The following is a 441,809-nucleotide window of genomic DNA, read 5'->3' as shown; positions in this document are numbered from 1 at the left end:
TTTTCCAGGGCCTCAATCTCCCTCTTGATCCTCTTAATTTCCTCTGGGTCTACTTTAACCGTTGTCATCTCTCTTACCCCTCTCCCTTTTTAGAACAGCTCTGCTTACTCCAAACATCTGGACTGGAAATTGAGAGAGTAAATAAAAACTTTTTGGATAATTCAGCGGTATCGCCATGAGCATGATAGATTATTTTCCCTTTTGTTTGGCTGTATCTTTCTATGGTGCCCATGAATCAACAGAAGTCTTCTAAAACATTCAAAATAGAACAAAACAGGGACAAAACAAAAAACTTTGCTCCCAGTTCACTCTCTTACAACCTGCGTCCCTGTCCTCCCCTCAAGAGCCTCGACGGCCCTGTCGAGGGAAGCTATAACAGCTCTCTCTCCGCCCCACTCAACGAACCTTATCGCCGCTAAGACCTTCGGCCCCATGCTGCCCTTCTTGAAGTGGCCCTCTTCATAATAGCGCTTCAGCTCGTCAACAGTTACCTTCCCGAGCCACTTCTCATCGGGCTTTCCGTAGTTCAAGGCAGCACCGTTCACGTCCGTGAGTATCATGAAGATGTCGGCATTTACCTCTTCCGCGAGCTTCTCCCCAGCTAGGTCCTTGTCTATAACCGCCTCAACGCCCTTAAGCTCCCCGTTTTCCTCAATTACCGGGACTCCTCCGCCGCCGCTCGCTATGACGATGAAGCCTTTCTCGACGAGGTCTACTATAACCGGCGCCTCAACGTGGCCCTTCGGGTCAGGGCTTGGGACGACCCTCCTCCAGCCCCTTCCAGCGTCTTCTATAACCGTCCAGCCCTTTTCCTTTGCGAGTTTCTTTGCCGTCTCCTCATCGTAGAACGGACCAACCGGCTTGCTCGGGTTCTGGAAGGCAGGGTCGTTCTTGTCAACGATGGTCTGAGTTACTATCGTCGCGACGGGCTTCTCAACCCCTCTCTTCCTCAGCTCGTTTATCAGGGCCTGGCCGATCATGTAGCCTATCTGTCCCTGGGTCATGGCACCAGCGACGTCCATCGGCTGGGCGGGGATTCCATAGACCTGCTGACCAGCGTCCATGTGGAGAAGAAGGGCACCCACCTGCGGGCCGTTACCGTGAGTGATAACCACCTCGTAATCGTTATCGAGGATTATGTCCGCTATCTGCTTGGCAGTCCTCCTCACGTTCTTCATCTGCTCCTCGTAAGTCCCCTTCTGGCCTCGCTGTAGTATGGCGTTCCCGCCCAAGGCTATGACAACCCTCTTCATTCTCTCACCTCCAGGGATGACTAATTACGCTCACGGGCATAAAAACGTTCGTTAGGCTTCACCCCTGTTCACTTGAATAAGGTTCGGGGAAGAGGCCAGCCACTCTACAAATGTAAAGAAAAGTGGGGCTCAGAGGTACCATTCAGAAAAGTTCCCAAGCCCGAGCCGCTCAAGGGTCTTCATGACCCCAAGTGATATCCCCTCGACCTCTATTCCACCGGGTAGCTTGTAGGCGTCGCCGACGAGGTAGATGTCCTGAATCGGGAAGTCCTCAACGGTCTGCCCGCTGGCGACCCTGTTTACGGGATTTCCGTCCAGGTAGGTCTGAATGAGCAGAATCTCGCCCTCTTCATCGAGGTTCGGGAAAATCCGGTAGATGTCTTCAACTCCCTTCCTCTGCTCGGCCTTAACGTTCCTGCTCTGGAGAGCGTGGTGGAGCATGATGAGGGTGTATCCATCTGGAGCGAGCTCGGGGCTTAGAGCGGTTGGCTCGTTGTAGCCGTTTATCCTCTCAGTGTCAAGGGTAAAGACGACGGTGTTGCCTATTCTCGGCCCTCCCTTTAGGGCCACGTTGTACTTTATCCCCTCGCTCGGCTTCAGTGAGTCAACGTGCTTGAGGTAATCACGGTTGAAGTTCTCTCTCCCGACTAGCTCGACGGTCTCCTTGATGCCGATGTTCGAGATAAGGACATCGTAGGAAACCTCCTCGTTGTCCGCAGTTGTTACCTTCTTTGTCTCCGCATCAACTTCAACGACCTTCTTCCTCGTTAGGATCTTCCCGCCGTTTTCCAACACAATTCTCGCAAGCTCGTCGGTCAGGGCCTTGCAACCACCTTTCACCAAACCAGGCCCACCCCACTTCAAAGCCGCCTTAATCTCCCTCGCCAGCTCTCCTGCAGGTACATCCAGCACGCTGTCCGCCCAGCCGAGGAAACTCTTTATGAAGAGGTCGGTGAACTCACTGTCGCCTATTCTCTCTCGAATCCACTCGCGCCCGCTCATCTCGGCCTCTTCTCCGATCGGGAGCTTGTTCCGCTTTATATCCAAAAGCAACTTCGTTGCTCTGGCCCTCTCCTTCCAGCTGAGATACTTCCAGCCCTCGCGGTAGTGGAACGTCCTGCCCTCGTAGAAGATCATGCCCTTTGGGTTGGAGTTCACTATCCTAACGTTTGCGCCGAGGAGTTTGAGAAGATAAGCTAAAGGCCCGTCCTCTCCGTGTGGAACCATGTGGAAGGCTCCCGTTGAGAGGCCGAAGCCTTTGTAGTCCAGGTTCGTGAAGCGGCCGCCGGTATAAGGGGCTTTTTCCAGAACTGTGACATCGTAGTCGTTCTTAGCCAGAAAGCCGGCCGTCAAAAGCCCGCCGATGCCAGAACCTATTACGACTGCCCTCATTTTATCACCTGAAAGGCCAAAGGTGAGGAGAAATATAAGGATATCGAGGAACAGAATTGTTCAGAGCCTCCACTCTACCCCAAGGATCTCGCTGTAGGCATCGAGAACCTTCTCAAGGTACTCCCTAGCCGTTCCCACCTTGTCGATCTTGAACTTCTCTGCCCACTTCTCATTGCCGAACTCTTCGCTTCCCCTGGCGACGAGGTCAATAACGCGCATGCTGTCCCAGAACACCGGCGTGTAGCCGGCCTTCCTCGCGAACTCTATAAGGCGCTTAATCTGCTTCTTAGCGTGCTCCTCCATGTCAACGTTTTCCCCGTAGGCCTCCATGAAGAGGGCCTTAAGGACCGGCTTCATCCAACCGCGGTGGAAGCGGCACCAGCCGATGTTGTCGTACCAGAACTCCCAGAGGGCGCTCGCGATTATCTTCTGGGCAAGCTCCTCGGGCTCGAGGAAAACGCCGAACTGGTAGAACGTCCAGTACCTTCCCTGAATCGGGAGCGGGATGTAGTTTCCGATGGCCCAGTACATTGTCGGCGTCATTTCACCGTCCTCGCCGAGCGGCGTGAAGACAGCATAGTCTTTGAAGCTCTCGCCGTACTTGAGCCTGTACTTGAACTTCTCGTCGAGGATTACACTGGCTTTCCTCTTTCCGAGGCCGATGATCTTCGCTATCTCATTCTCGGCGAAGGCCACCCTGTGGGCGAGTTCAGCAACTAGCTTCGCGTTCTTCTCGCTAGCCTCAACGGGCCTCTCAAGTAAAGCCTCCTTCGTGAAGTCGGGCTTATCGCTGAGGCCGACTTCCTCGGGCTTGAGGATTCCACGGTGGACTAACTCCAGAACCCATGCTGCGGTTCCGCCGAACTCTATGGCGTCGAAGCCCATCGCATCAACGGCAGGGACACTTATGTCGCTCGCCCTTAGGGTTATCACGCCGCTGAGCGGACCGTTTGCCTCTCTAGGCTCGTACTCGATGTGGTGGCCGTTGGCGTACTTCTTGCACACGACGGGGCACGGCTCACCGCAGTTCGTCCAGTTCTTAGTCTCTATCGCTTCCTGGTTGAAGGGCTCCCAGTAGTACTTCATTATTGCCTCGTGGATCTTTATGCGCTCTTCCTTCTCGATGTAGGGCATCTGCCAGTTGAGTATTGGCACGAAGTCGCCTTCAGCGGGATAGTTCCCGCCGAAGGTTCCGCCGGTCTTCAGTTTTGGGTTGTACTTGTACTTGACGGTCTTTTCCGCTATAATGTCGTTGTAGGGCTTCTTGTGGACGCCTTCAACTATCTCCTTGGCAGTCCTGAAGGAGGAGATGTCCTCGCCCGGGAAGTTCCTTTTCCGAGGTTTCCCTCCGAAGATTATGCCAACGACGTTGTGTGCCCTGAGTAGAACCGAACCAGAGCCGCCCCTGGCCGCCCAGTCCTCGCTGCCAACAACGCGCTTGCCCTTCCTCAGGGTCTGGGAGAATATCGCTCCGTAGTTAGAGTTAAGGGCTGCAGGACCTACGACGGCGATGCGGTATTCAAAGTCGAACCTCTCGCCGAAGGTGTCTATGAGGTACTGAGTGAGCGCGTAGACGCCCTCTTCCCCTTTGTAATCGCGCCATATCTCGATAAGTCTGTCCAGCTCAATCTCATGGAGCTCGACCTTTATGTTCTCTCCGTCGTTGTAGAGGACAACCACAACCGGCTTCTCCGCCTTGCCCTCGAAGGTGACGAAGTCAACTCCGACGTTCTTGAAGGCGTAGGCAGCACCGCCCATTGCCGATGGGAAGAGCGTCCCGTAGAGCGGCGAGCGGAAGAAGAACATCAGCCTGTGCGCTCCTGGGAGGATTGAACCCGAAAATGGCCCCATTCCCATTACCATAACGTTCTTAGGGTCGTAGGGATCAATTGAGTGCGTCCCAAGCTTCTCATGGAGTTCGAGACCGTAGTCAATGATGCCGTAGATTCCATCCTTCTCGAACTCTTCACTTTCCACTTTCTTCTCATCAAGCTTTAGGTGAAGTACCGTGAACTTCATGCTCTCACCACCTTTGTATCACTCCGAGTGTTGAAATCAACTTGAAGAATATTTAAGGTTTCCGGCCCAGCTTGGGGATTACGGTGTTGGAATATAAAAACCTTGGTGGATACAACCGTGCAGGGAGAAAATGAACAGAAAAGGGCTGGAAATCACTCGATGGGCTCGAACCTGTCGGTGAGCCTCTTGAGCACTCCGGGCAGGGTGGTGTACTCCATTTCTTCAAGCGGGAGCCTGTGCGGCTCGAAGGGCCCGTGCCTGCGCATGTACTCGGTGATTTCTAGGGCCTTCTGGCGGGTGTAGTCGAAGGCCGGGTCGTCAAAGAGGTCAACCGGGCCGACGAGCTTTCCTTCTGGGCTTATCTGCCAGCCGAGGGCGACAACCCTCGGCGGGCCGTCGAACCTGGTCGGGTTGGCCTGGTGCATCGGAACCGGCATTATCGGGCCGTTGTGGGAACCGCGCATCCAGCCGCTGACGAGGTGCGGGAAGGCGAAGGGCTCAAGGACTTCACCGAGGGCTGGAAGGCCGCTCTGGGCCCTGACGATGGCAACCGGGTCGTCTTTTCCAACGTACTCGCCGGCAACTTCATAGAGCTTCTCAGTGCTAACTACCGCCACCGGCTCGTTCTCCGGAATCGGGTGGCCGGGCTTGGGATAAACCCTCTTGATGACGTAGCGGCTCTTTGCTCCTATAAGGGCAAGGAGGTCGTAAAGCTCCTCTGGACTGTTGAGGATTACCCTCTTGTGCTCGAGGATGTCCCAGACCTCAAAGCGGAAGCCCATGTGCATCTTCGGGTCGATGACGAGGCCTGCCGTGTTGAACGGGTCTGCGAACATCCTGAATATCGGGAGGTTGAAGGCTCCCGGCTCGGTCTTGTCCATGTGGAAGGTAACGACAGGCTCGCTCTTCCTGAGGGTTATCTCCATCTCCGCAACTCCTGGCCCCATTCCGCGGACGTTGCCGCTGAATGCATCCTTGAGGAGATCCTGGCCGGCTCCGTAGAGACCGAGCTCCTTTGCGACCTTAGTGGCCTCCTCAAAGGCCTTCCAGGCGAGGCCGTGTACCTCTGGGCTGTCAACGCCTTTCTTGTGGGTCATGATGAGCTGAAGGTCATCTCCGCAGGTGGCGACGTAGAAGTCGATGATAGTTCCCTCTTCGACTGCTTTCGAGAGGACTTCCTCGGCTGTCTCAACGAGCTGTGGGTGCACCCTAGAGTGTCCTGGCCAGCCGCCTATATCTGCTTTGATAACACTAATTGTGATTTTCTCCCCAACAGCCATCTTATATCACCGTATAAATTAGGTAACTTTTATGCTTATAAAACGTTAATATCACCGTCGATGATACTCAAGGAACCCTAAATTCGAAGAGTATAGAAGCGGAATGTTGTACATCAAAATGTCTATAAAGGGAGAAATTCACTCGCAGATGTCGCTCCAGCCGAACTTCTCCTTTGCAATCTTTACCAGCTGCTTAAGCTCGTCCTTCTTGATGTTGGCGCTTGAGCTGGCTCCGACTAGGGCTATTATTCCGTGGACTTCTTCCTGAACCTGAATGACGTCGTCGTGGACTTTGACTACTCTGAGCTCTCTCTTTGCTGTTTCGTCCTCTCCGATCTTGAACTTGTCATGGCCGATAACTATTGGCTCCTCCATATGGCTCACCTCAATAATTTTTGTTATCCAAAGTTAATAAAACTGTCGGGGCAAAACTTATAAACCCCAAACGGGTAAGCTACCCCCGGACGGGGGCGTGGTGTAGCCTGGTCCATCATCGCGGGCTCCAGAGGTATGAGGACTTGCGGGTTTGCTGATTGGGGGATGAGCCTTTGGAGCTCTGACCCGGAGAAACCCGCGGACCGGGGTTCAAATCCCCGCGCCCCCACCACAGCAGCCCTTTCTTACGAAAGCGCTGGCGGAAAGTTGGTATGCTTTTTTAAATAGAGGCTAATTTTATGAGGGGTTTCTCTCATCAATTTGCCAAACTTACTGGATTTTATCACCGTATAGTGCCCAAAGGGCACTAAAAAGACAGTCAAAATCACAATTAGTGGGGGAACTTCAAGATTAAACCCGCGCAAAGTTGCTTTTTGAGTGAGCATACGCTCATCAACAGGCAAGTTCAAAAGGAAAGGGAAACCTTTTGGTGAAGCTTTTCCCAAAAGCTTCCTGCGCGACGTTGAAGCTCCGCTTCAACGCACGGGACGACAGTCCCATTGAGTTTGATCAAGGTTCGTGGTTCTTTTCCAAAATTGCTGTTTTCTGAGGATTTTCTTGCGTACGTGCTAAAAATTAGTGAATTCCCAACTATTGCTCAGTGAACAAGAGTTTCTCTCCCTTTGACGCCCTACGGGCGTCGATTACAAAGCAAACTCACCCCGAAAGCTCTCACTGAAATTGAATTCACACTTAAACAAGAGCCCTTAATGAAAAATCCCTTTCAAAACCATTTACAAACAAGAACCACCAACTTTGATGAAACCTTGCAAGCAAAGTTTCCTTGGCCAAGCTTTTCCAAAAGCTTGCTTAAGAATGTGAGAAGGTCTGGCGCCCGGGCCGGGATTTGAACCCGGGTCACGGGAGTGACAGTCCCGTATGATAGGCCGGGCTACACCACCCGGGCGCGTGATAGTGGCCGGCGGCGTTCCCGGTTTCCCGCCCCCTCTCGGAGGGCAGTACACCCGGGAACGCTGGCGGGCTTAACTTCCGGGGTCGAAACGAGACCGGGTGTAGCCCCGCCGCTATGGCCGCCGTGCCGATAACCACTCCAAGGATGGGTTTATAAATCTTACGGTAAATTTTCCTTTAGGTGGTAGCATGGGACTGCTTGAAGACAAGGCCCTCGTGGAGGCGGCTCTTTTTGTGGCCGGGAGGCCATTGAGCCTGAAGGAGCTTTCAAAGGCACTGGGAATAAAATCACTGGAATACCTGGAAAAGCTGATAGAGCTTATAGCGGCCGAGTATGCCGAGAGAAAGAGCGCGATAGAGGTCGTTAGAGTGCTCGAGGACAAGTACGTGATGCAGGTCAAGCAGGAGTACAGCCAGAGGGTCATCCACCTCATGCCGAAGCCAGACCTGAGAACGGGAGAGTTAAAGACCCTGGCGCTGATTGCTTATCTCCAGCCGGTCGAGCAGAGCAAGATAGTAAAACTACGCGGCAGTCAGGCCTACGAACACATAAAACGGCTCGTTGAAATGGGCCTGATTTACGCCGAACCATACGAGAGGACAAAGCTCCTGGGAACGACGAAGAAGTTCGCCGAACTCTACGGATTCCCTGAGAACGACCCAGTCCTAATAAAGGAGGCCTTCAAGAAGGTCGTCAATGCCGAATACAGCGACCTGATGGCCAAACTTGAGGGCAGAGGTGAAGAAAAAGAAGAGGAAGCTCCGTCCGATTGAAGTTTTTCTAGGCCCTGTAGTTTTCCCATTTCTGCTTTTGGGCAAAGTTTTTCTCCTTTAGCCCCAACGAAGTCCTTGGAGAAAGCTTTAAATACTCATAGTGCCAATTACTATCAGGGTGAGTGCTATGGAAGTTCTGACAAAGGACGAGATAATCAACCGGATTATCCGGGAGAGAGGACTTTCAAGGTCTGAAATCGAGGAGAAAATACGTGAACTGGCCAAGATGCACGGTGTTTCGGAAAACGCTGCCGCTGTAATGCTCGCAGAGGAACTTGGGGTGAGCCTCGGAAAGGAAGAGGAGATGCTGTACATCAAGGATCTCGTTCCAGGGATGACAGGAGTGAACATAGTCGCGAGGATCAAGAGAAAGTTTCCGCCGAGGGAATACACAAGAAGGGACGGTTCAACTGGCCGGGTGGCCGACCTGATCATTTACGACAGCACGGGCCAGGCGAGGCTCGTTCTCTGGGATGCAATGGTGGCAAAGTACTACGACGACCTGAACGTTGGCGACGTAATCAAGGTCATAGACCCCACCGTCAAGGAAGGAATGAGGGGCGTGGAACTCCACGCAAACTTCAGGACGAGGATAATCAAGAACCCGGAGGACCCGCGCGTCGAGGAGATTCCCCCTCTTGAAGAGATCAGGAGCTACAACTACCGCAGGGTTCGGATAAAGGAGCTCCAGGGCGGCGAGCGCTTCGTAGAGGTTCGCGGAACTATAGCCAAGCTCTACAGGGTGCTGGTCTACGACGCCTGCCCCGAGTGCAGGAGGAGAGTGGATTACGACCCGTCGACGGACACTTGGATATGCCCCGAGCACGGGCCGGTGAACCCGGTGAAGATAACCGTCCTCGACTTCGGTCTGGACGATTCAACGGGCTACATCAGGACAACTCTCTTCGGTGACTCCGCGGCGGAGCTGATCGGAGAAGACCCCGAAGTCATCGATGAGAAGCTCAAAAAGCTCATAGATGAGGGACTGACCCCAAAGGAAGCGGGGAAGAGGCTTGCCGAAGACGAGTACTACCCGCTCATTGGAAAGGAAATCGTGGTTAGGGGAAGCGTCGTGGAGGACAAGTTCCTTGGAACCCTCTTCAAGGCAAGGAACTGGGACGAGGTGAACGAGAAGGCCGAGATAGAGCGCGTGAGGAAGGAGCTCTACCGCGAGCTGAAGGAGTATGGCCTTGAGTGAGGTGGTTGAAATGGAGGAAACGAGGTTTAGAAGGAGAAAGCCCGCAGTTGAGAGGAAGATAGCCGAGATAAAAGAAGACGACACCCGCGTCTCGCTCATTGGGAAGGCCTTCAAGGTCGACAAGATGGACTACACCTTCTGGCTGGACGACGGCACGGGAGTAATCCTCGTCGAGAGCGAGGAGAACGTCCTTCCGGAGAACGGCCAGATAGTCAGGGTCATCGGAAGGGTCATTAGAGAGGAGGAAGGCATCCACATCTTCGGCGAGGTCGTTCAGGACTTCGGCGATGCAGATCTAGAAGCCCTTGAAGAGGTCAGGGAGCTTGAGAAAAAGATCCTTCCAAAGGTTGAGGGAGTAATAGAGTTTTTTGGAGGTGGTGAGGAATGAAGAAGCGCCTACCAGCGAGCAGGGTCTACATCAGGGACATCCTTGAAGGCTACTACGTCAGGAGCGACGGCGACTTCGAGCCGAACTATCTCATAACCAAGGACGCGAGAAAGGTCTACCGTGTCAAGGTTGTCGCCACCGTCGTAAGGGAACCCGTCATAAGCGACGATGAGACTTACGGAAAGTTCCAGATTGATGATGGAACGGGAACGATATGGGTTCTCGGCTTCCGCGATGATACGCGCTTCATAAGGCTTGTGAAGAAGGGTAATTTGGTTCAGATCATCGGAAAGGTCGCCGAATGGCGCGACGATAAGCAGATACTCGTTGAAGGAGTCGCCAAGGTCAGCCCCAACTTCTGGATACTCCACCGCTTTGAGACCCTCAAGGAGAAGGTTGAGCACGCGGAGAAGGCCAAGATAGCCTTCGAGATCTACGACCGCTATGGAATCACTGCCAAGGCCAAGGTCATAGCCAAGAACAAGGGGGTTAGCGAGGAGCTCCTCCAGACAATAGACGAACTGTACACCCTTATGCTTGAGCAGCGGACCCTCGAGGAAGAGCTGTTCGAGGATGAAGCCGAAGAAGAGAAAAGCCCAGAGAATCCCGAAGTCGAGAAGGCCAAAGAGGCCATCATAAACCTCCTGAGGGAGAAGGGCAAGGCCCTGTCCCACAAATTCATCGTAAAGAAGCTGTCCTCGGAGTTCGACGAGGAAATAATAGAAGAGGCAATAGCGCAACTACTCGCTGAGGGCGAGATCTACGAGCCGGAGATAGGCTTCTACGAGCCGCTTTGATCTTTTTTACTTTTCAATACTGCTCTCTCATCGTCCTGATGACTGGGTCGTGGATGAGCGTTGAGGTTATGCTGTCAACCATCCTGAAGAACTCGTCCTTCCCGCGCTCAAGGTCGAGGCTTTCAAGCTTTATGAGCTCGCACTTCTCGCCTAGTATCCACTTCCCGAGGAGAATCTTCTCCCTGTTCCCTTTTCTCATGTCTATCCTAACGAGGCCGTAGGGTATATCCGCCGTCCACCAGTTGGCCTTGAAGGTTATTCTCCATCCGGCCTTTTCAACGACCTGGGCAAGCTTTTCCATCGTCGTTCCGGGACCGTACGGTGTTTTGAACGTTATGACAGTCCAGAGTTCGTCCTTCTCAAGCTCTCTAATCAGTTCTTTCTCAAACTTCATACCCATCACCTCACGAGCGAAGCTATAAGGAAAGCGACTACAGCCATGAACACGCTCACCTTGAGGAGTATCTGGGCACGGTGAGCTGTTTCCCTATCCTGAGATTTCAAGATGAGGAGCGCCGAGTAGAGTATTATAACATCCACAGGGAGCATGGAGAGATAGCCGAGGCCTATGCCAGCCTTAACGGGCAAGAAGGAGGCAACCACCGTTAGAATTGCGAACAGCGCGCCGACGTAGGCAGCCCTTTTTCTTCCTATTAATATGGGAAGGGTCCTAGCGCCTTTTGCCATGTCCCCTTCCATGTCTTCTATGTCCTTTATGACCTCCCTCGCGACGTTAACGAGGAAGGCACAGAGGGCGAGCGTTCCCGCGAGGCCAATCTCACCGACCGCTATTGCACCGTAAAGGGGAGTTGCACCCGTTAGGGACGCAACAGCGATGTTCCCAATAAATGGTAAGGGCTTAAGCTTCCAGGCGTAGAGGAACATGATCACGTAGGCAACTATTGCCAGCAGGAAGTCCCAGATGTTTATGAACCACGCGAGGACGATACCCACCGCGAAGAGAGCGATCGAGTACCAGAAGGCCGTTTCCCTGCTAATGGCCCCCCTCGGGAGGGGTCTCTCAGGCCTGTTTATTTTATCTATCTCGTAGTCAAAGTAGTCGTTTATCGTGTTCCCGCCGGCACACCCAAGGAAAACCACCAAGAACACGAGGAGGGCAGTTTTTAACCCGGGAACTCCCCCAGCGGCCACTACCGAGCCTAAGACACCCACTATCCCTGCTAAGGCACAGTTGTGGGGTCTCGTGATCTCGATGAAGGCCCTGAGTTCCATTAGGCACACCTAACTAAATTCTGGCGGAGCTTTTTAAAGGTTTGCTAAAGTTCATCACGCCGCAACAGGCCCAGCTCCTCTCCTTCCTCAGTGACCCGTATGCGTCCAAAGCGGATTTCCCTGACTCCGGAGAGGTCTCTCACGGGGGTTAGAATCTGGAGCATTCCCTCACTGAAGTTGACCCACTTGAGGATGCCAGCTCCCAGACACAGGCCCTCACCGTCTATGAGGCCCACGAGGAGGTTGCTCAGCTTTTCAAAATCGATAGCCTTCAGCTCCCTTGAGTGAGCGCGCGGAAACCTTTCAACGTCCGCCTTAACGACGGTGTAGCCCTTGTTCTTCCAGCCAGCCACAACCAGCCATCCAAAGGTCCTCTCAAGAAGCTCCTTTTCATCAGCGTTTAGGTGTATCCCATGGAAGAGGGAAGTGCCGGTTATAGCGACCTCGGATACGCTGAACTCAACAAGCTGGGAGTCCCTAAAGTAGTATCGCCATTTCTCAGCACGCAGGTTCCTCCTCTCTTCCAGAGGGTATCTCCTCGCAGTTTTGCTGACGGCCAGTTCAACTACCTCCCCGTACGGTTTTAGCGCCTTAACCAGGCCTGAGAGTTCTCCCGAGTGGATGACGGCAATTATGTCAGGCCTCACCAGTTCTGCCTTAAGGCGCTTCATCTCAGCACCCAACCCGGTAACAAATCCCGTCGTATCAATTAGCACCACATCCACAGCATTCTCGACGAGCTCAACCATTCTCTTTACTCCTACCGCCATTTCCCCTGTAAACTGCGCCGGTGCGGTTGTTCCCACGAAGTAGTGCGCCACTCCCTCCAGCTCGCTCATGCTCTCGAAAGAAACCTCGGGAATGGCAAGAGTTATTGTCGCAGGCGGGAGAACTCCCTTCTGGCCGACGTCTGAGTCAACGACAGCCACTTTAAACCCCAGAGACAGAAGTTCGTTTGCCAGAAACGTTATCAGGGTGCTCTTTCCGCTGTCCACACCCCCGATTACCATAAGTTTAAACGGCTTGTCGTGCCTCGCTATGCTCTTCAGGAGTTCAATTCTATCCTCCGGGACGTCCTGCGTGTACCTGGCCTTGTTCATGGTTTTAAATCCACCCAGAAGGTTAAAAAAGTTGAGCCATTGCCATGAACAGGAAAACTTATAAGTTTGACTTCCGTTCCAATGATTACCTAAAGATCATGCTTTACATTTATCGACTTTGAGTTTGCGGAATTCAGTAGAGGTGATTAGAATGAACGAAGGCGGCACACTGACCCCACGCCAGCTGAAGCTTTTGAGAAAGCTCTACGAGGAAGGAAAGACTATAGAAGTCCACACCGTTGAAAAGACACAGGACGAGCTTTCAAAGGAGCTCGGAATAACGAGGCAGGCACTTAGCAACCACCTCAAGGTGCTTAAGGAGCTCGGGTACATCAGGACGGGCAGAGGCTTCATAGACCTAACCGAGAAAGCCCTTGAGCTCCTGGGTGAGAAGAAAGGGGATGTCTTTGTCTTCGTTAAAATCGAGCCGACAAAGAGGAAGCAGGTCTACGACGCCATAAGGAAGCTGAACCTGAAGAAGATATACCGCGTTACAGGGGACATAGACCTGATCATCGAAGCCGATAAGGGCAGGCTGGACGAAATTTTAGAGGAGATAGCGTCGCTGGACGGCGTAAAAGAGACGAACACGCACCTCGTCCTCGAGACGCTATGATTTTCTCCTTTTCTTCTCCATCAGGGTCTTGAGGGCGTCAAGGTTCTTTCCAAACTTTGCGGAGATCGGGACGAACGTCTTATTGACCTCGCTGTAGGGAACGCCAAACTTTTCGGCCAGGAAGTTTATGACGGCTCCAACGTTCTTCACCTTGTCTATCTTGTTCACCGCAACGATTGTCGGTATCTCGAGCTCGCGGAGGAACTGGTAGAACTCTACATCAATCGGTATCTCACCGCGCTTCTCCCAGCGGTCGATGATTTCGGGAGCGGCCTTTCCGTCAACGACCAGAACGGCCAGTTCTATTCTATCTGCGTTGTCCTCGATGAAGTGCACTATCTCGTCCTTTATCCTCTCCTGGACTTCTCTTGGCAGGCCGCTCATAAAGCCGAAGCCGGGAAGGTCCACTACCTTTTTCCCGCGCCATTCAATCTCAACGGGTCTTCGAGTGACACCGGGGCGCTTTCCTCTCCTGACTTTTTTTCCAGTGAGCTGGAATATCAGAGTGCTCTTTCCAACGTTTGAGCGCCCCGCGAATATTATCATCGTTCCACCACCGGCGTTCTTGAACTCAGGGTCGCTTATAAACTTTGGCGGAAAGGTTAAGTAGAAGTTGGACGTAAAAACTGCGGTGGTGTTATGGTGGAAGGAGATGCCAAGGCAAACCAGCTCATCAACAAGTTTGTAATCTCCCTTACCGAAGGAAAGATACTCGGTTATGTTACCGACATCAACGTTGAGGTTGAGGGAAACCAGTTCTACTTCATCCTGAAGATGAAAGAAGTGGAGAACCTCGGAAGCGGGCAGAGTGTTTTCACCAGCGAGAGGAAGCTCAAGATAAACCCGGACGATATTGTAAACGTCGGTCCCCACGTCATCATACTTGGAAACGGTAAAGTCCCGCCGCTCCGCGAGATAGAGAGGCTTCACCAGATAGCGGAGGAGTACAACAACCTCGTTTCAGAGCTTGAGGCCAAGGAAAAGCTGATTGAGGAGCTGAAGGAGGAGAACTACCACCTCAAGAGGGAGCTTGAGGAGCTCCAGCGCGAGCTGAGGAAGTACCAGCTCATGAAGGAGGACTTCGAGAACCTCAAGGAGCAGCTGATAAGGCAGGAAGGACAGCTTGAGATGGCGAGGGACTACATAAGGCTCCTCGAGGGCATGAGGGGAGATATTGACAGGATAAAGAGCACCGTGGAGGCGCTGGTCGAGAAACAGCTTGAGGAAGTAGTTAGGGGAATAATAGACGAGGAGCTGAACGCAAGGGGATTAAAGAAAACGAGCTTCCTTTAGCCGAATATGCTTGAGCCGAACATGTGGAGTATGAACTCAAAGGCAACCAGCAGGAGCGTCAGGGCTATAACACCCTTCGGGCTGACCTTGACTGCCCTGGTGTCCTCGTCAAAGAACCTCATCAAACCGGCACCGGTTGGGGGGAGAGTGGTCTTTTCCTTTGCCATGTTTTCTCACCTTCTCCAGTTCTTCAGTTGGTTTATTTAAACTTCACGATAAGGTTTTTAAATGCACCGCTTAAGAGAGGCCGGGTAAGGGGTACCCCAATGAATCCCGCTGATGAATGGAGGTGGGAGGAATGGCGACATTTAAGCTGGTTATATCGAACCCGAAGAACGGAGTTGCGAAGCAGGTTGAGATAAGCGGCCCAGAGGCTGACAGGCTTATTGGAAAGAGAATAGGCGAGGAGATCCCGGCGAGCGAGCTCGGCCTCAACCTCTCCGAGATATTCGGTGAGGAGATTCCGGCCGACGCCAAGCTCAAGATCACCGGAGGAACTGACAAGGACGGCTTCCCCATGAGGCCCGACGTCCACGGCCCGAGGAGGGTTAAGATTCTCCTCTCACGCGGCCCCGGCTTCAGGCCAAGGGAGAGGGGCGAGAGGAGGAAGAAGACCGTCCACGGCAACACCATAAGCCCGAACATCGTTCAGGTGAATATGAAGATAGTGTTCTGAGGGGAAATTATCCCCTCTCTCCAAAACCTCTTTCTAAGAAACCTTAATAAGCGCCCGTCTTTTCTACTCATTAGAGGTGAGAGAGATGGCGAAGAAGAAGGAGTTCAGACAGGCTGAGGTTAACATTGGCATGGTCGGTCACGTTGATCACGGTAAGACAACACTCACGAAGGCCCTAACAGGAATCTGGACAGATACACACAGCGAGGAGCTGAGAAGGGGTATTACGATCAAGATAGGCTTTGCCGATGCCGAGATAAGAAAGTGTCCGAACTGCGGAAGGTATTCAACTTCCCCGATCTGTCCGTACTGCGGCCACGAGACCGAGTTCGAGAGAAGGGTTTCGTTCATAGACGCTCCAGGCCATGAGGCGCTGATGACGACCATGCTGGCAGGGGCTTCCCTCATGGACGGCGCGGTTCTGGTCATAGCAGCCAACGAGGGAGTAATGCCCCAGACGAGGGAGCACCTGATGGCCCTGCAGATAGTCGGCAACAGGAACATAGTCATAGCCCTCAACAAGATCGAGCTTGTGGACAGAGAGAAGGTCATGGAGCGCTACCAGGAGATCAGAGAGTTCGTGAAGGGAACAGTGGCTGAGAATGCTCCGATAATTCCGATTTCAGCTTTACACGGTGCGAACGTCGATGTACTTCTCGCGGCGATAGAGGAGTTCATACCGACTCCAGAGCGCGACCCGAACAAGCCGCCCAAGATGCTCGTTCTTAGGAGCTTCGACGTGAACAAGCCCGGAACACCGCCGGAGAAGCTCGTCGGCGGCGTCATCGGCGGTTCAATAGTCCAGGGCAAGCTGAAAGTTGGGGACGAGATCGAGATAAGACCTGGAGTGCCGTACGAGGAGCACGGCAGGATAAAGTATGAGCCGATAACGACCGAGATAGTGTCTCTCCAGGCAGGCGGTAGGTTCGTTGAAGAGGCCTATCCGGGCGGTCTTGTTGGTGTTGGAACCAAGCTCGACCCCTACCTCACCAAGGGCGACCTGATGGCCGGAAACGTCGTCGGAAAGCCGGGACAGCTCCCGCCCGTCTGGGACGAACTTACACTCGAAGTTCACCTGCTTGAGCGCGTCGTTGGAACCGAGGAGGAGCTCAAGGTCGAGCCGATAAAGAGGAGGGAAGTCCTCCTGCTCAACGTCGGGACAGCGAGGACGATGGGTCTCGTAACCGGCCTTGGAAAGGACACCGTGGAGCTCAAGCTCCAGATACCGGTCTGCGCCGAGGTCGGCGATAGGGTTGCCATCAGCAGGCAGGTCGGGAGCAGGTGGAGGCTCATCGGCTACGGCTTTATAAGGGAGTGACTCTTCTCTCTAAATTTCAATTTTGAAGTCCTGGTGGTTCTTATGAGCGAAAGCCGGAGGAGAGAGTGGCTGGTCGTTCCGGACACGAACTTCCTCCTCGTTCCGGGTCAGTTCGGCGTCGATATAATTAGTGAACTCCACCGAATCCTTGACGTTAAGTTCAGGGTAGTGGTTCCAAACGTCGTCCTTGATGAGCTGAACGTCATAGAAGGGAAGTCCCGTGGAAGAGACCTGATGGCCGTCAGGATGGCGAAGAAGCTGGTGGAGCGGTTCGAGACCGTTGAGATTGGCCGCTTTGGGGAAAAGCCCATAGACGACCAGATATTCAACTTCGCGGTGGAGAACGAGCGCGTAATCGTCTGCACGAACGACAAGGGGCTTAAGAAGAGGCTCCGCGAAAGGGGCGTTCCCGTCGTCTATCTTCGCTCGAAGAAGATTCTGGAGCTTGAAGGAATGCTTGAGTGAAGGGCGTTTTTGAATTCCAGTGCCTATTCAACCCCAATCAACGGCTCATTTTATTCACTTCACCGTTCAAAACCCTTAAAACCGAACCTTCTCCAGTTCCGAGAATGGGAGGTGAGAAAATGTACACCGAAGAGGGACTTTTGAATGAGATCCGTGAGCTCATGGACGATGAGGAGCTCTTTGAAATGTACGAGAGAGCCTTTAGAGAGTACCATTACTACTTCGATACTACAAACTACATAGTCCTCAATGTCTACAACTTCAACGACCATGGGCCAATTCACGTCCTCCTGACGACGAGGAGGGCACTTGAGCTCCTCAGGATAATCAAGAAGTTCGGCATCCAGACTACAGCCGAAAAGCTCGGAAAGCCCTTCCGCTGGAGCAAGTTCATCGTTGCCTTCGGCGCACTTTTCCACGACATTGGAAACATGATACACAGAACTCCCCACTACCAGTTCAGCGTCTTCTTGGCTGAGCCGATAATAGAAAAGCTCGTGTCCGAGTTTGAAAATCGCGATCCGCTTCTCCTCAAGGCCCTCACTCTCAACGCCATCTACACTCACGACGAGCACGTGCCGTGCACGACCATAGAGGGCTCTCTGGTAACGATAGCGGACGGCTGTGACATGGAGGCAGGAAGGAGCAGGCTCGTCCACAAGAAGGACAAGGTGGACATCCACGCCGTTTCGGCGCTGGCTATAAAGAGGGTTGAGATCAAGGAAGGGAACGAGGAAGAGCCCATACTCATTGAGATCTGGATGAAGCACCCGGCGGGAATCTTCCAGGTGGACGAGATACTGACCAAGAAGGTCAAGAGCTCACTCCTCAGCGGAAAGATCAGGCTCAGGATACACACTGGGGCAGACGGGGAGATATTCGAGAAAGTCGTCTAAAGGCTTTTAATCTCCTTGCCTTATTCTTTCTCATGTCTCTCCCCGATGCTTACCGCGATTTAAAGTACCTCCTGAACAGGGGTTACTCCAAGAAGAGCGCCCTGAAGTTCGTAGCGGACCACTACCGGCTCCCGCTGAGGGATAGATACCTTCTGGCGAGGTGCGTTTTCTCCGATGAATGGATAGCGGAAGTTAGGAAAAAGCTCCTCACACCGGGGGAACTGAAGGGGAAAGCTCTAGCCGTTGACGGCTTCAACGTCCTCATAACCCTCGAATCCGTCCTCGACGGCGAGGCGATACTCTGCGAGGACGGCCTGGTTAGGGACCTGAAGTACCAGGGAAAGTATCGGCTGAATGAGAGAACCCCCAAAGTTGTCGAAATTGTCGTTGAAGCTCTTACCGGACTGAAAATCTCCAAAGCACTCTTCTTCTACGGCAAGAACGTCCCAAAGAGCGGGATTGTCCAAAAAATTACCGAAGAAGCTCTGCATCGATACTGCTTGGAGGGAGAAGTGATGCTCGTAAAAAGCCCCGACTTCGAGCTTAGGGCTTTCAACACCGTTGCAACGGCCGACATAGGGATAATCTTCAGAGTAGAGCACGTTTTTGATGTCCCTCACTATGTATCCGAAAGGCTTGGCATAAGGATCAAGAGTATTTTTGATATACTCCAAGTTAAAAGGCGCTAAATTAAACTCTATTCCGAGGATTTTCCTTGAGTAACTACAACTAAAATTGAACTTTTAGAAACCCTTAAATAGAATGAGGGACAAAACTAACTCAATGTGTTATGTGTACTGCCGCTTTCCTTTTCTGCGGGTCTTGGAGGGAAAATACATGAAAACCCTGACAACTACGCTGGTTGTTTTATTGCTGGTTGGTCTAGTGCTGGCGAGCGGCTGCACCGGTGGGGGAAGCAATGGAGGAGGCACTCCCTCCACCTCGCATGAAGAAACCTCCGGAGGTTCTTCCGGATCAACCTCAGAAGAAACTACAAGTAGTTCAGAGTCATACCCGGCAACCTGGCAGACCCCGTGGGATGCCTACCACCCCATTAGCCTGAATGGGGATTCATAACTATATAATAGAAATTGAGTACACTTTCACTCTCAAAACTTCTGACGGCGAGAAGACGTTCAACGTTATCAAAAAGCGTGGCTACGTGAAGGCCCGCGTTTACGCCGATGAGAACGGCGAAAAGAAAGACCTGGGGGAGTTTAACCTGTTTGCCTACTACGGGAAGATAATTCCAGTAACTGGAAATGGAACACCCCTTGAGTACATAGTGATGGTCAAGGAGAGGAGCGAGGACAGCGACAAATACTTTCTGGAGCCCATACCAAACTTTGGGGCCCTTGGAACGGGGGGCGCCGTGGTGGCCGAGGCAAAATCAGGAAATGCCTACTTCTACTGGAGCAATCCGGGATCTATAGGACAGTACAGTGAGCTTCCCTACACCGAAGGGGACCTGGACGAAGTCCTTGAGGATATGGGAAGCTACCTCTATGCATTCTGGCTTTCGATGTTAAGCTCGGGAGTCTGGAGCGGTCTAGAGGATCGCGACCTGATGAAAGCCGAGGAGTACGACTACAGCTTCCCACCCTTTGCGTACCATTACAGGATAGACCCAGACGGGACGGTTACCTTCGATGGTAAGGACTTCAGAGTAAGCAACGTGGAATGGAGCTACTCTTTCGGAGGGGTCACCCTCCAGGGACGGGCAGAGATATCGCCCGCTCTTCCAATCCCCGTTGAGAGCGAGGGGACGTTCGTTGACCTGAGCTCGAGGACGAAAGCCTACTCAAAGATAAAAATTGAAGGCCTGAAGCTCTCAAAGGAGTTCGGTGGAATGAGCGTGAGCATCGAGAAGCCTACATCTGAGGGCACGAGTACTGAAACAGTTAGTGAGACCCAGACGGAAACTTCAGCTCCCTCAGAAAGTTCTCAAAACTGGCAGAGGGCCTGGGACGCCTCGGAACCAATAGAAATCAACGGCAACCAGTACCTACTGAAAAGCGTGACCTACGACATCACTTACAAGACACAGAACGGGGAGATGCACTATACAATGGAGCGCGGTTACAACGAGACCAACGATGGCTACGTTGCCTACGCTATAGTCCATATGGACGACGGTTCAACATACCGCTTCGAGGTCTATACCTCAAACATAGATGAGTACACGGGCTGGGTTCTCTGGATTCCCTCCGTCTTCGAGCTAATTGAGAGCGGATCCAGCTTTGAGAAATACACCGTTCAGGGGCCAAACTGCGGCTACACATACGGTGAGAGCGGGATATCGGGGGATATGAACTGCGGTGCGGAGATAACTAACAGCCCCTTCGATATGTTGTGGGACGTTTACAACGGCTTCGCGGGCGGAATCTACGGCGATGTCGTATACGTTGCAGACCTCTCCTCGAACGGGGACGGCTACACCGTCCAGAAAGATGGAAGCGTGAGCCTAGCGGATATGACTTTCGATAAGTACGTAATCCAGTGGAGCGGTCTCCTGCAGGGCTATGTCACCGCCAACGGAAAAACCGCGGTTGTTTCGGAACTTCCAATTCCCGTGGAGATTGAGGCTTCCTTAGCGATGCCGGAGGGAGCAATGTATCTCCACGTCACCGTGGAAGATGTTGAGCTCGTCCTGGTGAGCTAAAGCTTATATCCTTTCATTCATATTTCCCCCTATGTTTGGAGAGCATGAACTCAAAACCCAGTTCATCAAGATCGCTGACAAAAAAATCCATCTCCTGGAGGATAAGGGGGGATTAGTCAGGTACAGGCGGGAGGAGTTTGAGGCAATCATAAAGAAGAACAACGGCGAAAAGCTGAGGGTTCTCCCCGCTCCAGCCCTGGGGTACGGTGTGAGGCTTCTGATGATAAAGTTCAGAGAACCCCTTGTAATACCTCCAAAAGACGCCATAGCTGGGTTCGTTGAGGCCCCGGTAGAGGTTGACGTTAAAATCGGTGACCTAACAATCGATCACTTCATTCTCGGGAGGGAGAAGTACGCCCTCTACGGTGCCATAGAGGCCGGTGTAATCTGCCGCTATCATGTTAGCCCCTTCTACACTGAGGAGCCAGAGGCCATAGGGGTTGCGAAGCTCATAGTCTCAAACCCCTCCCCCGAGTGGAAGTCCCTCGAGAGGGTTGTCGTCCCGATAAAGGGGACTTCAATGTACTACGAGAAGACAAAAGCTTACTATCCCCTACTTCTCGTCACGCTCAAGAACCACAGCCCGGAGGTAAACAACACGGGTAGGCCGCCAAAAGAGGGCCTGAACGCGGTTGGAAAAGGCCTTTCGCTACCCAACTTCCTGATGAGGTGGTAGCATGGGGGCTGCAAACAGTACCTCCTTCTGGAATCAGGGCGTTTTGGGAAGAAAGATCCTCTTTACTCTAACCACAGGTGCCGTTGTAAAGGCGGTTTTAATCCTCATGGTAGGCCTCGTTATAGCAAAGGTTCTCAGGAGGTACTTGCTCAGCCTTGCTAGAACCACAAAGTACGTCTGGATAATCAACGAGGATACTGCCTCAACGATTCACAACATGGTGGTGGTCGTCGCTCTGGTGTACTCCCTTGACGCCCTTGGGGTTCTCTCAATTACCGTGGCTGGCACCAGCCTGAGCAATATCCTCGTCGCTTTCCTTGTGTTCTACTTCTCTTACGTCCTTGCCAAAAAGTCAAAGGACTACATTATAATGCGTTCTTCAAAGCAGAAACTTCCGGAAGTTCAGCTCAAGGCGAAGCTCTACTACTATACTTTCGTCACGCTGGCGTTCTTCATGGCCCTCAACATAGCAGGGCTGAGTGGCAGATTGTCAACGATAATCGCCGCCGCGGGAATAACGGGTATCGTCCTCGGTTTTTCGGCCCAGACTGTTGTAGCAAACTTCATCTCGGGCATATTCATGTACTTCGACAAGCCCCTTAGGATAGGGGACGCGGTAAGGATAGGAGACTTTGAGGGTATAGTCCATGATATTAGAATCCTTTCCACAAGAATACGGCAGTGGGATGGCACGCTCGTCAGGATACCAAACGAGAAGCTGTTTAACAGCGAGATAATCAACCTCCAGAAATATCCTGCAAGGAGGGCCGAGATAACCGTGGGAATAGCCTACAAGGAAGATGCCCAGAAGGCTATAGACACCATCATGAAGGTCTTAGAGGAGGAACCCATAGTGCTCGCAGAACCTGAGCCGAGGGTCTACGTGAGGGAACTCGGGGACAGCTCGGTCAACATAACGATCTGGGCGTGGGTTCCAAGCGAGCTCTGGCTGGGTCAGAACCTCCTCCGCTCGAAATACCGCCTCCTCCAGAAGATCAAAGAGGCACTCGACAGAGAGGGCATCGAGATACCGTTCCCGCAGAGGGTCAACTGGTTCGCGGAGGCACTGAGGGTAAAGATAGAAGAGCCAAAAGAAGATAGCTCTTAACTTTCCTTCTTTTCTATCAGTGCGTAGAAGAACCCGATAGTTCTGTGTCTGTGGGGCCAGGCTCTCATTGTCCCCTCGAGAAAGCCCGGGTCGTAAGGGCCGCTTAGGGGCACAAGCTCGGCCTCAGGATGCCGCTCAAGGAACCACTCCACAACTTCCTCGTTCTCTTCTGGAAGCATTGAGCACGTTGAATATAGCAGTCTTCCTCCAGGTTTCAAGAGTTTCCAGGCGCTCTCTACGAGACCCTTTTGAAGGGCAACCACCTTTGGAATGTTCTTCTCCCGGAGTCTCCAGCGGAGCTCGGGGTTCTTCGCTATAGTGCCGTCGCTGGTGCACGGGGCATCGAGGAGAACCTTATCGGCGATTTCCTCGCCTAGTAGCTCTGGAGCTTTTCTCCCATCGGCTTTAATAACTTCGGCGATTTCAACGCCGGTTCTCTTGAAAATCTCTTTCATGCGTTTTATTCTGGCGCTATCCACATCGAGGGCATAAATTTTGCCCCTGTTTTCCATCAGCTCCGCCATGTGGGCTGTTTTTCCTCCCGGGGCAGCCGCGAGGTCAACGACCCTCTCCCCGGGCTTTGGGTCGAGGATGAGGGAAGCGACAGCAGAGGCTTCCTCCTGCGCTATGGCGTAGCCCTTGTTGAAGAGCCACCCGGGGTTGAAGGGGTCGAGAATTCTGATTACAGTGTCCACTCTCTCACTTCTCTCGAAGCGGACGCCCTTCTTCCTTAGGTAGTTTTCCACCTCTTCAACGCTCGCCTTGAGGCGGTTCACCCTTATGCTCGTCGGAAGGGTGTCGTTAAGTGCCTTGAGCAGTTCCTCTGCTTCATCTCCAAGAAGGGCGCGCATCCTTGCTATGAACCACTCCGGGAAGAGGTACTTCCACTTGAGCCTCTTCTCCTCTGTGTCGAGCTTTGGTACGTAGTTGACGACCCTTGGCAGGAGGTCGTAGTAGTAATAGCCGACGTAGGGGTGTGTTCTCTTTGAGAGGAACTGGGCGATTCCCTTGAGGTGCTGGAGGGTCTTCTCGCTGGGCTCGCGGAAGACCCCCACTTCAACGGCCACCCTTAAAGCGGCCCTCAGCCAGGGATCGAGGATGAGTGGGGAAACACCAATGAGCTCCTCAATGATTTCGTCTATCAAACCGAGGCGCCTCTGGATTGAGTAGAATATCCCAGTCAGCTTGGAGTTCTCCCAGCCCTCAATCCTGTACTTTGCAAAGGCCTTCCTCTTCGCCTGCTGGCTGGGCTTAACCTCCTCGCCGAGCTTGAGGGCCTCTATGAGGGCATAGAGCTGTCTGTCGCTGAGCTTGAGCTTTGACACAGAACCACCTGTAAAAAGTTTCTGGTTCGGTTTAAAAGTTCAACCCTTCAGGAAGTCCGGGAGGTCGGAGCGGTCTTCTGTCAGCATTTTGAGCGTTTCCTTTCCATACGGCACGGGGGAGTGGGGCTGTCCGGCTATCTCCTCGATGAAGACTGCCTCGTACTCAAGCCCCTCTCTTCTCAGCCGCTTTGCTGACTCCCTGGCTTCGGTTGGCCTGATGGCGTAGTACCTCTGGGCGCTTTTTACGAGCGCGCTGAAGACTTCCCTGGCCTTTGACGTTATTATGGCGTCGGGGGCGGACTCCGTGAGGGCCTTCAGGGGGGAGTACAGGTATCTTATTACATCCTCCATGCGGAGGGGGATGGGCGACGTGAGGATTTCGAACACTAGGTCAAGCGCCTTGTCAACTATTACCGGGTTATTAGAATTCAGGAGGAGGCCCAATACCTCTCTTATGACCTCCTCGGCCCGGATTCCTGGTATTGATTTTGCGAATTTAAGTCCAACGAGCTTCAGGCCAGGGTTATCACTTCTTATAAGCTCCAGCACGAGGTTTTCAACGTTCCTGTAATCCATGGGTGGCAGCTTGTCGGCCGCGTCAACAAGCTCCAGCCACCGGGGGTCGTTTTGTTCTACAGGAGTATCGAGCATGACCTTCAGAAGGGTCCGCAGATCTCCCTTTGTGGGGGGCTCTTGGAGAAGGAGCACCTTCATGACCCTCGCGGCCTTTACTGCTGTCTTCCTGTTCCTCGTGAGCAGGAGGAGAAGACGGGGGAAGAGTTCCTTGTATATTTCTCTGTTCGTCCGCAGGGGCAGTAGCTCTTCCAGAAGGGCCAGAACCCTGAGCTGGAAGCGCTCTTCATCGAGCATGCGAATTAAGGTAATCAGTATCTCCTCATCTTCTTGGGCCAGAGAGATCAGACTCTTAGCATCCCATGACTCAAGAGTCTTGAGGATTTCATCGTAGGCCATACCAGTTCCCCCATACACTACACCAAGTTGTGGGGTATTACAATATAGCTTTTTCGATTTTTCTTTCGAATCGGTAGGCGTCAACTGGTATCCTCTCGATTCTCTTCCTGTGGAAGTGGAACTGGGCAGGGATTTCAAATGGCAGCGTCAGACGATGGGTTATGACGAACCCGTTGTCCCTGACAAAGGCCTCTATAAAAGCTCTCACCTCGGGCTTTGCGAGGTGGATTGAGTAGACAACGCCGCTCACCTCAAAGGCCTTGAGGAGGAAGGGTCTGTCGGCGTGCTTTACTTGGCTTCCGAAGGGAGGGTTCATTATGATAGTATCCACTTTCATCGAGAACTCTGAAACGTCGGCGTTTACGAACTCTATTTTGTCTTCGACGTCAAGTGAGCGCGCGTTTTCCCGGGCGATTTCAAGGGCCCTTCTGTCCCTCTCGACGGCGTAGACCCTTTCAGCGCCCAGCAGGACTGCGCCGATGCTCAAAACACCAGTGCCAGCACCCAGATCCGCGATGACTTTTCTCTCGACCTCACCGAGGGAATACGCTAACCACAAGAGCTCAGCGGCCACATCGCCGGGAGTCCTGTACTGCTCTAGCTCTGGCTTTGGGCTCTCAAAGCCCCTGAGCCTCGAAAGGAGCATTGCAAGGTGCTTTTTCTTTATTTTCACTTCCATCCCGTCCACCGTTTGAAAAAGTTATTTATATCATTAGCGCAATACCATGGGTGGGGGGAGGGGGACAATGGAACTGATACCAACAGGAATACCCAGTCTTGATAAGGCCCTGAACGGCGGGTTCTCAAGGGGTTCAACGATACTCCTAGCAGGAAACCCAGGTACTGGCAAGACACACCTTGCAATTCACATACTTTACAACAACATGAGGAGAGGACTCAAGGGGGCCTACGTCTCCTTTGCAGAGACTAAGAAGCAGTTCTACAGGAACGCGCTTCAGGCGGGGATTGACTTATCGAAGATGGAGGAGGTCGCCCTCTTCAGGTTCTACGACATGCTTACTGTTCCCAGGGACGAGCTTGAGGGAATGATTGCATTCCTCATCAACGACATCGTTGAGTTCAAACCAGACATAATAGTTTTTGACTCTGTTACAGTGTTCGGTCAGATGTTTGGCGAAGAGTACCTGCGTTCCTTCCTTCATTCCATAATAGGCCGCTTGGTAAACGCCTTTGACGCGCTGGCCATCCTCATTGATGAAATACCCTACGGCGAAAAGAGGCTCGGCTTTGGAATTGAAGAGTTTGTAGTTGATGGAGTCATAATCCTTGAGATGGAAAGGACCAGAGAAGTGATAAGACGGTACCTCACAATACCTAAGATGCGTGGCAGGCCACTCAGGCGCTCGGCCTATGAGTATGTTATAACGGAGGAAGGAATAGAGGTCTTTACTGTTCCTGAACTCGAATTTACCGAGAAAGAAGCACTAAAATCCAGGTTCAAGACTGGAATCGAAGGCCTTGATAGGCTCCTTGGGGGCGGCCTCTATGAGAGCAGCATCACCCTTATAGCGGGCCCAACGGGTTCAGGGAAGACAATACTGGCCCTCAACTTTGCCTCAAACCTCACCAGCTCGGGCAGAAACATTCTGTACATAGCCTTTGAAGAGAGCGCCGCCGCCCTGAAGGATACCCTCCACAAGCTCGGCCTTGTAGAAAACTTCGAAATAATCTCGATGGTTCCCGAAGGCAGGACGCCCATGGAATTCTACGCTTTCATAAAGAAGCTAATTGAAAAGGAGAGCTTCAACGTTCTTGTGATAGACTCTCTCTCGGCAATGAAGGCCCATATGGATGAAAAGGAATTTATAAAGGCCGTTAGGTATCTCCAGCTTCTCGCCAAGGAGAGGAGAGTAACATTCATACTAACCTACGTCACGGGGAGCATGACAGACCTTGCAACCACTGGATTTAGCACCCTTGTGGACAACCTGCTGTTCCTCACTTACCACGTGCCCAAAGAGGCAGGAAAAGCCCTCAAGAGATATATCCTCGTCCTGAAGACGAGACACTCCGAGAACGATCCGACCTTGAGAGAGTTCACCATCGGGGAAGGAGGGATAAAGATTGAGTGAGCTCAAGGCCGAAATCAACAGGGCTCTCATAGTCGCGACTGCCAAAGAGCTTCTGACTCAATTAGGTCCCCACTTCCTCCCGACAGTTGAGGCCTACCTTAAGTCTAAATACGGGACAACCCTTGACATAGCTGGTAGAGACCCCGCCAAGTTCTACAGAGCAATAGAAGAGCTCTTCGGAGAGTTCGGCGCGGCGATGTTCTTCTACAACCTGCTGATGGAGCTCCGCCTCAAGCCTGATAAGAGGGACAAAGAGACCGCGATTGCCCTGCTGAAGAAGTTCGCGGGTGTCGAGAATGGTGAGTGAGCTTATCCGGGTTCTCAAGGATAAGCACGCTTTTCTGTCAGTAATGCTGGAGAGCATTGAGATGGCAATTGAACACATGGAAGAACAGGGCACTCCTGAAGAAATTTACAACACCCTCGTCACTTTCCTTAGGTGAGTTCCCTACGAGAGCCATCCTCCAAGAAGTGGCCGATGAAAGAGGTTTGGGGATAAAGGTCAAGGATAAAGAGAGCGTCATCAAGGTAATAAAGAGGCTCAGTGGGCAACCAGGGCCTTAGACTTCGAAGCTATATTCTCCAGAATTCTTATCGCGAGCTTCTGCTCGTCGGGCGAGGCAGTCTTTTTGATCTCCTTCAGCTTTTCAACGAACGGCTTAAGTAGGGAGATCTTCTCGACCGGGGCGGACCCAACCAGCGCGTCAAGCGTAAGGAGCGCATCAAAGCGCGTCCCTTCCTTTTCAAGGTATTCCAAAAGGCGGGACAGGACGACCTTCACCGTCTTCTCGTCCCAGGTTTTCTGGAAATAATAGCTGAAGAACTCGAGTGAGGGTACAACCTTTTCTTCGTCCCCAGATAGGTACCACTCAAGGAACCGACCGACTATTTCGTCGCCGTAGGGGGCCTTCGGGACAATGGTAGCCAGCGTCCTAACGGCCCTGAAGCGCATCCACCTGTGTTTAGAGGAGGCTATCTCCATCAGAGGCCCGACCGCAGGCTTGAGAATGAATGCATTCGTTTCGTCGAGCTTCTCAGCGAGCTTTGAGAGCGCCCAAAGGGCGTCCATTTTCTCGAACTTATCACCTTCCTCAAGCTTTCTTTCCAGCTCAAAGATAACTTCAGGTTTTTTCAGCGCCAGCTCAGTAAGTTCAGAAGTTTTTCCAGAGGTTATTGCCTTTTCCAGCTCCTTTTTAGTCTCCTCGTCTGGCATCTTGGGTATTTGTTCTGATTTCCCTATATGGTCCATCAGTTTTTCTCTTCCCGTTTTCTTCCTGCCGAACTGAGATATGTGCGGGAATTGTAGGGACTTCTGGGCCTCGGCCTCGGGTGGAGGGGACGGGTATTTCGGCCCGGATAATACTCTCTCGTTTATCCTCAGCCTCTCCTTTTCCATCCTCTCAAGTTCCTGAGCCAGCCAGCTGAGGACGTAGGTGTCCCCCACGGCCAGAGCAAGGTCAATGGCTTCGTAAAAGCGTTCGTTTATCAGAAGCTCCTGGATTTTTCTCCTCGCTTCCTCGGGTCGGTTTTTGTAGTATCTGGATATGGCATCCTCCAGCTTTTCAGCTACTATTCGAGCCTTATCTCTTACTTCGGGTTTTCCTTTTAATGCGAGGTTCTTCACGAGGGTTAACACACCGGTAACATCATCAATGAACTCCTCACGCAGGGGATAGTGTGATATCTCAAGGAGCAGGTTCAAAGCGAAGTCTGTCAGGGGTATGTCTTCACCAGTAATCATATCGCGGACTTCAGAAAAAGCCGTCTTTAAAAGGGAGGGGTCTCCCGTGTAAGCGGTGATGTTTAGGAGGAGTCTGAGGCCCATTGCCCTAAGCCTGGGGTTCTTGGAGCGGAGAAGCCTGGCAATAACATCGTGAACCCTTGGATCTGGGAAGGTTATCCTAACGTTCTCCAGGATGGGTGGAATTTCAAGGAGAACAATCTCGTTCCTGCGTGCCTTTACGAGGTCTTTGAGCGCATGGCCGAGCTTCACGAAGCTCTCAGGATCAAGAGGGAGTCCAGTAATGAGGGCTTTTATTGCTCTGAGGGCATAGATTGGAACCCTGTCGTCGTTCTCCAGTGCCAGAGCTATCAAGTCATCAAGGGTTCTCTTTAGGATTCTAAGACGCATTATGTCGGGCATTCGCTTCAAGGCCTCTCCGAGGGCCATAACCGCCGCCAGCTTCATCTTTGAGTCTTTGCTGTGAAGAAAAGACAAAAGCAGTGTGAGGGCTTCTTCATTGCCGAGAACAAGCTCTGAAGCTTTTTTGATCTTCCCCGACTTGAGGTACTCCTCGAGGAGCTTTGAATCATCAGACACGGCGCACCGCCCGACTGTTTTCTACGTCAAACCTTATTAGGATTTTGTTATTCGAACACAAAACATGAAAAATTTTAAAAATTTAAGCAGGGTGTTGGGTCAGTAGCGCAGACTTATGCCAATGGGCTCGTCTTCCTTTCTCTCGGCGCCGAGAATCTCGTCGAACTCATAGTCTTCCCTCAGCCCGAGGAGGATTTCAACCTCCCTTGGGGTAAGCACGGGCTTCATCCAGTTCTCGTAGTCGTCTATCGGGACGCGCGGGCAGGCGACGACTACGTAAGCGTCAAAGTCGAATCCCTCTAAAGCCTGATAGCTTATGTGGTTCATCGCCAAAAGCCTCGCGTACTTTCCGTGCTCGCGGAGGATCTTGACGATTCTTTTCGCCTCCGCAAGTCTCAGCTGGCCTTTCTTCGTGCTCGTTATCACTCCGAACCTCTGCGCATCCATCGCCTTGGCTATCTGCGCCCAGCGCTTCCTCACGAGCCTCTCCGCTTCCTCCTCCATCCATATAGCATCGCCGGAGTACGGGTTGATCGCGAGCGTTGGTTTCTTAACCGCCATGGCGACGCCTATCGGGTGGAAGTAGCCGGCGCCGATGAAGAGAACGCCCTCGGCGTCAACTTTAGCCGCGCTGAAGTTGCACCCAAGCACCTGACCGGGCCAGCTCACCCTTGAGTCGCCCTTTCCGATCAGCACCTCAAAGCCGTTCTTTTCCAGAAATTCTTTCGCCCGTTCAAGATGGTGGATGTGCTGGGCCGTCGTGACGAGTGCTATCCTTCTTCCGAGTTTTCTGATTTCCTCGAGGTTCTTCTCAAGGGCGGGGAGTACGTCAACCTTCGCAAAGGCAGGCACAAAAATCGTTGGAACCTCGAGGTGGAGCTGCATGTATGAGTGTCCAAGATGGATTAGTGCGTCGCATCCTAATCTCTTAGCCTCGCTGTCGGCTGGATCACAGGCGCCGTAGTTTATGTCCCCCCTTATTATTGTCTCAATCCCGTTCTCCTCAAGGAAGTCGGCCAACTCCTGCGCCTCCCTCTTGAGGCCCTCGGGAGTCTGGATGAGAACCCTTTGAGCGTTAAGTTCCTGGAGCTTTTCAAGTATCTCGCCGAAGGGAACCTCGTGCATTGAACTCACCGTGTAGAGTTTGAATGGGCCTTTTTAAATTTCCACTTCTCTCGCTTTGTGCCATACCTAAATACCAAGGATTTTTTCGGTTCTTAGATCATCTCGTTCTAAAACTGGAAGCTGTGTGTTATACTTTGCTTCAGAGAAGTGCAAAACTCTCGGAATAGTTTCAAAAACTAACATTGGGAAGTAAAACTTATTAACTCCCACATCCATTTTTATCCCGCCCAATAAGGGGGTGATAAAATGAGAAAGGTTGAAATAATAGCTCTGGTGCTCCTCCTTCTGGGAGCAACCATTCCAAGCGTCAGCGCCGGCGACCTCCTGAACTACATCTGGGACACCAGAACCTACCAGCACCCCTACCCGACCGACGTCAGGCCGGGCGATCTCGTCTACGGCCACAGTCCCGACCTCTTCAACGCCATCATTCCAGGCTACTGGATACACGTTGCCATCGTGGCATGGTACAACGACACCATTGACGACTGGATGGTTATAGAGGCCAAAATAGGCAAGGGCGTCATCATCAGCCCGCTCAGGGAGTTCCTCAGCAGGTACGACGTCGTCGCCCTCCAGCGCGTTAAGACGACCGACGAGGTCAGGCAGAAAGCTGTTGAGTTCGCTTACCAGCAGCTCGGCAAGCCCTACAACTACAACTACCTCGGCAAGCCAAAGGTCTACTCCGACAAGTACTACTGCTCCCAGCTCGTCTGGGCGGCTTATCTCGTCGCCAGCAACTATCAGATAAACCTCGACAAGAACGATGGGGCCTTTGACTGGAAGTACTTCTACTCGGTCGCTCCACAGGAAGTCTACGACGACCCGATGACTTACACCATCTATTACGACGAGGCCTGATTCTTCCCTTTTCTTCTTCCCTTTGACTGCATAAAGCATTTATACTTCCAAAGTTCAACAATAACTCGAAGTCCGATGCATCGAGGTGGTGAGTATGGAGACCGTTGAAGGAATTATGGTCGTAACGACCGAGACGATTCCCGGCTACCGCATCGTTGAGGTCAAGGGAATAGCGAGGGGCGGAATAGTCAAGGCCACACACATAGGCAGGGACATAATGGCCGTCCTTAGAAACATCAAGGGTGGCGAAGTCAAGGAGTACACACAAATGATGGCAGAGGCCAGGGAAGAGGCCCTTAGGAGAATGGTGCTCCACGCCAAGGAGCTCGGTGCCAATGCGGTCGTTAACGTCCGCTTCGCTACTGCAAACGTCGGTTCTAGTGTTGCCGAGGTCTACGCCTATGGAACCGCGGTGGTCGTTGAGGAGGAGTGAACATGTACCTTCCGCCATTCCCGCTTCTCGGCGGGATTCTGGCGTGGACAACGGTTTACTTCTTAGGCTTCAAGAAGCAGAAGTGGGCCGAGCTGATCCTCGGTGCGGTGGCCTTCATACTGGCGATGGTCATCCAGAACCCGATACAACAGCTTCCCCTCCTCGGAATCGGCATACGGAGCAACGCGGATGTTATTGCCAGAGGAACGGCCTTTACAGTCGGAGTTGCTATCTGGCTGGGCCTCGTTGCAGGTTTCGTCCAGGAAGGAGTTAAGTACTTCTTCGTCAAGGACAGGAGTCCCAATGATGCGCTGTTCGTCGGCCTCGGCTTCGGAATAACCGAGGTTCTCTCCGTTGCGGTTACACCGATCATCGCGGTGGCCGTTGCCGGAGGAAAGCTTGACGTTCCGGTTCTTCAGGCACTCCTCTCAATGGTGGAGCGCTACTTTGCAGTCCTCTTCCACGTCGGAACAACAGTTTATCTCGCCTACGCCTCCAAGAATGGCCTCGGCGGAAAGGGCTTCCTCACGATGGCAACCCTGCACGGCTTCGTTGATACGCTCGCTGTTTACGGCCAGTTTTTAGTCCTGAAGAGTGAGGAGCTGGCGATGAAGTTCACGATTGGCCTGGAGGTAGTCTTCGCCGTTACAGCAACAGCTTTAATCGCCTACACTCTACCACTCGCCAGGATCGAAGAACCCGATGAGAATAAGGTAATCTGGTGATAGGCTTTGCTCGGGAAAAGAGAGGAGAAAGCCCTCAAGAAGCTCAGGAAGGAGCTCCGCTCAGGCCTCTACTCCTTTTTGGTTTTATCCATCCTCGAAAGAGAGGGGGAGCTACACGGCTACGCGATAAGGAAGAGGCTTGAGGAGCTGAGCGGAGGGAAGCTCGTTCCCAGTGAGGGAGCCCTATACGACATTCTGAAGGGCCTTAAAAAGCTCGGCCTCCTCCAGGACAGCTGGGCAGAGGCCGGCGGAAGACCGAGGAAGTACTACTCAATCACAGAGATGGGAAAGATAGTGCTCGCCCAGTTGCGGGAGGAGATAAGAGTTATTGAATCCGTCCTTGAGAAACTGGAGGGATCTGAATGAGCGAACTGACCTTTGAGGTGTTCATATCCCTCACCTTTTTGGCGGCCGGTCTGCTGACCTACTCCTTCCGGAACAAAAGGAACTACCTCATCGGCTTCAGGATAGGTTACACCTACATGTCGGACAGAGCTTGGAGGGAAACCAACACATTCGCCGGGCTGTTCATGATGGTCTTCTCGGTTCTACTGCTCGGGCTTGCGCTGGCGGGCATTGGGATTCTCGCCTTCATACTCATAATGCTCGCCGGGGTCGTCTTTCTCACGGTAGCCGGCTTCAGGATAGCCAAGAGGGCTTACGAAGAGGAGGAACTCTCAATAGAGGCTCCTGAAAAACCGATCGAGAGGATAGAGGTCAACGTTAAGCCATATCTCATTGCTCAACTGCTTGGACTGGCCGCTTACTTCGTCCTCGCGGTTCTCCTCTGGGACAAACTTCCAGTGAGAGTCGCAATCCATTTCAACGCCTCCGGAGAGCCGGACAGCTTCGCCCCAAAGACCGTTGGCACTCTTCTATTTCCGCTGGTGGTCTATCCGCTCTTCCTCACCATGACGTACTTCCTCAAAGAGCCGGCCTTCGCACCGCTCCTCAGGTTCAGCAGGAAGGGCTGGAGAGCCTTTGCCGAGTTTATGACCGTTATGGCCCTTGGAATCGTTGTTATTGATAGTTTGATGCTACTCTACAACGTTGGTTACGTCCCATCGAGTTGGATAGGCTATTCCGTCTGGGCTTTCCTGATAGTTACCTTCGGGATGATTTTCAGGATCTTTTGGGTGAGAGGTGGGGCAACTTGAACCCGTACTCCCTTCTAAGGGTCCTCTACGGCGTTTTCCTTGGACTGGCCTTCGTGATAGGGGGCATACTTACCTCAACCTCCAAGGGCGAACCTGGAGTCGGATTCAGAATAGGCTATACCTACCTCAGCGAGCGGGCCAGGAAAAAGGCGAATAATGTGACTGGAATAGGTCTGATCCTCTTGGGTGTGCTGTTTATGCTCTCCTCCTTCTTCCTGCCGCTCTGCGGCATGTTCGTTCTCCTCATCGGAGGAGTCGCCGTTGTCCTTGCGATCGGCTACGTCGTGGCCAGGCGCGAGTACGAACTTGAGGACATCTCCAGGGAAGCACTGGAAAAGCCAAGAAAAAGCATAGAAACGCCCAGACTCGGGAAGTATTTGATAACACAGCTGGTCCTCGCTTTCCTCTTTCTTCTCATGTCCCCAAAGCTCCCGAGGGGGATGGCCTTTGTCCTCGGCTCTGTAATGGCCCTCATCATAGGTCTAACGCTCCTCGCATCCCGGCCGCTCGTCTTCCAGCTCGCTCCAAAGTTCTCGGGAATAATGGCGCGCGGCTTTGCAAAGGCCCTTACGCTGATCTCTGCACTCATTACCTTCGAAGCCTTTCTCGTATGGACGGGCTTTGAGAATGACGTTCTGGGAATACTGCTGCTTCCGATTTTCCTGCTGGTTATTTTCTACGCGGCCTACGTCATGCTGACCTCTGCCTACGAGGAGGGCTACTACTAGCTCTCAAGCACCCTTATCAGCCTCTCCTTTTCTGGCTTTTCGATTATCCTAACCTTCAAGGCGTGCTGGAGGATGTAATCCGGGACATCATCCCCAAAGAAAGCTCTAATCCCCTTTCCAGGCAGGTAGAAGGCGTAAACTCTCACTCTCTTCCCGAGGACTTTTCCCGTGAAGACGGCAAAGCCCTTCTCCGCGTTGACTCTCACGACATCCAACGAGAACGTCTCAGCTATGGAAAAGAAGGCCTCGAAGAGCTTCACCCTAGCATCTTTCAGGGCCTTATTTACAGCTTGCCTTGAGATTCCGAGGGCTTCCGCTATCTCCACCTCCCGCATGTCCTTGGCCCTCATTAGCCAGACGCGTTCCATCCCCTCAGGGAGCTTGAGCATTGGCGACCCCCCTGATCAGGACTCGTAATACCGCCTCAGGCTCCTCGGTCATTAGGGAGTACCTTTTCCTTTGGGTCGTTATCACAACGTAGTCCTTACGGTAATACTCGGCAACAAAAAGGAGGCCGAATACACCCAAGACCAAAACGGATATGGGGTTAATATGGCCTACTTTTAGCTCCATAAGAAGTGCCGCAAAGAGCAGATCGAGAACCCCGAAGAGGAGGGCGATGTTAGTCCTACTGAACGGCAGAGACATAATCGCAAGGTAAAGAATGCCGAAGAATATCAGCCCTATGTCGCCGAGGTAGTACCCCTCCAAAAGCCCGCTGGGGAGGAGCAAAAGGTCAAGGAAGACGAACAGCACACTGGCGGTGATTAAGACATACAATCCCGGAAATTCCCTTATCAGGACTGCCCTCTCAAGCCTGCTCACTACTTTAACGTCTTCTATTTCAGAGAGGGGAACGTTAATTGCTAATCTGCCAAAGGCGTACTTAAGCCTCAATGTCCATCCTTCCACCTCAACCGATGTCCCCCACGAAGCCCCGAGGATGAGCCAGCCCACAATAGAGAAGTACCACCAATCCGGAGCAAGTCTTGGAAAGCCTATTATCAGGAGAAATGAGAATCCCAACAAGATGAGTGGAAGCCCCGAAAAGCTAGCGGGCTTTGCATCCCCCACTTTCATCACGGATCACCCCTTAGCTTCCATAATTCCACCATACCTGATCAACCCTACTATCAGCTCCCCATTGGCACAGGAGACGAGATAGCTCTCCTTCTCAGTTCTCACAACAACCAGATCCCTGTTAAGAAGTTCGTTCAGGAGAAAGCTTCCAAAGAGCCATGTGAGCAGGGTTACTGGGAGCGTTTTCAGAGAGCTGAAGGCAAGCAGAGGAAGTGAGAGGAGAATCGGTAAGATTGTTAACGATAGCTTCTTCTTTTTAAGCTCTTTGAGGGGAAAGATGAAGATTTCAAGGTAAAGGACAAGCCAGTAAGCATAAACGGCAAGAAGCTCGGTGTAAGGTGCCCCTTTTGTCACAAAAGCCATCAAAAAAGCAGTCAATGCTACAGGCGTCGTTCCAAAGGCCTTTGCCATGGTCAAAATCCTGCCGCGCTCCATCTCGGACAACCTTGCAACTTCAACCACATCGCCGAGCTCAACGCTTCCAAAGACATAGCGGAGCCGCTTTCTCTCGGGTTCTATCCCCCTACCCTGCGACGACAGGAAAAGAACCAGCCCGATCAGCATTAAATAGGTCGATCCGGCTAAAATACTACCAACCATAACACCTAAACCGGCTATGTTCAGGAGAAGCGGTACTCCTCCCGTTGGGTAAGGGTAGCAGTCACCCCTCATACCACCACCTTGTCAATCTTAGTAAGTTGACAACGTATTTAAGCCTTTCTAAAGGCTTAAATTATTTTACACACTTTCTCATGTGGTGATAATATGTCCCTTGAGGAGCTCTACCGATACTTAAACTGGCGGATGAACCCAGCGGACAAGAGGGCACGGGATAGGTTCGAGAGAATAAAGGAGTTTTTTGAGTCAATCTCGGATGGACTACCCCATGGAGGCAGAATTCTAGATATCTGCGCTGGAACTGGAGTGGCGGGGGTGGCTCTTGCCAAGGCAACCAGGGCAAAACTCCTAACGGTCCTCGACGCCAGGAAAGACGACCTCGAACTCGCCAGTGAGTGGCTCAAAATCGCTGATATAAACCCCAAACTCAATCTCGTCCAGGGTGATGCGAGAGAGACAGCGAAGCTCGTGGGCGAGCACGACGTTGCAGTCCTCTGGGGCTACACGATGCCGCACTTCGACCCCTTTGATGCCGTGAGGCTCTTCGCGAACGTTGCATCCATCCTGAGCGATGACGGCGTTTTTATCATAGAGGACATGGACAGGGTCTACTGGATTCTCTACCGCGCTGGATATAAAAAGTTCCTCATCGAAGGGCGGAGGGAGAACTACACCATAGCCTCGATGCACGAGGGCTACGATTTCGCGAGGGGAACTTTTAAGAGAGGTTACTACATCATCCCCGGGTTCAAAAAGATAAGCGACGTTGACTTCCACTACTGGGACTTGGCGACCCAGCTCGCCATTGGCGGCGTTTTCTTCAAGGAAGCTGAACTGATAACTCAAGAGGAGCACGGAAGAAAAGTTGGAGACATCCTGCTCTTCAGAAAGCCAAGAAAAAAGGTAGCAGAGGAGATTCTCGCCAGCTACAGCGTGTAGTACTGCGGTCTCCTGTCCTTGAAGATGTCGTTCATCTCGTTTATCCTCTTGTCCCTCGCCAGCGATAGGTCTATCTCGACCACCCCGACTTCCTCTTTATCCTCACTTCCCATTGCAAGGACTTCCGCCTTCGGCGAGGCTATCGTGCTCTTTCCTATGAACCTCAGCCCGAACTCCTCTCCAATCCTGTTGGCCGTTATCGTGTAGACCCTGTTCTCAAGGGCCCTTATCGGCATGGCCCTTGGAGCGTAGGGCATGACGAGGTTGCTCGGGTGGGCTATGATGTCAGCGCCCTTGAGGGCAAGCGTTCTCGCGCTCTCGGGGAAGAACCAGTCAAAGCATATCATAACGCCGACCTTCGCTATGCCAATATTGAAGACGTGGAAGCCGAGGTTTCCGGGTCTGAAGAAGAGCTTCTCCCTGTTGAAGAGGTGCACCTTCCGGTACTTCCCGATGTAGCCCCAGCCCACAGGACCGACCACAACCGCAGAGTTGTAGAGGTTGCCCTTCTCGTCTTTCTCGGCCGTTCCCGCCACTATGAAGACCTCAAGCTCTTTCGCGAGTTCAACCAGAAACTCTGTCGTCGGGCCGTCTGGAATTTGGCCGGCCACTTCCGCAACCTCTTCCCTGCTCCTGAAGTTGTAGCCGGTGTCGAACAGCTCTGGGAGAACCACGAGCTTGGCGCCCTGATCAGCGACCTCCCGTATCAGCTCCTCCGCTTTGGAGTAGTTGACCTCGGGATCAAGAAAAACAGGCTCCATCTGAACGTAGGCAACCTTCATAGTATCACCTACCCGGTATAAAGTCCCAAAGTTGATAAACCTGATGGGTTCAGATGTTCAAGATATTCCAGACTTTTTAGACTTTGAAAATGTCTTTTCCAGATTTTCAGATGTTTTTGAAGACAGTGCGTTAATTTTTACAACGCATCAAACCTTCTAGAAAATTTAAATCCGCTAAACACTTATAAAACCATCAAAAATGTTGTTAGTATATCCAACGAAAACGGCCATTAGAACGCATCTATGCTCCGAAAGAGACTACCTAATAGCCCTTCTGGGTATGCAAACCCCTGCGAGCCAAAAGGAAAACCTTAAAAACTCTCCACCAGAGGTCGGCTCAGGAAAAGGAGGTGACGATCATGAAGAGGCGCCCGAGGAAGTGGAAAAAGAAGGGAAGGATGAGGTGGAAGTGGATCAAGAAAAGGATTAGGAGACTCAAGAGGCAGCGCAGGAAGGAGCGCGGACTTATCTGACGCTCCGGTGGTTCTATGTCTCTTTTTTCCGAACTTCAATTTCTTTCCCTTGAGCTTGGTACCTCCCACGGGAAGGCCCTCGTCTTTGCAGACCCCCACATCGGCTTCGAGCTTTCGAGGGGACTCCGCATCAGGACTGGTTTTGAAGAGGTTCTGGCCCAGTTCGTACTGGAGAGGGATCCCGACGTCCTCATAATCCTGGGGGATCTTAAAGAACCCTTGGGCCTAAGCTTCAGGCTTAAAGAGATGCTCCTGCGGTTTTTCTCTCCACTAAAGGACATCCAAGTCATTATCACCAAAGGCAACCACGACGGAAAAATCGAGGAGATAACCAGAAAGTTCGAAAACGTTTCCGTTGTTGAGAACTTTATCCTGGACAAAAAGCTGTTCCTCCACGGCCATACAAAACTACCAGAAGGGGAGTTCCAGGAGGTCTTCCTTGGTCACGCTCACCCGGCCTATACCTTCAAAAGCGGGGGAGTTGCGAAGAAGGCCAAAGTCTTTGCCAGGGCCGGAAAATTCCTCGTCCTACCGACTGTCAACCCGTACATAGAGGGTTTTGACATACGAGAGGGCCTGAAGTTGGTTCCGTTCCTCAAAGATGTTTCCGAGGTCGAGATATTCCTTCCTGAAGGCGTTTATGTTGGGAGGGTAAAGGTTTATTAAGGGGTATGAAGATACACTTTCATAGGTGTGAGAGAGCAGGTTGGGTGAAGTGTGATGGGCGACGTCTACGAGAGGCTCGAAGCACTGCTTAAGTCGCTGGGAGTGAAGAAAACCGAGCTCAGGATATACAGACTCCTCCTGGAGAAAAAGCGCCCGATGAGGGTAACCGAAATAGTTAGTGAACTTGGAATAAGCGAGCGTTCGGTCAGGGAGCACGTTTTGAGCCTCTACAGGAAGGGAATGCTCAGGAGAGAGCTTATACAGCAGGGCTGGCTTGGGTACACTTACACCGCTGTCTCCCCCTCTGAGCTTCTCGCGAGGATAAAGCAGAACATCCTGGAAAAAATAAACGAAATCGAGATGGAGCTTAGAGAGGCTAAGAACTGACGGTAACAACACCCATTTCTTCAAGTATTTCGACCAGCCTCTTCAGCTTCTCTCTCTCGATGCTTCCGTACTCTTCTTCAAGGATCCGGTAGGCTCTCTCCTCCGGAAGGAGTTCCCCGAGCATTATAAGCTCGTGGAGGTGCGTCACCGTTGCCCTCTCCTCGGTCAGCTTCTTGAAATCATCAGCCAGACTGGGCGCTCTGCTCCTGATCAAGCGCTCGGATATCAGTCCCCGTTCTTTCCACTTCAGCCAGGGGTTTACCTTGGTCTCTACCTCTGAGTTAAGCTCCAGCCCAAGGAACTCTGCATCTCTAGCGAGGCCGGCCTTTATGAGCCTCTCGCTCTCCTTAGGTTCAAGGCGCATTCCGATTTCCCCAAGAACTTTTCTGGCGTAGCCCCTTGCAAACCGCTCAATCCTGCTCTTTTCTCCCTCTGAAAGGAACAGAGCCGCCGAAAGAACTGCCCTCCCGATTATACTCATCGTCTCTCTGCTCACCTTGTCCACGGTGTCGCCGCTTGAGTGGTAGAACCTGTCCGGCCACGTTATCGGCATAACCGAAGGCACACTGAAGAAGTTGAAGATGTCGTGGTCGCTCCCCATCTCGTACTGGTATGCCCTGAAGGGCATTACCGGAAGACTGCTTCCTGAGAAGCTCTTCCCCCTGGAGTTGCTCAGCTCAAGGGCGACCTCCAACGCTCCGGAAACCATCGAGAAGCGGGAGAACGGTGTCCTCACAAACATTAGAGTTGATCCTGAGCGGTCGGGACTGCCTGCGACCATGTCGAGGTTTATGGCAGCATAGTACCCTCCAACACCCTCCTTTTCAATGAACGCCTGGCTTCCGTGGTACTCTGGAACCCAGAGGAAGGCGTAGCCGAACCTGCCGTTTTCCCGCTTTGAGAGAACCCTCGCCAGCTCAAGGAGCATCGCGCTACCGCTGGCGTTGTCGTTTGCTCCCGGCTTTGGATGGCATATGTGCGCCGTGAAAAGCAGGTGCGGTGGTTCGCCAACTTCGGCATAGACCATGGGAAGTGTCTCCGAACTTTTTATCTCTGTCTCGGCTGTACCATTAACTTTGGCGCCTCCCGAAAGCGCCCTCTTAATAAGGTCTCTAGCAACAGTTTCTGGGACGGCAAAGGCTGGAATGTGTGCCCATTTGAGGTCGTCTTTGGTAAGGAACAGGCCGATGTAAGGATAAAACTCGCCCGTCCCCTCCCTATAGGCTATGAAGCCTGAAGCTCCAGCCTCATTAGCTCTCCTGTAGGCATCCCTCCAATCCTTCCCGACGAGAACGACCTTTCCCTCTGCCTTTTTCCAGTCTTCTTCCCGCAGAATCGGGAGTACTTCTCCCTCGACCTCCCCGGGTGGGGAGTGGGCCATTATGAGGAGCGGGCTTTCTGCAGTTGTAAGGGGATTTCCTGGAACTTCAAGATGCCCTTCAATGAGCTCCCATGCTATTGGGGAGGGAAGCGTGATGTGCCAGCGTTTGCCGTCGTACTCGTCCTTGAGTAGTTCCGCCTTCAGCCCCATACGAGACAGCTCTTCGAGAACGTATTCGGCGGCTTCTACAAGGCCTCTCGACCCCTGTATCCGGTGGAAGCGGGAAATCCCAGCTATCCAGTTCAGAACGTTGTCGGGGCTAAACTCGGCACTCTCCTTTAAGAAGTGCTCCATAGAGTTCACCGAAGAATTAATTGAAAATGGGCAGAAAAAGTTATCCGTTACTGTCCTCTAAGCCCCAGCATCTTCGGTGGTTCAAGGGCCTTCAACGAGTTAAGAAGCTCCGGTGGGAGCATCAGATTTGTGGTCTGGAGGAATTCAAAGTACTCTCTTTCAAGTGATTTTCCTGCCTCTTGGACTTCTTCCTCGCTTTCCTCAGAGGGAAAGGCAAACTCTGTCTTTCCGGAAGTTTCCTCCGGCTCAATTTTTCCCGCCACTATAAGGTTCTTCGCTATCAGCTCTGATCTGTCACGAAGTCCCTGCTCCTTGCCCTTTTTATAGGCCTCCTTAACTAGGTCGTATATTCCAAGCTCCTCTGCCTGTTTGTAAAGCTCTTCGCGCTTCTTCCTCACCCACTCAGCCCACTCGCTGTGGCCCTTCAGGCCAAGGAAGTAGCCGAAGCTGTAAGCTTCTTTAACGAGCTGTTTCTTGTCGGTCATATCGGTGCCTCCTTATAAACAGTTATACCCTCGTTCGTAAAGCGCATCCTCTTGAGGTTGCTGTCGTGGGGCACGCCCCTCATCTTGAGTATCTGGATCGCCCTGACCATCTGGTAGTTGCGCATGAAGTGGTGGAGTACGATGACGCCGTCAGCGAGATAGTACTCGTCGGTGTACTTTTCGGAGCTCAGCATTTCAGAGAGGAGGAGCGTCGTTATATCCATGGTGCGGAGCTTTCTGACGAAACGGCCCAGTTCCTTCCTCTTCCCTTCGGGGTTTGTAACGAAAGACTCAAAGAGGCTGAAGGAATCTATTACAACCCTTTGAGCCCCTTCCCTCTTGATAATCTCCAGGAGAAGCTTGAAAAGTTCATCCCAGCTCAGCTCGCGATTTGCACTAAGGAGAATTTCACCGAGGTCGTAAAAGACAATCTTCTTTGAATTCACGTATTCAAGAATTCCCAGATTGTACCGCAGCATATCCCTCACTATGAGGTCTGGCGTTTCAAAAAGTGCTATGAAAAGACCTTTTTCGTCGTTTTTGGCACCCTCAGCAAGAAACTGCATCCCAAGTGTGGTCTTTCCGCTTCCGGGTGGTCCACTCACGAGATAAACTCTACCCGGAAGAAAACCGCCACCTATTAAGTCGTCAAGTCCAGGGACCCCACTCGGTATCCTGTCAAGGTTCTTTAAAAGTTCTCCAACGTACATCTTCATTCCCCTGTATATTGTCCACAAGTTTTCTATTTAAACCCACCGATAGTTCAGCTCCCGGTATGTAACCCACAAGATGTGAACACTGCCTCAAGCAAGAAGAACTAACTCAAATAGTTGCGAGCAGATAAATCATTCAAGCAGAAACAAGAACAACGCAACCTGCTCATGAGAGGTTTGTTGTCATAATACTGGCTGAAAGCTTCAACTTACTGGCTTCCTTAAATAGTCCGTAAAATTTATAAGCTCTTCTGGTGCGCTATCATCGGGCAGTGGGGCCGTGGGGTAGCTTGGTCTATCCTTCCGGCTTCGGGAGCCGGAGACCCGAGTTCAAATCTCGGCGGCCCCACCATAGCGGCCCTTTCTTACGAAAGCGCTGGCAGAAAGGTGGTATGCTCTTCTAACAAGCTCTGCATTGAGGGTGTTCCACTCTTCATTGGCAACTCTTGCGGGATTTCCTCACAGTATAGCGCTCGAAGAGCGCTAAAAAGAAAGTTCGAAACCACAATTCGCGAGAGAGTTTTGAGAGTAAACCTGCGGAGCTTGCCTTTTTGGAGCATACACCTCCTAACACGCGAGCTCAACAAGAAGGGCACACGTTTAGTGAAGCTTTTTCCAAAAGCTTCAGCGCCGCATTTACTGGCGTTCAAGCGTCCTTAACGGATGGCGGAAGAGAGCGCACCTTTTCTAAAAATGCAAATTTTCAAGGGATTTATTCCCCACATGCTATTCTAAAAAATGTTTGCCCCCCACAAGGCGCCTACGGACGCCAAAACAAAAGGCAACCCTTTTGAAAGGCCACTTTAAGTTAAACCCCTCTCAGCCAAAACCATAAAAAGAGTGCACGGTTGACACTCTACGTTTTTATGAAACGGGCAATTTTGATTAAACTTTGCCCAGCAAAGTTTACTCGCCTGTGCGAGGTTTGATCAAGGTTCGTGGTTCTTTTTAGAATTGCTCTTCTACGAGGATTTCCACGATGCACGGGCCAAGAAGAGGTGAATTCTTCAAACATGCTGATTAAAAATGAGTTTTCTCACTTTGAGGCTCTACGGGCGTCAATTAAAAATAAAACTCGTGCAAAGGAGCTTACTAAAAGACAGAATTCACACTCGCACAGCGAGCCCCTTAATGAAAATCCCTTCAAAACTGCCCTTTGGCCAAGAACCACTAACTTTGTCTGAAAAGTACTTAAGCTCTAACTCAAATTCTCTTTGGTGGTCGTATGGACGAGGTAGAACTCCTAAAAAAGCTCGTCTCAATAAAGTCCCCCTTCGGTGGGGAGCACGGGATTTCGAAGTTCGTAGCTTCACTCCTTGAGGAGAGTGGTATAAAGACAGAGACAGTTCCCGTTGAGGGTTTTGGTGATGATGTGGTCGCTTACCTCGATGGTAAAGGTCCAACTGTGGTTTTAAACGGCCATATGGACACGGTGCACTTATCCCAGGGATGGACGAGGCACCCCTGGAGTGAGCTCGAGGGTGACAGGTTATACGGACTCGGGAGCGCTGATATGAAAGGCGGACTGGTAGCACTTCTGGCAGCTTTTCTTGAGATTTCAAAGCTCCCCAAGAAGGAAAGGCCTAGCGTCATCTTCACTGCCGTCAGCGATGAGGAAGGCTTTTCGAGGGGAACTTGGGAGCTTATAAAAAGCGGCAAGCTCGACAAAGCTGATCTTGTTCTCGTCGGAGAGCCAACAAACGAGAAGCTCATGCTCGGTGCCAGGGGCAGGTTCGTGATTGAAGTGAAGGCAAAGGGAAAGAAGGCCCACGCGGCGAGACCTTACCTTGGCATCAACGCCGTGGAAGAGCTCGCCAAGCTCGTCTCCAACCTCAACAGGATACGGATGAAGAAGCATCAGAAGCTCGGAAAAGGCTCGTACTGCACCCTCTACTTCTCTGGCTCGGCTGATGGATTGAGCGTGCCAGACGAGGCAATTGCGATAATTGACAGGCACGTGGTCGTTGGTGAGGACTGGGAGAAGGTTAGGGGAGAACTCTACAGGCTCGCAGAAAGGGTTGGTATAAGGGCCGAGCTTAAGATAGAAAAATACAGGCGCCCAACTCCTGAGATGCTCCCTTATGCTGTGAAGGAGAACAACAGGTTCGTCAGGCGGTTCAAGGAAACATACCGGGAAGTTAGAGGTAAGGAAGTTGAAATTACCTATGGAGCGAGCGTTGGGGACTTCAACTACTTCGGAACTTATCTGGGCAAACCAACGCTCGTCTTCGGGCCAATCGGGGGCAACTGGCACTCCGCCGACGAGTGGGTCAGTGTCTCATCCGTCAGGCGGGTCAAGGAAGTCTACCTGAGCTTCCTAAAGGCGTTGGCTGGCCTCAGATAAGCCGGTCTCCTCACCGCTCGGGGCAGGGAGTTTTCCTCATCGGCCAAAGTCTTTTAAGTTTTCAACTTTTAAACTCAACCATGTTCACAGTCGTCGCAAGAGCCAGAAAGGACACAAAGGCCCTCCAGTACATAAACGAACGCAACTACGGCGGCTTTCTCGGGGTTAAAAGCCTCGGAGGTGGAAGAAGCTTTGAAGAGATAGAGGATAGTCTTAACGAGGTTCTTGGAGAACCCTACATCCCTATATTCCTCTTCGGGGAGAAGGAGAAGGCTCTCATGGAGGATATCATCGAGGTTGTGAAGGAAGGCGAAAGGCCGTTCTACGCGAGGCTTTTGAGGACCAAGAAGGTTCGAAACATGCGCGTTGATGAGCTATACGCCCACCTTGAGGAGATAAAAGCTCGCTTCAGGCTCGGAATCGAGTGGAAGAACGCTTATTCTCTCAATCCTGAGAACCCTTTTGGAGTAGAAATGCACCCCGACTACGACATCTATCTGGCTATTGGTGATGGTTTTAAAAAGGCCATGAAGTCCCTCCTTGACGTTGATCTCGGCGAGAACTCTATCGTTCTTAGGAAGCTGATGAACCAGGAGGTTTACTTCTCGGGTCCGAATAAAGTTGCCGAGGTTAGCAAGAAGCTCGGCTTTCCGACCGAGGTTCTCTGGAGGTGTCCCTGCACGGAGGATGTTTCCCTTGATGAATTGATAGCCGCAAACAGAGACTACATCGAGGCTTTTGCAAACGCGAGCAAAGAGTTCCTGAGGAGATTTGAAGGATACGATATAGTTGTTCCCTGGAGCGGGGGGAAGGACTCTACGGCGGCCCTCATACTGGCAAAGGAAACGTTCGGTGAAGTTAATGCGGTCTACGTCAGGATGGAGTACGACATGCCGGAGACGGAGGAATACATCGAGAAGCTCGCAGGAAAGCTGGGCGTCAACCTGATTAGGGTTGATGTTCCGATGCCAATAGACAAGTTCGGCATGCCGACCCATAGAAACCGCTGGTGCACCAAGATGAAGGTCGAGGCCCTCTACAATGCAGTCAGCGAGTTTGAGAACCCGCTTTTAGTCGTCGGTGACCGCGATGGAGAGAGTGCCAGGAGGCGCCTAAAGCCACCTGTAGTTGAGAGAAAAACAGATTTTGGCCAAATCCTTGAGGTTATGCCCATAAAGTTCTGGAGTGGGATGATGGTTCAGCTGTTCATCCTCATGAGGGGCTTTGATCTCCATCCGCTCTACTATGAGGGCTTCTACAGGCTCGGATGTACCGTCTGCCCGAGCCTTGCGGAATGGGAAGTTGAGCTTTTGAAAAGAAAAGGCGTAAAAGACCTCCCGCTCACCTACGCTTCCTCAGGAGCGGGAGAAGTGCGAGGGCGAGAATGAAAGCTGGACCGCAGACCGATTGTATCCCCGAGCTTGGGGTACTTGTTGAGGTTGCGCTCGGCGTGGAAGTACTTCCGCCGTTTGTGTTCGTATTGGTTGGCAGGGCTGGTATGGCAGTTTCGTTGCTTGGAACGTTTGGTGTGCTCTCGTTCACCTTTATCAGGAACACGCCGGCGCTCTCCCTTGCATACTGGTAGAATATCATCGCATTTACTAGATCGTCGGTGGTGTTGCCCTTCTCGTAGCTCTCGGCGAACTCGTAGTATGCTACCGAGAGGAGCGGATGGAGTCCGTTCATCTGCGCTATTCCTATGGCCGTCTTCGCTGCCTCTTTCATTTCCCGAAGTTTCTCCCTTAGGATGGTCTCGTTGTCTATTCCGAGGGTGTCAAGGAACACCTCCCCGCGAACCCTCGCTTCCATAGCGGTGAAGATTGCCGCTGAGTACTTCCCGTCCCCGTAGTACTGCTCTGCCTTTTGGATCGTATCTAGGAGGTCGTTCCCTATGACGTTTCCGTACATGGACTCGATGTAGGTCACTATAAGGCTTGACTCATCTATGTAGTTTCTTGCAGTGTCTTTGAGCTCTTCCCTATCTATAACCTCACCCTTTGCGAACCTCTCACCAAGTTTGGCCCAGAAGCGCGCGGTCTGCGCTCTCTCATAGGCGTAGGCGGCTTTATCAACGGCGTCCCAGTAGTCGGCGCTGTAGTAGTACTTCCAGCCTTCCTGGAGGCTCGCCTTGGCATCCTCTACCCTCTCTTCGGCGGCGGCAACCGCCTGGAGCATCGTCATGCCCCTTATCTCCATGGACGATACTAGGCTTTCGGTCTGGTTTATGTAAGAGTTTACACTAGTCAGAAGGTTCGCAACGTCCTCTGGGCTCTCAACGCTGATGTACCAGTCAATGTGCCTCAGGACTATCCTCGCCTGGAAGTCCTTGCTGAGGGCCGTGTAGTACATTCCAGAGTCCAAAGCTTCTTTAGCGTCATCAAGTATGGCCTTTGCCTGATCCAGTGCCTCTTTGAGGACCGTGTAGGTGGAATAATCCACGTTGCTCTTTTTCAGCTTCTCCTTAACGCTCTCGTAGTAGGCAGTGGTGTTCTGGTAGTCTTTGACGGCGTCGTCCTTGAGGAAGGAAGTGTCTATAAGGACGTTGGCCGGTGCCTTCGGCTTGGGGAGCATGTGGCCGGTGAAGTAGTAGACGGCCTCGTATATGTCGCTTACCTCCTTAACCTCGAGGCCCCAGCGCTCCTTTGCGTATTCAACGACGTCAACCTTCTCGCTCTTTGTCTGCACGACCTGCACTATCCCGCCTATGCTCTTCTGCTGGGTCTCCTGGATGACCTGAATCCTCTGGCCCTGGGGGATGAGGAAAAGCTTTGCCCCGACCGAAGCGGCCGCTGAAGCCTTCTCAAGGATTCCACCGACAGGGCCTATCGTTCCGTCGGGGTTTATCATTCCAGTCATCATTACCTTTGGGTTTACCTTCCACCCCATGAGGGCGGCGATTATGCCCACTGTCATTGTTCCTCCTGCCGATGGCCCGCCTATGATCGGCGTGTCCGTTTTGACCTGTATGAAGACGTCGTACTTGCTCATGTCTTTGCCCGTTACCTTTCCAGCTATTTGCGCCGCCAGCCTCGCGCTGGCCTGCATGTCCACCTCTGAGAGGGGCCAGGTCTCGACGTAAACGTGCCCGCTGCCCGGCGCGACGGTTATCACGAAGTCCGTGGCTACACCGACGAGCCGTCCATCTGGAGTCTTTGAGACGGCAGGTGCCTTCAAGACGACAGTGGTTCCCTCTGAGGGGCACTGCGCCTTCACTGGGGTTACTACCAACGATGCTATGAGGAACGCTGCCAGCAGAATGGAAAGTGCCCTTTTCATACATATCACCGGGACGTTGCTTGTTTTTTACACTATAAACTCTTCGGTTTTTAGGCTGGCAAAATGATATAAACCCAATTCCAGACTGCCTCCAGGTGAGATGAGATGGAAGTTGAGAGACTCATGAGGTCTGCGGAAGAGCTGGCGAGAAAGCACGGGGTTGATTATTATGAAATCAGGATCTCAAGGGTGGTCATGACCGAGGTGTCTATGAGCAACGGCCAGCTCAGGGGGCTTTCCAGTAACTCTGAGACGGGAATAGGTGCAAGAGCCTTCAACGGCGCGTGGGGGTTTTCAAGCGCAAACGACTTCGGAAGGTTTGAGAGAGCGATAGAAACAGCCATGAAAATAGCTAAGCTCTCCCAGGGAGACTCAAAGATATACACTGGTGATCCCGTTGTGGATGACGCCGAAATGCCCGTGAAAAAGCCCTTCTCTGAGATAAACATCGAGGACAAGGTTGCCCTTGTGAAAGAGGCGGATTCCATGCTCACAGGGGAAAAGATCGTGAACAGAAACGTCTCTTATCGCGATACTATTGTGGAAACCTTCTATTTCAACTCCCTCGGGAGCGAGATAAGGACGGTTGTTCCCAGGATACGCTTTGGGTTTTCCGTAACTGCGAAGGAGAGCGGGGAGATGCAGCAGTACTGGAAGAGCTTCGGGGGAACTCTCGGCTGGGAGATGGTTGAGGGGATTGACTTTTCTTATTGGACTTCCACAGTGGTGGAAAAGGCTAAAGAACTGTTAAAAGCCAGTTCCCCCCCGTCGGGCGAGTTCCCGGTAATAGCCGACCCGGAGCTTACTGGCCTCTTCATCCACGAGGCGCTTGGGCATGCAGTCGAGGCAGACCTCGTGAAGAACGGAGACAGCATTTTGGCTGGAAAACTGGGTCAGAGGATAGCGGTTGATGAGCTCACAGTCGTTGATGACCCAACGCTCCCGGGCAAGTTCGGCTCCTACATCTACGACGACGAGGGAATAAGGGCCAAGAGGGTTGAGATTATCCGCGACGGTGTCCTGGTGAACTACCTCAACGACCGCGAGACTGCCCAGTACTTCGACCTTGAGCCGAACGGCCACGGGAGGGCGCAGAGCTACGCTCACCAGCCCCTCGTAAGGATGGGCAACACATACGTTGAAGCTGGCGACTGGTCGTTCGAGGAAATGCTCGAGGAGGTCAAGTACGGGTTGTACATGATAGGCGACAAGGGAGGACAGGTGGACACCGCCAACGGAACCTTCACCTTCGGTGCGAAAGAAGGCTACATAATCGAGAACGGAGAGCTTAGGGAAATGGTGCGCGACGTTGCTCTCTCCGGAAAGATCCTCGACGTTCTCAGGGGCATCCGCGCCATTGGAAGGGACGTCAGGATTGAGTATCCCGGATACTGTGGCAAGGGGCAGACGGTTCCCGTGGACGATGGCGGCCCGCACATACTCACGAAGGCCCTGGTGGGGGGATTGAGATGATTGATGTTATTGAGAGCCTAGCTGAAATCCTGAACTCGAAGAACGTGGAGTGGGAGATTTACTGGGAGAGCGGGAGGAGCGGTTCTTTCAGGATAGAGAGAGAAGCCCTCGAACGCTCCCAGAGGAAGTTCTACTCCGGCATTAGTCTCAGGGTGGGACTGAACGGAAAGCTCGGCTTCTCGTACATAACCGGCATCCACCACTCTCTTTCAGAGCTTGAAAAGTTCGTGGAGCGGACGATGAAGCTGGCTAAGGTCAGCGAGGTTCCCTTCAGGGGCTTCCCGGTTCCGTCTAAAGTTCCCGGGGTCAAGGGAATATACGACAGGAGAATCGAAGAGATACCCTTTGAAGATGCGCACGCCCTTGCGCTCCAGTATGCTGAGAAAATGAGGGAGCTGAAGGGAAAAGAGACCCTTTCGGGTTCGATTTCTCTAGCCTTTGAGAGGTATGGTGTCGTGAACTCCAACGGAGTTGAGCTTGAAGCCTCCTCAACGTACATGGGAGTTTCCACCTACGCCGTTAGGGAAGACAGGCCCGGAAACGGTTCTTTCTATCAGAGCTACCGCTCCCTCCAGGGCGTTGAGGCCTTAGAGGAGGCCATACTGAAGGCAAAGGAGGATGCAGAGCTCAGCGCAAGGGCCAGGAAGGTCGAACCCTACGATGGAGAACTCGTGCTTGAGCCCGAGGCGGTCATGTCCGTTGTGGAGGTCCTTCTTGAGAACTTCTACGGTGATGAGGTTTACTACGGCAGGAGCAGGTTTTTCACTCTCGGGGAGCCGGTTGCCTCCGATGCCTTTACCCTCGTGGACGACTCAACCCTCGAAGGTCTCCCGGGGAGCTATCCCTTCGACGGTGAGGGTACGCCGGGTCAGAGGAGCTACCTGATCGAGAACGGTATTCTAAAGGGCTTTCTCCTCGACCACACCTACGCCGCCCTTCTCGGCCTAAAGAGCACTGGAAACGCGGTGAGGAGCTTCAGAACAACACCTTCAATAGGAGCGAGCAACCTTGTGGTCGAACCTGGAGAGGAAAGCCTGGAGGACTTTGAGGGGGTCATCATAAAGAGTGTTTTCGGTGAGCACACTGCCAACCCCGTCAGCGGGGACTTTTCACTTCCAGTTGGTCTCGGCTACGTTGTCAAAAATGGAGAGGTCATCCCCTTTAAGGACAACATGCTAGTTGGCAACGTCTTTGATCTCCTAAAAACAGCCGAGCCTGGAAGGGTCGTTAAAAGAATTTCCTCATTTATGGCTCCGAGGGTTAAGGTTCACGCAAAGATTGTTTAATTATTTGAACAATCTTCCGAGTTTCGATACTTTTTTATATTTCCTAAGTGTAAGTAACCACAGGTGGTCGGCGTGTCCAAAACTGATCTTCGTGAGTTTTTGTCGGCGTTTTATCCTGGTGAGACGGTGTTGATTGAGTACGACACGGTTTCAATGCCCGAAGTGCTGTTCTACCTCATATACCTGAACAGGGAAAACCGACCGGTGCTTATCGACGACGTTGCTGATACTCTCTGTGAAACTCTCACCAAACTTGAGTTCATGGGATTTGACGTTTCCGGGTTCAACGATGTGCCTGTTATTAAAATAGGTGGTGGGGAAAGAAACTGCGGCAACGTTCTCGGCGAGGTTGACGTTGACAGGTATTCCCTGGATGTAAGCTACTACGGCAGGATAGTTGAGAAGGCGTCCTTCAATGACGTCGTTCTAAACCCGGTTCTCGGAGTCCACAAGCTTTTCCTTGCTCTCGAAAGGAGGGGAGCCCTCAGGCTCGTCAAGAACGTAGCAATGTTTGAGGGTGACAGGAGGAGGATAGCCTTTTACTTCATCAACAGGGACGTGGTTGAAATGTCTTACCCCGGGCTTCTGCCTCTCCTAGAGGAGATCGCGAGTACAGTGATTACGTGGACGTTTAATGGTGAAGAATTTGTTCTTTACGTTTCAAAGTCCGCAAACCTGCGCGTCATGGGAAAAGGACTCTCGTTTACCCTCGATGAAATCTCTTCCCTTTAGCCCAAAGCTTTTAACTGCCTTCTCTTATCACTTCTGGTGATACAATGGGGCGGTTGATTCCAGCAGTGCTGATACTCCTACTCATTACTCCCATCGCCTCTGCCTGGGAAGTTCCCGAGCGGGGGGTAATATACCAGGTTATGGTGGATCGCTTTTACGACGGCAACACCTCAAATAACGAACCGTTCTACGACCCGACTCACTCCAACTACCGCCTCTACTGGGGTGGAGATTTAGAGGGCCTCATTGAGAAGCTCGACTACATAAAGAGCCTTGGAGTCTCAATGATATGGGTCTCGCCGCTCAACGACAACATCAACTCCCTTGCCTACGGGAGCGCTCCCTATCACGGCTACTGGACGAGGGACTACAGGAGAATTGAGGAGCACTTTGGGGACTGGAACGACTTCAGACGGCTCGTGAAAGAGGCAGAGAAGCGGGGAATCTGCGTAATCGTTGACTACGTGCTCAACCACTCGAACCCGGTGAACGACGGTGAATATGGTGCCCTCTACGACAACGGCACCTTTGTGACGGACTACTTCAAGGACACGAAGAACGCTGAAGTGGACCCGATTACCGGAATCCGTGAGAACATCTACCACCACAACGGCAACATCTTCACGTGGAGCGGGATACCGCTCAAGTACGCAAACCTCTACGGCCTCTCTGACTTCAATCAGCTCAACCCGTGGGTGGATTCATACCTCACCGAGGGGGCCATGCTCTTCGTTGACTCAGGTGCCTGCGGCCTCAGAATAGACGCCGTCAAGCACATGGAGCTCGGGTGGCTTGAGACCTTCTACCTCCGCCTCTACTCCAAAGGGCCGCTCTTCATCTACGGCGAGTACTTCACGCCCTCCCTCCAGAAGGGTGATGACCTCTACGAGTTCTACCGCTACTCGAACGTCTCCCCGGTTCTTAGCATTCCAATCAGGGAGGACATTGTGAGGACCTTCGCCTTCTTCGGCGGCCTCGACAAGCTCTCCGAGGAGCTTGAGGACTACTACTCCCACTTCGTCTATCCAACAAAGGCGGTGAACTTTCTCGACAGCCACGACCTCGTCCGCTTTTTAAATGCTGGCGATAGGAAGGACGAGATCCAGCGCTTTCACATGGCCCTCGCTTTAACCTTAACCCTGCCCGGGATTCCTGTGATCTACTACGGCGACGAGAGCTACCTCGCTAGCAAGGACGGAAGGGGCGACCCCTACAACAGGCCGATGATGGTCTTCGACAACACCACCGAAGCTTCTAGAATAATTCGCACCCTTGCAGGGCTGAGAAAGACCAACGATGCCCTCGCCTTCGGGGACTTCAGAACCCTAACTGCATCCTACGAGACCTGGGCCTTCGAGAGAACTTTTGGGAACCACAGCCTCCTCGTGGTCATGAACAAGGGGCCTGCGGTCAACCTGACTTTCTCCATAGACTGGCCCGACGGCACATACCGCGACGCCCTCTACGGTGGGGAGATGGCCGTATCGGGCGGGAAGGCCTCTGTTTATCTCCCGAGGGACAGCGTCTACGTCTTCCACACCGAGGGAGAGCAGAAAATCCCTCTCATCGGCTCAATAACTCCCTACGCGGCCCAGCCAGGCCAGAAGATAGTCATCGGGGGTGCAGGATTTGGAAAGGGTGGCAAGGTCATAATCGGCGATAGGGAGGCAAAGGTTCTGTCCTGGGGGGATGGGAAGATAGTCGTTGAGGTTCCCCGTCTGGAGACCTTGGCGGCATGGGTGAACGTTACGGTCCTTTCCGGCGGAAGGAGAAGCTCTCCGAGGCCGCTCCACTACTACTCCGGAAACGACGTTCCCGCGCTCATAGCCCTCAACGCCAGCTTCGTGGGGGATGTCTCCGGAACGCTGTGGCTCATCGGCGACCTGCCGGAGCTTGGGGAACCGAGGCCTCTCCTGAAGTCGTCAACCGGCTATTACTTCACGGTTGCTCCGCTCCCGGAGGGCGTGCCGTTCTCCGTTAGATTCTATGAGGGGAAAGCCTGGGGTGTTTTAAGGCCGCTGAACTTGACTCTCTACGGCGTTGGGAACAGAACCGTTATCCTTACTGAGAAGCCTCCGAGGATTCTAGAGGGACAGAAGTCGAGTGGAGAGAGGGCCCTCTTCTATGCCCTACCGGTAATCTTGACAGCGGTTTTAGCCCTTGTAATCTGGAAACAAAAAGGATGAGTTAGATCTCTTCCAACAATTTCTTTCTCTTTTCTTCGTATTCCTCCTGGCTTATCACGCCCATGTCGTAGAGCTCCTTCAACTTCTTGAGTTTTTCAAGCGGGTCTTCTTTCACTTCCTGAATTGGGGCTTGGGCTGGTTGGTAAGCCGGCATCGTCCTCGTTACGAACTCCCTAGGTTTCTTCAGCACCCAGGTCTCGCTGGTTAACCCCTTTTTGACGTCTATAGATACTGGCTCAACCGCGATGGCGTTAAGGGCGTCCTTTATGGCGTTTATTGCCTTTCTCGCTTCTTCCTTGTTCATCCAGCCAAGCTTGAGCGTTACCTCTTCTTCGCCCTGTATGATGAACTCTGAGCTCATTATACCGAGCTTGACGAGAACCTGCTCGAGCTTCTGGTAGGGAATGGCCTTGAGATCGTACCTCCCGAGGACTTTCTCGTCGAGGTAGATTATCCTCCTGTCGGTAACGAGGAGCCACTTCGGCTTTTCGAGGCTTACCTTTTTCTTTATCGCAAATAGGACTCTCTCGTCTGGTTCCAAGTGTCTCACCACGGACTTCGGCAGTTTGGGGTTCTCTTTGATCCCCATTATACATCACCTGATTGGGAATTTGAACTTCATTCCTTATCTACCTTCCGGCAGGTTTAATTATCCCAGCGGATATGCTAAAGGTGGTGATATCATGGACTTCGAGAGAAATCCCCTCATCGGGATGGTTCACCTCAAACCCCTTCCGGGTTCCTACCTCTACGATGGGGACTTCGATTCAGTCATTGCGCGTGCTCTAAGGGACGCTAAAACGCTTGAAAAAGCGGGCTTCGACGCGATCATGGTGGAGAACTTTGGGGACGTTCCCTTCCCGAAGTACGCCGACAAGACTACAGTCGCTTCCCTTGCGGTTGTCGCAAAGGCGATACGGGATGAAGTCTCCCTCCCGCTCGGAATAAACGTCCTCCGCAACGACGGGATAGCCGCCTACTCAATAGCCTACGCCGTGAAGGCCGATTTCATCAGAGTGAACGTGCTGAGCGGCGTCGTCTATACTGATCAGGGAATTATAGAGGGCATCGCCCACGAACTGGCGATGCTGAGGAATAGGCTTCCCTCAAAGATAAAGGTCTTCGCTGATGTGCACGTCAAGCATGCAGTTCACTTTGGGGACTTTGAGGATGCCCTCCTCGACACCGTGGAGAGGGGCTTAGCGGATGCAGTTGTAGTCAGCGGGAAGGCAACCGGAAGGCCCGTTGATGTGGAAAAACTCGCGCTCGCTAAGGAGATCTCTCCAGTTCCGGTCATAGTCGGTTCTGGAACGAGCTACGACAACCTTCCGGAGCTTTGGCCTTACGCCGACGGCTTCATAGTAGGCACATGGATAAAGCGCGGTGGGAAGGTGGAGAACGAGGTATCAATGGAAAGGGCAAGGAAGCTGGTTGAACTTGCGAATAACCTTAGGAGAAATTTGCCGTAATTTTTCCTTTTGTCGAATTTCTTTTTGCGAAATGTTTATTACCCAGTAGTGCGTAACTTGTACAAAGCAGAACCCCCTACCGCTTTGCTTTTCTGCGGTGGTTTTGCTTTGGGAGTGTGAGAAAAAATGGGGAAACTGTTGGGATGCCTCCTTTTTGCTTACCTGCTTATTTTAACATATGTCGCCCCATTTGGGGGCAACATCTCGGGGGTTAGCGCGACCACGGCGGGGATATCCCTCTCATCTAACGAATCTCAAAACGTGACGAGCATCCTTCCGCAAATTCTGAACGACACTATCTCGGAACTGTCGTCCCTCGGGATAACGGTGAAGGACTCCTCTATATCAAAACCCTGGTTAAGCTGGTTCGGAGAACTTGAGATGCACATCTCCGGAACGTATCAAATCAACGAGAACCTCACCGCACAGGTTGATCTGACCGTGACCGATTATGGAAACGAGAGCAACGCTCAGAACGCTTTCTCAAACACAGAGCTTTCCTGCAGTCCCAAGCCAGGCCTTCTGCCGGACGATAAGGCAGTAATGCATCACGAGGGAGACGGAAAAGCATACTGCTACACTTTCTACACCGACTTTGTAAGGTCCAGCCCTGAAAAGCCTGATTTGACAAATCATAGGGCCAATCAGCATTTCAAATATCTCAAGCAAGAAGTTTACGGCCAGTACCGCATTTCAGTGTCCGTATCAGGTGATGCGTGGGACCTAGGGAATTACCTGTATTACTCGGGCAGTTACAACGGCGAAAACATCAGAAAAAACATTACATCTGGGGTGATGGGAGTACTGGAAGACGGCTCGGTTCTCGTATCCTCTTTTCTCACCGTTGACGACAGCACTGTGCTTAATTTAACTGTTGATGAGAACGCCTACGTGGCCTACCTTAGTCACGTCGAAGCCGTTCACGGAAAGGCCCTCTCGTTCTCTACCTACATCGGAAACACAATCACGGGCAGGGTGATATCCCTTCTCGGAGGCACAGCACCTCCGGTTAGCGAGACGTACGGGGACCCTCCACAGATTGAGATACTCTCCCCCTCGAACGGCCAGACGATATATTTTGAGCTGGGGAAGCCACTGACCTTTGAGATAAGGGTCAAGGTTACCGACGAAGACTTAACCTATGCGGGGGCGCACTACGAGAGCGGATCCCCAAAGATAGTGATGATCGGTGGCGAGCTCCAGCCCAGACTCGGCAAGGGTGGAGGGGTAGGTTCCGTAACCGTAACCCTTGAGCCTGAGTACCTCGGGAACGTTACCGGCGTTGTAAGGGCCTACGCGAAGGATGCCGGTGGAAACGATGTTGAGAAGAGCATAACCGTCTACCTCAGGGAGAAAACTGCTTCCACGAGCTCTTCGGCCCCATCCACCAGCTCTACCTCTACAACCCCCGGTGTTTCTTCCACTACAAACACACCAACATCAAGTAAGTCTCCAATAGAGGGGAAACAGGAAGCGGGGGATCCATCGAAGTTCAAGAACTCCTTACGGGGAGTAAGGATGGAAGGAATGCTCAGCAAAGAGGCAAACGCCCGGATGAAGATAACCATCGACAAGCTCAAGGGCATAGGTTCTGGAGAGGGTCTTGAAACCGTTGAGGTCGAGACCCCGTACGGAAAGGACGTTAAGGTTTACCAGAAGGACGAGAAAGTGAAGACCAAGAAAGGTTCCTCCCTCTGGTTTAAGCTCAAATATTACGGCGGCAAGGCGCTCGACACCGTCATTGATTCTGCCTCAGGTGCCCTTGACAAGCTGGTTGAAAAGTTCATGCCATCCCCGGTCGGTCTCTGCAAGGACTACGTTAAGGCCTACAAGGACAGCCAGCTCTTCCAGGCAGACGATGCAACCAAAAAAACCATGCAGGATCTGCACGTGAGCAAGGAAGGGGCTGAAAGCTACAATGAGATGAGCGGAATTGAAGATAGACAGCTCGCGCTATCGCCCTACAAGAACCTTGCCCCATCGACCCCGCTGACCAAGCCCTTCGAGTTCACCTTTGGCGCGCTTGAAAAGGGGTTCAAGCATACCCTGGCAAACAACTACAACTGGGAGTTCGAAGAAACTGCAAAGACCGCAATGAAGTACAAAAAAGCCGGCATGAAATACGAGGATATTGTTGCCCTGACGATAAGGGACGTTGATGAGTCGATAGGCTTTACCCGACAGGTTCAGACGATGAACGCCCAGTCCAAGGGGAAGTACCAGAGTCAGGCGGAGAGAATAAAGTTCTACCTCAAAAAGCTCCACGAGGAGGGTAAGATATGAAGGGGAAAGCGCTCCTCCTGATACTCCTGCTCCTCGGCGGCTATCTGTATTTCAACGGCTACATCAAAATCCCCGACAACCTCGGCCCGGACAACAATCCATACCCTCCTGGAGGAGGCTCGGGTTCAGGGGGCTTCAGCAACGGGCTTACATCCAGCGATGCCCAAAACCTCAGGCAGACTGTCATCTCAATGGGCGCTTCGGATGCCTACGTCTCCCTGTCGAGCGGGAGAACACTCGTCCAGTTCGAGGTTCCGGCCGTGGATGAGGGTCTAATGGGCATGGCCTATGAGGTGGCAAAGAAGGCCTACGAGGCCAATCCAACGAAAGAAGTCAGAGTGGAGGCGTATTACCTCGGCGAGCCGGTTTTGGGGTTGACTGTACACAACGGCGACTTCGACAACCCTGAATTTGAGGACATAAGGAGGCCTGAATTTAAGGTGGAGTCAGACCTCTGGATATTCGATGTCCTCGTCCACAACGTCACGATAACTAATGATACCGCCAGCGTCACCCTCGAGTACCTCGCTGATAAGGAGGGCTTCTGGAAGGACTACTTCGCGATGAGCTTCCTCATCCTTGAGGATGCCCCATGGGTTAAGGAAATCTCGATAACCTACCTGGCCGACAACGGGAGTTTAACGGTATCTACTTCAAGCGACGACCTTTTGAGGCTCCATTCGGGGGAAATCACGGCGGAAGAACTTCCCGGCATAGTTCACATAAGTGCCGAGAATACCGGGGGAAACGTTGAGCCTGAATCTACGTGTGCCCCGAGCAAGGAAGACGCCTATAGGCTCTTCGTCCAGGCCTACAACAACGTCACCTCCCTCCAATCCTCCGGAGCGAGCGATGAGGAGATTCGGGAAGCCTACGCGGAATACCAGAAGGCCAGGGCCTGCTACGAGTCCTTCCTGACCACGACGACCTCCGCTGCTTCCAGCGGAGAAGTGGGCGAAATCAAGACCGTGACCCTTGATACTGAGGGAGCGGCGGGGGTAGAGTTCTCCACGGGCGAGATGAATGGCTTCGACGAGATAGGAGATGACATGTGGAAGGACGTTGACGTGGCTGCAGAGCCGTGGTGCGTTGATTACCCAGCTCTGCTCGGTCACTGGATAGATCTCGGAGAAGGGAGCCTTGATGCCTTGGACCCGGGCAAGATACCTACCTCTGGCTACCCAACGGGGGAAGTCAGCGGAGAGATAAAAGCGGGCCACGTCTACGTGAACCTCAACTCCGACGGAACGCTTACCGCCTTTGAGCTCGTATCCCACGAGAAGACTGGCGACTGCTCTCACAGGATAACGATAAGGTACGCAAACCTTGGAGGGGGCTGAAATGGAACCCTTAACCGGATTCCACGTCCTCGGCCCGCTTCTGGGCCTTTTCCTGCTTTTAGTAGCCGGGGTTCTCTTTGTTTTGTTTGCAAAGCTGACCTTTAGGCTAATTCGGAGGCTTGTTTGATGAGATTGGAAAGAAAATGGGAAGGTGTTTGATTATGGAGAAAGTTGTTTACGTGATACCCAACTTGGAGTACCACAAGGGCTTCCTGAAGAACGCCCTTGTAAACCTGGTTGTGACCGACCAGAGGATAATCATCGCCCACGTGAAAAGGGAGATGATCCAGAAAGCCAGAGAGGAGGCCAAGGCGAGGGGAGACGGCTTCTTCAAGAGAATCTCTTCTGGCTGGACGATGCACGAGCGCTATTACGGGATGTCTCCCGAAGACATAGTCAATGAGGCCCCAGAGAACTTCTCGATTCCGCTGAACGGAATAAAGGAAGTCAAGCTCAAGAGCGGCAACATCGATGAGGGCAAGAAGGATGAGATGGAGATAAAGTGGAAGGAGAAGAGCAAGTTCTCCGGGAACATGAACCAGCGTGAGATAAAGAAGAAGCTCTCCGACCTCAACATTAAGGTCAAGGGAGGAGGGCTATTCGGGTTTTAAAGGTAATGGAGGTGAGATATATGGGACTCATTAAAAAGCTCCTTGTTGGCTTCCTCGTGCTACTGATTATCGGCATTGCGGGAATCTTCGGCATGCAGTACTATTACAACACCTTCTACGAGAAGGTTCCGGTTGAAGTAAAAACGGAAACCGTCAGCGGTGACGTCTTCTACCTTTCACACGTCCTTGAGCCAGGTAAGTACTACATAAACGCGAGCAGCACCGGGACCGTGGAGAAGATAACGATCCTCGACGAGAAGGGGAACGTCCTAACCGAGTCGGAAACGGACAGCATGATATACGGCTCAAGCAAGGCCTTCCAGGTAAGGGTTGACTACAAGAGCCCGGCTAACGTTGATTCCTACACTGTCAGCGTCGGGATTTACAGACTGGTTAGGAAGTGAGGTGGGAGAATGAAGAAATTGCTGCTTGCACTTGTCCTGGCTGCGGTCGTCGTGCTCGCGAGCGGCTGCGAAAGTCCGAATACTAACATCAAGACCGAGAAAACGCTCACGATAAACGACATCACCGTTCACTACTCCGGAGACGTCTCAATGAGTCAGGCCAAGGCAATTATTGACTTCATCAACACCGAGCTGAACCCCGAAAACGGAATGGACGTCTACGTGGAAAAGAACGGGGGATACACCGTGAGACTCACGAGCACCTACGGAAGCCCCGACGAGCTTGAGGCTTCTCTAAAGTTCTACCTTGTCTTTTTGGCGTCAAAGATGTCGCAGGACGTTTTTGGCGGTGAACACGTGCTCCTCCAGATTCTTGATGACGAAAAGAACGTCCTCTACCAGGTGGAGAGCAAGTACCGCTACGTGTCATCAAACGGCATCAACGTCTGGTACACGGGAGTGAGCGACGAGGAGGCCCAGAAAGCGCTGAACTACCTGCTTGATTTCGCGGGAGAGGGGCCGTGGGATGTAATCCTCGAGAAGAGTGGCTCCACATACCACGTCAGGGCTATGAGCTCATTCACAAGCGAGGAAGAAGTCAACTCCATCAAGGACACGTACATGAAGCTGGTATCGGGCCTTGAAACCGCTCTGAACGGTAGCGTCGTTCTCCACGTGCTCGATCCGGACGGGAACGAGCTGACAACGTTCGGCCCGTGAGGCCCTTTTTCTTTGTTCCTTTTCTTCCGTTGGAATGGGTTAACCCGGGCGGAAAGGTTATATTTGCCTTTCTCTACCATCACCCATAACTCTCACGGGTGGTCATCATGGGAAAGTACTTCGGGACGAGCGGCATCAGGGAGGTCTTCAACAAAAAGCTGACGCCGGAGCTGGCTCTTAAAGTGGGAAAGGCCTTGGGAACGTACCTTGACGGTGGGACGGTTGTTATAGGCAAGGACACGAGGACGAGCGGCGACGTCATCAAATCCGCCGTAATAAGCGGGCTTCTCTCAACCGGTGTTGATGTCATCGATATTGGGCTGTCTCCTACTCCCCTCACGGGCTTCGCAATAAAGCTCTACGGTGCCGATGCGGGAGTTACTATAACTGCCTCCCACAACCCGCCGGAGTACAACGGCATAAAGGTGTGGCAGGCCAACGGAATGGCCTACACTCCGGAGATGGAGAACGAGCTCGAGGCCATAATGGACTCAGGGAACTTCAAGAAAGCTCCCTGGAACGAGATCGGAACGCTTAGGAAGGCAGACCCGCGTGAGGACTACATAAAAGAGGCGTTAAAATTTGTTGAAATTAGGAACCCCTACACGGTCGTCGTTGATTCTGGAAACGGCGCTGGTTCGATAGTTTCTCCATACCTTCAGCGGGAGCTCAGTAACCGGGTAATCTCTCTCAACTCCCACCCGAGCGGCTTCTTCGTGAGGGAGCTTGAGCCAAACGCGAAAAGTTTGTCCGCCCTGGCGAAAACGGTTAGGGTTATGAAAGCCGACGTTGGAATAGCCCACGACGGCGACGCCGACAGGATTGGCGTCGTTGACGACGAGGGCAACTTCGTCGAATATGAGGTCATGCTCTCGCTCATAGCGGGCTACATGCTGAGGAAGTTCGGGAAGGGGAAGATTGTAACGACCGTTGATGCCGGCCTTGCCCTCGATGACTACGTTAGGCCCCTTGGCGGAGAGGTCATAAGAACGCGCGTTGGGGACGTTGCCGTTGCCGAGGAACTCGCCAAACACGGTGGCGTCTTCGGCGGCGAGCCGAGCGGGACCTGGATAATCCCGCAGTGGAACTTAACTCCTGATGGAATCTTTGCCGGGGCTTTGGTTCTGGAGATGATTGACAGACTCGGCCCGCTTAGCGAGCTGGCCAAGGAAGTCCCGCGCTACGTAACGCTTCGTGCCAAAATTCCCTGTCCGAACGAGAAGAAGGCGAAGGCGATGGGGATAATAGCGCGTGAGGCCCTAAAAACGTTTGACTACGACAGACTGATAGACATCGATGGGATCAGGATAGAGAACTCCGACTGGTGGATTCTCTTCAGACCGAGCGGGACGGAGCCGATAATGAGGATAACCCTTGAGGCCCACACGGAGGAGAAGGCGAAGGAGCTGATGGAGAAGGCTGAAAGGCTTGTAAAGAAGGCCATCTCGGAGGCTTGATCGTGAAAATTCCCCTCTACATTTTCTACGCACTCCTCGCGGCGTTCTTCGCCGCCCTCGTACCAATCTTTGGGAAGCTTGGTCTCAGGGACGTTGATTCAACTGTAGCAACCGTGATCAGGGCCTTCATCATGTTTGCCTTTCTCTTCCTCGTCGCCACTGCCACAGGCAAGACTAACACCGCAGGCTTCGACCACCGCGCCCTGCTCTTCGTAACCCTATCGGGCGTTGCCGGAGCTCTCTCCTGGCTCTTCTACTTCATGGCCATAAAGAACGGAAGAACGACGGCGGTGATAGCTATAGACAAGATGAGCGTCGCCCTCGCCATGATTTTAGCTTCGCTCGTCCTTGGGGAGAGGATGGACTTCAAGACCGCAGTTGGGGCGGTGCTGATAGTTCTTGGTGCACTTCTTGTTTCTTTATGATGTATTTTTGAAACCAGACTACCCCAACAGCCTTAGTAAGAGATTCCACTTCCGTTCATCCCACGCTCTGTTATCAGTCACCACGAGTATAGTTCCCATCGTTGACGTACGCGATGTCCCTGAGGGTACTCAGCCATTTAGCAACCGCTTCGAAGCCGTTGTACATGCTGATGTATTCAATTCCATCAATGAGAACTACACCACCTTTTCCGACAGTCTTGAGGTACCTGTTCACGATTTCCGTGATTTTTGAGAGGTTGGTGGGTTGTATCGTGCGTTTGTGTTCAATTTGGCTTATGGTATAGACCATCCACTTCTCTGGTACTTTATTGAGGCTCCGGGTGAATGCTATGAGTGGAAGTTCTTGTAACTCTGATAGGAGATTCCTGTACTCCTTTGGTGACAATAGAATGAGTCCCGGTTCTATTTCTTTTAGTGGTTTTGCGGTTTCTAAGTGTGGCCTTAGGAACTCTTCATGACCCACGAACTTTACGAAGAAATACGCTATGAGGATTGTCAGCGCGGCGCTCAGCGAGAACCCAATAGGTGCAAACCACTCAACGGGACGGAGCAGGGGATAGTCCATCTCGTGTGTCCCGTTTATAATCAGCGTAATCCCAAGGTATTTTGAATAGTTCTCATAGAGGTCTTTCAATCCCACCAGCATAAGGCCGGAGAGTACCATGAAGAGGCCAGAGACAGCGTATGCGATCCCAACCGTGGCGAGCCAGTTAGGCTCACTCGAACGCTCCGCGACGAGCATGTAGAGTGTGATAACAAAGGGTGTTATGGAGACGTACTTGCCCCTATTGACAGTGAATGAAAACCCCTCCTCATCGAGGAGCCGGAGGGTTCCATAGAACAGGAGCGAAGCCGAAAGTGCCTCCATTAAGATTGTAACGGTCTGAATGCCAATAAGGTCTCCAAAAACTTGTAGGGAAGCGGCGATTAGAGCTAGGGAGAAGATCAGAGCTGACTTTCTAAGAGATTTTTTTATAGGAATGCCCTAGGTAAATAGCAGTGAATAACTTTGTACTGAGGCTCAGAATCTGACCTGTCAAGAGTAGGGTGGGATTCATTCGGGCTCCCCACTATGCTATCGTGGGACACATCTTAATAAGATTTGTCGCCTTTGTAACTGCAGATCTTTTTATAGGGGAATTTACTGTGCAGAGGATTCTCTTGTCTTTTCTCTGCCCTCCTGCTCTTCTTGGGTGCCCTTTGTTTATAGTTCTGTTCTACCGTATTCAGTCGGTTGCTTATGTTCCGAATCCTATGCATTGGAGACTTGCAGAACTGTCCCTAACCGTTTGATGCTCCCCTCAACATCCTCTTTGTCGAACTCAAAGTAAACTCCCTCCGGGAATCTCGCCATCAGTATCTCGAAGAGTATTCCGGGTAGGGGCTTCAGCTCGAAGTTCTGCTCCTTCACGAGTTCCTTTGAGTGCTGTATTCTCTCTTTCTTGCCTAGGTAGAAAAACTCCTGCATTGCTCTGTACGGATACTTATCCGGGTTGCTGGAGCTGGTGTGGAAGACGCCACAGGTTGGAGAACCCTTAACTCCGACGAAAACAACCTTTTCAGGTTTTTCTTCAGTCAAAATACGTCCAATGAAATCGGCGATTGCCTTGGCCCTCTCCCTCATCCCAAGCCTCTCGTAAACTTCCCTGCTCGCTGGGGCACGCGGCCAGCCAATCAGCTCGAACTCCGGACAGGGGTAGGCCAAAACCTGCCAATCCTCACCGAGCTTTCTTATAAGTTCCCTCAACCTTCTGGCAGTTTCGTACTCCTTATCCTTCGGCCCGCGGTAGACGTAGAAGGGGCTGAGAAGGCAGGGGGCTATGATGAGGAGGTTCATTCCACTACCTCCGAGATTATCTTTTCAACTTTCCCCCTCAGCTCTTCCAGAGTACCCTCGTTGACTATAACGTAGTCGGCGATATCTTTCAGTTTCGTCGTGTGGTATAGCTTCTCCTCTTCTTCGTCCATTTTCAAAAAATCCTCAAAGCTCTGGATGACCTTGTCCTTCTCGGCCTTTCTCCTCATCAGCCGCTCGTACCTTATCTCGGGCCTCGCTTCCACGTAGATGACCTTTCCACCGAGGCGTTTGATTGTCTCAACCTCTTCCCTTGAGCGGACGCCGTCAATGACGATGTTCCTGCAGTGCCTCTTCTTGTCCACAGCCAGACGGATGAGAATGTCGCCGCCGTACTTGTCCTTCAGGTACTTTCCAAACTCGATGAGCCTGTCACGGGTGGGCTCGGCCTTCTCGGGCAGTTCGGGGATCCAGGAGTAGTTGGATACGTTGTGGGTGAGCAGGTCTATCAGTGGGTCGCTGCAGGAAACTCGACAGAAGCCCTTCTCCTCGAAGAACTTTGCAACTGTAGTTTTTCCAGCGGCTATCTTCCCAACGACGCCTATTATCATCTTCTCCGCCTCCATGCGCGCCATATAAGGTTTGCACCATCTGTGGACTCTATAAGGCCCTCATACGTCAGCTCAACAACGAATTCGATGAGGGCGTTTTTATCCACGATGGTCGGCCAGTCGAAGCCGAAGAGGTACTTCAGCTCGAAGAAGCCAATGTGGAGAAAGCGGAACGGGTTTAGGAGTGCTATATCCTCTCTCCACTTGAGCCCAAACGGGAAGTCTGCGAGAACCAGCTCTTCTCCTTTCTCCTTGGCAATTTTAACGAGCTTTTCTTCGTCTGGAAAGAACAATTCCCCCGGTTCTCCTTCAATGGGTTCATAGTTGAGCTTGGGGAACGCGTACTTCAGCCCAACGGCTTTATATGGGAGTCTGAGCTTCTCAGCGAAGCCGATCAGGGCCCTCGCGTTGAAGCTGAGGAATACCAGTGTTTTTAGCTCTCCGTTTACTTCCGGCCACTCTCTTGGTGGAAATTTTTTCTCGGCCTCGATTATGGGGAGGAGGAACTCAAGCTTCGTCTCCCTAACAGCTTTTTCAGCCAGCTCCAGCTTTTTACGCTTTATTTCAAGGTCGAGGTTTGAGTAGACAGTTACCTGTTGGATTCCAAGCTTTTCTCTCAGCCTCCCTATCACTAGGCTGTTGCCGATAATTACACTCTTGTCTGTCCTGTCGTGAGCGATTATAAAGAGCTTGTCGTTTTTTTCGTCGTACCTCACCTCATCTATCCTGAACGGGCTGTCTGGAAGGCCGTGCTCATGTCTTATCTCTCTAACAAGCTTTTCAATGTCTTTAACGTCCATCGCACTCTGGTGGGGATCTTGGCTTATAAGAGAATTGTTCCAGATATAGAACAAAAATTTAAAAATTTGGGTACAAACTTGTAACGGTGGTGGAGATGAAAATCAGTTCAAAAGAAATTGCCATAATAGGACTAATGCTGGCCCTTGCCCTCGCTCTGGACGTAATGCCCGTTGAGATGCCGACAGTGTGGGGCATGAAGATAGATCTCGTTGCAGTTCCAATCGTCGTTGCCTACTTCATCCTCGGCTTCTGGGGCGGACTGATAACCCTCGCCATGCTCTTCCTCGGTCTGAGCGTTGTATCCTCCGCGAGCTGGTTGGGTGCAATGATGAAGACCCTGGCGACGTTTGGTGTTCTCATAGGCTTGGAAGTTGCCAGAAGAACAGTGGGGTTCGACTATTCTAACAAGAAAAGGCTCGTCGTGTTTGGACTGGTTGCGTACATCGTTGGGATCCTCATCAGGATCCCCCTGATGATAGCCCTAAACTACTACGTGGCACTCCCCATCTGGCTGGGTCTCCCAAGGGAGCAGGTCATCTCGGCGGTGGAGGACTGGACGGGCGTCCCCTTCTGGTTTGCAATAGCCCTCCCGAACGCCATCCAGAGCGCCATAGATGTCTTTATCAGCCTGCTGGTTACCGTGCCCGTGTTAAGGAGAATCCCGCATCTCCTGGAGTAGTTTCTCTATGTTCTCTTTTTTCAGTCCTCTCTCAGCCAGGTAGCTGTTCCACTTCTCTGCATACTCCATGAAGGTCTCGTCGCCCGTTTTTGCGTAGAGCCACAGGAGAAGCCTTATGTGAAGCCGGTGGTAGAACTCGCTCGATGAGTTGTATACGCTCGCGTACCTGCTCCAGTTTCCGGTGTCGAAATCAGGAAGTGCCTTCTTGACGCTTTCTACCCCTTTGATGAAGAGTTCATAGGCCTTCTCGTCCCCTGTAACCTCCCAGTAATGGTAGAGACCCTGGAGCGTTATTATGTGCCCATTCAGAACGAGCTGTTCCGGATAGTAGTTGTACTCAAGGTACCATACACCGTACTTTGTCTCAGCTATAAACCCGTTCTCACTGAGAGGGAGGTCAAAGGAGTTCAGAAAAAACTTTGCGATGTTGAGGTAGCTCTCGTTTCTTGTCATGTTGTAGGCCAGAGCGTAAAGACCCGCCGCCATTCCTTGGGCGTAGCCCGAAACCCACGGGACGCTTGCGTTCTGGAAATGGAAGTACACGGGAAGAAGTGCGCAGGTTTCTCCATTGCACTTTCGGTATTCGATGAAGGGCATGAGCTGGCCTAGTATCCTCAAAGAGAGGTCGCGTCTTCCCATGAGGAAGTACCTGTGTGCCCAGTGAACCGCGGACACCGGATAGATGTTGAAGCCGCGTGCGGGGTAATACACGAAGGGCAGGCTGCTCTTGAGCGGTCCCTCGGTTGCCTTGATCGTTCCATAATATGGAGAGCTGTTGTCAAAAACGAGCGTCATGTCCTTTTTTCCTGGCTTAGTAAAGTGGCTGTAGTAATAGTCTGTTGCAATAATGTCCATTACGTAGGTCTTTACTCCAACGGCGTCCAGATTCCCGAGCTTCTTCATGAGGGCGAGGGTTTTCAGGTGGTAGCTTAGATCCCTATAGGCGAGTAGGTAGCTTAAGTTTCCGGTCTCATCCCATAGTCTCAGGTATTTTTCTCTCAGCTTCTGGTTTCTCTTCAGCTCTCCCAGAGCATTGACCTCTTTCATTACCTTCTCGGCTGTGGGATAATTCTCAAGGAGTATTGTCTCTGGAACGTCTTTTCCAATGAGCCCGCTCAGCTCTGGGACCTGCCTTAGGACGAAAACCCCCGGCTCGTGAGTGGCCTCAAGGGTTACCAGATAGTCCTTTCCTCCCTCTGTGGCGTTGATGTCGATATTTCCCTCTACGTTGAACTCGATGCCGTTCCAGTTTCTGGTCGTGCCCCGGACCTCCATTTGGATCTCTCTTGGCTGCCCCTGATAGGCCAAAACTGGCTTGTTGGTTTCGTTTAGAAGGGCGTTACCAACTTTAATTGAGAAATCGGCCATCTCAAAAGCCGCGTTTTTCTCAAGAAGCATTACATAAACCCGGACATTCCCGGAGTTGGAGGTCTTCTCTTTTGAGAAATGGGTGATTAAAACTCCTCCAGTCAACAACATGATGATTAGGAAAGCAATCACCAACACTACTATGTTTTTCTTCATACCACTCACAGTCAAAATTTAAAAAAGAGGGTTTTAAGTTTTCCGCTGTGACTATCAGAGGCTTCCGATGATGTCCTCCCCTTCAATCGTTCTCTCGCAGTAATGGCAGCGGAGCTTAAGCGGTTCTCTACTCTCGACGTGGAATCTCGACGTAACGTACTCGTGGTTGCTGACGCAGTTTGGGTTCGGGCACTTGAGGATTCCTGTGATCTCGTCGGGTATCTCGACGTTGAACTTCTCGATTATCTTGTAGTCCTTCACGATGTTCACCGTCGCCATCGGCGCTATGAGGGCTATCTTGTTCACCTCTTCCTCGCTTAGGTATCTTCCTTCCACCTTAACGATGTCCTTCCTTCCGAGCTTTTTGCTTGGAACGTTTGAGGCTATGAGGAGTGTTCCACCGTTGGGTTCTGTTAGGCCGAGGATTTCGATGACCTTGAGCCACTTGCCCGCGGGGATGTGGTCTATTACAGTCCCCTCTGGAATTACCTCAATTTTGAGGCTCTCCGGCATTTTTCACACCTCCAGACAATCAGCCCTTGCTTGTGCAAGCGCTGGCGGAAGTTTGGGGGGTCTTATTAACGTTCCCAACTTTGATTGCATCCCCGACGATATCCCGAGTGGGATGCATCTTTAAGCTTGCAATCATTTACAACACCCCCAACGTCAGTCCAAGAAGGGCCATTCTCACAGGCACTCCAGAAAAAACCTGCCTGAAGTAGAGTGCATGCTCCGTCTTGTCCACATCTGGGTGAATCTCATCGACCCTCGGAAGCGGGTGCATAACCTTGAGCGTTTCCTTGGCGTTCTTCAGAACTTCGAGGTTTACCTGGTAGCTCCCCTTTACCTTCAGGTACTCCTCCTCGTCGGGGAAGCGCTCCCTCTGTATCCTCGTCACGTAGAGGACGTCGAGTTCAGGGATTGCTCCCTCAAGGTCGGTTGTCTCATAGACCTTAACACCCTTCTCGCGGAGCTCATCAACAATGTGTCTCGGCATCCTGAGGAGTTCTGGCGAAATCAGGTAGAGCTTGACGTCGTAGAATGCCAGAGCTTCCGCGAGGCTGTGAACGGTTCTCCCGTACTTCAGATCCCCGAGAAGGCCTATCGTAATACCGTCTATCTTTCCGAATGTTTTCTTGATTGTGTACAGGTCGAGAAGCGTCTGCGTCGGGTGCTGGTTGCTTCCGTCACCGGCGTTGATAACTGGAACCTCGGCAACCTCAGCCGCCAACCTTGCCGCTCCCTCCATCGGGTGGCGAATAACGATTACGTCACTGTACTGCTCGACGGTCTTTATCGTGTCAGCTAAGCTTTCTCCCTTCTTAACGCTCGTGCTCGAGGCTGAGGAGAAGCCGATGACAGAGCCTCCAAGGCGGTGCATCGCGCTTTCAAAGCTCAACCTCGTCCTTGTTGATGGCTCGAAGAAGAGCGTCGCGAGGATCTTCCCACGGGCGTAATCCAGAGAGCCCCTCTCGTTGAGCTCTTCCTCAAGCCTTTCGGCAACTTTCGAAACGAATTCGATGTCATCCTTTGAGAAGTCCCTTATGCTTACCACGTCGCGACCTTTCCAGTCCATAAGTGCCCTTCCACTGTAAAAATCGGTGGATTTTTAAAGCTTTTTTAACACATATTTGATAACAATAGCGATTTAAACTTAATTAATACAGTTGAATAACCTGGTTGTAGGGTGAGAGCTATGAAAGTTCCCAGCGTGTATATAGCGGAAGAGTTGATGCCATACCTTCGCGCGAGAATCTCAAAAATTCTGTATTCTAAAGGCTTTACCCAGGCTCAGATAGCCGCGTGGCTTGGAACGACACAGGCGATGGTGAGCAAGTACCTCTCTGGCAGGATCAAAGCGCCACCGCGCGAGGTTGAAGAACTTCTCAATGTGCTTGCCGAGGAGATTGCCAGACTGATAGAGGACGGTGCGCGGAAAGATGAAATTATCCTGTTCACGACCAGGCGCATTATCGGCCTCTTTAGAGAGAAAACACTCTGCGAGCACTACTCTCGCTATGCTGGAGTCAGCACTGAACTGTGCTCCCAGTTCTTCTCTTCTACGCCAGAAAAGGACGTCCTTTCTGAGCTGGGAATTGCGTTGAGGGAGCTCCTTGCCCTTGAGGAGTTCGGCGATCTTATTCCCGAAGTCAGGAGCAACTTTGCCTATGCCCTTCCTGAAGCGAAGGCTCCCTCGGACGTTGCCTCAGTACCCGGAAGAATAACGCTAGTCAAGGGCAGACCATTCGCCCTTCCCCCGGAGTTTGGAGCTAGCAAGTTCACTGCAGGGCTTCTACTTGAAGTTATGAAGCGCAGACCTGAGATCAGGAGCGTTGTAAACATCCGCTACGGAAAGGATATTGAAAAGGCCCTGAAAATGATGGGATTCAAGACGGCGAAGGTAAAGACCGGGGGCATGGATGAAGCCGATGCCATGAGAATCCTTGCAGCTCCCTTCGAAAAGGAAGTTCACGACGCCATCATAGATGAAGGAGGAGAAGGCGTTGAGCCGCTCGTTTACATATTTGGTAGGACTCCTTTTGAGGTGCTGAGAAAGGTCGAGAAACTAATTGGGGTTCTCAGAGGTGAGGTTTCATGAAGGTCTTCACAAGGGAACTGCGCTTCTCAACGAAAGGAGAGATAGACCTGGTGGACGTAACCCATGAAGTCGAGAGAATCGTGGAAGAGAGCGGGATTCAGAACGGGCAGGTTCTCGTATTCGTGCCCGGCGCTACCGGGGCCATAATAACGATCGAGCACGAGAGCGGCCTTCTGGAGGACTTCAAGAGAATTCTAAAGGAGCTTATCCCAAAAGGTGCCGGCTACCTCCACGACAGGATAGACGACAACGCCCACAGCCACCTGAGGGCGAGCCTGCTGGGGGCAAGCGAGTGCTTCCCCGTGGTGGATGGAAGGCTTGTCAGGGGTACTTGGCAGCAGATATTCTTCGTCGAGCTCGACGTTAGGCCGAGGCACAGGCGCGTTGTAGTGCAGGTTATGGGGGAGTAGCCGTCTTTTAAATACTCTGAGAAATCCAAGTTCTCATTTTACGAGAATAAAGGGGGTAATAACCCGCCCAAGTTCATCGGCTCCGCCTTCGGCGGCACTCCCCGGGCAGAAGAAGTTGGGTTTTTTCACTAAAAGTCTTGCGGTTTAAGAGTAAAACAGGGAAAGGTTGAAGAAAAGAGAAGCTCACTTCTTGAGCTTCTCGCAGTTCTTGGCCCACTCCTCAAGGATGTCCTTGAGCTTGGGCTGGCCGATCTCCTCAAGCTCGTACTTGACCCTCACAGCCGGCTTGTTGAGGTTCATGAACCTGCGGAGGTCAACTGGAGTCCCCATGATGACGACGTCTGCATCGGCCCTGTTAATGGTCTCCTCAAGCTCCTTGATCTGTTTCTTGCCGTAGCCCATAGCCGGAAGGATAACGTCCAGGTGCGGGTACTTCTTGTAAGTCTCCACTATTGAACCGACGGCGTAGGGCCTCGGATCGATGATCTCAGCAGCTCCAAACTTCTTGGCAGCAACGTAGCCCGCTCCGTACTTCATGCCACCGTGGGTGAGTGTCGGCCCGTCTTCTACAACCAGAACGCGCTTGCCCTTGATGAGCTCGGGCTTGTCAACGAAGATCGGTGAAGCGGCCTCTATGACGGTCGCGTTCGGGTTGACCTTCTCAATGCTCTCCCTGACCTTCTGGATGTCGTCGCGGTTGGCAGTGTCGATCTTGTTGATGATTATGACGTCAGCAGCCCTGAAGTTGGTCTCACCTGGGTGGTATTTCAACTCATGCCCGGGCCTGTGCGGGTCGGTGACGACTATCCAGAGGTCCGGCTCGTAGAACGGGAAGTCGTTGTTTCCTCCGTCCCAGAGAATTATGTCGGCCTCTTTCTCGGCCTCTCTCAGTATCTTCTCGTAGTCAACGCCGGCATAGACAACCATGCCGCGCTCGATGTACGGCTCGTACTCCTCCCTCTCCTCGATTGTGCACTCGTACTTGTCAAGGTCCTCGAAGGTGGCAAAGCGCTGAACGACCTGCTTCCTGAGGTCGCCGTAGGGCATTGGGTGTCTTATGGCGACGACCTTGTAGCCCATCTCCTGGAGGAGCTGGGCGACCTTTCTTGAGGTCTGGCTCTTTCCACAGCCGGTTCTTACAGCGGTAACCGCTACCACTGGCTTGCTTGACTTGAGCATAGTGCTCTTTGGGCCAAGGAGCCAGAAGTCGGCTCCAGCTGAGTGAGCCCTGCTCGCGAGGTGCATTACGTGTTCGTGAGAGACATCGGAGTAAGCGAACACGACGATGTCGATGTCGTGCTCCTTGATGATCTTCTCCATGTCGTCCTCGCTCCAGATGGGAATCCCGTTCGGGTAGAGCTCACCGGCGAGCTCTGGCGGGTAAATCCTGCCCTCGATGTCGGGAATCTGGGTGGCGGTGAAAGCGACTACCTCGTACTCGGGGTTGTCCCTGAAGAACACGTTGAAGTTGTGGAAGTCCCTTCCGGCGGCGCCCAAAATCAGAACCCTCTTCTTTTTCTTCTCTGCCATAGGTATCACCTCAAAATTTCCGTTTTGGCGCTAGTGTATTGTTTTTGGCATTTATAACAGTTTTTGTTTACCGGTGTAAGCGTTCTGTGAGGGTTTTTCGATGTGAGCATTGATGATGTGAAGACTTTTCGCGAAACAGTGAACAAGAACTGGAAGCGGCTTGGTGGGGCTGCACTTGAGGTAGGTTAATAAGCTCTATGGAACTATTAGACATAGTAAAAAATGAGGTGAGTGCAATGAAGGGAATGCGTGATTATTCCGCGTTAGTAGTTGCTTTGGCGGTTCTTCTCCTGGGCTGGTTCTTCAGGCCATGGTTCCACGGGCTTGTGATGGGCTTCTACAGGAACCCTGCGCTCCTCTACATGTTCCTCGCTTTGGGAGCGTTAATGGCCGTCAAACCAAAGCGCTACGTCCTGGGGAAAAACTACACGCTTCTGCTGATCCTCGGCGGGCTGTTTCTCCTTTCGATAGTGGCACTGATTCTTTCGTCTCCCTTTGCCAATACGGCCTTATACAAGGAGTACCATCCCTCGCTTGTAACGGGAGAGCTCAACCTCTCCACGAGCTACATCAGAATCCTTCCCAAATTTACCGCTTATCGCTACGCCATAGACACGATCGAGTACGCGCGCTACACCCTCAGCGATGGGCATCTGACGATGCTCAACGGCACTCCTGTGTGGGGCTTCTACATAGTTCCCGACGGCGCCTGGAACTCTATCAGGCTCAAGGGCAAGGGCATTCTGTTCGTGGATATGGGCACGACTCAGGCCAAGATGAAGCGCATCGAGGAAGAACTTCAGGTCGGCCCGGGGATGCAGTTCTTCGACAACCTCAACTGGGTTCTCTACAAGAAGCACTATCTCATCGACCTCGACCTTCCGAGGGCCCTATACTACAACGGAAAGCTCTACATAGTCGTCCCTTACATATCCTACGACTTCAAGGTCTTCTACACGGTTCCAAAGTGGGGCGGCGTCTTCATCGTTGATGAGGAGGGCAACGTTGAGGACCTAAGTCCTAAGGAAGCCATGAAGGACGAGCGCCTCAGGGACTTCCCGATCTTTCCGGAGAAGCTGGTGAGAAGTGTTGTGAAGGCCCAGAACTACTGGAAGGAGGGCGTCTTTGCCAACATAAAGAACCTCTGGCTCCACCACGAGAACCAGATAGAGCTCATCGATGTCAGCAACCAGGGCAACAGACAGCCCTTCTTAGTCGTGGCCAGCGACAGGAGGAAGTACTGGATGACGGCAGTCGAGCCCTACGGAAAGGCCCACGGTTTGGCTGCAATTTACCTAATGGACGCTCGTACGGGGGAGATGAGTCAGGTCAAGTTTGAAACTCCACTAACCGGCCCGGTTAAGGCGATTGATTATGTAAAGAAGGCCCTCCCAACCTTCGACTGGAGCCAGTTCATGGCTGTTGAGCCGATACCCGTTTTCATTGACGGGACGCTCTGGTGGCGCGTGGCGATCATCCCGCGGAGCGGCTCGGGTGTTGCCAAAATAGCCTTCGTCAACGCGGAGACCAAGGAGGTAAAGATATTCGAAGACGAGCGTGAGGTGAAGGAGTTCCTTCTCCGGGGAGAAGTCGTTCAGGCCGAGGAGGTGAAGGGCGAGATAAAGGCCCTCTACTCCTACATCAAGGACGGCAACACCCACTGGATACTTGTAGTTGGCAACAGGACGCTCTACATAAGCGCGGCTGACCTGAGCGAGGAGCTCATTTTCAAGTTGCTGTCCCTTAAGCCTGGGGACAACGCCACGGTGGTCATAAGCGAGGGCAGGATTGTGGATATAAGGCGCTGAGGGGGCTTTCGTTCCTTTTCCTGTTTTTGTTGTTTATCGTCGGTACACAAAATAGTGGAAAAGTGTGTATTTCAACTACACACTACTTCCTCACCCACAGCGCTCCTGCCATGCCGAAGTAGGTCGGGCAGGCGTAGGCGCTCTCGACGAGCTTGACTGGAACTCTGTGCATCACCCCAAGCATTATGAGCATCTGCCAGTAGCTGTCGGGTAAGGCCTTCTCTATCAGCTCGTCCGGAATTTCTGGAAGCTCCTCAAGGCGGTTCTCGTTTATCAGCTCCATGATAAGTCTGTCGTACTCCTCGCTCTCCTTTCTGTAGCCGTATGGCCCGTTCTCGTCGTGCGCGTGCCCGTGGTCTGCGCTGACTATAAAGGCGATTTTTTTCTCGCTCCCCTCAAGAATTTCACCGAGAACTTCTCCAGCCTTTATGAGCGTCTCCCTGCTCAGCCTTCTAGCGGGAGTTAGCAGAACAAGCGGCTTTTTCTCAAGGAACTGGAGCGGTATGAGCTCGCCCCATGTTAGGGGCCACCTCGAATACTGTCCGCTCCTGCTGGCGAAGTGCAGGTCAACGGCAGGGATTCCACTCTCTTTCCAGGCATTGTAGATTTTCTCGGCAAGTTTCCGGTCTGTTTCCCATTCTCCGGGCAGTTCAACGCCCTCAAAGCCGAGCCAGGAAATTAGATGCTGGGCCATGATAACGCCCAGGTGGTCGCTCATCCTTACGTTGTGCGGGCTTATGAGGACGTATGCATCGACACTACTGAACTCCCTTCCAATGTCCCTTAAAACCTTGGCCAGCTTTTTCGTTTCCTCATCGGGCGGGTCTAAAACCGGGTTCCCGTGCGGCATAAGGCCTATTCCAACGAGCATCTCCATCACCTCAGGCATTCTTCAAGGCTTTCGAGTGAGCACTCCCTTACTTTTCCACCCTCAACGTGGGAGAGAGCCTTTAAGCCGGAACCAGTGAGGATGGACACAACCTTCGCTCCTTCTTTGATCTCTTCCATCTCCATGAGTTTTTTGAGGGCCGCTATTCCCGTCGCGCTCGCGGGCTGGACGAAGAGGCCCTCACCTGCAAGCTCTCTCTGGGCTTCGAGGATTTCTTCGTCACTCACGGCGGTGCACTTCCAGCCGAACTCGTGGAGCAGCTTAAGGACGGCGTTCCCGCTCGGGGGGTACGGATTTGCTATGGCCTTTGCTATCGTCTTTGGGTTTTCGAAGCGCTCTATTCTCTCTTTCTCTTCCCTGAAGGCCCTGCATACCGGTGAACAGCCCTCCGCTTGAACAGCTATCAGCGTTGGGAGTTTATCAATAAGTCCGCTCTCCTTCAGTTCGATGAAACCCTTGGCAATTCCTCTGAATAGACCACCGGAGCTAGTCGGAATTAAAACGTAGTCTGGTGTTAGCTCCTCAGTTATCTCGAAGGCTATCCCCTTGTAGCCTTCGACGCGGAACGGGTTGTCGGAGTTGATGAAGTATATTCCAAGCTTCTCCCCCAGCTCCAGGCTCTCGAAGTAGAGCCTCCCATAGTCCCCTCTGACCCTTATCACGTCCGCGCCGTAAACGCTCACTGCCTTGAGCTTCTCCCCGCTCGTGCTCTCTGAAACGAGGATCTTCGCCTTAAGTCCAGCCCTCGTGGCGTAAGCGGCTACACTGGCCGCCATGTTGCCCGTGGAAACCGTTCCGATAGCCTTGTATCCCGCTTTCACCGCATAGCTCACCGCTAGAAACGTCCCCCTATCTTTGAAGCTCCAGGTCGGATTTGTGGTCTCGTTCTTCAGGTAGAGCCTCACACCGAGCTCTTTTCCAAGTTTGGACTTCACGAGAGGAGTATCCCCCTCGCCGAGTGAGAGCTCCATTGCTGGTTCTATCGGCCAGAAGTCCCAGAATCTCTCCCAGACGGTCTTTCCAAGGTAAGGCTCTGCATTGAAGGCTTCAAACTCCACGGGTTCACCGCACTCGCACCTCTGGACGGGCTCATCGTAAGTTTTTCCACATATCGGACATTTAAGCTTCAATTCTAACCCTCCCAGTAGCTTTGGATAAAGCTGTATTTTCCTTTAGCGTTGTCTCAGAGCTGATTCCCATAGTTGGGAGAAGAGACAGGAGTATTCCTATAGAACTTGCTGGTGTTTTGCTCTCCGGTTTCCGCATGGTATAAACTCTAAAGAAGAGGTTAAAAAAGTTAGTTTACTCTTTGAACTCAACGAACTCCTCCTTCATGCCGTCCCTGGTTATGACGACAACCTGGACTTTTCTGTCTCCCGTGTAGACGTCGCGCTTCCCAGCGGTTCTAACTGCCCTTACTGCCAGCTCCTTGGCTTCCTCAAGGCTCATGTCCTTCTTGAATCCATCTTCGAGAACGGCTATTGCGAAGGGACTGCCCGAGCCGGTTGCAGTGTAGTCGTCGAAGATAAGCCCTCCGAGCGGATCGAGGTTGGCCAGTGTAGGCTCTTCTACATAGCCGCCGATGATAATCTGAACCATGTACGGGAACCACTTGTTCTCGTTGAGGATGTTGCTGAGCAGGTGGGCCATCGCCTTCGCTGTCATCGGCCTGCCCCACGTGAACTGGTAATACCTCGCTTCCGCCTCCAGCATCCTCGCGAGGGCCTGGACGTCGCCCACGCTTCCAGCTGTTGTTATCGCTATCCTGTCGGTTATCGGGAGTATCTTCCTTATGTTGAGGGTCTCAACCATGTGGTCGAGTGAAGCCTGAGTGTCAGCGGCAAGGACGACGCCTTCCTTCGTCCTGATTCCCACGGTTGTCGTACCCGTTTTCTTCTCCACCTTTCTCACCCCTAACCTAAGAAACGCACGTTCGTTTTAAACCTTTGCCAGCTCTGGGATAAAGACCCTGTGGGAATCAACTTCTACTATTTTTGCTCTAATTCCGTAAACCCTTTCAAGGACATCGGGCGTTATCTCCCCGGGCTTCCCCTCCCAGAACTTCTCTCCATCTTTCATCACGACGAGCCTGTCGGCATACTCAAGGGCCAGGTTTACGTCGTGGAGAACCGTGATGATTATCTTCTCAGCCTTCAGCCCGCGGAGAAGCTCCATAACCGTCAGTGCGTGGTTAACATCGAGGTGACTCGTGGGTTCGTCTAGGAGAACAGCTCTGCTCCCCTGTGCTAGAGCCCTCGCTATCAGCGCGAGCTGGAACTCTCCCCCGCTGAGTGTGGTTATCCTATCCCTCCTTCTCTCCCAGAGGCCGACTTTCTTCAGGGCTTCCTCAACGCTTCCTCCCGTCATGTAGCTCCCCATCTCCACGAACTCCTCAACGGTGAAGGCAAACTCCGGGAAGGAGCTCTGGGGAACGTACGTTATCAGCCTGGCTCTCTCGGCCGGCTTGAGGGAGAGAAGGTCCTTTCCATCTAGCTCGACCTTTCCAATTGGCTTCAAAATGCCCACGAGAGACTTGAGAAGGGTTGATTTACCGGCCCCGTTTGGTCCTATTATGGCTAGCAGCTCACCCCTTCTGGCCTCTATCTCCAAATCCTTCAGCACTTCCCTTTGCCCGTAGGAGTATGAAACCCTCGCAAAGAGCCTCATCTCATCAGCTCACCCCGTTTGTACTTCATGAGTAAGTACAGAAAGAAAGGCGCGCCCATGAAGGCCGTGATTATGCCAACTGGGATTACCTGGGGCTTTGCAACGGTTCTTGCCAGGAGGTCTGCGACGACGAGAAGGATCCCGCCGAAGAGGGCAGTTGAGGGGGTAAGCTCCCTGTGGTTCGGCCCCAGAATGATGCGCATTATGTGCGGACTAACAAGACCAACGAAGCCGATGACACCCGAGGTGTAGACCGCGAAGGCAGTCAGCGTGGCTATAACACCGAGGAAAACTTTCCTGTACAGGTGGAGATCTAAGCCGAGGGCTATGCTTTCCTCGCCGAGCAGAATAAGGTTCAGCTCGCGCCACTTCCTGATGAGAAAGCCCGTCCCGAGCAGGGAAACCAAGAACATCACCAAGACTTCCCTCCACTCCGCTCCGTTGAAGCTTCCCAGAAGCCACGTCCAGGTGATGTAAGCATTGTGTGGGTGGGTCACGTAGATGTACCAAGTTGCGGCGTTTGCGAGAAAGCCGTAGGCTATTCCTGCTAAGAGAAGGGTATTAACGGGCACCTTCCCGTTTGTCCTGGCCAGGGAGTACACGATGAAGACCGAGAGGAACGAGAAGGCCAGCGATAGGTAGGGCATGTAGGTTATCCCTACCAGCAGTGAGAGCGCCGCGCCGAACGCCGCTCCGGAGCTTATTCCAATTATGTAAGGGTCCGCGAGCGGGTTTCTGAAGAGGGCCTGTGATGCAACTCCAGCCGATGCGAGAGATATGCCCACAAGATAGGCAAGGAGAACCTCAGGAAGGCGGATTTTCCATATTATGGAAAAGTACTTCGGTGGCTCATCGAGACTCAGCGAGAAGAAGCGGGAGAGGGTCAGCTTAACCCCGTAGGTTATCCCTTTAGTCACGTCAGAGGGGGTCAGGTCAACCGGCCCGATATAGACGCCAAGGAAGATTGAAATGAGCGAGAGCACGATGAGCGCCGGGATAATCTTCCGCATGTGCTGGACTTTTTGTCCAGGTGTTTAAACCTTTCGCTACTCCAGTGGGCTCCTTCCGTACTTCAGGAACACCCTTAGTTCTGGGCTCTCGGCCTTTATTATGTTGAGCAGAGCTTTAAGCTCGGCCTCAAAGGCCTTCTTTTCGATCTTGACGCCCTCATGAGCCCTTTGAAGCGGCCTGAAGTAGCCGCTGCTCTCGTGCCACAGGATGCCGCTCAAAAGCTCATCGTCTATGTCGCGGTTGCTCTGGAGCAGGTAGATTACCCCGCCCTTCATAGTCCTTATGTATGCGCTTGGTACTCCTTTTGTTATCATCTCCTCGACATTCTTAAAAACTCCTGAGAGGACATCTGGAATCGAATGCTCAACCTTTGTTCGTTTTGGGAACCTGTAATAACCTGGGAGTTCGCCTCCATATCTTTTTTTAAGGAATGCATCTAAGTATGCAACGTCTACGATATCCAGCTTGACCTGCTTGGCCAGTGATTTATTGTAAAAACTTTTCGCGAGGTAGATAAGGGCCATATCATCCGAGAGAAGTTTATCTAGAGAGTACAGGTATTCGAGGTAGCTCAAGACAACGTGGATTGCATCTCGAATGTCTTCGATGATTATTTTCTTGCAGTACTTTTTCTTGATTTCGTTGAGTATCTCCTGGACGGTTTTATCTGAGTTTTCCTCCAAGTATTCAAGTGGTATTGGGATTTTCTCGGGAAGTGTTTCGCAGGACGAGATCCTTATCTTTCTAGCGTATCCCAGAAGCCTTGAGGATGCGTATTTCTTAACGAACTTGTTGAGTAGCTCATCGGCAAGGATAACTCCTGAATACGCTTTTTGAGACTCTTCAAGGGCATTCATCAAGTTTTCGTAATTGCGATCAAGCTCATCAAGAAACTCAGTAATCAAATCGCTGAATTTATCTTTTAATAGGGCTTCAAGGGCATTTATTCCTCTCACGCTCTCAGGATAGACGGGCGGCCTCGTCAGGGAGCCCGTCAGGGTTCCATCCATCATGACGTAGTCAACGTCCCCGAGCTTCGCCGACAGGTAGCCCAGCTTATTCTCAAGGGTTTCCATCTGGAGGCGGATTATTTGATCGGAGATACCCTGGTTGTAGAGCATAGCGTTAGTGTAGACAAGCCGATAAGCTGGCCCGTTGCCGAAGGCGTAGCTTGAGACGGCGTAGAAGATCGTACCGCTCAGCCTCTGCTTCCCCTGGCTTCCGTCAACGGCGTAGACCCTCGTCTGCTTCCTTTCCTTCGGCAGAGACCTCCACTCTATCTCGGCCAGCTTGCTCTCCGCCTCGCGGTAGCCCCTCTCCAGGAGCGCCTTTATCCTGTCCACGCTCTTCCTGTCGATGAGCCTGTACATCAGCCCACCTCCGCTTCTCTGACGACTGAAACGCCGTTCTCAAGGCTTATCTTTATCACCCTGTCGGCCGCGTCCTTCAGCTCCTCGTCGTGGGAGACCACTATGACCTGCGGTATCTTCCTGAGGTAGCGTTGCATTATGTCCACTAATCTTCTCCGCCTCTCTTCGTCGAGATAAGGAGTCGGTTCGTCGAGGATGAGCAGGCTTATCTCTCCGGCAAGGTAGAGGGACAGGGCAAGCCTGAAAGCAAGGCCGAGGGCAATTCTCTCGCCGCCGCTGAGGAAGCCGAGTCCGTATTCCTTCCCGTTGTAGACAACTCCGAGCCTCACCTTGTTCTCCTCGGCCTTCACGGTTACCTCGGAGTACTTTTCCTCGGTGAGCTCCTCAAATATCTCGCTCGCCATCTCGCCGACCTTGGCCAAGGCCCCTTCCTTGAGCAGGTTCTTGTAGGCCTTAACCTTCTCCCTGAGCCTCTGCACGCGCTCTCTCGCTTTTCTGAGTTTCTCAAGCTCCTTCGCCTTTTCCTTTCTGGTTTTCTTTTCCTCCCTCAGCGTCTCAAGGTTGGCCTTTACCTCGTCCCTGCGCTCTTCGAGCGACTTCAGGCGGGCCTCAAGGCCAGCAAGCTCCTTTGAAAGCTCCCTTGTCTTTTCCTTCAGCTCTTCATGTTTTTCCTTATCGTAGGACTTTTCGAGCTCTTCGACTGTCTTCCTCAGCTCATCGATCCTCTTTGATGTCTTTTCGATTTTCTTAAGGATGGCCTTGAGATCAAGCTCGAGGCTCTTCAGAAGGTCTTCCTCCCGCTTGAGCTCATCTCTCGCGGGCCTAAGCTCGATGTAGCGCTTGTAAGCAGGCTCGAGCTCTTTCAGTCTCTCCTCAAGCTCTGCAACGTCCCCAAATCCGAGTTTTTTTAGCTCGTCGAGCAGTGAAGCCTTCTCCTCCTCAAGCTCTCTCAGCTTCTTTTCCACAAGGGCGAGCTTCTTCCTGAGGAGCTCCCCTTTCTCGATTTCCGCTTCCAGGCTTTTTATCTCGCCCTCTATTCCAGCTAACTTTTTCTTCAGCTCCTCAGCTTTCTCGTTGGTCTCTTCGAGCTTTTCAATGTCGTACTCCTTAAGCTTCTCCTCTGTCTCTCTTATCTGCTCAAGGACTTCTTTGAGGGCGAACAGCTCCCTCTCCTTCTTCAGCGTCTTCTCTACCTCCACGAGCTCGGCCCTGAGCTTCTTCTCCCTCTTTTCGAGCTCTTTCATCTCCGCAGATATCTCCTTTAGCTCGACCGTGTACCTCCCAAGGAGCTCCTTTCTGTGCTCTTCCGTGAGCCTCGCGCCACAGACTGGGCATCTACCCTTCGCCTTCTTGAGCTCCATCATCGCCTTGTTCCTCTCTCCTGCAATGCTCCTCAGCTCGCCCCTCCTTGAGCCTATTTCCTCAAGCTCCCTGTTGATTTCCTCCTTCCTCTCCCTGGCCTTCTTGATTTCCTCTTCGAGCTTCTCTATCTCCTCTTCGCTCATCGTGAGCCTCTTCTTCAGCCTCTCAAGGTTGGCTATCAGCTCCTTAGCCCTCTGGTATGCTTTGAGGTCCTCTTCGAGGGCTCCCAGCTCTCTCTGGAGTTTCTCCTTTTCCCCCATAAGATCCTTGACCTTGGCCTCTTTCTTGTCCAGCTCCTCAATGCGCTCCCTCAGGCTCTCTGCCTGTTGGGAGTAAGTGGCGAGGAGCTTTTCTATTCTGTTCATGCCCTCTGTAAAGCTCCTGTAGAACCCGGAGAGCTCCTCGTACTCCCCCGCCTTTTCCTCCAGGCTCTCAAGCTCCTTTACCTTCTCCTTCAGTTCTTCAACCCTCTTCTCGGTTTCCCTGATCATGCTCTGGATTCCGCTCTTCTTGGCCTCCAGCTCCCTCAGGTTTCCTTCCTCGCTTTTCAGCTCGACCCTTGCCTTTGCGAGTTCCTCGGCAGTTTTTTCAAGTTCCTTCAGCTTCTTCTCAAGCCCCTCAAGCTTTCCTCTCAGCTCCGGGAGTTTCGGCGAGATTTCGTTTATTTCCCTGAGGACGGAAGTGAGCTCCTTTTCGAGGTTTCCTATCAGTTCATCCATGTTCTCGGTGCTCTTCAGGTAGTCTTCGACGGCCTTTATCCTTGCATCAATTTCCTTTCTCACATCCAGAAGGTTCTTGTAGGAGTTTTCGTATCGGTCGAGGCCGAGAACCTGCCTGACTACCTTTTCCCTGCTCTCGTCGCTCTCAAGGATCGCGTCTATCTCGCCCTGTCGGATGTATATTGCGTTGAGGAAGACATCGTAGGGAACCAGCTTCTCCATCCACTCCCTCACGGGCTTCTGACCAGTCTCAAGCGTCTTCCAGGAGCTTCCGTCGTGGTACTTCACGAAGGCCAGTCCCCTGCCGATGTTCCTGTGTATCTGGTACTTCACGTTCCCCTTCTCGAAGAACACGGTAATTTCCGTCCCGCTCCCGTTTATCCTCTCGAAGTCGTCCTTTTTCAGATCCTTCGGCTTTGACGGCCAGTAGAGCCCCACGAGGAGGGCATCGAGAAGAGAGCTCTTTCCGCTCCCGTTCTGACCGATTATCAGGTTTATCCCGCTCGAGAAGTTCACCTTTGTTAGGGCGTGAGAGCGGAAGTCTTTAATGAGCAGCTTTTCAATCTTCATCTCCCACCACCGAGCCAGTCGAGGAGATTTGAACCTTTGGAGGGCCTTTTAATGACCTTCTTTTCAGAGTCCTTGCGCTCTTTCTTCTCCCTCTGTTCTTTCCCTTGGGTTTTGGGTCCCTTTTCTTTCCCAGGGCTTCCTTCTTTCTTAGCGGGGGCATCCTCTTTCCTTTCGGGCTCTTCAGACTTCTTAGGAAGCTTCTCGTCCCATCCCTCACCGAGGAAGAGCTCAACGACTTCTTCAATGGACTCGATGGCCTTTTCGCCCGTGAGGTTTATCGCCTTCAGCTCGACGGGAATGAAGTACTCCTCTGGCTTTGGAACTTCCCCTGTTGGAGTTCTTCCGGTCAGCTTCCTCTCGAACCTCGTTCTCACATAGACGTAGCGGGCCTTTATCAGCTCGGTGAGCTTTGAAACGTCGTAGGGCTTCTCCCAGCGGATATCGAGCCTCACAAAGGCTTCCTCTGGAATCTTGGTGGAGAGGCGCTTCAGCTCTCTCTTTGCGGTTTCTTCGTCGGCCTTGATGTTGATATCTATGAAGGGCCTGACTTTTAGCTCGATAAACCTTGGCTCCCAGTCCTCGACGATGTAGAAGCCCTTAGGGTTCCCAGCGGTCGGCTTGAAGGTATTCCCGTCCCAGCGGTAGCGTAGCTCGTAATCTCCGAAGTCCCACCTCTGGAGCGAGCCGGGATAGGCGAGCTTCCCTATGTCATAGCTCGTGAGGAATGCCCGGTGGATGTGGCCGAGGGCGTAGTAGAGGTAGCCCTTCGGCAGGTCGCCGAGCCTGAGCTCGTAGTAGTCGCGCTGGCTCTCGGGCAGTTTGCCCATCATCTCCTCGACGAGTTCCCTAACTCCCTGGTGGAGCATGAGTATGGAGTCCCCCTCGGGTCTGAATATCTCCTTCGGCGGGTTCTTTTCGAGCCACGCCGCGCTCATGTACTTCATTCCGTGTATTTCGACGCTTTTGTTGCCCTTCTCAAAAACTCCTTTAACGAGCCAGCCCCTCTCGGTCTTCTCGCTCGTCTGGTGCTCGCTCTCAACTTTCTCCTCTCTGAGGCCGATGAGGTAGAGCAGGCCGAGCTTTTCGAGGAGATGGTAAGCTGAAACTCTCCTCTGCGTCCTGTCGTGGTTGCCCTCGATTCCAAAAACAGGTATGCCCTTCTCCTTCGGCAGGGAGAGCATTTCCATCGCCTGCTTCAGCGTTTCGGGGCTTGGCCTGCTGGAGTGGAAGAGATCCCCAGCTATGAGTATGAAGTCCACCTTCTTCTCGACGGCTATCTCAATCGCCCGCCTGAATGCCTCCGCGAACTCATCAGCTCTATACGGCAGGCGGTACTGCTCGAAGCCCAGGTGGACATCCGCTATGTGTGCGAACTTCATTCCATCACACCTCAAAAGTCAACCTCGATGCCCTCTTCTTCATACATCTCTTCCTTCTCCTTCTCCTCAAGCTCGCGCCTCTTCCTTTCAAGCCACCTCTCGACCGCGCCTATGTCTTCTCCTCCGTAGTTCCCGCCGAGGGCCTTGAAGTTGTATATCTTAACCAAAGCCGGGAGGCTTATCGCCTGGCCTACTATTACGGCTTCACCCTTGCCCAGTCCGGCGATGTCGCTCATGAGCTCCCCACTAACCTGCTCACTGGCCCTTACCACATACTGCTGATCGTTCGGATTGACGATGCGCATGATTATCTTGGTGTTCGTCTGGCTCAGGACGTCCTCGCTGAGCCTGCTCGGCCTCTGGGATACTAATCCAAGGCCGACGCCGAACTTCCTTCCCTCCCTTGCTATCCTTCCAAGGATTCTAACGGCCCCTCCCTTCTCGCCGTGGGGCGCGAAGATGTGGGCCTCTTCCACGATGACCATAACAGGTTCAGCAAGGGCGGGATAGTTCTTCTCAACTCCCTTCAGGAACTCTTCCAGCTCGTTTATCTCATCTGAAACGGCTGATATGTTTCCTGAGTAGGCAGTTCTGAGGTAGTCGAGCCTCTTCCTGGCCTTTTCGTAGTCCATCCTCGTCTCGAAGACCTTTTCGAGGAATTTGGCAACCACTAGCTTCATCTGCCCCTCATCGAGCGGGCCTAGATCAATCACGTTCACCTTGCCGGGCTCTATGAGGGCAACTATGTCTTCGCTCGAGAGAAGATGGCCGTAGTTCCTCAGGAAGCGCGAGACCTTCATGGTTAGTCTCATTATCGTCTCCTTCTCCGCCGATTTTATCTCCCCGAGGTCCCTGTACTGGCCGGCATGTGGATCCCAGTAGGTTCCGAATCCATCGCTTGCCCACCTCTGGAGCAGATCGTGGACAAGCTTGACGGCTTCCCTACCGCCAATTCCCTGGTTCTCGTGAAGAACCGTGTCCCAGGCCCTAAGCAGGTAGGAGCGCTGTATGCTTGCGTTGCTCTGGATTTCCATCAGGTCAGCCAGCTCCTCGCCGTCCATTGCCTCGGGCCTTATCTTGGCCTCTATCAGGTTCACGTACTCCCTTCCAGTTCCAGGCAGGCTCAGCTTCGTGTAGTCGCCGTGGGGGTCAAGGACTATCACAGTTCCACCCAATTCTTCCACAAGCTTCCAGAGCATTACTGAGACGGTGTTGCTCTTTCCTGCACCTGTCACCGCTAAAATCGCGAAGTGCCTTGACACAAGCTCGTTCACGTTGAGGTAAACCGGGACGTCTTCCCTGATTATCAGTCTTCCAAGCTCTATGTAGCCGTTTCCTCCGTAGTATATGGCCCTTAGAAGGTCTGAGCTGGCTAAATAAACCCTGTTCCCGTTTGGGACGGGAACTCTGGTCGGGACTACCTCGGCCTTCTCGCCGTTGAGCTGAACCTTCCCGAGGACGTGGACGGTGACTATCAGCGCCTCGTTCTCTCCTATGCTCTCGCCGTACTCCCTTATGTCGAGCTCAAGGGAGGTGTATGTGCTCTTGCCCTCGCTCAGGAGCCAGTTTATGTTCTTCAGCCCTCTTATTGTGCCGATAACCCACTCAACACCCTCTCCATTTTCTCCCCAGCGGCAGTTCCGGTCTTTAGCTTCTTTGCAGAGCCTCGCCACCACGAAGTCCCCAAACTTCAGGTCTGTGTCGGGATGAGCGTAGAACTGGAACGAGCTAACCGTTGCCTCCCCAGTCACGATTCCAACGGGCTTGTTAATATCCTCGGCTATCCTCATAACTTCCACCTATCGAGTAACTTCCAGTTCCAGAGTTTTAAACTTTGCTGCTTGCCTATTCTTACCACAAAAGGAGAAAAATCAGCCAGGAATCCGGTCATCATCCTGCCCGTCAGGTTCGAGAGTGCTCATCACCTTGGGTGGCCACCCATCAAGGGCTCTCCTCAATCCTTTTAAGGCTTTGGAGGGAGTTTGTAATATGAGCACATCAGCCAGAGAGGCCAGCAGAAGGATTCCCCTCGCGATGGTCGTGATAAGGCCGGCGAAGCTCTTCGACATCCCTGAGGTTATGAGGATAGAGCGCGAATCTTTCCGCGAGGCTTACCCGAGGGGACTTTTCCTCATGTTCCTGGAGAACAACCCGGATACCTTTCTCGTGGCGGAGTACAACGGGAAGGTTGTTGGCTACGTGATGGGCTATCTTCGCCCGGACCTTGAAGGGCACATAATGAGCATAGCCGTTGATAAAGAGTACCGAGGCAACGGGATAGGTTCTGCCCTTCTGACCGAGGTCATCGAGAGGCTCATAAAGAGGGGCGCCCGCTACATCGGCCTGGAAGTTAGGGTGAGCAACGAAAACGCGATAAGGCTCTACGAACGCTTCGGCTTCAGGAAGGTTAAGAGGATTATAGGCTACTACTCCGACGGTGAGGATGCCTACTACATGCTACTCCCAGCGGAGGAATGGAGGGGAAGCTGATGATAATCTTCTACCTGAGCGGCGATAGGGTCTTCTCAACCGATCAGAACGCGATAAACGGGCTCTACAACAAGCGATACTTTGGAAAGGTCGTGGAGGGTAAGCTGTTCCTGTCGCTCCTTGAGGCGGCGTACCTCGTCGAGCGCGGCAAGATTGAGGTCAGGGACGGCAAGAGGAAGCTCTCGCTTGAGGAGATAATGAACCTTGGCAGGGCAAGGGATGAGCTTTTTGACGCTAAGTACCTTGTCTACAAAGACCTGAGGGACAGGGGCTACACCGTGAAGTCGGGCCTGAAGTTCGGCTCCCATTTCCGAGTTTATCGGAGGGGAATGGAGGAGCACTCCGAGTGGCTCGTCTGGGTTGTCCCCGAGAACTCCAGGTTAAGTCCAAACGACATAACCGCTCGCGTCAGGGTGGCTCACGGCGTGAGGAAGAACATGATAATGGCGATAGTTGACGAGGACGCTGACGTGACCTACTACAAGGTCGAGTGGGTGAAGTTCTAGACTCATTCGGCTTTTTCTTGAAGGAATTCAAACTCCCTCCTGAATAGGTTCCACTCCCTCTCATTGAGGGAAGCCTTCTCTACGGGTACTAGGATCACGGTGTTGTTTATGAGGGCGTAGTCCTTTAAGGTTGAAAGGAACTTGTAGACTGGGATAAATCCGTTTTCGAGGATTAAGTATTCAAGGCCATCGAGATATATCAGCTTGAGAGTCTCTTTTCTCTTCATGAAAGTGACTAGGGTGTGGAGCAGGTACTCAAGCCTGCGGGGATTAACACAGCCGTCGCCGCACTCGGCCGTTGTAAGCCACAAAACCGGAACCTCTTCAAGGTTAAGGATCTTTCTCACGTTCTCTGGCATTGTGCGGGTTATAATTAAGGGGGCACGACCTGTAATAAGCTTTGACAGGAGTGTGAGGCCTGAACTTGGGGGAATAATATACACTCCGGGGGACATCTCTTCGAGCTCGCCTTCTATCTCCACAACTGGAACGAGCTCGTATTTTTTTGTTATGGACGATATCATACTTATCCATCCAAAAATCATGAGAGATAAACCTATGAGCAGGAAGAAGTTACCGATGGTGCCAACAAGGTTCTTCTCATTCTGTTCTAAGTGAATGAACCCAGCGTTGTTGAGATCGAGGGGAAGAAACAGCGTCTTCGTCAGGACAGCGAGAAAAAGGCCGAGGAGCATTAAATCGTACGAGCGGGAGAACTGCGGGTAATGGGATATAAATTGGTGTCTGTAGTACAAGCTGAGGAGGGTTACAGTGAGTAGCGTTATGAGGACAATCCCTGCAAGAACAATGTGTGTAATGTTGACTACCACGTCTTACACCCAAATAAGTAATATGTGACAGAACTTTATAAGACATTTCATGCTGACTTCATAATTTAGACCTTGACTAAGGGTTGTAAAAACAGAACAAAAGGCGAAAAAATGTTCAAAGTTAGAACTTCACTTCAAGAACCCAGTCTTCTTTCCGAGGTCCTCGAAGGCATCTAGCACGTACTGGAGGTCCTCCTTGCTGTGGGCCGCTGAGGGCTCTAGCCTTATCCTCGCGGTTCCGAGCGGCACGGTCGGATAGACGATCGCCTGCGCAAAGATGTTGTACTCGTCGTACAGCCTTCTCGAGAACTCCTGGGCGAGCTTCTCGTCGTAGAGCATCACCGGGGTTATCGGGTGCTTAGTGTTGCCGAGGTCGTAGCCGAGGTCTCTGAGGCCCTTCTGGAGGAAGTGGGTGTTGTCCCAGAGCTTCTTGACCAGCTCATCGCTCCTCTGGAGTATCTCGACAGCCGCTATAGCCGCTGCAACATCAGGTGGGTTCGGGGCGCTCGAGAAGAGGAACGGCCTCGCCCTCTGGCGGAGGTATTCAATGGCCTCTTCCGGGCCGGCGACGTAGCCCCCTATAACGCCGAAGGCCTTGCTCAGCGTTCCCATCTCGAAGTCGACCTTGTCGTGGAGCTTGAAGTGGTCGACGATACCTCTTCCGCTGTCACCGAGGACACCCTCACCGTGGGCGTCGTCAATGTAGAGGATGGCATCGTACTGCTCAGCTAACTCCGCCATCTCCGGAAGTGGAGCGAGATCACCGTCCATCGAGAAGACACCGTCGCTGACGATGATTTTCTTCTTCTTGTCCTTGTTCTCTTCGAGGCGCTTCTTGAGGTCATCCATGTCTATGTGCTTGTAGATGACCTTCGGCGCCCCGCTGAGGCGCATTCCGTCTATGATACTCGCGTGGTTGAGCTCCTCGCTGATGAACACACCGTCTTCTCCTTTCTTAAGGAGCGCGCTTATCGCTCCAAGATTGGCGTTGTAGCCGCTCTGGAAGAGTATGGCCGCTTCCCTCTTCTTGAACTTGGCCAGCTTTTCCTCAAGCTCGACGTGGAGTTCCATTGTTCCCGCAATAGTTCTGACGGCACCGGCACCGACACCGTAGTCGAGGATAGCCCTTATGGCAGCATAGCGGATCTCGGGATGGGCGGCTAGACCAAGGTAGTTGTTCGAGCACATGTTGAGAACCTTCTTTCCGTCAACAACAACCCACGGGCCCTGGGCGCTCTCAAGCTTTCTTATGGTTACGTAGAGACCCTTCTCCTTAAGCTCCTGAAGTTCTTCTCTAATCCAGTCAAGCTTTCCCATGAGAATCACCGGTAGTTCTTGGTCATCAAAGTATAAAAGTTTTGCAGTGGGCAGGTTAGTGCAGTCTAAGTATAATGACGAGAAGCGTCAGCAGGAGAAGCGCCAAACTCCCACCCAGATTGAGTTCGTAATCCCTTCTTGGAGTTGGATACGCTGAGAGTATTCCGATGGAAAGTTTAGGCACGTGAAGTCCCAAAACTGCCCTAACCGAAATTCCGTAGCCTTTTCTCGAGATCGGATAGAAGAAAGGGAGAACTCCAGTGAAGAGGTCAAGAAAGAGATGCGAAAGCCAGCCGAGGACAAATAGGTAAGGGTAACCACCGAAGTACCAGCCAGTTAGGAAGGCAGGCAAAAAAGCCAAAAGGGAGTGAAGATAGGATCGATGCTCCCTTGATAGGGCGTCGAGATCTGGAAAGACGGCTCCAGCTACAAGAATAACTATCCCAACTATATCCGGAGTCGGAGACAGGGCAAGGTACAGAAGCGTCGGTATGGAAGCGTGTTCAAGAGGATCCATGGCAAAAGCCTTAAACTCCGAGTGCTCATAAACGTTTAGGTGGAATCCATGCCAGAGGAAGTGAAAGAAGTTAAGATTCTTGAAAAGCCGTGGGTTGAGGAGTATAGGCCGCAAAGGCTCGACGATATAGTCGGTCAGGATCACATAGTCAAGAGGTTGAAGCACTACGTTAAAACCGGCTCGATGCCGCACCTTCTATTCGCAGGCCCCCCTGGTGTCGGGAAGACTACGGCCGCTCTGGCGTTAGCCAGAGAGCTCTTTGGCGAGAACTGGAGGCACAACTTCCTAGAGCTGAATGCGTCGGATGAGCGTGGCATAAACGTCATCAGGGAGAAGGTGAAGGAGTTCGCGAGAACGAAGCCGATAGGCGGCGCGAGCTTCAAGATAATATTCCTTGACGAGGCAGATGCCCTCACACAGGACGCTCAGCAGGCCCTCAGAAGGACGATGGAGATGTTCTCGAACAACGTCCGCTTTATTCTGAGCTGTAACTACTCCTCAAAGATCATCGAACCCATACAGTCGAGGTGCGCCATCTTCCGCTTCAGGCCGCTCCGCGACGAGGACATAGCGAAGCGCATCAAGTACATAGCTGAAAACGAGGGTCTCGAGCTCACCGAGGAAGGCCTACAGGCGATACTCTACGTCGCTGAGGGAGACCTTAGGAGGGCAATCAACGTTCTTCAGGCTGCTGCCGCCCTCGACACAAGGATAACCGACGAGAACGTCTTCCTCGTTGCCAGCAGGGCGAGGCCTGAGGATGTGCGCGAGATGATGACCTTAGCTCTGGAGGGCAACTTCCTGAAGGCGAGAGAGAAGCTCAGGGATATCCTGTTAAGGCAGGGCCTCAGCGGTGAAGATGTCCTCATCCAGATGCACAAGGAGGTATTCAACCTCCCTATTCCGGAGGACAAGAAGGTTGCTCTGGCCGACAAGATAGGAGAGTACAACTTCCGCCTTGTTGAGGGGGCCAACGAGATGATACAGCTCGAGGCTCTCCTTGCCCAGTTCACGATTATGGGTAAGTGATCCCTATGACGGAAGTCCCGTGGATTGAAAAATACCGGCCGAGGAAGCTCAGCGAGATAGTGAACCAGAACAAGGCCATAGAGCAGGTTAGGGCGTGGGTTGAAGCCTGGCTCCATGGAAACCCGCCGAAGAAGAAAGCGCTGATCCTTGCGGGACCGCCGGGAACGGGCAAAACGACGACTGTCTATGCTTTAGCCCATGAGTACGGCTTCGAGGTCATCGAGCTCAACGCGAGTGACGAGAGGACGTATGAGAAGATAGAGCGCTACGTTCAGGCCGCATATACCATGGACATCCTCGGAAAGAGGAGGAAGCTGATATTCCTTGATGAGGCCGACAACATTGAGCCCTCTGGGGCACGGGAGATAGCGAAGCTCATCGACAAGGCAAGAAACCCGATAATAATGAGCGCCAACCACTACTGGGAAGTCCCCAGAGAGATACGCAACAGGGCGCAGATAGTCGAGTACAAGAGGCTGACGCAGAGGGACATAATAAAGGCCCTCGTGAGAATACTCAAGCGCGAAGGGAAGAACGTCCCAAAGGAAGTCTTATACGAGATAGCCAAGAGGGCGAACGGCGATCTGAGGGCGGCAATAAACGACCTCCAGACCGTCGTTACTGGTGGAGTCGAGGACGCCGTTGAAGTCCTGGCTTACCGCGATACTGAGAAAAGTGTTTTCCAGGCGCTGGCCCAGCTGTTCGCAACGGACAACGCCAAGAGGGCAAAGATGGCGGTGCTTGGCGTGGATATGTTTCCAAACGAACTCCTCCAGTGGATAGATGAGAACGTGCCCTACGTCTACTACAAGCCCGAGGACATAGCCAGAGCGTATGAAGCCATCAGCAGAGCTGATATATACCTTGGCAGAGCTCAGAGGACTGGGAACTACGGCCTCTGGAAGTACGCAACCGACATGATGACGGCTGGGGTTGCCGTTGCCGGCGTCAAGAAGAAGGGCTTCGTTAAAATCTATCCGCCTAAGACGATAAAGCTCCTCACTGAGAGCAAGGAGGAGCGCTCGCTAAGAGATTCAATAATCAAGAAGATAATGAGCGAGATGCACATGGCAAAGCCCGAGGCAATAGAAACCCTCCGCTACCTCAGGGTTATCTTCGAGAACAACCCGGATTTGGCGGCCCACTTCGTCGTCTTCCTCGACCTCAGCGAGAAAGAAGTTGAGTTCATAACCGGGGACAAGGAGAAGGCGAAGACGATATGGGCTAAGAGTATGAATATCGAGAAGAAGCTGAAGAAGGAGGGCGAGCTTGAGGCGAGGGCGAGGGAAGCCGAAAGAAAGGTGGAAGAGGCCAAGGAGGAAGCCATAGAAGCCGAAGAAGCTGAAGAAGAACTTGAAGAAGTCAAGGAAGAGGAGCTAACCGAGGAGGATCTTGAGGAGGCCGAGGAAGAAGTAGAGGCCGTGGGAAAGGGAGAAAAGTCCGAGAAGGAGAAGCCCAAAAAGGGCAAGCAGGCAACACTGTTCGACTTCCTGAAGAAGTGAAAACCTCTCTACTCCTCACCTTTTAATTCAATATCGGCACAAACCTTGAACACATGCGGCTTGAAGTCGCTGACCTTCTTTATCCTGACCCTGCACTCTTTTCCCTGTTTTCTGCACTCATCGACGATTCTCTCCCTGAACTCCGGTATTTTCTCCTCATGGACAAAGTCGTAGTAGTGGAGCCACCTTTCTGCTTTGCTGAGGGTTAGGGCTAGGGCATCAACGCCCCTTGGTGTTGGGCTTATCACTCTGTCAAATGTAGGTAACTTTGGAAGAACCTCGAAGGCATCGCCGTGTATGAACTCTATCTCTCCCTTTAGTCTCTTCCTGTTCAGCTCGATGTTCTCCAGCCCCAGCCGGTAGGCCTCTTCGTTCAGCTCAACGGCCGTGATTTTGACTTTCCTATAGTGGGCTATCACGAGGGCATATGGCAGGACTCCAGCGAAGGGTATCAGAACCCGTTCGCCGTCTTTTACGAGTTGAGCTAACCTGTACCGCTCGCCCTTCATCCTCGGGTTGAAGAAGGCCCTGCTCAGATCTACCTTTATCTCTACGCCGTTCTCTTTGTGGGCAGTTGTCAGTCTCTTCTCGCCCCAGATTATAGAGTAGTCTCTTATTCTGAACGCCCCCTCGTGGAAGCCCTTTTTTGCAACGACTCTGATGAACGGGTGGACTTTCCTCAGCCCCCAGACGATGTCATCTGCCCTGTGCTCAAGCTCGGGAGGGATTTGGATGACTGCTATATCCCCGATAACATCATAGCGCCTCAGGTACTTCAGCTCCTCAGTCGTTAGCCTCTCCGCTAGAACGCTCTCAAGGTTTTTGTATATCTGTCTCTCAGGTCTCAGGGGAAGTTCTACGGGCAGAACATCGTATCCCAACTCGTAAGCACGCGGATCATCTATGACCGGAAGTAGAATGAAATCATTTTCCCTCTTCGGTCGTCTCTTCCCGTCGTAGAGTTTGAGCTTTTTGAGCTTCCTCTTTATTGACTCGGCTTCCCTCTTCGGGACTTTTATCGCCAGCATCTTCGGCCTCCCGTTCCTTTGTTGTTGGGGAAATGACGCCAAACAATGCCAGTTCGTCGGTTTTGTCAGGGGGTAAAACCTGACTGAGCTTTTTTATGAGTTCATCTTCTTCTATCTCTTCAAACTCCCTGAGCAGTATAATCTCCTGTTTTTTGTCGAAGATGCCCTCTGGAATGTGGATGAGCATGAGTGAGTTTTTAATCATTACCATGTCCTTGACTGCGAAGAGAAACTTGGCCACTGAGGGGAAGTCGTTGTAGAGGGTTAGATACTCCAGTCCATCAAAGTACACAACGACTGATCCACGCTGCTCCATGAACTGGAGAACCTTCCCCTGGATAACGTGGAGTTTTGAGGGGTCAATGGAGTTCTCAACGTCTGCCCTTGATAACCATAGGAACTCGTCAGGGTGAACTCCAAACTTCTCGATCCACTCTTCGCGGGATTTTCTGCTGACGACTATCAGCCCCTTGGAGACTTTCTTGAGCAGGTAGAATAACTGGGGAGATGGTTCTTTGCGAATTGAGTATCCACTATGTAGGGGAAGCTCTTTTTCTCTGGTCTCATTTCTTTCTGGAGTTTTTGAAGCTGTGCTTCGTTCTTTAACCCCTCCCGGTTTCTCAATACTAGTTGCTGCTGCTCTTAAACTCAGGAATATTGTGGATAAAATAGCAATATATGAAAGGGTGTAGAATATTACCATCAAAAACCAGAGGGGCCTTGGGGTTAGTGAGTCTATAATTGCACTCACGGAGCCCAAGCCAAAGAGCAGAAGCGAGATGAGAGTTCTTCTGGCGAGGCTCTTCCACGGTCCTGGGACTTTTTTGTAGTAGTACAACGCCCAGTATATGCTAATGAGTGCTCCGAGAAGTAGCAACCATCCCGCTATGAAGCCCTTAAAATCAATCGGGTTGAGCATTGTTAGCCTCCAATTTTGTTATCTACGTCCTCCCTAAAAACCTTGTCCAACCTTGACTTTTTGTTCTCTATAAAGAGTTCTAGTGGGGGCATCATTTCCAGTACGGCTCCCTCATGAGAACGGCCTTTTTGAAAATCTCTACTATTTCATTGTCGCTAGCCCCCTTTCTCATGGTGGAAACAAAGTCTATGAGGTCATTGTTCCTCAGCAGGCAGGTCTTGAACTTGCCGTTTGAAGTTACTCTCAGTCTCGTACAGTTGGCGCAGAAGACAGTGTTGTGCATTGCGCGAACAACTTCCACCTCGGCTATGCCGTACTCAGTTGGAATGAAATATTTCTTCCTCCTGTGCATCCGCCTTTCCCTTGTTTCAACTGCGAGCTTTTCCAGCTTCTCTTCAACGGGCTTGAGAGGGTAGAAGTACTTCCTAAAAAAGGGCGTCTCAGTCATCTCCCTTGGAGCCTCAAGCTCTATTAACTGAAGAATCGTTCCAGTCTTCGCCGCGAAGTTTACCATGTCCCAGATTTCGCCATCGTTCAGGCCCTTCATGACTGTCATGTTAAGCTTCACGGGAGAGAGGTACTTCACGGCCTCCTCAATGCCCTCAAGAACGACCTCAAGCCCACCAACGCCGGTTATCCTCTTGTAAACTTCTGGCTTTAGGCTGTGGAGGGATACGTTTACCCTGTCGAGGCCAGCCTTGGCTAGAGGCTTCGCCAGTTCCTTCAGCCTGCTCCCATTGGTCGTCATGCTGAGGTCGATGACGTAGGGCTTTATTCTCCTCACGATTTCAATTATATCTTCCCTTACCGTTGGCTCGCCGCCTGTCAGTTTGACCTTTCGTATTCCGAGCCTTGAAGCGATCCTGACGAGGCGCTCTATTTCCTCGGGAGTAAGCTCGTTTTTCGCCAGAAACCTCTGGCCTTCCCGGTGGCAGAAGAAGCAGCGGTAGTTGCACTCCTGCGTGAGCGAAATCCTGAGGTTCGTTACTGGCCTGCCGAAGCGGTCGTAGAGCACTCCATTCACCCATCTGTATTATGGATGAGCTTAAAAAAGGGTTTCGGTTAAGCGATTATGTTTCCCAGACTTGTGTCTTTCCGATGGAAAAGTAAAAGTAGTGGTAGTTGCAACTTAGAGTTAGGGGGTGCCGATGGACGTTGAGGAACTGAAGGCTAGGCTCGGCGATTTTGAGGGGATTCATTCATCCTTCGAGGATGCCTTCTCAAGGCTATATGAACCGGAAGAGGAGCTTGCAGAGGTTGTGAGGGAGCTTCACTCGCTCTCGTCCAAAAAGCTTGAACTGGCTTCTCACATCTACAAGGAGCTTTCCGCGATCGGGGGAAGGGTCGAAGAGCTCGCGAAGGAACTTTACAAGAACGAGCACCAGATGAAGTTTCGCCTTGAAGAAGTGATGTCTCTTCTGGGGCGGGACGACTATGAAGGCAGAGCGAGGCTTAAGGCCGCTTTAGACAGGCTGGTTCAGTTCCACAGGCTCTATGATTATGCCATCCGGAAGGCCCTGAGTGAGCTTTCTGCCGAGGTTGAAAGTCTGACGATCCTGGGCGAAAACCAAAAAAAGGTTCCAGTCAGCATACTTGAGGAGCTCCGGAAAACCAAGGCAATTGGGAGTCAGCTTGAGACCCTTAAGAGGTTCCTTTACAGACTTTATGTTCACTCCTCGGACGTTCACAGGGTCGAGCAGGCCTTGAGGGAGTGGCACGCAAAAGGCCTGCTCTGGGTCGAGGCGAGAAACGTTGAGAAGGCCAGCGGAGTGAGAGAGGCCGGCGAGATACTTGAGGGACTCGCGCTCATTGGGGTAATCGAGAAAAAGGATAGGGGTGGTGAAAGTGTCTACAGACACAAGGCCTACAGTCAGGATTAGGGGGATATACAGCACTGCCCTGACGAAGCTCTTCCTCGACAGGGGCTTCGGCATCAGCCAGCCGAGCAACAAGATCGTCGAGCGCTTCGGCCTCGAGAAGACCTACGATGACTTCGACGTTGACATCTACGATAAGAAGGACAGACACGGGGTTGTGCTCGTGGGGGATGCCGTTGAAGAGGCCAAGAAGGTTCTTGAAGAAGAGCTCATTGACGTCTTTTTTAGAAGACTCCCGTACCAGCTCTACGGCATCTACAAGGGGCTTGTTGTGAAAGTCGATGGGAAGTACGTTTATGTTGACCTTGGGAGTGCGATAGGAACCCTCTCAAGGAAGGAACTTCCGAATGCAGTTGAGGGAGATGAAATACTCGTTCAGGTCAAGAAGCACAACTTTCTGCCACACCTGAGCACTACTCTCACCATACCGGGTGACTATGCCGTCCTCATACCGAAGCCCATAGGGGCACAGAGACACGTCAAGATATCGAGGAAGATAAGGGACAACCAGGAGCGTGAGAGGCTCAGGATTCTGGGCCTCAGCATAGACCTCGGCAGGTGGGGAGTTCTCTGGAGGACTGCAGCCGCCTATAAGGACTGGAACCTTCTCAGGGACGAGATTGTGAGGCTCTCTAAGCTCGCTGACAGGCTAGCAAAGGCTGACACATACTTCGCCCCATCACTGATAATTGAGGGCAGGAACATCTATGAAGTGGAGTTCGGCGGCGGGGCGAAGAGAAAGCTCGACGAGATAAGGAACAAGGTCGTTCCAACTGTTGAGGGCCACCACCAGCTCAAGGCCAAAGACCCGGAGCTTGGCTTTGCCGTTGAGATAGCCGAGGGAATACTCTCAAAGGTTCCCGGTCAGAGAGTCAAGGTGAACCAGGGCTTCTGGGAGGCGCTCGTGGAGAACAAGGGGCCTAAGAAGGGCTGGCTCTTCACCCTTGAGCACGTCAAGCCCGATGGGCAGAGGATCAGGATAGGGCCTGGAGAGGTCTTGGAGGTCTCCCACAACCCGCTCAGGGTCACAATAAAGAGACACCTCAAGCCGGGCAAGTTCTACGACGGCCTTGAGCTTCCGATTGAGTTTGGAGATTATGCCATAACCGAGCTCGAAGCTGGAAAGTGGTGGTTCGTGCACAGGTATTACGACAAGAACGGCAACCTGAAGGGTGAGTACTACAACATAAACACGCCCGTTGAGATATATCCTGACGGGGCTCGCTACGTTGACCTCGAAGTTGATATAGTTAAGTGGCCAGACGGCAAGAAGGAGATAATCGACCAGGAGGAGCTCAAGGAGCACTACGAAGAGGGCATCATCAGTGAGAAGCTCTACAGGGCCGTGCTCAGGATAACGCAGGAGGTATTTGAGAGGATTTAGGGCAGAGTCTTGATTTCCAGCTTTTGCGCCTTTTTTTCAGCCTTTTATCTTACGTTGTTAGCCTCTTGAAGTTTTCCTTACTGATTTTGAACATTACAAAAAATCAGTAATTCCTTGCTATGGAACAGGGCGCAGGGACATTTTCACTCAACGTCCTCTATCCCCTTCTCCGTTATCCTGAAATATGCCATAAGCTCTTCGGGTCTGAAGCGGTGCCTCTCAAGAACTGCCACCCTTAGTCCTGGCTTTGGCAGTCTATCGAGGCGGAGGATGTCCTTACAGCGGTAGCCAAGGGTCTGCTCGGCGACGGGCTTTGTCATCTCGGTTCTGCTGTCGAAGTGAACCTGGTTAATGACTATTACCGGTATGTTGTGCTTCCGGGCTATCCACAGGAGAACCTGAAGCTGTCTGCTCAGCTCCGCTATCAGACCGCTTCTGTTTTCCTCTGCTCTATAGTGAGCGGTTATTGAATCAACGACGACAAGTGCAAAGTTGCTGTCCACGGTCTTTTTCAGAGAACCTATGACGCGCCTCTGCTCCTTGAAATCTGAAGGGGTGAACAGAATGAACCTTGAGAGGGCCTCTTCGGGGTTTAACCCTCTTATCTCGGCCATCTGGGCAAGTCTTTCGGGAGAAAAACCGCCCTCAGTATCGACATATGCTACTTTTTTTCCACTAAGCAGGCCGGTCTGCAGGGCCAGGGTCGTCTTACCGCTCGCATAAGGTCCATAAACCTGGGTTAAGACCCCGGGAGCGAACCCGCCCCCGAGAAGACTGTCCAGGCTCTTGGTGCCCGTTGAGAGCATGGAGTTCCCTCAAACCTCGATTTCCTTGTACAGCTCTGGCTCTATAAAGCGAACCCATATCCTTCTCTTTCTCAGCTCGCTCTCAAGCTTCGACGGATCTTCATCGTTGTAAACTCCGTAGTGCATTGGTATGACTATTCTGGGCCTGATGTCCTCGATTATCTGCGCTGCTTCTCTCTCGTTTGCTGTGGAACGGCCGCTGATCGGCACTAGGAGGACGTCAATCTTCCCCCTCAGCCTCTGGAAGGCGGGCGTTGAGTACGTGTCACCCGGGTGAAAAACCGTTTTGTCGCCCTCAATTATGTAACCGAGAGGGTATTGGCTTGAAGGATGCTCAACGTAGATTGCAGTAACCTTGACGCCGTTTTCGAGCTCTATTGTCTGCCCGGAGTCAATCTCCCTCGCCTTGGTGACGCCCTCGGCTACCGCCATAAGGTACACCTGCTTCGGCCCTATGACAGTTGCATCCCTGAGCCTTGAGAGCAGTTCGACTTTTCCATAATGGTCCGTGTGCTCGTGGGTTATCAGGATGTAGTCCACGTCACCTATCCTGTCGTCGTCAACCTCCGGATACGGGTCTATGAGGAACTTCACTCCCTTCGTCTCTATCCAGAAGCAGGAATGACCGTACCATATGGTCTTCATCGGCATGACCTCCTCGGGAAGTTTCGATAGGATGAACTTAAAGTTTACTTGGCGTTGGCTTTATTAAGGGTTACGGGTAGTTCAGCATGATGACTGAGAAGAAGAAAGGACTGATAGTTAGGGAGCCATACGCGACCCTCATCGTTGAGGGCGAGAAGGTGTGGGAGATACGAAAGTCTAGGACGAAGATAAGAGGAGAGGTGCTCATCATAAGCAATGGGAAGGCCATAGGAAAGGCAGAGCTCGTAGACGTTCTGGGGCCTTTTTCTCCAGAGGAGCTTGCAGAGTACTTTGATAAGCACCGAGCCAAGCCTGAATTCTTGAAGGAATATTCCAATGGAAAACCGCTCTACGCGTGGGTCTTTAAGAACGCTGAGAAGTTTGAGAAGCCGAAGGAAGTTGAGATGGCCAAGGGGGTCCAGATATGGGCAAACGTGGTCCTCAAAGATTAGCCCTCTTTTTCCCAGCCCTCCGCTGGCCTGTTCTCCTGCTCCTCGGCCTCTTTCTGGTAGTTGTGTTTGCTTTCTTCTCTGGGGCAGTTCTCGTTGCGTTCCAGAGGCTGGGACTCCCGCTAGGAGTGGCCCTTACGATGTTCATCTTTGCCCTCATTGGGAGCTTCATAAACATCCCGATAGCAGAGGAGAGAGCTTATGAACCCGTTATCAAATTGAGAGAAGTCAGCTTCTTTGGATTCCTTTACCCAATTCCGTACTTTGAGATGGAAGAGCGGAGAATGATAATCTCGATAAACGTCGGCGGTGCGCTGGTTCCGCTGAGCATAGTCCTCTACGAGCTTATTCGAATTGCAATGCTGGGACAGTACGACCTACTCTTCAACACCACCCTTGCAGTCCTGATAGCGGCGCTCATATGCAACGCGGTCTCTGTACCAGTTAGGGGTGTAGGCATAGCAATGCCTTCAATTGTACCACCTCTCGTTGCAGTCCTCCTCGGGTGGCTGCTTGGGGATGGAAACCCAACCCTGGTTGCCTACGTCAGCGGAACCCTTGGTGCCCTCCTTGGAGCGGACATAATGAACTGGGGGAAGCTGAAGTACCTCGGTGCTCCAATGGTTAGCATAGGTGGAGCGGGCACTTTCGATGGTGTGTTCTTGGCGGGGGTTATTGCCGTCCTCCTGGTATGACGGTGGGTTTATAAGGAGTAAATTCGACAGGAATCCGGCAAAGGGGGTGGTTGGATGTTCCTTCTGGGTAGCGGCGGAAAGCACTTCGAGGATGAGCTCAGGAATGCTGGTGCTGAGATTATTGACGTCGAGATAAAACGCTTCCCTGACGGCGAGAAGTACGTGAGGGTTATGGGCAACGGGGAAGAGGCAACAGTCGTAAGCTCAACCTTCTATCCACAGGACGAGAAGATAGTCGAACTGCTCCTTCTCGGGGACGCTCTGAGGGAGAAAGGCTTTGGGAAGCTAAAGCTGGTCGTTCCCTACTTCGCCTACAGCAGGCAGGACAGGGTGACCAAGGATGGAGAGCCGATAAGCGTCAGGGCGGTCATGAGGACGCTCGGCATCTACTACGAGGAGCTTTACGTCTTCGACATCCACAACCCGGAAACCCTCAAGTTCTTCCCTGGAAAGGCAGTCAATGTTTCGCCAGCCAGAGTTATTGGGGAGTACTTCCGTGAGAAGCTGGGGGACGGCCTTGTGCTCGCACCCGACAGGGGGGCACTTGAGAGAGCCAGAGCTGTTGCGGGAGTCCTTGGCCTCGAGTACAGCCACTTTGAGAAGCGCAGGATATCACCAACAGAAGTTGAGATGCGTCCAGTTGATGTTGATGTGAAGGGCAAAAACGTCCTGATAGTGGATGACATAATCAGCACGGGCGGCACCATGGTGAGGGCCGCTGAACTGTTGAGGAAGCTTGGGGCTAAGAAAATTTACGTTTCTGCAACGCACGGTGTCTTTGCCGAGGGGGCAATAGAGAGGGTAAGCAGTGCCGTTGATGAGCTCGCCGTCACCAACACCATACCGACTCCGGTATCGAGGATAAGCATAGTGCCTGAGTTGGTGAAACTTGGTTGACCTTTGCAATTGGTTCTGTCCTGGCTGTGTTTTGACGTTTTTATGCTAATTTTCTCGAATTTTGAAGCTCAGTTTTGACAGCTTTATTTTCAAAAATACGGTCTCTCAAAGGTTTTGCAAAAATTTTTCACTGCAAGGGTTCATCCCTATAGGGTGGAGCGCCCGAACAGGGCGCGACGAAACCCGGGCGCCATGACGGCGGCGTCGGGGGGAACGGGTGCAAAGCACCCCCTATGAACCCCGCCCTCCAGCCCGGGTCACAAAAAGGTGCGCTCCCGAGGAAACGCCGAAAGGCGGATCCCTCGGGGGTAAGGCAGGCCCGACATCCCGACCAAACCCCGGACGGGAATTATGGTACTTCCCGCCAAGGGAAGTCCCACCGGCCGTACTCCTTGCTCAATTCCGGTTGATCCTGCCGGAGGCCACTGCTATGGGGGTCCGACTAAGCCATGCGAGTCATGGGGCGCGCTCTGCGCGCACCGGCGGACGGCTCAGTAACACGTCGGTAACCTACCCTCGGGAGGGGGATAACCCCGGGAAACTGGGGCTAATCCCCCATAGGCCTGAGGTACTGGAAGGTCCTCAGGCCGAAAGGGGCATCTGCCCGCCCGAGGATGGGCCGGCGGCCGATTAGGTAGTTGGTGGGGTAACGGCCCACCAAGCCGAAGATCGGTACGGGCCATGAGAGTGGGAGCCCGGAGATGGACACTGAGACACGGGTCCAGGCCCTACGGGGCGCAGCAGGCGCGAAACCTCCGCAATGCGGGCAACCGCGACGGGGGGACCCCCAGTGCCGTGGCATAGCCACGGCTTTTCCGGAGTGTAAAAAGCTCCGGGAATAAGGGCTGGGCAAGGCCGGTGGCAGCCGCCGCGGTAATACCGGCGGCCCGAGTGGTGGCCGCTATTATTGGGCCTAAAGCGTCCGTAGCCGGGCCCGTAAGTCCCTGGCGAAATCCCACGGCTCAACCGTGGGGCTTGCTGGGGATACTGCGGGCCTTGGGACCGGGAGAGGCCGGGGGTACCCCTGGGGTAGGGGTGAAATCCTATAATCCCAGGGGGACCGCCAGTGGCGAAGGCGCCCGGCTGGAACGGGTCCGACGGTGAGGGACGAAGGCCAGGGGAGCGAACCGGATTAGATACCCGGGTAGTCCTGGCTGTAAAGGATGCGGGCTAGGTGTCGGGCGAGCTTCGAGCTCGCCCGGTGCCGGAGGGAAGCCGTTAAGCCCGCCGCCTGGGGAGTACGGCCGCAAGGCTGAAACTTAAAGGAATTGGCGGGGGAGCACTACAAGGGGTGGAGCGTGCGGTTTAATTGGATTCAACGCCGGGAACCTCACCGGGGGCGACGGCAGGATGAAGGCCAGGCTGAAGGTCTTGCCGGACACGCCGAGAGGAGGTGCATGGCCGCCGTCAGCTCGTACCGTGAGGCGTCCACTTAAGTGTGGTAACGAGCGAGACCCGCGCCCCCAGTTGCCAGTCCTCCCCGCTGGGGAGGAGGCACTCTGGGGGGACCGCCGGCGATAAGCCGGAGGAAGGAGCGGGCGACGGTAGGTCAGTATGCCCCGAAACCCCCGGGCTACACGCGCGCTACAATGGGCGGGACAATGGGATCCGACCCCGAAAGGGGAAGGGAATCCCCTAAACCCGCCCTCAGTTCGGATCGCGGGCTGCAACTCGCCCGCGTGAAGCTGGAATCCCTAGTACCCGCGTGTCATCATCGCGCGGCGAATACGTCCCTGCTCCTTGCACACACCGCCCGTCACTCCACCCGAGCGGGGTCCGGGTGAGGCCTGGTCTCCCTTCGGGGAGGCCGGGTCGAGCCTGGGCTCCGTGAGGGGGGAGAAGTCGTAACAAGGTAGCCGTAGGGGAACCTACGGCTCGATCACCTCCTATCGCCGGAAATCCCGTCCGGGGGGTTTAAGGGATGTCGGGCCTGCCATCTGTGGGCCGGTAGCTCAGCCTGGGAGAGCGTCGGCTTTGCAAGCCGAAGGCCCCGGGTTCGAATCCCGGCCGGTCCACCACGAAGAGGTGCACATCCCAAGCTCCGCTTGGGGTGGAAGGGCCTGAGACCCCGAACAGGGGTCACGATGAGGGCCGTGCATAGGCGAGCTGGTCCAGGAAACGTCCCGCCCGGTGGCAACTAAGCCGCCTGGTGGATGGCTCGGCTCGGGGCGCCGACGAAGGGCGTGGCAAGCTGCGATAAGCCCCGGCGAGGCGCAGGCAGCCGTCGAACCGGGGATTCCCGAATGGGACCTCCCGCGGCTTTTGCCGCACTCCCAGTCGGGAGGGGGAACGCGGGGAATTGAAACATCTTAGTACCCGCAGGAAAAGAAAGCAAAAGCGATGCCGTGAGTAGGGGCGACCGAAAGCGGCACAGGGCAAACTGAACCCCGGGCCGAAAGGTTCGGGGGATGTGGTGTTGTAGGGCCCGCGGAGGAGCCCTGGGGGCGAAGCCGAAGTCCGCTGGAACGCGGCGCCGGAGAGGGTGAAAGCCCCGTAGGCGTAAGCCCCCGAGCTCCTGCGGTGTCCCTGAGTACCGTCGGTCGGATATCCGGCGGGAAGCTGGGAGGCATCGGCTCCCAACCCTAAATACGTCCCGAGACCGATAGCGAACTAGTACCGTGAGGGAAAGCTGAAAAGCACCCCGGGAGGGGGGTGAAAAGAGCCTGAAACCAGGCGGCGATAGGAGGGTGCGGCCCGAAAGGGTTGACCCTCCCCGAAGGAAACACGGGCGACCGTGGAGTACGAGGGGAGGTGACCGGGGTTGCACCGTCCGTCTTGGATCACGGGGCAGGGAGTTCACCCGAGCGGCGAGGTTAAGGGGGTCAACCCCGAAGCCGCAGGGAAACCGACAGGTCCGCAGCCCGTAAGGGCGAGGGACGGGGTGTGAAAGCGCCCGGAGTCGCTCGGGTGAGACCCGAAGCCGGTCGATCTAGCCCGGGGCAGGGTGAAGTCCCTCAACAGAGGGATGGAGGCCCGCTAGGGGTGCTGACGTGCAATTCGCTCCCGTGACCCCGGGCTAGGGGTGAAAGGCCAATCGAGGCCGGCGATAGCTGGTTCCCGCCGAATTATCCCCCAGGATAGCCCGGCCGGAGGTAGGCGGTGGGGTAGAGCACTGATTGGGGGTTTAGGGGGCGAAAGCCTCCGGCTCCCTGTCAAACTCCGAACCCACTGCCGCCGTAGATGGCCGGAGTAGGGGGGCGGTGTAAGCCGTCACCCGAGAGGGGAACAACCCAGACCGGGGTTAAGGCCCCAAAGTGCCGGCTAAGTGTTACTCCAAAGGGTGTCCCTGGCCTTAGACAGCGGGGAGGTAGGCTTAGAAGCAGCCATCCTTTAAAGAGTGCGTAACAGCTCACCCGTCGAGGTCAGGGGCCCCGAAAATGGACGGGGCTTAAGCCGGCCGCCGAGACCCCGGCGCACGGACCGATTGGTCCGTGATCGGGTAGGCGGGCGTGCCGATGGGGCGGAAGCCGGGCCGTAAGGTCCGGTGGACCCGTCGGTATTGCGGATCCTGCCGGGAGTAGCAGCATAGCCGGGTGAGAATCCCGGCCGCCGTAGGGGCCAGGGTTCCACGGCAATGTTCGTCAGCCGTGGGTTAGTCGGTCCTAAGCCGGTCCGTAACTCGGCGCCGGCGAAAGGGAAACGGGTTTATATTCCCGTACCGCGGTGGTAGGTGCGGCAACGCAAGCCCGAGGGGTGACGCCTCGGGGTAGGCGGACCGGTCCACAAGGCCGGCTAAGCGTATAAGCCCGGGGAGTGCCGTAATGGCGAGAACCGGGTGAAAGCGCGAATGGCCTCCCGTAAGGGGGGTTCCGCCGATCCCTGGGGCCCGTGAAAAGCCCCTCGGGAACGATCCACCGCGACCGTACCGAGAACCGACACTGGTGCCCCTGGGTGAGAAGCCTAAGGCGTGTCGGGGGAAACCCAGCCGAGGGAACTCGGCAAATTGGCCCCGTAACTTCGGGAGAAGGGGTGCCTGCGGGTGCGTAACCCGCAGGTCGCAGTGACTAGGGGGGCCCGACTGTTTAGTAAAAACACAGGTCCCAGCTAGCCCGAAAGGGTTTGTACTGGGGCCGACGCCTGCCCAGTGCCGGTATGTGAAGCCCGGGTACAACCGGGTGAAGCACCGGTAAACGGCGGGGGTAACTATAACCCTCTTAAGGTAGCGAAATTCCTTGTCGGTTAAATGCCGACCTGCATGAATGGCGTAACGAGGTCCCCACTGTCCCCGGCTGGGGCCCGGCGAAACCTCTGCCAGGCGCATATGCCTGGGACCTCCGGTGGGAAGCGAAGACCCCATGGAGCTTTACTGCAGCCTGCCGTTGCCGTACGGCGGGGGGTGCGCAGCGTAGGCGGGAGGCGTCGAAGCCCGCCCTCCGGGGCGGGTGGAGCCGCCCATGAGACACCGCCCACCCTCTGCCGTACGGCTAACCCGCGGAAGCGGGGACAGCGGTAGGTGGGCAGTTTGGCTGGGGCGGCACACCCTCGAAAAGGTATCGAGGGTGCCCTAAGGTCGGCTCAGGCGGGTCAGGAATCCGCCGTAGAGTGCAAGGGCAAAAGCCGGCCTGACTGGACCCGTAACAGAGGCGGGTCCAGCCGCGAAAGCGTGGCCTAGCGAACCCCTGTGCCTCCCCGGTGGGGGCCAGGGATGACAGAAAAGCTACCCTGGGGATAACAGAGTCGTCTCGGGCGAGAGCCCATATCGACCCCGAGGCTTGCTACCTCGCTGTCGGCTCTTCCCATCCTGGCCCTGCAGCAGGGGCCAAGGGTGGGGGTGTTCACCCATTAAAGGGGAACGTGAGCTGGGTTTAGACCGTCGTGAGACAGGTCGGATGCTATCTACCGGAGGTGTTGGCCGCCTGAGGGGAAGGCTCCCCCAGTACGAGAGGAACAGGGAGCCGCGGCCTCTGGTCTACCGGTTGTCCTACAGGGCATAGCCGGGCAGCTACGCCGCAGCCGATAAGGCCTGAAAGCATCTAAGGCCGAAGCGGCCCCCGAAAACAGGCGGCCACTCCTGGGTGTTGGGCCTGGGCGACCGGTCCGTTGCCCAGGACGAGGGCCCGGGAAGAAGACCCGGTTGATGGGGCGGGGATGTAAGCGGGAAGGGAAACCGACCCGTTCAGTCTGCCGCTCCCAACAGCCCGAGTGCTACCGGGCGGGACGTCTGAGAGACCAGCTCGCCTATGCACGGCCCTCAAGCCCTAATAACTCTTCTGAAAATCCTGATTTTTCATGATCATTGTGATTGACTGCAATGATAAGTATTGGTTACATTCCTGTTTATTCTGAATAGTAACTGTTAAATTGTCACTCATTGAGATCTTTTTGTGGTTTGCATGAGGCTATTGATTCTTGACCTTGATGGAACTCTCTGGGATCACGAAGACGCTTCTCGACTTATCCCACCCTATGAGTTTCATAGCGACTACCTCGTTGATCCCTACGGTGAGGAGCTGCATTTGTTCCCAGGCGTCCGCGAGTTCCTTGAGTGGGCTAGCGAGCGCTTTCTCCTCTCGATAGCCAGCTGGAATATTGAGGAGAAGGTCAGACCTATTCTGGAGGGTTTCGGCCTCTGGGGCTACTTCCTCTTTCCGAAAATCGAGGGCCACCCTGACAAGGCCGATATGATACGGAGAACCATCGAGGAGCTCGAATCGATCGGCTACACCATCGACGACGTCATTTATGTCGATGATAGGGCAATTCACATGGACAAGATCAAGATGGAACTTCCAGAGGTGGACTTCATTCACATGTGGGTTGACGTAAAGTCTTTTGAGGAGCTTACAACAACTCCTCAAAAAGCTGGACTGAGGTGATTGGGATGGAACTTCTTATCGTTAGGGGCAGACGGATAGATTATGACGGCTCAGCAATTCAAAGCCACTGGGCCTACAGAAACTTTGGAATCCTCGGCAACTCGGTTGTAGTCTTCCGAGGGAAGTGCGACGTCAAAGTGGATGAGATGATAGACATCGAAGACCTCCGCCAGAGCAAGGAAATAAAGAGCGACGACATGGTGCACTACATTATCGAGGTCTTTGACCTCGTAAACACCCTCTTTGCCTCGACCCTCCAGAAGCTCTTCATAGCGAAGCTGTGTGAGGTTCTGTCTGAATACGGAGTAAAGACGGAAAGGAAGGGCGACGACATCTACGTGGACGGAAAGAAGCTAAGCATCTCGATAGCCACCGTTTCCCCCGTCAGCGTGAAAATACACATCGGTATAAATGTTGAGGCTAGGGGAATTCCAGAGGGCGTTGAGGCTATAGGCTTGAAGGAGCTCGGCATAACTAATGTCGACGAATTCATGGAGAGAACCGGTAAGGCTCTCGTTGAGGAGTTCAACAAGGTAAAGAAGGACAGCCTCAAGGTCAGATGGGCTCAGTAGAGGAGATAGAGAACCGATCCAACGAGTGGAACTGCGAGGTTGTCGTCTATCCACGGCTGGTACTCCGCGAGCATGAGTGCGAATGCCCACCCTATTTTTCCTATTGTGCCCCCCTGGAGAAGAGCCATCGCGATTATAACTGCCGTTATTAAATAGCCCAAGCTCCCTGTCCAGTGCTTCTTGAGCTTCACATTGAAGCCGTCTCTCTTGAAGTAGTAGTGCCTGATTATCCCGGTAATCCCGTCGCTTATCGCCATAGCTAAAAGAAGGGCAGTTGCATAGTCCACTGGCATGAAATAGCTTATTCCGGCGGCGGAGAAGGCGAAGAATACTTCGCCGTAGTTGTTCTGGAGCTGATACCACGAGAATTCGCTCCGCTTTAGGTGGGGCCACAGCTGTGCGAGACCGAAGGCAAAAGCAGCTGGTGCGAATATCTCCTTTGGAATGAGTCCATAGTAAAACATCAAGATCGCGGGCACAATGCTGAAGTGTATGAGCTTCCTGTTCACCCAGGCCCATTCCTGCCCGAGGTACTTTGTAAGCCAGATGGTCTCAACTATGATAGAGGCCCCAATTAGTGCGTAGGGAACCCAGCTAAAGTCCACTCTATATTCACCAAAGATGAAAAAGCGTTGGGAAGGTTATATACCTTGCTCATCCGAAAGCCCTGCACACGCTCTCAAGGGCGTTTATGAAGTCCCCAGCGTGTATGACAACGTACCACTCCCCTGTTTTCGTCAGTTCTCCCCTCGACTTCCCAATCAACTCTCCATAGAGGCCCTGTATCCTTACCCTTGGCTCTGTGGTCGTGAGCTTCAAGGTTATCTCGGTCGGCTTACCATTTTCCCAGACTACGCCGACTTTCAAGCCTGCTTTTGTCTCCTTTCTCTTCTTCAGCCCGAGCTTTAGGTAGCGGAGCCTCTCCTCTGGAACTTCGTTCTCCCCTGCTTTATCTCTAAGGTATTCATCCGCTAGGGTCAATCCGTGAAGTCCGAGGGCGTAACCGAAAACTGGTATTCCGAGGTCTTTTCTGCTTCTCCCCTTGTAAGCGTAAACCTCTATTCTGCTCCCAGAACCCTTGGAGGCAAGCTGGATGCCCCTGGCTTCTTCATCTCTGAAGTCGCTGAACTCTTCAACGATGCTCTCATACCCTGAAAATGGAAGCGAAAAGCTTGCCCACGTCCCCCAGAACCTCGGGGGTACGGAAAGAAATCCCATCTCCTCAAGGTGGTACTCCATGAGCTTCGGCTTCAGCACGAGGAAGCCTTTCTCAGTTATGTCAAGTTCGATCACCGCCTGCTCTTCTGGGAGAAGGGCGAGCTTCCCGTCGCTCTCGTATTCTCTGGCCTTCAGCAGCCTCGATTCCCTAATTTTTCTCGGTTCTCTTGAGCTAACGACCACTGGGACGGATGTTTTCCTCCCGCTCTCTCTGTCGTATGGAACTTTAAAGCCAGCCTTCAGGAGCTCTTCCTGTATCTCCAGCGACGCTGGGAAGAAGACCTGACTCCTCAACAGTTCAACTTCCACTTTGATCACCTTTTTGTTTTTGTGTCGTTTAATGCTTACTACTAAACTTTATAACTTTTGCCCAGGGTAAAGTAATTCTGGAAGGGCCGTAACCTTAAAAGGACATTCCACTAGCTAAGCGCGGTGGGTAAGAATGGTTCACTGGGCAGACTACATGGCTGAGAAGATAATCAGGGAAAGGGGCGACAAGGAGGAGTACGTGGTAGAGAGCGGAATAACGCCGAGCGGTTACGTTCACATAGGGAACTTTCGCGAGTTTTTTACCGCTTACATCGTTGGACACGCCTTAAGAGACAGGGGCAAGACGGTTAGGCACATCCACATGTGGGACGACTACGACCGCTTTAGGAAAGTCCCAAAGAACGTTCCGCCTGAGTGGAAGGAGCACCTCACTAAGCCAGTCCGCGAGGTCCCAGACCCCTGGGGCTGTCACGAGAGCTATGCAGACCACTTCATGAGCCTCTTCGAGGAAGAAGTCTCAAAGCTCGGCATCGAGGTTGACTTCCTCCACGCGAGCGAGCTGTACCAGAGCGGTGAGTATGCCGAGGAAATAAGGCTCGCCCTTGAGAAGAGGGACGAGATAAAGGCAATCCTTGACAAGTACCGCGAGAGGGCAAAGCAGCCGCCCCTCGAAGACTCTTGGCAGCCTGTCATGATCTACTGCCCGTACTGCAGGAGGGAGGCTGAGTTCGTATCCTGGGACGGCGAGTGGAAGGTGTCTTATAAGTGCCCCCACTGCGGCAGAGAAGGAGAGACCGACATAAGGGAAGGCAACGTGAAGCTCCGCTGGCGCGTCGACTGGCCGATGAGGTGGGCTCACTTTAAGGTTGACTTCGAGCCGGCTGGTAAGGATCACCTAGCCGCGGGAAGCTCCTATGACACCGGGAAGGAGATAGTTGAAAAGGTTTTTGGCTGGAAGGCGCCCCTCACGCTCATGTATGAGTTCGTCGGCATAAAGGGCCAGAAGGGCAAGATGTCTGGAAGCAAGGGCAACGTCATTCTGCTCAGCGACCTCTACGAGGTTCTTGAGCCTGGAATAATCCGCTTCATCTACGCAAAGGCAAGGCCGAACAAGGAGCTGAGGATAGACCTTGGCCTCGGCCTGCTCAACCTCTACGACGAGTTCGACAAGGTTGAGCGCATCTACTTCGGCCTTGAGCATGCAAAGAATCCCGAGGAAGAGGAAGAGCTGAAGAGGACTTACGAGCTTTCAATGCCGAAGCTCCCGGAGAGGCTGGTCGCGCAGGCACCCTTCCGCTTCCTGGTGACGCTCGTCCAGATGCCCCACCTCGACGAGGACGGAATAATAAGGGTTCTCCAGGAGCAAGGGCACGTTCCGGAGAACTTGACTGAGGAGGACATCGAAAGGATAAAGCTCCGCATAAGGCTTGCCAAAAACTGGGTCGAGAAGTACGCGCCTGATGATGTTAAGTTCTCGCTCCTCGAAAAGCCGCCTGAGATCGAGCTCAGGCAGGAGATTAGGGAAGCAATGCTTGAAGTTGCAAAGTGGCTTGAGGAGCACGAGAAGTTCAGCGTCGATGAGCTGAACAACGTCATCTTCGATACAGCAAAGAAGCGCGGGATTCCCAGCAAGGAGTGGTTCAAGGCACTCTACAACCTCTTCATTGGCAAGGGCAGAGGGCCGAGACTGGCTCCGTTCTTGGCTTCCCTGGACAGGGAGTTCGTCATTAAAAGGCTGAAATTGGAGGCTTAATCCCTCTATTTCTTTGGTTCATAGACCTGGAAGTATGAGTGCTCGTTAAGCCTTTCTTCCCCTATTTTCCTGAAGTAGAGCTTTGCAAGCAGTTCGACGGCCACTTTGCCCCAGACGTTGAACCTTACTCTGAACGAGTCCTTTTCGCTCTGGAACTCTATGACGACGGTCTTTTCTTCTGGGTCTGGCAGAACCTTGTTTACCCAGTATTCAGCGCCGACAACTTGACCGTTCACGAGAACTGGCAGGAGCGCTCTTAGGTCTGTGAACTGAAGTATGAACTTCCCTCCGGGCTTCAGCACTCTCGCAGTTTCTCTGAAAACCTTGGCCAAGTCCTGGGGCTCAAAGTGGACGAGGCTGTCTATAAAGAGCACGTAGTCAAAGCTGTTGTTTTCGAATGGGAGCTCCCTCGCGTCACCTTCTATGAACTCTACGCGTGACTCCTTCTCTTTCGCAAACTCTCTTGCTTTCTCCAACATGAACTTGCTGTTATCGAGCCCAACTACGTTAAATCCGAGATCCTCCAGAAGGAACGAAAAGCCTCCAACACCGCAGGCAAGGTCGAGAACCCTACCTCTCGTTTTCATGAACTTCATGAGTAGCGGCTCCAGGTTCTCTATCCTCTTTCTGTACTCATCGGAGTTTATGTCGCTGTAGGCTTTAAATGCTGAGTAGTACTCGACGAACCCCATGTTAGCATGTTTGTTTTGAGACCTTATATACCTAACCCGCGGGCTAGATTTTTAATGACCTCCATTGAAACCCCGTTGGGGTGATGTTGGTGAATTTGATCAGAATCAAAGCGCCGGCTCATCTTCACACTGGGAACCCCGACCTCAGCGGTGACATGGGCAGGCTCTACGGGACAGTTGGTTTTGCCATCGAGATTCCTTCGCTGGAGATAGAGGTCAGGAAATCCGATAGGGACATCTCAAATGATCCTGATGTCCTCAGGTTTTTAAAGCGGTTCAGGGAGTCCTACGACTTTCCGCCGGTTGAGATTACTGTCCACAGGTACATTCCTAAATGGGTTGGGATTGGTTTTCACACGACCCTTGCGCTAACCATGGGGGCGGCCATATCCAAACTCTACGGTCTCGGCTTGTCTCTTGAGGATGTTGCTTTGGCCATGCGTAGAGGCCTTATAACGGCCCTGGGCTTCTACGCCGTTAAGGTTGGAGGCTTCATATACGAGGGCGGCTTCCCGGTTGATAAGCGGGAAAAAGTAGTTCCCCCACTGATATTCAGGGGAGAGATGCCCGATAACTGGCTCTTCGTGGTTGCCATCCCAGAGACGCCGAGAAAAGCCCTGGCAGAGGTCAGGAAGAGGGAGGACGAGATACTCGGAAACCTGAAGAAGATGCCGCCGGAGCTGGCCGACAGGCTTTCACGGATAGTCCTCATGAAGATCCTTCCCGCTTTCGTTGAGCGGGACATCAAAACCTTCGGAGAAGGTCTGTACCAGTTCAACCATCTCCTCGGCGAGTTCTGGAGTGACTACCAGGAGAACGTCTACTGCTGCGACATAGTGAACGAGGGAATCAAGCTGATGCTCGAAAGGGCCTACTGCGCCTGCCAGACGAGCTGGGGGCCGACTTTCTACGGTCTTGTTGATGGTATTGAACATGCTGAAAGGCTCAGGGCAGAGGTTGAAGCCTTCCTGCGGGAGAACGGCGACGGTGGTGAGGTTTTCATTACGAAGGCCGACAACAGGGGAATGGTGGTGCTGGATGGTTAAGGCGGTTGGGATTGACTCCGGGACGAAGAGCATGGACATCTTCGGCTTCGACGACGAGACTGGAGAAATCATAATAGACGCTTCCGTGGACAGGAACCGCGTTACAGAGAATCCGGGAATAATAATCGAACTTCTCAGGGAGGTTCAGGATGAGTACGGAAAGATAGATGCCATAGTTGGCCCCTGCGGCTATGGAATTCCCTTAAAACCTGCCAGGGAAGCCACCGATGCCGAGATAGCTCTGGCGACTTTCATAACGGAGGCCGACGTGAGGAGGAGGCTCAAGATAGTTGGCCTCAGGGAACTGATGCTCATGATGCGAGAAGCTGAAGACCTAAACATCTACTTCACTCCGGGAGTCATTCACCTCCCAACGGTTCCGGAGTGGAGGAAGGCCAACAGGATCGACCTCGGAACGGCTGACAAGGTCTTCACAGCGGCCCTTGCCATAGTTAGGGAGGCCGAGAGGAGGGGAGTCCCCTATTCTGAGACCAACCTCATAGCGGTCGAGATAGGCTTCGCCTACACTTCTGCCATGGCAGTTAAGAACGGCCAGATCGTTGACGGCATGGCGGGCACCGCTGGATTCCCCGGTTACCTTGGGATGGGGTTCATGGACGGCGAGCTGGCCTATGCCCTGGCGAATGCCCTGGAGGACTTCGGGAAGATGGTGCTTTTCCAGGGTGGGGCGGCCTACGTGGCTGGAATAGACCCATTCAGCGTCTCCCCCGAGGAGTTCGTTAGGCTGGCAAAGAAAGACGAGGAAGTGAGGAAAGGCTACGAAGCGATGATAGAGGCCATAGTCAAGGACGTCTTTGCCCTGTTACCCTCTGTAAAACCAGACTCAATATACCTGAGCGGCCGTTTCTCGAGGATTCCAGAGTTCTTCAGGGACGTTAAGGAGGCGCTTGAAAACGCCTTTGAAGCCTACGGCTTCTCAGTGAAGGTGCTTAAGCTCGAGAGCAGGGCAAGGGCGAAGGAGGCAGCTGAGGGGAGCGCGATAATAGCGAACGGCATTGCCGGCGGAAAATACCGGGAGCTCGTTGAGACGCTCAGGCTTAGAGAAAGTTCGGGCTCGATCTTTGACTGGATTAAGCTAAAGGAGAGGGAAAAGCTCAGGATATTCGAGAAACTGATAGTTTGACCGAACCTTTTTGAGCTTAGGTTTTTATGTTTCTTCTCAAACTTTTCCCGGTGGTGGAAATGGAGTTCAACCTCATCATAACCGGTGTCGGCGGTCAGGGCGGTTTGACCCTCTCCAGAATAGTCGGGAACGCGGCCATGGTAGAAGGTTACAACGTCAGAATCGGTGAGACCCTTGGGATGAGCCAGCGTTATGGGAGCGTTTTGAGCTACCTCCGCTTCGGTGAGGAAGTGTATTCTCCCCTCATTGGGGAAGGGGAAGCGGATCTGATGCTCGCCCTTGAACCGGCCGAGGCTTTGAGGAACGCTCGCTTTCTGAGCAAAAAGAGCCACGCTATAATCAACGCCTATCCAATACACACCGCTACGACCCTCGTTGGCAAGGAGCGCTATCCCGAGCTGGACGAGATAAGAGAGGCTATAGGACGAATCTGTCCGGTAGATATGATGAACTTCCAGAGGGAAGCGGACAAAATAAACCCGAGAACCCTTGGAGTCCTCATGCTTGGGTACGCCTATGGGAAGGAACTGATTCCGCTCAGGAAGGAGAGCATCCTTGAGGGCATCAAGCTGACCCTCAGGGAGAAGCTCTGGGAGATGAACTTCAGGGCCTTTGAGAGGGGTGTTGAGCTGTCGAAAGAATGAACGTCTCAATGTTCTCCACAACCTTTATATCTTCTCCCTTCTTCTTGTAGTTGCTATATAGATGGGGTGAGTTAATATGGAGTTTAGAAAGATTCAGTTTACGGGGAGGAGTTCCTACATAATCTCCCTCCCAAAAAAATGGGTCAAGATGAACAACCTCAAGCAGGGTGATGCCGTTCCTCTCGTTGTGAACCCCGATGGCAGCATAACGATCTTCCCAAAGGAGGTCAAAGAGGTAAGTGAAAAGAAGATTTTGACAATTTCAAAGAAATATTCCCCGGATATGGCGATAAGGCTCGTCATCTCTGCTTACATTCAGGGCTACGACGTTCTTGAGATAAACCTCACAGAGGAGATGCCTATATACAAGGTCAAGCTGAGGAAAACCCTTCAGAGCCTCCCGGGAGTTGAGATAATACTGGACGAGCCGACCAGGATAGTCGCCAAGAGCCTTCTCGATGAGGATGAGGTGAACCTAGCGGAACTCCTGAACAGGATACGCTCCCTAATACTCTCAATGCTCGGTGATATTGAGCTCCTGATACAATCCCCTGGAAACGAGGAAATCCTGAGGGACATTAACGACCTTGAAAGCGAGCTCGACAGGTTTTACTTCCTGATAATCCGGACTGTCAGCAGGCTCCTGACAAAACGCGGTATCACCGAGGAGAGCGGCATAATAAGGAGAACCTTCGACCTAATCGGCATACTCTTCATAGTGCGCAACATTGAGAGGATTGGAGACCACCTCATAAGAATCGCGGAGAATCCCGACAGGATAAACGTTCCCTATCTCAAGGAGAAGTTCAGCCAGATGCTTGACCAGATTGAGGAGCGGGACCTTATGAAAGTGGACAAGCTAATGCTGGAGCTTAAGGATGAGATAAAGTCCATAGACTACCACAGGTCAATAGCTATGGAGAGCTACCGCAGAATCCTCGAGTACCTTGAGAACATCGGCGAGACCATAATAAACATGGCTCTCAGCTAGTCGTTTCCATAATTCTTTTAACCTTTCGAGGAAACTCTTCTCGGTGATTCTCATGGCTGCCATCATAGTCCACGGTGGGGCTGGGACAATAAGGAAGGAGGAGAGAATACCCAAGGTCATTGAGGGTGTTAGGGAGGCTGCTCTCGCCGGCTGGAGAGAGCTGAAGAGGGGTTCCGCGCTGGATGCAGTTGAGGAGGCAGTTAAAGCCCTTGAGGACAACCCTATTTTCAATGCAGGGACGGGGAGCGTTCTGACCCTCGACGGAAAGGTTGAGATGGACGCTGCCATAATGCGCGGCAAGACGCTTGACGCTGGTGCAGTCGCCGGAATATGGGGCGTCAGGAACCCGATAAGCGTAGCAAGGAAGGTTATGGAAAAGACCGACCACGTTCTCCTGATAGGTGAAGGGGCAGTTAAGTTTGCCAGACTGCTCGGCTTTGAGGAGTACGATCCGATAACAGAGGAGAGACTCAAGCAGTGGGAAGAGCTCAGGAAGAAGCTCATAGAGAAGGGCGAAACGAGGCACTGGAAGAAGCTCAACGAGCTGATCAAGGAGTATCCGGAAGTCCTGAGGAGCACGGTTGGCGCTGTGGCCTTTGACGGCGAAGAGGTCGTTGCCGGAACTTCAACTGGTGGAGTTTTCCTCAAGATGTTCGGCAGGGTGGGGGACACTCCAATCATCGGCGGCGGAACGTACGCAAACGAAGTTGCCGGAGCTTCCTGCACCGGCCTCGGCGAAGTGGCAATAAAGCTCGCACTGGCAAAGAGTGCTACCGACTTCGTCAGGCTCGGTATGGACGCTCAGACGGCGAGCGAAGCCGCCATAGGGCTCGCCACGAAGTACTTTGGTCCGGATACGATGGGTATAATCATGGTCGATGCAAAGGGCAACGTCGGCTTCGCCAAGAACACCAAGCACATGAGCTACGCCTTCATGAAGGACGGAATGGACGAGCCGGAGGCTGGTGTTTAGTGGAAAAAACGCTCAGAAACATCTGGCTCCTCAACCTTTCGACGTTTTTCTTCTTCCTCGGGATTAGCTTAACCAACCCTATAGTTTCCCCCTTCGCAATAACACTCGGTGCAAATCCATTCGTTGTCGGCCTCGTCGCGGGTGTTACATCTTTTGTGTCACTCGTCTCAAAGCCGGTTGGCGGCCTCATCGGGGATAGGGGCTACCGTCTTGAGATGATGATAGTCGGAAACGTGCTGTCCCTCCTCAGCGGCCTGCTCTACGTCGCTTCTGCTTATACATCCAACCTCGTACTCTTCGCGTTCACCAGAGCACTCCACGGCTTTTCAATGGGGATATTCTTCCCTTCAAGCCTCTCCACTGCCGTTGATCTGGCTCCCCCCGGCAGAGTGGGTGAGACCCTCGGATGGCGCGGCATGATGTTCTCGCTCGGTAACATCGTTGGTCCTGCTCTGGGTGGTTATCTCTCCGACTACCTTGGTTTTGTTGGAGCATTTTCTTTCGTGTCTCTGTTCTCTCTCATCGGCGCGGGCTTTATAATCCCCGTGTGGAGAGAGGTAGGAAGAATAACTGGCGACGAAGAATCCTCCAGAGAGAGCGTCAGTTATAGGGCACTTCTTAAAGTCTCGTTCGTTTTTACTTCACTGGCACTCCTCTTTTTCTCGGCCTCTTATTCGGGCATAACAACATACCTCCCGGCCTTCTATAAATACCTCGGCTTCCCACAGAGGGCTTTCGGCCTTTATATGATGGTGGTTGGTGCCTCAAGCTTCGCAACCAGGTTAATTGGGGGTAAGACCGCGGACAAGATTGGTCCGGTTCCCGTTTCCTTTGGTGGAATTCTGGTCGTTATAACGGGCTACGTCTTTCTCAACTACAGGATTCTGCCGCCAGAGTCCTACATAAGTGCCGTTCTCATCGGTGCGGGCTTTGGTCTGGCCGTTCCCGCGATGCAGATGATGGCCCTCGCTCCCCTTCCGGGAAAAATCCGCGCAATGGGTTCAAGCATATACACGATGTTCTTCGACCTTGGCACACTGGGTGGCCAAGTCGCCCTTGGCTACGTTGCGGACCTTAATGGATACGGCGCGGTTTTCCCGTTGCTTCCACTCATAGCTGGAGTGGCACTTATAAACATCCTAATCCCGAAGATTAAGGGTGACGTAGATGCCTGAAATGGTGAGGGTCTCCTATGGAACCGCAATAGTTATGGGCCTAATCAGGGCGAAACTCCTTGCCAGACCAACTACTGCTTACCTCATGACCTACTGGCCGGGAAGATGCTCCAACGACTGCGCCTTCTGCGTCCAGGCCCGTTCAAGTCGGGCAGACCTTGAGAAGCTGTCGAGGGTTGTGTGGCCCGCTTTCGGGCTGGAGGATGTACTCGAAGGTTTGAAGAGGGGAAACTTTGCGAGAATCTGCCTCCAGACCATTGATTATCCAGGAATGGTTGAGGATGTTTTTGACCTCCTTGGGGCCTTCTCCGACCTTAATCTCCCGATTTCGGTCTCGATAACACCTGTTGATTCGGAGACACTTGAACGCTTCAAGGAGCTCGGCGTGGACTACATAGGTGTCGGCCTTGACGTTGCCAGCGAGAGGCTCTTTAAGGAGATAAAACCAGACCTGTCATGGGAGGAAGTGTGGGACTTTGCGGGCAGAGTGATCAGGGTCTTTGGCAACGGGAGTGCTTTAATTCATGTCATTGTTGGCATGGGAGAGACTGATAGAGAGCTTGTGGAAACTTTCATACGCGCGAGGGAAATCGGCGCTGATGTTTCCATATTCGCCTTCACACCGGTAAAGAGAACGCGCCTTGAGAAGCTGAAGCCCCCGAGCCTTGAACGCTACAGAAAGATCCAGCTTGCTAAATACCTCGTGAGCATCGGGAAAGAAGATGCCATAGTCTTCGATGGAGACTCCATCAAGGGCTTTGCACTCTCCGAGGACGAAGTTAAGAAAATCCCTTCGACGGTTTTCATGACCCATGGTTGTCCAGGCTGTAACAGGCCCTACTACAACGAGAGACCTGGAAAGGAACCCTACAACTACCCGTTCGCACCAAAAAGGGAAGACCTAGAGAGGGTCATGAGTTTCATCCTTTGAGCGCTTCCAGTGCCTCGTTCATCTCCTTGACAGGAAACTCCACGCTGACTTCTTCTCCTTTTGTTGCTTTCATTAGGGCTTCAAGGAACGAGCTGAGGAGTTCGTCCTCTTTGAGGAGAACTCTGAGTGAATCCATGTTCTCTGTGAGCTCCAGTTCTCTTCCAGCGTCTTTGATTATCGTGAGAATATCCGCCAATCTCTTGAACCCAAGGCGAAACAGATCATCGTTCGGTGCGTTATAAATAGCCCTAAGCGCGCACTTAACCGCTCCCCTATAGTTGTCCTCCTGGAGGAAGATATCAGCGAGGCGGAAGCAGGCCTCAAAGTACAGCTCGGGCTCTTCCTCCATGCTCTCGTGGAGTATCTCGTCGAGCTTTTTCTTGGCAGTTTCAAGGTCTTTCTGGTTTTCGGCCTCTATGGCCTCCCTGAAGAGCCTTGCTATCCTCTCCTTCCTGTTGAGGGGCTCGTACTTAATTACCATTTCCCTCCCCCCTGCTTACCTTCCAGGCTGATTCAAACTCCGGCCAGACCTTTTCAAACTCCTTTTTTACTCTCCACCTTCTCCTGAAGGCATTCAAAAGGACTATTATGTCTCTCTTCAGCAGTTCGTAGCTCTCCGGATGGGCCGTGGTGATGTACTGCGCCCAGTCTATTATCAGGATGTCCCCGTCTTTAGTCAGGACTATGTTAAACTCGCTCATGTCCGAGTGAACTATGCCAAAGTGCACTATTTTGAGGTACTCTTCAAGGACTCTATCGAGTATCCTCTCTGCTTCCTCTCTGCTCAAATCAGTGTCCCTGAGTTCAGCCAGTTCTGTTCCTTCCACAAACTCCATTACGACGACGTGCCGATTCCATGCTATCGGTCGCGGAACTCTCGCTATTGGGCTGAGCAGGACAAGGGCCTCGTGCTCCTTCTTGGCAATCAGCCTCGAAACGTAGAGCCAGCTGGTGTGGTGCTTGTCTTGGAAGACGTGACTGTGGTAGCCGGCCCTTCTTGAGGCCGTTCTCCCCCCTATCCTGTTGAACTTAACCGCTACCTTTTCTCCAGACGGAGTTACTCCAACGTAAACATCAGCGTCCTTGCCAACACCTATCTGAGTCGTGCTTATAGCCTCTATAACTCCCTTCTTGGCGAGAGCCCTGATTGCCAATGCGTCATAGCCGTGTATCGTGAGCTGGTAGCCTATGTAGCCGATGTCGCTCCTCCTGACAACAAGCCCCCAGTCGTCGAGCTTTCCAAGTCTGAAGGATGCTGTCTCAACGTCCACCCTGGCAAAGCGGGCTATGTCCTCTAGGGGAACCCACCTGTGGTGACGCATGTTGAGCTCTACTCCCCTCAGTATCCTGAAGTCCAGATCCCTGAGTGATGGATAAGCCTCAAGTGCGAGCAGTTTGCTGACCATGCCCTCTCCCGTAACTGGTTGCCCGCGCCTTTTATAAACTTACTTTGTTGTCCAACAAACTTTTAAACGTTTCATCTTTTGTCGAACCCATGCGGAAGAAACTCCTGTTGCTGCTCTCCCTCGGCTGGATATTCAACTACGCCCACAGGATGGCAATACCTCCCCTCATCCCCATTATAAAAGCTGAGCTGGGTATAGCCAACGCCAAGGCCGGCCTGCTGATGACTGCATTGCTACTTCCCTATGCACTCATCCAGGTACCCGCGGGCTATCTTGGAGACAGGCTCGGAAGGAAGCGCCTCTTAGTGGTGAGCATTATAGGGTACTCCCTCTCTTCTGCGCTCATAGTCTTCGCGCGCCAGTACTGGGAGCTTCTGGCGGTTAGGGCTCTCTATGGAGTTTTCTCGGGCCTTTACTATGCCCCAGCGACAGCCCTCATAAGCGAGGTCTACCGGGAGAGGAAGGGCTCAGCTATGGGCATCTTCATGGTCGGGCCGCCAGTAGGGAGTGGGATCGCTCCCCTGATAGTCGTACCCATAGCGCTCTCCCTCCAGTGGAGGTACGCCTTTGCGGTACTCTCTTCCATGAGCCTCCTTGTTGGAGTTGCCCTTACCTTCGCTGTCAAGGGAGAAGTCTCGAAGCCGTATAATGCCTCACTCTCGATTCCGATGAACGTTCTCCCCCTAAGCGCTGCGAATTTCCTTGCGCTCGCGGCATTCTTTGGCCTTCTAACGTTTCTGGTGTCATTCCTGGTACACTCGGGAGTCTCCCTCGAAATTGCCTCGGGTCTTTTCTCTTTACTCTCGGTTGTGGGGGTGGCCGGCTCTTTCCTCGGTGGCATGATCTACGATAGAACGGGAAGGAGAAGCGTCCCGCTGGTATTCGTGTTAAATGCACTGCTGACGTTCCTCCTTGCAGTAACAGCATCTCCCTGGATTATAATCCCCCTCGGGCTTACGTTCTACTCAGTGGGCCCAATAGTTACTGCTTACACCTCAGAGAAAGCAAGTCCAGAAAACCTGGGTTCAGTCATGGGCTTCGTTAATATGGTTGGGTTTTTCGGCGCGACGGTTGGGCCTTATCTCTTAGGCCTGCTTATAGATATCTTTGGCTACAGGCATGCTTTCTTATCTATTCCCGTAATGTATCTGCTCGCGTGGGTGATACTGTGGATTGAGAGCTTTCTGAAAAGGAAAAAACCTTGAAACAAGCCCAGAAAGACTGTACTATTGTAAATGCTCGCTTTAAAATCAGGAATAAAAAAGGAGGGGCTTCAGCCGTACATTACCTCGTGCATCGCTATCTGCTGGGCCAGTCTCTTCTCAGAGCCGAGGACTTTCTCCACGGCCTTGAGGAAGTCGTCCTGCGTAACGTACGTCCTTCTGTCCCTGATGGCGAACATGCCTGCCTCGGTAGCTATGGCCTTGAGGTCGGCTCCACTTGCTCCCTCGGTTATCTCGGCTATAACGTGCAGGTCAACCCCCCTGAGGTTCATCTTCCTCGTGTGGACCTTGAGTATTTCCAGCCTGCCGTGATAGTCCGGGAGTGGAACCTCTATTAGCCTATCGAACCTTCCGGGTCTGAGCAGAGCTGGATCAAGTATGTCCGGCCTGTTAGTTGCCGCTATGACTTTCACGTTGCCCCTCGGGTCGAAGCCGTCCATCTCAGCGAGGAGCTGCATAAGAGTCCTGTTGACTTCCCTCTCGCCGCCGGTGGTTTCGTCCATTCTCTTTGCGCCTATGGCGTCTATTTCGTCTATGAAGATTATCGTGGGTGCCTTCTCCTTGGCAAGCTCAAAGAGTTCGTGGACCAGTCTGGCACCCTCTCCGATGAACTTCCTGACCAGTTCACTACCGACGACGCGGATGAAAGTGGCGTTGACGTGGTTGGCAACTGCCTTTGCCATCAGAGTTTTTCCACAGCCCGGCGGACCGTAGAGGAGAACTCCTTTCGGCGGCTCGATGCCGACCTGTTCAAACAGCTCCGGGTGCTTGAGCGGGAGCTCTATTGCTTCCCTGAGTTCCTGGAGCTGCTTCTCAAGTCCGCCTATGTCGTTGTAAGTGACCTTGGGCCTTTCAATGACTTCGAAACCGAGGACGCTCGGGTCTTTCTCGCTCGGCAGGAGCTCCACTATCGCCATCGTCCTCTGGTCGAGCGCCACCCTGGCTCCTGGCTTGAGCTTGTCCCTCTCTATCCACGGTGCTATCCTGACGACGAAGCGCGGCCCGTTGTAGTTCTGAACGATAGCCCTCTCGTCGTCGAGCACCTCTATGACGTTCCCTGCAAAGGCCGGCGGCTGTCTGAGTCTTGACATCTCCATTCTCAGCCTTGAAAGCTCCCTCTCAAGTCTCTCCTTGTCTGCCTCAAGTGTTCTCACCTGTAACTCCAGCTGCCTGATTCTCCTTTTGAGGAAAGTGACGTAATCATCGTAACCCTCCGGGTGAACGTCAGTGTTCTCAATACTCATGCATTCTCACCTCTGACTTCTCTCCTGATGTATACCTAGTTGGGACTCTTTTTAACTCTATCCATATCAGCCGATACCAAGTTCAGAGTGTGACAACTTTTAGCCGAGGGTAGTTTATAACCCACTGATTCACAATAGTCTTCAAATCCGACTTCGAAACACTTATTAACCTTTTTAACGTTTAAATACATTGGCACTATATTGGAGGGATCAATAATGAGGATTGAAATAAAGCTCAGGCCCGCTGAAGTGGGTACTATTCTCCCGTTTAACTACAATTATGAGGTCTTTTCTCAGTTACTGGAGAAGATTTATTTGGTCTCCCCAGAGCTCGGCAAAGAAGTCGAATCCAGCGGTGTTGATTACTTTACGTTCTCCAGGATAATGGTCAGGAAGAGGGAGCTTATTCCAGAGGCGGGCATTAGGGTTCTCTCCGATGACGTTTCTCTCTATGTGTCGTCCCATTCCACCGATGTTATTCATGCCATTGCTGAGGGCTTTCTCGATGATCCCCTCCTAAAGATTAAGGATGCTGTTTTTATCGCGGACGATGTTAAGGTCCTGAAGGAGCCTGAGCTTAAAGGCCCAGTTCTCTTCTCAACTCTCAGTCCAATCCTCGTGCGAACGGTTAAGTTTGTCAACGGCAGAATGAAAGTGTGGGACCTCTATCCAGATGATGAGATGTTCTTCGACAAGCTCCGGAAAATAATGCTCATGAGGTATTCGAGCATCTACGGTGAAATGCCAGAGGACAAGGAGTTTAAAATTGATGTTCTGAAGTTTAAGCCCGTGAGAATCCTCGTCAAGGATACCTATTATAGGAGTTCCCTCATGGTTTTCAAGTACTCGGGTTCACCGGAACTGGCGCGACTAGGCTATGAGGCTGGTTTTGGCGAGAAGACCCGCTACGGTTTTGGTATGGTCAAAGTAATCGACTCAGAGCAAGGGCGAGAAGGCCAAGAATGAACTCTATGGCCCACACTATTGCGACCAGCTTCGGTTCGTTCACGCGTACTTTTCTCATTATCATTCCCAGAAAGCTTGGATAAGGTGGTGCCTTTAGCGTCCCGTCGGGCAGGATCTCGGTTCTTCCATGCTTTCTGACCCCGAATCTGACTCCAGCGGCCTTTATGGTAAAGTCCAGGAAGTGGGGTATTAGAAGAATTGCCCCGTAGGCTTCAACCTTCCCAACAACTACAACGAGTCCAATAAGTGCCCCAAGGCTCAGGGTTCCAGTATCGCCGGGAAATATCTTGGCTGGATATCTGTTCCACCAGAGAAAGCCTAGGGCTGCCGCTGCACCGGTAAAGGCCAGCTCTCTGGCTGTTCCCTCTGTGAGTAGCCCCAGAAAAGCCAGCGCGATAGCGCTCGTCCCGACCTCCAGTCCGTTAAAACCTGCCAGCATGTTCACTAGGTTTGCCGAGCCCACTACATACAGAAGGGCTACCAGAGGGTAGATAACTCTGAGATTAAGGGGGAATCCGAATACGTCCACATATCGGGGAACGTCAAAAAACATCACCGGTGAAGCGACTATCAAGGACAGAGCAACCTTGTGGGACTGCTTTAGGGCCGTTAAGTCGTCAACGATTCCCACTATCCCAAACAAGAGAAAAACGAGACCAATCCTTGGTTCGATTAGAGATGACACAGTTCCGATAGAGATGAGCAGTGATAACCCACCCATTTCGGGGACTTCGGGCTTGGTCAACTTGTGTATGTCCTTTCCAACTATTCCAGCCCTTTTCATGAGTCCAGCGAGATAGGGGGTTAGTACCGCCGAGAGAGTTAAGGCTATAAGGGGAGCCGCCGCTTCCATTACTGACACCGCATTCCTTTGGAACTGCAGAAAATAAACCCTTCGGTGGTAGTATGGACATCAGACTGGTGGTCTTCGACCTCGACGGCACGCTGGTCGGTGCCCCAAAGGCGTTCTCTGAAGTCAAGGAGGAGCTTAGAAAAAGACTCCGGGAGATGGGCATAAGCGAAGAGCTTATTGGAGACCTAACACCCATGTACGAGACCTTGATTAAAATCTCCGAGAAAACGGGCATTCCCTTTGACGAACTCCATTCGATACAGGTCGAGCTTGAGACCGACAGGATGAAAGACGCCTTCCTGTTCAAAGGAGTTCATGAGTCCCTCGAGTTCTTGAGAGAGAAGGGAATCAGGATGGCAGTTGTAACCAGGAGTTCAAGGGATGCCGCCCTCTTCTCCCTTCAGAAAACTGGCATTGCTGACTACTTTGACATCATTGTGGCGAGAGAAGATGTTCCCCCAGACCAGTTGAAGCCAAATGGGGGACAGATAAAGCGGGTTCTGGATGCCCTTGGAATCCTCCCCGAGAAGACTTTGGTTATAGGGGATCACGGCTACGATGTCATAGCTGCAAAGAACGCCGGTGCACTCAGTCTCTTGGTGACGTCCCATGAAGCCGGAAGGATGAGCTTCTCGGTCGAGGCATTCCCCAACTTCGAAATTTCCACTATGGAGGATTTCATTCCGTTAATGGAGCGGTTGCTGTCGAGCTACGTCGTTGTTCCTGCTTATAACGAGGAGAAGACAATAGGCTCGGTTCTGACCGACCTCCTGCGTTATTTTAGGCGTGAAGAAATAGTCGTTGTCAACGATGGTTCAAAGGACAGAACTGAAGAGATAGCGAGGTCTTTTGGTGTCCACGTTCTCACCCATCTCGTAAACAGAGGCCTCGGTGGGGCGCTCGGTACGGGGCTCGCTTACGCAGTAAGAAAGGGCGCTAAAATAGTTCTTACCTTCGACGCCGATGGCCAGCATCTGATAAGCGACGCACTGAATGTCATGAAGCCCGTTGCGGAGGGAAAAGCGGACTTTGCGGTCGGCTCCCGCCTTAAAGGAGACACCAGTCAGATGCCCCTTGTCAAAAAGTTTGGAAACTTAGTCCTCGATTTCATAACTGCGCTGTTTGCACGTAAGTACGTCAGCGACAGCCAGAGCGGGCTCAGGTGCTTCAGCGGTGAGTGTGCCGCAAAGATCAGGATTACCTGCGACAGGTATGCGGTTTCAAGTGAGATTATAATTGAAGCCGTTAAAAACGGTTGCAGAATTGTGGAGGTTCCGATAAAGGCTGTCTATACGGAGTATTCGATGAGAAAGGGGACAAACGTCCTTGAGGGTATTAAAATAGCCCTCAACCTGCTGTTTGATAAACTGAGGTGAGGTATTATGTACGCGGCTCAGGCCATAGCACTGTTAGTTCTCGCGTACCTCCTCCTTAGACTATACCGCGACTACTCCGGAGGGAGACTGGACTGGCAGAGCGGAATATCGTGGGCCATACTTATACTTGTGTTTGTCGTTGTTGCAATCTTCCCAATTCAGGTATCTCAAGCGGTAAAGGATCTGCTGGGTCTTGGAAGGGGGCTGGATGCTCTTTTTGTGGTGTCTATCGGTCTCTTGTTCTTTATCGTCTTTGACCTTTACCTGAAAATCGACAGGACTGAAAGGGAGATAACCGAATTAACGAGGAAAGTTGCCATAGAGCTCGAAGAAATCAACGAGCGGCTCAAGGCGCTGGAAGAAAAGGTTAAAGTTGAGGAAAGGCACTAAAAGTCCTCTCCAAACAGCTCCTCCAGGAACAGCCTAACCCTCTCCTTTTTGAGCTTGAACTGTCTGATCTTCACTATTCCCTTTTCTTGCGCTTCCCTCAGGAGTATCTCGGTGGCCTCGTTGGGATACATTTCTTCATAGACTATCTCACGGATGCCCGCGTTTATCAGGAGCTTGAAGCAGGTGTCGCAAGGGAAGTGGGTGACGTAAAGCGTCGCCCCTTCAAGACTTATGCCCTTCCTTGCCGCCATCGCTATGACGTTCTGCTCGGCGTGGACTGCCCTGTGACAGTGTCCATCCACAATAAGACAGCCCACGTCAATACAGTGATTCATACCCCTAGGTGCACCGTTGTATCCCGTTGCTAGGATGTAGCCGTCTTTCACTGCTACCGCTCCAACTCTGAGCCGTGGGCAGGTTGCCCGGAGGGAGACGAGCTTTGCTATCAGCATGAAGTACTCGTCCTTGGTCGGTCTGATTTTCTTTATCCTCTCGGCCTTTTCATGATCGAGCTTTATCTCTATCTTTGACATAACCATCACTGGATGCGTTTGTTGAGGTTTGTGATGTACATAGTGATCCTCATTATTCTTTCTTCGTAGGAAGGATGGGTCTCGACAAAGGATACCCGTTTGGTTCCCGGGTCCCTCTCTATACTGGGTTCAATGCTCGGCAGGGCGTTGATCTTTACACTCGTCCTCAGGTCTTCGTAGTATTTCAGCTCCTCAAGCGCCCTTTTGAGACTCATTGGGGTAGGTAGCAGCCTCAGTGCAGTGTCGTCGGCCATGAACTCTCTCTTCTTCATGAGGCTTATTCTCGAAGCCTCGTAGGAAATGTACAGGAAGGGAGCAACTATCCTGACGGCTAGGTTTCCGCCGAGTATCAGCAGGACGGTTGTTATGAGCATTAGATACCGGCCGTATGTAACCATTGGAAACAGCTTTGTGTCCCCGTTCTTTATGTGGCCGAGCTCATGTGCGGCAACTGCCAGGATTTCATCATCATCCAGAACCTCAAAAAGCCCCAGTGAGAGGACGATATTTCTACCGAAAGAGTATGCATTGGGGATGTAGTCATCCTGAAGGTACACTACTGGAACTCTCATTCCAGCTTTTTTTGACATCTTCTCTATACCCTCATGGAGCCACTTCATTTCCTTTTTATCGAGGGGGATAAGCCCGTTATTAGCCCCATACCTGGTTGCCATTAGATACATACTCATAAGGGTTAACGTAGCGAGAATAGTAGCGGCTATTCCCACCGTTCCCAAAGATATGTACAGCAACAGCACCTCGAGGGCTACGATGAGCGGTATCATATATCATCACTTTTTCATCTTTGAAAGGTATGCGTAGGTTGCCTCTCTGAAGTTGTTCATTAGGGCGTCCAGTATGCTCTTGACTACTTTCTGCTCGAACTCCTCCCTGGTCGTTGTTATTGAGTACACGTATCTCATTCCACCCCTTCCACGCTCCACTGTTCTCTTCAGCAGCCCTTTCTCGCAGAGCCTGTTCATCAGTATGCTGACGGTTGATCTTCTGATTTCAGGGTATTTCTTCTTCAGCTCTTCATATATCTGTCCAGCGGTCGCGACTTTGAAACGCCACATGAGTTCCATTATCTCCGCTTCCATGGGTGGGAGAACAGCCTTTATGCCCTCTTCGGTGAGCTTGAATTCGTGGGGTTCCATGACGATCCCTCCTCCTATTGGGGAATAGTAAAGAATACGATAAAAACTTTTCTAGCAAGCTTTTGGAAAAAGCTTGCCCAAAGAAACTTTGCTGGGCAAAGTTTCATCAAGGTTAGTGGTTCTCGATTAAAGGCTGTTTTGAGAGGATTTCCTTTGAATGCTGTCTTGGGTTGTGAATTTCAATTTTGACAGGCTAGTTTTAGGCGAGTTTGCTTTGTAATGGACGCCCGTAGGGCGTCGGGGTGTTAGAAACTCCTTTTCAGCAGGCTGAAACTTAGGAAATTCACTGATGCTATCTTGTGTGTTGTGGAAATCCCCATAGAAAAGCAATTTTGGGAGGAACCATGAGCCTTGATCAAACTTCGCGCAGGCGAAGTTTGTATTGCTGGCGGGCCGGGCGGGATTCGAACCCGCGGCCACGGGGTTAAAAGCCCCGCGCTCTAACCAGGCTGAGCTACCGGCCCGTGCCCGAATCTTTAACCTGATAAAGCTTTTATAAGCTTTGCCCCTGCTGGGGGTCAAGGTTTTATACCGGTCTCCTGCTAAGCAGAGTTGGTGATTGAAGTGACAAAGCTCTCAATCAATCTCCTAGGCATAGAGTTCGAGAATCCTCTCATTCTTGCTTCAGGTATAAACGATAAGGTCCCGGAGCAGTGGATAAGGGCGCACGAAGAAGGTGCCGGTGGTGTGGTTACAAAATCAATAGGCATCGAGCCGAGAAAGGGCTACGACAACCCAACGATAGTGGAGCTTCCCTACGGGCTGATAAACGCTATGGGCCTCCCAAACCCTGGCTGGAAGGGCTTCCTTGAGATGGCTGAAGGCTACACGTTTGATTTTCCCCTTATAGTGTCCATTTTCGGTGGAACACCGGAGGAGTTCGCCTTTCTAGCGGAGAAGCTGAGCGACGTTGCCGACGCATTCGAGCTCAACCTCTCCTGTCCTCACGCTAAGGGATACGGTATGGAACTTGGCCAGAAACCTGAGAACGTCTATGAGGTCGTCAGGGCGGTTAAAGATGCCACTGACAAGCCTGTTATAGCCAAGCTTACACCGAACATTGATGATATAACAAAGCTCGGACTCGTGGCGGAGAAGGCGGGCGCCGATGCTGTCTCGGCGATAAACACACTGAAGGCAATCGCGATAGACATCTACGCCAGAAGGCCCATACTGAGCAATAGGGTCGGCGGCTACTCTGGACCGGGCGTCAAGCCCGTTGCCCTGAGAGCTGTCTATGACCTCGCGAGAACTCTTGACATTCCTGTGATTGGTATTGGAGGAATAACTACATGGCAGGACGCCGTGGAGTTCCTTCTGGCTGGAGCATCGGCACTTCAGATAGGAACCGCAGTTTACATCCGCGGCTGGAATGTGTTCAGGGAGATAAATGAGGGTATCAAGCGCTACCTTGAAGAGGAAGGGTTTTCGAGCGTGGAGGAGATAGTCGGGCTGGCGCTGGAGTAAGAGGGGATGAAAAGTTACAAGTGATGTTGAGATTCCAAAGGATTTTAAGCAATCAAAATTTGATATAGGTCGGGTGGAAAAAAATGAGACGTGCGGTCGTTCTCTTCAGCGGCGGACTTGACAGCACCGCCTGCCTTTACTGGGCGAAGAGGAACTACGATGAGGTCATAATGCTCACAGCTAACTACGGCAGCAATGAAGAGAAGGTCACTAACAGGGTGGCAGAGTTCTTTTCGAAGGAGCTGGACGTCCCGCTCAAAATAGTAAGGCTCGACTTTCTGGAGGAGTTCTCAAAGCTCCGCGGGACGACGCTAGTCGGAGGAGAGACGCCGAAGGTTACCGGAGAAGAGCTTGAGGATATAAGGGTTGCTCAGGAGACCGCCAAGAGCGTGTGGGTTCCCGCTAGGAACGTCGTTCTGATAGCAGTTGCCGCTTCTCTCCTCGATGCCCTCGGCGGCGGGGATATAGTGGTCGGCTTCAACGCCGAGGAAGGAGCAACGTTTCCGGACAACACACCAGAGTTCGTTGAGAAGATGAACGAGATGCTCAGGTATGGGACAATGGCTGAGGTTAAAGTCGTTGCACCACTAATAAATCTAGACAAAAAGGGAATAGCAAGGCTCTTGAAGGAGCTAAACGCTAAGTACGAGTACTCCAACTCCTGCTATATGCCAAAGGGCTTCACCGAGGACGGGAAGCCGATCCACTGCGGCGAGTGCGAGAGCTGCGTGCGGAGACACAGGGGCCTGATCGAGGGTATTGGGGAGGATAAGACGGTCTATGCTGTGGAGCCCAAGATCTGAGTCATCACCGCAAGATTTATAAATCCCCTTTGTCTCCCTATTTCTGGAGCGTGGGGCGGTAGCTCAGCCTGGGAGAGCGCCGGACTGAAGATCCGGGTGTCGGGGGTTCAAATCCCCCTCGCCCCACCACTTTCTCGCAGTGCGGTGGTAGTCTAGCCTGGTCTAGGACACCGGCCTTCCAAGCCGGTGACCCGGGTTCAAATCCCGGCCACCGCACCATTCTAACCTCACGGCGATTTCTGGAATCTCTTCACCCAAAAAGCCCTATTGTTGAATGATTTCTCATGAATATTCATCGCCATGCTTTATCGGTTCACTGTGGCGAAATGTTCTTATATGTTGGCGTAATGATGTTTTTGAAATCAATATATGGTGGTAATCATGCCAGACGAAAAGGATATACATTATTTCATTACCCGGATTATCAATCCCGACCTGAATTGGATTATTGCATCCCTACGTTCTACTCGCAAGGCCCTCTATGGTCGTGACGGATACACCGGAATAAAGTGGACTGACTTCTCGATAGGAGATACTCTAGCTAGCAGGCTAGAACAGTGGAGGGACGATCTTTGGTATGAGTACAAGCGGGAGTTCCCTAGAAACGGAAAGGTTATTCTGGACGAGTTTTTCAAGATTATGGTCGATGTGGAGGCTAGACTCCCAGATCATCCTGATAACAGGAGAATTATTGAGGCATTGTGGGAACTCGCTGAGAAAATGGGTCAGTATCTTAGCCTTAGCGAGTACATCAAAGAGAAGAAAAGTGAGGTCAAAGCTGAAGTAGCTAAAGTGAGGGCAGAAGATGAACGCCTTCGTAGGAAACTCCTTGAGAGTGGGCGCCGTCGTCGTGAAAATAAATCTTCGCAGATAGAACCCCTGCAGGCTTCGGCTCCTTCGCGTTCAACACATTCATGGAAGACTCTATCCTCACCACCTGATGAGAAAAAATTCCCTTGGAAAGCCGTATCTGCCCTCGCGATCGTGATTATACTCTTGGCCGTAGTGGCTGTGTTTAAGGGCAATTTGCTCCCATCAAACGCGCCAGTTCTTAAGGCTAACTCAAGTTCGCTGGATTCTTTGGTGAAGTCCAATCCGCTCTCTTGTAGTGGGGCTTCGTCATCTCTGGAAAAAGCTCTCAAGTGCTACCTCAACGACCCAAAAATAATGGAGGGCCTCCAACCTCTTGCTACTCAACTGAAAAAGGACACTCTTGAGGAGAGTGCTTGGAACGTGCTTGAATGGGAAGATAAGCGTATATCCTATGATTACTCAAAGACTTTGGCTCCTTCTACGGCTATTCAAACGCCTCTTGAAACGATTGAACGTGGAAAGGGAGTTTGTGTTGATTATGCCCTTCTCACGGCGGCACTGTTGGTTAAGATGGGGTATTCCCCTGTCTATGTGTTTGACATTGATTTCTCAAATGATCCCATTGGTCATGTTGTCACCGCTATTAAGGTGAATGACAAGTACTTCATGCTTGATCAGCACCCTCCAGTTATGGATTTGGGCACTTATTGGAAGGATTGGGCATACTGGAGGAACCAAAATTCAAATGGTCTTGAGAAAAACCTCATTATCTCTAAGGCTGCTGTGTATGAGATCAAAAAGACATCACAGGGAATAACTGTAAACTCTGTTGGGACTCTTACCGCTGAGGATTTTAAACAGGATGACTATGTTTTCACACAGGCGGATATTCAGCACATAGTGTCCGATTTGAAGCAAGTACTCTTGGAGAATTATCCTAACCTCCACCTAAATACGCAAATTGCAAATCTGGACAGCTCTAGGTACTTACCTCCCGGCTACTCTGATGGCAGTACCTGGCACATGGAATTTCCGCATTTCGGAGAGTATTATAACCCTACGTTCCATAAAGAGTTCGTGGATTATCTGTATGGTCATATAATTGACAGCCCGGAACTAAAAGAGGATTTAGAGTCTTATCAATACGTTTGGATAAAGGGGAGCATTGTGGAAGGGAATTCCGTGAAGATCGTTATAAATCTCGCTAGGAGGTAGTAGTCAGCTACTTGGTTCATGACCTCTCTTATCTCTCAAGTTCATCCCTTACCTCTTCATCGAGGAGAACCGCTAGGATTAGGCCCGCGAGAAGAGACAGGGTAATAGATGAGGCTGAGGGCATCCCAATCGTCCAGATAATCCCAAAGACAAAGTCAAGCAGGGCTATGTAAACGGAGATTCTTATCAGGTTCTTTACTCCCCTTAGGATCCCCACTGCGAGAACACCATGGATCAGTCCAATGAGAAGTAGCATCCAGTCCGGGCCTCTTAAGAGGGCTAATCCGCCGAAGAAAATTGTAATTAAAAGAAAAGCAAGGAAGAGAGTTGTTCTGGTCTTCATTCTCCTAGCTCCTCCACCGGGAGTTTCATTCTGGATGCCGTAAGGAGGAGCAGTATTCCGATTATGGGCATTGCCATGTATATTCCCATTCCAACTGCAACACTGCTTACGAGAACGAACATCACGTTCGGTGCAACCGCGTTGGCGCTGTTTGAGATAAGACCGAGGGCAAAGCTCGCCTCGGGATAGATCTCCTTGGGATACGCCGCTGGTGCAGTCGTCCAGAATGCTGGCCCCGTCCCCTGAACAATCCCGGCTACCGCAAACCCGAGCAGGGCAAAGGTGTAGTCGCTGGCGCTTATTCCCTTCCAGACAAAGACGAGGCCGAGTAGAGTTACCGCGTAGGAGATGACCATGACGCTGACTATCGCCTTGAACAGGCCCCTGTTGGATGTGTTCCTGAGGGATAGGCGGTAGCCGAGGTATCCCATTATGATTGACCAGAGGCCCATCGAGATTTCAAGGGCCATGACGAGGTTGGCCGTCTGTGAGTCCGTGAACTCGGCATGGTGGAGGGTAAATGAGCCCAGAGTGAATATTATCCAGAGCGCCGGGAAGAACGTGAATCCAAAAACCCATGTGAAGGGCATCTTCCAGACGTTTGTCCTCCTAGAGGAGTGCTTCTCTTTGGGTATCTCGAAGTCTTCAACAAAGAGCCACCAGAGGGCGAGCATGGCATACATCACGACCGCCGAGATCAGGAACGCGATTTTAACCGCTTCCCAGCCCTCGTAGGTGTGGGAGGCCCACTTGGCAAGGTTTATGCCGTAGATCCCACCCCAGAAGATTCCGGAGAGGATTATACCCTTTGCAAAGGGTCTCTCCGCAAGGAAGAGTCTGCCGATCTGGTTGCTGAAGACCGCTATAAGCGCCACGATGAATCCCTGGAAGAACCTGAGGGCGACAACGCCCCACCAGTTCCCAACGAAGGGTATGAGGAACTGGGGTATCGCCGCGAAGCTGACTATCATCGTCACGCTCCGCTTGAATGAGCCTTTGAAGAGACTCGTCCCACCCAGAAGGAACGCCACAAAGAGACCAACGACGTAGGCGGTCTGCTGGTAGCCCATAGCGGCTTCGGTTATCCCGTAGTGGGATACGACAACACTCTTGAACTTCTCCAGCATGTGCATTGTCCCAAAACCCGTTGCCACAACTAGAGTGTTCATGAGGACGGTTGTCCACCTCTTATCGGCCAATTTTATCCCTCCTCACATTTTTCCAAGTAGCATCAGGATGCCAAAGACTATGAATAGAACGCCAGCGCCTTTGTGGATAACTTCAATCGGAAGAACGTCTCCAATCTTATCCCCAATGAGGGCACCTATCAAGTTGACGGCAGCTAATCCGAGGATAGCCCCCAGAAAGGCAGTTTTCCACCCGTATTTTGAGGCGAATGCTATCGTCGTGAGCTGGGTCTTATCTCCGAGCTCTGCCAGAAAAATGGAAACAAAGACGGCAAGCAGGTTTTCCATGGAACCACCTCACAGCTTCGAGAGGGCCTCCTTCATTCTCTCCATGGCTTCAATGAGCTTCTCCTTTTCGGTTGCGTAGCTTATTCTTATCCAGCCCTCACCCTGCCTTCCGAAGGCGGTTCCAGGGATAACGACAACTCCGGCGTTCTCAAGGAGCCACTCGGCAAAGTCTTCACTGCTCATGTCGAGCTCCGGATCAATCTTGGCCCAGATGTAGAACGCTCCCTTCGGTCTGAATGGTGTTATGTGCGGCATATCGTTGAGGTACTTAAGGACGAGCTTTCTCCTCTCGTCGTACACCTGCCTCATCCTCTCGACGGCTTCCCAGCTCCTCTTGTCGCGCAGGGCTGTTATACCCGCTATCTGGATGAAGGATGTAACGTTGCCAATAACATAGGCGTGGAGCTTTATCATATCGCGGATGACCTGCTCAGGTGCTATGGCGAAGCCGAGGCGCCAGCCTGTCATGGCGAAGGTCTTGGAGAAGCTGTTGGCGAGTATCGTGTTGTCCGGGGCGTACTTTATCATCGGGTGGTGTTTGGCTCCCTCGTAGAGGAAGTGTTCATAGGGCTCATCGCTGAGGATGTAGATGTTGTAGTCCTGGGCTATGTCAGCTATAGCCTTTGCAACATCCTTCTTCATTATTGCTCCCGTCGGGTTGTTGGGGTAGTTCATGACTATCATTCTTGTCCTCTTTGTTATTGCCTCAAGGAGCTCGTCGGGATCGATGCGGAACTTGTTCTCTTCCCTGAGCGGGATGCGGATTATCCCGGCCTCGGCTATCTTGGCATCTTCGACGTAGCAGACAAAGGCCGGATCAGGGATTATCACGTCGTCGCCCTGTTCGAGTATGCTCTCGAAGGCGAGGTAAGTGGCCTCGTACGCACCTGCGGTGACTATTATGTTGTCCATGTCAACATCAACGTTGTAGAACTCCTTGTAGTACTCGGCGATGGCCTCCCTAAACTCAGGGATACCTGCGTTGGGAGTGTAATGAGTGTAGCCTTCATCAATCGCCCTCTTGGCGGCTTCCTTTATGATCTCGGGAGTGTCAAAATCCGGCTCTCCAATACCGAGTGAGATGACGTTTTCCATCTTGGAGGCCTTCTCAAAAAGCTCCCTTATCTTTGACCTCTGGAGGATGTTTATCCTGCCGGCCATGAAGTACTTCCTCTTCTTATACCTCATCGATGTTCCCCCCGGGCAGGTCGGGAATGATAAAGCCAGTTATATAAACCTATCCAATAGAATCGTCAAAAATGTTTTGAAAAACCCTACAAAACTTCGACTAGGGCACTTTTTTCAAAGAATCTTTTCAATTCGTCGTCGGAGCAGTCTTTGAGTTCAACCTCTGTAAGACCAAGATTTCTCAGGGTCTCTTCTGCCTTGGATCTATCGCCGAATATCACAAGGTAGTTGAGGCCGTTTTTTGCTCCTACCTCTCTTATTGCTTCTCTTATCTGGTGGGTTCCAGCCAAGCGGAGAAGTAGCTCACCCCCAAGAGTTTTTGCGTGGGCAGTACCCCTTTTTACTGCCCTATCTGCCAGGACTGCCGCGAAAGCTACTGCCCTCCAGCACTCGACACTGACCAGTTGCACATTCGAACCTAAGTAACCGAGTACATCATCAACATTGTGTACATCAACTCTAGTTATATGTATGCTTTTAGTTACAGAAATCACTCTCAATCACCTGTCTTACCGTTTAGAGATTGGCCTTAAAAGGATTTTTCAAAAAATTTTTGAAAATCATAATATCAAAATATTAAAACAGAAGCATAAAGTATTTAACTACTTAAATCATTAACTAATTCAGCGGCTTGGTGAACTGGGTGGTGCAGGGATGAGCAGAATGAGAATTATCAGCGTTCAGCTTCCGCAGGGTCTTATCAACGCCATGGATCAACTCGTTAAAAAAGGTGTTTATCCCAACAGGAGTGAGGTCATTCGCGAGGCGATCCGTGAGCTTCTGAAAAAGGAGCTGTACCGCCTGGAGACTGAAGAACGCTCAACGCCGGAATACATCATTAAATAAGCGCTAAAATTAGCGGTAAAATAATGTTGCAATCTCTGATTATGAGAGGGGGTTGGAAAATGGTGTTCAAACTGCTTGAGCAGGCGGGGATAAAAATAGACCTGGACGATGAGTCGAAAAAAGTTCAAACAGCGCCACAGTTCGATGACGATGATGAGAACGAAATAAGAATAGTCATAGTTGGTGTTGGTGGCTCTGGAAACAACACCATAACAAGGCTTTATGACCTCGGTGTTCAGGGTGCCGAGCTTATTGCCATGAACACTGATGCTCAGGCCCTCAAGCATGCCAAGGCTCACAAGAAGCTCCTTCTTGGGAAGGATCTGACCCAGGGAAAGGGTTCTGGCGGCGACCCTGAGATTGGTTACCGCGCAGCAGAGGCGAGTGCGCACGAGATAGCTGAAACAATTGGAGACGCCGATTTGGTTTTCATAACCGCTGGAATGGGCAACGGAACGGGTACCGGCGCAGCTCCCGTCGTTGCCAGGGTCATAAAGGAGCGCGCTCGCCACAACGGCCGCTTCAGGGAGCCACTCGTCATAAGCGTTGTCACGTATCCGTTCAAGAATGAGGGTAAGATCAGGGAGGAGAAGGCAAAGGCTGGAATAAAGGCCCTTCTGTACTATTCGGACACCGTCATAATAATCGAGAACGACAAGCTCCTCCAGCTCGTACCCAAGCTCCCGATCAACGCGGCCTTCCGCTTTGCGGATGAGATTATAGCCAGGATGGTCAAGGGCATAACCGAGACTATAAAGCTCCCGTCTATGGTGAACATTGACTTCGCAGATGTTTACAGCATAATGCACAACGGCGGTGCTGCCCTCATAGGTATCGGAGAGAGCGACTCAAGCAACAGGGCCGTTGACGCCGTTAAGAACGCCCTCCAGAACAAGCTCCTCGACGTGGAATACGGAAGCGGCGAGAAAGCACTCGTCCACTTTACAGTTGGTCCCGACGTCAGTCTCGGCGAGATCAACGAGGCAATGAACATCGTCTATGAGAAGCTTGGCGAAAAGAGCGAAATCAAGTGGGGTGCCAGAATAGATGAGGACATGGGCAAGATGGTTCGCGCGATGGTGATAATGACCGGCGTCAAGAGCCCGCACATCATTGGTGGAGAGACTGCCCTTCAGCTTCCAGTAAAGGATTCTCTGCTCCCCGCTGAGCCAAAAGCAGGATTCAACTCCTTTGAAGACAAGATATACAAGGTAATATCTCGCAAGTCCGACGCAAGGCCAGGAAGTGACATGAGAGGATATATAAACAAGCTCCTGGCCGATTTCGACGACCTCAGCTGACTTTTATTCCTTTTAGGGTGAAACAGATGGCAGTCGTAATCAGCGTTGCCAATCAGAAGGGGGGAGTGGGCAAGACAACGCTCACGATGAACCTCGGCTTTGCCCTCTCTGAAATGGGCAAGCAGGTTCTCCTGGTTGACGTTGATCCCCAGTTCAACTTAACATTCGGTCTAATCGGGATGAAGGTTCTTGAGCACTCCAACAGGAACGTTGGGACGCTGATGACTAGGGAGAGTGAGATTGAGGAGACTATTGTCTCCGTCAAGGAGAACCTTGATCTTATTCCAAGCCATTTGAATCTATCGGCCAAGGAGATCGAGATAATAAACGCCTACAACCGTGAGAGACGACTCGAAAAGGCCCTTATTCCGGTACTCCCAGACTACGACTACGTCCTCATTGATAACCCGCCCAGCATGGGCATATTCCTTGTGAACTCCCTAACGGCATCTGATTATGTGCTGATACCGCTTGAGCTTAGCTACTTCGGAGTAATCGGCATGCAGCTCATGTTCAACCTGATGAGGATGATCAGGGAGGAGACCAACGAGAACCTAAAGCTACTAGGCCTCGTTCCCAACAAGTTCACCAAGCAAACGAAAGTTCCGAAGATGCGCCTCAAGGAGCTGAAGGAGGCTTATCCAGACGCTCCGATACTGACCACGATACCGAAGGCCATAGCCCTTGAGAAAGCCCAGAGTGAGGGTAAGAGCATATTTGAGTTTGAGCCGAACGGTAGGGCATCTAAAGCCTTCCAAAAGCTTGCCAAAGAGGTGGTTGAAATTGTCGAAGGATAAACTCCCGAGGCTTTTTGACGGCTCAATAAACGAATTAACCCGCCCTTCTAAGTCCAAGAAAGAGAAAACCGCCGATTTAAAGAAGGATAAAATGCAGAAGACCCTTTATATCACCAAAGATATGAACAGAAAGCTCATCGAGCTCTACGGTGAAGAGGGGAGGAGACAGAGCATAATAGTCGAGGATGCGGTAAACCTGTACTACTACCTCAAGCAGGCCCTCGGCGAGAAGAAGTTCGAGGAGCTAATGAGCGCCGTCAAAAGGGAAGATCCAGAGTTCCTTCGCGATTATCTGAGCAGGTTTAAGCTTTAGTCAAAAAGCTCTAATCGATGCCCTAAAATCATGGTGTGGTTGAAATCAGATGGTCGAATCCTTTACTCGCAGAACGTCTCCACTATCCTCTGGATTATTTTGCTCGTCTTTGCTCTGTCGCTTTTGTATAGGTAGGGTATCCGTATGACTTCGGCGTTTATCCCGTGTTTTCTCAGTTCCTCTTTCAGCTTCTCGCAGTTGAAGAACTGATCCGGGCCGATTGCTATCACGTCCGGGTCTATCCTCTTCACTAGCTCTATGTCTATCGTCCCGGGCGTTCCTATGTAAACCTCGTCCACGTACCTTATAGCCCTCAGGAGTTCGGCTCTGTCCTCCGCGGGGTTTATGGGGTCTCGTCTCTTCTGCATCCTCACGGTCTCGTCGTGTGCGACTATGACGACCAGCTCATCGCCGAGCTCCTTAGCCTGCTTTAAAAAGTGGATGTGGCCGACGTGGAGGATATCAAAGACTCCTCCAACCAGGACCCTGATCTTCTTCCGTTTCTCTTCCATCTCATCCCACCGTGACCTGCCAGATTTTATCCTTGGCGTGGTGGATGTTCTTCACGGCCTTGCCTTTCGGCTTCTCCTTCATCTTCCTGCCGTCCATGAGTGCTATCCCTATCGCGAGGGGCCTTCCGTAGTTCTCCTCGACGACGAAGACGAAGTCGCCTTCCTTGATGTTCTCGTCTGCGTCAACTATACCAGCCGCCATGACGTCGGCTCCGTTCAGGATGTATGGTACTGCTCCCTCATCCACGACTACCCTCCTCGGCCACTTCCTCAGGTCTTCTTCGTTGGAGAGCTCGTAGAGCGCTATGACGAGGGGAAAAACAAGCTCCTTTCTCCGTATGAAGAAGGGCTTCCCGTTCACAAGGAGGATTTCGGTGGTCTTGTCGAACTCAGCCACCTCCACCCTGTCCTTCTTGTTCAGCATCTTCCTCGCTATCTCCTCGCCGAAGATCTCACTCATCTCGCGGATTATCTCCTTTATCTCCTTCTTGCTGAGGGGGTGCTTGACCTTCAGCTCCATCAGACCACCTCCGAAATCTCCTCGTAGAGCCCCCTCGCGGCCTCGCGTGGGGTGTCACTACCGTAGATAAAGCGCCCGACTATCACGTAGTCGGCCCCGGCCTTAACAGCGTTCTTTGCCTTTCCGCCCTGTGCACCCACACCTGGAGTAAGAATCTTTATCCCCTCCTGGAGCTTTGAGCGTATGTACGAGACGCGCTCAGGTCTGGTCGCGGGAGCTATTACCCCGAAAGGCTTCAGCTCGTTCGCAAGCTCGATCAGCTTATCGACGACGGGCTGAATGAACTCTTTAGCTCCGGGGTGGCTCATCTCGACAACTATAATCGTTTTTCCAAGCCCCATAACGGCCTCGACGCTGTCCCTGCCGACGAAACCGTGGACGATGATGTAGTCCGCTCCGGCTTCGAAGACCTTACTCGCTATCATCCTGTTCGTGTTCGGTATGTCCGCCAGCTTGAGGTCGGCTATTATTGGAAGACCTGTGACCTGCTTGAGCTCGGTGATTATCTTCAATCCCGAGCCTGTTATGAGCGGCCAGTTTACCTTGATTGCCCATAAATAGTCTGCTGTGCGCTCCGCTATCTCGAGGGCTTTCTCCCTATCGTAAACGTCGAGCGCCAAGATAAGCCTGCTCTCTCTCATCTCCTCACCTCACGAGGGACTTGAGCTCCTCCGGGATTTCATCACTTTTTAATGCCACTGCGACATGGTAGGCGCTTTTCATGGCGTCCGACGGGTTTTCTGCCCAGGTTACGACTATCAGATCTCCATCTGAGAAGTTCAGGACTTCTTCAATGTTCATTGCTAGTTCTTCCATTGTGTCCCTCAGCGGCCTCTCGTCCTCCGGGAAGACTGGCTCGCCGTTTTTAACGATCAGTATCATTGCCCCCTTTGCGAAGAACCTTATGGCCTCGTCCCTGAGCTCAATGCTCTTGAATTGGGGCGGGTTTTTAACGACGATAGCATAGGCGGGCATTCCATCGACTTTCCCAACGAAGTGTGCCTCCGAGAATATCCCCTTAAGCCTCTCAAGGAGTTTTTTCCCTGTTTTGCTTAGAAAGTGCCCACGCTGGGCCGAATCTATGACATCAATCCAGTTGAGCTTTTTAAGAAGTGTCCTGACGCTACCTTCGCCGAGGTCGAGTGTTTCGGCGATGGCCTTCCTGCCGATGGGTTCTTTTAGAAGAAACAGCGTGGCTATAACGTCTTCAAGCGTAAACTCGGGATAAGCTCCCCTCTTCCAGCTCATTGGTTCCCCTCCAGAAGAAGTGGGGAGAAGTTATTAAAAAAGTTGCCGGAGGGGAGAAAAGCCCTCAGAACCACCTGGGCTTCAGTCCAGCCCACATCCTCATCTTCTCGTGGGCGATTATCCTCGGTATGTTCTTAGCTTCCTTTGGTCCGGGGTTCTTCATATAGAAGGCGTTGACCTCGTAGACAGTTCCGAACTCCTTCCTGTCAACGGCTATCTTTCCGAGCCTGACGAGGTCGACGAGGAGGCCAGCGAGGGCAGGACTGTCGTTTATCCTGCCGGTAATGACAAGCTCGTCGTGGGCGCCGTTGAAGCTGACATATTCGATATGCATGGCTATGAACTTCTTGTCGCCGAGCGGTTCGAGGAATCCGGTCGGCTTGATGTAGTGAGGAGCGTCGTAGCCGAGCAGATCCTCAACGACCGAGCTCTTGGTGAACTCTTTGCTTCTGTTTCTCTCCTTGTCAGTCAAAGCCAGGAAGTCCTGGTTGCCGCCGATATTGAACTGGGCTATGTCGAGGACGTAGCGGTTCCTCTGAGCGAGGTGGCTGAGTATGTCTGCGGTAAGCGGTGTCGCGCCTGTGGCACCGTCGTCACCGAAGATGACGAGGTTGCTCTCCTTCGCTAGCTCGACGAAGACCGGGTCGTTGGCGATGAGGGTCGGAATTGCATTAACGAAGGCCGCTCCGCCGACCTCCTTGGCGTACTTGGCGGCAGCATACACATAGAACTGTGTCGCTGTGAGCCTCTCCTTGTTGTTTTCTTTGATGGCCTTCTCAAGCTCCTCCCTGCTCTCGAACGGGACGAAGGCCTCGGTTGTGCAGACGTTCACGAAGACGTCCGGCTTGAGCTCCTTCCACTCGTTAACGAGGTGCTCAACGGCCTCTTTAAGTGTCATCTCGTCGTCGAGACCTGTGGGGGTAAGCGGCAGGTTCCTGAGGCTTCCGAGATGGACTCCTTTCCTTATGGTCATTCCCCTAAGGCTCTCGGGGGCCTCCGGGTCGTAGCCCTTGACGACCTCATAGAGGTCCTTTCCGACCTTGTTGGAGTCAACGTCGTAGGAACCAACGATCTCGATGTCTTTTATCTTAATCGGGAGCTCATCTGCCAGCGGGACCCCGTAGGGCTCCATCTTTCCTGCCTTTATCTTCTCAAGCCCGCTCGCGAAGATGCTGGCAACGTATCCCTGTCCGAGTATAACGACCCTCACCATCTTCCTTCACCTCCTTTCCGTTATTCTTGAAATATTTTATATCAGTTAAATAGTTTTCGGACGTGAAACTTTTTTGACGACGAAATATATGGCTAGTGCAACCCTGAAGTTTGTCAGTACGGCAAGGGTCAGGAAGAGTGCCTTGACCGATAGTGTCGCCGGATACAGAAGGAAAAGCATCGTCAGGAAGACTCTCTCATCCCTTTTTCCGGGCAGTTTTCTGAGGGCTGGTACCTCTTTGTAGGCGTCCCTGCAGAAAGCTCCCCTGAACCTCTCCGTTGAGTAGCTGACCATCACCGAGCCGAGGAGGGCCAGGAGGGCAACCAGATACCAGATTGGCTCGTTGAGTATCGCATAGGCCAGCACTGCCAGGAAGCTCCCGTCAACGTAGCGGTCGAGGATTGAATCAACGTAGCCGCCGAGCTTACTTGACCTCAACTGTGCCCTTGCCAGCTCTCCATCAACGCCGTCGAGGATGGAGCTTAGCTGGTAGAGTATTCCTGCCAACGGAAGGCTCACCAGTGTCGCCAGCGCCGAGAGGATACCGAGTAAGAACGTTAGGACTGTCATCTGGTTCGGTGTAACTTTCTCTACCAGCAGTTCGCTGACCCTTGTTGAAATTCTCCTGTTCAGGTGTCTGCTGATGAACCCGTCTCCCGTTCCCTTCACTGCGGTTCTGACGAGCATTCTCCTTGCCCTATTAATCTCCTCAGGGGTGTCAACGTCCGTCCAGCCGAGGCCGTCAACGAAGGTCACTGGAACCTTTGCCCGTTCCATCACCTCGCTCAGGGAGTAGTCGCCGTTCTTCTCTTTTTCGAGGGCTTCTGTAACCTCGAAGATCCTCCCATCGAGGATGAAGAACCCGGTATCAACGGCGTCCCATTCCTTGAGTCCTTTCCCGATTTTCCAGACTTTTCCGTCCTTTACTTGGACTTTCGTTGCCTCCTCAGTATCGACCCATCTCGGCTCCCTGTCCGCTATGAGGCCTTCCCCGTTCACCGCCCGCTCGATGAAATCCCTAGAATATACGTGGTCGCTCATTACCAGTACGAACTTTCCTGAAACCTTTCCTCTGGCAAGGTGGAGGGAATGGCCGTTGCCCATCCCCGGCTCGGGGTTTATTATGAGTTCAGCGTCGAAGCCGTACCTTTCTATGAACTCCCGGTAAAGGGGCGCGTACTTCCCGTTGGTGACCACTACGAACTTTTTAACCCCTTTTTCCTGGAGCAGCGCCATCGTCCTGTACAGAATCTCCCTTCTGGCTACTCTGACAAGTCCCTTGGGCTTTCCGCCCATCCTCGTCCCGAGACCAGCCGCTAGGATTACTGCCCTCTCTGGGACCATGGCCATCACCTTTTTAACGGCCGCTGCCAAGAGCCGCTAGAAACACTCTAACGCTCGAAGTTAAATTAACCTAGAGTATTTAAAAATTTTCGGGTGGGAAAAATGCGCGTTGCAGTCCTCTATTCAGGCGGGAAAGACTCAAACTACGCTCTCTACTGGGCTCTCAAGCAGGGGTTTGAGGTCAAGTACCTCGTCTCAATGGTGAGCGAGAGCGACGAGAGCTACATGTACCACGTCCCAAACATACATCTCACCGAGCTTCAGGCCAGGGCAATAGGGATTCCCATCGTCAAGGGCTTCACGTCAGGAGAAAAGGAGAAGGAAGTCGAGGATATGAAGGCCGTCCTTGAGGGGCTGAAGATTGATGGGATCGTTGCTGGCGCATTGGCGAGTGAGTACCAGAAGCAGAGGGTCGATAGGGTCGCCAAAGAGCTTGGAATAGGGAGTTTTGCCCCCGCCTGGCACAGGGATCCGGTTGATTACATGAGGGAAATCATAGGCCTCTTTGACGTGGTCATAGTCGGAACAGCAGCTTACGGTCTTGATCAGAACTGGCTCGGAAGGAGGATAGATGAGAAGGCTCTTAAAGAGCTGATAAAGCTCAACGAAAAGTACGGGGTTCACGTTGCGGGAGAGGGTGGTGAGTTTGAGACCTTCGTGAGGGACGCGCCGTTCTTCAGGGCGAGGGTTGTCTTCGACGAGGTCGAGAAGAAGTGGAATGGGTGCACATATTCTGGTGTGCTGGAAGTGAAGAGGGCTCACCTTGAACCAAAAGAGTAAAAGTTCAGCATGTGACGTGGAATATTCCCAGCACTTTTTTCTCTCCATAAATCTCGTTGAAAACTTCAACGGCCTTTTTGGTTGGGAGTTCGAGGACTTCTTTCTCCTTCACGAGTTCTCTGCTCCCAGGAAGGAGTGATAGCTTTCCGTACATCCCAGTCCCCACGATGAGGACGTCAAAGTCCTCGGTAAGGTATTCCTTTAACTCTTTAGGGTCGAGCTTGTGGCTCGTCCCGTGTTTTTGCTTGCTTATTTCCTTCTTCCTGCGCTCGACCCTTCCGCTTGGATAGATAACTATATCGTGCTCGTAAGTGGTTCCATCAACGATTATCTTCCCGAAAGCGGGGTATTCGAGCCTCATGCTCTCACCCCAGACTTAGTGCATCCCGGAGTATCTCCCCGTGGTCAAATGCCAGTGGAAGCTTCAGGGCCTCCTCTATCGGGAACACGAAGACTTCCTTGGCGTCGTCGCCTGCCTTCAGCTCCCCCTCTCCGATGCAGAGGAAAGCGACCGTTACCGTGTGCCCCCGGGGATCCCTGTCAGGCCTTGAATAAACGCCCACCAGCTTTACTGGCTTCACGTCAAGCCCCGTCTCTTCCTTAACCTCGCGGAGGAGGGCCTCCTCAACGGTCTCGCCGTATTCGACGAAGCCCCCAGGAAGGGCGTAGTAGTCTTTGAAAGGCTCGTTCTTCCGCTTTATCAGGACGATTCCGTTGTTGTACACTATCACGGCATCGACCGTAAGACCGATACACCTGTGGGTCTCTGCTTCAAAGCCGTACTTCTCAGCCAGCTTCTTCGCCTCTTCTCTGAAGGAGAACACGTCCGCTCCTCCCGAGGCCTTAACCAGAAGGACGTACCTGTCCATTGAAACCACCTCAGGGAAGTCCCTTCTCATCATCATTCAGCGTGCTGACGTTTCATCATCGGCGTTGGGAGTTGGAAGATAAGGTTTATACCCTTTTCACTTCAACTTCAATCGCGAGTCTGTTGACTTCTTCCATGGAAAAATTTAGGTGTCTGTTCTTTAGGAACAGCGCCGTAAAGGCAGCTGCTCGTTTAAGGGCCTGCACGAAGGGGCACTGGGAGTAGAATCCAGTAAAGGCTCCAAGAAAAACATCTCCCGCCCCAGTCGATTCGTCCACTTCTACGGGGACTGGCTCAAACGTGTACTCCCTTCCGCGGAAAAATGCCTTCCCAGGCTCTGGCCCGTTGGAGAGAAGAAGAACGTCAACGAACTCCGGGGAGAACCCCTCCAGATATTGGTATTCCCCAAGGTCTGCGTGAAGAATATTCGCTCCCTTTAAGAATGAGCCGTCGATGGGCAGGTACTTAATTTCCCCAGGACTTGAGGAACGGATAAACCCCTGTAGGTCAACCGCAACAAATGGAAACCTTTTGAGAGCGCTGGCAACCAGGGCAGGGGGCACTTCTCCTGCAACGGGATTTATGAGGAGGATGTCATATTCTTCATTCGGAAGCTCGTTAATTGTAGAGGCTCTCTCTAGGAGTTTTAACCTCCTCCTGTTACCGTCGAGGTACATCAGTTCGTAAGTCGTTGTTGCCTCAGAGGGGACTACCTGCAGTTTCGCCATTGCCTCCAATTCTTTGATCCACTCCTCTGGGAGATTTGAGAAAGAAGTAAGTATCTCAACATCGCAGAATCTTGAAAGGGCGAGTGCAGAATAATAAGCACCGCCACCGAGCCTTTCAAGAACCTTATTGCCTTTTTTAATTATGTCTCTGACAACATGGCCAACAACAAGACACTTCATTTTACCCTTCCCAAATTCTATTATTCGGCGCTCTTTATTAAAAATTTTTCTCTGATTATCGAAAGCTTTATAAAGGGAAAAAGCGAAAAGTTTAAAAGGAAATCTGGTTTTGGGGTGGGGCTATGAAACGCCTGGGAGTTGTTTCTCACTACGCGAAGCAGGGCTTTCTCATAGTTAGGACAAACTGGGTACCGTCGCTGAACGATCCGGTTGTTGACAAGGAATTGAAACCCGTCGGAGTAGTCAAGGATGTTTTTGGTCCGGTTAATTATCCCTATGTCGCCGTTAAGCCTCGGGTTAAGGATCCCGAGAAGTACGTTGGTGCCCTTCTCTACGTTGGCAGGCGGGAAAAAGGGAGCAAGAAGGCCCCTCAGAAAGGAAAGACCGGTGGTAAAAACAAATCCTCAAAGAAGGACAAAGTCCATTCTAAAAAGGGTAAGACTGGCAAGCGTTCCGGCCCCACCCCCAGGAGAAGGGGGTGAGAGATATTAGCCCGAGGAGAGTATGCCCAGTTTGCGGTTCGACCGAGTTTATATACGACCCTCGTAGGGGAGAGATAGTCTGTGCCAAGTGCGGCTACGTAATTGAGGAGAACGTGGTTGATGAGGGGCCGGAGTGGAGAGCGTTCGAGCCGGGTCAGAGGGAAAAGCGTGCCAGAACTGGGGCACCCATGACCCTGATGATCCACGACAAAGGTCTTTCCACCGACATAGACTGGCGCGACAAGGACATTCACGGCAACCAGATAACCGGTATGTACCGGACAAAGCTCAGAAGGCTCCGTATGTGGCAGAGGAGGATGCGCATCAACGACGCCGCCGAGAGAAACCTTGCCTTCGCCCTCAGCGAGCTTGACAGGATGGCCGCCCAGCTCCGCCTGCCGAGGCATCTCAAGGAAGTCGCCGCTTCCCTCTACAGGAAGGCGGTCATGAAGAAGCTCATCCGCGGCCGTTCAATAGAGGGTATGGTCTCCGCTGCACTCTACGCCGCCTGCAGGATGGAAGGCATTCCGAGAACGCTGGATGAGATAGCGTCTGTATCCAAGGTCTCAAAGAAGGAAATCGGTAGGAGCTACCGCTTTATGGCCAGGGGGTTAGGTTTGAACCTCAGGCCAACCAGCCCAATAGAGTACGTTGACCGCTTTGGCGACGCCCTTGGAGTGAGTGCCAGGACCAAGAAGAGGGCCAAGGAAATCCTGAACGAGGCTATAAAGCGCGGGATAACAAGCGGTAAGGGCCCAACGGGTCTCGCCGCGGCGGCCCTCTACATAGCGGCTCTCCTTGAGGGCGAAAAGAAGACCCAAAGGGAAGTCGCTGAAGTTGCTCACGTAACCGAAGTAACCGTCAGGAACCGCTATAAGGAGCTCGTTGAAAAGCTCGGCATAAACGTCCCGATATGAGGGATACCCTTGAAAGTGGCTGTGATAAGCGACACTCACTACGGGGACAAGACAAGAAACCTCCCTACCTTTTTATTTGAACACCTCAGGAAAATCCAGCCGGAGCTTATTCTCCACGCAGGCGATGTAACCAGCCCTGAGCTTCTTGAGAAGCTTGAGGAGATTGCCCCAACCCTTGCAGTTAGGGGGAACGTTGACAGGCTTAACCTTCCCGAGGAAGAGGTCGTCGAGGTCGAAGACGTTAAGATAGGCATGATCCACGGCCATCAACTGCTCTCTCTGAATGCCCACTTCTTAACTCTCAAGGCCCTCGAGATGGACGTTGACGTTCTTGTTTTCGGCCACACTCATAGATACTATTATGATATACACTCCCTTTATGGCAAAAAAGTTATTCTGCTCAATCCAGGATCGCCGGTGTTTCCCAGGATGGACTCTCCAGGCTTTGCTGTTCTCAAGGTCTCCGGAGAAAACGTGGGTGTTGAGAGAATAACGTTCTGGTAAGTTTCAGAAAAGTTATGAAAAGGCAAAGAGGCAAAAAGCGCCATCAGCTCTTGATGGCAAGCTTGATGTCCTCGGCCTTGACGGTCTTTCTGCCAGCGTGCTGGGCGAGGGCGACGGCCTTCTTGGCGATCTCAATGGCCTTCTCCTCAAGGTGCTCGGCGAGAACCTTGGCAGCCTCCTCGCTGACGCGGGCGGCACCGGCCTTCCTTATAAGCCTGTCAACTGGGGCAATCGGAAGCTCAGCCATTCACAACACCTCCTTTATGGTTGTCTGCAGAGTTCTGCGTTCTAAATTAAGAGCAAAGGCCTATATAAACCTTTCGGAAAAGGACAGTTGTGGGGCCGGCTTTCTGGCGATTTTGGGTTGGACAGTTAGAAATTGGGCCGGGGACACCTGTTGGGTTATAAGGTTGGAAATTGAGAGTTTTTAACCGCCATCGGGTCTGGACATAAAAACGCCCCAATTGGCTTAATAAACCGCCATTAAGCTCCGTTGTCCAATAGCGTTTCTGTAAACTTATGTGCCTGGATGGCCAAATCTGCCCAGAAAACTTTTTATGTGTGTCAATGTAATACTAAATTTACCTGGAGGTGAAAGGCGTGGTTGAGAAGTTTGATAAGATCTACGACTACTATGTTGACAAGGGCTATGAGCCCAGCAAGAAGAGGGACATCATAGCCGTGTTCCGGGTGACGCCGGCAGAGGGCTACACCATCGAGCAGGCGGCCGGAGCTGTGGCAGCTGAGAGCTCCACTGGTACATGGACAACCCTCTATCCCTGGTACGAGCAGGAGAGATGGGCCGACCTCTCAGCTAAGGCCTACGACTTCCACGACATGGGAGACGGCAGCTGGATAGTCAAGATCGCCTACCCGTTTCACGCCTTTGAGGAAGCAAACCTTCCGGGCCTTCTCGCGAGCATAGCCGGAAACGTCTTCGGAATGAAGCGCGTCAAGGGGCTCCGCCTTGAGGACCTTTACCTTCCAGAGAAGCTCATAAGGGAGTTCGACGGCCCGGCCTTCGGTATCGAGGGCGTCAGGAAGATGCTCGAGATTAAAGACAGGCCTATCTATGGTGTCGTTCCAAAGCCGAAGGTCGGCTACTCTCCTGAGGAGTTCGAGAAGCTGGCCTATGACCTTCTCTTAAACGGTGCGGATTACATGAAGGACGATGAGAACCTAACGAGCCCGTGGTACAACCGCTTCGAGGAGAGGGCCGAGATAATGGCGAGGATAATTGACAAGGTGGAAAATGAGACGGGCGAGAAGAAGACGTGGTTTGCCAACGTAACCGCTGACCTTCTTGAGATGGAGCAGAGGCTTGAGGTTCTTGCTGATCTCGGCCTCAAGCACGCTATGGTTGACGTCGTCATAACCGGCTGGGGAGCGCTGAGGTACATCAGAGACCTCGCGGCCGACTACGGTTTGGCAATCCACGGTCACAGGGCAATGCACGCGACCTTCACGAGGAACCCGTACCATGGCATCTCGATGTTCGTCCTTGCCAAGCTCTACAGGCTCATAGGCATCGACCAGCTCCACGTTGGAACTGCGGGAGCTGGCAAGCTTGAGGGCGGCAAGTGGGACGTCATCCAGAACGCGAGGATTCTCAGGGAGAGTCACTACAAGCCCGATGAAAACGACGTCTTCCACCTTGAGCAGAAGTTCTACAGCATAAAGGCCGCGTTCCCAACGAGCTCTGGCGGCCTTCACCCAGGCAACATCCAGCCCGTTATAGAGGCCCTCGGAACCGACATAGTCCTCCAGCTCGGAGGCGGAACCCTCGGCCACCCGGACGGGCCTGCTGCTGGTGCAAGGGCCGTCAGGCAGGCGATAGACGCCATAATGCAGGGAATACCGCTCGACGAGTACGCTAAGACCCACAAAGAGCTCGCAAGGGCCCTGGAGAAGTGGGGTCACGTTACTCCAGTCTGAGCTGTTTCAGGGTTAGTGTCTTTTCTTCCTTTTCTATCTGTCCTTTATCTGTATGTGTACTTGACATTACCACCAGCTCAAACCGAAAAAGGTTTAAATACTTTTTACTAACTTCAAGTTAGGGAAAGGGGGTGAGAGCTATGGAGTCAAATCGAGAGCTTGGAAAACTCCTCGATATCCTGGGTAATGAGACGAGGAGGAGAATACTCCTCCTGCTCACAAAGAGACCATACTTCGTCAGCGAGCTTAGTCAGGAGCTTGGTGTTGGGCAGAAGGCGGTGCTGGAGCACCTCAGAATACTCGAGAGTGCAGGACTGATCGAGGGAAGGACAGAAAAGATACCCAGAGGCAGGCCGAGAAAGTACTACACGATAAAGCGCGGCTTCAGGCTTGAGGTACTGCTCACTCCGTACACATTCGGCACAGACATATACGAACCGAAAAAACCAAGGGCGACTGCCGAATACCAGCAGGCTAGAGAGCTGATAAAGTCAACGGAGCCAATTGAAACTAAAGTGGACGAGCTGGTTCAGTTTCTCGATGAGGTGCAGAGGCGCATTGATGAGGCCATGAGAATGAAGCAGGAGCTTGAGGAGGTCCGCCTGCTTGTTGAGACTTACATAGAGAACCTTATGCGAAGAATTGCCCAGGAAGACGAGCAGGAATTCGAGAGACTGCTGAAGGAACTCGGGCCAAGGCTTCCAAAGAAGATACTGGAAGACTTGGAGGGCTTTTAGGAAGTCGTTAAAGGAGAAAGCTGAAAAAGAGAGACTTTAGAGTATTTTGCCCTCTTCCTTCATTCTTACGAGCCTCGTTATGTAGCCGGCGATCCTGTTCCTTATCGTCTTGCTGGTAACGTTGGTGAGCTCGGCCACCATCTTCTTGTTGTGCTCGAAGTCCCTGGTGAACTTGTCAGGGTACCTGTCAAAGAGCTCACGGGCAGTCCTCTTAATGAACGTCTGCTTGATGTTTCCCATTCTCACCACCTCTCGGATAATCTTCAGCCGTAACCAAAATCAGGAGTGTCCTTTTAAAGGTTTTCCCGTCCTGTTGATTCTTCAAAGAAGCAAACGTTATTAACCGCCTCCGGGAACGTGAGACCATGTTGAGGGAAGTAATCCACTGCCACGGGCACGAGAACGTCAAAGCCACGCATCGCTCAACCCTTGAATTCACCAAAGAGAACTTTCTGACACCGAGAGGAGACTGCATAATCTGCATTGGGGCAGACAAAGCAATCAACGACCTCAGCGATGAGTTCAAAAATGCCCTTAGGGCAGGTAAAAAGCTCCTGATAAGGATAAAGGTCGGCGACCTCGTGGATGAGGTCGTTGCCTGGGGAAGTCCTGAGCTTATTCTTGACCACGACGTCTCAATGGTCATCAGAAAGAGCGATTACATAGATGCGAGAACGCTCGCTATAAGGGCCAACAAGGCTGCCAGAGATGTAAACAGGCGTATCATTGAACTCCTGAAAAATCCCGAGCAGAGGGCCATTATTGAGCTTATTATCGAGGACAACGAAAACCTTTAAAAGCTCAACGTTTTTACTAACCTTTGGTGATGAAAATGCTCGAGGGATACTACATAGTTGAGAACACCGGCGTTGTGCCAGCTGAGAGGAGGTTCAAGTTCAAGGACCTCAAGGCCTGGGGCTACGACCTGCACCTTGGAACGATAGACGGCAGGGAAGCCTACTTCGTCTCAAAGGCCGGCACCAGGGAAGAGGGAGAGACCTACACGGAAGGAGGAAAGGAGTACCACATCAGCGAGACCCAGAGAGAGATACCAAAGAACGCAAGGCTTCTCGCTAGAATAATCATCGAGAAAGGCCAGCCCTACCTTGAGTTCTGGCTCGACACAGAGGAGGGCAACTTTCCGCTGGCAAAGGAAGACCCGAGGCTCATACTCCACCGCTTCTGGACCGAGAAGAAGTTCAACCAGCTCGAGAAGCACGTAGGAAGCGTCGGCCTGACAACAGACTTCTTCAAGGACAGGGTCTTCGTCAAGAGTCTGCCTCTTCCTTACGAGGAGTACCCGCCGAAGGTTAGAAGGGTCTTAAGGGAGGTAAGGGACGTCCACAGAGACCTGACAGGCTTCGGAAGGTTCGTCTTCCAGTACTTTGGAGAGGAAGACAAGACCCACCAGTACCGCCTCTGGTGGCTCCTGCCGACAATACACCTCTTCGACGTTGAGGTCTCCAACGAGGTTGATAAGATACTCGCTATGCTCGACTGAAGGGCTTTAAGCCGTTTTTCAATTTTCTTCGGGTGGGAATATGGACATCAGAAAGCTCGTACGGACGAGGGACCTGCTGGTTTTGTGGAAGCTTAAGATAACGAGGGCAGCGAGCTACCTCAGCATCGCCAACAGCTTCATGATACTCTTCGTTTTCGTCAAGGAGCTCTATTCGGTTCCATGGATAGCGGAGAGGTTCTCCTTCAGGGAGTTCGTGGGCATCGCTTACGCCCTGGCGATAGTGGGGTTTATAGTTCTGGCCCAGCTCGACTGGCACTTCATGTACAAGAGGGAGCAGAGCTACGCCCTGACCAGGAACCCACTCCTCCCAGCCCAGTGCTTTACGACTCTGTACCTCCTTGAAAAGGCCGTTGAGGAGGGCAGGATAACCGAGGAAGAAGCCAGAAGGGTCATTGCTTCCCTCCAGTTGGCGGGCTGCGATATCAGGAATGCAAAGGTTGAAGCTGGGCCAAGTGGGAATGGGGATTAATTGATGTTGTTTCAAACTTTAACAAGCTCCCAACCCCGCTTGTGCGTCTCTATCCCCTCGGTTTTTACCTTGAGGTCTTTGACTTCTTCCCTGAGCTTCTCTATGAACTTCTCGAACTTTCCGTCGTCGGTTAGGATTTCGTAACTCTCCGGATACTCCTCCTGAAGGAGCCTTTGAAACTCCCTGCCGGAAGCGCGGAGGTTGAGGACTTCGAAGAAGTAGTAGTCAGCGAAGTCCCGTGTTTCCTCCACTATGGAAGAGATGTCCGTAACTTCCGGTATTATTGGGCTCACGAAGACGTAGGTTTTCAGACCGGCTTCTTTAAGTTCCTTCAGGGCGTTAATCCGGGCTTCCTGAACTGGCGTTAGGGGCTCAAAGAGCCTTTTCTCCCTTCCCTTAAACCCGTTTATTGTCAGCTCGACCTCTATGCGGTCAAAGAGTTTGAAAAGGTCTATGTCCCGCGTGACGAGCGGCGACTTCGTCAGGATTGAGAGCTCGTTCCTCTTGTCCATGTACTGGAGAACCCGCCGCGTAAGCTTCAGCTCCGCCTCTATCGGCTGGTCGGGGTCGCTGACCGTTGACATGACGACGCTTCCCCTTACTCTCTTTCTCGCAAGCTCGTGGGCGTTGACCTTAACCTCAACCCAGCTCCCCCACTTACCGTAGTCCTTCCACTTCGTCAGGAACTTGGCGTAGCAGTAGGAGCAGGCAAAGGAGCAGCCGACGTACTGGTTGACTGACCAGCTAACTCCTGGTATCCTGGAGGGAGTGTAGATGCTCTTTGCGCGGGTCTTTATTATATTCATAATTCATTTCCATCTCAACGCACCGGGGGTAAAGGGTAAAGGTTGGAAAAGAAAAGTCAGAGACTTAAACCGAGAGCCAGCTTGGGCTTCTTCCAGTCGTCGAGGATTTCTTTCAGTTCTTCGTTCTTAACTTTCTCATAAAGTTCATCAAAACGCTTCTTGGCCTCGTCGTCTCCTGCCTTCCACCTGGCAAGCTCCCCAATGGCCCTGAAGAAGTATGCTGTGTCGTCCTCGAACAGCTCTGCGAAGCTCTCCATGTTCTTTGCAACGGCCTCGTAGGAGCCTTCTTCGAAAAGCCCGCTGATGAAGTCTATCAGGGTGTCGAAGACTATCCCAAAGATATCGTCGCTCACGTCTATCGCTTTGACGAGGGCCTCGCGCAGGGCCTTGAAGGCTTTATCGTAGTCTCCTCTCCCTGCCCAGATTTCGGCCTCAATGAGCTTGGCGTTAATCTCTATTTCGTCGTCCCTCGGGTTCCTGAGGACTTCCTTTATCAGGGCCTCGGCTTCGTCGTATTCGCCCAGCTCGTACTTGAAGTGGGCTAGGTCAAGGAGACTTATAAGGTAGTTCTTTTCCTCGTTCAGCTTCTCAAATATCTCTCTGGCCTTCTCCATGAGCTCTATGGCCTTCTCGGTCTCGCCTATCTCGTCGTAGTTCACCGCAAGGTTGGCGAGGGTCAGGGCTATCTCCTTCTCGTTCTTCAGGACTTTCTCTTCATGCTCAAGGAGCTTCTGGTAGGTCTCTATAGCCTTCTCCGGCATTCCAAAGTGCTCGTAGGCGTCTGCCAGGTAATAGAGTGCCGTCGCATACTCTTCGGGATCGTCCTTCTTCATCTCGACGAGCTTCTTGTAGAGTTCAATTCCCGCCTCAACATCGCCGAGGTGGGAATAAACATGGGCTATCTCATGGGCCAGGTCGTAGGGGTCCTCGCACTGGAGGGCTACCTCTTTGAGGCGTTCAAGCTCCTTCTTCAGAGTCTCCTCGTCCTCGATTGAGTCGATATAATCGTCAAAGAGCTCAAGGAGCTTCTCACAGTCCTTCTCTTCGAGAGCCTTTTCCCATTCGAGTTTAATTTCACTCATTTCTGATCACCGGGCCTTATCTTGGTTGAGAGGTTAAAAAGGTATGCCGTCCAGATTCGGAGCATTTTGTCAGAAAAATCCTTCTATTTTTGAATAAATGTCAAAATTCTGACGCATTTTATTTGGGTATGGGGTTCTCCTGACGTTTTGACCTGTAAGAACGTCAATAATTAGGCAACTAGTTTGGATAATTTATCCATAAGCCGCCTCGTTTATGGAGCAATGACCATCGGTTCAAAGGCAACCGTTATTAACTCCTCTCTCATTCACTTTGTTTGGATAAATTATCCAGGTGCTGAAAATGGAGGCAGTGAAAAAGGATGTGATCCAAGAATACGCTGGCTGGAAAAGTCTGGACGTGCTTGAAAACGCCAACCGCTATCCAGGTCCGACGGGGTTCTTCGCCTACGTCATGGAGGAGGCCCTGAAGGAGAGCACGGCCTTGGTTCCAGAGGACGGGAGGAAGGCGCACTTCTTGGGGGAGGTCTACATCCACAAGCTCCCCTACAGCCTGTACATACCCTACTGCTCTGGCCACAGCACCTCAAGGCTGCTCAAAAAGGGGCTGAGAACCCCGACGATAACTTCTAGACCAGCCAGGCACTTCGACACCTACGTTGACCACATAGCGAACTACCTCATAACCATGCAGCACTACTTCAGCGGCGCTCAGGCTCTCTCAAGCGTCGAGTGGTACGCGGGGCCCTTCATAAGAAAGGACGGTCTGAGCAGGGAGAAGATACGCCAGCACGTTCAGAGGCTCGTCTACAACCTCAACTACCCGAGCAGGGTCGGGATGCAGACGCCTTTTACAAACTTCACCGTGACCCTCGACGCTCCCAAGGAAATGCTCACGGGCGATATGGCCGTCTACGACGGGAAGGAGGTTGGCCCGCTCGGGGGCTACGAGAGGGAAGCAAAGGAGTTCTTTCTGGCTCTGGTTGACGTTCTCAGGGAGGGCGATGCTAAGGGCCAGCCCTTCACCTTCCCGATACCAACGATAATGGGAACCGCGAAGATGCTCTGGGACGATCCCGAGGTGTTCGAGGCCGTTTTCACGACGGCTGCGAAGAGAGGGAGCTTCTACTGGCTCAACACGAACGTGGTTGATCCCGATGCAAGCTACTCGATGTGCTGCAGGATAAACATAGACAAGAGGGAGTTCGCATTCGCCTTCAGCGCTTCTCCCAAGAGCGCCGAGGAAGAGGCGATGGAGAGACTTGAGAGACAGCGCTTTGGCGGCCTATGGGCGATGCCCGACGTAACCGGTTCGGTGAACGTCACGACAGTTAACCTGCCGAGGCTCGCGCTGAAGGCTGGGGACGACGATAGGTTCTGGGAGGAGTACGCCAGAATCCTCGAAACCGTCAGGAAAACCACCGACTGGTTCAGGGAGAGGTATGTGAAGCTGCTGACGAACTACCGCGAGATGTACAGCATGATCTACACCTATCTGGAGGAGTTCCCGTCGAGCCACTTCAACACCATCGGAATCCTCGGTTTGCCGGAGGCAGCGGCGATATACCTCAACGAGCCCGATCTGTGGAAGGAGGGCTCAAGGGCCGAGCGGATGAAGGCAGCGAAGCTGATGAAGAGAATGGTGGAGTTCGCGGTTGAAAAAGCACGGAAATGGATGAGGGAGAGCGGAACTCCCTGGAACGTTGAGGAAGTCCCAGGAGAGAGCGCCGCGGCAAAGCTTGCCATCAAAGACCTGCGCGAGTTCCCGGAGCTGAGGGATTACCTCGACGACCCCGAGAACCCAATATACTCAACGAGCATCGCACCCTACTACGGTCCGATTGAGCTGGCCGACAGGATAAGGATCGAGGAAGAAGTTCAGGGAAGCTTCACTGGAGGAGTCATGATGCACATCTTCCTTGGGGAGGAACCAGACCCTGAGGCGCTGGCGAAGCTCACCAAAAGGCTCCTGAGGACGAAGCTGGTCTACTGGAGCTACACGCCTGCAGTAACTGTCTGCAATGCCTGCGGGAGATCCTCAACGGGACTCCACACGGCTTGCCCCCACTGCGGAAGCGAGGACGTTGAAATATGGAGCAGGATCATAGGCTACTACCGCCCGCTCAAGAACTGGAACCCCTACAGGAAAAGGGAGTTCTGGAGCAGGAGGCACTACTCCTCCTGATTCTCTTTTTGGGGTGATTCAATGCTCACAAGCGGCTGGAAGACGGTCAGCATGGTCGATGTACACGGGAAGGTGACCTTTACCCTCTGGCTCTGCGGCTGCAACCTTAAGTGTCCGTTCTGCCACAACTGGCGTATAGCTGAGGGCAAGGAGTGTTTTCCCCTTGATAGAGATGCTCTCCTCGGCGACTTATCTTCCAGCTCCTTCCTCGTGGACTACTTCCACGTAACCGGCGGAGAACCGCTAATGCAGTGGGCTGGGCTTTCCTCCCTGCTCTCAGAAGCCAAAGAGTTCCTCCCAATCAGCCTGAACACCAACTTGACTCTCTTAAAACCCCTCGAGAGACTCCTTAAGGTTGAGCTGGTTGACCACATAGCTACCGACCTTAAAGCCCCTCCTGCAGAACTCTACGGCCTTCCAGGGGAAGCATCAACGCGCCTCTGGAGGCTGTTCCTCAGGGGTCTTGACTTGATTTCGGATTACGGCATCCCCTTGGAGCTAAGAATACCAGTGGCCAGAGGGTTCGACCAGTGGCCGTGGATAGAGGAGGGGCTCAAACATATTGACACGGACTTTTACGCTGTCCTGAATCCCCTCGTGGGCCCACCTTTGACCAACCCCAGAAACGGAGCGTGGTGCTCGGAGCACTGCTGGCCTGAGAGAGAAGTGGAAGATCTGAAGAAGGAGCTGGGAGAAATTGGGATTAGAACCTACGTGAACCGCTTTGCTTGACTTTTCATTTTCTTTTTGAATCACAGGAGCTTTAAGTGCCCAGTCACCTTGTCAACGACCTCTTCTGGCCCGGGCCCGATGGCGAGAACCGTTACAGTCCCGGGTGGAATTTCCGTCAGCCCTGCGTCCTTTATGAGGGCTGTTGGGAGTCCTAGCTTCTCTGCCTCTGCCTTTAGTTTAAACAGCTCCTCAAGATTTTCAGCCTTGACGACGACCTTCTTTTGCCCTTCATGGAACCATGCTTTAAACCACTCTGGCTTTTCCTTCTGGGCCTTTATTGCAGCAGTAACAGCCCCGTGGGCGACCTGGACGGCGAACTTCCCCTTGCTGAGCTTGAGGTCCTTTCTGGCGACGATAACCTGCTTGTACTTGAACATTGTCCTCACCTCTTCAGGACTTTTCTTCGGGAAGATATCCAAACTTTCTCAAGATGTGCTCTATGGCCTCCGCGCCTCCTTCTCCATAGGGCTTAGTCGTCACGTACTCAGCTTTTTCCTTGAGGCTTTCTGGGGCCTGAGCTATGGCAACGCGGTAGCCGACAACCCTGAATGCGTCGAGGTCGTTTTCCCCGTCACCTATATGGGCGACATCTTTCGGCGAGATGCCTAGGTACTCGCAGGCCCTCTCTATTCCCGTTCCCTTGTTTATCCATGGTTTTTTTATGTGAATTGCAAAGCCCGAATCAACGGCCACTAAATTTAGTCCGAGTTCCTTTATGAGATCCCTCACGGCTTCTACCGGAACAGTCCTGAGCACGACGAGACCGGCTTTCCTCTCGGGCATTGAGAAGCTCAAGAGAGCCTCGGGATACCTCTTTTTCAGCTCACTCCAGAGTATCCACTCCTCGTCCATGTTGGTGAGATAAATCCTCTTCCTGAGCCTTCCTTCCTTAATTGAGAGCGCCCCTCCGTCCTCACCTACAACAGGCCCGCTCGTTCCTATGAGTATCGCTGCCGCCTCGCCAAATTGGATTGTGTTCCCCGTAACCAGCATTACGGGTACTCCAAGGCTTTCTGCGAGCCTTATCGCCTCCAGGGCTTTCTCGTGAAGACGCCGGTCGGGATAAGTGATTGTGCCGTCTATGTCAACCGATATCGCCTTTATCGTCATTTCTCTCACCAGAGAATGAAAAGAAAAGGTTCCAATAAAAGGGTTCCCCTCAGTGGTCTTTCATGATTTCCCTGAGAACGCTCGTGGCATATGTTCCCTTCGGCAGGAAGAAGCGGAGGCACATTCCAACCCAGGGGATGTAGCCATAGGTCAGGCCAATTGGCCTTAGGAGAAGCTCCCTCCTCCCACCAGGTTCAGCCATCGGCTTTGGGAGTCTCCTGAAGGCTTCGAGCTTAACCCCTTCTTCCTTAAGTATTTCCTCCTCAAGCTCTCCTGGAAGGCCCTTTGCCCTCCTCATCGCGAACCCGAAGAGCGGGCCTGAAACCATGGCGTGGCCATTCCTCACTTTTTCCCTGACGAATTCAAGGTTGGTTTCAGTTACGCGGTAGGTTCTATCCCTGTACGGTATCCCTCCCTTAACTTGCACTACTATGTCGCCGACGAGGGGTTCGTTCAGGGGCAGGCCCTTTTCAATCCTCCTCGAGAGGTAGAGGTTGAAGAGATAGCTCTGGTAGGCGTGGATGAATATGCGCATTATCGGGAGCGGCAGGCTGAGAAAAGCCCTCTTCCAGCTTCCTGTCTCTTTATACCTGTGAAGGAGCGTCCGCTCGTACCTTAGAAAGCCCGGGAACTCCTCAAGCGCTCTCTCAACGTCCCCGGTCTCCCAGAAGTTTTTTCTGGCTTCGTCTCCCTCCATGCTCCCATCATGTGCACCCAAAAAGAGCCTCGCCGCTTCTTCGAAATCTCCCTGAAGGAGCAGTTTGCCTATCATGTGGTTCACTACCCTTCTTTCCCCAAACCTCTGGTAGCCGAAGTAGTTTGGGAAACCGCCCTTCTCCCTGAGTTCCCGCACTATTTCCTTAGTCCTATCAAGGGTGTCTTCGCTGACATCTCTAACTATGATCTTGAACCTGTTGCCGAGGAGATGGCCGAGCTTAATGAACTTCCCATAGGAGACGAAGCGTAGCTCAATATCCCTGATCTTTACCTGTTCAATCCTTTCTTTGGCCCCAGCCGGCACGCTTATGTACTGGTAGGTAACCGCGTGCCTGTCCTTTGTCCCGGCGAATCCAATATCCCTGTGGCTTATGCCGGCCCTTTTGGCTATTTCCTTCACTGCCGCCATCGTCTCCCAGTTCCGCTTTTTGAGAAGGAAGATGGCGTACCGCCTTCCCTCAAAGATTTGGGGGAGGGGCTCTTCGATTACGATGAAGTCCTCGGGGTGAACCTTTATCTTCCCGCCTATTCCCGGCTTCTCGCTGAGGTACTTAAATTGAGAAAAGAACTCGCGGTAGTCCATCCTTATCACCTTTTCTCGCTTCCTCTGACCATTGCAGCTGATAGCTTTTAACGTTTGTTCATTACCGAAAAGTTTATAAATAGTACAAAAGAACAATAGCGCGGAAACACGAATTGTAACTAAAACTTATCCACCCTCAAAAACAAAAAAGGGTGGAGGTGAGGGGAGATGGCCCAGCTTGCAGGCCAGCCGGTTGTTATTCTGCCTGAGGGGACTCAGAGGTACGTTGGTAGGGACGCCCAGAGGCTGAACATTCTTGCCGCGAGAATCATCGCCGAGACTGTCAGGACAACCCTCGGCCCGAAGGGAATGGATAAAATGCTCGTCGACAGCCTCGGGGACATCGTCATCACCAACGACGGTGCCACCATCCTCGACGAGATGGACATCCAGCATCCTGCTGCTAAGATGATGGTTGAGGTTGCTAAGACTCAGGATAAGGAGGCTGGTGATGGTACTACTACTGCTGTCGTCATCGCTGGCGAGCTTCTCAGGAAGGCTGAGGAGCTCTTGGACCAGAACATTCACCCGAGCATAATCATCAAGGGTTACGCCCTCGCCGCTGAAAAAGCCCAGGAAATACTCGACAGCATCGCCAAGGACGTTGACGTCGAGGACAGGGAGATCCTCAAGAAGGCTGCCATGACCGCAATCACCGGAAAGGCCGCCGAGGAGGAGAGGGAGTACCTCGCCGAGATAGCGGTTGAGGCCGTCAAGCAGGTCGCTGAGAAGGTTGATGGCCACTACAAGGTTGACCTCGACAACATCAAGTTCGAGAAGAAGGAGGGCGGAAGCGTCAAGGACACCCAGCTCATAAAGGGTGTCGTCATCGACAAGGAGGTCGTCCACCCAGGCATGCCGAAGAGGGTCGAGAACGCTAAGATCGCCCTCATCAACGAGGCCCTCGAGGTCAAGGAGACCGAGACCGACGCCGAGATCAGGATCACCAGCCCGGAGCAGCTCCAGGCCTTCCTCGAGCAGGAGGAGAAGATGCTCAGGGAGATGGTCGACAAGATCAAGGAGGTCGGCGCCAACGTCGTCTTCGTTCAGAAGGGTATTGATGACCTTGCCCAGCACTACCTGGCCAAGTACGGCATAATGGCGGTCAGGAGAGTCAAGAAGAGCGACATGGAGAAGCTCGCCAAGGCCACCGGCGCCAAGATCGTCACCAACGTCCGCGACCTCACCCCGGAGGACCTCGGTGAGGCCGAGCTCGTCGAGCAGAGGAAGGTCGCTGGCGAAAACATGATCTTCGTTGAGGGCTGCAAGAACCCGAAGGCTGTCACGATACTCATCAGGGGCGGTACTGAGCACGTTGTTGACGAGGTTGAGAGGGCCCTCGAAGATGCAGTCAAGGTCGTCAAGGACATCGTCGAGGACGGCAAGATCGTTGCAGCTGGCGGTGCTCCGGAGATCGAGCTCGCCATCAGGCTCGACGAGTACGCCAAGGAGGTTGGCGGCAAGGAGCAGCTCGCCATCGAGGCCTTCGCAGAGGCTCTCAAGGTCATCCCGAGGACCCTCGCCGAGAACGCAGGTCTCGACCCGATCGAGACCCTCGTGAAGGTCATCGCAGCCCACAAGGAGAAGGGACCGACAATCGGTGTTGACGTCTTCGAGGGCGAGCCGGCCGACATGATGGAGCGCGGCGTTATCGCTCCGGTCAGGGTTACCAAGCAGGCCATCAAGAGCGCCAGTGAGGCAGCCATAATGATCCTCAGGATTGACGACGTCATTGCCGCCAGCAAGCTCGAGAAGGACAAGGAAGGCGGTGGCAAGGGCGGTAGCGAGGACTTCAGCAGCGACCTTGACTGAAGTCTCTGCTCTCTAACCTTTTCTTCCTGTTCTTAGCCCATCAAAAACTGTTTTAAATCGGTTTTGAGAATTCTACGTGTATGCTCCCAATCAAAGCGGAGAACCTCTCAAAATCCTTCGGCTCAAAGCGCGCCCTCGATGGCGTTTCCTTTTCCATAGAAGGGTCAGGGATAGTAGGAATAATAGGCCCCAACGGCGCTGGAAAAACAACGCTGATCAGAATCCTTACTGGTCTTTTGAGGCCCGATTCTGGAAGGATTGAGCTCTTCGGGAGAGAACCCAAGAAAGCCAGGGAGCTATTCGCCCTCCTGCCCCAAGATGTTAGGGCCCACTTCTACACGCTCACGCCGAGGGATTACGTCTACCACTACCTCCGGATGCGCGCTCTCTCAAAGGAGGAGGCAAGGGAGAAGGCCGATGAAGCGATGGAAGCCTTCGGGATAACGTATGCGGATGAGCTCTTTTCAACCCTTTCTGGAGGAATGGTTAGACGGGCCCTTCTGGCCATGGTTCTCTCCGCTGATGTTCCGCTTTACTTCCTCGACGAACCTACCGTCGGCCTCGACGTCCAGAACAGGCTCAGGCTGTGGGAAACCCTTCGCGAGAGGGCTGAGGAAGCCACCATAGTCCTCACGAGCCACTACCTAAACGAGATATCGAGCGTCTGCGACAGGGTGCTCCTCCTCAAAGCTGGGAAGATAGTCACAGACGGCAAGCCGGAGAAGATAGCGCGGGACTACCTCAGCGGGTTTACATCGAAGATCGTGGCTTTTGAAGGAGTTTCCCTCGGGGGCTTCTTCCTGAGGAGGGCCGGGAGGAACACCTACATCTACGCACGCTCCAAAGCGGAGGAGAGGGAAATAATCGAGAGGCTTGAGGAGCTTGGGATTCCCTTCAGGAGGGAGGAGGTAACCATAGAGGACGTCTTTCTGGTCGGTGGTCTCGATGATGGCGCTGATTGAGTACTACGCGAGGGCCCTAACCAAGGGAAAGTTCGCACTTGTGAGCTTTGCTCTTCAGCCACTCTCTTTCATCTTCATAGTCTACGTCGTGAGCGGCGGGAGGTTCCTTGACAGGGCTCTGGCGGGAGCGATAGTGAGCTTCATAGCTGGCGTCGGCATAGCCGACCTCTCCATCGAGCTCGTGGGTATGAAGGCCCGTTCGAAGTTCTACGACATAATTATGTCTCTCCCCGGTGGAAACTGGAGGAAGGCCCTTGGAATATCCATTGGAATGAGCATTCCAGCCTTTCCCTACGTCACCCTCCTAACGCTCCTGATCTCGTGGCGTCTCGGATTAGAAGCAATACCCGGAATCTTGTTTGGAATAGTTTCTCTCTGGCTCTGGAGTGCTGGAGTTGGCTTCCTCATGGGGGTCAAGATAAAGGAACCGCTCACCGTGATGAGACTCTCCAATTTGACCGTCACGGCCCTAACGGTCTTTCCACCTGTGTATTATCCCGAAAGCGTTCTTCCTGAGAAAATCGTCGTGGCGATGAACTTTCTCCCAACGGTGAGCGCTGCCAAGCTGATGACGGGAGGTGGTGGAAGCGCTTTTCTGATCTCTCTTTTCTGGACAGTTTTCGGAGCGCTCCTCCTCTGGAAGTTCAAAGGGTTTGAAGATTAGAACCTCCCTCACCCCGCGATGTTGTTAAGCTTCGAAGCAATCCAATTTCGCTATGGGGACGTTGTCTTGGGGATAGAGCTGTTTTACTTTTTTCTGAAAGCTTCGTCAGTATGGAGATAAGTTCAGAGGTATTGTTCTTGTGTCGAACGACCGGATCATGGTCAGAGCAATAAAGAATCGCGCCAGGGCCTTCTGTCCGCTTGGAAGGGTTGAAAAACTAAAACAAACCTTGAAATTCTCACATAGTTCTTCCCAGTCTCCTTTCTAAGCTGTTCTACCTCTCCAGCTTTGCAATGAAAAAGCTGTTGCAGTCGTGCCTGTGCGTCCAGGCTCTGAACACTCTGTTTCCTATCTCCAGGAAACCCCGGTCTCCCCAGCTGAAGGGATAGTCCACCAGTTCAAGACCCACCTTGTTGATAGCAAACAGAACGTTCTCCTCGTCCTCGTCAATCCTTATTGAGCAGGTAGAATAAGTCATCTCACCGCCCTCTCTGAGGTTCTCGTAAGCATTGCGGAGCATGTTCCTCTGGACGCTGATGATCCTCCTTATCTTTGCCTCATCGAAGCGCCACTTCACCTCCGGGAACTGGCGGTATGTTCCGGATGAAGAACAAGGGGCGTCGAGGATTATCTTATCGAACTTCTCCTTGTCCCTGAAGCTCTGGCCGTCGGCGTGAACGAAACGGACGTTCTTAATACCGAGAACTCTTGCTTTTTCCTTCATGCGCATAAGCCGGTCGTAGGAGTAGTCGACGGCCACGATTTCTCCTTTATTCTCCATCAGCGCCGCAGCATGGAAGGTCTTGGAGCCAGGAGCTGCCGCCAGATCGAGCAACCTTTCACCAGCCTCTGGCTTTAAAACGTGGGCGACGTAGGCGCTGGCCAAGTCTTGAATTACAAATTTGCCTTCCTTGTACCAGCCAAGCCTTGTAACCGGCGTTTTGTACTCAAGAACCTTTAAAACGTCTGGAACTGGAGTTAGTGCAGTTCTAACGCCGTTCTCTTCAAGGTAGTCGCGGAGGGAATCAACGTCTGTCTTTAGCGTGTTGGCCCTCACGTAATACCTCTGGGGCCGGTTGTTGCTGAGAAGGAGCCTTACGGCCTCGTCGTAGCCGAAGAGGTTTATAACGTACTCCACATACCAGCGGGGGTGGGAAAAGCGGACGGAGAGCCACTCAATTCTGTCCTTCTCTTTGAGTCTCTTTAAAGCCCTCTCTATGTTGAACTTCTCTATCTCGTGCATTAGGGCGTTGACGAACTTGGCTCTGGAGAAGTCGAACTTCTCCTTGACGACGCGAACTATCGAGTCCGTTGCCACAGCGGGCGGCACTTTGCGGAAGTGTATTTCGAAAGTCCCTATGCGAAGGAGGTTCGCAAGATAGGGGTCAAGGTCTTCAACCTTTGAACCCTTGAGGACTGAGTTTATTATGAAGTCTATCTTCGCGCGCCACTTCTCGATCTCGAAGACGTAGGCATGCGCCAAACCGCGAGCCTTCTCGCGGTCTCTTCCGGCCACCCTCTTAAAGACCCTCTCAAGGGCGTGCTTCGATGACAGCTCACGCTCCTCCACAAGCATGAGCGCATCGGCCACAACTTCCTGAAAGCTCACGCGGTAAAACAGCTCCATGAGGGGGCCTTTGAAAATTGACTTAAAAAGGTGGCGGTGAATTTATTAGCCCTTAACTGTAATTGATTCTAGGTGTCCCTTATGATCCTCGACACTGACTACATAACTGAGAATGGAAAGCCCGTCATCAGGATTTTCAAGAAGGAAAACGGCGAGTTCAAGATCGAGTACGACAGGACTTTTGAGCCCTATATCTACGCCCTCCTGAAGGACGATTCTGCAATAGAGGAAGTCAAGAAGATAACTGCCGAGAGACACGGGACGGTTGTAACTGTAAAGCGCGCCGAGAAAGTGGAGAAGAAGTTCCTCGGAAGGCCGTTGGAGGTCTGGAAGCTCTACTTTACTCACCCGCAGGACGTTCCAGCGATAAGGGACAAGATACGAGAGCATCCAGCAGTTATTGACATCTACGAGTACGACATACCCTTCGCCAAGCGCTACCTCATAGATAAGGGCCTGATCCCGATGGAAGGCGACGAGGATCTGAAAATGCTCGCCTTCGACATTGAAACGCTCTACCACGAGGGCGAGGAGTTTGCCGAGGGGCCAATCCTTATGATAAGCTACGCCGACGAAGAAGGAGCGAGGGTGATAACGTGGAAGAACATAGACCCCCCCTACGTTGACGTCGTCTCGACGGAGAGGGAGATGATAAAGCGCTTTCTCAGGATTGTGAAGGAGAAAGACCCGGATGTACTGATAACGTACAACGGTGACAACTTTGACTTTGCCTACCTCAAGAAGCGCTGTGAAAAGCTTGGAATAAACTTTGCCCTCGGAAGGGACGGAAGCGAGCCTAAGATTCAGAGGATGGGCGATAGGTTTGCTGTCGAGGTTAAGGGCAGGATACACTTTGATCTCTACCCCGTGATAAGACGGACGATAAACCTCCCCACATATACGCTTGAGGCCGTCTATGAAGCGATCTTTGGAAAGCCAAAGGAGAAAGTCTACGCCGAGGAGATAGCCACCGCTTGGGAGAGCGGGGAGGGGCTTGAGAGGGTAGCTAAATACTCTATGGAGGACGCCAAGGTTACCTACGAGCTCGGAAAGGAATTCTTCCCGATGGAGGCCCAGCTTTCCCGCTTGATCGGCCAGTCCCTCTGGGACGTTTCCCGCTCCAGCACTGGCAACCTCGTCGAGTGGTTCCTCCTCCGGAAGGCCTATGAGGGGAACGAGCTGGCCCCGAACAAGCCCGATGAAAAGGAGCTGGCCAGAAGACGGCAGAGCTATGAAGGGGGCTACGTAAAAGAGCCGGAGAGAGGTCTATGGGAGAACATAGTTTATCTGGATTTCCGTTCGCTGTACCCCTCAATCATCATCACCCACAACGTCTCGCCGGATACTCTCAACAGGGAAGGATGCAAGGAGTATGACACCGCCCCCCAGGTTGGCCACCGCTTCTGCAAGGACTTCCCGGGCTTCATTCCGAGCCTCCTTGGGGCCCTGCTTGAGGAGAGGCAGAAGATAAAGAAGAGAATGAAGGCAACGATTGATCCACTTGAGAAGAAGCTCCTTGATTACAGACAGCGGGCTATCAAGATCCTAGCAAACAGTTTTTACGGCTACTACGGCTATGCAAAGGCCCGCTGGTACTGCAAGGAGTGTGCGGAGAGCGTCACTGCCTGGGGAAGGGAGTACATAACGATGACCATCAGGGAGATAGAGGAAAAGTATGGCTTTAAAGTTCTGTACGCGGACACAGACGGTTTCTTCGCGACAATACCTGGAGCTGATGCCGAAACCGTCAAAAAGAAAGCGATGGAGTTCCTCAAGTACATCAACGATAAACTTCCGGGCGCGCTTGAGCTCGAGTACGAGGGCTTCTACAAGCGCGGCTTCTTCGTCACTAAAAAGAAGTACGCGGTGATAGACGAGGAAGGCAAGATAACAACGCGCGGACTTGAGATTGTGAGGCGCGACTGGAGCGAGATAGCTAAGGAGACGCAGGCTAGAGTTCTTGAAGCTTTACTAAAGGACGGTGACGTTGAAGAGGCGGTTAAAATCGTTAAAGAAGTAACGGAAAAGCTGAGCAAGTACGAGGTTCCGCCGGAGAAACTGGTGATCCACGAGCAGATAACAAGGGATCTGAGCGACTACAAAGCGACAGGACCTCACGTTGCCGTTGCTAAGAGATTGGCCGCGAGGGGCGTCAAAATACGCCCTGGAACGGTGATAAGCTACATCGTGCTAAAGGGCTCTGGAAGGATTGGGGACAGAGCTATTCCATTCGACGAGTTTGACCCGACAAAGCACAAGTACGACGCTGAGTACTACATTGAAAACCAGGTTCTGCCTGCCGTTGAGAGAATCCTGAGGGCCTTTGGCTACCGCAAGGAAGACCTGCGCTACCAGAAGACGAGACAGGTTGGTTTGAGTGCTTGGCTGAAGCCGAAGGGAACTTGACCTTTCCATTTGTTTTCCAGCGGATAACCCTTTAACTTCCCTTTCAAAACTCTCCCTCAGAGGGAAGGCCATGAAAATAGAAATCCGTCGAAGTCCCGTCAAGTATGCGAGGATAGAGGTGAAGCCGGACGGCAGGGTAGTCGTCACCGCCCCCGAGGGGTTCAACGTTGAGGAGTTCATAGCAAAGAACGCCGCCTGGCTGGAGGGGAAGTTGGCCCAGATTGAAGACCTGAAAGAGCTTGCAGAGTCGGGCTTCCCTCTGAACGGTGAGTTCTACAAGGTCGTACATGGAAGGAGGGCTAAAGTCCATGACCGCTTTAAGACCGTTGTCCTTCCCCCTTATCCCGAAGACATGAGGGAAGAACTGAAAAGGCTTCTCCGACCTAAGTTAGTGGAGCTTATTGAGAAATACGCTGGAAAAATGGGTGTCTCCCCCAGTAAGATCTTTATTCGTTCGCAAAGGACAAGGTGGGGCAGCTGTTCCGGAAAGGGCAACCTGAACTTCAACCTCCGCTTGATAGCCCTTCCCCCGGAGCTCAGGGAGTACGTTGTCGTCCACGAGCTTGCCCACCTGAAGCACAGGAACCACTCAAGAGCCTTCTGGAGCTTTGTCTCCCGCTTCTACCCTAACTACCGCTCCGCGAGAGAGGAGCTGAAGAAGTGGTGGAGCATTCTGGAGCTGAACCCATACTGGCGGTGGCTGGAGGGAAGGGTGTGAAGCTGAAGAGGGTTTTGAAGCTCCTCCTTCTCTCAGCGGACGAGATAGCCGTCGCGGTCTTCGTTTTTGTTCTCCTTTCAGAGTTTGGAATCAAAATCCCGTTGAAACTCTCTCTGCCTCTTTTACTGTTCCTGTTGCTTAAGGACCTTCTGGTAGCTCCCTACGTCCTAAGGGGTGGGCTTGAGAAGAGGCCCTTAACTGGTCCTGAGGCTCTGATAGGATTGGAAGCGGTTGTCATTGAGGATCTGTCTCCAGAGGGCATTGTCAAGGTCGAAAATGAGCTGTGGAGAGGAGTCTGTTTAAACGGTGAGGCCAAGAGGGGAGAAAAAGTCAGAATAGTTGGATTCAGGGGGAACCTCCTACTACTGGAACGCCCAGAGTCCTGAGAGCTTCCGCCAGCTCCTCCGGCCGGTTTGTCGTGAATGAGATGCTCCAGCCCTTGGTTCTTTCAATGAGAACGCAGGCCTTTCCGGGGTAGGTGTAGTGTATCATCCCGCTACAGCTCATCCAGCCTTTTGATATTTTGACAAGCTTTATCTCGTTAAGCCGAATTGTCTTTCTGGCGAGCAGTCCAAGGGTACTTCTGATTTTCAGCGTCTCCTCATCTACCTCAATACTTAGCTGCATCAGGTCAAGAACTATCACCATAACTGGGGGGAAGATAATGAGAAGTGGCGTCACGTTTTCGCCTACCATGTATGAGGCCCCTATTCCTATGGCCATTGAAATGAAAGCTGGGAACATTATGAGGAGCATCTTCCAGCTCCTGACAGTCTCGGAGTAGATGGCCACCACCGAGGGATTTTCCACTACCTCTTTAAAGCCCTTTTCCAAAGGTTACCGGGTGATAAGATGGTTCGGATAATGCCCGTTGACAGGCTGAGCGATGAGAAGGTGAGGGAAATTCTCACGAAGTACCGGAAGATAGCGCTCGTCGGTGCCTCACCGAAGCCGGAGCGCGATGCTAACAGGGTCATGCGCTATCTCCTCGAACACGGTTACGAGGTCTATCCCGTGAACCCGCGCTACGAGGAGGTTCTCGGAAGGAAGTGCTACCCGAGCGTTCTTGATATACCTGATGACGTTGAAATCGTTGACCTCTTCGTAAGGCCAGAGTTCACGATGGACTACGTTGAGCAGGCGATAAAGAAGGGCGCGAAGGCGGTTTGGTTCCAGTTCAACACCTACAACAGGGAGGCGTTCAAGAAAGCGAAAGAAGCGGGCCTTACAGCCGTCGCCCACCGTTGCATAAAGCAGGAGCACGAGAGGCTTATCAGCTAACCCCTATACCTCATCACATGAATGTCCCTTACGACCCTGTGCCTCTCCTCGTAGTCGAGGTATCTTCCGAGAACCTCAAAGCCGAGCTTCCCGAGCCACTTCCTATCCTTCCGATATATTCCTCCACCGCTCAGCTTATAGGCTGGAAAGACGAAGACAACCTTTCCGTTTCTTTTCAGAACGTCGGCAAAGCTCTCGAAGACCGAATAATAGAAGCGGTCTAGCTCGTTGGCCAGCTTTATGGCATCACCTCTGCTCGGATGCCTCTTGAGCGGCTTTCCGAGGTAGGGTTCGGTAACTATCGCGTCAAACCTCTGTCTAAAACACTTCTTCAGCTTTCTGGCATCGCAGACTTCCAGATGGGCCGAGTTCTTGAGTCTGAACTCCTTCCTCAGCCAGGCAAGGTTCTTCTTGGCGTCTTTGATCTGCCCCTCGTCACGGTCGCTCCCGTAGGCAGTAAGCCCCTGAAGAACGAACTCCTGCACTACCGTTCCGATGCCGCAGAAAGGGTCCAGGAAGCTGCCCTTTCTGACCTCCGTCAGGTTCACCATTATCCTCGCCAGCCTCGGCGGTATGGAGAGGATCGGCTTCTGAACAGGTCTCTCGACGTCGAGCTTCTTCAGCTCGAAGGGATTCGTTACCCTGATCGTCTCGCCGACGAGGAAGCTACCGTCTTCTCTGAAGAGGAAGACAAAGTCCTTGACATCGGGGAAACCCTTAAGAATGAGCTCCGCGGGCATGGCGTATGTCTTTGCAGGCTTGAAGAACTTAGCTGACCCTTCCTTTTTGAACCTCTTCTTTATCTCGCTCCCGAGCTTACGCCAGAGCTTCCAGTCATCTCTCCCGTAGAGACTGACAGTGAAAAGCCTGGAGTACTCCATCTCATCCAGTGCCTCTTCACCCTCTCCAAGTATCCTGACGAGTTTGAGAGAACCGCCTATCCAGCGGAAATATCTCTCCACCAAGGGTTTGGATTCAAAAACTATCCAGTTATGACCTTCCTCAACTGGCCTAACCTTTAGTCCGAATCTTCTCCCGAAAGAATAAAATTCAGCACGACTGAGCTCTGAATTCTTCCCTAAGATTACTCCATACATGGATTGCGCTTTGAGTAAGCTTTTAAAAAGATTCCGCGTAAATATAAACTGGGAATTCAATATCAAGAAATGGGAGTCCGGTGACCACCTATGCTGACGGTTGAAGTTCTTAAATCAGCTGACATCATCCCTGATCCATATACCCGCGCGGTAACCTACGCCCGTTTAGGTGAAGCCCTCGTGCGCAGGAGGGACTCGCTGTATAAAGAGGCGTTTTTGAAGGCGTTTGACGCGTTGAAGGATATAAACGATCCCGAACTTCTACTCAGGGCCACTCTGGCCATAGGATACCATATGGGAAAGGCTGGGATTAAAGCGTACTACAAGGTGTTTCTGAGGGTGGTTGAAGATTCCGCTGCTTTGTCCCCTCCTGTTAGAGACGAAATTCTGGCACTTGCTGTCAGGTATCTCGTGAGCCTTGGAGACCTCGGACAGGCCGTAACACTTGCTACCGAAATTTCGGATAAAAAACTCAGACAGGCCACTCTCTTCTCGATAGTCCGGGCGGGGAGCAGATTAACCCAGGACAGCTCCCTAAAGGCCGCTTACAAGCTCAGGAAAATTAAACTGGCACTTGAATACATAACTGACGAGCCATACCGCTCAAAGGCCCTGATAGAGCTAGCAAAGGCTTTTGTTGCGGTGGGGAGTTATGAGAGAGCGCTGGCCACGATCAGGGAAATAGAATCCCCAGATTGGGCAAAGATCGCCTTCAAGGAGCTTACCTTCAGTCTAAACAAAAGGGGAGTCATAGACAAGTTCATAGGTGGGCTTTCAGAACTGGCAAATGAGTTCAGCTCGCGTTTTGGTGCCGATTTTGTTATAGAACTTGCGGAGGCTTTTCTGCTTGCCGGAAAGCCCGATATAGCCGTTAGAATGCTCCACAATCTTGAGGATTCACTCCATGCGATCTCTGAAGTCGCGCTGGATGTTCTGGAGAAAAACCCTGCGATCATTCCGGATTTCCTTGAAGTGCTATCCGATGAGGATGCACGTATCGTTGGAAAGTTGTTGATGGATAAAATCCTTGAAAACCCGACTAAGGCCCTTGAGGAAGTGGTCAAGGCCGTGGCGAGGAGAGTTAGATCTGAGGCCATGTGGGTAAAGGTTGCCCGGTACTACACTCTGCTGGGAGAGGTTGAGACCGCCAGAAATATCGGGGTTGTACTCCAGGATCCCAAGCTCCGCTCGATAGTTCTTGCGGACGTTGCCAGAAGCTACTTAAAACAGAACAGGATAGAAGAGGCTATAGATGCCGCCCTCGAAGTCAGGGACAGGAAATTTGCTTCCCTGCTAATGTCGGAAATACTGGTTAGGGCGCTGAGCGTGGGGGGAACCTGAATGGAGATTATCCGTCTGTTGAAGGGAAAGTCTTCGGACAAGGTCGAGTTCGTGCGCGATCTGGTAGTTTTTATGGCTTCTCCCGACGTTGATTTTTCCAACGAGGTTCTGTTTAAGGATGCCGTTGATGAGATATACTCAATCCTGAGGGGAGAGGTCATCGAAAAGGGTAACAAAGAGCTGGCCAGCGCGTATGAAAAAGCCGTTCTTCTTAGGGCTGTGGTTTTTGGGGAGGAAGCGGATCCAAAAAAGCTCCTTAAGGGTATTCTCGAAGATCTGAGGTGATTGAGATGCTGTATGAAATACCCATATCGACGAAGGAGAGGTTTCAGATAATGGACATAACAGATGAAGTTCAGAAGATGGTCTACAGATCGAAGGTGAAGCACGGCATAGCAGTTGTTTTCACCCACCACACGACAACCGGTCTTATGATAAACGAGTACGAGAGCAACCTCATAGAGGACTTCAAAGCAAAGATGAAGGAGCTGATCCCGAAGGGAGCCGGCTACTCTCATGACAGGATAGACAGCAACGCCCATGCCCACCTCCGGGCTTCCCTGCTTCTGAATCCGGAGGTTGTCGTGCCCATAGACCAGGCTGAACTCCAGCTTGGAACCTGGCAGAGGGTTCTTTTCGTCGAGCTCGACGGACCCAGACACAGGCGGGTCTACGTGATGATATGCCCCTGCCCCGAGTTCCCGGAGGAGTGATCACACGTACTGGGCCATGTAGGCTATCCTCTCAAGCAGTTCGTTAAAGCCCTCGTAGGTAACCAGCGAGAGTGCTATCGGCTCCTGTTCAAGTCTCTTCTTTATGATTTCCCTCAGTTCCTCGACGCGCTCCCGTGGAACGAGGTCAATCTTATTGATAACCACTATTATGGGCTTCTCGTACCGGAACTTCAGCATGTGGTGGAGCTTCTCCATTCCCCTGTGAAGGCCCACCGTCGCGTCCACCATGTGGATAATGATGTCGGCCGAGGTTATCTCATTGATTATCTCCCGGAATTTCTCCTCGCTCAGAACTTTGCCCCTGAGCTCCCTCTCCGGGTCAAAGAGACCGGCAGTGTCTATGAGAACGAATTCATCGGCCCCACCGTAGGGGTTCTTCATGCCCTTTGGTATCTTAAGCTTTCCAAAGCGCCTCCTTATTATCCCCTTTGTTGTCCCCGGCAGGTCCTCGACTTCACTTACCTTCCCGCCGATGAGAGCGTTCATAAGAGTTGATTTACCAACGTTCTCAGCACCTATAATCGCAACCTTTATCATACCACCACCCATAAAGTGGTAGAGCGGACGGGATATAAAGGTGATGAGCATGAAGAGGGTCAAGCTGGGTCATCACTATTATTACGTTGTAACCCCCGACGACCTCTCAACTAGAAAATTTAGAGGAAAAAACATCGTTCTTGAGGGAGTCGTAGAGGACAAGCCCCTCGTGGAGTTCCTTCCGATGGAGCTCCCAAGCTGGAGGACGACCTTCAGGCTCCACGGGTTCTCCGTTGAATTCGCCGGAAGTCCCTGCGTTGGGAAGGGAGACACAGTGAAGGTCTACGGCCGCTTTGTTGGAGACGGAATAATAGCGACCGCCATCGAGACCGAAAGGGCTATTTTCACTACGGAGGAATGACCATGCTGGGGCTTTTCGTTGAACTCGGCAACCTGAAGAAGCTGAAGAGGACTGGGTGGGTTCTGAGGGGTGTCTCAAATCCGGAGAGCATAGCCGACCATTCCTTCAGGACGGCCTTGATAACACTTTTTTTGGCGGACGAGCTTAAAAGAAGGGGCGTTGAAATAAACCCTGACAAAGCTCTTCGAATAGCCCTCATCCACGACATCGGGGAGGCAAGGATAACAGACATTCCCCAGCCGGCCCTTAAGTATGTGGACAAGTCCGAAGCGGAAAGAAAGGCCGTTGAAGACCTTCTGAAAACCAGTCCGCTTCCCGAGGAATACTACCAACTCTGGCTCGAGTACGAAGAGGGGAGCACACCGGAAGGCCGGCTTGTAAGGTTCGCCGACAAGCTCGAGATGCTCATCCAGGCACTTGAGTATGAGTCCGCCGGAGCTTCAGGCCTCGACGAGTTCTGGAGCACTCTTGAAAGCATCAGAAAGAGCGAGTTCTACGGGTATTTCAAGGAGATAGTTGACGGCCTCGGAGAGCTAAGAAAACAAAAGCGTTTGCTTTAATCCTTTTGTTTACCCAAAACGTTTAAATTACTCACTTCTGTCCTCTTTACGGTGGTTCAAATGAGAAAGGCTGGATTGTTGTTGACTGCGATCCTTCTGCTGGCAGTGTTCTCGGCTGGCTGTATATCAAGCTCTTCGGAAAATGCCAACATCTCTGAGAAGGAAGCAACCCTGATAGTCTTCCATGCGGGCTCGCTTAGCATACCTTTCCAGAGGCTCGAAAACGAGTTTTCAGCCTACGCCGAAAAGAACCTCGGTGTTAAGGTGAAGTTCCAGGACGAGGCGAGCGGGAGCGTTAAGGCCGTTAGAAAGGTTACCGATCTTGGAAAGAAGGCCGACATCGTTGCTGTCGCGGATTACACACTCATCCCTCAGATGCTTGTCCCCAACTACACGGACTTCTACGTCCTCTTCGCGACCAACGAGATCGTCATAGCCTTCACGGACAAGAGCAAGTACGTAGACGAGATGAAGGCCCACCCTGAGAAATGGTACGAGATACTCGCGCGCGATGACGTTTCCTTCGGCTTCTCCGACCCAAATCAAGATCCCTGCGGCTACCGCTCGGTAATGGTTATGAAGCTTGCCGACCTCTACTACGGCAAGCCCATCTTCGAGACGCTGGTGGAGAAGAACACCAATATCTACGCCAACGGCACCCACGTCTACGCTCCGAGGGAAATTCAGGTTAAAAACAACAGGATCGTAATCAGGCCGAAGGAGACCGACTTAACGGGCCTAGTTGAGTCCGGAAACCTTGACTACTTCTTCATCTACAAGAGCGTCGCCGAACAGCACAACCTCAGCTACATCACTCTGCCTGACGAGATCAACCTCAGGGACTTCAGCAAGGCCGACTACTATGGACAGGTGGAGATAACACTCGGTTCGACCGGGAAGACGATAAAAGCCAAGCCCATCGTCTACGGTGTTACAGTGCTCAAGGACGCACCCAACAGGGAGCTGGCGATTGAATTCCTCAAGTTCTTGCTTGGGGAGGAGGGCAAGAAGGTCTTTGCCGAGAATCACCAGGACTTCCTTAATCCCCCGGTGGCCTTCGGGAACGTGCCTGAGGAGATAAAAGAGCTGGTTGAGGTTAAAGGGTGAGGTTTTTATCCCCCATTTCATTATTCCGGTGAAGTGCGATGCGCCGGGACTACACCCTCTACCTCTTCGCGGCACTGGGAAGCTTCCTGATAGCCTACATAGCCGTCCCGATAGCTGTAGTTTTTATCAAACAGGCCTCTGATGTTGGAATGCTTGTTAAAACCCTCCATGATCCGTACGTGGTAGAAGCGGTCAGGAACTCCCTCCTAACCGCGACCGCGACAGCTCTGATAGCCCTCCTCTTCGGCGTCCCCCTCGGATACGTTCTGGCTAGGAGGGATTTCCCTGGAAAGAGCGTGGTTCAGGCTTTGGTGGACGTCCCGATAGTTATACCCCACTCCGTCGTCGGCATAATGCTTCTCGTCACGTTCTCAAGCTCAATCCTCGACAGCTACAGGGGAATAATAGCCGCGATGTTATTTGTTTCTGCTCCGTTCACGATCAACGCCGCAAGGGATGGGTTTCTGGCCGTTGATGAGAAGCTTGAGGCAGTAGCCAGAACCCTCGGCGCTTCCCGCTGGCGGGCGTTTCTCTCAATATCCCTCCCGATGGCATTTTCATCCATAGCGAGCGGGGCAATAATGACGTGGGCGAGGGCAATAAGCGAGGTCGGAGCGATACTGATAGTCGCATACTACCCAAAGACAGCACAGGTTCTCATCTTGGAGTATTTCAACAACTACGGTCTGAGGGCATCTAGACCGATAGCGGTTGTTATGGTAAGCCTGAGCCTTGGGATCTTTGTAATACTCCGCTGGCTGGTGGGGAGGAGGAATGCTGGAAGTTAGGGAGATTTCCAAGGACTACCGCGAGTTTCATCTTCGAGACATAACTTTTTCAGTCAAACGGGGCGAGCATTTCATAATCCTCGGACCGAGCGGCGCCGGAAAGACAGTCCTTCTTGAAGTGATAGCGGGTATAATAGCGCCCGACTCTGGAAAAATATTCCTGAACGGGGAGGATATAACTGGTCTGCCTCCCGAGAAAAGGGGTTTGGCTTACATCCCACAGAACTACGCCCTCTTCCCGAACATGAGCGTCTTCGACAACATAGCCTTTGGTTTGAAAGTGCGGAAGGTTCCAAAAGCTGAAATTGAGTGGAAAGTAAAGGAGCTCTCAGAAGTCCTCGGCATCTCCCACCTTCTTGGCAGAAAACCAAAGACCCTGAGCGGCGGTGAACAACAGCGGGTTGCGATAGCGAGGGCCCTGGCAGTTGAGCCGGAACTTCTACTCCTCGACGAACCCTTTGCCAACCTCGACGTACAGACGAGAGGAAGACTCATTAACGAGATGAAGAGGTGGAAGAAGGAGCTTGGCTTTACGGCCCTCCACGTCACGCACTCCTTTGAGGAGGCCGTGGGCCTGGGCGATAGGGTTGGGGTCATGCTCAATGGAAGGCTTGTCCAGGTTGGTGCAGTCAGGGAAGTGTTTTCGCGGCCCGTGAGCGAAGAGGTCGCCAGGTTCCTGGGTTTCGAAAATATCATTGAAGGGCTCGCGGAGGGCAGGATTCTCCGCGCAAATGGCCTCATGATAGAGCTCCCTGCTGAGGCTTCTGGAAAAATTAGGGTCGGGATACGGCCCGAGGACATCGTGCTGTCCGACGAGCCCTTGAGGAGCTCGATGAGGAACACCTTCAGGGCCGAGGTTGTTGGCCTTGAGGAGCTCGGCCTTCTCGTCCGCGTAAGGCTAAAGGCCGGTGGAGTGGAGCTTTCCGCATTCGTTACCCGCTCTTCGGTGCTGGAGCTGGGACTTGATGCTGGAAAAAATGTGTGGGTGGGCTTCAAGGCGAGCGCCGTCCACGTCTTTTGAAATTAAAAATTTGAAAACGCGGGAAACTCAATCTTGGCCCCGCACACCGGGCAGAATTTTGCCCCTTCTGGAACTATGTGGTCGTTGGGACAGCGCTTTATCTCTTGCTCGCAGTAGGGGCAAACCGCTATTATCGTCTCGGGAGAAATCTCAAGCGACGCTCCACAGCGCTCACATTTAAAAGTGAACTCTTCTATGTTGGCCGCTTCTATGGTTAGTAAAGAATTTTGGAGTTTTTGAGGTATTTTAAAAGAAAAACCGAGATGTTACGACGGCTGTTAAACTCTTATTATAGCATGCTTTTGACAAGCTCCACGAGCTCCCAGAGGTCTTTCACGTAATAATCAGCGCCGTTAACCTTTCCAAACCTGACCACGTTTACCGCCTTAACACCAGCCCTGTGGGCCGCTAAGACATCGTTTGAACTGTCGCCCACAACTAATGCCTCCTCTGGCCGAAGGTGGAGCATTTTGAGCGCTTTTTGAATCAGATATGGGCTGGGCTTCACTCCGTCGAGGTTCGAGTAGTCCTTCCCGAGGACAAGGTCGAAGTACTTCTCGAGATCAAAAGCCCTCAGCACGAGGAGTGTATTCTCAAGGGAAGCGTTACTCACTGCCGCGAGCCTTAGGTTTAGCTTTTTCAGCTCTTCGAGGGCTGAAACATCTGAAAATGCTTTTATCTTCCCTTTAGCGAGCATTCTCTTCCGATATCTGTTATTTACTGCGTCAATAATTTTCCATAGCTCGACCGGGTCTATGCCGAGCTTCCTCACGTAAGTTCTCGGGAGCTCCAGGCGGGCTGTCTTGGAGTAAAGCTCGTAGTCAAGGTTTATTCTGTGCCTCTCAAGCTCTGGCTTGACCCACTCTTCGAACCACTTTTTATGGTCGTAGCCCTCATAGTAAACGAGGGTCTCGTCGACATCAAAGATAATCCCCTTCAGCATCCGGGCTCACCGAGCTTGTCCTTAATCTCAGCGGGAAGGCTATCGTAGACCTCTTTTAGGGCCTTTACCAAGTCCTTCAGCTCCTTAGCAGTCAGCGTTGTGGTCTTTGGACCGATTTCAAGGATGAGGGCATCGTACTCCTCAGGTGAGACCTCCTCGAGCTCATCCAGATGTTCGCTCTTCCGCGGGATGATGTTCATTTCGCCTATCATCCTGCCCATTTCTATATGTGCCTCCCGTTCCCCTATGGGGACTTCCTTGGGACAGTCGTAGCGCTCAACGAATATCTTGATGTCCACTACCGGCGTCCCATCGTGGGCGTCAATCCAGTCGATGTAAAGCCTGCTATCATATATCCTGTGTATCCTGACTGTGTATAGCGCTACCGGGTTCGGTCTGTAGGGTGAGCGCGTCGCGAATACCCCGGTGAGTGGGTTCTTCGGGTTGCCATAGGGGTGCACCTTGAGAACCTTTCGCCTGGCCGGAGTATCGCTCTCGTGGAACCACAGGACGAGCTTTATCCAGTCGCCCTCGCGAAGGCCTTCAACGGCCTCTGCAAACTCGGGGAGTATTTCGATGAACGTCTCATGAAGCTCATCATCCTTCCTTACGTAGCCGATCGGGATGATTTTGAAGGGCTGGAACTCCATGATCTCACCTCAAAAGAGGGGATAAAGGGATCAAGTCCCGTGCTCCCAGCTCTCAAGATACCTCCTCTGCTCTTCCGTGAGCTCTTCTATCTTTATCCCCATCGAAGCCAGCTTTATCCTCGCGACCATCTCGTCAATCTCTCTTGGGAGGACGTAGACCTTCGGCTCAAGCTGCTCGTGGTTCTCTTTGATGTACTCAGCGGCCTTCGCTTGGAGCGCGAAGCTCATGTCCATTATCTCCGCAGGATGTCCGTCTGCAGCTGCTAAGTTCACCAATCTGCCCTCAGCTAGAAGATAGAGCCTTCTGCCATCGGCCATCTTGTACTCGGTTATATTCGGCCTAGGCTGGCTTATCTCAACGGCCAGCTCCTCGAGGTCGGGTTTAGAGATTTCCACGTCGAAGTGGCCGGCGTTGGCCAGAATTACCCCGTCCTTCATGAGTTCGAAGTGCTCTCTCCTAATGCAGTTGATGTCCCCTGTGGCGGTTATGAAGATGTCCCCAATCTTCGCCGCTTCCTTCATGTCCATGACGAGGAATCCGTCCATTCTGGCCTCTAGGGCCCGTATCGGGTCAACCTCGACGACTATCACCGCTGCTCCCAGTCCACGGGCGCGCATGGCTATTCCTCTTCCGCACCATCCGTAGCCGACGACTACGACGTTCTTTCCGGCCACGAGGAGGTTTGTACTCCTAATGATGCCGTCCCACGTTGACTGCCCAGTCCCGTAGCGGTTGTCAAAGAGGTATTTGGTGTAGGAATCGTTGACCGCTATGATCGGGAACTCTAGGACGCCGTCCTTCTCCATGGCTCTAAGCCTTATGACGCCTGTCGTGGTTTCCTCACTTGCCCCCCAGATGTCGGGAATCAGCTCCTGCCTCTCCTTCAAAACCGTGCTGACCATATCCGCTCCATCGTCTATGATTATGTTCGGCCTGATGTCGAGGGCCTTGTGCATGAACTCGTAGTACTGCTCCCTGCTCTCGCCCCTTATAGCGTAGACCTTAACGCCGGCCTTAGCTAAAGCCGCAACTACGTCGTCCTGAGTAGATAGCGGGTTGCTCGCGGCCGCCGACACCTCGGCTCCGGCCGCTTTGAGAGTGAGAAGCAGGAAGGCCGTCTTCATCTCAAGGTGAAGGGTCGCGGCGATCCTAACGCCCTTAAACGGTTTTCTTTCCTCGAAGTCCTTCCTGATGTGCTGGAGAACCGGCATGAAGCGGGAGACCCAGTCTATCTTCTTCTCCCCGCTCGGTGCTAGGGAGATGTTCTTAACGCAGTAGTTCTTCGTGCAGTCCATAAAACTTCACCACTCACAACTCAGCGCGGGAGCTTAAAAGCCTCTCCCCAGGAAGGTTTATCTAACGTTGAAGCAACTTTTGAGCGGTGGAAGCGATGGGAATTAGAAAGCTCGGAGACACAGCATATCTCTACCTTGGAAGCCCCTCGACTCTTATTCGAGTTCATGAGGGAAAGACCGTTCTCGTTGACCCCGGTCACGGGAGCGGGAGACACAAAGACCTGAAGAGGGAAGTCAGAAAGCTTGGACTTGAGATACAGCTCCAGCTCGCAACTCACGGGCACGCCGACCACGTCTCGGTATGCCCAAAGATCGACGCCCCCCTCCTCACTCATCGCTTTGAGTTCTCAATAGCTGAAAGCTCGCTCAACAGAGAGATACTGACATTTGGGTCGAAGGCTCCAGAAGGTTTTCTGGCCTACTACATCCCGGAGGAGGTGAAGGTTCAAGGAGTTTTTGAGTGGGGCGATGAAATAGCCGGTCTAAGGGCGATTCAGCTCAACGGCCACTCTCCCGGTATGACGGGGTTTTTGGATGAGGAGAATGGTCTCCTCTATGCAGGCGACTCGTTCTTCGGCGAGAAGCTTCTCCAGTCAGTTGGTCTGTCGTATCTCGTGGACGTGGATCTCTTTCGAAAATCCCTTGAGGTTCTGCGAGAGTATGCAGGCTCAGGCTACCTCCTGATACCCTCCCACGGAAAACCAGTCTCAGGCGAAGAAGCCATCGAAACTCTTGAATTCAATATCAAACGGGTTGAGGATGCGGAAAATCTTGCCCTAGATTTTCTCAGAGAACCTCTGTCCGTGGATGAGCTTGCCTTCAGGATCATGCGCACTCTGGGCGTTGAGATCACTCCCAAAAAGCTTTCCCTGAACCTTGTGCCCGCTAGGGCACTAATAGCAGAACTCTACAACAGAGGGGAGATTGAAGCGGTCGTTGAGGACGGTCTTAGATGGGTTCGGCGGAAGAAATAGTCAGAAAAGGTTTATAGGGATTAGCTCAAAATTTCAGTGGTGGGTCTATGATAGTTGACCTTTCCCTTCCCCTCAGTGAGGAGACTCCAACCTATCCAGGCGACCCAGAGATAAGGATTCGCCCGTGGGCTTTCATAGATACCGATGGCTACTATATGAACGTCATAAAGATGGGAGAGCACTCCGGGACTCATGTGGACGCTCCGGCACACTTTGTTCCCGGCGGAAAGACCGTGGACGAGCTTTCACTCGACAAGTTTGTCGGTAAGGCATTTGTTCTCGATGTTCGCGGCGAAGAAGGTCCAGTCAAGCCTGAAGAAATTCCCGATTCTGGCTATTATGGAAAGATAGTCCTCTTCCTCACTGGCGGTAGGGAACTTTCCCCGGAGGTTGCACTTTTCCTCGTTGCCGAGGGAGTTAAGACCGTTGGAACCGACCACATGACGATAGGGGACGATACAACTCATACTATATTCCTCTCTGAAGAAATCCCAATCTTTGAGAATCTAGCAAACCTTGAAGAAGTTCTTGGAAGGGAGTTCACGTTCATAGCGTTCCCACTGAAGATAGAGGGTGGCTCAGGAAGTCCAGTCAGGGCCGTTGCGATTTTGTAGGGCTTTTTGGCTAAAATCTGGAGTTTTTATCCAACTTGAAACCTAATGAAACGTTTTGAAAAGTTTTTTGGAATCTAGAAAACCGGGGAAACGAATTATATGCCCTTGTCTCTTAGAAATTTCGTTGTGGTTTCTCTGTTCCAACAGAATTCCTTAAATATGACTTCCTTCTTAAAATAAAACCGAGGTGATGCAGGATGGTATGGAAGAAGCTTGCTACGGTCTTTATGGTGGTCATGCTATTGGCCATTACTATGGGAACTGGCAGTGTTTCAGCGGCTGAGAGCGAGGGCAGTGTTACAGTGATCCTGGTCAGCGACAACACGGCCGACAGCGGCATAGCAAAGCTCCTCGCAAATGTAACCGGGGGTGTTGTGGTCACAACTCCCTGGGGAGTCTACGAGCCTAACGTTACCGCGGAGATACTCAGCTACGCACCAGACCAGGTCATCATAATAGGCGGGCCGATGGCGGTGGTTAACCAGTACGTCAGCGACCTTGAGAGCTACAACATAACCGTATACCGCTGGGGAGGTATGAACAGATACGAGACAAACCTCATAGCACTCCAAATGGCCAAGAAGCTGGGGCTTATTAAGGAGGAGAACGTCACGGTGATTGCACCGGGTAACGATACCGCGGCCATAGAAGAGGCCATTAAGCTTGCTCTCCAGAACGGTGGTATTGTAGTTTACATTAACAAGACCGTCTCGATCGACAAGGTCAACAAGACTGTTTCCCTGAAAAAGATCATAGTTGTTCACACGCCGGTAACAGAGAAAATAGCAGAAGGCGTTATGAAGAAGCTCGTCAGGGCCAACGCTCCTGTAACCAACGTAACCGTGAACGTTAACGTTAAGATCCAGCGTATGGAACGTGCCATCCAGCTCAGAATAAACAGGATACTTAAGATAGCAAACCTGACCAACTCGAGTGAGCTGGTAGAACTTGCGAACAACCTCACGCTCGAACTTCAGGAAGTTAATAAGCTTATCCAGGAAGGCAACGTTACCGAGGCGTACAAAAAGCTCCTGTGGCTTCAGGTCAGGACGCAGTTCGCGCTGAAAAAGGCCAACTTCGTAATGGCCAAAGAGACGGGCGCTGGTAAAGTCGGTGTCATCGTCAAGCTGTGGAAAGTAAAAGCCGAGCTTCAGATCCTCCAGAGGATAGGCATAAACGTGACCGAGTACAACCAGACCCTCGTTGAAATTGAAAGCTACATAAAGGCGGGGAACTATGGCGAGGCAATGAAGCTACTCAACCAGCTTGAAAAAGAGATCAGAAGCCTCTACAAGGAGAACCGCGTGGCTCTCAGACAGTACATGAGGATGCACAGAGGCAAGGGCAACCACAATGGAAGATGGCAGAACGGTGGGAACCAGACTTCGGTAGGCAAGCCTTGATTTAACCATTTTCTCTTCTCCGCTCTTTTTTCTCTCTCAGGTACGGATAGCGCATTATGTGGCCGCAGTTAAGACACGTTATAACGACGTGGGGATAGGGCTTGTCCCTGAGCCTCACCCTCGCGTTCACCCCAGGAACGAGGAAGGCGTGGCACTTCTTGCAGTAGCGCCTCTTCCATTTCCTTGGCATCCGTATCTTGGCCTTCTGCTGAACAGCGAGGGCTATTTCCACGTACCTGTTGGCCAGCTCCGGCGAATACGGGAAGACTCTCTCCGCAAGTGTGAAAAGGGTCTCTACCCTTTCCCGGGCTATTCTCTTCTTCTCCCTCTGCTCCCTTCTCCTGATGTCCTTTTTCCCCATGCTACCACCTTATCAACCTAAGCTTCCCGGGGAATGGTTCGTAAAGGTAGCCCTCGCGGAGGAGGTTATCTATTATCTCCTCAGCCTTCCCCTTTGCAATCCCGTACTCCACAAGCGCATTTATGTACTCTTCTCTCGAAACTGTGCCGTCCTCCCTCGTCGCCTCCAGGTTGGCGAAGATCCCAAGTGCCCTGCCGGCGAGCCTGTCGCTCCCAACGTAGCGCTCATATTCCCTTATAAGCCTTAGCTTCTCCTTCTCAGGGAGTTCGTTTACCCAGAGGTCGGTGAGTTCCTGGTAAATCCCGATTAAGTCCGTTATCAGCGGCTTTGAGAGCCGTCCCTCCAGCCGGGCCATTGAACCCAACAACCTAGCTCCCAGACGGTAGCGCAGGTTCGCGTTGAAGACCTTCCCGGAGAGGGTGAGTGCATCGAACAGCTCGCCGTACTCCCGCCTGTTCTTTGTGAGGAATGACTCAAACTTTTTTCCATAGTCCTTAAGCTCCCACGGGTTTAGTGTGCCGAGCTTTTCTCTGGCTAGCATTACAGTGACTATCAGGTTTGGGACCAGCTCCTCAAGCTCCCTGTTTCTCTCGTAACTAACCGGCTCTGTCAGGACAAACGGCGTCTCAGCCAACAGCGCCGCTTCATCCTCAGGCCTTATCCAGGCTCTTGGCGTAAGGAAAGTTGCCTCCTTTTTCTCAAAAGTTTTCAGCGCCCACTTCGGGACTGGAACTTTACTCTCAAGCAGGGTCTTGTTGTGGGGAACGTAGTAAAGGGGACCTGCTCTTGAAGGCCGTGTGAATCTGAAGTCTACCCCTAGAAGGCCGTCGTCTTCAATTTCTGCCCACTTGTCCCTCCTCAACTGCATCTCCCAGGGGAGCAGGGAGTGGATGTACCTTAGAGCCTCCCACAGGGAAAGCATAACGTTCTTTGAACCCTCGAGCCCATTGAACCCTGAAAGAGTGAACCCGTCAAGCCAGTTCGTACCCACTACAAAAGGTGCTGTGAGGAGGGAATACGTGATTGCTCTCTCCAACTCATAGCCCGCGTATATAGTGTCGGAGATTAACCCCTCGAGCTCACTTTTTGAGAGGGCAAGTGTGCGGTAGTCCTTCCAGTATTCGGAGTAGTCGGCGGGTGATATTCTCGTCGTGTGTAGCAGTCTTAGAGTTCCAAACGGGTAAGCGTCGATAACTCCTTCGGCCTCTACATATTCGCCGGGTTGGATTTTTGCGTTTATCACCGTGCTCTCAGTTATCTCGATGACAAGGTAAGCTCGAAGACCGCGGTAGCTTTTCATCTCGGAAGGTGCCGCAGGAGACAGTAGGTAGTAGATGCCATCCCTGGGTGCGTTTGGTGGCCTTCTCAGAATTATGAATCCCCTGACACTGATCTCCTCCCCGTTCTTGGCTCGCTGTATGGAATTGAGGAAGTCCTTGACCCTTCTCTCAGGAGTTACTACCGGCCGTTTCTCCATGTAGATCAGTTCTATGAGCTCCTCCATCGAAACCTGCTCAACCGTAAAGTTTATAAAGTCATCTCTGGAGCAATAACTCGGCACGGCGGCCATAGCGGCGGGGCTACACCCGGTCTCGTTTCGACCCCGGAAGTTAAGCCCGCCAGCGTTCCCGGGTGTACTGCCCTCCGAGAGGGGGCGGGAAACCGGGAACGCCGCCGGCCACTAACTTTCTGTCGTAATTATCTACACAAAAGCTATTTAAATTTTGGAAGCTTATGTTTTCTGGTCGGTTGTTATGCTTGGTAAATCCAAAGGGGGCAGAGGTGACTGGGATTACATAGTGCAGAATCACCCTGAGATAATTGAGGAACTGAAGAGTCTGTACAATTGGGATGAGATTAAGTCAATAATTCCTGAGGCAGAAAACCTTGGGGCTTACCATCTGATTTCTCTTCAGGCCATAGCTGCTGTTGTTAGGGAGCTTAAAATCCATAGGGGGCAATTAGGTGAAAGGATAGAGATCTTAACCTCCAAGCTCGATGATCTCAGCACTGCTCAGCGGGACCAGTACACTTCTCTTGAAAAGCGCCTGAAGGAGCTGGAGGGCAAGATTTCCACCTTAGAACAGAGAACCCTCTTTATGGACAGCATAGAGGCAATGATTCCACGCATGAATGAGCTTGAGGAGAAGCTTGAGAGGCTACCAGCCGAGCTTTATAAACGGCTAGAAGAGGCATATTCTCAGAAGCTTGATGAAGACATGAGAAAGATAGTCGCCGAAAAAGTCGATGAGTTGAAACGGGAGCTGGAGCAGGAGACGCTTTCAGTGGGGGTTGAACTTGCCAAGACTCTCAAGGAGATTCAGGAGCACTACGAACGGCTCGTGCAGGAAAACGTCAGGTTGAAGGGTCTGGCTCGGGAGAACGAGACCCTAAAGAGGCAGCTGATTGAGAAGGAAAGAGAGCTGGAAGAACTGAGAAAGAGGCTGGCTCTGATGGATGAAATGGCTACGAGAGTTGAGAAACTGGGAGAAAAAATTAACGCCTACGAGTCTCAGCTTAAAAGAATGAGGGTGGCTGAAAAGCAGCTGCTTGAGATTACCGGTGCAAAGGACGTTTCTTCGGCCCTTGAAGTAATCAAAAAAGACTTCATCCCGCGCTCAAAGTTCGAGAGGATTCTTGGTGAGGTAAAGGCCGCCGTTGCTGCTATGGACACTTTAAAGGAGGAAAACGAAAGGCTACGCAGGGAGAACGAAAAGCTCAAAGAAGCCCTTAAAATGCTTCTCCAGGAGAGAACAGCGGGTGAGAACACCGAGGAAGGGTCATCCCTTTTCGAGGAGGAGAAGCTCTGAGAGTGCCTCGTCCACCTTGCGCTTTACCAGGCCGCTCCGCTCATCAAGCTCCTTGAACTTTTCGATGACTATGGCACGAAGCTTCTTGTTCTTTTCTGCTAGCTTTGCAAGGGTTTCGACTGCACTCGCGCGCACAACATCGTCCTTATCATTCAGGAGCGCAAAGAGCTTTGGGAGAAATGGGGTCACGTACCTCAGCCCGTTATCCCCCAGGGCCGAGATGAAGTTTAAGGCGGCGAGCTTGTCGGCATTGCTCTTCGAAGTGAGCAGTACCCCAATGTCTTTGAAAACCCCGCTGAGGAGTGATGGATTTGCCCTCATAATCTCCTCGAGCACGTAGGTCATGTTTATCTTAATCTTTGGATCCCCAAGGCGGTAGTTTGCGAAAATTATTGGCACAACTTTTCTGACTTCTTCTGGGTTGATCCTTGACAGCAGGCCGAATGTTCTCGCTATTTCCTGTGTTAACGGAACAGATTCGCTCCTCCTCACCATGACCATTAATTTCGTAACAAGGGCACTCTGAAGCTCCGGTGTTTCTTCTATTATTGCCGAGAGTACCCTAAGGGCGTTTTTCTGAACGGTCCACAGGTCATCATCGAGGAGGCCGATTATTTCTTTAAGGAACTCCTTGTCGATGGCGGCCCTTGCTATTATCTCCTGCATTCGCTCTCCTGTCGCCAGAGCCTCCCTTAGGTCCAGCTCTTCCTCCATCTTCCCACCGCGGTACAAATCGTCAAAGTTTTATATTAATCTTTTCATCTGTCCCTGGTGAAAACTATGAGGCAGATAAAGGGTATTTCAGTGCTGTTGCTTGCCCTCGCAGTGCTCTTTCTTCCGGCTGTTTCAAGCTCGGAAAATCCCGTGCTGTGGAAAGGTTCGGTCTGCAGTGATATTCAGTACCAGAAGAGTATTGAGGCCGTCGCGATAACCAATACAACGGTCTATGCTGCCTGTTCCTACCGCCAGATTACAAACTCCTCAGGAGTAATCGGTGTGTACTACCTCGGAACGCTCTACGCATATTCCTTAACCGGTTCAAAACTGTGGGAAAATGCTTCTGGCTACGTTGTCAAGCTCTATCCAATCGATGGGGATGTTCTCGCGGGCAGTCTTGGGGGGTTGATTCTGTTCGACAACTCCGGCAGAATACTCTCCGTGGCCGACACCATGGGCAAGCTCTACGACTTCATGGTTAGAGATGGCGTTGTTTATGCTGCCGACGGTGACTATTTCATATCCGGCCCGAACTCTTCGGTGGAGTACAAAGGTCACCTCTATGCCATCAGACTTGGAAAAAATCTAACGTTCATGTGGAACGTCTCTATTGGTGACATGCTCTCGAGGGTGAGGGTTGGAAATGGAGTCATATACGCTTCCTCTGGGTTCCCATCAGGATATTCATTCTCGCACCAGTTTGGATCGCTCTATGCGTTCTCTCTTGACGGCAAGCCCCTATGGAACATAACAATCGGGCACTGGGTCAGGGATGTGGAGGTCTGGGACGGTAACGCTCTCTTAGGGACGGGTTTTGACAATTCAAAGGGCGAGATTTATCTGGTTTCCCCCAATGGGAAAGTTCTGATGAACATGAGTACCTTCTACGTCGAGGACATCCTCGTAGCCGGCAACACCGCCTACGTCTCCGGTTATGACGGGCAGAACGGCACCGTAATGTCAATAAAGCTTCCGTCCGGAAAGGTGCTCTGGGAACAGAGGCTCCCTTATAGGGCCAAAGCAATGGCGTATTCAAACGGCCTTCTCTTGGTTGGTGTTGGCAAGTTTGAACAGAAGATCCAGAACGGCACTACTTATATCTACAGCGTTGGTTCTCTCTACGCCCTCGATCCGGAGAGCGGAAAGGTCGTCGGAAGTGTTCCCAATACTGGTTATGTGAGGAGCATTGCCGTTCTCGGTGACAGGGCGGTTGTTGGTACTGCCAGCTCGGAGTTCTACTTGATTGACATCAATGCTATCCGAGAGAAAAAAGCCACCTGCGGGCCTGGGATGGTGGTTCTATTGGTTGTACTTCTTGGATTCCTGATTCGTAGGCTATAATCATTTTTGCTTTTTATTTACTCGACTATGAGACAATTCGTATTGTATATTCTACAATCAATTGCCGATGAGATTTTATTTTGAATGGCAACAACATAACTGAATGGTCTTCTATTGATAGAGTTTAGACCTAGATAAAGGACAAGATTTATACGAAAAAGTTATATACCCTGCAATCGCTAATTGAACTGTGGTAGCGTGCTCAATTAACATCAGCGGGCTACAATCAGTTCCAGCATTTCGGGGGTGACAGGATGAACTCGGTAGTGATTGAACCACAGGTATTGCGCTCCCTTCACCGTAGCGAGCTTAGAAAGAGGATACTGATGTACCTCAACGAGATATATCCCTCCGCAACTTACCTGTCCGAGATAGCGCGGGTGATCGGCTCCGACCCCTCCAACGTCCGCGGGGCCTTGGTGGGTCTCGGGAACAGGTACAACAACGAAAGTTCCCTCGTTTATCTTGGCCTTGTTGAGGAAATAAGCAGGAACGGCTTCAAGTACTACCGTCTAACAGAATATGGCAAAAAAGTCGTTGATTACCTCAAAGAATATCACCGCTATTACAGGCGCTTCCTGTGAGGTGGAGAGATGTCCACCCCCCTAATCCGTGCCGTTGATACCAACCTAGACCTTATGACAGAGATGTCCCTATTTTTTATAATTTCACTCGGTATAAAGCGCGGCATTTTTTCAGCTCTTTCAAAACGGCCTTCTCTCTCGGGGTTCATGGATGAAATCGGAATCCCCAACAGAAGGCTCCTCTCCCGCTTCTTAGTAACTCTTGATAGGCTCGGCATAATCAGAACTAACGACCATGTTGAGCTGGTAAGCTTCTCCCATGACCTGATCATTACTGCGGAAAGGTACTATCCCTTGGCTCCGGACTGGGCGTCCGTTCTTGAGGAGATATACAAGATGGCTGATTATGCCTTCATAACGCCCACTCATCCCCAGATCATCATGGACTTCGATAAAGATGCCGATTTTTGGGACATGAGGATGAGCACATCCTTTTCCACTCTTTACCGACAAGCGATAGCTGAAGTGGCGGGTATAACTGCGGGCATGTCGGTTCTGGATATCGGCTGTGGCTCGGTCTCTCCTGCATATTTCGGCAGGCTCGTCGGGTACGACGGCTTTTACCTGGGCCTGGACTACTCCTATGCACTCCTTGACATAGCCCGTGCTAGAATCGCTGGAGAGGCTCTTCCCGTCGTTCTAAAGGAGATGGATGCCACCCTTATACGCCCGGTGAATTCCTATGACGTTGTAATAATGAGCTTTTTCCTTGAGTACATCCGGAATAGGAAAAGGGTCATAAAAAACGCCCTTGAGGGCCTCAAGGAGGGGGGAAAGCTCGTTATCCTTGATCCATTTAGGGACCGGTTTAAGTACGTTCCTGCCCTGGAGTTTTTTGAGTCCCTCAACAAGGACTTTGTGGGATTCCCCTCAGTTTCGGAAATAAAGGAGATAGTCTCCAGCTTGGACTTCGAAGTGGATGTAAAGTCTCCGGGCAGAAGCTTCCTTATACTGGAAAAATTATGAGCTTCTTTTTTTGTTTATGTACCTACATATGTAGGTACACAGCTACTTACACTACCAACAACAAAAAAGGCCTTTATATAATCCCGTTGTAAAGATTAGCGCAAAGAACCCCAGGGGGTGCGTGGCTAATGAAGACTAGAACTAGGAAAGGTGCGGTTGGTATTGGGACTTTGATAGTGTTTATTGCCATGGTGCTCGTTGCGGCAGTGGCCGCGGCAGTGCTGATCAACACCAGCGGCTACCTCCAGCAGAAGGCTTCCAGCACTGGAAGAGCTAGCACCCAACAGGTTGCCAGTGGAATCCAGGTCGAGAGGGTTGTTGGTAAGGCCAACGGAAGCCTTGAATACATCCAGCAGTTGGCGGTATACATAACGCCCAACGCCGGTAGCGCAGGCATTGATCTCAAGAACACCAAGCTTGTTCTCAGCAATGGAACCGTTGAGGCTGTTCTAATGTATAACACCACCGCTAGTGCCTTTACTGAGGGCCCAGTTGCTGACATCTTCGACACTACCCTTAATGCTTGGGCAAATATTAAGCAGAACCAGACCAACTACGGTATCATTGTCATCCAAGATGGAGACTCCAGCCTTAGCGCCAACTATCCAACCCTCAACGAGGGTGACATCGTCGTTCTGACGGTCAAGGTCGGAACCGATGACAAAACTGGTGTCTTCGGCTACGGAATAGCCCCGGGCAAGAAGGTCACTGGTGAGGTTGTTCCTGAGTTTGGTGCCCCAGGAGTCATCGAGTTCACCACTCCCAGCACCTACACTGAGCAGGTTATGGAGCTTCAGTGATTTTATTTCTTTTCCAAATTTCTAGGATGGAGGTGAGAGAATGAGAAAGGGAAGAAAGGGTGCTGTCGGAATCGGCACCCTGATTGTGTTCATCGCGATGGTGCTAGTGGCTGCAGTGGCGGCGGCAGTGCTGATTAACACAAGTGGCTACCTCCAGCAGAAGGCTTCCAGCACCGGCAGGGAGACCACCCAGGAAGTTGCCAGTGGAATTCAGGTCACCAAGGTTGTCGGTTACATTGACGATGCCACCACGCCCGCTGAGGGTAAGATAACAAGGCTCGCTGTTTATGTCTCTCCGAACGCTGGCTCTGCTGGCATTGACCTAAGGAAGACCAGGATAATCCTCAGCGACGGCAACTCCCAGGCGGTGTTCTTCTACAGGTACGACGACTACAATGCCAACCTTTCGGCTATGATAAACACATCGCTTGTTAACGCTTACACCACCAGCAACGAGACCTACTACGTCGCCCTTAGCGACGGAACGAACACCTACATCATAAATGGCTTTCCGAGCAGTGCTATAAGCTGGGATGAAACTAACAAGAAGTTGATTCTCACGGGTGCTACTGTTAGCGTTAGTGGAAGCACCTACACAATTTCATATAGTTCAACTTCGACTGATACCGCCAACATAACCTTTACAAATGAAGTCATCAGCATTGGACCGGCATTCACTGATGGCGTTGTTGCCAACATCTTTGACAAGACCCTTGAGAGCTGGGGTAACATAACCAGTTCCACCAACTTCGGAATAATCGCTATTCAGGACGCTGACAACTCCCTTAAGCCCAAGTATCCAACGCTCAACGGCGGTGACGTTGCCGTGCTCACAGTTCCTGTTGGAGGCAACTACTACTGGGTCGACAGGGCAGTCAGCGGCGTGACCCTACAGTATGTTGATCCTAACACGGGTACTTCAACCTCTGCATCAATTACCAAGATAACCCGCCTCTACGTCTTCAGCTCAGTGTTTAGCAATGGATTCGAGCCGAGGCAGAAGGTCGAGGGCAAGGTCGTTCCTGAGTTCGGTGCCCCAGGAGTCATCGAGTTCACCACTCCAACCAGCTACACTAGCTTTGTCATCGAGCTCCAGTGATGTCCTTTCCCAATTTATCTGAGGAGGTGAGTGATGATGTTTAGGAAGAGGAAGGGTGCGGTTGGTATTGGAACCCTCATCGTGTTCATTGCCATGGTGCTCGTTGCGGCAGTGGCCGCGGCAGTGCTGATCAACACCAGCGGCTACCTCCAGCAGAAGAGCCAGGCCACAGGAAGGCAGACCACTCAGGAGGTAGCCAGCGGAATAAAGGTCACCAGCGTCGTTGGATGGGCTCAGAAGAACGCCGATAATACCTTCGACAACATAACCAAGCTCGCCATCTACGTTACTCCGAACGCTGGCTCTGCTGGCATTGACCTAAGGAAGACCAGGATAACCCTCAGCGACGGCAGGATTGAGGCTACCCTCGAGTACAACGAGAGTGTCTACACCAACACCCCTGTTGAGGACGTGTTCAGCGACACAACGATAAATTGGGCCAATCTTAAAGCCACTGGCTTTGGCATAATCGTCATCCAGGATAGCGATGGCTCAGTCAAGCAGAACTTCCCGACCCTCAACAAGGGTGACATAGTTGTCCTTGCAGTCAACGCTGGTGCCGTGTTCAGCGATACCAACGGAATAGCGCCCGGCACCAAGGTCACTGGTGAGGTTGTTCCTGAGTTTGGTGCCCCAGGAGTCATCGAGTTCACCACTCCCAGCACCTACACCCAGAGCGTCATGGAGCTCCAGTGACTTCTTAATCAATTTCCTTTTCGTTCTTTGAAGATTTTTCGGAGGTGATGGTATGCGTAGGGGAGCAATAGGCATCGGCACACTCATCGTCTTCATTGCAATGGTGCTGGTGGCCGCAGTGGCTGCGGGGGTTATCATAGGTACAGCGGGCTACCTCGAGCAGAGGGCTCAAGCCGCCGGAAGGCAGACCACCCAGGAAGTTGCAAGTGGTCTGAAGGTCGTCAATGTCTACGGCTACACTAACGCAACTCCTCCGAGCAGTGGCACAATCCAGAGGATGGTCATATTGATCTCCCCAAATGCCGGCAGTGAGGGCATTGATCTGAGCAACGTCAAAATAGTCCTTAGTGACGGTAGGAGGTTGGTTGTGTATAACTATTCAGGTAGCTTCCAGAATGCGGAGAGTGTTAAGGACCTCTTCAACACTACAGAGGTTCCAATATGGAACAACATAACGAACAATGCCAGCTTTGCCATAGCAGTTATCAACGACATAGGCAGTGAAATGCAGAACAGCCACCCGACACTCGAGTTCGGGGACATGGTGGCACTGTGCATCTGGACGACGATGTTCGAGTACGAGGGCAAGAACGGCATAGGACCAAGCACCAAGATAACAGGAAAGGTCATCCCCGAGAGGGGCGCCGCCGGTGTGCTCGACTTCACCACGCCGGCTACCTTCAGCTACAACGTGATGCAGCTCCAGTGAGGTGATGCGAGATGAGGAGGGGAGCAATAGGCATTGGAACCCTGATTGTGTTCATATCTATGGTGCTAGTAGCTGCAGTAGCCGCTGGGGTGCTCATAAGCACGAGCGGTTACCTTCAGCAGAAGGCAATGAGCACCGGCAGGCAGACAACCCAGGAGGTCGCGAGCGGAATAAAGGTTCTCAACGTCTATGGCTACACACCGGCGAATCCACCCGGAAGTGGGAACATAACAAGAATTGTCATTTACGTTAGCCCGAACGCTGGCAGCTCTGGAATAGACCTTGCCCATGTGAGAGTTGTCCTCAGCGACGGGAAGAGGATGGCGGTTTACAGGTACGTTGATCCTGAGGGAGATGGTATTACTGATAACTACTTCCTCTACAGTGGTGACGTAGAGAATGTATTCGCGGACGTTGGGGAGAATTCAACGGGCTCGGTAGCTAACCTAACTGGCATTCCAGCGACAGCCAATGATATAGTCACGCTATGGAAGAACCTCTACTATTATATGACGCAGGTCACTCCTAAAAAGATGCTATTTGGCATCATCGTTGTCAGCGATGCCGACAAGAGTCTCAGCGGTAGCTGGCAGCATCCGACTCTCAGCTGGGGTGACATAGCGGGAATAGCCCTCTGGACAATTCCTTTTGACGACGATGCTAACACACCCGGATACGGAATTCCCCCGGGAACCAAGGTGACTGGAAAGGTCATTCCAGAGAATGGCGCGGGAGGGGTCATTGACTTCACGTCTCCATCAACGTACACAAGCAACCTGATGGAGCTCCAGTAAAGGGGGTGGGACTGCATGGCACTCGACTTCCTTTCATCTTTGTTCAAGAAGAAAAAGGATGAAAGCTCCACCCCCGAGGAAGAGCACATTGACCTGGAAGAGCTTGAAGAGAGCGTCGAGAACAGAGAGGAGAACGAACAGCTGAACCAGCTCATGGAGAGAGTTAATGAGATAGAGAACGACCTTCCGAGGATAAAGATCGGCATTGACACCCTCAAGAAGCAGATGCAGGAGCTGAGGGACGAAATAGACAGGCTCGACAAGACGATAAAGGACGTCATGATGCTCTACGAAGTCATAAGCCAGGAAATAAACCCGTTCAAGGAGCAGATGAGCCAGGAAAACCCGCTCTCCAGTGAGATCCAGGACATCAGGAAGGAGATTGAGGATCTCAAGCTTGAAATTGCTCAGATCAAAAACGACATTAAGGTGCTCGCGGGATATGGTGTTGATCTGGACTCGATCATATACGAGGTCCTCGCGGAGGTGTGATGCATGGAGATGGCAAGACTCGTCACAGAGGCCGACATCAACGCCAAGCTGTCCGAGCTGAAGGGCAAGGTTCCCAGCGTCATAATCAATGATCTCAGGGAGAAGCTGATAGCCAGGAAGGACAACCTCACCTACGAGCAGCTGGAGAAGATAGTCCAGAAGGTGCTGGAAACCTACGGCAACCAGGTGACCAAGTACGAGGAGCTTAGCAAGAGGGTGGACGAGCTTGGCAAGAGGCTGACTGACCTCAGCATGCAGCTCAGCAGACTCGTTGAGACCCTTGAAACCGCTAAGTTCGACGTTCACGAGAAAAAGGCTGAGAAAGTCTCCGAAAAGGTCGAAGAAGTCCACGAGAAGATTGGAAAACTTGAGGAGCTTCTTGAGGGCGGGGAGGAGAAGGAGGAAACTCCGTCAGAGGTCGTCCAGAAACTTGATGAGCTCCGTAAGAAGATTGAGGAGCTAGAGGAGAAAGTTGAGGCTAAGACCGCTGTTGAAAAGCTTGAAGAGGCCCAAGAAAGGCTCGAAGAGCTCCAGGAAAAAATACGGGCTGGTGAAGAGGTCAGTGAGGAGGAGCTTGCGGAGGCCGAGAGGGCAGTGGCCGAGGCTCAGGAGGAGGTTGCCCGCGCTGCAGAGGAGGCCGCAGAAGAAGTCTCCATTCCCGCGGAGATAGAGGAGGTTCCCGCAGAGGAGACGGTTGAAGTTCCTGCAGAGATAGTTCCTGAAGAGGCTCAGCCAGAGATTGTGGAAGAAGCCCCCGAGGTTGGTGGTGAGGAGGTAGCACCTGAAGTGGAGGAGGCACCTTCAGAGGTACAGCCCGAAGAAGTTGGGCCAGCCGAAGAAACAGCCCCTGAAATGACGGGGGCTGGTGAAGCCCTTCCGCAGGAGGAAGCCCCTGAAGAGGTTTCGGTTGAAGAGGTTCCCGCTCACGAAGTTGTTGAAGAAGAAAAGAAGGAGGAAGGTGGTGTTGAGATGACAAGCCAGCTCCAGATTCCCGAGGATATAGCAAACCTCCTCTTCGAGGAGGAGCCAAAGAAAGCTAGGCTTGAGAAGCTCCCAGAGGACATCGTTTCAACAATGATAGCGCTCAAGTGGCTTGGCTTCCTGATCGACAGGGTCGGAATACAGAACCTTGAGAGAGTACTGGAGTTCTACTACGAGATAGGCTGGATAAGCGAGGAGGTTCTCAACCAGCTCCTGAACTACGCAAGGGGAACTAGGCCACACCACAGAGACCCCGAGTGGAAGCCAGCCGAAAAGCTCACTGTCCAGGATCACCTCATAAGCCTGCTCTTCATCGAGAGACTCAGGGGCCTCAAGATAAACAGGGCCGTCCTCGACAAGCTTGAAAGAGAAATCAAGATGCTGGAAAAGACCCTCGACGAGTTTTACGGAATTTGAGGTACAGAGATCGGGGGGCGGCCTATGGGGTTCAGCGTGTCAGCGAGTGCAGCGATCATCTTTATCTCATTTTTAATAGCTGCCAGCACACTCTACACTGCGTGGGACAACACTTACACAGCTGTCCAGGCCGCCCGGGAGGATTGGTATAATCTAAAGCTCTCTTGGGTTCATTCACGTGTGGAGATAGTGTCGATAACAAGTGATGGTGTGAATGTGACGGTTGATTACATTAACAACGGTACGACTCTCTCTGCTAGGCATCTCGACATATTTCGCGATGGGGTGTACAGCTCAACACTTGATGAGGACTACCTCCTTCCGGGGGAGGTCAATGGGATAGTACATTCTGATGTTTCCGATGGTGACCATGTGTTTGAATATGTCTTTGATAACGGCTGTATACTGAGGTTCAACTTCACGAAGTCCGGGACGAGTGTAACCCTCAACAGCCAACAGTGGTACTGTCCAACGGAGGTGGGCTGATGGCGGCAGGGGGGCCAGCGAGCGAGCTGATAATGTTCATCGTGGCAGTGCTCGTCGCAGGGAGCGTCGCAGGGGCGCTCGCTTATGTGACCACCGACATAGCCCACGGTATGAACGACAGGGGGGCGATGCTCGCCGACCAGCTCAGGACTGACTTCGCGATAATCAACGATCCCACCAATATACCTGTGGCGGGAACTGGACCCTACAACTACACGTTTTACGTCAAGAATATAGGTAAGACCTCCATCCCATTTACCTCAAGCGCGATCCAGGTCTTCATTGATGGTGGCATCATCCCCCCGGCAAACCTGACGTTTACAGATGTAAACGGCAACTCAATAACGACTCTCAACCCCTACGAGGTCGGAGTGATAACAGTCACTCTAGGGAATCAGCTCACAACTGGAACACACAAAATCCTCATCGTGCTTGAGAACGGAAAGAAGAGATCGCTGGTCTTTGAGACCTGATTATAGAGCCAGCTAAAATAACGCCTCCCGGTGGTGGTCACGTTGGTCGAGGAACTCCTCAAGATAGAGCTCAAAGGCGATGAGCTGCACAGGCGCCTTGGCGGTGGAATCCCCGCCGGGACAATAATGTTAGTTGAGGGTGACAGGGGGAGCGGTAAGTCTATATTCGTCCAGAGACTTCTCTATGGCTTTCTGATGAATGGCTACACAGCCAGCTACATCTCAAGTCAGTACACCACCGTTGAGTATATCAAACAGATGGAATCCCTAGGCTATAGCATAATCCCTTTTCTAATCAGAAAAAAGCTGGTCTTTGTATCCCTCTACCCTCTACTCTCAGGTGTGAGTGAGAAGAGGAAGTTTTTGAGCAGGCTTTTCGGCGAGCCTAGGCTGTGGGAGCCCAACGTCATGATTATCGATGCATTTTCATCGCTGCTCTCCCGAGAGCAGGATCCCGATGCCGTGAGGGATTTCCTCCTCTATGTCAAGAAGATGGCCTCCCTAGATAAGGTGATAATTCTCACCGCCAACACGGAGGAAATAGACAGGGACTCTCTCTTTGTCCTAGAGGAAGCTGCCACCATGCTGATCCGCCTCAACGTTAAGGTGTTTGGTGGTGACCTGAAAAACTCCGCGACTATTGTGAAGTACAACAACGCTAAGGGAGTCTTCCAGAAGATAATACCCTTCCGCGTCGAGCCGAAGGCCGGGCTTATAGTAGAAATAGCGGCGGTGGTGTGATATGGCGCAGACGGTTATCAGCGACACCTTCGAAGACGCAATGGCGAGGAACCCCCACCTCAGGAAGTACATTGAGCAGTTCAGGAAGAAGTATGGCAGGATTCCGGAGTTTCACGCCCAGCTCAGCAGGGACATGAAGGACATACCGTACCCCAACATACTCTACCCGGTCGGTGACCCAATATTCGTCCACATCTTCACCGACCCTGTCACCGCCGAGAAGCGTTACATCGTCATAGAGCCCAGGATAGAGAGTGTTGATGAGGAAGAGAAGTACAAACTCATCAAGGACAAGATACTAGAGCTTGCACCGACGAGGGACATCCCAGAGGACCAGGAAGAGTTTGAGAGATTCCTAGATGCCCTTTTTGACGAAGCCGTCCTCAGCCTTGCAAAGGGTAAGAGAACAAAGTTCACCATAACCAAGGACGAGATGGAGAAGTTCCGATACCTCATAAAGCGCGACATCATTGGTATAGGCCCTCTGGAACCTCTGGCGAGGGATCCCTACATTGAGGATATCCACATCATAGGTGCTCACAACGTTTCCCTCGTCCACAAGATATTCGAGATGATGCAGACAAACATAGACTTTGGCGATGATGTCAAGCTGGCGGACTACTTCAAAAACATGGCTGAGCGCATAGGAAGGCCGGTGAGTGACCGCAATCCAATAGTGGATGGTGCTCTGCCTGACGGTTCCCGTATCAACATAATATACTCCCCGGACATTTCGATAAAGGGTCCGAGTGCGACCATCCGTAAGTTCTCCGCGACCCCGATAAGCATAACACAGCTAATAGCATGGGGTACCCTGAGCGCGGAGGTTGCTGCATATCTGTGGATAGCCCTTGAGTACGGAATGAGTGTCTTCGTCTGTGGCGAGACGGCCTCTGGTAAGACAACGCTCCTAAACGCGATAATTCCTTTCATCAAGCCAGGATCAAAGATTTACACCGCTGAGGATACCCCCGAAGTCCAGGTTCCCCACCCTGTCTGGCAGAGGCTCATAACTAGGGAGCGCGGCCCGGAGGAGAGCAGGGTCACGCTCTTCGACCTCCTGAAGGCAGCCCTGCGTTCGAGGCCGAACTACATCATCGTCGGTGAGATCCGTGGTGCCGAAGGTGCTATAGCCTTCCAGGCAATGCAGACTGGCCACCCGGTTATGTCTACCTTCCACGCCGGTGACATAAAGAAGATGATCCAGCGTTTTACTGGCCACCCAATCAACGTGCCGATAACCTTCATTGACAACCTGAACATAGCAGTCTTCCAGCAGGCTGTTTACATTAAAGGGAAGTTCCTCAGGAGGACCGTGAGCGTCGTTGAGATCGAGGGCTACTACGAGGAGCTTGGTGGTGTCGCGACTAGGAACGTCTTTGAGTGGGATCCCGTCTCAGACAGGCACATATTCCGTGGATTCAACAACTCGTACATCTTAGAGAGGAAGATAGCGGAAATAGCTGGTTATGAGGATCCAAAGGACATTTACAACGAGCTGTTCCTGAGGGCGAGAATACTCCAAAGAATGGTCGAGCTCGGAATAACGAACTACTGGGACGTCTACAGGGAGATCAAGGCCTTCTATCTTAAGGGTCTCGAGGGCCTCAGCTTCAGAATTTGAGGTGATGACAATGCCGGAAGAGAAAGCCAGTATCTTCACCAAGGCCGATCTAAACATGGAATCCTACATCAAGGGTATTCTCCTGCCCTATCTTGGAATCTCGGCAGTGCTCTTCATAGTCATAGGTTTTATAACGAGAATTCTCCCAGTCGCCAGAAGCCTCCGGGTTCTCATGTTTTTGATACCCATAGTTCTCGTAGTCTACGCCGTGGCTTATCCATACATAGTGGCAGACTCCAAGAAGATTTCGATAAACTCAAAGATGCCGTACTTCATCACCTATTTTGCAGTCCTGTCCACGAGCGAGATGGGCAGGAGCGATCTTATATCTATACTTTCCAAGGATCCAAAACTCGGTGCTATAGCCAGTGAGCTGAAAAAGGTTCATACACTTGTGAACAAACTTCATCTTGCGATGCCGGAAGCCTTTCGCTTTCTGGCTAGGAGGACACCCAGCAGAATGTTTGCGGACTTCTTGGACAGACTTGCGTACTCCCTTGACAGTGGTGTTGATTTAAAGGACTACCTCTTCCAGGAGCAGAAAACGGTTATGGATGATTATGAGACCTTCTACGAGGGAGCGCTCTATGATCTCGACGTCTTTAAAGAGATATACGAGTCCATTATAATCTCCGTCGTCTTCATAGCGTCGTTTATTATCATCGGCCCGATCATTACGGGAATGGATATAGGTAGAATGGGCCTCTACGCACTCCTCATGATAATAGCCGCTGAAGTTGGCGTTCTGCTTGTCATTAAGTTCAGAATGCCTGAAGATCCAATCTGGGCCGACAGCAAGGGAATAAGGGATCCTAAAAGGGAGCACATCAAAATGGCAGCAATATACTCGGGCATTGGAACCGTTATACTGACGCTGGCTTATTTCCTTTTCATCAGGCAGAGGTTCACTATTCCTGAGCCGTTTGTGGTGGCGATAGTTCTCACACCTTTCTACTACCTGGGAATGGTTGTCGATAAAGAAGAAAAGCGCATCTTCAGGAAGGATGAGAACTTTCCTGCCTTCATCAGGAGTCTCAGCTCTTCACTTGCCGCGAGCGGTGCATCTCTGGTTCTCGTTCTTAAGTACCTTAGCGCCCACGACTTCGGTTCTCTCACAGATGACATTAAGGCCCTTTATAGAAGGCTTGCCATTAGGGTTGATAGAGACAGGGCATGGGACTTCTTCATTGCCGGGACCGGGAGCTGGCTTATAGGAATATTCTCGGAGATATTCAGGGAGAGCCTTCGTATGGGTGCCGAGCCGGACTATGTGGGCTTGGTTATAAGCAGGAACTTCGAGAGGATCGTCAGGCTCAGGAGAAAGAGACAGCAGAGCATAGCTAGCTTTATAGGCATAATCTACGGCCTCACTGGGGCTTTTGCATTCGCTCTCGCGGCGTCCTTCCAGGTGGCGGTCTCAATAAACAACCTGTTTTCACAGATGGACTTAGGAGCGGCTTCGAACTACATTGGGGACATAATACACGTGATACCCCCGACGGGCATGACATTTCTGATGTACATAATGCTAACCATGATGATCCTTCACTCACTGCTATCCTCGCTGGTAATCAAGCTGGCGGATGGAGGACACGTACTCGGCTCTGCTCGATACTTTGTGATTCTCGCATGGATATTCGCCGTTGGGATGTACCTTGGCCAGACGTTGATGGCGAGAATGATGGGAACAGGCGGTGAGAGTAGTGCAGGGGCTGCCCAACTTGTGGGGTATTTACTGGGGGTGATGCCATGAAGAAGGAGTTTCTGTTTTTCATTATCCTTTCTCTGGTTTCTGCGAGTGTTCCAGTAAGTTCGCTGTCTGCCGAAGCACTGGTAAAGCTCCCGGGGTCTGTCACTGTGGATGACATCAGCTTGAGGTTTGGGGATCTCTCCATTGATGGCAAGCTGCTGGTTGATGTCTACGTCGACGGCTCTTACTATAGATCAATGATCCTTCTGCCTGGGGAAAACACATCTATTGGCGACCTTAAATTTGAGTACAAAGGTGCATACATTGGCTCTGAGTCTTTTGTGGTGATCGACTTGGAGTACCCGTATCTGCTCGCTGGTGATGAATTGACCCTTGGTGGCTATCGCTTTAGGGTTTTGAGCGTCGATCAGAAGGGATTTAAAATTAATGCCACTTACAAGGGAGAAAGCAAAATCTTCACCCAGCCGAGTTTCAAGATAGGCCATCTCCAGGTAAAGGTCAATTCCACCCCGATGGTGTTTGATGGTGTTCTAAACCCCGGCGAGAACGTTACGGTCAATGGGCACTACGTTAAGCTAGTCAAAATCTGGGCCTCGAACTCCAGTGGAAAGGTTGTCTCCGGCGCGGTGTTTGAGATCGACGGGGAATCCTACAGCCTAGAGTCTGGAGAATCCAAGGTTATACAGCCCTTTGTGGTGAACCTAAAAAGCGCTACTATAGTGGGGGAGCTGGGTGAAGGGAGCTGTGACAACTGCAATGGGTACGCGGAGGTCTCGATAGGCCTTCTAGCAGTCTCTATGGAGGTCAAAACCGTTCCCGACGCCCAGATAAAGCTCAGCCCCGGACAAACGGCTTCGGTTGGGCCTTACATTTTGAGGTATGATTATCCGCTGGGGGACGCTGTTAAGGTATCGCTCCTCAACAGCTGTGGGCAGAAGCTGGCAGAGGGGCGCCTTACATCGGGTGGGGTATCCTACGTTCTGACGTACCATGGTGTGATTGTTGGACTAGATAACATCTCCAGCGAAAGCGCCGAATTTGTTGTGTTCCTGGACCCAAGCGAGTTCCCAGATGTGACTAAGACTGCAAACCTGCTCATGTCTCTAGAAGTAGAGAATAGGAGCGTCAAGCAGTACGTTCCATTTGACGTGGTGCTCAGGGTAAAAAACACCGGAAGTGTCCCACTCAAGAATGCAGTCATAACTTTCGAGCCTTCAAAAGGTCTCAAATTGCTCTCAAAGGGAACTGTCTCCATTAACTCGATAGCTCCGGGGGAGGAGGCGGTTTTCAAGTTCAGAGTGGTTTCCATTCAAAGCGGGACCGTTGAGCTTGGGAGGGCTTACGCAACCGTGCTTGCGCCTTTTGAACTGGCGTGTAGCCACTGTGCGATTTTAACTTTCACATCAAACACCGGCAACGTTACTGTGGAACCTTCTATTATTCAGTATGAGCTCCTTCCCACTAGTCCGGAAAGTGTCCCCGTTGGAGTTCCTTTCAACCTCTCCTTAACCGTTAGGAACACAGGCGATGTCAGTGTTCCCGCTAACCTAAGCCTTGATGTACCTTCTGGAATCGGGGTTGAGCTCTCTGAGGGCATGAAGCTGAAGAACGGCGCAGTTGTTGTTCCCGTTAATCTTGCCCCGGGAAGTGGGAAGACGCTTGTATTCAAACTGGTTCCAGCATCCCCAGGTAATTATTCCTTCACTGCATTAGTCGGGACTCCTTATGGGGGATATTCTCCTGTTAAGTTCTCGATTGAGGTTGTGCCTTCAGGCGAGGCTGTGATAACAAGAACTGAATGTGCCAATGAGACCGTTTCCGCTACCGTAATCCCAACTGGAAACCATACTGCGGTGACTATCACCAGCGTAACAACAGTTACAGAATATAAGACAAAAACAGTAACCTCCACAGTAGAGGTCCCTTACACGCCTTTCACAACAAAGCTTCTGTGGTTTGGGGTTGGTGTTGCCATAGGAGCTGGAGCAATCATAGCGGTTGCTTGGTACATGGCCAGATCTTCATGATGCTTTTTAATACTCTGCTTTGATGTTTTTAACGGGTGGTGAGAGTTGGACTTGGATGCCCTCTGGAAACGAACCGTTGAGAAGCTGGTCGGGGAGGGGATAATAACAAGTGAGGCAGTTAGAAGAGCATTTCTCAAATATCCCAGGTATCTCTTCGTCGAGGATCGCTACAAGAGATATGCCCACGTTGATGAGCCGCTTCCTATCCCCGCCGGGCAGACTGTTTCTGCCCCGCATATGGTCGCTATAATGCTGGAGCTTGCCGACCTGAAGCCCGGCATGAACGTCCTTGAGATTGGAACCGGAAGCGGGTGGAACGCGGCACTCATCTCGGAACTCGTGAAGACCGATGTATACACGGTCGAGAGGATTCCAGAACTTGTTGAATTCGCGAGAAAGAACCTGGAGCGGGCAGGTGTTAAGAACGTCCATGTAATTCTTGGCAATGGCACCAAAGGCTTTCCGCCGAAGGCCCCCTACGACAGGATTATAGTGACTGCCGGTGCCCCGGATATTCCAAAGCCCCTCGTTGAACAGCTGAAACCCGGAGGAAAGCTGATAATTCCGGTTGGAAGCTACCATCTCTGGCAGGACTTGTTTGAGGTTGTTAAAAAGCCCGATGGCTCAATCAGGGTCAAGAACCACGGCGGTGTCGCGTTTGTGCCACTTATAGGAGAATACGGGTGGGAGGAGTAGCTTTTTTAAGTGGCCTTTCCCCGCATTTATTTAGGTGGTATAATGGTTAGGCTCATAGCTTTTGACCTTGAGGGTACGCTGGTTAAGTCGGTTTCGGGATGGGTTGAACTTCACAAAAAGTTTGGAACATGGGAGAAGGGAAAAGAGTACGCTGAGGCCTTTTTCAGCGGCGAGATAGACTATGCCACGTGGGCGAGACTGGACGCTTCACTCTGGAAGGGGCATACTAAGGATGAAATACTGGAGTGGGTAAACTCCGTCGAGTACATGGATGGTGCACAGGAGCTAATTGAGTTCCTCAAGAAAAACGGCTTTAAAATAGCCATCCTGAGCAGTGGACTTATGTGCCTAGCTAAGAGAGTGAGTGAAGAGCTTGGTGTAGACTACGTCTACGCCAACGAACTTATTTTCGATAAGGCGGGTAGGATAACCGGAGAAGTTAACCCGGTTGTTGATTTCCAAGGCAAGGGCGCAATACTCCGCAAGCTTAAGGATGAGCTGAAGCCGGAGCTGAGTGTGGCCGTTGGAGATGGCTACAACGACATCAGCATGTTCAAGGAAGCTGACGTGGCCATAGCGATAAACCCGCATGAAGGCGTTGAAGGCGATCACAACGTCGAGAGCCTCTACGAGGTCAAGGAGATAATAGAAGAGCTGACGCGGGGTCAGTGAAGGGCGTGTTCATCACAGTCAGCAAAGCAAAAGCTCTTCATCCCCCGGTGTCGGCCTGGCAGAAGCCCCGGTTCACGTTTCCCCGGGGAGGGCGGGACGCCAGGCCCGGAGACTTTTAGGTTCAATCTTTAAAACTTTAAAGGCCCATAATCTTAAGCTCCAGCCACCAGAAGATGTCTCCCCAGAAGTAGCTTATCAGGAAGCCGAGGAATATGGCCGGTGCAAAGGGCATCGCTTTCTTTCTCAGGAATCTGTTCTCAAGCCTGCCTTGTTCGACGAGCTTCTTCAGTTCTTCGATCTGCTCCTTGGTGAGTCCCTCTGCAGTTGAGGAGGCTATTACACTACCCAGGGTCGGCCTAATTTTCGAGAAGTCCCCTGTCAATAGTGCCTTTTTGAACCGTTCGAGGGTGCTTTCTCTCTCGCGTTTTATCTCGCCGTTAATTTCGTGAATGGTCTCACCAAGGATGTCCCATTCGCGGAGCTCCTCAACTGGGACTTCTTCCACGAGGACTTTTTCCCGGAGTATTTTTACCGTCGAGAGGATAATCTTTACAGCGTAAATAGTTGCAAGCACCTTTAACAGGGCGAAGAGTGCCGTATCCGACTGGAGGTACAGAAGGTAGAGAATGCCTGCAACTCCGAGGGCATCTCCCATTGTGCGGTATCTGAGGAATATCGGAAACGCAAGGATAGTTACGAGAAGTCCGAGCAGAGGCCTGTTGGGGTTCAGCAGGGCCGTAACTGCTATCCCTAACATTATCCACAGCGTTACCTCAATGGTGTCCCTTACGCCTTCGGTGAAAATTCCCTTTATGACGTCTTTTTCCTTTCTCACGATAAGAACCCCAAGTGCATAGGCTATTATAAACGGAAAGACCGCAAGGATGCTGTTGAACAGTATGGAGATTGGGTAAAGTGGGTACCCGTTTCCATAAGGTGGGACAATCTTAGCGGTCGAGGGAGCAAGGGGTAGAAGTGCGGAGAACGCGGCAAGTATTACCACATCACCGCTGGCCCAAGCGCCTATATAGTACAGGAGAAGGCCGAGTCCAAAACCTACTAAAAGCCCAATGAGTCCAGAAAGTGCCAGAAGAGTGTCCCCGCTTTTGAGTCCAAGGTACAGGTAGTAAAGAATTCCTATCTCGGCAGAGGGTATGATTATTCGTTCAACCCACTTGGGAAGCCCAACATCGTCTTCCTCCTCTTCCCATCCGAGCAGTTTCCCAATGAGCTGAAGTGTTGGGAACGCGTGCACATCGAAGACAAAGCCCGTTTTTATGTCCGTGTACGATGCCAAAATACCAGTTAGGAGACCCATCAAAAGAGGTATCATTTCCATTCTATCACCGCCGTCACAGGTCTTCTAGGATCTTCTTCCTAATCTCCTTGGTGTACTCTGTAACCGACTTGTTCAGCTCATTTGTGGAGTCAGCGGCCACCTTAATAGCTATCGCCACCAGCACAAGAACTGCTGCGAGCATAAACAGGTACTCCAGTGCACCCTGCGCCCTGCGCATCATCTTTTGCACCTTATATTTCTTCGACTCCAAAGCTTTAAAAGTTTCTCTATTGCAGTTGAGATTCGGTAGGGAAAATGAAGGTCTACAGACTCTTTGTCAGGGATGAGTACCTCGACTTCATCCGTTCCGGTGAAAAGAGGATTGAGGTTAGAGTTGCATACCCCCAGTTTAGGAACATTAAGCCGGGAGACAAGATAATATTCAACGACTCAATTCCTGCTGTCGTAACGGAGGTGAAGAAGTACGAAACGTTTAGACAGGTTCTCAGGGAAGAACCAATAAAGAAGATATTCCCAGACGAACCGAGCTTTGAGCGGGCTGTGCAGAGGTTCCACAACCTCTATCCCAAATGGAAGGAGAACCGCTACGGTGTGATTGCCATCAAATTCAAGCTCCTCGGTGAGGGGAGATGAAGCACCTCGAATTCGACGGGAGGTACGCGGAGGACATATTAAGGGGGAAAAAGCGGGCAACTGTTAGGCTTGGCAGGAAGCCAAACCTCAAGGAGGGCGACACAGTACTCATACACGCAGGCGGCTATGCCCTCGGAAAGGCCGTCATAGAGAAAGTTGAAAGCAAGACTGTCGGTGAGCTTACGGACGAGGACGCCTTTCTGGACGGGTTCTCCAGCAGGGAAGAGCTGATAAGGGCACTCAAGGGGCACTACAGGTATGTAAACGACGACTCTCCTGCCCACGTTATTGTATTCAGGCTCGTTGAGAAGTTTGATAAGCCCGTTATGAGCTCTGACTACGCCTACGAGGGCAACCTGCCAGTTGAAATCGCGGAAAAGGCCCTCAAATATCTTGACCTTCCTGAAGGGGACAGAAAACTGATAGAGCTGTTCCTCAGAACGGGAAGCCTGAGAAAGGCCGCCTACAGGCTCGGTGGACTGAACAAGAGATACCTGATAAGGGAGGCCCTGAGGCGGGCCTATGAAGAGCTGAAAAAGAGGGGGATCATGGGGCCGAAACTTTAACGCTCTCCATGATTGTTATCTTCTCCTCTCCATTTACATCAGTTTTACTCGCTGAGAGCTTTACGGGCATGAGCTTGAAAGTGTTGCCGTTTACGAGCTTTCTAAGGAGCTTCTCAAAGTCCTCCATCTCGGACTCGCTGGAGAAGTCTACCTTTGCTATAAAGTCATACTCTCCATAGAGCCACTGTCCCTCGACGGGGAGTTCCCTGAGGATTTCGTCCCTCACGCCCCACACAAGCAGTATTGCCTCGATCCCTCATCACCTCTGGTTTGTGCTCAAATCGGAGTTATATTTTTTTCCAAAGATTTTCTGAATTTGTGCCCAATTGTCCAACTATTTTCGGTCTATTGTTGTCATAATGTCAGAAAGTCCTTTAAGTTAGTGAGAAAAGAAATGATGGTGATGCTAATGAAAGCTGTCTTTTTTGACTTCGTTGGCACTCTCATAACAAAGGCCGGTGAAAATGTGACTCACCTGAACATAGTCAGGGAAGTGCTGAAAAAAGCTGGCCGGGATGACCTGGACGCTGAAGAAGTTTGGAGAGCCTACGAGGAAGAGAGCTCCGCGCTCTTCTCAGAACTTGCCGGTAAAAAAGCAGTAAAGATAAGGGATGTGGACACTGAGGCCATGAGAAGGGTCGCTGAGAGATACGGCTTTACGGTGCCAGAGGGCTTCTGGGAGATAAGCATAAGGATGCACGAAAAATACGGCCAGCTCTTTCCTGATGCAGTGGATGCAATAAAAGCCCTCAAGGGAATGGGACTCCATGTAGGTATAATAACTGACTCCGACAACGACTACATCACCGCTCACCTGAAGGCTCTCGGAATATACGACCTCTTCGACAGCATAACGACGAGTGAAGAAGCTGGTTTCTTCAAGCCCCATCCGAGGCCGTTCCAGCTTGCCCTTGAAAAGGCTGGCGTCAAGCCAGAGGAAGCTCTTTACGTCGGGGACAACCCGAAAAAGGACTGTGTAGGAGCAAAAAACGTTGAAATGACCAGTGTGCTCCTCGATCCAAATGGGGAAAAGAGAGAGCTGTGGGAAAACTGCGACTTCATTGTCTCAAGCCTTCCGGAGGTCGTGGAGATCGTGAAGGGCCTGAAGGGTTAGGGGTCAGCAACGGCAGGGCTCTTCATCGTTTGCCTCGTTTAGCGAAATTATCATCATTCCCCCTCTTTCTCACTCCTTGAGCCTCTGATAGGCCGCCCACATTCTCTGGAAGACCGTTATCCAGGCGAGCACTCCGACGATGTAAACACCCCACTTCACGTACTCTGCTCCTGCGAGGGAGAACCCTATTAGGATCAACAACCTCTCGGCTCTCTCTGCTATTCCAACTGCGAGTTTCCCTGAGCCTGCGAGCTCAGCCCTACAGCGCTCGTAGCTAACTAGGTATGCACCCATGAATGTCAGGAATGTCCAGCGCCAGTCCGCAAGGTTGCCAAGTGCTATACCAAAGAGTACCGCACCATCGCTTATTCTGTCAAAGGTAGAATCCAAGAACGCTCCAAAGCGGCTCGTTTTTCCCGTCATCCTGGCTAAGGTTCCATCGAGGGCATCTATGGCAGATCCTATGAGGAGTATCACTGCGGCGAGCCTTGGACGCTGGAGATAGAAGAGGTACGCCCCAAGCAGGCTTATCAAGAGACCTATGAACGTTATCGTGTTCGGTGTGACACCGGCTTTTGCTAGGGGCTTTACAAGGGTTTCAAGGTAACCTTTGACGTTCTCCCTGTATCTGTTGAGCATACTCCCACCTCATTCGAGTTGGAGGACTTTCTTACCGCGCTCCTGCGGGACGATCTTGAGCTTTGCGTTCTGGAACTCCTTCCTAAGGCCGGCTCCGTCGAGCAACCTATCTAGGAAGACAGCCAGGGCCGCCACCTCGCTGTGTGGCTGATTGCCGACGGCCACGTTGTAGTCTGCAATCTCGTAGACCTCCCTCGGCACTTTTTCAGCACCGACGACTACCAGCAAGTCTTTTCCAGACTTAAGCTCGTCCTTTATGATGGGGATTGCCTTGTCGATATGTACCCCGTACATCGTGAGGTGGACTATAATCCCCCTATCTTTCCATTCTCTCAGGATTTTCTTCCAGCTTGGATTGAATTCAATTTCGAAGGGACCGCCCCAGCGGTTCACAACGTCCTCAACACTCTCTTTCACGTGCTCGTCCTCTTCTGCGGCTATTATGATTTTATCGGCCCCGAAGGCCCTTGCCGTCAGTGCTACATGGGTCGTTATCCTCTTGTCCCTCTCTGGTCTGTGTCCAAGTCTGAGGACTGCTATCATCTTCTCACCCTCTCAATATCTTCCAGTAAGCACTAAAGTCTTCTTTCCAGGGCACATTCCAGTAGAATTCATACAGTGCTTTTATTGTTTTCTGAATTGTGTCAACGTCCTTTGTCCCCAGCACTCTATTCAACTCATCCTCAGGGGCCGATGCGAAGAGGAAAAGAGCATAGAGGCGCTCTTCATCGTTTAGTCCAGCAAGCACCATATCCAGTTTGGGGATCAACTGGGGTTGAACTCTCTTCCTTAGAATGGCATAGATGCGGGAATCCAAGTCTGTCATAAAGTCATCTGTTATGTCCTCGTGTTCGTGCAGGTATCCTTTCTTAGGTGTTTGGGCAACTATCCGGTAGTGCTCCTGTGAGACCATCTGGTATATCTTCGGGAAGTACGGGCTTGAAAGGTATTCATCCAAAGTCCCAATGAAGGCGTGTCTTGTATCTACTATGTACCAGCCATCTGCAGTGTAAAACTCTGTTATAGGTCTCAGTGTGCAGTCTTCCCCGTCAAACAGTGACACTATTCTCGCGGGGACGTTTAAGGACCTAAGAAGCGCCGTGAGCAGTATTTGCTCTTCTGTAGGGCTGATTGCTTCTTTTCTAAAGATCTTATCGGGGTTCAGGGTAGTTGTGTTTTCTGATAGGAGGTATGAAGCATTTATCCACTGGTACAGCTTTAGTGTTGCCTCGTATTCGGAGCTTGCATTTTCAGCTATGGCCATTGCAATGGGCTTAAGGAAAGAGATGTCGAAAGTTGAAGTTGAATTAAACTTGTTTTCCCAGTACCTGTCGACTATTCTCTTTTCTTGGAGGACATTGTAGTATTTCCCGTAGGCTCTGAGAAGGCTTTCTTTATCCGCTTCCCATGGCCTCCAAACGACCTTTATGGGAAAACTTGTTATTGAAGTCCCCTTTGAAGTCCCAACAGTATAATGGACAATTACGGATACAAAACCCTCCCGGTATGCGTAGGGGGTGGAGATGTTGTACTTAAGAATAGCTTCGTCGTTGGGATCAACTGTGAGCGGGGGCTGAAATAGGGGATGAACTTTCATCTCTGAGAGTGGAGAAAGTTTAACGTCTAATATCTTAATCGGGTAGTCATAGTTGTTCCTTACCTTAAGCACAACCTGAACAACTTCCCCACCTCTGACCTCTTTGCTCGCATTGACTTCCAAACCTATTTTTGTTGGCACTAGGTTTTGCTTTGTGACAGTTATCCTGAAATTCCCGTAGAACCCTGTCCACGTTCTTTTCAGTTCATCCTTAATCTCGAGAGAGACTTGGAGGGGATATATGCCTGGTTTTTCCGGGGCTTGAACGACCCATACCAGCTGGACGGCATCTCCGACTTTCAGCACTTTTGGGAACTCCGGCTCTTGAAGGACTCTAAAGTCCTCTCTTGAGAGTAACAAAGTGGCGCCCGTGATTCCGACCTTTCCGGTGTTGTTTATCGTGACTATAATGTGAAAAATTCCGCCGGGATAAACCGAGGTTTTGTCCACAGAAAATGTCACCTGAGCAGGAGGCTTGAAAAGGCATCCGGAGGTTAACAGCACCAGAACTATTGCGATTAGGAAGGGGACGTGTTTTCCTTCTGCCATATCAAACCCTTTAAATGCTTGAGAGTTAATAAGCTTTGGGTGGTGGTAGTGATAACTCTGACGACGGACTTTGGACTGAGAGGACCCTACGTTGGCGAGATGAAGGTTGCAATGCTCAGGATAAACCCAAACGCAACCATTGTTGACGTGACCCACGGAATAACGCGTCACTCCATTCTCGAAGGATCGTTCGTCATGGAGCAGGTGGTAAAGTATTCCCCTAAAGGAACGATCCACGTGGGTGTGATAGACCCGGGGGTTGGGACTTCGAGGCGGGCGGTAATAGTCCGAGGCGAACAGTGGCTTGTCGTTCCCGACAACGGTTTGGTCACGCTTCCGCTCAAACACATCAAACCGAGAAAGGCATGGGCAATTGATATAGAGAGGCTTAGGCGCTTCACCGGCTGGGAGGTGAGCTCGACCTTCCACGGTAGGGACGTCTTCGGACCTGCGGGGGCGCTCATTGATAAGGGAGTATCACCGGAAGAGTTCGCCGTTGAGGTTCCGCTGGAGAGTCTAATCAAACTCGACGTCAAGCCAAAGAAAGAGGGGAATGAATGGTTGCTCAAGGTCATCTACGTTGACGACTTCGGCAACGTTGTTCTGAACCTCGATGACTACAAAAGGCCGAGGGAAGTTGAACTCCCCGACTTTGGCATGAAAATCCCGTACCTCGATACTTATGGGCTTGTTAAACCTGGAGAGTTCCTTGCCCTGCCCGGAAGCCACGGCTATCTTGAGATAGCCGTAAACCAGGGCTCTGCTGCTGAGAAGCTCGGGCTTAAGGTTGGGGATGATGTGAGGGTTAGGCTCGTTTAAAAATATTGAGCGGAGGTTGAAAGTCATGTCAAGACCAAAAAGAGGCCTCTTCGTCGGCCGCTTCCAACCCGTTCACAACGGCCACATAAAGGCACTTGAATTTGTTTTTTCACAGGTCGATGAGGTAATAATAGGCATCGGTAGCGCTCAGGCCAGTCATACCTTAAAGAATCCATTCACAACGAGTGAAAGAATGGAGATGCTGATAAGGGCGCTCGAGGAGGCGGGGCTAACTGAAAAGAGATACTACTTAATCCCGCTCCCGGATATAAACTTCAACGCCATATGGGCGACCTACGTGGTGAACATGGTTCCACGCTTTGATGTGGTCTTTACTGGGAACTCCCTCGTTGCGCAGCTGTTCAGAGAGAAGGGCTACGAGGTCATCGTCCAACCGATGTTCAGGAAGGACATTCTCTCTGCCACCGAGATACGGAGGCGCATGATTGAAGGAGAGCCTTGGGAAGAGCTCGTTCCCAGGAGCGTTGCAGAGTATATAAGGGAGATTAAGGGCGTTGAGAGGATAAAGATGCTTGCAACGAATCTGGAAAGCTCGGAGAAGGAGCTTCAGGCACCGATAAGGATTCCGGAGTTCTAATTCACTCCGATGCCTTCTCTTTCTCTTCCTTGTAGACCTCTCCAATATAGCTCATTATGTCGTGGATTATGAAAAAGCTCATGGCGGCGTCCACGGCATACACTAGGGCCCCTGATATCAGGTAGAAAAGCGCCATCAGGAATTCCAGACCGGCGAATATGAGGGTCACTTTGACGGCAATCTTGGTTTTTCTGCCCGTTCCATATGCCAAGGTCAGTGCAAACAGCGAGAACGCTAGGTAAACCCTCGAGCCTGTTCTGTAGTAATATCCCATAAACATTAATCCGTAGACGGTCAGGAGGAGCGTTGAGATCATAAGGGGTTTAAGCCTCATTCCGACTCCTCCCAGTCCCTATCAGGATAGCAGATGTGTCTGTATGGACAGAATCTGCAGGCGTAGCTCTTCCAGCCCTTGGGGAGGCGGTCGTTTTCGTAAGCCTTCTTGACCTTGTAGAAGTGACGCAGCGTTTCTTTGAACAGTGACTTATCGTAGGGCACTTCAAAAACTCTGAAGTTTGGGCCTTTTATCACGGGAAAAGAGGATATGTCCAGCTTGTTGATGATTTTCATAGGCTCCTCGTGGAGCTTTATGTAGTACAAGTAGCCGTACTCGGATTCTGCCCAGCGGAGATAGACGTTGAGCTGGGCGAGGTGGTAGTCGTAGGGCACCTTTGGCAGGCTCGTTTTTCCCTTTATTTCAATGGGGAAGTCCTTGAAAGCGTCTATTCGCCCGTGTATCTCAAATCCGAGCTTGCTGGAGCGCAGGACAAGGTGTTTTTCAAGTTCAACACCAAAGCGCTCTTGCAGTATCCGTCCGAGTATCTGGTGAGTGTTGGTTCCCTGGTTGAGCCTGACCCTCACGAACTCCGGCCACTTTGGGAGATACCCCTTGAGCCTGAAGTATATCCTCCTCGGGCAGGTCAGGGCCTCACTGGCGTAGAACTCGATGAAGCCGCCGTCCTCTCCGTTGTTGTTCATCGCTTCACCTCCATAAGCGGGACGGATCATCGGCCCGCAAACCTCCCCGCCCCCTGCGTCAGCTAATACCGACGTCATCACAGTTCAGACTGGGCAAGGGTCGTCATCCGCGAAGAAAAGTTGAAGAAGGGGAGAATTTAAAGGTTCTGGTTTGGATCAGAGGACAACTCGTCTTTTCCGCTTTATTGAATAGCTCAGCCCGTAGGCCGGCCAGAGGCTCGGAGGACTTTCGTAGTGGTGCAGGTTCCTTAAGACCTTCTCGGCGTTCTTCTTGCTCTTGGCCTTGACCCTCAGTCTGCCTTCGTCAAGCTCAATATCCGCGTCGGGCAGGTGCACCACAAGCTTTGAGCCCGTGACTTCAGGCCTGGCCCTCATCAAAAGCCGGCGGTAGTTTTCGTAGGCTTCCCTGCTGAGGGTCTGTTCCAAAACAGCCTCCTCTTTCTTCTTACCCAAAAGGCCAAAGAACCGACTATTCGGGGGTTCGTCCTCCATACCCTTCATCGACCTCCGGTTCAAAGGTTGTCTATTTTTATTTCTCGTTGTTTCATCTTTTAAGCCTTTCTCATCGTTTTTTGACGAAACGACGGAACCCTTTTAAGGCACTCCTCGGTTTTTTATCCGATGCGGACGCAGGTAATCAAGCCCCGAATACGAGAAATACTCTCAAAGGAGCTTCCTCCTGAGCGTGTATCCCTCCTTCCCAAGCACTGGGTTCAGATAGGGGACGTTTTAATCCTCCCGTTAAGGCCTGAGCTTGAGCCTTACAAAAGGAGGATAGCGGAGGTCTACGCTCAGGTTATCGGCGCAAAAACCGTTCTGAGGAAGGGACACATCCACGGCGAGACCAGAAAGCCCGACTATGAGCTTCTCTACGGGAAAGACACGGTTACGGTTCACGTTGAAAACGGCGTTAAGTACAAGCTGGACGTTGCCAGAGTAATGTTTTCACCCGCCAACGTGAAGGAGCGCGTGAGGATGGCAGAGGTAGCTAAACCTGGCGAGCTTGTAGTTGACATGTTCGCCGGAATCGGCCACCTGAGCCTTCCTATGGCCGTCCACAAGGGTGCGAGGGTTATCGCCATCGAGAAGAACCCCTACACCTTCCGCTTTTTGGTTGAAAACATCTGGCTCAACGGCGTCCAGGATTTGATGACGCCGTACAACATGGACAACCGCGACTTTCCGGCTGAAAACATCGCCGACAGAATTCTCATGGGCTACGTGGTAACAACCCATGAGTTCATCCCAAAGGCGTTGAGCATAGCGAAGGACGAGGCGATAATCCACTACCACAACACGGTTCCAGAGAAGCTAAGGCCTGAGGAGCCTTTTGCAACCTTCAAGAGAATCGCAAGGGAGCATGGTTATGATGCGGAGAAGCTGAAGGAGCTTGTGATAAAGCGCTACGCCCCAGGAGTCTGGCACGTTGTAGTCGATATCAGGGTCTATAAGAGGTAACTACTCCCTCTCTCCTCAGAGCGGCTCCCAGTCGTCGCAGACGAAGTTCATGTGGACGGTTTTCACGCGCTTCCTCCATATCCCGTGGTTTGGCAGGCAGGAATCTATCGGGCCAAACCAGCGGCAGTTCTTGCAGACCCTAAGGTTCTGATCCATCGGGAAAGAAAAAGAATGAGAGGGCTCAACTTCCAGCCCCGATGTCCTCTGCGATGTCTGGGAGGTCGAGGGCAACGAGCTTGGCCTTGGTTGGGATTCCGTCTCTGCTCCAGCCGCGGGCCTGGTAGTATTCATCCAGCATCCTGTCGAGCTCCCACGGCGGGACGTGCAGGCCCTTGCTGACTCCCTCTGGAATCGGCTCCCACATGATTCTGTACGGAAGCGTGTCGTCCTTCCTGCTGAAGCCCTCCCTGACGTTGAAGGCTCTTGCGATGTTCATTATTCTCTCGCCGATGACCATGAGCTCTGCCTCGCTCATGTGCATCCCAGTCACTGCCTCGATGAGCTCCGGGAAGCCCTCGAGGAAGTACATGTGCCTCGAGAACTTGCACGTTCCGGTGGCGTCGTAGATGGCCATGAGGTTCTCGTGGAAGGCTATCTCGAATCCCTTGTTCTCGCCCTTCGTTCTGTCAACGCCCTCGAACTTCCACCACCTGCCGACGAGCTCGGTTCCGTAGGCTCCGGCAGTGAGGTGATCGGCACCGCGGACGCTTACGGCGAAGGCCAAGGCCATTCCCTTTATGCCGCGGACGTCATAGGCTGGAGGCTCCATACCCTTGACGTGCATGGCGAACTTCCAGCTCTCCTTTCCGAGCCTCTCGCTGGCCCTCTTGACACCATCTGCGAGGAGCTTTCCGAGGTTGCCCTCGCGGTAAGCCATCTTCCTGAGGGCCTCTACGGCGGCCTCGCCGTTGCCGAAGGTCAGCTCTATGCCATCTGTGTCCTCCTTGGTGAGGAGGCCGCGCTCGTAGGCTTCCATGGCCCATGCGATAGTAACACCGGCCGAAATCGTGTCGAGACCGAGCTGGTCTGCTAGGTAGTTGAGGTAGGCAACGGTCTCGAAGTCGTCGAGCTCAAGAACACCGCCGAAGGAGTAGAGGGTCTCGTACTCTGGACCATCGACCTCAAAGGTTCCCCACTTCTGGCTCTCAACGTGGACGTACTGGCTGCACGGCTTGTTACAGAGCGGGCACGGCTTCCGTCCCTTCCTGTACTTCGGAGCCCAGAAGTATGGGTCTATTCCAATGTGCTCCCTGCCCTCCTCCTTGGCCTTCTCGTAGGCCTTCTTGAAGAAGCCCATCTGCCAGTTCCTGGTCGGGAAGGTTCCCCTCTCGCGGTTCATCCAGTCGAGGAACTCGCCGCTTCCGTAGTCCATGTCGGCCTTGGTGGCCGGGTGGTCCTTGAAGATGAGCGCCCACTTCTTTATCAGCTCACGGAGCTTCTCCGGATCGGCTATCGGGACCTTCTTGCTTCCCTTTACGAGTATTCCCTTGAGCTTCTTGCTTCCCAAAACTGCACCGGGACCGCCGCGGGCGGCCTGCCTGTCGTCGGTCTCGATTATTGAGATGAGGCTGAGCCTCTCACCGGCCGGACCGATGAAGGCCGTGGCGTAGCCCGGGTACTCATCCTTGGCTCTGCTCCTTGCCTCGCCGGTTGTCAGACCCCAGTAAGCATCTGCCGGAACGATCTTGACTTCGTCGTCCTCAATGACGAGGAGAACGGGCTCCTCGCTCTGACCCTCGATGATGAGCATGTCATAGCCAGCTCTCTTGAGCTGGACGCCGAGCTGAGCACCTGCCATCGCCCTTCCGTAGCCGCCGGTGAGCGGGCTCTTGAAGTTGAAGGCCGTCTTTGAGCCCGTTCCAATACCGGTGTCAACGAAGAGACCGGGGGTTATTATCATCTTGTTCTCCGGCCCGAGCGGGTCGGCCCCCTTCGGAACCTCGTCGTAGAGAACTCTAGTACCGAAACCGACGCCGCCGAGGTACTTCCTTGGGAACTCCTCCGGGAGGGGCTCAACTTTAGCTTCCTTTGTGGTCAGGTTAACTCTCAGAATCTTTCCCCAGTATCCACCCTTGGCTTCCATACCAGAATCACCCGAAGGATTTTCGAATTAAAGATTATAAGGTCATCGAAAGTGCTTTCATTTTACTGATATTTTATGTTAAGTTGTTGTGTTATCAATTATGCACCCATGAACCTGGAAGGTGTAGTTCAATATTTTACGCTACATTGAGACTTCATTTTAAGCTCGCAGTGCGGTGTTTCTAAGCTTAATAATCAAACTTCACGAGGAAGCGTTTAGAAAAAGCTTCACCAAAAGCGTGGATGTCTTCTTGAAATTAGCTGAGAATAGAGGATTCCCCCGGTGAACGGGCAAGGGAATGCGGATTTTCTTATTTTTTAACGCCTTTCGGGCGTTATATTGTGAGTAAACCCCGTTAAAACCGCTAATTGAAGTGAGAGAATCGCTGGAAACTTAGCAGTTTAAAAAGACATTCTCTCTTTGATGAAACTTTTCTAGCAAGCTTTTGGAAAAGCTTGACCAAAAATGTTCCTTTCTTTTTGAACTTGCTCTCTTGTAAGCGTATGGTCTCCTAGAAGGCGGGCTCACAAGGGTTTAATTCCAAATCTTCCCGCTAATTGTGATTTTAGCTTTCTTTTTAGTGCCCTTTGGGCACTATACGGTGAGAAAAATCCTTTGAATTGGCCAATTGAAAGTAAACCCTCATAAAATGAGCGTGCTTAAAAACGCATACTTTTCTTCCGCCAGCGCTGAAACTTTGCTTTGCAAAGTTTCATCAAAGTTCGTGGTTCTTGATTAGAAGGTGGTTCTGGGGAGAGATTTTCATTCAGGAGCTCGCTGTATGAGTGCGAATTCGATTTTAGCAAGGGCTCCCGGTGTGAGTTCGCTTTGTAATGGACGCTGTAGGGCGTCGGGGTGTTAGAAACTCCTTTTAGAAGGCTGAAATTGGGAATTCACTAATGCTAGCTTGTGTATCTTGAAAATCCTGGCAGAAAAGTAGTTTTAAACGGAACCACGAACCTTGATCAAACTTCGCGCAGGCGAAGTTTGTAATGGTGCGGGGGCGGGGATTTGAACCCCGGAACCCCTACGGGAGTGGATCTTGAGTCCACCGCCTTTGACCAGGCTCGGCAACCCCCGCTTCGTCTTACCCTTTTCATCCGAGATTTAAAAATTTTGGGGAAAAATTTATAATGATGTAAAGGAAGCTTTACGTAAAGTAAACTTTACATAGGTGGTGGAAGTAATGAACGAAGCCCTTGAGAGCATCCTACTCTGGGCTGGGATTGTCTTAGGAGCTTTCCTCACTCTCCTGATTCTCTCGAAGCGATCGGAAGACAGTGAACGCAGAAAGGCTTCCATCCCGGCTTTTCTCGTAGTCCTTACTATGGGCTACTTCCTCGGCTGGACGGTTAGCAATGATAATCTTGCAGCGGCCTTTTCAGTCTTCATGGCAGGTGCTATCCTTCTTCACATCTACTACAGAGAGCTTGAAAAAAGGGGCTATGTTCTGAGTGATGAGAGGACGCTGAGGATAGAGGAGGCCGCTTCGAGAAGGACGCTTCAGGTTACAATGCTCCTCCTGGCCGCTTTGACGGTGTATTTTTCCGTGGAAAAGACAATGAATCCGGAGCTCGAAATGGCATTCAAGGTCGTTTCTGGTGTCCTTGCCCTCGTCTTTGTGCTCCACTGGGCACTGCTCCAATACTATTCGAGGGTGATGTGAATGGACGAATTGACCATTGTTGCAATTGTCTCCCTTGTTGGCGGGGCTATTCTCGGAGTTTTGATGACAAGACTTATGCTTAAGGAAATTGGTATTCCTCCCGATGAGAGGGCGATGGGAATAGACAAACGGGCGGCCATTAGCACCCTTAAGCTCGTCATGATTGGGGACATGATTTTGCTGTATTATCACTGGTTTATCACAAAAAACAGCGCCGCCAGGGACACGGCTCTGATAATCTTTCTGATGATGTTCTTTGGCATCTGGGTATTCAGGGCGTACTATGCAAGGAGGATGTGACTATGAAGAACCGTCTCCGCGAGCTGAGAGAGGAGCGTGGCTTGACCCAAGAGGAGCTCGCAAAGGCCCTCGGCGTTACGAGACAGACTATAATCGCCATTGAAAAGGGAAAGTACGACCCATCCCTCAAGCTCGCTTTCAAGATAGCAAGGTTTTTTGGGCTCAATATTGAGGACATATTCATTTACGAGGGTGACTAGAATGAATATCAACGAGAAACTGGCTGGGGAAGTGCTCTACGCTCTAGCCTTGGTTCTTTCAGTTATCCGGCCTCCAGTAGATAGGTTGGCCTGCACAGTGCTCCCCAGTGGAGAGGTCTGCACGGGCATCAACCCGTTCTTTCTCACGCTCCACCTCGGGCTTGTGATGATAGGTTCTCTCCTCGTTGCTCTCGGCCACCCATTCAAAAACACCCACGAGCGTAACGGGTGGCTTGGAGTGGTGAGCGGGCTCGGCATCGCCATAATCGGAGGTTTTTCGGAACTGAATGAGGTTGTCATATTCGGCGCTTTGCTCGCGACTCTTGGTCTGCTCCTCTACAAACTGGGGGGATTGAAATGAAGGCAGTCCTCGTTGAGGGCCTTGAGAAAGACTACGGAAAGGTCAAGGCCCTGAAGGGGATAAGCTTTGAGATCAAAGAGGGGGAAATATTCGGACTCATAGGCCCAAACGGGGCTGGGAAGAGTACCACGCTCAAGATACTCGCAACGCTTCTCCGTCCAACCGGCGGAAAAGCGGAAGTCTTTGGCCACGATGTCGTTGAGGAAGCAGAGAAAGTAAGGGCGCTGATAAGCTACCTTCCTGAGGAGGCGGGAGCCTACAAGAACCTGACCGGACTTGAGTACCTACGCCTAATGGCGAGGCTCTACGCGAAGGACGAGAGGAAAGCGGAGGAGATGGTTGAGCTTGGAATTAAAATAGCCGGCCTCGGCGACAGGCTCAGAGATAAGGTCTCGACGTACTCCAAGGGGATGACGAGGAAGCTCCTCCTCGCGAGGGCGCTGATGGTGAGGCCAAAGTTGGCCATCCTGGATGAACCCGCTAGCGGTCTGGACATAGTCAACGCCTACACGATAAGGAAGACGATAAAGAGCTTCGCCAGGGAGAAGGGCGTTACTTTCCTGGTCTCCAGCCACAACATGCTCGAAGTTGAGTTCCTCTGCGACAGGGTTGCCTTGATAAACGAGGGGAGGATCGTCGAGTCTGGAACTCCAGCCGAGCTGAAGGAGAAGTACGACGCCGAAAACCTCGAGGAGGTCTTCATGAGGGCCGTTGGCGTCGAGATTCCGGAGCCAGTTGGGGGTGAAGGCTCATGAGCGACTTCTGGGTTCTTGCAAAAAAGGAGATAATGAACCTCATCAGAGATAAGAAGCTCCTCTTTGGCCTAATCATTGTCCCCCTTGTTCTTTACCCTGCCCTCGGGAAGATGATGCAGGTTGGGATAGAACAGGCTCAGAAGGAAACCCACGTCGCGATAGCCAACTTCGACGACGGAAAGTACGGTGAGCTTTTGATAAGGGCACTTAACGTTACTCCAAACGTGACGGTTACCGTTATAAGCGTGTCCTCGCCTAAAGAAGCCCTCAAAAAGGCCTCTGCTATGAAACAAAACGTCCTTGTTGTTATTCCAGATAACTTCAGCGCGGCGATAGAAAACAACCAGAGGGCTGAGGTGGAGATATACGGCATATTCAACACCATCGGAACGGGAATCAGGGAGAGCGTCAGCGAGGCGAGAATAAAGGCTGTCCTAGATGTGCTCTCAGAAGAGCTTGCGAAGATAAAAATAAAGAACGCGGGCTTTGAAAATCCCGATGCCGTGTTGCACCCGATCAACGCGGTCAGCAGGTCAGTCATCCGCGGCAGGGTAGTGGACGTTTCGCCCTCGCTCGTTTCGTCCGTCCTCGCCTCCCAGTCCACCAGCCTGCCGATCATAGTGTTCCTGATGGTCACGATAACCGCCCAGATGTCGGCTGGAGCAGTGGCGGCCGAGAAGGAGAATAAAACCTTAGAGACCCTGCTGACCCTTCCGGTGAAGAGGACGACGATAGTAGCGTCGAAGATAACTGGAACAGCGGTTATGGGTCTCATCGCGGCTTTAGCCTACATGGTCGGTTTGAGGAGCTATCTCGGCACCTTCCAGACAGAGACAGGGATAAGTCTAAGTGACCTTGGTCTTGGAGTTACTCCCGAGGGAATGCTCCTATTCACCCTCGTTGTGTTCTTGACGATAGTCTTTGCGCTCTCTCTAGCTATGCTCCTAGCGGTTTACGCTGAGGACGTCCAGAGCGCCAACACGGTTGTAAGTTCGGTTATCCTGCCGCTGGCCTTTCCGGCCTTCCTGCTGATGTTTGTCGACCTCTCCCAGCTTCCGGCCTTTGCCCGCTACGGCCTGCTGGCGATCCCGTTTACCCACCCGATAGCGGCCTACAGGTACGCTATAACCGGTGAGTATGCCCCAATGCTCTTCAGCGTCGCTTACCTTGCAGTTGTGGCCCTCATAACCCTCTACCTGACGGCGAGGGTCTTCTCAAGCGAGAAGGTTCTAACGGCAAAGATAAGCTGGGGAAAGAAGAGGGCATGACTTTTTCTTCCATCTTTCACTCTATCGGAACGCCGTCCTTAGTCCTCGGCGCGAGCCACTTCATGAGCCTCTGCGGGTCTTTCGTCCTTATGATTATCGTTATCGGGCCGAGCGGGCTCTCCTCGTTGAAGTTAACAACACCTGCATAAGCGGCCTGCTTGTTCACCTTAATGATTATCTCCTCGCCGAAGTAGCCCTCCTCAAGGAAGCTTCTCGCAGTATCAAGTATCGCCTGCCCCCTGAAGAGTTCATAGAGCCTGCTGAGGGCTTTCCTGCTCCTGGTCTTTCCGGTGAGGATTATGTAATCTCCCTTGTCAAAGGCCTCGAACTCCAAGTCTGGGATAAGGTTGAGCATCGCTCTCTTTACCTTCTCAATGTCCTCCGTCGGGTAAACGTAAGCCTCAACCTCAACTTCCTCAAACAGCTCGCTCATGGTCTCACCCTGCCTGGATTGGGGAAGGGGATTAAAAAGCTTCTCAAAGCTTCGAGAGGATTTCATCAACGAGCTTTCTCACTGTTCGTTCGTATTCCTCCCTGGAGCCGTCGTTCACCACCATATAGTCGGCCATCGCTATAACTCCCCCAATGCCAAAGCGGAGCTCCTTCCAGTCCCTCTCCTCAAAGTCCTCCCAGGTCTGAGGGTCGTCGTGTCTGCCCCTCGCCTTGAGCCTCTCGAAGCGCTGTCTCGGTGGTGTGTGGACTGCAACTATAATAATTTTCTCTTCCGGAAAAGCCCCCCTAAAGGTTCCGACCTCATCAAGGGAACGGACGCCGTCTATAACGACGACTTTTGAACCCTTTAAAAGCGCTTTTACCTTCTCAACGGCGAGCTTTGCCACAGCGTTCTGTCCGAGTTCCTGTCTAAGCCGTATGCTGACCTTGGCAACGTTCTCCTTGGTAAGCTCAAGGCCGCGCTTTAGGGTTTCCTCCCTCACGATGTCCCCGAGAGAAACGCTTGGAAAACCCCTCTTTTCAAACTCCTTTACGATTTTACTCTTCCCAGAACCGGGCATTCCTGTTACTATGACTATCATCGTGCCCACCAGAAGTAGCTGGAAACCCATTTAAAAACCTGATGGTGGTTAGGTATCAGGAATCTAAAGTAAAGACTAACGTGGAAAGCCACCATATGATAGGTTATCTCCTACAAAGGGATCTCTGTGAGTTGCTGGCTCGGGATATTTTGAAGAAGCACAAAGAACTACTTGAGGAAGTCGTAGAGGTTCCCCTTCCGTTTCTTCGGCTTTTCCTTCTCTGAGATTGTGTATTCAACGCCGAGGTGTCTGTAAATCCCCTCAAGGATTTTCAGACCGATTCCCTCTACCTGGAGGAGATCCTTCGGCTTTGCCTTCAGTATGTCGTCAACACTCCTGAAGCCAGCGTTGTAGAGCGCCCTCGCCCTTCTTCTTCCAATGTTGGGCAGCTTAACCAGCTCAAGGAGCTCCTCCCGTACACCATGTCTCAGGCGGAGGTGCAGGTCGCGGAGGTATTGGAGGACATCTTCCTTCGGCTCGAAGAGCTTGTAGAGCTCGATGAGAGAGTACATCAGCCAGTCGGCGAGTTCAAGGACTCTGTACAGGTCGCCGGGGTCTATGTTGTAGGTCTCGTATATCCTCGCTTCCGGGACTTCGTTTATCCAGTCGAGGAGGACTTTGGCGGTCTTGACCTGTCCCAGAAAGCCCTGGAAGCGGGAGTCTTCGTAGTAGGGAATGTTCGAATATAGGTGCTCCTCCATCTCGTAGGCCAAATCGAGATAGTCTTCCATCTCCCGCCTTCTGGCTGTGAGAGTGGCCATATCTGGGGTTGAGGCAAGGAGCTGGAATATGCCGAAGGGGTTCGGGTTCCTCTCGATGGCCGGAAAAGCGTCTTTGAACTTCTTTGCCGTGAGGGGGTCTATGTAGAGTTGGGATGTTCTCTTTCCAAACGGGAGCGCTATAAAGCGGTTCTCGATGTCCATGTCGATGAACTCGTTCTCTATCAGGAAGTAGACGATGTCCTTGGCCTTGTACTCGAGCGAGGAAGTATCACCCCTCTGGTGGGCGTAGAAAGTCCTTGAGAGGAACTCAATCAGCTCCCTGAAGTCCTCGACGCCAAAGTTGGTTATCAGCGCCAGAACCTGACTCCTGAAGGTCTGCTCGTTGGCCAGCATCGAGAACAGCTTCTCAGGTTTTCCATGGATGTACTTGTCGATTAGCTTCTTGGGGTCTTCGGTTCTCGCGACGATGATGGCCTCACCGACCTTGTCGTACTTCGGCCTTCCAGCGCGACCCATCATCTGCTGTATCTCCAGAACGGGGATGTCTATCCAGCCGAAGTTGGCGTATCTCTTTGTATCGCGGATTATTACGCGGAAGGCAGGAGTATTCACTCCTGCGGCCAATGTCGGCGTTGCTACGATGACTTTTACAGTTCTGGAGCGGAATGCATCCTCTATCAGCGTCCTCTCTGTCCTGCTCAGGCCGGCGTGGTGGAAGGCTACTCCTCCCCGCAGGGCGCGTTTGAGCTTCTCCGTAGTTGGGTTGTCCTCTATGGAGGAGATCAGCTCCTCGAGCCTTCTGGTTTCAGGTTTTGTGAGAAGTTTTGAAACTTTGGATGAAAGTGAGATTGCCTCCTTCTCGGCACCCCTCCGCGTGTTGACAAAAACTAAAGCCTGCTTTCCTTTTTTAACTGCATCAACTGCCAGACTCTCCCAGTTCTCAGGATAGCGGTCGATTTTACCGTCTTCCCAGAAGAGCTGGCCGAGGTGAAAGACGCCTTTCCTCAGCTCCACCGGACGCCAGTCACTGACCACGAGGGAAGCGTCCAGCCACTCTGCGAGCTCTTCAGCATTTCCGACGGTGGCACTTAAGGCCAAAATCTGGGCCTTTCCAAGCATGTGGGTGAGTATCATCTCAAGCGTTGCTCCTCTGTCGTACGAGCCTATGAGGTGGACTTCGTCGGCAACAACGAGCTTCACATCCTTAATCCAGCTTACCCCGTGTCTCAGAAGGGAGTCAAACTTTTCGGCGGTAGCTACTATGATGTCGTACCTTCCGAGCCATTCGTCGGTTGAATCGTAGTCCCCTGTCGTTGCGGCGACTCTCAGACCGAGGACTTCCCACTCCTTGAACTCACGGTATTTCTCCTCGGCGAGGGCCTTGAGTGGGACGAGGTAGACGGCCTTTCCGCCCTCGCTTAAGAGCTTGTTCACCATCACTATCTCGCTCACAAGGGTCTTTCCGCTCGCCGTTGGAATAGCTAACACGAGGTTCTTTCCTTCAAGAACGCCGCTTTTCAGTGCCTCTGCCTGGGGTGGGTAAAGCTCTTCAATACCCCTTCCCCTGATAACGCGCTTTATCCTCTCATCAACGGGAAGCTCATCAACCTTCATCTCCGCTCACATCCCGATGGAGTGAGGAAAGTGGTTTTATATGCCTACCGCTGAGATATGCACGGTGTGATGGATGAAAGTTGATGTGCCCTATGTGGTGTTTAGGACAAAAACCGGGGAGTATGGACTTGATGCTTACTTTTTCCTGAACGTTGAGAAAGTAGAGCGGAGGGCAACGCTCATCCGGAAGGCGGAGGACTTGAAGCTGATCTCCAAAAAACCGTCAACCGCCCTTCTCAGCGGAGAAGATGTTGAGGAGTACCTTTTAGGGCTGTTCTCCAAGCTCTACGAACTGAGCGGCGAGAGAATGAAAGAAAGGACGAGCCACATAAGGCGCTGGAACCTGTTAAGGCTCATTGGGATTCCGTCAGGTCACCAGAGGCACGTTGAGAAGGAAGAAGAACTGGCGCGCGAGAACCGGGAGGCACTGCTGGCGTTGGCGATACTAAGGAAAGTGCTCGGTATAAAAAAGCCTGAAGATATTGAGAAAGCGGGGATAGAATTCGAGGGGTATGGCATTTTTGAACTCGAAATAGAAGGCGGAAATGTTAATGACCCGGTTTACAGGGAGCTCTTCAAGGTCGACCCCATAGCAGGAATGGCCCTGAGCTGGCTCAGGATAAAAGGAGAAAAGGGCTAGGACTTGGCGTAGAGCCAGCAGGCGACATAGTGGTCTTTCTCAACTTCAATAAGTGGCGGTTTTTCCTTCCTGCATCTGTCCATCACGAAGGGACATCTCGGGTGGAAGCGGCAGCCGGCGGGCGGGTTTATCGGGCTCGGCGGCTCGCCTTCAACCTTCATGCGCTTTTTCTTGAGTTCCCTAGCAAGTTCCGGGTCGGGAACTGGTATCGCCGAGAGGAGGAACTTGGTGTACGGGTGGAGCGGGTTCTCGAATATCCTGTCCGCTGGGCCAACTTCTACCAGCTTTCCAAGGTACATCACTCCTATCCTGTGGCTCATGTACTTGACGACACCAAGGTCGTGGGAAATGAAGAGGTAGGTAAAGCCGTACTTCTTCTGGAGGTCTTTCAGAGTGTTGAGGATGTTTGCTTGGACTGAAACGTCAAGTGCCGATGTAGGCTCGTCAAGAACGATGAACTCTGGCTTTAAAGCTAAGAGTCTCGCGAGTGCTATCCTCTGCCTCTGTCCGCCGGAGAACTCGTGGGGATAGCGGTAGAGGTGCATCTCGTTTAGACCGACGCTCTCTAGGAGCCTTATGACGAACTCCTCGGGGTCGTCAACTTCTATGCCGTGGAACCTCACGGGCTCCATGATTATCTCAAAGACCGTCTGCCTCGGGTTGAGGGATGAGTATGGGTCTTGGAACATTATCTGAGCATGCCGCCTGAACCACTTCATCTCGTCGCCCTTGAGCTTCGTCACGTCCTTTCCCTTGAAGATGATCATCCCGCTGGTCGGTTCTATGAGTCTGAGGATCGTCCTTCCGGTTGTAGTCTTTCCGCAACCGCTCTCACCGACGAGACCGAAGGTTTCACCGGGGTAGATTTCAAAGCTGATATCGTCGACCGCCTTGACATAGCCGATGGTCTTGAAGAGGCCCCTAACGGGGAAATACTTCTTCAGGTGCTCAACCTTGAGTATTGGCTCGCTCACTTTCATCACCTCAGTACAGGTGGCAGGCAACGAAGTGGCCCGGCTCTATCTCCTTCAGCTCGGGGATCTTCTGCCTGCAGACTTCGCTGGCGTATGGGCACCTCGGGTGGAAGCGGCAGCCGGCGGGCGGTGTTATGAGGTTCGGCACCGTTCCAGGAATTGCCTCGAGCTTCTCTATCTTTCCAAGCGGGTTCGGGACGGCCCTGAGAAGGCCCTTCGTGTACGGGTGCAGCGGGTTCTTGAAGATCTGGTCAACAGAGCCTACCTCGACTATCTTTCCAGCGTACATCACGGCGACCCTGTCTGCCATCTCGGCTACAACACCCATGTTGTGTGTGATCAGTATAAGAGTGGTGTTGTATTTCCTCTTCAGCTCGTTCATGAGGTCGAGAATCTGCGCTTGAACCGTAACGTCGAGGGCAGTCGTCGGCTCGTCAGCTATGAGTATCCTTGGGTTGTTCGAGACTCCTATCCCAATGACCACACGCTGCTTCATACCTCCGCTCATCTCATGGGGGTAGTTCTTTACTCTCTTCTCAGGATCTGGGATGAGAACCTGGCGGAGGATGTCAACTGCCCTCTTAAAGCCCTCCTTCCAATCCTTGACCGTCTTGTGAACCACCATGGCCTCGGCTATCTGGTAGCCGACAGTGTAGAGCGGATCGAGGGAAGCGTGAGGATCCTGAAAGATGTAGGCTATCTCTTTGCCCCTGATCTCTCTTATCTCCTCTTCACTCAGCTTTAGGAGGTCAACCGTCGAGCCGTCATCCCTGTGGTAGATGACTTTTCCCCCAACGATCCTTCCAGGACTCTCTATTAGCTGGGTGAGCGCCCTTGAGGTTACACTCTTTCCACATCCGGTTTCTCCAACCAGCGCGAAGGTTTCACCCTTGTAAACGTCGAAGGAGACCTTTTCTATGGCCTTGACGATTCCTGCGTAGGTGTAGAAGTGAACTGTGAGGTCCCTAACTTCGAGGATAGGTTCAGGCATTGCCCTCACCCTCCTCCATCTGCTTGGCCTTCTTTACCTTGAACTCAATGCTCCTCCTCGTCTTCGGGTCGAGGATGTCCCTGAGGGTGTCTCCAAGCAGGTTCCAGCCGAGCGCCACGAGCATGATCATGAAGCCCGAGAACGTGACCAGCCACCACTTCTCGGGGAAGTACTGGGAACCGTCGTAGACTATCCTGCCCCAGTCGGCTATCGGCGGCGTCGCACCGAGCCCGAGGAAGCTCAGCCCTGCCTCCATTAGGACAACCCCGCCGAAGTCGAGGGTGACGTAGACGAGTATCGGGCCTATGATGTTGGGGAGAATGTGCTTGAACATTATCGTCCTTGAGCTGAGACCTATTGCCCTTGCCGCTTCAACGTAGAGGTTCTCCTTTTCAGTGAGCGTTGAGCCCCTCGTTATCCTCGCGTAGCCCGGCCACCAGACTATGATCATTGCAAAGATGACCGCCAGCAGTTTTCCTAGGTTTCCAGCGTCCTGGGGTTGCAAGGCAAAGAGCCAGAGGACAATCTTTTCAAGGGTCTCATGAGAGGATATGAACATCTGAAGTCTCTGCGGTAGCACCGCCGAGAAGGCTATCGCTAGTATCAGCGCGGGAAAGGCCAGAAACATGTCTGTTATACGCATGATAAGTTCGTCAACTTTGCCACCGTAGTAGCCAGCTATAAGGCCGAGGATTATACCGAGGGGAACGCCGAGCACTATGACTATTATTGAAATCACAAAGGAGACCCTTGCACCGTAGAGGATGAGGCTGACAAGGTCCCTGCCGTAGTGGTCAGCCCCGAGGGTGTAGTGTATCTGTGTCACATAGTTTATGAACTGGCCGTCCTTAAGCTCGGTAACATTGAGGGTGAAAGTTGAGCCCGGTGGAGCGAGGTATGTGTTCGGGTTGTAAAGTGAGGGGAAGAACCTGTAGTCCCACGGGGCCAACCGCGGGCCGAATACTCCGAGGAAGACGAACATGAGGACGAGGACGAGGCCTATTAGGCCAGGCGGCGAGCGGTTGAGGGCGTAGAGCATAAGGCGCCATTCTTCCATCTTGGAGCGGTTCTTTTTCTTCCAGTCCTTTTTGAAGAGGGATATGAACGAGCCGAGGAGATCAACAAATTTATCGGCGAGCCTGTCGAGGATGCCTTTCTTGTACTCTTCCTGCATTTCAACCACCTCAGTACCTCACCCTTGGGTCTATGACCGCGTAGAGGATGTCAACTATCAGGTTCGTGGTCACGAAGATTATGGCATAGACGAAGGTTATTGCAACGACCACTGGAAAGTCCAGATTCCGGATGGAGTCTATAGCGTAGGAACCCATTCCGGGAAGGCCGAAGACCGTCTCGGTAATCGGAGTTCCGCCGAGAAGACCGCCGAACTGGAGACCAAGGACTGTAACTATCGGCACGAGGGCGTTCTTGAGGGCGTGCCTGTATATCCTGAGCTTGGGGACACCCTTGGCCTTGAGGAAAGCGACGTAGTCGCTGCTGAGGGCTTCAAGGAAGGAGTTCCTGACGAACCTAGCGAGCACGCCGGAGCTCATGAAGCCGAGGGTGAAGCCAGGAAGCCACAGCCTGTGGATGTGCTGGTAGAACGTCTGGAAGTCTCCGGTGAGGAGAGCGTCTATCATCGGAATGTGTGTTATCGTGTGTTCAGGCGGTGCAGGGAAGCCGGCGAGGGTTATGACGCGCCACTTCACAAAGAATATGTAGATGAGCAGGTAGCCAAGCCAGAAAACGGGCATGGAGACGCCGGTGAGTGCGAAAATTCTGACGATGGTATCAATCCAGGTGTTCCTCTTAAGGGCAGCAATGATACCGAGCGGGATTCCGATGATTATGATAAACACGAACGCTATAAGCGCTAGTTCAAACGTCACGGGAAAGTATTTACCCACGTCATCGAACACGTAGTTTGACGTCCTCGGGTCTATCAGCTTGTTCTTCGCGAGACTGCTCATGAGGAACCAGTACTGCTCGTACCATGGGTCGTCTATGTGGTAGGCTTTTCTCACCCTTTCTATGGCCTGCTGGCTTGCCTTCTCACCACCCGCCCAGGCCCTGGCCGGATCCGCTGGAATGACGTAGGCTATGAGGAAGACTATCAGGGTAACTCCGATTATTGTTGGTATAAACGTTAGAGTTCTCCTCACGAGGAACTTCTTCAGGTTGGCCAACCCTATCACCTCTGCATGCTGTTACGTTTCAATGGTGCTCGAAACTTATAAATTTACGTTTCATCGGACTAAAAAATTCGAAAAAGACTGCAAAAAGGAAAAAACTAAAATCAGCTGGTGGTAACTTCAACGCTCTTGAACTCGGTGGCACCGTATAGGAACGGGCCGACCCAGTTGTCAGAGTCGAGGTAGTCTGGAACCCAACCGACGACGTATATGTCGTACTGTCCGTGCTCGGTCTTGCTGAGGTATGTCGGCCATTCGTAGCTGTTGACCGTGACCTGGAAGCCGAGCTGGGTGAGAGTGTTCTGGAGGTAGGTCATTATCTTCTCACGGGCGCTGTTTCCTGAGTTGTAGATCAGCTCGATGCTGTACTTGCTCGGGTCAACGCCGGCCTCTTTGAGCAGCTGCTGGGCCTTGGCAAGGTTGTAGTTGTACTTGATGATGCCCTCCTCGATGTAGCCCGGCCACGGCTTGGGTATCGGACCGTAGTTCCTCTCGAGGAGGTTGTTGTAGACGAGCTTGGCTATCTGGTCGTACGGAATGGCATAGGCTATGGCCTGCCTGACCTTCGGGTTGTTGAAGGGCTCCTTCTGGGTGTTGAAGACGATGAACGTCAGTATCGGCTCGAGGATGTCAGTCTTGACGACTGACTTGAAGCCGTTGAGCTCGAGTCCCTTAACGGTGTCCATCTTGTCGGGTGGGATTGCGACGGCGTCAACAGTGCCGGTCTTGAAGAGCTGTATTCTTGCCATTGGATCCTTGTTGAGGACGTAGATGACCCTGGTGTGGCCGGGGTTGTTTGTGGCGTTCCAGTAGTACGGGTTGTACTCAAGGACTATGTAGCTGTTCTCCTGGTAGTCCTTGACGTAGAACGGACCGGTTCCAACGGGCTTCTTGTGCATGAGCTGGTGGGTCGGGTCGTCCTGTCCCTCCTGGAGGTAGTTCCACCAGGCGCTCGGGTCGTGGCCATTGTTGCTGGCCTTCAGGGCCTCCTCGTACTTGTCGCCGAGGAGGTACTCCATCGGGACGACGCTGAGGAACGGGTCGGCGAGGATTCCGAGGACGGGGGCGTAGGGCTGCGGGAGGACGAGCTTGAAGACGCCGGCGGTTTCACCGTTGTAGCCGAAGAACTTCTTCAGCTCGTCGAGGCTCTTAACGGTGGTGCTCTTGCCCTTGTACTCAGCTACGAGTGGGTGCTCCTTGAGGTACTGGTCGAATTCGTCCTCGGTGAGGGCAGCGGAGTGGTTGACGTCCATGAAGCTGTCGACCATCCAGCTAACGGAGTGGCCGAGCCTCTCAACGCGTAGGAAGGTGAACGCAACGTCCGTTGCGTCTATCGGGTAGGTCTTGTCGTTCCACGGGTCGTAGGCCTTTACACCACCCCTGATTAGGAAGTACCACTCGGTACCGTCCTTGTTGTGTGCCCATGCAACAGCGAGGTCGGGGCTGACCTGCTCGGTCTCTTCCTTCCAGTAGGTGACGAGTGTGTCGCCTATCTCGTGCCAGATTTCCCATCCAAAGGTCTCGTACGTCCAGGCAGGATCGAAGCTCTCCGGCCAGCCGAAGGTACCTATGACGTAGGTCTCCGGGTCGTTCTTGTAGTCCTTGATTCCGATGTCAACGGCCGGGGCGTTTGAATCCTCGCTGAGGAGGTCGTAGCGCTCGGCAAGGGTCGGGTGGTAGTAGCGGCCCTTCACCCAGCTCCAGTAAACACGGAGCTGCTTGTTCTGGCCGAGAATGGCCTCTGGGACGAGGTGGTTTCCGAGGATGTAGAGGGCCTTAAATAGTTCAGTCCTTATCGTTGGGTCGGTCTCCCTTCTCGCCGCAACGACCAGGGCATCAACGTGTTCATCTCTGAAGAATGCAGGGTTAATGGCACCGAATCCCTGTCCCTGATCCATAAGGTCCTTTACGGAAGGAGTATTCTCAGCATCAACCTCGTACTGAACCTTAATCACTTTCTTTCCACTGGGAATGTTCACAGTCGGGCTTTCGCCCTTGGGTCCAACGATGACAACGCTCTTGTCTGTGGCTATCACATAGACCTTGTCCATTTCAAGTATTCCAACTTGGGATGTGGCAGAAGTGGAAGTCGTTTGAGTTGGTGTAGCCGAGGAGGTTGAGGTTGTAGTGGACTTTTCGCCGCCACCAATGCAGCCGCTGGCAGCCACTGAGAAGGCCATTAAAAACAAAATCAAAAGGGCAACGAGTTTGCCGCCTGACTTCATGTGGACATCCCTCCGAAATTAAACACATTAAGGCATTTCTAGGTATCTAGGTAGTACATAATAAATCTTTCGACTATGGTTCTGAAGTGTGCCCGCAAAAAATGTATGCTAATGTTCATTTAAATGCCTCCTAGAACTGGGGGGTTTTGAATATACAGCTCCTGCGAAAAGCTTAAATTAACGCCCGTTAAAATAATATCGTAAAACTCCGAGGTGGTTCCCATGGTTAGGGCCTATGTGTTGCTTACTGTTGAAATTGGAAAGGTCGAGAGCGTTATAGATGCTCTCAGAAAAATGCCGGGCGTTACAAAGGCAGACGCCGTCACCGGCCCCTACGATGCGATAGTCCACATCGAGGCCAAGGACCTCGGCGAGCTTACCAGAAAGATACTCCACGACATACACAACATTGACGGCGTTATCGACACGACTACAGCAATAGTGGTGGAGACAGAGGAGGAGTGATTACTTCTTCTTCCTCTTACCATGGGCTTTACGCTTCTTTGCCCTGAGTTCTCTGATTTTCTCGCAGATCATTCTGAGGCTCTTGCCCTTGGGGTATGGACTCTCAATCCTCAGCATCCCTTTGGTTCTGAGTTCCTCATCAATGCCCGAGAGCCTAGGATTTAGCTTTTCAGGTTCGAATTCAACAACCTTCATACCAAGGATCTCCGCGGCGTCGCGTATTTCGTCGATGGTGGGAGCATTAACGGCAACCGCTTTTTTAACCAGTCTGCCGTACTTCTTGGGTAACCTCGAATCTATCTCGCTAGGCCACACAACGAACTTCATTCTCTTCACCCGGCAAGATTTAAAAGTTAAGCCGTTAAAACCCTTCTGGTGGTAAATAATGCCCAATGAAAAAACCCCTCATAACTTTAATAACGTCATTGGGGCTATCATGCCAGGCGATATAGTTTTAATCAAGTACACCTCCAATGAACCCGTGGAGAGAATAGCGTGGGGTGAAATAATACCCTCCCTTTGTGATCACGGGATCGTGTCGATAGATTTCTGGGGCATTGGTGACATACTTATGAGGAAGTTTGCAAAGACCAGTGGGGTTGAGTACACAAAAATCCTCGACGTTATAAGGGAAATAAAGGTCATCAAAATTGGGCCTGGGACAGCTTCATACGGCGAAGTACTCGAGGACATCGTCCCCACATACGAACCTCAGAATTTCTTGAGGAACTATTACTCTATCCTAAGCAAAATCTCTCGGCTCCCGAGGAAACCGAGGTATGGGATAATGTTCGGACTTTCCCACTATATATACTTCAACCCCGAAAAAGCCATAAAATCCATATTGACGGCGGTCAGCACGATACCGACGGAGGATATCGCTATTATCAGCTTCGTTAACACCAGCATACTCAACGAGACTCATGTTGGAATCCTCGAAGAGCTTAGCACAAAAGTCGCTGAGGTTTCAGGTGGGAAGCTTACCGCAACCGGAGGAGAGAGAATATGATATCAGCCGGGGAAAGGGTTCTTCTTGTTGATCCCAGAGGGAAAAGATACCTTGTAAAGGTTGAGGATAAGGAGTTCCACACTGACCTGGGCATCCTGAACCTAGGTGAGCTTATAGGAAAGCCTTACGGTACGAAAATCAAGAGCCACAGGGGAGAGACGTTTACAGCTCTCAAGCCCGACATCAACGACATCATAGCCAAGATGAAGAGAGGCCCTCAGATAGTCCACCCTAAGGACGCTGGAATAATCATCGCCTACGCTGGAATCTCTCCAGGCGACACAGTCATCGAGGCCGGAGCGGGAAGCGGGGCGCTCACCATATTCCTGGCAAACGCAGTTGGGTCATCAGGAAAGGTCATAAGCTACGAAGTGAGAAAGGACTTCTACGAGATAGCACAGAAGAACGTGGAGCTTGCGGGCTTTTCCGATAGGGTAGTCCTGAAGAACAAGAGCATCTACAACGGGATAGATGAGGAGGAAGCCGACCACATAGTCCTCGACCTTCCCCAGCCCGAAAATGTCCTGCCTCATGCCGTAGATGTACTCAAGCCGGGGGGGTATTTTGTTGCCTATACCCCATGCATGAACCAGGTGCACCGCTTTTTCAGGGCGCTTGAGGAGTTCAGGGGAGAGTTCATGAAGCCGAGGGTTGTAGAGGTTCTCGTTAGAGAACAGGAAGTCAAAAGGGAATGCATGAGGCCGAAGACGACGATGCTTTCTCACACAGGCTATATAACCTTCCTCAGGAAGCTGTGAAGTCGGCACCCTTTTCTTCTTCCTCGAACAGAACGTACGCCAGAACCCAGAAGATAATCGATATCCCAAGCGATTTCAGGAGCGGGTTCTCACCCAGGAGCCTCTGGATGACCGGCACTGCCCCGTAGATCAGCGGAAGGAACATGCCGAAGGCGGCCATTATTACTGCGAAAGTGTAGGCAACCCTCTTCATAGCAATCCCCGGCTCACTTCTCATGGTCAATTAAAAACATTTCTTCCACTCTTCTAAGGTCGGGCTGAAAAACCTTCGCCGTTCCAAACCTTTGGTTAACAACAGATTTATAAGCACTCAACGTTGTGAACCTTTAGATGTCCAGATTTGGTCTCATGTACGGAGGTGTTCATCATGCCCTATAAGATACTCGATAAGAAAGAGCTGGCCATGAACGAAGTGATGTACAAGATACACGCTCCCCACGTCGCTAAAAAGGTTCAGCCAGGTCAGTTTGTCATCGTCAGGGCCTTCCCCAACGGAGAGAGGATTCCTTTAACTCCCGTCACCTGGGACAGGGAAGAGGGCTGGATAACGCTCATTACCTTTGTCCGCGGGAAGACGACGATGAGAATGGCCAACGAGCTCAAGCCGGGTGATGAGATCCTCAACGTCGCAGGTCCACTCGGAAACCCTGCCCCAATGGAGAAGTTTGGAAGGGTGCTGGCTATAGGGCTCATTACAGGTATCGTGGAAGTCTTTCCAATAGCCAGAGCCTGGCAGGAGATAGGAAACGACGTTACCACCCTTCATGTTACTCCCAATCCAATGATTATCCTCAAAGAAGACTTTGAGAATGCTGTTTCAAGGCACATCGTTGAGGGCTTTGACCTCCAGCCCGGCTGGGGAATGAACGAAATCGCCCAGGAGCTCGTAAAAAGAGCTACCGCCAAGGTCAGGGAGCTCCTTGAGAATGAGCACTTCGACATGGTGCTCACCGTCGGCCCGGCCGGCGCTCAGAAGGCCATATTCAACGTGGTCAAGGAGTTTGGAATCCCAATGCACGCTGACCTTCACCCGATCATGGTCGACGCAACAGGAATGTGTGGAGCATGCCGTGTGACCGTTGGTGGCGAGGTCAAGTTTGCCTGTATAGACGGGCCTGGGTTCGACGCCTACAAGGTCGACTGGGACGAGCTGATACACAGGACAGGCTTCTACGCCCCGCTTGAGAGGCTCGCCTTAGAACATTACCTAAAGCAGCTCCAGGCCCAGGGAGGTGAGCAGTGATGCCGAGGAGGAAGCTTATTAAGGAGAGGGTTCCGACCCCGGAGAGGCCTCCGGAGGAGAGGATTAAGGACTTCAAGGAAGTGAACCTTGGCTACACCTTTGAGCTTGCCGTTAGGGAGGCCGAGCGCTGTCTGCAGTGCCCCTACGAGTACGCCCCCTGTATCAAGGGCTGTCCTGTTCACATTAACATTCCCGGATTCATAAGCAAGCTCGTTGAGTACCGCAACGATCCCGACAAGGCTGTTAAGGAAGCTTTAAACGTCATCTGGGCCTGCAACTCACTTCCAGCCACAACTGGTAGGGTCTGCCCGCAGGAAGATCAGTGTGAGATGAACTGTGTCATGGGTAAGGTCGGCGATAAGATCAACATCGGCAAGCTTGAGAGATTCGTCGCTGACTATGCCCGCGAGAAGGGAATAGACGAGGAGCTCCTCTTCGAGATAATTCCGAAGATAGAGAAAAAGGGCCAAAAGGTTGCCATCATCGGAGCTGGACCCGCTGGCCTCACCGCCGCCGGCGAACTGGCCAAGCTCGGCTACGACGTCACCATCTATGAGGCCCTCCACGAGCCCGGAGGAGTCCTAATGTACGGTATCCCCGAGTTCAGACTCCCGAAGGAGATAGTCCACAAGGAGATTGAGAAGCTCAGAAAGCTCGGTGTCAGGATACTCACGGACCACGTGGTTGGTAAGACGGTCACGATTGAAGAGCTCCTCCAGGAGTACGACGCCGTTTTCATAGGCTCTGGAGCAGGAACCCCAAGACTTGTTAACGCTCCTGGAATCAACCTCAACGGAATCTACACCGCCAACGAGTTCCTCACGAGGGTCAACCTGATGAAGGCCTACCTTTTCCCCGAGTACGACACACCGGTTTACGTTGGCAAGAAAGTCATCGTCATTGGTGCTGGAAACACAGCGATGGACGCCGCGAGGAGCGCGAGACGCTTCGGTGCCGAGGTAACCATTGCCTACCGCCGCGGTGAGGAGGACGTCTCGGCTAGAGAAGAAGAGGTCGAGCACGCCAAGGAAGAGGGCATCAAGTTCGTCTACTTCGTCAACCCGGTCGAGTTTATCGGCGATGAGAACGGCAAGGTCAAGGCCGTGAAGTTCGAGAAGATGAGGCCGCTTGAGGAGCGCGACGCACGCGGAAAGAGGAAGATAGTGGGCACCGGCGAGTACATAACTCTTGAGGCAGACACAGTCATTATCGCCATTGGAAAGCACCCGAATAGGCTCATCATCAACACGCCGGGCCTCAAGGTCGAGCGCGGGAAGATCGTCGTGGACGAGAACATGATGACGAGCATTCCTGGCGTCTTCGCAGGTGGAGATGCCATACGGGGCGAGGCGACGGTCATCCTTGCTATGGGAGATGGAAGGAAGGCCGCGAAGGCCATCCACGAGTATCTCACGAAAAAGAGGCAGGAGAAGGCGAACGCCTGATCTCCCTTTATCTTTCTCTGTTGGTTTCTCGTAACTTTTAAGTGAATGTCTGGTGAATACAGAACCATGAGGATCGCTCTCGTCAGCGACTGGTACTATCCAAAGGTCGGCGGCGTTGCCACTCATATGCACCAGCTTGCGACCTACCTGAGGAAGCGAGGCCACGAGGTTTCAATAGTGACCAACGACTTGAAAACTGGAAAAGAGGAGGAGCTTAAAGAGCTCGGAATAGAACTCGTTAAGGTTCCCGGCGTGGTCAGCCCTTTACTTGGGATAAACATAACCTACGGTCTGAAGTCGAACAGGGAACTGGGTGAGTTTCTTCGGGATTTTGACGTTGTCCACGCCCACCACGCCTTCACTCCCCTCTCTCTGAAGGCGGTTAAAGCCGGGAGAACGCTTGGAAAGGCAACACTGCTCACCACTCACAGCATATCCTTTTCCCACGAGTCCTCCCTCTGGAAGGCCCTTGGATTGACCTTCCCCCTCTTCAGCCACTACCTCAGGTATCCCCACGAGGTAATAGCCGTTAGCAAGGCCGCAAAGGCCTTCATAGAGCACTTTACCGACTCCCCTGTTAGAGTGATTCCAAACGGCGTTGATGACGAGCGCTTCAGGCCGATAGGAGAGAGGGAAAAAGAACGGGTGAGAGAAGAGCTCGGAATAAGCGGCGACCTAATCCTTTACGTCAGCAGAATGTCCTTCAGGAAAGGGCCGCACGTGCTCCTCAACGCCTTCCAGAACATAGTAAGGGAAAGGGATGATGCTGTCCTAGTGATGGTCGGCTCGGGTGAGATGCTTCCATTCCTGAAGGCGCAGGCGAAATTCCTGGGCATTGAAGACCGCGTGAGGTTCCTGGGCTACGTTTCAGATGATCTCCTCTCAAAACTCTACGCTTCCGCCGATGTTTTTGTACTGCCGTCGATAATGGCCGAGGCCTTTGGCATAGTCGTTCTTGAGGCAATGGCCTCCGGCGTCCCGGTGGTTACGACAACAGTTGGTGGAATACCTGAAGTCGTCGGGGAGAGCGGAAGCGGTGTTCTCGTTCCACCCGGCGACGAGCTTGCACTTGTCGAGGCGGTCTCAAAGCTCCTCTCCGACAAAGAACTCGCCAGGAATCTGGGAGAGGCCGGAAGAAAGGCAGTCGAAAGGCGCTACTCGTGGAAAGTGATCGCGAGTGAGATCGAAAAGGTGTACGAAGAGGTTTTAAGGGGATTGTAAACAGCACCACGGCGATGACGAGCCTCACGATAGCTGATGTGTGATGAAGGGCATACTGGCCGAGCCGCTACCCTTTTAACTTCCAAGTTTGGATATCACAAGGAGCGATGACGATCTCTAGGGTATCTGATGGGAAATGATGAAGAAAGATGGCTGAGCTCACTCTCCTATCTCCTCGATCTCCTCGAAGATCTCCTCAAAATTCTTGAAGTCTTCTGTCTTGGCGAGGAGAGTCACGAACTCATCGATCTCCTTCTTTTCGAGAAAAGCCCCAGCTAGAAGTCTGCCCGTGTATCGGTTGTCCTTTATCTCCCAGAACATGTAGAACTCCGGGAAGTTCTCCTTTATCTTCCTGTAAGCAACACCGTACTTCGAATCCTTTAGCGGGTTCTGTTCGAGGTAGAAGTGGCCGGGCTCAAGCTCTATCATATGAAGGATCGCCCCCCTCTTTGTCCTCACTAGCTTTACCTTAATGTCCCATTCCTTCAGAACCTTCATGTGAATCACCGTAGAAAATATGCATCAGCGTACTTAAATGTTCTGGAATAAGGAGAGAAGAAAAGCCAATCAGAGGCTCTTCAGGTATTCGGCGTAGGCCTGGGCGTCCATAAGCTCCTTAAGCTCTTCCTCAAGGTTGCTTGGCTTGAGCTTGGCGATCCAGTTCTCGTAGGGGTCTTCGTTGAGGAGCTCGGGGCTGTCCTCGAGGGCCTCGTTGACCTCGATGACTTCACCGCTGACGGGGGCGTAGACCTCGCTAACGGCCTTGACGCTCTCAATCTCACAGAGAACGTCGCCCCTGCTGACTTCCTTGCCGACCTCCGGGAGCTCGACGTAGGCAAGGTCGCCCAGCTCCTTCTGGGCGTAGTCTGTTATGCCAACAAGAACCGTGCCGTCATCAAGAACCTGGGCCCACTCGTGGTCTTTCGTGTAGTAGAGGCCTTCCTTGACCTTGTATTCGCCGACTTCGATCATGAGCATCACCGTTCATGGTTGCAACTTTGAGCATTTAAACCTTATCATGTCCAAGCTGTTGTCTGTGCTTTTAGCGTGCTTAGAAATAGCGAGTTCAGTCGAAATTCCTTGATTATTGACGTTGCTTGCCAAATTTATTGCGAGCAGCCAATAAGTGCAAACGCGGTGTTCGGCGAGGTGATGTCTACATAATCGCGCTCATCATAACTATCTTCGTTCTCTATTCAATGGCACCGAGAATGACGTTTTAGAGTGTGTTTTTCCCTTTATTGACCTTATGTGCCGCAAAAATACCACCATACCGCCTCTTTTAGATATAGCGAAACGTTTTTAAGCTGGTAAAGAAGTCGCGTTTGATTAAACAGCCTGCTCATCCAATAAATGGAGGAGAGTATACTTAACGAGAAAAGGAGGAGGTTGAGATGAGCTGGACAACCCCCAAGAGAGCTTTTATAGGTGCTGCGGCCGCTGAGGGTGGGACTAAGCTGAACGCCTTTGACAACGCACTCCTCAAGCTGGGCATAGGAAACGTTAACCTGGTCAAGCTAAGCAGCGTCATCCCCGCGCACATCGAGTGGATTGAAAAGGTACACGACGTTCCGATAGGAATGCTCCTGCCGACGGTTTACGCTCACATTGAGAGCGACGAGCCGGGGATGACGATCAGCGCCGCACTGGGCGTCGGGATAAGCAAGAACAACGAAGGCGGTCTAATCTACGAGTATTCGGGCTACTGCACCAAGGAAGAAGCTGAGGAAATGGTCAGGAAGATGGTCGAGGAGGGCTTCAGGCAGAGGGGCTGGGAGCTCGGTGAGTTCAAGGTTGCGAGCGCCGAGATAACAGTTAAGGACAAGCCCGCCGCCGCAATAGCTGTCGTTGTTATGTTCCCCTACTGAACTTTTTCTTTTCTCATAAGAGTGTACTCATCTTTTCCCGTCCGTTCAAAGCTCAGGTGGTACCTTATCCCGTTCTTAGAAACCCATGCGTCAACGTAACTGTCTCCGGCAATCCAAAGAACCTCAAAGCCTCTTTTCATTAAATTCTCCTTAAGAGGCTCTTTTATCTTTTCGCCGGGTTCTAGAATGCTGGGTGTTGTTCCTTCCCGGATAAACTTCAGGAGGGACATAAAGAGCTCCTTCGGGTCTTTGACTTCAAGTGGGAAAGTAAAGCTGACGCATCCATCCTCTATTATCCTTTCATACGTGGGCTCATCAAAGAACACCAGGGACATCTCGACTTCCCCATCTGAAGAGATCCTGCCAACCAGGTGAGGAATCCCAACTACCTCACTGTTTAGAAGTTCGTCCCACACCTCTACAATTTTCTCAGCTACGATTCTCGCAGTATCCTTTCTCTCCATACAACTGGGAAAATACGAGCTTCCCTTTAATAAATCTCTCGCTCACACTAAGCTTTAAAACCCAACATCGTATCCACTGATGGTGGGACTCATGGGATACAACGAGCAGGAGAGGGCTTTCATCGAATGGTATCCTCGGGGCTATGGAGTTGGCTTTAAGGTAAAGAGGAGGCTGTTTGAGACACAGACAGAGTACCAGCGCCTTGAAATATACGAAACAGAGGGCTTTGGAAAGCTCCTCGTACTCGATGGGACAGTTCAGCTTGTGGAGATTGGCGAGGAGAGCTACCACGAAGTTCTTGTACACCCGGTGATGCTTGCACATCCGAACCCGAAGAGAGTTCTCGTCATAGGTGGTGGAGACGGCGGAACGCTCCGTGAGGTTCTTAGGCACGACACCGTTGAGAAGGCTATAATGGTGGAGATAGACGAAGGTGTCGTGGAAGCATCTTACCTCTACCTGGACGTCGCCAAAGACCTCCTTGACAGGCTTATAAAGAAGGAAGAGCCGAGGGCAGAGCTGATAATCGGCGACGGCGTCAAGTACCTCAGGGAAACAGGGGAACGCTTCGACGTTATAATCGTCGACTCAACCGATCCCGTTGGCCCAGCGAAGCTCCTGTTCTCCGAGGAGTTTTACAGGGACGCCTACGAGAAGCTGAACGATGAGGGTCTTTACATTACCCAGGCCGGCAGCGTCTACCTGTTCACGAACGAGCTCCTCGACGCATATAAGGCTATGAAGAAAGTCTTTGACAGAGTGTACTACTTCAGCTTCCCGGTAATAGGCTACGCCTCGCCCTGGAGCTTCCTCATTGGAGTCAAGGGAGACGTTGACTTCACTAGGATAGACCTTGAGAGAGCAAAGAAGCTCGACCTCTACTATTATGACCCTGAAAGGCACGAGACCCTCTTCCAGATGCCGCGCTACGTCAGAAAACTCCTAGAGGGACAGTAATTGAGCAACAAGAGAAAAGCTCTAACAATAGTACTGACGGTGGGTATAACATCTTACCTAATATACCGTGTTCACTCGGAGGCTTCGTCGGTTGAGTTCAGTCCGGAGCTGTTGTTCTCTCAATATTTTCTCCTCGCCTGCATCACAGGTTTAGCCGGCTATCTCCTCTACACTATGCTCTGGTACGTCTACCTGAAGAAAAGGGGCATCGGTTTCAAGAGAACACTGCTTGCGACGCTCTCGGGGACGTACCTTGGGTTTTCCCTTAACTCTGCGGTCGGGTTTCTGGTTAAGGTTCGCCTGCTTGGGACGGACTACTGGTACACCTTCGGCGTTGGGCTTTTGGCTATGACAACGGAATATGTCTCAGGCCTCACACTGATTGCAATCCTTGAAAAAGACATAGCGGCAGGTATAGTTGCAGTAATGCTGGCTAGTACGATAATATCCGAGAGAGTTGCCTACATCATAGCCCACTCCCGTATCCATCCAGTAAAATTCCGAGAAAGGTTTGACAAAACGTACAGAGGATGGAAAGAAGCTAGGGGTGGAAGCTCTGTATTGTTGGCCTTTTTGGTTGGGACTGCAATGATATTTACAAATGCGGCAACCTTAGTTCTCGTAGGAGAAGCCCTTGGAGTTTATATTCCCTATGGAAAAGCACTCAAGGGAGTTCTTTACTCATCGTTCCTAGGAGGAGTCCTGGGAACACCAGGGGGAATTGGAGCAAATGAACTGGGTGTTACCATTGCCATAGGCAACGGAGCAGCCCAGATCGTTACTGCATTCCTCTACAAGACCCTCACAACTTACCTCTATGCCCTCGCTGGAGCGGTTGCATTCTACAGGGTTGTCGCCGCTGGAAGACCAGAAGACTATTAACCTTCGAGCACCAAGTATCAAGGGGCAGAGCTATGGACGTCTTTGAAGAAATAGAAAAGCGTGAAAAACGGCTCAATGCAATAATAGAGATTGCAGAGGACAGGCTGAAACACATCGAGGAGTTAGGTGTGAAAGCTAAGGGGCCCCAGATAAAAGATTATTCCGCTTACTATGTTTTCATCACGCTGATCGGCATCATCCTTGGGACTGCCGTTCTTGCTTTCGTTTCCAGAAGGGTTGGAAGCAGGATAAACATCCCAATAAAGCTGTATGCAGTGCTCTTACTCTTGTTTTCAATACCTGCGGTCTACTACATTCTCTTTAATCGGAAACCCGAGGAAAGTCCTGGCTCAGACCTCGTTGAGAGGGAGCGCATGGCAAGGATACTCCTTGAAAGGTTTTACAAACCGTTCAGGGAGGCAGTACAGGCAGATGACAGGGTGAAAATTGAGGAACTGGCGAACAGGCTACTAGAGGACCCCATACTTGCTTCTTCCATGGAGATTCTGAACGAAGGAGACCCGAAAATAGTCGCCTACGCACTCTTACTATATGCAAGGTACGAACCAGGACTGGAAAATGAGGTGAAAGAGACTCTCAACATTGTGACGAACAAACCAACGAAGGCCCTCCTTGAGGCCCTGCTGAGGAAAGGTTATAATCCTCAAGAACAGTCTAAGATAGGTGGAGACCGTGAGGCTTGAAGTGTTAAGCCGTGAGGATATGAACGAACTCTCCAGAAAGCTCAGCCGGGCAGGAATAATGAACAGACCGGTTGAAGAAACGAAACCGGAGATAGAGCACTACCTGATAGTTAGAGGGAAATACTCAAAACTCGTTGAACTCAGTCCAAAGGCGCCTATTCTTGGGGAAGAACTTGAGGCAATTCAGCTTGCCTATGAGGAGCTTATGCGCGACTGGGAAGTCGGCCAGGAAAAGCCCTTGAGCGAGCTTTTTGGAGAGCCCGATCTCTCGAAGCTGTCCCTGATAACGGCCCTGATAGGTGAGGGAGCCGTCGAGGAGCGCGACGGGGTGCTCGTCCTGAGGAATAAACCCCCTTTGGATAACCTTGAACTTGAGCTCAGGTTCCCCATTGATGAGCTTGAAGAGGAGCTTGATGAGCTCGATAATCTGAATGCAACCCTCATAACGGAGTACACCCTGAGCAAGCACTACTACGTTGAAGTCCTTGAAGTTGACAGGGAGCTCCTCGAGAACGCGCTTGAGATTGCAGAGGAGTACACGACTGATGAAAGTCTAGTTGAAGCGACTTTTGATGCGATAGCTCGCTCTGTATTGGCTGAAAAAATCCTTGAGCTTGCAGAAAAGCACAGGAGAAAGAACGAACTTGTAGAAGCGCTTATGGAGATAGAACCCATAACAGTGGAAACCGACGGGGACAGGGTGAACATCTACTACGATGAGGACACCGTAGAGGACTTCCTCAAAACTCTACAAACGCTTGGGTATCTGAAAGTCAAGGGGAACAGAATATGGGTGTAACCAGCAAAATTTAAAAGTCCAAACCCGAAGGATGGCCGGGGGTGGAGGAGATGGCGGTGCTGAAGGCCATCAAGATCGAGGACAGGGATGGAGAGATACTCTTCCGCTGCCCGAGGTGTGGAATGGTCTTCCGCAGTGCCAAGGCATACACGAGGCACGTGAACAAGGCCCACGGCCATCTCTTCCGCAAGTGATTCAGCTTTCCCTCTTTTTTGGGGATGAGGAGACAGCCAGGACCCTGAGAAAAGTGATGAACGGAGGGCTTGTCCGACCCTCACTCGCGCATAATGATTTCCTTCGTCAGCTTCACAATAAAGGTCTTTCCGGTTTTTTCGCGTTCAACGAGCTGTTTCTTTTCGAGCTCCTGGATTATCCTGCTTATAGTTGGGCGTGAATAGCCGGTGAGCTCTGGAAGCTCCTCCTGTTTTATGGTTCCGCCCTTTTCAAGTATTGCCTTAACGACCGCACGCTCCTTCTCAGTCAGAACCTCGATGGGAACTCTGTTGGCGGCCCACTTCTTTTTGGCGTAGTACAGCGAAGCGGGAATTGCAACGGCGAGTGTAAGTATAACAGCCCCGATTACATAACCCCAGTTTGTCTTCTCCGGAACCGTGGAAGTTGGTACGGATATAGTTATGTTCTCCTGGAGCCAATAGGTGCTGTATCCCATAGCTTGGAGTTCTTTCTCAATATTTTTGGAGAGACCCGCTCCAATGAGAATGACGGTCTCTGGCTTCAACCGGGAGAGGGTGTCCTTAACGGACTGAGATATATTCGATGGGTTGGTAAGGAGGAACGGCCTGTCGTAGGCCATCGCCCATCTGGCAGCGGCGAGAGCAGAACCGTAGTCGCTCGCACTGGCTAGGACAACGGCGTCAATTCCAGATGGGTAGAACTCCTCGGCCAGCTTCGCAGCGGTATCAACCCTGGTTTCACCACCTATCCTGGTGACCTGAAAGCCAAGGCTCATCAGCTGCTCCTGAACCCTCTGGCTTATTGCTTGGTAGTCTCCTATAACGAGGACGTGGTACCATCCGAACTGCTCATAGCTTTGAAGCTGAGCCAGGGTGGCAGGGTCAAGCTCCTGGGGGTTTACGGGGAGAATTGGGACATCGAGGTGCTTGGAGTATGGAAGCGCAACTATGTAGTCTATGAGGTCATCGTTGCGGACTATTATGAGGTCGTATTCGGAGTTCTGTGCGCTCACGGTTGGGAGCAACAGCGGAAGAAGGAATAGCGCCATTACTGCTACCGCTGAGATTTTTCTGTCCATTTCACCACCTGAGAGTAAGCTAAGAAGAGAAATTTAAAAAGGTTTTTCAAAGCTCAAGCTCCTCTCCGGGCTGGAGGATAACAACTTCGGCCCTGTCACCGACGAGCTTCTTGAACTCCTCGGGGTCCTGGGCTATCGGCGGCCAGGTGCTGTAGTGCATCGGAACAACCTTCCTCGGCTTGAGGAGTTCGACTGCTTTGGCGGCTTCCCTCGGCCCCATCGTGAAGTGTCCACCTATCGGGAGGAGGGCAACGTCAATCGGGCCGTAGAGCTCGTTGAAGAGCGCCATGTCTCCAAAGACAAATGTGTCTCCTGCGTGGTAGATAGTCACTCCGTCGAGCTTAACTATGTAGCCGCAGGGATTGCCTATGCTATGCACTCCGTCACTGCTTGAGTGCCAGGCCGGAACCTGGACGATGAAGACCCCGTCAATGGTGGTTGGCCCGTAGTTCATGCCAACGGTCTCGACATCGCTCGCCCTCTGGGAGATGTAGTTGGCTATGTCGTACATTGCAACTATTTTCGCCCCGGTTCTCCTGGCTATCTCTATGGCATCTCCGATGTGGTCGCCGTGGGCGTGGGTAACGAGTATGAGGTCTGCTTCAACCTCTTCGGGCTTGACGGCGGCCTTTGGGTTGCCGCTGAGGAACGGATCTATGAGTATCTTCTTGCTTCCCTCGATCAGAAAAGCCGCGTGGCCCAGGAACTTCACCTTCACCATCGCCACCACCTCCAGAGTTAAAATAACCGAAGCTTACTTAAAGGTTTCGGGTGTTCTTTGAATGACTTATTATGCTCATAAAGGACTCTTTAAGCTCAACAATGCCGAAAAATTCTCCGATGCCCGTTTTGGGAAAGCTTATATACGCTCTAACCAAGATTTAAACGGTGAGTGATTGATGACGTTCGACTACTTCTTCAAGCCGAGGGGAATAGCGGTCATAGGAGCATCAAACGACTCGCTCAAGCTGGGCTACGAGGTCTTCAAGAACCTCAAGAAGTACAAAGCTGGGAATGTTTATCCAGTCAACGTCAAAGATGAGGTAGTTCAGGGAGTTAAGGCTTACAAAAACATCAAGGACATCCCGGGAGAGGTTGATCTCGCTATTATCGTCGTGCCCAAGAGGTTCGTTAAACAGGCGATAATAGACGCCGGTGAGAAGGGCGTCAAGGGCGCGGTCATAATAACTGCCGGCTTCGGTGAGACCGGTGAGGAAGGCAAGAGGGAAGAACGGGAGCTCGTGGAGATTGCCCACAAGTACGGCATGAGGCTCATCGGGCCGAACTGCGTCGGTGTTATGGACACCCACAACGACATGAACGCGACCTTCATCATGGACGCCAAGAAGGGGAGCATAGCCTTCATCAGCCAGAGCGGAGCTCTGGGGGCTGGAATAGTCTACAAGACCGTTAAGGAAGGTATAGGTTTCTCCAAATTCGTCAGCATAGGCAACATGGCCGACGTTGACTTCTCCGAGCTTATGGAGTACCTCGCCGACACGGAGGAGGACAAGGCGATAGCCCTCTACATCGAGGGTCTCAAGGACGGCAGGAAGTTCATTGACGTTGCCAAGAAGGTCACCAAGAAGAAGCCCGTCATAGCGCTCAAGGCAGGCAGGAGCGAGAGCGGTGCGAGGGCAGCATCAAGCCACACAGGTTCACTCGCCGGAAGCTGGAAGATCTACGAGGCGGCCTTCAAGCAGAGCGGGGTTTTAGTTGCTGATACAATCGACGACATGATCAGCATGGCAAGGGCCTTTACCCAGCCGCTCCCGAAGGGCAAACGCGTAGCCATAATGACCAACGCCGGCGGCCCGGGAGTTCTCACTGCCGATGCCATAGACAGGAAGGGCCTCAAGCTGGCAAACCTTGAGGAGAAAACTATTGAGGAGCTCCGCTCCTTTCTCCCGCCGATGGCGGCCGTGAAGAACCCTGTTGATATGATAGCCTCTGCTCGCGGAGAGGACTACTACAAGACTGCGAAGCTCCTGCTTGAAGATCCTAACGTGGACATGCTGATAGCAATCTGCGTCGTCCCAACCTTCGCCGGAATGACCCCGACTGAGCACGCCGAGGGCGTCATCAAAGCCGTAAAAGAGGTCAACAACGGAAAACCTGTCCTCGGACTCTTCATGGCAGGCTACGTCAGCGAGAAGGCCAAAGAGCTTCTTGAGGAGAACGGAATCCCGAGCTACGAGAGGCCTGAGGATGTGGCTGCTGGCGCCTACGCTCTCGTCCAGCAGGCGAAGAACGTTGGGGTACTGAGGGAGGAGTGATTATGGAAACCCACGCAAAGCCCGAGGGCAAGGGGACAAAGCTTCCCAAGGTGGCTCCACCCACGATCAACGACCTCTACGAAAGGATGAAGGAACTAATTGGAGAAGTCGAAAAAGACCCTCACAAACTCCTGAAGGAGATGCGGGATGCTCGTGGTTGATACTTCCGCTCTGGTGGACGCCGTAATACCCGTGAAGGGAAAAGAGCACAGAAATGAACTGGCGAGACAAGCGATATCCAGTGCCGAGAGCGCTGGAATTCCATTAGCTATGCCACGACTTGGGGTAGTTGAGACTATAAGCCTTGTCAAGCGGCTTACTGGGAAGGATGAGGCAGTCGCTCTCATTGAAGAGTACCTATCGAGCAGAGTTCTCCAGGTTTCAGAGGATTGGATATTCGAAGACGCAAAAGATGTCGCAAGAAAAATCCACCCTCGGGCTGCTGATGCATACTTCATCTCTACTGCCAAGAAATTTGACGCAATTTTAATCTCCTCAGACAGAGATATGGTTAGCAGGGCCCGAAAAATGGGCGTTAAGGCGTTTTACATTTTGGACGAAGCTGAACTTGAGGATTTCCTGAAAGAGGTATCTGGAGGTGCAGTTTAGATGGCGAAAGTTACCGACATAGTGTTGTGGGACAAGCCCGGGGAAAAGGTGCTTCTCCTAGGCAACCACGCGATAGCGAGGGGAGCGCTCGAGGCGAACATAGCCGTTTACGCCGCCTATCCAGGAACGCCGAGTTCAGAGCTCACCGACACGATGGCAGCCGTCGCAAAAAAGGCAGGAGTCTACATGGAGTACTCGACCAACGAGAAGGTCGCCTTCGAGACGGCTTTAGCCGCAGCATGGAGCGGCCTGAGGGCAATGACTGCAATGAAGCACGTTGGTCTTAACGTCGCGGCCGATAGCTTCCTCAGCTCGGTCGGTATGGGGGTTGAAGGCGGCTTCGTCATAATGGTTGCCGACGACCCGAGCATGTGGTCTTCACAGAATGAGCAGGACACAAGAGTTTACGCCAAATTCGCCAATGTCCCGGTTCTCGAGCCGAGCTCACCCCACGAGGCAAAGGAGATGACGAAGTACGCCTTCGAGCTGAGCGAGAAGTTCAAGCACTTCGTCATCCTGAGAACTACAACTAGGAGTTCCCACGCGAGAGGCGACGTCGTCCTCGGCGAACTTCCTGAGGAGATAAAGACCGGTAAGAGGAAATTCGGAAAGTTCAAGAAGGATCCGACGAGGTTCGTTGACATTCCCGCTCACGCTAGGAAGTTCCACCCACAGATACTTGAGAAGATCGAGAAGATACGCGAGGAACTCAACAACTGTCCGTTCAACTGGATCGAGGGCAAAGAGGACGCAAAGGTCGGGATCATAGCCCCCGGTCTAAGCTATGCCTACGTCAAGGAGGCCCTTGCCTGGCTCGGAGTTGATAACGTCAAGGTGCTCAAGCTCGGAACGCCGTTCCCGGTTCCGTACGGCCTGCTTGAGAAGTTCTTCGACGGCCTCGAGAAGGTTCTAATCGTTGAGGAGCTTGAGCCGGTGGTTGAGGAGCAGGTTAAGACCTGGGCCTACGACAAGGGCCTGAGAATCCCGATCCACGGAAAGGACCTCGTGCCGAGAGTTTACGAGATGACCACGAGGAGGGCAGTCGAGGCCATAGCAAAGTTCCTCGGCCTTGAAACGCCAATAAACTTCGCCGAGATCGACGAGAAGTACGAGAAGGTCTCCCAGATAGTTCCGCCGAGGCCGCCGAGCCTCTGTCCAGCGTGCCCGCACAGGAACACATTCTTCGCCATAAGGAAGGCAGCTGGCCCCAAGGCGATATACCCGAGCGACATAGGCTGTTACACCCTCGGTGTCCTCCCGCCGCTCAGAACTGTTGATACAACGGTTGCCATGGGTGCCTCCATCGGTATCGGCCATGGCCTCAGCATAGCGATGAATGGCTCACTCGCCGAGGAAAAACACAAGGGGGGCAAGGAGAAGCAGATTATCGTCGCTACCATCGGTGATTCAACGTTCTACCACACAGGCCTGCCAGCCCTTGCCAACGCCATCTATAACCGCTCCAACGTTCTCATAGTCGTCCTCGACAACGAAGTTACGGCCATGACCGGCGACCAGCCGAACCCCGGAACGGGGCAGACGCCCCACGGGCCAGGAAAGAGGATACTCATCGAAGAAGTTGCAAGGGCTATGGGTGCTGACTTCGTTGAAGTAGTTGACCCGTACGACATAAAGGCCACCTATGAGACCATAAAGAAGGCCCTCAAGGTGGATGGAGTGAGCGTAGTCGTCTCAAGACAGCCGTGCGCCCTTTACAGGATCGGCCAGATGCGCAGGAGGGGCGAGAAGTGGCCCATCTACCACGTCATCGAGGACAAGTGCACCGGCTGTAAGATCTGTATCAACGCCTACGGCTGTCCGGCGATCTACTGGGACGCCGAGAAGAAGAAGGCAAAGATTGACCCGACGATGTGCTGGGGCTGCGGCGGATGTGCCCAGGTATGTCCGTTCGATGCGTTCGAGCCCATGAAGGAGGGTGAGTGAGATGAAGGAGTATAACATCGTTATCACCGGAGTTGGCGGGCAGGGAATTCTCACCGCTGCCAACCTTCTCGGCTGGGCTGCCCTGAGGGCAGGCTACAAGGTTCGTGTCGGCGAGGTTCACGGAATGAGCCAGCGCTTTGGAAGCGTCATAGCCTATGTCAGGTTTGGAGAGAACGTTTACGGTGCTATGGTTCCCGAGGGGAAAGCCGACGTCATACTCTCCTTCGAGCCTGTCGAAGCTCTCCGCTACATCAACTACCTCAAGAAAGGTGGCCTTGTCTTCACCAACGCGAGGCCTATTCCACCTGTCCAGGTCTCGATGGGGCTAGCAACCTACCCAACGCTTGAGGAGATGAAGAAGATAGTTGAAGAAGACTTCGGCGGCAAGTTCATGGCCTTCGATGCTGAGAAGTTGGCCATGGAGGCTGGCAACATCGTAACCACAAACGTCGTCCTAATCGGCGCCCTCAGCCAGACACCCGGCTTCCCGCTCTCGGAGGAGCTGATAAAGGAGGTCATCAGGATCAGCGTTCCGCCGAAGACGGTAGATGTCAATATGAAGGCCTTTGAGCTTGGGGTCAAGGCGGCAAAGGAGATGCTGGGGCTTTGAAGTTCCACTATTTTTCTCTTTTGTTAGAACTCCCACCACTCACCCAGTATTTCTTTAATCCTTTCTACTGTGTTTAAAGTCTCAAAGGACGGATGCACTGGAACTTCAAGGCGCTCTTTACTGAGGTATCCCGCCATAAAAGCCGGCAGTCCCTTCTCAAGCCCCACGCTGTATCCCCCTTCTAGTACTACTGTCAGGGGATATCTTGCCAGTGTTGTCCCGGCGTAGGCGTAGAAGACCTCACTCAGCCGGAGCGTTGTAAGGCCGTCTCCGTGGAAGCCGTCAAAGCCAGCTGAGACGATTATAACATCGGGCTTGAACTGGGCAACTATCGGCAGAACAACCTCATTCCAGGCATAGATGTAGTCATCGTCACCCGAATAATGGGGCATCGGGATGTTGACCTTGGTTCCCTCTGCACCCTTTCCTCCAATCTCATATTCGTAGCCACTACCGGGATAGATGTCCCTCTCGTGGAGATCTATATGAACAACATCGGAATCGTTCCAGAGTATCTCCTGTGTTCCGTTGCCATGGTGGGCGTCGAAGTCAATAACCAGGGCCTTTCCGGTGAGTCCTTCGAGGAGCTTTGCAGCATAGGCCGCGTTGTTGAAGATGCAGAAGCCGAGAGTCGGCGCGTTGAAGGCCCTTCCCTTCCTGCCGGCGTGATGGCCCGGCGGTCTGACCAGGGCAAGGTAAAGCCCTTTCTCATCGAGGACAAGCTCAACCGCTTTCTTAACAGCACCAAAGGCGTGGCGCGCGGCATTAAACGTGCCGGGAGAAACGTAGGTGTCGGGATCAAGATAGTCAAAAGACCTTCCCAGTTCTTTTACCAGCTCCACGTACTCCCCATCATGAACCCTGAGGAGCTCCTTTTCCTGAACTGCTTCAGGTTCGATAACATTTTTCCACAGACCGGCTTTTTTAAGTCCCTCAACAGCTCTTTTCAGCCTACCCGGATTCTCTGGGTGGTATCCATCGGGCCGGTGTTCAAGGGAAATCGGAGTATAGAGAATCCCGAACTTCAAATGTACCCCCTCTCGTCCTCTTTGACAGCCTTTTTAAGTTCCGCCAGAAGTGCTTCGGCATCTTCCTTGCTCATGCCAACCTTCTTCGTGAGGAACTCAAGTATCTCCCTCTCGCTGGCACCGTTCTGCATTCTCTCAAACACCATAAGGGCGAGTCTCTCGAATACCATCTCCTGGAACTCCTGGGTCAGGCCAAGGGAGTCCATGAGGACGTTCATACCCACGAGGAGAGCTGTCAAGGCATCGTTGAACTCCTCCTTTCCGAGGCTTTTCTCGTCCAGATCAACCCTGAGGGTTACCTCATCGTTCATCCCGCTGAGGGTGAACTTGAGGAGGTTCATGCGCTCGTTCAGGATGAGGAGCGTATGATACACCTTGACCTTTTCCTCGAGTCTCATCGCTATGGTCTCAATCCCGCTCGGAACGGCCAGCCGGACAAATCCGTCCATGAACAGGACGTTCAGGAGAAACGGTATCTTCGGATGCTCGGCAACGTAGTGGTTCTCTCCCACCTGCCTGACGTTCCAGGGGAGATCAACTATGTCCTCGGCATCATCGTTGCCCGCTTTAAGCCACTCTAGAACCTGGGTATGCATCGGATACCACCTTTAACACATAGAGAACATGTCCTTAAAACAATATTGGGGTCACAAAAAGATGAGTGGAAGGGATCACCATTCCTCTTCTTCCTCGATGAGGCCGTACTTCTCCAGCTCGCGGAGGAGCTTCTTGACGGCTTCCCAGGCGTCCTGCTCGCTCTTGGCGCCCGAACAGACGATCTTTCCGGAGGAGAAGAGCAGTATTACGGCCCTAGGTTCCTTGACGCGGTATATAACGCCCGGGAACTGCTCGGGCTCGTATTCACAGTTCGGAAGGATCAGAGCAACGGCATCGAGGTTGAACTCCATACCAATGTCACCGCTGAAGACCATGTTCTGGATGTCTATCTGGGGCTCCCTGGTGAATTTGGCACCTATTTTCTTCAGCATCTCGATTAGCTTATACACGGCTCTCTTGATGTCATCAACGCTCTTTGCACCCGTTACAACGAGCTTTCCAGAGCTGAATATCAGAAGAGCAACTTTCGGGTCGTCAAAGCGGCAGATTATGCCCGGGAACTCCTCTGGATTGTACTTGGAGCTCGGGCAGATCTCTATGACCTTCTCAAGGTTGAGGTCTGTAAAGAGATCGACAGAAGCGACTATATTCTCAATCCTGAGCTTTACATTGCTCATATCCACCAAGGTTTACACCTCCGAATGGTGGGTTTAAAAACCCTTTATAAATGAGGGCCGGTGCTTTTTAAAGGTTTAGGTTAAAGAAGTTGCAGGCAAAGTGCGAAAACTCACTTCTTTTCCTGCTTCACCGGGTATGGCATGAACTCGACAGTTCCCCTCTGCTTAACCGGCTGTTTGTAAAGCTCCATAAGGGCGTAGACTTCCTCAGGGACATCGGTCTCAACGTTGAGGCCCAGCTCCCTGGCGTGGTCAACGGTTATCGGGTAGTCGTGCGTCCATCTGCCCTCCGTGAGTATCTGGGCCAACTCCCTTGCCTTCTCCTCTCCGTACTTGTCCTTAAGGAGGTTAAACACGAAGTCCTGAACCTGCTTTATGGCCTTCTCGGCAACGTCGGCCAGGATTAGGGTCTGGTCGTCAACCTTCTCCGGACCCTTTTTCTCAACAGCCCTCAGTATGCTTGGAGCGGGGTACTGCCCAAGCTGTGGGTCAACGGGCCCGAGGACAGCATTTGGATCCATGATTATCTTGTCAGCGGCGAGTGCTATGAGTGTGCCGCCGCTCATGGCGTAGTGTGGGACTATAACGCGCGTCTCAGCCGGGTGCTCCTTAAGCGCTCTCGCTATCTGGGTTGCCGCCAGGACAAGGCCCCCGGGGGTGTGGATTATGAGGTCTATCGGCTTGTCCTTTGGTGCACTCCTAATTGCCCTGAGCACTTCCTCGCTGTCCTCTATGCTGATGAACCTGTAAACGGGTATTCCAAAGAGCCCTATGCTCTCCTGCCTGTGGATCATTGCTATTACCGTGGAGTTCCTCTTCCTCGAAAGCTGGGCCATGAGCCTTGCTCTGGCAGCCTGGAGTGCCCTGAATTGAAGCTGGGGCCACATCAGCAGGTAGAGGAAGAAGAGCCACCATAGCAGAGACCCAAAAAATCCACTTAACGGGTCCACAGTATTCACCTCCAGTTAGTTTCATCCTAATCCTTTATAAAGATGTGCCAGCAACTTACGCCGGTGAGAACATGAGAAACACGATAGTGCTCGTGAGGGCCGACAACTTCCAGAAGGCGAGCGTGGCTCTAGCTGATCTCGTCCGCTACGGCGGGATGAAGATAAGGGGAGACCCGAGGATAATACCGCCGGCCCTCTCTGAGTGGGTCTTTGAGAAGGTTAGCGGCGAGAAGCCGAGGAGAAAGTTTAAAGCCCATGTAGTTGCCCAGATAGACCTTCCGCCGAGGAAGGCCATAGGCAGGCTGATGGACATTCATCCTCCAGCCCACGTTCTCGTAGTCCCGCCGGACAGCGAGGCGTGGGAAGAGCTGATGAGGCTCTGGGGAACTTTCGAGAAGCTGAGGGGCTTCCATCCTCCGAAGAGAACGAAGGCCGAGGAGATCGAGAGGAAGAGGAAAAAGCGGGAAGATGAAGATTTGGACTTATAGGAGTTCTAGCTCCTCTTTCTTAGCCTCTTTTATTAAATCTTCGTCCAAAGTAGCGAGCCGCTCGATGTTGTTAACTTTGCACGCCGCTAGGATTATGGCGTCGTTTGGAAGAATGTTGTACTTCCTCATGAAGTTGTAGGCCTGAAGTAAGGCCTCTTCATCCGTTGGAAGAATGTGGAACTGGGTTATGAAGTCGAGCGGTTCATCCTCCTTTATGAACTCTGGTATTTTTCCAGAGCTTTTGAGTGTAAGAGGCGATACTCCAGATTTCAGGCGGATATAATGGAACAGGGTCGTTTATTATTGCAACTGCCCCCGTATCAGCGAGATAATTTAGAACCTCCACAGCCTTTGGGTTTCCTTTTAGTCCTTCGATAAGAACGGAAGAATCAACGAAGACTTCGATCATTGGAGATACCACTCCTCCTCGTCTACCGAACCAGAGAACTTACCGAGGTACTTTTTAAGGATGTCCTTTTTTAGACCCTTTTTCTCTTCCTTCCTCAACAGCAGGGATATTTTTCTCTGGATGATTTTCTCAAGGCCCTTCGGGACCACAATGACTATCTCACCCATGATTCCCACCAATAAAGTTTTTTTGAAAAAGAAAATTTAAACTTTCACTTCTTCTTCCTCTTCTTGATCCTTATGTTGGCGATGTCGCCGAGCGTTGGTTCGTAGTCCCTTGGAATTGTCTTTTTCTCCTCGAAGGACTCTTCGCCGGCACTTTCGATGAGCTTTATCTTGAAGTACTTCTCAAGCTTTCTCGCCTCTTTTATCGTTGGCTCGCGGTAGCCGTGGGCTATTGCCCTGAGATCGTTCACAGAAAGCCCGATCTCGTGTGAAAGCTCCTCGTAGCTCTTGCCCGAGCGCTGGATTGCCCTGTAAACCCTCTCCGCAAAGTCCTCGACGATCTCCTCTGTAACGAGCGGCTTCGGCTGGTATGGTCTCGGCTGGGGTTTTGGACGGGATGCCGGTCTTGCAGTCCTCCTCGGCTGCCTTCCGGTGGGCATTATGCTGAAGGTTCCCGGCTTCTTACCGCCGTACTTTTCGTAGCACCTGTCACATACGAGAACCTCAGCTCCCTCTATCCTTATCCTGTGGCCCGGTCCCCTGATGGGGGAGCCGCATATTTCACAGTACCTCGGCTTGGCCTTTCCCATCTCAACCACCTTCTCTCTGACATAGAGAGTACTGGACAGGCTTTTTAAACCCGACGATTCAATCAACTTCGATGACAGAGAAGAACGAAGAAGTGAAGATAGAGAAGCTTCAGAAGCTCGACCAGGAAACTCTTGAGAGGCTCATTGAAATATACATGAGTGCCTACGAGGGTATGAGAGAGTACGGTGGCGAGGGAGAGAGCTACGCGAAGCGCTACCTCCGCTGGTGCTGGGGCAAGGCCAAGGATGGCTTTTTCGTAGCCAAGATTGGGGATAAGATAGTCGGCTTCATCGTCTGCGACAAGGACTGGTACAGCAAGTACGAGGGAAAAACAGTTGGAGCGATCCACGAGTTCGCAGTTGATAAAGCCTATCAGGGCCACGGCATCGGCCACAAGCTGATGGACAAGTGCCTCGAATACCTGAAGGATACGGGCAGGATAGAGCTGTGGGTCGGCGAGAAGAACTACGGGGCGATTAAATTCTACGAGAAGTACGGCTTCAAAAAAGTCGGTCAGCACGGGATATGGGTTCGAATGGTGAAGGACACCAAAAAGGAGATAAAGCGGGAAGAGAAGTAGTTTTATTGGTGGTTAAGCTTATGCCGTGCATACATCCCCCAACTCTAGAGAAGGTGAAAGACATGAAGGAAGAGAGTTTCATAAGGGAAGGAAAGGGGAAGCTTAAGGTGACCATCGAGGGTGAGGGGACCCTCGAGACGACCATGAGCGGCTCGCTCAAGAGCGTGGAAGAGGTAGCAGAAATGCTCGGCGTCGAGGCCAAAGACGGAAAGATAGATACCGTCGTTGACGGCGTCAAGGTGAAGATGCAGAAGGGGAAGCTTGAGCTTGAGTTTGAGAGCGGGGAGAAGATGAAGATAGAGAGGGCCTGACGTTTTCTTTTTAATAACATCTCATTCTGGAAGCCTTAGGGCCAGGATAAAAGCTATTGAGAGCGGCACCACAGTGCTGAAGAAGTTGAGCTGGAAGCTTATTCCAGAAAGATAGCCGCCTATAAGCGGCCCAACTACCCAGCCGAGGCTCATCATCGCATTTAGAAGCCCCATGCCCTGCGCCCTTTCGGAAACACTGACCTTCTGGGCAACATAGGCTGAAGTCGAGTTTATCGTGAGTATCCACTTGATTCCCGAGAGGAAGGCAATCCCAAAGGCCAGCCAGACGTTTCTAACGATCGCGTAGAGAATAAAAACAAGTGCATAGCCGAATACCGCCATTAGGTAGAACTTCTTCGCTCCGTACCTGTCTATCAACCTGCCGAGGAAGTAGCCGGTCAACGCGGCGGCGAGGCTCTCTATTCCGAAGAGAACGCCAACACTCCACTCTCCGAAGGCCTCCTTGAAGTAGACCGAGGAGACGCTGTAGAACTGCCCACTGGCGACCATCACGAGGAAGACGGTAAAGTAGAACAGCCCGAGGTAGCCTCTCATGAGCTTCTTGAAGGCCGAGCTTTTTACAGTTGCCCTCCAGCTCTCCCTGCCCTCCTGCACAAGGATCATTCCCATGAGGCTCCTCCTTCCAGCGGGCCTCTCCCTGATAAGGAGAACTATCCCGGCCGAGAGGAAGAGGAGGAGGCCGGAGATCACAAAGAGGCTCTTTATACCGAGGTATTCAACCATCGCGGAGCCTATGAAGTTGCCCACCATGTAGCCGGCGTTCTCTATGGAGTTGAACAGGCCGAAGATTGATCCAGCCCTCGTTGAAAGCTCTGAGATGAGAGCAGAATGGGCCGGCGTCATAGCAGAGCCAAAAATCCCCTGGAGCGTCCTGAGGAAGAGCACCTGAACGGGGGAAGAGACGAACGCCATTACAGCGTAGAAAAGTCCAATCGACGCAGTTCCGAGGGCAATGAAGCCTTTTCTGTTTCTCGTGGCATCGGAGAGCCAACCGAAGGGGTACTGGAAGATAGTAGAGGTAAGGTTGAAGGCCACGCTCAAAAGGCCAACCATGAACATCGTCGCACCGAGGTACTGCATGTAGACGCTCAGGTAGGGGAAGGCCATTCCGAAGGCAACGTTGGCAATGAACATGGAAACAGCTAGGATAACAATGTTTCTCCGCTTAACCCTGAGCTTTTTGAACTTGAGGGTTCTCTCGCGCTTCCCCTGGAGTACTGCTTTTTCCCTCTTCGGCATCGCTCTTGAGAGGAAACGGGAATTTTATAAAATTTCCGTCGAAATGATGAGAAAAGGAGTGAAATCACCCCATCTGAAGTGCCCTGCCCCTAAGTTCGCCCCTTTCAAAGCGGTACGGATCGTAGAAGTCGAGAGGCTTGTTGGTCTTCCCGTCCACGATGAGCTCAGCCAGTGCCTCTCCAACAACCGGGGCAAGCATGAAGCCGTGGCCGGAGAAGCCCGCCGCGATATAGAACTCGTCTATCTCGTTTATCCTCCCGATGGCCGCGTTGTGGTCGGGAGTCTCGGCGTAGTAGCCGGCCCAAATCCTTATGACGTTCACGTACTTGAGCGCTGGGATTATCTGGGAGAAGCGGTAGCTCACTCCCCTGAGGAACTCGTAGGTCGGCGTTATGTCGTATGTCGGCCCGTACTTGAGGCCGTAGCCGCCGATGACGCCACCCTGGTTCGCCTCCTGAGTTAAATAAACGCCGCCGTGCTTAAAGGAGATGACCATCGGCTCTATCTGGCCGGGCTTTATGGGTTCGGTCTTCACTCCTTGGTGCTTGTAGGGCTCTATCGGGATGTTGATAGGCACTCCAGCCATTTTGTTTATGATTGGTGCCCAGGCGTTGGCCGCGTTGATTACCCTGCCCGTCCTTATCTCTCCCCTGTTGGTAACGACGGCCTTTATCTTCCCGTCTTCGACCTTGATGTCCTTCGCCTCAGTGTACTCGTATATCTCAACGCCCAGCCTCTTGGCCGCGTTTGCATAGGCGAAAACTGCCTTAAACGGGTTTGCCTTTCCGTCTGTGTGGTTCCACGCGGCCGCTATCACCCCATCGGTGTTGAGGGGAGGGACGATTTCCTTGGCCTCCTCGGGCGTTATTATCCTCGATGGCACTCCAAACCTGTTCTGGAGCCGGACGTTGTTCTTGAACGTCTCAAGCTCTTCCTCATCATAGATTAGGAAGAGGTAGCCGCTCTGGGTAAACTCGACGTCCATGCCAAGCTCCTCTTTTAGGCCCTTCCAGAGCTCCACTGAGCGCTTCATCATCCTTATGTTCGCCTCGTCGCCGAACTGCTGCCTTATTCCAGTTCCGCAGCGGAATGTCGAACCGTTTCCGAGATAGCCTTTCTCAAGAACCACGATCTCGCTCTCGCCGAGCTTGGCGAGATTGTAGGCTATGCTGAGACCTATTATGCCGCCGCCGATGATGACGGTTTTAGCTTCACTCTTCATCGTCATCACCCATCTCACCCGCTAAAACTCCCATCATCACCGGCCTGACGGGAACGCGCGTTGCGGGAAGCGGAATTTCATCCGGTTTCTGTCCGGTCTTCCTCGCGAGAATTCCTATCACGAGCGGAAGGCAGGTCCTTCCCTGACACGGCCCCATGCCCACTCGAAGAAGCCTCTTGATTTCCTCGATGTCGATTATCCCCCCGTCTATGAGGTCTTCGATCTCCTTGAGCGTGACGTCGTTGCAGCGGCAGATGATTATCTTCTCCCTCGGGTCTTCAGTCATCGTCATCCCCTCCCGGCACGCGAATGGCCCTCACTTCCCAGGCAAGCTCGATTGGAACTTCCACCGTGACCACTGCCGTGTCTCCCATGCTCTTCTCGCGCGGTATGATGAGAGTGACCTTCCCCTTCCCGACGGGCTCGCCGACACGGTTGAGGAGAACCACTTCATCACCTCGTTTTGGAACCGGGAGAAGCTCGTGGGGCATCGTTATTCTCGCTTTGTCCCCAACGTAGTGAACCATGAAGAATGCCAAACCGGGGCATATCTGGACGCAGAGGGAGCAGCCAACGCACTTCTCGTAGTCAACGATTGGAATGTCATTTGGAGTCAGCATACTTATCGCTCCCGTAGGGCAGACCTCCCTGCACGGGGCGCACGGTATCTCCTGCGGGCACTCTGGAATCGCCACTGGCCTCGCCCTCAGCCGTTCTTCGCTCGGCTTTGGGATTATCTCGAAGAGCTCTTCGGGCGTTATATAGCCCCTCTTCAGGTATTCTAGGATTTCAGGCATTGGAATCACCCCCAGCGGGCAGAAGGGCCTTCTTTATCCCCTCAATGACGTGTTTTCCGAAGGGCCCTGAGCGGAACTCCTCCAGATCATGCTGGGCCTTCTCTATCTCCTTCAGCCACTTCGGAGAAGCAACCCCCGCCTTGAGCGCCGCGGCAATTCCGGCTATCTTACCTTCGAGCATCGCGGTCGTTGCCTCCTCTATCCCTGCCGAATCCCCCGCCACGAAGATCCCCTGGACGGTGGTTTCCATCCTCTCGTCCCTGAGCGCAACGTGGCCACCCAGCTCGCGGACGTACTTTATCTGACATCCTGCCTGGTGAAGGAGCTCTATGCTCGGCCTGAGGCCAACGGCAAGGGCTATCGTGTCCACCTCGAATACCTTCTCCGTCCCCGGAATTGGCCCCCAGTTCTCGTCTAGCTGGGCAACTACCGCCTTCTCGACTCTCTCCTTCCCCTCGGCTCTCAGGATTGTGTGTCTCGTGAGAATTGGAATGCCAAGCCTCCTCACCTTGGCCGCGTGGACGAAGTAGCCGCCGACCTTGGGCATGGCCTCGACTATCGCCTTCACCTCAACGCCTGCCTGGATGAGCTGGTATGCCAAAATCAGCCCCACATTGCCCGCTCCGACGATGAGAATCCTATCGCCTGGCTTGACTCCGTAGGTGTTCATGAGGGTCTGGATTGCTCCAGCCCCGTAAATTCCGGGCAGATCGTTGTTCTCGAAGGGAATCATCTTCTCCATCGCGCCGGTTGCAACGACGAGGGTCTTACCAGCAAACTCCAGGAGCTCGCGGTTCTTCCTGACACCGACCACAAGCTTCTCGTCGCCATCCTGGAAGATCCCAACGGCAGAAGTCTCTGTAAAAACCTGTATTTTCTCCCTCTTTTTCACCTCCTCCGTGAGGATCCTGGCTATCTCCACTCCCCTAACGCCGGCGAACTGCTCCCTCTTCCCGAAGAACTTGTGAGTCTGCTTGACGAGCTGGCCGCCCAGCTTTGGCTGTTCGTCAATGAGGATTACCCTCGCACCGGCGTCGGCCGCATGGATTGCCGCCATCAGGCCGGCGGGCCCGCCACCGATGACAACTACATCCGCCTTATAGCGCGGTGCATCCCCCCACTCCGGCGGCTTCACAGTCCTTGGAAGGGTTTCCTTCCCCCTCTGCATATCAATCCTCATGCCGTCCTCGACGAGGGTTATGCACGAGCGGACGTTAGGAATGCCGTTCACCTTAACGAGGCAGGAGGAACACTTGCCTATCGCACAGAAGAGACCCCTGGGCCTATGCTTCTCGCCGCTGTGGCTGAGGACTCTAATTCCAGCGGCATGGAGGGCCATTGCTATCGTTTCCCCCTCGTAGGCCTCTATCGGCTGGCCTTCAAAGTAGATAGTGACCTTTCTGCCCCGCCTAAACTGCAGAACAGGATGTTCAGTGATGCGCATGAGCTCTCACCAATGTGTGTTGAGGGAAGCTGTTTATGAGGATTTTTTCATAAAAAGGTTTTCCACCTTTGGTTTACTGAGAAGAGGTAGATGTTATAACTGAGATTTGCCGTTGGAGGTGAAAAAGAGAACTGAAAATGGAAATCAGCCCATCTGCAGGGCCTTGCCCCTTAGCTCTCCCCTCTCGAAGCGGTACGGGTCGTACCACCAGGCCGGCAAATCTGTCCTGCCCTTTGTAATGAGATCAGCTACCATCTCCGCCACAGCCGGAGCCATCATGAATCCGTGCCCACTGAAGCCAGCCGCTATGTAGTAGTCGCTCAGCTCCTCGATTTTGCCTATCGCCGGGTTGCTGTCGGGTGTCTTGGCGTAATAACCGGCCCAAGTCCTCAGGATGAGGAGTTCCCTTAGGGCGGGAATTATCTTGGTGAAGTAGTAGCTCACCTCGCGGAGGAACTCGTAGGTCGGGTTGAGGTCGTAGGTCGGGCCTTCCTCGTAGCCGACACCGCCTATTATCCCGCCGTGTGCCGTCTGGGTGAGGTAAGCATGTCCGTACCTGAACGAGATGACCATCGGCTTAACAGAGCCCTTCTTTATGGGCTGGGTTATAACCGCCTGGTGCTTGTAGGGTTCTATGGGTATCTTCGTCCTTATACCCGCCATCGCGTTGGTGAGCTTGGCCCAGGCGTTGGTGGCATTGACCACTATTCCCGTCTTTATCGTCCCCCTGCTCGTCTTTAGCCCTTTTATCTCACCGTTCTCGATTATGAAGTCCTTGACCTCGGTGTATTCAACGAGCTTTGCCCCGAACTCTTCGGCGTGGAGGGCGAACTTCGCCGTCGAGTGGAACGGGCTGGCCTTTCCGTCGGTCGGGTTCCAGGAAGCGGCGACAACCTCGCTTATGTCGAGGAGAGGAACTATCTCCTTCGCTTCCTCAGGAGTTATGAGCCTTGTTGGGACGCCGAACTTGTTCTGTATCGCTATGTTCCTCTTGAAGGTCTCGACTTCATCGTCGTCGTAGAGGAGGAAGAGGTAGCCCGTCTGCTGGAACGGGAAGCCGTATTCTTCGCTGTACTTCTTCCAGAGCTCGACGGAGCGCTTCATGACTTGGACGTTCGCTTCGTCGTTGAACTGCTGCCTTATCCCCGTTCCACAGCGGAAGGTGGAGCCTGAACCGATGAAGCGCTTCTCTATCACCGTAACTTCCTCACCGCGCTTGGCTAATTCGTGGGCGATGGTGACGCCGACTATTCCACCGCCTATTATCGTTATCTCACTCTTCTTGGGAAGCTCCCTCGTCGGCATCTTCACTCCCTCCCCGCGACAACCTTCATCTTGACGTTCTTTATGGGCGGCCTCGCGACCGGTATGTCGAGCCTGTCCATTCCCATTCCGCTCCTCTGAGAGACCAGCAGAGCGCCGTTGAAGAGGCAGAAGCGTCCCTGACAGAAGCCCATGGCCAGGTGAGTGAGCCTCTTGATGATCTGCAGATCTGTTATGCCGCTCCTGACGACGTCGTCAACCTTCCCGAGGGTGACACCACAGCCGCATATCTGGACGTCCTCGCCGTTGAAGTTATCGAGCGGGAGCTTCGGAACCGGCCTCGCTATCGGCTCGTACTCCTTCAGCCTCTCCTCGTAGATACAGGGCTCGCTCTCGTGGCCGAACTCCCTCAGGAGGTACGCCCCAACGAGCTTTCCTTCGAGGTAGTTCGCGTAGTGCGGCTTTATGCTGACCGCGCTTCCTGCTACGTATATCCCGTCCCTTATCCTGTGCTCGTCGTCGAGAACCGGCATGTAGTAGCCGCGCTTGAAGCGGAGCTTTCCTCCGGCCTGGGTGATCGGGTTGATGTCAGGAATCCTTCCATTGGCCATTATCAGTGCATCAACCTCGTAGACGTTGCCGTTCTCGTCTATGACGCGCTCAACTCTGTCTTCGCCCTCGACGCGCCTGACGTTGGGGACAACGATGTACTCAATGCCCCAGCGCTCCAATTCGGCTGTAATCTCCTCTGGGAAAGCCCCCGTGACGGCGACCTTCCTTCCGGGAGCGACTCCCCAGACGTTGATTACTTCCAGCGCATCCGCCCTTCTGAAAACGCCAGGCCAGTCGTTGTTCTCGAAGAGCATTATGCTGTCAACCGCTCCCGTTGCAAGGACAACGCGCTTTGCCATGAACTCTATGAGCTGGTCGTTCCTAACGGCTGGGACGAGAAGGTATTCGCCCTTGTCATAGATGCCCAGTGCTGCCGTCTTGAGGAAAACCCTGACGTTCTCAGGGAAGTTAGTGAGCCTTTCTATCGCTTCCCTCGGGTTTCCAAACTCCTCCTGCTCAACTCCCTTGAGCCACATGTCGCCGCCAAGCCAGCCCTTCTCCTCGATGAGGGCAACGGTGAGCTTTCCGCCGATTTCCTCAACGACGCCGAGCCCTGCAGGGCCGGCTCCGATGACTGCAACGTCCACGACGTAGCGGAGAACGGGCTTCCCGTCGTCTATTTCAACCTGCTCCTGAAACTCATCGTAGCGCTGCCTCTCAATCCTCATGCCGTCCTTGAGCTTGAGCTTCCTCCCGTTGACGTTTTTGATCCCGTTCACGGTAACGGGAACGGGGCCGAAGGTGAAGGCCCCCCTATGCCTTCCTTCTGTGCTCGTCGTGAGCCAGTAAACCCCATTGGCAAGCATTGCCACCGGAAACTTTTCGCCCTCATAGGCCTCGTAGGGCTTTCCGTCAAGGTAGATCGTGATTTTCTTAGAAGGGTCTTTTTCTGTCAAATCGAGCGGTCTCATGCTTCCACCCCGCTTCTGTACATGCGGATAAAGATGGACACCGATGCTTATAAACCCTAAGGTTGTGAACCGAAAGTTAAAAAGAGACGAGAAGTCAGGCAAGGCCCTTCTCAATCAGGAAGTCCGCGACGTTCTCGGCCTGGCTCTTAGCCCGGGTCTCCATCACCGTTTTCTCTCCTGTCTCGATGGGTACTTTCCTGAAGAGCTCCTCGTGAAGCCTCACGATGTCCTCGGGCGGCTTGGTGAAGAGGCTGACGATTATTATGATGAATAGTGTTATGAAGAAGTTAATGAAGAACACCGGGACGCCGTTGAACCAGCTTCCGAGGGTGCCGAAGAAGCCCGGAGCGTCCGGGTTGAAGGCCCAGCCGTATATCTTGGCCTCGAAGATGACCTCGCTGATGAGACCGTAGGCCATTCCGACGATTCCTCCTTCTTTCGTGACGCGCTTCCACCAGAGGCTCAGCGTGAGTATCGGGCCGAAGCCGACAGCGAGTCCACCCCAGGCCGTTGCGACCATCTGGTAGATGACCTTCGGGCCACTTATTGCGAACCAGAGGCCGACAAGTGCAACGACGGCAACAACGACCCTGGAGATGTTGACCATCTGCTTCTTGCCGAGTTCCTTGCCGAGAACCTTGTGGTAGAAGTCCCTCGCTATCGCCGAGGAAGCGACGAGAAGCTGTGAATCTGCGGTGCTCATAACCGCTGAGATTATGCCCGCTATGACGAAGCCCGCTATCCAGCCGGGCATGAGCTCAACAGCCATAGCGGGTATAACCTTCTCCGGGTCGCTGACCTGGAGTATTCCTGCTTGATACATTGCGAAGCCAAGGAATCCGGCGAAGAAGGCTCCCCAGAGGACTATGGTTGTCCAGATGCCGCTGATGAAGATACCCGGCCTCCTGAGCTTCCTCGGGTCCTCAACGCTCATGTAACGGGTGACTATGTGCGGCTGGCCGAGGTAGCCGACTATCCAGGAGGCATAGCCTATGGCAAAGATTATCGCGGCCCAGCCGGTTGCGCCGCCGAAGGGGTGGAGCTTGTTGGGGTCTGCGGAGGCTATTACCTGGGTCGCCTTGTCGAGGCCGCCTATCTTAGCTAAGGCGAGGAACGGGACCACGATGAGGGTCAGAAGCATGAAGAGGGCCTGCACAACGTCTGTCCAGACAACAGCGAAGAAGCCGCCGGTGATAACGTAGGCCGTCATGATTATGACCGTCAGGATTATACCCGCGTTGTCGCTTATACCGAAGCCCTCGGCGAAGGTCTTTCCGCCGGCCGCGAACTGGGCGGCAACGTAAGCGGTCATGAAGACTATGATGATCAGCGCGCTGAGTATTCTTATGAGCTTGGTGGTGTCCTTGAGCCTGGCCTCCAGGTAGTCCGGGACGGTTATTGCTCTAAATTTACCTGCGTAGATTCTGAGCCTCGGACCGATAAGAACGTAGTCAGCGAGAGTACCGAAGAGACAGCCTATTCCCGCCCAGAAGGCTCCAAGGCCTGCCTTAAACGCGCTTCCGGGATATCCAAGCATCAGCCAGCCGGAGAAGTCGCTTGCCTTGTCCGAGAGGGTGGCCGCCAAAACGTGGACCTTCCTACCGCCAACGAAGTACTGGTCTTCTGTTTTGGTGTACCTGTTGGCCCACCAGCCTATGTAAGCGAGGAGGGCCAGATAGAACAGGAAGCCTATTAGTATCTGCCCGTTCATGCCTTACCCTCCTTCTTTAGCTCTTCAATGAGATCCTCGTCGTATGCCAGAATGTCCGCGTCGACGTAGTACTCCTTGCCAGTTATTTTGTCCCAGTAGCCGTAAAGAACCATCACCAAAAAACCCAAAATCGTTGGAACCAGAAGCAATGCCCAGCCTTCGGCGCCCAGCCCCATATTCATCACCTCTGAATGCATATGCTGGTTGGAGACCAGCATTGTACATGTATGGCTAAAAAATTATAAACCTATCGTTTGAAACGTTTGGTGTAAGGAAATCTCAGGACTTGCAAAAGGGTGTTAGAATATGGACGGGATCAAAGTTAAGGTTATGAGGCCGATCTTTAAACCGGAGGTCGCTGAAAGCTTCGTTCTCTACCCCTACAGGATATACCACCTCAGGCTCTTCTACAAGAGGCTGGGCATGAAGGACAGGGTCTTTGACTATTACGCGTACATAGACCTCTACCGCCTCGGTGCCGAGAGGGGAGACGACTTTATAGACCTTGAGGAATGGGAAGTTGACGAGAAAAACGTTATGAAGCCTCTCGTTACTGAAGAGGAAGCGAGGATGAAGGCCTTCGAGAGCGCAATAACCTGGGGAAACTCGCGAGTTATCTCGTGGTGGTTGCCAAGGATTGAGATAGTGAGAGAAGAGCTTGCCTACAAGGTCTTCTGGGTGTACGAGGAAAACGGAAAAAAACTAATAATGGACAGCCTCGACGGGAAAAGCTACGAGTTAACAGGGGAGAGAAAATGCGGGAACTTTCCGTGCAGATAATTAGCAAAAGAGGGCGGAGCCCTCAGATCCTCGAAACGGTCTCGACTTCAGCCGACTCGACGTTCTCGACCTGCCTGAAGATGTCTGCAACTTCGTCGAAGGAGTAGCCTTCCTCGTCCCTTCCGAGGATGTAGAACTTGAGGGCGACGAGTCCGAAGGCTATCGGCTCCCTCTCGACCTTGGCAAGGCCGTACTTCTCAGGGATGACCGCCTTGAGCTTCTCCTCGAGCTCGTCGAGGTTGACGTCCGGGTCGGTCGGCATGACTTTTATGACACCAACAAGGTTGTAGTCGGACATTTCCTTTCACCTCCTAATTCACGGCCCTTCCCAGCCGCACTTGGGACACTTGTAGGGCACGCTGAGTACCCTGCAGCTTTCGCAGCGCCATATGATTGCCTCACCGCAGTTCGGGCAAACGAAGTGAGTGGCGTGTTCCCTTGGGGTTATCTCCTTTCCGCATGAGGTGCATACGGGTACCTCGAACTTCATCTCCACTGCGAACACCTCCAAGAAAGGTGGGTTTTTAAACCTCTGGTGAGCGTTGCCCAGTCGATTTATAAGCTTTTCCCATATCCCCCGTTAACGTATCAAGGACTTCGGGCAGCTCACCAATTGAGGGTATCTCAAAGCCCCTCTCGGAGATTCTCCTGACGCCTTTAGCCTCGGGGTTTATCCACGCCCCCCACATGCCAACCCTCAGAGCTCCTTCAAAGTCCTCCGCATAGGTGTCGCCGACGTGAAGGGCCTCTTCCGGCTCAACGCCGAAGACCTCCAGAGGCTTTCTAAACATCTCTGGGAGCGGCTTGAAGGCCCCAACCTCATCCGCGAAGAACGTCCGGTCTATGTACCTCATGAGGCCGAACCTCTCGAGGAGCAGTCTCGTATAGGAACCAGGCCAGAACATAACGTTGCCCGTCACAGTAACCTTCAGACCGCGCCTCTTGGCGTCCTTGAGGGCACCCTCCGCCCCGGGTAGGACGAGGTCACCGAGGTTTAGTGTGGCCCTCGCCGCGGCCCTCCTTATAACCTCAATGTCCACGCCAAGAATTTCCGCGAGCATTTCCTGGCTCTCCTCAAGCGCCCTTTTTGGGTCACCTTCGCCCCGGGCCCTCATTCCCTTTATCCTCGCCCTCGTCAGCATTATGGCCTCCACAACGTCGACGATGCACGTTCCCATGAGGTTTGAGAGCTCGGCGGAGAAAGCGTCGAGCATTGCGTTCATATCGAGAAGTGTGTTCCAGACGTCAAATGAGACCAGCTTCATGAACACCACCACTTGGAGATGGGAAAGGGAGTTAAAAACTCAGCGCTCGGCAAAGGCGAGAAAGCGCAGGCCCTCCATGAGCCCTGCCCTCCTGAGCACGTCCTTGATGTTTCTGTGGCGGGAGCGCATCACGAAGAGCTCGTAAAAGCCCTCAAGGTTGCCCCAGTGCCCGTAAGCGGAGAGGGCCAGATACATGACATCCTTTGGCTTGAGTTTCCTGCCGAGGCTCTCCTCGAAAGCCCTAAGGGCAGGCCGGAGCTTCTCAAGAAGGCCCTCCGCGCTTATGAGGTGAAGCATCAAATCCTCAACCGTCGGCTTCTTCCAGTCAATAAGCTCGTCCTCAAAGGGGAGGCCTATTATGAGTGGCACGATGAACGTGTTCCCGACCAGGTAAAACTCCCCGGCTTTTCTTGGATTAAACGACGCCAGCTTCCCGGTTATTGATGCCATAGCCGCTTCCCTGTCCTCATCGACGTCAATGGCAACCCCTATTCTCTCAACGCCGAAGCCAAAAACGTCCATGGCCCTTAGGAAGTTGCCCAGGTTTCTTATGACCCCTGAATTCCCCTCGCTTGGGATTACGGCAACGTACTTTCCATCCTTATGGAGGAGGTCAAAGTTGTCGCGCTCAAAGACCTTCTCAATGAACTTCAGATTCCTTGGCGCGGTTCTGGATTCTCTGAATTCAAAGAGCTTCTTCATGGCTGCCTTGAAGAACTTGGAGTCTGTCTTTCCTTCAACGAAGAGAACCGAGACCGGAGCATCTTCTCCAGAAAAACCACCGCGGACGTCAAAGTCAAGATACTTCCTGAGTTCATAGACCTCTTTGAGAGTCAGGCTTTTCATGGTGTCCGAGTAAACGAGGATGTTCTCTTTGCTTTTCCTGAAGCGTTCAGCGAGAAGGTCGATAACCTCAAGGCTCGATGTTACCACCGTCTCTTCGCCCGAAAGGGAATCAACGAACTTTAAGAGGTCTTCCCTGTTCTTTCCATACTCGGGAAATAGGACCGCATCTCCAAACTGCTCCCATTCCTTTCCAGTAACAACCCTCATTCACTTCACCATGTCAACAGCTATTGCACCGATAACTGCGAACGCGCTCACTATGACCGTCGCGTTCAGGTACTGGACGGGTGTGAAGTGGGCGACGCCGTTTATATCGTAAAGGTAGATGAGAAGCGCCGAAATAGTGTACGAGATAACGGACACGCTTATAAGCCTCTTTGGCAGGTGGAACAGCTCCTCCCTCTTCATATTCCCGAGCCGAGACTTCACGAGGAACAGATACGCGATGCCCAGGGTAAGCAGAAATATCACAATGGCTCTTTCAGGGGAAATCGCCTTGGCAACGTCCCAGAGCTCACCTGTGAAAAGGAATGGGAGTGCAAAGGTCACAGCCCCTATGATTTCCTGAGTGATGTCGTCCCACCCGAGGGTGTCCGGCTCGTTTTTCTTTTCATCAGCCTCTTTAATGGCCTGAAGTTGCCTGCTGATGCCGTCTATCTTTTGGGACAGCTTCTCCAGTTCAATCACCTCTTGCTCAGGTTCGGGGCTCATCATCCCCTCAGCATTGGATTCACTCATCATCGCGTACGGTGATTGACATAAAGGGGTTAAAAGAATAGTGGATGGGCAAAGTCAAAAAACCAGTTGGACAACTAAGACCCTTCTTCCGGCTCGGCTTCTTCGAGCTTCTCCTTCAGGAACTGCTTCAGGACGTAGGGACACTGCTCCTGGATGAACTCGGCGAACTCGCGCATTCTTCTAACGGTTATCTCGCTTACGTAGTGCTCAAACTGGCACGCGTCCTGCTCGGCAATCTCCGGGGGTATCCCGAGTATGTCCGTAAAGAACTTCGTGAGGAAGATGTGCTTGGAGTACGTTTTTTCAGCGATTTCCTTTCCCTTTTCGGTCAGAAGTATTCTGTCGTACTTTTCATATTCAATGAGGCCCTTTTCGGCCAGCTTTTTAAGGGCATCAACGACGCTAGGAGGCTTGACGTTCAGGGCTTTTGCTATGTCCTTGACGCGGATAACGCCTTTGTTCTTGTGGAGAATGTACATTGTCTCGAGATACTCTTCCTCTCTCTTCGTTACTTCCACGTTAACCACCTGGTTTTAGGTTTGCCAAAAACCTTTAAGTAGTTTTCCCAAAACTTAAAAGTTTTAGGAGCACCTTTGAGATGGTGATGGAAATGGCGCTGTACTTCATTGGGCTGGGCCTTTACGATGAAAAGGACATTACGCTCAAGGGGCTGGAAACCGCGAGAAAATGTGACAAGGTCTTCGCGGAGTTCTACACCTCCCTTTTAGCGGGTACCACCCTTGAGAAAATTGAGGAGCTCATCGGTAAGCCAATAATTCGGCTTACCAGGGAGGATGTTGAGCTGAACTTCGAGAGGATAGTCCTCCCTGAGGCTAAGGAGAAGGACGTTGCGTTTTTGACCGCTGGAGACCCTATGGTGGCAACAACACACTCGGACCTCAGGATAAGGGCCAAGAAAGCGGGTGTTGAGAGCTACATCATCCACGCTCCAAGCATCTACTCCGCAGTGGCGATCACCGGCCTGCAGATATACAAGTTTGGGAAGAGCGCTACCGTCGCATATCCCGAGAAAAACTGGTTCCCGACGAGCCACTACGACGTGATAAAGGAGAACAAAGAGAGGGGCCTCCACACGCTCCTGTTCCTCGACATAAAAGCGGATCAGAACCGCTACATGACGGCCAATGAAGCGATGGAGATACTTCTCAAGGTCGAGGAAATGAAAGGTGAAGGAGTGTTCACCCCTGAGACCCTTGTCGTCGTCTTAGCGAGGGCCGGCTCGCTTGAGCCAACTCTGAGGGCTGGCTACGTCAGGGAGCTTATAAAGGAGGACTTCGGAAGACAGCCCCACGTCCTCATCGTCCCGGGCAGGCTCCACATAGTTGAGGCAGAATACCTGGTAGAGTTCGCTGGAGCACCGGAAGAGATTCTTGAGGAAGTTTAGCGAAAGCTTTATATTTTCCCACCCTTTCACTACTTCGGGCGGGCCCGTGGTCTAGACTGGTTATGACGCCGCCCTCACACGGCGGAGGTCCGGGGTTCGAATCCCCGCGGGCCCACCATAACAGTCCTTTCTTGCGAAAGCGCTGGTGGAAAGCTAGTATGCGATTCTAACAAGCTATTTTTAAGTGGGTTTACTTATCGAGTTGCTAGATTTACAGGATTTTCTCACAGTATAGCGCTCGAAGAGCGCTAAAAGAAAGTTTGAAATCATTATTAACGAGAGATTTTGGGAGTAAACCCGCGTGAACTTGCTTTCTGGTAGAGCATACACTCATCAATAAGGAAAGTTCGAGAAGAAGGAGACACTTTTGGTCAAGCTTTTCCAAAAAGCTTGAAGGGCAAAAGTTTCATCAAAGAGGGAATGTCCTTTTGAGTGCCCTGCTTTTCAGTAATTCTCATTACTAATTAGCAATTTTCAAGAGGTTTGCTCGCAATATAACGCTCGAAGAGCGTTAAAAAGAAGAAAACCCACATTACTCCGCTCGTGAACTAGAAGAATCCTTAATTCTCAGCAAATCTCACGAAGACATTCAACCTTTTGGTGAAATCTTTTTCTAAAAGCTTCCTGAATGACGTTAAAGCGGAGCTCCAACGCACGGGACGACAGCCCCATTGGGTTTGCTTAAGTTCTTGGTTCCTTTTAGAATCGCCTTCTAGAAGGAATTTGGGAGAGAAGATCCAAAATAATAGCCAACACTACCTCGCGTGTATCTCCACTATGTCCCCGTCCTCGAGCACATGGTCGGCCCCAACGCGCTGACCGGGGAACTTGACGCTCTTGCCCCAGACCCTCGCGTAGCGGAAGTTCTTGGCGAAGTCCTTGTGAATCCTCTCAGCCAGATCCATGACAGTTGAGCCCTTCTTGAGCGCCACTGGCGGATAAGCGGGCTCTTCTCCGGGACTCTTGGTAAAAACTCTGATAATCCCAGCCAGCTCGTAAAGCTCGTCCTTGAGATTGTCGAGGTTGATCTTTCTCCTCGCTGAGACCGGCACTATTTTGAAGCGGTCGCCGTAGGCCTTGACGAGCTTTTCGTAGTTCTCCTTGCTCCCCGGAGCATCGCCCTTGTTCGCTATGATGATTGCCCTTCTCCAGACGAGACTCTCATCGAGCGCGTCAGCAAATTCTTCGAGGGTCACAGGTTCCTTAACGGTTATCTCCGCCGAGTGTATCCTCTCCTCCCTGAGCATCTTCATGACTTCCTGGATGTCGCCCTTTATGTTCTCCTGGCCGTTGATGACGATACCGCCGCTGGCCGTCCTCTTTATCTCCACCTTTGGCTTCTTCTTGTTCACCTTGATGCCTGCCCTCTCGAACTCCCTCAGGAGAATCTCCATCTGTTTAACTGGGTCTTGGGAAAGGTCAACAACGATGGCTATCGCATCGGCATTCCTGATAACGCTCAACAGCTGGGGGCCCATTCCCTTTCCGAGTGCTGCACCCTCCACCAGTCCAGGGACTTCGACCAGCTGTATCTGAACGTCCTTGTGGTGCATCATTCCCGGAATCGGCTCCACTGTCGTGAAGGCGTAGTCGGCAACGTCGGCATCCACGTTCGTCAGCGCCCTCATCAGGGAGCTTTTACCGACGTTTGGAAGACCGGCCAGGACTATCTGTGCCGCACCTTCCTTCCTTACGGCCATTGAGGGGCCGCCACCGCCCTTGCGCATCTGCCTCTGTTTTTCAAGTTCCTTCCTGAGCTCTGCGAGTTTCCTCTTGATCTGGAGTCTAAGCTTTTCCGTACCCTTGTGCTTCGGGACTGTGGCGTACATCTTTTCCAGGGCGCGGATCTTCTCTGGAATGGTCTTGGCGTTCCTGTACTCCTCTTCCGCGGCAAGGTATTCCGCTGTTACGTTCGTTGGCATTCCCTGTCACCCCCGTCCGCAAAGACGAACGGGTTTTTATAAACGTATGGTATCCTATAGTCGGCAGATTTATAAGCTCTTCCGAAAATTTTCCATGGTGGTGATGTTTATGGCTAGAGGAGGTCTTGACGAAGTTGATAAGAAAATCCTCATGATTCTCCAGAAGAACAGCAGAACTCCCCTTCGAGAAATATCAAAGGAAGTGGGACTTGCCGAGTCCACAATATATGAGCGCATAAAGAAGCTCAAGGAGAAGGGAATAATAAAGAAGTTCACGGTCATTCTGGATCCAAATGCTCTCGGTTTCAACATACTCGCGTTCATTCTCATAAAGGCCAAAGCTGGGATGTACGGCCACGTCGCTGACCAGCTTAAGAAGTATCCCGAGATATGTGAGGTCTATGAGACCACCGGTGACTACGACATGATAGTGAAAATCAGGACTAGGAGTAGCTCAGAGCTCAACGAGTTCCTGGACAAGATGGGTAGCATTGAAGGTGTTGAAGCAACGCACACGATGGTCGTCCTCAAGGTTCACAAGGAGACCACCGAACTGCCGCTCTGAACTTTCTTTTTACGGTATTTTGCGTGTTCACCATTTCTGTCCAGCAAGGGTTATAAATGTCGAGTTTCAATCTTTATCTGAATGTTATGGAGGTGATTGAGATGAAGGTCTTGATTCTGAGTGCTGACGGTTTTGAAGACCTTGAGCTGATATATCCCCTCCACAGGATCAAGGAAGAGGGCCATGAAGTCTACGTCGCCAGCTTCCGGAGGGGCAAGATAACGGGCAAGCATGGCTACACGGTCAACGTTGACCTTGCCTTTGACGAGGTTGATCCAGACGAGTTCGACGCGCTGGTTCTCCCGGGAGGAAGGGCACCGGAGATCGTCAGGCTGAACGAGAAGGCCGTCGCAATAACGAAGAAGATGTTCGAGGACGGAAAGCCAGTTGCAAGCATCTGCCACGGGCCGCAGATACTCATTTCCGCCGGCGTGTTGGAGGGGAGGAAGGGCACGAGCACGGTAACCATCAGGGACGACGTGAAGAACGCTGGCGCCGAGTGGATTGATGCAGAGGTCGTCGTTGACGGAAACTGGGTCAGCTCAAGGCATCCAGGGGACCTGTACGCCTGGATGAGGGAGTTCATCAGGCTTTTGAAGTGATTACCTCTCCTCTTTTTTGTTCTGTGTTATTCAACTTGGGGCTGACTGAGGGCAACAGTTGGTGCCTTTATAACTTTTCAAAAGCGTAAGCTTTATACGATGTATTGGCTATATTGAATGGGTGAAAGCATGCTCAGACGTGGTGGAGTTCTCCCTTTTATTGTAGGTGTCATCCTTGCAGTTGTCTTCGAGTCCGGTCGCGGTTGTGATTATTCACGATCACCAGCTTCGCAAAAAGGAGGCCGGTTCTCGTGAGGATATCCGACGTTGTGGTTGGGCAATGATTTTTAAGCTTCGCTCCTTTTTATCATTGGTGAGAGTATGAAGAAGAAGCTCGTGAGATCAAAAAAGAATAGGATTTTCCTTGGAGTCCTCGGGGGGATAGCCGAGTACCTAGAAGTGGACCCGACTATTGTCAGGCTTATCTTCGTCGTTCTCTTCGCGGTTAATCCAGGCGTTATGACGCTGGCTTACCTGCTTGCGGCTCTGGTGATGCCCGAAGAGAGCTCTGAGGAAGAGGGCACTGACCTCGGCAAGAAGCTCGAAGACGTCATAAAGGAAGCTGGGGAGAGCTTGGATGCAGTGGTTCACGAGGACAGCACGTCCAGAATAGTTGCCCTTGTCCTGATACTGCTTGGAGCTATCCTTCTGGTGGATTCCGCCTTTAGAGTGCTCCCTGTGGTAGGCTTCAAGACACTCCTTGCAGTTGTCCTGCTGGTAATCGGCGTAGTGCTCCTTAAGGAGGGTGAGTGATATGAGGACGCTTGGATACATCTTCATTTTCCTTGGGCTTCTGCTCCTTCTGAAGGAGTTTCAGCCGGCAGTACTCGAGCCGCTGAGGGCTTACGCGTCCTACATAAAGAACGCCTTCTGGGGAGTGACCCTGCTGGCCCTCGGCCTGTACATGCTTACCAGAAGGACCCTCAGGAAAGCCGTCTTAGTGCTCTACATAATCTATCTAATCCTGTACCTGGTGGTGTGAATGGAGCGCTGGAAGATAGTGAGGGCGTTTCTGCTTGGCCCCCTGCTGGAGGCGGCCCTTCCAAAGCCCGGCAACGTGAACCGCTACCGCGACTTCAGCGACCTTACCCTCTACAACTTCATATTTGCCAACACCGCTGTTGTGAGTGTTTACCATGAGGCCGTGAGGACTGCGGAGCTGGTCAGGAGGGGCGAGCTCTTCCCGTCTGAGGCTGGTATTGGGAGTCTGATAAAACGGGCGGTGATAGCGTCGAAGGAAGTCCAGGACGCCAACCCTAACTTTGGAGTTCTCGTACTGGGAATACCTCTGGCCATGGGCGCTTCCCTTTCGAAGAACCCCCTGGAGGCTGGAGAAAAGGCCCGCGATCTCATCCGGTCCTCAACGGTTAGAGACACAATGGAGCTTTACCGGGCAATCAGGACGGCCAACCCGAAGGGAATACCCGGTGAGGTCAAGTACGATGTCTATTCTGACGACTCATTTGAGGAGCTCTTCAGGGACGGAATAAACCTGTGGAAGCTCGCTGAGATAAGCTGTGAGAGGGAGCTTGTCTTCTGTGAGTGGCTCACCGGCTACGAGCTCACGTACTCGACCGCTGAGAGACTATTCCAGCTCATAAAAGAGTACCCTCTTGAAGATGCTGCCGTCAGGGCCTTCCTCGAACTTCTGGCAAGCAGGGAAGACACCCTCATAGTCAGGAAAGCCGGTAAGGAAGAAGCGGAGCTCGTGATGGAAAAAGCCCGGGAGGTTCTCAAGGGAGGGCTCAGCGTTGATGAGTTCGACGCCTTTCTCAGGGAAAAAGGTGACCTGAGGAATCCTGGAAGCCTCGCCGACATCATGGCGGCTTCGCTCAGCGTTTTAGCCCTCGCGGGCCTGAAAATCAAAGTTGTGGACGGAAAGGCGTGGGGAGTTATTGAACAACCCTGAAGCGCCTCGCGGCTGGAGCGTATCCAAGGGCCTTGGTGTCAACGACGACCGCATCTCCCCCGAGCTCCTCAAGGATTCTCACCCTGAGGCCGGAGAGCTCAAGAACTTCTTCGTCCCCACCAAACTCCTCGTTTACCTGTTCCTTTATGAACTCGTAGGCTTCCTTGCCAACGAGAACTACATCGGGCTCAAAACCCTCCAGCTTCAGCTCGTTTGCCTTCTCTTCAACAGAGCTCAGAATCCTTATCAGGTCTCCCCTCATAACTGTCACCATCTCTGGGTTGTCCTGAAGGTTAAAAACGTTTGCAGGAACAAAACCCGGGAAAGAAAAGGGGCATCAGGAAATCTTCTTCAGCTTCACGACTTCCTTGGCGAACTCCTCGAGGACTTCTTTCCTCATGCCCTCGAAGAACTTTATCGAGCCAGCGTAGCTGTGACCGCCGCCCTCGATTCCGGCTGACGGAAGCTTCTCCTGGAGCCTTGGAATTATCTCGTTGAGGTCGAAGCCGTAGGCTGCCATGCCGTCGCTGGCCCTGACAACCGCGAAGTCCGGGCCGTATGCCAAGGTCAGTATCGGCGAGTCCTCACCGTACTTCTCCTTGAAGTGGTCGTGGATGAGGCCGGAGAGCTTGCCTGGAGACGGATAGCTGAACTTCGGTGCAAACAGCTCCACATCTATCGTGTTGAACCTTATGCCGTTCGGCAGGACGACGCTCTTAACGTGCGGCAGGGAAGCCCTCAGCGCCTTCTCCTGCTTCTCCTTGACCTCCGGATAGATGGCATTGATCAGCTCGCGGTGCCTCTGAAGGTTGCCGGTGAGGAGGAGTATCTCGTCTATTATTCCGTGCCCGTCCATGAACTTCCAGAAGTAGGCCTCGTGGTCGATGACCTCGGCTATCTTCTCCAGGTCTTCCTCGTTGAGGCCCTTCGCCTTCTTCGCTATCTCGAGGTACTGGTAGAACTCTGGGGCCTTGCTCCTGTCGCCCGTTCCAGCTATTGCTGGAAGGTGTTTTATCTTGTCCTCGACTTCAGGGTTGATGAACCTCGCTACCTCGGTAGCTAGCATTCCCGCGGTTAGCTCGTAGTAGCCGCGCTTGACGTGGTGCGGGTTGACGTGGACGTCAACGTAGTCGTCAACCTTGGCTTTGTCCTCGCTCACCCACTCGCGAGGGTCGTGGTGGTCTATGACCACTATCGGGACGCCGTAGGCGCGAATGCGCTTGTATGCCGGAATGTCCTCACTCGTTCCGCCGTTGTCAACTATAACAACCAGCGGAAGCGGGTCACCGAACTTCTCGTGGTCTTCGATCATGAATATGATGTCCTTGAGCACATCCTCCAGCTCGTAGAAGGGTGCCCTGCTCGGCCTCCTCTTGAAGAGCTTCCACCTCGCCTGCGGGTCTGGTGATATCTTCTCGATGAGCGGGACTATAGCGTACTCAAGGGCCAGGCCGGATGTATAGCCATCGGCATCGGCGTGATGTCTCAGGAGTATGGGCCTGCCTTCCAGAATGGCCCTCCTTATCATGAAGGCAGCCCTCATTATCCTCGGCTTGAGCTTTTCGAGAACCTCGCTCTCTACCAGAAAGCCAACGTCTTCCGGTTGTGCCCTCCTGTCGAGCTCGGCCTCTATCTGTTGCTTCACCCTCGCTGCATCCGGGCCCCAGAGCCTCGCCATGTCGCTGGCTTCGATCTGTATCTCGCCCGAGTGGAAGGCAACCTTACCGATGACCTCGACTATGTCACCGACGTTGATGTTCGGGTAAGCCCTGACTCCGGGAGCCTCAAAGGCCGCTACCCAGGTTATTCCTGTTCCGTCGGTTATCGTGAAGACTGTCGGCCCGCCGGTTACCTGAACCTGGGTGACCCTTCCCTGTATCCTGACGGTCTTTCCGGCCATGTCCTTGTTCAGCTCTGCTATCGGAGTGACCGGAAGCTCCTTCCTAACAACGACCGTCTTGTAGTGCTTGAGCGCTGATTCAATTAGGTCAACTTCCCTCTTGTCCGGCCTCACGTCAAGAACCTGCACGACTATCTCGTCGCCGGGCTTGTACTCCCTTCCACCGAGGAGGTCTTTCCTCTTGATGAGGCCGGTAACGTGGGGATTGAGCTTGACGAAGACACCGAAGCGCTCAACCCTGTCAATCGTACCCTTGTACAGGCTACCAACCTCAACGTCCTCATAGTCGCAGGTCTTGTCGAGGATGTAAACGACCTTGTATTTCCTCAGGCAATCAGGACAGACCCACGTGGTCTCCATACCGGGTTCCCATGGCTCTTTTATCTTTCCACAGATGTCACAGGCTAGAACCTTCCCAGTTCCCCCGCAGGTCGGGCAGGTGTCGTAAACTGGAACAGTACCCTTCCCGTGGCACTCCGGACAGGGTATCTCATCAACTTCATCCTCAACTCCAAGGTGATCCAGGTTCCTGTAACCCTTGAGCTTATCTCCAATCTTAAAGTCAGCCGGAACGTATCCCCAGCCCTCACACACGGGGCACTCCTTCTCGCCAACTTTTACCTTACCCGTTCCGTGACACTCCGGACAGTCTTTCACAACCATCTTCTCTCACCGGCCTAAGTTTGAAGGTTGCCTTAAAAAGTTAGTTAGTCCACTTTGAGCTTTTGGTGGGTCCTCCCCAGCCGTTGAAACCTACACAAGTACATACACAAATCTCTTAAAAATCATTGGAAAGTAATATGAATTGATTAGTAATTCCTTGTTGAGGGGGGATTATTGTTGAGGTTTAGACAGAGGATTTACCTATCAATCATTGGAACTCTCACAGTAATAATGCTCATAATGGCCGTTCTCCAAGTTAGGGCGATCAGCCGGATGGGGAGTACCGTGGAGGAAACCATGCGACCGGCACTGGTAGACCAAGCAGAGCACACGGCATTACTGGAGAGTGAGAAGAATTCAAAGGAGATTGATAGGGTGTTGTATGCCCTCAGTATGCTGTCACACTCCTATGCTAAGTCCATAGCGAAGGAATACTCGGTTGATCTGTATATCCCGGGATATACGGATAGTCCAACGTTCTGGAACTACGTTGAAAAAGTCCTTCAGGATCTTAAAAATTCTGATGACAAGATAATAAACGTTTACTATGCTGATTTTAGGGGACGGTTAAAGATCGTTCCTCCAGCGGAGCTTCCGGAGGAATTCAACGCAACAAAAACCAGTTGGTATCGGAGGGCTGTGGAAGAAGGGCCCTTCTGGATGGATCCTTATAGGGACATGATAACAAACAAAACAATCGTCAGCTACATTGTCCCGATTAAGTACGGAGGGAAAGTGAAGGGTGTCCTTGGGGTTGATATTGACGTTTCTTCCGTGGAAGATGAGATATTAAACGCTAAACTCGGTGAGAGTGGTTATTCATTTGCTGTTAGTTCGAATGGAACCGTAATAATACACCCCAATAAAAGCCTTGTTGGAAAGCTTAACATTTTTGAGGATCCTTCGTATTCTGAGCTTTCCAAGGCACTAAGCGGGAGTGATAGAGGCGTTTTTGAAGCCACGTTGAATGGAAGGGATATGTTAGTCGCATTTTCTAGGAGTGATGTGTCTGGATGGATAATAGTCTCAGTTGTGCCAAAGGAGGAAATGATGGCCTCCCTACTAAACGCCCTGGACAGGGCTAGGAAGGAGGCATCGAAGAGTCTTATCCTGGGTCTCCTCACGTCGTTAGCAGTCGGCATAGTCCTGGCCCTCCTTAATATCAAGTATCTGCGTGACTCCCTTAAGCCGATAGAGAAGCTCACAACCGCCGCAGAGCTTATTGCAGAAGGCAGGCTTGAAGAAGCAAAGCGCCATGTGTCTTCTATCGACTACCCGTATAGGGACGACGAGATAGGAAAGCTCCTCACGGCCTTTGAGGCAATATCAAAGGATGTTATAGGCACGCTGAACGGCGTCATAGCCCGCCTGCAGGACATGGCTGAAGGCAGGCTGAACTATGCCCTCGATGAAAACGCGCGTGGTGACCTTCAGAACATAATCCTCGCACTCAGGGAGACCTCCGCAAAGATGAGAGCGCTCATCGGAAACATCAGGGAAATAGGGCTTGAGCTGGACAGACAGGCGGATGCACTAGCAAAAATCGCGGAGAACGTCGGGCATTCAATGGATCAGGTTGGCGAGGCAGTGGAACAGGTGAGCATCGAGGCCCAGAGGGAGCAGGAAAACATCAACGAGATAACCGAAGGCATGCGCGTGGTCTCCTCTATAACAGAGGAGACAGTGGATACCATGAACGAGTTTGAGAGTGCCGTGGGGGAGGTCATCAGAATAGCGGAGGAGGGCAGGAACAAGGGAGAGCTGGCCCTTAAAGATGTCGAGAGCATAAAGCGCTCAATGCACTTCATAGACGAGGCCGTTAAGGCGGTCAGTGAGATGAGCAGGAAGATCGGTGAGATAACCCAGGCCATCAGCGGCATTGCCGAGCAGACCAACCTGCTTGCCTTGAATGCGGCTATTGAGGCTGCCCGCGCGGGTGAGGCTGGGAAGGGATTCGCGGTAGTCGCCCAGGAGATACGCAGTCTGGCTGAAGACAGCAAGCAGGCTGCCGAGACTATAAACAGAATCATTGCAGAGATGGAGGAGAAGGTTCAAAAGGCCGTTGAGGAGACGCAGAGGGGAGTTAATACAGTTTCGAGGTCAACTCAGGGCCTCCAGGAAAGCCTGGGATACCTCGGTCACATCGCTGAGATGATAAGCTCAGTCGGTTCTAGGGTCTCGGAGGTTAAGGAGCAGGCTGAGAGGACGAGGGAAGAGGTAGAGAAAGCCCTGAAGGCTCTGGAGAATCTCGCAGCCAGTGCCGAGGAAACGACCGCCAGTGCCGAAGAGGTAAGCTCCGCCATGCAGGAGCAGAGGGCCGAGATAGAGACCCTAACAGAAGAGGCCAGGAAGTTGCGCGAAATTGCCAGGGCACTCCGCCAGAACGTTGAGCAGTTCCAGCTCTGAGCTCTTCTGACTTTTCTTCTCGTTTTTGAAATAAAAGAAGGGTCAGAAAAAAGCTGATTAAAACACGCCGCCGAGGTACGCGAAGTACGCGACAAAGACCAGGGCCAGGATGTACATCAGCGGGTGAACCTCCCTCCAGCGGCCACTGAAGACCTTGAGAACGGTGTAGCTGATGAATCCAACTCCAACCCCGTCCGCTATTGAGTAGGTGTAGGGTATCGTCACAAGGACGAGGAACGCTGGGAGTGCCTCAGTTGGGTCGCTAAAGTCAACTTCTTTGAGTGCTGTTAACATGTAGTAGCCGACTATGACGAGGGCAGGGGCTGTTGCAAAGGACGGGATGGCTCCAGCGAGGGGAGCTATGAAGAGGCCTATCGCGAGGAAGAGGAAGCCTGTAACGAGGGCTGTCATTCCAGTCCTTCCACCCTCTTCTATCCCAGCGGCGCTTTCGATGTAAGTGGTCACTGTTGAGGTTCCCAAGACTGCACCGAAGGTCGTTCCTATGGCGTCTGTCAGGAGAACCTTCTCCGCATCGGGCACCTTTCCGTCCTTGGTCAGGAAGCCCGCCTTAGCGCTAAGCCCGGTCACGGTTCCCAGGGTGTCAAAGAAGTCCACCATGAAGAACGCAAAGACTGCGCCCAGGGCTCCAGCGTTGAGAAGGCCGTGAAGATCCATCTTCATGAAGGTGTAGCTTATGTCTGGCATCGAGAAGAGGCTCTTTGGCCAGGGGGCCGCTCCTGTTACCCATCCGAGGAAGCTCGTCGTGAGTATCGAGATGAGGAGAGCACCCTTGATGCGGAGTGCGAGGAGGATTCCCGTGAAGAGTAATCCAAAGATAAACAAGAGGCCAGCTTTGGTCGTTAGAACCTGGGCGTTAAGTCCGGTAAATGCCAGCTTTCCTATGAGGTTTATCTGCCCGTCTATTACGAACTCGCTCCCCTTGGGCGCCACGACCTTGGCTGTGAGGAGACCAACGTCGTTCAGGCCGATGAGCGTAAGGAAAAGCCCGATTCCAGCACCTATCGCGTACTTCTGTCCGGTTGGTATAGCGTGAATTATTGCGCTTCTGACCTTGGTGACGCTGAGGACGATGAATATCAGGCCCTCAACGAAGACCGCCGCCAGCGCTACCTTCCAGCCGTACTTTGGAGCAACCGTATAGGCGAAGTACGCGTTTAGACCCATTCCGGGTGCGAGGGCAAAGGGCTTCTTGGCGTAGATGCCCATAAGGATAGTCGTGAACCCCGCGGCGAGAGCCGTCACGGCGACGAGTGAGTTAAAGGCTTCCTTTCCAATGGCATCGCTGAGTATCGCTGGGTTCACGAAGAGTATGTACGCCATCGTGAGGAACGTCGTGACTCCAGCCAGGATCTCGGTTTTCATATCAGTTCCGTACTTTTCGAACTCGAAGTACTTTTCAAACCATCCCATGAGCGGCACCTCCGTTTGACTATTATCTGCTAATAAAACCGATTTTTAAATCTTTTTTTAGCACGAAAATGTAAAAACAAAAGTCAGAAGGGTATCTGCCCCAATGCAGGGAAAACCAAAAACGATGGAGTTGGGCAGAGTTAGTCATTCAAGGACAGAATATGACAGAACTTCGACGCTCACTTCTTGGGGGATGTCTTCCGGGCTGAACGGCAGTTCGTTAAGGAAGCGCTCCGCCGTTATAGTCTTGCCACCTATCTCCAGCCTGAGGCGTATCCTGCCCGGCAAGAGGTCGTAGCCAATAACTCTGGCACCCCTCCCGGGCTTCACGAGGACGTTTTCGGGCCTGAAGAAGACCCTAACTTTTCCATCTCTTCCTGTTTTGAACTCCAGAGTTCCAAGGCGGGCGATCCCGCTCTTGGCTTCAAGCTCCAGTATGTTGCTCAACCCCAGGAACTTGGCGACGAACTCTGTTTTCGGGTGGTAGTAGAGCTCAAGCGGCTTTCCTATCCCCTCTATCCTCCCCGAGTTCATTACGGCTATTCTGTCGCTCACAGCCATTGCCTCTTCCTGGTCGTGGGTGACGTAGATCGTCGTTATCCCAAGTTCCTTCTGGATTCTCCTTATCTCTCCCCTCAGGCGCTCGCGTATCTTGGCATCTAAGTTGCTGAGCGGTTCGTCAAGGAGAAGAACCTGCGGCTCTATAACCAGGGCCCTGGCTAAAGCTACCCTCTGCTGCTGGCCGCCGGAGAGCTGTTCGGGATAGCGGTTTTCAAAACCTTTAAGGCCAACCAGTTCAAGCGCCCACGTCACCCTTCTGTTTATCTCGTCCCTGGGAAGCTTCCTCGTCTCAAGGCCGAAGGCGACGTTTTCGAAGACGGTCATGTGCGGGAACAGCGCGTAGTCCTGGAAGACTATTCCAATGCTCCTCTTCCCGGGTTCGAGGTCGGTAACATCGGTTTCGTCGAAAAACACCCTTCCAGAGTCGGGCTTTTCAAGCCCTGCTATGATCCTCAAGGTTGTCGTCTTCCCGCACCCGCTCGGCCCGAGGAGCGTTATCATCTCCCCGCTCTTCACTTCAAGCTCTGGGATCTCGAGTGTAAAGCCCTCGAACGACTTCCTTATCCCCTCAAGCTTAACCCTCACCATACTTCCTCACCGGTTCTCTCGATTATTATGAAGCCGAGAGCCGAGACCGCCATGAGGAGGACAGAGAGTGCTGATGCACTCCCGAACTGCCTTGCACCGAGGAACTTGTATATGGCTATGGTCATCGTGGTGTATTCCGGTGTGGCAAGCATGTAGGTTGCCCCAAGCTCCGCAATGCTCATCGCGAATGCGAATATCGCCCCCACTATCAATCCCCCGGCAGCCAGCGGCAGTTCGACTCTCAGGAAGGCCTTCCACTCACCAGCACCGAGGCTAAGCGCGGCCTCCCTAAGGTTCGGCTTTATCTTCTTCAGGGCCGTTGAGACGGCGCGAAGGACGAACGGGTAGGCTATGATTGTGTGCGCTATCACGACTATCCATATGGTGTAGTAGAGAGGTGTTGTGCTGAAGAACTTCACGTAGGCGAAGCCTATGGTTATAGGAGAGCTGGCCAGCGGGAGCATCGCGAGGGCATCGAGCAGGACTTTCCCCCTGAACTTCCAGCGGTTGAGAAAGTACGCTATCGGCAGGCCTACCAGCGTTGAGAAGAACACCGTTGCAAAGCCGAAGAGGAGGGAGTTCTTTATCGCGCCAAGGGTTGACGTTCCAAACATTGGGTTGTACTCGGTGGAGAACACTCTCCTATACCACTCGAGGCTCCAAGTTCCGTTGAAGCGCAGGGAGTCGTAGAGAATCGCCCCAAGCGGCGCCAGGATAAAGACCACAACGAAGATGGAGTAGAGAACTATCCCAAACCCCTTGAGGCTTAAGATGGACCTGATAGCCAGCTTCTTCGGTTTCCTCATTATTCTCTGCTCCTCCCTCTTTGAATACGCATCAAGCGCTTTCAGGTAGAAGTACATGAAGAGCACCGAGAGGGAGAGCTGGATTATCGCGAGAGCCGCCCCGGTCCTGAAGTCGAGGAGGGTAACTATCGTCGAGAATATGTCCACCTCGATGGTAACATACTGGTAGCCGCCGAGGATGAGCGGCACGGAGAAGCTGAGAAAGCAGAAAACGAAAGTCAGCATAGCCGAGGCGAATATAGCCGGGGAGATCAGCGGGAGCGTGACCTTTCTGAATAGAGTGAATCCTCTTGCCCCGAGGACTTCGGCCATTTCCTCGTAGTGGGGGTTGATCCTCTGCCAGAGCGCGGAGACCATCCTGACGACGATCGGGAAGTTATAGAATGCGTGGGCCAGAAGGATGGCCTTCCAGGAGTAGATTATGCCCGGGTCGCGCCCTATCAGTCCTGCAATGATGCCGTCCTTCCCGAAGAGTATCACGAAGCCGAGCGCTACCATAATGCCGGGCATCACGAAAGGAACAGTTAGAACGGCCTTTATCAGCCTCTTTCCGGGAAAGTCGTAGTTGGCGAAGATGTACGCCCCGGGAAGGCCTATGAGAACGGTTAAAACCGTTGAGGCTAAAGCCTGGGAAATCGTGAAGAGGACAACATTTCGGTGATACTCGTTGCTCAGGACTGCCCGGAGATACTCTAAAGTCGGCCCCTTTTCCCAGACTCCAAGACTGAGGATGCTGAGTATTGGGGCGTAGAAGAAGATTACAAGGAAGGCCAGTGGTGGCAGGAGTACCGCGAGCGCTTTTGGCCTCATGCCCATAACTCGGTTCTTCGGGTTTATAAGCGTTGATTGGGCAAAGTTGTTAAGGTCTGAGGGCTATTCATCCCGGTGACGCTCATGAAGGCCCCGGACCTTGGGATAAGGATAGGCATCCATGAACCCGGAAAGAGGAACTCAATAGCCGACCTCGGCGTCAAAGTCGGCCACAAAACCCTCATCGAGGGTGATGATGTAAGGACTGGCGTTACCGTAGTTCTACCGCCGGTAAAGAACCCCTTTAGGGAAAGGCTATTCGCTTCTACCTTCGTCATGAACGGCTTCTCCAAACCGATAGGCTTTGTCCAGGTTGACGAACTCGGCTATATTGAGACTCCGATAGCGTTAACCAACACGCTAAGCGTTTACACCGTCGCCAGCGCCGTCGTCAGGCACATGATCGACCTCAACCCAGACCTGAAGAGCGTCTCGCCCGTCGTCATGGAGTGCAACGACTCCTATCTTAACAACATCAGGAAGATGGCAGTTGAGGAGGAGCACTACTTCGAGGCTCTCAGGAATGCCTCGCTCGACTTTGAGGAAGGTGCTGTGGGAGCAGGAACGGGAATGAGCGCCTTCGAGTTCAAAGGTGGTATAGGCTCTTCCTCAAGGGCCGTCGAGATTGGCGGAGAAGAGTACAAGGTAGTTTCCCTTGTCCTGGCAAACTTCGGAAGGAGAGAAGACTTAACGATAGCTGGAGTTCCCGTCGGCGAGCTTCTGAAGGATTATCCTGGTAGGGGAACTTCGGGGAAGGGCAGCATCTCTATGGTTGTTGCCACCGATGCCCCCCTCACGGCGGGGCAGCTCAGGAGGCTCGCCAAGAGGGCAGTTATGGGGCTGGCAAGAACGGGCGGCTACGCCTACCACGGGAGCGGAGACATAGTCCTGGCATTCTCCACAGCTCAGACCGTTCCAATTGGAAAAGAGCCGGAACTGGTTAGTTTCCTGCCTGACAATGCTCTCAGCTATCTCTTCAGGGCGACCGCCGAGGCAACGGAAGAGGCAATAATAAACGCCCTCCTGCAGGCAAAAACTATTGAAGGAAACGGGCACGTAAGGTATGCACTGCCCGTTGATAAAGTCGTTGAGATTCTGGAGAAATACGGAAGAATAGAGCGTGGTTAGCCCACTGTTTGATTCATTTTATACGTTGATTAGTAGTCAGCAATTGGAATATTCGAAGTTTTTTCTATGGATCACTTAGAAATCCGAAAACCATATATATGCAACTTTTTCTTCATACCTATGAGGTGATGAAATGGGCAGGATAGTTTTAACGACCGATGAAACTCTGACGAGCACGTACCACGACGTGCCCCTGCTCGACTTCCTTGGCTGTGCGCCCTACGACAAGCTCCCGAAGTGGGTTTTCAGGTTTTTTGACACCCAGCTGCCCGATGAGAACGGCGTTCTAACCCAGGCCCCTTACGGCCTCAGGAAGGTCGAAGCGGCCCTTCTCAGGGACGGCTTTAGGAGGGACGAGGTCGTCGTCACCCACCCTCGCAAGATTGAGAAGTTCATAGGAAATGACACGACAGTCGTCGCCCTCTACGAGATGGACCCACTCGGCCTGGGGCCGGTCAGCATGATGTTCACGAACGGCGGCAAGTGGACGAACTACACGAAGGTCAAGTTCCTTGGGCTCGTGGAGAGGATAAACCGCATAAGGGAGGGTAAAAAGCTAGACTTCAAGCTTGTCGTCGGCGGGCCGGGAGCCTGGCAGGTGGACTTCAGAAAAGAGGAGCGGGAGAGGCTGAAGATAGACCACGTGGTGATCGGTGAAGTAGATCACGTTGTGGGAGAACTCTTCAGGGAGATCGAGAGCGGGAGCGCCGACGAGACGATCTTTATAAGGGGCTGGCCGCGGGTGGAGCAGATTCCAACAATCGTGGCACCCTCTTACAAGGGTCTCGTCGAGGTGATGCGGGGCTGTGGGAGGGGCTGTCGCTTCTGCGAGCCGAATCTGAGGGTCGCCCGCTACATGCCGCTGGAGAGGATAGAGGAGGAGATAAGGCTCAACGTCAGCGCTGGAATAGACCACGCCTGGCTCCACAGCGAGGACATCTTTCTCTATCAGGTCGGGGACAGGAAGAACTTCTATCCAAATGCTGAGGCCGTTGTTGAGCTGTTTGAAATGGCAAGGAAATACACGAAGAACGTGAACCCGACCCATGGGGCCGTCGCAGGGGCCTTAGCAGTTCCAGGGATGATAGAGGAAATCTCCCGTATCGTTGATGCAGGCCCAGCTCGCTGGATAGGCATTCAGGTCGGCTTTGAGACGGCCTCACCGAGGCTCATAGGGAAGTACATGAACAACAAGATGAAGCCTTTCTCACCCGAGGAGTGGCCATGGGTTCTCCTCAACGGGACTTACGTCTTCAACAAGAACTACTGGTTCCCGGCTTACACAACGATTCTGGGATTGCCTGGCGACACCGATGACGACGAAATAATGACGGCGCGGCTAATAGTTACGATGGAGAGGGAGCTTGAGGAGAAGCTCGGTAATAGAGCGCACTTCACTGTGACTCCACTGGCGTTCGTTCCTATGGGCCTGCTCAAGAAACAGGAGTCTACCAGATCGACGAGATGATAACTTACGGCCAGTTCCTTCATCTCTACTACGCTTGGAAGCACATGATGAGGGAGGTAACGAGGGGTCTGCCCGCGGTCATGAAGAACAACCCGTTCCTGATACCTTTCTACCCGCTAGCGAGGCTTGGAACGAGAATCGTCATACGGCAGATAGAGAAGTGGGGAAGGAGCAAGGGTTACGAGGTAAAGCCGCTTGAGCCGCTCGATATTCGGATTGAGGTAGAAGAACACCGCTGGTATTCTCAGCCGAGCCTTGTGGAGGCCTATTGATTCTTGGACCCATTCTTTTTGTGTTTTAGTATTTACTAAATTTTCGGAAATTTCCGAAAGTTTTATAAGATCCGAGTGCCAATGCACACATGGAGATGATACCATGGAGGCGTTCCTCCTGCTCGTGACAGATGCCAAGAACGATGACGGTGTCGTTGAGTACCTCAGGAGCCTTGGCCGGGTGGTTGAGTTCTACCGCCTGTATGGCTACTACGATATCCTCGCGAGGGTCAGCGTGAACGACCCTGGGGAACTTTCAAAGCTCCAGCGAGAAATCTTAAACACCGGGAGGGTTCTCCTTATAGAAACATTAATCTGCGCGGAGGGAGAGAGTTGAGTGTTGAAAATGCTAAGAGGATAATGATGGAGCACTTCGCGAACACCGCAAGAAAGTTCGGACTCAGCGAGCTCTACGGATATATCTACGGTGTTCTCTTTTTTGAGGACGAGCCCATGAGCCTTGGAGAGATAGCCAAAAGAACGGGCTACTCGCTTTCCCACGTGAGCAGTGCTCTCAAATTCCTTGAGAACTTGGGACTCGTTGTGAGGATAAAGAAGCCGGGCGACAGAAAGGCTTACTACAAAGCTGTGAAGAACCTCCAGGAATGGCGCAGGGCGGCGTACTACAAAAGAATCCTTGAGGACGTTAGAGAAACCCGCGAGAGCCTTCTGAGGGTGCTTGAGGAACTGGAAGGCGAGAATGGAGAAGATGTCGAAAGGGTCAGGGAAAGGATAGGACTCCTACTCAAGAAGAATTTAGTGGCGGAGAAGATAGCGGAGATACTCTCGAAAGGGGACGAGGAAGTCCTTGAGACTATCATAGATTGCATTGAAAAGAGGTCGAAAAGAACTTCTGATGGCGGCCCTAGTGAGGGGACCATACTTTAGACCTTTACCTCCTCATACTTCTTCTTCATGAGGATGGCATCTTCCTCTATGTTCGGGCTTTCGCTTATAACGATACCCTTCACCTTGAACTCTTTTAAGACCCTGAGCAAGTCCTCCCAATTCATATCGCTTTCTTGGAGCGGTAAGTGTCTCTTCTCCCCCTTCTCAGTGTACTCGATGCCGCTCATGTGGATGTGCATGTTGTCCAAAGCCTCTCTGCCGAGTCTGTCCTCGATGAAGGACAGCATCTCGCGCCACTCTTCAACGCTGTTGCACTTCCCCTTGTTCCTCGCGTGGGCGTGAGCAAAGTCTATCGTCGGAAGAACCATCTCGAGCTCCTCGCTAAGCTTCACTACCTCCTTCAGGTCGCCGAACTGGGTGGGCTTTCCAGTTAGCTCTGGTCGTATCCAGACTTTCACGCCTTTGTCCATTAGCTCCTTCTGGATATCCTTAAGTGCCTCGAGGATCCTCTGATAGACGCTCTCTGGCGGCTGTTTGAGGTAGTAGCCCGCATGAAAGACGACGCTCCAGCCACCTGCCTCGTAGAGCCTCTCGGCGCTCTGTATTATCCTCTTCTTGCTCGCCTCGACTTTCGCCTTCTCCTTAGCGTTGAGGTTAATGTAGTATGGAGCGTGAGCGGTGAGGAGAACGTCGTTCTTTTTTGCCACGTACTTGATTTTCTTTGCCAGCTCTGGGGAGATGTTGACACCCCTAACGAACTCAAGCTCCATAGCATCTAATCCGAGCTTCCTGACGTGCTCGATGCCGGTAATCGTTGAAGGCTTCGGTGTTGACAGCGGTATTCCAGCCGTTCCAAAGCGCAGTCTGTCCACCTTGAACATACTCACCACCAAGATAAATTAGGTCTTCCTAATTTAAATGTTGTCCCATTCAATTTCTTCCCCGAGGACCTTTTCAAGCAACCTAACTTCTTTCTGAATCTCCTCTTCGAGCCGAGTTCTCAGTTTTTCGAGCTTTTTCTTTTCGTTCTTAAGCTCCTTGATCCTGCGCTCCAGGGAGCTTATCTCACTCTCAATGTGCTCGGCGCGGGAGAGTTCTTTTTCCTTGGCACTTTCGAGTTCCTGACTCTTCCTATCCAGTTCTCTGATCTCACTGACAGTACTTTCAAGGTTTTCAATCAGCCATTCAGCCGATTTAAGGGCCTTTCCTCCAAACCTCGGCTTCAGCGTTTGGAGGAGTGAGATCACTTCCTCCGGCCTTTCGAGTGCAACACTGCTGTCCCTGGCGAGCTGATCTGCAAGACCACCCATGCGAAGCCTCTTTAGGGTCTTCTGGATTTTTGAAACGTTCGACCTAACTTCCCTTTCGAGCTTTCTCTTCTTGGTGGTGATGTTTTCGAGTTGCTCTTCAATACCCTTGACTTCTGGCTTTTGGCGCTCTTGTTCGATTTCCTTTCTTTTCAGCGTAATCTCTTCTAAAAGCGACTCAATCTCGGAACTGATGGAGCTGAGGTTTTCCTGCACGGTTTTAAGTTCTCTGATCTTTTTCTCAATTTCAAGCTTGGGGAGTGATCTCTTCTGAGTCTCTTGGAGATATTCTCTATATGCTTCGTCCATCTCCTTGAGAATCGAGTTTATTGCCCGAACTTCCTTTTCAAAAAGGATTATGACATGCTTTCCGTAGTCAACGTGAACCTTTGCAAGCTCCGGGAGGCGCTTTCCAAGGTCTTCAATATCCCGGATGCCCTCAAGGGCGCGCTTAAACGCCGAAACATAGGCCCGCCTGGCTGCTTCGACGAGTTTCAAGAGAGTCTCGTCAACGTTTTTTGGAGGCTTTGCCTTCTCAAGTTTTTCAACGGCCTTTTTCAGTTCTTTCTTTTTCTTGGAGAGCCATTTTTGATAGGTATTTCTTATTTTTAGGGCCTCTTTCTGCGATTCTTCAAGCTTTAGCCGATACTTCCTGAGTGCGTCTTCCATTCTCAACGTTCATCCATCCCTTAACTTTTCCACGGAGATATGCCCCCGCTAAAACCGCCACTCCAACATCAAGAATCCCCAGGATAAGCTTCTGGAAAACCTCAATGTCAGAGACCATGAATATCGATAGGGCATATCTAGTCGTTAGGTCAAGTGTCACCCAGAGGGCGGGGGTCATGAGGAGCGCCGAGATATAGTACCATATATGGTAGTCGCGCCTCAAGTAGGCGTGAAGGACTTTCCCAGCTATCATTACGGCAATTCCAATGGTTATCGTCCCGGATATTGCGTTCAGGTATATCAGCGTTGCCAGGAGTGAGGTCCCGGGGTAACTGCCTATAAGCTGAAGGGAATAGCTCTCCAGGTTCAGGTAGGCGTTTATTGCGCCGCTGACGATTATCAAAATTCCAGCCACAAAGGACAGGACAACTACGAACTGCTCAACGATGGCACGTCTAAACGAGGATATCACACCGCTTAGGTCAATGTTGAAACCCTTCGTAAAGAACAGACCGCCGATTATCAGAAGGACAGTACCGGAAATTACCGTTGACACTATCTTCTCGCTCTGCGGATACCACACACCCACTATCTTGGACAGGCCGTAGAGCAGGACGATAAGACCGGGAATACCGAAGACAACCTTCGCAACTTCTGGGTCGCTCAGTATCTCCTTCATGTACTTCACTATGATGTACCATGTCGTCTCGATGCCCGGGCTTTGCTTGACCACAACGCGATGGGATGTTATGATTGGGACTTTTGAAGTGATTATGGGAAAAATCTGCTCGTCCTCCGCTCCATCGGTTACCGGGATCACACCATCAGCCGGAAAAACTCTCAAAACTTCCTCGAGCTGTCTGGCAAGCTCCATATCGCTTTTCAGCCCGACCTTTGGATGGCCAGTTATCAGGGCTACTTGGACCCCATCAAACTCTCCCTTCTCTTTCAGCTCGTCGTAGAGCTTTACAGCCGCGTAGAGAACGTTTGCATCGCTGTCCTCAGGGTCGGCCAGACTCAGCTTTACAGCTGCATCTAAGCAGGCGTCTCTCCCGATAACCGGCCCCTTAACTCCGGCTTTTTTTCCGAAATCGTCATCTCTGTCTATGGCCAGGATTAGCACCCTGATATCAACCACCCCTGACCTTTTCCATGACTGATTTTATTTTGTCCTCCATGTGCCGCTCCTTGTCCCTCCTGTCGTCAATCCTCACGGTTGTTGAGACCCGCTTAGCTCCGAGCTTAAACATGAGTTCGTGTGCCTCCGCGACTATTTTGAAGACGTCTTCGACGGTTGGAACTTCGATAATGGTGGCCATCGGCGTCAGTTGATATTTAACACCTTTCTTCTCTAAAAGCTTTACTACTTCGGCGACGTACCTGCTGAGGCTTTTCTCGCCCAACGGGACTATGACGAACTCCGCTATGACCATTTTCGGCACCCGTCTTAAATTCCTTCGGCGATGTTTTAAACTTTGTGTTCTGGTTAAAGCACATGTTATAAACGTTTGGAGTTCAATCAAGGATGGAGGTGATGGAGATGTACCGCATAAAGGACGAGTGGGGGGAGTTCCTCGTCAGGCTCGCGAGGAGGGCAGTTGAAGAGTACGTCAGGCATAAGAGGGTCATAGAGCCGCCTGAAGACACGCCCCCTGAGCTTTGGGAGAAGATGGGCGTCTTCGTAACCCTCAACAGGCACAATGTTCCCCCTCAGATGGCGCTTAGAGGATGCATCGGCTTTCCGCTCCCTATATACCCGCTCGTCGAGGCAACGATAAAGGCGGCGATATACGCGGCTGTTGACGATCCGCGCTTCCCACCCGTCAGGCCTGAGGAGCTTGACGAACTGACCGTTGAGGTCAGCGTCTTAACCCCGCCGGAACTCGTAGAGGGCCCGCCAGAGGAGAGACCTAAGAAGATAAAGGTCGGCAGGGACGGCCTTCTCATAGAGAAGGGCATCTACTCCGGCCTGCTCCTGCCTCAGGTTCCAGTCGAATGGGGCTGGGACGAGGAGGAGTTCCTGACCCAGACCTGCTGGAAAGCCGGTCTTCCACCCGACTGCTGGCTCGATCCAGACACAAAGGTCTACCGCTTCACTGCCGAAATCTTCGAAGAGGAGTATCCCAGGGGGCCTGTGAGAAGAAAATCGCTGGTATGAGGTGCGAACATGAGCCTACTGAGTTCTCTGCTCTTGATATCTATCTCAGGCGCTGTTTACTACTGGCTTATATCAAGAGCTATTGAAGGGTACAGGGAAGCATGGATAGACAACAGAAGCTTTGGCATCAGAGTGCTGGTGTACACCGCTATATATTACCTTATGGCTATCTATGCAATCATGGTGGATTAGACTGAGGAGTAATCAGTAACTTAATGCTCCTTCACTTCCCATCTAGATCCCGGAGCAAACGACGGAACCAAACTAAGAAAAACTCAAACCTCAGATAAGCGTTCAATTTCCTCTTCCAGCCTCTTCAGCTTCGCCTTGAACCTTCTGACCTGGGCGTTTGCAAGGGTGACTATTCTCTCGATGTATGCCTCATCAACCCACAGTTCCCCGTTCTCGCCCAGCGGGACGTCCATCCTCTCTGTTGAACGTATCTCAACGACCAGCTTCTTGTGGCTCACGCTCTTTATGTTGGAGTACTTAAAGCCCAGGCCTATGGCAAGGTTTAACAGTCTCACAGCGTCCTCAAGAGTTCTCGCCCCAACGTGGAGTATTGGACTCCTGACCAGAAACCAGAGCTGGCCGGAGCGGTGTTTTCTCACAGCCTCAAGGACTTCTTCGAGCCTGACCTCCCTGTGCCACTTGCCGAGCCACACAGAGTTCACCTTGTCGCCGAAGTGAGGCATCTCCATGACCGAAATCCTTCCCGAGCATGAGGAAGTCGTGAAGTAGTTTGGGAGGGCGTTTATCTTCTCCAGGAGCGGGATTATGTCATGGTCTACCCTGTCCTCTTCAAGGGCCTTCCTCAGGCCTTCCATCGCCTTTTCCTTCTGCTCTTCAAAGTTCTCGGTGTAGAGAAACATGCTGGTCACCTCACACCCCTATTAAAGTGCCCTTTTCTCTCACGAACTCGATAAACCTCCTGTAAGTTGGGTGGTTTGAGAGTGTGGACGAGTCCCCAACCGCTATTAACTTCCTCTTGGCCCTCGTGAGGGAGACGTTAAGCCTTCTGAGGTCTGTAAGGAAGCCGAGCTCTCCCCTTCTGTTCGAGCGGACGAAGGACAGTACAATGACCTCTTTTTCCCTCCCCTGGTAGCCGTCAACCGTTTTTACCTCGACCTCTTCGCCCACCATTGAGCTTATCATGTCCCTCTGGTCGTCGTAGGGCGTGATTACACCTATCCAGTCAGGCTTCACGCCCATCTCAAGGAGCCTCTCAACGGCCTCGGCGACGAGCTTCGCCTCAAGAGGGTTCTCCCTGCTGTCACTACCACGCCTCTGTCTCTCGAAGCGGTCTTCCCTCTTTGAGGTGTCAATGAAGACCAGCACGTTTTCGGGCTTGAGGGCAGTATTCCAGAAATCCTCAAACTCGGGTTTGCTGACCCCTAAATCCGCCAGTGTGATATTTTTAACGCTCTCGTGGGCCTCTATCTTCCCGTCGTAGAACTCCCTGCTTGGGAACTCCATCAGTCTCTCGTTCATCCTGTACTGGACGGTGAGCATCTCACTCTTCTCCGGATAGCGCTCTATTAGGCCCTCAAAGAGGGTCCTTGAAAGCTTCTTCGCCTTCCCGCTCAGTATCGTCGGCGGGAGCTGTTTGTGGTCTCCAGCCAATACAAAGCGCTTCGCCCTGTTTATAGGGATGAGGATGCTTGGAATCGTCGCCTGAGTCGCCTCGTCTATAACTGCCACATCGTATTCGCCGTAGTCAACCACTTCCAAGCCAGCTGATGCGTTTGTTGTCAGAACCACGTCGGCTTCACTGATTATCTCCCTCGCTATTCTTTCTTCAAGCTTCTTGGCATCGTCGAAGGTCTTCTGAACCTGCTGGTTTATCCTGATCCACTCCGCCATCTCCCTGATTAGTCTCGCCGAAATCCCTCTCGTCCCGATTCCCTTTTCAGCGAGCCTTAAAATTTCTCTATCGCTCAACCCCCTCCTGTACTTTGGAGCTGGCTTTGTGAAGGTGTCCCTCTTCTCCTTGAGGTTCTCACCGATGACCCTAAGCTCCCTCAGCTCTCCGTAGAGGTCGTGCTGGGTGATCAGGTAAGCTAACGTCGTCTCGTGGAGAGCCCTTGAGACCCTGCTCGGGTGACCGACCCTTACCACTTTCAATCCTGAATCTGCAAGCCTCTCGACTATGTTGTCAACGGCAACGTTGCTCTCGGCGGTTGCGAGAACCTTATGGCCCCTCGTCACCTCCTGCCTTATCAGCTCCACCAGGGTTCTCGTTTTCCCTGTCCCAAAAGGCCCGTGAACGAGGAAGAAGTCCCCACTGCCGAGGGCCTTTGATATGGCCCTCCTCTGGCTCGCGTTCAGGCTCTTGTCGAAGGGCTGGAACTCAACGGGTTCGCTCTCCTCAGGCTCCCTAAGGCCGAGGTACAGCTCAAGGGCCTTTCTCCCGCTCTCCCTCAGGTTGTCGAGGTTCTCCATCCAGCGCTTGAAGGTTATGTCGTTCGCGTAGAGGTCAATTCTGACGCCCTTAAGCGCCCACTCCGGGACGGTTTCGAGGGCAACGGTGAGAAAGCGCTTTCCCTTCTCCACGACAGTCCCCACGAGGTCGCTCTTGAGCGGGTCGCGTTTGCTGATTACTACGAGGTCGCCGATGCTTATTTCGGTCTTTATCTCCCTATCCCTTCCATACCTCACCAGAAAATAGCCGAGCTCCTCACCGATTACCTTTCCGTTGAGGCCAAGAACTGCCCTTCCAACCTTCTCTCGCTCCCTGCCGCTGAGGCGCCTCATCTCTAAGCGCATGGCCTCTATCTCGGCCCTCCGCTCCATCTCAACGAGTTCCTTGAGGTGAGCGATGAACTTTGACAGCACTACTTCTTTTTCGTTCATTTTCCTTCCCAGAGCGGGAAGGCTTGGTTGACTTAAAAGAGTTGCCCGCTGTTGTCCGTCCTGAAAAGAGGCACAGGACATGAGAAAGAAAAAGAAGAAATCACTTTATTGGTGGCCTGAACTTGTAGGCGTAGAGGATTATGCCGTCTTCTCCGAACTCCCTTATCTTCCTCGTGACCATTTCGACCTCCATGCCCTCGTGGATTTCATCTGGATCAACGTCGGTGAGCTGGGCCAGGACAACGGGTCCCTCCTCAAGCTGGACGAGGGCAAGGGGATAGGGCTTGTAGTACTCGAAGCCGCTCGGCGGGTTCCTAACGATGGTCCAGCTGATGACCTTACCCTTTCCGCTGAACTGGTACTCCTCAACGTTCCTTGAGCCGCAGACAGGGCAGACGGGCCTCTTCGGGAAGAAGACGTGGCCGTTCTCACACTTGCCCCCGATGAGGGCGTACTTCTCACGGAAGTGTCTCCAGTGCCTGGCAACCTGCATCGGCCTCCCCATTTCAGACCCTCCTCAGGATGTTGACTGTGATGTTTGAACCGGTTCCACCTATGTTCTGGGTCAGTCCAACTTCGGCGTCGGGAACCTGTATTCCTTCGGGAGCCTCTCCGCGGAGCTGAAGAACCGCTTCAACCGTCTGGTAAACACCGGTTGCTCCGACAGGGTGCCCCCTGGCCTTGAGGCCGCCCATCGTCTGTATTGGGTAGTCGCCGTCTATCGCTATCTGTCCCTCCTTCGCGAGCATGGCACCTTTGCCCTTCTCCGCAACGCCGAGGGCCTCGAGGCTGAGCGCGGCCATTACTGTGAATGCATCGTGGACCTCAAAGAAGTCTATGTCCTTGGCCGTTACTCCTGCAATCTTATAGGCTTTCTCGGCGGCAACCTTGGCGGCTTTGAGCGTCAGGAAGTCCTCTCTGTTTGCAAAGTTTATGGTGTCGATTGCCCTCCAGAAGCCGGCAAGTTCTACCATCTTGTCCTTCGGGACGCCAAGTTCCTCCGCCTTTTCTTTTGAGGTTATTATCACGGCAGCCGCTCCATCGCACATTGGTGCGGCGTCGAAGAGCTTTATCGGGTCTGCAACGTATGGACTCTTGAGGACTGTATCAACGGTTATTGGCTTCTTGAACATGGCGTACGGGTTCTTAGCACCGTTTGCGTGGGCGTTAACGGCGAAGTGGGCCAAGTCCTCCTCTGTGTAGCCGTAGGTCTTCATGTAGAGCCTCATAATGAGAGCATTTAAAGCGACGAAGCTCGCGCCGTGGAAGAGCTCGTACTCGGCGTCGGCCGCGTAGGCCAGATAGCGGGTAGCGTCGCTCGGCCAGGCGTCGGTCATCTTCTCGACACCGACGACCGCAACGATATCCTCTAAGCCTGCCATTACGGCCTTAGCTCCTTCTTGGACGGCCGCGCCGCCACTTCCACAGGCGGCCTCAACCTTAACTGCTGGGATGTTCCCCAGTCCGGCCCAGTCGGCTATAAGTGCACCGAGGTTTTCCTGCTCAATGAATGAGCCTGAGGCCATGTTTCCTACGTAGAGTGAATCAACCTTGTCTATTCCGGCGTCGTCCATCGCATTGAGAAGGGCCTCAACGGCCATGTCCCTGAGTGAGACCCTCCAGTGCTCGCCGACTGGAACCATACCAACTCCAATTATGACGGGCTTCTCCATTTCAACCACCTCACAGTATGTACTTGCCCCTGTGCTTCGCATAGAGGGCGTAGTCTATGTACTTCTTCCTGTTCACGTAGTCCATCGTCTTCGGAGCCAGGTCTCTCTTCTCCTCTATCGCATCCTGGACGACGAGGCTGAAGGCATCGCTTCCAGCTCCACTTCCAAAGCTCACCCACAGAATCCTGTCGCCGGGTTTGGCTATGTCGAGAACCGCTGACACACCAACGAGAGTTGCGCCGCTGTAGGTGTTTCCGATTATTCCGCTGAGGAGTCCGGGGAGAACCTTCTCCTTTGGAATTCCGAGGATTTTGGCGGCTGTGAGAGGGAACTTGACGTTCGGCTGGTGGAAAACGGCGTAGTCAAAGTCGTTCGGCGTGTAGCCGAGCTCCTCCATGAGAGTCTTGGCGGCGCTTATTATCTGGTGGAAGTAGGCAGGCTCACCTGTGAAGCGATTCCCGTGCCTCGGGTAGTGCTCGTGCTGCCTCCTCCAGAAGTCAGGGGTGTCTGTGACGTAGGAATAGCTCGCCTCAAAGTATGCGAGGGTTTCTGAACTCTTGGGGGCAAGGATGTAGGCGGCCCCTCCAGCGGCGGCGGTGAACTCGAGGTGGTCGCCGGGCCTTCCCTGTGAGGTGTCGGCCCCTATGGCCATCGCGTAGTCAGCCATCTCGGAACCGACGAAGCCGATAGCGGCCTGTATGGCCTCTGTTCCGGCCTTGCATGCGAACTCGAAGTCTGCAGCATCTAAATCTGGGGTTGCTCCTATGGCCTCCGCTATGACAGTTCCGCTCGGTTTAACGGCGTAGGGCTTGCTCTCAGTTCCGAGCCAGATGGCCTTGATGAGCTTGGGGTCAATTTGGGCCCTCTTGAGGGCGTTTCTCGCGGCCTCAATACCGATGGTTATCGCGTCCTCGTCAAGACCTGGAACGGACTTCTCCTGGATTGGGAAGCTGTTTACCCCCCAGACCCTTCCTATCTCCTCGGCCTTGATTCTATACATCGGCACGTAGGCGCCGTAGCCGATAATGCCGACATCCCTTTTGGGCTTCAGGAGCTTTCGCATTGGGCACCACCTTTAGAATGGTTGAACTTAATTTTAATTCGCATGGGGTTGAGGGGGAAGTTATAAAAGTCTTTCGGTAAAAGTGAAAGAGTTTTTAGACGATTGCCGATGCAGAGGTATATAAGAGATGGAAGACTATTCAGTTTGAGGTGTTTTTATGAAGTATGAGATTCTCCACAGGCCGAGCTTTTCTCTCCTTGAGGTCGAACTTGAGAGGGGAGAGGAGGTACAGGCAGAAGCCGGGGCTATGGTGCACATGAGCCCGACTATAAAGCTGGAAACTAAGGCTAAGGGCGGCGTTTTTGGTGCGCTTAAGCGCTCAATGCTAGGTGGTGAGAGCTTCTTCGTGAACACATTCAGGGCGGAAGATGGACCCGGAAGCATCGGTCTCGCTCCGCCCTATATGGGAGACATTGAGGCCTTTGAGCTTGATGGAACTCTCTACGCCCAGAGCGGTGCCTTCCTGGCGAGCTATGGCGACATTGACATAGATACCAAATGGGGCGGCGCTAAAACTTTCTTCGGCAGGGAAGGTCTGTTCCTCCTTAAGATGAGCGGAAGGGGAATCGTTTTCCTTTCGAGCTTTGGTGCGATCTACAAGAAAGAACTCCACAACGAGCGCTTTGTCATTGATACTGGCCACATGGTGGCCTTCAGCGAGGGGCTAAACTTCAACGTGAAGCGCGTCGGTGGCCTTAAGAGCACCCTATTCAGCGGGGAGGGCCTTGTAGCGGAGTTCTACGGGACAGGGACACTTTACATCCAGACGAGGAGCATGGACAGCTTCCTGGGATGGCTCGTTCCACACCTGCCGAAGAGGGATTGATCCATCTTTTATTTTTGGGCCAGAAGTTGATGCCCTTCCGCTTGGTTCTCCTTTGTTTATTAATACTCACCGAAAATCGTATAACCCGATACTCCAAATTAATATAGATGGGGGCGAGAGCATGAAAAGCTTTTACGCTGTTTTAGTTGCTCTCCTTGTATTCTTTACAGTGGCAATGTCACCCGGTGTTGCCAGTGCCCAGAACAAAACCTATTGGCTGGAAACTTACCAGGGTGCTGGAAGCATATCCTCTATGCCCCTTCTGACTTGCCCGGATGGGGGAGCACTCGTGGTTTCTTATACCAAGGACGCGAACGGCATCAAAGGTAGTATCCTGACGAAAGTGACCTCCAACGGCAGTGTGGAATGGACGAAGGAGTACTTCGGCGGCAGGGTAATAATAAATGCCCTTGCAATGGCCACAGATGGAAACGTGGTTGCTGCGGGTGTTTACATCTCCAACGAAACATCGAGATTCCCCGATGGTCTCCTCATGAAGATAGACAAAGACGGAAACGTGGTGTGGGCCAGGAGCTACGGTGGAAATGGCACTGATATTATCTCCGGGCTAAAAGTACTGGACGACGGGAGCATCCTTGCCGTGGGCTTAACGACCAGCTTCAATGCGGGCAGAGGCGACATGTGGCTTCTAAAGGTTGACAGTATCGGCAACGTAATTTGGGAAAGGACGTACGGCACGTTGGAAATGGACGAGGGGACTGACCTAGAGGTGGCCTCCGGTGGAGACATAGTCGTAACCGGCCTCTCAACTTCAGGGGGAGTGCCTCATGGGCTTGTCTTCAGAGCTGACAAAAATGGCAACCTCAAGTGGGCCAAGGAGTACACTACTGGATCAGAGCTCACAATTCTGAAAATACTGCCCACTAAAGACGGGGGCTTTCACGTCTTGGGCTATGCCAACCTGGGAAACGGCACTCTTGGGGCGCTTTTAATGAAGCTGGACGGAAACGGAAAGATAGTCTGGGCCAGGGATTACTACACCAACGGGGCTGTTCTTGGAAGGGACGCGGCCATCGATCCTAGCGGAAACCTGTGGTTGACAGGGATGGCAGTGACTGGGGAGGGGGATAACACCACATATTACGGCGTTCTCCTGGGCGTACATGAGGGCAACATCACTGCCGAGAGAGTTTACAGTCCAAGAATTGTGTTCAAGTCACTAATGTTTGATCAGAACGGTGATTTGTGGGTTGGAGGCCTTTTCGGTATTAACACCAGCGAGGGAGCCCCATTGGTTGGAAAACTCCCCGGGAACGGAAAGCTGCCTGGTTGCAGGTACTTATCCAGTCTGAACATAGACACATCAACACCAGACATTGCTGTCAGTGATGTCTCGATGGCTGCAAGCAAACCAAACGGGACGTCCAGGAACGTGATCATCAGCACGAAGAAACTCAGAACCCAGCCGTCAGTCCTGTGCACCTACAGAGAAGGAGAAGAAAAAAGAGAAGTCTGCGGGCCTGCTCTGATGGTTCTTCTGGGACTTTCAGCCATTCCTCTGTCCCGCAGGCGCTCCTGACTTTCTTTTTACGGTTTTCTAACAACGAAAAGTGCGTGGTCCTTCTCGTAGGGCTCGAGCGAAAGCCTCTCGACGACTTCGAAGTAGGTCGAAAGCTCCTTTTCCACTTCCTTGAAGACATGCTCCGGCTCCTTGGTGACGTCTATGCTCCTGCTCTTGACGGATATCATTCCGTATCCGCCGCTCTTGAGGTAGACCTTGGCGTTGTCTATGAGTATCTTTGCCTGCGTCGGCTGGGCAACGTCCTCGAAGATAACGTCCACCTTCGGAACCAAAGCGCGGTAGCCTTCGGGCTTGGTGGCATCACCGAGTATCGGCACGATGTTCCTCCTCTCCTCTACGAGAGGGACGAGCTCCCTGAGGACCCTCGGAGAAAACTCCACTCCGAAGACCTTGCCCTCCCAGCCCACTACGTCGCTGACGTGGGAAGCTGTGGTTCCGCTCGCTACACCGAGGTAGAGTACAGTTGAGCCCGGCTTTATCGGGAAGTTCTTGAGGCCGTTGAGGATGGCCGCTCCGAGCTTAGACCTCGTCGGGTTCCAAATCCTGTACTCATCCCCCTCGAACTTGACCACCCTCTCTCCATAGACCCTCTGGCCCGGAACGAGGTTCTTGGTCGCTATCTTCTCGCTGCCGTCGTCATCAATAACTATGTAAACGCCAGGAAACTTGTGCTTCTTAACCTTCATCTCGATCACCTCTTACCTCCCTTACCCTTCTTCTTTTTCTTCTTGTCCTTCTTGCCCTTTCCTTCCTTCTTTCCGCCGAGGCCCTTACCCTTCTCGTGCTTTCCTTTTCCTTTGCCCTTGAACTTCTTCTTTTCCTTCTTTTTCTTCTCGGGCTTGGCCTTCCTCTTCGGCGGGTTCGGGTACTTCTCCTTGATCTCCTGAATCCTCTGCTCAAGCTCCTTCTTCAGCTCCTCGCCTATGTATTCGCCGGAGAAGTAGTCCACCCTGGCCGCTATCGCGAGCTTTCCTGCCAGAGCGCGGGCTATCTTACCCCTCTGCCACCAGGGTGAGCGGTTTATTGCTGGGTACTGAAAGATGACGCCGTGCTTAGGTGGTTTAGCACCCGTCCTGAGGTGCCTGAAGAGGGCTTTTTCCGCGCCAAGAACCTGTATGGTCGAGGCCGGCATCATGGCGAGCTCCTTTAATCCGCCAGCAAGGCTCATGAGCCTAGCAGCGAGCTTTGCCCCGACGAGGGCCTTAAGGTTCGGGGCGACCTCGTCCATTGCAGTCTCGAGGTAGTCCTCTATCTGCTCCCTCAGCTTGTAAAGGTCGTGTATCTCGCTGGCCAACTTCTGGATTATTGCGCTGTCGAACTTGCCGAGCGGGGCACCCATTGACTTCTCAGCTGCTTTGAGGATCTTCTCTATCTTGCCCTCCGAGAAGCCGAGCTTCTCAAGCTTCTCCCTGGTCGCGTTCTCCCTCGGGCCGATCTCCTTAACGAACGCAACGTACTGCGGGTGCTTCGGGAGGAGTTCATCGAGCTCCGGGAAGTGGAGGCCGTACCACTCCCTAAGGCGAGAAACGAGGAGGTTTATGACCTTGTCAATGTCGTCGAGGGCCTCAATGGCCTGGATGATCATCTTATCGCGAGCGCCGCTCTGCTCCTGGATGCGGAGCCTGGTCAGGGCAACACCAACGCTGAAGTACTCGTCAAACCAGTTCTCACCCAGGAACTCCTCGGGGCTTGAGCGGAGCTTTTCGCCAGCTATGTTCGGAAACTCGGCTGTGGCGTTATAACCGAGCTCTTTGAGGTTTCTGCTCAGCTCGGAGTCCTCAACCACGAACTCAGTGTAGCCTTCCTTCCCAAGCTCGTCGAGGAACTCTATGAGTTCATCGCTCGGCTCTCCCTTGAGGAGCTTGTCGAGGCTCACCTCCGGCTTCCCGCTGAAGGGTTTGCTCCCTATGAGCTTCCCGCTCTCGTCAAAGGCGTAGATGCCTCTGACGTTCTCGGCTATGTAAGCTTTCATTATTAACCACCCCTTTGTTTTTGTCGCCTGGAGTATAAAAGGCATACTCCTTTTAAGCCATACCGTTGAGCCCGAGAAGAAAAGGGAGAAAAGCCTCAGTCTTCCCAGGGCTCGGTGTACTTGAGCGCCCAGCCGAACTCTTCCCTGAGGATGTCTATTGCCGCGTACGGCGGTATTATCCCGCGCTCGGTGATTATGACGTCCACGTACTCCGGCGGAGTAACGTCGAACGCTGGATTCCAGACCTCGATGTTCTTCGGCCAGGTCTTCAGCTCCTCTTCGGGGATTACCTCAGTCGGGTCGCGCATCTCTATCTCTACCAGCTGGCCGAGCATGGTCTCCGGGTGGAACTTGTAGGTTTCAGCTGCAATCATCGTCCAGACCCTGTGCTCCTTCGCGGTCAGCGCTATTAGAGCAGTTCCAATCTTGTTTATCACGGCACCGTTGACGGTTATCGAGTCAGCCCCCATAACGACCTTGTCGGTCATCTTCATGTAGTGCCTTGCGGCTGAGTCGACGACGTAGATGACAGGAATGCCGTAGGAAGCGAGCTCCTTGGCGGTTATCTTGCCCTGCCATTTGGGCCTTGTCTCGGTCACGATGACCTTTATGTCCTTGCCCTGCTCCCAGGCGGTCTTCATGACGCTTATGGCAGCTTTGCTGTGGCAGTGGGTCATGATAACGTCTCCGTCTTCGATCCTCTTCGCACCGAACTCTCCAATCCTCTCTAGGGCCTTCTCCGAGTTGTGGATGAACTCCTTGGCGGCGTTTATAATGACAAACCTGAGCTGTTCGAGGTCTGCTCCGCTGGAGTGGGCTATCTTTCCCCTGTGCATGACATAACGGAGCGCGTTTGGCAGGGAAACGGCCGTAGGCCTCGTCTCGAATAGTATCTTCGCTGCCTGCTTCATCTCATTCCAGAACTCGTCAACGTTAGTGGCCTTGCTATTCTCCGCCTGGAGCTGGAGGGCGTAGGCAGCTGATCTGGCTATCTTCCCAGCTCCTCTGATTTCCATGTTCTTTATCTTCTCCGCAATCTCGAGGACTTCCTTTATCACTGCCATGCAACCACCTCCGGGTAAACTCAGGTATAATCGCCGGGGTTTATAGGTGTTTCCATACTTTTTGTGCATTAACGCTTGGAAAATTTCCTTGATGAACTTTGATTGTGATATTCGAATTCTTTTTACGTTTGTAAAGAGCAAGTAGGGGCTGAGAAAAGTTTATAACAAACCTCTCCCAGTTAATTTCGATGTATAGGTTTGATGATGTGAACTAATGTGTTCATTGGGTGGTGATGGTAATGCAGAACAAACTTGAGAACAAACTTGCGGCCCAACCGCTGGATTTTGAGTCGTTCTTTTCACAGAAAGCTATGGAGATGAAAGCATCCGAGGTTAGAGAGCTCCTCAAGCTCGTCGAAACGAGCGACGTTATAAGCCTCGCCGGGGGTCTCCCCGCTCCTGAGACGTTCCCCGTTGATATTATAAAGGAGATCACTATGGAGGTTCTCTCAAAGCACGCGGACAAGGCTCTTCAGTACGGAACGACCAAGGGCTTCACTCCGCTCCGCCTTGCCCTGGCCAGGTGGATGGAAAAACGCTACGGGATTCCAATGAGCAAGGTCGAGGTAATGATAGTCGCCGGAAGCCAGCAGGCGCTTGACCTGATAGGAAGGGTCTTCATTGATCCTGGAGACATCGTGGTCGTTGAGGCTCCTACGTACTTGGCCGCCCTGAACGCCTTCAAGTTCTATGAGCCGGAGTTCCTTTCAATACCTCTGGACGACGACGGAATGAAAGTTGATGTCCTCGAAGAGAAGCTCAAAAAGCTAAAGGCCGAGGGGAAGAGGATAAAGTTTGTCTATACCGTCTCAACCTTCCAGAACCCCGCCGGAGTTACCATGAGCCTCGAGAGGAGAAAGCACCTCATAGAGCTGGCCAAGGAGTATGACTTCCTTATCGTTGAGGACAACCCGTACAGTGAGCTCCGCTATTCGGGCGAACCGATACCCCCGATAAAGCACTTCGATGACGAGGGCCGTGTTATCTACCTAGGCACGTTCTCAAAGATATTCGCCCCCGGCTTCCGCCTCGGATGGGTCTCGGCTCACCCGCACTTCATCAGGAAGATGGAGATCGCAAAGCAGGCCGTTGACCTCTGTGCGAACCCGTTTGGCCAGGTAATAGCCTGGAAATACGTTGAGGACGGCCACCTCGATAGGCACATCCCAAGGATCATCGAGTTCTACAGGCCGAGAAGGGATGCGATGCTCGAGGCCCTCGAGGAGTACATGCCAGAAGGAGTCAGGTGGACGAAGCCCGATGGAGGTATGTTCATCTGGGTGACCCTTCCGGAGGGCATCGACACCAAGCTCATGATGGAGAAGGCAGTTGCCAAGGGCGTTGCCTACGTCCCGGGTGAGGCTTTCTTCGCCCACAGGGATGTCAAGAACACAATGAGGCTCAACTTCACCTATGTCCCCGAGGATAAGATTCGCGAAGGAGTTAAAAGGCTTGCCGAGGTAATAGAGGATGAGATGAGGAGGCTCAAGTGAACTTCTTTTCATGTCTGCTACCTATACTTTTTTATTTGATTGCCCCTAGTTTTCTCTGGTGAGACTTATGCGTCCAATCATAGCCATAATCGGCACCTCCAGAGATGGATACACCCTCGCGAATACATATCACTTCCGGAGGGTTCTTGAGGCTGGAGGTCTTCCAGTGCTCTTCAGTCCCGAAGGCGATCCGGAGGATGTTATAGAGGTCGCGGACGGCATACTCCTCGTTGAGGGTCCTGACATCCACCCTCGGTTCTACGGCGAGGACCCTTCACCCAACCTTAGGGATGTGGACGTTACCAAGGACGAGTTCGAAATAGCCCTTGTCAAACTGGCGATCGAGGGGGAAATCCCGATTCTCGGCGTGGGGAGGGGAATGCAGATAATAAACGTCGCCCTTGGAGGGACGCTGTACCAGGACGTATACGAAATCCCAAAGGCCATAAAGCACGACTGGGAGATCGGCAGGGTCAGGCCCGACCAGAAGCTACACACGGTAAGGGTGAAAACGGACTCAAAGCTCTACAACATTCTCAAAGACGTCCTGGTCATCGAGGGCACGAACGATGCCTGGACCTGGGTAAACAGCTTCCACCACCAGGCCGTTAAGAGGGTCGGCGAGGGCCTCAGACAGGTTGCTTTTTCCGTCGATGGTCTGATAGAGGGCATTGAGTCCACAGACGAGAGCTTCGTTATCGGCGTACAGTGGCAGCCCGAGTATTTGGACGAGATGAAAGTCCTGTATGAGGCGCTGGTGAAGGCGGCTCTCGGTCATCAGGAGAGGAAGCACGAGATTGAGCTGATCCGGCTGGAAGAAGAGGCAAAGAAGAGGCTTGCCCAGGAAACTATGGAACAAGATGAGACCCATCGCACGTTGGAAACGACCGATAGCCTTCCCGACACGAACCAAACGTGATTCCCTTCTCGGTTATCTTCTTTTCGGCTTCCCTCAGGATGGGCATTCTGATGTCCTTTGGGAGGTAGTAGTAGCCCCCTATTCTCTCTCCCCTCTCGTAAAGCGGCCACAGCTTTTCCATAAGCCCCGGGAACTTTGCGAACATCCTCTTTTTTGAGTCGGGCCGGAGCTTGAGGGTGGAGACAGTTATGTGGCTCACAAAGGAGAGCGCATCAAGCGTCTCGTCGAAGTCTTTCCACGTGTAGTAGGGAATTATCGGGTCTATCCGGGCATAGACCGGAATACCAGCGTCTTTCGCCTTTTTCAGTGCCTTTACCCTTCTCTTTGGAGATGGAGCGTTAGGTTCAAGGAGCTTTGCCTTCTTCTCGTCCACAGTCGTTACAGTTACTCCGACAGCACACCTCAGCTCGCTCAGGATGTCTATATCCCTCTCGAAGATGTTGGACTTCGTCAAAAGGAGGCAACGGACGTTGTACCTTCTGAAAAGCTCAAGAACCTTTTTGGTAATTCCAAGCTCCCGTTCCACCGTTGGATATGGATCGGAAGAATATGAAAGCGCCACTATTGCGTTTTTGTCGAGCTTTCTAAGCTCCTTTTCAAGCTTGGGGAGAAGACCTTCTTTAGTTCTCACGCGGAAGGCGTTTGGGATGTAGCTGGTTATGTAGCAGTAAACGCAGGCGTGGTCGCATCCGGTGTAGGGGTTGAGGGTGTACTTGAAGGGGCAGGTGCAGAGGGGACTTTTCCAGGGGTCGAATGGCCTTATGTACATGGTCTCCACTTGGAAATACATTTAAAAAAGTAAACCTTAGCGCTCTCGGTGGTTCCATGGTCAAAGGGGCAGTAAAGTGGGTGCCAGGTAAAGAGTTTCAGTTCATCGGGAGGATGGAAGACGATAAGTGCTCCGTCATCTTAGGTGATGGCGGCATAAGCCCGATGAAGCTTCTCCTTCTCAGCGTGGCCGGGTGCACCGCGTACGACGTCGTCATGATCCTCCAGAAGATGAGGGAGCCGATAAAGGGGCTGGAAGTTGAGATTTCCGGGGAGAGACGCGACGAGCACCCGCGCATCTACACCAGAGTTCACATCCACTACAAGATATACGGAAACGTTAAAGAGGAGAAGGCTAGAAGGGCCATCGAACTCAGCCAGGATAAATACTGTTCCGCCTCTGCACACGTAAAGCTCAGCGGTGCCGAGCTTACATACTCCCTTGAGATAGTCCCGGATGATGAGTAAACCCGTTGCTGAGGAAAAGATGATGAGAGGATCGACTAGCTGACCTTTCTTCTTTTTTCTAAAGCTCCCCACACAGCTCCGCGAAGTTGCGGTAGACCTCAGCTCCGTGTTCGGTGTGGGCAACCTCCGGATGGAACTGGACGCCGTAGATAGGAAGCCTTTCGTGCTTCATTGCCTCGACGGGACAGGTCTCGCTCTTAGCTAAGAGCTTGAAACCTGGAGGAAGTTCCTTAACCTCGTCCATGTGGCTCTCCCAGACCCTCAGCTTCCTCGGAAGCCCCTTGAAAAGGTCGTCCTCATCGAGTATCTCTATCTCGACGAGGCTGTACTCGGCCTTCTCCCCCCTCCCGACCTTTCCGCCGAAGTGCTTCGCTATGAGTTGGTGTCCGAGACAGATGCCGAGTATTGGAACGTTGAACTCGTCGTAGTGCTCCAGGATTGCAGAGCAGTTTCCCGTTCTGCTGATGTCCGGGCCTCCGGAGAAGATTATCCCCTTCGGCTTCATCGTCTTGATCTCCTCGAGCGGTGTTGTATTCGGGATTATCTTCGCCTCGACGCCGAGGTAGCGGAGAGTCCTCCAAATCCTGTGGACGTACTGACCTCCATTGTCCATTATGACTATCATTCTTCCACCTCACTCGAACTCTATCGTTGCCGGCGGCTTGTTGGTGATGTCGTAGAGCAACCTCCCAACCCCTGGAATCTCGCTTGTTATCCTGAAGGCTATCCTCTGAAGTACCTCCCACGGGACGTTCATCGCGTTGGCAGTCATGCCGTCGAGGCTCTCAACAACGCGAACCGCTACCGTCTCCTTGTAGGCCCTTATGTCGCCCTGAACGCCGACTGTCTTAACGCCGAGCAGAACCGCGAAGGCCTGCCAGGGCTTAAGCCCCGCTTTCTCTATCTCTTCTTCAACTATAGCGTTTGCCTCCCTGACGATTGCGACCCTCTCGGGTGTCACCTCTCCGAGAACCCTAACGGCCAGCCCCGGCCCAGGGAAGGGCATGCGGTTGTATATCTTTTCTGGAAGGCCTAGCTCCTTCGCCAGCTCCCTGACCTCGTCCTTATAGAGGTCCCTCAAAGGTTCAATCAGCTTGAGGTTGAGCCTTTCGGGAAGTCCACCAACGTTGTGGTGGCTCTTTATCTTACCCTGGCTCTCTATCCAGTCAGGGGCTATCGTACCCTGGATCAGGAAGGCGGCGTTTATATCCCTCGCGATCTCCTCGAAGACCTCTATGAAGACCCTGCCGATTATCTTCCTCTTCTCCTCTGGGTCGGTCACGCCCTTGAGCTCTCTAAAAAAGCGCTCGCTGGCATCCACGTAGTGAAGGTTCAGCCCGAACTCGTCGCGGAAAGTCTTGACCACGAACTCAGGTTCACCTTTGCGCATGAAGCCCGTGTTCACAAATACCGCGTGCAGTCTGTCCCCTATGGCCCTGTACGCCAGAACCGCGGCAGTTGAGCTATCAACGCCGCCGGAGAGCGCAATGATGGCCGTTCCATCACCGACCGTCTCCCTTATCTCCCTAACCTTCTCCTCGATGAAGTTCTCCCACATGAGCACCACCTTTCAACATTTTTTTGATCATTTTGGCTTAAAAATCTGTTGTTTTTGCGTTAAAAATGTTGAAATAGGGGAGCCTCACTTCCCGAGCGGGTAGTTCGGTGCCTCGTTTGTTATCACTATGTCGTGCGGGTGGCTCTCGATGTAGCCAGCGTGGGTTATGATCACGAACTCGCTTTTCTCCTTCAGCTCGGGAATGTTCCTTGCTCCCACGTACCCCATTCCCGCTCTGAGGCCTCCTATGAGCTGGTAGAGGACTTCTCCGACGGGTCCCTTGTACGGGACTACTCCCTCAACTCCCTCGGGCACGAACTTCTTCGTCTTCATGTGGCCCTTCTGGTAGTAGCGCTCCGCTCCGCCCTTCATCATTGCCCCGAGCGAGCCCATTCCGCGGTACTGCTTGTATCTCCTCCCGTTCATTACGACTTCTTTACCAGGTGCTTCCTTCGTTCCGGCAAGCAGGGAACCGAGCATGACGGCGTCGGCACCAGCGGCTATAGCCTTCACTATGTCCCCAGAATAGCGTATCCCGCCGTCAGCTATCACGTGGAGCCCGTACTCCTGAGCTTTGTCAGCTACGAGCGCTATGGCAGTAATCTGAGGAACGCCAACTCCAGCAACTACCCTCGTCGTGCAGATGCTTCCCGGACCAATTCCGACCTTAACGGCATCAGCAAACGTTAGATCATCAACGGCCTTCGGGTTGGCGATGTTTCCCACTATGAGGTCGGCATCGACGGCGTTCCGTATTTCCTTCATCGCCTTTATCGCCTTGAGGTTGTGGGCGTGGGCAGTGTCAACGACTACAACGTCAGCTCCAGCCCTGTCGAGGGCCTTTGCCCTCTCAAGGTCGAAGGGACCGACTGCTGCCGCAACCAAGAGGTCGCCGTTTTCATCCCTAACCGCGTTCCTGTACTTTCTCCTCTTGGCTAGATCGCTCATCGTTATGATGCCAACGAGCCTCCCCTCGCCGTCCACCACCGGAAGCCTGTCTATCCTGCGGTCGAACATTATTTTTACTGCCTCTTCCGCCGTTATCGTCTCGGGCACGGTTATGACTTCTCCAGTCATGACCTCACTGACCTTCGAGCCCTGCTTCGCCGCTATGTCCTTCTTGGTGATCACCCCAACGACCTTTCCATCATCGTCAACGACCGGCAAACCGTCGACGCCGTTGCGCTCCATGAGGAACAGCGCGTAGTCGAGGCTCTCATCTGGCTTTATGCTTATGACTTCTTCCACGATGAAACACTCGGCCCTCTTGACCCTCTTCACCTGCTCGACCTGCTCCTCGATGCTCATGTTCCTGTGGATTACCCCCAGGCCGCCTTCCCTTGCCATCGCAACGGCCATCTCCCACTCTGTAACCGTGTCCATTGCCGCGCTGAGAATCGGGATGTTAAGCCTCACATTGGGCGTTATCCGCGTAGAAACGTCCACGTCCTTCGGCTCGACTTCGGTCGCCTGCGGTATCAGGAGAACGTCGTCGAAGGTGTACCCCTTAAGGGCATTGACAAGTTTTTGTTCAAATCTGCCCATATCTTCCGAACCCCCTCACCCTTTTTGACTTGAGAATGATGAGGGCTTTTAAGGCTTGCGGAAAAAGGGTTAAATATCCAGAGAAGGGCATACCTTACCGGGTGATCACGTGGACTCCTACCTGGTAGCGGCTGCATTTGACGCGGGAATAAAGCTGGCTGCTGGAGGGATGCTCCTCTTCTTCTCCCACCAGCGGCACAGAAAGGCCGCCTACTACTGGGGTCTAAGCTGGATAATCTACGCTTACGCCATAATAGGTGATTTAGGAGTTCATCCCGAAATAGCGGCAGTTCTGCTCGGCGTCTTCTCGTCCCTGGTCCTTCAGGGAGTTTTAAGGGTAAAAGAAGATGTCTCAATATCTCAGGACTACATTCGGGCTCTTTCATGGGGACCAGCCGCTATTGGGGTGTACACCGCGATTCTCTTTCTCTCCCTCGAAAAAACTCCTGAAACAGCGGTCATGGGGATCGTTTACGGGGCCTCTGGTGTCTTTCTGGGTATTGGCGGGCTTATACTCTACCGGATGAGGGAATTTTATGAGCAGGATACCGCATACCTTGGTCTGTCACTGAGCATATACGGGGTATACCAAATGTTGTATCCAATATTTTGGAGGGGGGACCTTAGGTTCTGGGGGCTGTTTATTAGCCTGGTTCTGACTGTCGTTACGGCCCTCTTCATGGTTCAGCTCTCACTCGGCGAGGTCTTTGAGATTAAAGAGCCAGAAACGAAGGTAGAAGTCCAGCCAGGAGTTCACATAATGGATCCAGCACATTTTGAAGACTTCAAAAAGCAGTTTAGGGAATATCCTGTTCTAGCTTTTGTACGGAACATTGATATACCCGATAATTGGAAGGCCTACAGAATAACGAACCTCGGCGGCCACGGGAACGTTTCCCCAACCAACCTCCCGAGGATCACTGAGACTGTGGTGAACTACATCCGCTCCCTCGAAAACTCTGACCTGAAGCCGGTCGTCGTCCTCGAAGGGATTGAGTACCTCAAGATCTACAACGATTTTAGGGCCTTGGCAAAGTTCTTGACTTCCCTGCGGGACTACGTTGCCGTAAGCAACGGGACGCTTGTGCTCGTTCTAGAAAAAGACGCCTGGGAAGAAAGAGAAATGAAAACCCTAGAAAGACTCCTCACGTAAGGATTTTCTCCAGCCTGTCTTCTTCCAGGCCCTGCTTCAGCTCCATCGCTATCCTCCTGCCGGTGCTGACCGGAAAGTCGTACTTAAGCCATGTGTACGGAGAGCCGTGCACGAAGGGGTTTGTTCCAGCGACTATCCTCGCAGATATCTCGAAGACCACGAACTCCATGTCCGGCGTGAAGACCCCCTCAAGGCAGAAGGGGCCCCAGAGGCCGCCCATGAGTTCTTCCGCAGCCTTCACGACTCTCTCACCGGTCTCGAGGATGTCCATAAGGAGGCTCTCCCTGAGGACGACCGGGATGTTACCGATAACGGTGTAATCCGTGGTGATTCCAAGCTCAGCCTGCTCCCTCGCCGGAATCCTCCCTATCGCATCCGCGTTGGACTCGTAGCGCCTGTCAACGCTCATCAGCTCAAGCTTGCCGTTGAGCTTTGAGTAGAAGTAGTGCGGGTAAACTGGCACTCCAATGACGTACTCCTGTATCTGGACTTTTGAAAGGTCTTCCTTCTTCCTGACGCCGAGCCTCTCGGCCTTTTTCCAGAAGTCCTCAGGAGAGCTGGCCAGGAAGTATCCCCTCCCCCCTCTAGCGCCGAAGGGCTTGACGATGACGGGTCCGTCTATCTCGTCAGGGTCTTCGTAAATCCTCGGGAGCCTTAGTCCGGCTTTTTCCAGCCACTGCCTTTCGAGGGAGCGGTCGCTCTCCCACCTCAGCACGGCTTTGTTGCCGTAGTAGGGAACTCTCATCTTTTCAACCAGCTCGACGCCAATGTGGGCCACAAATGAACCCGTTGGGATTACGACCGCTTCGAGCTCGAGCAGCTCCTCTTCCGGGTAGGCACCCTCGATGAAGTGATCCGCCACAGGGAAGTACTTGGTGTAGAGTGGCTTAACCCTGGAAGGGCCGAAGGCAACCGTCTCGAACCCCTCGTCCTTAGCGCCTTTCAAAATTTGAAGTGCGGAGTGGGAGGCGTATGTTGCTACCCTCATTCCTCCTCACCCAGGAGCTTCGGAAGGGACTCGTGAACCTTCTTAAGCTCAGAGACAGGCTTCCTGAGGATTTCTTCCCCATTCCAGAGAAAGACAGCATCGCTTCCTCCGGCTCTGCCGATGACCGCGAAGTGTCTGAAGAGCGTCTTAAGCTCCTCAAGTCTTTCCTCGGGGAAGACTACGAGATAGCGGCCGTGGCTCTCGCTGAAGGCGACTTCAACTGGGTTTGGCATCTCGGCAGGAACTTCTGAGAGGTCAACAGTGAAGCCTGTGTTGCCCCAAACTGCCATCTCCGCCAGGGCCACCGCTATTCCGCCCTTGCTAACGTCGTGGACGGCCTTCACGAGTCCCCTTCTGATCGCCTCAAGGATTCCCTCGGCGTTCGCCTTTTCCAGCTCAAGGTTTACGCGCGGAGCAATTCCACCTTTCAGACCGAGCCTTGTGTAGAGCTCCGAGCCACCGAGTTCCTTTTTCGTGACTCCTACGATCCCTATAAGGAGTCCCTCTTTAAGACCAAAGCCCGGTATTTTCTCAAGCTCCACCTTTCCAAGCCCGGCAACCACTGGAGTCGGCTTTATGGGCCTGTCAACGACCTCGTTGTAGAAGCTGACGTTTCCGCTGACGTACGCTAAGCCGAAGGCTCTTGCCGCGTCGGCCAGTCCCCTAACCGTCTCGGCGAAGCTCCAGTAAATCTCTGGCCTCTCTGGAGAAGCGAAGTTGAGATTATCAACCAGGGCTAAAGGCTCGGCACCGACGCTCACGAGGTTCCTGACGACTTTAGCAACCGCCCCCATAGCTCCATGATACGGGTTCAGATGGCTGTGGCTCGGGTTGCCATCGGCCACAAAGGCCAGCCCGTAGCGCTCGTTTATCTTGAGCACGGCCGCGTCCCTTCCGGGCTTCACGACCGTCCTTCCCTGAACCTCGTGGTCGTACCCCTCCCATACCCAGCGCTTGCTCAGAACGTTCGGACTGCTCCAGACGAGCTCGAAGGCCTCCGAAAAGCCTATCTCTGGAGTTTTGACGCCCCTTTCAGGGCTGTAAGGCTTCATCTCCCATTGAATGGTTGGAACTTCCGTGAGGAGTTCTGTCGGGAGATCAGCGACCTTCTCACCGTTCCAGTAAACGATGTAGCGCGGCTCATTAATGATCTCTCCTACAACAGTCCATTCGAGGCCGTACTTCTCGAAAATTTTCCCGATTTCTTCAACGTCCTCTTCCCTGACTGCAAAGAGCATTCTCTCCTGACTCTCGGATATCATGACCTCAACCGGGCTCATGTTGGGCTCTCTTAACGGGACACGGTCGGCGTAGATGACAGCGCCAAAGCCCTTCTTCCCTGCCATCTCCGAGGAGGCGCAGGTTAATCCGCCCCCGCCGAGGTCTTTGAGCGCTCTAACTTTCCCTGTGTAGACGGTCTCAAGCGTCGCTTCAATCAAAAGCTTCTCCGTGAACGGGTCAGGAATCTGCACCGCGGAGCGGTCTTCCTCCTCCGCGTTCTCGCTCAGTTCTTCACTAGCGAAGGTTACACCGTGGATTCCGTCTCTTCCAGTCTTGTTCCCGACGAGGATGAGTTTTAGTCCCGCTTCCTCAACGTAGCTGTGGACAAGGTGCTCCGGCCTCATTATCCCAACGCAGGCAACGTTTACGAGCGTGTAGTTATCCAAGCTCTCATCGAATTCAGTCTCGCCTCCGACCGTTGGAACTCCTATCCTGTTGCCGTAGTCCGCTATGCCCTTCACGACGCCCTGGAGGAGGTAGCGGTTTCTCTCCTTCTCAAGCGGCCCGAAGCGTATGGGGTCAAGGAGCGCCATCGGGCGAGCTCCCATGCAGAGTATATCCCTGACGATCCCGCCGACACCGGTGGCGGCACCGCCGTAGGGTTCAATGGCTGAGGGGTGGTTGTGGCTCTCTATCCCGACGACTATCCAGGTCTCATCGTCGAACTCCACTATTCCAGCGTCCTCTCCCGGGCCCAGAACCACGTGCTCATTCTCCGTTGGCAGAAGCTTAAGGAACGGCCTGCTCGACTTGTAGGAGGCGTGTTCGCTCCACATTACTTCGAGCATCGCCTTTTCCACTTCGTTCGGCTCCCTCCCGAGCCTTTCGCGGATGAGCTTCTCCTCATGGGGGAACATCGTGACACCTCCTTTATTACCAGAAAAATGTAAAAAATTTGGAGTTTTTAAGGTTTATTTTAACAGAAAAATGTAAAAACCAGGGGAGGAGCTCGGTTGGAAGCTCACCCGGGCAGGCCAGTTGATGTGGTCAGGTTCTGGAACAGGGGGGCCACTTCTTTACCTGACTTCTGTTCGAGGAGTTTAACGAAATCCTCCAGGTAGCCCTCTTTAAACGTGTTCTCTTTAAAGAACTCCTGTAGTGCGGTATAGAACGCTTCTCTGCCTGTGTAGTTTTCAAGCTTCTCCAGAACGAGCGCTCCCTTATAGGCCCCGACTGCATACGCCATGTAAACATCACTCCCGTAAACATTTTCCACGTCCACTAGGGGGACTTCCTTCTTCCCGTAGCTTGTCCACTTCCTGTAGGTGCTTATGTAGTAGTTCCGCAGGGCTGTATACTCATTCTCTGACCTAGTTTTCGCGTATTTCAGGCTAAAATAAGCTGGAAAAGCCATGTTGAACCACCAGTCTTTTCCGGTGAACACGACCGTTCCCGGAACCCACCAGTGGGCCACCTCGTAGGTGTAGCCGTAGAGGAACCGCCTAATATCCGCGTTGTAAGCCAGGATGTCAAACAGTGAGGCGCTCATATACCACATATCAGCGGCATAGACGACCTTGAACTCCTTGTAAGGGAGTCTTCCAAAACGCTCAATACCGAACTGGAGTATCTCCTGGGTTATATTGGTGTATTCCTCGGCGGTCTCCTTTGAAATGCCGGAGTAATAGAACGTGAGGTTTCCAGCGGAGACGTTTTCGAAATGCCCGATGAAAACTGGAATACCAAGATATTCATTGAGATCAAGGGGATAATCCGAGACCCATTTGTTGGGGGAAACCTCACGGCCGGGGGCTACTGTCTCAGCATGGGTGTGCACTGTTAATATTGTTCTGTTAATCAGGCTGTGAGTCATGAATGGAAAGAGCTCTAAATCCCTTAAAAATGCTGAATCCCCGAAGAAACCACTCTGGAGGTACTCCCCCATGGGTATTACCTTCCGCACTTTCATGTAGTCCCCGGTGTACCTGAGCTCGGCGGAGTCGGGGCGGACTTCCGTCAGGGGAATTGTCAGTGTGAAGGCCTGAAGGAAGGGTGTAGAATTTCCGTCCAACTTAATTTCATTGACGTCCAGCCTGACGTTTTTCCTGAACAGAAGAAAACTGGAAGCGTTGATCCCTGAGTAGAGGACCGTTCCGTTTAGAAGGCCTTTCTTCTCTTCTGGAAACATCCTGGGAGTTATCTCCAGGTTCATTTGGGAAGCCCTAACAGTCACTTTGCTGAAGGTGCTGTTTAGGTAGTCTTCGAGCTCACTCTGGGAAATGTCCAGTACTCTTTGCCCGGTCAAAAGGTTTGCCAGCTCATTGCCCCCGTATTTTTGAAGGATATACTCAACCAGAATTCCAGCAGAGCCCCAGAGGCTCTCATTGTAGCCGTTCCTCAAATTGACTTGATAGAGGGTTTCGGGGTTTACTGTCGTGTTTGCAGGGATGTCAAAGGCGAGGGTTCCAAGCCCCACTGTCAGGTAGTCGGGAAGCCTCTTTCCAGCTGCGAGCTCGGCAATTGGGGGTAGGAGCTCTGGGGCGTAGTAGAATCTGGTGATGTTAATAAGAGAGACGTATATCTCGTTCGAGGTATAGTTCACAAACCAAATTGAATTATCTCCGGTGCGGTTTTTCAGGGAATCCTTCGAGGCGTAGAGGAATATCTTCGCCCTTTCCGGCTCCCGGTGGAAAAGCTTGGAGAAGCTTTCGTAGGTGTAGTCCGCTCCAAGGAGTAGAATGTTGAGCTTCGTATGGAAAACGGGGTTTTCCAGAACTTCCCGGGGGTAATATACCTCAAAGTATTTCGTAGAGTTGTGGAGCCAGGAGCTTGGGACTGAGCTGTTGACTGGGGTGGATTGAGAAGCGCTGGAGATGGCGCTGGCGGAAGAAGTACTCGAAGTTGGACTGTTGGTTGGTGCCGACGGGGAAGTAATGCATCCCAGAGAGCCAATAAGCAAAAAGATCAAGAGCATGACCAGGCTTAACCGTCTCAATGTCAACCCTCCATTTTATGTTGTCATGTTGCAGAGGCTACTACCTCACATTACTCGTACTTTTATTTAAATTCTTGTCGAATAATTTGACCAACAAGAAGGAACACAAGGTGTAGTTTAAGGCTGACCAAAAATATTGATAAAAATAAAGACAAATGCTGCTCGAGAAGTTTTACCCTCTTGCCCACTCCACCATGCTCCTGAACAGCTTCAGACCGTCCTCGCTCCCGAGAAAGTGATCGCTCGCCCTCTCCGGGTGCGGCATAGTTCCTAGAACGTTGCCCTTCTCGTTTGCTATCGCTGCTATGTTTAGGAGTGAGCCGTTCGGGTTCGCCTCTTCCGTGATGTTGCCTTCCTCGTCGCTGTACTGGAAGACGATTCTGACCTTTGAGGGGTCGTCAGCGTAGTAGTTGCCCTCTGCGTGGGCTATCGGCATCCTGATGACCTCTCCAGGTTCGTAGAACTGGGTAAATGGGGTTTCGGTGTCGGCGACCTTGAGGTGCACCCACCTGCAGATGAACCTCGGGACCCTGTTCGGCCTCAGCGCCCCGGGTAAAAGGCCGGCCTCAGTCAGAACCTGGAAGCCGTTGCATATCCCGAGAACGGGCTTCCCATCTCGGGCGAACTCCTTCACTTTCTCCATTATCTCCTGGCGAGCTGCTATAGCCCCCGCCCTCAGGTAGTCGGCGTAGCTGAAGCCCCCTGGAAGAACGACGCCGTCGAAGTCCTTCAGCGAGGTCTTGTACCACACCCGTTCAGCTTCCGCCCCCGCTTTCCGTATAGCTCTCTCCGTCTCGAAGTCGCAGTTCGTTCCCGGGAAGACGATGACAGCAAACTTGACCATCTCAGCTCACCGGTTCCACGCTGTACTCCCAGGTATGGATGAGCGGATTCGCGAGGAGCTTCCTGCACATCTCCTCAGCTTCTTTCTCGGGATTTTCGCTCTCAAGCTCAAACTCGAAGTACTTGGGAACCCTAAGGTTCTCCACCTTAAAACCGAGGTTTCTCAGCGCGTTCTGGATGACCCTCCCTTCCGGATCGTTGAGACCTTCCTTGAGCCTTACGATGACCTTAACCTTCCACTTCATCCTCATCACCTCACGTAACAACCTTCTCAAGCTCGTCCAGCTCTATTGCCCTCTTGATTTCGAGTGCAATTCTCCGCCCGGTGCTCATTTCCTTCCTCCAGAGGGAGTTGCCGTAGGGGTGTCCCATCGCCATGTGGATGTTAGTTCCTCCGCCTGTCCTTGGGGCAACGTCATAGATGTAGAAGTTCAGATCCTTGTCCACAGCGGTCTGGAGCGTGAACGGCCCAATTATTCCGGGCGGATAGTATCTCTTTGTTGCCTCGACGTACTTCTCGGCCATATCGAATACCTTCTCCAGAAGAGACTCGCGGAGCGTCGAGGAAGCGTGGCCGGTGACGGTATATTCGGGCTCGAACTGCCACTCTGGAAGTGTGAGCTGCTGGCTCGCTGGAAGGCGGACGTGACCGTCTAAACTCGTCTCGAAGCGCCAGTCTATTCCGAGGAGCTCTATCTCCTCATCGAAGGGAGAGTAGAAGAAGTCGAAGTTGAAGACCGGGCCGATTATGTAGCGCTCTATCCTTGCCTTGGCGAGGTCTTCCTCGGTGATGACGCCGAGCTTGATTAAGCGCTCTGACTTCTCTCTGAACTCTTTGTAAGAAGCGGCCGTGAAGAAGCCCCTCTCCAGCCTCTTCTTCGCGTGGGGGAGCTTGACTATAACGAGACCTACCTCGTCGATTTCTTCCGGCTTAACGGGTTCTGGGTAGGGGAGACCTGCCTTCTCAAGGAGCCAGTAGTAGCTCTTCTCTTCGCTCCTTTCTTCGCTCCTCAGAAGATTTCTGCTCCCGAAGAGCGGAACCTTGAATTCGTTTTCAACCCTGTCAATGCCAGTGTAGACGACAAAAGACCTGTTCGGGACGAAGATAACGTTCCTCTTTCTCAGCTCTTCCTGAACGTCGATTATCTGGCCGAATTTCTCAAGAACTATTACCTCGTCAATGAAGCCCTTAGTCAGGCCGTCCCTCGTCTTCTTCTCCTTAAAGTACTCGGCATAAGTCCTGTGCCGCCCCCTTTGGGCAACGACCACCGTTTTAAAGCCCTCAGCCTTGGCGCCATCGGCTATGTCAAGGGCCGAGTGGCTCCCGATGACGCCCACCTTTATCTTATCCTTCTCATACCCTTCGAGAACCTCAAGAATTTGCTCCCGTTCAATCATTTCATTCACCCCTAATAGCCCTAACAAGCTCTATTCTCCTGCCTATGCTCTCCCTCGTTCCCACGTCTTTCCTGTAGAAAATCTCCCCTCTCACGTGCTTTATTCCAGCAGAAGCTATTCTTTCAGCTTCTTCCAGAGACTCGGCGATTCCAACAACGGCCAAAGCCCTTGAGCCGAGCATCGTGAAGTTCTCATCGAGCGAAGCATAATAGACCCTAGCTCCCTCCTCCCTAATTTTGGTCTCATCAACGTGAAGTTTGACCCCTCTAATGGGGTTGGTTGGGTAGCCTTTTGGAGCGATGTACTTCACAACCGTTGCCTTCCGCTCGAACTCCGCCCCCTTCAGGTTGCCGTCCACTATTCCCTCGCCTACCTCCACCAGAGAGCTCTTCAGAATTGGGAGGACGTTCATTGCTTCAGGATCGCCGAAGCGGACGTTGAACTCTATTATCTTGGGCTCGTCCTTGGCGAGCATGAACTGGCCGTAGAGGATGCCCCTGTAGGGCGTCCCGTTCTTTCTCATGGCCTCTACGGTTGCTTTGAGAGTCTCAAGGGCCTTTTCGTAGTCTTTTTCAGTTATAAATGGCAGAAGGTGGTTAGAGCACGAGTAGGAACCCATACCGCCGGTTATTGGCCCAACATCGCCCTCGTAGGCGTGGGGGTAGTCCTGTGCGAGGGGCATCGGGACGACTCTCTTCCCGTCGGTGAAGACCTGGAAGGTGAACTCCACGCCGTCGGTGCGCTCCTCGATGAGGACTTTTCCGTCCCTCTTTATCAGCTTCTCTGCGTAGGTCTTTGCCTCCTCGTTGTCCTTCAGCTGGTAGCCAACGACTTTAACCCCTTTTCCACCGGTGAGGCCGAGGGGCTTGACGACAACTGGCCTTCCAAAGTCGTCAATCCAAGCCTTCATTTCTGAAACGTCGTCAAAGACCCTGAACAGCTTCCTTCCGGGGACTTTGTACTTCTCCATCAGTTGCCTCGCGAATGCCTTGTTTGTCTCGAGCATGGCAGCTTCCTTCGAAGGGCCAACCGTTGGAATACCGTTCTCCTCCAGAACGTTGACTATGCCCTCCCCAAGGGGCGCTTCAGGCCCTATGAAAGCCATATCTACGCCCCATTTGAGTGCAAATTCGAGAACTTTTCCAACGTTTGTCTCCTTTGCGAGGCCATAGTCCTTTGCAATTCTCGCGATTCCGGGGTTCTTGTGCCCGCCAACGACGTAAAGCTCGGCCTCTTTGGCAAGGGCTTCAGCAATCGCGTTCTCTCTCCCACCCGCACCGACGAGCAGTACGCGCATGATGTTCACCATAAATTTGTTAAAAATATGCATTTTTAAGATTTGTTTTTACATTTATCTGGTAAAAACTGTTTAATATAAGTTGCCCCCTATATTAAAGGGGGAGTACACATGAGACTTTCTAGGTTTATTGATTCTGTTCCTGAAAACGGCGTACTCACAGTTGTTGCGAGGGGGCCTGACTCCAACGGTGACGTTATTGGAATAAAGCTCCTCAAAGAGCTTATAAGGCGTGGGGAGTCAGTCTTTGTAGTTCTCTACGAGCCCCTACTAGTTTTCAAGTCCAACTTGGAAAGGGAAGGTGTTCCTTTAGAAAAGACACTCAGTGAGAATTTTATAGTGTTCGATGTCTTTGGGAGCTTTAAAGGGATAGAGCGGGATCTACCATACGTTTATCAGCTGAAAGGATATCTTGACGACGGTGTTTTTGTTACCAAGTACAGTGATTTTGTAAGAGCCTTATCTGGGAGAATTTCAACCCGGCGTATCTGGCTCTTCTCTTATTTAAGTTCTGGGGTCTGTAAGCTGTTCAAGAATCCCAAGAAGACCTATCAGTTGATATGGAGCACAAAAGCTGGGGTAGCAGATAAAATCCCGGACATCAGAGCTATCCTGGTTTACGACAGCACCGACTGTCCGGAGATAGAGAACTTTATCTACACGCTCTCAGATATCGTCGTCGAGGTGCTCAGAGATAATTTTGAGAGAAGGGCTTACATAACAAAGGGGCTTGAACCCGCGGTTTTCAATCCCTTTGAAGGTGGTGAGAATGATTAAACTCGGGATAAAGCCTCTAGACGAGGCCCTTGGTGGGGTTAAGGAACACTCATACATACTGCTTCACGAAGAAGACCCCCGCTCCCTCGGCCGTGAGCTGGTCTTTGAGTTTATGAAAAACAAACTTGAGGAGGACAATCTCATAGGATTCTTCAATATCAGCCATGCCCTTCCAATTCCCATTGAGCTTATGAAAAAGAGGGACATTAATGTTGAGGAGTACCTCGACTCGCTCAACCTGGCGATGATAGATACCTTTGGGAGCCTTTACGGCCCGAGGATAGAGAGGCGCGGTGTTTGGTACCTCTCCGGTTCTCTTTCCTACGAGCTTCTGTCCCGAAAGTATGCCGATGTCGTCAGGGCTCACAAGGAGCTGTGGAAAAAAGAGAACATGTTCGAAGGCAGGGAGCTCTGGGGAATCGCTATGGACGTCTCGGAGTATTCCAGCATTTTCGGGGAAGCCAACGCACTGGGCTACTTCGAGGTCTCTGCTGAGGTCAGAAGACGCCACAAGGCTTACAGGGAGTATCCTACGGGCACCAACATATGGGTCTTTTCTGGAAAGCCTGACCGCGTGTTCTCGTCCCTTTACAGAAGGGTTGAGTACGTTGTGAGAACGGGGAGCGAGCTTACCCCTGAGGGGGTAAAGCGCTATCTATGTGTACTTAAAGCTCCAGGAGTTTCGGACGTTATATCCTTTGAGTACTCATTTACAGGGAGGGGTATTGAGCTGAGGAGAATCGATTAGCGGGAAAGTGTTAATTTTTCTCGAAAATCTTTTAAATTTTGACATTTTTAATTATATGGTGATCCCATGAAGGTTCTGGTGGTAATGGGTAGTAAGAGCGATTCTCCAATAGCCGAGAAAGTCACAACAGTTCTCGACGAGTTTGGCGTTCCCTACGACGTTGAGGTCGCATCTGCCCACAGAAATCCGAAGAGGGTTGAGGAGCTGACAAGGAGAGACTACGATGTTTTCATAGCCATAGCTGGCCTGAGTGCCGCACTTCCGGGAGTAATAGCGGCTCACACAACAAAGCCTGTTATAGGCGTTCCTGTCTCAGCAAAGCTCTGCGGATTGGACGCTCTTCTCAGCATCGCCCAGATGCCGCCCGGTGTCCCAGTTGCAGCCGTCGGCATAGACAACGGGAAGAATGCGGCCCTGCTTGCCATTGAAATACTCTCCCTGAGGGAGGAGGGGTTAAGGAAGAAGCTCGAAGAATACCGTGAAAAGATGGGAAGATGACTTTTGGACTTTTTGATTGTGCAAAGAAGAATTAAGAACGGGGAGAACCCCCAATGTTCAATTTTATCTTCCTCTCTCGTTCTATCATCTTATTTTGAACTTGATTCTGGTTACATCCTTCTTATTCAACCGTGCTGATTATAGTGCACCCACGTAACTTGTCAGCGTGTGGTGTTGTTCCGTGAACTATTTAAATTTTTCGGATATTATCCAAACCATTGGACTAATCAGCATACATGCTCATTTTACTAGTGACCAGAATTGCCTCTAAAATGTATTCACACAGCTTAATTTTTGCCATATATGTCCATAACTTTGCAATATTAGTTCTGTTCTTGTAGATGAGTATAAATGATAAAAAATCAAAAGTAATGGTACTCTAATATGGTCAAAGCAGATGCTTCCTCTTCTCGTAGTCCTGGGAGTGCCACTCGGATGACCTCGTTCTGAGCCCTATCGAGTGGGCCACCATCTCAGCTTTCCTCTTGGCCTCCCCAACCTCTTCACCCCATGCTATTGCAACACCGAGCCTCCTCCCAAGGTAAGCCTCCGGCTTGCCGAAGAGCCTCACGGTGGCGTTCGGGACACCGAGGGCCTTTGCAAGTCCCCTGAAGCGCGGTGAATAGCCGGAGACGTTGGCCTTGATGACGTGTGTTGCCGCTGGCGTCAGCATTGGAAATAGCCTGTACCCGTCTACCCACTCTCCTGGTATTGGAAGCCCGAGAACCGCCCTAAGGTGAAGTCCGAACTCCGAAAAGCCAGTTGGGTGAGACGCCAGGGTCACCATACCGGTATCGTGGGGCCTCGGCGAGACCTCGTTGGCCCAAACCTTATCGCCTTTAACGAACATCTCAATGCCGAAGAGGCCCAGTCCACCGAGTACATCGGTTATACGCTTGGCTATTCTGTAAACTTCCCTCTCGGCTTTTTCGCTTATCTCTGCTGGCTGCCAGCTCGAGTGATAGTCGCCGTCGATCTGATAGTGGCCGACGGGCTTCGGGAAGGTGGTAACTATCTCGCCGTTCTCGTCGTAGTGTCTCACCGCCAGCTCGGTAATCTCGACGTCGAAGTCTATGTGCTCCTCAACGATCAGCTTCTCGGCGCTTCCCCTGGCCTTCCTTTTGGCCTCTTCCCAGGCCTTTGGGATGTCTTCGGAACCTCTGACGAAGTAGGAGCCCTTTCCGGAGGAGCTCATTATGGCCTTGGTGTGGCACGGATAGCCTATCTTTTCACAGGCGTCGTAGAGCTCGTCGAGAGTTGAAGCATAAGTGTATCTGGAAGTCGGAACCTTCGCTTCCTTGGCCAGGGTCTCCCTCGTCCTCTCGCGGTGCATCGCTATCCACGTTGCTTTGGCGTTCGGGACGACGAAGTAGCCGTCCTTCTCAAGCTCGAAGAGGGCGTCGAGATTTATCGCCTCTATTTCTGGGATTATCGCGTCGGGCTTCTCTCGCTCGATGACCGAAAACAGAAAGTCAGCGTTCCTCATGTCGCCAACGTAGGAGCGGTGGGCAACCTGCATAGCTGGAGAGTTGGCGTAGCGGTCAACGGCGATGACCTCAACTCCCAGCCTCTGAGCCTCGATCGCTATCTCCTTCCCGAGCTCTCCGCTCCCAAGGAGGATTATCTTCTGAGCGGAATCAGTAGTGGCCGTCCCGAGTTCATCACGGGGCTTTATCATAAGCATCACCTTCTTGTTTTGACGTTTAAATGTTAAAAACTTGGAATATTTAAGTCTTTTTAGCCATAAAAATGACAAACTTTTTAAGCAATCCCCTATAACTCTCCCCGGTGATGTTCGTGCTGACCTACGCCCAGGCTGGAGTTGATAATGAGAAAACTTCGAGGGCCCTGAAGGGCATAATCTCGCTCGCCAAGGGGACTTTCGAATTCAGAAGGGGCAAGATCGGAGAGCCGGCCGAGGACCTCGGCCACTACGCGGCCTTAATGGACTTCAAGGATTTCTACCTTGCCATGACAACAGACGGAGTAGGGACGAAGGTTCTCGTCGCCGAAGCTCTCGGAAAGTTCGATACGATTGGGATAGACATGATCGCGATGAACGTGAACGACCTGCTCTGCGTGGGAGCGGAGCCTGTGGCCCTCGTGGACTACCTCGCCGTGAGAGAGCCTGAAGAGAGTGTGTTTGAGGAAATAGCGAAGGGCCTCTACGAGGGGGCGAGGCAGGCTGGAATAGCCATAGTGGGCGGCGAGACCGCTGTGATGCCAGACCTCATAAACGGCTTTGATTTAGCGGGAACGGCTATCGGCATCGTCGAGAAGGGGAAGGTTATCACGGGGGAAAAGATAAGGCCAGGCGATGCCGTGATTGGTATAGCGAGCTCCGGAATACACTCCAACGGTCTGACCCTCGCGAGAAAGCTCCTTATCCCGAAGTACGGGCTGGACTATGAATACGAGGGGAGAAAGCTCTGGGAGTGGCTCCTCGAACCCACGAGGATTTACGTCAATGCCGTCCCTGAGCTGATCGAGAACATCGAGGTGCACGGCTTGGCCCACATAACCGGCGGCGGTTTGCTCAACCTGAAAAGACTCACTTCCTACGGTTTCTCCCTCGAGATGCCGCCTGTTGAGGGAATTTTCAGGCTCATCCACGAGAACGGCGTTCCGCTCGAAGAGATGTTCCGCGTTTTCAACATGGGCGTCGGTTTCGTTGTGGTTGTCCCTCAGGAGGAGAAGGAAGATACTATCCAGCTCCTAAACAGGCACTTTGAGAGCTTCGAGCTGGGCAAGGTTGTGGAAGAGCCCGGGATAAGGGTCGAGAACTATGGGATAAAGCTTTAACCTTCCCTTCCCTCTTTCTTCGGTGGTCTCATGGAGCTGACGGTCAGGAGAAAGGCCTTCCTTGAGGAGCTTCCAGATGTAGTGAGGGAGGTCGTTGAGGAGTACGGCACTGATCTTAAGGGTATAGAGATAAAAGAGGACGAGAAAGGGTGCTACACCGTCATGATTACCTACGAGCGGGAATCGCCGGTGATCCTCTCGTAGAGCCTCTCGTAGGCCGAGAGGAGGTCGCCCCTGTCAAAGCGGAAGACATCCTTGTCGAGACTCTCCTTAGTTTCAGCGTCCCAGAAGCGGCAGGTGTCGGGGCTTATCTCGTCTCCGAGGACTATCTCGCCCCTCGAGTTCTTCCCGAACTCAAGTTTGAAGTCCACGAGGATTATACCCTTCTCCTTGAAGTACTTCCTGAGGATTTCGTTTACCCTGAGCGCAATGCTCTCCATCTCCTTAAGCTCGATCTCACTTATTCCTAGGACTTTCGCGTGGTACTGGTTTATCATCGGGTCCCCGAGGGAGTCGTCCTTGTAGTAGAGCTCGACTATGGGCTCCGGGAGCTCAGTGCCTTCAGTCAGCGGAAGGCGCTTCTTCAAACTTCCAGCAACGACGTTCCTGACAACCACCTCAAGGGGGTACATCTTCAGCCTCTCGACTATCAGCCTATTGTCTCCTGCTACACCGATGAAGTGGGTCTTTATGCCATTCTCCTCAAGAACTCTGAAGAGGTGGGCACTTATCTGGGCGTTGAGCCAGCCCTTTCCTCTGAACCGGCCCTTCTTCTCCCCGTTGAAGGCTGTGGCGTCGTCCTTAAACTCGAGAATAGCCTTTCCGTCATCAAGAGGGATTACCTTCTTGGCCTTGCCTTCATAAACATCCACGAAAATCACCATTTTTATGTAAAAAGTTTGGTCTTTTTAAGAATTTCTTGCCATTAAATTGTCAAAACATGGGCAAAGTTTTTAAACATTAATCTGCAAAAATTTGGTGTGATTATGTGCCAAATTAGCATATTTAAATCAAAAAGGCACCCGGTGAGAGTAATGCGCGAGAAGTGCGGTGTCTTTGCAGCGCTCTCGGAGAACGCACCGAGAAAGGCCTACTATGCCTTAATAGCCCTCCAGCACCGCGGCCAGGAGAGCGCTGGAATAAGTGTCTGGAAGCACAGGATAAGGACGGTATCGGGTTTGGGCCTAGTGCAGGACGTCTTCAATGGGAAGACCCTCTCATCCCTCCGCTCCAGTCTCGCGATTGGACACGTCAGATACTCTACCTCCGGCTCCCTCACAGAGACCCAACCGCTTGAAACGGAGTGCTGTGGGAAAAGGATAGCCGTCGCCCACAACGGCACCCTCACAAACTTTCTCCCTCTGAGAAAGAAGTATGAGAATAAGGGAGTTAAGTTTTACCACTCCGTAGATTCCGAGCTTCTGGGGATTTCGTTTCTCTGGCATCTGGAGGAGACTGGCGACGAGTTTGAGGCTATGAGGGGAGTCTTTAATGAAGTTAAGGGAGCCTATTCGGTTGCTCTTCTCTTTGACGGTAAAATCCTCGTCGCGAGAGACCCAGTAGGGTTCAGGCCGCTGAGCTATGGAACTTGGGACGGCCACTACTTCGCGAGCGAGGACTCCGCCCTAAGGCTCTTCGTTGATGAAACAGAGGGCGGGAAAATTAGGAACGTTCAGCCAGGTGAGGTCTTTCTCCTCTCTGAAGAGGGTGTTGAGAACAGGATCCTGGCAGGGGAGAGACATCACCACTGCGTTTTCGAGTACATATACTTCGCCCGGCCAGACAGCACCATAGACGGCGTGAACGTTTACCAGGCGAGGGTAAGGATGGGAATGGAGTTGGCGGGGGAAAGCCCCGCCGATGCTGACGTTGTGATAGCAGTCCCAGACTCGGGAAGAGCGGCCGCGCTGGGCTTTTCGATGGAAAGCGGAATCCCCTACTCGGAGGGGCTGATAAAGAACCGCTACATCGGGAGGACATTCATAACTCCCGGCCAGTTCTACAGGGAGCTTAAGGTAAAGCTCAAGCTCTCACCCGTGAGGGAGATCATCAAAGGGAAGAGAGTCGTTCTCGTGGATGATTCCATAGTCAGAGGGACGACCATGAGGAGGATAGTCTCCCTTCTGAGGAAAGCGGGAGCGAAGGAAGTGCACGTGAGAATAGCGTCGCCGCCTATAAGGCACCCCTGCTACATGGGAATAGACATCCCGACGAGGCACGAGCTGATAGCGGCCTTCGGGAGCGTTGAAAAGGTGAGGGAAGCGATAGGTGCCGATAGCCTGGCATATTTAAGCGTCGAGGGCCTCATAAGGGCAGTTGGCAAGAAAGACCTCTGCCTGGCGTGTTTCACCGGGGAGTATTCGGAGTGGGCTTTTCGTTTCTGATCTTCTTAACCCTCGCCGCTGCGAACTTGAACTCCGGCGTTCCCGCCTTGTTGAGAGCAGGACTTGTCAGCCTGTTTGCCTTGAAGTGAAATGGGACAACGACGAGTTTCCCGGGCACATTTCCAATCTCTGCTCTCATCCTTATCTTCCCGCGCCTCGTTTTTACTTCCATCCAGTCCCCATTCCGTATCCCGAGTCTCTCAGCATCTTCACGACTTATCAGTGCTTTTGGCTCACCCATCAGTCTAACGAGGGATGGACTCCTCAGTGTCATCTCCCCTGTGTTGTAGTGACCTATGAGTCTAACCGTCGTGAGGACAAAGGGGTACTCCTCGTCTGGGTCCTCCCAGGGAGGTATCCACTCAACTGCTATGAAGCGGGCCTTCCCATCAGGCGTTGCGAACTCCCAGGTATGGAGCCTCTTCTTCGGCAGGAAGATTCCGTCCGAGTTCTTCAGTTCCTCAACGCTTTTTTCCTCAAGCTCAGGGAAGAGCCTGAAGTACTCGGAGGTAATCTCTTCAACGGAAGTGTAGTTGAAGCCAGGTAAACCGAGAGCCCTTCCCAGCATCGTCAGTATCTCCCAGTCGGGCTTTGAATCATAGGCAGGTTCGCAGGCCTTTTCGCTCCACTGTATTCTCCGTTCGCTGTTCATGTAGCTCCCGCTCTTCTCGCAAAATGCCGAAGCCGGCAGGAGGTAGTGGGCATAGCGAGCCGTCTTCGTGGGGAAGATGTCCTGGACGACGAGGAGGTCGAGCTTCTTTAGGGCGTTTCTAACCATCATGAAATCCGCCTCGCTTACGGCAGGATTTTCTCCGACGATGTAGAGAGCTGTTATGTCCCCCTTTTCTATCGCTTCCCACAGCTCGGTAAGGTATAACCCCCTCTCCGTCGGGAGGTCGCCAACGCCCCAGAGCCTTGCAACTCTCCTCCTGAACTTCTCGTCGGTGAGGGGAACGTAGCCGGGTAAGAACTCGCTCAGGGCGCCCATATAAGCGGCTCCCTGTACGTTGTTCTGGCCGCGCATCGGGTAGAGGCCACCCCTCTCGCCGATGTATCCGAGGAGGAGTGCAAGGTTTATGACCGCTAATATGTTTTCTACACCAGAAACATGTTGCGTCAGGCCCATCCCCCACATAACCGCCCCACTTCCAGCGAGGGCGAACTCCCCTGCAACTTCCCTGATTATTTCGGCAGGAACTCCGGTTACCCTCTCGGCGTATTCGGGCGTGTACTTTTTGACAGCCATCCTCACCTCTGAGAAGCCAGCTGTCCTGCTCCGGATGAAGTCCCCGTTGTAGAGCTCCTCCTCGATTATGATGTGGGCCAGAGCGTTGGCTAATACGATGTCCGTCCCAGGCCTTATCACGAGCTTGTAATCCGCGAATGCCATTGTCCTCGTTTCCCTCACGTCAACGGCTATTATCTTCGCACCGTTCCTCTTTGCTCGTACTATGTAGTCCATGACGACGGGATGAGTCTCGGCAGGGTTGTATCCCCAGATCAGGACGGATTTGAACTTCGGTATGTCTTCGTAGGGGTTTGTCTGAGTACCAGTGCCAACTGCCAGCTTTAGGGCGTGGACAGAACCCTCGTGGCACAGCCTTGCACAGTTGTCGATGTTGTTCGTACCGAAGAGGCGCGCTATCTTCTGGAGCAGGTAGTTCTCCTCGTTGGAGACTTTGGAAGACGCCAGAAAGGCAACTGCATCGGGGCCGTAGAGCTCCCTTATCTCTAAAAGTCTATTTGCTATCTCACCGATGGCAACTCCCCAAGAAATTGGAACCATCGAAGAACCAACCCTCTTGAGGGGTCTTTTGAGTCTCTCTCCTGACTTCACAATCTCCGTTGCGTGTAGGCCTTTAGGACAGAGTTTACCCCTGTTAGGCTCGCCTTTGTATGGCTTTACTTTTAGTGTAGCTGGATCAATGAGAAGGTTGCAGCCAAAGCCGCAGTAAGGACAGACAACCCTCTTCACGCTATCACCTGTTTGGCAAGAAAAAGTCAAAACTAAAAAGTTTTTTGGTGAAAATTTAAAAAAGCTTGTTAATCAAAGTACCTTCCTCAGGAAGTACTCGTGAACTCTCGTATCGTCGGTCAGCTCTGGATGGAACTCGAGGCCGATGATATTGTCCTGCTCAACTCCGACCACCCTGTCCCCGAGCCAGGCTATCGGTTTCACCCTCTCGCTGAGGAGCTCTACTATCCTGGGAGCGCGGATGAAGACACCCGGGAACGGCTCGTCGCTGAATGCGAGCTTTATCGGTGCCTCGAAGCTGTCAACCTGCCTGCCGTAGGCGTTCCTGTTGACCTTCACGTCGAGGAGCTTGAGGAACTTCTGCTCTGGGGTAGCGCCGATGACCTCCTTGGAGAGCATTATTAGCCCTGCACAGGTGCCTATGATGGGAAGCCCTTCCTCGCCGAGCTTCTTAACCTGCTCGAAAAGGCCATTCTTCACCATAAGCCTTGAGATTGTAGTGCTCTCGCCACCTGGAATTATAATAGCCGAGATGTTCTCAAGCTGCTCCGGCTTCTTTAGCCAGATAACCTCTCCAGAAACGCCGAGGTTCTCAAGGGCCTTCTTTGCCGCCCAGATGTGCTCTTCGACGTCGCCCTGAAGGCCGATGACGCCTACCTTGACCATTCTACCACCCCCAAGACAAAGAGAAAAGGCAAAATCAGACGCCCCTCTCTTCAAGCCTGACCTCAAGCTCCTCGATGTCCTGGCCGCGCATCGGCTCGCCTATCTCCTTGCTGATCTCAACAAGAACGTCAGGCTCGTCCCAGTGGTTGACCGCCTCAACGATAGCCCTAGCCATCTTCGGCGGGTTGGAGCTCTTGAAGATTCCAGAGCCGACGAATACTCCATCCATGCCCATCTGCATCATGAGTGCTGCGTCTGCTGGCGTTGCGACACCGCCAGCCGCGAAGTTGACAACGGGGAGCCTTCCGAGCTTCTTGATCTCCAATAGTATCTTGTAGAGCCCATCTACGATCTCACGGTAGGTGTAGTGCCCGTAGACGGGCTCATTGTCAAGGACTCTCTCCGGAAGTCCAGCAATCTCCTTGGCGTTGAGGGAGAGCCTGAGGTAGGGTTCCGCGAACTTTTCGGCAACGGCGTAGACCTGCTCGTCTGTCATGGCCTGAATCTGCCTGATCCCTTCAGCCACGAGGCGGACGTGCCTTACTGCCTCAACGATGTTTCCGGTTCCGGCCTCGCCCTTGGTTCTGATCATGGCAGCGCCTTCCCATATCCTCCTAACGGCCTCGCCAAGATTTCTCGCACCGCAGACGAACGGAACCGTGAACTCGCGCTTGTCAATGTGGAAGTACGGGTCGGAGGGAGTAAGAACCTCGCTCTCGTCTATCATGTCCACGCCGAGTGCCTCCAGGATCTTAGCCTCGGCGACGTGGCCTATCCTGACCTTCGCCATCACTGGAATGGTTACCGCGTCCATAATCTCCTGTATCTTCTCGATTGGAGCCATCCTGGCGACACCGCCGGCTTTTCTGATGTCGGCCGGGACGCGGTGTAGGGCCATGACGGAAACGGCTCCAGCCTCTTCAGCTATTCTCGCCTGCTCGGCGTTGGTGACGTCCATTATGACGCCGCCCTTCACCATCTTGGCGAAACCGCGCTTCAGCCTCTCGGTGCCCTTAGCCTGAATAACGTCCAGCTTTCCCATAGCGCACACCTCGGTTATAAAAATCCTAAACCCTAGAATATAAGTCTTCCCGCAACAAACATAAACTTGTGTCGAAGGATGTTCAAAAAATGCAGACAAAGAGCGAAAAAGTTCATCAGAGCCTGCCGATTATTTCAAGGCTCACGTCGAAGTTTTTGACCGAGTGGGTTAGATAGCCGAGGCTAATAACGTCAACATCGAGCTTCGCGTATTCAGTTATGTTCTCGGGAGTTATCCCGCCGGAAACTTCTATTTTGACTCTCTCCCTTAGGCCTTCGCGCCTGAGAGCATCAATAACCTCCGCTATTTCATCAGGCTTCATGTTGTCGAGCATAACGACATCTGCTCCTGCTCTGGCAGCTTTCAGAGCATCTTCAAGGCTTTCTACTTCCACTTCAATGACCTTGTAGACGGAGAACTCCTTGGCACGCCTTATGGCCTCTTCAAGGGGAACTAAGGCAAGGTGGTTGTCCTTTATGAGTATCGCGTCGCTGAGAGAGAAGCGGTGTGTCTCTCCACCCCCAATGAGGAGTGCACGCTTGTCTATGGGTTTGAGGAGGGTCTTTCTCGTCCCCGCAACCCTGATCTTAGGGTTTACACTCTTAACTTTCTCCACAAGCTTCCTGACTTCCGTTGCAATCCCGCTCATCCTCCCCATAACGTTTAGAGCCGTCCTCTCCACCAGGAGGATCGCCCTCGCGTTGCCCTCAAGCGCGAGAATAACGTCCCCTTTCTCAACTAACTCTCCGTCCCGTTTTTTAACCTCTACTTTGACCCCAAAGTGCTCAAAGAGAGCCTTAGCCTCTTCCACGCCAGCTATAACTCCCTTCTGCTTTGCTATGATGATTGCTCTCGCGTTCAGGTCTTCAGGAATCACGGCCTCACTTGTTACGTCTCCAAATGGCGCGTCCTCCTCGATGAACCTGAGCAGATAGCTGAGCGGAACCATTTTTTCACCTCCATGTTCTCATTCTGTTCCTCCTTTATTTTGCTTTCTGTGTTGTGTTGTCACTTTCCGTGAGAGAATACATTTTTATCCTTTGGGAGCAAAACTAAAGAGTGGTGTGTTATGATTAAGAAAGCCGTCATCCCCATCGGCGGAGAGGCCACACGGCTCCGCCCGCTCACGATAGAGACTTCTAAGGGACTTGTCAGGCTTTTAAACAAGCCTATTCTGGAGCACTCCATTCTCAGCCTTGCAAAGGACGGAATTGAGGAGGTCTACCTTGGGGTTAGGGGCTACGTGAACTACACGACACTCTTTGACTACTTCCGCGAGGGCTACTGGTTGCAGAAGAAGTACGGGCTTGAGAAGGAAGTTAGAATTCGATACATGCCCCGCTACGAGAGCACGACCAACGGCGACGCCGTCTGGTACACGATGAACTACTACGGGATAAAAGAGCCAGTCGTTGTCATCCAGGGCGATAACATCTACCAGCTCAACATCCAGGATATGTACAAATGGCACAGGAAGAAAAACGCGTTCATGACGATTGCCCTCCAGCCGGTTGAAGACGTCACTGGCTTTGGTGTGGCGAAAATAGATGACGATTACCGCATTGAGTACTTCGTTGAGAAGCCTAAGCCCGAGCAGGCACCCAGCAACTTGGCGAACACGGGAATCTACATCCTCTCCGAGAACTTCTGGGAGTTCCTCAACGAGGGATGGGCGAAGGAGATGAAGGAAACTCGGAGGCTGGACTTTGGCGGCGACATAATCCCGGCCCTCATAGAGCACGGCTATGAGGTCTACGGCTACCCAATGGAGGGCTACTGGTTCGACGTAGGTACTCCAGAGAGGTACCTCAACGCAGCTATGTACTTGCTCAACCACCTCTCACCCGAGGACATGGAAGCCGTTGAGATAACCCATGACGTTTACATGCAGGGCAAATCGGAGATGTCCGAAGATCTCCGGAGGAATTTCAGGGAGATGATTAAGACCGGGAAGCTCCTAGTGGAGGGGAAGGTACTCCTTGGAAGGCACATCAGTATCGGAAAGGGGACCGCGCTGGAGGATGCAGTCATAGACAACTACACGATCGTTGGGAGGAACTGCGAGATCCTTCACTCCGTTGTCATGGACAGGGTGAAGCTCGGAGACAACGTTAGAATAGTAAACTCCATAATCGGCCGCCACGTCGAGATTGGGAACAACGTGAGGATCGTGAACTCCGTTATAGGTGACAACGCCGTTATAGGTGACAACGTGAGAATGTACAACGTCAAGATATGGCCGCACGAGTTCGTGGAGAGGGGGGCAACGCTTGAACACTACACGGTCAGGACGGGCGTTCCAAGGAGATGATTAAGATTAGAGTAAAGCCTGTCTTAGTGGTGGTGTATTCCTTTCTCGTTTTTCTTCTCGAAACCTATCTCGGAATCGGCAACTGGAGAATTGTTGGCCTCTACATGACCACACGGAGAGTCGGCCAGAACCCATGTGTTCCCTTTTACTGCGTTACCTCAACCTGGATTCTTGCCGTTGCTATCTTAATAGCTCCGCTCATCCTTGGCTACCTTATACTTGAGCGCTATGAGACCCTGAGGGAGCACGCGAAGAGCCACTTATTCTTTGGTCTTTTTCTCGTCCCGGTTGGCCTCTGCAGAACTCTTAATTCTGCTAATCTTGTAATGATGCTCTACTATCTCTTCATTGCAACCGGTTTGTCGTACCTCCTCCAGCGGGACTACTACGGAAAACGCCTTCCCGAGCTCGCTCTGGTAGGTTTTACGTGGTTTTTGATAACCCATGCGCTGATGCTCAAGCCCTGGGCGTGCTGAGAAACTTGGATATTCCTCCGCCTTAATCCTCAATCGAAAGGTATTAATTTCTGGTGCCCAACTAATTCCGGTGGGATTATGCACTACGAGGAAGTTGAGGTTCTCCTTCAGAGGTCGGAGGACTACATGGAGCTTGCTGAGTCCGCTTTTGGTGAGGAGAAGTACGACGCCGCGATTTTTCTGGCGGAGCAGGCGCTTCAGTTTTACCTCAAAGCCCTTCTAATTAAATATGCTAACGTGAGGCTCAGAACCCACTCGGTGAGGGAGCTTCTGGCGGCCCTTGGGAAAGCCCTTGAAGCTGAAGAAAAGGTTGTAGACTTCATAAGGTCGCACCGGAGCCTCCTCAGGGAGCTTGAGGATGCATACATAGGGACGAGGTACGAGCCGAGGCGCTACTACCGCGAGGACGCGGAGGAGCTTATGGAGTTCGTGAGGGAAGTTATGGACTTCTTGGAGGTTCTGACGGATGAGTTCGAAAGGAAGAGTCCTTGAGGCAATGATCGAGCGAGGGAGGAAGAGGTACCTAATGATAAAGAACTACAAGCGCTACCTTCCCGCGATAAAGAGGGCTTGCAAGGAAGTCTTTGGTGAGTGCGAGCTCTACGTATTTGGAAGCGTCCTGACTGGGAAGTTCACCGCCGGAAGCGACGTTGACCTGCTGATAAAGGTGAGGGAAGCTCCAAAAAGTCTCCGTGAGAGGGCCGGACTTGAGGCCAGGATAGAGGAGCTTGCTGGATTACCCGATTATCATCCCTTTGAGTTCCACATCGTTGATGAAGAGGGCTTCGAGAGATATGTGAAACTGCTGAAAGCAGAGCTGAAAAAAGTGGAATGAAGCAAAACCTAAGGCCTTCAGCTCTTCTTTGCGATCCACAGGAGGAACAATCCAGCCGCTATGAATCCAGCAAGGCTCGCACCGTAGGGCAGCGTTGGATGGACGCTCGCAAGAAATCCTGCCATGATCGGAGTTATGAGTCCAAGAACCTTTCGGTAGCTCGAAAGGGCGGCGTGAAACTCGGTTGTCTTCTCCTTTGGAATGAGCTTGAAGAGCCACGAGCGGTAGAACGGGAACCACAGCGCGTTGCCGAAGTCTCCGATGGCGTAAACAACCAGGACGAGCCAGAAAGGTGGAGCGAGGGCCATTATAAGGGCGTAAACTGCGTTTAGGAACATTCCTATGGCTATCGCGTGGAAGCCCCTCCCCTTCGGAACCCTCTCACTGGCATAAGTTCCGGCTATCCTCATCAGACTGCTGGCAACGGTTATGAGCGTCAGCTCGAAGACCGTCTTATGGAGGACGAAGACTACGTAGTTTATGAGTATGAACTCGGGAGCGAGTCCCCAGGCGAGGGTTAGGAGGGTCTCAAAGGCGAGGAGACGCTTGAATTCTCCGGCCTTGAAGGTGAATCCCTCCGAGCTTATCCTCTCCTCCTTTCCTACCGAAGGCAGAAAGAGCCAGAGATAAGTAACTGTCACGACCGAGAAGAGGCCGAAGAAGAGGAAGGTTAAGCGGTAGTGCTCTGGCTTATTGTACACGTACCCGAGCAGGTAGCCCATTATCGGAAAGCTCACTAATGTAGCTATCTCGGGCAACCTTAGATGCCAGGCGAATATCTCCTCGTACTTGTCCTCCGGGTAGATTATCTGCTCGTAGGCCTGGTAGAGGGGGTATAGGAGCGTGGAGAGCTTGTCAATCAGCTTACCTCCGAAGAGCATCAGCGGTGCTATGGCTCCCTTGGCGAGGCCGTACATGACGTAGGCTATTCCATCGAGGATGTCTATCGCTATGAGGCCCTTTTTGATGTCCCAGCGGTTGAAGAGCCTGCCGAAGAAGTAGGTGAGCGGGATCGAGGCGATGTTGACTACCGTGAAGAACGCCCCGACTTCCAATATTGAGTAGCCTGTTTTCATCAGGTAGAGCGGGAAGAGAATCCAGACTATCAGTCCCGGAGCTATGAGAGTGTGGTAGATCATGTAGGCCTTGGCTTCCTTGGGAATTTCGCTCCAGCGCATAGAGGTACCTCCCGAAAGCCTAAAGTGTCGTGCTTTGGGTGAAAAAATTTTAAATAATTTTCGGCGGGAGTAACGATGGTGCCATGGATGGAAGAAAGGTGGGACTTTGACTCGTAGGCGGAGAGCTATGACAAGGACGTTATGAGCGACGACTGGATACACCGCGATTATGAGAGAGTCCTTCGGCTCGTCGCAGAGAGGGCTAAGGGCGTTGTTGTTGATGTGGGCTGTGGCACGGGCAACATCCTCCGCTTCCTCCGCTGTGAGCGATACATCGGCGTCGAGCCCTCGGAGGGAATGAGAAATGTTTTCCGCGAGAAGTGGGGCTTTGAGCCCATTGACGGCCACTTCCTCGAAATCCTTCTTCCGGAGGGGAGCGCGGATACAGTGGTGAGCACCTACGCCTTCCACCATGTTCCTGATGAGGAGAAGGGGGAAGCTATAAAGGAGATGCTCCACGTCCTGAAGCCTGGAGGAGCCCTAATAATAGCCGACGTCATGTTTGAGTCGGAAGACGAGAAAAGGCGCATAGGCGAGGAGGACGGCATACTGGAAGAGGTTCTGGAGGAGTACTTCGCGACCCTTGACCATTTGGGGACAATTTTTGAAAGGCTGGATGTGGAGTGGAAGGCTGAGAGGGTTAACAGGTATGTCTGGGTGGTGGCGGCGGAAAAATGACCTAATGGGAACTTTAGCATCTTAGCTTCGGTTTCGAGAAGTTTGACAATCATATCCTGTCCCAAAATTCACTTCTTTTCCAGCCACAGCCAGCCTACCATTCCACCCAAATTGGCCGCTGAGTGGAGGGAGTAGGCTGGAATCAAAGAACCACTGAGGGCTCTGAAGTAGCCTGCTCCAAGACCTATTAAGAACGCATTCAACACAACGAAAATTCTAAATCCTCTGGGAGCATCACGAAAAGCCAGTATGTGGACGAGACCAAAGATAACCGCTGTGAAAACTATCGCGACCCAGAAACTCGTATGGTGAAGGAGATAACCTTCAATGAGGCCTCTGTGAAGTGTCTCTTCGCCGAGGGGCGCTAAGACGAGCATTAAAATGGCAATCTTAAACGAAGTGTCTGGTAAAAAGTCCGGTCTATAGTCCTGAATCAGCCTATAGGCTGCTGGGGCAGTGATTGTGAATAAAAGCAGCCCAGCAAAGAAGCTTTTGGAACGTACATAAAGTCGAATCTAAAGCCATACTCGCCCAGGTTTCCGATGAGGGAAATCACGGCTACCTTTAATACACTTACCGACCTTTAGGTTGCCAACTTCTGGTTCGAGAAAAGCTTTAATATCCCTCCGTAACTACTCATAGTGGTGATTTTCGTGAGGGGATCATGCCCTAACTATGATTTCCCAACTTTGATCAAGCGATCCCTGTGAACCAAAGTTCTGGAGGCTGAAAAATGGAGCTAACATGGGATCAGCTCCGTGAGGAGGTTAAATACACCGCAAAGCAAATCGGGCTCAACATAATCTGGATCCCCTGGACGACGGCAGTTGTATACTGGATGGCCAGCTGGATGTCCGTTTCCAGCGGGACAATCGTTGGAATCACCAGCATCTCGCTCGCCATAATGTTCTCGCTCTTCTTCAGCGGAGCAGTGTTCAGAGAAAAGCTCCTGGGCATTCATGAGCTCCTCCTCTCGCTTCCTTTCCCTCCCACGCGCCTCCTTCTCCTCAAAACAACTGCAGGATTCGTCATTGAAACGACTGGAATTCTTCTGGGCAGTTTTGTTGGACTGCTCCTTGCAGACTACAGTGGGGTTCACATTCCGTTGACGACCGTGCTCTCTGGATTGCTGATTTCAATGCCCTTGCTCTTCACATTCACTTTCTTCGTGATTCTAACGACGCTCCTCTTTCAATCAGTACTGTTCAACGCTGTGAAGGTTGCCATAGGCTTTATAGCGTTCGTCGTTCCCGTTTATGTTCCCAAATACTTTGGGAGCGTTCTGTCTCTGAAGCTCGCTCTAGTGCTTTCTCTGGCCATCTCGCTGGGAATTTCGGTTCCATCGCTTGCAATCTTAAAATCTCTTGGAGACCGCCTCGCTGAGAGAATGCTGCTTGTGTGAGGGATACTTATGATAGTCCTCGAAAACGTGAGGAAAGCCATAAACGGAAAGGAAGTCCTTCGGGGGATAACTCTTACGGTAAAGCCCGGTGAAGTCCACGCCTACCTCGGCCACAACGGAGCGGGCAAAACAACTACCTTTAGGATTATTCTTGGCCTTCTTGTCCCTGATTCGGGCAGGGTTGAGGTTCTTGGCGTCAACCCGCTCAAAAGCCCTGAGGTGAGGGCAAGAATAGGCTACCTACCAGAGTACGACCTCCTCTACCCAAACCTCACCGTCCGCGACAACCTCCAGCGATACGCCCTGCTGAAGGGAGTTCACGATGAGAAAGAGATTGAAAAGCTCATTGAGTTCTTTGAACTCAGCGAATACGCGGACAAAAAAGTTTCCTCACTCTCAAGTGGAACACAGAGGAGAGCCGCGATAGCGCGGGCCTTCCTTGGAAGTCCAGAAGTTCTGATACTAGACGAACCCACGAAGGGCCTCGACCCGGAGTGGCGCCTGAAGTTCAAGCGCTTTCTCAGAGAGTACGCGAAGGGTAGGGGCGCATCCGTTGTCTTTTCCACCCACATACTGAGCGATGTTGATGAGGTGTGTGAAAGAGTTACTGTAATCAAGGAAGGGAGAGTACTCTTTTCTGGAAATCTGGAGGAGTTCAGAAAGAGTGCACCTGCAGGGAAAGGAGCAATCGTGAAGGTAGAGGAGCAGAAGAGGGCCATGAACGTGCTCAGAGAAAAAGGCTATGCCCTAAGGATCGTCGGAGGATATATCATCGTAGAAGACGCCGAGCCGGCGGAACTAAACAGGCTTCTCGTGAGCAGGGGCATAACCGTTGAAGAGATAAAACGGAACGAGCCAACACTGGAAGAAATCTACACGATGCTCCACAGAAGAGACGAAAGAAGAGAATGACGGAAGTAGTACCGACGGCAAACTGCTCACCCCTGACCACAACCCCTAAATGGTTGAGCACCTAACTAACGAACATGCCCGACGAAGACCTAGCCAGGGAAGTCCAGGAGCTCAGGGAGGCCCTTGAGGCGCTGAGGAAGAGCTTCGAGATAGTCTCCCAGATGGCCCAGTCCTATCTCAGGCTCCTCAACCTCTACGCTGAATACGGCGGGCTGAGCATAGACGTTGTTATTCCCGAGATAAAGCACGACCCGATAGCGAGGGAGATCGTGAAGATTCTCTTCGACCTCAGGAGGGCAAACGTGAGCGGGATAGCGCGGGAGCTCAAGGGGAGGCGTGGAAAAGCCTCGCGGAACACAGTCAGGGCAAAGCTTGAGGAGCTGAAGAAACTTGGCGTTGTAAGGGAAGTGCCCTCTGAGGACAATAGAGGAAAGACCTATGCCCTCTCCCGTGGCGTGGTCAGGAAGTGGTTAGAGCTGATCGGAATGCCGATTAGGTTTGAGCATGCTAATGATTATTGAGGTGGTTGATATGGCGAACGCGGAGAAGATTGAGAGGTTGATTGACGAGATCGTTGAGGAGATGAGGAACGCCAAGACGCCCGAGGAACTCAAGGCCCTGGAGAAGAAGGTGGACATGCTTGAAGACCTCATAGACGCCATAGAGGGCGACAAGGACCTCGACAAAGTTGCCGTGATGATGGACAAGGTAGGGACCCTGATGGAGGGAATCATGGGGCCGTTGAAGGAGCTCCTCAGGGAGCTCTACGACCCGGAGAAGATGGCTGCCATGGGAAAGAGCGTTGCCGATTTCTATAAGAACCTCGTCGAGGCCGGAATGGACAAGGAGGCCGCGCTTGAGCTGACGAAGGAGTACATGGCGAGTATAAACGTCGCTAAGACCCTTACAGAGGCCCTTGTTAACATGATGGGAAAGAGGGGAGGCAATGTGGGCATTAACATTCCCCTTGGCCACAATAAGGTCAGGGAAGTTGAGATCGAGGAAGAGGAGGAGAGGAAGGAGTGAGCTTAGTCCGCTCGCTCTTTAAGCTTCTCTTTTTGCACATTCCAAAGTCCCTCTTCCAAATTGCTGGGATAATCCGGATTGTCAATCGCGGAAAGAGGGCCTTTAGAAAGGCTTTGAGGGAGAAAGGTCTTCCAGAGGACGTTGTTGATGTTCTCGTTGAGGGGTTCTTTGTTGAGGTTGACTGGAATAGGGATGATTTTTAGAAATGAAAGGGGCTAAGTTAAGTTTTTTCTGAACACCAGAACGTTAGGTTCTTCCGCATTGCCCCATATCCTAATCCCTGTTCTTTTGAATCCGGAAAGAACAGGTTTTATCGCGCTGAGTAGCATCAGGTCGAACTCTTCTTTACCTCTCTCCTTTGCCACCCACGCCATCGCCGGCAGGAGAGCCTTCAGGGCAGCGGGTCCTGGATCAAGCGGTGCAAAAGTTGTTCCTCCCTTTGACCCTATGAAGCGGAGCCCGTTGTGATCATAGACCTCAGCGTTTCTCTTTATCCAATCCAGGGTATCTTCGTTTCTCTTCACGAAACGCCAGCCGATTGGAATGAGTCCCAGGGTTAGATCTTCCATCTCAGGTTCTATCCTCATAGGCTCCTCAGGTTCAAAATTTTCAACACTAGCGCTTGCGACAAAAAACCTTGCTTTAATCCAGAACCCATCCTTCTCTGCCATGGTTATAGGCTCCTTGAACTGGATGTACGTTGAAAATTCAAGAGCATCAATCTTTCCTTCATCCGCAAGTGCTTTTCCCCTCTGGACTATGAAGTTGTGAAGCATTCTCCCGAATCCCCTGCCGCGATAGTAGGGATGTACCCTAATTCCCTCCATCCACCCCACTCTGTTGAGCAGGAGGGTAAGCTTGACCGTCCCTATTACCTTCCCGTCAAGCTCAAGGACGTAAAAATTCCCATCTTTGATCCAGTCATCGAATACGTGAGCTAGATAGTCGTTTCCCTCCCACGTTAGTCTCGATATCTCCTCAATGAAGGGCTTATCCTCGGGTTGGGCCTCACGGATGATTGGTTCCATGCACATCACCTAACATTGTTATCCCGCCTCAGGTTTTAGAGTTTTGGATTCCCTCCACTCTTATCGAATCAGCTCGTAGAACAGCTCGTCTATGTATTTCCCATCGCTCCAGACGTGTCTTTAAGTCTTCCCGCTGGGGCAAACCCGTTCTTTTCAAGAATTCTTATCGAGGCCCCGTTATCGGCGTGAACCTTCCCCAGACCTTATGGAGGTTCAGGTGGTTGAAGGCGTAGTTCACTAGAAGGGCCGCCACTTCGGTTCCGTAGCCCTTACCGCGCTCTTCTGGGGTCAGGTAGTAGAATATCTCGCCCCATCTCGCCTGGTAGTTCACCCAGTTGAAGCCAGCAACACCAACGCTCTTTCCGCCCCCATTTTCAACCACCGCAAAAGTGAGCATCTTGTCCTTGTTCTTCTTCATTTCCTCATAAAACTCCTCCTCTTCCTCTGGAAGAGTGAAATAAGCGGAGTTAAAGAGCGCCCTCGCAGTGCTCCGCTCGTTGAACCACTCCCAGCTTTTTTGAAGGTCTTCCTTGAGGGAACCCCAAGAGAGACTTTTTCACTCTTCAGGATTAGGGGTCTCATGCCTTGTTCACCTTCGTTCTGTTTGCTCACATACTGATTTTAATCCCCTACTTGGGTTAAAACTTAGCATCCATCCTCAAGGTGGCTCAGCTTCAGATGCTCCCCAAGGAGTCCCAAGATTTCTCCGGCTTTGAATCCGGCCCCAAGCACCAGCAGTGCCAACGCGAACGTTAGCCGGGCTCCGGAAAGGCCCAGCTTGTCCACCGCGAAGCCATAGACGGCGTAGAAAACTGCCATTACCAATCCGGCGAGCATCTTGTCAAGGGAAAGGATGGTGGCCCTCTTCTCGCTTGGTATCCTGTGCTGGAACTCCACGTTCAAGTTGAAGCCGAATGCAGCAGTTATAATTGTCAGAGCGATTCCGAGTACCACGATCCAGATGGGGTTGGTGTAGACAACGGAGAGAACTGTTAACAGTGGTAGGAGAACGGGGGCGAGGGAGTAGGCTTTTCTGCTCCAGGAGTCACGGAGGCGGACGCCGATAAGCCTTGGAACCGTCCTGACGGTGACCTCAACAATTCCAAGAAGCCCCAGGGTGTCCATTAGAGTCGTTCCGAGACTTCTGGCGAGTACCTCACCGAGGTAGGGTTCAAAGAACTTCCTGAACTGATTAGTTTGCATGCCAACGATGATGGACAGCAAGACCAGCCAGAAGAGCCTCGGCTTGAGGAGCTCCCCTAAAGAAGAAAGTGTGTGACTCAGATAGTTCCTCCCCGTTTTCTTGAACTCGTACTCTGGAATCGAGAGTATTAGAATTATCGCCAAAAGCTCAACTATAAGGCTTAGAACGATGGGCAGGGTGAAGCCGTAGAACTGCGCCAGAAAGGCCCCCACCACGAGGGTCGTTGCAGAGAGCGGAATCGTTACACTCTTAGCTTCGCGCATGACCTTTCTGTATTCTCTCTCCCTTCCTATGTACTTCAGGTCGTCGAAGAGCCAAGCCTCAAAGCTCCCGCTGACGAAGGAGGCGCCCAGGGCAGAGATGAGGGCGTAGAGGAAGAGCATGGGAAAGTCCCTGAGAAAGAGGAGAACGACAGTTCCGAGGGCGTGGATGGTAAAGCCTATGAGGACGCTCAGTTTTCTGCTTATTTTGTCGCCGACGATCCCAGTGGGAACCTCGAAGAGAAAGCCCCCAAGAACCATCACCGAGGTCTCAATGCCTATCTGGGAGTAGCTAAAGCCCTTGGAAAGAAAGTATATAACGAGCAGGTTCCCGAGGAAGCCCGTGCTCATCAGGGCCATCAGGAGCTTGAACTTCCTGATTAGATCCATACTCAATCCCTCCAAACGTTTTAAAGCGTGCAATTTCGTTTTTACCCTTCGGCTATCGATTCAACAACCATAACAGTCTCCCTGTCCTCTTCCTTCACACCCGCAGCGAGGTCTTTGCCCAGAACCTCCACACAGCCGCGTCCCCCCATTTGATACACTCCCCTTGAGCTGAACGTTTTTGAGGGCAAAAGTTTTAAAGTTTTTGTATATGGTAGTAATTCCGTGGCCACGATGAGAATGAACGGTCCTGGCAACAGAATCCTCACTCTTCTCGCGGTGATCATGATAATCCTAGCCTTTGTTCCTGCATACTTTATCGGATACCTTTACTTTGGTCTGGTGGTCGTTTATCTTGTCCTTCTCTACGTGGCCGATAATGGGGAGCATGAGAGGCTTTCCATGGTGATTTCCTACATCTTCAGCCTTGTCGTTGTGTACCTTGTCATGAAAAAAGCCGAGAAATGGGATGTCAGGCTCTTTGCCCTGATTGCAGTTCTGGGCGTGCTTTCACTCATAAGGCGGGTGAAAAATGAGGGTAGCACTAATCCCGATGCGCGTTGAGGACGGAAACTTCGAGGCCAACTGGGAGGAGTTCAAAAGGCGCTTTGATGAGGCCTTAAAGCACAAACCTGACTTTCTCATTTTTCCCGAGTACTGCCTGACGGGTTTTAGAGAGTGGGACTTCAGCGGGGCGGAGCTCTACGGCGAGATAACCGAGAGGGTGAGCGAGCTGGCGAGGGAAAACAATGTCTACGTCGTCTTCGGCCTTCTCGAACCCTACAAGAACTGCGTTTACAACTCGGCCCTGCTCATCGGACGAAACGGCGAAGTCCTCCTCAAGCACCGCAAGTTCCAGGAGCCCTACAAGTTCTGTACTGGCAACACGGTGAGGACTGCCAAGACCGAGTTCGGCAAAGTTTCCATTATTATCTGCGGAGACCTCTACAACATGCGCATAGCCAAGTGGGTGAGGAAGAAGAGGCCCGACTTCCTCTTCGTGCCCATGGAGTATTCGCCCGACTACGGGGAACTCAACGAAGGGGACATCGATGCCATGTCAGAGCGCGTTAGGCTCTTTAGGGTTAAGACATTCATCGTAAACAGCTTTCCGCCCGGCGGCGCGTGGGTCTTTGAGGGGAATGGGACTTTAATTTCCGAAAGCAAGGGGGATGAAATCCTTCTGTGGGAAGGGCAACCCTAAAATATCTCCTCTCCCAACTTTTTCCGGTGATCCTATGGAGCTCTACGATGTTGATGAGTTCTGGAAGTTCGACCTCAGCGTCGGCCTCGTTAAGGGGGCCGAGAAGCTGAAACGTACGAAGAAGCTCATCAAGCTCGATGTGGACTTCGGAAATGAGGAGAGGACAATAATAACGGGAATAGCCGACCAGTATTCGCCGGAGGAACTGGAGGGGGAGAAGTTCATCTTTGTCCTCAACCTCAAGCCCAAGAAGCTCAGCGGCGTTGAGAGCCAGGGAATGCTCTTACTTGCAGAAACCGAAGACGGCAATGTCTACCTTCTACCTGTTCCTGATGAAGTGCCCGTTGGAACGAGGGTGTGGTGAAATGTGGTCCTCCGTGAAGTTCATTGACGACAAAGTTGCTTTCTCGCGGATGCCGACGGAGAGGGAGCTCGACGAAGTTGCCCAGGACTTTGATGCGGTAGTTGTCCTCGTGGAAGAGTATGAGCTTCCATATTCGCTTGAAGAGTGGAAGGAAAGAGGGGTTGAAGTCCTTCATAGCCCGATCAAGGATTTCACGGCTCCAAGTGTTGAGCAGCCCCTCGAAGTCCTCCGCTGGGTTGAGGGTCAGGTTGAAGCTGGCAAAAAGGTGCTTATTCACTGCATGGGCGGCTTGGGAAGGAGCGGGACGGTGGCAACGGCCTGGCTCATGTACTCGAAGGGTCTTTCTCTCCGTGAGGCCCTAATGGAAGTCAGGAAAAAGAGGCCAGGGGCGGTGGAAACATGGGAACAGATGGAAGTTCTGAAGGAGCTTGAAAAACACCTCAGAAGCCGTTGAAGCTCACCACGTCCTCCAGCTTTTTCCTCTCGTACTTTGGCTTGGGGTTGGCGGGATAGCCAACCGGGAGTATTGTCTGGAGTTTGTAGTTATTAGGAGCGTTCAGGAGCTCCTCAACGGGCTTCGGGTTGGGCGGCGTGTAGGTCACCGTCCCGAGGCCGAGTTCTTCTAGGGCGAGCAGGAGATAGCCCACGGCTATCCACGTTGACTGGAGCCAGTAAGGGGCTTTAGTATATCCAAATACAAGGATCAGATATGGCGCCTCGCTTAAGAACGGCTTCTCAGGTCTAAAGCCTTCAGCGTTCAGCCAGGTCATCAGGTTCCCTTTAGTGTGAGAATAGAATTTCTCTTCTTCCCTCTCACAGGTCTCTCGGATTCTGGCCTTCAGCCAGTCGTCGTCAACGACGACGAACCTCCAGGGCTGGGCGTTCATTCCGGAAGGGGCTTCTTTGGCAGCTTTTATTACTTTCAGAATGTCCTCCTTCGGGGGTTTGTCGGGAAGAAATTGCCTGACAGTCTTCCTCCTCTTCGCAAGCTCGAGGACATGCATCCAATCACCTACTTAATCTTGGACTCAAAGTGCTAAAAACGTTTAGACGTAGAACACCATCCCGTCGTAGGCGACTAAAACCTTATTCCCCCATCTTTTCCTTACGTATTCAACGAGCTCAAGGAAGGGCAGGTTCTTATGGGAGATGTGGCTTAGGACTGTTCTCTCCGCCAGCTGGAAACCGATCTCTGCAGCTTCGTCCACGTTGTTGTGCTTGGGGTTATCGAAACCAGGAGGGTAAGTGGCATCGACAATTGCGAGCCTCAGTGGTGCTTTCTTCTTCAGGAAATCCCAGGTTTTCTCTGGGAGACCCTTCGTATCGTAGAGTAGGGCCACACTCTTTCCGTCTTCTTCTATCAAGTATCCAAGCGTCTCAACGTCGTGGTTAAGCCCTATTGCCGTTATCCTCAGCGTGTCCGCCTTGAGGGTATCACCCGGCTTCAGAATCTTCGGCCTCAGGTTCTTCGGCTCGTTGAGGATTAGAGCGTCTGCGTGTCCTTCTGGTGCGTAGAGCTCCGTCTCTAGCGCCATCCAGCGGAGCTTGTAGAGGCCGTAGATGTGGTCGTGGTGCCAGTGAGTCAGGAAGATCGCCTCGAGGGGGACGTTCAGGAAGTCCCTTATATCAGTCCCGACGTCGAAGAGAACCGCCTTCCGGTTCTCTGTGATTACGGCGAGAGTTGAGGGCCTCCTCTGGGCAAAGCCGAACTTCCGAGCCTCGTTGCAGGACGAACAGGTGCAGAGATGGGCTGGAATCCCCTCGCTTCCGCCGGTGCCGATGAAGTAAACGAGCATTCTGACCACCGGGCATCAAGTGTTTTATAGCTGTAAAATAGCTGCCGGTTAAAAGGTTTTGGGATAATGACAGTCGGTCCTTTCCCCTGGCTGGTTTGGACTTGAAAGACTCCGAACTGCTTGGAAAACAAGTTTCATACCCCGCTGACAAGAAGGGAGGAAGACGTGGTGGATTTTTCTCTTTCCAGCGAATCCGCAAACCCTTAAATCCTCAACCAGAAAATTAGTCGGATGACAATGAAGTTCATCGCCGACATGATGCTTGGGAGATTGGCAAGGTGGCTCAGGCTTTACGGCTACGACACCCTCTACGGGATAGTGGACGATTACGAGATCATTAAGAGAGCGCTTGAAGAGGGCAGAATAATCCTTACCCGGGACTCTGGCCTCGCCGAGAGAGCCAGAGCAATGAGGGCAAAGGTTTTCCTTCTCTCTTCGAACTCCCTTGAGGAACAGGTGAAGGAGCTGAAAAGGTTGGGAGTCGAGTTCAGGGAGCTCTTCCCGGCCAACGCCCGCTGTCCAAAGTGCAACGGGCCAATAGAACGGGTTCCCAAGGAATATATCAAGGGTAAAGTCCCAGAGAGCGTTTACGAGAAGTATGACGAGTTCTACGTCTGCAAGAACTGCGGACAGATATACTGGCCCGGCAGGCAGTGGAGGGAAATGCTTAAAATAGACCGTAAACTGAGGGGATTGAAATGAAATGGGAAGAGTGGAAGCCCTTCTACATGAGGATTGTTGAGGAAATGGGTTATTCTGTCGAAGAGGACAGAAAGGCCGCCCAAATACTGCGCGCACTTCTGCTTGAGGGGGACGAGTACCTCCTTCGGGACGAGCTTGAGGCAGTTATGGAGAGGAAGGCCTACGTCTTCGGAGCTGGCCCAAGCCTTGAAAAAGCCCTGAAAGAGTTCGATTTCTCGGATGGGACACTAATAGCGGCCGACGGGGCTACCTCTGCACTCCTCGAAAACGACCTCGTTCCAGACATAATCGTTAGTGACCTTGACGGCAGAATTCCAGACCTTAAGGTAGCCAATGACAGGGGTGCTTTCATGGTCATCCACGCCCACGGAGACAACATCGAGAAGATGACGTCATACGTTCCTCTCTTTTCCAGAATACTCGGCACGGCCCAGGCTGAGCCGCTCGACATAGTTTATAACTTTGGTGGCTTCACCGACGGAGATAGAGCAGCATTTTTAGCTGAAGAACTTGGGGCTGGAGAGATTGTGCTTGTTGGTTTTGACTTCGGGGATGTTGTCGGGAGATGGAGCAAACCTCACCTCAAAGAACACTCTCCAGTTTGGGAAAGCAAGCAGAAAAAGTTCAAGTTCGCGAAGGAGCTCCTGGAATGGCTTGAAAAAAATGGAAGGGCTAGGCTGGTTTATCTGTAGCTAAAATACTGCCGCCGCTTAACCTTTCGCATCCTGTTTTTGATGGGCCTATTGCTTGCGATAATCAGCAGGAAGAGGGCTAGAAGAACAAGGATAGAGGCGTAGTTATGCTCCTTTATTGATACCGCGAGGTAGTAAACCCCAACCAACCCCACAAGCCAGGAAACTATGTATCCCGTGTATTTCCAGACCGGGGACACGTTGCTCAGCCTAATTCCAAACGCTTCTATTACTGTTCCGAAAAACAGGAGTACTGCAACGGTTTTATCAAGAATTTGGATGGCGTCTATGTTGTAACTAAGGAGGAGTACGTTCAGGGTACCAAAGAATAGTGTCATAATAAAAACTGCAATCATTCCATCAGTTCTGTGCAACCCAGTTATCTTTGCATATACCGTTCCCGCTACTTCTCCCAGGGGCACCATGCTGGTTATCGCCACTAAGAGCACCGTCAGATTGAACCCAATCTTCAGGAGGGGCATCTGGAGGTACTTGCTCAGGATTAGTGGAGTTAGTTCAAATATTATGCCGGTGCTTGTGATGAGGGCAGTTGGAATGATGGCCGAAACCAGTAGAAACAGGACAAGCCCCATAAAGGAAGCTAGGGTGTCGATAATGGCGCCGGTAACTGCTATTATGGCCGGTGATGCTTTTTTGGGCATGAACGACCCGAAAATGAGGTAAAAGCCCAGGCCAACTCCCAGGGAGTAGGCGGCCTGGGCCATCATATCAGCGATCATCTCAACCGTAAATCCTTTCACTGCAAACAGGCTCTTAAATGAGCTGAGGATCTCGTTTTCATTTCCGACATATGAGTACATCTCGAATATGACAAAACTCACAAGGACGAGAAATGCAACGAGTGAAATAGCCATAATGTCAAATACCCTTTTCTTTCCTGCCATCAGAATAACGAAGACAATGAGGATAAATGCCAATGAGCTTAGCAGCTTCCACAGGATGTTCTCTGGAGCTTTGCTGGTTATTAGACTGGATAGTGCCAAGCCCCCTACTGTGGAGTAATAGCTCAGGAACAGGACGTTGAGCACGAGGAAGAAAAGGGTAAACGCCGGGAAGTTGAGTCTCTCATAGTGCTCGAGGATACCACCTACCTCGACGTGGGCCACTTTCAATACTGAGGCTATCAGGGTCGTCAAGAGTGCCACGGAGATCAGATATGCGATGAGTCCGCTTCCACCGTATTTCAGGAGGAGGGCTGGAAATCTCCATACGTTCCCGAGACCTACCATGTAAGCCCCAATGACTATGGCCAAGTAAGCTGTGGTTAGTCTTACCCTCATCTTTAATCCCTGACATTTTTGTTTATTGTTATTAGATTAACCTCTCAAAAAGGATATTTTTAAAACAATCGGTTGCTTGTTGTTTGAGAATACCCGTCTTAGCTCCACGTTATTGAAACATTATGGTTTAATTACATGCACATTGTTCCACTTCGGTAAATGGAAAATCAAAAAGAAGTTAGATTAGCTCATTTCCAGCATCCTCTCTATAGCTCTCCTTGCCTTCTCCGCGATCTCCGCTGGGACTTCCACCTTGTACTTCATGTCCCTCAGAGATTCATAGATGTACTGGAGCGTTATCGCCTTCATTCCAATGCATGTGGCGTCTTCCCTCGCGGGATAGAACTTCTTGTTCGGGTAGAGCTTCTGGAGACGGTACACCATTTCCCTTTCCGTGAAGACGACCCACTCGTCGTGCTCGCAGGCCCTCTTTATCATCCCGCCGGTGGAGACAATTATATCTGCCTGTTCCTGTACATCTGGCTCGCACTCTGGGTGGACCATAAGCTTTGCGTTTGGATATAGCTTTTTCGCCCTTTTAACGTCCTCCAGCGTGAACTTCCTGTGGACGTAGCAGTGCCCATTGGGGGGAATGGGAATGACTTTCTTGCCAGTCACCTTAGCAACGTAGTGGGCCAGATTCTTGTCCGGGCCGAAGATAATCACATCGGAGTCGAGCTTCCCGACGATTTTAGCGGCGTTTGCTGAGGTGACTGTAACGTCGGCATGGGCCTTTGCCTCAGCGGAACTGTTAACATAAAGAACAACCGGAGCATCCGGATACTTTTTCTTGGCCTCAATGATATGCTTTATAGTGAGCATGTTGGCCATCGCACAGGTCGCCCTTGGAGTGGGCAGGAGAACCGTCTTATCTGGGTTAAGTATCTTCGCGGTCTCGGCCATAAAGTCAACGCCGGCAAAGACTATTACGTCGGCATCAACGTTAACGGCCTTTCTCGCCAGCTCAAGGCTGTCCCCAAGGAAGTCCGCTATGTCCTGTATCTCCGGTAGCTGGTAGTTGTGGGCCATGATTATCGCGTTCCTCTCCTCTTTAAGCCGGTTTATCTCTTCGATGAGCTTTTCCTTCTCCATCTTCTCACCCCTACATGGGGGGCATAGAAAAGAACATTAAAAGGGTTTTTGGACACCATTGGTTAACAACGGCTCAGTGGTATTTAAACCTGCAGAGGGAGCCAGATTTAACCGCCATTGTCAGCACTTTCCAAGCAACCGGCACAAGCCTTGCAAAATCTGCCCATGGGCTTTCAGGTGTTATGTCTACTCCCTTGCGAAGCTGGAGAAGCTTGGGCCACGTTGAGGTTGCTATGCTTATATGGGTATCCAGCTCCTGTATGACTATTGAGTCCTGAGCTGTTACTCTATTTTTCACTTCCATCCATTTATCTTTGAGAGTATTGGCTAAATTGCTGGCCTTTTCAAAATTCTCTGTTTTTAGGATCTCGTCTATGAGAGATTCTATTTCGTCTAAGTCTCCGGGGTGCTCTGATATCAGGTAATTGTCGATGATATGTTTCATTCTCTCGCTCCTCAATTCTATTGAATCCCTGTCGAAGATGTAGTAATCACCTTCTTTCAACCGTGGAAGAGAGCGGCACTCGTGGCAGTCATTTCTATCATACTGCTCGAGCTTATCATTTTCAATGCTCTCAAGGATCTTATCCATGGAAATCAACACTATCGGTGAGCGTATGAGGTAGCTGCCGGTTGGATCGGGTTCCCCAAAGAGAATGTAGTCGTTCTTTTCCAGCCTGCCCCAGTAGATGAAGTCTATCTCTATGCCGAGTTCGTACGGATCTATTGAGAAGAAAACGTCGTGGATTTTCTTTACTTCACCTCCAAAGTCGATGCGAACCGTGAAGGGACTATCAACGGCATGCAGTTCAACTATGCCCGAATGATCCTTATCGTCCGTATCAAGTATGGGGATACCATCCTGGGTCTCCCTGAGGGTTTTGTGAAAATGCTGGAGCCTCTTGAAATGACGATTGACTTTAATTGACTCGTGGAATTCCCCCGAGATGTGTATCGGCTTTCTTATGGCCTCAACGCCGAACTCAGGAGGATGTGATAGGACCATGAACTCTTCAAGAAATTCTCTCAACGCCATTAAGCGTGGGTTCTTTCTCTCTTCTGAATCCTGAGAAAGTCCCCCAAAATGATTAAGGCCAACAGGAGGAATATCCCTGTAAGGGAAAGCGAACCACCATTTGCTTCTATAATAAAGAATTGGAATGACTCCACCGGCCACCCACCTTAACGGTCTGTTTCTCAGTCCTATGCTGAGCTGGTACTCTTCGTTCTCTGAGTTGGGAGTTCCTTTCCCGGAGGTGCTTCTGGATGAGAGTTTACTTAAAAAGCCCCCATAGAACTGTTTGATTTCCTCGTATTTTTCCTTGTTTCTCTTTAAATAGTATTCCTTGATGAAACGCCTGCCGAGGTTGTTGTATATCCCTATCCCTTTGGAGGGAACCCTTACATCGAGTATCCACTCGTTAGCGCCGGGAGAGTAGAGCTTGAGGTGTGTAAATAAGAGCATTGAACTGAAAGCCCAGTTGGGCCAGAACCATATGTTGTCAGTATGGGTGACGTTTGCAATTAGAGGTAATGCACGCTTGTATTCGGAGAATCTGCGGTCGGCCTGGGAGCCCATAAGCTCTTTGAACGTTGGACTGCCAATGTACGAATCCCTTACGGCTCTCAGATACTCGTTCTTTAATGAAATCCCTCTGAAAAACATCCAGTCTGTTTTTTCAGAGCGGAGAAGGTGGTAGTAGCCCCAGTAAAATCCTGGGCGAAAAACTCTGTCAAGCAGATTACTCCTCTTGGCAATCTCGGCGACCTTAGGACCAACCCTGTCTCCAAAATAATCAACGGCCTTTTCGAACAGAACTGTAGCGATAGTAGAACCCACGGTCAGACCCAATCCATACATGGCCTTTAAGAGTACATCGGCGGGATTATCCATTTTGTCCACCTACCCATGTCACCTACAACCGCTGTTTAGGAAGTAGCTCGATCTCTCAAACTCTTTTCTCATAACTGGAAAGTCCTCGCGGTAGTGGGCTCCACGACTCTCTTCCCTTGCTAAAGCACACTCCAAAACACCCCGAGTAAGGAGCTTGAGTCTTGGGTCGGCTTCAACATTCCTCAGTTTTTTCAGGCCCTCCTTGAGTGCCCTCTCGTTCCTCACTATGCCCGCATGCTCCCAGAGGAGTTCCCTCAGGGATTCAACGTCCCCAGTCTCGTATCCATGATAGGGAGGTTCTTTTACTTCCCTGGTCCTGGGTCTATCCCTTACTATTGTCCTGGCTACTTCAAGGCCTGAAACAATGCACTCAAGCAGGGAGTTGCTCGCGAGCCTGTTAGCTCCATGAAATCCGTTACTTGCCGCTTCACCAATTGCATAGAGATTTTTGATTCCAGCTCTGTACCATGTGTCAACCGCTATCCCACCTATCGTGTAGTGGGCAATCGGTGTAATGGGTATCAAATCCCTTGAAGGATCTATCCCTTCCTTTCTGAGAAAGGCATATATCTGCGGGAACTTCTTTTTGAAGTCCGTTATCCCAGTTGCATCGAGAAAAACTTTCTTTCCTTCCTGCATTTTCAAGTAGATTGCCCTTGCCACGATGTCCCTCGTGGAAAGCTCGTTTACGAAGCGCTTCCCATCTTCGGTTACGAGCCGGGCACCCGCTCCCCGCACTGCCTCGCTGATAAGCTTAACTCCCCCCTTTCCAATGAACCCGGTTGGATGGAACTGGATGAACTCAAGGTCTCTCGCAAAAGCGCCTTTCATCACGGCGTCCCCGATGAGCGTTCCGAGGTTCGTCGGAGAACCTGCGGTATATTTGAAAAGCCCCGTGAACCCGCCGGAGGCAATAATCGTCGCGTCAAACTTTAGGAACTCCCCGTTCACAAAGATTCCGTAAGCTTTTCCGTGCTTAACTGCTAGCTCTTCGGCCTCACCCCTGATGAAATTAACCCCCTTCTCCTTTGCGTGGAGGTAGAGTATCTTGGTGAGGTGCTTTCCGGTCTCGTTTTTTATCGTGAAAACCCTCGGAAAAGAGTGCCCGCCTTCCGTTTCGTTGGTCTCAAACTTCACACCCAGAGAGAGAAGGAAGTCATAAGCCTCACTGGCTTTTGATATCACATTCCAGACCGTCTCCTTATCGTTGATGTATTTGCCCGCTCTTATTGTATCCACGACGTGGGCAGTTATTGAATCACCCTCAAGGACGGGAAAGGCAATCCCTGCCTGGGCTAGGTAGGAATTGGTTGTCTTTATCCCCGTGTGGATGAGCGTTACCTCATAACCGCGCTCCGCTAGGGAAAGCGCGGCCGTAAGCCCCGCAATGCCACCACCGATAATTCCAACCAAGGTCATTGATTCCCCCTGACTTGAGTTTGAGTGTTAGCTTAAAAACATCTTGGAAACGACGGGAATCAAACCGTTGTATCAAAGACCCTCAGTTTTACAAACGTAAAGCTTTTAAACAGATGCATACATCCGTGCATGGTGATCTTATGAAGAGGAAGCTCCTGATAGCACTCTCCTATGCCGCCCCAATCCTAGCGGTGATGAGTATCCTGCTCATCGCCTGATAGAGTAGCAAGGTTCAGGCTCACAGTGGGCATATGTTCAAAAAGTCTGCTCATTTTTTTACCCAATTTTGCCATATCTCCAGGTTTTCTTCCGAAAAAGTCAAATACCCAAAGGCTTATTTTGGCGCGGTGATGTCCATGGTTGGTGCAGGCGAAGTCGTAAGGAAGGTCCCCGGAAAGCTTGGAAGGGGGGAGGGAGAAACCGTCCGTTAGGGCAGGTTCAGAAGAAATCCTGTTCGAAGTCTTAAAGGAAGGTCTATTCTGGGCCGCTCTCGGCCGTCCGTCGGAGGTAATGCCTTTTCTGAGGGGCAAGCTTTTGGGCAACGGTTTCAGTCCAAAGGCGAAGGAGGAACTCCAGTGGCTCCTCGACCAGCTTGAGAAGTACTACAGCTACGTTGCCTCGTCAGGCAGAGTTGAAGAGAAGCACCTCAAGGCAATAAAGTCCTTCTACCGCGACATCGTCGTTGTCCTCTCAATGAACAGGGCTTAGCTTTTTAACCCCCTCTCCTCCTATTCTCTTTGGGATGATGAGGGAAGTTTCGTCCGAGCGGTGAGGAAACTCGCATGGGCTGACCTAAACCGCCAGGGTTATACACTCCGGCGGCACCCTCTCAACTAGTCTCACGTTCTTTCCTGCCTTGTATATCCTAAGGCCTCTTCTCCTCAGGCACTCCGCGTCTATCACCAGGAGGACTACGTCCCTTCCGTGCCGCCTTCCCGTTTCCAGAGCCTCAATTTTGTTTGTGCTTAAGTGAACGTACTGGCGTTTCATTGGCTTCAGGCCCTCTTTTAGAATCGAGGGTAGGTTCCTTCGGGGAGTACCATGGTACAAAAAGCGGCTTTCGGTATCTTCTTCGTGGTCGAGACTGACTGGAAAGCTGTGGCCATAGCGGGCCCTTATTCTATCTCCTCGGATTTCGTAGCGACCCTTCGGATCATTCTCGACGATTTCACGAACTAAGTCCTCTGTGGCCTCGGGATAAACTGTCTTTAGTGCATTGACGAGCTCGCTGAGAGAAACGAATCCTTCAACGTCTGGCCGAAGGCCAAACTCTTCCGGAGAATGTCGTAGAATGTACGCCATCAGTTTGCTTACTCGCTTCCGCTCGGGCTTCATGTGGAAAGATTACGAAGAAACGCTAAAAACCTCACGGGAGCTCTATCAGTGCCCACACCGGTCTGTGGTCGGAAACCTCAACCTCGCAGAGACATCCGTAGTCTTTTACCTTCGCTGGCCAGTCCTTCTTCAGGAGGATGTAGTCTATGTTTTCTATGTCGATGTCGCCCCAGTTGAAGGTATAGGGCGGTCTCTTCTCGAAGGAATCCCTGTAGTCGCGGGTGAGTATCTCTATCGCCTTCTCATCCGGCTCGGCGTTTGTGTCGCCGGCTATCATTTGTGCGACCGGTTCGCTCTCCGCGAACTTGAGGAGCTCCTCAGCCTGCATAGCGCGCTCTTTCTCACTCAGCCCCATGTGGACGTTCACTAGTACTATTCCAGGCTCTTCAATCCTTACTTTCTGCGCGGGCCTCGCCTGGCCTACGCTCTTGAGATTGAGCTTCCTCTCCGTCTTCATGTGCCAGTGAGAGAACACCGCAACGCCGTAGGTTCCCTCAACTGCGGGCTTGTACTCGTAGGCATAGCCGAGGTATGCAGATAGCATAAGTGGAACGTCCTGGTAACCGTTAGCTATCATTCCTCCAACGACCTCTTGAGAGGCGATGATGTCAGGTTTATGCTCTCTCAGGAGTTTCACAAGTTCATATCCATTGAAAGTTCCCCGATACGGGCCGAAGCCCTGATGGATGTTGTAGCTCCAGATGAGGACATCCTTCTTGCTCTCCGCATAGCTCGGCCCCGTGTTGAAGAGCGCTAGAACGATCACTGAAACGAGAGCGAGACCAGCGAGCATGCCTGCTACCTCTTTCTTGTTTGGAGTACTGATAGGGGAATTCTTGCCATAAGTTACGACTGCATAAACTATAGAGGCAGCAACTATTAGAGCCTCCAGCTTGTCCTCCATGAATGCCAACCCAATGTCCCTGCCGATGTAGGCACCCAGGGCAAGGGTCGTCATAAGGAAGAGGTAAATAGCTCCCAGTTCCCCTTTGCGGATGGTCTTGGCACTCTCAACGAGAGCAACGGCAGATGCGAGGGCCAGTGGAAGACCTATCAAACTCAGTGGTTTAACGAAGAGGGTCGCCGTGCCCAGGATCAGAAGAACTGGGGCAATCTTAGGCCTCTTGGTGAGGTGAGGTCCCCCGAGGAGTGCAAAGGCTATTATGAAAGCGTAGCCGACGAAGGTAGGAAGATAATAAGAGTTAATTCCAGAGTACCTCAAGACTGCGTTTGGATACATGAGACCGAGTTCCAGGAGGGCGGCAAAAGCGTAGAGACCAAAGCCAGGCTTTGGTAGTTTTCCTTCATCTTTCCAGAGGGCATAAGCTCCAAAGAGAACGACAAGGCTCAGGATTATCCTGGTGTGTGGGAAGTCAAGCGGCTCCCCGCCAACGGCGAGAACCCTCAACCCCAAATCCGCCACAAGCCCCATCGTCACGTACTTTATATCGAGTTCACTGAGGAGTGCCAGTGCAACTGGGATGGCAAGGGCCGCTATCAGGTGGGTGTATTCAGTCGCATCCGTAAGGAGAGAAACCAGCGCGTAGGCCGCCACTATTGCAGCTCCAGCTCTCCTGTTGAGTTTGCCCACAACAGCGGATGCAATTATGAACAGCACCACGCCGAGCACGGAAGGGAACATGACGTTGTAAAAGAACGTCTTCTCGACGCTTGAATATGCTCCCGCCACAAAAACTCTCAGGGAAGACGCTAGGAGAACACCCGTGCTTATTCCAATTAGGAGTTCTCTATTGACGGTAAGTCCTTTCAATTTTTCTTTCATTGGACTCACCTTTTGCAGGGTTGTTACTTATCGTTTAGCTGGTTATAGGGGGTTATTTAAAATTTCGTGGATTCTGATGTGCAAAGATCCAATGTATGTCTATGTTGACTCATCGAAATGAGAGTAGAATTGATGGAGAAATATAGAGATAATAGGCTCAGCGGAGCTTTCTCTGGGCCATCTCGGCCGCGACCGTTATCGGATCTATGGTCGGGCTTATCGGTGGGGCGTAGGCCGTTTCTAGGTAGGCAACGTCCTCAACCGTTGCTCCCTTCTGGGCCAGAGCTGAGAGCGTCATTATCCTTCCCCATACGCGCTCGCCGCCGACTATCTGGCCGCCGATGAGCTTTCTATCTGACTTTCTGAAGATGAGCTTTACGGTTATGGGCTTGCCTCCAGGATAGTACTCAGGCTTGGTCGAGCCTTTGAACTTTCCGACCGCTACTTCGATGCCCTCTTTCTTTGCCCTCTCCTCGGTGATTCCGAAGGTGCCGATTTCAAGGCCAAACAGCTCGGTTATGGCGGTGTTGAAAACTGGTCTGAAGGAAACGTCCTTACCCGCTATGTGCTCCGCAGCCACCTTGGCCATTCTAACGGCGGAAGTTCCGAGCTGACTGAGAGTTCTTTTTCCAGTTACGGCGTCTATAACTTCAGCACAGTCACCTATTGCGTAGATGTCCGGGTCACTCGTCTGGAGGTGCTCATTGACAACTATGCCCCTGTCCACTTCAAGCCCGGCCTGTTTGGCGAGGTCAGTGTTGGCTCTCACCCCGGTTGCAACCAAGACGAGGTCTGCCGGAACTTCTTCGTCACCGATCTTAACCGCCTCGACGGGGCTTCCGATGATCTCACTCACGCCGACGCCGAAGCGGAAGAAAACGCCGTGCCTCTCCATCTCCGCCTGGACGAGCTTTGCAGTATCTTTGTCAAGCATGGTGGGCATTAAACGATCCATCAGCTCAACAACCAGAACTTCCATTCCAAGTTTTGCAAAGGCCTCGGCGCCCTCAAGACCAATGAGACCAGCGCCGATAACTACGGCTTTCTTTGGCTTCCTTTCGGCGATGTATGCCTTTATCCTCCTGACGTCGTCGAGGCTCTTGAGTGTGAAGACCCCCTCGTTCTCGACTCCCTTAATCGGCGGAATGAATGCCTTTGAACCAACGGCCAAAACAAGCTTGTCGTACGGGACTTCGCCCTTATCCGTGATTACAACCTTCCTTTCTCTGTCTATCGCCTTTGCTTCCGTGTTCAGCATGAGGTTTATCTTCTGCTTCTCGTAGAACTCGTTGGGAAAGACTATAACGTCCTCAGGCTTCTCGATAGTGCCGCTTATGACGTGCGGCAGGGCGCAGGGGGAGTACTGCATCGTTGGCTCTTTCCCTATAACGGTTATCTCGGCCTTCTTGTCGAGCTTGCGCATGAAGAGGGCGAAGTTGCTTCCGGCTGTTCCAGAACCGATGACGACGATCTTCATGGAGACTCACCAGGAGAAGAAGGGGGAAGGGGTATAAAAGGGTTGGGTCAGCGCATCCACTTCCTCGCTATGACTGCCACTATGAGTGCCATGAAAACCGCACCAGTTAGATTTGGGGGATACTTGGGACTCTCGGCTAGGATTGCGCGTATCTCGTTTTCCAAATTTCAAATACAACCATGCCGATGACCAGGAGAATTGAGCATATTGCCCATTTAAGGGCAATATCTCCCAGTGCAAGAAACAACGGCAGAGTTATCATTCCAACCCCTGAGTTTATAAGCGAGATCATTGAAATAGCGGAAGCTCGTATTTCAGAGGGGATCACGGAGTTTCGTATGTGGGCTATGAAGACGTAGTATGCACCTATTAAAATCTCGAAGATTAGCAGGGAGCCTAGTATGAAAACCGCCGTGAGCTTGCTGTGGCATAATCTAAGGAGAAGGGCTATGGTCAGTGTAATAGCTGCTCCACTAAGCAGGAATGTTCTTATTCCGTTTATTTCGCTTGAGACTCTTCTCGCAAGATAACTGCCCGTTGCCATGGCCATCATTAGCGTGAAATACACAATTCCAAGAAGGCTTTCGTACAGACCGGCGTCTCTCAGGGTTAGGGGCCATATCACGAAGAACACTGAGAGCATAGAAGATACTAATAGAATTACCAACACCAGGATGGAAAACCTGGCATCCTTGAACATCTGAAGGCTCTTTCCCAGAATAATCCTGCTCTCAGAATGTCCTCGGTTGTCCTTAAGGGCGAGTAGAACCACCGGAGAAAGAGCACCTAGAATACCGGATACCAGAAGTGGCCATTTCAAACCAAGGTATTTAACCATCACTCCTGCCAATATTGATGCTATAACCCCACCAACGTTTTTCAGCGTTCCCATGCTGGAAAAAAGCTCCTTCAAGTTGGCTTTATCGAAGGCATCAACTGCCCACGCCTCTAAGGAACCGGAGATGAAAGCCATCCCCGCACCCCCTAGTAGGGCAGATGCCACCACAAGGTAACCCCTGGGAGTCCCAAAAATTACCAGGACGAGCATGCTCATTCCAAGCAAAAGCGAACCCAGCATCGCAGATTTAAGCCTTCCGACCTTGTCGGCCAGCACCCCGGAAGGATACTCCAGCAGAAGATTGGAGGCCCTGTTCAGTGAGTACGCCAGACCAATCCAGGGCAGGGCGACGTAAGTGCTGAGATACAGTATGAAATACGGCCCAGGTAAGTACATCGAGACGGAGAGTAGAAAATAAAAAGTGAGAAAGATCAGCCGCCCATTTGAATTTTTTCTATATGTGGGCATAGAGGATCCTCCTTAAAGATCGTGCCGTAAAACGCATATGAGTTGTAGGCGCATCCGCCTTTGCAAATGTTGAAGAATTTGCATTTTGAACAGCTTGTGTTTTTTAGAGCATCAATTCTCTTGCTCCTGAAGTTATTCAGTACCTCCGAATTCAACCAGATATCGTAGAACTCCTGCTTTAAGAGGTTCCCAGCTATGAACTCCTTATGGCCTAGGAACAGCGAACATGGGTATACATTTCCTGAATTATCCACATGGAGAATTGTTCTTCCTGCAGCACAGACTCCTGCCAAATTTAGTTCCTTTAGAGTGCTAAAAGAGTCTGGATGTTTTTCCCAGGTAAATGTATATCCAAAGTCATCTAACATTACTTTGAACGTATCTGTGGAGTACCTCTCAACAAGATGCTCCAGTTGGAGTTGTATCTTTTGGACCTCATGTTTGTTAATACCATATGTTTCAAAGACCTTTGAGGCCCTTCCTGCAGGGGTAAACACCATGAAATGTATTCCATCAGCTCCAAGATCTTTACTGAACTTTATGATCTCCCCCAGCCTGTCCCTGTTGTGCCTGTGGATAACGGTTCCTATTATAAATGGAATTTCAGTCTTGTTGATCCTGTTGATAAAGTCTACAGTTCGCTCCCATGCACCAGGTGTTCCTCTGAATTCATCATGGCTCTCACTGTCTACATCATCGAGGCTTATGAAAAGGCCTCCGACCTCCTTAACCTTGGACAGAAGATCAATAACGTCCTCACGGAATATTGTTCCATTGGTAAGCACCGTGAAGTTGAGTTTTGTTGAGAGGTAAATGTATCTGATTATCCTGTCCAGTTCGGGGTGAAGGAAAGGTTCCCCTCCAGTAATGGCTAGGTGTGTAACTCCTACCGAATCTAACTTCGACAGTATTCTCACAAGGTCCATAAAGCCAGCATGTTTCCCGCTGTGTAAGGCACTTGCATAACAGTGTTTGCATGATAAATTGCAAATGTTGGTTACATCTACTGATACATCGTAGGGGGCTGAAAGGCTAAAAACTGGGGTTTTTGATGGGGTTATTACTCTAATGTTCACTGTGTCCTTTGGGCTGGGCGAGATTTCGAAGATTTCATTTATCAACTCTGACGGCTCTTCAAGAAATCCTGAAATAACTTCCTCCGCGGGGGATACTATCCTAACCTGAGCACCTTCTCTCAAGTGGACATAAGCTCCAAATGGCTCCTCCCTAATAGTCACGTTATACGTTACCATATCAACATGCCTCCCCGTGTTTGATATTCCAAAAAATCAAAAATAAAAGAAAGATAACAGTCCGTTCAGAGCCCGACAGAGTCATGGCTGTTCCAGTGGTAACACCCGGCATTTGTCAGTTTCTTTATCTTCAGCTTCCGCTTCATTTGGGTCACCTCCGTATGTTTATGTTGTGTACATTAGTTAATATTTAACATTGGAATTTAAATATTTTGTAAACCAAAAGTTGATAACAAGGAGTTAGAGTAGTATAAAGATACGAATTAATTTAAAATCTAAGATCTTCTGAATTTTGTTGGTGAGAGAACATAAAACTCGTGCCCCTTCAATGAAAACTTTCTCTCCCCATCCCTCAGCTTCAGCACGTGCTGCTTATCGAGGCTTATCAGAACGTCAGCCTTTGCAGAATAGGTCACATCAAAGAACTTGTTGTCGTCCGGATCAGGTGAGACCTCAAAGTGCTCGGCCGGTTCAACGAGAACGGACGATGCCCGGAATATTCTGTAAATCCAGAGGGCGTAAACCCTGCTTCCAATGTACTTTAGAACCTTCTCGCTCGTCAGCTTGAACCGTAGCTCCTCAAGTATGGCCTCGGAGGTGTACGAAGCGACTTCCTTTCTTACTACTAAGCCCATAACCTTCCAGGAGCTCCCGAAGGGATTTATAGCAGCGGTTATTACCACGTGCGTGTCTAGGACGACCTTGAGCGCTTCCATTCCTCGTCCACTTCCTCAAGGGGCTTTTCGATTTCTTCCTCGCTCGGAATTTTCCTGCCCTTGGCTAGAAGTTTGTACTTCTCCCAGAGCTCTTCGGGAGACTCGTAGTGGAGAAAGAAAAACCTAACGGCCTCTTTGATGAACTCGCTCCTGCTTAAGAACTCCCCATTCTCAACGAGCTCATCTATCTCCCGCATCAGGGCAGGGGGAAGCGGATAGAAACCTTTTCGGTGGCGGACATGCAAAATATATAAGCGTTTCGAGGACAAAAGCGCAAAGAAATAACAGAAACCTCAAGGCTCGACTACAGTCCCGCTGTGCTTCCCCTTCACGACGTCAAAGAGGTGATAAGCGTCCTTTTTGCCGACGATGTAGGTCTTTATCTTCCCCCTCTGGATGAACTTTGCTGCTAGAGCATCAACGACGCCGCTTCCTCCTGCCTTGCTCTCCTCCTGCATCGCTATCTCAACGAGTTGGTCAACGGTAATTCTGTCGAGCTTCTTCGCGTTGGGGTTCTTCTTCGGGTCGGAATCATAAACCCCGTCAACGTTGGTTACGACGACGAGAAGGTCTGCCTGCAGGTATTCAGCGAGAAGAGCAGCTACCGCGTCGGTCGTGTGGCCGGGGTGGGTTCCACCCATTATGGGTATCTTCTTGAGCTGGATGACCTCCCAGGCCTTACGGAAGTCCTGGACGACGAATGGGTATGCCTTTTCGCCGAGGGCAGCGATGAGAAGCATTGCGTTTGCCCTCGTGATATGGATTCCTATGTAGTCCTTGAAGGTCTCGTTAGGCGTGAATGTCTTAGCCGCGTGGATGTACTTCCTGGCGACCTTTCCGCCGCCGACAACAACCGCTACCTCGTGATCCTCGCTTATCTTGACGAGCTCGTATGCTATCGCCTTGATAAAGTCGATGTCCGGATCTTCGGGAACGAGAACAGAGCCGCCTATATCGAAGACTATCCTCATGATGACCCTCCTTCTGCTAATCGGAGGGCCTTTATAACCTTTTCTTAACTGGAAAATGGCAAACTTCAGGGCTTTTGTATCTACCAAACCTTTATATATCCAGCTCTGCTAACTATTCCCGGCGGCGGGCTAGGCCGGGGGGTTCGGCGTCCCCTGTAACCCGAAACCGTCGATATGCGGGGGCCGAAGCTCGGGGGGCGGTTCCCAAAACCGCGCCCGGAAGCCGGGGTACAACGATGAACCCTCGTCCCGGGGGGCCGGCGGTGGGCGAGGTCCGGCTGGAGGGCCGGGCTAACGCCCTTTGCCCGCCGAACCCCGTCAGGCCCGGAAGGGAGCAGCGGTAGGCGGGACGTTCGGCGCTCCCGGGGTAGCGGGGGTGAGCGAGCCCCGGTGGAAGGGCGCGGCGAAGGGTTCCCACCCCCGGGCGCGCCCGCCGCCACTAGACTTTGAAGTTCCACTGATGAAACAAGGGTCTCCTTCCTCTCGAACTTTGCTTTTGATGAGTGTATGCTCGCCCGGATGACAACTTCGTGCGGGTTTGTTCTCAAAATCTCTCGTTAATTGTGATTTTGACTTTATTTTTTAGCGCTCTTCGAGCGCTATGCGGTGAGGAAATCCTGTACATTTTAGCAACTCGATAAGTAAACCCACTCAAAAACTAGCTCATTAAAAAAGCATACTAGCTTTCCGCCAGCGCTTTCGTGAGAAAAGGCTGTTGTGGTGCGGGGGCGGGGATTTGAACCCCGGAACCCCTACGGGACGGGACCCTCAATCCCGCGCCTTTGACCAGGCTCGGCAACCCCCGCGTTGCCAAATATAGGGCAGTGCAGTGCTTTATAAACTTTACGGTACGTCCTCAAGCTCCAATTAACCGAAAAATTTATAAAGGCAACCCATCTCTATGGTTTCGGGTCGTGGGCCGGTAGCTTAGCCTGGTTAGAGCGGCGGACTCTTAATCCGCAGGTCGGGGGTTCAAATCCCCCCCGGCCCGCCAAAGCGCGTTTCTCCTCAGCGCGTTCTGAGCAGGAGCGCGTTGGAATTACTAGACCTTAAGGAGTTAAGGAAAATGAGTTTTAGGGAACTTGGATTATCCAGTGCTTCAGTTGAAGCAGTTGAAAGAAAGGGTTTTTCAACCCCGACCGACATTCAGAGGGAGGTAATACCCCTTCTGCTCTCTGCCGAGAGCGACATCGTGGGCCAGTCAAAAACAGGAAGCGGGAAAACAGCCGCTTTTGGACTTCCGATTCTGGATTCAATAGATGAACCCATAAAGGACGTTCAGGCACTGATTCTAACCCCCACAAGGGAGCTTGCCATACAGGTCACTGACGAACTCAGGTCGCTTAGGGGCAAAAGGAGAATTTACGTTTACTCCGTTTATGGCGGACAGCCGATCGGACCTCAAATAAGGGCACTCGAAAGGGGTGTCCACATCGTCGTTGGCACCCCGGGCAGGGTTCTCGACCATATACGGCGCGGCACGCTGAACCTCGATGGAGTCAGGTTCTTCGTCCTTGATGAAGCTGACAGGATGCTTGACATGGGCTTCCAGGAGGACATTGAGGCCATTTTCAGGGCAACACCCAGTGACAGGAGAGTTCTGATGTTCTCAGCCACAATGCCCATGGACGTTCTTCTGCTGGCAAAGAAGTACATGAAAAATCCAGAGGTAGTTATTGTCAGCAGGGACGAGCTTGTCCCAGGAGAAGTAGAGCAGGAGTACATCGAAGCTGTTCCCCACAGAAGGTTCGACCTTCTTACCAAGATACTCTCAGATGAGTCTGATGAGTTTTACGGCATAGTGTTCTGCCAGACCAAAGCCGAGACGAGGGAGCTCTCCAGTAGACTCAGGATGGCTGGATTCAGGGCGGAGGCCCTCAACGGCGATATGAGTCAGCCAGCCAGAGAAAAGACGTTCAATCGCTTTAAGGACAGAAAAACTAAGATACTCGTGGCGACCGATGTGGCAGCGAGGGGGCTTGACGTTCCAGAGATAACCCACGTTATCAACTACTCAATTCCAATGAACCCCGAACAGTACATCCACCGGATTGGTAGAACTGGAAGGATGGGCAAAAAGGGAAAAGCCATAACTTTCATCGCTCCCGGAGAGTTGAAGCGCTTTAGGTACATAACAAAGCAGGCCGGTGTTGAGGTCAGGAAGTCCGAGTTCAGCGAGGGCATTCCCAGAGAATATCGCGAGAGGCTGAGTCAGGAAGAGCTCGAAGGAGAGTACCGCGGCAGGTGGGGGTCAATGAAGCCCCGCCAGAGAAGGAGGCGGTATTGAGGATTTTTCCTTTTCCCATCTTGCTGATTTTCTGATTGCTCTTATATTGGGTGCGAATTCTGAGAATTCTTTAAAGCCGCTGTTTTGTACAGCCTCAAAACAAGCAATTAAGAAGAAGGGTTAGGGAGCTGGCGCCGGGGCAGGGATTTGAACCCTGGCGGGCTAACGCCCACGGACTCTCCAGGCCCGCGCCTTCCCAGGCTAGGCTACCCCGGCGCATAAATGAGAGGAATCAAGAGATGAGCTCAATCTCGATGGTAACGTCCTCAGGAACGCGGATGCGCATGATCTGGCGCATGGCCCTCTCGTCGGCCTCGATGTCGACGAGCCTCTTGTGAACGCGGAGCTCGAACCTGTCAAAGGTGGCGGAACCCTCTCCATCTGGGCTCTTCCTGGTGGTGATCCTGATCCTCTTGGTCGGAAGCGGTATCGGGCCGCTCATCCTTACGCCGGTCCTTTCGGCTATCTGCTTGATCTGGTCGGTGACCTCGTTGAGGGCCTTAATGTTGGTGCTCGCAAGCTTAATCCTCGCCTTCTGCATTTCCGTCCCTCCTAAAAGTTCAGGAAGATATCAAAGGAAGGAAAGATTGAGAAGGCCTTCACTCGGCCTTCTGGATGGATATGACCATACCGGCAGCGACGGTCTGGCCCATGTCACGGATGGCAAACCTACCGAGCTGCGGGATCTCCTTGACCGGCTCGATGACCATGGCCTTGGTTGGCCTGAGGATGACGATGGCTGAGTCACCGGTCTTGATGAACTGCGGGTTCTCCTCGACGACGTTACCAGTTCTCGGGTCGAGCTTGGCGAGGAGCTGCTCGAACCTGACGGCGACCTGGGTGGTGTGGGCGTGAAGGACCGGGGTGTAGCCGACGGTGATAGCGGTCGGGTGGTTGAGGACAATGATCTGGGCCTTGAAGGTGTCCTTCGGCCTGACGACGGTCGGTGGGTTGTTGGTGTGTCCGGCAACGTCACCGCGCTTTATGTCGTTCTTACCAACACCACGGACGTTGAAACCGATGTTGTCACCTGGGTAGGCTTCCTGGAGCGGCTCGTGGTGCATCTCGATGCTCTTGACCTCACCCTGAATCGGCTTGTGGAAGATCGTTGAAGCCGGCTCGAAGATGACAACGTCACCGACGCGGAGGACACCGGTCTCAACACGGCCGACCGGGACGGTACCGACACCCTTGATTGAGTAGACGTCCTGGATCGGGATGCGGAGCGGCTTGTCGGTCGGCTTCGGCGGCTCGGGGATCTGGTCGAGGGCCTCGATGAGGGTCGGGCCGTTGTACCAGGGCATCTTGTCGCTCTTCTTAACGACGTTGTCTCCCTCCCAGGCGCTGATCGGGATGACCGGGAAGTCCTTATAGCCGAGCATCTTGAGGAGCTTCTCGACCTGGGCCTTAACCTTCTCGAAGGCCTTCTGGTCGTAGTTGACCATGTCCATCTTGTTGATGGCGACTATGATGTGGTTGATACCAAGGGTCCTGGCAAGGAAGGCGTGCTCCTTGGTCTGTGGCATGACACCGTCGGTGGCGGCAACGACGAGGACAGCGGCGTCGGCCTGGCTGGCACCGGTGATCATGTTCTTAACGAAGTCCCTGTGGCCCGGAGCGTCGATGATTGTGATGTACCTGTGTGGGGTCTCGAACTTGGTGTGGGCGACGTCGATGGTAATACCGCGCTCTCTCTCCTCCTTGAGCCTGTCCATGACCCAAGCGAACTTGAAGGACTTACCCTTCTCACCCATCTCCTCGAACTTCTTGATGATGTTCTCCGGGATGTTCGCTGTGTCGAAGAGCAACCTACCGATGGTAGTGCTCTTTCCGTGGTCGACGTGGCCTATAAACACGATGTTAACGTGTGGCTTCTCCTTAGCCATTTTCAAACACCTCCATATTTTGGTCTAGTCTCGTTGACTAGGATGGCTTTTTAAATCTTTCGAACCTCGGCCCCCTCGGGCGGGAAACCCGCCGTTTTCGGGAGGGCCTCATGAGTTCTGGGTTTAACTCAAGAATGGGGTTTAAAAAGTTAACTAATGGCGGATTTAGACTTGCACGTGGTAAAACAGAGACCTTGAGAAAAGGTCAAAGATGGAATGAGAAGAAAGCCCGCATCACTGCTGCGGACAGACGTCCTGCTCCTTCGGCGGGTTCGGGTCGAGACCCTTCCTCTGCCTAATCTGCCTGATGATGTTGGTTGCAAGCTCGCTTGGAACGCGCTTGAAGCCGGCGTGCTCCGTTGTCCAGAGGGCCTTACCGCTGGTGGCTCCACGGATCGCTCCGGCGAATCCGAACATCTCCGCAACTGGAGCCTCTGCGATAATGATCATGACCTCGCCTTCCTGCCTCATGTCAATGAGCTGACCGCGCCTCTGGTTGATTTCCCTGCTGACGGCACCCATGTACTCGTAGGGCACGTTGATTATGACCTTCTGGTACGGCTCGTAGAGGACCGGGTTGGCCTTCATCATAGCGCAGTGGATTGCAGTCCTGATGGCCGGGTAGATCTGGGCTGGACCGCGGTGGACGTTGTCCTCGTGGATCTTGGCGTCGTGGAGCCTGACGATGACCTTCATGACGGGCTCCTTGGCGAGCGGTCCCTCATCCATAGCCTGGTGGAAACCGTCGACGAGGAGGTCCATGACCTCGTTGAGGTACTGGATACCCTTGGTGTTGTCGAGGAACATGTTGCCGTTGTAGATGTCCACAATACCCTTCGCGATTTCGTAGTCCATGCCAAGCTCGGCGAGCTTCTTGGCGACGGCCTTCGGGTCCTTCGGCCTGCCCTCCGGAATCTCACCCTCCTTGATCGCCTGGTAAATCTCATCTGGCATCGGCTCGACGGTGATGTAGAACCTGTTGTGCTTGTTGGGTGACTTGCCCTCGACGATCGGGCTCTGCTTGGTGACGCTCTCGCGGTAGACGACGATCGGCGGTGAAACGTCAACGTCGAGCTTCCATTCGGTCTTGAGCCTGTGGAGCTTGACCTCAAGGTGGAGCTCACCCATACCGCTGAGGAGGTGCTGGCCGGTCTCTTCGTCGATCTTGACGTGGAGCGTCGGGTCCTCCTTGGCTAGCTGCCTGAGGGCCTCAACGAGCTTCGGAAGGTCCTTAACGTTCTTGGCCTCGATGGCAACGGTAACGACCGGCTCGCTCGTGTAGTGGAGGGCCTCAAAGGGCTCGATCTGCTGGACTGACACGGTCTCACCGGCCATGGCATCGCGGAGGCCGGTAACGGCTACGATGTTTCCAGCCGGGACGGCCTCCATGTTGATCCTCTCGGGACCCATGTAGATACCGACCTGCTGGATTCTAGCTTTTCTCTTGCTGTTGATGAGGTAGACCTCCTGACCGGTCTTGACGGTACCGCTCCAGACACGTCCGGTAGCGACCTCACCGGCGTGCTTGTCGAGGATGATCTTGGTGACGACCATGGTCATCGGTCCCTTCGGATCGCACTTGAGCATTGCCTGGCCGACGTCGCTCTCGATGTCGCCCCTCCAGAGGTGCGGAATCCTGTACTTCTGGGCCTCGAGCGGGTTCGGAAGGTGCTTAACGACCATATCCAGGACGACGACGTGGAGCGGGGCCTTCTTCCTGAGGGTCTTGAGGTCACCGGCGTTGGTGAGGTCTATGATGTCCTTGAATGAGACACCGGTCTTCTTCATGTACGGAACGCTGAGGGCCCAGTTGTAGTAAGCGCTACCGAAGGCGACGCTACCGTCCTCGACCTTGACGAGCCACTTATCCTTGAACTCAGGCGGAGCGTACCTCCTGATGAGCCTGTTCACGTCGGTGATGACCTTGACGAAGCGCTCCTGCATCTGCTGGGGGGTGAGCTTGAGCTCCTTGATGAGCCTGTCAACCTTGTTGATGAAGAGAACCGGCTTGACATACTCCCTGAGGGCCTGCCTGAGAACGGTCTCGGTCTGAGGCATAACACCCTCAACGGCATCGACAACTATAATCGCACCGTCAATGGCACGCATGGCCCTGGTAACGTCACCACCGAAGTCAACGTGACCCGGGGTGTCAATGAGGTTGATGAGGTAGTCCTGGCCCTCGTAGTTGTGAACCATCGAAACGTTGGCCGCGTTGATGGTAATACCCCTTGCCTGTTCCTGCTCGTCGAAATCCAGAACGAGCTGCTTTCCAGCGAGCTCCTCGCTGATCATTCCAGCACCGGCGAGCAGGTTGTCGCTCAGTGTCGTTTTACCGTGGTCAATATGAGCGGCGATACCCATGTTCCTGATTCTCTCAGGCTGGGTCATCAACTCCTTAATCTTCGCAATCATCTCTTCCCTTCTTCCCATAATACACCACCTATTCCCTTGAATGAGCTTGTCGGCTTAACTTAAAAGGCCCAGTTATAAAGCTTTTCCCAGTTGAGAATTTGGATTGGTTGAGTGATTTTGGATTACTTAAGGGTTTTGGATTGGCCGCTGAGAGGATCTAGGTCTTTAGAAAAATCGGCTTAGGAATTGCCTAACTTTCTCCCTTATACCCTCCCTAGCATAAACGCACCATCTCCAGTACACGTCCTTCATCTCCACAAGCGACCTGACCAGGGGCGAAACCTCACTGAGCCTCTTCGTCTTGCTTCCAATTTTGACGAAGGCGTTCCTTTCCTCGTACTTTGGTTTTGGCGGGTAGTCCAGGAGTGCGGAATGTCCAAACTCTTCTTGAAGCTCTCTTTTCAGGGTTGAAATTGTCTTTTCATCAAGCTCTTTGTTCGAGCAGTAAACCCTCTTGTAGAGCTTCCTGTCGTCTATGGCCCTTATGAGCTCCCTAACTTCCACTTTTTCACTGTTCCTGAGCCTTGAGACGAGGTCTATCTCATCCATGAGGCGTATCTCTTCTAGAGCTATTTCCTCGAGCTCAACGGCCTTTCTCAGCATTGCTTCCGCTATCTTCGCCGTGTGGTGGAAGTAAACGGTGGGGTACATCATGGCCCTCGAAAGCAGGAGGTTTTGGGCTGCCATTATTCCTTTTTCCTCAACCACGAGCATTTTTCCATCGAACTTCAGGTTCCTCACAAGCCGTTCGAGGTCAACGACGCCATAGGCTGCCCCGGTGTAGTAAGCGTCCCTAACGAGGTAATCCATCCTGTCCGCGTCTATGTCGCCGCTGACGAGGGGATGTTTTAGGAGCTTCTTAAACTCCTGGATGGAGTAGTTCTCCCGGATTATGTCTCCAACGCTCCCATTTTCTATAACCCAGAGCGCGTTTTCCTCGTGCCTTGGGTAGAGACCCTCGAGGGTGTGCGAGAACGGGTAGTGCCCTATGTCGTGGAGAAGCGCTGCGTATAAGGCTCCCTCCTCTATTTCAGGGTTGTAGGTGCGAATCTTCTTTGCGAGGTGGAACGTCCCAAGTGAATGCTCAAAACGGGTGTGCCTTGCGGAGGGGTACGCTAAAAAAGCGAAGCCGAGCTGGGTTATTCTCCGCAACCTCTGGAACTCGGGAGTGTCAACCAGCCTTCTGGCGAACTCATCGAGCTCGATGTAGCCGTGAACAGGGTCGTGAACAAGCTTCATCGCTTGACCCCCTGGAAAATAATGGAAGAGAGATCAGCTCAGCTCTTTTTCGACTTTCTCGATGCCTTCAGCGTAAACGTCGTTCAGAACCTTTAGGAACTCGCTCGCTGTAACGACATCCCTAACGTCTATCCTCTCGTACTTTGTGTGGGAGATGTCAAGGTTGCCGGGGCCGAAGACTATGGTTCTGGTTCCGTTGTACATGAAGTTGATGGCATCCGTCCAGCTCCTCATGCCGCCGAACTCGTCGAGGCCAACCTTCTTCATCGCGACCTTGGCCAGCTGGACTATCTCCTCATCGGGCTCAAGCTCGTAGCCGTCCCATATTTCCGTGTACTCGTACTTCAGCGTGTACTCGTCGAGGATCGGGTCCATGAGGTCAAGGACATCTTCAACTTCCTGATCCGGCAAAAGCCTCGCCTCAAGGCGGCCTTTGCACAGGGCCGGGATAAGATAGACTGGATTCTCACAGAGGAGTTCCTGAATGCCTATATGGGGATCGAAGTACTTGCCCTTCTGCTTGAAGGGGTCAAGGTTCTTCAGCTCGTTGAGCATCTTATAGGTTTCTTCGATCGCGTTGACGCCACTCTCAGGACAGGCACCGTGGGCTTCCTTGCCGTCCACCTCAAAGTAGGCCTCGATGTTGCCGGCGTGGGCTGTGTGGACTTCTAGATCGGTGGGCTCAAGGACAACCGCCATCTTCGGTCTATACCTCTCCATGAAGAGGGCCGAACCCCTACCGCCGAGCTCTTCGTCGCTGACGAAGACGACGCCGACGTTCAGATCTTTGCCCTCTTTCTTCAGGCTCTCCATCATCAGGAGTATTGCCGCCGCTCCACCCTTGATGTCGCTCGCGCCGGTTCCGTAGATGATATTGCCCCTCACGAAGGGTTCAGCCCTTATCGGGATTGTGTCGACGTGAACCTCGTAGAAAAGCTCCGCGTCCGGGTTCACGACGAGGTCAATCATCTCGCCGTCGCTCTCAATGTGAACGTCGTAGTCAAGTTTGTGGAGAAACTCCATGATGTGGAGCATTATCCTGTCTTCCTGCCCCGAGGGGGAAGGTATCTTCAAAAGCTGAAGGAGGATCTCCTTCGCGCGTTCGGTCTTCATTTGGGTCACCTAATCAAATTGGGGAGCTGGGTTTATAAACGTCTCTTTGTAACATCCTAGGGCGATGAAGAGATTCATCCCTCCTGACGGGGACTCGCTCCCCCCGAGATGAAGACGCGGTCCCCCCTCGAGCCCCTTTCTGGAGGTGAAATAATGGGTGCAAGTCCCGGCAAGGGCTTTCCCAGCAAGCTCATCCCGATTGAGGTTCCGCCCCACGTTGTTATGCTCCGTGGGATAGGGTGGGACTCCAACATCTACCTAGTCAGAGACGGAGAGGAAGCCCTTATAATTGACACCGGGGCTGGAATAAACTGGCACGTTTACACTGAAATCTGGGAGAGAGAGGGCTACCTTACCGATGTGGAGCACGTAACGATTTTCAACACGCACGAGCACTTTGACCACGTTGGGGGAAACAAGGTTCTGCAACGCTGGCTGGAAGAGCGTGGAATTGAGGTGTCTTTTGCCGCACACAAGATAACAGCAAACGTGCTCGAACGCGGTGACGAAGGTGTAATCTTGTCGTACTTTTACGGCAGGCGGTTTGAGCCACATCAAGTAGACTTCAAGCTTGAAGATGGAGACAAACTGAATGTCGGCTCGCTTGAGCTTTTGGTTGTCCACACTCCCGGCCACACCGCTGGAAGCTCCTGCCTTTACCTCGACGACGGAAAGCATAGGGTTATGTTCACAGGGGACACAGTATTCAAGGGGACAGTCGGCAGGACGGATCTCCCGACTGGAGATGGCTGGGCGCTCAGGGAGAGCCTGGAGAGGCTGGCCAGGTTTGATGTTGACTTCGGCTTCCCAGGGCACGGGGGTTACATAAAGAACTGGAAAGAGAACTTAAGCGAAATCCTGAGGTGGCTCCCATGAGAAAGGGCTCCGTTAAGGAAGTGCTGGCGAAGATAAAGTACGACCCGCGGGAGAGAGAGGAGGACTACTACGTCGTCATCGAGCACAGAGGGGCTTATGGCGGGGAAAAGAAAATACCGGTCGAGCTTATCGAGCTCGGACACGGGTACTTCTTCGTTGGAGAAGCCCAGATACCCTATCACAGAATTCTGCGCGTCGTTAGAAAGGATGGAAAAGTCCTCTGGGAGACGAGGAAGCTATAGGATAACCTCAAACTCCGACTTGAGCAGGCCCCACTCCTTCTTCTCAAAAGCATCCGGATTGGCGCTTACTATGATGTACCCGTTGTTTATTATAGTGCCATCCTTTTATGTATAGTAGGAAATCCATTGCCTCTTTGAAACCAAGTTCAACTACCAAGTAACAAACGTTCTGGACAAACACAACTCCCTGCTTTCCGTTTTCTTTGGCAGATTTGAGGAACTTGAGGAGCTCTCCCCTGAGCTCGGGAACGAACTTTGGAGGGACTATTTTTCCCGAGTATTCCCCTGGAATCTTTGATACCCATATCACGTTGTCTATCTCAGTGAGCTCCCTGAACTGTCTGGGTGTTCCCTTATTACAGCTATCACTTCTCTGTTGTCCGTCAGCATATCTAAGAGAATGTACTTTGCTTTCTCGTCGTCGGTTACCAGATACGCCCCAAAGTTCAGCTTGTCCAGAAAAATTTGCCTGTGTTCAAAGGAGAAAATAACGTCATAGACCTTCTTTATTTCCTCGTAGTGGTTCTGCTCTATCTCTGAAAGCTCAAATGCTATTCTCCGGACTTCCTCGTTCTCAGCAACGCATGCCAGTATCTCATAAGTCCTTTTTGCAAATAGTTCACTCTTCATGCAGTATTCCAGCGCCCTGATGTAGTCCTCTACCTTTTCAAACTCTGGATAGAAGGGATAAACCTCCACTGGGGGAACATCCACTTTGACGGGCTCCTCTCCAGGAAAGAGCCGCTCAAACGTCCTTCTGAGGAGGAGTTCATGCCCCTTGCTCTCCCTGCTCATCTTCTTAAACAGAGCTTTCACGCTTTTTCTTTTCGCCTTTTCTGCAAGTTCAGCATAATACCTAGCTTCTTCTTCCTCATTGAAGATAGCATAGCTCAGAAGCTCCTTTGGGCCGAGCTTTTTCAGTCTTTCAATTATCTCATTCATGATATCCTCGGGGTTGGGTTGGAAAGTCATTGGCCGCACCTACTGTTCTATATCCAAAACCTAACAGAAAAGCTTTTCTGTGAATGGCGATTCTGGGAACGGGAGAGAAAATGATAGACGCCCACTGCCACATTGAGATGTTCAAGGGGAGAGCAGGCGAGGTGGTCGAGGAGAGCAGAAAACACCTCCAGGCCGTCGTGGACTCGATAACTGAATACAGGAAGTTCCACGTCTGGAAGAGCTGGGAACTGCTGGAGCCCTACTTTGGCTTCGTTTTTCCAACTCTCGGCTACGCGCCGAACGAGGCAAGGAGGGGCAACTGGGAGAAAGTTAAGAGAGTCGAGGAGTTCATATGTGAGCACGCCGATGAGATAGTGGCCGTTGGGGAGATAGGTCTGGACTTCTACTATGCCAAGACAGAGGAAGAGCGGAAGAACCAGCGGGAGATATTCCACCACTTCCTGAATCTTGCCGTCGAGCTCGACAAACCCGTCGTCCTGCACGCGAGGGATGCTGAGAGGGAGGTTTTTGAAGCGATCCAGAGGGCTGGAGTTAAAGCCTACTTCCACTCCTACAGTGGCCCAGCAGACTTGGCCTTAGAGATAGTTGAGAACGGCCACATAATCGGGATAAACACGGGGATAGACTTCATCCCCGCCGTGAAAAAAGCTGCTGAGGTACTGCCTCTTGAGAGTATAATCGTTGAGACGGATGCGCCCTACATGAGCCCGTACAAGGGTGAGAAGAACTATCCGTGGAACGTGGAGTACGCGGTGAGAAGAATAGCGGAGATAAAGGGTCTGGAGTTTGAAGAGGTTGAGAAAACAACTGAGAAGAACACTATCCAGTTCTTCGACTTAAAGCTCTGAGGTGAGGGGAATGGTTGAGATTCCAGAGGTTGAGGAGCTTAAGGCGCTTTTGAAGGAACTCGGTGAGGAGGGACTTCTGGAAAGACTTGAGTCCTTTGTAATTATGAACGAGGGGCTTGAGAGCAAGCGCGGGGAGGACTTCATCAAGGTCTCCATCCTTGGCTTTGCCGAGGGCCTCCTTACTGTTTTGAAAGAGAAGTACGACGAACCGAGGGTGAAGGAGCTCTACGAGAAGATAAAGGCGAAGAGGGCCGAGCTGGACGAGCAGTTCAGAAAGCCGAGGATACCCTACCTCGAGGAAGAAGGGTAAACGAGGGCCTTAGAGAAGGCCGACCTCTTTCAATGCGCTCTCGATATCCCTCAGCGCTTTTTCATCGAGCGGGAGCGAGGGAAGCCTTGGCCTTCCAGCTTTCAGGCCTCTCATCTCCATCGCAGCCTTTATCGCGCTTATCTGGCTGTATTTCTTGACCACGACCTCGTTCAGGAGGTTCACTTTCAGCTGGAGTTCCCTCGCCTTCCGATGGTCTCCTTCTTTGAAGGCCTTCCAGAGTTCGGCGCAGAGCTCCGGTGCGACGTTTGCAACGGCTACAACCGCTCCGTGGGCACCGAGAACCCAGGAGGGATACATGACGTCGGCAGTCCCAGCCAGAATAATGAACCTGTCGCCGAGCATCCTTACCAGCTCGCCTATCCTCCCCATGTTCGCGCCGGAGTCCTTGATGCCGCCGATATTTGAGTGCTCCTCCGCAAGGCGCTCGATGATATCTATAGGGATGTTCAGGCCCATGAACTTGGGAACGTTGTAGATGAGAATTTTTCCGTCGAGTTTCTCGGCTAACTTTGAGTAGTGGGCGAAGAGCTCCTCTGGAGAGGGTTTAAAGTAGTAGGGCGGGCCGATGAGGAGGGCGTTGGCGTCGAGCTCTAAGAGTGCCTTTCCGAGCCTCAAAGTTTCTCTCGTCGAGTTCTCGGTCGCACCGGCGATTACCGGGATCTTTGATGGGGCTTCCTCTCTGACGATCTCAACGACCCTCAGCTTTTCCTCGAAGCTCAGGTAAGGAAACTCTCCGTTGCTCCCGAGGGAGACGAGGCCGTTTAGTCCGGCGTTGATGAAGTGGTGGACGAGCTCCCTAAGAACAGGCCCGTTGATGTTTTCATCCTCGTCAAAGGGCGTTACATGGGGAACGAATACTCCTTCCAGCATAGGCATCAGAGGAAGATGGGTTTTAAGGAGTTAAAGTTTGCGGGTGTCCATGTAAAACTCTTGAAACAGCTCAACCTCCTGGACGTAGCTCCTTCTCAGCTTTAAAGCCGTGTAGGCCCTCTCAAGCTCCCTGCCGAGATAGAAGGCGTGTCTTGGACTTATCTCGAAGTGCTCAAGAACCGTGTCGATTATTGCGTTCGGCTCATCGCCGACTATTGTGAGGACCGCTTCGGTTCCCTTATGGGCGTTCACCCATATCTTGCCTCTCTCCACCCAAATACGGAAGTAAACTGGCTCAAGCTCGACAGGCCTATTCTGTGCCTCCACAACCTCATTGGCAGGCTCGAAGCGCCACTCTGCTTCCCTCTTCTCCTTGAGGATTAGCAGGTCGAAGCCAAGGTCTTTGGGCATATCAAAGAGGTTCATATCGACAGCCCTTCTCAGCTCCCTAACCGAACCCTTCGCCTTCGCGCTTACCTCCGTTGTCAGGAGGAGGTTTATGGAAAGCTCCTTTGCAATACCCGCGAGAAGGGCGTTCATGCCAACGCTGTCGGCGTCGTAAAGCTCGACAACGTTTCCAACACCAGCCAGAAGGACATCGTCCGGGTTCCTCTCGCGGTAGAGCTGGAAGGCCGTAACCGAGCGCGCTAGGTGGGGAACATGTTCGAGAATCAGGTCGGGGATGATAGTTTTGTAACCGAGGTCTAGGGCTTTCTCCTTGAGTTTTTCAAGAAACTCGACCCTTTCGGGGGGTTTGACGGGAAAGTATCCTTCCCTCTGGTTGGTGGGAATTAAAACGACGGGTTTTTCCGTTACTAAGACTTCCAGGTTGCTCTCATCGACGCTCAAAAAGAGGTCGGCGTAGTCAAGCGCCCCTTCGATTTCTGGAGTGTTTAGAGAGTCAAAGCTGATGGGAGCTTCAAAACCAGCCTCTTTTAGCTTTTCTCGGATTTCAGGTATCGTCTCTACGAACTCGAGGTTCCTCTCCCCTGCAACCATGCCGATGTCAATTATGTCCGCACCTTCACGGAGGTAGTAGAGGGCCCTCTCGACGGTTTTCCCAACGCCGAGCTTGGGGGCATCGACTACCTCAGCGAGAATCCTCGCGGGAAAGTCCCTTCCTGCTGGAAGGTTGCCGATGAGGACGTTCCAGGGCTTTTTCAGGGCCTCTTCAATATAGTTCTTGTTCTTCGTCCTGTTTCTGATGTCCTCAACTCTCTTAAGCGCATCGAAGGAAAAGAGGTCATCTGCAGGAACTTCCTTGCTGAGCTTGAAGCCCTCTTCAAGAGCCTTCAGAACCTGTGGCAGGTCCATCGCGTTCCTCGGCCCTTTGAAGGTCGGAATTCCAAGTTCGTCCTCGATGATTTGAGCAGAACCCCTTACAAGGCCAGGGATGAGGATAAAATCGTAGTCTTCGCTTTTTATCCCGGCTTTTTTCAGGTATCTAACGATCAGCTCGGGGGTTAGGAATGCGGCGACGCTCACAGGGGCTACGAAAACATCACATCCTCTCCCGTACTTCCTCACGAGCGGCTCTGCCAGCTTCCCAGTCACGAGGAGGATTCTCTTAGGCATGAAGAAAAGTTGGATGCTGTGGTTAAAAGCCCTCCGCCGGTAGGTGGCTCATCACCCTTCAGGCGGGAGTAGTTCTTCATCGGGCCTCGGGATCCTCCCCCCAGGCCTCACCGGTCGGGGAGTGCCCACCCTCCTCATCGGCCCGATAGTATTTTAGACCTTTCCGCTAAAAGCTTTCGGTGGTGGCATGATAAAGGTTGGAACCTGCGGCTTCTGTGAGGCTCGGAGTAAGTACTTTAGAGACTTTGACGCAGTCGAGGTGCAGCAGACTTTCTACCGGATTCTCCAGGAGAAGACGCTGGAGCGCTGGAGGAAAGAAGCTCCCGAGGGCTTCACATTCTCGATAAAGGCCTTCCAGGGAGTAACCCACCCAGCCAACAGCCCGACCTGGAGGAGGAGCAACGTAAAACCCGGAAAAGACGTGGGTCTGCTCAGACCAACGAGCGATGTCCTGCACTTCTGGAGGGTAACGCTGAAGGAGGCCGAAACCCTCGGCGCGAGGTTTATCCTCATCCAGCTACCGAAGAGCTTCAGGGAGAGCGAGGAGAGCTTTGCCAACGCGGAGAAGTTTTTTGAGATGATAGACAGGGGAAACTTTGAGATAGCCGTCGAGCTGAGGGGCTGGAGCGAGAAGGGCATCAAAAAGTTTGTGAGAGAGTTCGACGTCATAGATGTCACTGATCCACTCGTTAGAATTCCACTCCACAGAGGAGAGACTAGCTATTACCGGCTTCACGGAAGGTACGAAAACGGGAGAATAATCTACAGCCACTCCTACAGCGAGGAAGAGCTTCAGAAGGTTAAGGAGAGAGTGATAGGCTGGAATAGGGGTGAAAGCTTCGTATTCTTCAACAACTCGGACATGTGCAGGGATGCGAAGCGGTTCAAGGCACTCCTCTAGCTCAGGCACGGGTCCAGGTCATCACGGTTCAGCCGGGGAGACCTGAACTCATCATCGCCCTCAGAGGAACTCCTCGAAGAGGAGGTCTTCTCTCTTTCCTCCAGCTTTTTTAAAGACCTTTTCGCTCCAGCCCACGTTTCCAACTCCCTCGGGAAAGTGGGCATCGCTCGCGAAGGTAAGCTTTATCCCCCTCTTTATGCACTCCCGGATAAAATCCAGCTCGGGAACGCGGTAGCGAGAGCTTATCTCAAAGGCCTTACCGTTTGCCTCGGCGAGCTCAAGGACTTCGTTGAGCTCTTCCACCGAAGGAAATCCGACGTAGGGAAAGTTCGCCCCGAAGTGGCCTATTACATCGACGTTCTCATCAATTAGGGCGAGCTTAACAAGCTCAAGGTACTCCTCAGGAGTATCGACCCACTCGTGGACACTCACTATGACGTAGTCGAGTTTTTTGGCAACGAAATCAGGAACGTCGATCCCATTGGGAGTTATGTTCCCCTCTATACCAGCGAGAACCGTTATCTCGGATTCATTTCCCCACCGCCTTATCTCCCTGACGTAGCGGTTGAACGTTTTGCCAACTACGTAGTGGCTGTGGTCGGTTATTCCAAGGAGCTTGAGGCCTTTTTCCTCTGCTGAGGCTATGTTGTCAGCTATCGAGCCAATCCCGTCCGAATATACGGTGTGCGTGTGGGTATCGTGCGGGAATCCGAGCATGTTCATGGTAAATGCACTCGGGCTTTAAAACGCTTCTGGACAAAATATCCAAAGTAAAGGAGGACCTTGAAGTTTGACAAAGGTTTAAATAGGCCTGCGCCTAAGTTAGGACGGTGGTGCTCATGGTCGAACGCTCAAAGGTTAGGGTTCTCATCGCCAAGCCGGGTCTGGACGGCCACGACAGGGGCGCAAAGGTCATAGCCAGAGCCCTCAGGGATGCGGGTTTTGAGGTCATCTACACCGGCATCAGGCAGACTCCGGAGCAGATAGTTGAGAGCGTTATCCAGGAAGACGTTGATGTTCTTGGCATAAGCATCCTTTCTGGGGCCCACATGGTCCTGATACCGAAGATACTCAAGCTCCTTGAGGAGAGGGGAATAAAGCCCAACGAGGACATTCTCGTTCTAGCTGGTGGCATAATCCCGCCCGACGACGCCGAGCAACTCGAGAAGATGGGCGTCGCCAAGGTCTTCGGCCCGGGAAGCCCGATAAGCGAGATAATCAAGTTCATAGACGAGAACGTGCCGAAGCTCAAGAAGTTCAGGGAGAACGCATAACTTTTTATCTTTTCTGGATGATTAATCCAGTGTGGTGAAGATGATAGACGGGCTTATCGAGAGGATGCTCAAGGGCGACAAGAGGGCAGTAGCTAGACTAATAACTCTCGTCGAAAACGACGAGGAAAAGGCCCGGGAGGTCGTCTCGAAGATTTACCCTTACACTGGGAGGGCCTACATTGTCGGAATAACCGGGCCTCCGGGAGCGGGGAAATCGACTCTCCTCGACAAGCTGATCAGGGTGGCCAGGGAAGAGGGCAAAGTCGTGGGCGTCATAGCAATAGACCCAACATCTCCCTTCACGGGCGGCGCCCTCCTCGGGGACAGGATACGGATGCAGAGGCACTCCACCGACCCGGGCGTCTTTATCAGGAGCATGGCGACAAGAGGCTCTTTAGGTGGACTGGCCAAGGCAACCAGCGACGCGATAAAAGTCCTCGACGCTTACGGCTGTGACGTGATCTTCGTCGAGACTGTCGGGGTCGGCCAGATCGAGATTGACATAGTGAAAACAGCCGATACCGTTGTTCTCATCACTGTTCCCGGCCTCGGGGACGACATCCAGGCGATAAAGGCCGGTCTCATGGAGATAGCAGACATCTTCGTCATCAACAAGGCCGACAAAGAGGGGGCAGACGCTACCTACTTCGAGCTGAACCTGATGCTCGACCTCGAAAAGGAGCGCTGGGAAAAGCGCGGCTGGCGGCCGCCGATAGTCGAGACCGTCGCCACCACTATGAAGGGCATCCGGGATCTCTGGAAGGCAATAAACGAACACAAGGCTTTTCTTGAGAAGAGCGGCGAACTTGAGAAAAAGAGGCGCTTTAGGGCGGAGGAGGAGATAAAGACAATCGTATCCGACAGGATAGCGAGAACCGTTGGTAAAAAGCTTTCCGAGGATGAGATCTCTACCCTGATTGAGAGGGTCGTTAAGAGGGAGATTGACCCGTACTCTGCCGCGGATCAGGTTATTGAAAAGGCACTGGGGGTGAAGGTATGATAAAGAAGATTGACCATGTTGGTATTGCCGTTAAGAACCTCGATGAGGCCATAAAAGTCTGGGAGGGCCTTGGGCTTAAGGTTGATGAGATCGAGGAAGTCCCCGACCAGAAGGTCAGGACGGCCATAATCCACGTTGGAGAGAGCAGGATTGAGCTTCTTGAAGCCACTTCGGAGGACTCTCCGATAGCGAAGTTCATAGCAAAGCGCGGTGAGGGGATACACCACATAGCGCTCGGTGTTGAGGACATCGAGGAGCACCTCGAAAAGCTGAAGGAAGCTGGCTACCGCCTTATAGACGAGAAGCCGAGGATCGGAGCTGGCGGGGCGAAGATAGCCTTCGTCCACCCGAAGTCCGTCACCGGTGTCCTCCTGGAGCTCTGCCAGAGGGACTGAGCTTCCTTTTAATTTCTCTGATTCTGAGAGTTTTTACCCCGGCTGGTTGAGGAACTGAAAAAACTAAAGGCGCTTCCCTATTATCGGCACCTTTCCCTTTTTCTCCCCATAGATTTTTTCAGCTGTTGCCTCGTCCAGCACGGTTAAAACGCTCTCAAACCCTATCTCTCCAGCCCGCCCTATAGCTCCAGGAACGTCCTTCTCCTCGCCCCAGAGGAAGAGGCTCGCCTTTCCGGGCCTACCTGGCAAAGGCTTCAGGACGTAGTAGGAGTTGCCTACCTTCCCAGCTTCCGCAAGCTCATGGACGCCGGCGAAGATGTCTTTAAAGCTTGAGAACCACATGTCGTAGGAGCTTTGAAACCTGCCTGCCACCAGTTCAAGGTCTTTCACGGCCTCCCATGGGAAGAAGCTGAGGGGTCGGACATTGCTACCGCTGAATTCGTTAGTAAGGACTTCCACAAGCCAGTTCTCGTGGAGGACTTCGTTGAAACCAAGCTTCCTGTAAAAGCCAAGTGCTTCCTCGTCCGGCTGGGTTGTTAGGAGCTCCACTTTTCCTGCGAAGCTGCCTTCAATGTACTTGATAATCGCCCTGCCGATTCCTTTTCCTCTAAAGTCGGGGTGAACCTCTATGACGTCCAGGTGGGCTATTCTCTTTGGCTCCCCGTTTATCGGCTCTTCCGAGAGAAAGACCTCCGCCTCACCAACGATCCTCCCGTCCAGCTCGGCTACTATGGGGTACTGACCCTCAAGGAGGAGGGCGTTGATGTGGACGGCGCACGTCTCTATGCTCATCCACGGGCCGCCGCGTAGATATCTTTCACGAACGGAAAATCCTGAGAGCTCTTCCCCAGCAGTGTGAACCTCAACTATTCCCTTAACATGATCCAGGGTTGCGACTCTTATTTCGAGGTTCAATTTAACACCCCCCTAGCAACTCCTTCTCAGATCTTCCCGGCGAACAGAATGAAGTCCTTTCCGAGCGCCCTCACCGAGTAAGCCCTTAGTTTCCCATCCAGGAACTCCCGTATTGCTTCAAGGGTTTTCTCACGCCTTTTTAGTATCTCCCGTGCCTCCTGCGGAGTTACTCTCCTGAAGCTGACTTCTGTCCCCGGCCTGCTCTGGGCCAGGACTGGAAGGTCGGCCGTTATCACGGTCGCTATCTTTGCGTAGCCGCCGGTAGTTTGGGCGTCTTTCATCATGACTATCGGCCTTCCGCTTCCCGGAACCTGGACGCTTCCGGGAATGAGCGGACCAGTAACGATGTCAGGACCTTTTTCAGAGTGCTCGATAACCGGCCCCTCCAGCCGGTAGCCCATTCTGTCGCTTTCGGGCGTTACAGTGTAGGTCGAGCTCAGAAAGGTCTCAATGCCATCCTGGGTGAAGTGGTCTAAATCGGGGCCGAGGACGACGCGAACTTCCACCTTATTGCTTGAGTAGTCCGGTCTCAGCTTCCGCGGCAAAAAGCGTCCTTCCTTGCCGGTCAGAATCACGTGGCCAACACTAAGCCTATCGCTCGTTTTAAGCGGCCTTCCAAGGCCTGCCCTTGGATAGGCCGAACAGCTCCCCAAAAGTCTCTCGCACTTTATGCCTCCAGCGAAGGCAATGTAGCCGTAGAGGCCACTTCTCAAAGTACCGACTTCAAGAATGTCTCCCCTCTTCGCCCAGTGGCTCATCCATGGTTCTATGGGTGTTCCGTCGAGTTTGACTTCCACATCTCCGACCACGGCAAAGACTGCTGAGGCATTGAACCGTAACTTAGGGCCGGTCAGCAGGAACTCGAGGAGCGGAAAATCGCCGGGATTCCCGACGAGGTAGTTAGCTATTCTCGCGGAGAAGTCGTCCATGAAGCCCGAGACCGGAACGCCGAGCTTTCGGTAGCCAGTTCTTCCAGCATCCTGAACGGTTAAGAGCGATGGGACGCTGAGGAGTTCTATCACTGCCTAACCCTCCCACTCGGCTTTGTGGATCTCCCAAAACTCTTCCTCGTCTATGGGCACGAACCTAACCTCATCGCCTGGCTGAAGGAGCGTTGGAGGGTCTCTCTTCGGATCAAAGAGCTTCAGCGGAGTTCTCCCTATTAGCCGCCAGCCACCAGGGCTTTCGATTGGGTAGATGCCGGTCTGCCTCCCGGCTATCCCAACCGAGCCTGCAGGAACTTTTAGACGCGGTCTCTCCAGCCTTGGGGTTGCTATTCTCTCATCAACTGGGCTCAGGTAGGCAAACCCTGGAAGGAAGCCGAGGAAGTGGACGCGGTAGGTCTTTCCGGAGTGTATCTCGATGACATCGTCAACACTAAGCCCGTTGTATTCCGCTATGAACTCAATATCAGGGCCGTATTCACCGCCGTAGAGGATGGGTATCTCGATTTTCCGCCCCTTGAAAGTCTCTGCACTCACATCAAGCAACGGCTCAACGGCCCTCTTAACTTCCTCGAAAGTGGCCTTCAGCGGGTCGAAGATTACCGCCAGAGAAGAATAAGCCGGAACGACCTCCACCAGCCACTCAAAATCTTCCCCCTCGATTGCCCTCGCAACAGCGTGGACTCTCGCGTTCACTTCGTCGTCTATGACCTCGCCGAAGGAAATGAGAAGGGCGGAGTCGCCGAGGGGTAAAATTCTGTAGTCATCAACATCAAAATGTCTGTCCCATTCCTGTCTAAGTCTCTGGAGGTGGAGGTCCTCTTTGAACATTCCGAAAACGTCTTCAATATCCTTCTCGAGTTTGTTCTTCACAGCACGACCTCCCTCATCGGCACTATCTTAACACCTTCCTCCTCCAGCACCCTCCTGATGTGCGCGGCTATCTCCACGGCCTTCGGGTTGTCCCCGTGGAGGCAGATGGTATCTACCTTCAGCTCGACCCACTCACCGTTGATTGCCCTAACGCCGCCGTCCTTGACCATTGAAATCACACGCTCGGCTATTTCTTCTTTGTCTTCTATCACCGCTCCGGGCTTTGAGCGGGAGACGAGCGTTCCGTCCGGGTTGTAGGCCCTGTCTGCGAAGACCTCGTGAGCAACCTTAACCCCCATCTCCTCAGCTATCACCGCTGGTCTCGAACCGGAGAGAGTCACGAAGATCAGGTTTTTGTCAAAGTCCGCTATTCCCTCGATTACCCCGCGAGCGAGCTTTTCTTCCTTCACGAGGGCGTTGTAGAGTGCACCGTGAGGTTTAACGTGCTGGAGTTCTATGCCTTCTGCTTTAACAAAGGCGTATAGAGCCCCCACCTGATAAAGGATGTAGTTCCTTGCTTCATCGTAAGTGATCTTCATATATCTCCTGCCGAAGCCAAGGAGGTCTGGGTAGCCCGGATGAGCGCCGACAGCTACACCTTTCTCCTTCGCGAGCCTTACAGTCTTCCTCATGACGAGCGGGTCTCCCGCGTGCCAGCCCGTCGCGACGTTTGCGCTCGTGATGTAATTCATAACTTCCTCGTCGAGGCCGAGATTGTATCTCCCAAAGCTCTCGCCGAGGTCGGAGTTGAGGTCAACTCTCATGTTCCCACCGAATCCGTTTCGACGCAAATCTAAAAAAGCCTTTCTCCAAGGTTTCCTCATGGATTATGAAAAGGAAGGGAGGAAAAAAGCGGTCATAGACTCTGCCTTCTTCATCCAGGGCGCAGATGTTGAAGGCTTGACCACTCCAGGTGTCGTTGAAGAGGTCAAAGACCCAGAGTCGAGGCTCTTTCTTGAGGGTCTCATCAGCGCGGGCAAGGTTAGAGTGGTTCTTCCGTCGAGGGAGAGCATAGAAACCGTTAAGGATGCGGCAAAGAAGACGGGCGAGCTTGGAGAGTTGAGTGAAGCCGACATCGAAGTCCTCGCGCTCGCCTACGAGGTGAACGGAGTCCTTCTCACCGACGACTACAACCTCCAGAACATAGCGAGAACGCTGGGAATCGAGTTCAGAACCCTAAAGCGCGGGATAAAAAAGGTCATCCGCTGGAACTACGTCTGCATCGGCTGTGGGAAAAAGTTCGAGGAGATGCCGCCGGGAGGGATATGCCCCGACTGCGGAAGTCCCGTGAGGTTGATACCGAAGAGAAAGCGGAAGAAACGAAAAAGAAAGTAGAGGCCTTAAGGATAGATATCAACGACTATTCTGTCCGGGTTCGATAAGGTGAAGTCGTAATACGGGAGGTACGGACTGTTCAGCTCGATCACGACGAAGACCGTGTTGCCGCTCTGGGTCGCGTAGATGATCGGTGCCGTGCCGGAACCGGTGTAAGTGTAGTACCAGCCGTTGTAGGTTGGCCATCCAAGGTCTGCGAGCTGGGCATTGTCAACCTGTATAACGAGGTGGTAGCCGTTTGAGTAGGACGTGTAGTAAACGTGGTAGCTGGCGGACTGGCTCAGATCGAGGACAACGCGGAAGTAGCTTCCGTGGTCGGCAAAGCGGACACCCGTAACAGTCGGTAGTGGATCATGGACGGGAACGCCGAAGTAGCGCTGGACGCCGTGGAGAATAGCGTAGGCGTACTTCCACTGGTAGGACTCGTCGCTTATTATGCTTGCATCATAGGAGTTGGTAACGAACCCGGTCTCGATGAGAATTGCAGGCATTTTAGTGTATTTGATAACGTAGTAACCGGCGCTCTTTACTCCCCTGTTCTTCAGGGGTATCAGCTTGGCGATTTCATCGTCAACGTAGGTGGCAAGGGCAGTTCCCTTGCTCGAAGTGTAGTAGTGATAAACCTCAAAGCCCGTGGCCGAGCTCGGGCCGGAGTTGGCGTGGATGCTGATGAAGATGTCGCAGCCGGCGGAGTTTGCTATCTGAACCCTCTCCGAAAGCGAGACAAAATAGTCCCCGTCCCTCGTCAGCACGACGTTAGCCCCGTCCATCTCAAGAACCTGCGCGACCTTGAGGGCTATGGCGAGGTTGACATCCTTCTCGACAACGTAGCCGACTGCTCCCGGGTCTTTTCCACCATGACCAGCATCAACGCAGATGGTGTACCCGCTTAGATTAGAGCCGCTGGCTCCAACATTGGGCACCCAGAAAAGAACACCTATGATCAAGACAGCAACTAAGAGTCCTTTTAACTTCATTTATTTCACCTCCAGTCCAGTAGTGTCTATATATTTGGAAAGAGAGAATTATAAAATTTGCGGATGAAAAGTGGATCATTATATAGAGCCAGCCAAAGCCTAAAGAAGATGAAGAAGCCTCAAAGGCGAAGGTAGGGTATGACTTCGTCGTAGACCTCGCTCCAGTCAACTATACCAACCCTTCTCTTAACTCCGTTCTGCATGAGGTCCAGTATCTCTTCCACGACCTCTTCGGGCGTTTTTCCAGTCGTGTCCACCTCGATAACGTTCTCGTTTTCCTCAAGTGCTTCGACGAGGATTACATCTACAAGCTCAGCCTCAACGTTTTCCCCGAGCTTCTCCCTGCTGTAGTCCCTCTCCTTCAGCCTCTCGGCTATCAGCTTAGGGTTCGCCCTTAGGACTATCACAAGGTTCGCGTTGAGGAAGTGACTCAGGTGGCCATCCACGACGACGTTTTTGCCCTTGAAATCCTTCTCAAAGTTATAGGCCAGCTCATCGACCTCAACCTCAAGCTCGTCACCCTTCATCTCGCCTATACCCTTCTCAAGGGCATAGTCCCTAAGGTTAACGTATTCGTACCCAAGCTTTTCAGCCAGAAGCTTTGATATGGTTGTCTTACCAACTCCGGGCGTTCCCGTTACGGCGATTATCATGCTACCACCATCCGTTCTTATCCTCAAAACTTTTTAAACCAGACCCCCACCACTTAGACCATGTTCGAGTTTACGGAAGACTTCAGGCTCAGGAGGATAACCAAGTACGAACTTGACGGAGTTGACGAGAGGGAAGATCTCGTCGTTATACCCCCTTCGAGTAAGGCCGGGCCGTGTGGTAGCTACTGCCTCTTCTGCTACCTCCGCCAAAACCCTCCAGATATGATATACCGCGTTTCGTTCCACGATACTCTGAACGATCCTGAACTCGAGAAGAGAATAGCCTACGTCAGCGAGCACTACCCTGAGCTGTGGAAGCGCATTACCGACACTGCAGGAAACGTTGGCTTCGACGAGAAGAGGATAGAGAGCCTCTACAATGCTGGCCTGGATGAGATTCAAATCTCCGTCCACACGACGAAAAAGGAGAAGAGGATTGCCCTGATGAGGACGCCGCTCGCTTCCCGCCTGATAGACCTCCTGCCGATGGCCGGTGAGCACTTCAGGGTCATAGCGGACATAATCCTCACTCCGGGGTACAACGTGGACGACATCGGAGAGATAATCGAAGACCTTGACTCAATGGGTGTTGCAGAGGTCAGGCTCTTTCCAGTCGGTGTCACTAGGTACAACCGAAACGTTAGGCCGCTCACAAGGAAGGAGCTCCTCTTCGTAAAGGAGACGGCCCTCGAAAAGGACGAGGAGCTTGAGATAAAGGTCGTCATTCCCCCCATATTCAAGGCGCTCCTTGGAGAGTTCAGGCTTGATGTTGAACCCTTTGAAATCGAGCCGGAACTTCCAGTGTACATCTTCACGGGAGAGTTGGCATATCCGGAGCTGAGGAGGCTCTTCCCGAGGATTCCCGTGGTGGCTGTCAAAAACGAGTTCTTTGGAGGTAATATCGGAACTGCTGGTCTCTTGACTGGCAGGGACGTGCTGAGAGAAGTTGACAAGCTTCCTGAGGTGGATCTAGGTGTTCTGCTCCTGCCCGAGCTCATGTTCTACGGCGATAAAACTCTAGACGGTTACACGAGGAACGAGCTCGTTGGAAGGATCATAGCGGGGAAGGGGTACATCGTCGAGACCGCCCTCGAACCTGTGGAAGTGCCGAGGGTTCTGGAAAAAGTCGGTGCTGTTTGAATCACGTCCCGGACGGGCTCGGCGCTCATAGGGTACGTCATCGCTCCCGCTCAGCCCGTCTTGGATTCTTCACTGCCCGCCCGGGACGGCGTCAGGGCCAGTCCTCGTCATCAACATCAGTGCAATTCGCTGTCATCATCCGCGTAGGTTCATCTCATGTAATAGGATATAAGCTTTCTCAGTTCAGGATCTCTTCTCGGCGGAAGCCTCAAAAAACGCCTCAGCTGGTTGTTCTCAGCTATCAGGCCAGTGAGTTCAATGGCGAGAATTTTGTTGTCCTCGCTCAGCCCGTAGGCCTTGAAGCGAAGCGGTGCGTACTCCTTCTCCAGCTCCCAGACTTTCTCTTCGAGTTTCCTCACTTTTTTCTCAAGCTCTTTGAGGTCTCCTTCCGGCTTCCTGAACTCACCGGTGAGGGCAATCTCGATAACCCTCTCGGAAGTAACTCCGTAGCGCTCGCTTAGTCTCGTTATCTCGCTCCAAACTTTATCGGAAAGCTCGACCTCTATCTTCCCAGGGCCTTTTTTGGGTTTAATGATGAGCTTCATTATCGTTCACGCCCCCATGAACGATTCGTTCATGTTTTGTGAACTTTCTTTTCCTCCAGCTCTTTTCTCAGTTTCTCGTTCTCCCCTCTCAGCTCGTTTCTCACTGCCAGGAACTTCTCCTTGTCGGCCTTTGCCTTTTCGTAGAACTCCCTCAGCTCATCCAGTTGGTCTTCTATCTCTGAGAGCTTCTCCTCGAGCTTTCTGAGCTTCTCACGCAGATATTCTTCCCTCTCCGCTTTGAGGGTTTCCTCGGCCTTCAGGAGGTTTCCCCTGATAAATCCCTCTATATCCCGACCTTTCAGGGTTTTGAATTTCTCCTTGGGCAAAACTACAACGATCTCGCTCATTTCCTTCTCCTCTCCAGCTCGGTCTTCCTGTCGTAGCAGATGATGTAAAACGCCAGTAAACCCTTCCATTTGCCGTACGGCTCAAGGATCTCTCTGACGTCTTTCTCTTTAACATCTTTCACGCTCTTTCCGAATATCTTGGCTATTCCGCGCCTCAACCCGAGGTCTCCTGATGGGTAGGTGTTCTTTCTCAGCCCATAGGCGAGGAACAGCTCCGCAGTCCACTTTCCTATCCCGCGGAAGGCAGTAAGATACTTTATAGCCTCATTCTCGTCCATCTCCCACAGGTCGAGCTTCAGCTCGCCCTTCAGGTAGAGCTCAGTGACGTGTTTTATATAGCCTGCGCGGTAGCCAAGCTTTGCCCTTTTAAGCTCATCGAGAGTTAGGGATGTTATCTGGTCGGCTGTAGGAAAGGCGTAGATGTCCCCAACTTTTTCTCCGGCCATTTCCACGAGGTTTCTTATCGTTCTCTGGGCGAACTCGAAGTTCACCTGCTGCTGCGCTATCACCTCAACGAGGGCCTGATAGGGTGAGGGTGCGGCGGGGAGGGTCAGTCCTTTAAATTCCTCCGCAAGGAAAGAAAACGGCGAATCGCTTATCTCGGAGTAGAGGGAGTCGAGGTCAGTGTCGAGACCAAGGATGAAGAAGAGCTTCTCCCTCGCCTCTTTTCTCTCCTTCCTGCCCCATGTCTCGGGAAAGAGGAAGTCCCCGTTGTAGGCCACAATCCCGACTACGTCGCTTTTTAGTCGGAGAGCTTGGTAGAAAGTATTTCCTTCGAGCTTCCATGTGCCGTTCTTTATCATTTCGTGGGCGGTCTTTTTGATGTCGACAGCCATCGGTCGAGCTTTACTGGGTTCCTCTTTATATCCCTTAGGGTCATTACCCACAGTCTCTTCCCGTCTGCGGAGCGCTTTATCTCGAGTTCCCCAATCTCTTCGAGGAACCTCATGGCATCTTTGATGTGGCTGGGATTTACCCCGAATTCACCGCGAATGAATTCCCAGTATGGTTCCACCGTTGAGAAGCGTGCCGCCTCCCTTACGATTGCCCAGGCGGCCTCTCTTTTCTTTTCTCCGCGGGCAACCTTGTACTTTTTTACGAGCTCCCTCAGCATAGTTGAGGATAAGTTGAACCGGTATATAGGCGTTCCGTGCCTTACCCAACATTTCAAGCAAAAGATTTAAACCCTGGAAGTTGTAGTACTAATTGATGAAGCCTATGAAGCGGCCAATGGTCTTAGTAATACTCCTAGTTGTTCTCATCCTGCTCCCTTCGGTAAGTGCAGAGAAGAAGATCGTCTACGTTGGGACTATCGAGGGCACTATCACGCAGTACACGGCCGACCAGTTTGAGAGCTACATCCGGACTGCAGAAAAGAACAGCGCGGAAGCGCTTATCATCGAACTGAACACGCCCGGCGGCCAGGGAGACGCAATGATGGACATAGTTTCGTTAATCCAGAACTCAACCGTGCCGGTCATAATCTATGTGTATCCTAGAGGCGCCATAGCGGCTTCTGCTGGTACCTACATAGCGATGGCCTCCCACCTGATAGCGATGGCTCCCGGAACGAGCATCGGCGCCTGTGAGCCCATCTTGGGCTATTCCGCCAACGGGAGCATAGTAAGAGCACCCAACAAGATTCGAAACTTCTACGCCGCCTATATGCGCTCTCTTGCCGAGGCAAGCGGAAGGAACGAGACGGCGGCCGTTAAGTTCGTCCTCGAAGACCTCAGCCTCACCCCAGAAGAGGCCCTGAAGGCCAACGTTATTGAGGTCATCGCGAATGACCTTCCCGACCTGCTCAGCAAGGCCAACGGGATGAGGACTAAAGTTCCAGTGGCTGGAAAGGGCTACGTTACCTTCAATTTTACCAATGTGGAAGTGAAAAAGCTCAGCCCATCCCTGAGCTACCAGATAGTCACGTTCCTTGCAAATCCAGGGATAGCGTATATTCTCCTAACGGTTGGGATGCTCGGGCTGGTCTTCGGTTTCCTCACCCCCGGCTGGCACGTTCCAGAGACTTTTGGGGCTATACTGCTCGTCCTTGGAGTTATAGGTATGGGCTACTTCGGCTACGACGCTGCTGGACTTGTGCTCATGATACTCGGCGTGATATTCTTCATAGCGGAGGCTCTGACCCCGACGTTTGGCCTCTTCACTATAGCTGGGCTGGTCAGCTTCATACTGGGAGGTCTGATAATGTTTGGAAAGGGCGGGGGAATATACCTCATTAACAGCGAAACTTTCTCCAGCTTAAGGATCATCATAATAGTAACAGGAGTCTTGCTGGCACTGTTCTTCCTCTTCGGAATGGCCGCGGTGATAAGGGCGCACCGCAGAAAGCCAGAAACTGGCCAGGAAGAGATGATCGGTGCCGTCGGCAAGGTAGTTGAGGATCTTGACCCCGAAGGCCTCGTTAAGGTTCGCGGTGAGCTGTGGAAGGCCGTATCTGCCGATGGTAGCACAATAAAGGTCGGAGAGAAAGTGAGGGTCGTTAGAATGGATGGGTTGACGCTCATAGTTGAAAGAGCCGATAGGAAGGAGGTTTGATATCCGATGGTTGGTGTTAGCACCTTAGTTTTGGCCGTAGTTTTGCTTTTTGTTTTGATGGTCTTGGCAAGTGCCATAAAGATAGTGAAGGAGTACGAGAGAGCAGTGATCTTCAGGCTTGGTAGGGTCGTTGGAGCAAGGGGACCAGGACTGTTCTTCATAATCCCGATATTCGAAAAGGCCGTTATCGTTGACCTTCGTACGAGGGTTCTTGACGTCCCAGTTCAGGAAACCATAACGAAGGACAACGTTCCAGTTAAGGTCAACGCCGTGGTTTACTTCCGTGTCGTTGATCCGGTCAAGGCGGTTACTCAGGTCGCTAACTACATAGTGGCTACAAGCCAGATAGCCCAGACCACGCTGAGGAGCGTTATCGGCCAGGCCCACCTCGACGAGCTCCTCAGCGAGAGAGAAAAGCTCAACAGGGAGCTCCAGAAGATAATCGACGAAGCCACAGACCCATGGGGAATAAAAGTAACCACCGTGGAGATAAAGGACGTCGAACTCCCGGCTGGTATGCAGAGGGCGATGGCCAAGCAGGCGGAGGCCGAGCGTGAGAGGAGGGCGAGGATTACCCTAGCAGAGGCAGAGAGGCAGGCCGCTGAGAAGCTGAGGGAGGCCGCCGAGATAATAAGCGAGCACCCGATGGCCCTCCAGCTCAGAACCCTTCAGACCATCAGCGATGTCGCCAGCGACAAGAGCAACGTCATCGTCCTTCCGCTCCCGATGGAGATGCTCAAGCTCTTCAAGAGCTTCGCTGAAGCGGGTGGAGCAGTAAAGAAGAAACTTGAAGCCGAGAAATCTGCAGAGTGATTAAATGTGTCCTTGGACACATTTTATTTTTTTGGATATCACCACAAAGGCTAAAAGGACTTTTTATGTAGGTGGCGTTAGGCATACTCAAATTCAGATGCCATAGTTTTGATCGGGGGTGCTGAGTTTGGAAGGCAGATCAATAGTTTTTGCCTCTGGAAAGGGTGGAACGGGTAAAACCACGACTGTCGCCAACCTTGGTGTGGCTCTGGCACAGTTCGGCAAGGAAGTGATTCTGCTGGACGCTGACCTGACTATGGCAAACCTGAGCCTCGTCCTCGGAATGGAGGACATACCCGTAACACTGCACGACGTTCTTGCCAGGGAAGCTGATCTCAAAGATGCGATATATGAAGGACCGGCAGGAGTTAAGGTTATTCCCGGTGGACTCAGCCTGGAGAAGGTCAAGAAGGCCAAGCCCGAGAGGCTTAGGGAGCTTATGAGGGAGATAAGCCAGCTCGCGGACTTCATTCTCATTGACGCTCCAGCGGGTCTTGAAATGACATCCGTTACAGCGCTCCTCATTGGAAAGGAGCTTATAGTTGTTACAAATCCGGAGATTTCAGCTATCACTGACTCCCTGAAAACAAAGCTCATAGCGGAGAAGCTCGGAACGCTCCCGCTCGGTGTCATTCTCAACAGGGTCACCAACGAAAAGACCGAGCTGACCAGGGATGAGATTGAGGCCATTCTTGAGGTTCCCGTCCTGGCCATGATCCCCGAGGACCCTGAGGTCAAGCGTGCAAGCGCTTACGGTGTCCCGCTTGTCATCAAGAACCCCACCAGTCCCGCAGCAATAGCAATCAAGCAGCTGGCCGCGAAGCTTGCCGGAATCAAGTGGCAGCCACCCGAGCCGGAGAGCCCGATAAAGAGAGTCTTCAAGGCAATATTCGGGGGGAAGAGGTGATGGCAGGAGTAGTACTGTACGCACTACTGGTCATCCTGCTCATCCTAGTGATAGTCCTTACAATGCTCTACCTATCCGCTAAGAACAACCCATACTACGTCGTCTACGACGAGGAGACAAAAACCGCACTCAAACGTCGTGTCCTCAACCTTAAGGAGGAGCTGGAGGGCGAGCTTGAGCAGTTCGACGTCGACGACTGGGAGAAGGCCCTTGAAGAATCGATAGACGAGGAAGTCAGGAACCTTTGAACTTTTCTTCCCCTCATGTTATTAAACATTTCTGTGGCGTTAAACTTTAAAATCCTCTTCTGGATATCTTGATTGGGTGGGGCGCCATGGCGGCCAAGTTGGGATACAAAAACAAGCTTGTTGAGGTCAAAAATGGAATGGTATATCTGTTCGACGGAAAGCTCTGGAGCGCCCCACTCGAGAGGGTTGTTGAGTATTACTTGCAGGGTCAGGGAGTTGTCCCAGAACCTATCCGAGAAATTGCCAGCGACCTCTATCGCGTTCTTCTTGGAGAAAACCTCATTAAGGAACTGCCTGCCAATTCAGGTGGGCGGTACGGCGAGACGACGATCAGCTGATATACAGAAACAAGCCCCACCTTCGCGTTTTTTGATTGAATTTTTTCATGAGAATATTCAAAAATCTTAAGAACTGTTTTTCTTTAACATATCAATCCCAGGAGGTGGTAGAGTGAAAGCTAAGATCCGCATACTCGATATGTTCAGCGGGAGGTACACGGTTCTAATAAATGAGGAAGATGCCAAAGAGGCTAAGCTCCATCCGGATGACCTCGTTAAGATAGAGGCAGGCAAAAAAGCAGTCTACGGCAGTGTTGCCCTCAGCAACCTTGTCGAGAAAGGTGAGGTCGGCATAAGCAGGGACATCCTCGATCTCCACAACTTCTCGGAGGGCGAAACCGTTAGCGTCATTCCAGCCGGAACCCCCGAGAGCGTCCGCTACATCAAGAAGAAGATGCGCGGCGAGAAGCTGAGAAAGGTCGAGATTGAGTCCATTGTTAGAGATATCGTTGACAGAAAGCTCAGGGACATCGAGATAAGCTCCTTCGTGACGGCCCTTGAGATAAATGGCCTTGACATGGACGAGATAGCGGCCCTAACCATAGCGATGGCAGAGACAGGAGACATGCTCGACATTGACAGGAAGCCGATAATGGACGTCCACAGCATCGGCGGCGTTCCAGGAAACAAGACCAACATTCTCGTTGTTCCAATAGTGGCCGCGGCCGGTCTTACGATACCCAAGACCAGCTCAAGAGCTATCACCAGCGCCGCCGGAACGGCAGACGTGGTTGAGGTCTTCGCAAACGTCAGCTTCTCCCTCGACGAAATAAAACGCATCGTCGAGAAGGTGGGGGCATGTCTGGTTTGGGGCGGTGCGCTCAACCTTGCTCCCGCTGACGATATAACGATCAAGGCCGAGCGTGCACTGAGCATCGACCCAACCGGGCTGATGCTGGCTAGCATAATGTCAAAGAAGTACGCTATGGGTAGCCAGTACGTTCTCATCGACATCCCAACTGGAAAGGGTGTCAAAGTGGAGACTGTTGAGGAGGCAAGGAGTCTTGCCAGAGACTTCATAGAGCTTGGAAAGAGGCTCGGTCAGTACGTCGAGGTTGCAATAACCTACGGCGGTCAGCCGATAGGCCACACCGTTGGCCCGGCACTCGAAGCCAGGGAAGCCCTTTCAGCTCTCATGACGGGCAGAGGGCCTGGAAGCCTCATAGAAAAGGCCACCGGGTTGGCTGGAATACTCCTTGAGATGGGCGGCGTTGCACCGGCCGGAACCGGCAAGAAGATGGCCAAAGAAATCCTTGAGAGCGGCAAGGCCTGGGAAAAGATGAAGGAGATCATCGAGGCTCAGGGTGGAGACTCGAACATCAAGCCCGAGGAGATACCCATCGGCGACAAGACATATACCTTCACCGCCGCCACGAGCGGTTACGTCACCGCCATAGACAACAGGGCGATAACTGCCATAGCTAGGGCCGCTGGAGCGCCGGAGGACAAGGGAGCTGGAATCGAGCTCTACGTCAAGGTCGGGGAGAAGGTCAAAGAGGGCGACCCGCTCTTCACGATACACGCCGAGCACGAGGCGAGGCTTGACCAGGCGATAGTCCTCGCCAGAAGGACCGAACCGATAAGAATAGAGGGGATGGTTCTCCAGCGAATCGGCAACATCTGATCACTTTCTGCATTCTTCTACCTTTTTCAGGAATTCCTCCCTGGTGAGGCACGGCTCGTTTCTTTTCAGCTTGACCGCAGCCACCTTGTAGTTGCTCTTTCCTGCGAAGCGGCAGATCTTCTCGGGTTCGCCTATTAGCCTCGCAACCGCTAAAGTTTCACCGTTGCATTCCACGTAGTCTATTACTGTATCCTGGAATCCTGTAAAGAGTATCACGCACTTCCTGTTTGGGTCCAGTGGGGCGAGGTCATCATCGATGGGAGGCAGTTCTTTGACGACGCAGTTTTCAGGATATTTCCCGGCCTTCACCCTCTTGATGAGCTCTGGCGGTTCTCCACTCTTTTCGAACTCCTCAAGCTCTTCTCTCGATACTTCAACTGGCTTCGTTGAATAGCAGAGAACTTTCTCATCGTGGTACATGAAGTATGTTCCATCTGTCAGGAACATGAAGGCGATTCTTTCTCTCGGCTTATCGAAGATGTAGCCTGCACGGCTCTTTTTAACCTGGTACATTCGCCTCACCTTGAAGATCTTTGTGGGATCACTTATAGTCCTTTCTAAGCAGATACGGCTATTACCCAGTCGTTTCCTTTACCTTCTCCACTACGTGGATACCCTCTATCCTTGTGAAGGGATACTGTCCGTGCTCATCTTTTTCGACAGCCTTTACCATGTCCCATATCGTCAGGAGGGCGACGCTGACGCCCGTGAGGGCCTCCATCTCGACTCCTGTCTTGTAGTATGCCCTGACCTCGCAGGTGGCCTCGATGTAGTCCTCTCCAAACTCAAAGGTTATGTCAACACCGGTGAGCGGTATCGGGTGGCAGAGCGGGATCAGCTCGGGGGTCTTTTTCACGGCAAGGATGCCCGCTATCTGGGCAGTTGCTATAACGTTGCCCTTCTTGGTCTTTCCGGCTTTTATCAGCTCTATCGTCTCGGGCTTCAGCTTTATCCTGCCTTTGGCGACGGCCTTTCTGAAAACAACGTCCTTGTGCCCGACTTCCACCATCTTAACACCCTTTTCATCAACGTGGGTTAACCCCTTCATCCCAATCCCCCTACGAGTTGGGGAGCAAAGTTTAAAACCCTGACCCTTAGCTACACTTGGGAGCGGCAAAATTTTTACTATCAATTGGGGTGTTGGCATGTCCTCGCAGGCCATATTGGTTGAGAACCTCACAAAATCATATGGCAGGTTCAAGGCTGTGGACGGACTCACATTCGAAGTTAAAGAGGGCGAAATTTTTGGATTTCTGGGGCCAAACGGGGCTGGAAAAACTACTACAATACTCAGCATGCTCGGAATCATCATCCCTGACGGTGGAAGGATAGAGATACTCGGAATGGACATGTCGAGAGCGCCCATAAAAATCAAGGAGCGCATTGGTTACCTCCCTGAAAACGCAACGATCTACGGTGAACTTACCGCGTGGAAGAACCTGGAGTTCTTCGCCAACTTCTACAGACTGGGAAGCTCTGAGAAGGAAAAGCGAATAACAGAGCTCCTCAAACGGGTTGGCCTCTGGGATGTCCGCTACCGGAAGGCCAAGACATTCTCAAAGGGCATGAAGCAGCGCCTCCTCCTGGCCCAGGCTCTCATCAACGATCCGGAGCTGTTGATACTCGACGAGCCGACGAGCGGACTCGACCCAGAGGGGGCACATTTGGTTAAGGAAATAATCAGGGAAGCAAGAGCTGATGGAAAGACTGTCTTCTTCTCAAGTCACATTCTCAGCGAGGTCGAGGAGCTGAGCGACCGCGTCGGCATAATCGTTCGCGGAAGACTCAAAGCAGTTGGCCCGATAGGAGAAATAAAGCGCCAGTTCATGGAGCTCGAGGGCTACGAGATAAAGGTGGAAACTAAGGAGCCGATACCAGATGTTCGGCATGAGGCAATCACCAGGGTTGAGCGTCTTGCCCCAAACAGACTCATCATTTTCGCCCGCTCGGACATAAGGGAGTGGCTCTCCCAGTACCTCACCTCGAGGGGAGTCACCATCCTAAGCCTTGAAGTTGAGGAGCCCAGCCTTGAGGACGTTTTCATGAAAACGATCTACGGGAGGGATGAAGAGTGAGGAAAGCCTTTCTCCTTTTGCTGTCCGTGCTCCTCCTTTTGCCCCTGGCCAGTGCCCAGCCATATGTGACCGTCTTTGAAGGGCGCATTACCCCAGAACACGGGATAGCCGTGGGCGACTACACTGTCACGGTGCTTAAATCAGCGGTGGGGACCCCGTATCTCATGCTGAAGAAAGGAACTGAAATTCTTGAACTCGTGCCCTTTGACTTCGGTCACGAAATAGAGCGCGATGGCATCCGAGTGGTTATGGGAAGCTACACCCCACAGGGAGGTTTTGTGGTGGTCTCCGTTAAGCCAAAGTTAGTCGCTTCCCTTAAACCGAAGGTGGGGGAGAGAGTCTCGTTCAACGGCACAACGGTCGAAGTTACCACAGTTGGCGCTGAAACCGTTGATGTTTCAGTAAACGGAGTTGTCAAAACGCTTGAAGTCAACAGAAGCGCCGTGGTTGATCTAGTGGCACTCGAATACGATAGAAAGGCGATCAGGGTTTACGTTGCTGAGCCTGCCTCGGAGATCGTGAACCCGGACTACGCGGTCTTCTATCCATATCGCGAGGTCAGAGCCTCTGGACCTGTCGACTTGCCGATCACAATTACAAGCTCCAGCGACGTTGAGCTGAACCTGAAGCTCGGAATCCTCTCCCTGCCCTCTGGCTGGAAGGCGAGCTTCATCTACGGGGGCATTGAAGTAGGTGAAATATCGGTTCCACCGAAGGGAACGGTCAGCTTGACCCTTCACATTGAGCCGACTGGAAGCGGCGTGGTGAAGTTCGCCGTCGGGGACTTCACAGGTAGCCTGGAAGTTGAGAGTGCTGGAATCGAAGTTTCAATTCCCTACCTAAGCTTGGAGGCGGAAGCGGGAACCAGCCTGAGCGTGCCTGTCGCATTCAAAGGGGCGGGAAGGGTTGAGTTCACACCTGAAAGCATTCCGCAGGGATGGAGTGTGTATCTAACTGACGGTAAGTACAGGCTGAGGAGCTTCGAGATTGATGGGAGCTTCACCGCGGAGCTTGTGGTGGAGATACCGAGAAACGCGACCCTTGGAGACCACAGGATAGAGTTCGAGGTTAACGGGCAGAGCTATGCTCTGAACGTTTACGTGTACAAGACGTACCTCGGAGAGCCTGCGAAGCTCACTGTAATCCTCACTGATGAGAGCGGAAACCCAATTCAAGGCTGGGTTTCGGTCGGCGGTGAGAACGTTACAGTCTCCCCTGCAGGGTCCGCAACCTTCGAGCTTAAGCCCGGGGAATACACCGTGCTGGCCGGTGCTGAGGGCTGTTCCCAAGTCAAGGAGGACGTTAGGCTCTCCGATGGGGAAGAGAGGACCCTGACAATAAAGCTCAGGCGCGCGGAGTACTATTTTAGGGTGTCCCTGGAGAGGGATGCCCTGACCATAACATCCGGAAGCGGAGAGAGCGTTGCAATAACAGTTGAGAATCTTGGCTCCAGGGACGACGATTACAGGGTCGCAGTTGAAGGGCTTCCAGAGGGCTGGAGCTACATCCTCAGCCAGGATTCTAAGGGTGCCGTTCCGATAGCGAGCATTAAAGTCCCGAGCGGAGAAAGCGGAAGCGCCTATCTGGTTATCATTCCGCCATTCAACGCGGAGTCGGGAGACTTCAACGCCACGGTGGTCGTTTCAGGCTCGAAGTCCAAGGTGGAACTCCCCCTTAAAATCCATATTGAGAATCCTGCATCCCTCCGAGTAAACGTAGACAACCCAACCCTAACGGTTAGGGCGGGTGGAAGCACCGCCACTACACTCTGGCTGGATGCGATGGGAACAGTTACCAACGTTAAGTTCACTGTACAGGCTCCGAGCGGCTGGGACGTTGAAGTTGTCCCCTCGACGATTCCCCGCGTTGGGATGGAAGACAAAGACGGTGTTTACTGGTCCACAGGGCCAGCCCAGGCTGAACTCAGAATCCGCGTTCCAAAATCAGCTCCCGCCGGGACGTACACCATAACCGTAACGGCCGCGGGTGATCAGGCAAAGGCAGAGACCGTGGTGACTGTCAGAGTTACTCAAGGTGCAGGCAGCACCTGGCTCGGCGTCCTCCTCCTGATGGCGGCGTTCGGCGTGGTAATATGGCTTATGAGGAGGGTAGGCAGGAGATGAACCCTGTATGGAATCTGGCGCTTAAGGAACTCTACGTCTCGGTGAAGAGCAAGAGGTTTGTGGTTATCTTTGGTCTTTACTTCATTATTTTCGGACTGGCAGTCTATGCCATCAAGGACTACCTCGTGCAGATGGGTGTTCCAAGCGTTGAATCCAATGAGCTTAGCCTCTGGGGGGTCAGTGCTGAAATCTATACCACACCCCTCGCAATACTTTTCACGGTCAACATGATGATAATAACAGTTCTTGGGGCTGTTCTAGGTGCAGCACTCGGAGCGGACGCGATAAACAGGGAAGTGGAAAGTGGTACAGTGAGGGTACTGCTCGGACACCCAGTTTACCGCGATGAGATCATAAACGGCAAGTTCCTCGGCATGGGTTTGCTGATAGCCGTGACGTACTTAGTCTCCTACCTCATCATGGTGGCTGCAATGCTCCTCCTCGGAATCCCTCTTGACGGTGAATCACTTTTTAGGGGCTTCTTGGCGATTCTGGTGACAATGCTCTACACACTGGTCTTCTTATCCTTTGGAATCCTCCTCTCAACGCTCTCGAAGAAGCCGGAGACCTCAATGCTCGCCGGAGTTGGGCTTGCGATATTTCTGACGGTGTTCTACGGCATAGTGGTCGGCATAGTCGCTCCAAAGCTCGTTGGCCCTGAGCCGCCAATAGGCACAAGTGCCTATCAAATATGGGCCGATGACCTCCGCGTCTGGATGAACAGGCTTCACTCCATAAACCCCGCTCACCACTACGTACAGCTCGTCAGCTATATCTTTGCCGGCGACAGGTTCTTTAACTATTACATCCCACTGAGTGACTCCTTCACATACGGCTTCAACAACCTTGCCGCTCTGCTTGTAATGCTTCTCCTACCCTTTGCCCTAGCCTATGCCAGATTCCTTACAAGCGATCTGAACTGATTTTTTCTTGTTTTGATGGAGAGAGATGTGAAAGAGCAGAAGAGTAGAAAAGTGAAATCATCCCTTGGCCACTCCCATCGGCCTCATTCTCGCCACGAGGTTTGCTATTCCTGCCTCGTGGACGACCTGGACAACGTTGTCCACGCTCTTGTAGGCACCAGGAGCTTCCTCTGCAACGACGCGGAGGGAGGCGGCTCTCACGTAGATACCCTTCTGGAGGAGCTCGTTCCTGAGCCTGTCGCCGCGGTACTGCCTGGTTGCGGCCTTCCTGCTTAACAGCCTTCCTGCTCCGTGGCATGTACTTCCAAAGGTCTCCTTCATTGAACCTTCCGCTCCAGCGAGGACGTAGCTTGCGGTACCCATTGAGCCTGGGATTAGGACAGGCTGACCGACGGCGCGGTAGGCTTTAGGAACGTCCGGGTGGCCAGATGGGAATGCTCTCGTTGCGCCCTTCCTGTGAACGACGACCTTTACTTTTCTCCCGTCAACTTCATGCTCCTCAAGCTTTGCTATGTTGTGGGCGACATCATAGACGATCTCCATCTCCATGTCTTCCGCTTTCCTCTTGAAGACTTCCTCAAAGCTCTCCCTGACCCAGTGGGTTATCATCTGCCTGTTTGCCCAGGCGAAGTTGGCGGCGGCCTTCATCGCGCTGAAATACCTCTGCCCCTCTTCGCTCTGGAAGGGAACGCTCACCAGCTCCCTGTCCGGCCACGGGATTCCATACTTCCTGTTAGCCCTCTCCATGACTCTCAGGTAGTCGCTCGCAACCTGGTGGCCAAGTCCCCTGCTTCCCGTGTGCACCATCACGACGACCTGCCCCTCGAAGAGGCCGTATGCCTTTGCTATCCTCTCATCGTACACCTTGTCAACGTACTGAACCTCGAGGAAGTGGTTTCCAGAGCCAAGGGAACCGAGCTGTGGTGCACCCCTCTGCTTCGCCTTCTGGCTGACGGCATCGGGATCTGCCCCATCCATCCTTCCACCCTCTTCGAGGTGCTCTAAATCTCTCTCCCAGCCGTAGCCGTTCTCAACCGCCCACTTGGCGCCGTCGGCGAGGACATCGTCGAGCTGGGTCCAGTGGAGCCTCACACGGCCCTTGCTTCCAAGTCCGCTCGGAACGTTCTTGAAGAGGGTGTCAACGAGCTCTTTGATCTTCGGTCTTACATCGTCTTTGGTAAGGTTGGTTCTGATGAGCCTGACGCCGCAGTTGTGGACAACGACGCCGTTTGCTATGAAGTTGTGGGCCTCGTGGTAGACGCCGATGTCATAGAACCTGTCGTATTCAGGTGTAACGCGCTCAACTCTAACGACCTTTTCAGCGACGAAACCCCCTTCGTAGCCTTTCTCCCTGGCGAACTCCTCGAAGGTTGGAAAGTCCTTTGGAACCCTCGGCTCTCTATCTCCTTCGTATATCGTCCTCTCAACGAAGCGCCTGTTCACGGTATCCTTAACCTTGAGATATGCAAGCTCCACGCTTCCCGTCTCCGCATAGACCCGCTTGATGGTGTCCATCGCTCGCTTTCTCTCTTCTTTCACGCGCTCCTTGAACTTGAGGTAGGCGTAAGCTATCAGACCTTTCTCCTTCTTCTCGAGGTCGTACTCGTAGTTGATCTTGCCCAGGAAGTTCCTGATGCTTTCTTCCCCGACGAGGGCCAGGCGGTAGGTAACGCCCTTCTTCGACTTTACCTTGTAAACGGTGCTCTTGATTCCAAACTCTTCGAGGAGCCTGGCCACGTCGTTCATGAACTCCAGCAGGCTCTTTTCGAACTCTTCCTCTCTGGACTGTGTCAGGTTTATCGGGAGTGGTGTCACTCCTTTGAACTCCACAATGCTCCCGTCAGCGGCGAATAGCCCAGCCAGGAAGTTCCTCTTCACCCAGAGCGGGGCTTCCATTATCCACTCAGGGACGCGGTAGCTCTTATTCGTCTTGTCTCCACGCGGCATTCCGAGCTTCTCAAGCAGGAGGGCAAAGCTTCTGGATGCCACCCTTAGTTCTGCCGAGAGGCTCTTGCCACTGTAGCGTCCGCTCACGGTCTCTATCTCATAGTCCCTCTCGCGGACGTAGAGGGTGGCGCTGATGCCGAGCCCTTCAAGGTCTTTCTTGAGTTCCCTCAGCGTTTCCTCCTTTCCATAGAAGCTGAGGGTAAGCCTTCCGCTCATCTCGCCGAGGTGTCCGTCTCCCAGGGCAAAGCCAAGTATCCTCGCAATGGTTCCAATCTTCGGGTCGTCCCAGCGGAGAGGAATGAGGTTCTTCTCGCGGAGGAACTTTATTACCTGCGGGTCTTCGTCTTCGAAGGCGCTTTCATCGAGCAGAATACCCCTCCTCTCCTCGTAGGGGACGCCATCGAAGGGGTATACCAGAACATAATCTCCCTCTTGGACGTTCTTAAGGTATATGTAGCCTTCTGGGGTTAGAACTGGGTGATCCTCACTTCCCTCCACAACTGTTCCGCCCTCGGTAACTATCCTGACGGCCTTCTCGCCCTCTTCAACTTCCCTCTCGGCCACGAAGGCGACCCTTGAGAAGTCGTTGTGCCCTTCCTCAGTATTGTATACTCTGAGTCCCTGGAGCTTGAACTTCTGGGGCATCTCCTCAACGTTCAGCCAGTATCCGTGCTCCGTGAGGACTTTGGTGCCAGGAGCAAGGCAGTTAATGTCGTATCCCACACCTCCGGGGCTTATTACGCCCTCCTTTGCGTCAAAGGCGGCCACTCCACCAATTGGGAAGCCGTAGCCCTGGTGTCCGTCCGGCATTACGATGGAGTACTTGTAGATGCCCGGGAGCATGGCGACGTTCGCTGCCTGCTCAAGCGTCCTGTCCTGCCTCATCTTTTCGATGAGCTGGTCATCAGCGTAGACCCTTCCCGGTACTCTCATTCTCTTGTCGAACTTTGGTATCTCCCAGCGGATCTTGTCTATCCTCTTCAGCGGCACCATTTCTCTCACCCCACCCCTTAGGTCTCCCTAAAGTTATTTTAAGGTTTCGAGGAACAAAACCGTTACTCCATTCTCAGCCTCCTCTCCTTCGGAACGTAGTTTAGGAGCCTTCCGTCTTTAGCCTTCGCTGAACCGAGGTAGTAGGAACGCCACTTCAGGATGAACCAGCCGTAGAGGTTTTTATTGACCTCGATACTCTCGCCGGCCAAATACCTTCTCGCCCGTTCGTCGTCCAGTTCTATGACGTTCTTCGTTGCCTTTGGCCCGACAAGAAAGCTCCCTTCGATGGTCAGCCTTATCCCGTCGCTCTCTATCCTCCCGAAGTAGAGCCAGCCGTCGTTCCTTCCGACGTCGAGCGGACAAGGCTTTCTCGCGTAGACCTTCTGGTGGTTGCCCCTGATTATGTATATCAGCTCTGGAGCGTAGCCGTAGTTTTCAATGAGGAGCCTCTTGACGAGCTCCGCGTCGCTTGTCTTTCCTATATTATTCCTTGGGTTCACCCTTCCCTCACTCACCGCCATCACCCGGCTTGACTATCTTTGCTATGAAGAACGCCTCGGTGTCGTTGTCGTTAGGGTGGATTCTGAGGGCCTTTTTCAGCTCCTCCGAGTACTCCTTTCCCTCCCATTCGAGTACCGGCTCGCTGGTCTTGACTGGAAGGTCTATCCTCTCAAGCCTCGCGTCCGTCTTCCTGAGGAGATAATCCACGACCTCCTCGTTTTCGAGTGGGTCTATCGTGCAGGTTGAGTACACCATAACTCCGCCGGGCTTTAAGGCCCTATAACCTGCCAGAATGAGCCTCTTCTGGATGTTCATGTACTTGACCACGGCTTTTTCACGCCACTCCCTAAGGAAGCGCCAGCTCTTCCTTATCATCCCAACTGATGAGCAGGGTGCATCGAGGAGAACCTTGTCGAAGGTATTCTCAAAGCGGGCAAAGCTCCCTCCGTCTCTCGTCGTCACCCTGGCTATTAAGACGCCCATCCTGTTGAGGTTCGCCATCAGGATGTTTGCTCTGTCCCTGTTTGGGTCGTTTGCTATTATGCACCCCTCGTTCTGCATGTACTGGGCAATCTGCCCGGTTTTTGACCCCGGCGCCGCCGCCATGTCCAGGACAAGCTCTCCCGGCTTTGGGTCGAGAACAACCGGTGGTATCATTGAACTGGCCTCCTGGCCGAAGATGAGGCCGAGGCCGTGCTCTGGAACCTTCGCAAGGTTGTCCACGTTTATGAAGAAGCCCTCGCGAACCCACGGAATCGGCTCAAGCTCAAACTCCTCCCTAAGCCTCTCAACAATAACTTCGAGTGGTGCCTTTAGAGTGTTCACCCGGATGCTCTGCCTGAGCGGCCTTATCAGGAACTCCCAGAACTCGTCGCTGTCCTCTAGCCTGGAGTACCTCTTATAAAAGGCTGGATTCGCCTCCTTAACAACGTCCCTCGCGCTCATCTCAACACCTCACAGGTCCGGAACGAACTGAGCCATCCATCTTCCGTCCGGGAGCCTCTCAATCTTCATGTCATGGTAAGTTATTGCCTTGACTTCCTCTTTCGGCCCGTGCTTCTCCGGATCGAGCGGCTCACCGCAGGCCTTGGCCTTGAGTTTGTAGCCGTTCTCAGTCTTCTCTATCCCAACCTTAACGTCCCCGAAAACCAGACCCTCCATGTCGTGGAGAACCAAAAGCTCCTCGAGGAAGCTGTAGAGGAGTGCCTCTAGATCTTCCTCTTCAACTTCAACTTCCCTACACTCTCTCGGCTCAACTTCCCTGACGTCCACCATAACGTCGAAGAGACCGAGTGCAACGGCCTCGAATGCCTCCTCCAGTGTTGAGCCGTAACCGCGAACGCCTATATCGGCAGTGTGCTCGTAGTGCTCCCACTCCCGCACTTTATTCACCCCCAAGGAGTTTTGAGTTCAGACCCTCGTTTAGGGCTGCACTGTGGAGCCTCTTGTCTGCGGTATAAAATTCTGAAGCATTAACGCGCTTTGCAGAGACTATCTGGAGGGCGTCTGCCTGGTAGATGTGGTACTTCTCGACTAGCTTCCATGCATCAGCCAAAAGGAGGGAGTGAACGGGCACTATCTCAAGGACTCCCAGCCGGGTAAAGCGCTTCACTTCTGCCAGGAAAGCAGTCTTGAGGAACTGGTATTCCTCGGGATCAAGAGTGCTGCGTCTGAGCCTTTTGTCAAAGATGCCGAGAACCTCACCAATGTTCCAGAAGCTGAAGGTGAGTTTCACTTCCCCCCTGTAAGCTGATTTGAATATATCCACCACAATCTCGCTGTACTCCTCGTTTAGGTACCTCTTCAGGATGGCGCTACTGTCCAAGTAGACTTTTCTCCCTCTCATCCCGCATCTCCCTCACGAGCTTTCCGCTGTCCTCTTTTGGAACGTCTAGAGGTTCGAACCACAGGGGGATTTTTGAATCATCGATATCCTTGAGCACCTCGTTTATGAGGTAGTTCATGAGGGCCTCCTCAAGGAGCTTGCTCACCTCGCTGTTCTCCCTCTGGGCGAGCTCCTTAAACTCCCTCCACAGCTCCTCATCTATGTACACGCTCGTTTTGACTTTACCCATAGTCCCACCTGTCAGTATTTACCTACGTCGGTATATAAACCCATCGAAACCGTTAATTAGGCCGCCGTCGAAAGGGTAGGGGTGGTGACATGAGGGAGATAACGCCGAAGAAGATAATCGAGATGAAGGGGAAGGAAAAGATTGCGATGGTGACGGCTTACGATTATCCCTCCGCTCTTCTCGCCGACAAGGCGGGAATGGATATAGTCTTCGTCGGAGACTCGGTCGGGATGGTCATCTACGGTGAACCAAACACTCTCAACGTCAGCATGGAGCAGATGGTTTTCCACACGCGGGCAGTTGCGAGGGCCGTTAAGAGGGCACTCGTTTTAGCGGACATGCCCTTTGGGAGCTATGAGGCCAGCGTCGAGGAGGGTGTCAAAAACGCTGTTAGGCTCATTCAGGCGGGTGCTGATGCTGTAAAGATAGAGGGCGGCTACGACCACAAAAAGCTTGTCAAAAAGCTCGTCCGTATAGGAATTCCCGTCATGGGCCACACAGGGCTTACCCCTCAGCGCTACCTCCGCCTCGGCGGCTACAGGCTGATGGGCGAGACCGAGGAAGAAATCGAGGAAATCCTGCGAGATGCCAAGGCCCTTGAAAAGGCAGGCGCTTTTGCCGTTGTCCTTGAGTTCACGCTGGCGGATGTTGCAAAGCTCGTCACGGAGGAGGTTTCTATCCCAACCATCGGCATAGGCTCTGGCCCGTGGGTCGACGGCCAGGTTCTCGTCTGGCACGACCTCCTGGGCATCTACGAGAATGTCCCACCCTTCGTCAAGAAGTACGCGGATTTGGCAAGTATAATCCAGCTCGCCCTCGAAAACTACCGCGAGGAGGTTAAGGAGGGAAAGTTCCCGGCCAGGGAGCACTACTGGGAGTTCCTCGACAAGGACGACTTCGAGAGGAAGAAGAGGAAGGCCCTTGAACGCCTGGAGGACGAGTAATGCTCGGTGGCATGAGAATAAGCGTGGTAATCCCAGCATATAATGAGGAGAGGCGGCTCCCGAAAGTCCTTGAGAGGGTTCCTGAGTTCGTTGACGAGATTATTGTCGTTGATGACGGCTCGTCTGACGGCACTTATCCTTCTGCTATTTCCTTTTCTGAAAAAGATCCAAGGGTTAAGGTCTTCAGGCTTGAGCAGAACTGCGGTAAGGGCTGTGCTATGAGGGAAGGAATAAAGCACGTCGCCGGAGACATCGTGGTCTTCATGGACGCCGACGGCCAGCATCTTCCGGAGGAGATTGAAAAGCTTGTGAAGCATGTAGTTGAGGGCAGGGCAGACCTCGTAATCGGTGCAAGGAAGGTCGAAGTGCAGGGAAGGAGGCCGCTCCACAGGAGACTGAGTAACATAATAACGACAAGGCTCATCAGGCTGAAGATTGGAACTTACGTCTACGACACCCAGAGCGGCTTTAGAGCGTATAGGCGGGAGTTCCTTCCCGAGATAGAGAGCGACCGCTACGAGGTAGAAACCGAGATGTTGATAAAAGCTGCAAAAATGGGGGCGAAAATAGCAGAGGTTCCTGTCAGTATGGTATACGGAGTACAGACTGGACATTTTAAAATGGAAGATGTATTCCGGTTTTTGAAAGTCCTCTTTAGCTGGTGATGGTACTTTTTGAAACTTTTCAAATTGGGCTTATTACACATTTTATTGTCAGCTACAGGCTTATCAGATTCCTTTAACCTTTTAAAAATTCTGTAAGGTTTTAAATTAATTAAACTCCAAGGTTTATAAAGGGTTTTTGTTATATCTACAATAAGGGTTGCATAATGCTCAACATGTCAATAGGTGCAAGAGGGTACAAGCGGCTTGTTGCAGTGGTGCTCTCAGGAGCAGTGCTTGTCTGGGTGTTTGCAGTGGCTTTCCCAACTAACTTTTAATTCAATCAGCGAATCTGCTGTTCTTGAAGAGGGTGGAACATACAACTTTCTGGGTCTGAAACAACTGTTGCTGAAATTCATGCCGATGCTCCAGTGAGTGTCTGCATAACTGACGTTGGGGCTACCCCTTCTTAGATACTGGCAGGGAATCACTTTGATACTATTATCCTGAAGGAGTAACGGACGGGAAAATAGTCTGGCAATAGCCCAGTAAAGGAGAGTTTTATCTAACACTACTTGGTGGCGATAGAGGGCAGAAGGGAATAAAAGGGTTGCCTTCTGGCAATATAATGGAGCCGGGACCGGGATTTGAACCCGGGACCTGCGGATTACGAGTCCGCCGCCCTGCCGAGCTAGGCTACCCCGGCACGTTTAAAAATGGGGGAAGAGCGATTTATAAGTTTTTTCCTCACGGCTGGCTCAGTAGCGCCCTGAGCAGTAGTATCCACTTCTGAGGATCTAGGGCAAACAACAGCAAAAAGGCAGCCAGCAAAAAATTCAGTATGGTAACGGCGCTCAAGGATTTAATCTCCAGCTGGTATAGGGTTTCTGGTATTTTTGCGATCCATCCATTGGTCAGCGATGAAATCGCCCACGCAAGGAGAAACCCTGTCAAGACATCGTATATCCAGTGGTGAATTAAGAACACTGTTGCAAAGGGAATTAGTGTGTTGATGGCTAAAAGTGCCTTCCCTCCAAGCCTTTTCCGGTATTTCCATATGGTGATTATGTGAATAGCCGCGAATGTGTTGTGAAGCGAGGGCAGTACAAACTCCTGTCGTGTAAAGAGGCTGTCGGTGTCATATCCCGGAATGTTGTAAACGTAGTGTGGGGCGTAAATATGGAACATCAAATAGATTGCTCCTGCCACGGCGTAGGCAATGAAGTATCTAGCGAGCAGTTCATCTGATGTTTGGAAATCTTTGAGGTAGATAAGGACATAGAGAACCATAAACGCTATAGACCCAGCGAATCCAAGGTAGTAAACTGCGTTTAGGAGATGATACACGGGTGGAATGCTTTTCGTTGTGTTTAATACAGCCAGAACGAAATCACGGGAGGTGAAAGGGAGCTTTAGAAATTGCTCTGTTACGTCAATACTCCACCGTCCGATGTATATATATAGGATACTGAAAAACATCCATCCAAAGTAACTCAGAAGAAATGCATTTAGACGCACGAGAATGTCTTTGGTGACTCTCGACTTGACGCCCTCGTATAGTTGTTCTCTCACTTCTCATCACCAAGAGTTAATGATTTAATTTCTGTTGGTACCTTCATCTGGCTCTTCGAGGCGAACTTATAAAATTTATTCTGCCGGTACTCGGCCATTAACAGGTGGGGGCAACCTAAATAGAAAGCATGTCAATCTCTTTCAAGATTTTCGAAAACTCCGAGGGAGATGCTCTTATAACTGGATACCTGGGAGTAAATGGGCATGGGGGTTCTTCCCTTGAGCTGATATCAAACGTTCCTATTTCCTTTGCTATTCTAACGATATCCTCCTTATCAAACCCTATGAGCGGCCTTAGGATTGGTATGTCGCTGGCAGTGCTCACAACCATCAGGTTGTCGAGGGTCTGGGAAGCGACCTGTCCGAGGGAATCGCCCGTTATTATTGCGTTCGCTCCGATTTCATGGCCGATCCTGCAGGCTTTCCTCAGCATCAGCCACTTGCACAGAACGCAGGTGTATCGGATTTTTCCGAGTTCTTCCAGCTTTTCAAAGGCTGGAACGTGCTCTTCCGAGAAGTTCACGATGATTGGGTCGTTAAGCTTCCCGTAGCGCTTGAGAACCTCGACTATCTCTGAGACCTTTTCCTCCTTGATGGAGTCCTGTCTGAAGTGAATGGGAGTCATCTCCACTCCCTTTTTCAGCATCAGGTAAATGGCCACAGGTGAATCAATGCCCGAACTGAGCAGGGCAACGGCCCTCATAGTCTATCCTCTTTGGAGACCCATTTAAGGCTCTTTCCAGAACCTAAAGTTTGAAACCTTTGAGAAGTAAGAGGCCGATGTAAACGAACCATGCCATTATAGTGGTGGCACCAACAAGTTCAGGGATTGCAAGTCCCTTGAAAACCCGCGTTAGATAGAGCATCGCAAAGAAAGTTGCAACTGCCAGGATGCTCCACAGGTAGCCGAACTTCACTCCGGAGCGCCCTAGTTTGATGCCGATTATCGCTATATCGGTCAGCGCCAGGATGTAGAAGAGAACCGCCGATGGTGCGTGGAGGGCCTTTTCTTCGGGAAAGACTCCAACAAGGAACAGAAAAACCGCCGCCGCTGGCATTAGGTAGCTGAGCCCGTTTCTGAATGCCGCTATTGCTGGAATCAGTGTTATCAGCGCATAAACCATCAGGAAGCCGTTGAACCACCAGCGAGCGGGATTTTTAAGGGAACCCATGTCGCTGAGGGCGTTGTCAGTGAAGGAGAACCAGGGGTTGTGGTGGATCACTATTGAAAGCCCAACGGTGAAAATGAAGGGAAGGGCTAGCGCGATGTAGCCGCCGAGCCTTGTCATGTTCATACTATCACCTCAGCACTCCCTCTTCTCCGGGTCTTCTCCGAATATCGCCCTGTAAATCTTTCTGAACTCCTCCCACGAGCCTCTTATCACAGGGTGCTTGGGGATGAACGGTATCTCGTCCTCAGGGAGGGTCGAAAGCTCGAACGTGCCTATCTTCTTCGCTATGTTGACTATCTCCTCCTTGTCGAGGCCTATGAGCGGACGGTAGATCGGCAGGTCGCTCGCCTGGCTGACGATGTACATATTCTCAAGTGTCTGGCTTGCCACCTGCCCGAGCGAGTCGCCCATGACTATTCCCTTCGCACCAAACTCCTTCGCTATCCTGTCCGCGTGCTTAACCATCATGAACTTGCACAGGACGCAGGTGTACTTCTCCTTTCCGAGCTCCTTGATTTTCTTCAGCATCTCCTCTCTGTTCTGCGGCTTTACGACGATGAGCTCGGCCTTTCCGCCGTAGTGGTACTTCTTGAGCTGGTTCCATATTTTGCGCACCTTTTCAAGGGTCTTCTCGCCCATGTATATGTGAACCGGGATGACCTCAACGCCACGCTTCATCATCAGGAACGCTGCAACTGGCGAGTCTATGCCGCCGCTGAGCAGTGCAACGACCCTGCCCTGCGTCCCTATCGGGAGTCCTCCCCAGGCCCTGATTTTGTCAACGAAGATGTAGGCCTTCCTCTCCATCAGCTCAACGCCGACCTCGATGTCGTATTCGTGCAGATTGACTTCACTCTCCTCGTTTTCGAGGATGTACTCCCCTACCTTGGCCTGGATTTCGGGACTCTTCAGCGGGAACTCTTTAGTTATCCTCCTCGCGGTGACCCTAAACTTCGGTTTTTCAAGGTTGAGCTCCCTCTTTTTCTTCCTGAAGAGCTTGAGGGAGGTCTTGTTGATCTTCTCAAGCTCAGCATCGACTTCCATTGCAGGTGAAAGCGACACTATTCCAAAGACCCTAGTGAGGACTTCGACAGCTTCTTTGGCCCTGTTGGTTCTTACGAGGACTCTGCCGTGCTTTGCCTCCACTTTCTTGAAGTCGACCTCCTCGCTCACGAGAGCCTCCCTGATGTTGTTCATGAGTATGTTCTCAAACCACCTTCTGGTCTGCCTTGACTTCGTCCCAATCTCGCCGTACCTCACGATTACCACGTTGAACATGACCTCACCCCACTGGAGCCTTTATCACTATCTCAACGTACTTCTGGATGACCTCGTAGAGGACCAGGCCGAGTATGTAAGATGAGAGCAGTATCAGCTCGTTCATCTCGAATATATGCCGGGCAAGTTCCCTTGCCTTGGGAGTGGCGTTCACGATCATCTGCATGTATTTTCTCTTCATTTTTTGATTGATCAGGATAAAGCCCACGAGAATCAGCACGCCGGCTAACCCCCACATCCTCCCAAAACCGAGCATCAGGAAGAGTGTCGACGTCATTGTTAGCCAGCCGCCCACGAGGCCAAGGGCTATGACGAACTCTATCATCCTTTCACCTGAACACATAGAGGAAAAGGGAATAAAAAAGTTTGTGGAGCTCTTTCATAACACTCTCATAACCTCATCCAAGTTCTTCTTCCTCTTCCGGGGTTTCACATCATCCCTCGGCCTTCCAACGGGGATGACTCCCACAAGGTAGTAGTTCTCATCCAGACCGGCAAGCTCTCTGACTTTCTCCTCAATCTCCCTGAAGTTTGTCACGCCGATGTACACCGTCCCGAGGCCGAGCTCCACCGCCTTAAGCATAAGGTTTTGGATGGCCATCGCCGCGCTCTCCACGCTCCAGATGAACTCGACCTCGTCAAACTCCCGCCCCTTAAGGAAGCGAATCCCCCTATCGATAAAGACGGCGATGTAGACTGGTGCCCGGTACATTCCCTCTTCATAGATTCTCTTCCTGAGCTTCTCAATTTTCTCCTCCGGCAGGTTCACGGCACGATAGTACTCTACCATGCCCTCCCCGATTAGGTCGTAGATTTTCTTCCGCGCTTTCTCACTCTTGAATACGGCGAAGAGCCAGTTCTCAAGCCCGCTGGCTGTGGGTGCCCTTATAGCGGCCTCTATGAGCGCCCTTATCTCATCGTCGCTGACGGGTTCCTCCGAGAAATACCTCACGGACGCGCGTTTCATAATAGCTTCGTCAAGCTCCATTGTCGTCCCCCCCAAGGAGAGATGGGTGAGGGGCTTATCAAAATTTTTAGAACCAAAGGTTTAATAGCCCCTTTTCAAACTCCTTTAAGGTGAAAGACATGTACGGATGGCGCGGAAGGCTCGGCCTTATAGTTCCATCTTCAAACACGACGATGGAGATGGAGCTTCACAATTACCTGCCCGAGGGCGTTTCACTTCACACATCGAGGATGCCCCTGAGGAACGTTACGGAAGAGGAGCTCGTCAAGATGAGCTCCCTCGCCGTGGAGAGTGCGAAGCTGTTGAGGGATGCCGACGTTGAACTCATCTTATACGGGTGCACGAGCGGCTCCTTCATTGGCGGAAAGGACTACGAGAAGGAGCTCGAGGCGAAGATAGAGGACGAGGTTAAAGTCCCGGTCATAAGCACGAGCACCGCCGTTATTGAGGCCCTCAAAATCCTCGATGCTCAGTCAATACTCGTCATAACTCCCTACACCGACGAGATAAATCAGCGAGAAAAGGAGTTCCTTGAGGCCAACGAGTTCGAGGTTCTGGACATCAGGGGCCTCGGCATAGGGGACAACCTAAAAATCGGCAGGCTCGAGCCCTACGAGGCCTACCTCCTGGCTAAAGCGAGCTTCATAGACGAAGCTGATGCAATCTTCATCAGCTGCACCAACTGGAGAACCTTCGAAATAATTGAGGCCCTTGAGGAAGACCTCGGTGTCCCGGTCGTTACGAGCAACCAGGCATCCCTATGGCTCGCTCTGAGAGAGATGGACATCATGGAGAAGATTCCGGAGCTTGGAAGGCTTTTTACAGAGTACTGAGCTTTCCTCTTCTCCTGCAACCTCTTCCGAAATCCTTTTAAGACAGGTCACCATTTCAACATCGTTAGTCACTGAGGGTGATACACATGGTCAGGGAGCTCCTTGATAAGGCAAGGGAACTTTCGATGTTCACAGCATACAACACGAACGTTGACGCGATAGTCTACCTTAACGGCAAGACCGTTCAGAGGCTGATAGACGAGTTCGGCGCCGAGGCCGTGAAGAGAAGGATGGAGGAGTATCCGAGGGAGATAAACGAACCCCTGGACTTCGTTGCGAGGCTCGTCCACGCCCTTAAGACGGGGAAACCAATGGCAGTGCCCCTTGTAAACGAGGAGCTCCAGGCATGGTTTGATTCTCACTTCAAGTACGACGTTGAGAGGATGGGCGGTCAGGCAGGAATAATAGCCAACCTCCTTGCAAACCTCGACTTCAGGGAGGTTCTCGTATACACTCCCCACCTGGCCAAGAGGCAAGCTGAGATGTTCGTTAAGAAGCCGAACCTCTTCTACCCTGTTGTCGAGAACGGGAAGCTGGTTCTCAAGCACCCCTGGGAGGCCTACCGCGAGAACGACCCGGTTAAGGTAAACAGGATTTTTGAGTTCAGGGCAGGGACGACTTTCAGGCTCGGGAACGAGACGATAACAGTTCCCTTCTCGGGTAGGTTCATCGTTTCGGCCCGCTTCGAGAGCATAAGGATATACACCGAGCCCGAGCTGAAGTCCTTCCTCCCCGAGATCGGCCAGCGCGTTGACGGCGCGATCCTGTCGGGGTATCAGGGCATAAAGCTCCGCTATTCGGAGGGGAAGGACGCCAACTACTACCTCAGGGAGGCTAAAAAGGACATACTCCTGCTCAAGCGCGAGAAGGACGTCAAGGTTCACCTTGAGTTCGCCTCAATTCAAAACCGCGAGCTGAGAAAGAAGGTGATATACAACCTTTTCCCACTCGTGGACAGCGTTGGAATGGACGAGGCGGAGATAGCATACGTTCTCAGCGCTTTGGGCTACGACAAGCTCGCGGAGAGGATATTTACCTACAACCGCATTGAGGACACGGTCCTCGGAGGAAAGATACTCATCGATGAGATGAACCTAGAGCTCCTCCAGATACACACGATATACTACATCATGTACATCGCCCACGCCGACAACCCGCTGAGCGAGGCGGAGCTCAGGCAGAGCCTCGAACTGGCAACAACTCTTGCTGCTTCGAGGGCTTCCCTTGGGGACATAACGTCCCCAGATCAGATAAGCGTTGGAATGAACGTTCCGTACAACGAGCGCGGTGAATACGTAAAGCTCCGCTTTGAGGAGGCAAAAAGGAGGCTGAGGACAAAGGAGTACAAGCTCGTCATCATTCCGACGAGGCTCGTCCAGAACCCCGTCTCAACCGTCGGCCTCGGAGACACGATATCAACGGGAGCGTTCACGAGCTACCTGGCGATGCTGAAGGATAACGGGGAGCTTTGATTTTCCCTTGTTCATAGTTATTTGTTTTGCCCTCCCAACTATGGAAATGGAGAATTAGATTACGGGGAACACCGGGAATACAAAATTCACGATATCTTTTTAAGTTTCCAGCCTACGGAGAAGGGACATTTGCTTGAGATCCCATGCCATTGGATCCGTTACTAGATAAACCCTGCCGCCGGTTAGTATCGCGTAGTCCCTAACGATGTGTAGAAACTTTATAAAGCTCTCAAAACCGTTGTAGATTGCAAGGTATTCTGGACATGCTATGACAATGGGCACGTTGGGGTTGGCTTTCAGGTGCTCAACTATTCCCTCAAGGATTCTGTGCAGTTCCCTTGGTCCAAAATAGCCTTTAACCGAGCTGACGGGTATTAGTCTCCATCTTCCTGGAACTTCTGTGCCGGCCCTGCCTATTACCACGGCCCTCTTTTCGGGGATATCCCTGATTAATTGGACTATCTTAAAATGGTGCTTTTCTTTAGAGGAAGGCGTGCTATCGTTTGAGGGCCCTGCCCTCGGCTTAAACACATTTAACATACCCATCCCCTATCGTAGTGTTTGCGGCGAGGCTTTAAATCCCTTTTTTGTAAGTACCTGTGTAGGTGTCCCTCAGACAAGACCGATGTCGTCACCGTTCGGCCGGTTGATCCGTCATCATCGGGTGGCATATACCTAAGGGGTGTAGGTTTATATACTTTCTGTTAATAAGTGGAAGAAAGAGACATCAGAACAGCTCTTCGAGCTTCACGTCGATCTTGTCTGGGTTGAACGGTAGCACGTGTCTCGTGGTCTTTGGGGAGTAGACCTCGCCGCGCTTGACGAGCTCCATGACTTCCTCCTTGCTCGGAGCCTTCCTGATGAAGACGTAGTCTATCTCACCCTTGGCCATGTCCTCTCTCGCATCCTCCTTGAGGCCGTAGTAGATGAGCTCTATCCTGCCCTCGACGCTCATCTCGTCGAGAACCTTGCTGACCTTCTTCTGCTCGTTGAGACCTCCGGGGATGGCGAAGCTCTTCTCGCCGACGAGGGCGAAGGCTATCTCTCCCCTCTCGGCCTTCTCCTCAGCCTCCGGATCCTCGATGACCTCAAGGCCTTCCTCCTTGAGCCTCTCAATCACCTCGTTGAGGTCGCCCTTGAATGCCGGATACCAGGTGTAGACCTTCACGTCGTCGCTGAAGTAGTCGAGAATAACAGACGGGGCCTTTTTGGCGCCGAGCTTCTGGAGGCCGGCCCAGCGGTGGTGACCATCGACGATGAGGTACATATCCTCGCCAGGAACCTTGGCGAGGAGCATCGGCTTCCAGAATATTCCGGAGCCGGTTACGCTCTCGATAAACGCTTCAAGCTCCTTCTGTACGAGCTGCTCGTGAGGCTTCATCTTGTCGAGTTCGATAAAAACGTAGTCAACCTTCTTCGTGGGTATGTCGTATTTCGGGACTTTCTCAACTCCCATTCCTGACCCTCCGTAACCTTAAACCTGCAGACGGGAATCGAAACGAAGGGATAAAAGGCTTTCCATCAAGGACATGGTGAAATTAAATGCCATTGAAGAACATTTTCGTCCGTCTTAGCAAAGGTTAAAACACTGGACACGCAAAAGCAGATGTGATGAGGAACGTCGCGGATTTGCCCCTTCACGGCGGACATGTTCCACAATGGCTTGCACAGAGAATGAGGAAGCTCACCCAGTTAGTTCTCAGGCTCGCCGTTGAAGAGTACGGCACAAGGGGGCTCCTTGAGAGGCTCTCCGACCCGGTGTGGTTCCAGGCCTTCAACAACGTCATAGGCATGGACTGGGACTCTTCTGGCTCCACGACCGTAACCGCCGGTATGATAAAGGACGCCCTCTGGAGGGAGGAGCTTGGCGTGAAAGCGGCCGGCGGGAAGGGAAAGAGGAGTAGGGCAACGCCGGAGGAGCTAAAGGCTATCTCCAAACTCTACGACCTCGACCCCGAACCCTACATAAGAACTTCAAGGCTCGTTGCGAAGGTTGATACGGTGGCGCTTCAGACGGGCTACCAGCTTTACCACCACGTCTTCTTCCTGGACGAGGAGGGAAACTGGGCGGTCATCCAGCAGGGTATGAACGAGAGGGAGAGAATGGCGAGGCGCTTTCACTGGTTCGATGCTGAGACTTTCATCCTCGATCCACATAAGGCAATCGCCGGTCTGCAGAGGGAGTTCGCACTCAACACGGTCACAAAGGAGGCGAAAGAGTATCAGAAGACGCTCCTCGACGTTGTCCAAGAGAGGCCAGAGAAGATAGAGTGGGAGCTCGAAAGTCTAAAAGCGATAGCGAGGGGCTACCGTTCACTCGTTTATTACAAGCCGAGAGAACCGTGGGAGAGGGACGTGATAAAGCGCTATGAAAGCCTTGGAAGGCTTGAGCTCAACAAGAAGGCACTGGAATTCGCCAAAGAGATGAGCGTTAACAACTACGAAGAGTTCCTGCTTTTGAAGGGCCTCGGGCCGAGCACGCTCAGGGCTCTCTCCCTTGTTCTTGAGCTGGTCTACGATGTGCACCCGAGCTGGAAGGACCCGGTGACTCACCCTCCCGACCCGTTCAAGTTCACCTATGCAGTGGGAGGGAAGGACAGGGTGCCCTTCCCGATAGACAAACCTGCCTACGACGAGCTTATTTCCTTCCTTGAGGAGCTCGTGTCAAAGCATCCCCAAGAAAAGGCCCTCGTGAGGAACGTAACAAAAATAACGAAGAACTGGAAGTTCCCTGAATGGGAGAAGAGGGCCACGTGAGGACTTCTAGGTAGCCATAATGATGATAAAGGGACGTCTTTAAGTCTTTACCTTTTGTTCGCTTGGATTGATCTTGTTATATGCGCTCATACCCTTGCGGGTCGTAGAGAAGACTCCTGTTCTTTAATAGTGCTTTCAACGGTGGAAAAGTTTAGAATCATGTTTTGGCTGGCTCCCCCTCCTCTGGGGGAGTGTAAGAGGTTCTGGTCAGTTGGACAATTCCCTTTCAAAGGTCAACTGAAAAACACCGTACAACGCCCCCACGAAGACTGATATGATAATAAGCCCATGCATTATTCCAATGCGGTCGAATAGGAATCCAACGAAGACGTTCAAGACTCCACTGGTTATTGCCGCCGTTAGAGAGTACAAGGATCCAAGAGTCGCCCTCTTCTCGTGTGGGATGGCCGTGTGGAACCGGGCCTGCCACTCCTTGAAGCTCTGAGTAAAAACGAACGTGCCAAGGATCATCGTGAGAAAGCCAAACCACGCACTTAAGCCGGCGAGAAATAGGAGGAATGTTAACACAGCGACGGCTTTATTGTAGATCACTTTCCTGTATTTTCCGGCATCTATGTACCACGAAGCGCTGTTGAGGATAGTTTGGAGGGCCATAATCATTGAAACCCCCATAATGGAGGGTAGAAAACCGTAGAAGTAAAGTTGCATGAAAGACGTAAACGCAGCAAACGAGAGCCCGATGAGGTTTGCATATGCAATAAGCCAAGCGACCGCGGGAGAATCCCGTATGAACCTTATGCTCTCGGAAAGGTGAAGGGTGTAGGGAGCCTCGCTTTTCACAGTGTCCGCTGGAATCGTGGCTGTAATTATAAGGGATATTAGAAAGAACGGCGCGCTCATCAGTACGGCAAACCTCATGCCAAAGGCGTCCGCGAGTATGCCTCCTGCAATCATCCCGATAAAACCACCTGCCATCTCAAAAGCCCTGAGTCTTCCGTATACCTTCGGGTATTCCTCAGCCCTGTCGTCCCTGCTGAGTAATTCATAAATCCAGGCCGTTTCTGCACCGGTTCTGAGGGTCGTGGCTAGCGCGGCGATTATCATAGAAATGAGAACTACCTGGAAAGAGCTTGCTAAGTACAGAACCAGCGAGTAGAGAAGGGATAGAGCCTCGGAGAGCAGAACGCTTAGTTTCTTTGAGACCTCGTCGGCAACCACGCCCGTTGGCACCTCAAGAAGAGCAACCAAAATTAAGGACAGGCCCATCAGGAAGCCTATCTGGGCCTTTGAGAGACCCATATCCTGGAGGTAAACCAGAAAGAAACCTAAATAAAAGGCTATACGGAGGAACCCTGAGATGTAAAAGCGTTTAATGTAGTCCATGATTCCCCCCTTGTTTTGGTGTCTTTGTATCGTTAAGCCTCTTTTTCCTTTTTTTCACGGATTTAAAGATTTAAGATTTTTGATAGATACCTTGGAGGATTCCAGGGCGGAGGATTACAGAGAGGATGAGCCTCCACTCCGGTCAACCTCGCCAGTCCACGGCGAGACCATGGACGAAGTAGAGCACGCTCATGGCCAACGCTGAAACCATCGAGTAATTTCATGTTCCAGGTACTTCCCAGACATTAAGTATCCCGAAGTGAAATATGGGAGTCAATAATGGAAAAGGTGAGGCAGGAAGAAAAAAGCTCCTCCGCCCTTGAAAGTTTGTTTAGCTTATCAACCCTGTATACACACCAAACTCCCCTGTGCCACACCCAGCTCCCTCGCTATTGGCCTGCACTTTGCCTTAAGGAGATAGAAGACCCTCTCGTCCTTTATCTCGCTCAGGGTTTCAAAGTTGCCCTGGCCCTTCGCTATTATTACGTCAGCACTTTCGAAGATGGCCCTGAACTCTTCTGAAACTCTATCGAGCGGAACTCCAACGATTCTCGTGCCCGTTGAAATGACATTCCCAAGTTCCTTAAAGCCAGCCTTCTTCAGGTCTCCAACTGTTGCGTCGTTTATTATCGGCTCCTCCTTGCCAGCTATGTAGACTTCAAGGTGCGGAAAGGCTTCTTTAAGCTTTTTCAGGAACAGCCTGTCGAAGTAAATCTCACCGCAGTTGTCAGTGAGGTAGAGGAGGCTCTTTGCGTTCCTGAGGGCTTCAAAAAGCTCCTCCGATTGGTCAATGTAAAGCTTTTCATTGAGCATCGCTCTAACGTCTTCTCCAATCCTCTCAGGGGAGTAGCCGACGGCAAAGTCTATCATGTTTCCTATGATGGCGAGCTTTAGGGCCGTTTTGAGGTCTATTTTCTCCTTTTCGAGATCGCTCACGACCCTCTCCGCGAGCCTGTTGGAGAGCTCCTTGTACTCCCTGAAGGGATCATCGTTACCTATAACCATGTAAACCCCGAGGAAGACCTCACTCCCGAAGATTGCCGGAACGGAGTCTCCACTGATGTTCGCCATCAGCTTGGCTGCCTCGATGACGCCTTTCTTCCTCAGTTCTAGGTCACCGGTTCCCATCTCGACTATCCTCTGACACTGGTTGGCGGCGCAGGCAAAGCACTCGTAGTGAATTTTCATATTTACCACCAAGCACCTCTGTGAAACGGGCAATTAAAGGGATTTCGGGTCGGCCAGGTTTTTAAGGACTAACGCAAACATCCGAGTGATGAGGGAGGAGTTTGAAAAAGCGAAGAGGGCAATGCACCTACTACTTCTCGGTTCTTGAAGGAAGGGAGGAGCCAAACTTCTTTCACGCAAAGCGTGTTGAGGTGGAGTTCAGTGGGAGGGAAACTCTCGAAGAACTGTTGGAACTCCATAATGAAGGACTGGATAGGCTTAGGGAGAACGACTTCACGGAGAAACCTGAAAAGAACCCCCTCGGCCTGAAGGCAGAGATAGCCAAGAGGACGCTTGAGGCGTGTGAGCTGTGCGAGTTTAAGTGCAGGGTGAACCGCTTTGAGAGCCCCGGCTACTGCAGGGTTAGAGAGAGCCTCGTGACGAGCAACTTCCTGCACTTGGGGGAGGAACCGGAGCTTGTACTCTCTTATACCACTTTTTTCCGGCTGCAACTTCAGGTGCGTCTTCTGCCAGAACTGGGACATAAGCCAGTTCCGGGTTGGAGTTCGGCTCAGCCCGAAGGAAATGGCCGCGGGGATAAGCTTGGTGTGCCCTCACGGCGCTAAGAACGTGAATTTTGTTGGTGGTGAGCCGACCCCAAACCTGCCCTTCATCCGTCAGAGTTTGAAGTACGTTGAAGTCCCAATCCCAATCGTGTAGAACTCCAACATATACATGAGCGAGCTCTCGATGGAGCTCCTCGATGGCGTTGTTGGCATTTATCTCGGGGGCTTCAGGTGGGGTAGTGACGAGTGCGCCCTGAAGTACTCGAAAGTTCTCTGCCACCGGGAGGTTGTTACGCGAAACTTCCTGCTGGCAAAGGGCCACTACCGCGCTGACTTCCTTATACGCCACCTCGTGATGCCGGGTCATCTCGAATGTTGCACCGAGCCGTTCTGGAGTGGATAGGCGGGAACATCGGGAAAGACACGAGAGTAAAGTGATGTTCCAGTACAGACCGGAGTATAAAGCTAAGGAGTATCCCAAGATAAACCGGAGGCTGAATAGAGAAGAGAAAAGGCGAGCCTTTGAGCTGGTTGAGGAGTTTGAACTGAGGAACGCTATTGTTGGGTAAGGAAGTTGTTCGGGATTTTTCACGTTACAAGGGCTTATTTTTGAGTGAGAGCCTGCTAAGAAGATTCTTGAGAAGTGGTTTTCTTTCCTTTGACGCTGGCTTTTGATAGGAGCTACAATCTTCGATCAAATTTTTCCAGCAAGCTTTGAAAAAAATCTTTGACCAAAAGCACGCCTTTCTTTTTGAACTTGCTTGTAGGAGAGTGTATGTTTCCCTATGAAGCAAGCTCACCCGGATTTAACTTCAAAAATCCCCGTGCTGTTTTTGATTTCAACTTTCTTTTTAGCGCTCTTTGAGCGCTATACTATGGAGAAATCCCATAAGATTTGGCTGTCTGGCAGGCAAACCCGCTTGAAAGTCAGCTCATTAAAAACGCATACTTTTCTTCCGCCAGCGCTGAAGCTTTTTCCAAAAGCTTCACCAAAAGATTGAATGTCTTTGAGAATTGGCTTGATTCGGTTTGATTCTCTTAAGAGATGGGCGGATAAATGCGGGTTTTCTTCTTTTTAACGCTCGAAGAGCGTTATATTGTGAGCAAACCCATCGAAAACTGCTAATTGGGATGAGAGAATCACTGAAAAGTTGACAGTTCAAAAAAAGACATTCCATCTTTGATGAAACTTTTCGCCAGAAAAGTTTCTGTGGTGGGCCCGCGGGGATTCGAACCCCGGACCTCCACCTTGTCAGGGTGGCGTCATAACCAGTCTAGACCACGGGCCCAACCCAAGGATGGTGGACCGGCCGGGATTTGAACCCGGGGCCTCCGCCTTGCCAAGGCGGCGCTCATACCAGGCTGAGCTACCGGCCCACTCCAACGACGCCGTAATCACCTATCTGGGTGGGTTTATAAATTTTGCGGTTTCCTTAAGATGCAAATCGAAAAGCTAATATTTTTCTCATCCCAACATCATCCGGTGAGACCATGAACTTCGATCCCATTTCTGAGGCCAAGAAGATTGGAGACCTGATAATATCCTGGCGCAGGGACTTCCACATGCACCCAGAGCTGGGCTATGAGGAAGAAAGGACATCCAAGATAGTAGAGGAGCACCTGCGTGAGTGGGGATACTCAATAAAGCATGTTGGAACCGGAATAATCGCGGACATTGGCGAGGGCGAAAAGACAATAGCCCTCAGGGCAGATATGGACGCCCTGCCCATTCAGGAGGAGAACGACGTTCCTTACAAGTCAAGAGTTCCCGGCAAGATGCACGCCTGCGGCCACGACGCCCACACCGCTATGTTACTCGGGGCAGCGAAGATAATAGCTGAACACAGAGATGAGCTGAATGGAAGGGTCAGACTAATCTTCCAACCGGCGGAGGAAGGTGGAAACGGCGCGGTCAAAATGATTGAAGGCGGCGCCTTAGAGGGAGTGAATGCCATCTTCGGCTTCCATGTCTGGATGGATCTCCCCAGCGGTATTATTGGCATCAGGGACGGGCCTTTCCTTGCGGGAGCTGGCATATTCAACGGAAAGATTATTGGTAAGGGAGGTCACGGAGCTTCTCCACACGAGACGGTCGACCCAATCCCAATTGCTGCGGAGACTGTCCTTGCCCTTCAGACGATAGTCAGCAGGAATATAGAACCTATTGAGACCGGTGTTGTCAGCGTTACCTCAATCCACGGCGGGACGGCCTTTAACGTCATTCCCGAGGAAGTCGAGTTTAAGGGAACCTTCCGCTTTTTCAGGCCCGAAGTTGGTGAACTAATCCAGCTAAGAATGAAAGAAATCCTTGAAGGCATAACCAGAGCTCACAGGGCAAAGTATGAGCTCAGCATAGAGGAACTGACGCCACCAACCATAAACGCCAAAGAAATGACGGATTTCGCTAGAAAAGTCGCCGAGAAGTATGGCCTGAAGTATGGAGAAGTTAAACCCACAATGGGTGCGGAGGACTTTGCATTCTATCTACAGAAGGTTCCTGGGGCGTTCCTTGCTCTCGGAATCCGGAACGAAGAGAAGGGAATAATATATCCCCACCACCATCCAAAGTTCGATGTTGATGAGGACGTCCTCTACATTGGAACAGCGATGGAAGTTGTCCTAGCCTTTGAGTTTTTAAGCGAGTGACCTTTCAGCTTCTTTTTGTTTTTGGCCTTTAATTTTAGGGCTTCTATATGGGGAGCTAAAGGCCTAACAGAAGAATAAACCCCAAGATTATTAAGAAAAGAAAACAATGGGAGAGCTCAGAGCTTTTTGATCTCCTCCAATTTTGGAGTGATCTCCTCGGTCTCCTCCTCTTTCTTTGGAAGTCCCCCTGGGCGTCTCTGCTTCTTTCTCATTAGCTTCTCCCTGAGCCTGTTGACCTCGTTCCAGTAGTTGAATGCGAGAGCGCCTGCCACGAGCGCAACGAGCAGGAATATCACTGCCGCGGGTTTCCAGGGGTTGCTCTTATTTTCTGGCGGCAGGTAGAACTTGGAGATTTCAAAGAGCCTCTCTGCGAGGGGAGTCGCATTGTCCATACTGGCGAGTGTCTTGTTTATATACTCTGGTAGCTCATCTGGCTCGGGCCAGACCTTGACCTCCTTCGTTATAACGACTGGGGGTACGCTGTTTATTGTGACGAGGTTTCCAAGCGGAAGGCTGTGAACATTGCCAACGGGATCCTGATAGACGAGTTCTGCCCCAATGGGGAAGGTTCCTTCGTCGGCCACATTAACTGAAGTTTGAATGACCCTTGATGAACCCGCCTTCAGGTCGCCGATTGGAATAACTGCCTCCCCGCTGATGCCCTCGGGGAATATCAACTGTAGTGTCGCGTTCTTTATGAACTCATAGTTGGGGTCTCCCTCAGAGGCGCTCACGTTGAACCTAAGAAGAACCTGTTTACCTGCCTCTGTGTGCACGTAGTTGCCCTCGTGAGTACCGTTTGACGCAACCGCGGAGACCTCTATCTCGGGCAGTCCGTACACGATGATGCCGCTGAGCGGCTGGGAGTAAATGACCTTCTGCTTACCAGTTTCGAGGCTCTGATCGTCGTAATAGGTCACCATGACCCTTCCAATATCGAACTTCCCGACCTTAGTGGGCTGGAGGACATATATCAGCGCGGGCATCTTTGTGAAAGCCGGGAAGCTCTTAAACGTCCAGCTCTTGACGGAGCTGACGAGTTTGAAGCCGTTCGGAACAGGAGCTGCAACGTTAACATCGTAGGCGTCGCCTTTGCCTTTGTTTTCTACAGTCACTATTATGACCATGTCCTGTCCAACCATGACCCTCTTTGGGACTGTGTCTATAGAGGCCGCTATGTTCGCTGGCCTGAGAATCGGCGTCGCCTTTGCGTCCTCCGGGCCGTAAACTGTTAGAGACACCCTTCCGTACTGCGGTTCGGATTTTGATATCAGAACTTTTAGGGGAGTTCCAGGAATGTCTTTAATGGCACCTATACCAATTATATAGGTGTCCAGCACTTTGCCGTCTTTGTAGACTTTGATGCTGGCTTTTGTTGAAACGGCCGAAACGAGCTGGAGCTCGTACTTGGTCTTGTTCTGGATGATAGTCAGCTTTTCGTTCGTGTAGAGAAGGCCATCGTACAGGGATATGAGCGTTGTTGTGGATGATGTTTCGGAACCTGAGCTTGATCCTTCTGCGCGGTTCACGGAGATCTTCGTGGCCGTGACTTCGGGCATGTATACGTCGAATTTTGCCGAGCTTCCGGTAATGTCGAGGAGATTCACATAAACGAAGTCGTAGTACTTGAGATCAGTATTTGGGAATGAGTAGGCAACTCCTCCGCTTTCACCCTTTTTGAGGGTGATGCTCTTTGAGGGGTTGTCTGGAAGGTACACTATAAAGGTTACTTCCGTGGACGTTACCTTGTAGACTTTTATAGTGCCCACTGGGAGGGTATAACTCCTGCCCGATGAGAGTATTAGCGGATCGCTGTTCACCTTTTTGAGGGGGGACTTTATATCAAGGTACAGGAGAGGTTTTTTGTCCTTGCTCCACACTGCCGCTCCAAACACTAACTTGGGGTTCTTGCTGTCCGGGTAGTAGCCGTTTGAGCCTTCGGGGACGATTATAGTTGAGGGTGCCCCAGTTGGCCCCTGAACAGTCAGAGAAACCTGACTGTAATCAATGCTTATGTCCGAAAACTTGATAGTGTAATCCCCAAGAACCACGGAATCTCCAAGGGAAAGCTGAATGGACGGTCCAATGGTTGCATAATTAGTTCCCTCAGCGCGGACAAGACCCTTATTAGATATAACTCCACTTGAAACCATTAAAACAATCCCCAAAATTAAAGCCAGGAGTTTCCTCATTTTCCAACCTCCGCCAGTTTGTGTCGTTGGCTATCAAATTAAATATGAAGAAAGTATAAAGACCTTACGGTGTCAGTCTCCTTCTGTCCCTTGGGAACAGGATGACTTCCCTGATGTTCGGGAGGTCGAGCATCTGTTTTATCAGCCTCTCAGCGCCGAGTCCAAAGCCACCGTGGGGTGGCATGCCGTAGCGGAAGGCCTTAAGGTAGAATTCAAAGCTTTCTGGGTTGAGGCCCTTCTCCTTGATCTGCTCAACAAGGATGTCATGCCTGTGCTCCCTCTGGCCGCCAGAGCTTATCTCAACTCCTCTGTACTCAAGGTCGAAGGCCCTGCATATCTCAGGCTTATTATCATACTTCGTTATATAGAATGGCTTTGCTTCGCTTGGGTACTGGTAGAGGAAGTAGAGTGGAGCGTTCTCGTTCTCCATCATGTACTTTCCGAGAAGCCTCTCCCCCTCTGTGTCTATGTCCTCTCCCCATGGGATCTCCTTTCCAAGGTCTGCGAGGATTTCGAGGGCCTTATCGTAGCTCACGCGCGGGAACGGAAGTTTGGGTTCCTCAAGTTCAAAGTTGAGTATCTCAAGCTCCTTCGCGTTGTGCTCGCGGACGTAGTTGATCGCGTGGGCAACAAGCCTCTCGAGGAGCTCCATAACTTCTTCTTCGTTCTCTATAAAGGCCATCTCGCTGTCAATGCTCCATGCCTCGTTCAAGTGGCGCGTGGTGTTGTGCTCCTCGGCCCTGAATATTGGTGCTATCTCGTAGACCCTGTCGAGACCGCTCGCCATCATAATCTGCTTGTAGAGCTGGGGACTCTGAGCGAGGAAGGCATCCTCCTCGAAGTACTTCATCGGAAAGAGCTCCGTCCCACCCTCTGTGGCGGTAGCGATTATCTTTGGAGTGTGAATCTCAATGAAACCGTTCTCGTGGAAGAAGTCCCTCACCGCTTTGAAGACGCTTGAGCGTATCTTGAATATGGCCATGACCTCAGGCCTTCTCAGATCCATGAAGCGGTTGTCAAGCCTGGTGTCGAGCTCGGCCTTGACCTTTCCTGTCGGGTCGAGCGGAAGAGGCGTTTCGGCCCTGTTCAGCACAACGATCTTCTCGGGCAGAATCTCGAAACCCAGCTTGGCCTTTGGAGTGAAGTTAACAACTCCCTCAACTGCAACCACATCCTCGCTCCTGAGCTTTGGAATGAGCTTGAAGAGCTCCGGATCAACCTTCTTTTTGGGCGCGGTTATCTGGACGATTCCATCCCTGTCCCGTATCCAGAGAAACTTTATGCCGCCGAGGTCTTTGACTTCCCAGACCCAGCCAGCGACTTTAACCTTCTGGCCGTTTAACTCCTCCGTAATTTCGCTTGAGTAGTGCGTCCTGTACATGGCAACCCCCCAGAAAGAGTCGTGGGCACCTTTTAAAGGTATTTGTAAAAGATGTAAGAATCAGACAAAAGATATCTTAACGTCTTTGCCGGTTATCTGGCTGAGAATGCTCTCAAGAACTTCTGGCTTCTCAGGGAGCTTTTTCCTATCCCTTCCAAAGACGAGGATCTTGTAGTCCCTCTCTCCTCCGGCCTTATAGACCACGTTAACGCCAAAGACTCCCGCAGGATAGAACAGGTCAGAGGCCAGCTTCTTCAGCTCGTTCGGGTTTTCCGCTTTCATGCCCTCGATAACCCTAACGCGCTTTCCAAGCTCTCTTATCAGGGCTTTGATGTTCTTTCCACCCTTGCCGATGACTACGGGCACGTCTCCTTCTCCAACGACGATAACAACGAGGTCTCCAGCTTCGACGGCCTTCTTGAACTCAATATCAGCGTCACCGAGAAGCTTGTAGAGAAGCCTCGCGACCTTAACATCAAGCTCGGAGATTATACCCTCCTGGAGTTTTTTCTCATCGGCGGGGCAGAGAATACCATCCGTCTTCAAGCACACCTCACAGATCGGCGCCTTCACGTTCTCACCCCCAGAATGACCCTGAGCAGACTACCCCATAATTCAGGAAGGCATTTAAAAAGGTTATTATGGAGAAAAGCTCTTCTCCAAAAGGTCAGATTTCACCCTCTATCTCACGCCTAAGTCGCTCAATAAACTCCTCGGTAAAGCGGTGTCTCCCTTCGGCCATCTTTCTCGCGGTTTCTGTGTACATCAAGTCTTTCAGCTTCAGTATCTTCTCCTCAAAGTGCTTTATTGAGGCGTCTATGTCCCTTCCATGCTCCCCTGAGTACATAAAGACCCTCGCTATCCCCACGGCCCCTATTGCGTCGAGCTTATCGGCATCGCTCAGGATCTTTGCCTCAAGTGTGGCCGGTTTAGGTCCACGTGAAAAGCGGTGGGCCTCTATCGCGTGGGCAACTGCTTCCACCTTGTCTTCGGGATAACCGAGGCTTCTCAGGTACCTCCTCGCTATCCTTGCCCCCTCAAGGGCGTGGTCCTCGACTTTCCCTGAATCCTCCAGCGGGCGGGCAATGTCGTGGAGAAGCGCCGCCAGGGCGAGGACTTCTAAATCAGCCCCCTCTTCTTTCCCGATATGTATGCAGAGGTTGAAGACCCTCTCAACGTGGCTGAACCCATGCGTGCCCTCCCTGTCGAAGAAGCTTTTGGCGAACTCCCTGACAATCTCTATCAGCTCCCTTGACTTCGGGTCAGATATGAACTCCTCAAGCTTCATTCAACCACCTAGGGCATCATTAACGAGCACCTTTAAAAGCTCAACGACTTCCTTATGGACTTCAAGGCCGATCCCGTCCACGCTCTCACTGGGTTTCTTTCTAACTCCATCTATCAACCCGGCGCTTGTTAGGGCTTTTACTACCTTCTCTTCGTCCCAGTCTGCAAGGAGATTTGTGCCGGCTAAGATTGAAGCCTGCGCCACCAGCCCGTAGGCACCCCAGTTCGACACTCCAGCCGTTATAAGGTGATCAACCTCAACTACACTGGCTATCTTTTCTCCAAGTGGAATGTACAGCTCAATTAGATCCCTGACGTTGCCCATTCCAGCTTCGTTTCCACCGTCACCAACCGCTATTGTTGGGATTCCGTATTCTCTCGCCTCAATTACCAGCCTGTCAAAGGCCTCTCTTGTTATTTCCATGCCACTCATGGAGTAGTACCTGCCGTCAACTGCCCTTCCGGGAGTCTCAATGGCGACGACCAGCGAGTAGGATGAGATATCAACGTACCCTGCAAAAGTGACGCCAAACGACCCCAATGCTCCCATTACCTCCGGATAGCTGAGGACTTCTACCCTTCCTCCGAGCTTTTCTACGGCTTTTGCGACTGCCAAGGCCCCAGGTGGGCCGTCAGTTTCGGGAGTCATAGAAGGCGGAATCGGGAAGCCAGTTAATATAAGAGTTCTCTCAAGGCTGTTGAGGAACGTCTCAGCGGCGTCCTCTAAAAAATGGAAGTTTCTGATGCGGTAGTCAAGATACAGCCTTCCTATTCCCCTGCTTCCAACGTCGGTGTTTACAAGGTGGGCAATCATCAGTCTTCGCTCTCCTCCAGCTCATAGGCCACGATCTTAACTTTCTTGCCTTTGATGGCTTCCTTTAACTTCCACCAGAGCTCCATCGGGTTTTCGCGCCTGTGAGTCAGCTCGTGGCCGTTCTCAAGCTTTACCTTCTCCTCTTCGTATTCAACAAACGTTCCTTTCCCTTCGAACACCTTCTTCATTCTACCACCCCCAGTATTTTTCTAAGCTCGTGGAGCGTCCTGATTTCATAGTCCGCTAAGTGATGCCCGGGTTCGCCCTCACGGTTTATCCATATTGAGAGCATGCCAACGTGCTTCGCCCCATAAACGTCCTGGCTCAGAGAATCCCCAACGAAAGCGGCCTCTTTTGGTTCAACTCCGAGTTTTTCAAGGGCGTAGAGGAATATCTTTGGTTCGGGTTTTATCGCCTTAACGTCCTCTCTGGTCACGATGACATCGAAGTACCCTTCGAGCCCCGTCAGCTTGAGCTTAAGGCGCTGGTATTCGGGCCCGCTCGTGACAACTCCCAGACGGTACCCGGACTCTTTAAGCCACTCAAGAGTCGGAATGGTGTCCGGATAAACGTGGAGCTTGTGTGGGTACCTCTTCAGAAGGTCTTCATACTGCATATTGAGGCCAAAAAGCTCAAAGAAAAAGTTCCAGTCGTGCCAGTCGTAGGTGTCTCGCCTTGAGAATATCTCGGACAGAAACACGTTCCTGGCCTCTTCCTTGGTAGTTTCCAGCTTTTTTGCCAGCTTTTCGTACACCTGCGGGAGAAAGAGCTGAATAAGGGGCATTTCAGTTAGCAGTGTGCCATCGATGTCAAAGAGAACGGCCTTTATCCTGCCCATATCACCACCTCTTCACAAGGAGGGCGAGGACTTCGGAACCTTTAACGTTTTTGTCGGTGATCACGCCCCAGATTATGTCCTTCTCAGAGAGTATCTCCTGGAACTTGGAGAGTATTCTGTGAGCACCGCTCAGCGGGAAGTCTTCACCGACAAGTATTCCAACAAGCCCGCGCTCCCAGATGCCCCAGTGCCAGCTGAAGTCAACCTCGCGGAGAAGGCGCATTATACCAACGTTTCCTCCCCGTATCATGCTGAATAAGTCTGCATAGTCTATGTTCACGAGCATCTCGCTTTCAAGGTAGTGATAGAGCTTTGAGAACATCTCCGAAATGTTCTTTGAAGCTTCCTCAAAGGCCCTTCCGAGCGGCACGTCTTCTTTTAAGAAGTCCCAGAGGGAGTCGTAGAACACCGTCTCGAACTTATCCGCCCATTCGGGTTTCCGGTTGATCAGCTCCACTTTAGGCGTAAGGACATAAGCGAGCCTTATAGAATCCGGGGGGAGTGCTTCAAGGATTATCTCCATAATTTCTCTATTTATCTTTGTGTCATCAAAGACGAGCCACACAAAGCTGTTTTCGGGAACGTTAGAGAAGAAGTTCACAATCCTTTCCCGATATTCCTTAGGCCGCAGGATGTACCTGGCTGGATTCAAAGATACCTTTACCACGGAGTCCGTTTCGATTCCATTGACTATCCTTGAGCCATTGCTGCCAATTCCAGCAAAAATATGGGTAAATGAAAACATCGCGACCCTCACTCAAGGGTCGCGTGCTTCCTCTTCATATCCTTTTCGGTCTTCTGGAACGTGGCCATGAGGAGTGCTATAATGCCGTCAAGGAAGACCATAGTGGAGTCCTCGAAGAGAGTTCCCATCGGGGCTATCCACTTGTACTGGGTGAGCATCTGCCTGGCTATGTAGTCAGTGGGGACATCGGCCTTCGTCCTTCCCGGAATCTCGACGACAACATCGGCGAGCTTTCCGAGTGTTGAGTCCGCGTAGGAAGTTATGCCGACGACCTTTCCGCCCTGCTCCTTCGCTATCTGGGCGGCATCAACGATGGTCTTTGTCTCACCCGAACCGCTGATGGCTATGAGGAGGTCGCCCGGCTCGAATGCTGGTGTGATTGTCTCTCCGACGACGTAGACGTTGAAGTCGAGGTGCATGAGCCTCATCGCAAAGGCCTTTCCAACGAGTCCGCTCCTTCCGGCGCCGTAGATGAATATCTTGTTGGCTCCTATCATGGCATCTACCAGTCCCCTGACCTGTTCGAGCTTGAGGTTCTCGGCGACGCTCCTTATGTGGTCGGTTATGTCTGTCATCGCCTTCCTTATCGTCATCATATACTCGCCCCAGAAGAGGTCTATTATTCTCCTGGTGACTTCTTCAGGGTCTTTGGCCTTGGTTATGGCGCTTCCAACAATGATTATCGTGGCGCCGAGCTCTATGACTTTTGGGATCGTCTCAAGGTTCAGGCCTCCAGCGACCGCAACCGGAACCTTGACGGCCTTTACTACCTTCTCAAGGTCTTCGAGCGGGTTCTTGCCCTGGGCCTGCTCGTCAATTCCAGTGTGGACGAGGATGTAGTGGACGCCCATCTTCTCAAGCTCTTTGGCCCTTTTCACCTTGTCCTTGACGCCGATCAGGTCAACCATGACCCTGATTCCATATCTCCTCGCGACCTCAACTGCATCCTTGATGGTCTTGTCGTCGGCAACGCCCAGGATAGAAACGACGTCTGCACCGTGCCTCGCGGCCATCTCGACCTCAAGGGCACCTGTGTCCATGGTCTTGAGGTCTGCAACTATCTTCCTGTCGGGGAAGCGCCTCTTCATGAGCTCTACTGCTCTCATACCCTCCTTCTTGATGAGGGGAGTGCCGACCTCAAGCCAGTGTGCCCCGCCGCGGGCGGCTTTCTCCGCTATAGAAATGGCCTGCTCAATATCGGTAAGGTCAAGAGCGACCTGGAGTATCATGACTCGACCTCCGGAGATTTTTCAGTTGAAAGTTTTGGGTCGAGTTTTTAAAGGTTTAGCCGGGGATATTGACACAAAAATGTTTATCATTTTTCCCAACGCTTTTAAAAAAAGTTCCCAATGTTGTGCCGGTGAGAAGAATGGTAACTTTCATACCCTTTGGAGAGAAACCCAACCGCGATGGAGTTCTCTACGCCCTCCAGCTCCTAAAAAGGAACAAGCTCATTGACGACTACGTCATCGTTGAAGCCAGCAGGATTGACCTTCTATCAGAGCGAATTCCTCAGGACCGGGCTTATGTGATTGGGGAACACCTTGCGACCTACGGCATACTCGACAGGCTGAGGCCGAAATCCCTGATCAGCGTTGATGCCCACACCGATCTGATGCACGACTACCTCGATCACGGCTCGTGGCTGGCCTATGCACTTGAGAACAGGCTCGTTGAGAGGGCCGCCGTAATGGCTCCGGTCTTGATGATACCGACAACCGACAGAACCCAGCTCTGGACGAGGCGGGTCAAAATATATCCAGCTCTGTTGAGAAGCAGAAAACGGGGTGGAAAGTGGAGGGCATATAAGAACTTCCAGACGAACTCCCTCGATGAAATAATAGCTGATGCAAAGAAGTACCTCGGCGATGAAATATACCTCACGGTCGATATGGACGTTCTCAGGCCGGAGTACAAAATAGCTCGATTCCAGCACGGCGAGCTTACCCTTGATGAGCTGCTTGAGATACTCGATGCGATAAAGAGGGAATTTGATGTTGTGGCGTTTGACATAGCTGAAATCTCGGACAGAATAAGGCACTCCCGTCTTGGAAAGCGGGCACTCTTTGAGGTTTTCCAGCTCCTGACGGAGGGATTGGAGTGAAGGGGCCAACTGAAGAAGAAATCAGGAACGTGATAATGCCTCTGATGCTTTCCGGCGCTAAGATGCTTGATAGACACTGTCCGAGGTGCGGTTCGCCCCTCTTTGAGAAGGACGGTAGGGTTTTCTGTCCAGTATGCGAGTACCGGGAGAAGAAGAGAAAGGCGGAGATGAAAGGCGAGGTTAAAGGCGTTGAGGAGAGGCTAAGGGAGAAGCTGGCCCAGCTTGCGAACTCCCTTCCTGAGGACATTGATGAGCTTGAGAAACATTTAAGGGTAATGGAGAAAATAATCGACCTGTTGGAGAGGTATAAGCGACTGGAGGGATCCGAATGAAGAACCAGAGGGTGTTGAAGGCCATTGAAAGCGGCCCAAAGACCGTTGACGAGATAGCCAAGGAGACTGGAATCAGTCCGATGGAGGTAAGGCGCTACCTCTTAAGGTTCGCCGAGCAGGGCAAGGTGGAGAGCTTTCAGAAAGAAGGAAAAATCTTCTGGAAAATCCGAGAAAAGAGAGAGGAGGAAGAGGAGTTCAAGTACGTTTGATCTGCCGCTATTTTTCTCCTACTTTGACTTCTTGGACCAGTATGGGGTTGAATGCCTAGGTAGGTAGCACAATGTTTTTCTGAACAGCCGGCGAGAAGAACAGTAAAAGCAAGAACAGAGAGAAGGGATCAGACCTTCTCGGCCTTCTCCCAGTACTCGTTGAACTTGGCCTCGAAGAGATCCCTGACCCTGAAGTCCTTGATCCAGACCTGGGTCTCGTAGTTGAAGTACCTTGCCGCCATGTCCTCAAGGGCGAAGAAGACCTCGTCGTCGCAGATGAGCATCGGGAGCTCGAACTTGTCGAGGGTCCTGAGCTCGAGCTTGCCCTTCTTGGCGTACTCCATGATCTTTGAGCCCTCAAGCCTCTTGAGGAGGGACTTGCTCACGATAATCTTGGCCTTAGCGCCGTTGTCGATGGCCTTAATGAGGTCGTTCTCGAGGTTTATGGCAATGTAACCGTCGTCAGCGAGGAGTATCTTCTCCTTGACTTCTTCGAACATCTCCTTGGTCTTGAGGGTCGCGTTCCTTATTCCGCGGACGACCCAGACCCTCTCGACGCCGTACTTCGGAATCTCTGTCTCAATGAGCGGCTTCATGAGCTCAATGAGCTCCTCCTTGGCCTTCTTCTTGGCCTCAAGCTCCTCCTTAACGCGCTCTTGCCACTCCTCTATGAACTTCTCGAGGATGTTCTCGGGATGGACTGGCCTGTACTTGTTGACCTTGCCCGGCTGGCTTATGGCGAATCCCTTCTTCTCCAAGCTCCTGAGAACGTCGTAGGTTCTCGGAGCCGGGACTTCTGAGACACTTGCCAGCTCGGCCGGTGTAAGAACACCAAAACCGACCAGGGCCACATACGCCCTCGCCTCGTAGAGGTTCAACTCAAAGTGCTCCTGAAGGAGCTCCACCATCCGGTCCTTAACCATCTTTACCACCACCTAATTTTCTAATTTCTAATTTGCGACCCAACCAATATAAATCTTTTCCTCTTTGGGAGAGTTCGTGACATGTGTTGGGCGTAGTTGTATTGGATAACTTGCTAGGATTATACTATGGTTGTATGAGTATACAACTTAGTTACCACAGCTCAGGTTTTAAAGTTTTTGGAAATCCCGACTTCAAGGCAGGGGTAAAGTAACAGAATGGGACATCTTAGTTGGATTGTTTGAGGGACTTCGGCACTCCAAAAGAACACACATGTGATAGCATGGAAAGAATATAAAAACAATATAAAAGCATAATCAACCTGCAACGTACCTTTGGATCTCCAGATAGAGCTCATGAAGAACCTCTAGGTAGTCCTCAACCCCCTCCTCTATGCGGTCCATTATTTCCTCCAGTTCTCTCGTTCTTTCCTCGCTCACAAGGTCTCTGTACTTGCTGACGAGGTAGTGGTAGACTTTGATGCCTTTTTCCGTTGGAAGAAGCTTCTTTCTGCCCCTTGTTTCCACAACGTAACCCCTGCGCATAAGCGTTTCAACGATCTTGGCGTATGTTGAAGGCCTCCCTATCTTCCTCTCCTTCATCAGGGCTATTACGTCTCCCTGCGTGTATAGTGAAACCTTCGGGGCCTTCCACTTCTTTGCCTCAACCACTTTGAGTTTTGTCCCCTTCTCAAGTTTTGGAAGCTCCCTGAGCGGCGGCGAGCGCAGTCTTGTCCAGCCGTCCTCGATTATCTCAACGTAGCCTTCAAGCTCGGCCTTTCCGACGCCGGCGTTGATTACGGCCTTCTCGTAGAGTATCTTCGCTGGGGTCATCTGACTCGTCATAAACCTCCTGAATATCATGTCGTAGAGCCTGTAGTGGTTTCTCGTGAGGTTCCTCGAGAGCTGGATTATGCCATCGCGGATGAGCTGCATCAACCTGCCGGTGTCTATCGGCCTAGTGGGTCTTATGGCCTCGTGCGCTCCCTCCTCTCCCCACGGCCTGGGTTTGAAGTAGTTCTCACCGAGCTCCTGGGTTATGTATTCCTTCGCAACCTCTATTCCGGTGTTGCTGACGTGTGTACTGTCAGTTCTGTGGTAGGTGATTAGACCCAGCTCAAAGAGATCCTGTGCGAGCCTCATCGTTTCTGGAGCTGAAAGCTTCAGGAAGGTCGAGGCGTCCTTCAGCATTGCATCGGTGGTGTAAGGTGGAGCTGGGTTGAGCTCCCTCTCCTCCAGCTGGACTTCCTCGACGATAACGTATTCAGGCGGCTCCACGTCTTTGCCGTCTTTTCCGAGCTCAATAGTTACCTGTAAGCCGTTCTCAAGGGTCAGGCCGAGGAAGTAAACTTCACTCTCCGTGAACTCCTTATAGCGCTCGATGATCCAGCCGAGAACAGGTGTCTGAACCCTTCCTGCGGAGAGGTTGTAGCTCTCAAAGACCCTCTGGAGCTCCTGGCTCAGCTCGAAGCCTATCCATCTGTCCTCGATTCTCCTAACGATCTGCGCGTTGACGCGGTTCTCGTTGACATCTCTCGCCTCCTGGATGGCCTTCATTATGGCCGGCCTCGTTACCTCGTGGAACTCTATGCGCTTTATGTTGGGCGTGTACGGAGCGAGAACGTTCCGGATGTCCCAGGCTATTTTTTCACCCTCCGTATCGGGGTCGGTCGCTATGAGGATTTCATCAACTTCCTGGGCTATCTCGCGCATGGCAACGACGTTCTCAAGGGCGTCCCTAACGTTGGTCGATCCACAGCGCGGGCACACTCCCTTCTTCTCCCAGTCCACGAACTGGTGGCCGCAGTCGCGGCATCTCTTCAGTGTATCATAGACGGGGATGAACTTAAGCATGTCCCCCTCGTTCTGGATGAAGACGCCATGATAGCCCTCGTTCGTGACGAGGTCGAACATATGCCCGCCGCTCGCCAGAATCGTCAGCATTCTGTCCCCAACGCTTATCTCGTAGGCAATTAGGTCGCCTATCCTCGTCTTGCTCGGCTGACCGAAGAAGTTGGCTATTGTCCGAGCCTTGTTCGGGCTCTCCACTATCATGAGGGCGGACCTGACGAGATCCTTTACCTTGGCGCTTATCTTGCCCTCCATAACGAGCCTGACCTTCTCCCTGTCCTCGTCTATCTGTCTGAGGATTTCATCGAGATCAAGCTCCTCGAAGGGAACCATCTTGAACTCCTGGAAGCGCCAGCGCATCTGCCTTACGAGGCCGTTGAAGACCTTCTCGTTGTCCACTATGAGGACGCTCAGACCCTTCGTGATTCCGCCCGCGAAGAGCCTGCTGGTCCTTCCCGTTGCCTGGATGTAGGTTCTAACGTCGGGTATCTCGATATACCACTTCTCTTCCTCTTTGGTCAGGCTTATGAACGGATCCTCGGCAAGCTTTCTGAGGACTTCCTCATCTCTGAGAACCCTCCTGAGGAACTCGACAAGCTCGCGGAAGACGCCGAGGACGTGGTTGTGGAACTCGTTCTCTATCGGAAGGCCTTCTGCAAGGGCCTCCTCTATCTTCAGGAGCTCGAACTGCGGGATGTTCCGTATGAGCCTCCTCAGGCGGGCGTGGAGCTTTTCGGCTGTCCTTCTGTCCTTGTCGCTGAGGAAGTCCATTATCTCGCTGAGCAGGCCTAGGGCGCGGTAGATGGTGGGCCTCTCGAGGTCTATACTAAAGCGGAATTTCGGAACACCCGTGAAGACGGCGTAGCGTATGAGGTGAGGTAGATCAATGCCCCTAACGAGGGAGCCGTAGTAGGTGGCCGAGCCTATGAGGTAGTCCGCCTCGCCGTTCTCGAACTTCTCAAGGGCCTTCTTGTTCTTTGATGAGACGAGCTCTATCCTAAAGCCCCTCTCGCGGAGGTAGTTGGCAAGCTCTTCAGCGTAGCCAAGGCCCTGGTCAACTGGGACGAATATCAGGCCGCCCTTTCCGAGCCTTGAGAGGAGCTCCTCAACGTGCTCCTTGATGTCTTTAGTTGGCTTGAGGTAGCTGTCAACGACGTTCCTGAGGGCGCTCCTTCCGCTTCCGACTTCAAAGCCCAGAAGCTCGCGGTAGAGCTTTATCCTGTCGCCCCTCGCAGAACCCGTGGCAGATGCGATTATCATTATTCCAATCTTGTTCTTCCGCTTGAACTTTTCTATCTCCCTCTGGAGCTTTTCTATCTCCCTGGTAAGCCCGTTCAGCTTCTCATTTCTGTCCTCTGAGTTCCCGTTCAGGTACTTTGACATCTGCTTCTTCAGCCTGATAATCTCCCAGGCCTTCTGGATTATCTCATCCGTAAAGCCGAGGAGGTAGAGCGAGCGGTCTATGTTCTTGCTCGCCTTCAGGAAGGCATCAACGTCATCAACGAAGATGAAGTCGAAGTGCCTGCCCTTCAGAACCTCTTCATAGTTTCTGGCCAGCCACTGGGCGCTCGTAACGAGGATGTCGTAGTCCTCGTTTTTGATCTTCTCAAGCATTTCCTCCTTTTCCTTCTTCCTGAGGTTCCCGTGGTAGTAGGCGAGCCTGACGTCGGCGTTCGCCTTCTCCATTATGGCCTCTATCTTCCTTACCGTCTGGATGACGAGAGGAGTCGTCGGGACGACTATGTAGCTCTTCTTGTCCTTGAGAGCGTGCCAGACGGCCATGAAGGCTCCAAAGGTACTCTTACCCATTCCAGTCGGGGCTATGATGGAGAAGCTCCTCCCCTTGAGGAGCCTCTTTACCCACGTCCTCTGGGCACTCCAGAACGTAAAGCCAGTCGCCTTCCTGAAGAACTCCTCTATCTCCCTCGTCTGGTTCTCGAGCTGGTATATTCTTTCCCATTCCTTTAGCGTTCCTCTGAGCTTAAGCGCGTTCCTCACCGCAGAAACGAGCTGGAAGTAGGAGTCAGCGTGAACGGGTTCGTCGAGGCATTCATCACACGGGTTCCTCATTAGGAGCCGTTCGTCGGATATTCTCCCCCAACAGTTCGGGCACATCTCCCTGTATATGGCTTTCATGGCCCCACCCTCTAAGTCTTTCTCTGGAAAAGGAGAATTTATAAGGCTTTTCTGGTTCTGCCTTTGAGGGCCTCAAGTTCTTCTCCAACCCTTTCAGTCAGTGGATAATCTGGGAACACCCGGGCGAACTCCTCAAATGCCTCCTCCAAAACGTGCAGGTACTCTTCCCGCCCGGAAAGCTCGATGAGTTTCAGAGTCCTGAAGAAAAGCCTCGCCGTTTCGCTCCCGCTCTCATCGCGCTTCAGGGCGGATATCAGCTCCTTCACTGAGACTTCGACGGCGAGGGCTGGTACTTCAATCAGGAAGTCCCAGACAACGGTCTCAGGGTTAATATCTGCCAGTTTGGAGTCCCCCAAAAAGTATGCACCGTTTTCGTACGCTCTCCTCACGGCATCGACATGTTCACAGTTGCCCCCCTTGGAACAGGTGCAGAGACTTTCACCGGTGGAAAGGTCGATCTCAACGTAGTACGGGTACAGGCCCAGCACCTTGCCGTGGAGCTTTTCCCCGCTCTTTAAAACCCACAGGACGCTCCCCATCTTTACCACTGTGGCTGGTTATTGGAGCCGTTTAAAATGGTTTCGGAGAGAAGGTTTATAGGCTCTGATGACTTATTATCTCTGGTGGTGAGCATGGTGGACGTTTTTGAGCTCGCCCGGCGCTATCACGACGAACTTGGGGTAAAAGAACCGAGTCTCGCCACAATGGCGGCGGAGATGTTCGAAGACCTTGGACTCCAGATGGCTGACTTTCTCAAGCAGAATGGCTATTCCGTGGTGAGCACCAAGTTCATAGACTACGACAAGAGCCTCGTAATGGAAATAACGAAAGGAGACCGGAGCTTTGAGATAATACTGAGGAAGAGCTAATACTCTGCCTCGTACTCAAAGACTACTTCCTTCTTTTCTCCCGAGTTCAGAAGGAGGTTGAACTCCACGTAGCTGGCGGTCTCGTTAATGGGTTCAACGCTTGAACTCAGGAGCTTCCCGGTCTTGTGGTGCCTGATTATGACTGTTTTAGTCTCGTTCCCAAAGTTCTCGATCTCTATCTTTATCTTGTAATACGTCCTGTGGTCGCTCCGCTGAACGTCCAGCACGGTTGTTCTGCCCTTGAGGTCGTAGTCTCTGCCGATGCTTATTCTCACAACGTCACCCTTCGGCGTGTGCTCTATGCTTCTCTCGCCAATCAGCAGGGCCCTTCCCTCGCTTTCGCGGTAGACTTCCACGATGCCCGCCGGAAGAACTTTATCTGTTTTGAACGAGATCGACTCGTAAACCGGACTCTCTCCGTCGGTGGGCCAGCTCTCGTAAAGGTACTCCCTCTGGAACGGGACTTCCATTGATACGTAGGGATAGACCATCGTGCTCGACGGGTTTATGTTGGCCGTTCCAAGCGTGTAGACGTAGAACGCTCCGAGCTTCTGCGGTTCGCTGACAGTGACTTGAGAGGCCTTTTCGGAAAGGGAGTAAACTTCCCTCGTCCCTGGCAGGGCATAGTAAAGCTGAACATCGCCCGCAACGAGAAGGACGTCCGCGCTTTCAAGCTCAACAGCAGTGGGGTTGGTTATGACGACGTATCCCTGGAGTTTCGCTGTTTCTCCCATGTACAGCTTGTATCTGCTCTTCCAGTTCATTCCCTCGACGCGGTAGATTAAGGTGACGTTGTACTCGCCCGTTTCCTCTGCCCGAAGAGTGGCATAAACGCTCGACTCGTCAAGGCTTGAGGCCTTAAAGTAAACGACCTTTGCCGGGTCGATCAGGTAGTAGTCCTCACCCTCAACCACCAGCTTTCCGTCTTTGAGGCCATAGAACTTCCCCTCGATTGTTTCTCCGGTGTCCAGCTTTACCTCAACGTCCCTTCCAACGTTGGCGCTGTAGGCATCTTCGGTTGTATCCCTGCTGAATATTCCGAGAACTTCAACCCCCTCGGGAGGCATGATAGTAACTTCTCCAACGTTGAGGCCCTCTAGCTTCTTTAGGGGAACGTTGTTTATGCCCTCATTTAGTTCAAGGGTTAGCGTTTTCTCAACTACCCCCATACTCATGGAGTTGTAAAGGACAACCGCCGTTCCCCCGTCAACCGCCTGCTCATTCTGAAACGAGAAGACTGCCAGCAGAAGAATCACGACGGCGCCAGCGGCAAGAACCCACTTTTTCTCCATAATTTTCACCTCAATAGAACTCTTTTTCAAACTATTTATACCCCCGCCATTGGTTCAAATGAGGTTGGAGCAAAGGTTTGCAAATGGAAACCCTTTTAACCGTCGGCTCTGATTGAGGAATGTCAAGCTGATGAGGTGATTGGTATGGACAGGATCGCAAAGGCAAGAGAGATAATTGAGAAGGCCAAGGCCGAAAACAGGCCGCTCGTCGAGCCGGAGGCTAAGGAGATTCTCAGGCTCTACGGTGTCCCGGTTCCGGACTTCAAGGTCGCCACCAACGAGGAGGAGGCCGTTCAGTTCGCTCGCGAAATCGGCTACCCGGTCGTTATGAAGATCGTTTCTCCGCAGATCATCCACAAGAGCGACGCCGGCGGTGTCAAGGTCAACATCAAGAACGACGAAGAGGCAAGGCAGGCCTTCAGAACCATTATGGAGAATGCGAAGAACTACAAGCCGGACGCCGACCTCTGGGGCGTCATAATCTACAAGATGCTCCCGCTTGGTAAGGAGGTCATCGTCGGTATGATCCGCGACCCGCAGTTCGGTCCGGCCATCATGTTCGGTCTCGGTGGCATCTTCGTCGAGATACTCAAGGACGTTTCCTTCCGCGTTGCCCCGATAAGCAAGGAAGAGGCACTTGAGATGATAAAGGAGATCAAGGCCTACCCGATCTTAGCCGGAGCGCGTGGCGAGAAGCCGGTTGACATTGAAGCCCTGGCCGACATCATCGTCAAGGTCGGCGAGCTCGCCCTCGAGCTTCCCGAGATAAGGGAGCTCGACATCAACCCGATCTTCGCATACGAGGACTCTGCCGTTGCAGTCGACGCGAGGATGCTTCTCTGAGGGCTTTTGCCCTTTTTATACTCCCCTATTGCGAATTTCATAGAATTGTGCCCTTCTCCACACTCCATAACCTTTTGATAATGTCGCATCTATAGCAAATCTGCACATTCTAAAGCAGGAACTAGCCCCCAACTCATCTCAATGTTTAACACGATGTCTCTAACATTCCCTACTCCATGCCAGAGAAAAACTTATAAAGTTCAAAAATGTATCTTTTGTATTATTAACGCTCTCTGAGGGGTATAGATGGTCAGGTTCCTAATCAGACTCCATCCGGAGAATGATCCGTTCCGCATACCATTCAACCACCAGCACTACCTCCAAGGACTGATATACCGGCGGATTCAGCGGGTTAATCCCGACCTGAGCCTGAGGCTCCACAACCCCAAGGTCCCGAAGCTCTTCACCTACTCGCTCTTCATGGCGGAGAAGAGGAAGCTCGCGGAAGACAGGAGTTCCCTGATTGGTTACGGGAAGAGTTTCTTCTACTTCTCCACTGCCGTTCCAGAGATAGCGGAAGCTTTCATAGGAGGACTGCTCCAAAACCCGGAGGTCGAGCTGTGGAAAGAAAAGTTTGCCGTGGAGGAAGTAAAGGCTCTGGCCGAACCGGTGCGGCTGAACGGGAGGAAGTTCGTGACGCTCTCGCCGATAGCAGTGACGACGAAAAGGATTCAGTTCGGAAAGCCGAGGAGCTATGACCTGTCACCCAGAGAGCCAGAGTTCTACGAGCTGGTCAAGGAGAACCTCCGCGAGAAGTACGTCCTCATCTACGGCTCGAAGCCTACAAGCTTATCAAGCACCTCGTTGGGGTCAAGAAGTACGAGCCTCTGGTGGCGTGGTTTTAAACACCATCTCAGAAAACTGTGGATTGCAGAGCTAGGTCAGAAAATACCAAAATCGGTAAACTTGCACCCCCTGGCTATATTCTCACATTGTGGATCAGATAATATCCTCAATCGGATTCTTTTCTATCCCTATTGTCTCCCTCTGCGGCATCGAGCGGAGTTTATATATTATAACCGAGTCCTCATCCTTATTGATTAGCTCTTTTATTCCCTCTTGTATGCGCTCAAACTCGGCCAGGGTGACTTCGCCCTCAAAAACGCTGTTCTGAACCCAGTGGAGGTGCTGGCGCAGAAATTTCTTTACCTTGTTAACCCGGTCAACTGAGACATCGTAGACGATATGACATACATACTACCACCTTTTAGTTAATGTATTTCACATTGTTTTATAGTTTTTGGCTTGTATCACGCTTAAATCATTCTGTTGATCTAAATTAGGTTTGACGCGCACGTAACTTGGAAAATATCTGTCAATGGGCCTTTTGAAGTCTTTAATAACGTTTGGTTATTGTCAAACAAAAGGTTATGTATTTTCCCATTCTTGTAACGAAATTTTCCGGAATTCTGAATGGGGGCATTTTAGGACTTTTTTCGTACTTCCCCCTAATGCTGACATGGTATTTCTGGCAAAAACTACCTGAAAACTGGTCAATTTCTTTTTAATGCCTTAAAAATGCTCGGGAAGTCTTCTGAACATTGTTGTTCATGCACTAAGCGGAAGGGAGAGAAATCGGTTCTGGTTGAAAAATCCGCCCACAATCCTTGAATTGGGGGCTCCTGAGGGCTTTTCAAAGTACCCTTTGCGGAAAAGCTTATAAGATTCGAGCGTTCTTAGTAGTTTGTAAGGCAAAAGAAGGAAAAAACCGCCCTGTTGCAATAAGACTCTAGGAGAATTGAAATTAATACCAACCTCCAGCCCCTTATATGCTGTTTTCAGTATTTATGTTGCAATAAGACTCTAGGAGAATTGAAATTTCACGTAGCAGGTCGTGGCGTTCGTGCTTGTGTCCAAGTTGCAATAAGACTCTAGGAGAATTGAAATCCTCTCATGCTGCCTCGCCCACCACCATGCGGAGAGGTTGCAATAAGACTCTAGGAGAATTGAAAGAGGTACCCTGAAAGGAAGACCATAGCCGCCCAATTGCCTTTCAAGTTGCAATAAGACTCTAGGAGAATTGAAAGTCGCGGAAGACGGCCCCGCGCCTGGCGAGGTCGTTGGTTGCAATAAGACTCTAACCCAAAATGAATTCAGAAAGTTGAGAAAAAGAGACCTTAAACTTTAATTCTCTTCCAAACAGTCCCCTGCGGCGTGTCCTCAAGCTGGATTCCGAGGCTTCTCAACTCGTCCCTAATCTTATCGGCGAGATCGAACTTCCTCTCCTTTCTGAGCTGGGCGCGGACTTCGATGAGGAGCTTTACCAGGGCTTCTTCTTCGCCAGCCTTCTGCTCCCTGAAGTAGTCCTCGAAGATTCCGAAGACCTCGCTCACCATCTTAAAGAACTCCCAGGCCTTCCGAAGGATGCTCTCCTTTGGTTTCTCGACCTGGGTGAGGTAGCGGTTGACGGCGTTGCTGACCTCGAAGACCGCTTTGAGGGCCTCAGCCGTGTTGAAGTCGTCGTCCATTGCATCGTAGAACTTCTTCCTGCCGTTCTTTATGGCCTCGTAGGCCTCGAACTCTTCCTCCCCCCACTTAAAAGCTATCTCCGCCCTCTCCATCGCCACGCGGATGTTCTCAAGCGTGTTATACAGGCGCTCAAGGTTGTTCTTGGCATGCTCAAGGCCCTCCTCAGTGTAATCGAGCGGCGAGCGGTAGTGCCTCTGCAGGACGAAAAGCCTTATTACCTCCGGGTCGTAGCGCTGGAGTGCTTCCCTGATCGTCACGAAGTTGCCGAGGCTCTTGCTCATCTTCTCGCCGTTCACCATCAGGAAGCCCGTGTGCATCCAGTAGCGAACCCACTCGTGGCCGGTGCACGCTTCCGTCTGGGCTATCTCGTTCTCGTGGTGCGGGAAGATTAGGTCGCTTCCTCCGCCGTGGATGTCGAAGCTCTCGCCGAGGTACTTCGTGCTCATCGTTGAGCACTCTATGTGCCAGCCGGGCCTTCCCTCGCCCCAGGGGCTCTCCCACTTTGGCTCCCCTGGTTTGGCCTTCTTCCAGAGGGCAAAGTCCTCCGGGTTCTTCTTGCCCTCGCCGGGCTCAACGCGCGCGCCCTTAACGAGGTCTTCCAGCTTTATCTTGCTGAGCTTTCCGTAGTCCTTGAACTTCTTGACCTCAAAGTAAACTCCATCACTTCCCTCATAGGCGTAGCCCTTCTCCTGGAGCTTCCTTATGAAGTCTATGATGTCCTGGATGTGCTCGGTGACGCGCGGGTAGATGTCGGCAGGCTTGACCTTCAAAGCCTTCATATCCTCGAGGAAGTACCTCAGAAACTTCTCCGCCAGCTCCTTCGGGTCTTCGCCGGTCTCATTCGCGCGCTTGATGATCTTATCGTCTATGTCGGTGAAGTTCATGACCATCAGAACCGTGTAGCCCTTGTGCTCGAGGTAGCGCCTTATCAC

Annotated in this window: 478 protein-coding genes, 15 tRNA genes, 4 rRNA genes, 1 other RNA gene, 5 pseudogenes and 1 CRISPR repeat array (2 of these 504 cut by a window edge); of the genes and pseudogenes, 246 read left to right on the top strand and 257 right to left on the bottom strand. The window is 52.2% G+C overall.

What is annotated here, in order from left to right; genetic code table 11:
• From A0127_RS04750 to A0127_RS04725, 6 genes are all read right to left on the bottom strand, one after another.
• A protein-coding gene (locus A0127_RS04750; RefSeq protein WP_062388607.1) for a coiled-coil protein crosses the window boundary here: on the bottom strand, positions 1-68 show its start. It extends 838 nt beyond the left edge of the window; only the first 68 of its 906 coding nucleotides appear in the window; it begins with the start codon at positions 66-68; the stop codon falls past the left edge of the window.
• A 237-nt stretch (positions 69-305) separates the two neighbouring features.
• Complete coding sequence (gene arcC, locus A0127_RS04745) at positions 306-1,253, bottom strand: carbamate kinase (protein ID WP_062388603.1); 948 nt, start codon at positions 1,251-1,253, stop codon at positions 306-308.
• Between the two features lie 129 nt (positions 1,254-1,382).
• Entirely contained in the window at positions 1,383-2,645 is a 1,263-nt protein-coding gene (locus tag A0127_RS04740) for a phytoene desaturase family protein (protein ID WP_062388601.1), read from the bottom strand.
• 60 nt (positions 2,646-2,705) lie between these two features.
• A complete protein-coding gene (gor, locus tag A0127_RS04735) occupies positions 2,706-4,664 on the bottom strand; it encodes a glyceraldehyde-3-phosphate:ferredoxin oxidoreductase (protein ID WP_062388598.1) in 1,959 nt (652 codons plus the stop codon).
• A gap of 152 nt (positions 4,665-4,816) precedes the next feature.
• Positions 4,817-5,944, bottom strand: coding sequence for a fructose-1,6-bisphosphate aldolase/phosphatase (gene fbp, locus A0127_RS04730; protein WP_062388595.1), 1,128 nt, complete (start codon positions 5,942-5,944; stop codon positions 4,817-4,819).
• A gap of 138 nt (positions 5,945-6,082) precedes the next feature.
• The gene (locus A0127_RS04725; RefSeq protein WP_054840831.1) at positions 6,083-6,319 is read right to left on the bottom strand and encodes a hypothetical protein; all 237 of its coding nucleotides are present in this window, start codon (positions 6,317-6,319) and stop codon (positions 6,083-6,085) included.
• A gap of 91 nt (positions 6,320-6,410) precedes the next feature.
• Between A0127_RS04725 and A0127_RS04720 the strand changes: the two genes are divergently transcribed.
• Positions 6,411-6,551: transfer RNA gene (locus A0127_RS04720), tRNA-Trp, on the top strand.
• Between the two features lie 657 nt (positions 6,552-7,208).
• Here the strand turns inward: A0127_RS04720 and A0127_RS04715 are convergent.
• Both A0127_RS04715 and rrf (A0127_RS04710) read right to left on the bottom strand, forming a co-directional pair.
• A tRNA-Asp gene (locus A0127_RS04715) sits at positions 7,209-7,286 on the bottom strand.
• A 10-nt stretch (positions 7,287-7,296) separates the two neighbouring features.
• Positions 7,297-7,418: ribosomal RNA gene (gene rrf, locus A0127_RS04710) — 5S ribosomal RNA — on the bottom strand.
• A 62-nt stretch (positions 7,419-7,480) separates the two neighbouring features.
• Here rrf (A0127_RS04710) and scpB point away from each other — a divergent pair.
• The 4 genes from scpB to A0127_RS04690 all read left to right on the top strand — a co-directional run bounded on the left by scpB (position 7,481) and on the right by A0127_RS04690 (position 10,448).
• A complete protein-coding gene (scpB, locus tag A0127_RS04705; RefSeq protein ID WP_054840832.1) occupies positions 7,481-8,065 on the top strand; it encodes an SMC-Scp complex subunit ScpB in 585 nt (194 codons plus the stop codon).
• 127 nt (positions 8,066-8,192) lie between these two features.
• Positions 8,193-9,263, top strand: coding sequence for an OB-fold nucleic acid binding domain-containing protein (locus A0127_RS04700; protein WP_062388591.1), 1,071 nt, complete (start codon positions 8,193-8,195; stop codon positions 9,261-9,263).
• 10 nt (positions 9,264-9,273) lie between these two features.
• Positions 9,274-9,651 carry a hypothetical protein gene (locus tag A0127_RS04695; protein ID WP_062388588.1) on the top strand — a complete coding sequence of 126 codons (378 nt, stop codon included), beginning with the start codon at positions 9,274-9,276 and terminating at the stop codon, positions 9,649-9,651.
• Positions 9,648-10,448 carry an OB-fold nucleic acid binding domain-containing protein gene (locus A0127_RS04690; RefSeq protein ID WP_062388584.1) on the top strand — a complete coding sequence of 267 codons (801 nt, stop codon included), beginning with the start codon at positions 9,648-9,650 and terminating at the stop codon, positions 10,446-10,448. Before A0127_RS04695 ends, A0127_RS04690 begins: the two co-directional genes overlap by 4 nt.
• Before the next feature lie 13 nt (positions 10,449-10,461).
• On the opposite strand, the gene A0127_RS04685 is transcribed toward A0127_RS04690, so the two are convergent.
• From A0127_RS04685 to A0127_RS04675, 3 genes are read right to left on the bottom strand one after another with little or no spacing between them, the layout of a single operon-like run.
• Entirely contained in the window at positions 10,462-10,842 is a 381-nt protein-coding gene (locus A0127_RS04685) for a hypothetical protein (RefSeq protein WP_062388581.1), read from the bottom strand.
• Between the two features lie 5 nt (positions 10,843-10,847).
• On the bottom strand, positions 10,848-11,681 hold the full coding sequence (locus tag A0127_RS04680) for a geranylgeranylglycerol-phosphate geranylgeranyltransferase (protein WP_062388580.1): 834 nt from the start codon (positions 11,679-11,681) through the stop codon (positions 10,848-10,850).
• A 44-nt stretch (positions 11,682-11,725) separates the two neighbouring features.
• On the bottom strand, positions 11,726-12,781 hold the full coding sequence (locus tag A0127_RS04675; RefSeq protein ID WP_062388578.1) for a Clp1/GlmU family protein: 1,056 nt from the start codon (positions 12,779-12,781) through the stop codon (positions 11,726-11,728).
• Between the two features lie 151 nt (positions 12,782-12,932).
• On the opposite strand from A0127_RS04675, the gene A0127_RS04670 reads away from it, so the two are divergent.
• Positions 12,933-13,397, top strand: coding sequence for an Lrp/AsnC family transcriptional regulator (locus tag A0127_RS04670; RefSeq protein ID WP_062388575.1), 465 nt, complete (start codon positions 12,933-12,935; stop codon positions 13,395-13,397).
• Here the strand turns inward: A0127_RS04670 and engB are convergent.
• Positions 13,392-13,943 (bottom strand): GTP-binding protein EngB, encoded by a 552-nt coding sequence (gene engB, locus A0127_RS04665; RefSeq protein ID WP_062388571.1) that lies wholly within the window; start codon positions 13,941-13,943, stop codon positions 13,392-13,394. The genes A0127_RS04670 and engB overlap by 6 nt on opposite strands.
• Positions 13,944-14,036: 93 nt before the next feature.
• On the opposite strand from engB, the gene A0127_RS04660 reads away from it, so the two are divergent.
• Positions 14,037-14,690 carry a hypothetical protein gene (locus tag A0127_RS04660; protein WP_062388567.1) on the top strand — a complete coding sequence of 218 codons (654 nt, stop codon included), beginning with the start codon at positions 14,037-14,039 and terminating at the stop codon, positions 14,688-14,690.
• On the opposite strand, the gene A0127_RS04655 is transcribed toward A0127_RS04660, so the two are convergent.
• Positions 14,687-14,857 (bottom strand): preprotein translocase subunit Sec61beta, encoded by a 171-nt coding sequence (locus tag A0127_RS04655; protein ID WP_062388564.1) that lies wholly within the window; start codon positions 14,855-14,857, stop codon positions 14,687-14,689. The genes A0127_RS04660 and A0127_RS04655 overlap by 4 nt on opposite strands.
• A gap of 131 nt (positions 14,858-14,988) precedes the next feature.
• Between A0127_RS04655 and A0127_RS04650 the strand changes: the two genes are divergently transcribed.
• The 8 genes from A0127_RS04650 (at position 14,989) to A0127_RS04615 (ending at position 22,491) form a co-directional block, all read left to right on the top strand.
• On the top strand, positions 14,989-15,366 hold the full coding sequence (locus A0127_RS04650) for a 30S ribosomal protein S6e (protein WP_062388560.1): 378 nt from the start codon (positions 14,989-14,991) through the stop codon (positions 15,364-15,366).
• 85 nt (positions 15,367-15,451) lie between these two features.
• The gene (gene eif2g / locus A0127_RS04645; RefSeq protein WP_062388557.1) at positions 15,452-16,684 is read left to right on the top strand and encodes a translation initiation factor IF-2 subunit gamma; all 1,233 of its coding nucleotides are present in this window, start codon (positions 15,452-15,454) and stop codon (positions 16,682-16,684) included.
• 42 nt (positions 16,685-16,726) lie between these two features.
• Positions 16,727-17,149: a PIN domain-containing protein gene (locus tag A0127_RS04640; protein ID WP_062388554.1), complete on the top strand. Its 423-nt coding sequence runs from the start codon at positions 16,727-16,729 to the stop codon at positions 17,147-17,149.
• Positions 17,150-17,268: 119 nt separating this feature from the next.
• The gene (locus tag A0127_RS04635) at positions 17,269-18,045 is read left to right on the top strand and encodes an HD domain-containing protein (protein WP_062388550.1); all 777 of its coding nucleotides are present in this window, start codon (positions 17,269-17,271) and stop codon (positions 18,043-18,045) included.
• A 32-nt stretch (positions 18,046-18,077) separates the two neighbouring features.
• Complete coding sequence (locus tag A0127_RS04630; RefSeq protein ID WP_062388547.1) at positions 18,078-18,734, top strand: DUF434 domain-containing protein; 657 nt, start codon at positions 18,078-18,080, stop codon at positions 18,732-18,734.
• Between the two features lie 374 nt (positions 18,735-19,108).
• Positions 19,109-20,707, top strand: coding sequence for a hypothetical protein (locus tag A0127_RS04625; protein WP_062388544.1), 1,599 nt, complete (start codon positions 19,109-19,111; stop codon positions 20,705-20,707).
• Between the two features lie 31 nt (positions 20,708-20,738).
• Positions 20,739-21,383, top strand: coding sequence for a DUF432 domain-containing protein (locus A0127_RS04620; protein WP_062388541.1), 645 nt, complete (start codon positions 20,739-20,741; stop codon positions 21,381-21,383).
• Position 21,384: 1 nt separating this feature from the next.
• Positions 21,385-22,491: a mechanosensitive ion channel family protein gene (locus A0127_RS04615; RefSeq protein WP_062388537.1), complete on the top strand. Its 1,107-nt coding sequence runs from the start codon at positions 21,385-21,387 to the stop codon at positions 22,489-22,491.
• On the opposite strand, the gene A0127_RS04610 is transcribed toward A0127_RS04615, so the two are convergent.
• The 3 genes from A0127_RS04610 to A0127_RS04600 are packed head-to-tail and all read right to left on the bottom strand — an operon-like array spanning position 22,488 to position 25,455.
• Positions 22,488-23,816, bottom strand: a complete 1,329-nt coding sequence (locus A0127_RS04610; RefSeq protein ID WP_062388535.1) for an RsmB/NOP family class I SAM-dependent RNA methyltransferase — start codon at positions 23,814-23,816, stop codon at positions 22,488-22,490. The two genes, A0127_RS04615 and A0127_RS04610, sit on opposite strands and share 4 nt — an antisense overlap.
• A 39-nt stretch (positions 23,817-23,855) precedes the next feature.
• Positions 23,856-24,788 (bottom strand): hypothetical protein, encoded by a 933-nt coding sequence (locus A0127_RS04605; protein WP_062388532.1) that lies wholly within the window; start codon positions 24,786-24,788, stop codon positions 23,856-23,858.
• A gap of 37 nt (positions 24,789-24,825) precedes the next feature.
• Complete coding sequence (locus A0127_RS04600) at positions 24,826-25,455, bottom strand: METTL5 family protein (protein WP_054840880.1); 630 nt, start codon at positions 25,453-25,455, stop codon at positions 24,826-24,828.
• Positions 25,456-25,513: 58 nt separating this feature from the next.
• Here A0127_RS04600 and A0127_RS04595 point away from each other — a divergent pair, with 58 nt between their 5' ends.
• The 3 genes from A0127_RS04595 to A0127_RS10710 are packed head-to-tail and all read left to right on the top strand — an operon-like array spanning position 25,514 to position 27,324.
• Positions 25,514-26,881 carry an ATPase domain-containing protein gene (locus tag A0127_RS04595; RefSeq protein ID WP_231855807.1) on the top strand — a complete coding sequence of 456 codons (1,368 nt, stop codon included), beginning with the start codon at positions 25,514-25,516 and terminating at the stop codon, positions 26,879-26,881.
• Positions 26,874-27,188, top strand: coding sequence for a NitrOD5 domain-containing protein (locus tag A0127_RS04590; protein WP_062388526.1), 315 nt, complete (start codon positions 26,874-26,876; stop codon positions 27,186-27,188). The genes A0127_RS04595 and A0127_RS04590 overlap by 8 nt, the downstream gene beginning before the upstream one ends.
• Positions 27,178-27,324 carry a hypothetical protein gene (locus tag A0127_RS10710; RefSeq protein WP_231855806.1) on the top strand — a complete coding sequence of 49 codons (147 nt, stop codon included), beginning with the start codon at positions 27,178-27,180 and terminating at the stop codon, positions 27,322-27,324. The genes A0127_RS04590 and A0127_RS10710 overlap by 11 nt, the downstream gene beginning before the upstream one ends.
• Before the next feature lie 98 nt (positions 27,325-27,422).
• Here A0127_RS10710 and A0127_RS04580 read toward each other — a convergent pair whose 3' ends face one another.
• Both A0127_RS04580 and dph2 read right to left on the bottom strand, forming a co-directional pair.
• Positions 27,423-29,201: a HEAT repeat domain-containing protein gene (locus A0127_RS04580; protein WP_062388524.1), complete on the bottom strand. Its 1,779-nt coding sequence runs from the start codon at positions 29,199-29,201 to the stop codon at positions 27,423-27,425.
• A gap of 99 nt (positions 29,202-29,300) precedes the next feature.
• Positions 29,301-30,326 (bottom strand): diphthamide biosynthesis enzyme Dph2, encoded by a 1,026-nt coding sequence (dph2, locus tag A0127_RS04575; RefSeq protein WP_062388521.1) that lies wholly within the window; start codon positions 30,324-30,326, stop codon positions 29,301-29,303.
• 246 nt (positions 30,327-30,572) lie between these two features.
• Between dph2 and A0127_RS04570 the strand changes: the two genes are divergently transcribed.
• The 6 genes from A0127_RS04570 to A0127_RS04545 all read left to right on the top strand — a co-directional run bounded on the left by A0127_RS04570 (position 30,573) and on the right by A0127_RS04545 (position 34,230).
• Positions 30,573-31,187 carry a YiiX/YebB-like N1pC/P60 family cysteine hydrolase gene (locus tag A0127_RS04570; protein WP_062388518.1) on the top strand — a complete coding sequence of 205 codons (615 nt, stop codon included), beginning with the start codon at positions 30,573-30,575 and terminating at the stop codon, positions 31,185-31,187.
• Positions 31,188-31,281: 94 nt separating this feature from the next.
• Positions 31,282-31,620, top strand: coding sequence for a YbjQ family protein (locus A0127_RS04565; protein ID WP_054840844.1), 339 nt, complete (start codon positions 31,282-31,284; stop codon positions 31,618-31,620).
• Positions 31,621-31,622: 2 nt separating this feature from the next.
• Entirely contained in the window at positions 31,623-32,345 is a 723-nt protein-coding gene (locus A0127_RS04560; protein WP_054840845.1) for a YhfC family glutamic-type intramembrane protease, read from the top strand.
• Positions 32,346-32,351: 6 nt separating this feature from the next.
• Positions 32,352-32,711 carry a PadR family transcriptional regulator gene (locus A0127_RS04555; protein ID WP_062388514.1) on the top strand — a complete coding sequence of 120 codons (360 nt, stop codon included), beginning with the start codon at positions 32,352-32,354 and terminating at the stop codon, positions 32,709-32,711.
• Positions 32,708-33,502, top strand: coding sequence for an SdpI family protein (locus A0127_RS04550; RefSeq protein WP_062388511.1), 795 nt, complete (start codon positions 32,708-32,710; stop codon positions 33,500-33,502). Before A0127_RS04555 ends, A0127_RS04550 begins: the two co-directional genes overlap by 4 nt.
• Complete coding sequence (locus A0127_RS04545; protein WP_156471152.1) at positions 33,499-34,230, top strand: SdpI family protein; 732 nt, start codon at positions 33,499-33,501, stop codon at positions 34,228-34,230. The genes A0127_RS04550 and A0127_RS04545 overlap by 4 nt, the downstream gene beginning before the upstream one ends.
• Here the strand turns inward: A0127_RS04545 and A0127_RS04540 are convergent.
• Genes A0127_RS04540 through A0127_RS04530 form a run of 3 tightly spaced genes read right to left on the bottom strand, consistent with a single transcriptional unit; the run spans position 34,227 to position 35,982 of the window.
• On the bottom strand, positions 34,227-34,619 hold the full coding sequence (locus A0127_RS04540; protein ID WP_062388507.1) for a sigma factor-like helix-turn-helix DNA-binding protein: 393 nt from the start codon (positions 34,617-34,619) through the stop codon (positions 34,227-34,229). The two genes, A0127_RS04545 and A0127_RS04540, sit on opposite strands and share 4 nt — an antisense overlap.
• Entirely contained in the window at positions 34,603-35,310 is a 708-nt protein-coding gene (locus tag A0127_RS04535; protein WP_062388505.1) for a hypothetical protein, read from the bottom strand. Before A0127_RS04535 ends, A0127_RS04540 begins: the two co-directional genes overlap by 17 nt.
• Before the next feature lie 6 nt (positions 35,311-35,316).
• A complete protein-coding gene (locus A0127_RS04530; RefSeq protein ID WP_062388503.1) occupies positions 35,317-35,982 on the bottom strand; it encodes a hypothetical protein in 666 nt (221 codons plus the stop codon).
• A gap of 93 nt (positions 35,983-36,075) precedes the next feature.
• Between A0127_RS04530 and A0127_RS04525 the strand changes: the two genes are divergently transcribed.
• Positions 36,076-36,867, top strand: a complete 792-nt coding sequence (locus tag A0127_RS04525; RefSeq protein ID WP_062388501.1) for a class I SAM-dependent methyltransferase — start codon at positions 36,076-36,078, stop codon at positions 36,865-36,867.
• Here A0127_RS04525 and A0127_RS04520 read toward each other — a convergent pair.
• Positions 36,855-37,649: a nitrilase gene (locus A0127_RS04520; protein WP_062388498.1), complete on the bottom strand. Its 795-nt coding sequence runs from the start codon at positions 37,647-37,649 to the stop codon at positions 36,855-36,857. The two genes, A0127_RS04525 and A0127_RS04520, sit on opposite strands and share 13 nt — an antisense overlap.
• A 488-nt stretch (positions 37,650-38,137) precedes the next feature.
• On the opposite strand from A0127_RS04520, the gene A0127_RS04510 reads away from it, so the two are divergent.
• Both A0127_RS04510 and A0127_RS04505 read left to right on the top strand, forming a co-directional pair.
• Positions 38,138-38,788: a metallophosphoesterase gene (locus A0127_RS04510; RefSeq protein ID WP_062388495.1), complete on the top strand. Its 651-nt coding sequence runs from the start codon at positions 38,138-38,140 to the stop codon at positions 38,786-38,788.
• A 54-nt stretch (positions 38,789-38,842) separates the two neighbouring features.
• Complete coding sequence (locus A0127_RS04505) at positions 38,843-39,175, top strand: transcriptional regulator (protein WP_054840852.1); 333 nt, start codon at positions 38,843-38,845, stop codon at positions 39,173-39,175.
• On the opposite strand, the gene A0127_RS04500 is transcribed toward A0127_RS04505, so the two are convergent.
• The 3 genes from A0127_RS04500 to A0127_RS04490 are packed head-to-tail and all read right to left on the bottom strand — an operon-like array spanning position 39,165 to position 42,051.
• A complete protein-coding gene (locus A0127_RS04500; RefSeq protein ID WP_062388492.1) occupies positions 39,165-40,850 on the bottom strand; it encodes a DUF4910 domain-containing protein in 1,686 nt (561 codons plus the stop codon). The two genes, A0127_RS04505 and A0127_RS04500, sit on opposite strands and share 11 nt — an antisense overlap.
• Positions 40,851-40,897: 47 nt before the next feature.
• Entirely contained in the window at positions 40,898-41,335 is a 438-nt protein-coding gene (locus tag A0127_RS04495; RefSeq protein WP_062388489.1) for a hypothetical protein, read from the bottom strand.
• Positions 41,332-42,051, bottom strand: coding sequence for an RAD55 family ATPase (locus A0127_RS04490; protein ID WP_331710457.1), 720 nt, complete (start codon positions 42,049-42,051; stop codon positions 41,332-41,334). Before A0127_RS04490 ends, A0127_RS04495 begins: the two co-directional genes overlap by 4 nt.
• Positions 42,052-42,322: 271 nt before the next feature.
• Here A0127_RS04490 and A0127_RS04485 point away from each other — a divergent pair.
• From A0127_RS04485 to A0127_RS04470, 3 genes are all read left to right on the top strand, one after another.
• Positions 42,323-42,400 (top strand) — tRNA-Pro (locus tag A0127_RS04485).
• Positions 42,401-43,273: 873 nt separating this feature from the next.
• Positions 43,274-44,392: a M20 family metallopeptidase gene (locus A0127_RS04475; protein WP_062388486.1), complete on the top strand. Its 1,119-nt coding sequence runs from the start codon at positions 43,274-43,276 to the stop codon at positions 44,390-44,392.
• Positions 44,393-44,472: 80 nt separating this feature from the next.
• A complete protein-coding gene (locus tag A0127_RS04470; RefSeq protein ID WP_062388483.1) occupies positions 44,473-45,780 on the top strand; it encodes a phosphoadenosine phosphosulfate reductase domain-containing protein in 1,308 nt (435 codons plus the stop codon).
• On the opposite strand, the gene A0127_RS04465 is transcribed toward A0127_RS04470, so the two are convergent.
• The gene (locus A0127_RS04465; RefSeq protein WP_062388479.1) at positions 45,734-47,668 is read right to left on the bottom strand and encodes a S16 family serine protease; all 1,935 of its coding nucleotides are present in this window, start codon (positions 47,666-47,668) and stop codon (positions 45,734-45,736) included. The genes A0127_RS04470 and A0127_RS04465 overlap by 47 nt on opposite strands.
• A gap of 105 nt (positions 47,669-47,773) precedes the next feature.
• On the opposite strand from A0127_RS04465, the gene A0127_RS04460 reads away from it, so the two are divergent.
• The 4 genes from A0127_RS04460 (at position 47,774) to A0127_RS04445 (ending at position 53,345) form a co-directional block, all read left to right on the top strand.
• Positions 47,774-49,141: a TldD/PmbA family protein gene (locus tag A0127_RS04460; RefSeq protein ID WP_062388476.1), complete on the top strand. Its 1,368-nt coding sequence runs from the start codon at positions 47,774-47,776 to the stop codon at positions 49,139-49,141.
• Complete coding sequence (locus tag A0127_RS04455) at positions 49,138-50,427, top strand: TldD/PmbA family protein (protein WP_062388473.1); 1,290 nt, start codon at positions 49,138-49,140, stop codon at positions 50,425-50,427. The genes A0127_RS04460 and A0127_RS04455 overlap by 4 nt, the downstream gene beginning before the upstream one ends.
• Positions 50,428-50,490: 63 nt before the next feature.
• Positions 50,491-51,159, top strand: a complete 669-nt coding sequence (locus A0127_RS04450) for a DUF257 domain-containing protein (RefSeq protein WP_331710456.1) — start codon at positions 50,491-50,493, stop codon at positions 51,157-51,159.
• A gap of 44 nt (positions 51,160-51,203) precedes the next feature.
• Positions 51,204-53,345 (top strand): alpha-amylase family glycosyl hydrolase, encoded by a 2,142-nt coding sequence (locus A0127_RS04445; RefSeq protein WP_062388468.1) that lies wholly within the window; start codon positions 51,204-51,206, stop codon positions 53,343-53,345.
• A 1-nt stretch (position 53,346) separates the two neighbouring features.
• Here A0127_RS04445 and A0127_RS04440 read toward each other — a convergent pair whose 3' ends face one another.
• Positions 53,347-53,934 (bottom strand): PH domain-containing protein, encoded by a 588-nt coding sequence (locus A0127_RS04440; RefSeq protein ID WP_062388465.1) that lies wholly within the window; start codon positions 53,932-53,934, stop codon positions 53,347-53,349.
• Positions 53,935-54,028: 94 nt separating this feature from the next.
• Between A0127_RS04440 and A0127_RS04435 the strand changes: the two genes are divergently transcribed.
• From A0127_RS04435 to A0127_RS04400, 9 genes are all read left to right on the top strand, one after another.
• Entirely contained in the window at positions 54,029-54,814 is a 786-nt protein-coding gene (locus A0127_RS04435; protein WP_062388461.1) for a BtpA/SgcQ family protein, read from the top strand.
• A 138-nt stretch (positions 54,815-54,952) separates the two neighbouring features.
• On the top strand, positions 54,953-57,097 hold the full coding sequence (locus tag A0127_RS04430; RefSeq protein ID WP_156471151.1) for a hypothetical protein: 2,145 nt from the start codon (positions 54,953-54,955) through the stop codon (positions 57,095-57,097).
• Positions 57,094-58,437, top strand: a complete 1,344-nt coding sequence (locus A0127_RS10600) for a hypothetical protein (RefSeq protein ID WP_197463601.1) — start codon at positions 57,094-57,096, stop codon at positions 58,435-58,437. Before A0127_RS04430 ends, A0127_RS10600 begins: the two co-directional genes overlap by 4 nt.
• A gap of 1 nt (position 58,438) precedes the next feature.
• On the top strand, positions 58,439-58,564 hold the full coding sequence (locus A0127_RS10810) for a hypothetical protein (protein WP_269451026.1): 126 nt from the start codon (positions 58,439-58,441) through the stop codon (positions 58,562-58,564).
• 34 nt (positions 58,565-58,598) lie between these two features.
• Entirely contained in the window at positions 58,599-59,048 is a 450-nt protein-coding gene (locus tag A0127_RS04420; protein WP_062388454.1) for a hypothetical protein, read from the top strand.
• Between the two features lie 20 nt (positions 59,049-59,068).
• The gene (locus A0127_RS04415) at positions 59,069-59,452 is read left to right on the top strand and encodes a hypothetical protein (RefSeq protein WP_062388451.1); all 384 of its coding nucleotides are present in this window, start codon (positions 59,069-59,071) and stop codon (positions 59,450-59,452) included.
• Positions 59,453-59,461: 9 nt separating this feature from the next.
• A complete protein-coding gene (locus A0127_RS04410) occupies positions 59,462-60,172 on the top strand; it encodes a hypothetical protein (protein WP_062388448.1) in 711 nt (236 codons plus the stop codon).
• 107 nt (positions 60,173-60,279) lie between these two features.
• Positions 60,280-61,629, top strand: a complete 1,350-nt coding sequence (gene glmM, locus A0127_RS04405; RefSeq protein ID WP_062388446.1) for a phosphoglucosamine mutase — start codon at positions 60,280-60,282, stop codon at positions 61,627-61,629.
• A gap of 2 nt (positions 61,630-61,631) precedes the next feature.
• The gene (locus A0127_RS04400; RefSeq protein WP_082781389.1) at positions 61,632-62,054 is read left to right on the top strand and encodes an EamA family transporter; all 423 of its coding nucleotides are present in this window, start codon (positions 61,632-61,634) and stop codon (positions 62,052-62,054) included.
• Between the two features lie 73 nt (positions 62,055-62,127).
• On the opposite strand, the gene A0127_RS04395 is transcribed toward A0127_RS04400, so the two are convergent.
• The 4 genes from A0127_RS04395 to A0127_RS04380 all read right to left on the bottom strand — a co-directional run bounded on the left by A0127_RS04395 (position 62,128) and on the right by A0127_RS04380 (position 65,281).
• Complete coding sequence (locus A0127_RS04395) at positions 62,128-62,943, bottom strand: DUF835 domain-containing protein (RefSeq protein WP_231855805.1); 816 nt, start codon at positions 62,941-62,943, stop codon at positions 62,128-62,130.
• A gap of 384 nt (positions 62,944-63,327) precedes the next feature.
• Positions 63,328-63,912 (bottom strand): DUF523 domain-containing protein, encoded by a 585-nt coding sequence (locus A0127_RS04390; protein WP_062388445.1) that lies wholly within the window; start codon positions 63,910-63,912, stop codon positions 63,328-63,330.
• The gene (locus A0127_RS04385; protein ID WP_062390837.1) at positions 63,909-64,481 is read right to left on the bottom strand and encodes an AAA family ATPase; all 573 of its coding nucleotides are present in this window, start codon (positions 64,479-64,481) and stop codon (positions 63,909-63,911) included. The genes A0127_RS04390 and A0127_RS04385 overlap by 4 nt, the downstream gene beginning before the upstream one ends.
• On the bottom strand, positions 64,478-65,281 hold the full coding sequence (locus A0127_RS04380) for a hypothetical protein (RefSeq protein WP_062388443.1): 804 nt from the start codon (positions 65,279-65,281) through the stop codon (positions 64,478-64,480). The genes A0127_RS04385 and A0127_RS04380 overlap by 4 nt, the downstream gene beginning before the upstream one ends.
• Positions 65,282-65,376: 95 nt before the next feature.
• On the opposite strand from A0127_RS04380, the gene A0127_RS04375 reads away from it, so the two are divergent.
• Entirely contained in the window at positions 65,377-65,961 is a 585-nt protein-coding gene (locus A0127_RS04375) for an ECF transporter S component (protein WP_062388440.1), read from the top strand.
• Here the strand turns inward: A0127_RS04375 and A0127_RS04370 are convergent.
• The 3 genes from A0127_RS04370 to pyrB form a co-directional block, all read right to left on the bottom strand.
• Positions 65,932-67,359, bottom strand: coding sequence for a D-glucuronyl C5-epimerase family protein (locus tag A0127_RS04370; protein ID WP_197463600.1), 1,428 nt, complete (start codon positions 67,357-67,359; stop codon positions 65,932-65,934). The genes A0127_RS04375 and A0127_RS04370 overlap by 30 nt on opposite strands.
• 180 nt (positions 67,360-67,539) lie before the next feature.
• Positions 67,540-67,998: an aspartate carbamoyltransferase regulatory subunit gene (gene pyrI / locus A0127_RS04365; RefSeq protein WP_062388434.1), complete on the bottom strand. Its 459-nt coding sequence runs from the start codon at positions 67,996-67,998 to the stop codon at positions 67,540-67,542.
• A 136-nt stretch (positions 67,999-68,134) separates the two neighbouring features.
• Positions 68,135-69,061, bottom strand: coding sequence for an aspartate carbamoyltransferase (pyrB, locus tag A0127_RS04360; RefSeq protein ID WP_062388431.1), 927 nt, complete (start codon positions 69,059-69,061; stop codon positions 68,135-68,137).
• A gap of 120 nt (positions 69,062-69,181) precedes the next feature.
• Between pyrB and A0127_RS04355 the strand changes: the two genes are divergently transcribed.
• On the top strand, positions 69,182-70,084 hold the full coding sequence (locus A0127_RS04355) for a thiamine-phosphate synthase family protein (RefSeq protein WP_062388430.1): 903 nt from the start codon (positions 69,182-69,184) through the stop codon (positions 70,082-70,084).
• The gene (locus tag A0127_RS04350) at positions 70,081-70,494 is read left to right on the top strand and encodes a secondary thiamine-phosphate synthase enzyme YjbQ (RefSeq protein ID WP_062388427.1); all 414 of its coding nucleotides are present in this window, start codon (positions 70,081-70,083) and stop codon (positions 70,492-70,494) included. Before A0127_RS04355 ends, A0127_RS04350 begins: the two co-directional genes overlap by 4 nt.
• A gap of 183 nt (positions 70,495-70,677) precedes the next feature.
• Here the strand turns inward: A0127_RS04350 and A0127_RS04345 are convergent, their stop codons facing one another.
• Positions 70,678-72,024 carry a cyclic 2,3-diphosphoglycerate synthase gene (locus tag A0127_RS04345; protein ID WP_062388425.1) on the bottom strand — a complete coding sequence of 449 codons (1,347 nt, stop codon included), beginning with the start codon at positions 72,022-72,024 and terminating at the stop codon, positions 70,678-70,680.
• Between the two features lie 236 nt (positions 72,025-72,260).
• Here A0127_RS04345 and A0127_RS04340 point away from each other — a divergent pair, with 236 nt between their 5' ends.
• The gene (locus tag A0127_RS04340) at positions 72,261-73,832 is read left to right on the top strand and encodes a hypothetical protein (protein ID WP_062388422.1); all 1,572 of its coding nucleotides are present in this window, start codon (positions 72,261-72,263) and stop codon (positions 73,830-73,832) included.
• Positions 73,833-73,914: 82 nt separating this feature from the next.
• Here the strand turns inward: A0127_RS04340 and A0127_RS04335 are convergent, their stop codons facing one another.
• Genes A0127_RS04335 through herA form a run of 10 tightly spaced genes read right to left on the bottom strand, consistent with a single transcriptional unit; the run spans position 73,915 to position 85,589 of the window.
• Positions 73,915-74,703: a DODA-type extradiol aromatic ring-opening family dioxygenase gene (locus A0127_RS04335; protein ID WP_062388418.1), complete on the bottom strand. Its 789-nt coding sequence runs from the start codon at positions 74,701-74,703 to the stop codon at positions 73,915-73,917.
• 5 nt (positions 74,704-74,708) lie between these two features.
• On the bottom strand, positions 74,709-75,851 hold the full coding sequence (gene thrC / locus A0127_RS04330) for a threonine synthase (protein ID WP_062388415.1): 1,143 nt from the start codon (positions 75,849-75,851) through the stop codon (positions 74,709-74,711).
• Positions 75,841-75,987, bottom strand: coding sequence for a hypothetical protein (locus A0127_RS10475; protein WP_156471149.1), 147 nt, complete (start codon positions 75,985-75,987; stop codon positions 75,841-75,843). Before A0127_RS10475 ends, thrC begins: the two co-directional genes overlap by 11 nt.
• A gap of 36 nt (positions 75,988-76,023) precedes the next feature.
• On the bottom strand, positions 76,024-76,623 hold the full coding sequence (gene psmB / locus A0127_RS04325; RefSeq protein ID WP_062388413.1) for an archaeal proteasome endopeptidase complex subunit beta: 600 nt from the start codon (positions 76,621-76,623) through the stop codon (positions 76,024-76,026).
• Positions 76,624-76,659: 36 nt separating this feature from the next.
• The gene (locus tag A0127_RS04320; protein WP_062388410.1) at positions 76,660-77,388 is read right to left on the bottom strand and encodes an ABC transporter ATP-binding protein; all 729 of its coding nucleotides are present in this window, start codon (positions 77,386-77,388) and stop codon (positions 76,660-76,662) included.
• Positions 77,385-78,398 (bottom strand): FecCD family ABC transporter permease, encoded by a 1,014-nt coding sequence (locus tag A0127_RS04315; protein ID WP_062388407.1) that lies wholly within the window; start codon positions 78,396-78,398, stop codon positions 77,385-77,387. Before A0127_RS04315 ends, A0127_RS04320 begins: the two co-directional genes overlap by 4 nt.
• 36 nt (positions 78,399-78,434) lie before the next feature.
• Positions 78,435-79,769, bottom strand: coding sequence for a DNA double-strand break repair nuclease NurA (nurA, locus tag A0127_RS04310; protein ID WP_062388404.1), 1,335 nt, complete (start codon positions 79,767-79,769; stop codon positions 78,435-78,437).
• A complete protein-coding gene (gene rad50 / locus A0127_RS04305) occupies positions 79,769-82,420 on the bottom strand; it encodes a DNA double-strand break repair ATPase Rad50 (protein ID WP_062388401.1) in 2,652 nt (883 codons plus the stop codon). The genes nurA and rad50 overlap by 1 nt, the downstream gene beginning before the upstream one ends.
• A complete protein-coding gene (gene mre11, locus A0127_RS04300; protein ID WP_062388398.1) occupies positions 82,417-83,799 on the bottom strand; it encodes a DNA double-strand break repair protein Mre11 in 1,383 nt (460 codons plus the stop codon). Before mre11 ends, rad50 begins: the two co-directional genes overlap by 4 nt.
• Positions 83,800-83,810: 11 nt before the next feature.
• A complete protein-coding gene (gene herA, locus A0127_RS04295) occupies positions 83,811-85,589 on the bottom strand; it encodes a DNA double-strand break repair helicase HerA (RefSeq protein ID WP_062388396.1) in 1,779 nt (592 codons plus the stop codon).
• Between the two features lie 199 nt (positions 85,590-85,788).
• Here herA and rimI point away from each other — a divergent pair, with 199 nt between their 5' ends.
• Together rimI and endA are read left to right on the top strand one after the other, a co-directional pair.
• Positions 85,789-86,289 (top strand): ribosomal protein S18-alanine N-acetyltransferase, encoded by a 501-nt coding sequence (rimI, locus tag A0127_RS04290; RefSeq protein WP_062388394.1) that lies wholly within the window; start codon positions 85,789-85,791, stop codon positions 86,287-86,289.
• Positions 86,289-86,795, top strand: coding sequence for a tRNA-intron lyase (gene endA / locus A0127_RS04285; protein WP_011251165.1), 507 nt, complete (start codon positions 86,289-86,291; stop codon positions 86,793-86,795). Before rimI ends, endA begins: the two co-directional genes overlap by 1 nt.
• A 2-nt stretch (positions 86,796-86,797) precedes the next feature.
• Here endA and A0127_RS04280 read toward each other — a convergent pair whose 3' ends face one another.
• The 3 genes from A0127_RS04280 to A0127_RS04270 all read right to left on the bottom strand — a co-directional run bounded on the left by A0127_RS04280 (position 86,798) and on the right by A0127_RS04270 (position 89,459).
• Positions 86,798-87,625, bottom strand: coding sequence for a DUF835 domain-containing protein (locus A0127_RS04280; RefSeq protein WP_062388390.1), 828 nt, complete (start codon positions 87,623-87,625; stop codon positions 86,798-86,800).
• Positions 87,626-87,754: 129 nt separating this feature from the next.
• Positions 87,755-88,942 carry a glycine C-acetyltransferase gene (locus tag A0127_RS04275; protein ID WP_062388387.1) on the bottom strand — a complete coding sequence of 396 codons (1,188 nt, stop codon included), beginning with the start codon at positions 88,940-88,942 and terminating at the stop codon, positions 87,755-87,757.
• 55 nt (positions 88,943-88,997) lie between these two features.
• On the bottom strand, positions 88,998-89,459 hold the full coding sequence (locus A0127_RS04270; protein ID WP_062388384.1) for a metal-dependent hydrolase: 462 nt from the start codon (positions 89,457-89,459) through the stop codon (positions 88,998-89,000).
• A gap of 48 nt (positions 89,460-89,507) precedes the next feature.
• On the opposite strand from A0127_RS04270, the gene A0127_RS04265 reads away from it, so the two are divergent.
• Positions 89,508-90,488, top strand: a complete 981-nt coding sequence (locus A0127_RS04265) for a replication factor C small subunit (protein ID WP_062388381.1) — start codon at positions 89,508-89,510, stop codon at positions 90,486-90,488.
• A gap of 5 nt (positions 90,489-90,493) precedes the next feature.
• Complete coding sequence (locus A0127_RS04260; protein WP_062388379.1) at positions 90,494-91,990, top strand: replication factor C large subunit; 1,497 nt, start codon at positions 90,494-90,496, stop codon at positions 91,988-91,990.
• 8 nt (positions 91,991-91,998) lie between these two features.
• On the opposite strand, the gene taw22 is transcribed toward A0127_RS04260, so the two are convergent.
• From taw22 to moaA, 3 genes are all read right to left on the bottom strand, one after another.
• A complete protein-coding gene (taw22, locus tag A0127_RS04255) occupies positions 91,999-93,018 on the bottom strand; it encodes a tRNA (guanine(37)-N1)/4-demethylwyosine(37)-methyltransferase Taw22 (RefSeq protein ID WP_062388376.1) in 1,020 nt (339 codons plus the stop codon).
• On the bottom strand, positions 92,915-93,937 hold the full coding sequence (locus A0127_RS04250; RefSeq protein WP_062388373.1) for a DUF835 domain-containing protein: 1,023 nt from the start codon (positions 93,935-93,937) through the stop codon (positions 92,915-92,917). Before A0127_RS04250 ends, taw22 begins: the two co-directional genes overlap by 104 nt.
• A 91-nt stretch (positions 93,938-94,028) precedes the next feature.
• On the bottom strand, positions 94,029-94,952 hold the full coding sequence (gene moaA, locus A0127_RS04245) for a GTP 3',8-cyclase MoaA (RefSeq protein ID WP_062388369.1): 924 nt from the start codon (positions 94,950-94,952) through the stop codon (positions 94,029-94,031).
• A 133-nt stretch (positions 94,953-95,085) separates the two neighbouring features.
• Between moaA and A0127_RS04240 the strand changes: the two genes are divergently transcribed.
• A complete protein-coding gene (locus A0127_RS04240) occupies positions 95,086-95,817 on the top strand; it encodes a hypothetical protein (protein ID WP_062388366.1) in 732 nt (243 codons plus the stop codon).
• On the top strand, positions 95,783-97,198 hold the full coding sequence (locus A0127_RS04235; protein ID WP_062388363.1) for a DUF402 domain-containing protein: 1,416 nt from the start codon (positions 95,783-95,785) through the stop codon (positions 97,196-97,198). The genes A0127_RS04240 and A0127_RS04235 overlap by 35 nt, the downstream gene beginning before the upstream one ends.
• Positions 97,199-97,341: 143 nt before the next feature.
• Here A0127_RS04235 and radB read toward each other — a convergent pair whose 3' ends face one another.
• Together radB and A0127_RS04225 are read right to left on the bottom strand one after the other, a co-directional pair.
• On the bottom strand, positions 97,342-98,004 hold the full coding sequence (gene radB / locus A0127_RS04230; RefSeq protein ID WP_062388360.1) for a DNA repair and recombination protein RadB: 663 nt from the start codon (positions 98,002-98,004) through the stop codon (positions 97,342-97,344).
• 9 nt (positions 98,005-98,013) lie between these two features.
• The gene (locus A0127_RS04225; protein WP_062388357.1) at positions 98,014-98,649 is read right to left on the bottom strand and encodes an MBL fold metallo-hydrolase; all 636 of its coding nucleotides are present in this window, start codon (positions 98,647-98,649) and stop codon (positions 98,014-98,016) included.
• A gap of 86 nt (positions 98,650-98,735) precedes the next feature.
• Here A0127_RS04225 and A0127_RS04220 point away from each other — a divergent pair, with 86 nt between their 5' ends.
• The 8 genes from A0127_RS04220 to A0127_RS04185 all read left to right on the top strand — a co-directional run bounded on the left by A0127_RS04220 (position 98,736) and on the right by A0127_RS04185 (position 107,078).
• Positions 98,736-99,101 carry an ASCH domain-containing protein gene (locus tag A0127_RS04220; RefSeq protein ID WP_062388354.1) on the top strand — a complete coding sequence of 122 codons (366 nt, stop codon included), beginning with the start codon at positions 98,736-98,738 and terminating at the stop codon, positions 99,099-99,101.
• Positions 99,074-99,793 (top strand): DUF1614 domain-containing protein, encoded by a 720-nt coding sequence (locus A0127_RS04215; RefSeq protein ID WP_197463599.1) that lies wholly within the window; start codon positions 99,074-99,076, stop codon positions 99,791-99,793. Before A0127_RS04220 ends, A0127_RS04215 begins: the two co-directional genes overlap by 28 nt.
• 54 nt (positions 99,794-99,847) lie before the next feature.
• A complete protein-coding gene (locus A0127_RS04210; RefSeq protein WP_062388351.1) occupies positions 99,848-100,690 on the top strand; it encodes a ribose-phosphate diphosphokinase in 843 nt (280 codons plus the stop codon).
• A gap of 399 nt (positions 100,691-101,089) precedes the next feature.
• Positions 101,090-102,578 (top strand): 16S ribosomal RNA (locus tag A0127_RS04205).
• 53 nt (positions 102,579-102,631) lie between these two features.
• Positions 102,632-102,708 (top strand) — tRNA-Ala (locus tag A0127_RS04200).
• A 107-nt stretch (positions 102,709-102,815) separates the two neighbouring features.
• Positions 102,816-105,844: ribosomal RNA gene (locus A0127_RS04195) — 23S ribosomal RNA — on the top strand.
• Between the two features lie 179 nt (positions 105,845-106,023).
• Entirely contained in the window at positions 106,024-106,506 is a 483-nt protein-coding gene (locus A0127_RS04190) for a magnesium-dependent phosphatase-1 (RefSeq protein ID WP_054840885.1), read from the top strand.
• A gap of 5 nt (positions 106,507-106,511) precedes the next feature.
• Positions 106,512-107,078 (top strand): DUF366 family protein, encoded by a 567-nt coding sequence (locus A0127_RS04185; RefSeq protein WP_062388349.1) that lies wholly within the window; start codon positions 106,512-106,514, stop codon positions 107,076-107,078.
• On the opposite strand, the gene A0127_RS04180 is transcribed toward A0127_RS04185, so the two are convergent.
• Both A0127_RS04180 and A0127_RS04175 read right to left on the bottom strand, forming a co-directional pair.
• A complete protein-coding gene (locus A0127_RS04180; RefSeq protein WP_062388347.1) occupies positions 107,072-107,683 on the bottom strand; it encodes a diacylglycerol/polyprenol kinase family protein in 612 nt (203 codons plus the stop codon). The two genes, A0127_RS04185 and A0127_RS04180, sit on opposite strands and share 7 nt — an antisense overlap.
• 49 nt (positions 107,684-107,732) lie before the next feature.
• On the bottom strand, positions 107,733-108,605 hold the full coding sequence (locus A0127_RS04175; protein ID WP_062388345.1) for a hypothetical protein: 873 nt from the start codon (positions 108,603-108,605) through the stop codon (positions 107,733-107,735).
• A gap of 133 nt (positions 108,606-108,738) precedes the next feature.
• Here A0127_RS04175 and lysS point away from each other — a divergent pair, with 133 nt between their 5' ends.
• Positions 108,739-110,319 (top strand): lysine--tRNA ligase, encoded by a 1,581-nt coding sequence (gene lysS, locus A0127_RS04170; RefSeq protein ID WP_062388342.1) that lies wholly within the window; start codon positions 108,739-108,741, stop codon positions 110,317-110,319.
• Between the two features lie 5 nt (positions 110,320-110,324).
• On the opposite strand, the gene A0127_RS04165 is transcribed toward lysS, so the two are convergent.
• Positions 110,325-111,011, bottom strand: a complete 687-nt coding sequence (locus A0127_RS04165; protein WP_062388339.1) for a class I SAM-dependent methyltransferase — start codon at positions 111,009-111,011, stop codon at positions 110,325-110,327.
• 95 nt (positions 111,012-111,106) lie between these two features.
• On the opposite strand from A0127_RS04165, the gene A0127_RS04160 reads away from it, so the two are divergent.
• The 7 genes from A0127_RS04160 (at position 111,107) to A0127_RS04130 (ending at position 117,915) form a co-directional block, all read left to right on the top strand.
• Positions 111,107-112,057, top strand: coding sequence for a beta-ribofuranosylaminobenzene 5'-phosphate synthase family protein (locus A0127_RS04160; RefSeq protein ID WP_231855819.1), 951 nt, complete (start codon positions 111,107-111,109; stop codon positions 112,055-112,057).
• A complete protein-coding gene (locus A0127_RS04155; protein WP_062388335.1) occupies positions 112,050-113,201 on the top strand; it encodes a DUF1464 family protein in 1,152 nt (383 codons plus the stop codon). The genes A0127_RS04160 and A0127_RS04155 overlap by 8 nt, the downstream gene beginning before the upstream one ends.
• Positions 113,202-113,260: 59 nt before the next feature.
• Positions 113,261-113,845 carry an indolepyruvate oxidoreductase subunit beta gene (locus A0127_RS04150; protein ID WP_062388332.1) on the top strand — a complete coding sequence of 195 codons (585 nt, stop codon included), beginning with the start codon at positions 113,261-113,263 and terminating at the stop codon, positions 113,843-113,845.
• A 76-nt stretch (positions 113,846-113,921) separates the two neighbouring features.
• Positions 113,922-114,836, top strand: a complete 915-nt coding sequence (locus A0127_RS04145; protein ID WP_062388324.1) for a phosphate signaling complex PhoU family protein — start codon at positions 113,922-113,924, stop codon at positions 114,834-114,836.
• 52 nt (positions 114,837-114,888) lie between these two features.
• The gene (locus A0127_RS04140) at positions 114,889-115,809 is read left to right on the top strand and encodes an isoaspartyl peptidase/L-asparaginase family protein (RefSeq protein ID WP_062388321.1); all 921 of its coding nucleotides are present in this window, start codon (positions 114,889-114,891) and stop codon (positions 115,807-115,809) included.
• Positions 115,809-116,984 (top strand): MFS transporter, encoded by a 1,176-nt coding sequence (locus A0127_RS04135; RefSeq protein ID WP_062388317.1) that lies wholly within the window; start codon positions 115,809-115,811, stop codon positions 116,982-116,984. Before A0127_RS04140 ends, A0127_RS04135 begins: the two co-directional genes overlap by 1 nt.
• Positions 116,977-117,915 (top strand): radical SAM protein, encoded by a 939-nt coding sequence (locus A0127_RS04130; protein ID WP_062388314.1) that lies wholly within the window; start codon positions 116,977-116,979, stop codon positions 117,913-117,915. Before A0127_RS04135 ends, A0127_RS04130 begins: the two co-directional genes overlap by 8 nt.
• Here the strand turns inward: A0127_RS04130 and A0127_RS04125 are convergent.
• Both A0127_RS04125 and A0127_RS04120 read right to left on the bottom strand, forming a co-directional pair.
• Positions 117,905-118,396, bottom strand: coding sequence for a hypothetical protein (locus tag A0127_RS04125; RefSeq protein ID WP_062388311.1), 492 nt, complete (start codon positions 118,394-118,396; stop codon positions 117,905-117,907). The two genes, A0127_RS04130 and A0127_RS04125, sit on opposite strands and share 11 nt — an antisense overlap.
• Positions 118,386-119,321, bottom strand: coding sequence for a serine/threonine-protein kinase RIO2 (locus A0127_RS04120; RefSeq protein WP_062388308.1), 936 nt, complete (start codon positions 119,319-119,321; stop codon positions 118,386-118,388). Before A0127_RS04120 ends, A0127_RS04125 begins: the two co-directional genes overlap by 11 nt.
• Before the next feature lie 89 nt (positions 119,322-119,410).
• Here A0127_RS04120 and A0127_RS04115 point away from each other — a divergent pair, with 89 nt between their 5' ends.
• Positions 119,411-120,526 (top strand): MFS transporter, encoded by a 1,116-nt coding sequence (locus A0127_RS04115; protein ID WP_062388306.1) that lies wholly within the window; start codon positions 119,411-119,413, stop codon positions 120,524-120,526.
• Between the two features lie 68 nt (positions 120,527-120,594).
• On the opposite strand, the gene A0127_RS04110 is transcribed toward A0127_RS04115, so the two are convergent.
• On the bottom strand, positions 120,595-121,788 hold the full coding sequence (locus tag A0127_RS04110) for a proteasome-activating nucleotidase (RefSeq protein ID WP_062388305.1): 1,194 nt from the start codon (positions 121,786-121,788) through the stop codon (positions 120,595-120,597).
• 216 nt (positions 121,789-122,004) lie between these two features.
• Here A0127_RS04110 and cas6 (A0127_RS04105) point away from each other — a divergent pair, with 216 nt between their 5' ends.
• Complete coding sequence (gene cas6 / locus A0127_RS04105; protein WP_062388302.1) at positions 122,005-122,754, top strand: CRISPR-associated endoribonuclease Cas6; 750 nt, start codon at positions 122,005-122,007, stop codon at positions 122,752-122,754.
• Here cas6 (A0127_RS04105) and A0127_RS04100 read toward each other — a convergent pair.
• Entirely contained in the window at positions 122,711-123,607 is an 897-nt protein-coding gene (locus A0127_RS04100; protein ID WP_062388300.1) for an MraY family glycosyltransferase, read from the bottom strand. The genes cas6 (A0127_RS04105) and A0127_RS04100 overlap by 44 nt on opposite strands.
• Before the next feature lie 53 nt (positions 123,608-123,660).
• On the opposite strand from A0127_RS04100, the gene A0127_RS04095 reads away from it, so the two are divergent.
• Together A0127_RS04095 and A0127_RS04090 are read left to right on the top strand one after the other, a co-directional pair.
• Positions 123,661-124,983 (top strand): HAD-IA family hydrolase, encoded by a 1,323-nt coding sequence (locus tag A0127_RS04095; RefSeq protein WP_062388298.1) that lies wholly within the window; start codon positions 123,661-123,663, stop codon positions 124,981-124,983.
• A gap of 6 nt (positions 124,984-124,989) precedes the next feature.
• A complete protein-coding gene (locus A0127_RS04090) occupies positions 124,990-125,373 on the top strand; it encodes a DUF2304 domain-containing protein (protein ID WP_062388295.1) in 384 nt (127 codons plus the stop codon).
• Here the strand turns inward: A0127_RS04090 and A0127_RS04085 are convergent.
• The 4 genes from A0127_RS04085 to A0127_RS04070 form a co-directional block, all read right to left on the bottom strand.
• Entirely contained in the window at positions 125,370-125,912 is a 543-nt protein-coding gene (locus tag A0127_RS04085; RefSeq protein ID WP_231855804.1) for a deoxycytidylate deaminase, read from the bottom strand. The two genes, A0127_RS04090 and A0127_RS04085, sit on opposite strands and share 4 nt — an antisense overlap.
• A complete protein-coding gene (locus A0127_RS04080) occupies positions 125,912-126,691 on the bottom strand; it encodes a M48 family metallopeptidase (RefSeq protein WP_062388290.1) in 780 nt (259 codons plus the stop codon). The genes A0127_RS04085 and A0127_RS04080 overlap by 1 nt, the downstream gene beginning before the upstream one ends.
• A gap of 6 nt (positions 126,692-126,697) precedes the next feature.
• A complete protein-coding gene (locus A0127_RS04075) occupies positions 126,698-127,063 on the bottom strand; it encodes a BlaI/MecI/CopY family transcriptional regulator (protein WP_062388287.1) in 366 nt (121 codons plus the stop codon).
• A gap of 386 nt (positions 127,064-127,449) precedes the next feature.
• Positions 127,450-127,527: transfer RNA gene (locus A0127_RS04070), tRNA-Lys, on the bottom strand.
• 94 nt (positions 127,528-127,621) lie between these two features.
• Between A0127_RS04070 and A0127_RS04065 the strand changes: the two genes are divergently transcribed.
• The 5 genes from A0127_RS04065 to A0127_RS04045 all read left to right on the top strand — a co-directional run bounded on the left by A0127_RS04065 (position 127,622) and on the right by A0127_RS04045 (position 131,361).
• Positions 127,622-128,530: a dihydroorotate dehydrogenase gene (locus A0127_RS04065; RefSeq protein ID WP_197463604.1), complete on the top strand. Its 909-nt coding sequence runs from the start codon at positions 127,622-127,624 to the stop codon at positions 128,528-128,530.
• Between the two features lie 83 nt (positions 128,531-128,613).
• Positions 128,614-129,333, top strand: coding sequence for a 7-cyano-7-deazaguanine synthase QueC (queC, locus tag A0127_RS04060; protein ID WP_062388283.1), 720 nt, complete (start codon positions 128,614-128,616; stop codon positions 129,331-129,333).
• 52 nt (positions 129,334-129,385) lie between these two features.
• Positions 129,386-129,462 (top strand) — tRNA-Phe (locus tag A0127_RS04055).
• A gap of 12 nt (positions 129,463-129,474) precedes the next feature.
• A tRNA-Gly gene (locus tag A0127_RS04050) sits at positions 129,475-129,552 on the top strand.
• A 162-nt stretch (positions 129,553-129,714) separates the two neighbouring features.
• Complete coding sequence (locus A0127_RS04045; RefSeq protein ID WP_062388280.1) at positions 129,715-131,361, top strand: transglutaminase-like domain-containing protein; 1,647 nt, start codon at positions 129,715-129,717, stop codon at positions 131,359-131,361.
• Positions 131,362-131,389: 28 nt separating this feature from the next.
• Here the strand turns inward: A0127_RS04045 and A0127_RS04040 are convergent, their stop codons facing one another.
• From A0127_RS04040 to cgi121, 5 genes are all read right to left on the bottom strand, one after another.
• The gene (locus A0127_RS04040; protein ID WP_062388277.1) at positions 131,390-131,704 is read right to left on the bottom strand and encodes a hypothetical protein; all 315 of its coding nucleotides are present in this window, start codon (positions 131,702-131,704) and stop codon (positions 131,390-131,392) included.
• A complete protein-coding gene (locus A0127_RS04035; RefSeq protein WP_231855803.1) occupies positions 131,701-132,903 on the bottom strand; it encodes an MFS transporter in 1,203 nt (400 codons plus the stop codon). Before A0127_RS04035 ends, A0127_RS04040 begins: the two co-directional genes overlap by 4 nt.
• Positions 132,904-132,915: 12 nt before the next feature.
• Complete coding sequence (locus A0127_RS04030) at positions 132,916-133,179, bottom strand: TMEM165/GDT1 family protein (RefSeq protein WP_062388274.1); 264 nt, start codon at positions 133,177-133,179, stop codon at positions 132,916-132,918.
• 9 nt (positions 133,180-133,188) lie between these two features.
• The gene (locus A0127_RS04025; protein WP_054840897.1) at positions 133,189-134,367 is read right to left on the bottom strand and encodes a pyridoxal phosphate-dependent aminotransferase; all 1,179 of its coding nucleotides are present in this window, start codon (positions 134,365-134,367) and stop codon (positions 133,189-133,191) included.
• A gap of 86 nt (positions 134,368-134,453) precedes the next feature.
• Positions 134,454-134,861, bottom strand: a complete 408-nt coding sequence (gene cgi121 / locus A0127_RS04020; protein WP_062388271.1) for a KEOPS complex subunit Cgi121 — start codon at positions 134,859-134,861, stop codon at positions 134,454-134,456.
• A gap of 160 nt (positions 134,862-135,021) precedes the next feature.
• On the opposite strand from cgi121, the gene A0127_RS04015 reads away from it, so the two are divergent.
• Genes A0127_RS04015 through A0127_RS04000 form a run of 4 tightly spaced genes read left to right on the top strand, consistent with a single transcriptional unit; the run spans position 135,022 to position 137,624 of the window.
• Positions 135,022-135,213, top strand: a complete 192-nt coding sequence (locus A0127_RS04015) for a ribbon-helix-helix domain-containing protein (protein WP_054840899.1) — start codon at positions 135,022-135,024, stop codon at positions 135,211-135,213.
• A gap of 59 nt (positions 135,214-135,272) precedes the next feature.
• On the top strand, positions 135,273-136,514 hold the full coding sequence (gene ftsZ, locus A0127_RS04010) for a cell division protein FtsZ (RefSeq protein WP_062388268.1): 1,242 nt from the start codon (positions 135,273-135,275) through the stop codon (positions 136,512-136,514).
• A gap of 26 nt (positions 136,515-136,540) precedes the next feature.
• Complete coding sequence (locus A0127_RS04005) at positions 136,541-137,311, top strand: ParA family protein (RefSeq protein ID WP_062388264.1); 771 nt, start codon at positions 136,541-136,543, stop codon at positions 137,309-137,311.
• Positions 137,298-137,624 carry a CopG family transcriptional regulator gene (locus A0127_RS04000; RefSeq protein WP_156471148.1) on the top strand — a complete coding sequence of 109 codons (327 nt, stop codon included), beginning with the start codon at positions 137,298-137,300 and terminating at the stop codon, positions 137,622-137,624. The genes A0127_RS04005 and A0127_RS04000 overlap by 14 nt, the downstream gene beginning before the upstream one ends.
• Before the next feature lie 62 nt (positions 137,625-137,686).
• Here the strand turns inward: A0127_RS04000 and A0127_RS03995 are convergent, their stop codons facing one another.
• From A0127_RS03995 to A0127_RS03970, 6 genes are all read right to left on the bottom strand, one after another.
• On the bottom strand, positions 137,687-138,136 hold the full coding sequence (locus A0127_RS03995; RefSeq protein WP_062388261.1) for an adenylyltransferase/cytidyltransferase family protein: 450 nt from the start codon (positions 138,134-138,136) through the stop codon (positions 137,687-137,689).
• Position 138,137: 1 nt separating this feature from the next.
• Positions 138,138-138,656 (bottom strand): RNA-binding protein, encoded by a 519-nt coding sequence (locus A0127_RS03990; RefSeq protein WP_062388258.1) that lies wholly within the window; start codon positions 138,654-138,656, stop codon positions 138,138-138,140.
• Positions 138,656-139,297, bottom strand: a complete 642-nt coding sequence (gene pyrF / locus A0127_RS03985; protein ID WP_062388255.1) for an orotidine-5'-phosphate decarboxylase — start codon at positions 139,295-139,297, stop codon at positions 138,656-138,658. Before pyrF ends, A0127_RS03990 begins: the two co-directional genes overlap by 1 nt.
• Before the next feature lie 4 nt (positions 139,298-139,301).
• On the bottom strand, positions 139,302-139,904 hold the full coding sequence (locus A0127_RS03980; protein ID WP_062388252.1) for a DUF4443 domain-containing protein: 603 nt from the start codon (positions 139,902-139,904) through the stop codon (positions 139,302-139,304).
• Between the two features lie 64 nt (positions 139,905-139,968).
• Positions 139,969-141,117, bottom strand: coding sequence for an inositol-3-phosphate synthase (locus A0127_RS03975; protein WP_062388249.1), 1,149 nt, complete (start codon positions 141,115-141,117; stop codon positions 139,969-139,971).
• Positions 141,118-141,162: 45 nt separating this feature from the next.
• Positions 141,163-142,461: a bifunctional L-myo-inositol-1-phosphate cytidylyltransferase/CDP-L-myo-inositol myo-inositolphosphotransferase gene (locus A0127_RS03970; protein WP_062388247.1), complete on the bottom strand. Its 1,299-nt coding sequence runs from the start codon at positions 142,459-142,461 to the stop codon at positions 141,163-141,165.
• A 102-nt stretch (positions 142,462-142,563) separates the two neighbouring features.
• Between A0127_RS03970 and A0127_RS03965 the strand changes: the two genes are divergently transcribed.
• Positions 142,564-143,241 carry a diphthine--ammonia ligase gene (locus A0127_RS03965; protein WP_062388244.1) on the top strand — a complete coding sequence of 226 codons (678 nt, stop codon included), beginning with the start codon at positions 142,564-142,566 and terminating at the stop codon, positions 143,239-143,241.
• Between the two features lie 4 nt (positions 143,242-143,245).
• Here A0127_RS03965 and A0127_RS03960 read toward each other — a convergent pair whose 3' ends face one another.
• The 3 genes from A0127_RS03960 to A0127_RS03950 form a co-directional block, all read right to left on the bottom strand.
• Complete coding sequence (locus tag A0127_RS03960) at positions 143,246-143,602, bottom strand: Mth938-like domain-containing protein (protein WP_062388241.1); 357 nt, start codon at positions 143,600-143,602, stop codon at positions 143,246-143,248.
• A gap of 4 nt (positions 143,603-143,606) precedes the next feature.
• Positions 143,607-144,110 (bottom strand): NUDIX domain-containing protein, encoded by a 504-nt coding sequence (locus tag A0127_RS03955; protein WP_062388238.1) that lies wholly within the window; start codon positions 144,108-144,110, stop codon positions 143,607-143,609.
• Positions 144,111-144,195: 85 nt separating this feature from the next.
• Positions 144,196-145,017: a carbohydrate kinase family protein gene (locus tag A0127_RS03950; RefSeq protein ID WP_062388230.1), complete on the bottom strand. Its 822-nt coding sequence runs from the start codon at positions 145,015-145,017 to the stop codon at positions 144,196-144,198.
• Positions 145,018-145,139: 122 nt separating this feature from the next.
• Between A0127_RS03950 and A0127_RS03945 the strand changes: the two genes are divergently transcribed.
• From A0127_RS03945 to A0127_RS03935, 3 genes are read left to right on the top strand one after another with little or no spacing between them, the layout of a single operon-like run.
• Positions 145,140-145,499 carry a Gar1/Naf1 family protein gene (locus A0127_RS03945; RefSeq protein ID WP_062388227.1) on the top strand — a complete coding sequence of 120 codons (360 nt, stop codon included), beginning with the start codon at positions 145,140-145,142 and terminating at the stop codon, positions 145,497-145,499.
• A 5-nt stretch (positions 145,500-145,504) separates the two neighbouring features.
• Positions 145,505-146,416 carry a transcription initiation factor IIB gene (locus A0127_RS03940; RefSeq protein WP_062390832.1) on the top strand — a complete coding sequence of 304 codons (912 nt, stop codon included), beginning with the start codon at positions 145,505-145,507 and terminating at the stop codon, positions 146,414-146,416.
• Positions 146,417-146,425: 9 nt separating this feature from the next.
• Complete coding sequence (locus A0127_RS03935; RefSeq protein WP_062388224.1) at positions 146,426-146,920, top strand: metallophosphoesterase; 495 nt, start codon at positions 146,426-146,428, stop codon at positions 146,918-146,920.
• Positions 146,921-146,963: 43 nt separating this feature from the next.
• Here A0127_RS03935 and hpkB read toward each other — a convergent pair whose 3' ends face one another.
• Positions 146,964-147,167, bottom strand: coding sequence for an archaeal histone HpkB (gene hpkB / locus A0127_RS03930; RefSeq protein ID WP_062388222.1), 204 nt, complete (start codon positions 147,165-147,167; stop codon positions 146,964-146,966).
• 353 nt (positions 147,168-147,520) lie between these two features.
• Here hpkB and rbcL point away from each other — a divergent pair, with 353 nt between their 5' ends.
• Positions 147,521-148,855, top strand: coding sequence for a type III ribulose-bisphosphate carboxylase (gene rbcL / locus A0127_RS03925; RefSeq protein WP_062388219.1), 1,335 nt, complete (start codon positions 147,521-147,523; stop codon positions 148,853-148,855).
• Positions 148,856-148,995: 140 nt separating this feature from the next.
• Complete coding sequence (locus A0127_RS03920) at positions 148,996-149,592, top strand: ArsR/SmtB family transcription factor (protein WP_054840906.1); 597 nt, start codon at positions 148,996-148,998, stop codon at positions 149,590-149,592.
• A 36-nt stretch (positions 149,593-149,628) separates the two neighbouring features.
• Here A0127_RS03920 and A0127_RS03915 read toward each other — a convergent pair whose 3' ends face one another.
• A complete protein-coding gene (locus A0127_RS03915) occupies positions 149,629-149,832 on the bottom strand; it encodes a 30S ribosomal protein S17e (RefSeq protein WP_011251242.1) in 204 nt (67 codons plus the stop codon).
• A gap of 125 nt (positions 149,833-149,957) precedes the next feature.
• Between A0127_RS03915 and A0127_RS03910 the strand changes: the two genes are divergently transcribed.
• From A0127_RS03910 to A0127_RS03900, 3 genes are read left to right on the top strand one after another with little or no spacing between them, the layout of a single operon-like run.
• Positions 149,958-150,389, top strand: a complete 432-nt coding sequence (locus A0127_RS03910; protein ID WP_062388217.1) for a DUF371 domain-containing protein — start codon at positions 149,958-149,960, stop codon at positions 150,387-150,389.
• Positions 150,390-150,424: 35 nt separating this feature from the next.
• Positions 150,425-151,093, top strand: a complete 669-nt coding sequence (locus A0127_RS03905; RefSeq protein ID WP_062388214.1) for a TIGR00703 family protein — start codon at positions 150,425-150,427, stop codon at positions 151,091-151,093.
• 40 nt (positions 151,094-151,133) lie between these two features.
• Entirely contained in the window at positions 151,134-151,583 is a 450-nt protein-coding gene (locus A0127_RS03900) for a hypothetical protein (RefSeq protein WP_062388211.1), read from the top strand.
• Between the two features lie 11 nt (positions 151,584-151,594).
• Here A0127_RS03900 and A0127_RS03895 read toward each other — a convergent pair whose 3' ends face one another.
• On the bottom strand, positions 151,595-152,389 hold the full coding sequence (locus tag A0127_RS03895) for an SPL family radical SAM protein (protein ID WP_062388210.1): 795 nt from the start codon (positions 152,387-152,389) through the stop codon (positions 151,595-151,597).
• Positions 152,390-152,445: 56 nt separating this feature from the next.
• Positions 152,446-153,471: a tetratricopeptide repeat protein gene (locus tag A0127_RS03890; RefSeq protein ID WP_054840909.1), complete on the bottom strand. Its 1,026-nt coding sequence runs from the start codon at positions 153,469-153,471 to the stop codon at positions 152,446-152,448.
• A gap of 301 nt (positions 153,472-153,772) precedes the next feature.
• Between A0127_RS03890 and A0127_RS03885 the strand changes: the two genes are divergently transcribed.
• Together A0127_RS03885 and A0127_RS03880 are read left to right on the top strand one after the other, a co-directional pair.
• Positions 153,773-155,614, top strand: coding sequence for an anaerobic ribonucleoside triphosphate reductase (locus A0127_RS03885; protein ID WP_062388207.1), 1,842 nt, complete (start codon positions 153,773-153,775; stop codon positions 155,612-155,614).
• Between the two features lie 21 nt (positions 155,615-155,635).
• Positions 155,636-156,346 carry an anaerobic ribonucleoside-triphosphate reductase activating protein gene (locus tag A0127_RS03880; protein WP_062388205.1) on the top strand — a complete coding sequence of 237 codons (711 nt, stop codon included), beginning with the start codon at positions 155,636-155,638 and terminating at the stop codon, positions 156,344-156,346.
• 20 nt (positions 156,347-156,366) lie between these two features.
• Here A0127_RS03880 and pth2 read toward each other — a convergent pair whose 3' ends face one another.
• Genes pth2 through truD form a run of 3 tightly spaced genes read right to left on the bottom strand, consistent with a single transcriptional unit; the run spans position 156,367 to position 158,756 of the window.
• A complete protein-coding gene (gene pth2 / locus A0127_RS03875) occupies positions 156,367-156,723 on the bottom strand; it encodes a peptidyl-tRNA hydrolase Pth2 (RefSeq protein ID WP_011251250.1) in 357 nt (118 codons plus the stop codon).
• A gap of 13 nt (positions 156,724-156,736) precedes the next feature.
• Entirely contained in the window at positions 156,737-157,456 is a 720-nt protein-coding gene (locus A0127_RS03870) for a phosphoglycolate phosphatase (RefSeq protein ID WP_062388202.1), read from the bottom strand.
• 49 nt (positions 157,457-157,505) lie between these two features.
• Positions 157,506-158,756 (bottom strand): tRNA pseudouridine(13) synthase TruD, encoded by a 1,251-nt coding sequence (truD, locus tag A0127_RS03865; protein ID WP_062388200.1) that lies wholly within the window; start codon positions 158,754-158,756, stop codon positions 157,506-157,508.
• A gap of 168 nt (positions 158,757-158,924) precedes the next feature.
• On the opposite strand from truD, the gene thsB reads away from it, so the two are divergent.
• From thsB to A0127_RS03850, 3 genes are all read left to right on the top strand, one after another.
• Entirely contained in the window at positions 158,925-160,568 is a 1,644-nt protein-coding gene (thsB, locus tag A0127_RS03860; protein WP_062388197.1) for a thermosome subunit beta, read from the top strand.
• Positions 160,569-160,648: 80 nt separating this feature from the next.
• Positions 160,649-161,530, top strand: a complete 882-nt coding sequence (locus A0127_RS03855; protein ID WP_062388194.1) for an ABC transporter ATP-binding protein — start codon at positions 160,649-160,651, stop codon at positions 161,528-161,530.
• Positions 161,514-162,194 carry a hypothetical protein gene (locus A0127_RS03850; RefSeq protein ID WP_062388192.1) on the top strand — a complete coding sequence of 227 codons (681 nt, stop codon included), beginning with the start codon at positions 161,514-161,516 and terminating at the stop codon, positions 162,192-162,194. Before A0127_RS03855 ends, A0127_RS03850 begins: the two co-directional genes overlap by 17 nt.
• 274 nt (positions 162,195-162,468) lie before the next feature.
• Here A0127_RS03850 and A0127_RS03845 read toward each other — a convergent pair whose 3' ends face one another.
• Complete coding sequence (locus tag A0127_RS03845) at positions 162,469-163,821, bottom strand: RsmB/NOP family class I SAM-dependent RNA methyltransferase (protein WP_062388191.1); 1,353 nt, start codon at positions 163,819-163,821, stop codon at positions 162,469-162,471.
• An 81-nt stretch (positions 163,822-163,902) separates the two neighbouring features.
• Here A0127_RS03845 and A0127_RS03840 point away from each other — a divergent pair, with 81 nt between their 5' ends.
• From A0127_RS03840 to A0127_RS03830, 3 genes are all read left to right on the top strand, one after another.
• Entirely contained in the window at positions 163,903-166,227 is a 2,325-nt protein-coding gene (locus A0127_RS03840; protein ID WP_062388189.1) for a DNA polymerase, read from the top strand.
• 70 nt (positions 166,228-166,297) lie between these two features.
• The gene (locus A0127_RS03835) at positions 166,298-166,945 is read left to right on the top strand and encodes a M48 family metallopeptidase (RefSeq protein WP_062388188.1); all 648 of its coding nucleotides are present in this window, start codon (positions 166,298-166,300) and stop codon (positions 166,943-166,945) included.
• Entirely contained in the window at positions 166,942-167,331 is a 390-nt protein-coding gene (locus tag A0127_RS03830) for an NfeD family protein (protein WP_062388186.1), read from the top strand. The genes A0127_RS03835 and A0127_RS03830 overlap by 4 nt, the downstream gene beginning before the upstream one ends.
• On the opposite strand, the gene A0127_RS03825 is transcribed toward A0127_RS03830, so the two are convergent.
• Positions 167,291-167,740: a hypothetical protein gene (locus A0127_RS03825; RefSeq protein ID WP_062390830.1), complete on the bottom strand. Its 450-nt coding sequence runs from the start codon at positions 167,738-167,740 to the stop codon at positions 167,291-167,293. The genes A0127_RS03830 and A0127_RS03825 overlap by 41 nt on opposite strands.
• A gap of 57 nt (positions 167,741-167,797) precedes the next feature.
• On the opposite strand from A0127_RS03825, the gene A0127_RS03820 reads away from it, so the two are divergent.
• A complete protein-coding gene (locus tag A0127_RS03820; protein WP_054840916.1) occupies positions 167,798-168,226 on the top strand; it encodes a CoA-binding protein in 429 nt (142 codons plus the stop codon).
• On the opposite strand, the gene A0127_RS03815 is transcribed toward A0127_RS03820, so the two are convergent.
• Complete coding sequence (locus A0127_RS03815; RefSeq protein ID WP_062388184.1) at positions 168,223-169,323, bottom strand: TRM11 family SAM-dependent methyltransferase; 1,101 nt, start codon at positions 169,321-169,323, stop codon at positions 168,223-168,225. The genes A0127_RS03820 and A0127_RS03815 overlap by 4 nt on opposite strands.
• A gap of 90 nt (positions 169,324-169,413) precedes the next feature.
• Here A0127_RS03815 and A0127_RS03810 point away from each other — a divergent pair, with 90 nt between their 5' ends.
• The 3 genes from A0127_RS03810 to A0127_RS03800 are packed head-to-tail and all read left to right on the top strand — an operon-like array spanning position 169,414 to position 171,377.
• Positions 169,414-170,664, top strand: coding sequence for a tetratricopeptide repeat protein (locus tag A0127_RS03810; RefSeq protein WP_062388182.1), 1,251 nt, complete (start codon positions 169,414-169,416; stop codon positions 170,662-170,664).
• A complete protein-coding gene (locus A0127_RS03805) occupies positions 170,665-170,949 on the top strand; it encodes a hypothetical protein (protein ID WP_062388179.1) in 285 nt (94 codons plus the stop codon).
• A gap of 5 nt (positions 170,950-170,954) precedes the next feature.
• Positions 170,955-171,377, top strand: a complete 423-nt coding sequence (locus A0127_RS03800) for a secondary thiamine-phosphate synthase enzyme YjbQ (RefSeq protein ID WP_062388176.1) — start codon at positions 170,955-170,957, stop codon at positions 171,375-171,377.
• On the opposite strand, the gene A0127_RS03795 is transcribed toward A0127_RS03800, so the two are convergent.
• Complete coding sequence (locus A0127_RS03795; RefSeq protein WP_062388173.1) at positions 171,378-171,935, bottom strand: Era-like GTP-binding protein; 558 nt, start codon at positions 171,933-171,935, stop codon at positions 171,378-171,380.
• 49 nt (positions 171,936-171,984) lie between these two features.
• Between A0127_RS03795 and A0127_RS03790 the strand changes: the two genes are divergently transcribed.
• Genes A0127_RS03790 through wtpC form a run of 5 tightly spaced genes read left to right on the top strand, consistent with a single transcriptional unit; the run spans position 171,985 to position 175,772 of the window.
• Entirely contained in the window at positions 171,985-172,296 is a 312-nt protein-coding gene (locus tag A0127_RS03790; protein WP_062388170.1) for a hypothetical protein, read from the top strand.
• A gap of 2 nt (positions 172,297-172,298) precedes the next feature.
• The gene (locus tag A0127_RS03785) at positions 172,299-172,856 is read left to right on the top strand and encodes an HD domain-containing protein (protein ID WP_062388167.1); all 558 of its coding nucleotides are present in this window, start codon (positions 172,299-172,301) and stop codon (positions 172,854-172,856) included.
• A gap of 60 nt (positions 172,857-172,916) precedes the next feature.
• On the top strand, positions 172,917-173,963 hold the full coding sequence (gene wtpA, locus A0127_RS03780) for a tungstate ABC transporter substrate-binding protein WtpA (RefSeq protein WP_062388165.1): 1,047 nt from the start codon (positions 172,917-172,919) through the stop codon (positions 173,961-173,963).
• Between the two features lie 38 nt (positions 173,964-174,001).
• The gene (gene wtpB / locus A0127_RS03775; RefSeq protein WP_062388162.1) at positions 174,002-174,751 is read left to right on the top strand and encodes a tungstate ABC transporter permease WtpB; all 750 of its coding nucleotides are present in this window, start codon (positions 174,002-174,004) and stop codon (positions 174,749-174,751) included.
• Entirely contained in the window at positions 174,738-175,772 is a 1,035-nt protein-coding gene (gene wtpC / locus A0127_RS03770; RefSeq protein WP_062388159.1) for a tungstate ABC transporter ATP-binding protein WtpC, read from the top strand. The genes wtpB and wtpC overlap by 14 nt, the downstream gene beginning before the upstream one ends.
• A gap of 289 nt (positions 175,773-176,061) precedes the next feature.
• Here wtpC and A0127_RS03765 read toward each other — a convergent pair whose 3' ends face one another.
• The 3 genes from A0127_RS03765 to A0127_RS03755 are packed head-to-tail and all read right to left on the bottom strand — an operon-like array spanning position 176,062 to position 178,661.
• Positions 176,062-176,715, bottom strand: a complete 654-nt coding sequence (locus tag A0127_RS03765) for an HAD family hydrolase (protein ID WP_062388157.1) — start codon at positions 176,713-176,715, stop codon at positions 176,062-176,064.
• Positions 176,709-177,365 carry a tRNA (N6-threonylcarbamoyladenosine(37)-N6)-methyltransferase TrmO gene (gene tsaA, locus A0127_RS03760; RefSeq protein ID WP_062388154.1) on the bottom strand — a complete coding sequence of 219 codons (657 nt, stop codon included), beginning with the start codon at positions 177,363-177,365 and terminating at the stop codon, positions 176,709-176,711. The genes A0127_RS03765 and tsaA overlap by 7 nt, the downstream gene beginning before the upstream one ends.
• 30 nt (positions 177,366-177,395) lie before the next feature.
• Positions 177,396-178,661: an adenosylhomocysteinase gene (locus A0127_RS03755; protein ID WP_062388152.1), complete on the bottom strand. Its 1,266-nt coding sequence runs from the start codon at positions 178,659-178,661 to the stop codon at positions 177,396-177,398.
• A gap of 95 nt (positions 178,662-178,756) precedes the next feature.
• Here A0127_RS03755 and A0127_RS03750 point away from each other — a divergent pair, with 95 nt between their 5' ends.
• From A0127_RS03750 to A0127_RS03740, 3 genes are all read left to right on the top strand, one after another.
• Entirely contained in the window at positions 178,757-179,635 is an 879-nt protein-coding gene (locus A0127_RS03750) for an MBL fold metallo-hydrolase (protein ID WP_062388149.1), read from the top strand.
• Positions 179,636-179,682: 47 nt separating this feature from the next.
• Positions 179,683-180,249 (top strand): cyclase family protein, encoded by a 567-nt coding sequence (locus A0127_RS03745; RefSeq protein WP_062388146.1) that lies wholly within the window; start codon positions 179,683-179,685, stop codon positions 180,247-180,249.
• Between the two features lie 197 nt (positions 180,250-180,446).
• Positions 180,447-181,652: a cell wall-binding repeat-containing protein gene (locus A0127_RS03740; protein WP_062388142.1), complete on the top strand. Its 1,206-nt coding sequence runs from the start codon at positions 180,447-180,449 to the stop codon at positions 181,650-181,652.
• A gap of 1 nt (position 181,653) precedes the next feature.
• Here A0127_RS03740 and A0127_RS03735 read toward each other — a convergent pair whose 3' ends face one another.
• Both A0127_RS03735 and A0127_RS03730 read right to left on the bottom strand, forming a co-directional pair.
• Positions 181,654-182,013, bottom strand: a complete 360-nt coding sequence (locus A0127_RS03735; RefSeq protein WP_062388137.1) for a ribonuclease P protein component 4 — start codon at positions 182,011-182,013, stop codon at positions 181,654-181,656.
• 1 nt (position 182,014) lies between these two features.
• Positions 182,015-183,517: a hypothetical protein gene (locus A0127_RS03730; protein WP_062388135.1), complete on the bottom strand. Its 1,503-nt coding sequence runs from the start codon at positions 183,515-183,517 to the stop codon at positions 182,015-182,017.
• A gap of 54 nt (positions 183,518-183,571) precedes the next feature.
• Between A0127_RS03730 and rrf (A0127_RS03725) the strand changes: the two genes are divergently transcribed.
• Both rrf (A0127_RS03725) and A0127_RS03720 read left to right on the top strand, forming a co-directional pair.
• A 5S ribosomal RNA gene (gene rrf / locus A0127_RS03725) occupies positions 183,572-183,693 on the top strand.
• A gap of 119 nt (positions 183,694-183,812) precedes the next feature.
• Positions 183,813-184,823, top strand: coding sequence for a hypothetical protein (locus tag A0127_RS03720; protein ID WP_231855802.1), 1,011 nt, complete (start codon positions 183,813-183,815; stop codon positions 184,821-184,823).
• On the opposite strand, the gene A0127_RS03715 is transcribed toward A0127_RS03720, so the two are convergent.
• On the bottom strand, positions 184,794-185,537 hold the full coding sequence (locus tag A0127_RS03715; protein WP_062388128.1) for a PH0542 domain-containing protein: 744 nt from the start codon (positions 185,535-185,537) through the stop codon (positions 184,794-184,796). The genes A0127_RS03720 and A0127_RS03715 overlap by 30 nt on opposite strands.
• 66 nt (positions 185,538-185,603) lie before the next feature.
• Between A0127_RS03715 and A0127_RS03710 the strand changes: the two genes are divergently transcribed.
• From A0127_RS03710 to A0127_RS03625, 18 genes and pseudogenes are all read left to right on the top strand, one after another.
• Entirely contained in the window at positions 185,604-186,881 is a 1,278-nt protein-coding gene (locus A0127_RS03710; protein ID WP_156471208.1) for an outer membrane protein assembly factor BamB family protein, read from the top strand.
• 254 nt (positions 186,882-187,135) lie between these two features.
• Entirely contained in the window at positions 187,136-187,465 is a 330-nt protein-coding gene (locus A0127_RS03705) for a helix-turn-helix domain-containing protein (RefSeq protein WP_062388125.1), read from the top strand.
• A gap of 9 nt (positions 187,466-187,474) precedes the next feature.
• Positions 187,475-188,431: a class I SAM-dependent methyltransferase gene (locus tag A0127_RS03700; protein ID WP_062388122.1), complete on the top strand. Its 957-nt coding sequence runs from the start codon at positions 187,475-187,477 to the stop codon at positions 188,429-188,431.
• Between the two features lie 128 nt (positions 188,432-188,559).
• A complete protein-coding gene (locus A0127_RS03695) occupies positions 188,560-189,231 on the top strand; it encodes a flagellin (protein ID WP_062388119.1) in 672 nt (223 codons plus the stop codon).
• A 40-nt stretch (positions 189,232-189,271) separates the two neighbouring features.
• Positions 189,272-189,694: pseudogene (locus tag A0127_RS10895) on the top strand (archaellin/type IV pilin N-terminal domain-containing protein); the annotation flags it as partial.
• Between the two features lie 669 nt (positions 189,695-190,363).
• The gene (locus A0127_RS03685) at positions 190,364-191,026 is read left to right on the top strand and encodes a flagellin (protein ID WP_062388116.1); all 663 of its coding nucleotides are present in this window, start codon (positions 190,364-190,366) and stop codon (positions 191,024-191,026) included.
• Between the two features lie 52 nt (positions 191,027-191,078).
• Complete coding sequence (locus A0127_RS03680) at positions 191,079-191,735, top strand: flagellin (RefSeq protein ID WP_062388114.1); 657 nt, start codon at positions 191,079-191,081, stop codon at positions 191,733-191,735.
• 11 nt (positions 191,736-191,746) lie between these two features.
• Positions 191,747-192,529 carry a flagellin gene (locus A0127_RS03675; protein WP_062388111.1) on the top strand — a complete coding sequence of 261 codons (783 nt, stop codon included), beginning with the start codon at positions 191,747-191,749 and terminating at the stop codon, positions 192,527-192,529.
• A gap of 15 nt (positions 192,530-192,544) precedes the next feature.
• Complete coding sequence (locus A0127_RS03670) at positions 192,545-193,021, top strand: flagella accessory protein C (protein WP_062388110.1); 477 nt, start codon at positions 192,545-192,547, stop codon at positions 193,019-193,021.
• A 3-nt stretch (positions 193,022-193,024) separates the two neighbouring features.
• A complete protein-coding gene (locus tag A0127_RS03665; RefSeq protein WP_062388108.1) occupies positions 193,025-194,419 on the top strand; it encodes a FlaD/FlaE family flagellar protein in 1,395 nt (464 codons plus the stop codon).
• Between the two features lie 24 nt (positions 194,420-194,443).
• Complete coding sequence (locus tag A0127_RS03660) at positions 194,444-194,905, top strand: hypothetical protein (RefSeq protein ID WP_062388106.1); 462 nt, start codon at positions 194,444-194,446, stop codon at positions 194,903-194,905.
• Complete coding sequence (locus A0127_RS03655; RefSeq protein ID WP_062388104.1) at positions 194,905-195,378, top strand: flagellar protein G; 474 nt, start codon at positions 194,905-194,907, stop codon at positions 195,376-195,378. Before A0127_RS03660 ends, A0127_RS03655 begins: the two co-directional genes overlap by 1 nt.
• Positions 195,379-195,420: 42 nt before the next feature.
• Positions 195,421-196,119 carry an ATPase domain-containing protein gene (locus A0127_RS03650; RefSeq protein WP_062388102.1) on the top strand — a complete coding sequence of 233 codons (699 nt, stop codon included), beginning with the start codon at positions 195,421-195,423 and terminating at the stop codon, positions 196,117-196,119.
• A 1-nt stretch (position 196,120) separates the two neighbouring features.
• Positions 196,121-197,743 carry a type II/IV secretion system ATPase subunit gene (locus A0127_RS03645; protein ID WP_062388100.1) on the top strand — a complete coding sequence of 541 codons (1,623 nt, stop codon included), beginning with the start codon at positions 196,121-196,123 and terminating at the stop codon, positions 197,741-197,743.
• A gap of 10 nt (positions 197,744-197,753) precedes the next feature.
• Complete coding sequence (gene flaJ / locus A0127_RS03640; RefSeq protein WP_062388097.1) at positions 197,754-199,496, top strand: archaellar assembly protein FlaJ; 1,743 nt, start codon at positions 197,754-197,756, stop codon at positions 199,494-199,496.
• Positions 199,493-201,481, top strand: coding sequence for a COG1361 family protein (locus A0127_RS03635; protein WP_062388095.1), 1,989 nt, complete (start codon positions 199,493-199,495; stop codon positions 201,479-201,481). Before flaJ ends, A0127_RS03635 begins: the two co-directional genes overlap by 4 nt.
• A 45-nt stretch (positions 201,482-201,526) precedes the next feature.
• The gene (locus tag A0127_RS03630; RefSeq protein WP_062388093.1) at positions 201,527-202,177 is read left to right on the top strand and encodes a protein-L-isoaspartate(D-aspartate) O-methyltransferase; all 651 of its coding nucleotides are present in this window, start codon (positions 201,527-201,529) and stop codon (positions 202,175-202,177) included.
• 42 nt (positions 202,178-202,219) lie between these two features.
• Positions 202,220-202,849, top strand: a complete 630-nt coding sequence (locus A0127_RS03625) for an HAD-IB family phosphatase (protein ID WP_062388091.1) — start codon at positions 202,220-202,222, stop codon at positions 202,847-202,849.
• 136 nt (positions 202,850-202,985) lie between these two features.
• On the opposite strand, the gene A0127_RS03620 is transcribed toward A0127_RS03625, so the two are convergent.
• A complete protein-coding gene (locus A0127_RS03620) occupies positions 202,986-204,188 on the bottom strand; it encodes an A24 family peptidase C-terminal domain-containing protein (protein WP_062388089.1) in 1,203 nt (400 codons plus the stop codon).
• A gap of 13 nt (positions 204,189-204,201) precedes the next feature.
• Positions 204,202-204,369 carry a class III signal peptide-containing protein gene (locus A0127_RS10390; RefSeq protein ID WP_082781386.1) on the bottom strand — a complete coding sequence of 56 codons (168 nt, stop codon included), beginning with the start codon at positions 204,367-204,369 and terminating at the stop codon, positions 204,202-204,204.
• Positions 204,370-204,443: 74 nt separating this feature from the next.
• Between A0127_RS10390 and A0127_RS03615 the strand changes: the two genes are divergently transcribed.
• Both A0127_RS03615 and A0127_RS03610 read left to right on the top strand, forming a co-directional pair.
• Complete coding sequence (locus A0127_RS03615; protein ID WP_062388086.1) at positions 204,444-204,782, top strand: ASCH domain-containing protein; 339 nt, start codon at positions 204,444-204,446, stop codon at positions 204,780-204,782.
• Positions 204,779-205,348, top strand: a complete 570-nt coding sequence (locus A0127_RS03610) for an ASCH domain-containing protein (RefSeq protein ID WP_062388083.1) — start codon at positions 204,779-204,781, stop codon at positions 205,346-205,348. Before A0127_RS03615 ends, A0127_RS03610 begins: the two co-directional genes overlap by 4 nt.
• On the opposite strand, the gene A0127_RS03605 is transcribed toward A0127_RS03610, so the two are convergent.
• The gene (locus A0127_RS03605) at positions 205,329-205,574 is read right to left on the bottom strand and encodes a hypothetical protein (protein WP_231855801.1); all 246 of its coding nucleotides are present in this window, start codon (positions 205,572-205,574) and stop codon (positions 205,329-205,331) included. The two genes, A0127_RS03610 and A0127_RS03605, sit on opposite strands and share 20 nt — an antisense overlap.
• 183 nt (positions 205,575-205,757) lie before the next feature.
• Between A0127_RS03605 and A0127_RS03600 the strand changes: the two genes are divergently transcribed.
• Positions 205,758-206,462: a TIGR02253 family HAD-type hydrolase gene (locus A0127_RS03600; RefSeq protein WP_062388077.1), complete on the top strand. Its 705-nt coding sequence runs from the start codon at positions 205,758-205,760 to the stop codon at positions 206,460-206,462.
• Positions 206,463-206,531: 69 nt separating this feature from the next.
• Here A0127_RS03600 and pgsA read toward each other — a convergent pair whose 3' ends face one another.
• From pgsA to A0127_RS03585, 3 genes are read right to left on the bottom strand one after another with little or no spacing between them, the layout of a single operon-like run.
• Positions 206,532-207,101, bottom strand: coding sequence for an archaetidylinositol phosphate synthase (gene pgsA, locus A0127_RS03595; RefSeq protein ID WP_062388074.1), 570 nt, complete (start codon positions 207,099-207,101; stop codon positions 206,532-206,534).
• Between the two features lie 9 nt (positions 207,102-207,110).
• Positions 207,111-207,644 carry a tRNA (cytidine(56)-2'-O)-methyltransferase gene (locus A0127_RS03590; protein WP_062388073.1) on the bottom strand — a complete coding sequence of 178 codons (534 nt, stop codon included), beginning with the start codon at positions 207,642-207,644 and terminating at the stop codon, positions 207,111-207,113.
• A gap of 4 nt (positions 207,645-207,648) precedes the next feature.
• On the bottom strand, positions 207,649-209,247 hold the full coding sequence (locus tag A0127_RS03585; protein ID WP_062388070.1) for a transglutaminase-like domain-containing protein: 1,599 nt from the start codon (positions 209,245-209,247) through the stop codon (positions 207,649-207,651).
• Positions 209,248-209,295: 48 nt separating this feature from the next.
• Between A0127_RS03585 and A0127_RS03580 the strand changes: the two genes are divergently transcribed.
• Together A0127_RS03580 and A0127_RS03575 are read left to right on the top strand one after the other, a co-directional pair.
• Positions 209,296-210,066, top strand: coding sequence for an SAM hydrolase/SAM-dependent halogenase family protein (locus A0127_RS03580; protein ID WP_062388068.1), 771 nt, complete (start codon positions 209,296-209,298; stop codon positions 210,064-210,066).
• A 25-nt stretch (positions 210,067-210,091) separates the two neighbouring features.
• Entirely contained in the window at positions 210,092-210,664 is a 573-nt protein-coding gene (locus A0127_RS03575; protein WP_062388065.1) for a nicotinamide-nucleotide adenylyltransferase, read from the top strand.
• A 1-nt stretch (position 210,665) separates the two neighbouring features.
• Here A0127_RS03575 and A0127_RS03570 read toward each other — a convergent pair whose 3' ends face one another.
• From A0127_RS03570 to A0127_RS03560, 3 genes are all read right to left on the bottom strand, one after another.
• Positions 210,666-210,998: a hypothetical protein gene (locus tag A0127_RS03570; RefSeq protein WP_062388062.1), complete on the bottom strand. Its 333-nt coding sequence runs from the start codon at positions 210,996-210,998 to the stop codon at positions 210,666-210,668.
• Positions 210,995-211,642, bottom strand: a complete 648-nt coding sequence (gene cas4 / locus A0127_RS03565) for a CRISPR-associated protein Cas4 (protein WP_062388060.1) — start codon at positions 211,640-211,642, stop codon at positions 210,995-210,997. The genes A0127_RS03570 and cas4 overlap by 4 nt, the downstream gene beginning before the upstream one ends.
• A gap of 156 nt (positions 211,643-211,798) precedes the next feature.
• A complete protein-coding gene (locus A0127_RS03560) occupies positions 211,799-212,134 on the bottom strand; it encodes a hypothetical protein (protein ID WP_062390826.1) in 336 nt (111 codons plus the stop codon).
• Between the two features lie 129 nt (positions 212,135-212,263).
• Here A0127_RS03560 and taw2 point away from each other — a divergent pair, with 129 nt between their 5' ends.
• Positions 212,264-213,100 (top strand): tRNA(Phe) (4-demethylwyosine(37)-C(7)) aminocarboxypropyltransferase Taw2, encoded by an 837-nt coding sequence (gene taw2, locus A0127_RS03555; RefSeq protein ID WP_062388057.1) that lies wholly within the window; start codon positions 212,264-212,266, stop codon positions 213,098-213,100.
• Positions 213,101-213,115: 15 nt separating this feature from the next.
• On the opposite strand, the gene A0127_RS10595 is transcribed toward taw2, so the two are convergent.
• From A0127_RS10595 to A0127_RS03545, 3 genes are all read right to left on the bottom strand, one after another.
• Complete coding sequence (locus A0127_RS10595) at positions 213,116-213,256, bottom strand: hypothetical protein (protein ID WP_197463598.1); 141 nt, start codon at positions 213,254-213,256, stop codon at positions 213,116-213,118.
• A gap of 25 nt (positions 213,257-213,281) precedes the next feature.
• On the bottom strand, positions 213,282-215,183 hold the full coding sequence (locus A0127_RS03550; protein WP_062388055.1) for an aldehyde ferredoxin oxidoreductase family protein: 1,902 nt from the start codon (positions 215,181-215,183) through the stop codon (positions 213,282-213,284).
• A gap of 993 nt (positions 215,184-216,176) precedes the next feature.
• Positions 216,177-216,264, bottom strand: a tRNA-Leu gene (locus A0127_RS03545).
• A gap of 105 nt (positions 216,265-216,369) precedes the next feature.
• On the opposite strand from A0127_RS03545, the gene A0127_RS03540 reads away from it, so the two are divergent.
• The 6 genes from A0127_RS03540 to A0127_RS03515 are packed head-to-tail and all read left to right on the top strand — an operon-like array spanning position 216,370 to position 219,733.
• Positions 216,370-216,849: a DUF2178 domain-containing protein gene (locus A0127_RS03540; protein ID WP_054840944.1), complete on the top strand. Its 480-nt coding sequence runs from the start codon at positions 216,370-216,372 to the stop codon at positions 216,847-216,849.
• Positions 216,850-217,149 (top strand): DUF2178 domain-containing protein, encoded by a 300-nt coding sequence (locus A0127_RS03535; protein WP_062388052.1) that lies wholly within the window; start codon positions 216,850-216,852, stop codon positions 217,147-217,149. It abuts the gene before it with no gap.
• 2 nt (positions 217,150-217,151) lie between these two features.
• Complete coding sequence (locus A0127_RS03530) at positions 217,152-217,349, top strand: helix-turn-helix transcriptional regulator (RefSeq protein WP_011250290.1); 198 nt, start codon at positions 217,152-217,154, stop codon at positions 217,347-217,349.
• A 1-nt stretch (position 217,350) separates the two neighbouring features.
• A complete protein-coding gene (locus tag A0127_RS03525) occupies positions 217,351-217,710 on the top strand; it encodes a hypothetical protein (protein WP_062388049.1) in 360 nt (119 codons plus the stop codon).
• On the top strand, positions 217,707-218,465 hold the full coding sequence (locus tag A0127_RS03520; RefSeq protein ID WP_062388047.1) for an ABC transporter ATP-binding protein: 759 nt from the start codon (positions 217,707-217,709) through the stop codon (positions 218,463-218,465). The genes A0127_RS03525 and A0127_RS03520 overlap by 4 nt, the downstream gene beginning before the upstream one ends.
• Positions 218,462-219,733, top strand: a complete 1,272-nt coding sequence (locus tag A0127_RS03515; protein WP_062388044.1) for an ABC transporter permease — start codon at positions 218,462-218,464, stop codon at positions 219,731-219,733. The genes A0127_RS03520 and A0127_RS03515 overlap by 4 nt, the downstream gene beginning before the upstream one ends.
• A 16-nt stretch (positions 219,734-219,749) precedes the next feature.
• On the opposite strand, the gene A0127_RS03510 is transcribed toward A0127_RS03515, so the two are convergent.
• The 3 genes from A0127_RS03510 to A0127_RS03500 all read right to left on the bottom strand — a co-directional run bounded on the left by A0127_RS03510 (position 219,750) and on the right by A0127_RS03500 (position 223,103).
• Positions 219,750-220,166 (bottom strand): RNA-binding domain-containing protein, encoded by a 417-nt coding sequence (locus A0127_RS03510; RefSeq protein ID WP_062388041.1) that lies wholly within the window; start codon positions 220,164-220,166, stop codon positions 219,750-219,752.
• Positions 220,167-220,209: 43 nt separating this feature from the next.
• Positions 220,210-220,767 carry a dephospho-CoA kinase gene (locus tag A0127_RS03505; protein WP_062388039.1) on the bottom strand — a complete coding sequence of 186 codons (558 nt, stop codon included), beginning with the start codon at positions 220,765-220,767 and terminating at the stop codon, positions 220,210-220,212.
• A 167-nt stretch (positions 220,768-220,934) separates the two neighbouring features.
• Positions 220,935-223,103: an ATP-dependent DNA helicase gene (locus A0127_RS03500; protein ID WP_062388026.1), complete on the bottom strand. Its 2,169-nt coding sequence runs from the start codon at positions 223,101-223,103 to the stop codon at positions 220,935-220,937.
• A gap of 73 nt (positions 223,104-223,176) precedes the next feature.
• On the opposite strand from A0127_RS03500, the gene A0127_RS03495 reads away from it, so the two are divergent.
• Entirely contained in the window at positions 223,177-223,743 is a 567-nt protein-coding gene (locus A0127_RS03495; RefSeq protein ID WP_062388023.1) for a hypothetical protein, read from the top strand.
• Here the strand turns inward: A0127_RS03495 and A0127_RS03490 are convergent.
• From A0127_RS03490 to A0127_RS03470, 5 genes are all read right to left on the bottom strand, one after another.
• Positions 223,740-224,723 carry an ABC transporter ATP-binding protein gene (locus tag A0127_RS03490; protein WP_062388020.1) on the bottom strand — a complete coding sequence of 328 codons (984 nt, stop codon included), beginning with the start codon at positions 224,721-224,723 and terminating at the stop codon, positions 223,740-223,742. The genes A0127_RS03495 and A0127_RS03490 overlap by 4 nt on opposite strands.
• Positions 224,724-224,727: 4 nt before the next feature.
• A complete protein-coding gene (locus tag A0127_RS03485; protein ID WP_062388015.1) occupies positions 224,728-225,708 on the bottom strand; it encodes an ABC transporter ATP-binding protein in 981 nt (326 codons plus the stop codon).
• Positions 225,701-226,882, bottom strand: coding sequence for an ABC transporter permease (locus A0127_RS03480; protein ID WP_062388011.1), 1,182 nt, complete (start codon positions 226,880-226,882; stop codon positions 225,701-225,703). The genes A0127_RS03485 and A0127_RS03480 overlap by 8 nt, the downstream gene beginning before the upstream one ends.
• 10 nt (positions 226,883-226,892) lie before the next feature.
• Positions 226,893-227,894 carry an ABC transporter permease gene (locus A0127_RS03475; protein ID WP_062388008.1) on the bottom strand — a complete coding sequence of 334 codons (1,002 nt, stop codon included), beginning with the start codon at positions 227,892-227,894 and terminating at the stop codon, positions 226,893-226,895.
• A 110-nt stretch (positions 227,895-228,004) separates the two neighbouring features.
• A complete protein-coding gene (locus A0127_RS03470) occupies positions 228,005-230,125 on the bottom strand; it encodes an ABC transporter substrate-binding protein (RefSeq protein WP_062388006.1) in 2,121 nt (706 codons plus the stop codon).
• 222 nt (positions 230,126-230,347) lie between these two features.
• Here A0127_RS03470 and A0127_RS03465 point away from each other — a divergent pair, with 222 nt between their 5' ends.
• Positions 230,348-230,590 carry an Lrp/AsnC family transcriptional regulator gene (locus tag A0127_RS03465; protein WP_054840951.1) on the top strand — a complete coding sequence of 81 codons (243 nt, stop codon included), beginning with the start codon at positions 230,348-230,350 and terminating at the stop codon, positions 230,588-230,590.
• On the opposite strand, the gene A0127_RS03460 is transcribed toward A0127_RS03465, so the two are convergent.
• Complete coding sequence (locus A0127_RS03460; RefSeq protein ID WP_062388002.1) at positions 230,591-230,917, bottom strand: signal recognition particle protein Srp19; 327 nt, start codon at positions 230,915-230,917, stop codon at positions 230,591-230,593.
• Between the two features lie 58 nt (positions 230,918-230,975).
• Here A0127_RS03460 and A0127_RS03455 point away from each other — a divergent pair, with 58 nt between their 5' ends.
• Together A0127_RS03455 and A0127_RS03450 are read left to right on the top strand one after the other, a co-directional pair.
• A complete protein-coding gene (locus tag A0127_RS03455; RefSeq protein ID WP_062388000.1) occupies positions 230,976-231,599 on the top strand; it encodes a DUF257 family protein in 624 nt (207 codons plus the stop codon).
• Positions 231,596-232,357, top strand: coding sequence for a tRNA (adenine-N1)-methyltransferase (locus A0127_RS03450; protein WP_062387998.1), 762 nt, complete (start codon positions 231,596-231,598; stop codon positions 232,355-232,357). The genes A0127_RS03455 and A0127_RS03450 overlap by 4 nt, the downstream gene beginning before the upstream one ends.
• Here A0127_RS03450 and A0127_RS03445 read toward each other — a convergent pair.
• On the bottom strand, positions 232,344-232,574 hold the full coding sequence (locus A0127_RS03445) for a hypothetical protein (protein WP_156471147.1): 231 nt from the start codon (positions 232,572-232,574) through the stop codon (positions 232,344-232,346). The genes A0127_RS03450 and A0127_RS03445 overlap by 14 nt on opposite strands.
• 150 nt (positions 232,575-232,724) lie before the next feature.
• Between A0127_RS03445 and A0127_RS03440 the strand changes: the two genes are divergently transcribed.
• The 3 genes from A0127_RS03440 (at position 232,725) to A0127_RS03430 (ending at position 236,266) form a co-directional block, all read left to right on the top strand.
• Positions 232,725-233,600 carry a sulfide/dihydroorotate dehydrogenase-like FAD/NAD-binding protein gene (locus A0127_RS03440; RefSeq protein ID WP_062387993.1) on the top strand — a complete coding sequence of 292 codons (876 nt, stop codon included), beginning with the start codon at positions 232,725-232,727 and terminating at the stop codon, positions 233,598-233,600.
• The gene (gltA, locus tag A0127_RS03435; RefSeq protein WP_062387991.1) at positions 233,600-235,045 is read left to right on the top strand and encodes an NADPH-dependent glutamate synthase; all 1,446 of its coding nucleotides are present in this window, start codon (positions 233,600-233,602) and stop codon (positions 235,043-235,045) included. Before A0127_RS03440 ends, gltA begins: the two co-directional genes overlap by 1 nt.
• Before the next feature lie 66 nt (positions 235,046-235,111).
• The gene (locus tag A0127_RS03430; RefSeq protein ID WP_062387989.1) at positions 235,112-236,266 is read left to right on the top strand and encodes a glycosyltransferase family 4 protein; all 1,155 of its coding nucleotides are present in this window, start codon (positions 235,112-235,114) and stop codon (positions 236,264-236,266) included.
• Positions 236,267-236,425: 159 nt separating this feature from the next.
• On the opposite strand, the gene A0127_RS03425 is transcribed toward A0127_RS03430, so the two are convergent.
• Together A0127_RS03425 and gcvH are read right to left on the bottom strand one after the other, a co-directional pair.
• Entirely contained in the window at positions 236,426-236,764 is a 339-nt protein-coding gene (locus A0127_RS03425) for a DUF7132 family protein (protein ID WP_062387987.1), read from the bottom strand.
• Positions 236,765-236,833: 69 nt separating this feature from the next.
• On the bottom strand, positions 236,834-237,238 hold the full coding sequence (gene gcvH / locus A0127_RS03420; RefSeq protein WP_062387984.1) for a glycine cleavage system protein GcvH: 405 nt from the start codon (positions 237,236-237,238) through the stop codon (positions 236,834-236,836).
• A 422-nt stretch (positions 237,239-237,660) separates the two neighbouring features.
• On the opposite strand from gcvH, the gene A0127_RS03415 reads away from it, so the two are divergent.
• On the top strand, positions 237,661-238,134 hold the full coding sequence (locus tag A0127_RS03415) for a pyruvoyl-dependent arginine decarboxylase (RefSeq protein ID WP_062387981.1): 474 nt from the start codon (positions 237,661-237,663) through the stop codon (positions 238,132-238,134).
• Here A0127_RS03415 and A0127_RS03410 read toward each other — a convergent pair.
• Positions 238,128-238,598, bottom strand: coding sequence for a hypothetical protein (locus A0127_RS03410; protein ID WP_062387979.1), 471 nt, complete (start codon positions 238,596-238,598; stop codon positions 238,128-238,130). The genes A0127_RS03415 and A0127_RS03410 overlap by 7 nt on opposite strands.
• A gap of 91 nt (positions 238,599-238,689) precedes the next feature.
• Between A0127_RS03410 and speE the strand changes: the two genes are divergently transcribed.
• The 5 genes from speE to A0127_RS03385 are packed head-to-tail and all read left to right on the top strand — an operon-like array spanning position 238,690 to position 242,135.
• Entirely contained in the window at positions 238,690-239,556 is an 867-nt protein-coding gene (gene speE, locus A0127_RS03405) for a polyamine aminopropyltransferase (protein WP_062387976.1), read from the top strand.
• Entirely contained in the window at positions 239,557-240,438 is an 882-nt protein-coding gene (locus A0127_RS03400) for a lysylphosphatidylglycerol synthase transmembrane domain-containing protein (RefSeq protein ID WP_062387974.1), read from the top strand. It begins immediately after the preceding gene.
• A 32-nt stretch (positions 240,439-240,470) separates the two neighbouring features.
• The gene (locus A0127_RS03395) at positions 240,471-241,142 is read left to right on the top strand and encodes a hypothetical protein (protein ID WP_062387972.1); all 672 of its coding nucleotides are present in this window, start codon (positions 240,471-240,473) and stop codon (positions 241,140-241,142) included.
• Positions 241,123-241,941 (top strand): hypothetical protein, encoded by an 819-nt coding sequence (locus A0127_RS03390; RefSeq protein WP_331710455.1) that lies wholly within the window; start codon positions 241,123-241,125, stop codon positions 241,939-241,941. The genes A0127_RS03395 and A0127_RS03390 overlap by 20 nt, the downstream gene beginning before the upstream one ends.
• 50 nt (positions 241,942-241,991) lie before the next feature.
• Entirely contained in the window at positions 241,992-242,135 is a 144-nt protein-coding gene (locus A0127_RS03385; RefSeq protein WP_011249098.1) for a C2H2-type zinc finger protein, read from the top strand.
• Between the two features lie 80 nt (positions 242,136-242,215).
• Here the strand turns inward: A0127_RS03385 and A0127_RS03380 are convergent, their stop codons facing one another.
• Together A0127_RS03380 and A0127_RS03375 are read right to left on the bottom strand one after the other, a co-directional pair.
• The gene (locus tag A0127_RS03380) at positions 242,216-243,214 is read right to left on the bottom strand and encodes a cell wall-binding repeat-containing protein (RefSeq protein ID WP_062387966.1); all 999 of its coding nucleotides are present in this window, start codon (positions 243,212-243,214) and stop codon (positions 242,216-242,218) included.
• Positions 243,215-243,260: 46 nt separating this feature from the next.
• Positions 243,261-243,935, bottom strand: coding sequence for a metal-dependent hydrolase (locus A0127_RS03375; protein WP_062387964.1), 675 nt, complete (start codon positions 243,933-243,935; stop codon positions 243,261-243,263).
• A 178-nt stretch (positions 243,936-244,113) separates the two neighbouring features.
• On the opposite strand from A0127_RS03375, the gene A0127_RS03370 reads away from it, so the two are divergent.
• From A0127_RS03370 to A0127_RS03355, 5 genes are read left to right on the top strand one after another with little or no spacing between them, the layout of a single operon-like run.
• The gene (locus tag A0127_RS03370; protein ID WP_062387961.1) at positions 244,114-245,490 is read left to right on the top strand and encodes an acetate--CoA ligase family protein; all 1,377 of its coding nucleotides are present in this window, start codon (positions 244,114-244,116) and stop codon (positions 245,488-245,490) included.
• 2 nt (positions 245,491-245,492) lie between these two features.
• Entirely contained in the window at positions 245,493-245,651 is a 159-nt protein-coding gene (locus A0127_RS10590; RefSeq protein ID WP_197463597.1) for a hypothetical protein, read from the top strand.
• The gene (locus A0127_RS03365) at positions 245,638-246,099 is read left to right on the top strand and encodes a type II toxin-antitoxin system VapC family toxin (RefSeq protein ID WP_062387958.1); all 462 of its coding nucleotides are present in this window, start codon (positions 245,638-245,640) and stop codon (positions 246,097-246,099) included. The genes A0127_RS10590 and A0127_RS03365 overlap by 14 nt, the downstream gene beginning before the upstream one ends.
• Positions 246,100-248,043, top strand: a complete 1,944-nt coding sequence (iorA, locus tag A0127_RS03360) for an indolepyruvate ferredoxin oxidoreductase subunit alpha (RefSeq protein WP_062387955.1) — start codon at positions 246,100-246,102, stop codon at positions 248,041-248,043.
• A 1-nt stretch (position 248,044) separates the two neighbouring features.
• Positions 248,045-248,653, top strand: coding sequence for an indolepyruvate oxidoreductase subunit beta (locus tag A0127_RS03355; protein ID WP_062387952.1), 609 nt, complete (start codon positions 248,045-248,047; stop codon positions 248,651-248,653).
• A gap of 23 nt (positions 248,654-248,676) precedes the next feature.
• Here A0127_RS03355 and A0127_RS03350 read toward each other — a convergent pair whose 3' ends face one another.
• The 4 genes from A0127_RS03350 to A0127_RS03335 form a co-directional block, all read right to left on the bottom strand.
• Entirely contained in the window at positions 248,677-249,681 is a 1,005-nt protein-coding gene (locus A0127_RS03350) for a histone deacetylase family protein (RefSeq protein WP_062387948.1), read from the bottom strand.
• Complete coding sequence (locus tag A0127_RS03345) at positions 249,678-250,277, bottom strand: hypothetical protein (RefSeq protein ID WP_062387944.1); 600 nt, start codon at positions 250,275-250,277, stop codon at positions 249,678-249,680. Before A0127_RS03345 ends, A0127_RS03350 begins: the two co-directional genes overlap by 4 nt.
• Positions 250,278-250,352: 75 nt before the next feature.
• The gene (locus A0127_RS03340) at positions 250,353-250,925 is read right to left on the bottom strand and encodes a TATA-box-binding protein (RefSeq protein ID WP_011249087.1); all 573 of its coding nucleotides are present in this window, start codon (positions 250,923-250,925) and stop codon (positions 250,353-250,355) included.
• 101 nt (positions 250,926-251,026) lie between these two features.
• Positions 251,027-251,866, bottom strand: coding sequence for an SDH family Clp fold serine proteinase (locus A0127_RS03335; protein WP_062387941.1), 840 nt, complete (start codon positions 251,864-251,866; stop codon positions 251,027-251,029).
• Positions 251,867-251,937: 71 nt separating this feature from the next.
• On the opposite strand from A0127_RS03335, the gene A0127_RS03330 reads away from it, so the two are divergent.
• A complete protein-coding gene (locus A0127_RS03330; RefSeq protein WP_062387939.1) occupies positions 251,938-252,354 on the top strand; it encodes a DUF356 domain-containing protein in 417 nt (138 codons plus the stop codon).
• Here the strand turns inward: A0127_RS03330 and A0127_RS10695 are convergent.
• The 4 genes from A0127_RS10695 to A0127_RS03320 are packed head-to-tail and all read right to left on the bottom strand — an operon-like array spanning position 252,349 to position 253,517.
• Positions 252,349-252,528, bottom strand: coding sequence for a PIN domain-containing protein (locus tag A0127_RS10695; RefSeq protein ID WP_231855816.1), 180 nt, complete (start codon positions 252,526-252,528; stop codon positions 252,349-252,351). The genes A0127_RS03330 and A0127_RS10695 overlap by 6 nt on opposite strands.
• Before the next feature lie 28 nt (positions 252,529-252,556).
• The gene (locus tag A0127_RS10690; RefSeq protein ID WP_231855799.1) at positions 252,557-252,763 is read right to left on the bottom strand and encodes a PIN domain-containing protein; all 207 of its coding nucleotides are present in this window, start codon (positions 252,761-252,763) and stop codon (positions 252,557-252,559) included.
• Positions 252,760-252,939 (bottom strand): hypothetical protein, encoded by a 180-nt coding sequence (locus A0127_RS10470; RefSeq protein WP_156471146.1) that lies wholly within the window; start codon positions 252,937-252,939, stop codon positions 252,760-252,762. The genes A0127_RS10690 and A0127_RS10470 overlap by 4 nt, the downstream gene beginning before the upstream one ends.
• A 35-nt stretch (positions 252,940-252,974) precedes the next feature.
• The gene (locus A0127_RS03320) at positions 252,975-253,517 is read right to left on the bottom strand and encodes a multiprotein bridging factor aMBF1 (RefSeq protein WP_062387937.1); all 543 of its coding nucleotides are present in this window, start codon (positions 253,515-253,517) and stop codon (positions 252,975-252,977) included.
• 71 nt (positions 253,518-253,588) lie between these two features.
• Here A0127_RS03320 and A0127_RS03315 point away from each other — a divergent pair, with 71 nt between their 5' ends.
• Both A0127_RS03315 and A0127_RS03310 read left to right on the top strand, forming a co-directional pair.
• Complete coding sequence (locus A0127_RS03315; RefSeq protein WP_062387934.1) at positions 253,589-254,098, top strand: GNAT family N-acetyltransferase; 510 nt, start codon at positions 253,589-253,591, stop codon at positions 254,096-254,098.
• Positions 254,099-254,118: 20 nt separating this feature from the next.
• Positions 254,119-254,409, top strand: coding sequence for a hypothetical protein (locus A0127_RS03310; protein WP_062387931.1), 291 nt, complete (start codon positions 254,119-254,121; stop codon positions 254,407-254,409).
• A gap of 21 nt (positions 254,410-254,430) precedes the next feature.
• On the opposite strand, the gene A0127_RS03305 is transcribed toward A0127_RS03310, so the two are convergent.
• The 9 genes from A0127_RS03305 to A0127_RS03265 all read right to left on the bottom strand — a co-directional run bounded on the left by A0127_RS03305 (position 254,431) and on the right by A0127_RS03265 (position 263,811).
• Positions 254,431-255,669, bottom strand: a complete 1,239-nt coding sequence (locus A0127_RS03305; protein WP_062387929.1) for an MFS transporter — start codon at positions 255,667-255,669, stop codon at positions 254,431-254,433.
• Positions 255,670-255,733: 64 nt separating this feature from the next.
• A complete protein-coding gene (locus tag A0127_RS03300; RefSeq protein WP_156471207.1) occupies positions 255,734-256,891 on the bottom strand; it encodes an NAD(P)/FAD-dependent oxidoreductase in 1,158 nt (385 codons plus the stop codon).
• Positions 256,881-257,177 (bottom strand): (2Fe-2S)-binding protein, encoded by a 297-nt coding sequence (locus A0127_RS03295; protein WP_062387924.1) that lies wholly within the window; start codon positions 257,175-257,177, stop codon positions 256,881-256,883. The genes A0127_RS03300 and A0127_RS03295 overlap by 11 nt, the downstream gene beginning before the upstream one ends.
• Positions 257,170-257,688, bottom strand: coding sequence for a 4Fe-4S dicluster domain-containing protein (locus A0127_RS03290; RefSeq protein WP_062387922.1), 519 nt, complete (start codon positions 257,686-257,688; stop codon positions 257,170-257,172). Before A0127_RS03290 ends, A0127_RS03295 begins: the two co-directional genes overlap by 8 nt.
• The gene (locus A0127_RS03285) at positions 257,681-259,132 is read right to left on the bottom strand and encodes an FAD-dependent oxidoreductase (RefSeq protein WP_062387919.1); all 1,452 of its coding nucleotides are present in this window, start codon (positions 259,130-259,132) and stop codon (positions 257,681-257,683) included. Before A0127_RS03285 ends, A0127_RS03290 begins: the two co-directional genes overlap by 8 nt.
• Before the next feature lie 144 nt (positions 259,133-259,276).
• Positions 259,277-260,437, bottom strand: coding sequence for an NAD(P)/FAD-dependent oxidoreductase (locus A0127_RS03280; RefSeq protein ID WP_062387916.1), 1,161 nt, complete (start codon positions 260,435-260,437; stop codon positions 259,277-259,279).
• Between the two features lie 2 nt (positions 260,438-260,439).
• Positions 260,440-261,918, bottom strand: coding sequence for an FAD-dependent oxidoreductase (locus tag A0127_RS03275; protein ID WP_062387913.1), 1,479 nt, complete (start codon positions 261,916-261,918; stop codon positions 260,440-260,442).
• A 94-nt stretch (positions 261,919-262,012) separates the two neighbouring features.
• Positions 262,013-263,629, bottom strand: coding sequence for a sodium/proline symporter (locus A0127_RS03270; protein ID WP_062387911.1), 1,617 nt, complete (start codon positions 263,627-263,629; stop codon positions 262,013-262,015).
• Entirely contained in the window at positions 263,626-263,811 is a 186-nt protein-coding gene (locus A0127_RS03265; RefSeq protein ID WP_231855798.1) for a hypothetical protein, read from the bottom strand. The genes A0127_RS03270 and A0127_RS03265 overlap by 4 nt, the downstream gene beginning before the upstream one ends.
• A gap of 124 nt (positions 263,812-263,935) precedes the next feature.
• On the opposite strand from A0127_RS03265, the gene A0127_RS03260 reads away from it, so the two are divergent.
• On the top strand, positions 263,936-264,409 hold the full coding sequence (locus tag A0127_RS03260; RefSeq protein ID WP_062387908.1) for a beta/alpha barrel domain-containing protein: 474 nt from the start codon (positions 263,936-263,938) through the stop codon (positions 264,407-264,409).
• Positions 264,410-264,431: 22 nt separating this feature from the next.
• Here the strand turns inward: A0127_RS03260 and A0127_RS03255 are convergent, their stop codons facing one another.
• From A0127_RS03255 to A0127_RS03230, 6 genes are all read right to left on the bottom strand, one after another.
• Positions 264,432-264,707 (bottom strand): elongation factor 1-beta, encoded by a 276-nt coding sequence (locus A0127_RS03255; protein ID WP_054840969.1) that lies wholly within the window; start codon positions 264,705-264,707, stop codon positions 264,432-264,434.
• 18 nt (positions 264,708-264,725) lie between these two features.
• Positions 264,726-264,899 (bottom strand): zinc finger domain-containing protein, encoded by a 174-nt coding sequence (locus tag A0127_RS03250; RefSeq protein ID WP_173254068.1) that lies wholly within the window; start codon positions 264,897-264,899, stop codon positions 264,726-264,728.
• Between the two features lie 34 nt (positions 264,900-264,933).
• Positions 264,934-265,674, bottom strand: a complete 741-nt coding sequence (locus A0127_RS03245; protein ID WP_062387905.1) for an HAD family hydrolase — start codon at positions 265,672-265,674, stop codon at positions 264,934-264,936.
• A 39-nt stretch (positions 265,675-265,713) separates the two neighbouring features.
• Positions 265,714-266,727 (bottom strand): DUF3226 domain-containing protein, encoded by a 1,014-nt coding sequence (locus A0127_RS03240; RefSeq protein WP_062387902.1) that lies wholly within the window; start codon positions 266,725-266,727, stop codon positions 265,714-265,716.
• The gene (locus A0127_RS03235; RefSeq protein WP_062387900.1) at positions 266,728-267,234 is read right to left on the bottom strand and encodes a DUF2391 family protein; all 507 of its coding nucleotides are present in this window, start codon (positions 267,232-267,234) and stop codon (positions 266,728-266,730) included.
• A 98-nt stretch (positions 267,235-267,332) separates the two neighbouring features.
• Positions 267,333-267,776 carry a metal-dependent transcriptional regulator gene (locus A0127_RS03230; protein ID WP_062387897.1) on the bottom strand — a complete coding sequence of 148 codons (444 nt, stop codon included), beginning with the start codon at positions 267,774-267,776 and terminating at the stop codon, positions 267,333-267,335.
• Positions 267,777-267,868: 92 nt separating this feature from the next.
• Here A0127_RS03230 and dph5 point away from each other — a divergent pair, with 92 nt between their 5' ends.
• Positions 267,869-268,663, top strand: a complete 795-nt coding sequence (dph5, locus tag A0127_RS03225; RefSeq protein WP_062387895.1) for a diphthine synthase — start codon at positions 267,869-267,871, stop codon at positions 268,661-268,663.
• Positions 268,664-268,703: 40 nt separating this feature from the next.
• A tRNA-Val gene (locus A0127_RS03220) sits at positions 268,704-268,781 on the top strand.
• A gap of 637 nt (positions 268,782-269,418) precedes the next feature.
• Here A0127_RS03220 and A0127_RS03215 read toward each other — a convergent pair.
• A complete protein-coding gene (locus tag A0127_RS03215) occupies positions 269,419-270,585 on the bottom strand; it encodes an OBG GTPase family GTP-binding protein (RefSeq protein ID WP_062387891.1) in 1,167 nt (388 codons plus the stop codon).
• 109 nt (positions 270,586-270,694) lie between these two features.
• Here A0127_RS03215 and A0127_RS03210 point away from each other — a divergent pair, with 109 nt between their 5' ends.
• The 5 genes from A0127_RS03210 to A0127_RS03190 all read left to right on the top strand — a co-directional run bounded on the left by A0127_RS03210 (position 270,695) and on the right by A0127_RS03190 (position 273,661).
• Positions 270,695-271,150 carry an Lrp/AsnC family transcriptional regulator gene (locus A0127_RS03210; protein ID WP_062387889.1) on the top strand — a complete coding sequence of 152 codons (456 nt, stop codon included), beginning with the start codon at positions 270,695-270,697 and terminating at the stop codon, positions 271,148-271,150.
• 101 nt (positions 271,151-271,251) lie between these two features.
• Entirely contained in the window at positions 271,252-271,752 is a 501-nt protein-coding gene (gene pfpI, locus A0127_RS03205; RefSeq protein ID WP_062387888.1) for a deglycase PfpI, read from the top strand.
• A gap of 321 nt (positions 271,753-272,073) precedes the next feature.
• Positions 272,074-272,505, top strand: a complete 432-nt coding sequence (locus tag A0127_RS03200) for a PspC domain-containing protein (RefSeq protein ID WP_062387886.1) — start codon at positions 272,074-272,076, stop codon at positions 272,503-272,505.
• 1 nt (position 272,506) lies between these two features.
• A complete protein-coding gene (locus A0127_RS03195; protein ID WP_062387884.1) occupies positions 272,507-272,734 on the top strand; it encodes a hypothetical protein in 228 nt (75 codons plus the stop codon).
• Positions 272,735-273,661: a triphosphoribosyl-dephospho-CoA synthase gene (locus tag A0127_RS03190; protein ID WP_062387883.1), complete on the top strand. Its 927-nt coding sequence runs from the start codon at positions 272,735-272,737 to the stop codon at positions 273,659-273,661.
• Here A0127_RS03190 and A0127_RS03185 read toward each other — a convergent pair.
• Together A0127_RS03185 and A0127_RS03180 are read right to left on the bottom strand one after the other, a co-directional pair.
• Positions 273,645-273,923 carry a family 4A encapsulin nanocompartment shell protein gene (locus A0127_RS03185; RefSeq protein WP_062387880.1) on the bottom strand — a complete coding sequence of 93 codons (279 nt, stop codon included), beginning with the start codon at positions 273,921-273,923 and terminating at the stop codon, positions 273,645-273,647. The two genes, A0127_RS03190 and A0127_RS03185, sit on opposite strands and share 17 nt — an antisense overlap.
• Before the next feature lie 75 nt (positions 273,924-273,998).
• Positions 273,999-276,224 (bottom strand): DHH family phosphoesterase, encoded by a 2,226-nt coding sequence (locus tag A0127_RS03180; protein ID WP_062387877.1) that lies wholly within the window; start codon positions 276,222-276,224, stop codon positions 273,999-274,001.
• Positions 276,225-276,401: 177 nt separating this feature from the next.
• Here A0127_RS03180 and A0127_RS03175 point away from each other — a divergent pair, with 177 nt between their 5' ends.
• Complete coding sequence (locus A0127_RS03175; protein WP_062387876.1) at positions 276,402-278,630, top strand: methyl-accepting chemotaxis protein; 2,229 nt, start codon at positions 276,402-276,404, stop codon at positions 278,628-278,630.
• A gap of 57 nt (positions 278,631-278,687) precedes the next feature.
• On the opposite strand, the gene A0127_RS03170 is transcribed toward A0127_RS03175, so the two are convergent.
• The 3 genes from A0127_RS03170 to A0127_RS03160 all read right to left on the bottom strand — a co-directional run bounded on the left by A0127_RS03170 (position 278,688) and on the right by A0127_RS03160 (position 282,832).
• On the bottom strand, positions 278,688-280,061 hold the full coding sequence (locus A0127_RS03170; RefSeq protein ID WP_062387873.1) for an NCS2 family permease: 1,374 nt from the start codon (positions 280,059-280,061) through the stop codon (positions 278,688-278,690).
• Between the two features lie 144 nt (positions 280,062-280,205).
• Positions 280,206-281,210 carry an ABC transporter ATP-binding protein gene (locus A0127_RS03165; protein WP_062387870.1) on the bottom strand — a complete coding sequence of 335 codons (1,005 nt, stop codon included), beginning with the start codon at positions 281,208-281,210 and terminating at the stop codon, positions 280,206-280,208.
• On the bottom strand, positions 281,204-282,832 hold the full coding sequence (locus A0127_RS03160; protein WP_062387867.1) for an ABC transporter permease: 1,629 nt from the start codon (positions 282,830-282,832) through the stop codon (positions 281,204-281,206). Before A0127_RS03160 ends, A0127_RS03165 begins: the two co-directional genes overlap by 7 nt.
• A 78-nt stretch (positions 282,833-282,910) precedes the next feature.
• Between A0127_RS03160 and A0127_RS03155 the strand changes: the two genes are divergently transcribed.
• From A0127_RS03155 to A0127_RS03140, 4 genes and pseudogenes are all read left to right on the top strand, one after another.
• Positions 282,911-283,954 (top strand): DmpA family aminopeptidase, encoded by a 1,044-nt coding sequence (locus tag A0127_RS03155; protein WP_062387864.1) that lies wholly within the window; start codon positions 282,911-282,913, stop codon positions 283,952-283,954.
• Positions 283,955-284,087: 133 nt separating this feature from the next.
• A pseudogene (locus tag A0127_RS03150) lies at positions 284,088-285,694 on the top strand (B12-binding domain-containing radical SAM protein).
• 103 nt (positions 285,695-285,797) lie between these two features.
• Complete coding sequence (locus A0127_RS03145; RefSeq protein ID WP_054840979.1) at positions 285,798-286,031, top strand: Lrp/AsnC ligand binding domain-containing protein; 234 nt, start codon at positions 285,798-285,800, stop codon at positions 286,029-286,031.
• Entirely contained in the window at positions 286,028-286,582 is a 555-nt protein-coding gene (locus A0127_RS03140; RefSeq protein ID WP_062387861.1) for a GbsR/MarR family transcriptional regulator, read from the top strand. Before A0127_RS03145 ends, A0127_RS03140 begins: the two co-directional genes overlap by 4 nt.
• Here A0127_RS03140 and A0127_RS03135 read toward each other — a convergent pair.
• Genes A0127_RS03135 through A0127_RS03120 form a run of 4 tightly spaced genes read right to left on the bottom strand, consistent with a single transcriptional unit; the run spans position 286,579 to position 289,952 of the window.
• Positions 286,579-287,424: a deoxyribonuclease IV gene (locus tag A0127_RS03135; RefSeq protein WP_062387858.1), complete on the bottom strand. Its 846-nt coding sequence runs from the start codon at positions 287,422-287,424 to the stop codon at positions 286,579-286,581. The genes A0127_RS03140 and A0127_RS03135 overlap by 4 nt on opposite strands.
• 33 nt (positions 287,425-287,457) lie before the next feature.
• A complete protein-coding gene (locus A0127_RS03130; RefSeq protein WP_156471145.1) occupies positions 287,458-288,525 on the bottom strand; it encodes a hypothetical protein in 1,068 nt (355 codons plus the stop codon).
• Entirely contained in the window at positions 288,482-289,657 is a 1,176-nt protein-coding gene (locus tag A0127_RS03125; protein WP_062387852.1) for a DUF373 family protein, read from the bottom strand. The genes A0127_RS03130 and A0127_RS03125 overlap by 44 nt, the downstream gene beginning before the upstream one ends.
• Positions 289,650-289,952, bottom strand: a complete 303-nt coding sequence (locus A0127_RS03120) for an MTH1187 family thiamine-binding protein (protein WP_054840981.1) — start codon at positions 289,950-289,952, stop codon at positions 289,650-289,652. Before A0127_RS03120 ends, A0127_RS03125 begins: the two co-directional genes overlap by 8 nt.
• A 107-nt stretch (positions 289,953-290,059) precedes the next feature.
• On the opposite strand from A0127_RS03120, the gene A0127_RS03115 reads away from it, so the two are divergent.
• On the top strand, positions 290,060-290,677 hold the full coding sequence (locus A0127_RS03115) for a TIGR00296 family protein (RefSeq protein WP_062387851.1): 618 nt from the start codon (positions 290,060-290,062) through the stop codon (positions 290,675-290,677).
• A 9-nt stretch (positions 290,678-290,686) separates the two neighbouring features.
• The gene (locus A0127_RS03110; RefSeq protein WP_054840982.1) at positions 290,687-290,869 is read left to right on the top strand and encodes a hypothetical protein; all 183 of its coding nucleotides are present in this window, start codon (positions 290,687-290,689) and stop codon (positions 290,867-290,869) included.
• An 83-nt stretch (positions 290,870-290,952) separates the two neighbouring features.
• On the opposite strand, the gene taw3 is transcribed toward A0127_RS03110, so the two are convergent.
• The 5 genes from taw3 to A0127_RS03085 form a co-directional block, all read right to left on the bottom strand.
• Positions 290,953-291,549, bottom strand: coding sequence for a tRNA(Phe) 7-((3-amino-3-carboxypropyl)-4-demethylwyosine(37)-N(4))-methyltransferase Taw3 (gene taw3 / locus A0127_RS03105; RefSeq protein ID WP_062387848.1), 597 nt, complete (start codon positions 291,547-291,549; stop codon positions 290,953-290,955).
• A gap of 10 nt (positions 291,550-291,559) precedes the next feature.
• The gene (locus A0127_RS03100; protein WP_062387845.1) at positions 291,560-293,530 is read right to left on the bottom strand and encodes an IGHMBP2 family helicase; all 1,971 of its coding nucleotides are present in this window, start codon (positions 293,528-293,530) and stop codon (positions 291,560-291,562) included.
• A gap of 100 nt (positions 293,531-293,630) precedes the next feature.
• Positions 293,631-294,035, bottom strand: coding sequence for a Zn-ribbon domain-containing OB-fold protein (locus A0127_RS03095; RefSeq protein ID WP_062387843.1), 405 nt, complete (start codon positions 294,033-294,035; stop codon positions 293,631-293,633).
• Position 294,036: 1 nt separating this feature from the next.
• Positions 294,037-295,203, bottom strand: coding sequence for a thiolase domain-containing protein (locus A0127_RS03090; RefSeq protein WP_054840985.1), 1,167 nt, complete (start codon positions 295,201-295,203; stop codon positions 294,037-294,039).
• A 10-nt stretch (positions 295,204-295,213) separates the two neighbouring features.
• Positions 295,214-296,266: a hydroxymethylglutaryl-CoA synthase gene (locus A0127_RS03085; protein ID WP_062387839.1), complete on the bottom strand. Its 1,053-nt coding sequence runs from the start codon at positions 296,264-296,266 to the stop codon at positions 295,214-295,216.
• Between the two features lie 157 nt (positions 296,267-296,423).
• Between A0127_RS03085 and A0127_RS03080 the strand changes: the two genes are divergently transcribed.
• Positions 296,424-297,092: a TIGR00266 family protein gene (locus A0127_RS03080; RefSeq protein WP_062387837.1), complete on the top strand. Its 669-nt coding sequence runs from the start codon at positions 296,424-296,426 to the stop codon at positions 297,090-297,092.
• A gap of 121 nt (positions 297,093-297,213) precedes the next feature.
• The gene (locus A0127_RS03075) at positions 297,214-298,632 is read left to right on the top strand and encodes a hypothetical protein (RefSeq protein WP_062387833.1); all 1,419 of its coding nucleotides are present in this window, start codon (positions 297,214-297,216) and stop codon (positions 298,630-298,632) included.
• A gap of 8 nt (positions 298,633-298,640) precedes the next feature.
• On the opposite strand, the gene A0127_RS03070 is transcribed toward A0127_RS03075, so the two are convergent.
• From A0127_RS03070 to A0127_RS03060, 3 genes are all read right to left on the bottom strand, one after another.
• Positions 298,641-299,321 carry a fibrillarin-like rRNA/tRNA 2'-O-methyltransferase gene (locus A0127_RS03070; RefSeq protein WP_062387829.1) on the bottom strand — a complete coding sequence of 227 codons (681 nt, stop codon included), beginning with the start codon at positions 299,319-299,321 and terminating at the stop codon, positions 298,641-298,643.
• 5 nt (positions 299,322-299,326) lie between these two features.
• Positions 299,327-300,607: a C/D box methylation guide ribonucleoprotein complex aNOP56 subunit gene (locus A0127_RS03065; RefSeq protein WP_062387826.1), complete on the bottom strand. Its 1,281-nt coding sequence runs from the start codon at positions 300,605-300,607 to the stop codon at positions 299,327-299,329.
• Between the two features lie 95 nt (positions 300,608-300,702).
• Positions 300,703-301,671, bottom strand: coding sequence for a ribose 1,5-bisphosphate isomerase (locus tag A0127_RS03060; RefSeq protein WP_062387822.1), 969 nt, complete (start codon positions 301,669-301,671; stop codon positions 300,703-300,705).
• Positions 301,672-301,910: 239 nt separating this feature from the next.
• On the opposite strand from A0127_RS03060, the gene A0127_RS03055 reads away from it, so the two are divergent.
• Together A0127_RS03055 and A0127_RS03050 are read left to right on the top strand one after the other, a co-directional pair.
• Positions 301,911-303,164, top strand: coding sequence for an aminotransferase-like domain-containing protein (locus A0127_RS03055; protein WP_062387820.1), 1,254 nt, complete (start codon positions 301,911-301,913; stop codon positions 303,162-303,164).
• Positions 303,165-303,231: 67 nt separating this feature from the next.
• Positions 303,232-304,083: a gamma-glutamyl-gamma-aminobutyrate hydrolase family protein gene (locus A0127_RS03050; RefSeq protein ID WP_062387819.1), complete on the top strand. Its 852-nt coding sequence runs from the start codon at positions 303,232-303,234 to the stop codon at positions 304,081-304,083.
• Here A0127_RS03050 and A0127_RS03045 read toward each other — a convergent pair.
• Positions 304,013-304,852: an SPL family radical SAM protein gene (locus A0127_RS03045; protein WP_062387816.1), complete on the bottom strand. Its 840-nt coding sequence runs from the start codon at positions 304,850-304,852 to the stop codon at positions 304,013-304,015. The two genes, A0127_RS03050 and A0127_RS03045, sit on opposite strands and share 71 nt — an antisense overlap.
• Before the next feature lie 56 nt (positions 304,853-304,908).
• Between A0127_RS03045 and A0127_RS03040 the strand changes: the two genes are divergently transcribed.
• Complete coding sequence (locus A0127_RS03040) at positions 304,909-305,319, top strand: OsmC family protein (RefSeq protein WP_062387814.1); 411 nt, start codon at positions 304,909-304,911, stop codon at positions 305,317-305,319.
• 58 nt (positions 305,320-305,377) lie between these two features.
• On the opposite strand, the gene A0127_RS03035 is transcribed toward A0127_RS03040, so the two are convergent.
• From A0127_RS03035 to guaB, 3 genes are all read right to left on the bottom strand, one after another.
• Positions 305,378-305,944: a GMP synthase subunit A gene (locus A0127_RS03035; protein ID WP_062387811.1), complete on the bottom strand. Its 567-nt coding sequence runs from the start codon at positions 305,942-305,944 to the stop codon at positions 305,378-305,380.
• Positions 305,945-305,953: 9 nt separating this feature from the next.
• Entirely contained in the window at positions 305,954-306,877 is a 924-nt protein-coding gene (gene guaA, locus A0127_RS03030; RefSeq protein ID WP_062387810.1) for a glutamine-hydrolyzing GMP synthase, read from the bottom strand.
• Positions 306,878-306,961: 84 nt separating this feature from the next.
• Entirely contained in the window at positions 306,962-308,422 is a 1,461-nt protein-coding gene (gene guaB / locus A0127_RS03025; protein ID WP_062387807.1) for an IMP dehydrogenase, read from the bottom strand.
• A 109-nt stretch (positions 308,423-308,531) separates the two neighbouring features.
• Here guaB and A0127_RS03020 point away from each other — a divergent pair, with 109 nt between their 5' ends.
• Positions 308,532-309,575 carry a DUF835 domain-containing protein gene (locus tag A0127_RS03020; RefSeq protein ID WP_062387806.1) on the top strand — a complete coding sequence of 348 codons (1,044 nt, stop codon included), beginning with the start codon at positions 308,532-308,534 and terminating at the stop codon, positions 309,573-309,575.
• On the opposite strand, the gene A0127_RS03015 is transcribed toward A0127_RS03020, so the two are convergent.
• From A0127_RS03015 to purD, 7 genes are all read right to left on the bottom strand, one after another.
• Complete coding sequence (locus A0127_RS03015) at positions 309,568-310,563, bottom strand: formate--phosphoribosylaminoimidazolecarboxamide ligase (protein WP_062387803.1); 996 nt, start codon at positions 310,561-310,563, stop codon at positions 309,568-309,570. The two genes, A0127_RS03020 and A0127_RS03015, sit on opposite strands and share 8 nt — an antisense overlap.
• Positions 310,560-312,701, bottom strand: coding sequence for a phosphoribosylformylglycinamidine synthase subunit PurL (gene purL / locus A0127_RS03010; RefSeq protein ID WP_062387800.1), 2,142 nt, complete (start codon positions 312,699-312,701; stop codon positions 310,560-310,562). The genes A0127_RS03015 and purL overlap by 4 nt, the downstream gene beginning before the upstream one ends.
• Positions 312,702-312,805: 104 nt before the next feature.
• Entirely contained in the window at positions 312,806-314,779 is a 1,974-nt protein-coding gene (locus A0127_RS03005) for a M1 family aminopeptidase (protein WP_156471144.1), read from the bottom strand.
• A 172-nt stretch (positions 314,780-314,951) separates the two neighbouring features.
• Complete coding sequence (gene purQ, locus A0127_RS03000; protein ID WP_062387795.1) at positions 314,952-315,623, bottom strand: phosphoribosylformylglycinamidine synthase I; 672 nt, start codon at positions 315,621-315,623, stop codon at positions 314,952-314,954.
• Position 315,624: 1 nt separating this feature from the next.
• Complete coding sequence (gene purS / locus A0127_RS02995) at positions 315,625-315,867, bottom strand: phosphoribosylformylglycinamidine synthase subunit PurS (protein WP_054841591.1); 243 nt, start codon at positions 315,865-315,867, stop codon at positions 315,625-315,627.
• 10 nt (positions 315,868-315,877) lie between these two features.
• Complete coding sequence (locus tag A0127_RS02990) at positions 315,878-317,020, bottom strand: formate--phosphoribosylaminoimidazolecarboxamide ligase family protein (protein WP_062387792.1); 1,143 nt, start codon at positions 317,018-317,020, stop codon at positions 315,878-315,880.
• A gap of 1 nt (position 317,021) precedes the next feature.
• The gene (purD, locus tag A0127_RS02985) at positions 317,022-318,317 is read right to left on the bottom strand and encodes a phosphoribosylamine--glycine ligase (protein WP_062387785.1); all 1,296 of its coding nucleotides are present in this window, start codon (positions 318,315-318,317) and stop codon (positions 317,022-317,024) included.
• 111 nt (positions 318,318-318,428) lie between these two features.
• Between purD and A0127_RS02980 the strand changes: the two genes are divergently transcribed.
• The 3 genes from A0127_RS02980 (at position 318,429) to purE (ending at position 320,340) form a co-directional block, all read left to right on the top strand.
• Positions 318,429-319,094: a hypothetical protein gene (locus tag A0127_RS02980; protein WP_062387782.1), complete on the top strand. Its 666-nt coding sequence runs from the start codon at positions 318,429-318,431 to the stop codon at positions 319,092-319,094.
• Positions 319,087-319,842 (top strand): hypothetical protein, encoded by a 756-nt coding sequence (locus tag A0127_RS02975; protein ID WP_062387779.1) that lies wholly within the window; start codon positions 319,087-319,089, stop codon positions 319,840-319,842. Before A0127_RS02980 ends, A0127_RS02975 begins: the two co-directional genes overlap by 8 nt.
• Positions 319,843-319,908: 66 nt before the next feature.
• Positions 319,909-320,340 (top strand): 5-(carboxyamino)imidazole ribonucleotide mutase, encoded by a 432-nt coding sequence (gene purE / locus A0127_RS02970; RefSeq protein ID WP_062387777.1) that lies wholly within the window; start codon positions 319,909-319,911, stop codon positions 320,338-320,340.
• Between the two features lie 388 nt (positions 320,341-320,728).
• On the opposite strand, the gene purT is transcribed toward purE, so the two are convergent.
• Positions 320,729-322,018 carry a phosphoribosylglycinamide formyltransferase 2 gene (purT, locus tag A0127_RS02965; protein ID WP_062387774.1) on the bottom strand — a complete coding sequence of 430 codons (1,290 nt, stop codon included), beginning with the start codon at positions 322,016-322,018 and terminating at the stop codon, positions 320,729-320,731.
• A 119-nt stretch (positions 322,019-322,137) separates the two neighbouring features.
• On the opposite strand from purT, the gene purM reads away from it, so the two are divergent.
• Together purM and A0127_RS10585 are read left to right on the top strand one after the other, a co-directional pair.
• Positions 322,138-323,142, top strand: a complete 1,005-nt coding sequence (purM, locus tag A0127_RS02960) for a phosphoribosylformylglycinamidine cyclo-ligase (protein WP_062387772.1) — start codon at positions 322,138-322,140, stop codon at positions 323,140-323,142.
• A gap of 30 nt (positions 323,143-323,172) precedes the next feature.
• The gene (locus A0127_RS10585) at positions 323,173-323,346 is read left to right on the top strand and encodes a hypothetical protein (RefSeq protein ID WP_197463595.1); all 174 of its coding nucleotides are present in this window, start codon (positions 323,173-323,175) and stop codon (positions 323,344-323,346) included.
• Here A0127_RS10585 and purC read toward each other — a convergent pair.
• The gene (purC, locus tag A0127_RS02955) at positions 323,313-324,014 is read right to left on the bottom strand and encodes a phosphoribosylaminoimidazolesuccinocarboxamide synthase (protein ID WP_082781383.1); all 702 of its coding nucleotides are present in this window, start codon (positions 324,012-324,014) and stop codon (positions 323,313-323,315) included. The genes A0127_RS10585 and purC overlap by 34 nt on opposite strands.
• 162 nt (positions 324,015-324,176) lie before the next feature.
• Here purC and purF point away from each other — a divergent pair, with 162 nt between their 5' ends.
• Entirely contained in the window at positions 324,177-325,526 is a 1,350-nt protein-coding gene (purF, locus tag A0127_RS02950) for an amidophosphoribosyltransferase (protein ID WP_062387766.1), read from the top strand.
• Here the strand turns inward: purF and fdhF are convergent.
• The 4 genes from fdhF to nadC all read right to left on the bottom strand — a co-directional run bounded on the left by fdhF (position 325,489) and on the right by nadC (position 330,158).
• A complete protein-coding gene (gene fdhF, locus A0127_RS02945; RefSeq protein ID WP_062387764.1) occupies positions 325,489-327,501 on the bottom strand; it encodes a formate dehydrogenase subunit alpha in 2,013 nt (670 codons plus the stop codon). The two genes, purF and fdhF, sit on opposite strands and share 38 nt — an antisense overlap.
• A gap of 72 nt (positions 327,502-327,573) precedes the next feature.
• Entirely contained in the window at positions 327,574-328,167 is a 594-nt protein-coding gene (gene pdxT / locus A0127_RS02940; RefSeq protein WP_062387762.1) for a pyridoxal 5'-phosphate synthase glutaminase subunit PdxT, read from the bottom strand.
• 34 nt (positions 328,168-328,201) lie between these two features.
• Positions 328,202-329,209 carry a pyridoxal 5'-phosphate synthase lyase subunit PdxS gene (gene pdxS, locus A0127_RS02935; protein ID WP_062387759.1) on the bottom strand — a complete coding sequence of 336 codons (1,008 nt, stop codon included), beginning with the start codon at positions 329,207-329,209 and terminating at the stop codon, positions 328,202-328,204.
• Between the two features lie 115 nt (positions 329,210-329,324).
• On the bottom strand, positions 329,325-330,158 hold the full coding sequence (nadC, locus tag A0127_RS02930) for a carboxylating nicotinate-nucleotide diphosphorylase (RefSeq protein ID WP_062387756.1): 834 nt from the start codon (positions 330,156-330,158) through the stop codon (positions 329,325-329,327).
• A gap of 120 nt (positions 330,159-330,278) precedes the next feature.
• On the opposite strand from nadC, the gene A0127_RS02925 reads away from it, so the two are divergent.
• The 4 genes from A0127_RS02925 to A0127_RS02910 all read left to right on the top strand — a co-directional run bounded on the left by A0127_RS02925 (position 330,279) and on the right by A0127_RS02910 (position 332,831).
• Positions 330,279-331,520, top strand: a complete 1,242-nt coding sequence (locus tag A0127_RS02925; protein WP_062387752.1) for a nucleotidyltransferase family protein — start codon at positions 330,279-330,281, stop codon at positions 331,518-331,520.
• Positions 331,517-331,996 carry a hypothetical protein gene (locus A0127_RS02920; RefSeq protein ID WP_054841587.1) on the top strand — a complete coding sequence of 160 codons (480 nt, stop codon included), beginning with the start codon at positions 331,517-331,519 and terminating at the stop codon, positions 331,994-331,996. The genes A0127_RS02925 and A0127_RS02920 overlap by 4 nt, the downstream gene beginning before the upstream one ends.
• Before the next feature lie 78 nt (positions 331,997-332,074).
• Entirely contained in the window at positions 332,075-332,488 is a 414-nt protein-coding gene (locus tag A0127_RS02915) for a HEPN domain-containing protein (protein WP_082781382.1), read from the top strand.
• Positions 332,463-332,831: a nucleotidyltransferase domain-containing protein gene (locus A0127_RS02910; protein WP_054841586.1), complete on the top strand. Its 369-nt coding sequence runs from the start codon at positions 332,463-332,465 to the stop codon at positions 332,829-332,831. Before A0127_RS02915 ends, A0127_RS02910 begins: the two co-directional genes overlap by 26 nt.
• 17 nt (positions 332,832-332,848) lie before the next feature.
• Here the strand turns inward: A0127_RS02910 and A0127_RS02905 are convergent, their stop codons facing one another.
• Positions 332,849-334,009: an MFS transporter gene (locus A0127_RS02905; protein WP_062387749.1), complete on the bottom strand. Its 1,161-nt coding sequence runs from the start codon at positions 334,007-334,009 to the stop codon at positions 332,849-332,851.
• Between the two features lie 138 nt (positions 334,010-334,147).
• Between A0127_RS02905 and A0127_RS02900 the strand changes: the two are divergent.
• Positions 334,148-334,687 (top strand): annotated as a pseudogene (locus A0127_RS02900) (class I SAM-dependent methyltransferase); the annotation flags it as partial.
• Between the two features lie 68 nt (positions 334,688-334,755).
• Here the strand turns inward: A0127_RS02900 and A0127_RS02895 are convergent.
• On the bottom strand, positions 334,756-335,070 hold the full coding sequence (locus A0127_RS02895; RefSeq protein WP_269451028.1) for a CPBP family intramembrane glutamic endopeptidase: 315 nt from the start codon (positions 335,068-335,070) through the stop codon (positions 334,756-334,758).
• A gap of 350 nt (positions 335,071-335,420) precedes the next feature.
• Between A0127_RS02895 and A0127_RS02890 the strand changes: the two genes are divergently transcribed.
• The 5 genes from A0127_RS02890 to A0127_RS02870 all read left to right on the top strand — a co-directional run bounded on the left by A0127_RS02890 (position 335,421) and on the right by A0127_RS02870 (position 338,230).
• Positions 335,421-336,089 (top strand): hypothetical protein, encoded by a 669-nt coding sequence (locus tag A0127_RS02890; protein WP_062387743.1) that lies wholly within the window; start codon positions 335,421-335,423, stop codon positions 336,087-336,089.
• Between the two features lie 9 nt (positions 336,090-336,098).
• Positions 336,099-337,001, top strand: a complete 903-nt coding sequence (locus A0127_RS02885) for an ABC transporter ATP-binding protein (protein ID WP_231855796.1) — start codon at positions 336,099-336,101, stop codon at positions 336,999-337,001.
• Positions 337,002-337,075: 74 nt separating this feature from the next.
• Positions 337,076-337,522, top strand: coding sequence for a hypothetical protein (locus A0127_RS02880; protein ID WP_054841581.1), 447 nt, complete (start codon positions 337,076-337,078; stop codon positions 337,520-337,522).
• A 10-nt stretch (positions 337,523-337,532) separates the two neighbouring features.
• Positions 337,533-338,027, top strand: a complete 495-nt coding sequence (locus A0127_RS02875; protein ID WP_062387741.1) for a hypothetical protein — start codon at positions 337,533-337,535, stop codon at positions 338,025-338,027.
• Positions 338,024-338,230, top strand: coding sequence for a hypothetical protein (locus tag A0127_RS02870; RefSeq protein ID WP_062387738.1), 207 nt, complete (start codon positions 338,024-338,026; stop codon positions 338,228-338,230). Before A0127_RS02875 ends, A0127_RS02870 begins: the two co-directional genes overlap by 4 nt.
• Positions 338,231-338,242: 12 nt before the next feature.
• On the opposite strand, the gene A0127_RS02865 is transcribed toward A0127_RS02870, so the two are convergent.
• From A0127_RS02865 to A0127_RS02855, 3 genes and pseudogenes are all read right to left on the bottom strand, one after another.
• Complete coding sequence (locus A0127_RS02865; RefSeq protein WP_062387734.1) at positions 338,243-339,055, bottom strand: GNAT family N-acetyltransferase; 813 nt, start codon at positions 339,053-339,055, stop codon at positions 338,243-338,245.
• Between the two features lie 163 nt (positions 339,056-339,218).
• Positions 339,219-339,524 (bottom strand): annotated as a pseudogene (locus tag A0127_RS10685) (GNAT family N-acetyltransferase); the annotation flags it as partial.
• Between the two features lie 176 nt (positions 339,525-339,700).
• A complete protein-coding gene (locus A0127_RS02855) occupies positions 339,701-340,909 on the bottom strand; it encodes an MFS transporter (RefSeq protein WP_062387730.1) in 1,209 nt (402 codons plus the stop codon).
• A 222-nt stretch (positions 340,910-341,131) separates the two neighbouring features.
• Here A0127_RS02855 and A0127_RS02850 point away from each other — a divergent pair, with 222 nt between their 5' ends.
• The 4 genes from A0127_RS02850 to A0127_RS02835 are packed head-to-tail and all read left to right on the top strand — an operon-like array spanning position 341,132 to position 342,928.
• The gene (locus tag A0127_RS02850) at positions 341,132-341,470 is read left to right on the top strand and encodes a hypothetical protein (protein WP_062387727.1); all 339 of its coding nucleotides are present in this window, start codon (positions 341,132-341,134) and stop codon (positions 341,468-341,470) included.
• On the top strand, positions 341,439-342,110 hold the full coding sequence (locus tag A0127_RS02845; RefSeq protein ID WP_062387724.1) for a carbon-nitrogen hydrolase family protein: 672 nt from the start codon (positions 341,439-341,441) through the stop codon (positions 342,108-342,110). Before A0127_RS02850 ends, A0127_RS02845 begins: the two co-directional genes overlap by 32 nt.
• Before the next feature lie 34 nt (positions 342,111-342,144).
• On the top strand, positions 342,145-342,474 hold the full coding sequence (locus tag A0127_RS02840) for a methionine--tRNA ligase subunit beta (RefSeq protein ID WP_062387721.1): 330 nt from the start codon (positions 342,145-342,147) through the stop codon (positions 342,472-342,474).
• Between the two features lies 1 nt (position 342,475).
• Positions 342,476-342,928 carry a protein-tyrosine phosphatase family protein gene (locus tag A0127_RS02835; protein WP_082781381.1) on the top strand — a complete coding sequence of 151 codons (453 nt, stop codon included), beginning with the start codon at positions 342,476-342,478 and terminating at the stop codon, positions 342,926-342,928.
• On the opposite strand, the gene A0127_RS02830 is transcribed toward A0127_RS02835, so the two are convergent.
• Positions 342,915-343,478, bottom strand: a complete 564-nt coding sequence (locus tag A0127_RS02830; RefSeq protein ID WP_062387715.1) for a nitroreductase family protein — start codon at positions 343,476-343,478, stop codon at positions 342,915-342,917. The genes A0127_RS02835 and A0127_RS02830 overlap by 14 nt on opposite strands.
• 42 nt (positions 343,479-343,520) lie before the next feature.
• Positions 343,521-344,270, bottom strand: coding sequence for an MBL fold metallo-hydrolase (locus tag A0127_RS02825; RefSeq protein WP_062387712.1), 750 nt, complete (start codon positions 344,268-344,270; stop codon positions 343,521-343,523).
• Between the two features lie 237 nt (positions 344,271-344,507).
• Here A0127_RS02825 and A0127_RS02820 point away from each other — a divergent pair, with 237 nt between their 5' ends.
• Positions 344,508-344,972, top strand: a complete 465-nt coding sequence (locus A0127_RS02820; protein WP_062387709.1) for a Mut7-C RNAse domain-containing protein — start codon at positions 344,508-344,510, stop codon at positions 344,970-344,972.
• The gene (locus A0127_RS02815) at positions 344,969-345,664 is read left to right on the top strand and encodes a 6-hydroxymethylpterin diphosphokinase MptE-like protein (protein ID WP_062387706.1); all 696 of its coding nucleotides are present in this window, start codon (positions 344,969-344,971) and stop codon (positions 345,662-345,664) included. The genes A0127_RS02820 and A0127_RS02815 overlap by 4 nt, the downstream gene beginning before the upstream one ends.
• Here the strand turns inward: A0127_RS02815 and A0127_RS02810 are convergent.
• From A0127_RS02810 to A0127_RS02795, 4 genes are all read right to left on the bottom strand, one after another.
• Positions 345,655-346,965 carry a sodium-dependent transporter gene (locus A0127_RS02810; protein WP_062387703.1) on the bottom strand — a complete coding sequence of 437 codons (1,311 nt, stop codon included), beginning with the start codon at positions 346,963-346,965 and terminating at the stop codon, positions 345,655-345,657. The two genes, A0127_RS02815 and A0127_RS02810, sit on opposite strands and share 10 nt — an antisense overlap.
• Positions 346,966-347,148: 183 nt before the next feature.
• Positions 347,149-348,057 (bottom strand): quinolinate synthase NadA, encoded by a 909-nt coding sequence (gene nadA, locus A0127_RS02805; RefSeq protein ID WP_062387700.1) that lies wholly within the window; start codon positions 348,055-348,057, stop codon positions 347,149-347,151.
• Positions 348,058-348,130: 73 nt separating this feature from the next.
• A complete protein-coding gene (locus A0127_RS02800; protein ID WP_156471143.1) occupies positions 348,131-349,960 on the bottom strand; it encodes a hypothetical protein in 1,830 nt (609 codons plus the stop codon).
• A 9-nt stretch (positions 349,961-349,969) separates the two neighbouring features.
• Complete coding sequence (locus A0127_RS02795; protein WP_062387692.1) at positions 349,970-351,370, bottom strand: L-aspartate oxidase; 1,401 nt, start codon at positions 351,368-351,370, stop codon at positions 349,970-349,972.
• 510 nt (positions 351,371-351,880) lie between these two features.
• On the opposite strand from A0127_RS02795, the gene A0127_RS10680 reads away from it, so the two are divergent.
• On the top strand, positions 351,881-352,078 hold the full coding sequence (locus A0127_RS10680; protein WP_231855795.1) for a hypothetical protein: 198 nt from the start codon (positions 351,881-351,883) through the stop codon (positions 352,076-352,078).
• Positions 352,079-352,162: 84 nt separating this feature from the next.
• On the opposite strand, the gene A0127_RS02785 is transcribed toward A0127_RS10680, so the two are convergent.
• The 8 genes from A0127_RS02785 to pyrH form a co-directional block, all read right to left on the bottom strand.
• The gene (locus tag A0127_RS02785) at positions 352,163-352,705 is read right to left on the bottom strand and encodes an RNA 2'-phosphotransferase (protein ID WP_054841607.1); all 543 of its coding nucleotides are present in this window, start codon (positions 352,703-352,705) and stop codon (positions 352,163-352,165) included.
• A 31-nt stretch (positions 352,706-352,736) separates the two neighbouring features.
• Positions 352,737-354,488, bottom strand: a complete 1,752-nt coding sequence (locus A0127_RS02780) for an endonuclease/exonuclease/phosphatase family protein (RefSeq protein ID WP_062387686.1) — start codon at positions 354,486-354,488, stop codon at positions 352,737-352,739.
• A 157-nt stretch (positions 354,489-354,645) separates the two neighbouring features.
• Complete coding sequence (locus A0127_RS02775; RefSeq protein ID WP_062387683.1) at positions 354,646-355,965, bottom strand: NAD(P)/FAD-dependent oxidoreductase; 1,320 nt, start codon at positions 355,963-355,965, stop codon at positions 354,646-354,648.
• Positions 355,966-356,101: 136 nt separating this feature from the next.
• Positions 356,102-357,271, bottom strand: a complete 1,170-nt coding sequence (locus A0127_RS02770; RefSeq protein WP_062387680.1) for an MFS transporter — start codon at positions 357,269-357,271, stop codon at positions 356,102-356,104.
• Positions 357,235-358,524 carry a radical SAM/SPASM domain-containing protein gene (locus A0127_RS02765; protein ID WP_062387677.1) on the bottom strand — a complete coding sequence of 430 codons (1,290 nt, stop codon included), beginning with the start codon at positions 358,522-358,524 and terminating at the stop codon, positions 357,235-357,237. The genes A0127_RS02770 and A0127_RS02765 overlap by 37 nt, the downstream gene beginning before the upstream one ends.
• Before the next feature lie 275 nt (positions 358,525-358,799).
• Positions 358,800-359,240, bottom strand: coding sequence for a putative toxin-antitoxin system toxin component, PIN family (locus tag A0127_RS02760; protein ID WP_062387674.1), 441 nt, complete (start codon positions 359,238-359,240; stop codon positions 358,800-358,802).
• Positions 359,216-359,485, bottom strand: coding sequence for a ribbon-helix-helix domain-containing protein (locus A0127_RS02755; protein WP_062387672.1), 270 nt, complete (start codon positions 359,483-359,485; stop codon positions 359,216-359,218). Before A0127_RS02755 ends, A0127_RS02760 begins: the two co-directional genes overlap by 25 nt.
• A 48-nt stretch (positions 359,486-359,533) precedes the next feature.
• Complete coding sequence (gene pyrH / locus A0127_RS02750) at positions 359,534-360,211, bottom strand: UMP kinase (RefSeq protein ID WP_062387669.1); 678 nt, start codon at positions 360,209-360,211, stop codon at positions 359,534-359,536.
• A gap of 122 nt (positions 360,212-360,333) precedes the next feature.
• Here pyrH and ffs point away from each other — a divergent pair.
• Positions 360,334-360,647, top strand: an RNA gene (gene ffs / locus A0127_RS02745) — signal recognition particle sRNA.
• A gap of 282 nt (positions 360,648-360,929) precedes the next feature.
• Here the strand turns inward: ffs and A0127_RS02740 are convergent.
• Positions 360,930-361,017: transfer RNA gene (locus A0127_RS02740), tRNA-Leu, on the bottom strand.
• Between the two features lie 110 nt (positions 361,018-361,127).
• On the opposite strand from A0127_RS02740, the gene A0127_RS02735 reads away from it, so the two are divergent.
• Both A0127_RS02735 and A0127_RS02730 read left to right on the top strand, forming a co-directional pair.
• A tRNA-Lys gene (locus A0127_RS02735) sits at positions 361,128-361,205 on the top strand.
• Between the two features lie 72 nt (positions 361,206-361,277).
• The gene (locus A0127_RS02730) at positions 361,278-362,498 is read left to right on the top strand and encodes a DEAD/DEAH box helicase (RefSeq protein ID WP_062387666.1); all 1,221 of its coding nucleotides are present in this window, start codon (positions 361,278-361,280) and stop codon (positions 362,496-362,498) included.
• 129 nt (positions 362,499-362,627) lie between these two features.
• Here the strand turns inward: A0127_RS02730 and A0127_RS02725 are convergent.
• From A0127_RS02725 to A0127_RS02700, 6 genes are all read right to left on the bottom strand, one after another.
• Positions 362,628-362,714, bottom strand: a tRNA-Ser gene (locus A0127_RS02725).
• 16 nt (positions 362,715-362,730) lie between these two features.
• The gene (rpsJ, locus tag A0127_RS02720) at positions 362,731-363,039 is read right to left on the bottom strand and encodes a 30S ribosomal protein S10 (RefSeq protein ID WP_011249262.1); all 309 of its coding nucleotides are present in this window, start codon (positions 363,037-363,039) and stop codon (positions 362,731-362,733) included.
• Between the two features lie 58 nt (positions 363,040-363,097).
• Positions 363,098-364,384, bottom strand: coding sequence for a translation elongation factor EF-1 subunit alpha (tuf, locus tag A0127_RS02715; RefSeq protein WP_062387663.1), 1,287 nt, complete (start codon positions 364,382-364,384; stop codon positions 363,098-363,100).
• Between the two features lie 234 nt (positions 364,385-364,618).
• A complete protein-coding gene (locus A0127_RS02710) occupies positions 364,619-366,817 on the bottom strand; it encodes an elongation factor EF-2 (RefSeq protein WP_062387660.1) in 2,199 nt (732 codons plus the stop codon).
• Positions 366,818-366,964: 147 nt separating this feature from the next.
• Positions 366,965-368,038 (bottom strand): HD domain-containing protein, encoded by a 1,074-nt coding sequence (locus A0127_RS02705; protein WP_062387657.1) that lies wholly within the window; start codon positions 368,036-368,038, stop codon positions 366,965-366,967.
• 33 nt (positions 368,039-368,071) lie between these two features.
• Positions 368,072-369,151 (bottom strand): M20/M25/M40 family metallo-hydrolase, encoded by a 1,080-nt coding sequence (locus A0127_RS02700; RefSeq protein WP_062387655.1) that lies wholly within the window; start codon positions 369,149-369,151, stop codon positions 368,072-368,074.
• Positions 369,152-369,304: 153 nt separating this feature from the next.
• On the opposite strand from A0127_RS02700, the gene A0127_RS02695 reads away from it, so the two are divergent.
• Complete coding sequence (locus A0127_RS02695; RefSeq protein ID WP_062387652.1) at positions 369,305-370,027, top strand: MBL fold metallo-hydrolase; 723 nt, start codon at positions 369,305-369,307, stop codon at positions 370,025-370,027.
• Positions 370,024-370,269 carry a DUF504 domain-containing protein gene (locus tag A0127_RS02690; RefSeq protein WP_062387649.1) on the top strand — a complete coding sequence of 82 codons (246 nt, stop codon included), beginning with the start codon at positions 370,024-370,026 and terminating at the stop codon, positions 370,267-370,269. The genes A0127_RS02695 and A0127_RS02690 overlap by 4 nt, the downstream gene beginning before the upstream one ends.
• Before the next feature lie 43 nt (positions 370,270-370,312).
• Here the strand turns inward: A0127_RS02690 and A0127_RS10675 are convergent, their stop codons facing one another.
• Both A0127_RS10675 and A0127_RS02685 read right to left on the bottom strand, forming a co-directional pair.
• Complete coding sequence (locus A0127_RS10675; RefSeq protein WP_231855794.1) at positions 370,313-370,579, bottom strand: DUF835 domain-containing protein; 267 nt, start codon at positions 370,577-370,579, stop codon at positions 370,313-370,315.
• A 5-nt stretch (positions 370,580-370,584) separates the two neighbouring features.
• Positions 370,585-371,241: a ferritin family protein gene (locus A0127_RS02685; protein WP_231855793.1), complete on the bottom strand. Its 657-nt coding sequence runs from the start codon at positions 371,239-371,241 to the stop codon at positions 370,585-370,587.
• A gap of 80 nt (positions 371,242-371,321) precedes the next feature.
• Between A0127_RS02685 and A0127_RS02680 the strand changes: the two genes are divergently transcribed.
• Positions 371,322-372,080 carry a YchF/TatD family DNA exonuclease gene (locus A0127_RS02680; protein WP_062387646.1) on the top strand — a complete coding sequence of 253 codons (759 nt, stop codon included), beginning with the start codon at positions 371,322-371,324 and terminating at the stop codon, positions 372,078-372,080.
• Positions 372,081-372,090: 10 nt separating this feature from the next.
• Positions 372,091-372,390, top strand: a complete 300-nt coding sequence (locus A0127_RS02675; protein ID WP_062387643.1) for a DUF3216 domain-containing protein — start codon at positions 372,091-372,093, stop codon at positions 372,388-372,390.
• A gap of 9 nt (positions 372,391-372,399) precedes the next feature.
• On the opposite strand, the gene dapA is transcribed toward A0127_RS02675, so the two are convergent.
• Together dapA and A0127_RS02665 are read right to left on the bottom strand one after the other, a co-directional pair.
• Entirely contained in the window at positions 372,400-373,287 is an 888-nt protein-coding gene (gene dapA, locus A0127_RS02670) for a 4-hydroxy-tetrahydrodipicolinate synthase (RefSeq protein ID WP_231855792.1), read from the bottom strand.
• Between the two features lie 24 nt (positions 373,288-373,311).
• On the bottom strand, positions 373,312-374,856 hold the full coding sequence (locus A0127_RS02665; RefSeq protein WP_062387638.1) for a dihydropteroate synthase-like protein: 1,545 nt from the start codon (positions 374,854-374,856) through the stop codon (positions 373,312-373,314).
• A 187-nt stretch (positions 374,857-375,043) separates the two neighbouring features.
• Between A0127_RS02665 and A0127_RS02660 the strand changes: the two genes are divergently transcribed.
• Complete coding sequence (locus tag A0127_RS02660; RefSeq protein ID WP_062387635.1) at positions 375,044-375,757, top strand: DUF72 domain-containing protein; 714 nt, start codon at positions 375,044-375,046, stop codon at positions 375,755-375,757.
• A gap of 60 nt (positions 375,758-375,817) precedes the next feature.
• On the opposite strand, the gene A0127_RS02655 is transcribed toward A0127_RS02660, so the two are convergent.
• On the bottom strand, positions 375,818-376,474 hold the full coding sequence (locus A0127_RS02655) for a PHP domain-containing protein (protein WP_062390824.1): 657 nt from the start codon (positions 376,472-376,474) through the stop codon (positions 375,818-375,820).
• A 122-nt stretch (positions 376,475-376,596) separates the two neighbouring features.
• On the opposite strand from A0127_RS02655, the gene A0127_RS02650 reads away from it, so the two are divergent.
• Genes A0127_RS02650 through mce form a run of 3 tightly spaced genes read left to right on the top strand, consistent with a single transcriptional unit; the run spans position 376,597 to position 378,426 of the window.
• A complete protein-coding gene (locus A0127_RS02650; protein WP_011249283.1) occupies positions 376,597-377,031 on the top strand; it encodes a cobalamin B12-binding domain-containing protein in 435 nt (144 codons plus the stop codon).
• A 40-nt stretch (positions 377,032-377,071) separates the two neighbouring features.
• Positions 377,072-378,031 carry a methylmalonyl Co-A mutase-associated GTPase MeaB gene (meaB, locus tag A0127_RS02645; RefSeq protein ID WP_062387634.1) on the top strand — a complete coding sequence of 320 codons (960 nt, stop codon included), beginning with the start codon at positions 377,072-377,074 and terminating at the stop codon, positions 378,029-378,031.
• Positions 378,028-378,426 (top strand): methylmalonyl-CoA epimerase, encoded by a 399-nt coding sequence (gene mce, locus A0127_RS02640; protein WP_062387630.1) that lies wholly within the window; start codon positions 378,028-378,030, stop codon positions 378,424-378,426. The genes meaB and mce overlap by 4 nt, the downstream gene beginning before the upstream one ends.
• A 63-nt stretch (positions 378,427-378,489) precedes the next feature.
• On the opposite strand, the gene A0127_RS02635 is transcribed toward mce, so the two are convergent.
• From A0127_RS02635 to A0127_RS02620, 4 genes are read right to left on the bottom strand one after another with little or no spacing between them, the layout of a single operon-like run.
• Complete coding sequence (locus tag A0127_RS02635; protein WP_062387627.1) at positions 378,490-379,341, bottom strand: GNAT family N-acetyltransferase; 852 nt, start codon at positions 379,339-379,341, stop codon at positions 378,490-378,492.
• A gap of 26 nt (positions 379,342-379,367) precedes the next feature.
• The gene (locus A0127_RS02630; RefSeq protein ID WP_062387624.1) at positions 379,368-380,363 is read right to left on the bottom strand and encodes a 5-oxoprolinase subunit C family protein; all 996 of its coding nucleotides are present in this window, start codon (positions 380,361-380,363) and stop codon (positions 379,368-379,370) included.
• 3 nt (positions 380,364-380,366) lie between these two features.
• Complete coding sequence (gene pxpB / locus A0127_RS02625) at positions 380,367-381,158, bottom strand: 5-oxoprolinase subunit PxpB (RefSeq protein WP_231855791.1); 792 nt, start codon at positions 381,156-381,158, stop codon at positions 380,367-380,369.
• Positions 381,155-381,922, bottom strand: a complete 768-nt coding sequence (locus A0127_RS02620) for a LamB/YcsF family protein (protein ID WP_062387621.1) — start codon at positions 381,920-381,922, stop codon at positions 381,155-381,157. The genes pxpB and A0127_RS02620 overlap by 4 nt, the downstream gene beginning before the upstream one ends.
• 58 nt (positions 381,923-381,980) lie before the next feature.
• Here A0127_RS02620 and A0127_RS02615 point away from each other — a divergent pair, with 58 nt between their 5' ends.
• Positions 381,981-382,493: a type II toxin-antitoxin system VapC family toxin gene (locus tag A0127_RS02615; protein WP_062387618.1), complete on the top strand. Its 513-nt coding sequence runs from the start codon at positions 381,981-381,983 to the stop codon at positions 382,491-382,493.
• A gap of 5 nt (positions 382,494-382,498) precedes the next feature.
• Here the strand turns inward: A0127_RS02615 and A0127_RS02610 are convergent, their stop codons facing one another.
• Both A0127_RS02610 and A0127_RS02605 read right to left on the bottom strand, forming a co-directional pair.
• Positions 382,499-383,470 (bottom strand): N-acetylmuramoyl-L-alanine amidase, encoded by a 972-nt coding sequence (locus tag A0127_RS02610; RefSeq protein WP_062387616.1) that lies wholly within the window; start codon positions 383,468-383,470, stop codon positions 382,499-382,501.
• Between the two features lie 119 nt (positions 383,471-383,589).
• The gene (locus A0127_RS02605; protein WP_054841618.1) at positions 383,590-384,123 is read right to left on the bottom strand and encodes an adenylate kinase family protein; all 534 of its coding nucleotides are present in this window, start codon (positions 384,121-384,123) and stop codon (positions 383,590-383,592) included.
• A gap of 60 nt (positions 384,124-384,183) precedes the next feature.
• Here A0127_RS02605 and A0127_RS02600 point away from each other — a divergent pair, with 60 nt between their 5' ends.
• Positions 384,184-385,263: a DUF512 domain-containing protein gene (locus tag A0127_RS02600; RefSeq protein WP_062387613.1), complete on the top strand. Its 1,080-nt coding sequence runs from the start codon at positions 384,184-384,186 to the stop codon at positions 385,261-385,263.
• A 149-nt stretch (positions 385,264-385,412) separates the two neighbouring features.
• Here the strand turns inward: A0127_RS02600 and A0127_RS02595 are convergent, their stop codons facing one another.
• Genes A0127_RS02595 through A0127_RS02580 form a run of 4 tightly spaced genes read right to left on the bottom strand, consistent with a single transcriptional unit; the run spans position 385,413 to position 387,269 of the window.
• Positions 385,413-385,808 (bottom strand): hypothetical protein, encoded by a 396-nt coding sequence (locus tag A0127_RS02595; protein ID WP_062387610.1) that lies wholly within the window; start codon positions 385,806-385,808, stop codon positions 385,413-385,415.
• Positions 385,809-385,837: 29 nt separating this feature from the next.
• Complete coding sequence (locus A0127_RS02590) at positions 385,838-386,155, bottom strand: hypothetical protein (protein ID WP_062387607.1); 318 nt, start codon at positions 386,153-386,155, stop codon at positions 385,838-385,840.
• Positions 386,152-386,991, bottom strand: a complete 840-nt coding sequence (locus A0127_RS02585; RefSeq protein WP_062387604.1) for a DNA-3-methyladenine glycosylase family protein — start codon at positions 386,989-386,991, stop codon at positions 386,152-386,154. The genes A0127_RS02590 and A0127_RS02585 overlap by 4 nt, the downstream gene beginning before the upstream one ends.
• A complete protein-coding gene (locus tag A0127_RS02580) occupies positions 386,955-387,269 on the bottom strand; it encodes a hypothetical protein (protein WP_062387601.1) in 315 nt (104 codons plus the stop codon). Before A0127_RS02580 ends, A0127_RS02585 begins: the two co-directional genes overlap by 37 nt.
• Positions 387,270-387,364: 95 nt before the next feature.
• Between A0127_RS02580 and A0127_RS02575 the strand changes: the two genes are divergently transcribed.
• From A0127_RS02575 to A0127_RS02550, 6 genes are all read left to right on the top strand, one after another.
• Positions 387,365-388,708, top strand: a complete 1,344-nt coding sequence (locus A0127_RS02575; protein WP_062387598.1) for an NfeD family protein — start codon at positions 387,365-387,367, stop codon at positions 388,706-388,708.
• A 6-nt stretch (positions 388,709-388,714) separates the two neighbouring features.
• The gene (locus A0127_RS02570) at positions 388,715-389,521 is read left to right on the top strand and encodes a slipin family protein (protein ID WP_062387595.1); all 807 of its coding nucleotides are present in this window, start codon (positions 388,715-388,717) and stop codon (positions 389,519-389,521) included.
• Positions 389,522-389,648: 127 nt separating this feature from the next.
• Positions 389,649-390,428, top strand: coding sequence for a cell division ATPase MinD (gene minD / locus A0127_RS02565; protein ID WP_062387591.1), 780 nt, complete (start codon positions 389,649-389,651; stop codon positions 390,426-390,428).
• Positions 390,428-390,676, top strand: a complete 249-nt coding sequence (locus A0127_RS02560; protein ID WP_197463594.1) for a hypothetical protein — start codon at positions 390,428-390,430, stop codon at positions 390,674-390,676. The genes minD and A0127_RS02560 overlap by 1 nt, the downstream gene beginning before the upstream one ends.
• An 86-nt stretch (positions 390,677-390,762) precedes the next feature.
• The gene (locus A0127_RS02555; protein ID WP_062387585.1) at positions 390,763-391,014 is read left to right on the top strand and encodes a hypothetical protein; all 252 of its coding nucleotides are present in this window, start codon (positions 390,763-390,765) and stop codon (positions 391,012-391,014) included.
• A 112-nt stretch (positions 391,015-391,126) separates the two neighbouring features.
• Positions 391,127-392,638 (top strand): AMP phosphorylase, encoded by a 1,512-nt coding sequence (locus A0127_RS02550; RefSeq protein ID WP_062387581.1) that lies wholly within the window; start codon positions 391,127-391,129, stop codon positions 392,636-392,638.
• Here the strand turns inward: A0127_RS02550 and A0127_RS02545 are convergent, their stop codons facing one another.
• Positions 392,639-393,151, bottom strand: coding sequence for a hypothetical protein (locus A0127_RS02545; protein ID WP_062387578.1), 513 nt, complete (start codon positions 393,149-393,151; stop codon positions 392,639-392,641).
• A 61-nt stretch (positions 393,152-393,212) separates the two neighbouring features.
• Entirely contained in the window at positions 393,213-393,686 is a 474-nt protein-coding gene (gene moaC, locus A0127_RS02540) for a cyclic pyranopterin monophosphate synthase MoaC (protein ID WP_062387575.1), read from the bottom strand.
• 97 nt (positions 393,687-393,783) lie between these two features.
• Between moaC and A0127_RS02535 the strand changes: the two genes are divergently transcribed.
• From A0127_RS02535 to A0127_RS02525, 3 genes are read left to right on the top strand one after another with little or no spacing between them, the layout of a single operon-like run.
• A complete protein-coding gene (locus tag A0127_RS02535; protein ID WP_062387572.1) occupies positions 393,784-394,713 on the top strand; it encodes an ABC transporter ATP-binding protein in 930 nt (309 codons plus the stop codon).
• Positions 394,710-396,836, top strand: a complete 2,127-nt coding sequence (locus tag A0127_RS02530) for a COG1470 family protein (protein ID WP_062387570.1) — start codon at positions 394,710-394,712, stop codon at positions 396,834-396,836. Before A0127_RS02535 ends, A0127_RS02530 begins: the two co-directional genes overlap by 4 nt.
• The gene (locus A0127_RS02525) at positions 396,806-397,759 is read left to right on the top strand and encodes an ABC transporter permease (protein WP_231855790.1); all 954 of its coding nucleotides are present in this window, start codon (positions 396,806-396,808) and stop codon (positions 397,757-397,759) included. Before A0127_RS02530 ends, A0127_RS02525 begins: the two co-directional genes overlap by 31 nt.
• Before the next feature lie 57 nt (positions 397,760-397,816).
• On the opposite strand, the gene A0127_RS02520 is transcribed toward A0127_RS02525, so the two are convergent.
• The 6 genes from A0127_RS02520 to A0127_RS02495 all read right to left on the bottom strand — a co-directional run bounded on the left by A0127_RS02520 (position 397,817) and on the right by A0127_RS02495 (position 403,275).
• Positions 397,817-400,699: an intein-containing RctB family protein gene (locus A0127_RS02520; protein ID WP_062387567.1), complete on the bottom strand. Its 2,883-nt coding sequence runs from the start codon at positions 400,697-400,699 to the stop codon at positions 397,817-397,819.
• 62 nt (positions 400,700-400,761) lie between these two features.
• Entirely contained in the window at positions 400,762-401,220 is a 459-nt protein-coding gene (locus A0127_RS02515; protein WP_394347092.1) for a methyltransferase RsmF C-terminal domain-like protein, read from the bottom strand.
• Entirely contained in the window at positions 401,207-402,145 is a 939-nt protein-coding gene (locus tag A0127_RS02510; RefSeq protein WP_062387560.1) for a tRNA (cytosine(49)-C(5))-methyltransferase, read from the bottom strand. The genes A0127_RS02515 and A0127_RS02510 overlap by 14 nt, the downstream gene beginning before the upstream one ends.
• Positions 402,146-402,154: 9 nt before the next feature.
• Entirely contained in the window at positions 402,155-402,583 is a 429-nt protein-coding gene (locus A0127_RS02505; protein ID WP_062387558.1) for an archease, read from the bottom strand.
• Position 402,584: 1 nt separating this feature from the next.
• Positions 402,585-403,046, bottom strand: a complete 462-nt coding sequence (locus A0127_RS02500; RefSeq protein ID WP_062387555.1) for a type II toxin-antitoxin system VapC family toxin — start codon at positions 403,044-403,046, stop codon at positions 402,585-402,587.
• Entirely contained in the window at positions 403,015-403,275 is a 261-nt protein-coding gene (locus A0127_RS02495; RefSeq protein WP_062387552.1) for a ribbon-helix-helix protein, CopG family, read from the bottom strand. Before A0127_RS02495 ends, A0127_RS02500 begins: the two co-directional genes overlap by 32 nt.
• Before the next feature lie 89 nt (positions 403,276-403,364).
• On the opposite strand from A0127_RS02495, the gene panB reads away from it, so the two are divergent.
• Complete coding sequence (gene panB, locus A0127_RS02490; RefSeq protein ID WP_062387548.1) at positions 403,365-404,219, top strand: 3-methyl-2-oxobutanoate hydroxymethyltransferase; 855 nt, start codon at positions 403,365-403,367, stop codon at positions 404,217-404,219.
• Complete coding sequence (locus A0127_RS02485) at positions 404,219-404,884, top strand: glycosyltransferase family 2 protein (protein WP_062387545.1); 666 nt, start codon at positions 404,219-404,221, stop codon at positions 404,882-404,884. The genes panB and A0127_RS02485 overlap by 1 nt, the downstream gene beginning before the upstream one ends.
• A gap of 566 nt (positions 404,885-405,450) precedes the next feature.
• On the opposite strand, the gene A0127_RS02480 is transcribed toward A0127_RS02485, so the two are convergent.
• From A0127_RS02480 to A0127_RS02450, 7 genes are all read right to left on the bottom strand, one after another.
• Positions 405,451-405,527 (bottom strand) — tRNA-Thr (locus A0127_RS02480).
• Positions 405,528-405,568: 41 nt separating this feature from the next.
• Positions 405,569-406,393 carry a phosphatase PAP2 family protein gene (locus A0127_RS02475; RefSeq protein WP_054841217.1) on the bottom strand — a complete coding sequence of 275 codons (825 nt, stop codon included), beginning with the start codon at positions 406,391-406,393 and terminating at the stop codon, positions 405,569-405,571.
• Positions 406,394-406,508: 115 nt separating this feature from the next.
• Positions 406,509-407,096: a 7-cyano-7-deazaguanine synthase gene (locus A0127_RS02470; protein ID WP_062387542.1), complete on the bottom strand. Its 588-nt coding sequence runs from the start codon at positions 407,094-407,096 to the stop codon at positions 406,509-406,511.
• Between the two features lie 43 nt (positions 407,097-407,139).
• Positions 407,140-407,688, bottom strand: a complete 549-nt coding sequence (locus A0127_RS02465; protein WP_054841215.1) for a DUF998 domain-containing protein — start codon at positions 407,686-407,688, stop codon at positions 407,140-407,142.
• Between the two features lie 9 nt (positions 407,689-407,697).
• Positions 407,698-408,843 carry a tRNA uracil 4-sulfurtransferase ThiI gene (thiI, locus tag A0127_RS02460; protein ID WP_062387539.1) on the bottom strand — a complete coding sequence of 382 codons (1,146 nt, stop codon included), beginning with the start codon at positions 408,841-408,843 and terminating at the stop codon, positions 407,698-407,700.
• 4 nt (positions 408,844-408,847) lie between these two features.
• A complete protein-coding gene (locus tag A0127_RS02455) occupies positions 408,848-409,168 on the bottom strand; it encodes a hypothetical protein (protein WP_062387536.1) in 321 nt (106 codons plus the stop codon).
• 54 nt (positions 409,169-409,222) lie between these two features.
• Positions 409,223-409,831 carry a nitroreductase family protein gene (locus tag A0127_RS02450; protein ID WP_062387533.1) on the bottom strand — a complete coding sequence of 203 codons (609 nt, stop codon included), beginning with the start codon at positions 409,829-409,831 and terminating at the stop codon, positions 409,223-409,225.
• Positions 409,832-409,929: 98 nt separating this feature from the next.
• On the opposite strand from A0127_RS02450, the gene A0127_RS02445 reads away from it, so the two are divergent.
• Positions 409,930-410,643, top strand: a complete 714-nt coding sequence (locus A0127_RS02445; RefSeq protein WP_062387530.1) for a maleate cis-trans isomerase family protein — start codon at positions 409,930-409,932, stop codon at positions 410,641-410,643.
• An 86-nt stretch (positions 410,644-410,729) separates the two neighbouring features.
• On the top strand, positions 410,730-412,115 hold the full coding sequence (gene pfkC, locus A0127_RS02440; RefSeq protein WP_062387527.1) for an ADP-specific phosphofructokinase: 1,386 nt from the start codon (positions 410,730-410,732) through the stop codon (positions 412,113-412,115).
• A 99-nt stretch (positions 412,116-412,214) separates the two neighbouring features.
• On the opposite strand, the gene A0127_RS02435 is transcribed toward pfkC, so the two are convergent.
• Positions 412,215-412,661, bottom strand: a complete 447-nt coding sequence (locus A0127_RS02435; RefSeq protein ID WP_231855789.1) for a DUF835 domain-containing protein — start codon at positions 412,659-412,661, stop codon at positions 412,215-412,217.
• A gap of 181 nt (positions 412,662-412,842) precedes the next feature.
• Positions 412,843-413,571 (bottom strand): L-serine kinase SerK, encoded by a 729-nt coding sequence (gene serK / locus A0127_RS02430; protein ID WP_062387521.1) that lies wholly within the window; start codon positions 413,569-413,571, stop codon positions 412,843-412,845.
• Between the two features lie 155 nt (positions 413,572-413,726).
• On the opposite strand from serK, the gene A0127_RS02425 reads away from it, so the two are divergent.
• Positions 413,727-414,872 carry a DUF763 domain-containing protein gene (locus A0127_RS02425; RefSeq protein ID WP_062387519.1) on the top strand — a complete coding sequence of 382 codons (1,146 nt, stop codon included), beginning with the start codon at positions 413,727-413,729 and terminating at the stop codon, positions 414,870-414,872.
• Positions 414,873-415,079: 207 nt separating this feature from the next.
• Here the strand turns inward: A0127_RS02425 and A0127_RS02420 are convergent, their stop codons facing one another.
• Both A0127_RS02420 and A0127_RS02415 read right to left on the bottom strand, forming a co-directional pair.
• A complete protein-coding gene (locus A0127_RS02420; RefSeq protein WP_062387517.1) occupies positions 415,080-416,216 on the bottom strand; it encodes an MFS transporter in 1,137 nt (378 codons plus the stop codon).
• Positions 416,217-416,555: 339 nt separating this feature from the next.
• On the bottom strand, positions 416,556-417,404 hold the full coding sequence (locus A0127_RS02415) for a damage-control phosphatase (RefSeq protein ID WP_062387514.1): 849 nt from the start codon (positions 417,402-417,404) through the stop codon (positions 416,556-416,558).
• A gap of 101 nt (positions 417,405-417,505) precedes the next feature.
• On the opposite strand from A0127_RS02415, the gene A0127_RS10870 reads away from it, so the two are divergent.
• Genes A0127_RS10870 through A0127_RS10855 form a run of 4 tightly spaced genes read left to right on the top strand, consistent with a single transcriptional unit; the run spans position 417,506 to position 418,518 of the window.
• A complete protein-coding gene (locus A0127_RS10870) occupies positions 417,506-418,009 on the top strand; it encodes a hypothetical protein (RefSeq protein ID WP_331710462.1) in 504 nt (167 codons plus the stop codon).
• Positions 417,927-418,103, top strand: a complete 177-nt coding sequence (locus A0127_RS10865) for a hypothetical protein (protein WP_331710461.1) — start codon at positions 417,927-417,929, stop codon at positions 418,101-418,103. The genes A0127_RS10870 and A0127_RS10865 overlap by 83 nt, the downstream gene beginning before the upstream one ends.
• A gap of 15 nt (positions 418,104-418,118) precedes the next feature.
• On the top strand, positions 418,119-418,352 hold the full coding sequence (locus A0127_RS10860) for a hypothetical protein (RefSeq protein WP_331710454.1): 234 nt from the start codon (positions 418,119-418,121) through the stop codon (positions 418,350-418,352).
• Positions 418,353-418,386: 34 nt separating this feature from the next.
• The gene (locus A0127_RS10855; protein ID WP_331710453.1) at positions 418,387-418,518 is read left to right on the top strand and encodes a hypothetical protein; all 132 of its coding nucleotides are present in this window, start codon (positions 418,387-418,389) and stop codon (positions 418,516-418,518) included.
• A 642-nt stretch (positions 418,519-419,160) separates the two neighbouring features.
• Here the strand turns inward: A0127_RS10855 and A0127_RS02405 are convergent.
• Together A0127_RS02405 and A0127_RS02400 are read right to left on the bottom strand one after the other, a co-directional pair.
• A tRNA-Val gene (locus A0127_RS02405) sits at positions 419,161-419,238 on the bottom strand.
• A 10-nt stretch (positions 419,239-419,248) separates the two neighbouring features.
• Positions 419,249-419,326, bottom strand: a tRNA-Ala gene (locus A0127_RS02400).
• Between the two features lie 114 nt (positions 419,327-419,440).
• On the opposite strand from A0127_RS02400, the gene A0127_RS02395 reads away from it, so the two are divergent.
• On the top strand, positions 419,441-420,595 hold the full coding sequence (locus tag A0127_RS02395; RefSeq protein ID WP_062387511.1) for a M20 metallopeptidase family protein: 1,155 nt from the start codon (positions 419,441-419,443) through the stop codon (positions 420,593-420,595).
• A gap of 116 nt (positions 420,596-420,711) precedes the next feature.
• Here the strand turns inward: A0127_RS02395 and A0127_RS02390 are convergent, their stop codons facing one another.
• The 9 genes from A0127_RS02390 to hxlAB form a co-directional block, all read right to left on the bottom strand.
• Complete coding sequence (locus tag A0127_RS02390; protein WP_082781380.1) at positions 420,712-422,787, bottom strand: BatD family protein; 2,076 nt, start codon at positions 422,785-422,787, stop codon at positions 420,712-420,714.
• A 64-nt stretch (positions 422,788-422,851) separates the two neighbouring features.
• Complete coding sequence (gene aspS, locus A0127_RS02385; protein ID WP_062387505.1) at positions 422,852-424,168, bottom strand: aspartate--tRNA(Asn) ligase; 1,317 nt, start codon at positions 424,166-424,168, stop codon at positions 422,852-422,854.
• A 60-nt stretch (positions 424,169-424,228) separates the two neighbouring features.
• Positions 424,229-424,741: a KH domain-containing protein gene (locus A0127_RS02380; RefSeq protein WP_062387502.1), complete on the bottom strand. Its 513-nt coding sequence runs from the start codon at positions 424,739-424,741 to the stop codon at positions 424,229-424,231.
• Positions 424,742-424,835: 94 nt separating this feature from the next.
• On the bottom strand, positions 424,836-425,456 hold the full coding sequence (locus A0127_RS02375) for an HD domain-containing protein (RefSeq protein WP_062387499.1): 621 nt from the start codon (positions 425,454-425,456) through the stop codon (positions 424,836-424,838).
• Positions 425,457-426,269, bottom strand: coding sequence for a DUF4392 domain-containing protein (locus A0127_RS02370; RefSeq protein ID WP_062387496.1), 813 nt, complete (start codon positions 426,267-426,269; stop codon positions 425,457-425,459). It lies immediately after the preceding gene.
• Positions 426,269-426,457 (bottom strand): hypothetical protein, encoded by a 189-nt coding sequence (locus A0127_RS02365; protein WP_054841204.1) that lies wholly within the window; start codon positions 426,455-426,457, stop codon positions 426,269-426,271. Before A0127_RS02365 ends, A0127_RS02370 begins: the two co-directional genes overlap by 1 nt.
• Positions 426,454-427,107, bottom strand: a complete 654-nt coding sequence (locus A0127_RS02360) for an HAD family hydrolase (protein WP_062387493.1) — start codon at positions 427,105-427,107, stop codon at positions 426,454-426,456. Before A0127_RS02360 ends, A0127_RS02365 begins: the two co-directional genes overlap by 4 nt.
• A gap of 1 nt (position 427,108) precedes the next feature.
• Complete coding sequence (locus tag A0127_RS02355; protein WP_062387490.1) at positions 427,109-427,852, bottom strand: hypothetical protein; 744 nt, start codon at positions 427,850-427,852, stop codon at positions 427,109-427,111.
• Between the two features lie 8 nt (positions 427,853-427,860).
• On the bottom strand, positions 427,861-429,081 hold the full coding sequence (gene hxlAB / locus A0127_RS02350) for a bifunctional 3-hexulose-6-phosphate synthase/6-phospho-3-hexuloisomerase (RefSeq protein WP_062387487.1): 1,221 nt from the start codon (positions 429,079-429,081) through the stop codon (positions 427,861-427,863).
• Positions 429,082-429,221: 140 nt separating this feature from the next.
• Between hxlAB and A0127_RS02345 the strand changes: the two genes are divergently transcribed.
• The 3 genes from A0127_RS02345 to A0127_RS02335 are packed head-to-tail and all read left to right on the top strand — an operon-like array spanning position 429,222 to position 430,497.
• Positions 429,222-429,956, top strand: a complete 735-nt coding sequence (locus tag A0127_RS02345) for an arginase family protein (RefSeq protein WP_062387483.1) — start codon at positions 429,222-429,224, stop codon at positions 429,954-429,956.
• The gene (locus A0127_RS02340; protein ID WP_082781379.1) at positions 429,953-430,288 is read left to right on the top strand and encodes an Sjogren's syndrome/scleroderma autoantigen 1 family protein; all 336 of its coding nucleotides are present in this window, start codon (positions 429,953-429,955) and stop codon (positions 430,286-430,288) included. Before A0127_RS02345 ends, A0127_RS02340 begins: the two co-directional genes overlap by 4 nt.
• Entirely contained in the window at positions 430,285-430,497 is a 213-nt protein-coding gene (locus A0127_RS02335; protein ID WP_054841200.1) for a DprA-like winged helix domain-containing protein, read from the top strand. Before A0127_RS02340 ends, A0127_RS02335 begins: the two co-directional genes overlap by 4 nt.
• A gap of 128 nt (positions 430,498-430,625) precedes the next feature.
• On the opposite strand, the gene trmBL2 is transcribed toward A0127_RS02335, so the two are convergent.
• From trmBL2 to A0127_RS02320, 3 genes are all read right to left on the bottom strand, one after another.
• Complete coding sequence (gene trmBL2 / locus A0127_RS02330; RefSeq protein ID WP_062387480.1) at positions 430,626-431,420, bottom strand: HTH-type transcriptional regulator TrmBL2; 795 nt, start codon at positions 431,418-431,420, stop codon at positions 430,626-430,628.
• 315 nt (positions 431,421-431,735) lie between these two features.
• Positions 431,736-435,404 (bottom strand): reverse gyrase, encoded by a 3,669-nt coding sequence (gene rgy / locus A0127_RS02325; protein ID WP_062387477.1) that lies wholly within the window; start codon positions 435,402-435,404, stop codon positions 431,736-431,738.
• Positions 435,405-435,442: 38 nt separating this feature from the next.
• Positions 435,443-435,943: a hypothetical protein gene (locus A0127_RS02320; RefSeq protein WP_062387475.1), complete on the bottom strand. Its 501-nt coding sequence runs from the start codon at positions 435,941-435,943 to the stop codon at positions 435,443-435,445.
• Positions 435,944-436,039: 96 nt separating this feature from the next.
• On the opposite strand from A0127_RS02320, the gene A0127_RS02315 reads away from it, so the two are divergent.
• On the top strand, positions 436,040-436,273 hold the full coding sequence (locus A0127_RS02315; RefSeq protein ID WP_054841224.1) for a hypothetical protein: 234 nt from the start codon (positions 436,040-436,042) through the stop codon (positions 436,271-436,273).
• Here the strand turns inward: A0127_RS02315 and A0127_RS02310 are convergent.
• Positions 436,270-437,565, bottom strand: a complete 1,296-nt coding sequence (locus A0127_RS02310; protein ID WP_062387472.1) for a DUF4139 domain-containing protein — start codon at positions 437,563-437,565, stop codon at positions 436,270-436,272. The genes A0127_RS02315 and A0127_RS02310 overlap by 4 nt on opposite strands.
• A gap of 144 nt (positions 437,566-437,709) precedes the next feature.
• Here A0127_RS02310 and A0127_RS02305 point away from each other — a divergent pair, with 144 nt between their 5' ends.
• Together A0127_RS02305 and cas6 (A0127_RS02300) are read left to right on the top strand one after the other, a co-directional pair.
• A complete protein-coding gene (locus A0127_RS02305; RefSeq protein WP_062387469.1) occupies positions 437,710-438,408 on the top strand; it encodes an acetate--CoA ligase family protein in 699 nt (232 codons plus the stop codon).
• Positions 438,409-438,654: 246 nt separating this feature from the next.
• A pseudogene (gene cas6, locus A0127_RS02300) lies at positions 438,655-439,191 on the top strand (CRISPR-associated endoribonuclease Cas6); the annotation flags it as partial.
• A gap of 156 nt (positions 439,192-439,347) precedes the next feature.
• On the opposite strand, the gene cas2 reads toward cas6 (A0127_RS02300), so the two are convergent.
• Positions 439,348-439,593: a CRISPR-associated endonuclease Cas2 gene (gene cas2, locus A0127_RS10385; RefSeq protein ID WP_082781425.1), complete on the bottom strand. Its 246-nt coding sequence runs from the start codon at positions 439,591-439,593 to the stop codon at positions 439,348-439,350.
• A gap of 530 nt (positions 439,594-440,123) precedes the next feature.
• A CRISPR array of direct repeats spans positions 440,124-440,434; the repeat unit is 29 nt; unit sequence GTTGCAATAAGACTCTAGGAGAATTGAAA.
• Positions 440,435-440,525: 91 nt separating this feature from the next.
• A protein-coding gene (gene cysS / locus A0127_RS02295; RefSeq protein ID WP_062387466.1) for a cysteine--tRNA ligase crosses the window boundary here: on the bottom strand, positions 440,526-441,809 show its 3' portion. It continues 147 nt past the right edge of the window; only the last 1,284 of its 1,431 coding nucleotides appear in the window; its start codon lies off the right edge, out of view; its stop codon occupies positions 440,526-440,528.

This window comes from Thermococcus peptonophilus (assembly GCF_001592435.1).
In the GTDB taxonomy this organism is placed as follows: Archaea; Methanobacteriota_B; Thermococci; order Thermococcales; family Thermococcaceae; genus Thermococcus; species Thermococcus peptonophilus.
The sequence above is the reverse complement of the archived record's forward strand: the minus strand, read 5'-3'. Positions and strand labels throughout refer to the sequence as shown.

Coding starts and splice junctions, on each gene's coding strand:
- arcC (WP_062388603.1), bottom strand. CDS start 1,253: ATGAAGAGGGTTGTCATAGCCTTGGGCGGGAACGCCATACTACAGCGA.
- A0127_RS04740 (WP_062388601.1), bottom strand. CDS start 2,645: ATGAGGGCAGTCGTAATAGGTTCTGGCATCGGCGGGCTTTTGACGGCC.
- gor (WP_062388598.1), bottom strand. CDS start 4,664: ATGAAGTTCACGGTACTTCACCTAAAGCTTGATGAGAAGAAAGTGGAA.
- fbp (WP_062388595.1), bottom strand. CDS start 5,944: ATGGCTGTTGGGGAGAAAATCACAATTAGTGTTATCAAAGCAGATATA.
- A0127_RS04725 (WP_054840831.1), bottom strand. CDS start 6,319: ATGGAGGAGCCAATAGTTATCGGCCATGACAAGTTCAAGATCGGAGAG.
- scpB (WP_054840832.1), top strand. CDS start 7,481: ATGGGACTGCTTGAAGACAAGGCCCTCGTGGAGGCGGCTCTTTTTGTG.
- A0127_RS04700 (WP_062388591.1), top strand. CDS start 8,193: ATGGAAGTTCTGACAAAGGACGAGATAATCAACCGGATTATCCGGGAG.
- A0127_RS04695 (WP_062388588.1), top strand. CDS start 9,274: ATGGAGGAAACGAGGTTTAGAAGGAGAAAGCCCGCAGTTGAGAGGAAG.
- A0127_RS04690 (WP_062388584.1), top strand. CDS start 9,648: ATGAAGAAGCGCCTACCAGCGAGCAGGGTCTACATCAGGGACATCCTT.
- A0127_RS04685 (WP_062388581.1), bottom strand. CDS start 10,842: ATGAAGTTTGAGAAAGAACTGATTAGAGAGCTTGAGAAGGACGAACTC.
- A0127_RS04680 (WP_062388580.1), bottom strand. CDS start 11,681: ATGGAACTCAGGGCCTTCATCGAGATCACGAGACCCCACAACTGTGCC.
- A0127_RS04675 (WP_062388578.1), bottom strand. CDS start 12,781: ATGAACAAGGCCAGGTACACGCAGGACGTCCCGGAGGATAGAATTGAA.
- A0127_RS04670 (WP_062388575.1), top strand. CDS start 12,933: ATGAACGAAGGCGGCACACTGACCCCACGCCAGCTGAAGCTTTTGAGA.
- engB (WP_062388571.1), bottom strand. CDS start 13,943: ATGATAATATTCGCGGGGCGCTCAAACGTTGGAAAGAGCACTCTGATA.
- A0127_RS04660 (WP_062388567.1), top strand. CDS start 14,037: ATGGTGGAAGGAGATGCCAAGGCAAACCAGCTCATCAACAAGTTTGTA.
- A0127_RS04655 (WP_062388564.1), bottom strand. CDS start 14,857: ATGGCAAAGGAAAAGACCACTCTCCCCCCAACCGGTGCCGGTTTGATG.
- A0127_RS04650 (WP_062388560.1), top strand. CDS start 14,989: ATGGCGACATTTAAGCTGGTTATATCGAACCCGAAGAACGGAGTTGCG.
- eif2g (WP_062388557.1), top strand. CDS start 15,452: ATGGCGAAGAAGAAGGAGTTCAGACAGGCTGAGGTTAACATTGGCATG.
- A0127_RS04640 (WP_062388554.1), top strand. CDS start 16,727: ATGAGCGAAAGCCGGAGGAGAGAGTGGCTGGTCGTTCCGGACACGAAC.
- A0127_RS04635 (WP_062388550.1), top strand. CDS start 17,269: ATGTACACCGAAGAGGGACTTTTGAATGAGATCCGTGAGCTCATGGAC.
- A0127_RS04630 (WP_062388547.1), top strand. CDS start 18,078: ATGTCTCTCCCCGATGCTTACCGCGATTTAAAGTACCTCCTGAACAGG.
- A0127_RS04625 (WP_062388544.1), top strand. CDS start 19,109: ATGGGGATTCATAACTATATAATAGAAATTGAGTACACTTTCACTCTC.
- A0127_RS04620 (WP_062388541.1), top strand. CDS start 20,739: ATGTTTGGAGAGCATGAACTCAAAACCCAGTTCATCAAGATCGCTGAC.
- A0127_RS04615 (WP_062388537.1), top strand. CDS start 21,385: ATGGGGGCTGCAAACAGTACCTCCTTCTGGAATCAGGGCGTTTTGGGA.
- A0127_RS04605 (WP_062388532.1), bottom strand. CDS start 24,788: ATGGCCTACGATGAAATCCTCAAGACTCTTGAGTCATGGGATGCTAAG.
- A0127_RS04595 (WP_231855807.1), top strand. CDS start 25,514: ATGGGTGGGGGGAGGGGGACAATGGAACTGATACCAACAGGAATACCC.
- A0127_RS10710 (WP_231855806.1), top strand. CDS start 27,178: ATGGTGAGTGAGCTTATCCGGGTTCTCAAGGATAAGCACGCTTTTCTG.
- dph2 (WP_062388521.1), bottom strand. CDS start 30,326: ATGCACGAGGTTCCCTTCGGCGAGATACTTGAAAAGCTCCAGGAACTT.
- A0127_RS04570 (WP_062388518.1), top strand. CDS start 30,573: ATGAGAAAGGTTGAAATAATAGCTCTGGTGCTCCTCCTTCTGGGAGCA.
- A0127_RS04565 (WP_054840844.1), top strand. CDS start 31,282: ATGGAGACCGTTGAAGGAATTATGGTCGTAACGACCGAGACGATTCCC.
- A0127_RS04560 (WP_054840845.1), top strand. CDS start 31,623: ATGTACCTTCCGCCATTCCCGCTTCTCGGCGGGATTCTGGCGTGGACA.
- A0127_RS04550 (WP_062388511.1), top strand. CDS start 32,708: ATGAGCGAACTGACCTTTGAGGTGTTCATATCCCTCACCTTTTTGGCG.
- A0127_RS04540 (WP_062388507.1), bottom strand. CDS start 34,619: ATGCTCAAGCTCCCTGAGGGGATGGAACGCGTCTGGCTAATGAGGGCC.
- A0127_RS04535 (WP_062388505.1), bottom strand. CDS start 35,310: ATGAAAGTGGGGGATGCAAAGCCCGCTAGCTTTTCGGGGCTTCCACTC.
- A0127_RS04530 (WP_062388503.1), bottom strand. CDS start 35,982: ATGAGGGGTGACTGCTACCCTTACCCAACGGGAGGAGTACCGCTTCTC.
- A0127_RS04525 (WP_062388501.1), top strand. CDS start 36,076: ATGTCCCTTGAGGAGCTCTACCGATACTTAAACTGGCGGATGAACCCA.
- A0127_RS04520 (WP_062388498.1), bottom strand. CDS start 37,649: ATGAAGGTTGCCTACGTTCAGATGGAGCCTGTTTTTCTTGATCCCGAG.
- A0127_RS04510 (WP_062388495.1), top strand. CDS start 38,138: ATGTCTCTTTTTTCCGAACTTCAATTTCTTTCCCTTGAGCTTGGTACC.
- A0127_RS04505 (WP_054840852.1), top strand. CDS start 38,843: ATGGGCGACGTCTACGAGAGGCTCGAAGCACTGCTTAAGTCGCTGGGA.
- A0127_RS04500 (WP_062388492.1), bottom strand. CDS start 40,850: ATGGAGCACTTCTTAAAGGAGAGTGCCGAGTTTAGCCCCGACAACGTT.
- A0127_RS04495 (WP_062388489.1), bottom strand. CDS start 41,335: ATGACCGACAAGAAACAGCTCGTTAAAGAAGCTTACAGCTTCGGCTAC.
- A0127_RS04490 (WP_331710457.1), bottom strand. CDS start 42,051: ATGAAGATGTACGTTGGAGAACTTTTAAAGAACCTTGACAGGATACCG.
- A0127_RS04475 (WP_062388486.1), top strand. CDS start 43,274: ATGGACGAGGTAGAACTCCTAAAAAAGCTCGTCTCAATAAAGTCCCCC.
- A0127_RS04470 (WP_062388483.1), top strand. CDS start 44,473: ATGTTCACAGTCGTCGCAAGAGCCAGAAAGGACACAAAGGCCCTCCAG.
- A0127_RS04465 (WP_062388479.1), bottom strand. CDS start 47,668: ATGAAAAGGGCACTTTCCATTCTGCTGGCAGCGTTCCTCATAGCATCG.
- A0127_RS04460 (WP_062388476.1), top strand. CDS start 47,774: ATGGAAGTTGAGAGACTCATGAGGTCTGCGGAAGAGCTGGCGAGAAAG.
- A0127_RS04455 (WP_062388473.1), top strand. CDS start 49,138: ATGATTGATGTTATTGAGAGCCTAGCTGAAATCCTGAACTCGAAGAAC.
- A0127_RS04445 (WP_062388468.1), top strand. CDS start 51,204: ATGGGGCGGTTGATTCCAGCAGTGCTGATACTCCTACTCATTACTCCC.
- A0127_RS04440 (WP_062388465.1), bottom strand. CDS start 53,934: ATGGGGATCAAAGAGAACCCCAAACTGCCGAAGTCCGTGGTGAGACAC.
- A0127_RS04435 (WP_062388461.1), top strand. CDS start 54,029: ATGGACTTCGAGAGAAATCCCCTCATCGGGATGGTTCACCTCAAACCC.
- A0127_RS10600 (WP_197463601.1), top strand. CDS start 57,094: ATGAAGGGGAAAGCGCTCCTCCTGATACTCCTGCTCCTCGGCGGCTAT.
- A0127_RS10810 (WP_269451026.1), top strand. CDS start 58,439: ATGGAACCCTTAACCGGATTCCACGTCCTCGGCCCGCTTCTGGGCCTT.
- A0127_RS04420 (WP_062388454.1), top strand. CDS start 58,599: ATGGAGAAAGTTGTTTACGTGATACCCAACTTGGAGTACCACAAGGGC.
- A0127_RS04415 (WP_062388451.1), top strand. CDS start 59,069: ATGGGACTCATTAAAAAGCTCCTTGTTGGCTTCCTCGTGCTACTGATT.
- A0127_RS04410 (WP_062388448.1), top strand. CDS start 59,462: ATGAAGAAATTGCTGCTTGCACTTGTCCTGGCTGCGGTCGTCGTGCTC.
- glmM (WP_062388446.1), top strand. CDS start 60,280: ATGGGAAAGTACTTCGGGACGAGCGGCATCAGGGAGGTCTTCAACAAA.
- A0127_RS04395 (WP_231855805.1), bottom strand. CDS start 62,943: ATGGAGGCACTTTCGGCTTCGCTCCTGTTCTATGGAACCCTCCGGCTC.
- A0127_RS04390 (WP_062388445.1), bottom strand. CDS start 63,912: ATGAACCTCCTCATCATAGCCCCCTGCCTTCTCAGCCCCTTCTACGTC.
- A0127_RS04385 (WP_062390837.1), bottom strand. CDS start 64,481: ATGATAATAGGCGTCGTTGGGAAGATAGCCGCTGGAAAAACTACAGTT.
- A0127_RS04380 (WP_062388443.1), bottom strand. CDS start 65,281: ATGGACGTTAAAGACATTGAAAAGCTTGTTAGAGAGATAAGACATGAG.
- A0127_RS04375 (WP_062388440.1), top strand. CDS start 65,377: ATGAAAATCAGTTCAAAAGAAATTGCCATAATAGGACTAATGCTGGCC.
- A0127_RS04370 (WP_197463600.1), bottom strand. CDS start 67,359: ATGCTTCTTGAGAAAAACGCGGCTTTTGAGATGGCCGATTTCTCAATT.
- pyrI (WP_062388434.1), bottom strand. CDS start 67,998: ATGCCGGAGAGCCTCAAAATTGAGGTAATTCCAGAGGGGACTGTAATA.
- pyrB (WP_062388431.1), bottom strand. CDS start 69,061: ATGGACTGGAAAGGTCGCGACGTGGTAAGCATAAGGGACTTCTCAAAG.
- A0127_RS04355 (WP_062388430.1), top strand. CDS start 69,182: ATGAAAGTTCCCAGCGTGTATATAGCGGAAGAGTTGATGCCATACCTT.
- A0127_RS04350 (WP_062388427.1), top strand. CDS start 70,081: ATGAAGGTCTTCACAAGGGAACTGCGCTTCTCAACGAAAGGAGAGATA.
- A0127_RS04345 (WP_062388425.1), bottom strand. CDS start 72,024: ATGGCAGAGAAGAAAAAGAAGAGGGTTCTGATTTTGGGCGCCGCCGGA.
- A0127_RS04340 (WP_062388422.1), top strand. CDS start 72,261: ATGAAGGGAATGCGTGATTATTCCGCGTTAGTAGTTGCTTTGGCGGTT.
- A0127_RS04335 (WP_062388418.1), bottom strand. CDS start 74,703: ATGCTCGTTGGAATAGGCCTTATGCCGCACGGGAACCCGGTTTTAGAC.
- A0127_RS10475 (WP_156471149.1), bottom strand. CDS start 75,987: ATGCGGAAACCGGAGAGCAAAACACCAGCAAGTTCTATAGGAATACTC.
- A0127_RS04320 (WP_062388410.1), bottom strand. CDS start 77,388: ATGAGGCTCTTTGCGAGGGTTTCATACTCCTACGGGCAAAGGGAAGTG.
- A0127_RS04315 (WP_062388407.1), bottom strand. CDS start 78,398: ATGCGGAAGATTATCCCGGCGCTCATCGTGCTCTCGCTCATTTCAATC.
- nurA (WP_062388404.1), bottom strand. CDS start 79,769: ATGTACAGGCTCATCGACAGGAAGAGCGTGGACAGGATAAAGGCGCTC.
- rad50 (WP_062388401.1), bottom strand. CDS start 82,420: ATGAAGATTGAAAAGCTGCTCATTAAAGACTTCCGCTCTCACGCCCTA.
- mre11 (WP_062388398.1), bottom strand. CDS start 83,799: ATGAAGTTCGCACACATAGCGGATGTCCACCTGGGCTTCGAGCAGTAC.
- herA (WP_062388396.1), bottom strand. CDS start 85,589: ATGAGGATAGCCGAGGATATTAACAAGCCCGTTGGAATCGTGACTGGG.
- rimI (WP_062388394.1), top strand. CDS start 85,789: ATGAGCACATCAGCCAGAGAGGCCAGCAGAAGGATTCCCCTCGCGATG.
- endA (WP_011251165.1), top strand. CDS start 86,289: ATGATAATCTTCTACCTGAGCGGCGATAGGGTCTTCTCAACCGATCAG.
- A0127_RS04275 (WP_062388387.1), bottom strand. CDS start 88,942: ATGGGAAAGCTTGACTGGATTAGAGAAGAACTTCAGGAGCTTAAGGAG.
- A0127_RS04270 (WP_062388384.1), bottom strand. CDS start 89,459: ATGGATCCTCTTGAACACGCTTCCATACCGACGCTTCTGTACCTTGCC.
- A0127_RS04265 (WP_062388381.1), top strand. CDS start 89,508: ATGCCAGAGGAAGTGAAAGAAGTTAAGATTCTTGAAAAGCCGTGGGTT.
- A0127_RS04260 (WP_062388379.1), top strand. CDS start 90,494: ATGACGGAAGTCCCGTGGATTGAAAAATACCGGCCGAGGAAGCTCAGC.
- taw22 (WP_062388376.1), bottom strand. CDS start 93,018: ATGCTGGCGATAAAAGTCCCGAAGAGGGAAGCCGAGTCAATAAAGAGG.
- A0127_RS04250 (WP_062388373.1), bottom strand. CDS start 93,937: ATGCTCAACCCGATTGATTTTAAGGGCTTCATAGCGGGATGGTTGCTA.
- A0127_RS04240 (WP_062388366.1), top strand. CDS start 95,086: ATGGACGTTGAGGAACTGAAGGCTAGGCTCGGCGATTTTGAGGGGATT.
- radB (WP_062388360.1), bottom strand. CDS start 98,004: ATGCTCTCAACGGGCACCAAGAGCCTGGACAGTCTTCTCGGGGGCGGG.
- A0127_RS04225 (WP_062388357.1), bottom strand. CDS start 98,649: ATGAAGACCATATGGTACGGTCATTCCTGCTTCTGGATAGAGACGAAG.
- A0127_RS04220 (WP_062388354.1), top strand. CDS start 98,736: ATGATGACTGAGAAGAAGAAAGGACTGATAGTTAGGGAGCCATACGCG.
- A0127_RS04215 (WP_197463599.1), top strand. CDS start 99,074: ATGGGCAAACGTGGTCCTCAAAGATTAGCCCTCTTTTTCCCAGCCCTC.
- A0127_RS04210 (WP_062388351.1), top strand. CDS start 99,848: ATGTTCCTTCTGGGTAGCGGCGGAAAGCACTTCGAGGATGAGCTCAGG.
- A0127_RS04190 (WP_054840885.1), top strand. CDS start 106,024: ATGAGGCTATTGATTCTTGACCTTGATGGAACTCTCTGGGATCACGAA.
- A0127_RS04185 (WP_062388349.1), top strand. CDS start 106,512: ATGGAACTTCTTATCGTTAGGGGCAGACGGATAGATTATGACGGCTCA.
- lysS (WP_062388342.1), top strand. CDS start 108,739: ATGGTTCACTGGGCAGACTACATGGCTGAGAAGATAATCAGGGAAAGG.
- A0127_RS04165 (WP_062388339.1), bottom strand. CDS start 111,011: ATGGGGTTCGTCGAGTACTACTCAGCATTTAAAGCCTACAGCGACATA.
- A0127_RS04155 (WP_062388335.1), top strand. CDS start 112,050: ATGGTTAAGGCGGTTGGGATTGACTCCGGGACGAAGAGCATGGACATC.
- A0127_RS04150 (WP_062388332.1), top strand. CDS start 113,261: ATGGAGTTCAACCTCATCATAACCGGTGTCGGCGGTCAGGGCGGTTTG.
- A0127_RS04145 (WP_062388324.1), top strand. CDS start 113,922: ATGGAGTTTAGAAAGATTCAGTTTACGGGGAGGAGTTCCTACATAATC.
- A0127_RS04140 (WP_062388321.1), top strand. CDS start 114,889: ATGGCTGCCATCATAGTCCACGGTGGGGCTGGGACAATAAGGAAGGAG.
- A0127_RS04130 (WP_062388314.1), top strand. CDS start 116,977: ATGCCTGAAATGGTGAGGGTCTCCTATGGAACCGCAATAGTTATGGGC.
- A0127_RS04125 (WP_062388311.1), bottom strand. CDS start 118,396: ATGGTAATTAAGTACGAGCCCCTCAACAGGAAGGAGAGGATAGCAAGG.
- A0127_RS04120 (WP_062388308.1), bottom strand. CDS start 119,321: ATGGTCAGCAAACTGCTCGCACTTGAGGCTTATCCATCACTCAGGGAT.
- A0127_RS04115 (WP_062388306.1), top strand. CDS start 119,411: ATGCGGAAGAAACTCCTGTTGCTGCTCTCCCTCGGCTGGATATTCAAC.
- A0127_RS04110 (WP_062388305.1), bottom strand. CDS start 121,788: ATGAGTATTGAGAACACTGACGTTCACCCGGAGGGTTACGATGATTAC.
- cas6 (WP_062388302.1), top strand. CDS start 122,005: ATGAGGATTGAAATAAAGCTCAGGCCCGCTGAAGTGGGTACTATTCTC.
- A0127_RS04100 (WP_062388300.1), bottom strand. CDS start 123,607: ATGGAAGCGGCGGCTCCCCTTATAGCCTTAACTCTCTCGGCGGTACTA.
- A0127_RS04095 (WP_062388298.1), top strand. CDS start 123,661: ATGGACATCAGACTGGTGGTCTTCGACCTCGACGGCACGCTGGTCGGT.
- A0127_RS04090 (WP_062388295.1), top strand. CDS start 124,990: ATGTACGCGGCTCAGGCCATAGCACTGTTAGTTCTCGCGTACCTCCTC.
- A0127_RS04085 (WP_231855804.1), bottom strand. CDS start 125,912: ATGGTTATGTCAAAGATAGAGATAAAGCTCGATCATGAAAAGGCCGAG.
- A0127_RS04080 (WP_062388290.1), bottom strand. CDS start 126,691: ATGATACCGCTCATCGTAGCCCTCGAGGTGCTGTTGCTGTACATATCT.
- A0127_RS04075 (WP_062388287.1), bottom strand. CDS start 127,063: ATGGAACCCCACGAATTCAAGCTCACCGAAGAGGGCATAAAGGCTGTT.
- queC (WP_062388283.1), top strand. CDS start 128,614: ATGAGACGTGCGGTCGTTCTCTTCAGCGGCGGACTTGACAGCACCGCC.
- A0127_RS04045 (WP_062388280.1), top strand. CDS start 129,715: ATGCCAGACGAAAAGGATATACATTATTTCATTACCCGGATTATCAAT.
- A0127_RS04040 (WP_062388277.1), bottom strand. CDS start 131,704: ATGAAGACCAGAACAACTCTCTTCCTTGCTTTTCTTTTAATTACAATT.
- A0127_RS04030 (WP_062388274.1), bottom strand. CDS start 133,179: ATGGAAAACCTGCTTGCCGTCTTTGTTTCCATTTTTCTGGCAGAGCTC.
- A0127_RS04025 (WP_054840897.1), bottom strand. CDS start 134,367: ATGAGGTATAAGAAGAGGAAGTACTTCATGGCCGGCAGGATAAACATC.
- A0127_RS04015 (WP_054840899.1), top strand. CDS start 135,022: ATGAGCAGAATGAGAATTATCAGCGTTCAGCTTCCGCAGGGTCTTATC.
- ftsZ (WP_062388268.1), top strand. CDS start 135,273: ATGGTGTTCAAACTGCTTGAGCAGGCGGGGATAAAAATAGACCTGGAC.
- A0127_RS04005 (WP_062388264.1), top strand. CDS start 136,541: ATGGCAGTCGTAATCAGCGTTGCCAATCAGAAGGGGGGAGTGGGCAAG.
- A0127_RS03995 (WP_062388261.1), bottom strand. CDS start 138,136: ATGGAAGAGAAACGGAAGAAGATCAGGGTCCTGGTTGGAGGAGTCTTT.
- A0127_RS03990 (WP_062388258.1), bottom strand. CDS start 138,656: ATGGAGCTGAAGGTCAAGCACCCCCTCAGCAAGAAGGAGATAAAGGAG.
- pyrF (WP_062388255.1), bottom strand. CDS start 139,297: ATGAGAGAGAGCAGGCTTATCTTGGCGCTCGACGTTTACGATAGGGAG.
- A0127_RS03980 (WP_062388252.1), bottom strand. CDS start 139,904: ATGAGCTGGAAGAGGGGAGCTTATCCCGAGTTTACGCTTGAAGACGTT.
- A0127_RS03975 (WP_062388249.1), bottom strand. CDS start 141,117: ATGGTGAGGGTCGTTATACTCGGACAGGGATACGTTGCCAGCATCTTC.
- A0127_RS03970 (WP_062388247.1), bottom strand. CDS start 142,461: ATGGTCCCAGAGAGGGCAGTAATCCTAGCGGCTGGTCTCGGGACGAGG.
- A0127_RS03965 (WP_062388244.1), top strand. CDS start 142,564: ATGCGCGTTGCAGTCCTCTATTCAGGCGGGAAAGACTCAAACTACGCT.
- A0127_RS03960 (WP_062388241.1), bottom strand. CDS start 143,602: ATGAGGCTCGAATACCCCGCTTTCGGGAAGATAATCGTTGATGGAACC.
- A0127_RS03955 (WP_062388238.1), bottom strand. CDS start 144,110: ATGGACAGGTACGTCCTTCTGGTTAAGGCCTCGGGAGGAGCGGACGTG.
- A0127_RS03950 (WP_062388230.1), bottom strand. CDS start 145,017: ATGAAGTGTCTTGTTGTTGGCCATGTTGTCAGAGACATAATTAAAAAA.
- A0127_RS03945 (WP_062388227.1), top strand. CDS start 145,140: ATGAAACGCCTGGGAGTTGTTTCTCACTACGCGAAGCAGGGCTTTCTC.
- hpkB (WP_062388222.1), bottom strand. CDS start 147,167: ATGGCTGAGCTTCCGATTGCCCCAGTTGACAGGCTTATAAGGAAGGCC.
- A0127_RS03920 (WP_054840906.1), top strand. CDS start 148,996: ATGGAGTCAAATCGAGAGCTTGGAAAACTCCTCGATATCCTGGGTAAT.
- A0127_RS03915 (WP_011251242.1), bottom strand. CDS start 149,832: ATGGGAAACATCAAGCAGACGTTCATTAAGAGGACTGCCCGTGAGCTC.
- A0127_RS03910 (WP_062388217.1), top strand. CDS start 149,958: ATGTTGAGGGAAGTAATCCACTGCCACGGGCACGAGAACGTCAAAGCC.
- A0127_RS03905 (WP_062388214.1), top strand. CDS start 150,425: ATGCTCGAGGGATACTACATAGTTGAGAACACCGGCGTTGTGCCAGCT.
- A0127_RS03900 (WP_062388211.1), top strand. CDS start 151,134: ATGGACATCAGAAAGCTCGTACGGACGAGGGACCTGCTGGTTTTGTGG.
- A0127_RS03895 (WP_062388210.1), bottom strand. CDS start 152,389: ATGAATATAATAAAGACCCGCGCAAAGAGCATCTACACTCCCTCCAGG.
- A0127_RS03890 (WP_054840909.1), bottom strand. CDS start 153,471: ATGAGTGAAATTAAACTCGAATGGGAAAAGGCTCTCGAAGAGAAGGAC.
- A0127_RS03885 (WP_062388207.1), top strand. CDS start 153,773: ATGGAGGCAGTGAAAAAGGATGTGATCCAAGAATACGCTGGCTGGAAA.
- A0127_RS03880 (WP_062388205.1), top strand. CDS start 155,636: ATGCTCACAAGCGGCTGGAAGACGGTCAGCATGGTCGATGTACACGGG.
- pth2 (WP_011251250.1), bottom strand. CDS start 156,723: ATGTTCAAGTACAAGCAGGTTATCGTCGCCAGAAAGGACCTCAAGCTC.
- A0127_RS03870 (WP_062388202.1), bottom strand. CDS start 157,456: ATGACGATAAAGGCGATATCGGTTGACATAGACGGCACAATCACTTAT.
- truD (WP_062388200.1), bottom strand. CDS start 158,756: ATGGACTACCGCGAGTTCTTTTCTCAATTTAAGTACCTCAGCGAGAAG.
- thsB (WP_062388197.1), top strand. CDS start 158,925: ATGGCCCAGCTTGCAGGCCAGCCGGTTGTTATTCTGCCTGAGGGGACT.
- A0127_RS03855 (WP_062388194.1), top strand. CDS start 160,649: ATGCTCCCAATCAAAGCGGAGAACCTCTCAAAATCCTTCGGCTCAAAG.
- A0127_RS03850 (WP_062388192.1), top strand. CDS start 161,514: ATGATGGCGCTGATTGAGTACTACGCGAGGGCCCTAACCAAGGGAAAG.
- A0127_RS03845 (WP_062388191.1), bottom strand. CDS start 163,821: ATGGAGCTGTTTTACCGCGTGAGCTTTCAGGAAGTTGTGGCCGATGCG.
- A0127_RS03840 (WP_062388189.1), top strand. CDS start 163,903: ATGATCCTCGACACTGACTACATAACTGAGAATGGAAAGCCCGTCATC.
- A0127_RS03835 (WP_062388188.1), top strand. CDS start 166,298: ATGAAAATAGAAATCCGTCGAAGTCCCGTCAAGTATGCGAGGATAGAG.
- A0127_RS03820 (WP_054840916.1), top strand. CDS start 167,798: ATGGTTCGGATAATGCCCGTTGACAGGCTGAGCGATGAGAAGGTGAGG.
- A0127_RS03815 (WP_062388184.1), bottom strand. CDS start 169,323: ATGTATGGAGTAATCTTAGGGAAGAATTCAGAGCTCAGTCGTGCTGAA.
- A0127_RS03810 (WP_062388182.1), top strand. CDS start 169,414: ATGCTGACGGTTGAAGTTCTTAAATCAGCTGACATCATCCCTGATCCA.
- A0127_RS03805 (WP_062388179.1), top strand. CDS start 170,665: ATGGAGATTATCCGTCTGTTGAAGGGAAAGTCTTCGGACAAGGTCGAG.
- A0127_RS03800 (WP_062388176.1), top strand. CDS start 170,955: ATGCTGTATGAAATACCCATATCGACGAAGGAGAGGTTTCAGATAATG.
- A0127_RS03795 (WP_062388173.1), bottom strand. CDS start 171,935: ATGATAAAGGTTGCGATTATAGGTGCTGAGAACGTTGGTAAATCAACT.
- A0127_RS03790 (WP_062388170.1), top strand. CDS start 171,985: ATGAAGAGGGTCAAGCTGGGTCATCACTATTATTACGTTGTAACCCCC.
- A0127_RS03785 (WP_062388167.1), top strand. CDS start 172,299: ATGCTGGGGCTTTTCGTTGAACTCGGCAACCTGAAGAAGCTGAAGAGG.
- wtpA (WP_062388165.1), top strand. CDS start 172,917: ATGAGAAAGGCTGGATTGTTGTTGACTGCGATCCTTCTGCTGGCAGTG.
- wtpB (WP_062388162.1), top strand. CDS start 174,002: ATGCGCCGGGACTACACCCTCTACCTCTTCGCGGCACTGGGAAGCTTC.
- wtpC (WP_062388159.1), top strand. CDS start 174,738: ATGCTGGAAGTTAGGGAGATTTCCAAGGACTACCGCGAGTTTCATCTT.
- A0127_RS03765 (WP_062388157.1), bottom strand. CDS start 176,715: ATGCTGAAGGGGATTATCTTTGATGTCGACGAGACCCTCGTTTACTAT.
- tsaA (WP_062388154.1), bottom strand. CDS start 177,365: ATGGAGTTCCAGCCCTTCAAAATCATCCCGATCGGCTACGTAAGGAAG.
- A0127_RS03755 (WP_062388152.1), bottom strand. CDS start 178,661: ATGGACTGCACGAAGAACTACTGCGTTAAGAACATCTCCCTAGCACCG.
- A0127_RS03750 (WP_062388149.1), top strand. CDS start 178,757: ATGGGAATTAGAAAGCTCGGAGACACAGCATATCTCTACCTTGGAAGC.
- A0127_RS03745 (WP_062388146.1), top strand. CDS start 179,683: ATGATAGTTGACCTTTCCCTTCCCCTCAGTGAGGAGACTCCAACCTAT.
- A0127_RS03740 (WP_062388142.1), top strand. CDS start 180,447: ATGGTATGGAAGAAGCTTGCTACGGTCTTTATGGTGGTCATGCTATTG.
- A0127_RS03735 (WP_062388137.1), bottom strand. CDS start 182,013: ATGGGGAAAAAGGACATCAGGAGAAGGGAGCAGAGGGAGAAGAAGAGA.
- A0127_RS03730 (WP_062388135.1), bottom strand. CDS start 183,517: ATGGAGGAGCTCATAGAACTGATCTACATGGAGAAACGGCCGGTAGTA.
- A0127_RS03715 (WP_062388128.1), bottom strand. CDS start 185,537: ATGGAGGAAGAGCTGGACCTAAGGGAGGCTCTGGCGACAGGAGAGCGA.
- A0127_RS03710 (WP_156471208.1), top strand. CDS start 185,604: ATGAGGCAGATAAAGGGTATTTCAGTGCTGTTGCTTGCCCTCGCAGTG.
- A0127_RS03705 (WP_062388125.1), top strand. CDS start 187,136: ATGAACTCGGTAGTGATTGAACCACAGGTATTGCGCTCCCTTCACCGT.
- A0127_RS03700 (WP_062388122.1), top strand. CDS start 187,475: ATGTCCACCCCCCTAATCCGTGCCGTTGATACCAACCTAGACCTTATG.
- A0127_RS03695 (WP_062388119.1), top strand. CDS start 188,560: ATGAAGACTAGAACTAGGAAAGGTGCGGTTGGTATTGGGACTTTGATA.
- A0127_RS03685 (WP_062388116.1), top strand. CDS start 190,364: ATGATGTTTAGGAAGAGGAAGGGTGCGGTTGGTATTGGAACCCTCATC.
- A0127_RS03680 (WP_062388114.1), top strand. CDS start 191,079: ATGCGTAGGGGAGCAATAGGCATCGGCACACTCATCGTCTTCATTGCA.
- A0127_RS03675 (WP_062388111.1), top strand. CDS start 191,747: ATGAGGAGGGGAGCAATAGGCATTGGAACCCTGATTGTGTTCATATCT.
- A0127_RS03670 (WP_062388110.1), top strand. CDS start 192,545: ATGGCACTCGACTTCCTTTCATCTTTGTTCAAGAAGAAAAAGGATGAA.
- A0127_RS03665 (WP_062388108.1), top strand. CDS start 193,025: ATGGAGATGGCAAGACTCGTCACAGAGGCCGACATCAACGCCAAGCTG.
- A0127_RS03660 (WP_062388106.1), top strand. CDS start 194,444: ATGGGGTTCAGCGTGTCAGCGAGTGCAGCGATCATCTTTATCTCATTT.
- A0127_RS03655 (WP_062388104.1), top strand. CDS start 194,905: ATGGCGGCAGGGGGGCCAGCGAGCGAGCTGATAATGTTCATCGTGGCA.
- A0127_RS03645 (WP_062388100.1), top strand. CDS start 196,121: ATGGCGCAGACGGTTATCAGCGACACCTTCGAAGACGCAATGGCGAGG.
- flaJ (WP_062388097.1), top strand. CDS start 197,754: ATGCCGGAAGAGAAAGCCAGTATCTTCACCAAGGCCGATCTAAACATG.
- A0127_RS03635 (WP_062388095.1), top strand. CDS start 199,493: ATGAAGAAGGAGTTTCTGTTTTTCATTATCCTTTCTCTGGTTTCTGCG.
- A0127_RS03625 (WP_062388091.1), top strand. CDS start 202,220: ATGGTTAGGCTCATAGCTTTTGACCTTGAGGGTACGCTGGTTAAGTCG.
- A0127_RS03620 (WP_062388089.1), bottom strand. CDS start 204,188: ATGGAAATGATACCTCTTTTGATGGGTCTCCTAACTGGTATTTTGGCA.
- A0127_RS10390 (WP_082781386.1), bottom strand. CDS start 204,369: ATGATGCGCAGGGCGCAGGGTGCACTGGAGTACCTGTTTATGCTCGCA.
- A0127_RS03615 (WP_062388086.1), top strand. CDS start 204,444: ATGAAGGTCTACAGACTCTTTGTCAGGGATGAGTACCTCGACTTCATC.
- A0127_RS03610 (WP_062388083.1), top strand. CDS start 204,779: ATGAAGCACCTCGAATTCGACGGGAGGTACGCGGAGGACATATTAAGG.
- A0127_RS03600 (WP_062388077.1), top strand. CDS start 205,758: ATGAAAGCTGTCTTTTTTGACTTCGTTGGCACTCTCATAACAAAGGCC.
- pgsA (WP_062388074.1), bottom strand. CDS start 207,101: ATGCTCAACAGATACAGGGAGAACGTCAAAGGTTACCTTGAAACCCTT.
- A0127_RS03590 (WP_062388073.1), bottom strand. CDS start 207,644: ATGATAGCAGTCCTCAGACTTGGACACAGACCAGAGAGGGACAAGAGG.
- A0127_RS03585 (WP_062388070.1), bottom strand. CDS start 209,247: ATGGCAGAAGGAAAACACGTCCCCTTCCTAATCGCAATAGTTCTGGTG.
- A0127_RS03575 (WP_062388065.1), top strand. CDS start 210,092: ATGTCAAGACCAAAAAGAGGCCTCTTCGTCGGCCGCTTCCAACCCGTT.
- A0127_RS03570 (WP_062388062.1), bottom strand. CDS start 210,998: ATGAGGCTTAAACCCCTTATGATCTCAACGCTCCTCCTGACCGTCTAC.
- cas4 (WP_062388060.1), bottom strand. CDS start 211,642: ATGAACAACAACGGAGAGGACGGCGGCTTCATCGAGTTCTACGCCAGT.
- A0127_RS03560 (WP_062390826.1), bottom strand. CDS start 212,134: ATGGAGGACGAACCCCCGAATAGTCGGTTCTTTGGCCTTTTGGGTAAG.
- taw2 (WP_062388057.1), top strand. CDS start 212,264: ATGCGGACGCAGGTAATCAAGCCCCGAATACGAGAAATACTCTCAAAG.
- A0127_RS10595 (WP_197463598.1), bottom strand. CDS start 213,256: ATGGATCAGAACCTTAGGGTCTGCAAGAACTGCCGCTGGTTTGGCCCG.
- A0127_RS03550 (WP_062388055.1), bottom strand. CDS start 215,183: ATGGAAGCCAAGGGTGGATACTGGGGAAAGATTCTGAGAGTTAACCTG.
- A0127_RS03540 (WP_054840944.1), top strand. CDS start 216,370: ATGAACGAAGCCCTTGAGAGCATCCTACTCTGGGCTGGGATTGTCTTA.
- A0127_RS03535 (WP_062388052.1), top strand. CDS start 216,850: ATGGACGAATTGACCATTGTTGCAATTGTCTCCCTTGTTGGCGGGGCT.
- A0127_RS03530 (WP_011250290.1), top strand. CDS start 217,152: ATGAAGAACCGTCTCCGCGAGCTGAGAGAGGAGCGTGGCTTGACCCAA.
- A0127_RS03525 (WP_062388049.1), top strand. CDS start 217,351: ATGAATATCAACGAGAAACTGGCTGGGGAAGTGCTCTACGCTCTAGCC.
- A0127_RS03520 (WP_062388047.1), top strand. CDS start 217,707: ATGAAGGCAGTCCTCGTTGAGGGCCTTGAGAAAGACTACGGAAAGGTC.
- A0127_RS03515 (WP_062388044.1), top strand. CDS start 218,462: ATGAGCGACTTCTGGGTTCTTGCAAAAAAGGAGATAATGAACCTCATC.
- A0127_RS03510 (WP_062388041.1), bottom strand. CDS start 220,166: ATGAGCGAGCTGTTTGAGGAAGTTGAGGTTGAGGCTTACGTTTACCCG.
- A0127_RS03505 (WP_062388039.1), bottom strand. CDS start 220,767: ATGATAGTCATAGTAACAGGAATGCCCGGTTCTGGGAAGAGTAAAATC.
- A0127_RS03500 (WP_062388026.1), bottom strand. CDS start 223,103: ATGAAGGTTGATGAGCTTCCCGTTGATGAGAGGATAAAGCGCGTTATC.
- A0127_RS03495 (WP_062388023.1), top strand. CDS start 223,177: ATGAAAGTTGATGTGCCCTATGTGGTGTTTAGGACAAAAACCGGGGAG.
- A0127_RS03490 (WP_062388020.1), bottom strand. CDS start 224,723: ATGAAAGTGAGCGAGCCAATACTCAAGGTTGAGCACCTGAAGAAGTAT.
- A0127_RS03485 (WP_062388015.1), bottom strand. CDS start 225,708: ATGCCTGAACCTATCCTCGAAGTTAGGGACCTCACAGTTCACTTCTAC.
- A0127_RS03480 (WP_062388011.1), bottom strand. CDS start 226,882: ATGCAGGAAGAGTACAAGAAAGGCATCCTCGACAGGCTCGCCGATAAA.
- A0127_RS03470 (WP_062388006.1), bottom strand. CDS start 230,125: ATGAAGTCAGGCGGCAAACTCGTTGCCCTTTTGATTTTGTTTTTAATG.
- A0127_RS03465 (WP_054840951.1), top strand. CDS start 230,348: ATGGTTAGGGCCTATGTGTTGCTTACTGTTGAAATTGGAAAGGTCGAG.
- A0127_RS03460 (WP_062388002.1), bottom strand. CDS start 230,917: ATGAAGTTCGTTGTGTGGCCTAGCGAGATAGATTCGAGGTTACCCAAG.
- A0127_RS03455 (WP_062388000.1), top strand. CDS start 230,976: ATGCCCAATGAAAAAACCCCTCATAACTTTAATAACGTCATTGGGGCT.
- A0127_RS03450 (WP_062387998.1), top strand. CDS start 231,596: ATGATATCAGCCGGGGAAAGGGTTCTTCTTGTTGATCCCAGAGGGAAA.
- A0127_RS03445 (WP_156471147.1), bottom strand. CDS start 232,574: ATGAGAAGTGAGCCGGGGATTGCTATGAAGAGGGTTGCCTACACTTTC.
- A0127_RS03440 (WP_062387993.1), top strand. CDS start 232,725: ATGCCCTATAAGATACTCGATAAGAAAGAGCTGGCCATGAACGAAGTG.
- gltA (WP_062387991.1), top strand. CDS start 233,600: ATGCCGAGGAGGAAGCTTATTAAGGAGAGGGTTCCGACCCCGGAGAGG.
- A0127_RS03430 (WP_062387989.1), top strand. CDS start 235,112: ATGAGGATCGCTCTCGTCAGCGACTGGTACTATCCAAAGGTCGGCGGC.
- A0127_RS03425 (WP_062387987.1), bottom strand. CDS start 236,764: ATGAAGGTTCTGAAGGAATGGGACATTAAGGTAAAGCTAGTGAGGACA.
- gcvH (WP_062387984.1), bottom strand. CDS start 237,238: ATGATCGAAGTCGGCGAATACAAGGTCAAGGAAGGCCTCTACTACACG.
- A0127_RS03415 (WP_062387981.1), top strand. CDS start 237,661: ATGAGCTGGACAACCCCCAAGAGAGCTTTTATAGGTGCTGCGGCCGCT.
- A0127_RS03410 (WP_062387979.1), bottom strand. CDS start 238,598: ATGGAGAGAAAGGATACTGCGAGAATCGTAGCTGAGAAAATTGTAGAG.
- speE (WP_062387976.1), top strand. CDS start 238,690: ATGGGATACAACGAGCAGGAGAGGGCTTTCATCGAATGGTATCCTCGG.
- A0127_RS03395 (WP_062387972.1), top strand. CDS start 240,471: ATGGACGTCTTTGAAGAAATAGAAAAGCGTGAAAAACGGCTCAATGCA.
- A0127_RS03385 (WP_011249098.1), top strand. CDS start 241,992: ATGGCGGTGCTGAAGGCCATCAAGATCGAGGACAGGGATGGAGAGATA.
- A0127_RS03380 (WP_062387966.1), bottom strand. CDS start 243,214: ATGGACAGAAAAATCTCAGCGGTAGCAGTAATGGCGCTATTCCTTCTT.
- A0127_RS03375 (WP_062387964.1), bottom strand. CDS start 243,935: ATGGTGAAGGTGAAGTTCCTGGGCCACGCGGCTTTTCTGATCGAGGGA.
- A0127_RS03370 (WP_062387961.1), top strand. CDS start 244,114: ATGACGTTCGACTACTTCTTCAAGCCGAGGGGAATAGCGGTCATAGGA.
- A0127_RS10590 (WP_197463597.1), top strand. CDS start 245,493: ATGGAAACCCACGCAAAGCCCGAGGGCAAGGGGACAAAGCTTCCCAAG.
- A0127_RS03365 (WP_062387958.1), top strand. CDS start 245,638: ATGCTCGTGGTTGATACTTCCGCTCTGGTGGACGCCGTAATACCCGTG.
- iorA (WP_062387955.1), top strand. CDS start 246,100: ATGGCGAAAGTTACCGACATAGTGTTGTGGGACAAGCCCGGGGAAAAG.
- A0127_RS03355 (WP_062387952.1), top strand. CDS start 248,045: ATGAAGGAGTATAACATCGTTATCACCGGAGTTGGCGGGCAGGGAATT.
- A0127_RS03345 (WP_062387944.1), bottom strand. CDS start 250,277: ATGCATACCCAGGTTCTAGAGTGGCTTAAAGCGGGCAACGATGATGCC.
- A0127_RS03330 (WP_062387939.1), top strand. CDS start 251,938: ATGAGAAACACGATAGTGCTCGTGAGGGCCGACAACTTCCAGAAGGCG.
- A0127_RS10690 (WP_231855799.1), bottom strand. CDS start 252,763: ATGATCGAAGTCTTCGTTGATTCTTCCGTTCTTATCGAAGGACTAAAA.
- A0127_RS03320 (WP_062387937.1), bottom strand. CDS start 253,517: ATGGGAAAGGCCAAGCCGAGGTACTGTGAAATATGCGGCTCCCCCATC.
- A0127_RS03315 (WP_062387934.1), top strand. CDS start 253,589: ATGACAGAGAAGAACGAAGAAGTGAAGATAGAGAAGCTTCAGAAGCTC.
- A0127_RS03310 (WP_062387931.1), top strand. CDS start 254,119: ATGCCGTGCATACATCCCCCAACTCTAGAGAAGGTGAAAGACATGAAG.
- A0127_RS03305 (WP_062387929.1), bottom strand. CDS start 255,669: ATGCCGAAGAGGGAAAAAGCAGTACTCCAGGGGAAGCGCGAGAGAACC.
- A0127_RS03300 (WP_156471207.1), bottom strand. CDS start 256,891: ATGAAGAGTGAAGCTAAAACCGTCATCATCGGCGGCGGCATAATAGGT.
- A0127_RS03295 (WP_062387924.1), bottom strand. CDS start 257,177: ATGACTGAAGACCCGAGGGAGAAGATAATCATCTGCCGCTGCAACGAC.
- A0127_RS03290 (WP_062387922.1), bottom strand. CDS start 257,688: ATGCCTGAAATCCTAGAATACCTGAAGAGGGGCTATATAACGCCCGAA.
- A0127_RS03285 (WP_062387919.1), bottom strand. CDS start 259,132: ATGCGCATCACTGAACATCCTGTTCTGCAGTTTAGGCGGGGCAGAAAG.
- A0127_RS03280 (WP_062387916.1), bottom strand. CDS start 260,437: ATGCCGACGAGGGAGCTTCCCAAGAAGAGTGAGATAACGATAATAGGC.
- A0127_RS03275 (WP_062387913.1), bottom strand. CDS start 261,918: ATGAGACCGCTCGATTTGACAGAAAAAGACCCTTCTAAGAAAATCACG.
- A0127_RS03270 (WP_062387911.1), bottom strand. CDS start 263,629: ATGAACGGGCAGATACTAATAGGCTTCCTGTTCTATCTGGCCCTCCTC.
- A0127_RS03265 (WP_231855798.1), bottom strand. CDS start 263,811: ATGAATATGGGGCTGGGCGCCGAAGGCTGGGCATTGCTTCTGGTTCCA.
- A0127_RS03260 (WP_062387908.1), top strand. CDS start 263,936: ATGGACGGGATCAAAGTTAAGGTTATGAGGCCGATCTTTAAACCGGAG.
- A0127_RS03255 (WP_054840969.1), bottom strand. CDS start 264,707: ATGTCCGACTACAACCTTGTTGGTGTCATAAAAGTCATGCCGACCGAC.
- A0127_RS03250 (WP_173254068.1), bottom strand. CDS start 264,899: ATGAAGTTCGAGGTACCCGTATGCACCTCATGCGGAAAGGAGATAACC.
- A0127_RS03245 (WP_062387905.1), bottom strand. CDS start 265,674: ATGAAGCTGGTCTCATTTGACGTCTGGAACACACTTCTCGATATGAAC.
- A0127_RS03240 (WP_062387902.1), bottom strand. CDS start 266,727: ATGAGGGTTGTTACTGGAAAGGAATGGGAGCAGTTTGGAGATGCGGTC.
- A0127_RS03235 (WP_062387900.1), bottom strand. CDS start 267,234: ATGATGAGCCCCGAACCTGAGCAAGAGGTGATTGAACTGGAGAAGCTG.
- dph5 (WP_062387895.1), top strand. CDS start 267,869: ATGGCGCTGTACTTCATTGGGCTGGGCCTTTACGATGAAAAGGACATT.
- A0127_RS03215 (WP_062387891.1), bottom strand. CDS start 270,585: ATGCCAACGAACGTAACAGCGGAATACCTTGCCGCGGAAGAGGAGTAC.
- A0127_RS03210 (WP_062387889.1), top strand. CDS start 270,695: ATGGCTAGAGGAGGTCTTGACGAAGTTGATAAGAAAATCCTCATGATT.
- pfpI (WP_062387888.1), top strand. CDS start 271,252: ATGAAGGTCTTGATTCTGAGTGCTGACGGTTTTGAAGACCTTGAGCTG.
- A0127_RS03200 (WP_062387886.1), top strand. CDS start 272,074: ATGAAGAAGAAGCTCGTGAGATCAAAAAAGAATAGGATTTTCCTTGGA.
- A0127_RS03195 (WP_062387884.1), top strand. CDS start 272,507: ATGAGGACGCTTGGATACATCTTCATTTTCCTTGGGCTTCTGCTCCTT.
- A0127_RS03190 (WP_062387883.1), top strand. CDS start 272,735: ATGGAGCGCTGGAAGATAGTGAGGGCGTTTCTGCTTGGCCCCCTGCTG.
- A0127_RS03185 (WP_062387880.1), bottom strand. CDS start 273,923: ATGAGGGGAGACCTGATAAGGATTCTGAGCTCTGTTGAAGAGAAGGCA.
- A0127_RS03180 (WP_062387877.1), bottom strand. CDS start 276,224: ATGGTTGTGAAAGACTGTCCGGAGTGTCACGGAACGGGTAAGGTAAAA.
- A0127_RS03170 (WP_062387873.1), bottom strand. CDS start 280,061: ATGGGATGGTTTGAAAAGTACTTCGAGTTCGAAAAGTACGGAACTGAT.
- A0127_RS03165 (WP_062387870.1), bottom strand. CDS start 281,210: ATGGTGAGGGTTAAGCTTGAGGGGATAAGGAAGTCGTTCGAGGGCTTT.
- A0127_RS03160 (WP_062387867.1), bottom strand. CDS start 282,832: ATGGGCATGAGGCCAAAAGCGCTCGCGGTACTCCTGCCACCACTGGCC.
- A0127_RS03155 (WP_062387864.1), top strand. CDS start 282,911: ATGAAGGCCCCGGACCTTGGGATAAGGATAGGCATCCATGAACCCGGA.
- A0127_RS03145 (WP_054840979.1), top strand. CDS start 285,798: ATGGAGGCGTTCCTCCTGCTCGTGACAGATGCCAAGAACGATGACGGT.
- A0127_RS03135 (WP_062387858.1), bottom strand. CDS start 287,424: ATGTTCAAGGTGGACAGACTGCGCTTTGGAACGGCTGGAATACCGCTG.
- A0127_RS03120 (WP_054840981.1), bottom strand. CDS start 289,952: ATGGTCATAGCGGAGTTCGTCATAGTCCCGTTGGGCGAGAAAAGCCTC.
- A0127_RS03115 (WP_062387851.1), top strand. CDS start 290,060: ATGTACCGCATAAAGGACGAGTGGGGGGAGTTCCTCGTCAGGCTCGCG.
- A0127_RS03110 (WP_054840982.1), top strand. CDS start 290,687: ATGAGCCTACTGAGTTCTCTGCTCTTGATATCTATCTCAGGCGCTGTT.
- taw3 (WP_062387848.1), bottom strand. CDS start 291,549: ATGTTTCTCTACACCGAGAACTTTGAAGAGCAGAAGGAAAAGGCGATG.
- A0127_RS03100 (WP_062387845.1), bottom strand. CDS start 293,530: ATGAACGAAAAAGAAGTAGTGCTGTCAAAGTTCATCGCTCACCTCAAG.
- A0127_RS03095 (WP_062387843.1), bottom strand. CDS start 294,035: ATGGGGAGGCCGATGCAGGTTGCCAGGCACTGGAGACACTTCCGTGAG.
- A0127_RS03090 (WP_054840985.1), bottom strand. CDS start 295,203: ATGGAGAAGCCCGTCATAATTGGAGTTGGTATGGTTCCAGTCGGCGAG.
- A0127_RS03085 (WP_062387839.1), bottom strand. CDS start 296,266: ATGCGAAAGCTCCTGAAGCCCAAAAGGGATGTCGGCATTATCGGCTAC.
- A0127_RS03080 (WP_062387837.1), top strand. CDS start 296,424: ATGAAGTATGAGATTCTCCACAGGCCGAGCTTTTCTCTCCTTGAGGTC.
- A0127_RS03075 (WP_062387833.1), top strand. CDS start 297,214: ATGAAAAGCTTTTACGCTGTTTTAGTTGCTCTCCTTGTATTCTTTACA.
- A0127_RS03070 (WP_062387829.1), bottom strand. CDS start 299,321: ATGAAGGTTAAGAAGCACAAGTTTCCTGGCGTTTACATAGTTATTGAT.
- A0127_RS03065 (WP_062387826.1), bottom strand. CDS start 300,607: ATGAAAGCTTACATAGCCGAGAACGTCAGAGGCATCTACGCCTTTGAC.
- A0127_RS03060 (WP_062387822.1), bottom strand. CDS start 301,671: ATGGCAGTGATAAAGGAAGTCCTCGAGATTGCGGAGAAGATAAAGAAC.
- A0127_RS03055 (WP_062387820.1), top strand. CDS start 301,911: ATGCAGAACAAACTTGAGAACAAACTTGCGGCCCAACCGCTGGATTTT.
- A0127_RS03050 (WP_062387819.1), top strand. CDS start 303,232: ATGCGTCCAATCATAGCCATAATCGGCACCTCCAGAGATGGATACACC.
- A0127_RS03045 (WP_062387816.1), bottom strand. CDS start 304,852: ATGTACATAAGGCCATTCGACCCCTGGAAAAGTCCCCTCTGCACCTGC.
- A0127_RS03040 (WP_062387814.1), top strand. CDS start 304,909: ATGGTCAAAGGGGCAGTAAAGTGGGTGCCAGGTAAAGAGTTTCAGTTC.
- A0127_RS03035 (WP_062387811.1), bottom strand. CDS start 305,944: ATGATAGTCATAATGGACAATGGAGGTCAGTACGTCCACAGGATTTGG.
- guaA (WP_062387810.1), bottom strand. CDS start 306,877: ATGTGGGAGAACTTCATCGAGGAGAAGGTTAGGGAGATAAGGGAGACG.
- guaB (WP_062387807.1), bottom strand. CDS start 308,422: ATGGGCAGATTTGAACAAAAACTTGTCAATGCCCTTAAGGGGTACACC.
- A0127_RS03015 (WP_062387803.1), bottom strand. CDS start 310,563: ATGAGGGTAGCAACATACGCCTCCCACTCCGCACTTCAAATTTTGAAA.
- purL (WP_062387800.1), bottom strand. CDS start 312,701: ATGTTCCCCCATGAGGAGAAGCTCATCCGCGAAAGGCTCGGGAGGGAG.
- purQ (WP_062387795.1), bottom strand. CDS start 315,623: ATGGTCAAGTTTGCTGTCATCGTCTTCCCGGGAACGAACTGCGACTTC.
- purS (WP_054841591.1), bottom strand. CDS start 315,867: ATGAAGTGGAAGGTTAAGGTCATCGTAAGGCTCAAGGAAGGTCTCAAC.
- A0127_RS02990 (WP_062387792.1), bottom strand. CDS start 317,020: ATGATTGAACGGGAGCAAATTCTTGAGGTTCTCGAAGGGTATGAGAAG.
- purD (WP_062387785.1), bottom strand. CDS start 318,317: ATGCGCGTACTGCTCGTCGGTGCGGGTGGGAGAGAGAACGCGATTGCT.
- A0127_RS02980 (WP_062387782.1), top strand. CDS start 318,429: ATGAGACTTTCTAGGTTTATTGATTCTGTTCCTGAAAACGGCGTACTC.
- A0127_RS02975 (WP_062387779.1), top strand. CDS start 319,087: ATGATTAAACTCGGGATAAAGCCTCTAGACGAGGCCCTTGGTGGGGTT.
- purE (WP_062387777.1), top strand. CDS start 319,909: ATGAAGGTTCTGGTGGTAATGGGTAGTAAGAGCGATTCTCCAATAGCC.
- purT (WP_062387774.1), bottom strand. CDS start 322,018: ATGATAAAGCCCCGTGATGAACTCGGGACGGCCACTACTGATTCCGCT.
- A0127_RS10585 (WP_197463595.1), top strand. CDS start 323,173: ATGGAGCTGACGGTCAGGAGAAAGGCCTTCCTTGAGGAGCTTCCAGAT.
- purF (WP_062387766.1), top strand. CDS start 324,177: ATGCGCGAGAAGTGCGGTGTCTTTGCAGCGCTCTCGGAGAACGCACCG.
- pdxT (WP_062387762.1), bottom strand. CDS start 328,167: ATGGTCAAGGTAGGCGTCATCGGCCTTCAGGGCGACGTCGAAGAGCAC.
- pdxS (WP_062387759.1), bottom strand. CDS start 329,209: ATGGGAAAGCTGGACGTTATTCAGGCTAAGGGCACCGAGAGGCTGAAG.
- nadC (WP_062387756.1), bottom strand. CDS start 330,158: ATGGTTCCGCTCAGCTATCTGCTCAGGTTCATCGAGGAGGACGCGCCA.
- A0127_RS02925 (WP_062387752.1), top strand. CDS start 330,279: ATGATTAAGAAAGCCGTCATCCCCATCGGCGGAGAGGCCACACGGCTC.
- A0127_RS02920 (WP_054841587.1), top strand. CDS start 331,517: ATGATTAAGATTAGAGTAAAGCCTGTCTTAGTGGTGGTGTATTCCTTT.
- A0127_RS02915 (WP_082781382.1), top strand. CDS start 332,075: ATGCACTACGAGGAAGTTGAGGTTCTCCTTCAGAGGTCGGAGGACTAC.
- A0127_RS02910 (WP_054841586.1), top strand. CDS start 332,463: ATGAGTTCGAAAGGAAGAGTCCTTGAGGCAATGATCGAGCGAGGGAGG.
- A0127_RS02905 (WP_062387749.1), bottom strand. CDS start 334,009: ATGCGCTGGAGCGAAATTCCCAAGGAAGCCAAGGCCTACATGATCTAC.
- A0127_RS02890 (WP_062387743.1), top strand. CDS start 335,421: ATGGAGCTAACATGGGATCAGCTCCGTGAGGAGGTTAAATACACCGCA.
- A0127_RS02885 (WP_231855796.1), top strand. CDS start 336,099: ATGATAGTCCTCGAAAACGTGAGGAAAGCCATAAACGGAAAGGAAGTC.
- A0127_RS02880 (WP_054841581.1), top strand. CDS start 337,076: ATGCCCGACGAAGACCTAGCCAGGGAAGTCCAGGAGCTCAGGGAGGCC.
- A0127_RS02875 (WP_062387741.1), top strand. CDS start 337,533: ATGGCGAACGCGGAGAAGATTGAGAGGTTGATTGACGAGATCGTTGAG.
- A0127_RS02865 (WP_062387734.1), bottom strand. CDS start 339,055: ATGGAACCAATCATCCGTGAGGCCCAACCCGAGGATAAGCCCTTCATT.
- A0127_RS02855 (WP_062387730.1), bottom strand. CDS start 340,909: ATGGATCTAATCAGGAAGTTCAAGCTCCTGATGGCCCTGATGAGCACG.
- A0127_RS02845 (WP_062387724.1), top strand. CDS start 341,439: ATGAGGGTAGCACTAATCCCGATGCGCGTTGAGGACGGAAACTTCGAG.
- A0127_RS02840 (WP_062387721.1), top strand. CDS start 342,145: ATGGAGCTCTACGATGTTGATGAGTTCTGGAAGTTCGACCTCAGCGTC.
- A0127_RS02835 (WP_082781381.1), top strand. CDS start 342,476: ATGTGGTCCTCCGTGAAGTTCATTGACGACAAAGTTGCTTTCTCGCGG.
- A0127_RS02830 (WP_062387715.1), bottom strand. CDS start 343,478: ATGCATGTCCTCGAGCTTGCGAAGAGGAGGAAGACTGTCAGGCAATTT.
- A0127_RS02825 (WP_062387712.1), bottom strand. CDS start 344,270: ATGCTCGTTTACTTCATCGGCACCGGCGGAAGCGAGGGGATTCCAGCC.
- A0127_RS02820 (WP_062387709.1), top strand. CDS start 344,508: ATGAAGTTCATCGCCGACATGATGCTTGGGAGATTGGCAAGGTGGCTC.
- A0127_RS02815 (WP_062387706.1), top strand. CDS start 344,969: ATGAAATGGGAAGAGTGGAAGCCCTTCTACATGAGGATTGTTGAGGAA.
- A0127_RS02810 (WP_062387703.1), bottom strand. CDS start 346,965: ATGAGGGTAAGACTAACCACAGCTTACTTGGCCATAGTCATTGGGGCT.
- nadA (WP_062387700.1), bottom strand. CDS start 348,057: ATGGAGAAGGAAAAGCTCATCGAAGAGATAAACCGGCTTAAAGAGGAG.
- A0127_RS02795 (WP_062387692.1), bottom strand. CDS start 351,370: ATGACCTTGGTTGGAATTATCGGTGGTGGCATTGCGGGGCTTACGGCC.
- A0127_RS10680 (WP_231855795.1), top strand. CDS start 351,881: ATGCCTTTTCTGAGGGGCAAGCTTTTGGGCAACGGTTTCAGTCCAAAG.
- A0127_RS02785 (WP_054841607.1), bottom strand. CDS start 352,705: ATGAAGCCCGAGCGGAAGCGAGTAAGCAAACTGATGGCGTACATTCTA.
- A0127_RS02780 (WP_062387686.1), bottom strand. CDS start 354,488: ATGAAAGAAAAATTGAAAGGACTTACCGTCAATAGAGAACTCCTAATT.
- A0127_RS02775 (WP_062387683.1), bottom strand. CDS start 355,965: ATGAAGATCGTCGTCATCGGTTCTGGAACAGCCGGAAGCAACTTCGCC.
- A0127_RS02770 (WP_062387680.1), bottom strand. CDS start 357,271: ATGCCCACATATAGAAAAAATTCAAATGGGCGGCTGATCTTTCTCACT.
- A0127_RS02765 (WP_062387677.1), bottom strand. CDS start 358,524: ATGGTAACGTATAACGTGACTATTAGGGAGGAGCCATTTGGAGCTTAT.
- A0127_RS02760 (WP_062387674.1), bottom strand. CDS start 359,240: ATGGAAGCGCTCAAGGTCGTCCTAGACACGCACGTGGTAATAACCGCT.
- pyrH (WP_062387669.1), bottom strand. CDS start 360,211: ATGAGGATAGTCTTCGATATAGGCGGCTCTGTTCTCGTTCCCGAAGAT.
- A0127_RS02730 (WP_062387666.1), top strand. CDS start 361,278: ATGAGTTTTAGGGAACTTGGATTATCCAGTGCTTCAGTTGAAGCAGTT.
- rpsJ (WP_011249262.1), bottom strand. CDS start 363,039: ATGCAGAAGGCGAGGATTAAGCTTGCGAGCACCAACATTAAGGCCCTC.
- tuf (WP_062387663.1), bottom strand. CDS start 364,384: ATGGCTAAGGAGAAGCCACACGTTAACATCGTGTTTATAGGCCACGTC.
- A0127_RS02710 (WP_062387660.1), bottom strand. CDS start 366,817: ATGGGAAGAAGGGAAGAGATGATTGCGAAGATTAAGGAGTTGATGACC.
- A0127_RS02705 (WP_062387657.1), bottom strand. CDS start 368,038: ATGAAGCTTGTTCACGACCCTGTTCACGGCTACATCGAGCTCGATGAG.
- A0127_RS02700 (WP_062387655.1), bottom strand. CDS start 369,151: ATGAAGACCGAACGCGCGAAGGAGATCCTCCTTCAGCTTTTGAAGATA.
- A0127_RS02695 (WP_062387652.1), top strand. CDS start 369,305: ATGGGTGCAAGTCCCGGCAAGGGCTTTCCCAGCAAGCTCATCCCGATT.
- A0127_RS02690 (WP_062387649.1), top strand. CDS start 370,024: ATGAGAAAGGGCTCCGTTAAGGAAGTGCTGGCGAAGATAAAGTACGAC.
- A0127_RS02685 (WP_231855793.1), bottom strand. CDS start 371,241: ATGACTTTCCAACCCAACCCCGAGGATATCATGAATGAGATAATTGAA.
- A0127_RS02680 (WP_062387646.1), top strand. CDS start 371,322: ATGATAGACGCCCACTGCCACATTGAGATGTTCAAGGGGAGAGCAGGC.
- A0127_RS02675 (WP_062387643.1), top strand. CDS start 372,091: ATGGTTGAGATTCCAGAGGTTGAGGAGCTTAAGGCGCTTTTGAAGGAA.
- dapA (WP_231855792.1), bottom strand. CDS start 373,287: ATGCCTATGCTGGAAGGAGTATTCGTTCCCCATGTAACGCCCTTTGAC.
- A0127_RS02665 (WP_062387638.1), bottom strand. CDS start 374,856: ATGCCTAAGAGAATCCTCCTCGTGACTGGGAAGCTGGCAGAGCCGCTC.
- A0127_RS02660 (WP_062387635.1), top strand. CDS start 375,044: ATGATAAAGGTTGGAACCTGCGGCTTCTGTGAGGCTCGGAGTAAGTAC.
- A0127_RS02655 (WP_062390824.1), bottom strand. CDS start 376,474: ATGCTCGGATTCCCGCACGATACCCACACGCACACCGTATATTCGGAC.
- A0127_RS02650 (WP_011249283.1), top strand. CDS start 376,597: ATGGTCGAACGCTCAAAGGTTAGGGTTCTCATCGCCAAGCCGGGTCTG.
- meaB (WP_062387634.1), top strand. CDS start 377,072: ATGATAGACGGGCTTATCGAGAGGATGCTCAAGGGCGACAAGAGGGCA.
- mce (WP_062387630.1), top strand. CDS start 378,028: ATGATAAAGAAGATTGACCATGTTGGTATTGCCGTTAAGAACCTCGAT.
- A0127_RS02620 (WP_062387621.1), bottom strand. CDS start 381,922: ATGAGAGTTGACCTCAACTCCGACCTCGGCGAGAGCTTTGGGAGATAC.
- A0127_RS02615 (WP_062387618.1), top strand. CDS start 381,981: ATGGATTATGAAAAGGAAGGGAGGAAAAAAGCGGTCATAGACTCTGCC.
- A0127_RS02610 (WP_062387616.1), bottom strand. CDS start 383,470: ATGAAGTTAAAAGGACTCTTAGTTGCTGTCTTGATCATAGGTGTTCTT.
- A0127_RS02605 (WP_054841618.1), bottom strand. CDS start 384,123: ATGATAATCGCCGTAACGGGAACGCCCGGAGTTGGTAAGACAACCATA.
- A0127_RS02600 (WP_062387613.1), top strand. CDS start 384,184: ATGTTCGAGTTTACGGAAGACTTCAGGCTCAGGAGGATAACCAAGTAC.
- A0127_RS02595 (WP_062387610.1), bottom strand. CDS start 385,808: ATGAAGCTCATCATTAAACCCAAAAAAGGCCCTGGGAAGATAGAGGTC.
- A0127_RS02590 (WP_062387607.1), bottom strand. CDS start 386,155: ATGAGCGAGATCGTTGTAGTTTTGCCCAAGGAGAAATTCAAAACCCTG.
- A0127_RS02585 (WP_062387604.1), bottom strand. CDS start 386,991: ATGGCTGTCGACATCAAAAAGACCGCCCACGAAATGATAAAGAACGGC.
- A0127_RS02580 (WP_062387601.1), bottom strand. CDS start 387,269: ATGCTGAGGGAGCTCGTAAAAAAGTACAAGGTTGCCCGCGGAGAAAAG.
- A0127_RS02575 (WP_062387598.1), top strand. CDS start 387,365: ATGAAGCCTATGAAGCGGCCAATGGTCTTAGTAATACTCCTAGTTGTT.
- A0127_RS02570 (WP_062387595.1), top strand. CDS start 388,715: ATGGTTGGTGTTAGCACCTTAGTTTTGGCCGTAGTTTTGCTTTTTGTT.
- A0127_RS02560 (WP_197463594.1), top strand. CDS start 390,428: ATGGCAGGAGTAGTACTGTACGCACTACTGGTCATCCTGCTCATCCTA.
- A0127_RS02555 (WP_062387585.1), top strand. CDS start 390,763: ATGGCGGCCAAGTTGGGATACAAAAACAAGCTTGTTGAGGTCAAAAAT.
- A0127_RS02545 (WP_062387578.1), bottom strand. CDS start 393,151: ATGTACCAGGTTAAAAAGAGCCGTGCAGGCTACATCTTCGATAAGCCG.
- moaC (WP_062387575.1), bottom strand. CDS start 393,686: ATGAAGGGGTTAACCCACGTTGATGAAAAGGGTGTTAAGATGGTGGAA.
- A0127_RS02535 (WP_062387572.1), top strand. CDS start 393,784: ATGTCCTCGCAGGCCATATTGGTTGAGAACCTCACAAAATCATATGGC.
- A0127_RS02525 (WP_231855790.1), top strand. CDS start 396,806: ATGGCTTATGAGGAGGGTAGGCAGGAGATGAACCCTGTATGGAATCTG.
- A0127_RS02520 (WP_062387567.1), bottom strand. CDS start 400,699: ATGGTGCCGCTGAAGAGGATAGACAAGATCCGCTGGGAGATACCAAAG.
- A0127_RS02515 (WP_394347092.1), bottom strand. CDS start 401,220: ATGGCGGTGAGTGAGGGAAGGGTGAACCCAAGGAATAATATAGGAAAG.
- A0127_RS02510 (WP_062387560.1), bottom strand. CDS start 402,145: ATGAGCGCGAGGGACGTTGTTAAGGAGGCGAATCCAGCCTTTTATAAG.
- A0127_RS02500 (WP_062387555.1), bottom strand. CDS start 403,046: ATGAGAGGGAGAAAAGTCTACTTGGACAGTAGCGCCATCCTGAAGAGG.
- A0127_RS02495 (WP_062387552.1), bottom strand. CDS start 403,275: ATGGGTAAAGTCAAAACGAGCGTGTACATAGATGAGGAGCTGTGGAGG.
- panB (WP_062387548.1), top strand. CDS start 403,365: ATGAGGGAGATAACGCCGAAGAAGATAATCGAGATGAAGGGGAAGGAA.
- A0127_RS02485 (WP_062387545.1), top strand. CDS start 404,219: ATGCTCGGTGGCATGAGAATAAGCGTGGTAATCCCAGCATATAATGAG.
- A0127_RS02470 (WP_062387542.1), bottom strand. CDS start 407,096: ATGAGGGCCGTTGCCCTGCTCAGTTCGGGCATTGATTCACCTGTGGCC.
- A0127_RS02465 (WP_054841215.1), bottom strand. CDS start 407,688: ATGAACATGACAAGGCTCGGCGGCTACATCGCGCTAGCCCTTCCCTTC.
- thiI (WP_062387539.1), bottom strand. CDS start 408,843: ATGTTCAACGTGGTAATCGTGAGGTACGGCGAGATTGGGACGAAGTCA.
- A0127_RS02455 (WP_062387536.1), bottom strand. CDS start 409,168: ATGATAGAGTTCGTCATAGCCCTTGGCCTCGTGGGCGGCTGGCTAACA.
- A0127_RS02450 (WP_062387533.1), bottom strand. CDS start 409,831: ATGGAGCTTGACGAAGCTATTATGAAACGCGCGTCCGTGAGGTATTTC.
- A0127_RS02445 (WP_062387530.1), top strand. CDS start 409,930: ATGTACGGATGGCGCGGAAGGCTCGGCCTTATAGTTCCATCTTCAAAC.
- pfkC (WP_062387527.1), top strand. CDS start 410,730: ATGGTCAGGGAGCTCCTTGATAAGGCAAGGGAACTTTCGATGTTCACA.
- A0127_RS02435 (WP_231855789.1), bottom strand. CDS start 412,661: ATGGGTATGTTAAATGTGTTTAAGCCGAGGGCAGGGCCCTCAAACGAT.
- serK (WP_062387521.1), bottom strand. CDS start 413,571: ATGGGAGTTGAGAAAGTCCCGAAATACGACATACCCACGAAGAAGGTT.
- A0127_RS02425 (WP_062387519.1), top strand. CDS start 413,727: ATGAGGAACGTCGCGGATTTGCCCCTTCACGGCGGACATGTTCCACAA.
- A0127_RS02420 (WP_062387517.1), bottom strand. CDS start 416,216: ATGGACTACATTAAACGCTTTTACATCTCAGGGTTCCTCCGTATAGCC.
- A0127_RS02415 (WP_062387514.1), bottom strand. CDS start 417,404: ATGAAAATTCACTACGAGTGCTTTGCCTGCGCCGCCAACCAGTGTCAG.
- A0127_RS10860 (WP_331710454.1), top strand. CDS start 418,119: ATGAGCGAGCTCTCGATGGAGCTCCTCGATGGCGTTGTTGGCATTTAT.
- A0127_RS10855 (WP_331710453.1), top strand. CDS start 418,387: ATGTTCCAGTACAGACCGGAGTATAAAGCTAAGGAGTATCCCAAGATA.
- A0127_RS02395 (WP_062387511.1), top strand. CDS start 419,441: ATGAACTTCGATCCCATTTCTGAGGCCAAGAAGATTGGAGACCTGATA.
- A0127_RS02390 (WP_082781380.1), bottom strand. CDS start 422,787: ATGAGGAAACTCCTGGCTTTAATTTTGGGGATTGTTTTAATGGTTTCA.
- aspS (WP_062387505.1), bottom strand. CDS start 424,168: ATGTACAGGACGCACTACTCAAGCGAAATTACGGAGGAGTTAAACGGC.
- A0127_RS02375 (WP_062387499.1), bottom strand. CDS start 425,456: ATGAAGCTTGAGGAGTTCATATCTGACCCGAAGTCAAGGGAGCTGATA.
- A0127_RS02370 (WP_062387496.1), bottom strand. CDS start 426,269: ATGATTGCCCACCTTGTAAACACCGACGTTGGAAGCAGGGGAATAGGA.
- A0127_RS02365 (WP_054841204.1), bottom strand. CDS start 426,457: ATGAAGAAGGTGTTCGAAGGGAAAGGAACGTTTGTTGAATACGAAGAG.
- A0127_RS02360 (WP_062387493.1), bottom strand. CDS start 427,107: ATGGGCAGGATAAAGGCCGTTCTCTTTGACATCGATGGCACACTGCTA.
- A0127_RS02355 (WP_062387490.1), bottom strand. CDS start 427,852: ATGTTTTCATTTACCCATATTTTTGCTGGAATTGGCAGCAATGGCTCA.
- hxlAB (WP_062387487.1), bottom strand. CDS start 429,081: ATGATACTCCAGGTCGCTCTTGACCTTACCGATATTGAGCAGGCCATT.
- A0127_RS02345 (WP_062387483.1), top strand. CDS start 429,222: ATGGTAACTTTCATACCCTTTGGAGAGAAACCCAACCGCGATGGAGTT.
- A0127_RS02335 (WP_054841200.1), top strand. CDS start 430,285: ATGAAGAACCAGAGGGTGTTGAAGGCCATTGAAAGCGGCCCAAAGACC.
- trmBL2 (WP_062387480.1), bottom strand. CDS start 431,420: ATGGTTAAGGACCGGATGGTGGAGCTCCTTCAGGAGCACTTTGAGTTG.
- rgy (WP_062387477.1), bottom strand. CDS start 435,404: ATGAAAGCCATATACAGGGAGATGTGCCCGAACTGTTGGGGGAGAATA.
- A0127_RS02320 (WP_062387475.1), bottom strand. CDS start 435,943: ATGGGGAGCGTCCTGTGGGTTTTAAAGAGCGGGGAAAAGCTCCACGGC.
- A0127_RS02310 (WP_062387472.1), bottom strand. CDS start 437,565: ATGGAGAAAAAGTGGGTTCTTGCCGCTGGCGCCGTCGTGATTCTTCTG.
- A0127_RS02305 (WP_062387469.1), top strand. CDS start 437,710: ATGGACAGGATCGCAAAGGCAAGAGAGATAATTGAGAAGGCCAAGGCC.